Origin of the sequence: Streptomyces sp. NRRL S-337 (genome assembly GCF_000720175.1) — a bacterium.
Lineage (GTDB): Bacteria > Actinomycetota > Actinomycetes > Streptomycetales > Streptomycetaceae > Streptomyces > Streptomyces siderophoricus.
Genome location: NZ_JOIX01000002.1, coordinates 56,439 through 392,805, shown reverse-complemented (window position 1 = coordinate 392,805; position 336,367 = coordinate 56,439). Strand labels below are relative to the sequence as shown.

The following is a 336,367-nucleotide window of genomic DNA, read 5'->3' as shown; positions in this document are numbered from 1 at the left end:
GGTGGGGGCCCTGGTGGGGGCGGCGGTTTTGGCGGGGGTCCCGGTGGTGGCTTCGGCGGGGGTGGTGGAGGCCCTGGCGGCGGCTTCGGTGGGGGACCCGGTGGTGGCGGCTTCGGTGGGGGACCCGGTGGTGGCGGCTTCGGTGGAGGCACGGGCTCCGGTACCGGGCGGCCTCCCACACATGAGCCTCCACCACACGAGCCTCCACCCCATGAGGAGGACGTCGCGGAGGGACCGTTCCGGGTGGTGCGGCCCGCGGACATGCTGGTCGTCGACATCACACTCGTGGGCCTGCACTTCGACGGCGCTCGCCACCGCCTCGTGCGGGCCCCCGACACGCCGAACGCGTTCATCCTCGTCGGGCTGCCTCCGCAGCACGTGGCGGAAGAGGTGCCCGATAACCTCAACAACGTCACTGCTCCCATGCAAGCAGTCACCGCCGGCTCCAGCCGGCTGGCCTTCTCGGTGCCGGCGGACATCAAAGAGCTGGAACTGTCGCTGGACGGGTTGCTCGACTGGGAGCGCCTGGTACCGCTCAGGGTACCGGACGGCCTGCAAAGCCCGGATACGCCGGGAACGACGGTCTTCCAGGGCGTCCCCAGAAGCATCATCGAGTTCCCCACCCGACTGTTGATCAGCTACGACGAGCCCGTGGACTGGTTGGGAGGGGCCCGACCCCAACAAGCCGACGGCCGCACCGCGTTGTGGCACGCCCGGTTGCATCCTGCACTGGACGGCGCCGGGCCCGGTGCACCGGACGGCGGCGTGAAGTTGCGGGCCTTCGCGATGGTCACGAATGGAGGAACGCTGCCCCCGGGTGCGCCGTACGTCGCCCCAGTCCTGGAGGACCTCGTCACCCTCACCAGCCGCATCCCGTTGGCCGGGGTAGGTGGGCCGCTGGAAGTCCACAGTGCTCCCTTGCACGCGGAGCAGTTCCTCCTCACCGCCATGGGTACTTCGGCCCATCTGCACGGTGCCTGGGAGCCGCTGTTGAAGCCCGCCCTCGACCGCTACAAGGAGGCAGGTCGGCGGGCTCCGAATCTGGTGGTGTACGACCACATCACCGGCCTGGGACGTGACCAGTACGTCCGCATCGTCCGCCACGGCCGCATGTCCACGGGCCATGAGGCTCTGCACGTTCAGGAGTACAGGCGGCTCTTCATCGCGCGTCCGGACGACGGAATCGTCGCCTACCTCCAGCGGGAGGACCGCATCATCATCAAGCAGCCGGAGATGACGTACGGAGCAGCCACCGGCTTTCAGCATCAGGGACGCGAGATGCCGTTCCAGGTGCTGCGCATCACCGACCGCGTCACTCCGGTGATCATCCCGCCCGACCTTCCTCCGGTTCCCCCACCGCCCCTCAAAGAGGACAAGCCGGAGCTCAAGGCGTTCTGGGTGATTCTCAAAGACACCGGCAAGGACCACGAATTCACCCTGATCGGCACGGATTCCGAAGGCCGCAAGGTGAGCTTCACCATGCCGCTGATATTCGTACCCGACGGACTGCCGGATGAGGACCAGCAGTTGAAGGACCGGTACGACCCGGCGAAGGAAACCAAAGAAAAGCTGGACCAGCGCCAGAGACGGGAGCTACACGGTCAGGTAATGGCCATGGCTGAGCCCCCGACCGGCGCTGCCGGCAGCACCAGTCACGCGGTCGGCTTCCTGACCTTCAAGCTCAGCCCGGAAGGTGCGCCCGTAGCGGGCCGACCCTATGTGTCGGCCGCGGAGGTCCGGGTCCCCGCCGTGGAGCAGTTCACCCCGAACGCCGGCGACCTCAAGGTCGTATTCAACGACACGTATCTGCGGCAGAAGATGGAGGGGCATCCGGCAGGGGGGTACCTGGATCTGACGGACCCGCTCAAGCTCACATTCGGGGCGGCGCAGGCGGGCGGGCTCTCCAGCCCCAACGCCGCTGTGAAGACGATCACCAGCCACGCAGGCGTCATCCCCGACGTCTTCCAGCCGGACCCCGCCACCGGTGCGATCACTGATGCGAAGGACATCGAGACCATCAGGAAGGCCTTCGGCGGGGCGCAGCTGCTCGGCATCGACCTCGGCCAGTACCTGAAGAAGCTCGTCAAGGACCAACTCGGCGCGTTGCAGCAGCTGGGCGACGACGAGATCGCGAAGATACTCGGAGACGCGAACCGGCTGCTGCCCGCGCCCGTGCTGCGCATGCGCGACCTGGCGGACGGACAGGGCAAGGAACTGCGGTACGTGTGGAAGCCGCCGCTGGAGCGACCCCCGGGCGGCCTGATCGACGTGTCCGGGGCTTCGCTGGTCCTGGACGCCCGGACCGTCCGGTCGAGGGACGCCATCGACAAATCCACGGTGCAGGGCAGTCTGACGCACTTCGCGCTGGATTTCCTGGGCATGGCCCGAGTGGAATTCAAGGAGCTGAGGTTCAAGACCGGCCCGGGGCAGAAGCCCGACGTGGCGGCCTCCGGTGTGGAGCTGAAGTTCCGCGGTCCCCTGGAGTTCATCAACACCCTCCGCAGCGCCCTGCCCGCTGAGGCATTCGGCCCTGGCGCGTACATCGACGTCCAGCCCACCGGCATCCGGGCCGGCTACAAGCTCGCCGTCCCAGCCATGCCCCTCGGCGTCTTCAACCTGGCCAACCTCGCCCTGTCGGCCGAGCTGGCGATCCCCTTCGACGGCCAGCCGGTCTCGTTCCGTTTCTCGGTCTCCGAGCAGAAGCACCCCTTCACCCTCACGGTCTCCCTGTTCGGTGGCGGCGGCTACTTCTCCCTGCTGCTCGACGCCAGCGGCGTGAAGGAGGCCGAGGGCGCCATCGAGTTCGGCGGCGCCGCGGCGCTGGACCTCGGGGTCGCAAGCGGCGGGGTATCCGTCATGGCGGGTATCCGCTTCATGCTCGCCAAGGGTGACATCAAGTTGAGCGGCTACCTGCGGTGTAACGGCTTCCTGACGGTGCTGGGCATCGTCACGGTGACCGTCGAGTTCTATCTGGAGCTCACGTACGAGAAGAAGGGCAAGCAGTCGATCGTCCGCGGCCGGGGCACCCTCACGGTCAGCGTACGGATCGCCTTCTTCAGCAAGTCCGTCTCGCTCGAACTGGAGCGGACCTTCGCCGGCGCGCCGGTCGACCCGACCTTCGCGCAATGCTTCTCGAAGGAGCAGGACTGGCCGGAATACTGCGCGGCGTTCGCCGCGTGAGCGAGCCGCGGGGAGACCACCATGGACTTCGAACAGCAGATCAACTGGACCGTTCTCCCCGCCGGGCTGACGGAGGACGGTACGCAGGTCAAGGTGTCGGTGTTCATCGCGCCGCGGCTGATGGGGCCCGCTCCGCCCAACCCACCCGACCCGACGAAACGCCTCATGCTGGGCCCCTTCCGCGATTTCCTCCACTGGCCGGAAAAGATCGAAAACGCCACTTTTGACTTTGCCACCGGCGCGGGCACCACCGAGCCCTCCACCTCCACCGAGGCGGACCAGGAGCCCAACACGACGCCCGCCCCCTCGACGCCCTTCGTCACCGGGCTGAGACCGCAAGGCCCGCCCCCCAATGCGCAGTTGTGGGCGAGCCTCTTCGATACGGACACGCCGCTCGACCCCTACGTCTTCGAAAGCCATACGAACAAGATCTGCGAGACCTACTCCACCAAGGAGGTCAGCACCTTCACCAAGGGCAAATACGCCGAAGCGGCCATGACATCACCCGAGGTGCCGCCCCCCACCGCAGACCTCGTGATGCCGCCGAGCGACGGCCCTACGAACGGCGGATCTACCAACGATGGTTCCACAGACGGTAGTTCGGCGAACGGCGGGTCCCCGAGCGACGGCTCAGGGAGCTCCGCGGGCACCGGCGACGTGGGCCCCAGGGACGAGCCCGCAGCGGTCGGCGACACCACCGCGGACGACCAACCACCGATGCCTCCGCAGCTCCAGAGCCTGCACAGCTTCCACTCGATCCCCATGCCGCCGCAGCCACCCACCGTGGTCGGCCAAGAACCGCCGCCACCACCGCCGCGACCCGAGAAGCACGATCCCGACTTCCACCAGATGCTCACCTGGCTCGGCGACCACCCCACACTGCTGCGGCATCTCGGACTCGTCCTGGACTTCCACCTGCCGGCCGACCTGCTCCCCGTCTCGTCAGGCCAGTTGTTCCTGAAGGTCATCCCCCATTGGGAGCCCGAACTGGGCAAGGAAGCGTCGCACGACGTGTCGCCTCGCACGCGCTATGTCTTCCTCCCGGACCGCCGCGCCTTCGCCCCCCGGGCCGGAGCACCCACCGACGGCCCGCTGACGCCACCCTCCGGCGGCCTGGTGCAACTCAAGGGCAACTTCACTCTCGAACCGGCCGACATCGACGCCGCCGCAGGCAAGATGGTCGGGCCGGCCAGTGACGCCACCGGACTCGCCACGGTGCGGACCCATGGGATCGCGCTGGTCAGGGACCAGCGTATGGAAAGCCTCCGGCAGGAGTTCGCCCGGGCCGCCGAGCATGACAAGGCGTTCACCCAAGTGGTCGCGCAACAGAAGGCACACGGCGCGCCACCCGACCCGCAGAATCCGGGAGCCGCCCCCCACGCCGCGGGCGACGAAGTGCCCGCCCCCGAACTGTTCGCCGAGAACCTGGTGCGCGGCCACCGGCTGGACATCTGGGACGAGACCCGACGACAGTGGTTCTCGCTGCATGAGCGCGAGGTGGAATACCGGAAGCCGCGCGGCGGACCGCTCCTGCTCAGGGCCTCCGACGAGGGCTTCTTCCAGGCCCACCTGCTCAGACCACCCCCCGAGGCGATGCACCCCGATCACCTCTACGTGCCCGAGCAACTGGTCACCTGGGACGGCTGGTCACTGTCCGCGCCCCGGCCCGGCCTGGTGCTGGACACCGATACGGGCTCGGTCGACGAGGACCGGCACCCCAACCAGCCGGTACCGCTCAACAACGAGGCACAGACGAAACTGCCGTTGGAAATCACGCCGAAAGTGCGGCGCGGCACGCTGCCCAGGCTGCGGTTCGGCCACGAGTACCGGGTGCGTATGCGCACCGTCGACCTGGCGGGCAACGGGCTGGAGAAGGCGGAGGCCGACGCCCTGGTCGACCTGACGGGCAACGGAACGGACGTGGCGGACGCCAAGAGACTGAAGGACCGGCAGGCCCTGCTGCTCCCCAAGGACGCGGGGTTGCTGACCTTCCAGAGGTTCGAGTCCGTTCTGGCACCCGCTGTGGTGGCCAGATTCCGGTCCGGGGAAGGCGCTTCGGAGTTCCGGATGGTGATCCGGAGCAGCCCGGGGTCCGACCCGCCGCCGGCCACTCCGGGGACGCCACAGATCATCGTCCACCTGCACCATGTCCAGCCCGGCATGACCAACGACGAGGTACGCATCGTCCAGCAGGCCCTCATCGCCCAGGGACATCCCATCCCGGCCGGCCCGACCGGATTCTTCGGCGAGCAGACCAGGGCCGCCTATGCGCAGGAGCAGGAAGCCCAGGGCTTCACGGGCGGCGCCGCCGACGGCAGCCCCGGCTGCAAGACGCTCACCAAACTCGGCCTCAAGCGCGGCTTCACCGTCGACTGCGACGACGGCGGCACCAGCCCCGGAACGGGAACCGGCACCGCGGCCGGCACCGGCGCCGGAATGACGGCGGAGCAGTACGCCGCGGACTTCAACCGGTCGGCGCTGGTCACCTCGGGAGGCCACGACCCGTACCGGGGAACCGACGAACGCCATGTGGTGGCACCGAAGGCGTCGCTGCGCTGCGTCGAGTGGCACGGGCTGCTGGACAAGGCCATCGGATCCACCGACCCGAACGTACAGAACGCCGGCTACGACCTGGCCGTACGGGAGAGCGGCTCGCTGAGCGACCCGTCCCAGCCGGACGTCGAAGTGGAGACGATCAAGTCGCCGGCGGCGGATCCCAAGAACCCGGCGAACACCGTTCTGCACACGGGCGAACAGGTCGAACTGCCCTACCTGCCGGATCCGTTGTCCACGGGCGCCGTCTTCCTGGACCTGCCGGGCATGCCCGACGGACAGCCCTTCGCGGTCGCCTGGGACGGCGATGTCTGGCACCGCCCGCGCTCCCTCAGGCTGCGGCTGGCCGAGGGCACCGCGCCGCCGCGCTTCGACGAGGCGTCCCGGGTGCTGACCGTCTTCCTGCCGAAGGGCGCCGTGGCGACCGTCCGGGTGTGCTCCAGGATCGACTTCGAAGAGAAGATCATGGGCCTGGCCGGGTGGTGCCGGGATCAGCAGGAATCGGCACCGAGGCTCGCGATGGAGGGTGAGGGGGAAGTGGCGGCGAGGAGGGCGGCGGCAGCGCGGCGCACCGACGACGTGCTGGCACTGGCCGCCGCCAGCCGGCACTGGATGTTCACCCCCTGGCAGGAACTGACACTGGTCCACGCGGTTCAACAGCCGCTGGAATCACCGGTGTTGACACTCGTCCAGGCGGATCCGTCGCGGCGTCCGCTCGGAGCGACCGCCGAGCACCTGACCGGGGCCATCACACTGGACGAGGCCAGTACAGACCGGGTCGACCTGATCGCCGAGTGGACCGAGGTGCGGGATGCCGGCGTCGAGGGCCGCGACACCCGCGAGATGACCGCCCCGGTCTTCGACCTGCTGACGGCGTGGGCGGCGAGCCAGAAGGGCGTCCCGGGCGCCGAACCCGCCCTCCTCCAGGACGGCGTCCTGACCTTCAACACCGAGGCGGCGGAGAAGAAGGCGAAGGCGGACGCCGAGGACGCGGTGGCGCACCCGGACAAGCACCCCACCCCGCCCGGGCCGCCCAACCCCGCCAAGCACGAGTTCGGCGACACCAAACACCGGACGGTGCGCTACCACCCGGTGGCCAGCAGCAAGTTCGCCGACTACTTCCCGGCGGAGTTCGCCACGCCGGGCAAGAACGTACTGACCGTGGCGGGGCAGCCGCAGGAGTACTCCGTACCGAGCAGCGCACGCCCCACGGCGCCCCGACTGCAGTACTGCGTACCCACCCTCACCATGGAGGAGATCAAGGGACCGCCCGGCGTCATCGTCCACCGCCGGCACGGTCGCGGGATCCGGGTCTACCTGGACCGCCCCTGGTACTCCTCCGGAGACGGCGAACTGCTCGGCGTGGTTCTCGGCGACCCGCCGGGAGGCGACCCGAAGTCCGTACGCGACGCCTGGGTCACCCTGATGGGCCGCGACCCCATTCACCGTTCCGCACCGGTCGTGGCCCCGACCCCGGAGATGTTCACCAATGCGGTGCAGCGGTCCCCGAAGCTCCCTCTCAACCCCCCTCCGAAGGACCCGTCTTCGGAGCCCCCGCCGATCGATCTCCCTGTAGTGGTGGTCGGCTTCACCCCGCAGTTCGAAGAGGCCGTTCCGAAGCCCGGCGATGACCCCGACACGGTCGGCCGGTGGTTCTGCGACCTGGACCTGGACACCGGGGACACCTGTCTGCCCTTCGTGCGGCTCGCCCTGGTCCGCTATCAGCCGGATTCCGTCTCCGGAGCCGAGATCTCCAAGGTCGTCCTCGCGGACCTGGTGCGCACCCTGCCCGACCGTGAGTTGCGGGTCACGCTCGGCGACCCGCTGTCGGTCAGCGTCAGCGGCCCTTCCTGGGATCCCACGGACCCCTCCGGTCCCCGGCCGCCACGGATCACCGCCACGCTGCAACGCCGGAACAGCCTGGTCGATGACGACGACCTGGGCTGGGTGAACCTCGACGACACCACCACCCAACTCACCTCGGTCGACGCGGAGTCCTCCCACACGCCCTTCTACACGGGCCGGATCCCGCTACCGCCCGGACGGCGCGGACCGCTGCGTCTGCTGGTCCTCGAAACCGAGGGCATCCGCGCCGACGTCCCCACGTCGCTCACGACGCCGGGCCCGGTGATCTACTGCGACACCGTCGAACTCCCGCCAAGGCCGGGCGGCCCGGGCGGCGACCACGGCGACGGTCACGACCACGGCGATGGTCACGACCACGGCGATGGTCACGACCACGGTGGGCCGGGTGACCACGGCCACGACCATGGTGGACCGGGTGACCACGGCGGCGGATTCGGCGGGTTCCGCCACGGCTGACCTGCGGCGATCTCACCGTTGACAGGCACGGACGCGCCTGCACGGGCACGGACGTGCTTACGGCCCAGAGGTTCATTACGCCTGAGGTAATCGACTCCCCGCGCGGCATTCCCGCAGGCTGATCACTACATCACCGAGCGCCACTCACTGACCGCCACTCACTGACGGCCATGCACTGACCACCACCTCACAGACCACCACCTCACTGACCACCACCTCACAGACCACCACCTCACTGATCCCTGCATCATTGGAGAGAGGACCCCACCGAACATGACGACCACCGCCACCACCGAGCGCACCCGGGCTGTCGTGGAGGAGTACCTTCGCCGTGCCGCCGGCGGCGACCCCGAGCACATCGCCGCCGTCTACGCGGAGAAGGTCGACTGGATGGTGGCCGAGAACCCGCGGGTGCCCTGGATCCGCCCCCGTTCCACCCGTGCGGACGTCGCCGGCCACTGGATCGAACTGGCCGCGCACACGGTCCCGGGCGAGGGTGCCTTCTCCATCGACGCGATCGTGGTGGAGGGCACGGACGCAGTGCTGACAGGCCACCTCTCGGGGACGGTACGAGCCACCGGGAAGACCTTCGAAGGACCCTTCGCGCTGCGGCTGTCCGTGGAAGACGGCCTGATCACCCGGCACCACGTCTACGAGAACAGCCTCTCGGTCGCCGAGGCCTGCACCCCCTGAGAGGCTCCCGTACGGTGTGCCTGACCAGCGGCGAAACCGGGTTGGTGGAACCGAAGCCGACGGTGATACTCCCCGCATGAGCAGAATCGCTGAAGTGATCGTGCTGGCGCAGGATGCGGACGAGGTCATGGAGCCGTTGACGCGGTACGACGACTCACGTACCTGGAAGGGCGTCTTCCACGAGATGTCCCCGGGCGGCAACTACGGGTTCGGCTGGGGCGCGGAGTTCGTGCGGCTGCGTAGCAGATCCGGGTTGCTGAGACATCTGGAGTCCTTGCCGTGGCCCCGGCCGGAGACGGTGCAGGTCTTGATACACGACGAGGAGGACGACTGCTTCGGGTTGTGGATGATCCACGACGGGAAGCTGGTCGAGATCCCTCTTCCGAGGACCCGGCGGGGCTTCTGGAGCGGGCCGTACGACGACGCGTACGCACCGGATCCTGGTGTCCTCTACCGCACGGACTGCCGTCCCATCGAGTGGCCGGAGGAGAGCGAGGGCGGCGACCGGTCCCGGCCGTCGGCCTGGTGAGGGAGCGAGGCGCGGGGCCCGGGTCCGGGGTCCCGCGCCACATCTGTTCTCCCGCGCAAGTGCGAAGGGCTGCCCGACGCGACCCGCGCGGAGTAGTGGAAAGGCTCCAATCCAAGATCGTGAACCCTGTGCCCGTCGGTGTCACGGTCCGTGTCGGTGCGGGGGAAGACTTGCCGAAGGTGCGCCGACCGGGCTCGGCGCCGCCGCCACCTTCACGTCCGAATGCTTCACGTCCGCATGACCTAAGGACTGACTGATCGTGACCGAACGCGTCATCACCCCACGTCATCGTGGCTTCCTCTTCCTCGACTCCCACCCGGCAGGCTGCCGGCGGCTGGTCGAGGACATGTGGCAGGCCGCCGTGCCCGGCCCTGCCGCGACGCCGACGGGGGACGGCCCGGTGGCGCTGGTCATCGGTTCGTCCGCCGGATACGGGCTCGCCGCCACCATCGCCGGCCTCCGGAGGGTCGGGATCCGCGGCGTGGGGGTCTGCTTCGAGAAGGGCTCGAGCGAACGGCGCACCGCGACGGCCGGCTGGTACCGCACCGCCGCGACCGCCGAACTCGCCACCCAGGCGGGGCGCGACATGGTCTTCCTGAACGGCGACGCCTTCGCCGACGAGATGAAGGACCAGGTCGCGGACCTCCTCAAGCAGCGGTTCGGCGGCCGCCTGGACCACCTGATCTACTCCGTCGCCGCGCCCCGCCGCACCGACCCCGACACCGGAACCCTCCACGCCTCCGTACTCAAGCCGATCGGCCAGGCCCACCGCACCAAGACGCTGGTCTTCGACGACCAGGGCGCGGGCGAGATCAAGGAGGTCGAGACCCACCCGGCCGTGGGTGACGACATCGAGCAGACCGTCGCGGTGATGGGCGGCGCCGACTGGGAGCGGTGGATCGACCACCTCGCCGACCGCGGCCTGCTCGCGAACGGGTTCACCACCGCGGCCCTGTCCTACATCGGGTCGCCGCTGACGGCCGCGATCTACCGCCACGGCACCATCGGCTCCGCCAAGGCCCACCTGGAGGCCACCGCCCGCACCCTGACCGCGCGCCTGGAAAAGCTCGTCGGCGGTCGTGCGGTGACCTCCGTCAACGGCGCCGCCGTCACCCAGTCCTCCACCGCCATCCCAGGCATCGCCCTCTACGTCGGACTGCTCCGCGGCGTCCTCGGCGAGGGGATGGTCCCGCCGCTCGCCCAGCTGACCGACCTGTGGGACCGGCTCACCGGAGCCCGCCCCCTCGACCTGGACGAGGAGGGCCGCGTACGCCTCGACACCTGGGAGCTGGCTCCCGACGTCCAGACCGCCGTCGCCGAACGCTGGCAGGCCGCCACCACCGACAACATCGCCCAACTCGCCGACCTCGACTGGTTCCACGGCGAGGTCCAGCGCCTCTACGGCTTCGCCGTCCCCGGCGTCGACTACACCGCACCCGTCGCCACCGACGTCCCCTGGCCCCGCCACGCGTCCTGAACCCCCTCAGCGGCCGGTGGGCCGGTGCACCCGTTCACCGATAGGTCGGTGTCGGTGTCGTGGCGGCGATCAGATGGTCGACGACGTCGGGCAGGCTGTGGCGGCGCTGATATGCGACGCGTTGACGGTCGGCGCCATTGCCCACGGCCCGCAGCCGTGACCACCCGGAGCGCACCAACCCAAGGTCGCCGTACGCACGCAGCGCGGGCCGGATCCACGTCAGGAGCCGGTCCACCCGGGCCACGGCCGGGACCAGGCGGCTGGTGGGCAGATCGACGCCCTGTCCGGCCAGGCCGTCGCGGGCGGCACGCCAGCAGGCCGCGCGCAGCAGCTCCGGCTGCGGACGCGGTGCCGGTTCCGCTGCGTCGATGGCCGTCAGCGAGGTCGCGACCATGGCCCTGACGATGGCCGAGAACAATACGGTCTCTTCAGCGGTGGCGACCGCGTCGGCCACCCGGATCTCCAGGGTCGGCACATGACTGGAGGGCCGGATGTCCCAGTACAGGCCGCCACGGTCCATGACCGCTCCCACCTCGATGGCGCGCCCCACGAGGTCGTGAAAATGGGCCGGAGAATCGAAGTACGGCGGCGGACCGGAGACCGGCCAGCGCGCCAAGGTCATCACGCGCCAACTGGCATAGCCGCTGTCCCTGCCGTTCCAGTACGGCGAGTTGGCCGTCAGGGAGATGAGGGCCGGGATCCAGGGCCGCAGATGATTGCTGACCTGGAGCGCCCGGCCCAGGTCCGCGATTCCCACATGAATGTGGCAGGCGCAGGCGGTCTGCTCGTCGTCCAGGGCACGGAAGGTCGCGACGCTCCGCGCGTACCTGGTCCCGTCCGAGATGGGAGGCGGAACCGACTGCCCGAGAACGGGCGAACCGCTGGAGACCACGCGCAACCCTTGACGCCCGGCGGCATCGGCGACAACGGCCCGCATCGACCGGATCTGGTCCCCGAGCTCCCCCACCACGGTGTGCGGTTCGGTACGTGCCTCCACCTGATAACACGTCAATTCGGTGCCGACCCGCTTCCCGAGTCCGGAAGAGGACGCCTGCGCCACCACCTTCTGGCCCTGGGCACTCACTTCCCGGGTCACCGGATCGACCAGCAGATACTCCTCCTCCACCCCCAGGGTCAGCGGGGCTTCGGTGGCCGCTGCGGCAGGGGGCCGGCCGCGGCCGACGGGGACGGGAAGGTGGCGATTCGCGTTCGCAGGGCGGTCAGCTTCGCTCTCCACGCGACCATAGTGCACGAGAGGCGAGCCAACCCCGCCTGGATGGACGTGAGTTAGCCACTCGGCCGACATCAAGCACCGTGTCGTGTCCGGGACTCGTCCGACTCGTCGACGTCAAGTGCGGCCGTGCGGAGAGCGTTCGCGACGTGCGTGATCTGTTCGGTGGGTGGCTGCGGGAGGCGGGCCAGCAGCAGGCGACGTTGTTCCTGGGGGCCGCCGCGTACCGGCAGGACGCGTACACCAGGCGGTGCGGCGGGGCCGAGCGAGGCGGGCACGGTGGTGAGTCCGCAACCGGCGGCCACCAGGCCGAGCTTGGCCAGCCAGTCACGGGCGGTGTGCGCGATCTCGGGACGCTCGTCCAGGCCCGGCCAGACTCCCATCAGGCGGTCCTCCCCGGAGGAGGGGCCGGCGATCCAGCGCTGCCCGCGCAGGTCGGCGACATCGACGAAGTCGCCGCGGGCGAGTGGATGGGTGGCGGGCACGGCCAGGCACAACGGTCGTTCGGCGAGCGTCTGCAGTTCCAGCGGGGGAGACTCGGCGTCCGGCGGGCGAAACGGCGGCGCCGCCGCCAGCAGGGCCAGGTCCAGGCTGCCGGCGCGCAGGGCGCGTACCAGGGACGGGGTGGTGCCCTCCCGGCTGACGAGGTGAATGCCGGGGGCGGTGCGCCGCAGTGCGGTGAGGGCTCGGGGCAGGAGAACGGCTCCGGCGCTGGGGTACCAGCCGAGCCGGACCGTGCCCGCCTGCCCGGGCAGGCCCGACAGCTCGCGCGCGGTCGCGTCGATCTCGTCGAGCACGACCGTCGCCCGACGCATGACGACGCGACCGGCCGCGGTCAGCCGTACGCCGTCCCGCCTTCGCTCCAGCAGCTCCGCGCCCGCCACCCGCTCGATCGCCGCGATCTGCCGGGACACCGCCGACTGGGTGTAGCCCAGCGACGCCGCGGCCGCGGTGAACGTCCCCTGCTCCGCCACCGCGCGGAAGACGCGCAGCGCCGTCAGTGACACATCGGTGAAGTCCATGATGATTACGCATACTAGCCATGCCCAACTTTCGTTGGACTCATGGAGCGGCGGTTTCTACCGTTGCCTGCATGAACGCTCCGCGAATCGCCCTCGTCACGGGCGCCAACCAGGGACTCGGCCGCGCCCTCGTCGAAGGACTGGCGGCCCGCATGAGCCCCGACGACCTGGTGCTGCTCACCGGCCGCAGCCGGCAGCGCGTCGCCGACGCCGCCGCCGAGGTGGCCCAACTCCCCGGCATCCGCGGCCGGGTCCAGGGCCGGGTCCTGGACGTCACCGAAACCGAGGCCATCGAGGCTCTGGCCGGCGAGCTCCAGAGCCAGTACGGCGGCGTCGACGTCGTCATCTCCAATGCGGTGGCACGGGTGCTGCCCGAGGAATCCCAGGCAGCCCGCGCCGACGAGTTCATCGACGTCTCCAACACGGCCACGCATGCGATCCTGCGTTCCTTCGGGCCCCTTCTGCGCCCGGGAGGCCGGCTGCTGGTCGTGGCGAGCAGCCTCGGCACCCTCGGCCACCTCGATGCGCGACTGCACCACCTCTTCGACGGGGCGAGCCTGGAGCAGGTCGAGTACGCCGTTGAGTCCTGGCGCAGCGCCATCCACCAGCGGACGGCGGAGGAGTCGGGCTGGCCGCGCTGGCTGAACGTGCCGTCCAAGGTGGCCCAGGTCGCCGCCGTCCGCGCGGTCGCCGCCGAACGCCGCGCACACGACCTCGCCACCGGCACCCTGATCGCCTCCGTGTGCCCCGGCATGGTCGACACCGCGACCTCCCGCCCCTGGTTCAGCGACTACAGCCAGGCCCAGTCACCCTCCGAGGCCGCCCAGGCCGTCCTGGACCTGGTCCTCGCCGAGCACGTCGACCCGGCCCTCTACGGCGAGTTGATCCGCTTCGGCAAGGCGCTGCCCTGGTACGGCGGGACACCCCTGGTGGAGCAGGACCGGATCCTCACGCCCTGACCGCCGGGCGTCGTACGCGCCAGGCGGGGATGATGGGCCCGGGGGGATGAGAGGCCAGGCGGGGGATGATGGGCTCGGCGGCGGCCCATGATCCGACTCTCCCGCACTGGAAGGTGGTCCATCGATGTCGATGTCGATGTCCGTACCGAGTCTGCTCGGGGTCTTTGCCCATCCTGACGACGAATCGTTGTCGGCGGGCGGAGTGCTCGCCCGGCATGCGGCGGCGGGAGCGCGTACCGGAGTCGTCACGGCGACCTGGGCGGCGGGCACCCGGCGTGCCGCGGAGTTGGCCGAGGCGCTGCGCGTACTTGGTGCCGGCGAGCCGCGGATGCTCGGCTTCGCCGATGCGCGCGTACCGCAGTCGGCGCCGGACAGCGTGCCCTTCATCGAGGCGCCACTCGACGAAGCCGTGCGGCGGTTGGTGGCGCACCTCCGGGACTTCCGCCCGGAGGTGGTGGTCACGCATGACGCCTACGGTGGGCTGCCCGGTCACCCGGACCATGTGCACACCCACCGGGTGACCGTGCTCGCGGTCCAGGCGGCCGGGCTCGACCAGCTCTACCCGGACGCCGGCGAACCCTGGCAGCCGAGCGCGCTCTACCTGGCCACCCACCCGCGTTCCGTGGTACCGGCGTTGACGGAGGTGATCGGGGTGCGCAAGGCGGTGTACAGCGTTCCCGACGAACAGATCACCGCGGCCGTCGATGTCGGCCCCTGGCTGGAACAGAAGGTCGCCGCCGTCCTGGCCCATCGCAGCGAGGTGGAGCGGGGAGCCATGCCGGGTGTGATCGCCGGGCTCCCGGCGGAGGGCAGGGAGCGGCTGTTGTCCACCGAGTGGTACATCCGCCACAGCCCCGCGCCTGTGGTGGCTGCTCAGGGAGTGGACAGCCCGGGCCCGGCGCAGTGGACGTTCTTGGCCGGTGCGCAGCCCTCGACGAGGTAGGGCTTGGTGTCGAAGGGATAGAGGCGTCCCAACCGGCCAGCGCATCGCACGAGCATGCGCTGCGCCTTTCGTAGCGAAAAAGCAGGTGAAGAAACCAACTGTCACTGGTTACCTTTGGCCACCGTGCATTTCCCGGTCCGGAGAAGACACCGGAGAAGGCAGTAGAGAAGGCTTGAGGCGATGAGGACACGCACCCTGAGGTTCGGCTTGTACGCGGATGAGCAGGGGCTGGCCTGGGTCAGGGGAATCATCGGCGAAGCTGCCGGTTCCCGGAGCGCCCGGATCCTCGGCGAGGCCGTCCACCACACCCTTCCCGGAAGCGATATCACGACCGCCGACATGTACGACCTGCTGGCAGACCAGTGGGCCTGGGAACACCCCGGTCAGAACAGCGGAACGCGAGAACTCGTTGAGCTGCGCGTCCAGTTGGCGTGCTCCCTGCGGACCTGGCGCGCGATCCGCAAGACGGTACTCAAGACCATGTGCCCGGAAGGCATGGCACCGCACGCCTGCCGTGTTCCCTGGTTCGCCGCCTGAGCCATCCCACGGTGTCCGAGGCGTGGGTCAGCCTCAGCGCCTCAGCGAGGTGCCGGCCATTAATGCCCCGCCCGAGAGGTGCCGAACCAATAAGACCGCCCGACCAATACCACCGCCCGACCAATACCAGCGCCCGACCAATACCAACGCGCGACCAAAAGCACCGTCTCGGAATGGTGGCAGTAAGCGGAACGCTAACCGTCGGCCCACCCTCGCATGGGCTGGATGGCTGGATGGCTGGATGGCTGGCTCTGCACTCAGCACTCTGCATCCGCGGGCGTGACAATCCGCTGTTTACCGAGTGCTGTCAGCCTGCCGGGATTTCCTCCACCCAGGCGACCGGCTCGGCTGCCTCAGGACGGTCGATATCGCCGAAGCGGACTTCCACACGGTGTTCCGAACGCGGCATGGTGAACAGCACAGCACGCCAGTCGGACGGCACCTCTGGGCCGTTGTGGGGAATGCTCTGGACGGCTGCCGTGGCCGGCACGTACAAGAAGTAACTGCCTTCCCCGGTACGTGCTGCGGCCGAGGTCAGACGGAACAGCGCATGCCCGTCCCACGTGTCGGAGAAGTTGCGTTCGACATTGCACAGCAGGAACGAGCCCGCCGTCGATGGTGAGCAGGTGAGGGGCTGACGAGCCGGGTCGGCGGCCACGGCGGGTTCGACAGCCGCTGACACGGTCAGCAGGGCGGTAAGCCCAGCCACCAACAGGGACGCGCTGCGGCGAAATGCACTCATGGACGTCTCCTCCTCGGGATGCGGACATAAGCATGCGGCCATAGGCCTGTAAACATAGGCCTGCGGCCATAAGCATGCAGACATAGGCCTGCAGACGTAAGCATGCGGGCCTCAGCCTAGGCGCGCTCTTTTGGGCGTCGGCCAATTCGGGCCAGCGTTCCCTCGTGTGCCGGAGCGAGAATGGCCGACGTGTTATCCCGATCCTGCCGAGCCGTTGATGTCCCGTTAAATTTTCCGGCATAGAGTCGCCTTGCGTGCGTAGGGCGCGCAAGGGACTGGTGGGTCCCTAAGGCCGTTCTGGGTGGGGCCCGTGCTCCCGCCCAGAACGGTTCCGGCACGCGCGACCAAGCGGCACGGCAGGCCTGGGCCGGGCGCCGCTCCTCACCCGTGCGACGGGCCACACACACTCCTCGGCGATTCGGCCTCCTCAACGATGCCCGCGCCGCTCTCCCTCAAGACGTGCCTCCACGGGTCACCAGCGCCGCGCTTCGCGGCTGTGGTCTCCGCTAACCGGTATGCCGGAAACGATTGCGGTACTCCGTCGGTGTCGTGTTGAGTCTGCGGCGGAATGCCCGGATGAGTGTGTCGGTCGTATGGAAGCCGCAGGCGGATGCGATGCGTTCGAGGGTGTCATCCGTGGACTCGAGTCGGTTTCGGGCCACTTCCACGCGGGCCGATTCGAGGTAGGCAGCCGGCGTCATGCCGAGCTCGGTCTTGAAGATCCGGGTCAGTTGGCGTTCGCTCACATGGGCGTGGTCGGCGAGATCGGCGACGGTGAGAGGTTCGGCGAGGTTCTGCGTGATGTGGTGGCGGAGATCGTCCATGCGTCGCGTGGTGGAGACGGGGTCGATCGGGACGCTGAACTGGCTCTGGCCGCTCGGGCGCTTCAGGTACATCACGAGCTGCCGGGCGACACGAAGGGCGATGGCCTCGCCGAAGTCCTCGGCGACCAGGGCGAGTGAGAGATCCAGGCAAGCGGTGATGCCCGCGCCGGTCCACACGTTCTGATCGCGGATGAAGATCGGGTCGGCGTCGACCTCGATCGCAGGATGATCGGCGGCGAGTTGCTGCGCGGTCGACCAATGGGTCGTGGCGCGCCTTCCGTCCAGCAGCCCGGCGGCTGCGAGGATATGCGCTCCCACGCAGACGGAGGCGATGCGCCGCGTCCGGCCGGCGAGCGTCCGCACCCACTGGACCACCGTGGGGTCGGTGAGGGCCTGCACGCGGTGCTGGTCGTCGACCTCGACCGAGCCCGGAACCATCAGGGTGTCGATGCTCCGCGCCGACGCCTCCTGGAAGGTGATGTCCGGGAGGATGCGCACCCCGGCCGAGGTGGTGACGGGGTCCATGGTTTCGGCGGCCAGCACGACGTGGTAGCCCGCCGCGTCGCCCGTCTCCCGTTGCAGCAGTGCGAAGACCTCGGGGGGACCGGTGACATCCAGCAGGTCGACGCCGTCGAAGAGGAGGACGACGATGAGTCGTTTGACGTTGCTGTTGCTGTTGCTGTTGCTGCTGTTGCTGTTGCTGTTGCTGCTGCCGCCGCTGCTGCCGTCGCTGGTGGTGGTGCGACTGCTGTTGTTCGAGCTGGTCGAGCTGCTCAAGGGGTCTCCGCCGGGTTGGCAACGGTGATGCGAGGCAATGCCAGGCGCTGCGCTGCGCTGCGATGCGACGCGATGGCGAGGCGATGTGATGCGAGACGAGACGAGACGTCCGATGCGATACGAGCCGTGCGAGGGGAACGAGGTGAGGTAAGCGCATGTCTGTATCTGCAAGTTACATGACATTGCCGCCATGTGGGGCGGCTCCGTAGCGTGGGCTGTGCCACCGCGCGGCGACCCGAACCTTCGAAACCCACCCCGAGAAAGTGCAGCAATGTCTACGACAACTCTGCGGGAACTCAACGGATTCGATCAGACGCCGGCATCGCTGTCCGCTGCGACACTGATCCTGATCGACTACCAAAACACCTACACCCGTGGGGCGTTGGAGCTGGCGGGTTGGCAGCAAGCTCTCGACGCCGGGGCCACGCTGCTGGCCCGAGCCCGAAACACGGGGACGAAGATCATCCACGTCATCAACGACGGCGGTGAGGGAACTCCGTACGACATCCGCGCGGAAATCGGCCAAATCCACCCACGCGTGGCGCCCGTCGAGGGCGAGCCCGTCGTCGTCAAGCCCACGCCCAACGCGTTCCACGACACCGACCTGGGTGACCACGTCGATGCCGCCGGGAACAAGGACGTCATCATCGCCGGGTTCATGACCCACATGTGCGTGGTCTTCACCGCCGCCGGCGCGTTCCTGCGCGGCAACCGGCCCACCGTCGTCGCCGACGCCTGCGCGACGCGGCCTCTGCACACGCCGGCGGCCGACGTATCCGCCGCACAGCTCCACCACGGTGCGCTCGCGACGATCGCCGACCTGTACGGCGTCGTCGTCCCGTCCGGCTCGTCGTTGAGCTGAGGAAGAGGGGCGGGGGCGGCGCCGCGCCGGCGCCGCCCCCGGTGGCTCGTCGCCCTGACAGGCGGCGGGTCTCCCCACGTACGCACCCATACGGTCAGCAGCGTCAGGTGCGGGTGCAGGTGCAGGTGCAGGTCAGGTGCTCGGTGAGGGCGAGGGCCGGATCTGCAGGCGCCAGATGACATCGATGCCCGTCTCGTGCGGGGTCTCGGGCCCGTCCGGCAGTCGGACGCGCTCGATTTCGGTGAAGCCCAGGCGCCGGGCGACGGCCCCACTGGCGGGGTTGGCCTCGTCGTGATGGATCTCGATGCGGTCGATGCCGGGCAGTCGGCGTCCTGCGGCGACCAGGGCACCAGCGGCCATGGTGGCCAACCCCTTCCCCGTCCAATCAGGGTGGAGCCAATATCCGATCTCCAGCCCGCCCGGCCCGATCCGGCGCATCAGACTGCAGCTGCCGGCCTCCACACCGCCCGAGGTGATCGCGTAGTAGTACGTCTGTCCCGCCGCCCACTCCTCTTCGCACCGGGCCAGGAACTCCTCGCCCTGCTTCCGGTTGTGGCTGGCCGCGAAGGGCACCCAGGCGAGCAAGTGGTCACGTGATTCGTCGACCAACCGGTCCAGGATCTCGATGTCGTGCGTGCGCCAACGGCGCAGCTCGACCTGGCCCGAGCGGAGGATGGCAGAGGGGCGGTCCATGGTCCGAGATCCTGACCGAGTCACGTCACCTCAACAACGCATTTATCAGTGGTCGAGGCGCTGGCGACTGCACCGAGCCACCGCCTGGGCGCCACCCACTACGGCATCCGCGTTCAGAGAGTGTCCAGCCACGCGATCAAGCGGTCGCCTTCCTTCACCATGATCTGCGGGTCCCGCAACGCGTTGGTCAGCAGGGACATCCCTTGGTACGCGCCCACCAGGGTCAGTGCGAGTCCGTCGGGATCGGTCAGGCCCAGCTCCCGGAACTGGCTCGCCACCCAGTCCAGCAGCAGCCGGATGACCTTGCCCGCCTCCTTGTCCAGCCCGCCCGCTGCGCGCTTGTCCAGCTCGGTGGCGAGCGTCCCGGTGGGGCAGCCATAGCGTGCCGCGAGGTCACGCTGCCCGACCCAGCCCCGTACGAGGGACTTGAGCCGCTCACGCGGATCGGGCAGCCGGTCCAGCTCGCCGGTGAGGGTCTCCAGCTGACGCGTGTGTTCGGTGAGCGCCGCGGCGACCAGTTCGTCCTTGGTCTTGAAGTAGTAGTAGACGTTGCCCACTTGGACGTCGGCGGCGCGCGCGATGTCGGCGATGGTGGTGCGTTCGGCGCCCTGCTGGTGCACCACTTGGGCAGCGGCGGCCATCAGACGCTGCCGCTTGGCACCGGCGTTCTTCGCTCTCGCACTCTGTGAGTTGGTCACCCGACTAACTATAGGCCGGGGGATGTGCTACGTTCTCACCAGTGAGTCAGTCAACTAACTAACTAACGAACTAACTAGCTGGCTAACTGGCGAACTGACTCGCTTCGCGGGGTGTGCCGAGTGCCCACCTGAGTCACTTACTCACTTACTCACTCACTCATCTATGGGGGTCGTCGTGATCGTCGTTACGGGCGCTACGGGCAATGTGGGACGGACACTGGTACGGATGCTGGTCGGGGCGGGGGAACGGGTCACGGCTGTGGCCCGCCGCATCACCGAGGCTGATGTTCCTCAGGGCGTGCGCGTGGTCGCCGCGGACCTGGGGGACGTCGAGGGCTTGCGACCCGCGCTCGACGGGGCGGAGGCGGTGTTTCTCCTGGTGGCCGGGGAGGATCCGCAGGGGATCGTGGAGGCGGCCAAGTCTGCGGGGGTTCGGAGGCTCGTTCTGCTGTCCAGCCAGGGAGTGGGGACCCGGCCGGAGGTCTACGCGCATGCGGGCAGATTCGAGGCGGCGGTGCGCGGATCGGGGCTGGCATGGACCATCATGCGCTCCGGCGGTATGGCGTCGAACGCCCTGGCCTGGGCGGAGCCGGTCCGGCTCCATCGCACCGCCGCCGCTCCGTTCGGTGATGTCGGCCTGCCCTTCATCGACCCGGACGACGTCGCCGCGGTCGGCGCCGCCGCTCTGCGTGAGCAGGGGCATGACGGCGCGACGTACAACCTCACCGGACCGGAGCCGGTCACCCCTCGCGAACGCGCGGCGGCGCTCGCCGAGGCGCTGGGGGAACCGGTCCGTTTCGTGGAGCAGTCCCGCGAGGAGGCGCATGCGCAGATGGCGCAATTCATGCCGTTGCCGGTCGTCGAGGGCACACTGGCGATTCTGGGCGAGCCGACCCCGGAGGAGCGGCGGGTCAGTCCCGACGTCGAGCGGACACTCGGACGTCCCGCGCACGGCTTCCGTGAATGGGCCGCGCGGAACGTCGCCGCCTTCCGGTAGATCGGTCCTCGGCGTCTATGTCGTTCCTTGACATGTGCGCCCTGGCGTTCCTGCCCGGGACGCCAGGGCGCACCGGCAGCGTTTCCCGTGGCCGCCCGGGTCGGGTGCGGTGGTGGATCACAGGTTCCCCGGCTCCAGGCCGCAAGCAACAGGCCACCCGGCGCGGGACGTCATCAGCTGCCGGAAGCCGCGCGGCCACTCTCGCCCAGTACCTGCGCGTAGTGCGGGTTGTGCATCACACCGAGGATATTGCCGAACGGGTCGAGCACCGCGCCGGCCCGGAAGTCGCCGTAGTCGCGCAACGGCTCATGTTCCTTTGCGCCGAGCTTCAGCAGCCGCGCCATCACCGCGTCCACCTCGTCCACGTGCCAGTACGCGACCACGCCGGCAGGCGCAGACGGAGTGCGCGAGATACCGAACTCCTGCAGGTGGTCACCGAGCCGGAACTCGATGTATTCATCGCTTACGAAGTACCGCTCCACGCCGAGGACTTCGCTGTACCAGGCACGGGCGGCGTCCAGACTGTCGGCGTGATAGCGGATGGTGGCAAGTCCACGGAATGTCGTCATGCAGCTCAGCCTGACACGGATCTAGGACGGTTACTGTCCTCGATGGGAAACCGTCCTGGATTGGCTTGGCCGTACATTTCGGCGGAGACCATCTGCTGGTTTTCCACTGCCGGGCGCACAATGACGCGTCCGACCCCCAGTTGTCTGACGGCCGGCTCGTACCCCGGTACTGGGACGCTCCGCAGCCGCCGTACCCGCGGCCGTTCTGGCGCGTGCTGCTCCAGAGGCATGCTGTGCTGCCGGCCGCGGAGGCCGAACCGTCCCTGGTCCCCCTGCCCTTGACGCTTCATCCGTTCACAGACACCCCTGAAGGGCAGGGTCCTGGCGCCGGGTTCTTCAAGGTGGGTGGTACGCCCTCCTGGGCCCAGGACCCCGAGTACTACACGTGCGGGTGCGGCGCGGACCTGGTGTACGTCTGCCAGGTGCCGGAAGGGATGGAATTCGCCGTCCATCCCGGGCTACCAGACCGGCGCGCCGGGCCCGGGGCGCTTCCCGCCGCCGGTCATGTGGGATTCCGCAGCGTCTGCCGAAGCCTCTCGAAAGCAGTGGGCCGCAATTGCCCTGGGAGGAAGTCGCGAATGCGACGGGCGCATTCCTCGGGTGAGTGGAGACCACTGTCCACGTCGAGGTCGTGCAGTTCGTGGGAGTGCACCTGGTCGTACTGCATGGCGGCCAATCCCGGCTGCCGGTCGCCCCGTTCGCGCTCGCGGCGCTCCAACTCGGGCAGCGGGCAGCGCACCGCGATCAGGATGGTGTCTTCGGGCACCAGCACATCGAGGAGGTCCAGCAGCCGCCAGCGGCGGCTGAGTGGATAGTCGACGATGAGGTTGTTACCCCCGGCAGCCATGCCGGCGACCGCACGGTGAAAGCCCTTACAGGTGCGGTCGATCTCGGCCTGGAGATCCTCGTCGGATATCGGTCCCTTGCAGCGCATCGCGTGAAAGGCGTCAACGGGCAGGTGGAACCAGGTGCCGTCGAGCATGTCGAGAAGTGCCTGGCGATGCTCGACTTGCCTGAGCTGGACGTACCGTTGAGCAGGATGACTTTGCCGCCGGCCGGGGTGTCGGGAATGCGTGTATGGGCCGGGTCGGCCGTGCCTGGAGTAGCTGCCTCCCGAACGGCGGTTGCCACGCGGTCGTCGTTGTCGTCTGCCATGTCGTCGCCCCTCGTGCGGAGTTGACCTCAGCTGGTTCGCGCCTGTACGTGCTGTGGAGCGTATGGCGTGTCCGAGTGTGATCATGGCATGTGCCTCGTGCCACCGACGCGGCCGGTGCCGACCCGATCCTGATGCTGGGCACCCTCGCCAGTGCGGTGCACCAAGGCCGGGCACGAGCGCCGTCACGGTCCACTCGGGCGGTGTTGTCTCGTGCACGTGTTCCCAGGCGAATCGCCGACGCGCCGTGGCTGGATCCGGCGGGCGCTCTGGCATATCTGCGGCCGACCCGGGATCGTTGTGACATGAGCGATGAATGCCCCGATACGGACGAGCTGCGGGACGCGGTCCGCGAGCTGGCCGAGGCGTTGGAGACGATGTTGAACCTCCTCAAGGCCGACGCGGTACCCAGGTCTCCCGAAGCGCAGCGTCTGATCAGGCAGGCCCTCCCCACTCTGGAATCCGACGACCTGCTCACGAATCCGCCCCCCGCCGGTGAGCTGCTTGCCCAGGCCATTGCCATCAACAAGATGACCACCGCTGCGCGGGAGCAGATCCTTGACGACGAGGTCGCTGCCTCTCCCGTGCCGGATCACCCACCGCTGTAACGGAGGTGGGGTCGTACGGGAGTGGGCTGTACCGGACGACGAGCGCCACGCTCCTGGCAACCGGGAGCAGCAGCAGCCGACGTCGTCTCGCCGCCGCCATGCGCCTGAGCCGAGCAGGAGGCTATTGCCAGCGGTGGCCGGTCGTCACTGCGGACTCTCCTCACCGTTGCTGGCCTCACCGTTGCCTGTCCTCACTTCAGCACCACTTCGATGCCACGATCTTCGAAGATGTGCAAGAGAAGCGCGAACGGGGTGGCGGCGTCCTCGGTAGCGTCTTCGGCGGTGTTCTCGCCGGTGTTCTCGGCGGGGTCCTCCTGAACCGTGGGATGGTTCACCAGGTGGGTCCGGGCGACGGTGGAGTGCTGCCAATTCAGGGTGAACGGAGGAGTGGCGCCCCAACGTCCTCTGAGGCAGTCGTCCACGGCATTGAGATTCCACCCGAAATATCCGCCCGGGCCGTTGACCGCCTCACCGAGCGCGCAATAGAAACTGTCCAGGTCCACGATGTGCCGACCGTCCAACGTGAATACCGTCCCCGCGGGGGCATCCGGAATTCCGCGGCGTTGGTAGCGGTGCGACCACAGAGCAACTGACAGCCATGCGCGTCGACCAGCAGCATCGAGTTCCTGCCACAGGCCCGTACGGGTCAGCCGACCTGCACGGATCAACTCCCAGACCCAGGCCGAACCGGGCATGGCCTGGTCGCACCACATGCGCACCGTGACGTCGACCAGATCCGCCCCCGTAGGCGAAGGCCGGACGGAGAGCACGGTGACGTCGTTCACGAAGTAGGACCCCATGCTGACGCCTTCGGCGTCGAGCACATCCAGATACGCGTTTCCCGCAACCGCGCGAAGCCCGCCGACATGATCAAGCGAGGCCAACAGCCCACCCTGCGGCGCGCTCCCCACGAATTCAACCTGACGCCAGCCCTCCTCCTCCAAGGGAGAAAACAACCCCCTGGCGTCCTGCGCAAAGCCCCAGAAGTCGTTCTCGTCTTCCTCGCCGGTGAGGGCGTATTTCTTCCCTAGGCTCAACTGGCGGCCGGACTCCCCTGAGTTACTCACAATTGACCGATCCTACAGAGCCTGAGACGTGACCGGCGAGCTGACCAATTGCCGTAGAGCGGGGAAGCCCTATGCGCCGTCGGTGCGCCCGGCGTTTGCGGAGGTGTGGTGTTCGTCTGCACAGGTGGGGTGTTCGTCGGCACAGGTGGGGCGTTCGTCGGGGTGCTGGTGCTGCCCGGAGCCGGCCGTGGTGGGGGAAGAGGAAGACGGCTTGACCAGCGCGCCGAGGGCAAGAGGGGCGCCACGCCGGGCAATGGCGATAAGGACGGTGTGCTCACCGTCCCGGCATTCGATGACGGCTGCGTCGTACTTGAAGGCCTGCTTCCAGAACTGAGGGTCATCGGGTCGAAGCGCTCGGACGTGCTGCACGACCAGCGTCTCCGGAAGCGTTCTGCGGGCGACGCGCCCATCGGGATCCGGTGTGGTGGCCGGCCGGCCATCACCCACCACCAGGTGGTCGAAGCCGTCCACGCTGTAGGGAACGTCTCCGAGTACGGCCGCGCGCATGCACCGCTTGTCCGTCGGCGGAACCGGAACGATGCTGCTGACGGTCGCGGCAGCGCGGTTCGTGCGTCTCTGCTGGCACCAGGCGCACAGTGCGCCCAGGCCCGCGGCCGGCAGCACAGCGGCTGCCGTGATCAGAAGGGCGTTCGGTACGTCGCGGCCGACCATGCTCCCGAGAATGCCGACGCAACTCACCACGGTCCCTGTCACCACAGCCACGGTGAGCTGCCAGAGCCTGTTGTACGTGGTGGAGGTATAGCGGCAGCGGTGCCACCAGACGAGCCACCACACCATCAGCGCGAAGGGCAGCAGAAAGAGGCCGGCGCCCAGCGGGAAGCGCCAGTTGCCCTCCGGAGACTCCCAGGTCTCCTGAGCGGCGGCACGGAACCGCACGGTGCGGATCTCACCCCGCCAGTACGTCAGCTCCACCTCGTCACCGGCGCGCACGCTGTCGTAGACCGGTTCCGACCCGTCCATCCGCACGCGCCGCGCACGCCGCTCGGTGTCTGTGCCTCGTTCGGTAACGAGGAGCCAGTGGTGGACGGTCTTGCCACTGGGCTCGTCCTCCGTGCCGTTGACGGTTGCCGGAACCGTCGTCGTGCACGCATCCGACCGGGAGCCAGTCGGGCAGGGGGGCGCCGTGGCATACGCGTTCCTCTCCGCCAACTCGCCCGGCACGGTGGCGAACAGCCCTGCCGACAATAGGAGGAGCACCAGACCAACGCCGACCGGCAGCAGGAACCGCCACCCACGCCGAGCCCCTGATTCCCGTGAATCCCCTGATTCCCGTGATTCCTGGGACATCCGGTCTCCCATCCCCACCGCCCCCACGCGCCCTCAACGGTCGCCTCGTCGACATTGTGCGCCTGCAGCCTTCACCCGAATGTTCCGAGTGTCGCTGCATGGCCATCCTCCAGCCCTAGTTCGTGATCTTCATGGCTCGGTGGGGACGAGCAACCCCTGAGATGTTCACTTCCTGCGGCTCGGGCTCCACTCGTAGGACATGGGAGCCGTCTCGATGACCTCGCTCGGCCAGACCTGCCGCACTTGGCTCAGTCGGGCTCGGTGGTCCTGGATCCAGTCGTCCTGAGGCCGGATCCAGAAAAACGTGGAGAGCCGGTCGGGGTCGTGGATGGTCACTCCCACTGACTCGTCCTCGTTGAGTTGAATGCCAAGCTCAAGGCCCCGCCCGCCGCCTAGACCCGCGTTGCCGCGTGGTACCAGCCGTTCGAGCTCCTCTTCCCAAGTGGAGAGATCCTGCTGGAGGAGATAAAGCTCAAGGCGTGCGTCAAGGAAACTGGTGGACACCAGGACATCGGCACGCAAGGTGTCGTGACCAGTCAGGACGCCGGGCTGGGAACGTCCAGTGATACGGACGATGCACCGGTCGCCGTCGGTGTCTGCCAGGTGAATCAGGTCGACCGGTTCCGGCTCTCCCATAGTGCGCCTCCGTAAGGCCTTGGCTGGTGCGAGTAGCGTGCATCCTCTCCCACGAGCCGCGTACGAGCGGAGGCGCCCCCAACGACCCGTTCTCTGAGCTGAGCTGATCTGATCTGAGCTGCACTGCACTGCACTGCGGGACAGGGCCCGTGCGTGACGTCGGCTCGACGCGCCACCTGCTGACCGCGCGATGCCTGGCCTTGCAGGAAGGTGGTGGGCCCGGTACGGGGATGAAGCGTGGTCTGGTTGCGGTTCGGGGGCGCTTTCACGATGGCGTGGTGCCACGTCGGGTGGCTTCTACGAGGGTGAGCGGGAAGCGAGGCCGTCAAGAAATGCGAGCCGCAGTTCTGAAGGAGTTCGGGTCGTCGTTGGTGATCGAAACCGTGCCTGACCCCGTGGTGGGGACGGGCGAGGTCGTGGTTGATGTCGAGGCGGCCGGTGTGTTGCCCTACGCCGCGGAGGTGTTCCGCGGGGAACGCCAGTACCTGCTCACGCTGCCGGTGATTCCCGGAACCGGGGCGGTGGGTCGGGTGCGCGCCGTCGGCCCGGACTCGACGCGGCTGCGCGTCGGTGACTGGGTGCTGTGTGATCCGACCATTCGCGCGCGGGACGACGCGTTGACGCCGGACATCACACTCCAGGGCCTGAGTGCCCGCGGGGAGGGCGGCCTGCGCTTGCAGGAACACTTCGGGCACGGCTCGTTCGCCGAGCAACTGCTGGTCCCGACCGAGAACGTCTTTCCCCTCGGTGCCATCGATGCGGCGGACGCGGGCCGGTGGTGTGCACTCCTGGTCCTTCTCGTGCCGTACGGCGGTCTGCTCGCCGCCGGACTGCAGGCCGGCCAGACCGTGCTGATCAGCGGTGCCACCGGCAATTTCGGGAGCGCCGCCGTCGCGGTCGCGCTGGCGATGGGCGCGGGCAGCGTTGTCGCGCCGGGGCGGAATGAGGGGATGCTCTGCGAGCTGGAGCGCCGCTTCGGACCCCGTATCAGAACAGTGCGGTTGTCGGGTGATGAGGAGGCGGACCGGGAGCGGATGCGCGCGGCGGCGCCGGGGCCGATCGACGTCGTACTGGATCTGCTGCCGCCCTCGGCTCCAACGACCGCGGTACGGGCGGCGGTGATGACGGTCCGCGAGCATGGGACGGTGGTGCTCATGGGAGGCGTCGGCATGCTGGGAGGTGACGACCTCGCACTGCCCTATCCGTGGCTCATGAGGAACAACGTCACCCTACGCGGCCAGTGGTTGTGCCCCCGCCACGCCAACCCCCAAGTCATCCAACTGGCGAGGTCCGGACAACTGGACCTGCGGCAGTTCGACGTCACCGCCTTCGACCTTGCCGACGCCAACGCGGCCTTGCAGCACGCCGCTGTCGAGGGCGGACGCTTCAGCCTGACGGTCATTCGGCCGGGAGGGGGAGGGTGAGCGCGGTCGGAGTCAGTCATCGTGGGCTTCGAAGGCCGCCAGCCACACGCGGGGACCCACGACGGGTCTGGCTGGCTCGTTCGCCCCGTGGTCCGGGTCCCACGAACTGCTTGCCCCGTAGTCCCCTGGTCCCGTAGCCCACTGGCCCCGCGGTAGTCCGCTGGCCGGGCGTTCTTTTACCAGCGGACGGCGGTGAAGTCGATCGGCTGGGGGCGGAGCAGGCGGGTGCGTTCGGTGAGTGCTTGCAGGCGCTGGGACATCTCGTCGGCGGGGAGGTGGTGACGGTCGCCGTGGCCGGGGAGGACCCATTCGAACCGCAGCTGTGGGGCCGTCCTGGCAAGGGAGTTGGCCAATTCCTCGATGGAGTACCAGGTCACGCTCTCGGCTACCTCCAGATCGCCGGTGGTGCGGGACCAGTAGAAGCTGTCTCCGCTGAAGCAGTACCGGTCGTCGGCGAGGTAGAGCACGCTGCCTTGGGTGTGGCCGGGCAGGGGGTGAGCGGTGACCCCCTCGCCGATTTCGACGGGTTCGAGGCCGCGGATCACCTGGTCGGCGTCCGGTGCTGCGTCGAGGTCGCCCTCGTGGATCCACAGTCGGGCGCCGAAGTGGTCCGCGTAGCGGCGGCCGTGGGCGACGTGGTCGCGGTGGGTGAGCAGTACGTCGGTGACGGGGCCCAACGCGGTGTAGCGCGCCGCGAGTTCACGGCTCCAGCGAGGGGTGTCGATCATCATGACTGAGCCGGAGGGCCGCAGAAGGAGGTAGGAGTTGGCGCCGGCGGTGTGCTGGGAGTTGTGGCCGCAGATCAGGACGCCGTCGTCCAGGGCCATCGGGAAGGCATCGAGGGACCGGTCGGGCCGCCCGGACGTCGGGCGGATCGAGCGGGTGGGGCAAGCGAAGACGGCGGCGTGTAAGCGTCGGATCTCTTCCTCGTCGCGCGGCTGGCGCATGATCTGCGACGCGCCGGCGGCTTCGGTGATCAGGTCGGGTGCGAACTGCCGGGCGACGTCGCAGTTGGTGCAGCGGTCGTCGACGTACCAGCCGTCCATGGCAAGGCTCCTTCCGGGGAACGGACCCGAACCGGGCCGCCTTTTCAGGATGACCGTGTGCAACCGAAATCGGTAGCTCCCGCCGATCTTGTACTTCCGGGCCCGAACCGCTCTCACGAGGTGGCCAGGGGGGAGGGGTTTGGCGGTTTTTGAGTTGCTTGTGGGGTTTGCTACTTCTGCTCACCTTTGGGATTTTCGTTGTTGCATTGGGGGCTCTCGTGGCGACGGTGGCGGTGGGCTGGGGCTGTGCCGGCTCGGCGGACCCGGGCTGATCGCGCCGGGCACGCCTGGCCGCAGGTGGGTGACGGGCTTCCGCTCAGCCCTTTCGCCGTTCTGGACAGGCGTGGCTTGAGGGCGTTCCCGGCTATCCCGACTCCTGCATTGCGTCAACGTCGGTGTGCTCCGTGGAGGCCAGTCCCTGGAAGGTGAGTTGTACGGATTCGTGGCGGCCCTCAGTCGTCGCTTCCACGTCGAATCCGTGTACTCACTCAGGGGCTCGATGATCTGCTGCGGCGGGTGGGGGTGTGGCGAATCCTGCCGGTCGGCCACCCATGTCGGTGAATTTCCGGTGTTTGGCAGGGTTTGCGGGAACCCGGTTCCGCGTGGGCGCCTCCTCTTCCTCAGAGGCGCATAGCTGATGCGTCCGCGTTCGATGTGGGGGCGAGATATGACACGTACAGCGCAACGGTCCGCAGGAGCGCGGCGGGCGGCAGTAGGTGCGACGGTGGCGGCTGCGGCCGGGCTGGCTCTGGTGGTGGGGGTAGCGGCTCCCGGGCAGGCCGCGCCCGTCCAGGTGGCTGGTGGGGCACAGTCCAGGTCCGTGGCGAGTTGCGGCGCTGCGGTGACAGCGTCCAAGAGCGCCCCTGCAGCCCGGATGACCTCCGGAGCCCGGATGACGTCCGCAGCCCGAATGACCTCCTCAGAGCGGATGACGTCCGCGGGGCGGGCGGAAGCGGCTGACCCGGTTGTCGGCGTCACCGGTAGAGCGGGGGAGAAGGTCTCGTACAGTCTCGCCTCGGAGGCGCCGGTCGGGTTGTGGTCGTCCTCCGGGGTGACCCTGCGTACGCCGGTCTCCAAGGGCACCGTCCGCCTGGACGTCACCACGCACGGCTTCAGCGCCGCCTCCCTCATGATCCAGCGCTACGTTCCCAAGACCCACCGCTGGGTCGATCTGGACCAGCGGCCGGTCGGTAGCGACCATCCGGAGAAGGGGACGTTCACCTTCCCCGTCTCGGTGGCGGCGAGCGCCGGCCGCCCCGCCACGGTGGCCCTGCGCGTACAAGACATCGACCGGCCCGGCCGCCTGACCGTGGCCGCCTCGGTCAACGACGGACACGGCCACACCTACCGGGCGCCAGCCAGGAGCGCCGTCGTCGACCGGCCGACGACCACGATCACGGGCTGGCCGGACGGCACCGCACTGGCCCGTGGTGGCGCGGCGAAGGAGTTCACCCTCGCGGTCAAGAACACCACCAAGCGGGCCTACCCGGCACTGAACGCCGGCTATTTCGCCTACGGCCAGGGCAGCGGGCGTGCCGTGGAGCCGAAGGACTTGGTGCTCCAGCAGTACGTGCCCGGTCACGGCTGGCAGCGCGTCTCGCTGCTGCCCGGTGGCTGCGACCCCGGTATGGGCGCCCAGCTCATCCCGACCGCCAAGACGCCGCTGGCGCCGGGCGCCACCGCTGTCTACCGCCTGCGCCTGGCGGTCGCGGACTCCGCTCCCGTGGTCAAGGTGGACGCGGGTGTGTCGGTGGGCACCGGTGACACGTCGTTCTTCTACCGGACGCTGCCGTTCGAGATTCGCGCCCAGTAGCGTCCGGGGTAGGTAACTTCTGTGCCTCAGCACGATCTGGTGGCCGTCGGCATAGTGCCGGCGGCCTGCCGGGCGAGCGCGGTGCGGATCAGGGCGTTGACGAGGGCGGGCTGCTCCTGATGCGGCATGTGGCCCGCCTGCTCGATCGCGTGGAATGCGCCGTACGGGGCCAGCGCGGCCAGGGTCCGGGACACTTCCAGCGGGACCTCCGTATCGAGTCGGCCGTGTACGAAGACCGCCGGGACCCTCAGTCGGTCGATGGTCGCGCGCGGGTCGTGGAGGTTGCTTTCGGCGAAAAACTCGTCGATGAACACGCCTGATTCAGGACCTGCTGAACGGTCTGCTCTGCCAGGGCGGGGTCGGCCGCCGGGGCGAACCAGCGCGGGATCCACTCGGCCAGGGCCGCGGGGCGATCGGCGGCCAGTGCCGCGCACAGCGAGTGGAGCGCGCCCGCCATGCCCTGGCTGGGCCAGTAGCCGGGGCCGTTGATCGACACCACGCCGGCCACCTGCTCCGGTGCTCCGAGTGCCGCCTCCAGGGCGAAGGTGGCGCCCATCGAGCACCCCTTGTCGTGTCGTCTTATCTCGGCTCGGCACGGCGGCGCGTCATGTCGCGACCTGTCCGCATCAGCCGCCCGTGGGCTGCGGCGATGAGCAGGACCAGTTCACCGTGGGAGGCGGACGCGACCAAGGGGCACATGGCTCCTGGACTCATCAAGTAACGTGATGAATCCGGGCAGGCATGGAGGAGAGGGCCGGCGAGGGATGCGGCCCGCCGCGGGTGGGACCGTTGTCCGTATTGCTGGTGTCTGTCACTGCGGTAGCAGTCGGATAACTTCTGCGTCCAGCGGTGTACCGGGGCAGGAGGCCCAGGTAGGTTCAGCGCCCATGACAAAGGACGTCGCGAACATCGACCGGCAGCAGCTGATGGTGGAGGCGCTCCAGGAATTCGCGGCGCGCAGTGACGAGCAGTTGGACTGGACCCTGGGTCTGGTCCGGCACCGGCTCGGGGCCGCCCGCCGATTGGGGGTTCCGGTGCCCGAGGACCTGGCCAGCAGGGTGGCGCGGCTGTGCGAGAAGCGCAACTGGCCGCTTGATGAGCAGGAGCAGCAGGAGCAGCAGGAGCAGCAGGAGCAGCAGGAGCAGCGGGAACAGCGGAAGCCGCAGGGGCCGCGGGACTGAGCCGGGAGGCCGCCAGCCCTCGTCCCCGGAGGCCGCCAGTACTCGCCCCGGAGGCCGCCAGCCCTCGACCCGAGTGAGGTGCACAAGGGCGCTGCCGCCCCCCCCCGTGACCGGACGTTGCTGCTGCACCCTGACCGGCCGGCGCCGCCGCCACCCCGGCCGTACGGCGTTGTTGCCGCGCCGAGCGGCGGTTTTGCTGGTGTGTCCGGTGGCGGTTACGGCGATTTCGGCGTGCGTCGTGGTCAAGTGAAGGCTGGCCCCGGCCACGCCCCCGTGGCGCTTCCAGGGGCGCAGACAGGGCTGTGACGTGCCGGAACGTGGTGCGCCTGCCCCTTGGTCGGCGAGACCATGCGGAGACCGTGAGGAGGTGCGATGCGCCGTAGTGGCGGGACCGCACCCTGCGCGCCAGCCTGTGCTGCGCGGGCTGACAGTGGTGACGGCGACCATGGCAGTGACGGTGAGGGTGGAGGCGGAGTCCGGTGAGGACGCTGCCAGGGCCCACCGATCATGTTGTGGTGGTCGGGGCCGGGCTCTCCGGCTTGTCCGCCGCGCTGCATCTGCTCGGCGCGGGCCGCCAGGTGACCGTCGTCGAGCGGGCCGGGCTGCCGGGCGGGCGGGCCGGGCGGGTCGACCACGGCGGCTATCGCATCGACACCGGACCCACCGTGCTGACCATGCCGGACCTGATCGAGGAGGCGTTCGCCGCCGTCGGTGAGCGGCTTTCGGACCGGCTGGTGCTGCAGCAGCTGCACCCGGCGTACCGCGCCCGGTTCGCCGACGGCAGCGAGCTGGACGTGCACACCGACCCTCAGGCCATGGAGGCCGAGGTGGAGCGGTTCGCCGGCCCCCGCGCGGCGCACGGCTACCGGCGGCTGCGGCGCTGGCTGGAGCAGGTGTACCAGGCCCAGCACCGCCGCTTCATCGACAGCAACTTCGACTCGCCGCTGCAACTGCTGCACCCGGACCTGGCGCGGCTGGCCGCGCTCGGCGGGTTCGGCCGGCTCGACGACCGCATCGGCCGGTTCCTGACCGACCCGCGGCTGCGCAGGGTCTTCTCGTTCCAGGCGCTCTACGCGGGGGTGCCGCCCGCCCGGGCCCTGGCCGCGTACGCCGTCATCGCCTACATGGACACGGTCGCCGGGGTGTACTTCCCGCGCGGCGGTATGCATGCGCTGCCGCGGGCGATGGCCGATGCCGCCGCTGCTGCCGGTGCGGCATTCCGCTACGGCACGCCCGTCACCCGGCTGGAACGCGCCGGCGGCCGGATCAGCGCGGTGGTCACCGCACACGAGCGGATCGCCTGCGACGCGGTGGTGCTCACCCCGGACCTCCCGGTCACCTACCGCCTGCTCGGCCGGCGGCCCCGGCGTCCTGTCCGGCTGCGCCACGCGCCGTCCGCCGTGGTCCTGCACGCGGGTGGCGCGCGGACCTGGCCGGGCACCGCGCACCACACGCTCTCCTTCGGCGCGGCCTGGGAGCGCACCTTCGACGAACTCACCCGCCGCGGACAGCTGATGAGCGATCCGTCGCTGCTGGTGACCCGCCCCACCGCCTCGGACCCCGCACTCGCCCCGCCGGGCCGGCATCTGCACTACGTCCTGGCGCCGTGCCCCAACACCGAGACCGGACCGGGTGCCGAGGGCTGGCCCGCGCTCGCGCCCCGGTACCGGGACAATCTGCTGTCGCTCCTGGAGCGCCGCGGGTTCACCGGGCTCGCCACCGCCGAGGACCTGGGCACGGTCACGCCGGCCGACTGGGCGGCGCAGGGACTGGCCGCCGGTACGCCGTTCTCCGCCGCGCACACCTTTGCGCAGACCGGCCCGTTCCGCCCCCGCAACCTCGTACGCGGTACCGAGAACGCCGTGCTGGCGGGGTGCGGCACGACCCCCGGCGTCGGTGTCCCGACCGTGCTGATCTCGGGCAAGCTGGCGGCCGCCCGGGTGACCGGGCTCCGTCCGCCGCGTTCCCGCGCCGGCGCGCCCCGGACCGGTGAACGGACCGTACCGGCATGACGGAGCGCGAACTGACCGCGGCGGGCATCACCGATCCCCGGCTGCGCGCCGACTACGCCCACTGCCGCCGGCTCAACGCCCGGCACGGCAGAACGTACTTCCTGGCCACCCGGCTGCTGCCGGCCGACCGGCGGCCGGCCGTGCACGCGCTCTACGGTTTCGCCCGCCACGCCGACGACCTCGTGGACGACCCGGCAACCGGCAGCAGCACCGCCGACCGCGCGCGGGCGCTCTCCGCGCTGCACCGGACCCTGCAGGACGGTCTGCGCGGCGAACCGAGCCCGGAGCCGGTCGTCCGGGCGGTGGCGCACACCGTCGCCGCGTACGGCATCGACCATGCCCACTTCGCCGACTTCCTGACGTCGATGCGGATGGACCTGGTCGTCACGGACTACCCGACCTACGCGGACCTGCGGTCCTATATGCACGGCTCGGCGGCGGTGATCGGCCTGCAGATACTGCCCGTACTCGGCACCGTCGTCCCCCGCCAGGAAGCCGCCCCGCACGCCGCCGCGCTCGGCGTCGCCTTCCAGCTGACCAACTTCCTGCGGGACGTCGGAGAGGACCTCGACCGGGGGCGGGTCTATCTGCCTGCCGATCTGCTGGCGGCGCACGGTGTCGACCGCGCACTGCTGCGGTGGAGTCGGGACACCGGCCGCCCGGACCCGCGTATCGCCGAGGCGCTGGCGGCCGCGGCCGAGCTCACCCGCGGCGTCTACCGGGAGGCGGCCCCCGGCCTCGCCATGCTCGACCCGGTGTCGCGTCCGTGCATGCGCACCGCCTTCGTGCTCTACGGTGCCATCCTCGACGCGGTGCGCGAGGACGGGTACGCCGTGCTGCACCGGCGTGCGGTGGTCTCCCGCCGGCGCCGCGCGGTCACCGCACTGGGCGGGCTGGCCCGGTCCGTCGCGGCCCGTCTGACCGCCCCGCCGTCCGCAGCGCCGCGGGAACGGATGCCGCAGCCGGCGCAGAAGGAGAGCGCATGAGCCCGCGCGCCCGTCACCGGCCACGAGTCCCGCTGCGGCTGCGGCACAGGCCCGAGCGGTGGGAGCGGCAGCGGCCCACCTGGCGGGACGCCCGGCCCGCCGTCATCGACGGGGCGCTGAAAAGGGCGCTCGCCCGACCGTCGGGCAACTGGTTCGTGCTCGGCGCGGCCCACGACATCGGGCCCCGGAAGCCGTTCGGCCGGACGGTGGCCGGCGTCGAGGTGGTCGCCTGGCGCGAGGCCACCGGGCGTCTGGTGGCCGGGCCGGGGGCCTGCCCGCACCTCGGGGCGCCGCTGGCGGAGGGCGCCGTGCACTGCGGCACGCTCCGCTGCCGCTGGCACGGACTGGCCCTGGACGGCGCCGCGTTCGCCGGCTGGGAACCGTTCCCCGCCCACGACGACGGAGTGCTCGCCTGGGTCCGGCTGGACGCGGCCGGCGGCGAACCGCCCCTGCCGCGGCCGGTGCTCCCGCCCCGGCCCGGACCGGCCGGCACGCTCGTCGCCGTGCACACCGCCGTGGGCGAGTGCGAACCGGAGGACGTGGTGGCCAACCGGCTGGACCCCTGGCACGGGGCGTGGTTCCACCCCTACTCGTTCGTGGACCTCAGGGTGGTCGGCGCACCGACGGAGGCCGGTACCGAGGGCCCGGACGAGTTCCTGGTCGAGGTCTCCTTCAAGGTCGCCGGGCGCGCGGTGGTTCCGGTGACGGCACGTTTCACCGCGCCGGAGCCGCGCACGGTGGTGATGCACCTCGTCGACGGCGAGGGGGCGGGGTCGGTGGTCGAGACCCATGCCACGCCACTGGCCCCGGACGACCGCGGCCGGCCGCGCACCGCGGTGGTCGAAGCGGTGCTGGCCCGCTCCGACCGGTCCGGATTCGCGCTGGCCCGCGCCGCTGCTCCGCTGGTGCGCCCGTTGATGCGGGCGGCCGCCGGCCGGCTGTGGCGGGATGACCTCGCGTACGCCGAGCGCCGTTGGCAGCTGCGCCACAGCGGCCGCTGGCCGGGCTGACGGCCGCTGTTCGGGCTGACCGGGCCGAGGCACGAGGGGCGGGGGCGGTCAGCGTCCGGCGCGTCCGGCCGCCCACCGCAGTGCCGCCACCCGTCCCTTGTCCGGCACGGTCCACAGGGGGTGACCGCGCACGCCCCAGCGGGCCAACAGGGCGTTGGCCGCCAGGAACCCGGTGGTCGCCGCGCGCTCCATCAGCGCCACCGGCAGCGCCGTGCGCACCAGGTCGCCGGCGACCACCACCCGGGGGTCGGGAGTGTGGACGGTGGGCCGGTCGGCGTAGCCGCCCACCGCGAACAGCGGACAGTCGGCCCGCCACTCGTGGCGCTGGTCGACGATCCGCACCCCGCGGGTCTCCGGGTAGACGGTGTGCAACTGCTCGACCAGACGGCGCTGTTCGTGTGCCCGGTCGGCGTCCGGCCGCACCGCGTAGGCGTGCAGTTCGAGGACGGAACCGCCGGTGCGGCCGGACCAGCGGGCGGCCTCGCCCTCCCAGCGTTCCAGCACGCTGATGTTGTCCAGCGAACCGAAGCCGCTGGTGCCCAGGAAGCCGGGGCGGTCGGGGGCCACCCGCCGCTCCAGCCACAGCCGGGACACCAGGAACGGCGGCGCGGTGCGCAGCCGCCCGATGCGCGCCCGCCAGGCGGCGTCACCCAGTCCGTCGGATGCCGCCACGATCCGCCGCAGACCGGCGGTGTCGAGCGCGAGCACCACGGCGTCGTACCGGTGCGTCGCGCTGCCCGTGGCCACGCGCACCCGGCCGCCCCCCGGCGCGACGCGCTCCACCGGCGTGCCCGTCCGCAGCCGTACGCCGTGCCCTTCCAGGTACCGGGCGAGCGGAGCCCACAGCGCCTGCGGGTACGGCTCCGCGGGCACGTCGAACAGGAGCCCCTCGCTGGACCCGAGGAAGTAGATGTGGAACATCAACGCCATTTCCGCCGCGGACAGTTGGCGAGGATCGGCGAAGAAGCTCCGGGAGAACACCTCGAACGCGAGGTGGCGCGCGGCCTTGGGGAAGCCGATGCGGGCCAGCAGGTCCCAGGCGCTGGTTCCGTCGAGCCGCTGGTAGATCTGCGGCACCCGGACGTCGAGCAGCGGCAGGGCCGCGCCGGGGCGCATCCGGGCCAGGTCCCGCCAGGCGAAGGTCGGGCTGAGGGCCATGAAACCCAGGGCGCTCCAGGGCGGTGTGCGCGGTACGCGGGCGAAGCTGTCGCGGGTGCCCGAGCGGTGCAGCAGCGGATAGTCCGGGAGCCGTCGCAGCACTCGCAGTCCCGGGTCGATGCGCCGCAGCAGCCCCCGCAGGTTGTAGTACTGGGGGAAGAAGGCGTGGAATCCCCGGCTCATGGTCGCCGCCGAGCCGTCGGCGAGCCGCACCGGCCAGCCCGCCAGCCGGCCCCCGAGGACGCCTTCGCGCTCGTACAGCGTCACCCGCACCCCGCGCTCGGCCAGCGCCGTGGCGGCCGTCAGGCCGGCGATGCCGCCGCCGATCACCGCCACCGCGGGCGGCCCGTCGGCCGCCGCCCGTGCGGCACCCGGGGGCCCGTGCAGCACCCGCGCGCGGCGGTCGCGGCCGCGCCGGCCGGCCGTGGGGGACGAGGGCACGTACCGAGCGTTCATGGTTCCTCCCGGTGGCGGGCCGCCCCGGTCACCACGGGGCGGACTTTCGGGGCAGCAGCGGGAGTTCGGCGACGGTACGGAGCATGGGGAGCACGGGCGTGCGCAACCCGATGGTCAGGTCCTCCCAGAGCCGGGAACGACCGTCGAGGAACCGCAGCAGACGCTCGGTGGGCACCGCGCCGAACAGGTCGCTGAAGAACGCGGCGCCGTCCACCCGCCCGCTGTCCAGCCCGCGCAGCAGCACGGCGTCCAGCGCCCGGGCCCAACGGCTGTGCACCGGCGGCGGCAGGGGCGCCCCGGGCCGCCGGAGCGCGGCGGCGAGGCCCGCGGTCTGGCGCTGCACCGCGGCGAAGGTGTAGCCGGTCGACGGGCGGGTGGCGCCGCCGGCGGTCCCGATGCGGAAGACCGAGCGCCCCGCCCGGTGCGGAAACCGGCCGTCGGTCATCGGGATGACGCCCTGTTCCGCACCCGTGATCTCGAACGGACCGAGCTTGCGCACCTCGTCGGTGTAGTGGCGCAACGCCCTTTCGTAGTCGGCGACCGCCAGCGGCCGCCGGGAGAACCGGGTGTACTCCACCAGCGCCGTGTGCGGGTCCAGCGGAAGGACGTACCCGAACGCGAGGCCGTGGGCCGGTTGCGGAACGCGGAAGTCCATCCAGTCCGCCACATCCGGGTCGAAGACCGCTCTGCGGGTACGGACGAACCAGCCCCGGAAGTGCTGCCGCAGCGTGGTGCGGGCGGGCGGGAGCAGTTGCCCCGGGCGGGAGTCGAAGGCCCAGCGGGCCCGCAGCGCCACCGGGCGCCCCGCAGCATCGCACCCCCGCACCTCGGCGCCGTCGGCGGTGTCGCGCACCGCCGTCACCGTCGCCTCGACGCGCCGCACGGCGGGGTCCCCGGCCAGCCGGGCCTCGACGGCGGCGGCGAAATCGCCCGACCGCAGCATCTTGTACCGCAGCGGCGCGGGCCGCCCCACCCGCTGTGTGCCGTCGGGTCCGTACACCCGCAGGGCGTCCCATTCGGCAGTCAGCGCCCGGTCGAAGTCGCCGCCCGGCGCCTCCCAGAAACACCAGGTACGTTCCGGCGGTCTTCGCGGTCCAGGAGGTGCGTCCACCAACACCACGGTCGGCCGACGTGCTCCGGCATCCGGTGCGCCGCACAGCCGGTAGGCCAGCGACAGCCCCGCCGCTCCCGCGCCGACGATGACCACATCCGCGTCCCGCACACCCGTCCTTTCCGTCCGGCCACCCAGCACCCATGGCGCCCGCGGGCGCCCGCGACGATCCTTCCCCAGCCGGGGCGGGGACGACGGCCGCCACGCGCGGCGAGGCGGGGGAATGCCGGTGGACGGGGCCCACGGCAACGCCACGGCAACTCCACGGTGCTCCTGCGGCCCTGGAGCGCGCGACGTCCCGCCGTCGGCCGCACGTGCCGTCGCGGCAGGGCGCGCCGTCCTATGCGCCGGCTGTGTGGCGGGTGTTGTGAGTGAGGCCGCGGCGCATCAGGACCACGTAGAGGGCCGAGGCGACGGCGATGCCCACAGGGAGGGCGAGGTCGATGCCGTGCAGGGCGCGGGCGAGGGGGCCGGTGTAGAGAGAGGGTGTGGGGCGACGCCGGCCGCCGCGGCGACGATCTCCGCGCGCCGTGCGGCACCCTGCAGGGAATGCCCCTCAACGCCGCCCGCGCCGCGGGCGAGGAGCACCACGCCGGCCGGCTCGCCATCGGCCACCGCGCCGACCTCACCGTCCTCGCCGACAACCCGCTCACCACCCCCGCCACCGACCTGCCCGACCTCCCCGTGCTGCTCACCATCCTGGACGGCCGCCCGACCCATCGCGACACGAGCCTGTGAGGCGGGTGTCAGGTCCGTCGGAGAATGTGGCCGGAGCAACCGCCACGAACGCTCGACCGTCGTCGTCTCGCTGCTGGCCGCCAACCGAGACCCCCGGCGCTTCGACGACCCCGACACCCTGGACGTCCACCGCAAGGCCCGCGGTCACCTGTCCTTCGGTCACGGCGTCCACCAATGCCTCGGCCAGCAACTGGCCCGCATCGAGATGCGCGCAGGTTTCGACGGACTGCTGCGTCGCTTCCTGACCCTCGAACTCGCCGTTCCCGCCGCCGAGGTGAAACTCCGGACCGACATGAACATCTACGGCGTCCACGAACTGCCGGTCAGCTGGACGGAAACGGCCCGCTAGCAGGCAGCCGCACTCGCCACGACAGCCGGCGCACCCCAGTCATTCCGTTTCGGTCACCGTCCGGTGCGCTTGGTGGCGTACGTCAGGATGCGGGTGCCTGCGCAGGGAGCGCAGGAGTGACCGCCATTCCTCGGGCCAGCCGAGGCTTGTTCATGGCGCGGTAGGTACCGGTCGGGGGAGGTCAGCCAGCGGACGACCCGCTCGGCGTCCGCGTCGACCAGGGCGCCGAGCCCGGTGTGCAGCGGGCGCGGCAGGCCTTCGGGCCCGTACCGCTCCAGCAGCGTCAGCACCCGCTCGGGGCGCAGCGGCGCGAGCACGGCGACCGCCGTGGCGTGCAGCCGCCACCAGTCCTCCCGCTGCCGTTCGCCGGCGCGTTCGGCCAGGGCGGCTTCGGCGTGGTCCAGCACCGGGTCGGGATGCCGGCGCGCGAGTCCTGTCCAGCTGTCGACGGCGTGCGCGAGCTCGGGGAGGTGCCCCGCCACGAAGGCGGTGGTACAGGCCGGCAGCAGGCGCGCGGCCTCGGCGTCGCCCCAGTCCGCGCGCAGCCGCACCACCAGCCGTTCGGCGAGCGCGGTGCGTCCGCCGGCGGCGAGCAGGCGGGCCAGCCGGTGCCGCAGCACGGCCGGTGCCTCGTCGTACGCGGCCTCCACCGCCTCGTCCGGCACCGGCAGCAGGCGGGCGGCGCGCCGGGCGTAACCGGCGACGACCGGGTCGGGATCGGCGAGCCGCCCGGCGAGGAACCCGGCGTCCTCCCCGGCGAGGGCGGCCAATGCTGCGAGCCGCCGCTCGTACGGCCCCCGCCCGTCCAAATCGGCGAGCACCGGGGCGAGTTGGCCCTCCTCCGCCAGCCGATGGGCCGTCCTCGCGGTGAGGGAGAGGCGGGCGGGGAACGGCAGCGGTTCGAGTGCGGAGCGCAAGTGCTCCGCGGTGGTCGGCATGCGCGCATTGTGCCCGGGATGATTCGTTCGTGCGATCGAATATCGGGGTAAGGGTCCGCATCCCGGACGATCGCTCCGCGTGCCGGCTCGCTCATGCGTACCGTTCGTGCCGGTGGGAACCGAACGAACCGGGCCAGGTGACGATCGATGAACGACCGGGACAGCCAGGCGGACGGCCTGCGCGTACGCACAGGTGCTGAACGCCGTGACGCCGTGGAGGAGGGGGAGACCGGTGCGCGGGCGGCCGAGCTGCGCGTGGCGCTCGACGGCATCCGGAGCATCCGCCGTCTGGCCAACTCCGGTCCCGAGCCGCAGACGCGTCCCGCCGAGTGGGAGCGGCGCCAGCTGCTGCGCACGGTGAGCCTGCTTCTGGAGGCCGCGGGCATGGCGCCGTCAGCCGTCTGCGAGGACGGCGAACCGGCGCGGACCGGCTACCGCACGGATGACGGGGAGCGGGCGGGGCTGGTGGTGGTGCGGTGGGTCGGGCCGCGGGGCAGTGGTGCCCGCTACCAGGAGCGGGAGAGCCTCCTGCGGTGCCGGCAGGTACTGCGCGACTGGGGCTTCGAGGCCCTGGAAGTCCGCGGCCCGGGCGGCCGCCGCCACCTGGAGGTGGAGGCCGGCCCCGGGTGAGGCCGGACGTGGGCCGGGCGCCCTTCACCCACGAGCAACCACCCGGCCCCGAGGCGATCAATCGGCGCTGACCGGCCGTTCGAAGAAGGTCTCCAGCACGACCGTCGCCTGAGTCCCGCTCACGCCCTCGATCGCGTAGAGGCGCCGCAGGACGTGCTGCAACTCCTCCGTGGTGGCCGTGCGCACCTTGACGAGGACGGAGGCGGCGCCCGCGATGATGTGCGCTTCCTGAATCTCGGGAATGGCGGCGAAGGATGCGGCCGCGTCCCCCATCCAGGCCGACGAGTCGACCATGACGAAGGCGAGCACGCCCCGCCCGAGGGCGGCCGGGTCGACGTCCACGGTGGTGTGGCGGATGACGCCACGCTCGCGGAGCTTGCGTACGCGCTCGTGAGCCGCGCCGGCCGACAGTCCGACCGCCTTGCCGAGCGCGGCGTAGGCCTGGCCGGCATCACGCTGAAGCTCCGCGATCAGCGCCCGGTCGATGTCGTCCACGAGCTCCTTATGAACCATTCCCATATCGCCACCATATCTGGTTCGGGCACACTAGTATCTCTGCGAATGTGGTTCGACTGAAGCTATCGAAGGGATGACCATGTCTGGCGAGTTGTGCCCCACTCCGTACGAGGTTCTGGACGAGCGCTTCCGTACCGGGAGGTGCGCCAACGGCGACGCACGGCTCGAACAGTTGCACGCGGACTGCCGCTGGGCCGAGGGGCCGCTCTATCTGCCTGCCTGGCGGCAGCTGATCTGGAGCGACATCCCCAACGACCGGCTGCTGCGCTGGGACGAGTCGACCGGTGCGATCGGGGTCTTCCGCTCCCCGGCCGGACACATCAACGGCAACACCCTCGACCGCGAGGGCCGGCTGGTGAGCTGTGAGCAGGGCAACCGCCGGGTCACCCGCACCGAACCCGACGGCCGCGTCACCGTGCTCGCCGACCGCTTCGAGGGCAAGCGCCTCAACAGCCCGAACGACGCTGTCGTACGCTCCGACGGCTCGGTCTGGTTCACCGACCCCGACTTCGGGATCACCAGTGACTACGAGGGGCACCGCGCCGAGAGCGAGCTCGGCACCTGCGACGTCTACCGGATCGACCCCGTCACGGGCGGGGTCCACCGGGTCGCGGACGGTTTCGGCGGACCGAACGGCCTGGTCTTCTCGCCCGACGAACGGCAGTTGTACGTCGCCGACACGCGAGCCCGGCACATCCGCGTCTTCGACGTCCGCGAGGACGGCACCCTCTCGGACGGCAAGGTCTTCGCGGAGCGCACCGACGGCGGCTTCGACAACATCCGCTTCGACGACCAGGGACGGCTGTGGGCCGCCGCGTTCGACGACGGCGTGCACTGCTACCACCCCGACGGCACCCTCATCGGAAGGCTCCGCGTACCCGAACCGGTCTCCAACATCGCCTTCGGCGGTCCCAAGAACAACCGGCTGTTCATCACGGCCACGACCTCGCTGTACTCGCTCGTGATGGCGGTGACGGGACTGCCCCGGGTGCTGTGACGGCCCTACGGACCGGCGTACGGGGCGTTGCGCGTCTCCCAGCACCAGGCCGCGATGCCCACGCGGTTCCGTACCTTCAACTTCGCCTGGATATTGGCGATATGCGTCTTGGCCGTGCCCGCGGAGATGAAGAGACGCGCGGCGATCTCGGCGTTCGTCAGCCCCTCCGCCACAAGACGGGCGATCTCCGCCTCGCGCGAGGTGAGGGGCGTGGGCTCGCGCGCCGGGGGAGGGGCGGAAGCGGCCAGGGACTTCAGGGGGCGGACGGTGAGTTGGGGGTTGATGAGGAGGGCACTGGCCATGGCGGCCCGTACGCCCTCGATCAGCAGGCCGGGGCCCGAGCGTTTGAGGAGGAAGCCGCAGGCGCCGTCGCGCAGCGCCGTACGGACGTAGTCGTCGTGGTCGAAAGTGGTGACCACCAGGACGCGGGGCGGGTCGGGCGTGGCCGGGCCGGTCAGGCGGCGGGTTACCTCCAGGCCGTCGAGCATCGGCATGCAAACTGCCTGGTCACCGGGGGCGGCACGGCGACGCTCACCGCGGTCGTGGAGGAGTCGAACGTCGGGACGAAAGGCAAGCGGATCGGTCTCAGCATCCAGCAGGGGCGCGGCGCCGGACCGGACCGCCTCGGCTTCGGCTGGGACATCGTGAACTTCGAATCCCGCGCCAAGGACAAGAAGGACCTGGAGTCCCCCATCGGCACCTGCATGGCCCCCGCTCCCTTCGCGCCGGTCATCAAGGGCGCCGTCACCGTGCAGCACCAGGAACTGCCGCCGTTGCCTTCGAAGCGAGGGTGACCGGGGTGCCGACGCCGGGGCGCCCACCGCATCCCGCGGTGTACGTCCCGGCGGGTCGGCTCGAAGGGGTCGACGTGTGTGGCGGCTGACGGCACGATGGAGGGCGGCAGAGGTGACCGGCAGGCGGTGCGCCATGCGAGGAGGGGGCAGTGTGATGCGCGCCCGAGTGATCAGGGGTGTTCAGTCATCAGCGGTTGTTGTGGTGGCCGTGGCTGCGGTGCCGTTCGCTTTCCAGACACTGGGGGAGAGCGGCCCAGAGGTGACGGTGCATCAGGTGCAGCCGCCGACGTCGCAGGACGCGGCGCGGTTTCACGACGCCTTGAAACACCATGAGAAGACGGGGAAGTGGCCCTGCCCGGAAGGGGGAGTGCCGCCCCGAGGCGCCGGCTCTGCGGCTGAGGCGGGTGCGCAGTCCCTTGTCCACAAGGCCGGCCCCGAAGACTACGACTGCCCGAAGCGCTAGCCCGAGCACGCGCAAGGCCCCGGCCGGCCGAAGCCGTCCGGGGCCTTCTCACGTGCGGTTCACAGGGACTTGTACACGCTCACGGCGTAGGCACCGTGCTCGGACGAATACAGGTGGTTGTCCACCCACCTGCCGTGACTGTCCCCGTTGCGGTGACTGTTCACGCCGACGATCCGGGCGTCGTGGGTGAGGTTCTTGACCATGGGCCCTCCGCTGGACCCGTGGCCCATCTCGCAGTCCATCTCCAGCCGCTGGTCCAGCGGGTTTCCGTTCGATGCGTCGACGGTGTTGCCGTAGCAGTACCGCATGTAAGCACCGCCGGAGTAGAAGGAATTGGGCCGATGGTATCCATCGGCAGGGAATCCCAGGGAGGCGACGTTGTCGTTCTCGGGGGAGTTGGACCGGAACTCATACCCGTACGCCCCGACGGTGTTCTGTATGGAGCGGCCCTTGCGGGGCTGGAGGACTATGCCGCCCATGTCGGAGTAGCGGAGGTCGCCTTTGCTGAGGTAGACGGAGGGGACGATGACGCGTTTGACGTCCCAGTAGCCGTAGGGCGCGGTTTTGGCGAATCCGGGTGCGAAGGCGAAGTTCTTGTACCAGCGCTTCTTGCCCCAGTCGTAGAGGCAATGCGCCGCCGTCCAGAGTGAGGACTTGTTGGAGTGCGTGATGACGGAGGCGGTGCACTGGCCGTACCGGCCGTTGCCCGTTTCGAAGAACAGCACCCCGGTGGCGGCCCACGGCCACTTCTTGGGTTCGGGCGCGCGCAGCGAACGCGTGAGCTCTCGCCCCTGCGGGCCGCTGATTCTCGCCTCGCCGGGCGCGGGAGCGGACGAGCGCTTCGGCGGTACCGCGTGCGCGGAGAGGGCGACGTCGGGCAGGTTCGACTGCTTCACCGGACGGCTCACGGGAGTTGTGCCGCGCCCCTCGGGGCCCACCGGGGTGGCAAGCGCACGCTTGACGCGCTCCGGTGTCCAGAATTTCTCGGCGCTGCCGGGCGCCGAGCTCTGCTCCTTGACGGAACTGGCCGGCAGGGCGGACGGCGTACCGGATGCGGAATGCGGGCTTCGGGAGAGGGCCGACGTCGTCGCCGGCGACGCAGGTGAGTGGTTGTTGGCGTACGCCGTGCCGGCCAAGGCGCTGAGCCCCAGTGCGGCGGTGGCAGCGATGGCCATTGCGGTGTGCCGGAACTGCAAGGTACCCCCCGGTTTTGACTGCCGTTTGGTTACGCGACTGCGCCGTTGAGCCACGTCACAGACACCGGAGAGTCAAGTCGGACCCGATAAACGTGCGGTCAATGTTGCGCTTTGAACAGCATGATCCCGCCCTTTACCGAGCCGTCACAGAGCAGGAAGCTTCCGCCCGGCGGAAGACGCTTGTGTCCAGCGCTCGGTCACCACCCCTCGACATCCCCCGAAATGCAGGACGTCCGGGCCGGCCCCGCGGGCCGACCCGGACGTCACCTCAGGTCATTGGATGCGTGATCAGGCCAGATCGAACCGGTCCAGGTTCGACACCTTGACCCATGCCGCGACGAAGTCGTGCACGAACTTCTCCTTCGCGTCGTCGCTCGCGTAGACCTCGGCGAGTGCCCGCAGCTCGGAGTTCGAGCCGAAGACGAGGTCGGCACGGGTGCCGGTCCACTTGACCTCGCCGGTCGCGTCGTCGCGGCCCTCGAAGGTGTTCTGGTCCTCCGAGGTCGCCTGCCACGTCGTGCCCAGGTCGAGCAGGTTGACGAAGAAGTCGTTCGTCAGGTTGCCCGGGGTGTCGGTGAAGACGCCGTGCGAGGTCTGCTGGTGGTTCGCGCCCAGGACGCGCAGACCGCCGACGAGGACGGTCAGCTCGGGGGCGCTCAGGCCCAGCAGGTTCGCCTTGTCGAGCAGGAGGTATTCGGCCGGCAGGCGGTTGCCCTTGCCCAGGTAGTTGCGGAAGCCGTCGGCGGTGGGCTCCAGCGCGGCGAAGGACTCCGCGTCGGTGTGCTCCTCCGTCGCGTCCACGCGGCCGGGCGCGAAGGGCACCTCGACGTCGTAACCGGCGTCCTTGGCGGCCTTCTCCACGGCGGCGGCACCACCGAGGACGATGAGGTCGGCCAGCGAGACCTTCTTGGCGCCGGACGAGGCGTTGAACTCCCGCTGGATGCCCTCAAGGGCATCCAGCACCAGCGCCAGCTGGTCGGGGTCGTTGGCCTCCCAGCCGCGCTGCGGCTCCAGGCGGATGCGGCCACCGTTGGCGCCGCCGCGCTTGTCGCTGGCACGGAAGGTCGAGGCCGCCGCCCACGCGGTGGACACCAACTGCGCGACGGTCAGCCCCGACCCGAGGAGCTTGGCCTTCAGGGCCGCGATGTCCTCGGCGTCGATGACCTCGCCCTCGGCCTCCGGCAGCGGGTCCTGCCACAGCAGGGTCTCCTCCGGGACCTCCGGACCGAGGTACAGCGACTTCGGGCCCAGGTCGCGGTGGGTCAGCTTGTACCAGGCGCGGGCGAAGGCGTCCGCGAACTCCTCCGGGTTCTCGTAGAAGCGCCGCGAGATCTGCTCGTAGACCGGGTCGAAGCGCAGCGACAGGTCGGTGGTGAGCATCGTCGGGAGCTTCTTCTTCGACGGGTCGTGCGCGTCGGGGATGATCGCCTCGGCGTTCTTCGCCACCCACTGGTGGGCGCCGGCCGGGCTCTTGGTCAGCTCGTACTCGTACTCGAAGAGGTTCTTGAAGAAACCGTTGCCCCACTGGGTCGGCGTCGCGGTCCAGGTGACCTCCAGGCCACTGGTGATCGCGTCGCCGCCCTTGCCGGTGCCGTAGGTGTTCGCCCAGCCCAGGCCCTGCGCCTCGATCGGGGCGGCCTCCGGGTCGGGGCCGACGTTCTCGGCCGGGCCGGCGCCGTGGGTCTTGCCGAAGGTGTGACCACCGGCGATCAGGGCCACGGTCTCCTCGTCGTTCATCGCCATCCGGCGGAACGTCTCACGGATGTCGCGGGCCGCGGCGACCGGGTCCGGGGTGCCGTTCGGGCCCTCCGGGTTGACGTAGATCAGACCCATCTGCACCGCGCCGAGCGGGTTCTCCAGCTCACGGTCACCGGTGTAGCGCTGGTCGTCGAGCCAGACCTTCTCGGGACCCCAGTACACGTCCTCCTCGGACTCCCACACGTCCTCGCGGCCGCCGGCGAAGCCGAAGGTCGTAAAGCCCATGGACTCCAGGGCGACGTTGCCGGCGAGGATCATGAGGTCGGCCCAGGACAGGTTCTTGCCGTACTTCTTCTTGACCGGCCACAGCAGACGGCGCGCCTTGTCGAGGTTGCCGTTGTCCGGCCAGCTGTTGAGCGGGGCGAAGCGCTGCTGACCGGCGCCGGCGCCGCCGCGGCCGTCGCTGATGCGGTAGGTGCCCGCGCTGTGCCAGGCCATACGGATCATGAACGGGCCGTAGTGACCGAAGTCGGCCGGCCACCAGTCCTTGGAGTCCGTCAGCAACTCGGCGATGTCCTGTTTCACGGCCGGGAGGTCGAGGCTCTTGAACGCCGCGGCATAGTCGAAGTCCGCACCGAGCGGGTTGGCCACGGCGGGATTCTTGGCCAGGATCTTCAGATTGAGCCGCTCCGGCCACCACTGGGCGTTGCCACCCCCCTGGGTCGGGTGCAGGGCACGCCCGTGCGCAACCGGGCAGCCGCCTGCCTCCTCGGGCTTCGGGTCCGTGACGATCGCGTCGTGGTTCTCAGACATGGGAATCCTTCCGAACTGGGCAGATCACCGAACTGGGCAGATCACGGTGCTCAGGAACTACGGATGGGAAAACAGCCGGGGCGGCGGGCCCCGGGAGATGACCGGCCTCAATGAACGAGAGGCCGTGGTCGTCGGACACTTCAGCCACAACGCCACACCGACCGCGTGGTGGACATCAGCGACGACACCGCAGGACCGGCACGCGCCGTGGTGGCGGCCGTCGCGCACAGATCCCCCGCGCCGGCCCGGCCGGCCGACCGGCCCGACGCCAGAACGACCTCTGCCTGGGCAGGGAACCCACACCGGCACCGGCCGCGCGCCCGCGAACCGCACACTCCCGCTTGAAGGGGGCGATCTGCTCCAGAAGGAGCTGATTCGGCAGGAGCTGCTTCAGCAGGACCTGCTCCTCGACCAGCGCCGGGCCGCCGGCGCCCGCCTGCCCGCTGTCCTGGCCGTCCGCGGCCAGGGCACCGGAGGCGGTCGTGAGCGGACCCGTCCCATCAACCGTCACGGGCTTTCCCTGCTGTTGTCCTGTCCCTTGGCTGTCGCCAGAACCGATCCTACGATGGACCTAGTCCAAGTCAATACAACAGCCAAACCCGTACGGAATCATTCGCCGGAAGACGCACCGTCCGGAGGAGTACCGCCAGGAGGAGCGCTGTCCGAAAAGGCAGCCCGTAAAGACGCACAGCCGTAAGACGCACAGCCGTAAGACGCACAGCCGTAAGACGCACGGCCGTAAGACGCACAGTCCGGAAGACGCACAGTAAGGCTGGTGGTCATGAGCGACCTGCTGGACCGGCTCCGCCGACGAGGCTGGCGGATGACTGCCCAGCGCCGGGTAGTCGCCGAGGTACTCGACGGCGAGCACGTCCACCTCACCGCGGACGAGGTGCTCGCCCGCGCCACCGTCCGGCTGCCGGAGATCTCCCGCGCAACCGTCTACAACACCCTCGGCGAGCTCGTCTCGCTCGGCGAGGTGGCCGAGGTGGCCACCGACGGCCGCGCCAAGCGGTACGACCCCAACGTCCATCGCCCCCACCAGCACTTGGTCTGCTCGAACTGCGGCGCCATCCGGGACGTCCACCCCGCCGGCGACCCCCTGGCCGACCTGCCCGCCTCCGAACGCTTCGGCTTCGCCGTCTCCGAGGTCGAGATGACCTACCGCGGCCTGTGCCCTGACTGCCACCAGGCGTGAGCGGCCGGTAGCGGGCGGGGGCGGGCGGCGTAGGTTCGGGCGCCGGACGCCACAGCCGGCACCGCGATTGCCGAACGGTGGCCACGCGGCGGGGAGTTGTCGACGCGGCCGTCGCGCTCGGGCGTCCCGGCCGGGCAGCTTCTCGAAAACGACTTCGATGTCGACCGGCTGCGTGTCATGATCGCGACGCATCGCAGCCGTACCAACGGGAAGGTTTTCATGCCTGCTTACGTCATAGGCCATCTTCAGGAGGCCGTTCCGCATGCGGAGATCGCCGAGTACATCGAGCGGATCACCGCGACCTTCGCACCGCACGGCGGTCGCTTTCTCGTGCACGCGGCGCAGCACGAGGTGAAGGAGGGCAGCTGGCCCGGGCACGTCGTGGTGATCAGTTTTCCCGGCATGGCCGAGGCGCGGGCCTGGTGGGAATCGCCCGCCTACCAGGAGATCGCGCCGCTGCGTTCGCGGCACATCGAGGGCGACATCATCCTGGTCGAGGGCGTGCCCGAGGGTTACGACCCCCGCACTACCGCCAAGGCCCTGCGGGAGTCGATTCCGGCTGAATGACGGTGAGTTGAACCGTGCCGCGGGCCACCGGCCACCGGGCACCAGGGTCACCACGCCGTGAGCCACCGGCCGGCCACGGCCCGCGGCACCACGGCCCGCGGCACCACGGCCGGCCGGCTTCGGCCGGGCCGTCGGCGTCCTGCTCGTCGGCCGGTGCGATGGCGCCGACGAGCTTCAGCAGTTGCGTGATGGTGGTCTCGGGGCGCACGGCGCCCACTGCTTGGGCGCGGGGGAGAGACAGCCGTCGCACCGGAAGCCGGATCAACTGCTCCACCCCCGTTGTCACATCCGAGGACGCGGCGGTGTCTTCATGGCGTAACGGCAGACATACACACCTACAGGGAGAACACCATGTCGCCACGCGTTCCGAAGGCGGAGCTTCCCACCGAGCTCCGCGAGAACATGATCAAGCAGCTCGGTGCCGTGCCCGAGCCCGTCGAGGTGGTGTGGCACAGCCCCAAGGTCGCCACGTCCAACCTGGAGTTCTCGGCCAAGCTGGCTGAGTGGGATGTGGCCGATGAGAGCCTCAAGTCGTTCGCGCACATGGCCGTCGCGGCACAGGTCGGCTGCAGTTGGTGCCTCGATGTCGGCTACTTCCAGGCGCAGAACCAGAACCTGGACCTGACCAAGGCGAGCCAGGTGCCGCGCTGGCGGGAGTCGGAGGTGTTCACGCCGCTGGAGCGGGACGTCCTTGAGTATGCCGAGGCCATGACGAGCACGCCGCCGACCGTCACCGATGAGCTGTACGCGGGTCTGCTGGACCGGCTCGGCCCGGCGGCGATGGTCGAGCTCACCGCGTACATCGCCTTCGTCAACATGGCGACCAGGAACAACATCGCGAACGGGGTGGCCTCGCAGGGCTTCTCCGAGGCCTGCGAGGTTCCGCTGGCCACGCGTCCGGTGCGCTCCGGCGCCGCAGCGACGGCATGACCGAGGACCCGTTCGTCGCCCACCGCACCCTGCTCTTCACGGTCGCCTACGAGATGCTCGGGTCGGCGGCCGATGCGGAGGACGTGCTGCAGGATTCCTGGCTGCGGTGGGCCGACGTCGACCAGTCACAGGTGAACGACCCGCGGGGGTACCTCGTCCGGGTCGTCACCCGCCAGGCGCTCAACCGTCTGCGGACGCTGTCCCGCCGCCGTGAGGAATACGTCGGCGAGTGGCTGCCGGAACCGCTGCTGACCAGCCCTGATGTCGCCGAGGACGTCGAACTCGCGGAGAGCGTCTCGATCGCGATGCTGACCGTGCTGGAAACGCTCGGGCCGGCGGAGCGGGCGGTGTTCGTGCTCCGGGAGGTCTTCGACCTGCCGTACGACGAGATCGCCGAGGCCGTCGGGAAGTCCACGGCCGCCGTGCGGCAGATCGCCCGGCGGGCCCGCGAGCACGTGGCGGCCCGGCGGCCGCGGGTGCAGGTGAGCCGGTCGGAGCAGCAGGCCGTGGTGGAGCGGTTCCTGGCCGCCTTGCGCACCGGGCGGGTCCAGGAGCTGCTGGAGGTCATGGCGCCGGACGTGGTCCTGATCGCCGACGGTGGCGGGCTCGCCGCAGCCGCGCCGGCCCCGGTCCACGGGGCCGAGCTGGTGGCGACGCTGCTCGCGCGGCCCGGTCGTGCGGTGTCGGCCGTGTGGCTCAACGGCGCACCCGCGGGCCGGGTCGAGATCGACGGCCGGCTGGCCGCGGTGAGCCTCGTGGTGGAGGACGGGCGGGTCACCCGGATCCATGCGGTGGCCAATCCGCAGAAGCTGGCGCGGCTGGACGAGCCGGCCGAACTCGCCCGGTAGGCCGCTGTTTTTGTGGTGGCGCACGGGTGTTCCGGGCGGTGAGAATCGCCCGGAACACCCATGGGCGCACGTGCCCCCACCTCCTCACGACGGAGACTCCTTGCCGCTTCACCTCACTCCCCTGACCGATCCCGAAGACGGGCAGTACAGCCGGCGTCTGGCCTGGCTGGCGTCCGACGCCGACGCCATACCGGTGGGGACGGCTTTCCTCCGCCTGCTCACCGCCGCCGGGCAGGACCACCTGGCCGAACTCGCCGTCCAGGTCCATCCGGTGGAGCGACGCAACAACGTCGGTTCCCGGCTGCTCGACGTCGCGGTGGCAGCCGCTCGGGACAACGCCAGACGCAGCGTCATCGCGCGGGCCGACGCCGGATCGCCCGGTGACTCCTTCCTGTCGGCCCGGGGCTTCCGCAAGGTCCTCACGCTGCGGTACACCCGCTTGTCACTGGCCGACGTGGACAGCGCCGCCCTGGCCGATGCCGTCGCCCGTCCGCACCCCGGCTACCGGCTGGCGTCATGGCTGGGGACCGTCCCCGACGACCTCGCCCAGACCTTCGCGGCCTCGCGCCGCGCCATGGACGACATGCCCATGGACGACACCGACCACGGCACCGTGACCTGGGACGTGGACCGGGTCCGAGCCGCGGCCCGGGCGGTCGCTGAGCGCGGTGACCAGCTGCACACCGTCGCCGCCATCGACGAGTCCGACGGCTCGATCGCCGGCTTCACGGAACTGGTCGTCCCCGGGAGCGGTGCGGGCGACGGCCAGCACTATGGAACCGGCGTACTGCCCGAGCACCGCGGACACGGCCTCGGCCGATGGATGAAGGCGGAGTCGATCAGATATGCCCACGGGCACCACCCGGGCCTCGGCGGCCTCGTGACCGACACCGCCGACAGCAACACGCACATGAGACGCATCAACGAGGAACTCGGTTATGAACCCACGCACGAGGTGCTCCAGTATCAGCTCGATCTGGAAGCCTGACCGCGCGGGCCGAAAGCCTCCTCCCGCGGTGCGCGCCCGTCAGTAGCGCCGCTCCGGGACCCCGGGGCGGCGGCCGTCCTGACATGCTGTGGGGCATGGCGCACCTCGACGGAAAGCCCGTGACCACCGATGACTTGCTGCCGCTGGCGTTGGCGGGCTACGGACACTTCACGACCATGCGTGCCGACGCCGACCACCGGGTCCGTGGTCTGTCCCTGCACATGGACCGCCTCGTACGCGACTGCGGGACCGTCTGGGGCGCCGCTCTGGACACCGGCCGCGTCCGGAAGTTCGTCCGCCAGGCACTGGCGGGGCGGCGCGGCCCGTGCGTGGTCCGCGTCACGGTCTACGATCCCGCGGTGGCCGTCGGTCACCCGGCAGCCGCCGATCAGCCCCAGGTGCTGGTCACCGTACGCCCGGCCGAGGCGATGCCCCCGCCGCCGCTGCGGGCCAGGAGCGTCCCTTACGAGCGCGACCTCCCCCAGGTCAAGCACTGCGGACTGTTCGGCGCCCTGCACGTCCGCCGCGCGGCACAGCTCGCCGGCTTCGACGACGCGCTGTTCGTCGGACCCGACGGATACGTCAGCGAAGGAGCCACCTGGAACGTCGGCTTCATCGACGACGACGGCACCGTGGTGTGGCCGCAGGCCCCCGTGCTGCCCGGCATCACCATGAAGCTCCTGCAACAACAGGTCGAGCACCGGATCACCCCGCTCACCCTGGACCGGGCCAAGGGGATGCGGGCGGCATTCGCCACCAACACCAGCATCGGCGTCCGGGCGTTGACGGCGATCGACGATGCCCCGCTGGCCGTTGAGGACCCGGTGCTGAGCACGCTGCGCGAGGTGTATCTCTCGATCCCCGGCGAGGAGCCGTAGCGACACGAACCCGAGGGCGACCCTCGACGTCCGGCGCACGTCCGGCTCACCGGCCCTAGGCTTCCACCGGCACCGACCTCCCTACGTCTCAGGAGCGCACCTCATGTCCGACCCCGCCCCGAAGCACCCGTACCCCGATGCGTTCCGGCCGGACGCAGCACCCGCGCCCCACGCACTGCTCGCGCCGCTGACCGGGCTCCTGGGCACCTGGGTCGGCCGGGGGCGTGGCGGGTACCCGACGCTGGCCGAGGAGTTCGCCTACGCGCAGGAGGTCACCTTCAGCCACGACGGGCGTCCCTTCCTCCGCTACGAGGCACGCGCCTGGCTCGTCGACGCCGACGACGCCCCGCTACGGCCGGCCGCCCGCGAGAGCGGCTGGTGGCGGCTGCAGCCGGAGGGACGCGTGGAGGCGTTGATCACCCAGCCCACCGGGATCGCGGAGATCCTGGTCGGCCGCGCGGGCGACGGCACGGTGGAACTGAGCACCCATCAGGTGGCGCTGGCGCCCACCGCGAAGGAGGTCGCCGCCACCCGCCGCCGCTACGAGCTGACGGACCCGAACACCCTCACCTTCGCCCACGACCTCGCAGCGGTCGGTCAGTCGCTGCAACACCACCTTGCGGCCGAGCTCCGGCGCGTGGACAAGGGCTAGGACACTGATCCACCGGTCAGCGGGTTCCCGCCCGTTGACCGCAGGCAACCAACATCGTCAGGCGGACATCTCTCCGTGTGACCGACCGATGGGGGAGACGATGAACTGGTCCAGGCTGATGGGCGTGCTGGCAGCCGGCCTTGTGCTGGGCGGGTGCGGCACGTCCGCGAGCACGACCGGAGCGGCGCAGAGCCCGGGGGCGTCCGCTCACACCGCACACAAGACTGACGCACACCACACCGCGGACCCCCGCAACGGCAAGAGCCGGTGCACGACCCCCACCGGCAAGCCCACCTTGGTCGTGGGGGGCAATCTCGAGGCCCGCCCCGGGCAACGGGTCACCCTGGAGCTCAACGGCGTCAGCTGCAAGTCGGCGAACGCCCCGGTGGTGGCCCGGTCGTCCGCGTTCCGCGGCCCCGTGCGACTGCGCTGGCAGGACGGCTCCTTCGGGGCCACGCTCTCCCTCCCGATGACGGCCGAGCCGGGCCGGCACCCGCTGTCGGTCACCGTCGCGGGCCGGACGCTCGCCCATGACACGATCCAGGTCGTGCGGTCCAAGCGCCCGTCCTTCGAGCTCAATCAGGCGTCGAAGGTGGCCCGTCCCGGGGCGCCGGTGTGGCTGTACTTCGACGACCTGTACCCCGGTGAGCGGGGCACCCGCTTCACCGTTCGGTCCGCAGCCCTGCCGAGGCCCGTACGTCTCGTCCACGACAAGTTCGAGTTCTACAACCGCCGCACCTTCCAGGCCCGGCCGCAGCTCAAGCCCGGTCTGGCGGACGGCACTTACACCTTCGAACTGCTCGGCCCGCACGGCCGGCACCTCATGAAGAAGCGCCTGACCGTCCGCGCGTCCCGCCCCGGCGATCCCGATTACCTCGGCAAGGCGTACGGCCCCGACCTGTACGACCCGGGCGTCGGCTACGCCGACAGCCCCCACAAGCACAGCCTCCGGGTCGCCCGCGGAGGAAAGGTCGAGGTCATGTGGCACGACGTGACCCCCGACCCGGGGGAGGAGAAGCGTCTGACGGCCACCTCCCCGGCGTTCACCCGCGTACTCCACCTCCGTTCCGACGACAGCAAGTCCGCCGACGGCGACGACCCGCGCTTCCTCGACACGGCCACCATCCGCACCGACATCAAGCCGGGCCGCTATCCCGTGACGGTCATCGCTCACCATGGCCGCGTCAAGAAGGTCGGCTATGTGATCGTGACGGCTCGGTAGGTGCGGGGGTGTGGTGGCCCGCGGTGCGTCCGCCGGGCCACCCGGCTGTCAACTCCCCCTCATGAAGGGGTACATGCCCACCGAGCCGTGCGCGGCGGTGTCGGTGAAACCGAACTTCTCGTAGAGGAAGCGCGCGGGGCCGTCCGCGATCAAAGAGACGTACGCGGTGGCCGGCGCCCGGTTTTCCAGCTCCTCGGTGAGCGCGGCCATGATGCGCTTGCCGAGACCTTGCCCCTGGTGTGCGGGGTGCACGCAGATGTCGACGATCTGGAACGCGGTACCCCCGTCCCCGATGATCCGCCCCATGCCGATGGGCTCGCCCTCGTGGTGAAGGACGACGCCGTACCACGTGTGGGGCAGGGCGAGCGCGACGGCGTCGGGGGCCCGGTCGGAGAGGCCGGCATCGGTCCGCAGGCGGCGGAAGACCTCGACGGAGGGCACGCCCGGGCGCAGCTCGTAAGGGCCACTTATGCTATCCATGCCTTACATGCTAGAGGTCGTCGGCTCCCGTGGGGGCCCTCACCCCTGCTCTTCCAGCATGAAGGAGCCGTACTCCGGGGTGCCCGCTCGCTCGTAGGCGCAGTACTGCACTCCGGCGCTGGTGGTCCGGCATTCCGTGAGCGTCCAGGCGACGGGCGTGGCACCCTCGCCGAAGAGCCGTTTGCCGGTGCCGAGGATCACGGGGTTGACGAGCAGCCGGTACTCGTCGACGAGGTCGTGCTGCTGCAGGGTGTGGATCAGGTCGCTGCTGCCCTGTGTCATGATCACGCCGTCGAGCTGGTCCTTGAGTTGCGCGACAGACTGGGCGGCCTCGCCCTTCAGCAGGTGGGAGTTGTGCCACTCCAGGCTGTCGCGGGTGCGGGAGGCGACGTACTTGGGCATGGAGTTGAGCTTTACGGCGATCGGGTCGTTCGGGTCGGTGACGCGGGGCCAGTGGGCGGCGAAGATGTCGTAGGTCTTCCGGCCCAGCAGGAGGTGGTCGGCGGTCCGCTCGAAGATCCCCGTCATGAGACCCATGAAGTCCTCGTCGACGTAGGGGACCTGCCAGCCGCCGTGCGCGAAGCCTTTGTCGACGTCCTCGTTCGGACCGCCGGGGGCCTGCATCACGCCGTCCAGGGTGACGAACGCGGTGACGATCAGTCTGCTCATGCTGCCGCCTTTCGGGTACGGAAGCCGCGGGCGCCCGGAATGCCTTCCGAGCCGGCGAGCCCTCCTCACGTACCACCTTGACGCATACGACAGCGGCCGGCTCGGCGCCATGGGCGCTGAGCCGGCCGCTTCGGTGCCGCGTCAGCCGCGGGCGTGGCGAGCGTTCTGCTCGCGTCGCGGCTGGTCGGTCCGTTCCGTCCGTTCAGTCCGTGCCGGACTCCATCGCGGCGCGGTCCAGCCACTCGTCGTCGCCGGAGACCTCGCCGCGGGAGGCGATGGCCTCGGCGCCGCCCTCCGGCAGGCTGCCGATCAGTCCGGTCGCGGCCGCCTGCGCGGCACCGACGGCGCCCCCGACTGTCGCCGCGGCGGTGCCGATCAGGCCGAGCCCCGCGTACTGCTCCAGCTTGGCGCGCGAGTCGGCGATGTCGAGGTTGCGCATGGTGAGCTGGCCGATCCGGTCCACCGGGCCGAACGCGGAGTCCTCGGTGCGCTCCATGGACAGCTTGTCCGGGTGGTAGCTGAACGCCGGGCCGGTCGTGTCGAGGATCGAGTAGTCCTCGCCGCGCCGCAGCCGCAGGGTCACCTCGCCGGTGACGGCCGCGCCGACCCAGCGCTGCAGCGACTCGCGCACCATCAGCGCCTGCGGGTCCAGCCACCGGCCCTCGTACATGAGGCGACCGAGCCGCCGGCCCTCGTTGTGGTACTGGGCGAGGGTGTCCTCGTTGTGGATCGCGTTGACCAGGCGCTCGTACGCGGCGTGCAGCAGGGCCATACCGGGCGCCTCGTAGATGCCGCGGCTCTTGGCCTCGATGATCCGGTTCTCGATCTGGTCGGACATGCCCATGCCGTGGCGGCCACCGATGGCGTTGGCCTCCATCACCAGGTCGACGGCGGTGGCGAACTCCTTGCCGTTGATCGTCACCGGGCGGCCCTGGTCGAAGCCGATCGTCACGTCCTCGGTGGGGATCTCGACCGACGGGTCCCAGAACCGCACCCCCATGATCGGCTCCACGGTCTCCACGCCGGTGTCCAGGTGCTCCAGCGTCTTCGCCTCGTGGGTGGCGCCCCAGATGTTGGCGTCGGTGGAGTACGCCTTCTCCGTGCTGTCGCGGTACGGCAGGTCGTGGGCGAGCAGCCACTCCGACATTTCCTTGCGGCCGCCGAGCTCGGTCACGAAGTTCGCGTCGAGCCAGGGCTTGTAGATCCGCAGGTGGGGGTTGGCGAGCAGACCGTACCGGTAGAACCGCTCGATGTCGTTGCCCTTGAAGGTCGAGCCGTCGCCCCAGATCTGGACGTCGTCCTCCAGCATCGCCCGGACCAGGAGGGTGCCCGTGACGGCGCGGCCGAGCGGCGTGGTGTTGAAGTAGGCCCGCCCGCCCGAGCGGATGTGGAACGCCCCGCAGGTCAGGGCGGCAAGACCCTCCTCGACCAGCGCCGCGCGGCAGTCGACCAGGCGCGCGATCTCGGCACCGTAGGTCTTCGCGCGGCCGGGCACCGAGGCGATGTCGGGCTCGTCGTACTGGCCGATGTCGGCGGTGTAGGTGCACGGGACGGCGCCCTTGTCACGCATCCATGCGACTGCGACGGAGGTGTCGAGGCCGCCCGAGAAGGCGATGCCGACGCGCTCGCCGGCGGGGAGGGAGGTGAGGACCTTGGACATGGAAAGAGTATGCAGCATCTCGCATGGTCATGCAAAGGGGAGGGGCTAGTCGTGTCTCCGGGACGAGAAAATCGGCGTGCCGCGGGCGGTCGCGGCGGTTTGAGGCGATCACTCAGAGTGAAGTCTGCGCCCCGCAGGCCAGGCCTGTCGACAGCCACGTCCCCCGTGCTGTGGCGGCCTCGGCTGCCTCGCGAGCCCCCGCGCGGGAGCGGACAATGGTGGCCGGGGCAGCAGCTCCCTCTCGGGTACGGAGGAGGCAGCGATGCGTCACACCCAGCTGACCGGGGAGCCGGAGGCCTACACCGACGCACGTGAGGAGCTGCGGCAGGCCGAGATCGAGCTGATGCGCCACCGCGAACGCGTCGCCGAGCTGCGCCGCCGACTGCCGCCCGGGCCCGTCGTCGACGACTACGCCTTCGAGGAAGGCCCCGCCGACCTGCACGCAGACGACGCACGCGGGCAGACCGTCCGGCTGAGCGAGCTGTTCACCCGGCCGGGGCGGGACCTCGTCATCTACCACTTCATGTACGGCAAGCGGCAGACCGAGCCGTGTCCCATGTGCACGATGTGGATCGACGGGTTCAACGGCGTCGCCCGCCACCTCGGGCAGAACATCGACTTCGCCGTGGTCGCCGCAGCCGACCTGCCCACACTCCGCGCGCACGCCCGCGACCGGCAGTGGACGAACCTGCGGCTGCTGAGCGCCGGCTCCAGCTCCTTCAAATACGACCTCGGCAGCGAGGATGCCGAGGGCAATCAGGACTCGACGGTGTCGGTCTTCACCCGCGACGGCAACGGGGACGTGCGCCACTTCTACTCGGCGCACCCCCGGATGTCCGAGGACATCGACCAGCGCGGTATCGACCTGCTCTGCCCGGTGTGGCACTTCCTCGACCTCACCCGGCACGGCCGGGGCGACTGGTTCGCCGCACTCAACTACTAGACGACCGATCCGGGCCCTGGCCCTGGGCTGCGACCCTGCAGGGAATGCGCGGCCGCCTTCCCCCACGGGGGGCTGCCCCGTGCGGCGCAGCCCCCGGAGACTCACACTCGGTCGGCGGCGATCAGCAAGTACTGGAAGCTGCCGTTGCGGTAGGCGTTCAGGAAGGTGTCCTCGATGCCGGTGACCAGGTGGTCGGCCTGGCGGCGCAGTTCCCAATAGGGGAGCGCGGCCTCCGTGAGGTCCTGGACGTGCACGGGGACCAGCCGGTTGTGGGCCATGGCGCGGAAGTACGCCGAACGGGGGTGGATGTCGCAGATGTAGTGGGCGTTGATGAGGGACACCTCACGGGAGGCCCGCCCGTAGGCGTCGTTGTAGCAGCCGGTGATCACGACATAGCGTCCACCGCGCCGCAGCAGCCGTGCGTGTTCCGCGAAGAGCAGGTCCAGTTCGACGTACATGCTCGACTCGTTGTTCCAGGACGCCGCGTACGCGCCGGAGGTGAAGCCGGTGTCGAGCATATTGCGGTGGTGGTAGCGCACCTTGTCGTCGATACCGCGCTTGCGGGCCTGCCCGTTGGCGAACTCGGCCTGTTTGGCGGAGATCGTGGCCCCGTCCGTGTGGCACCCGTAGCGGAGGTGCGCCACCACGCTGCCGCCGCCGCGACCGCAGCCGGCGTCGAAGACGCGGTCGGTGGGGGAGAGGTCGCCGAGGTGGGAGGCGAGGAGTTCGGCCTGGGCGTGTTCCAGCCGGTGCAGTTCGCCGGTGATCCGCTCGCGGCGGCGGTCGGGGTCCGACTCCTCCAGTACCGACCGGTCGGCGTCCCCGATGCCGTAGTGGTGGTGGTACAGGTCGTCGATCTTGCCGAGTTCGAGGTTGACCGGGTTTTCCTCGGCGTTCCAGTAGTCCGCGACACGGGACTGGTACGTGGACTGGGTCGGCACCGGCGTGCGTGCGGTGTCGGCGTGAGCGATGGTCAACGTGGCTCCTTGCGAGGTGCGCGGATCGGTCTACCAGTAATTCGGCAGGTGATAGCGGTCGGTGTTCGTGGCGTGCCACTCGTGGTTGCCGGAGACCCAGTCGGCCAGGCTCCGGACGTACCGTTCGAGGAGGGGCGAGAGGGCGGCCAGCGGGGCCGACTCCGTCTCGAACGCTTCCATGATCTGGTTGTGGATCTCGACGCTCTTGAGGTAGGCGGCCTTGAGGCCGCGTTTGTCGTTGGCGGCCACGACCTGCGGCAGGTTCAGATGGGTCGGGTCACTGGCCAGTTCCTTGGTGAAGGAGTACAGGTCGTTGACGATGGTGGTGGCGTTGCAGGCCAGAGCGGTGACCCGCTGGACCTCGGGGCGGGCGTAGAGCGCTTCGGGCAGTTCGTAGCCGTCCACGGCGTCCACGATGGACAGACAGGGCCGGAAGTTGTTGAACTGCCGCATCACCAGGTACTCCCAGACCTGCGGGACGTGCCGCGTCTCGGCCCAGGACGCCTCGGCGAGATAGCCCAGGTGCAACCGGGCCATGTCATGCACGAACCGGTCGGTCTGACTGGGGGTGGCGAAGGCCGCGAAGTCCTTCAGGGCCCAGTGGTACGAGCGCAAGGGGCCGTCGGCCTGCACGCCGCCGCGCCACTCCTCCTCCGTTTCGGCGGTGCCGTGGAACGGGTCGAGGGCCGACTGGGCCATGATCAGCCGTCCGCCCAGGCCGCGGCGTGCACCGCCCCTGCCTTCGTCCTCCTCGCAGTAGCAGCTGTCGACGAGGTTCTCGGCCAGCAGCAACTCGCCCGCGGCGGTGAGGCGTTCGAGATCCGCCGCACCGGGATGCTGCAGGACGACGGCCCGGCCGAACTTGAACTGCGCGAAATCCCCGGTCCACTGCGCGGGGAAGAGGTCCAGCCGGCGGGCCCATGCCTCCAGTCTGCGGTCGACCTCCTTGACCTTTTCCGGGTCGGCGGGGGTGGCGGGTTGGTACCTCAGCCCGGGGACGGCTCCGCCGCGTCGGGCCCGCGAGGAACCGGCGAGGCTCGGCGGACCGGGCAATGAGAAGGCGGCGGCGGTGTTGGGGGGCGTGCTCATGGTCGTACTCCACCTGGTCAGTCGGTGCTCCGGCCGATCTGGACGTTCTCCAGGACTCCGGCTGCGTCGGGCACGAGGATGGCCACCGAGTAGTAGGCAGTGATGAGGTAACGGATGACGGCGGCCTGGTCGATGCCCATGAAACGGACGTTCAGCCCCGGCTGGAACTCCTCGGGGATGCCGGTCTGGTACAGGCCGACGACTCCCTGGTCCGCCTCTCCGGTGCGCAGCGCGATGATGCTGCTGGTGTTCGTATCGCTGATCGGGATCTTGCCGCACGGGAAGATCGGGACGCCGCGCCAGGCGGGAACCTGGTGCCCGTTGACGTCCGCCGTCCCTGGTACCAGGCCGCGTTTGTTGCACTGCCGGAAGAAGGCGGCGATCGCCTTCGGGTGGGCCAGGAACAGCCGGGTCTTGCGGCGCATGGCCAGCAGGTCGTCCATGTCGTCGGGGGTGGGCGGGCCCGTGTAGGTACTGATGCGCTGGCCGTAGTCGGTGTTGTGCAGCAGTCCGAACTCCCGGTTGTTGACCAGTTCCCACTCCTGGCGCTCGCGGATCTCCTCCACGGTGAGCCGGATCTGCTGCTGCGTCTGGTCCATCGGGTCGTTGTAGAGATCGGCGACCCGGCTGTGGACCCTGAGGACGGTCTGGGTCAGCGAGAGTTCGTATTCGCGCGGGGCGAGGTCGTAGTCGACGAAGCCGGCCGACAGCGTCGGCTCCCCGACGTGCCCCGCCTGCACCGGCACATCCGCCTCGCCCTTGCGGTTCGTGGGGCGCTGCTGCCGCTCCGCGTACGCCGTCAGATGTGCGGCCAGGGACGGCACCCGGTCGGTGAACTCCCGGATCACGTCCCAGGGAAGCGCCATCAACACGCCCGCGGTTTCGGCCCGGACCGAGCTCTGCCACCGCGGATCGGACCGGCCGACCGCCTCGTCGCCCATCTGGTCGCCGTCCGTGACGACGCCGAGGACCTCCTCCTCGCCGTACTTGCCGGCGGTGTAGCGGACGAACCGGCCGTGGACGACGAGATACGCCTCGGTGGCCGGCTGTCCTGCCTCGAAGAGCGTCTGACCGGCCCGGACCTCCCGGACGCGGAAGCGGCCGGCGATCTCCTTGAGGACCTCGATGTCGTCGTAACCGCGCAGGACGGGCAGCTCGGTGAGGGTCTGGGGGATCACCTTGATGTCGTCCGCGCCGTTCTGCTCGAACTGGACACGGCCCCGGCCCACACGGAGTTGCAGACGCCGGTTGACCCGGTAGGTGCCGCCCTTGACGTCCACCCACGGCAGCATCTTCAGCAGCCACCGCGAGGTGATGGCCTGCATCTGGGGCTCGGACTTGGTGGTGGTCGCCAGTTGGCGCGCGGCCTGTGTGCTCAGGCTGGTGAGCGGACCGTCCGCGGGTGGTTCGAGATCGGGCTCTTCGGTAGCGGGACCGGCGACGCTGTCCGGTACGGACACTTTCCCTCCCGGGACGTGAACAGAAGTGAGCAGAACGGCCGGTGGTGAGCGGGATGGCCGTGTGCAGGATCAAGCCAAACAGGAGGAAGAACGGGTTGGTACGGCGCGAAAGGGGGCGACCTCCGCATTCAGGAGGCACAAACCCCAAAACGAGGCAATCGGAGCGCAATCCTGCCTCCGCACGCCCTCCGGCCGCTGCATGATCCAGGAATACCCGCGCCGGGACCGGTCACCTCCCGCCACCGCCCCGCCCGCAGCCGTCGCGGTACGGTGTCCCGCGATGGATGACGACGTGCGGCCCTGGGACGCGGCGGCGCCGCTCGTACGGGCCGCGCAGCGCGGCGATGCCCTCGCCATGGACGACCTGCTCAAGCTGGTGACGCCGTACGTCACGCGGTTGTGCGGCTCGATCGCTCCGCGCGACACCGCGGACGCCGTGCAGGAATCCCTCCTCGCGGTGTTCCGGGGGCTGCGCGGGCTGCGGGATCCCCAGGCGTTCTACGGGTGGGTGCGTGCGGTCACGGTACGGGAGGCCGCCCGGGTGGCCCGCCGCACCGCGAGCGAGACGCCCGCCGATCCCCAGGAGATCGGCCGGCTGCGGGACCTGCTCCCTGGCGCCGGGGGCGAACTGACCACGGAGGTACGGGACTTGCTTGCCCGACTGCCCGTCCAGCACCGCACCGTACTCGTACTGCGGGAGCTGGAAGGCCTGGACGAGCGGACGACGGCCGCGCTGATCGGCGTACCGGAAGGCACCGTGAAATCACGGCTGAGCAGGGCCCGTTCCTCCTTCCGGAAGGCGTGGACGCGGTGACCGCCCCCGACCAGGTCGCCCGGCTGCGCGTACTGGCCGCCGGACTGCGCGCCCCGCTGTACGCCGAGACCCGGATCGCCCTGCCCTTCGACCGGGTGTGGGCGGTCGTCGCCGACCTGGAGGGCGAGCTGCCCCATCTGATCTCCTTCGTCCGGGAGTTCAGGGTCCCGCCCGGTGACAGCGAGCGCAAAGCGGCGCAGGCCGAGGATGTCCTCGGCCTGCGCGGCCCGTTCGACGTGCGGCTGAGCACCGGATGGTGCCTGATGCAGTCCCGCCTGGTGACGATGGGCATCGCCGCCGAGCCGGACGGCGCCGGGACCCGGCTCGCGGTGTGCGGGGCGGCGCGTCCCGCCGCCCTGGGCCCGGTGCAGCGCGTCTACCGCAGCCTGCTCGGGAAGCGCCGCACACGCGCCTTCTTCCGTGCGGTGGAGCACCGCGCCGCCCTGCGCTGACCTCTCAGCAGGCCCTGCCGCCATCGGGGACGGTCAACCGGCGCTGTCATGGGGCGGTTTCACCAGGGGCAGTCATCTGCCCCTCTTCCCTGCTCCCTCTTCTCTGCTCCTGTCTGCTGGTCCTGTCCTGCGGGCCTGTCCTCCGGTCCTGTCCGTCCTCTGGTGCCGGCGATGAGTTCCCGCAGGGCCTCGGCCACCAGCGTCGGCCGCTCCTCGTGCAGATGGTGTCCGGCGCCCGGCACGATCCTGACGGTCAGGTCGTCCGCGTGGGGCTCACCGCGCAGCAGGGCCGGCGGGATCACCGGGTCGTGCTCGCCGACCAGTACGAACGTCGGGACGGTCAGCCGACGCCGACGGTGAGTACCCCGGAAGCCCGCCGGAATGTCCCGTACGACGTAACTCCAGAACATCGCCTGCCAGGCGTACGCCGAGGCCTGTGCCGCCGCCGTGAACTCCGTGAGATCCGCCTCCCGCCACGCACCCGGGTCGGCGACCGCGCGCCGCAGCAGGTACCGGGTGAAGGCCGGCCAGTGCCGCAGGACCAGCCGTCCGACCACCGGGTACTCAACGAAGGCGGTGAACCACATCCGCCACAGATTCGGCAGGACGTCACGGTGACGCGTCCACGGGTGCGCCATGTTCAGCGCCAGGAAGGCGCGGAATCGCCCCGGGACCCGCTGGCAGAGCCGGAAGCCCACCCCGGCACCCCAGTTGTGCCCGACCAGCGTCACCCGGTCGAGGTTCAGCTCGTCGAGCAGCGCGAGTACGTCGTCGCCGAGCCCGTCCGTGTCGTAACCGCGCCTGGTCTGCTCCGACCAGCCGAAGCCGCGCAGATCGACGCAGATCAGCCGGTGATCGTGGGCGAGCAGCGGGACGAGCGCGCGCCACGCGTACCAGTGCTGCGGGAAGCCGTGCAGCAGCACCACGGGCTCGCCCCTGCCGAACTCGGCGATGTGCAGCCGTGCCCCACGGACCGTCACCCACCGGTGCTCGGCCCCTTCGAGCGTGGGCAGGGGGCGGTCGCTGCTGATCATGTGGGAATCCCTTCGCCGGATGCGAGAAGCCGCTTGCACCGGCCAGGAGGCGGCCGCCCCCGCGAACGTTCCCTCGTATTTTGCGCGTCCGTGCGGACAGCCCGGCTGCCCCGGAACGTGACGCCGGCGTGCTCGTCACGGCGGCTGCCAAGGGGTTCTCGCAGACAGCTCTGTGGGACTAGGCGTCGGCGAGGTCCTGGCCGGGATTCTGGCCGGGTTCCTGGTCGGGATTCTGGGCGGAGGCCGTGGTGTCGGGGGTCTTCGTTCGGCCCCCGGCCAGCCGTAGCGTCATGGCAGCCACTACTCCCGCCACCAGGCCGAAGGTGAGCGCGGCCGGGACGCCGTCACCGATGCCGGCGGCCAGGTGCAGCAGCCCCCAGCGCAGACCGGCGCCATCCGTCGCCATCCGCAGCAGCTGGCTCGCCAGCAGGCCGAGCACGGTCGCGCACACCGCGCCGACCGCCATCGCCGGGACGGTGGCGCGGGTGAGGAGTCCGGGCAGCCGCCGCAGTGTCCACCACACCACGGCGAGCAGCAGCACGTCGGCGGCGCGATACAGGAGCCAGTCGCCGAGCGGCGTCCCCGCCGGGCCGGTCCAGGCACCGAGCAGCAGCCACTGACGCAGGAGGTCGCCCGGTTCGGAGAACAGTCCGAAGTTCGGGGAGATCGTCTGGAGGGCGGCGGCGACCGACTGGTAGGAGAGGACCACCAGGGACAGCGCGATCACCGCGGTTCCGGCGGTGGCGGCCAGGCGGGCGGCCCGCGCCGGGACTTCCACCGGCGGCAGCGGATCGTCTCCGGTGGCGGTGACCCGCGCGGCGAGCACGGTCACCACCGCCGCGACCAGCGCGGTCACCACCAGGATCTGCCGCCCGGAGCCGATCACGCTCGCCAGGTGGGGCAGGAAGCGGAAACTGCCGTGCCCTCCTGCGGCAAGCATCCACGGCGCCGAGACGGTGACCGCCAGGGTCCCGGCCACCACACCCCACGCCCACATTGCGAGCAGCGCGGCCGCCGTCCGGCCGCGGCCGCCCACCGGTGGCAGCCGGCGGACCAGGAGCAGCGCCCCGAGCAGGAACAAGGCGAAGACCGCCCCGAACCGGATCTGCAGCGCGGTGGTGTACAGCGAGAGGTAGCGGGCACCGTCGATCAGGGCCGCGTCCCCGACCCCGCCGGACGCCTCGCCGCCGAGCTGGGCCGAGGACGGCGGGTCGTACGACCAGGGGGCGAGCCAGTGCTCCAGCTCGGCGGTGGCCGGTCCGCCGATGACGTTGGTGGCACCCGGCAGGCGCAGCGCATGCCCGCTCGTCCCCGCCCACCACAGAAGCGCCGTGAGCACCACCGCTCCGGCCAGTGCCGGTATCGCCGCGCGCCGATATGTCATGTGTTCCCCCGCCTTGGTCGCGCATCGCGCTAATCCCCTCTTCACGGGGGATTACGGGGCAGATTACGGGGCGTTGATCACATACGGGTCACGGCCGTGCGCCGGTGGGCCCGGGCGGGCCGCCGTCGTCGGAAGGACCCAAGGGCGGCGGCCACCCAGTGTTCGGGCTGCATTTGGAGGGCGATGTGCGCACCGAGCTGGGCCTGGTCGGTGCCCTCAACTGCCGCCGGCGCGCCGGGCGGGGAAGCCGTGTGTGCGGGCGGCCAGTACGACGACGAGGACCGGGACGAGGAGGACCAGGACGGTCCAGGGGAAGGCGTCGGCTCCGGCGGAATGCAGGAGGAGGCCGCCGATGATGCCTCCGGCGGCCATGGCCGCGTTCCACAGGGTCACCAGCATGGCCTGGGCCGCATCGGCCGCCCCGCCACCGGCTCGGCCTGCGGCAGTCTGCAACAGGGTGGGAACGCCGCCCCAGCCCAGGCCCCACAGAGCGGTGGCGACGTACACCAGCCCGTGGATCCCGGAGAACGCGCCCAGGACGGCGGCGCCGACGCCGACCAGCACGGCGCTGGCGAGGGTCAAGGTGCGCAAGTGGCGGTGGATGAAGGTGCCGACGATCCAGATGCCTGCCAGCGAGGCGATGCCGAAGACCAGCAGAGCCGCGTCGGTGCGGCCGCCGAGGCCGATGTGGTGGAGGAAGGTGGCGATATAGGCGTAGAGGATGGTGTGGGCCAGAACGAAGACGAGGGTGACGAACAGTACCGGGGCCACCCCCGGGACGCGCAGGGTCCGGCGCATGGGGATCTTGCCACCGGCCCTCTGGCCCGGGTGGTCGGGCACGGTGACGGTGATCCAGACCAGCAGCACCAAGGTCAGGGCGGTCATGGCGAGGAAGGCGGCCTGCCAGGAGACCACTTGGCCCAGGAAGGTGCCGGCGGGGACGCCCAGGGACAGTGCGACGGGAATGCCCGCCATGGCGATCGCGATGGCCCGGCCCTCCTGGTGAGGGGCGACCAACCGGCGTGCGTAACCGGCCAGCAGGGCCCAGGCCAGCCCGGCGGCAACCCCGGCGAGGAACCGGGCGACGAGGGTCAGCGGATAGTTCGCCGACAACGCGGTAACGGTGTTGGCGACGGCGAAACCGGCCATGGCCGTCAGCAACAGGCGCTTGCGGCGCCAGCCGGCGGTGGCGGCGGACAGCGGGATCGCCGTGAGCACCGTGCCGAGCGCGTAGATGGTCACCGTCTGACCGGTGGCCGACTCGCTCGTGTGCAGGCCGGCGCTCATCGCCGGCAGCAGCCCGGCAGGCAGGGTCTCGGTGAGGCTGGTGATGAACACCGCGATGGCCAGTGCGAGCAGCGCTCCCATTGGCAGTCGATCGCGGGTAGTTGATGGGCCGTCAGTTACGGCCGCAGAGGCTATGGCGGTGTCAGTGGGCAGCTGGGTGCTTCGCATGAGGGGATGCTGAAACCTTCCCATTAGTGTGAAGGTCAAGTCCCGCTGGAATGCGGGCGGATCCGTCCGAGCTGCCCGCTTCCTGCCTGGACGCCGAAGCGGTGCGAAGAGGGGCAACTCCGCCCCTCGATCGTTCGTGCGAGAGGTGGCTACGATCTCGCCCATGACCAAGCTCTTCACGCACCGGCTGCGGGTGCGCTACAGCGAGTGTGACCAGCAGAACGTGGTGTTCAACGGCCACTATCTTTTCTATTACGACGTTGCCGTCACGGAGTTGTGGCGCGAAGCCGCGGGGGGCTATGCATCCATGCTCGCGGAGGGCGCCGATCTGGTGGTGGCAGAAGCGCGGATTCGCTATCTCCAGGGGGCACGTTTCGATGAAGTGCTCGACATCGAGATGCCCCTCACCCATCTCGGAACGACGAGCATGATCGTGTGCCCGAGATTCAAGGTCGGCGAACGGCTCATCGCGGAAGGGGAAGTGCGGCACGTGTTCACCGACGCCGTGGCCGGCGGCAAGAAGGAGATGCCCGGCGTGATCCGGAAGGCCTTCCAGCCTTACCTTTCAGCAGGCGAATAGCGCTGGTCCGGGCATCAGTCGGCCGCCCCGACCATTACCCGCGCGCCTCATCCTTCCCTTTGCGCAGTCCGGTCACGGCCCGCGCGCCCTCCTCCGCATACTCCACAAACAGTTCGAGATTTGATCGAGCCTCCGTGGGTTAGCTTCCTCTCATCGCCTGACCGCCCGCCGTCGCGGCCGCGGCTCCCTTTTCAGGCGCGAAGTCGATGGGGGGAACCATGGACATCGCACTTCCGACCGACGACACCGGTGGCCCTGCCCGCTGCTGTGTGTTTCTCTCCGACAACAGGACCGGCGGCCCCGTCTCCGGGGCACTGGCCTTTCTGGAAGCCCAGCTGACCGTTTTCGAGGAAGGCTCCGGCAGTGAGGTGGGGGCCGCCGCCCGCGCCGGGGAAACGGCGCGTGTCCCGTTGGGGCTGCTCGGCAGTGACCACGCCGGGTACCTCTCGTGGGAGCTGGCGCCCCTGTGGCGGCAGGCCCTGCAACTGGCGGAGCGGCCCGACGGCTCCACCGCCGAGGTACGGCTCGCCCATGTGTGGCTGTACCTCGGTGGTCCGCTGCAGAGCGCGGTGGACGTCCTGGCCGAGGCCGACGAGCGGGCGCAGGCCCTGGGAGCGCGGAAGGTTCGCCATCGCGATCTTCCAGGACGGCAAGCCGGTGCTCAGCCAGGACAACGTGGAGCCGGCGGCGCCCAGCGTCATCCTCAACGGCAAGGTCGCCCCGGACAAACCGCTGGACATCGTGGTCGACGGCTCGTCCACCCACTGGGTGACCTACCCCTCGATCTACTCCTCCGCCATGGCGGGCAACCCGTCCACCCACGGGACGTCTCCCGGCATCCTGATCACCACACATCTGGTCGGCAAGCTGACGCTCGCCGGCCTGGCTCCCATGCAGCGCAGCCATGTCTTCTCGATCCAACGCGACGTCACATTCACCTCGGTGACGCTGAGCGAGCAGCAGATCCGGCAGCAGGGCCTGGAGAAGGTGGTGTCCGGGCAGATCAACGCCAGCTTCGACAAGGTGATTTCGTTCGTGCGCGGGACTCAGCTCGTCCGAGACGTCCTCGACCAGCACCGGGACGACCACCAACAAGACGGACACCGTGCCCGTCACGTTCTTCACCGGACTGATGTCCATCAACCAGGTCAAGAACTGAGCCAACCAGGTCAAGAACTGAGCCATCCAGGCCGAGACCTGACTGGGATTCAGGAACCGAGTCCAGGGCCGAGGGGTACGTCCCTCGGCCCTGGACCCGGACCGGCCCCCCCGATTCTGACGGAAGGAACCGTGCAATCGTGCCCGTTTCGCCCAAGCTCACCTCGCGCGCCCGCGTAGTGGCGGTCACCCTCCTCGCGGCCGTTCTCGGCGGGAGCGGCCCGGTCGCGTATGCAGCCCTCGACGGCCAAGGCGCAAGCCCGGCCGCGCCGCCGGCACACGTCACCGCCGCGGGAAAGCCGTACATCAAGACCGAGCTCCTGTTCGGCACCGCCAAGCCGGACGGTGGCCCACCCGTCACCGACAGGCAGTTCCGCGCCTTCGTGGACTCGTTCATCACCCCACGGTTCCCCGCCGGCTTGACCGTCGAGGACAGCTACGGCCAGTACCGTGACAGGCACGGAAGGATCGAGCGCGAACGCTCGCACAAGGTCACCTTGCTCTACCCGACGCGCGAAACGGGACCTGACGGTCGCAAGATCGACGAGATCCGCTCCGAGTGCAACAGGCAATTCCAACAGGAGTCGGTGGCCCGCATCGACGACAGGGAGCGCGTCGACTTCTGACTGCGCCGCCACGGCGGCCCGCCCGGTTCTCCATGGCATGTGACAGGAGCAAATGCCCTCCCGTGACCGGGTGTTGGGGGCCGTTGGGCCGTGCATCCGGAGTGCTGGTGAAGATCGGCCGGGGCGACCGCTTCTGATCGCATTTACGGCTTCTCCGAGCGGGACAGCCCCTATGCTGTCACCTCGCAATGACTCTACGTGGTGAGTTTTTGGGGGGAATGTGAAGAGGCCAGCGTTAGCACTGCTTGCCTGTGGGCTCGGCTCGGTGCTCTTGGTGGGATGTGGAGGTGACGCAGAGGTCGACCAGTCATCGGCCGATATCGCCGACGCCGTCAGGGACTTACAAGGCGCCATGTCGAAGGAGACAGCGGCCGTCAAAGCGGGCGACGCACGTCAGGAGACCGAGAACGTGCAGCGCGTCGCGCAGGTCGATCACGATCGGCTCGCGCAGCTGGCGGAGCGAGCGCCGGCGGACACCCAGAACTTTGCCGACGCTGCCGAGACGTGGGCCAAGGCTGTGTTGTCGGACCGTAGTGCCGTCATCGCGGGGGCACGCGCGGACACCGGTAAGGCGGCGGTGCTCAATATCCGCCTGGCCGCCAGGAAAGTGGACTCCGAAGCGGCACGGCTGGACATCACGCCGTGGCAGAAGCTCGACCAGTACTGAGCGGCGCTTTCCGGCACGATGCCAGGCACGGGGGCCTGACGGGGAGCTGGTCGCGCGAGCGGAGGTGTCGGCGCTCCGCGTCCAGCCGCCAGTCGAAGCGGCCGACGGCCGGTCCGTCGGGCCCTCGTCCGACGGACCGGCCGTCGACCCGCTCTCATCGAGGAACTCCGCTGCCTCGGACCTGACCGCCGAGGCAGCGGAGTGCCTTTCCTATGCGAACTGACCGGGCTGGTAGTCGCCGGCGGGCTGTTGGACGATGACGTTCAGGCGGTTGAAGGTGTTGATCAGGGCGATGGCGCACACCAGCGCGGCGAGCTGCTCCTCGTCGTAGTGCTTGGCGGCCTGTGCCCAGGCCTCGTCCGTGACACCGCCGGCCGCGTCGGCGATGCGGGTGCCCTGCTCGGCCAGCTCCAGGGCAGCGCGCTCGGCGTCGGTGAAGACCGTGGCCTCACGCCAGGCCGCGACCAGGTTGAGGCGCGTCGCGGTCTCCCCGGCGTGCGCGGCGTCCTTGGTGTGCATGTCGGTGCAGAAGCCGCAGCCATTGATCTGACTGGCGCGGAGCTTCACCAGTTCCTGCGTCGCGGCCGGCAGCGTCGAGTCCGCGAGCACCTTGCCCGCAGCGACGAGGTGCTTCCCGACCTTGGCTGCGATCGGGCTGGCGAAGAGATTCAACCGAGCTTCCATGGTGCACTCCTGTGCCGTCTTTGAGTGGTGACACCTCTTGGACGGAACAGCTCCCGCATGTTGTGACACGAAGGAATGTGACGCGCGTCTCCTGTCGCATGGCGAAGTGGTCTTTTCGTGGCGGGTGGCGATGCCGCGCCCGTGCTTGAGGCGGTGATGCACCGTTCGACGGTGGGGCGCCCGAGGACGCGCGGGAAGGCCGCCATCCCCTGGGCGCGGAAATTCATGGCCGGCGGGCAGGAGATCTCCACCGCTGGACACATGAGCCAGCCAATGCTGCCAGGCAATGCGGCCAGACATCACGACCGTACGAGCAGCGGAAACACCATGGCCGACCGCCACCGGGACCGTGACCGCCCTTCAGTACACCGGAAGCGCCAGCAGCGTCGTGCGGTTGAGGACGAAGAGGCGGTTCCCACTGGCGGCGGTGGTGCGGGACCCGCCGCCGGCGAGGGCATACGTCTGAGGCTGGTCCTCGCCGGAGCGCGGCAGGCCGGTCACCCCGGTCTCGTCGCTCTCCACCACCCAGACGCTGTTTGCCTGGACGACCGGTGGCTGCCACGGCGGGGCGACGCCGGCGACCATCCTCGGGTCGGCGGCCTGGCTGCCGTCGGAGTGCAGTGCGCGCAGCGCGTCGCAGTCCAGTGCGTAGACCACGCCGCCGGCCACGGTGGGTGGGCCCCACCCGGCGACGCCTTGCCTGGGCGGTCGCAGGGGATTCAGGGCCCACAGCTCGCGACCGCCGGCCACCTCCACCGCCGCCAGGCTGGTGCCGCCGAGATAGACGGTGGTGCCGTCGATGGCGGGCCGCAGCGGTCCTTCGGCCTGTCCCTTGCGGACCCATGCGCGGGCCCCGTCCTCGGCACGGACCGCGGCCACGTCCCCCGTCTCCGTGCAGAGCACCAGATGGCCGGCGCCGAGTGCCGCGGCGGGGTGGCCGCTCGACAGCGGCAGCGGTGGCTGCCGGGTCCAGCGCACCTTCCCGTCGGTACCCACGCAGCGCAGCCGGCCGTCGGACGTCAGCAGGTAGACCGCATGGGCGTCCGCGGCCAGCAGGGCACCCACCGCCGCGTCCACCGTCCACCGGGGGGACCCGGTGGCGGCCACCCAGGTGCGCAGCGTCCCCGCGCCGTCGGCGGTGGCCACCAGCCGGTCGCCGATCGACAGATAGCCAGCGTCCGCCTTGGCGTCGCCGATCCGCCACCGTTCCCGGCCGTCGGTGACCCGGCGCGCCGCGATGCCGCCCCCGGAGGCCGCGAACACCACCACATCGCGCACCGGCAGCGGGGCCGGCGATCCGGCGTCGGCCACGCCCTGGAGGGGCCCCCACAGCGGTTTCGGGGTACCTTCGGCGGAGCCGAGCGGTGCGGCCCGCACCTTGGCGGCCGGCGGGATGTCGAAGGGGTCGGCCGGGGTGTCCGTACCGCCACCACGGCTGAGCCACCAGGCCGTGCCGCCGCCCGCCGCCAGCAGGGCTCCACCGCCGACGGCCGCGGCCAGCAGCCGCCGCCGGGGGAGACCGGGGGCGCCGCCGGCGGCACCCGCGGAGGTGGCGGAGGGGGCGGTCGAACGGGCCGTCAGACGGCGTGCCGTTGCTTCCCGTTGGCGGATCTCCTCGCCCAACCGGCCTGATTTCCACAGCCGTTCGGGCTGGCGCGGCGCCGCAGCGGCTTCCGCGACCTGGCTGGGCAGGGGGCGTGCCGCCGGGTCCTTCGAGAAACACGGCGTGATCAGGTACCGCAGGCCCTCAGGAACGGCCGCCAGGTCGGGGCTGCCGTGTACGACCTCGTACAGGACGGCCGTGACCTCGGCGCCGGTGTAGGCCGGCCGGCCGCCCGCGGCGAAGGCGAGGACGGCGCCGAGGGAGAAGACGTCGGCCGCCGGCCCGACGCGCCGCCCGAGGACCTGCTCCGGTGCGCCGTAGCCGGGGGTCACCGGGATCTGTCCGGTGCGGGTGAGGGTCAGGCCGTGCTCAGGGCGGGCGATGCCGAAGTCGATCAGACGGGGGCCGCGTGAGGTGAGGACGACGTTGGGGGGCTTCACGTCCCGGTGGACCAGCCCCGTGGCGTGCACGTCCTGGAGCGTACGGGCCAGCGACCGCGCCAGTTCCCGTACGGCGGAGTCGTCGAGCGGCCCGAAGCGGTCGACGGCGTCGTCCAGCGTCGGGCCGGCCAGGAACTCCGTGGCGATCCACGGCCGGCCGCCCTCCAGCTCGGCGGCCAGTACGCGTGCCACGCCCTCACTGGTCACCGCCTGCGCGGTCCGCGCCTCCCGGAGGAAGCGGTCGGCCAGGTGCCCGTCGTGGGCGAGCTCCGGCAGCAGGACCTTCACCGCGGCGGGGCGTCCGGAGGCGTCCACTCCGAAGTACACCTTGCCCATGCCGCCCTCTCCGAGGACGCCATGGAGGCGGTAGGGGCCCAGGCGCAGCGGATCTCCCTGGCCGAGGGGTTTCACAGGCGGTCGTCTCCAGGATCGGGAACGGGCAGGACGTCAGGCGAGCGGGAGGGCGATGGTCCGCTTCTCCTGGCGGACGTACAGGTGGCCGCCCTTGGCGTCGGCGGACAGGACGAGGGGTACGGTCTCGTACGTCCAGACGGCCTTACGGGCGCGCAGGTCGATGGCGCGGAGGCCCTTGTCGTCGGCGCAGTACGCGTACCGCTTTCCGATCGCCGGGGCCACGTTCCGGTTGTTCTTCCTGCCGGACAGCCCCTTCTCCTGCCAGTTCAGCGTGCCGGAGAGGGCGTCGACGGCGATCAGTCCCTGGTCCGCCTCGGTGCAGTAGAGGACTCCGTCGTGGAGGATCGGCTCGCCGTACCTACGCTCCTCGCCCGCGTTGTCGCCGACGTCGCGCCCCTTGCCGAAGAGCCACTCGAGCCCGCCGTCGGACAGCCGGCGGGCGGTGAGGCTTTCGGCGCCCAGATAGAGGTTCCGGTCGTCGGTGACCAGCCGGGACGGCGGGGTGGTGCCGGCGAACGTCTCGGACATCTCCCACAGTTGGCGGCCGTGGTCCTTGTCGTGCGCGGAGAGGCCGATGAACTTCGAGCCCTGGCTCGGGCTCCCGCACAGCACCACCCGGGACCCCACCACGGCACCGCACAGCGCCGGCGGGAAACCCTCGGTCTGCGGCCCGTCCACCGGGCTGCGCCAGCGCTCCTTGCCCTTCCCCAGGTCGGCCGCGACCAGGTACCAGCGCTTGCCGGAGGCGGCCTTCGCCACCAGGTACGCGATGCCGTCGACCACGCACAGCAGCTGGTTGTACTGCTCCTTGCCGGTGAACGCGGAGAGTTCCACCAGCGGCTTGCCCAGTTGGCCGTCGATCGGCGAGACCTCGCACACCGCCAGCGCCGCCCCCTTCTCCTGGAAGCCGCGCAGGGCGTACACCCGGGAGCCGTCGGTGGCCGACCGCCAGGTCTCGGCGATGTTTGCCTGCCACGTGTCCTTGCCCGACTCGGCGTTGATGCCGCACAGCACGATGCCCGCGCGCATGACCAGATTCCGGCCCACCCGCGTCACCTCGCCCCCGGAGTCGGGGCACCTGATGGTGGTGCTCCACAGCTGGTTCGGAGGCTTCGGCCGGTCGACGGCGTCCTTCTTCGCGCCGCCGCCCCCGTCGTCCCCGGAGCCCCCGAACAGGGCCCAGCCCCCGCCGCCGAGGAGGCCGCCGGCCAGGAGGGCGCCCCCGGCCACGGTCAGCAGCTGCCGCCGCGAGACGCCCGGTGCGGGGGCGGTCCCGGTCCGCGGCGTCTCGGTGGGCACCGGTGGGGGCAGGCGGTGCGGCGGCTCGCGCCACACCTCGTCGCTGCGGCGGGCGATCTCCCGCAGGACCGCGTCGGGCAGCAGCTCCGCGAAGCCGCCGCGGTCGCCCGGGGCGGCCCCGGCGCCGCCCAGTGCGGTACGCAACTCGGTGGTGGACGGGCGGTGTGCGGGATCCTTGGCCAGGCAGCGGACGAGCAGGGGCCGCAGCGACTCGGGAACCCCGCCGATTTCCGGCTCGCCGAACCGGACCCGGTACAGCAGGTCGGTGGGGGCCCCGCCGCCGAACGGACCGACGCCGGTGGCGGCGAAGACCAGCACGCCGGCCAGCGCGAACACATCGCCCGCGGCGGCGTGTTCCAGGCCCGCCGCCTGCTCGGGTGACATGAACGCCGGCGTTCCCACGGCGCTGCCGACGTTCGTCAGGTGCTCGTCGCCGAAGGCCCGGGCGATGCCGAAGTCGATGATCCGCGGGCCCTGCGCCGTCACCAGGATGTTGGACGGCTTCAGGTCGCGGTGCACCACCTCCGACCGGTGCAGCTGCTCCAGCCCGGCGGCGAGGGCCGCGCCGAGGGCGCGCACGGCCGGCTCGGGCAGCGGCCCGCCGGCCTCGACGGCCGCGTCCAGCGGCGGGCCGAGCACGTACTCCGTCGCCAGCCACGGGGTGGGTGCCTGGGGATCGGCGTCGACGACCACCGCACCGTGATCGGAGCCGATGACGCGTGCCGCGTCCGTCTCCAGCCGGAAGCGGGTCCGCAGCGTGGTGTCCGCGGCGAGACGGGTGTGCAGCGTCTTCACCGCGACCGTGCGTCCGCCCGCCGAACGGGCCAGGTAGACGGTGCCCATGCCGCCTCCGCCGAGGCGGGCGAGGATCCGGAACGGCCCGACGGTGTGCGGGTCGTCGTGGAGAAGGGGGGAGATCATGACTTCAGTGCCCTTGGGTGGGGAGTGCGGCGGCGAGGACCTCCGCCGACTGACGGGACAACGCCTCGACGATCCGGCCGGGCAGCGACATCGGTTCGGTGGAGCCGGTCAGCGCGCCGTATGCCGCGCCCGGCAGCAACTCCGCCAGCACCCTTGCCGGTTCGGGGCGGCCTTGCGGATCGCGGGAGCGGCACGCGGTGATGATGTCCCGCAGGCCGGCGGGGATCTCCTGCTGCTCGGGCACGGTGTGCCCGGTCGCCGCGTACGCCAGGACGGCGCCCAGCGCGTACACGTCCGCGGCCCGGTCCGCCGGGCCGCCCGCCGCCAGCTCGGGGGCGAGGCAGCCGGTCTCCAGGCCGGTCGCCTGCGGGGGCGAGGCGGCCCCTGTCACCGGATTCGCTCGGGTCGCACCGAAGCAGCCCAGCAGCGGCCCGCAGGCGGTCAGCAGCACGCCCGCCGGGCAGAGCCCGCCGTGCACGATGCCCAGGACATGGGCCGAGGCCAGGGCTTCGGCCAGCGTGCCGCCGAGGGCACGGACCAACGGCTCCGGCAGCGGACCGCCGTACGCGGCCAGGACGGCGGGCAGCGGCAGGACGGGCCGGTACGGGGAGGAGTACCACGGGAAGGCCGGGGTCCCCCCGAGCTGGCCGACCGGCCAGAAACCGGGCTGGGTCAGCCGGGCCGCCTGCTGCGCCTCGGCCGCCCACCGCGCCGGGTCACTGCCGGGCGACGGCAGAAACGCCAGCACGGTGTGCCCGCCGTCAGCGCTACGGGCCAGATAGCGACGCTCGGGTACGCCCCTGCTGCCGTCGGCGTCGAGACGCGCCAACGTCAGAAATTCCCCGATCCGCGCAGGATCGTCCTGTCGCAGCCTCTCCACTTGTTTCTCCCCCGTCAGGCTCGATACGGACGTGAGCCTATATACGGCGGGGACGGGGGCCGGACGGGGGGCCGCATCGGGGACGACGGACGGTACAGGGCGTCCGAAGTGCGCATTTTTGCCCGGGAGGGCGAGCGGGGTGGTCACCGAGCGGCTGGGTCCGGCCGCTCACTGCCGACTGGCCGTCCGGGGCCGCCAGTTGTCGCTGCGTCCCCATCGCGCGTCGATCGCCAGGACGGTGTGTTCCACTCTTGGCGTACTCCCTGCTACGGCCTCAAGGAGGCACGGATGATTCTGGTGACCGGTGCGAGTGGGAATGTCGGAACGGCGCTCCTCGCTCGTCTTTCTGCCGACGGTGTGGCCGTGCGTGCGGCCTACCGGGATCCGCACACCACGGCTCAGGTGATCAAGTCGGGCGGTCGGGCGGTGACGCTCGATCTGGCCCGGCCGGAAACGCTCGGGCCGGCACTCGAAGGCATCGAGTCGGTATTCCTGCTCGGCGCGACGAGCCCGGACCAGACGGCACATGAACTCAACATGGTGGAAGCTGCCCGGGCGGCGGGAGTCCGGGTGGTCAAGCTGTCGGTCTGGCGGGCCGACGAAGGGCTCTCGCCGATCGCCCGGCTGCACCGGCCCGTCGAACAGGCACTGGTCACGTCCGGGCTGCCCTGGACGATCCTGCGCCCCAACTTCTATCTGCAGAACTTCCTGAACCAGTCGTCCATTCGAGCGGCCGGGGAGTTCAGCCTGCCGCTGATCACCGCACCCATAAGCTTCATCGACGTCGGCGATATCGCCGCTGTCGCAGCGCGGGTTCTCACCACTGACGGCCACGACGGCCGCATCTATGACCTCACCGGGCCCAAGGCACTGACGTACGCTGAAGCCGCGGAAACGTTCTCCGATGTCCTCGGTAAGCCGGTGCGCTATGTGGGACTGCCCGACGACGCAGCGCGTGCGGCAATGCTGGGCCGTGGGCTGCCGGAGTTCTACGCCGATGCCCTGATCGAAGTCGCGCGCGCTTTCCGCGACGGTGGTGCCGAGACCGTCACGCCAACCGTTGCCGATCTCGCCGGCCGCGAAGCCCTCGGGTTCGCCGATTTCGTCCGCCGGAACCGCCACGTTTTCGGTTGACCGCGGTCCGCATCGTCTGGGGCCGAGCGGGCCATTCAGATCCAGGGTGCGCGCTCGATGAGAAATTCCTCGTCGGGGAAGTCGTCCGGCAAAACCTGGCTCGTCAACTCGCGCCGGAGGATGCGCAGCAGGTAGCTCTCTGCCGGGCCCTCGTAAACGTCGTACTCCTGACCACGGCCGGTGACGGTGAGAACTGCCCAGTTGTCGGGGTCGGGGTGGGGAACCAGGAACAGCATGTCCGCGTTGTCCGTGCCGCCCCACCGGATCAGTTCCGAAGGCGTGACGCCGCGGCCCGCCAGCAGACTTCGGATGTGAGGACGGGAGTTCGCCATGGTTGCGCGTGCGGCGATCGACCTTCTGATCAGGTCGACGTTCTCGTTCTGGGCACCCGCCCGGTAGACGCGGAGGAAGTCGTCGAATTTGGCACCGCCGAACACGTCGAGGAATTCCTTGAAGGGCGCCGGAAAGCTGGTGTGCAGGGTCTTCTCGGCGCTCGGCCAGTCGTTCGTCACCGGGTGGTCCGCGCCGGCCGAAGGGAAACGAGCCAAGAGTTCAAGATCGGTCATATCGCCTACTTGTTGATGACGGTCTGGTCGATGTCAAGGCCAGGCCCGAGGGCCTTGACGTGAATCCCGGCCGGAATGAGATCGTCCGGGTTTCGATATACCGGCGTCGCGGAGTACTCCACGGGTCCGCGTGTGCTGACGGTTTCGTGGATGAGCTGTTCCAACTTCTCCATGACCTCGTTGTTGGCCTTGTCGTACATGATGGCGATATTGGCCGGCGCACGTCCATCGCCACCCAGCGACCTGGCCAGGAGGTGGCCGCGGGTGTGGCCGGCGGCTTCACCCGCCCACCCCGGCGGCTTGATGCGCCGCGAGGGCTTGGTTCCCGTATTGAGCATCTCCGAGGTGATCGTCGTCTGCACACCGGTGGCTCGCCCCAGGGCGTCCACCGGCTTGCAGTACGACGGAGTCGGCCCGGTCGGAGCCGGCACTCCTGGGCCTGCCGCCCGGCCCCGGACGGCACTGACGGCGGCTGCGGCGGCGGTCGCGGCGGCCGCTCCGGCAGCGACCGCGCCCGCCCCGGTCCGGGCTTGTTTGCCGCAGGGATCGCCGGTGCGGGGGAGGGGTGGCGGGCTCGGGTTGCCGTTGGTGTCATAGCTGACGCTGCCGCAGGGCGCGGCGTACGCGGGGGTCGGCAGGAGCAACCAGAGCGCGCACAGCAAGCCGGACACTGCCGCCGTGCGCCGTAACAACATGCGTAGGGTCATGACGCCGCCTGGACCGGGTTCGGAGTCGGTGGGGGTGGGGCGGGTGGGCGTTTGAGACCGGCGATGCGGCGGCGCAGAGCGTCTTCGGCCGGGGCGTCCGCGGTGTGCGGGTCGTACTCGTCCCGACTGCGGTGCCAGCGGGTCATACCGAGGCGTAGCTGGGCGTCGTACAGCCGGCCCAGGTGGTGGTACGCGGTGATGCCGTGGCGCCGGAGTGCCCGCAGCCGGAGGTAGAAACGCCGGGGCGGGCTCAGGAGCACCGGTACTTCGTCGGCGGTCACCGCTCCGTGCCCGGTGGCTGCTTCAGCGCGGAGCTCGACGGCGAGCGCGGCTGCCTGGTCCTGGGTCCCGCGCCTCAGCAGAACCAGGTAGAGCAGTACGAGCGGTCCCTGGAGCAGTAGGAAGGCCAGCGGGGTGAGGACCAGGAGGTCGACGGTCGGGCCGGGTGAGAACCACTGGTCCTTGACGCGGCTGAAGGCGGTGAAGAACACGTCATTGGCGAAGTGACCGGCGATGGCGATGGCGAACCCGCAGACGATGGCGGTCCGTCGGGCCCGCCGCTCCTTCAGCTGCCGCGCGATGCCGAAGCCTGCGCCGATCGCCGCGGTGAACGCCACATGGGCGGCCATCAGCCCCAGGGACTGGCGTAGGAAGTACTGGGTGGAGGCGTTCGCGGCGTCATGTGCGGCCATGTACTGGGCGCTCTCGGTGAGGTTGAACCCCACACCGCTGGCCGCGCCCAGCACGATCCCGGAGACGATGTTGTCGATGTGCCTGCGCAGCAGAAGGTAGGCGAGCGCAACGCCGGCGCCCTTGCCCAGTTCCTCGAAGAGGCCGGCGGACAGCAGACTGCCGGACGTCACGTCGAGCTTGAGCCGCGCCAGGTCGAGTGGCATCAGATGCCCGGGCCCAGGGGAGAGGTAGTTGTAGGCGTAGTCCAGCCACCATTGGTTCATCGAGCCGCCGAAGCCGCCCCCCACCACAGCGCCCCAGCCGGCCATCACCAGCAGGACCCGTGCCGGGAGCCGGGCGTAGCGCTGCATCCGGTGGATCAGCCACAGCGCGTAGGCGGTGCTGGGCAGGCAGAGCAGCAGCGAGGTGAAGCTGTGGGCGAGGGAGTCGAGCATCCAGACCGGGTAGGGCAGGAGCAGCACCACGGCTGCTGACGCCTCCCGATGAGCGAGATGCCGCCCGCGTCGCCGGCCCAGCAGGTACATGGCCAGGGCCGCCGGGAGACTCAGGACATAGCACCAGAACGACACCTTGTACCAGCCGAACGACGGGTAGGGCGACCCCTTCAGTGGTGGGTTCAGCCAGCCGACCAGCTCATGGGCTTCTTCGTAGAAGAGGTGCGGCCGGAGAACGTCGATGGCCACCTGGACGGTGTACGCGGCAGACATCAGCACCGCGACGAGCAGCACCGCGCGCATGCGAGCGTCCGGAGAGCCGGAGAGGTGACCTTCAGGGGAGAGCTGGCTCATGAACTCCCCCCGGTGAGACTTGGCATACCGGTGGAAGAACCGGTGGGAAATCCAGTGGGAAGTTCGGTGGGAAATTCGGTGGGAAGTCCGCTGGTGGGAAGGCCCGTCGGCACGTTGGTCGGCAGGCTGGTCGGCAAGGTGCTGGGGATCCCGGTGGGGAAATTGCTGGGCAAGATGGTCGGGAAGCTCGTCGGCAATCCGGAGGGACGGGGCCGCATCCCGGGGAGAGTTGGCACTTCCGGATTCGGCCGCACTCCGAAGTTCACCACCCCCGCGACTACGCCCAGCAGCACGGCAGCCACCCCGCAACCCACGAGGAGGCGGTACTGCGGTGCTCGTTGGTAACCCGGCGTCTCCGTCATTGTCTGTGTCTTCGCTTCTGTCTCCGGCGCGGGGTCAGTCACGGCGCACCCCTGACCGCAGCACTCCGAGGACTGTCTCGTCCGCTCCGCAGGAACCGGAGAACGCGATGGCGAGGTAGCCCCCGACCCGAACGCCCCGTGGCGGGCGCATGGAGTTGCCCGTGCTGAACGACGCACCCTTACCCGATGTCAACGACGGTCCTTTCGTCACCTGGTCAGGTCCTGCGAGGGTGTACAGCGAGGGTCTGCCCGCGGAGTTCGCCAACACCTCCACGCCCGCATCGGTGGGAGACATCAGCGTGACGGACGAGACGCCCGGCAGTGTGGTGCTCCAGCGCTGTCGACCCGTGGCGAGGTCCACGGCGATGACGCCGTCAGAGCGGGCGTTGAAGGTGTTTTCGCCTTTGACGAGGTACAAGGTGTCAGCGTTGATCAGCAGGTTCGCCGGGGCATGGACGCCGACGTAGTCGGTGACCGCGGCGACGGTGGCGGCTCCGCTCGTATCGACCGGCAGCAGCCGGCTCCCTTGCGGCGACAGTGTGTAGAGCGCACCCCCCGGACTCGACAGATCGCAACCGACCAGCAGATGGTCCGCCTTGACGGTCATGAGCGCGGACGATGCCCTATGGGAAACGGGGTACTTGCACCCGGGCAGTGGGCTCTCCCAGACCGGTGTGGTGGGTGAAGCGGCACCGAAGGCGAGCAACCTGGGCGCATTGCCGCACTGCGCAGCGGCATAGACCGTGCCCATCAACGCCTGTGCGTGCCCGCTGAGTTGGCAGCCGTTGGTCATGGCTGCGGCACCGAAATCGGTGGACCACCTCACCTGGCCGGTCGGTACATCGGCGGTGAGCAGATCGGTGCCGGAATGGTCCCGCGTTCGCGGTCCGGCGAACGGGGCGCTCACCACGTTGCCGCTGATGGACAGCGACTCCCCACCGACCCGGTCGGGAAATCCGGTGGATCCCTCGGCCACCAGACTCACCGCGTGTGTCCAGCCGAGCCGGCCCGAGCCGACGGAGACGGTCTGGAGCTGGTCGCACCTCTCGATCCCCGGGTTCGGGGCCCATCTGCCGTAGACGAAGGCCCCGATCCCTTCGGAGGTGCTGTGGCTCATATTGCACAACAGCCCGCCGTGCGGTGGTTTCCAGGACCACAACCTCTTGCCGGTCGCGAGGTCGTACGAGGTCAGGCCGGCGTCGGTGCCCAGCACGACGGAGGAGGACGTGCTCCACAGGCCAACGAAGGTGCCCGTGTCCGCTTTGGTCAACGACCAGGCGAAGCCGGACTTTCCTTGGGGGGTACGGCTGGGCCGATCGGTGGCCCCTGACGGAGTAACGGACGGATGGCCGGCGGCCGTTGACGAGGAACCCGGGCCCCAGGCCGTGAGTGCGAGAGCAGCGGCAAGAATCGTGGCGAGCACGGCAACGAGTGGGACCGCCGGTCCGTGGCGTCCCCATATTCGGGTGGGTGACGGGGGAGTGGGCGGTAGGGGCGGTGGGCCGGACGGCATGGGTGGTATGACCACCGGCTGAGGGCGCAGGCGCTGGAGTATCTGTGCGGCGGTGAGCCGCATGGCCGGGTCTTCGGCAAGGCAGTCGGCTATCAGCGAGCGTAAGGAGGGGTCCGGTACGGCCGCCAGGTCGCCCGGCCCGGGGCGAGGCACACCGGTGGCCGCGAAGAGGAGTACCTTCGCGAGTGCCCGGATGTCGTCAGCCGCGGAGCCCGTGGGAGCAGGGGGCCCCGAGCGGGCCGGCCGCGGACCGTCCGAAGTCACCAGGATCGTGGACGGTTCGAGACCACCATGTGCCGCTCCGGCGGCGTGCAGGGGCACCAAAACCTCCGCCAGCCGCAGAGCCAACTCCTTCACCGGACCGGTCGGGAGCGGGCCACCACGGTTGATCAGCTCATCCAGAGCTTCGTCTTCGCGCGACGACATCGGTCAGCTTCCCCCTTCTCGTGTACGGCGTTGCCGAAGCGCTGATTCGACCCGGGCGGCAAGGTCCAGGACGCGCTGGGTACCGAGGGGCCAGGTACGGGCGTGGGAACGGTGCAGGGCGAGGCCCAGTTCGGTGCCCAGGGCTTGGGCGATGTCGGCGGTCACCTTCTCCGAGTGACCGTCCCGACCGGACCAGATGGCTGCGGGCATGATGTTCTCCTCGTTCCGTCAGGCAAGCCGGGCGGCTTCCTGGCGGACTTGCGCGGCCTGCTGTTCCTGCCCTGCCGCAGTCAGGAGTTCGCCCAGGCGCCCGAGCGCGGCCCGCCGTTCCGCCTGGAACCGCCCGGGCCGGGCCTCGGTGAGCTCACGCCAGTGAGCGGCGGCCGCCCTGGCCTGCGCCAGCGCTTCCGCCTGCCGGCCTTGGGCGGTCAGCTCGTCGCGGCCGTGGTCCGACTGCTGGGCCAGCCGCAGCAGCGTCTGGGTGCGGTCTTCGACCGGTGCCGGCGCGGCAGCCTCCTCCCTGGCCACCCGGCGCCTGCGCGCGGCCACGCTCAACGCCCCCACCAGGGCGATCAGTCCACCGGTAAGGACCGCAGAAACCAGCTTGTGCAGCAGATCCGTCATCAAAGTTCTTTCTTCCTCACTGAGTTCCGGGGCCGTATGCGACGCGCAGCAGTCCGCTGACCGAACCCGACGCCGCGGCATCGGCGTAGGCAGCGGTGGCCAAGCACGAAAGATCCTTTCCGAGGAAGTCAGGGGTCGTCGTTGACCTCCAGCGCACACATGTAGGCCTGGAACGCACGGAAGACCGTGCCGTGCCGGCCGTGGATGACTGTCCTCCGCCGCCCTCTCGGCTGAGCCACCCACAGGACACCCGGCCGCGTCGTGGTGTGACACCGGGACGTCGTGTCGCGCGTCACATGTGGTGCGATCAATTGGCGCTGTTGCCGGTCGCTTCCGGGCCCTGCGCCGGGTGCAGGATCATCAGTCGTTCCGGGTTCGGGACGGGGGCGAATCCGACCTTCGCGTAGACCCCGTGAGCGTCGAGCGTGGCGAGCATGACGCGCTTGAGCCGGTACGGGGCGAGGTGGTCGCGGACGGCACCGGCAAGCCAGGTGGCGAGCCCCTTCCCGCGGTGTGCGGGAGCGACGTAGACATCGCAGAGCCAGGCGAAGGTTGCCCGGTCGGTGACGACACGCGCGTAAGCGACCTGGGAGCCGGCGGCGTCATGGACGGCGAAGTTGAGGGAGTTGCGCACCGACTGCTCGACCGTTTCCCGGCTGCGGCCCAGCGCCCAGAACGCGTCGGTCGAGAGCCAGTGGTGAACCAGGCCGATGTCGAGGCGGTCGGGGTCCGTGGAGAGCTGGTATCCGTCTTCCCTGCTGCTGTTGACCATGGGAAGGCAGCGTAGTGACTGAACTTGGTTTTTCCAAGGGGTAACTTGGAGATTCCAAGTGTCGCAAGTGTTGACTGTGGCCGGACATCGCGGTGCCCGCCGGTCGAAAAGCGTTCGAGAGTGCGTGATCTCTGGGATATGTTTCTGCTGTTCGAAGGGGGACGAAGTGGCGAAGCTGAACCAGATCATCGCTGTCGAAAAGGGTGTCAAGAGCAAGTCGCTCCAGGACATCACCGCGGCGCACCACAAGGTGCAGAAGCCCGCACTGCTGGCCGGTATATCGCGTACGTACCAGCCCAAGGACGAAGAGGGCGAACAACTGCCGCCCGAGTCCACGCGGGTGCAGGTCCAGGCCGAGGACGTGCTGCGCGAGATGTCGGCGTCGCTGACCCGCCTGTTCGACGTGACGGCCACCAAGGACTGGGCCAACTGCACGGCACGGGCCGACGTCACGGTCGACGGGCGGACGATCGTCGCCGAGGTTCCGGTCAGCTACCTGCTCTTCCTGGAGAAGCAGCTCACGGACCTGCACGCCTTCGTCAAGAAGCTCCCGGTGCTGGACGCCGCCGAGTCCTGGTCCCTCGACCCGTCCACGGACTGGTGGAAGACCGACCCGGTCCGCACGATCCGTACGAAGAAGGTCCCGCGCAACCACGTCAAGGCGGAGGCGACCGACAAGCACCCGGCGCAGGTCGAGGTGTACTACGAGGACGTGCCGATCGGTTACTGGACGACGGTGAAGTTTTCCGGAGCGCTCCCGGCGCGTCGGGTGAACGAACTGTTGGAACGGATCGAGAAGCTCCAGCAGGCGGTCAAGTTCGCCCGCGAGGAGGCCAACGGCGCCGAGGTCACCGACCAGCGCGTCGGCGACGCGGTGTTCGGCTACCTCTTCGGCTGACGAAACGGCCGCTACCTGTTCGGCCGACGCAAGCCGCTACCTGTTCGGCCGAGGACGGCCGCGGGTAGCATCCATGATCGCCCCCGCGTGCGAGCGCGGGGGTGCGCGACAGGCACGGGCCGGACTGAGGACCGGTCCGTGTGATGAGCGCAAGCTGAAACTGAAGTTCAGCCTGAAGACGCGGGTCACAGTGAAGGTTCGAGTCCTTCCCCCGGCACCACGGGCCGGGGTAGCCCAACATGGCAGAGGCAATCCCGCATCAATCTCAGACTCTCGCTCCAGCTTCAGCATTGCCGCCGATCGCCGGATCGACCGAGGACGGACGAACGCCGTCGGATGCGAGTTCGAATCTCGCCTGCACCTCTCCACGGTGCGGTAGTTCAAAGGAAGAACACGACGGCCTGATGACTGATCCGTCCTCTTAAACGCCGCCGGCGTGCGCAATTGGGTGGCATCCCCAGGGGCCCGGGAGCTGGATACGACTCCCGGGCTCCGCCACGTTCTGCGTCCCCCGTGGGCGTTGTGCCTGGTGCTGCGTCGTGTCTCGCTCTGTGTGTCCTGGTCCGCCTCAGTCGGCGCATCGCGACGTGGTGCTCCTCCTGGTATGCGGGGGCGAAGACACCCCCGCGTCCGAGGTGACGGACTGACCGCTGACGACGGCAAACGAAGTGAGCGCCTCACCTTCGGGGAGATGCAGGTCACATGCGCCCATGTCACAGGGCGGGGGGCTACCCCGTCTCAAGGTGTAGTTACTGATGACCTCAGACGGAGCACACCATGGACGCACGACTGAACTTCTTCGCCAGCCCGATCGCCGGCAAGGCCTTCAAGCACGTCATGGCGGCCGGCAAGGCGGTCAAGGAGGGGCCACTGCCGGCCGCGACGCAGGAGCTGGTGTCACTGCGCGTGAGCCAGATCAACGGCTGTGCCGTCTGCATCGACATGCACACCAAGGAGGCCGCCGCTGCCGGCGAGACCTCGGTGCGCCTGAATCTGGTCGCGGCGTGGCGGGAGGCCACGGTCTTCACCGAGGCCGAGCGTGCCGCGCTGCACCTGGCGGAGGAGGGGACCCGGGTGGCGGACGCGGCCGGTGGGGTCAGTGATGAGGTATGGGCGAATGCCGCCAAGCACTACGACGAGGAGCAGCTCACCGCCCTGGTACTCCTGGTCTCCTTCATGAACATGGCGAACCGACTGAACGTCATCTCGCAGCAGCCGGCCGGCGACTACGAGCCGGGGCAGTTCCACTGATCGGCACGGGGATGACCGGCTCGGGGTCCGACGGCGGACCCCGATCCCAACGGCAGTAATGCAAGGGGGAGTTGGGTGGATGTGAGCAAGGTCGAGGAGTTCGAGGAGCTACGGCCCCTGCTGTTTTCGATCGCGTACCGGATTCTGGGCAGCGTGGGGGAGGCCGAGGATGCGGTGCAGGAGGCGTGGCTGCGCTTTGACGGCTCGGCGACGCGGCCCACGTCGACCAAGGCTTTTCTGTCGGCCACCGTGACGCGGATCTCGATCGATGTGCTGCGTTCCGCGCGGGTGCGGCGCGAGGAGTACGTAGGCCCGTGGTTTCCCGAGCCGCTGCTGAGCGATCCGTATCAGGATCCGGTGCGGTCGGTGGAGCTGGCCGACTCGGTGTCGATGGCGGCGCTGCTGCTGCTGGAGCGGCTGAGTCCGTTGGAGCGGGCGGTGTTCGTGCTGCGGGAGGTGTTCGGGTTTGGATTCGACGAGGTCGCCGCGGCGGTGGGGCGGTCGGAGGCGGCGTGCCGGCAGCTGCTGGTGCGGGCGCGGCGGCACATGGAGGCCGGGCGGCCGCGGTTCGAAGCGGCCCGCCAAGAGCGGGACGAACTGGCGTCGCGGTTCCTCGACGCGCTCCGCGAAGGCGATGTCGCCGGCCTGCAGGACCTGCTCGCCGCCGACGTGTCGCTGGTCGGCGACGGTGGGGGCAAGGCCCCGCAGCTGGCCAGGGCCGTCATGGGCGCCGAGAGCGTGGCCCGGCTGCTTGCCTCCGTCTTCCCGTGGATGGCCCGGATCGACGTGACGTTCGAGCCGCACGAGATCAACGGCCAGCCGGGCGCGATCTTCCGCGACCGGGACGGCAAGGTGCTCAACATTATGGCGCTCGATGTGCTCGACGGGCAGATCCAGACCATCCGCTCGGTGATCAACCCCGACAAGCTCGGCCACATCGGACCGGTCGCCGATGCCTGGGCCCTCGACCGGGAGGTGAAGCAGGTCCGGCGGCGGCCCTGACTCTCGCGCGCGAGAACCCAGGGCCGTCCAGGGGCCACTACGACACGACGCCGAGGTCGCCTTCGAGGAGGGTCCGGGTGATCGGGGGACGGTCCCAGAGGGCGAGGAGCTCATTGGCGAGGGCCACGATCGACAGCGGGTGCCGGCCGCCCTTGCCGTGCACCTCGATGGCGGCGGCCGACAGGCTGCGGGGGACGGCTTGGGCGTCGAGGAGGACGCGCCACTCCTCCGGGCCGAGCTGCAGGTACTCCAGTCCGGTCAACTCGGCGATCTCCAGCGGGTCGGCGAGTGTGCCGGGGTAGGCGGTGAGGGTTCGTAGCCGGGGCAGCCCGATGACGGGGGCGAGGCTGAGCGGCTCGCTGTCCCATACGCCGATGCTCAGCACCTCCAACCCGGCGTGCGCGGCGGCCTGCACGCTGCTCAGATTGCGGATGTTGACCCTGGCGACGACCGGCGGCAGGTCCGTGCGACGGCCGCGGTGCCCTCGCTCGGGCCCGTTCACCACCAGGTCGGTGAGGGACTCGGCGACCAGGTCGGCGCCGATGTTCTCCTCATGGCTGAGGATGATGATCTGCCCCGTGTGCCCGCGCGGGCCGGGCGTCAGGTCGACCGCGATCCGGTCGCCACCGCCGTTGTCACCGAAGACGATCCAGCCCGGCGAGCCGACCAGCTCCTGCACCGCGGCGTCGGACGCGGTGACGACCGCCTCCGTCGCGGCGAACTCCCAACGGCAGGGACGAGAGGCGGCGTCGGCGATGTACAAGGCATCCAGTGGGAACAGTTCGCAACCGACCGCCTGGGCCTCCCGCTCCGCCGCTTCGTGGTCGTCGCCCCAGTCTTCCCACTTCGCCCGCGTGACCCGGTAGAGGACCTTGAGCTCGTCGGGCAACGCGACGCCGAGACGCGCTTCCGTGGCGACGAGCTCTTCCTCGGTCGCGCCGATGGCACCGGGGACGCGCTCGCGAAGCGTACGTTCCAGCATCGCCAGATCCACGGAAGGGGCCGATACCGCACCGGGTACCGGTTCGGGCAGCCGACGCCAGGGTTCGGGGACCGCGTCCTCAACCAGGAGGAGGGAACCCGGATGCGGACCGAGGCCGGCCTCCACCGCAGGGCTGGAACCGATCAGGTGGAGCGCGGCGCGCCCGTTCGGCGAGATTTCCGCGACGAACGAGACGTCGTCCCTGCCGGCGCTCGCGAGCGCGCTTTGGACACGCTTCACCGCGCGGAACTCGTCCTGCATGTCCGCGACCTGGGCAGCTTGTCCGGGCGGCGGGAACCGTCGCTGCACGGGCAGACTCCACGAGTACGAGCCGATACGGCCCGCCACGTGGCCGCCCGGGGCGGCAAGGCTCTCCAGGTTGGCGGCCCGCAGGAGCCGCAGTACGGGCTCCCAGGTCGCGAAGTCATGTAGCGCAGGTATCGAGGGCACGGTGTTCTCCGGTCGTTCCGATGAGGCATGTCAGCTGCTGAGGGAGTACGGCTGAGCGGGTCAGCTGCCGAGGAGGTACAGCTTCTCCATGCGGTGGGTGTAGCTCTCGGTGTGGCGGGCCCTGAGTACGGAAGTCTCCAGGTGCGTCCAGGGCCACGGGTCGGCCTCTCCCAAGGCCAGGCCGACGAAGGCGGACCACTCCACTTCCTCGGGCTCGGCGTCGAGGTCGACGTCGATCTCCTCCAGCATGTCGCCGGTGACGCCGAGGGCGGCGGCAACCGCGTGCGGGTCGCCGGTCAACTCCCACGGGTCCATCCCGGGCCAACCGGACGCATGGAACATCGTGCCGTCAGGAAGCCACACGATGTCCTCGGTATGGGACTCGCCGCAGTCCACCTCCCCCCGGCCGACGATCCGCGCATCCGGGTAGCGCTCGTGCAGCCGGCCCACCTCGTACAGCAGCGGGGTGCCGTTGCCGTCGTCGCCGAGTGCGGGATCGCTGATCCCCAGTACGGGACCCCATGCCCCGGCCTGTATCCGGTCGAGGTCGGACCGCTCGCTGAGGTACAGGGGTGGGTGCGCGGGGCGGGTCCCGATCTCTTCCAGCACCTCCTCGACGGTGCCGAAGGACCGGGCGAACTCCCCTGCCCCGACAGGGTCGTTGGCCGGGAGAGTGTGCGCGGTCGCCGTGGAGAACGGCGGTTGAAGAAGGGTGATATCGCACCTGCCCATGCCGCCGCGGACCATGCGGTCCGCAGGAGTGGTCCAGTGACTGAGGTCGGTCATGCGCGACACCGTAGTGCGGGCCACTGACAACGCACCTGTGGACCGTCGGTAGAGAACGACGGGCGCGACCTCACTGGCGTGCGGGGGGAGGGGAGACGTATCCGGGTGTTTTCCCATGTCCGGTGTGACGGAGGTGGCGTGAGCCTAGTATTGCGGCGACATTCAGCGATCGAGCCACGGGGGACTGATGACTGGTCAGTGGGAGAGACTCGGCGAAGCCGGTGGCATCGAGGCGTATGTGCACCGCCCGGTGGGCGAGGTACGGGGCGCGGTGGTGGTCTGCTCCGAGCTGTACGGAGTCAACGCCTATGTTCGCGACACCTGCGCGGAGTTGGCGTCGGCCGGGTACGTGGCCCTGGCACCCGACTACTACTGGCGCAATGCCCGCCGTACCGCACTCGGGTACTCGGCGGAGGAACGCGAGGACGGTCTGGTGCTGATGCGCGGGCTGGACCGGGACGAGTTGGTGGCCGACGCCTCGGCAGCGCTGACGGCGGCGCGCGCGGCAGCCGGGGAGCGGGGCGTGGCCTTCCTCGGGCTGAGTATGGGCGGACACATCGCGCTACGGGCGGCCACCGAGCTGAGCTTCGAACTGGCCGCTGTCTTCTATCCGGGGTGGCTGCTGAACAGCGGCTTTCCGCTGGTCGGGCCGGTGCCCCCGTTGGAGACCAGCGAGCGGATCGCTGCGGGCGGCGCCTTCCTCCTGGGTTTCCGCGGCGAGCTGGACCACATCATCCCGGCGGAGGAATGGGAGCAGGCCGAGCAGCGGCTCACCGAGGCCAAGGTGCCGCACGAGCTGGTGACCTACCCGGGTGCCCGGCACGGCTTCGCCTGCGCAGACCGCCCGGAAGACTACGAACCGAAGGCCGGCGCCGATGCCTGGCGGAAGGTGTACGCCGCCTTGGCGTCACACCTCTAGGGATCCCGGTCGGAAGCAGGTCGTGTCTGGTCTCCTTCGCCCGATAGAGAACCAGTCACGACCTCTTCAGTCCGACCTCTTCAGTCACGACGCCTCCAGTCACAACGCCTCCAGTCACGACATTTCCAGGCACCAGATCGGGGCCGCACCTCGCGCAGTGGTCGGTTACTCGGGCAGCGGTCGGTCGTCGATGACGTGCTTCATCACGAGGGTGGAGGTCAGCCGCTGGACGCCCGGCAGCTTGGCCAGTTGCTCGTCGTAGAGCTGCTGGTAGGCGGCAAGATCGGTGGTGGCGACGCGCAGCAGGTAGTCGGGTTCACCGAAGAGGCGCTGGGCCTGGAGGATGTGCGGGATGGCGGTCACGGCCTCTTCGAAGGCCGTGACGGTGTCGCGGTCCTCCCAGCGCAGGGTGGCGAAGACGAGGGCTTCGAAGTTCAGACCGATGGCGGCCGGGTCGACGACGGCGCGGTAGCCGCGGATGGCCCCCTCGCGTTCCAGGTCGCGCAGCCGGCGGTGGCAGGGCGAGACGCTCAGCTGCACGCGGGCGGCCAGCTCGGTGACGGTCAGACGGCCGTCCTGCTGCAGCTCGGTAAGAATTTTCCGGTCGAGGGCATCCATGGAGAAGATTCTCCCTCACCGGCCGCGATCATGGGGAAAGAACGGAAACACTTTCGGGCAGGTCCGGCCTAGCCTTCCCTCTCAGAACAAGGTATGTGAGAGGGAAGAACGATCGATGAACACGACGACGCTGGCGGCTTTTCTGGCGGTGGATCTGCTGTTGGTGTTCACGCCGGGCGCGGACTGGGCCTACGCGATCTCGGCGGGGCTGCGGGACCGGTCGGTCGTACCCGCGGTCGCCGGGCTGATAGCCGGATACGCGGGATACACGCTGCTCGCCGTGGCGGGCCTGGTGATGATCGTGGCGAGCTCGGCGACCGTGCTCACCGCACTGACCGTCGCGGGTGCCGTCTACCTGATCTGGCTGGGCTGGGGCGTACTGTCGCGGCCGGGGGCCCTGGGCACGTCCACGGAGACGATGGCCTCGTCGTCGATGGCCCTCTCGCGCGGACGGATCATGCTCAAGGGTGTCGGGATCAGCGGCCTGAACCCCAAGGCGCTGTTGCTGTACTTCTCACTGTTCCCGCAGTTCATCAACCCCGCGGGCAGTTGGCCGGTCGCGGCGCAGACCGGGCTGCTCGGCGCACTTCACATGACGGTCTGCGCCCTCGTCTACCTCTCCGTCGGCGTCCTGGCCCGCACCGTGCTGAAGACCCGTCCTTCGGCGGCCCGGGCGGTCACCCGGGTCTCCGGTGCCATGATGATCGTCATCGGCGGGTTCCTGCTGGCGGAACGCCTCGTCGGCTGACGAACCTGCCCCGCGCTCGTCCGCACACCGTGATGTCCGGGGAGAGCCCGTGATGTCCGCCGCAGCACCGTGATGCGTGATGTCCGTCGAAGGAGAGCACGTGGTCGTAGGAGAGCACGTGGCCGAAGGGGAGCACGTGGAAGAGCAGACGTGCACATCGTGCTCCCCGCCCGCCCCGAAGTGACCCAGCAGCACGGCTACTTCCACGCCGGTGCCACCAGCGCCATCGCGGACAGCGCCGGTGGCTACGCGGCCTTCACGCTGTTCCCCGAGGACGCCGACGTGCTCACCGTCGAGTACAAGATCAACCTCTTGTCGCCTGCGGTTGGCGACCACATCGAGGCCGTCGGGACGGTCCTGAAGTCCGCACGCACCCTGACCGTGTGTCGGCTGGAGGTGTGTCGGCGTCCGGGACGACCGGCGGAAACTCGTCGCCAACGGGCAGCAGACGCTGATCCGGGTGAACCGAACCGGCCCGAGCGGTGAAGTACGTCGATGCGGCGATCCGCGCGGTCAAGGGCGGGGCGGCCCTGGCGGGTCCCGAGCGGTGGATCGCCGAAGCCACCGGGAATCTCAGGGCACAGGGCGCCCAGGTGGTCGTCGCCGCATGTACCGAGATTCCGCTGGTCAGTGGCGCGGCCGCGGGTGTGCTGCCGCTGGTCGACTTGACCGAGGCGCTGGTCGACGCTGTTCTTTCCCGGTTGTGGCGAGCCGCTCCATTCGATCAAGCATGTTCCTGATCAACGAGTCCTGAGCGACTGGATCCGTAATCGACCGGCTTCGTGATCGACCGGATTCGTGACCGACCGATTCGCGATCTACCGGACTCGTGGTCAACCGGGGTTCGTGACCAACAGGCTTCTTGATCCCTCAGGCCCAAGATCATCGTCCCTCAGGTTCAAGATCATCCAAGCTGGCCCCCGTGAACCGAGTTCGTTCCCCGATACGGACTTCCTCGCCTATCCTCGTCCGCACGCACCAAGCCGGGGGCCCGGAACGGTCCTAACCTGCGGAGATGATCAGGCACATGTCGACGCACCCCGCCCGAAGCTTGAGCCGGGTGCTCGAGGACTTCGGCTCCACCCTCCTGGACCTGGAGCACGGCGACGCCGAGGCGGCCGGGGAGATCGGCGGAGTCGGCATCCACGATCCACATGACGAGCAGCACTACCCGCAGCGTGCCATCGTGCTCGGCGTCGGGATCCACGGAGCCGAGCAGACGTCCCGTCTCCTGCGGGACCTCGCCGCCCATCGGGCCGCGGCCCTGGTGGTCCGGGGCCCGGTCGAGGACGCGGACGAGCTCGAACAGGTCGTCTCGGAGACCGGTGTGGCGCTGCTGGCCCTGACCCGCGGAGCGTCCTGGGCCCAGCTGGCGGCGATGCTGCGCACGCTGCTGTCCGAAGGCGACGTGGGCGAAGCGGGAGCACACACGCTGGGCGGCGTGCCGTCCGGTGACCTCTTCGCGCTGGCGAACGCGATCGCCACCCTGCTGGACGCCCCGATCACCATCGAGGACCACCGCTCGCGGATCCTGGCCTTCTCCGGCCGGCAGGACGAGGCGGACACCGCCCGTGTGGAGAGCATCCTGGCCCGGCAGGTGCCCGAGCGCTACCTGCGTGTCCACGAGGAGCAGGGGGTCTTCAAGGAGCTGTACCGCAGCGAGGGCCCGGTGCACATTCCTCCGCCGACCATCGGTGACGAGGTCGCGCTGCCCCGCGTGGCGATCGCGGTGCGTGCGGGGGAAGAGATCCTGGGGTCGGTGTGGGCGGCGCTGCGGAAACCGCTCACGCCCGAGCGCGACCAGGCGTTCCGCGAGGCGGCCAAGCTCGCCGCGCTCCACATGCTCCGGTTCCGCGCGGGTACCGACGCCGAGAACCGACTGCGCGCCGACCTCGTCACGACCGCTCTGGAGGGCGGGGGAGGGGCGGTCCACGCGCTCGCCCGGCTGGGCCTGGTGACCGAACCCACCCTGGTCATGGCCATGGGACTGGCCCGCGGCGCCGGCGAGGACCATGCCCACCTCACCGCCGAGCGCCAGCGCCTCACCAGCGCCCTGGCCGTCCACCTCACCGCCGTCCAGCCCCGTTCCGCGGTGGCGCTGCTGGGAGACGTGGCGTACGCCCTCTTCCCGGCGACCGGGGATGCGGCCCACGCCCGGGAACGTGCCGTGCAGGTGGCGGCGAATTTCCTCCAGCGCACCGGTGACCGGGCCGGGGCCGTCATCGGGATCGGCTCGGTCGCCCAGGAACCCGCCGCCCTCCCGCGCTCACGGGCCAATGCCGACCGGGCGCTCCGCGTACTGCTCAGTGGCGAGAGTGCCCAGCGCGTCGCCTCGATCGCCGATGTGTACGTCGACGCCCTCCTCCTTGAGATGCGGGACCTCGCGATCGCCAACCGCGACGAGCTCTCCGGCCCGCTCGCCCGGCTGGCGGCCTACGACACCAAGCACAACGCCCACCTCGTCGAGACGCTGCGGGCGTGGCTGGACGCTTTCGGAGACGTCATCGCCGCCTCAGCGAGCGTGTTCGTTCACCCCAACACGTTCCGCTACCGCATCCGTCGGGTGGCCGAGGTGGGGCAGCTGGACCTGCAGGACCCGTCCGCCCGATTTGCCGCGATGCTCCAACTCCGCCTGATGGGCCCCGCCGTGAGCGGAGGGGCACGCGCCGGAGGCACGGGCCCCACTCTCCCTGCCTGCCCCACTCCCACTGCCCCGGCCCCCGCTGCGTCGGGGGAATGACAGTCGAGCCCGAGGACAGGCGTCAGAGACGTACGCCCGGCGAGACCGCCAGATCCGCGTGGGTGTCGTGGAAGGTGTGCGCGCACTCGATGGTGCGCACCCAGTCGCTCTCGGCCACCTTCGCTCAGGCGCAGGCCGAAGGCTTCGTGCACGCCCGGGACCTCGATACCGGCGCGGAGTTCGGCTACCGCGCCGACTAGCGGGTCGTCCTGGCCTCCGTCTTCAAGATTCCCATCGCGCTGGAGTACGCCCGCCAGGCGGCCGCCGGCCGGCTGGACCCGGCCGAACGGCACACGGTGACGGCCACCTACCGGGCCGGCGGCAGCGGCACCGACGGATGCGCGTACGACGTGGAGATGAGCGCCCGCGACCTGGCCTTCCTGATGATGACGATCAGCGACAACGCCGCGACCGACCTGCTCCTGGACATCGTGGGCCCGGACCGGGTCCGCACGACCCTGGACGGGCTCGGGTTCGAGGGTTTCGGGGTGTCCTCCTGCCCGGCCTTGGACGACGACATCCGCCGCGAACTCGGGCTCGCCCCCGGCCGTTCCCTCGATGACCAGTTGGCGGACGTCCTTCCGCAGCGGCTGCTGGACCTCGGCGCCTGCGACCCCGCCCGCAGCCCGTCCAGTACGCCCCGCGAGGTGACCGCCCTGCTGGCCGCCGTCTGGCGCGATGAAGCCGGCCCGGCGCTGGCCTGTGCCGAAGTACGGGACCTCATGGAACAGCAGGTGTGGCAGCACCGCCTGGTCTCCGGCTTCCCCGAGCCCAGTGTGCGGATCGCCGGCAAGAGTTAGTAAGGCAGTTAATGCCGACACGGCGATGTCTCTTAGGCGCGGTGCTGAGTTCGGGCACGGATCATCGGCTGCGGACCATCGACATCAGCAGCTGGTGGGTTTCGCCGTCGGCGGCCACGACCAGGCCGCGGCCTGCCTGCCCGACCGGGGCGCCGTCGATCCCGGTGACCACGCAGCCGGCGGCCCGGCACAGGGCGATGCCGGCGGCGAAATGCACGCTCCCCGACAGATCGCCGCCGTCGGTGACGTATGCCGCGCGCTTGCCGGCGGCGACCCAGGCCAACGCCAGCGTCGACGAGACGACGCGGGGCCGGAACCGTTCGACGAACCCGGGGTGGGCCAGCAGGTCCACGGCCCGGAAACCGGGCGCACCGGGGAACGGCGGGTCCAGGTTGACGTCCACGAGGTGACTGGCGGGCGTGGGTGCCAGCTCGGCATCGGCACCGTCATGCCGCACCCAGGCGGTCGCACCGTCGGTGCAGAAGATCTCGCCGCTGAACGGATCGGCCACCGCGGCCGCCCCGTCGCGCAGCGCCACGTTGACGGCCACCAGCGTGGTGCCGACGGCGTAGTTCAGCGTGCCGCACAAGGGGTCCACCAGCCACTGTCGCGCGGACTTCGTGGCGCCCTGCTGCCCGCCCTCTTCGCCGAGGACGGCGTCATCGGGCCGGGCAGTACGAATGACGTGGAGAATCGCCTTCTCGGCCGCCACATCGGCCGCGGTGGCGAAGTCCCCGGCGCCCTTGTCGATGCGGGCCAGCCGCCGGCCGTACATGCCGCGCACGACGTCCGCGCCTGCCCGGGCCGCCGCACTCGCGACCCCCGCATCGTCAAGGCCTGCATAGGAGTTGGACATGTCGCGCAGGATATCGGCGGCACTCAGCACCCTCTCTCAGGGATGGTGCCGACGGCCGGCCAGCCACCTCCGGGCAGCGCCTCCTCCGTGGGACGGCGCTCCCGAACCGGTCCGAGGACTTCGTCGTCCGCTCTGAATCACTTCCGGCCAGTGGAACGTGAGGCCCTCCTCGGTCACCTCATGAGCAAGCACATGGGCTGACGCCCGCGCATTTCGCCGGCGCATTTTTCGAGAGGTGCCCGGTTTTCGAGAGGTGCCCGGCGATTCCAGAGGTGCCCGGCGAGCCGTCCGACCCGCCGGGCACCGCCGTTCTCCACGGCTTCGGTCGTGGGCACGAACCGGCTCCTCAGTTTGTCACCGGGCTACCAACCCGGCCCTGGTCAGCGTGCCTAGCGTGGCGGTCATCCCACCCCAGGAGGACCCACATGCCGATTGACCATGATCATTCCCTCTCCCTACCGGCGGACCATCCGGCGGGCCTCGACGCCATGCTCGCCGACCTCGAAGAACTCGTGACCTGCGAGTCCTACTCCGCCGACCACGCGGCCGTGGCCCGCAGTGCCCAGGTCGTCGCCGCACAGGGCAGCAGGCTGCTCGGCACCCCCGCCCAGACATTGGTGATCGACGGTGTCACCCACGTGCAATGGACCTTCGGAACGCCGCGCCTCCTGCTCCTGGGCCATCACGACACCGTCTGGCCGATCGGCTCCCTCAAGACCCACCCCTGGTCGGTGGAGCAGGGCATCGCCCGCGGCCCCGGCGTCTTCGACATGAAGGCCGGCCTGGTCCAGATGTTCCACGGGCTGGCCTCGCTCCCGTCCCTCGACGGCCTGTGCGTACTGGTCACCGGCGACGAAGAGGTCGGCTCGGGCACCTCCCGCCGGCTCATCGAGGACCTCGCGCGTCGGTGCGCGGCCACCTTCGTCCTCGAACCCTCGGCCCCGGGAGGCGGGTTGAAGACCAGCCGCAAGGGCGTCTCCTCCTACGACATCACGGTGCACGGCCGGGCCGCCCACTCCGGGCTGGAGCCCGAGAAGGGCGTGAACGCGGCCACCGAACTCGCCCACCAGCTCCTCGCCCTGCAGCACATCGCCGACGGCGTCACCGCGCGCACCGGGCCCGGCACGACCCTCACCCCGACGCTGATGTCGGCCGGCACCGCGAGCAACACGGTGCCCGCACGGGCCGAGTTGCACGTGGACGTCCGCGTTCCCAACGCCGCGGCGCAGGAAGCGGTCGACCAGCTCATCCGGACCCTGCAGCCGCAGGTCAGCGGCGCCCGTCTGCAGGTCGACGGCGGCCCCAACCGTCCGCCCCTGGAAGCCGACGCCTCCCGTGAACTGTTCGCCCTGGCCACCGAACAGGCCGCGCGGCTCGGCCTGGGCCCGCTGCAGCAAGCGGCCGTCGGCGGAGCATCGGACGGCAACTACACCGCCGGAGCCGGCTGCCCCACCCTCGACGGACTCGGCGCCGTCGGCGACGGCGCGCACGCCGACCACGAACACGTCCTCACCGCCGCCATGCCGGCCCGCGCCCGGCTGCTGGCCCACCTCGTCGGAGCACTGCGATGAACGGACCCGAGATCCGCGAACTCCACGCGATGGAGGAGTTCGCCACCGCCAGCCATCTCTACGCCGGCATCTGGGGAACGGACGCCGCCGGCCCGCCCGTCTCCGCCGAGGTCATGCGCGCCCTGTCGCACGCCGGCAACTACGTGGCCGGCGCGTACGAGGACGGGCGGCTGGTCGGCGCTTCCGTCGCCTTCTTCGGCGACCCCATAGCCACCACCCTGCACTCCCACATCACCGGCGCTTCCATGGGCCGCGGCATCGGCCTGGCCCTCAAACTGCACCAGCGCCAGTGGGCGCTCGCCCGCGGACTGAAGCGCATCACCTGGACCTACGACCCGCTCATCCGCCGCAACGCCTACTTCAACCTCGTCAAACTCGGCGCCCGCCCCGAGGAGTACCTGACCTCCTTCTACGGCGCCATGGACGACGCCATCAACGGCGGCGACGAGTCCGACCGCGTCCTCACCGCCTGGGACCTGACCGCACCCACCGAAACCCCCGAGCCAGGCAACGCCTCCGCAGGGCTCGCCGGCGCAGCGCACGCCCTACGGAACCGCGGCGGCCGCCCCGAAACCGCACCCGCCGACGCCGCCACCGTCCTCATCGACCTGCCGGACGACATCGAGGCCCTCCGACGGCAGGACCCCGGCGCCGCCCGCGCCTGGCGACTGGCCGTCCGGCACACCCTGGGTGCCCTGCTCGCCGAGGGTGCCCACGTCATCGGCTTCCACGACCGACGCAGCTACGTCGTCCATCGCACCCCCACCTCCACCGCCTGAACCCTCGAACGTCCCACCCCTCAACAGGAGTCACCTGACCATGAAGATCAAGATCTCCGGCATCGAACTGCGCCGGATCGCGATGCCGCTCGTCGCACCGTTCCGCACCTCCTTCGGCGTCGAGACCAGCCGCGACGTACTGGTGGTCCGCGTCGTCACCCCCGACGGCGAGGGCTGGGCCGAATGCGCGGCCATGTCCGAGCCCCGCTACTGCTCCGAGTACGTCGACGGCGCACAGGACGTCCTGCGCAAGTTCCTCATCCCCGCCCTGCCGAAGGACGGCGTGGACGCTGCCGCCGTGGGACGGGTGCTGGAGCCCTTCACCGGCCACCACATGGCGAAGTCCGCGCTGGAGACCGCGGTTCTGGACGCCCAACTCCGCGTCGCGGGCGAGTCCTTCGGCTCCTACCTCGGCGCCGCCCGGGACCGCGTGCCCTGCGGCGTCTCGGTCGGGATCATGAACTCCGTTCCGGAGCTGCTCGACGCCGTCGACCGCTACGTCGCCGAGGGCTACGTCCGCATCAAGCTGAAGATCGAACCCGGCTGGGACATCGAGCCGGTCCGCGCCGTCCGCGAACGCTTCGGCGACGACCTCCTCCTCCAGGTCGACGCCAACGCCGCCTACACCCTCGTGGCCGCCCAGCACCTGGCCACACTCGACGCCTTCGACCTGTTGCTGATCGAACAGCCCCTCGCCAACGACGACATGGTCCAGCACGCCCAGCTCGCCAGAATGCTGCGCACCCCGATCTGCCTGGACGAATCCATCGAGTCCGCCGCCGACGCCGCGGCCGCGATCTCCCTCGGCGCCTGCTCCATCATCAACGTCAAACCGGCCCGGGTCGGCGGCTACCTGGAAGCCCGCCGCATCCACGATCTCGCCCGGGCCCACGGCATCCCCGTCTGGTGCGGCGGCATGCTCGAAACCGGCATCGGCCGCGCCGCCAACGTCGCCCTCGCCGCCCTGCCCGGCTTCACCCTCCCCGGCGACACCTCCGGCTCCCATCGCTACTTCGCCACCGACATCACGCCCCCCTTCGTCCTCTCCGACGGCCACCTCGACGTCCCCACCGGCCCGGGCCTCGGCACCGAGCCGCTCACCGAACTCCTCGACGAGGTCACGACCGCAAGGGAATGGATAGCCCTCTAACGACAGCCAAGGAGGCCCGTCCCCGTCACCGTGCCTGCCAACCACCCGACGGAGAAACAAAGTTGACGTCACGCTGCCTGACTGCCGCTTACACGAGGCGGAGGACCTCGACCGGATCTGGAACCTCTCCTTGACCGGTCCTGCCGTCACCGGTCCTGGCCACGCCGTGCTCGCCCGGCTCGGCGGACGCGGCACAGACCCGCAGCTCCGCTCGGACCGGCCGCTGCCGACCGCACCGCGGTGGCCGCTCCCACCAGTTCCTGGCTGGAACTGACGGAAGGCGGCGACGGCGGCGGAGATGAAGTGCCGAAGGCCCGTTCCAATCGTCATGGTCACGGCGTCCGACGTCCTCCCCAAGCTCTTGCTTGGGGGTTGCCTAGCAAACCCCTGGATTGACTTGGGTTTCGGTGAGGCTTGATCATCGTTGCAGGGCCCAGGGCGGCAACCCGCCCGCTGCTTTCGCGTGATCCGGACGCGCGAAAGCACGGCGGGTGCCGACCCGCAACGGGCAGAAGCGAAGCCGCCCGTCGCTCGTCCACCGATGGCCCCGGCCGGTCCCCAGCCGCCTCGACCACACCCACCGCACCCACCGCACCCACTGCACCGACCCCGCCCCACACGCCGATCACATCGGTCTCGCAAGGACAGGAGCACAACGTGAGCCCAACCAACCCAAGGGTGGCCGTCCTCGGACCCGGCGGCGTCGGCGGTCTGATCGGCGCACTGCTCGCCCGTGACGGACACCGCGTCCTCTGCCTGGCCGGCGAGCAGACCGCAGACACGCTGCGCAGGGACGGCCTGCGCGTCGAGAGCACCCAGTACGGGAACTTCACCGCAGAGGTGGAGGCCAATACCTGTCTGCGTGAGCCGGTGGACGCCGTCTTCGTCACGGTCAAACAGACCGCCCTGGACGAGGCGCTGGAGCGGGTACCGGCCGACAGCCTCGGCGACGCGTTGGTGATCCCGTTGCTCAACGGCCTCGACCACCTCGCGGTACTCCGCCGGCGCTACCCCTCGGCCAGGGTCGTCGCAGGCACGATCAAAGTCGAGGCCACCCGCACGGCACCCGGCCGCATCGTCCACACCAGCCCCTTCGCCCACCTCGAACTCGCGGCACCCCCCAACGGGTCCGGGCCGGCGAGCGGCGGGTCCCCGACGCCCCTCGACCGGCTCGCGGACTGTCTGCGGCAGGTCGGTCTCGGGGTGACGCTGCGCACCGACGAGACCGCGATGATCTGGGACAAGCTCGCTTTCCTCGCCCCGTTCGCCCTGCTCACCACCCGCTACGGGGCCGACCTCGGAGCCGTCCGCAGTGAGTGGAGAGCAGAACTGGTCGCCGTGCTCGACGAGATCACCGCCGTGGCGCGGGCCGCCGGCGCGCCGATGACCGTGGAGACCCTGCTGTCGTTCTTCGACGGCGCGCCGGAGGCGATGAAGTCCTCGATGCAGCGTGACGCCGAGGCCGGACGTCCGCTCGAGCTCGACGCCATCGGGGGAGCCGTGCTGCGGGCCGGGACCGCCCACGGCATCGAAACCCCCGCCACGGCCCGCCTGGTGGCAGAGGTGGCCCGTACCGCACACGAGGTGGCGTAATGCAGCGCATCGGCCCGTTGGACGAGGAGCCGCCGGTAAGCGGCTCGGGGCGTGTGACAGCCTGGCCGGACATCGAGGACTTCCTGCGCGCCCGCGGTGCCGGTCGGATGCCCCATCCCGGAGGGACACTCCTGCAACACCTGAGGCGCGTCGCGCACCTACTGGGCGAGTGGGGCGCCGACCCGACCGTGCAGGTCGCGGGGCTGTGCCACGCGGCGTACGGAACCGACGGGTTCGCCCAAACCCTGCTGGACGTCACCGAGCGCCCGGTCCTGGCCCAACTGATCGGCGAACGGGCAGAAGCGCTGGTCCACCTCTACGCCAGCTGCGACCGCGAAGTCGTCTATCCACGGCTGGGGTCCGAACGCCCGATCCGCTTCCGCAACCGCTACACCGGCCAGGACCACACCCCGCCGGAGCCGGACATCCGTGCGTTCCTGGAGATCACCGCCGCCAACGAACTCGACGTGGTGACGCACAACGTCGACTTGGCCGAGCGTTACGGCCCATCCCTCCACCGGCTGTTCGCCCGCTCGTACGACCTGCTGTCCGCCCCGGCCCGGGACGCCTGCGAGCACCACCTCGGCCGGTACGCCGACGGGGTGTAGCCACCCGCACCACCTCCAACGTCATATACAACTACCCTGCCGAGGAACAGAACTGATGGCCTGACAGGAGAAGACCTCGCATGCCAACCAAGCTGACCACGGTCGTCATCGAGGCGTCGGACCCACTGCGCCTGGCCCGCTTCTGGGCACAAGCCCTGGAAGGGGAACCCACCGCCGACGTTTCGATCGCCGACGGCCCGATCGCCGACGGTACGGGCATCCGTCCGCACGGCGGGGGCGACCTCGGCCTGCTGTTCGTCCCCTCCGTACGGCCGAAGACCGCGAAGAACCGGGTACACCTCGATCTCGCGGGTGACGCGGACGAAGTGCGGCGCCTGCTCGCCCTGGGCGCCACCTGCCTGGACATCGGGCAGGGCGCGGTCCCGTGGGAGGTGCTCGCCGACCCGGAAGGCAACGAATTCTGCGTCCTGCCCAGGGCGGACTCCCACGGACGGCTCGCCCAGATATGCCAGGACGCCGCCGATCCGAGCAGCCAGGGCCGGTTCTGGGCGGAGGCGAGCGGCTGGTCCATCGTGGACGAGGGTGACTGGGGTGTCCGTCTCACCTCGGCAGTGGGCGACGGCCCCACGCTGGTCATGGGCCCGCCAGTGGCACCCAAGGCGGGCCCGAACCGCATGCAGCTGGCCCTCACGGCCAGTGCCGACAGCGATCCCTCGGCCGAAGTGAACCGCCTGCTGGACGCCGGCGCCTCACCCGTGGACATCAGAAGGGAAGACATCGGCAGGAACCAGTCACGCCGACAACTGCTCGTCGACCCCGAAGGCAACGAGTTCCTCCTTCTCGGCCCCTCGCAAGCCGAGCAACCGGGCGCTTGACGCAGGAGACGACGCAGGCCACCGGTCACGCCGCATCCAGCGGAGCACACCCCCCTGCTCCAGGAAAGATGACCTAGCCGTCCTCCCGGCCGGGAAGTGGAGCCCCCTGGAGAAAAGCCCGGTAAGCGTCTGCGGCGTCGTCCTCTATGGTCGGCCCTTCCGGTCCGTAGCGGGTGTCGCTCCGGTCGCGTTTCGGTCCAGAGATCCAGAAATCCTCATGGGTTTCGACGTCGTAGAAGTTTGCGGCGGACAAGCCGAGGCCGGTAGCCCGCCGCAGGGTCCGCCCTTGGAAGTAGGCCGTTTTCCAGGTTTTGGAGAAGTCCACCCACCCGATCCACGAGGGTCCGCGATCGGTGTCGTAGCCCGTTTTGAGCTGCACGAACATGATTCTGCGAGGCATGGCCCCAGCTTGACCGATCGTCCTGCTCCAGCAAACCGATTTCGTCGATCGACTTCCCGCATGCCACCGGCACGTCCACCACCGATCGGCTCAGCGGAGTTCGCTCGCCAGCAGGCCCATCGTGAACATGTCGTACCACTTGCCGTCACGGCGGAAGACCTGACGGAGGCGGCCCTCCTCGACGAAGCCGACCTTCTCGTAAACGCTGCGCGCGGCATGGTTCTCCGTGACCACGGTCAGAGTCACCTTGTGCAGGCGCATGTCCTCGAAGCCGTACCGGCACATGGTCCGTACCGCATCAGTGGCGTAGCCCTTGCCCCAATACGCCTTCTCGCCCAGGTAGATATCGAGTTTCGCGATGCCTTTCTCCGGCTCCGCGTCCTGCAGCATGACCAGGCCGATGAGCGTGTCGTCGGCGAGCGCCTCGATACCGAGGAGCACGTCGCCATAAGCGTTGCGGGGGCGCTCCTCCAGCGACCTGCGCACCTGCTCGACCGAGTGGGCATAGGTGTCGTCCATCCACCGCATGACCTCGGGGTCGTGATTCCAGCGCCACAGCGCCTCGGCGTCCGCCGGGCCCATCGCCCGCAGTCTGACCAGTTCTCCGAGTGGCACGCCACCGACCCCTTACACATCCGTGACCTGTGATGAACCCCGAAGTGGTACCACGGCCAAGATCGCTTGCTCAATCGGTTTCCCGGTCAGCCACCAGCGGCCGGTGGCGTGTGGTGCTCACCAGTGGGCCTTGGCGGTGACGGGCATCAGGGAGCGTGCGGCGCACCGAGGTCGTTGGTGCGACAGCGCGGCAAGTCAGCTGACTGATCAGCTGATTGACCTTCCCCTTGGGGAAGGCCGGAGCATCAGCGGCATGCGCTCCCAGCTGCCTTCCTTCCGCCACCAGGAACTCATACGCCAGGCCAGCGAACACCGGCTGGCTCAGAAAGCCCGGAACAGTCGCCCCCGGGCCAACGCGGCCGACAACCGGCTGCCCTCTCCCAGGCGCCTGCTGTCCTGGCTCCGGGGAGAACGGGCCACGGCCCGCACGCATCACCTGTGCCTCACAGGCATGGGAACCTGCCAAGACGCTTCGGCTCTGGAGCACCAACGGCCCCACACGCCCACGACGACGGCACAGTGCAGATGCTGCGGGTTCAGATACGGTTCTGAGGAGACCCCCAGGTGAGCAGTCTGCTCCGCCTCCCAGATGTCGTGATCCTGCACCGCGGCGAACGCACCGGCATCCCAAGGCGCGAGCATGCCCGCGCCCGTGTGAACGGCCGCCACCGCCTCACGGGTGGGCCCCAAGCCGGCTATCCCGCCGCCCTCCCCGTGCTTGTCGCCAGCCCGAGCGGCCGTTCAGATGCCAGGCATCCGTCACCGAGGCCTTCCGGCATCCGCTCCCAACCCTGTCGCGGGCGAAGAGCAGTGCCGTCACGGCTCGTGAAAAGGAAGGAGGCCCGCCTGCCTGGCGGGTGTGTGGGAGTCAGACCGCCGCGTAGGTGCCCCGCCCCGGACGCGTCACCAGCTTCTGCTGCCTCGCTACGCGATCGAGGGTGTTGCGAACCGATTCGATCTGCCCGGGCGTGGCCTCCCGCCCCAGGGCCGCGTTGATCTCGCGGGCCCGCATCGGCACGCTCGAATTCCTGAGCACGGTGAGCGCAGCATCAATGAGGCTTCCCGCGGCCTCGTCAGCCGGCTGGGCGGTGGCAGCCCGCTTCGCAGCCACCTTCTTCGCCTTCGGCTTTGCGGCAGCGGCGGCCTTCTTGGGCGCCTGGTTCGCCTGGCTCGACTTGTCCGGCGTCGCCTTCTTTGCCGTTGCCTTCTTCGCCGTCGCCTTCTTGGTGTTGCGCTTCTTGGCGGTGCTGGACTTGGCGCGCGTAGTGCCTGCGGAACGAGGCTGTGGTACGACAGACGCCGTTCGGGCCGGTTCGTCGGCCGCTTCAGGCGCGACAGCCGGGTCGGACTCGGGCGAGTCCTGGCGGGCGCTGTCTGCCGGTCCGACTGCGGCAGGCTCCTCTTGCGAAAGGGCCGGTGAGGCGGCGGCGGCCGAGGACTGGCTGGCGGGAGCAGCGGTGCCGGACAGGACGCGCAGGTGCTCCAGGGCCTCGCGGGTGGACCGGACGCGTTGGACCACCCCTTCGAGTTGCTCGCGCAACACCCTTTCCTGCTCCTCAAGCCCCGGCAGGGTGCTTTCGAGGTTTTCGATGGTCTGAACGAGAACGGAATCAGTCATGGGAACGGAGTCAGTCATGCGCTTCCTAACCTCACAGCGATGAGCGTGATCGCACGACACCGTACCGTCCCCACAGTCACAAGGCACGAGGTGAGGCGGTGCTCTTTCGTGTGGACAGTGGGATGAGCGGTGTCGGCGATGTCTGCGGTGTCACAGACTACGAGTGGCTTCCCCGGAATTTCGCTTCCAATCACCAACCTTGCTCACCACGGGGTCGGGACCCGCCTTTTCCGGGGGAGCGAATATCCCACTGGCAGCGTGCAGTCGCCAGGCGGCCGACGTCAGGGGCTCGTGAGGATGACCAGTTGCTGGGTCGCTCGGGTCATCGCGACGTAACGGTCGACCGCCCCTTCGATGCCGTCGCCGAACTCTTCCGGGTTGACGAGGACGACCAGGTCGAATTCGAGCCCCTTCGACAGCTCCGGGGTCAGCGCCCGGACGCGGGACGTCGTCCGGAACGTGGGAGCGCCGATGACGCAGGCGATCCCGTCGGCGTGTGCGGCGAGCCAGGTGTCGAGGAGGGAGTCCAGATCGGATGCGGATCCGTGGCGGACGGGGATGCCGTTGCTGCGGATGGAGGTCGGCACGTTGGCGTCGGGGAGTACGGTGCGGATGACTGGTTCGGCTTGCGCCATGACTTCTTCCGGCGTGCGGTAGTTGATGCTCAGGGAGGCGAGGTTGATCCGGTCGAGGCCGATCCGTTCGAGCCGTTCCTGCCAGGTCTCCGTGAACCCGTGCCTGGCCTGGGCGCGGTCCCCGACGATGGTGAAGCTCCGGGACGGGCAGCGCAGCAGCAGCATCTGCCACTCGGCGTCGGTCAGTTCCTGCGCCTCGTCCACGACGATGTGCGCGAACGGGCCGGCGAGCCGGTCCAGGTCGGCCGTGGGCAGTTCGGACTCGTCGACCAGGCTGACCTGGGCGTCCGCGCCGCGCAGCATCCTCACCAGGCCTTCGCCGTCGTCACCGTCCGCACCGGAGTCGGCCGCGGCCTCGATCAGGTTGTCGACGACCTGCGTCATGCGCTCGCGCTGGGCGGCGAGGATGGCCTCGTGCCGGCGCTTGCGCCGGGCCACCTCCGGGTCGCCGAGCCGCTGCCGTGCCGCGTCCAGGAGCGGCAGGTCGGACACCGTCCAGGCCTGGGGGGCGTCCTTGCGCTGCAGCTTGCGGATCTCGTCGCGGCTGAGCCAGGGAGCGCACATCCGTAGGTAGGCGGGTACCGACCACAGGTCGCCGACGAGGTCGGCCGCTTCGAGCAGCGGCCATGCGCGGTTGAGGGTGGTGACCAGCTCTTCGTCGTGCGCCAGCGACTTCCGGAAGAGGTCGGGCGAGACGTCAACGTTGAGCTTGTCCAGCAGTATGGTGACCAGTTCCGCCCAGACCTGCTCGCGCGCCTCGTTGTGCGGAGTGCCTGGTTCTGGTGCGTCGAACGCCTCGGCCCAGTCGTCGGCGCTCAGCCAGATGTCGGACCAGTCGGTCGTGACCGTCATCCCCTCGGCGGGCGGCTCCTCGTAGAACCTGACGGCCGTCTCGATCGCCTTCACCATGTCCGCGGACGACTTCAGGCGGGCCACGTCCGTGTCGGCCTCAACGGCTGCGGTGGCTCCCTCGGTGACGAGGTCCCGCAGGGTGGCCGTCTGCACGCCCTCCTCTCCGAGACTGGGCAGGACGTCGGCGACGTAGGCCAGGTAGGGCCGGTGCGGTCCGACGAACAGCACCCCACCCCGGCGGTGGTGACTGAGGCGAGGGTCGGAGTAGAGGAGGTAGGCGGAGCGGTGCAGTGCGACGACGGTCTTGCCGGTACCCGGACCGCCGTCCACGACGAGCGCGCCGCGGGACCCCGCGCGGATGATGGCGTCCTGGTCGGCCTGGATGGTGCCGAGCACGTCGCGCATCCTTGCCGAGCGGTTGCTGCCCAGGCTGGCGATGAAGGCCGACTGGTCGTCGAGCGCGGCGTGCCGGTCAAGCCCGTCAGCGGTGAACACCTCGTCCCAGTAGTCGCTGATCCGGCCGTGGGTCCAGCGGTACCTGCGGCGGCTGGCCAGACCCATCGGGTTGGCGTGGGTGGCTCCGAAGAACGGTTCGGCGGCGGGGGAGCGCCAGTCGACCAGCAGCCGACGCCCTGTGCTGTCGGTGAGGCCAAGTCGTCCTATGTACACGGGCTCGGGGTGGTCCGCGCTGACCATGTGCCCGAGGCACAGGTCCAAGCCGAAGCGACGAAGTGCGCGTAGGCGAGCGGTCAGCCGGTGGATCTCCGTGTCCCGGTCCATCGCCTGCCGGCCCATGCCGCCGGGCGCCTTGCGCTCGGCATCGAGGCGGTCGGACAGCTCGGCGATCGTCTGCTCAAGGCTCTCCGCGATGGCCGCGAAGTGCTGCTCGTCGCCGGCGATCAGCGCCGGGTCGGCCTTGGGGGAGAGATGGTCGGGAAGGTCAAACACGCTGGTGGTCAGCGGGTTCACGGCATTGGCTCCGATCTGAGGTCGCTTCGCTCGCGACCGTTGCGCGCGGCAAGGAGTCTGGAACTGGTGTGACGAGCCTGGTGGCCGTGACGTCGTGACGCCGTGACGCCTTGAGGCCAAGACGCCGTGACGCTTCGGCCGGCGTGGCCCCGTGGCGTTGTCGGTTGTTCGGTTCAGCTCGCCAGGGGTTGCAGGTGCTTGGGTTCCGGATACGTCGACAACAACACCCGCACTGTGCGACACCCATTTGTCGTAGGTTTTGGCTTCGGCCGGTGATTCTGCGGCATGAAGGGGGCCTTGCCGCAAGGCCCCCCGTGCGCTATATGTTGAGAGTGGCAAGGAGTGGGTAACTCCTTGCCTTTGTCTTTTGCCTGCCCGGTCCGCCCGGTGAAGGCGGCCCCCCTCGCCGACGTGGGCGTCGTCCTGGCCACCACCATCGATCCGACCCGGCTTCCGGCGGAGGTACGCGCGGGCCTCGGCGCCGCGGAAACCCCCCATCAGGCTTGGCGGGAAGCCCGCACCGCCCTCCGTCTCCTTCGTTCGGACTCGCGGAGGCCCTTCAGCCTTGCGGGAGGCACTTCGGTCTCGTGGCGGCACTTGCCAAGGCCACCCGAACATCCCCTATCCTCGTACAGTGTACGTAATAAGGAGGGGGAACATGTCCGCACGCATGTCCGCACGCATGCCTGGCACCACGGCCAGGCCGTCCTGGGTGCCGCCTAAGGGAAAGCCGCCACTGTCCTCACGGATGATGAGGGCGACGTGGCGCGGTCTCCCGGCCAAACTGCATGACGCCGGATGGGAGCCGGGACTGGTCGTGCCGGCCGCCGACGGCACTCCGCTGATCACGGACCACTACTTCCCGCGTGCCGAGGGCGACTTCCCCACCCTCCTGGTGCGCTCGCCGTACGGCAGGGGCCTGCCGTGGTCCCCCATGTACGGCATGCTCTTCGCCGAACAGGGCTTCCACGTGGTCCTGCAGAGCTGCCGCGGTACCGGCGGCTCAGGCGGTGAGTTCGGTCCGTGGCGCGACGAGGCCGCCGACGGCCAGGCCACGGTGTCCTGGCTGCGCGAGCAGCCCTGGTTCAACGGAACACTGGGGACGGTCGGACCCAGTTACCTCGGATACGTGCAGTGGGCCCTTGCCGCGGACCCGCCACCGGAGCTGAAGGCGATGGTGGTGCAGATGGGGTTGCACGATCCATGTGCCTTCTTCTACACGGACGGTGTGCTCCACCTGGAGAACGCCCTGGCCGTCGGCGCAGGCATGACGTATCAGCACCAAGGCATCGCACCGCTGCTGAAAGCGAGCCTGCGTCTGCACAGACGCCTGCGCGAGATCACCACCGCGCGGCCGCTGCGCGGCGCACACGTAGCAGCGCTTGGCGAAATCCCTTGGTTGGACGACGTATTGACGCACCCGGATGCCGATGATGCGTACTGGCACGGCACATCGGTGGCCGAGTCAGCGGATCGACTGAAGGTGCCCACAAGCCTGATCGGCGGGTGGCACGACGTGCTGCTCGACCAGAACCTCGAACAGTACGGCCGACTGCGCCGGGCCGGCTGCGAGACCGCCCTGCTCCTCGGCCCCTGGACCCACACCTCCGCGATGCAACAAGGGTGGCCGGAGGTGTTCGCCGAGAGCCTCGCCTGGCTGCGCGCCCACCTGAACGGCGATCCCTCCGGCCTCCGCCCCACAAGGGTGCGCGTGCACGTCGGTGGCGAAGACGGTTGGCGGGACATCGATGACTGGCCGCCGGCCCCGGCCGTCACGCCATGGTTTCCCCTCGCGCAGGGCCTTCTCACCCAGCAGGCACCCACGGACTGCGCACCACTGACGTCGTTCCGATACGACCCGGGTGACCCTACCCCGTCCGTTGGCGGCCCTCTGCTCTCCCGCACCGCCGGCCCTCGCGACAACGGCACCCTGGAGGCACGCGACGACGTACTGACGTTCACCGGCCCGCCGCTCACCGAGCCCGTGGACATACTCGGCCCGGTCTCCGCGCGGTTGACCATCTCCACGGACACCGGCCACGCCGACGTCTTCACCCGCCTGTGCGACGTGGACCCCCAAGGCCGCTCCGTAAACATCTGTGACGGGCTGGGCCGGCTGCGGACAGGCGAACAGACGCCCTCGGAGGTCACCGTGCCGATGAGCTCCACCGCCCACCGCTTCGCCGCCGGCCACCGCATACGCTGGCAGATCAGCGGAGGCGCCCATCCGCGCTACGTCCGCAACCTCGGCACCGGGGAATCGCCGTTGGACACCACCACTTCCGTACCGGTGCGCATCACGCTCCACACGGACTCGGCATTGATGCTGCCCCGCGGCTTCGGACCCACGTAGTTCTCCAGCCCGGCGGGGATGGCTGACGAGCCGGGCCGACTGGCCCGGCTCACTCCGCGTATCGACAGCTATGACGGGTTCCCCGGATCTGTCGGGGCGTCATCATGAGGTCAGTGAGCGGATGATCCCGTGGATCTTCGTTCTCCTGCATTACCTGCTGTGCTGGGGAAGGCTGCTCGCAGGAGCTACCCGAGTGATGACGCGCGCACGTGCTTACCTCACACTGCCTTCTGAACGAGCCGCTGGGTCTGCGACGCGGTGACGCGCCTGACGATGAGGACCAGCAGGACACCGGCGGCTGCATCGAGCACCGTGCTCAGGGTGGACAGTTTCGCGGCGCTCAGCAGACTCTCCTCGGTGATCTCCTCGGACAGGTAGATCCGCGTGACGGCCCGGCCGATGACGGTGCTCACCAAGAGCGGCGCCCACCAGGCCATGACCAGGCCACTGGAAACCGGCCGCCGAGTTGCGCTGGCCCGCCAGATGTCCGACAGGACCTGGTACGGAACCCACAGGTTGGCCACCGGGGTGAACCAACCGGCCACGACCCAGCCCCGGGCTCGACGCTGCCCGTCGGCACCGCCCAACAACTCGGCGTTGACCCGCGCCCGCCACAACCAGACCAGGAACACCACACCGGCCGAGATCCACACCACGACCGTCGGGATCGACACCAACTGCCCGAACGAGTCGGCCGCTTCGAGGTCCGCGATCGTCGCCGCCCCGGCCTTGTAGTCGTGGACCACCAGGTAGTTGCGCCAGTCGGACACCGAGCCCAAGACCTCACCCACGAGCACCAGCAAGATCAGTGTCGCCGCTGCGGTGGCCGGGCCGGTCACCCTCCTGGACCGTTCCGGACCGGCCGGGGCCGTGCTCGCCGGCGTAGCCTGCTGTGGATCGTCCATGATTCCCCCGAATCCCGCGCAATCGCAGAACAATCCTTGGGGCGGATGCTACTCCTCGGCGCCTCACGCGTCCCCCTCTCTCCACTTTCAGGGGCGTATTCGGGGACCTCTGCCCGCCGCCCCAGAACGGTGAAAGTACCGCGGAGGCAGTACCGAGGTGATCTCCGCCGCGGCTGCCCGACCGGGTGGGCGAGCCGGGACAGGCCGGCCCGGCCTTGACCGGCGGGCAGCCCGGGCCCGGGCACGGCCCTCAGCCATGCCGCGACGGCGGTGCGGACCGGCTCGGACCGGCTTGGCCTCAGCCATAGGACGGTTCGGTCAGTGGTCGAAGAGCGGCAGTGCCCGGAACACGAGCCAGGACAGCAGGGCCAGGGCCACGACCAGCGCAAAGCCCTTCCACAATGCCGTCTGCATGGCGACGACGCCCTTCCAGACCAACATCCGTCTACGGACCCCTACCGACGCCAGAGCGGCCTTCACGGCGCGGACCACCTGGTGCGCGGGCGTGCTCAGGGGGGTCATCCAGGTCCGACCGGCCTTTCGCACGCCGGCCGTGAGGGACGCGAGCGCGCCTCGTCGGGTCGTGGTGCCGGGCCCGGGCCCCACCGGGTGCACCTTGGGCGTCCCCTCAGGGGCGAAGGCGATGACGGCGGAGATCCAGGAGTCGCCCGCGACCACCTCGTCCAGTCGGGACGGCGTCGGCAGATGTTCGTCCAGCCGCGCGGCCACGTCCGGCTGTCCGCCGGGCGCCAGCAGGACCAGCTTCCGCGCGGGCTGAGTGGCACGGGCCTGCTCGACCTCCCACCACAGTCCCTCGCCCGACCCCAGGCCCAGCACGATGAGTTGGGACAGTTCCATCAGCCGCAGGACCACAGGCTGCCAGTCGTCCTGCGGCAGATAGAACCGTGCCGCGCCCAGGCGCGGCAGCGGCTCCCCGGGTTTGCCCACCGCAATGACGGGGCCGAAGGCGCTCAACGCCCCGGCGAGCTGCTCCTCCCGCGAATGGATGTTGACCGGCACCCCGTCGTCGACCGAGGCCGCCGTGTCGTCGTCGGCGAAGCTGCGCAGGTAGAGCACGGGCTTACGGCCGTCGGCCAGCAAGGCCTGGGCCGCACTGCGCGCCGAGCGGGGGCGGCAGTGGCGCAGGATCAGGACACTGGCGCCCAGCGCGACCAGGCCACCGAGCAGCAAGAGCACCTGGGTCTCCAGCGGCATCGTGTAGCCCCGCTGCTCCGACGTGGCGGCCGCGACGGAGCCCGTCGCGAACAGCCCGTATCCGACCCAGCTGCCCGCCAGGAACACCGGTCGCCGCCACCACGGTTGATGCGGGACGAACTGGCTGACCACCTCGACGATCTCCGCGGCGCCGGACCGGCGACGCCGTCGCAGCCGGAGCACCGGCACAAGTAGCGCCCCGGCGGGCACCGCCCAGTACAGCGCGACCGCGGTCGACGAGCTGAGTTCCCGGTCGAGCCGCGCCTGATCCCGTTCGATCTCCGTCGCCAGCCCTGCGACCTCCTTGCGGGCCAGGGAAACCCTGCCTTGGTCGGCGTGTTCGGCGGCGGAGGAGATCACGGAACGGCTTCTCCCGGAGGGGGCGTTCTCGCTGAACCACGCGTCGATGCGCCGGATTTGCGCGCGTGCGGGCTCCTCTTCGTCGGCGTAGCGGTCCAGGGCCGCGACGAACGCTGCGGCCTGCGTAGGGGCCTCGCGGAAACGGTCACGGGCCCGCAGGTCCAGACATGCGGTGACCGCCAAGTGCAACGCGATGTAGATCGTGACGGCCGCGATCGCCGTGACCAGTCGGGCGATCGCCCGTAAACCGGAGGACACCCCAACCCCCTTGATTCCTTTGGCAGATCACCGCCGTCAGGCGCCGATTGCGTCCAGTGGTACCACCTCGGCCCACAGGCCGTCGCCGGTTTCCGGTCACAGCCCTGACGCAAGCTCCACCGGGAGGCCCCTTCCAGTGGGTCGAGTCGACGTAAGAGCGCGCTCGTGCCACGCGCCGGACCACGCAACCTTCGCGCGCGGCCATTCGGATGACGCTTCTCCGGAGACATTGCCGGTCCCGTCACCCTGGTGGGTTACTTGGTGCGTCCAATCCGGTGAGCCGCCCATCTTCTCCGGGGGAGCAAGTGACGGCGGTCTCTGTTCGCTTGCCGGTTTGGAGCCCCAGCCCCGCACCGGTCCCACGACGGCGATCCCTTACCGGTTCCCTCGGCAGGGGACCTGCGTCGTCCACCTGTGCTGCGTGTCAGCAGGGGTGGGAGCAGCGGCTCGCATGACCGCTTGGGGGCGTCATGCCAACTGCCCGTGTTCTTCGGTCGGCACTCGTCGTCTGTTCCCTGACCGCGGCTCTGCTGGCCGTACCGGTCACCGCCCATGCCCAGATCCCTGTTCTGTGCAGCGAAAGCGCGCTGGTGGCCGCCGTCAACGCGGCGAACGCGGCAGGCGGAGAAACCCTGGCCCTGGCTCCGTTCTGCACGTACTCGCTCACCACTGCTCACGGCAGTGCGTCGGACGGGCCGGTCGGGCTGCCACCCATCACCACCTCGATCACCATGGCGGGGCTGGGAACGGTCATCGCCCGTGACCCGTCAGCACCGGCCTTCCGGGTGCTGGAGGTCCAGGGCGACGGCAACGTTCCGGGAGCCAACGGCCAGCTCACACTGGCCGCGATCACCATCCGGGGCGGTAACGCGCCCGCTCCCTACCCTGGCGGCGGCATCACCGACCGAGGCGGCGCGGTGACCCTGGTGTCCAGTTCGGTCACCGGCAACAGCGCCGTGGCCGGCGGCGGCATCTACGTCGACAACGGGTCGGTGTCCCTGACGGCCAGCAGCGTCACCGGAAACTCCGCCACCTCCGCCGGTGGCGGCATCTACCGCAACTCCGGCCTGGTGAGCCTGCTGGTCAGCGACGTCAGCCGGAACGCGCCCAACAACTGCGCCCCCGCGGGGAGCATCCCGGGCTGCGCGGGCTGACGGCTCCGCCTGACCGGTACCACCTGACAGCCGGACGGCACCACCGGCTCGCCGCGGCATCCGGCCCGGCGCATCGCCGTGCACAGCAGAGCGCCCGGTCCCACGGGCCATCCACCCGTCCCTCCATGACGAGAAGAGGCAATCATGCCCATCAGCCCCAACCAAGGCTCCACCGGTGGTGGGACAACCGTCACCATCACCGGTACCAACCTCGCCGGCGCCACTGCCGTCCACTTCGGTACGAAGCTGGGCACGATCACGGCCAACACCCCCACCTCGGTCACGGTCATCTCCCCCTCCGGGACGGGGACGGTCAACGTCACCGTGACCACACCAGGCGGGACCAGCAACCCGCTGCCCTTCTTCTACGTCGGGGCGCCGTTCAAGTCGAGCCTGAGTCCGGTCACCGGCCCCACCGCGGGCGGCGATACCGTCACCATCACTGGTACCGGGTTGTCCACGGCCACCTCCGTCGCCTTCGGCGCGGCCTCCGCGGCGCCGACCGTGGTCAACGACAGCCAGCTCACCGTCACCGTGCCGCCCGGGGCGGCGGCAGGGTCGGTCGGCGTCAGCGTGACCACTGCGGGCGGCACCAACAACGGGCTGTCGTACACCTACGTCGACGCTCCCACCGTCATCTCCCTGACACCGACGGCCGGGCCGACTTCCGGCGGGACCGGAGTGACCATCACCGGCACCCAGCTGACCACCACACAGTCGGTCTCCTTCGGCGGTGCCCCGGCGCCGTTCGACGTCATCAATGACACCACCATCTCGGCCGTCACCCCGCCCGGTCCCGCCGGCGCCGTGGACGTGACGGTCGTCACCACAGGCGGAGCAGCAACCGCTGCGGGCGCCTTCACGTACACCGCAGGGCCCGGCATCTGACATACGGGTCGCTGAGCCTGGCCCCCCGGCCAGGCGCGCGGGGGCCTCCCCGGATCCCCCCAACCCTCACCGGGCAGGCCCCCGCGCATTCCCCTCGTCACAGGCACCGGACCGGCCTTCTCGCGGGCCCGGCGCTCGCACCGGCCGGCACATTCCCGAAGGAGCGGACCCCTTGAACGCCTCCCGATACCTGCCGAAGAGGTCCTCCGCGCTGGCCGTGCCCCCGCCCACCGTCCTCTCCGTATCGCCCGGTTCGGGGTCCGTCGCGGGAGGGACGAGCGTGACGGTGACCGGCACGAACTTCTCCGGAGCCAGCAATGTGCGCTTCGGGGCGAACGCGGCAATGTCCTTCACGGTCGACTCCGATACCCGGATCACCGCCGTCGCGCCGCCCGGGACCGGGACGGTTCAGGTGACCGTCACCACCCCCGCGGGCATCAGCTCTCAGTTCGTCACGTACGCGTACACGCAGGTGACCGGGCCGGTGCTGAGTTCCGTGACCCCGCCGTCCGGTCCGGCTGCGGGTGGGACGGCGGTGACGCTGACGGGATCGGGACTGTCCAGTACGACGGCGGTGCGGTTCGGTTCGACGGTTGCGCCCTCGTTCACGGTGGTCTCCGACACACAGGTCACGGCGGTGGCCCCGGCGGGTTCGGGCACCGTGCAGATCACGGTGACGACGTCCGGTGGGACGAGCAACGGGGTGGCGTACGCATACGGGTCGGTACCCGTCGTCAGCGGTGCGAGCCCGAATCAGGGGCCAGTCTTCGGTGGGAACACCGTGATCCTGACCGGCAGTAACTTCTTGGGAGCGACTGCGGTCACCTTCGGCACCACAACAGCCACCAGCTTCACGGTCGACTCCCCGACCCGGATCAGCGCTGTCGTTCCCCCAGGAGCGGCCGGAGCGGTGCAGATCACCGTCACCGGTCCCGGCGGAACGAGCGCTCCCGGTGCTACGTACTTCTACCTCGCCGCTCCGGTCCTCAGCAGCGTCACACCGGCGTCAGGCCCCCTGGGCGGCGGCATCAGCGTGACGTTGACGGGCAGCCACTTCCTCAACGCGACAGCGGTGCGTTTTGGAGCTGCGGCAGCCTCCTTCACGGTCGTCTCGGACACCCGGATCACCGCGGTCGTGCCGCCGGCCTCCACCGCCGGTGCGGTCCAGGTGACCGTCACCACTCCTGGCGGGACCGGCGGAGACCTCACCTATGAGTACCTCGCGGCACCCGTATTGACGGCGCTGAGCCCGGTAGTAGGGCCCGTGTCCGGTGGTGACATCGTCACGCTGACCGGCAGTGGGTTCGCCCGGACGACATCGGTGCGCTTCGGCACCGTGACCGCCGCGTTCACCGTGGTCTCCGACACCGCGCTCACCGCCACGGCCCCGCCCGGACCACCAGGGCCGGTCGGCGTCACCGTCACCACCCCGGGCGGTACCAGCCCCGCCCGGACCTACTCCCGAGTACCTCCCCCCACCATCTGAGCCCGTCATGCAAGAGGTGACGCATGAGGAAGACGAAAGAGCGAAGCGAGAGGGTCGCCGCCCTCCGCGCCGATTACCGCAGTGAGCTGGCCGAAGGCCTGGAGCGGTTCTTCGAACCCCGGCGAACAGTGTGCCCCTGGTGCGCCTCCGACCGTCTGCGCCGGCGGCTGCGCAGCCCCGATCACCTCCAGCAGAAACCGGGGGTCTTCGTGCTCGATCAGTGTTGCGGCTGCGGGCACGTCTTCCAGAATCCCAGGCTCAATGCGCAGGGGCTGGAGTTCTACTACCGGGACTGCTACGACGGCCTGGGACAGGCGACGATGGCGCGACTGGCCTCCTCGCCCCTCGCGAACAGGCTCTACCGGTCACGCGCCCGCGCGCTGCTGCCGCACGGCCGCCCGGCACTGTGGCTGGACGTGGGAACCGGCCAAGGCCACTTCTGCGCCGTGGCCCGAAGGATTCATCCCGACACCGAGTTCCATGGACTCGACCAGGGCGAGGGCGTGCTGCGCGCCGCACGTGAGGGCCGCATCGCACGGGCCTACCGAGGCTCCTTCACCGAACTGAGCCAGCGGCTCGCCGGACGGTACGACGCGGTGAGCATGTACCACTACCTCGAACACACTCCGGCACCGCGACGAGAACTGGCCGCAGCGCACCGGGCGCTCCGCGTGGGCGGCCATCTGCTGATCGAGGTCCCCGACCCCCAGTCCCTCTCCGCCCGTCTGCTCGGCCGCTGGTGGGGTCCTTGGCTGCAGCCCCAGCACCTGCATCTCCTTCCGCTGGCGAACCTCTGCGAGGCGTTGGGTGAGCACGGGTTCACGGTGGTGTCCGTCGATCGGCGTGAGCCACACGTACCCACCGACCTCACCTCCGCGGCGGCCAACCTGCTCAAGGCCGTTCTGCCGCCCGAGGATCTGCCCTGGAGGCCCAGGAGACCGGGCCCGTTCAGTCGCTGGTCCCGCAGAGCGATGTTGCTGCAGACCGCACCCAACCTGGTCGTCCTTTTCGCACTGGACCTTCTGTTGGCGCCCCTCATCCGCCGCACCCGGCTGTCCAACGCCTACCGGGTGATCGCGCGCCGTAACTGATCAAGCGCAACACGCCCGCCAATGAAGGGAGTTGGCCATGCGTGTACTCATTGCTTCCGCGGGTTCGCACGGGGACGTGGCCCCGTACACCGGCCTGGGGACGCGTCTGACGGCAGCCGGGCACGAGGTGGTGGTGGCGACGCACGAGCGCTCCGCCGCGCTGGTCCGCCGCTGTGGACTCGGCTTTCTTCCGCTGCCGCTCGACCAGGGCACGACAACCGGCCCCGGCACGCGGCGCTCACCACCCAAGGCCGGCCTCTCCGCGAGCCAACAGCTCCGTATAGTACGGGAGTTGGGACCGGCGATGGCTGATGCGCTGGCGGATGCCTGTGCGGCCGGTGCGGAGATCCTGCTCTTCTCCAGCGGCCTGGCACCCTTGGCGCTGGTGGCAGCGGCAGGAGTGGGGCTGCCCAGTATGGGAGTCTTCCTGCAACCGCTGGCTCCCACCAAGGAGTTCCCCCCGGTCGTCTCCGGCCTCCCGTCGTTGGGACCGCTGGGCAACCGGGCGGCAGGCCACTGCGCCCAGTCATTGCTGGTCCGCCTCTACGCACCGGGGGCGCGCCATCTGCGGCGGCGGCTGCACGTCACGGCGCACGCCGTTGAGCGAAGACGGGCGGCATCGCCCGTCTACCACGGTTTCAGCCCCAGGGTCGTACCGAGACCTTCCGACTGGCGGCCGGGCATGGAGGTGGTGGGGTACTGGTGGCCGGCCGAGGAGCCCGACTGGACGCCGGATCCCGGACTGGCCGATTTCCTGGGGGCCGGACCGCCGCCGGTCTACGTGGGCTTCGGCAGCATGAACCTCGGAGACCCGGAGGACCTCGGGCGTCTGGTGGCACGTGCCTTGCGGCTCGCCGGGGTACGCGGTGTGGTGCAGGCGGGCCGGGCCGGCCTGTCCCTCCACGGGGACGATGTGCTGACGATCGGTGCCGTTCCGCACGCACAGCTGTTTCCGCAGGTGGCAGCCGTGATACACCACGCGGGAGCAGGCACCACGGCGGCCGGCCTGCGGGCCGGGGTGCCGGCGGTGCCGGTGCCTGTGATGCTGGACCAGCCGTTCTGGGCGTCCCGTTTGAGGGACCTCGGTGTCAGTCCCGGTGTGCTGCCGGTGCGGCGACTCTCAGCGGAGAGACTGGCGGAAGCCGTGCGGCGCGCCGTACGCGATCCTTGGTACCGCCACCGCGCGCGGCGCCTGTCCGCGCTGATCGCAGCGGAGGACGGCGCCGGACGGGTCCTGGCAGCCGTCGAGCACAGCGACTGAACCACCGTGTCGTTTGCCGGCGTTGGGCCTTAGGCCAAACGGGTGTCTTGTGGTCGGTACCGTTACCTGAGCCGGTCCGCGTTGGTTTACTTGCTTCATCCGAACCGGCGGGCCGCCCATCCCTTCCCCGGGAAGTCGGCGTCCTGACGCCCGCCCGCTCGCGCTCCCAACAGGCAAGCCCTTGGCGGCCGTTGCCCGCTTTCCCGCAGGCCCTTGGAAGGGACCCGGTGTTCCTCCGGCACCCATCATCCTTGCCGCTCGGCGAGGACGACACCTGTAGGGAGTTCCCCCATGAACCGTGTCCGTATCGCTGCCGCCACCGGGACGTCCGCCGTCGCCATAGCTCTCGCCCTGGGCGTTGCCCCCATGGCATCGGCCGCGCCCGCCAAGGCCGCTGTCTCGGCCTGCGTGAGCGACCTCGAGGCCGCCCAGAACTCCAACAACGCGGCCATCGCGGCGGACCAGGCCAACAACACCAACGCCGCCCGCGTCCAGAACCTGTCCACCACCACCTCGCTGCTCTCGGCGGCGATCGACTGCCTCGGGCAGCCGTCGGGGGTGACGGCCAACGTCCTCACCGCCACGACCAGTAACGTCTCCGCGACGGTGTTCAACCTGCTGGGGGCTTCGGCTGCCGCCCTGAATGCGGAGCAATCGACTGCCGCGGCTATCACCAGCGCTCTGGCCAACGCAAGCTGACCTTTCCGTACATAGCTGGGGGCCCGGGCCGTATGCCCGGGCCCCCACCGCGTTTTCCCTCGGGTTGTCATCGCGCGGAAATGCGCGCTGCGCCGATCGAGTGGGCCGATGTCAAGGACATTGCCCACGGAAAACCCTTCTGGGTTACTGGGGGATGCCTGGTCGGTGGGCCGTCCATCCCCCTCGGGCTTCAGTGGTCGGTCCGCCCGCCAGCCCCCTGCGTGCAGGGCTGTGAGGGAAACCCCGACAGCGTGACGGCCCTCGCACCTCACGAGTGTGTGAACAGGCCTTCTGCGCGCCGCCGGTGTTCTCCTCCGGTACGGCCGGCTGCTGCCAGTGCCCGGATTCCGGGCTCGTGAACCGCATCGTCGCGAGCCGAGCCGGGCGACAACCCGCAGACAGCAGGAGGACTTTCATGTGCACATGCACGAACCAGCCGAATCCGCAGGCGGCCCAGGCGCTGCTCCCGACTCCCCAGCTCTCTCAGCTCCAGCCCCCGCAGATCAAGTTTCCGGGGCTCGGCCCGGTTCTGATCGCCCTGCTGCCCAACTCGGGACCGGTCGACGGTGGTAACACCGTGACGCTGTTCGGACTGGGGCTGGCCGGAACGACCAGCGTGCTGTTCGGGGAGGAAGAGGCGACCATCGTCGGGCAGGATCCCTTCGGGCTGACCGTCACGGTGCAGCCCCCGCCGCAGGACGCAGGTGCCGTGCAGGTCACCGCCACGAACGCGGTGGGCACCACCAACCCGGTGACCTACGTCTACGTCGAGCAGGCCCCTCCGCCCGAGCCGCAGGCGACCGCGATCATCCCCATCTCCGGTCCGTCCGGGGGCGGCACCCTGTTCACCATCGTCGGCTCCGGTCTGCAGAACGCGACCGTGACGTTCGGGGACACGCCCGCGACGGTCCTGGGCGCCGACCCCTCCGGCACGTTCCTGTTCGGTATCACTCCGGCCGGCCCCGACGGCGGCGGCAACGTCCCGGTCGAGGTGACCACACCGGGAGGCAGCGCCACTGTCCCCGGCGGGTTCACCTACCTGTGAGGTAGCGGATTTCCCCAGGGGCATCGCCCCGGGCGTGGTGTCCCCGTCGTCCGGCCCCCGTCCCCCTCCGGGACGGGGGCCGGGCCTTTGCCGGGCACCACGCGGCGTCCTAGCGCACGGAGCCGGCATTCGGAGGGAGGTAGCGCCGGACCTCGTCCAGCGAGGGACGCCCGGCGACGTCGTGCAACTCGGACAGCGACATCCCGGCGTCCGCCATCCACGTCAGTCCGGTGGGCCGCAGGTCGTTGCGCAGCAGGAACTCGTGCCCCAGCTCCACGACGACGTCGTCCCAATTCGTCGCCTCCCTCAGCAGCGGGGTGGAAAAGCGGCCACCGGACGGTTCGGTGAACAGCCGGGTTTGCGGTGCTTGGCGTGCCGCCTGCAACCGCCGGGCCAGCAGCATCCGTGCCGCGGGACGCAGCGGCACCGCTCGCCGGTGCCGGTTGCGGCACGCGCATTCGGTCAGGCCGTCCGGCACGAAGACGGTGTGCCGGCTCACGTTCCAGGTCCAGGTCGCCGGGTCGATGTCCTGGGCGCGCAGGGCGGACACCTCACTGAAGCGGGTGCCCGTCCAGGCCGTGAAGCGCACGATGTCGCCCCAGCCCTGGTAGCCGTCCGAGGACTGCTGGACGAGCCTGGCCGCCAGGAGGTCGAGCGCCGCCGGGTCAGGCAGCGCCAGCGACCGCGGTGTGGTGCGTTCGCGCTGGGCACACTGGTATTCCCGCTGCCAGCCGGCGATGCGCGCGGGATTGGCGTCGAGGATCCCGTCGTGCACGGCCTGTTCGAGGACCCGCACCAGCACCGCCAGGCTGTTCTTCACCGTCGACAGCCCGTACTCGTCCGCGATCCAGCAGTGCAGCGCCCGGTTGACGTCCCGTCGGGTCATCTTCCCTACCGGGACGTGTCCCAGGCTCGGGAGGACCCGCAGCCGCCATCCGGCCTCGTACGGACACATGGTGAGGGGCTCCAGCCCGTGCATCGCGGCCGCCCACCGATATCCCCCGTACTCGGCGAGTGACATCCTGCGGCTGTCGACCGCGCGGGAAGACCGCGCCGGGAAAACAATCGTCATTCTCCAATTACCCTTGTCTGATGGGGTGTTGTCGGGCGGTGCTGGGATGGCGGGAATTATTCGTACGTGGTGAAGGCGACGCCCGGCCGTGGGTACTTCAGAAAGATGTGCTATGCCGCGTCACAGGTCGGCGGTACCGCCTGGGTAACGTCCTGAGGCAACCGATTTCGTCGTGCCTGAGCTCCCTGCGCGCGAATCCGCAGCGGCGAGTTGGCGGTGGCGCACGTCATCTTTTCGCCGCAGCGCTGGAGGAGGCATGGCGGCGCTACATCGGTCATGAGTGAATTAAAAGCACCCATCAATGCCGGTGCGCAAGTTGGTCGGTGCGAGTTCGCAGTTTTACGCGCTGCTCCGAATGGGTGGCCTTATCGGTTGACTGTTGTAGCCCACCCTGGGCGCATGGATAACTATTCGCATCCAACCGGTGGGCCGCCCACCCTCTCCGGGGAGCGGCATCCGGCCTACTCGTTGACCCGGCCCAGTGCCTGGTTACGGGTCAGACCGTTGCCGTATGGGCGTCCCCGGCGGAGGGTCTTGGATCCGTCAGCCGGCGTCGGTTTTTCCGGCGCCGGCTGATCGGCCCCCCACCGCCGAGCGAGGGGCGCCATGCGATCGAGCGTGGTGACCGTCCCCAAGTCCACCACGAGCGCAGCGGCCACCGCCTTCGCCGCTGTCGAACCCCCCTCACCGGCGCAGCCCCGCCGGTACGACAGGCCCGGCCTTCGTCGCCCCTCCGGGAGCCGCCGCCCGCGCGGTGACCTCCACGCAGGTTCCCCCACCGCATCTCTGCATCGCCATCGGCCGTAAATCCGGCTGCGAACCAGAAAACCTGCGAAAAACCCCGGAGTGGACCATGCCACGAAAAAACATCGTGATTCTCGTCGACGAGGCCGGGGGAACGGCCCTTCCCCAGAACTCGCGTGAAGAAGCCCGGGATCCGGTCCGGCTCGTGCGCGGAAGCGGCTACGAGCGTTTCGAATTCTACGGCGAATACGCGGAGCTGGACGGCGAACAAGTGCCCGTGTACCGCTGGCATTACCGCACGTCCATTGCCGAGTAGGCATCGCGCGCCCCGACGAAGAAACCAAGTCACAGAGGACGGCACATGACGATCCTCGTGAGGGACGGAGTCCTGCCATGAAACAAGCCGTGTACCCCGAAGACCACGACACCGGTCGCCGGGCCGTGGTGACCGGGGTCGGGTTCTGTCTGCCCGGCCCGACCAAACCGGTCTTCACGGCCGAAGAGGCATGGGACGTGGCCTCAAACGGCCGGTCGTGCCTGCGGTACGACGAGGTCTACTACGGTTCCGTCGGCCTGACCCAGGAAATGTTTGACGAACACTTCCCGGACCTTCCGCCGTTCTTCTCCCGGCACTACACCACGGCACACCAATACGGCCTTCTTTCGCTGGCGCACGCCTGCGAAGACGCCGGACTGAATTTCCGGGACGGAGAACTCAGCGATGCCGCGATTCTTGTCGGACGCGGGGGAGTGGACGCCAACATCGACAGTTATCTGTCGGTGCTCCGCGCCGATCCCGCGACGACCAGCGCGCCGGAAGCCATGGAACTGTTCGTCGCGGCCCAACAAGCGGTGACCCCTTCGGACGTGGCCCTGGTCCAGTCCGCGCTCGTCCGCTCCAACGGCCCCACGTACACCGTCTCGTGCGGTTGCGCATCGTCCGCCGTACAGATCGGCAACGCCCGGCAGATGATCACCCGGGGTGAGGCCGACATCGCCGTCGTCACCGGCGTCGACGTCTTCAACATGCACCTCATCCAGAACATCCAGCGGCTGCTGCACGGCGCCCAGCAGACCTACGAGTCGGTGCGGACACCCGGGATGCCGGAGCTGGTGCCGTCCTTCCTCTCCCTCATGCGCCCCTACGACCGCCGGGCGAGCTGCATCAACCACGGCGAGGGCTCGGCCACCGTGATCATCGAGAGCTGGGATCACGCGGTCCGACGCGGTGCGCACATCTACGGCCAGGTGCTCTCCACCGCCATGGCCCGCGACGGCCTGGCCAACCCGCTCGCCTGCGACGAGACCGGCGGCGAACTGGTCGCCGCCGTCCACCGCTGCCTCGGCGACCGGTGGGACCTGGGCAACGTGCCGTACGTCCATGGCGGCAGCGACGGCAACATCGTCGTCACCGCCTTCGAGGCCGCCGCCATCAAGGAGCTGTACGGCGCCGACAACCCACCCCTCATGACGTCGCAGGAGGGCTGCTTCGGCCACAACGGCGCCCCGGCGGGCTGCACGGGGGTCGCCCTGACGCTGATGATGATCGAGCGAGGGCAGGTCTGCCCCACCGCCAACTGCGAGGAACCCGCCGACGGCCTCACCTTCGACCCCGTCCCCGGGGTCCGGCCCCGCCCCCTCGACTTCGACTACGCGCTGAACTTCAACTACCAGGTCGGTGGGGTCAAGAACGCCATCCTCCTCGGCAGCACCCAGGTCGTGTGACCGCGGACCATGCCTACGTAGGGAGACCCGATGAGCAACCACACGCTTCCTCCGGCCGCCGCGCCGCAGACCCCGACCGACACCGAGCGCATCGCCGTGATCGGCATGGGATGCCGGCTCCCCGGCGACACCCCTTCGCCCGCAGCCCTGTGGCGGCTGCTGTCCGAAGGCCGGGACGCGGTCGGCGACTTTCCCCCCGAACGCCGGCGCCTCGTTCAGGGTGACTCGCTCGGCCGCGGAGATCCCGCGACACCGGCCTTCCTGCCGGGCGGCTACCTGCGCGAGGTGGCGGGCTTTGACGCCGCCTTCTTCGGAGTCGCGGGCGGGGAGGCCGATGTCCTCGACCCCCAGCACCGCCTGCTGCTGGAAGTCACCTGGGAGGCGCTGGAACACGCCGGCCTTCCGCCGGAGCGGGTGCACGGCACCCCGACCGCCGTCTTCACCGGCATCAGCTACGGCGACTACATGGACCACCTGAACGGGACGTCCCGGGAACTCGAAGGATCGATCCTGACCAACGGCCACTGCGTCGCGGCCGGCCGGGTCTCGTACCTCCTGGGAGTGCACGGATCGAGCGTCGCCCTGGACACCGCCTGCTCCTCCTCGCTGGTGGCCGTGCACATGGCGCGCCAGGCACTGTGCGCCGGCGAGTGCGAGCTGGCACTGGCCGGCGGCGTCACCCTGACCTTCCAGCCCCGCATCACCCGCTCCTTCGCACGGATGGGCATGCTCTCCGCCAGCGGGCGCTGCCGCACCTTCGACGCCGGAGCCGACGGCTTCGTCCGCGGCGAGGGCTGCGGCGTGGTGGTGCTCAAACGCCTCAGCGACGCCGTTCGGGACGGCGACCGCGTACTGGCCGTACTCCGTGGGTCCGCGACGAACCAGGACGGTTCGTCCGACGGACTGGCCGCACCCTCGGCCGCCGCCCAGCGAGCCCTCTACCGGGAAGCCCTCGCGCGCGCCGGGATCGACCCCCAGGACGTCGGGATGGTCGAGACCCACGGCACAGGGACCCCGGTGGGCGACCCCATCGAGTTCGCCGGACTGGCCGACGTCTACGGGCACGGCCCCGGCCGCTGCGCCCTGACCTCGGTGAAGACCAACGTCGGACATCTGGAGCCGGCCGCCGGGGTCACCGGGCTGATCAAGGCGGTGCTCTGCCTGCAGCGCGGCGCCATCCCGGCGAACCTGCACTTCCGGCAGTGGAACCCGGCCATCTCGGCGGCCGGCACCCGCTTCTTCGTGCCCACCGAGCTGACCGCCTGGCCCCTCCCGACGCCGGCCCGGCTGGCGGCGGTGTCCTCCTTCGGCTTCTCCGGGACCAACGCCCACGTACTGCTGGAGCAGGCCCCGAACACTCCGGCGCCCCGGCGCCACGAAGAGCAGGCGCCCACCGCGCCCGACGTCTTCCTCGTACCGGCCGGCTCCCCGGACGTGCTGCCGGCCGCCGCCGGCAGACTCGCGGAGTGGGTGTCCGGCGAGGGCGCGAACGTACCGCTGCGGGACCTCGCGCACACCCTCGCCCTGCGGCGCTGCACCGGCCGCGGCCGGCTGGGGGTCGTGGCGTCGGGGCGCCGCGAACTCCTGGGCGCGCTCCGGGCGTTCGCCGACGGACAGCGCCACCCCGCGGTGGTGACCGGGGCGGTGGGCGCGGCGGTGGAGCGGCAACCGGTCTGGGTGTTCTCCGGCCAAGGCTCCCAGTGGCCCGGGATGGGACGCGGCCTGCTGAAGACCGAACCGGCCTTCCGTGAGGCGTTGAGCGAGGTCGGCGAACTCATCCGGGCACAGAGCAAGGTCTCCGTGGTCGACGCCATACGGAAGGGCAAGCCCGTCAAGGGCTGTGGCGAGGTGCAGCCGGTGCTGTTCGCGCTCCAGATCGCGCTCGCCGCGACCTGGCGCTCGTACGGGGTGGAACCCGCCGCGGTCATCGGCCACTCCATGGGCGAGGTCGCGGCGGCGGTGGTGGCCGGGGCGCTGACGCTCGCCGACGGAGTCCGGGTGATCTGCCGCCGCTCCGGCCTGCTCAGTGACATCGCGGGCACCGGCAGCATGATGAGCGTGGGGCTGAGCGCCGATGCGGTGCGTGAGGAACTCGCGGACGGCGCGGCCGAGACCGTGTCCGTCGCCGTGCTGTCCTCGCCGGACACGACCGTGGTGGCCGGACGCACCACGGAGGTGAGCCGACTGGCCGCCGCCTGGGAGGCCCGGGGGATCCCGGTCTTCCCGATCGCCGTGGACGTCGCCTCCCACTGCCCGCTGGTCGACCCGGTCCTTCCCGCACTGCGTTCGGCGCTGGCCGGGCTGACGCCGCAGCCGCCCGCGGTGCGGTTCTACTCGACCGTGGTGGAGGCGGGCGCCACCCCGTCCTTCGACGCCGACTACTGGTGCGACAACCTGCGCCGCCCCGTGCGGTTCGCCGAGGCGGTGGCCGCCGCGGCGGCCGACCGGCACCAGGTCTACGTCGAGCTCTCGCCCCACCCCGTCGTCACCCACTCCGTCGAGCGGAGCCTTTCCGGGCTGGTCACCTCCCCGGCCGTGCTGCCCACGCTCCGCCGCGAGGAAGACGAACCGACCACACTGCGGACCCAGCTCGCCGCACTGCACTGTGCCGGAGTCCCGGTGAACTGGCGGCGCCTGTACGACGGCGGCAACCTCGTCGACGCCCCCACCCTCACCTTCGACCGGCGCCACCACTGGGCCGAGGCCGCACGCCGCACCGCGCCCACCGACCCGGGCGACACCCTCCTGCCCGGCCGGCACTCCGAAGTGCCGGGCGAGCCCGTACGGCACTGCTGGCGCGCCGACGCCGGCACCGACGCACTGCCCTGGCTCGCCGACCACCGGGTCCACGGCGACCCGGTCATGCCCGGCGCCGCCCACTGCAGCATCGCACTCGCGGCGGCCGCCGAGGCATTCGGGACCGCCCCGCACGAAGTCGACATCACCGACGTGCACTTCGAGCAACTGCTGCGACTCGCCCCGCACACCGACCTCAGCACCGTCGTCACCATGGCAGCGTCCGACCGGGCACACTGCGAGATCCTCGCGCGGGGCGACGACGGCGACTGGGAGCGGCAGGCCGATGCGGTGCTGCACCGGCTGACCGTACGACCGGACCCCCGGCCCCGCCCCATCGAGGCCCTCACGGTGCGCCATCCGGTCCGGCTGGACCCGGGCGATCTGTACAAGAACCTGCGCCGGCGCGGCCTGGAGCACGGCCCGGCCTTCACCGGCATCACCGAACTGCGCACCGAACGCCATCACAGCAGCTATCTCGCCAAGGTCACCCTCCCGGCCCGGGCGAAGGACCCCGCACCCGGCCTCGCGGTCCATCCCGTGCTGCTCGACGTCTGCGCCCAGCTCGCGGTGGCACCGCTGATGCACGAGGACGACAACGCACCCGTGCTGCCCGTCGCCGTGCAGGCGGTACGCGTCCTGGGCGATGCCGCACGGGCCGAGTACTGCCACGCACACATCAGCGAGAACGCGCCGGACAGCGTGGTCGCCGACGTCCGGCTGCTGGACGGCGACGGTGCCGTCGTGCTCGCCGTCAACGGCCTGCGCTTCGTACGACGGGCCGCACGCAGCGCGCCGGCGGCCGACGACTGGCTGCTGGAAATCGACTGGCAGTCCTCTCCCCGCTCCACCACCGATGCCGGCCAGGCACCGGGCAGCTGGTTCCTCGTCGGGGAGGCGGACGGATCGGCCCGGGTACTGGCCGCCGCACTGCGCACCCGCTGCGCCCGCACCAGCGTCTGGGACCGGCCCCTGGACGACACTCCCCTCGACACCCTCCGCAACTCCCTCAGCGAACGCCTGGCCGCCGGACTCCAGCCGCCGCGCGGCGTGGTGCTGGTGTGCGGCCGGCAGAGCGGCGCCGAACCGACCGAAGAATCGTTGCGGCGCACCCGAAGACTCCTCGCCGTCCTTCAGGCCGTCACCGCGAGCGCGTCGTCACCGCGGCTGTACGTCATCACCCAGGGCGCCCGGGACGTACTGCCGGACGACACCGTCGACGTCGGGCAGAGCAGCCTCCGGGGACTGGTGCGGGTCGGTGCCCTGGAGCACCCGGAACTGCACCCGACGCTGGTGGACGCCGACTCCCGGAACGCCGACCCCGCTGACGTGGCCGAGGAGTTGCTGGCCGACGCCGGCGACGACGAGGTCGCGCTGCGCTCCGGCGACCGGTGGGTGGCCCGGCTGCGGCGTGCCCCGGCCGAGCAGGAACGTGCACTGACCCCGTGCGCCGTGCAGTACGGCGTGGACGGGTTCCGGCTGCGTGCGGCCCGGCTCGGCGATCTGTCGAGCCTGGAGTACGCCATGGTCCGGCGGCGGCCGCCGCAGCGCGGTGAGGTCGAGGTGCGGGTCACCGCGGCGGGCCTGAACTTCCGGGACGTACTGACGGCGTTGGGCCTGCTCCCCGGCGACGAGGACGTCCGCTACCGCATCGGGTTCGAGTGCTCCGGTGTCGTCAGTGCGGTGGGTGCCGGCGTGGACCATGTGCAGGTCGGGGACGAGGTGGTCGCCATCGACCTGCGCGGTGGGGCGTTCGGCTCGTTCCTGACCGTCCCCGCCGAGGGGGTGGCGCCGATCCCCGCCGGTTTCGGTCCGGTCACCGCGGCGGGTCTGCCGGTCGCCTTCGTGACCGCCTGGTACGCCCTGCGGCACGTCGCGCGGCTCGCGGCCGGGGAGCGGGTGCTGATCCACTCGGCCACCGGCGGCACCGGGCTGGCGGCGATCGCGGTGGCCCGTTCGCTGGGAGCCGATGTACTGGCCACGGCCGGCAGCGAGGAGAAACGCCGCTACCTGCATGGAATGGGCATCCGGCACGTCATGGACTCCCGCTCCCTGGAGTTCGGGGAGAAGGTCCGCGAAGCGACCGGCGACGGTGTCGACGTCGTACTCAACTCGCTCTCCGGCGCGGCGATCCGCACCGGACTGGAGACGCTCCGTCCGTTCGGCCGGTTCGTGGAGCTCGGGGTGCGCGACATCCTGTCCGACGCCCCGCTGGGGATGCTGCCCCTGCGCCACAACGTCACCCTGCGCACCGTCGACCTGATCGAGTTGCGCCGCCACCGTCCCAACGCGTTCGCCCGGGTATGGCAGGAGGTCCTCGACGAGTTCGAAGCCGGCCGGCTCACACCGCTGCACTGCACCGAATACCCGCTGTCCGAAGCCACCACGGCCTTCCGGACCATGGCCGCCGCCGACCACATCGGCAAGATCGTGCTGGCCGTGCCGCACGCCGGCCGGGCCCGCGCCGCACTGCCCGAGATGGGGCTGCCGGTCCGGAAGGGCGGTGCCTACATCGTCACCGGCGGCCTGCGCGGCCTGGGACTGGCCACCGCACGGTGGCTCGCCGCGAACGGCGCCGGTCATCTCGTCCTCAACGGGCGTTCCGCGCCCTCCCCGGACGCCGCACGGCAGATCGCCGACCTGGGCAAGGACACCACCAAGGTGTCGGTGGTCCTCGGCGACATCGCCGAACCGGGTACCGCGGAGCGGTTGGTGACGACCGCGGCGACCGGGGGCTTCCCGCTGCACGGGGTGGTGCACTGCGCCATGGTCCTGGACGACGCGGCCCTCCCCAACGTCACCGACGAGCAATTGGAACGGATCTGGCTGCCGAAGGCCGCGGGTGCCTGGCGGCTGCACCACGCCACCGAGGGGTGCCCGCTGGACTGGTTCGCGGCGTTCTCCTCGATGGCCTCCCTGCTCGGCAACGCCGGCCAGGGTGCCTACGCCGCGGCGAACTCCTGGCTCGACGGCTTCGCGGCCTGGCGCTCCGCCCGCGGCTTGCCCACCCTGGCGGTGAACTGGGGCCCCTGGGGCGAGACGGGCGTCGCCACCGACTTCGGCCGGCGCGGCTACCACACCATCCCCACCGATCAGGGCATGGCCGCGCTGCAGGCCCTGCTGTCCCGGCGGCGAGTGCAGACCGGTGTGCTCCCCGGGCCGTCCGACACCTGGCTCCCACCCACGGGCCGGCACCTCCCCTTCTTCAGCGCGGTCTCGACCGAGCGGCCCGCCAAGGGGAGTGAAACCGACGGGACCGAAGCCCCCGAGGAAGCCGGGGAGTTGCGCGCCTGGCTCGGCGCTCTGCCCACCGGCCTTGCGCGCAGAGCAGCGCTGGAGGAGCGGCTGGCGGACCACGTCCGGGCGGTGCTGCGCCTGGGCGACGGCACCGTCGACCCGCAGATCCCGCTGAAATCCCTGGGATTCGACTCCCTTCTGGCCATGGAGATGAGGGTGCGCATCGAGCGGACCTTCGCCGTCTCCGTGTCACGGAACTTCGTGTGGCAGCACCCCACATTGGCCGATCTCGCGGTGGGCGTCGCGGACCTTCTGGGGCTGGAACTGACCGCCACATAACGCGGCGCGGAACGCTCTCTCCCGTTCGGCGGACACCTCGACGGTATCCGCCGAACGTGGTGCTGTCCGGCGGCGATTATTCATTTACGGCACCAATTACTCACTATTCCCGCCACTCCCGCACAACGTTTTCTTGCGGTGATAGTATTTCGCTTCCCCATGTCTCCGCACCCCTTTTTGCGCCTCACGATGCGCCTTCCGTAAAGCCCTCCGTACTGTTTCAATGAATGTGGAAAAACAGCCGAGGAATCCCGGGCGTTATTCCGCCTGAGGGTTCTCCAATGGGTACGGGGGTCCGAGAGGAACCTGAGAAAGGGGTAGTCGTGTTACCCATCATGCAAGAGGCCGGCATTGAACTGACGGCCCACCAGATCGAGAACTGGCCCGAAGCGAAGGCCACGGTCATGTCGCCCGACCACTGGCGTCCCGGCAAGCAGACCGCATTCAGCCTGCCATCACTGGAACGCTCGGTGCCGGTCTGCCGCGCCCTGGCCCGCGCCTGGCTCGACGGGCAGCAGATCCAGGCCGACGACACCCGCTACCTCATCCTGCTCACCCTGTCCGAACTCGTCACCAACGCCATCCAGCACTCCGGCGCCCTCCGCGTCACGTGCCGACTACGCAGATCCGCGCACCAGGTACACATCGAGGTCCACGACGGCGGCGGGACCCCGTGGGTGACGCGCAGACGCTACCCGGACCACGGCCAGGAAAACGGCCGCGGCCTGGAACTCGTCGCCAAGTCCTGCCTGCAATGGGGCCGCCGGACGGAGACCGACGACGGCTGCACGGTCTGGGCAACGGTGCCGCTGTCCACGTGCGCACCCGTCGGCTGCCTCCCGCAGCCGTGAACCGCGCATGACCGGCGTCTCCCGCTGCCCGCTCCCCGTGTTCCGCGCACCAGCCGCGCCGGACGACGGCCAGACAGGTTCGATTCCCTCTCTCCCCTCCGGAGCGGGACGATCTGCCTGGCTGCCGGCGCCGCATCCCGGGCCCGTCAGTCGCTGGACGCACGCTGCGTGGGCAGATGTGCCTCGCACTCCTGCACCAGGACGGCGAAATCACTGGCGGGTTTGGTATCTCGGTAGGGACGGAGTCCTGCCAGAAACTGCTCCAGATACTTCCTGCCCAGCGCCGACCGCAGCTGCCGCAGCAGACCCACGGCCTCTTCGGCCACCCGGCACGCCTCCTCCACCTCACCGGCCTGCACCTGCGCCGACGCCAGCAGCAGCAGATCGATCGCCCGGCGGCGCACCCGCGTCCGAGGGTGCCGGGCGAGCGCCTCGGCGGCCCGGCGAGCGGCCTGCCGGGGCTGCTGCAGATCGCGGTGGCAGTGCGCCAACTCGTCAGCAAGGTAGGCCCGGTCGAAGTGCGCCAGCCACTCAGGCGCGTCAACCGGATCCGCGTGTGCCATCGCCTCCAGGGCCTTGTCCCTGAGCATCCCGCAGGTCCGCGAATCGCCGAGCAGCGCGTATCCGCGGGCCTCGGCCACGTAGAACAGCGCCTGCGCGGCCGGTGGTGCCTGCCCCCGCGTCCCTTCCTGGGCGGCCCGCGCGAGCTGCACCGCTTCCCGGGCACAGCCCGCGTCCACGGCGAGCCGGCTCAGCCCCGCTGCCAGCACATAACCGCCGTAGCATCTCTCGTCCGCCGCCTGCGCGAGCCGCAGCGCCTGGATGTAGTACCGCTGCGCCAGACCGGGCCGGCCGGTGTCCATCGCGGTATACCCGGCGAGCTCGGTCAACCGGGCGGCAGCGCCGAACAACTGGCGTCCCGTGGTCTCGCTGTAGCTCCCGGCGAACAGCCCCGACAGGACGCTGTTCAGACACGACACCACCACCGGCCGCACATAGCCGCCCCCCACCCTGTGGTCGAGCTCCTCCAGCGCCCGGGTCGTCATCCGCACCATCTCGACCTCCTCCAACCCCGCTCGCGGCCCCAGCCGGCGGCTCTGCGCCACCTCCGGGTCGACGGCACTGATCAGCCAGTCCCGGGTGGGTTCGACCAACGCCGCGGTGCCCATGGTCGTACCGGACAACGCCTCACTCGACTCCGCGTCCATCTGCCACAGTTCACGGACCTGGCCCAGCGCATCCTTCACATCGGCGGCGAAATGCAACCCGACCCCGCAGGTCACGCTGTTGCCGTTGGCCATGCCGATCTGGTCGGTCGACACCGTCCGCCCGAGCCTGCTGCTCAGCGCCTCGGCGATGATGGCAGGGACCCGGCCCCGCGGCTGCTGGCCTCGCAACCACCGGCTCACAGACGTCTTGTCATACCGGAGATCGAGCCCCTGCTCACGCCCCAGCACGTTCACCTGCCGGGCGAGAGCGGAGTTGGACACTGCCGCCTCCTGGATGAGCGACCGCAGCCGCTGATTGTTCTGACGCGCGAACACAGGTCGGGCGGCCATGACGTGCCTCCAAGCACATGCTGACAACGCGTTACGTTGGCATATCCAGTGTTATGGGACTGCAAAGGTCATTACCCAACAACCGGGAATGATCCGTCATGACTCCAGTCAAGTCACCACCACAGCATCGCGCACAGTAGTGCGGGCGCATGACAGAGCGCCGGGAGCCGCCGGGTGACGTTCGTCCGCTCCCTCGCACCCGACGGATGCCCCGCGCCGGCCCCGCACCACCACGCAACCGCCCACGCCCACCTCCACGCCCCCTTCCCCTGTCAACCCCCCGATCGCGCCCCGCCCAACCGAGCCCCCAACGGCACAAGGCAGGCCAGCGTCCGCCAGACCCAGCAGCGCCGCGTGCCCCCAACTACCGTCCCGCGCCCCTCCTGCGGCAGCCGCGATGCGCCCACCGATACCGACATTCGCGCGGGGCCCAGGAGCGCCGACCGCCACCCACACGCCCGCCACGTCGCCCCCGCCTCACACAGCAATCGCCCGGCGGGGGCGAGATCGGCGGGGGTAACATGAAGTCCGTAAAAAATGGTTTCGGGTGATGGCTGCTCAGCTCACCGAAAAGCTTGGCTGAGCACTTTCACGGACTCTTCGGTGCGACGCTCGCTCACCACTGCCAAAAAGTCGATGTCGCTGCGCCCGGGACGGAAGTCGCCCCAGGCCAGCGAACCGTGCAGGTACAGGCCCTCGACGAGACCGGGCGGGGCCCGGTCGATCAACTCCGTTCCATGTATGTGCCGACCGTACGGTGGGCCTCTTCGGGAAGTGACGAGGCGAGTGATCGCATAGCGCCCACGTGAGACGAACGCGCGTTCAGACACTGGCTCTTACAGACTCTCGGAAATGGTCAACCGAACGTGAGGACGGGCTTGATGACCTCACCGGAAGCCGCGGCGCGCGCGGCCGCCTCAATCTCGCTGAAGGGGTACCGGGTGATCAGCTTCTCTACGGGGAGCCGTCCTTGCTCGTGGAGAGCGATGAGGTGGGGGATGAACCTCTGGGGAACCGCGTCCCCCTCGATGACGCCCCGCAGCTGGATGCCCTTGGTCATCACGGTCATGATGTCGAACTCGGCCGTCTTGCCGATACCCACCAGTGCCAGCCTCCCCCGTGGGCGCAAGGACGCGATGGCCTGGGAGATCACCGCGGACTGGCCGGTGGTGTCGATGGCGTGGTGCGTCCCACCGTGCGTGATCTCGCGGACGGCTGTCGCCACATCGTCCACGTCAGTCGGGTCGAGTGCTGCGACGGCGCCGAGGTCCTGTGCCACCGCGCGCCGGGCAGGGACCGGATCAACGGCGACCACGGTGGCGCCTTCGGCAACCGCCGCCATGACCGCGCTCAGACCAACACTTCCGGCGCCGAAGACCACCAGCGACGAATCTGCGGCCGGTTGCAGGACGTTGAGGACTGTACCGGCACCGGTCTGCACTCCGCACCCGAGCGGGGCGGCGAGAACCGGGTCGAGGTCGGCGGGAATCTTGACGCAGTTGCTCTCGTAGGCAAGTGCGTGGGTGGCAAAGCTGCTCTGGCCGAAGAAGCTGCCGAAGACCGGGGAGCCGTTCCGGGACAGGGGTGTGCTGTTGTCGGTCCTGGTACCGCTGGCGTTGAGGGCGTGGATGTCTGCCTGACAGTACGCGGACCGCCCGGAGGTGCAGTTGCCGCAGGCGCCACAGCTGCGGTAACTCAGACACACGCTGTCTCCAGGGGCGATGTTCGTCACGGCCGAGCCGACGGCTTCGACGAGGCCGGCGCCTTCGTGACCGAACACCATGGGAAGGCGTGGCCAGACCTGCCGGGTGCTGAGATCGGTGTGGCAGATCCCCGCCGCCGTGATCCGGACCAGGATCTCGTCCGGCCGCGGGTCGTCGATGTCGACGTCGCGCAGGGTGAAGGGACCGCCGACGGACTCCACCAGGGCTGCCTGGATACGCATAGGTTGGTTTCCCCCTGAAGTATTGGGTCGTCAACTATCGGTCGTCGCCGCACGGGGCGACGGAAGTGAATGACTGGTCGGCGCGCCGGGCGTTGGATACGCCCTGAGACGCGCCTGGAGGTACGCCATGACAGTAACGTCACCCGCTACGCGACGGGGGCGGCGGGTTCGTCAAGTGGGTATGGCGGCACGGATCACGCCAACTTGCTCTATTGCAGGGGAAGTTGTGCACATCGGTTGACGGTTGGATCGGCGCCGCTCAACGATGTGGGATCGCCTTCCCCCACCCCTGGCCCAGGAGGCAGCATGCAACGTTCCCGAGCGGTAGCCGTCGGCGCTCTCATCCTGCTCACCTGCGCCGCTGCAGGTGCCCACGCCGCGGAGCCGCAGTCCAACGCTCCCACTGCCGTGTCCTGGTGCGGGAAGCAGGGTGGCACCGCGCAGAAGGAAGTCCCCTACTACACCAAGACCGGCACGCAGATGGTCCAGCTGGGCGGTGAGCGGGTGATGTGTACGTTCACCGCCAAGGACGGCTCCCGGATCATGGTCGCGGCCGACTCGCTGGCCGCCGACAAACCCACCCTGGCCGCCCTCGCCTACGTTCACGCACCGAAGGACCCAGGAGGCAAGCCGGGCAATCCGTCCATCGCCTACTGCCAGACCCTCAACGGCACGGCGATGTACGGACCGAGGCCGACCGACGCCGGCGGCTGGGCGGCGCCCGGCGAAACGCATCCGGACAAGGCCGTCGCCGCCTGCATGTTCGGCGACGGATCGCTGATCGACGCCTGGGGACTCAAGTACAAGGAAGGTGGCGTCATACGGGGCGCCGACCTCACCAAGAAATTCCGCGCCGCCATCCCCTGAGCCCGTGACCGGACAGACAGGTCCAGAGGCGCGAGCATGCGCCGCCCGGCTGACGGACATCGCGCGTGCCGGACGACAGGACGGAGGGTTCGCGAGATGCTGGAGGAGTGACCGATGAGTCCCGTTCCATGCCTCCTGCCGCACACACCGGTGACCTGCCCACGATCGGCGTGGAGGAGGAGTATTTCGTCGTTGACCCTCATACGCGTGCCGTCGTTCCCACCGGCCCCGGGGTCGCTGCTCGTGCCTCTCGCGTAGTCGGCGATCTGGCCGCGAACGAGTTCGCGGAGTGCCAGGTGGAAGGGCGTACCCCGCCGTGCCGGACAGCGGGTGAGCTGCGCGGGGAACTTGAGCGGGTGCGCAGGGCGCTGGTCACCGCGGCCCGTGCCGAGGGTTCGTGCCTGTGCGCCTCGGGCACCCCGGTCCTCAGGCACGGTGGCCCGCCACGAGTGGGCGACCACCCGCGTTACCGGGCCGGGCGGGAGCAGTACCGCAGCATGCTGGACGACTTCGTCATCAGCGCGTTCCATGTCCACGTCCACCTCCCTGACCGGGAACTGGCCGTGCTGAGCGGTAATCATGTGCGGCCCTGGCTGCCTTTCTTCATCGCATTGAGTGCCAACTCCCCGTTCTTCGAGGGGCGTGATACCGGCTACGCCAGCTGGCGCTCGGTCATCAGAGGCCGCTTCCCGTGCCTGGGACCGCCGCCGTACGCGGGCTCGCTGGAGGAGCATGAGCGGCTCGCCGTGTTGATCGCTGATACGGAGGCAATGCTGGAACCCGGCATGCCGTTCTGGGACCTGCGCCCCAATCCCCGGCTGCCCACGTTGGAGATCCGGTCCATGGACGTGCTGCAGGACATCGACGACACCATCGCGGTCGCCGTGCTGCTCCGTGCGCTGGTCGTCACCGCAGCGGAAAAAGTACGGCGCGGTGACCCCGGCCCGCGTTGGGACGGTGAGGTGCTGCGAGCCGCTTGTTGGCGTGCCGCTCGGGATGGTTGGAACGGCGCTGGTTTCGACGCCCTGACCGGGCAGGTTCGTCCGGTGTCGGAAGTTGCCGAACAGCTGGTGCGGCACGTGCGCCCGGTGCTGGCGCAGTACGGGGACCTGGCGGAGGTCACAGCGCTCTTCCAACGGATGGCGGCCCGCGGTGACGGGGCGGGTCGGCAGCGGGCCTGGGGCAGGAGCGGGGCCGGGCCCGCGGGGGTGGTGGACCGGCTCGTGCTGGCCACGGCAGGCGTCCCGGCCTGAGCGACGGACCCAGGCGGGCGCGGGTGGCCGCACGTATTCCGCCTGCTGCGGCAGTTTCGTCAACGACCCGCAGCGTGCCTCGGAGGCCGGCCGGAAGGGCGGCCACGAAGCCGATCGCCTCGGCGACCAGTCCCAGGTTGATTCCCCCCTCCCAGTCGTTGTGATGAGCCCCGAGTTGGGGGCACAAGATCCAAAGGATCTTCGTCGACCGTTGGGAGAGGCAAACAGACCATGGTGACCCCCATACGCCGGCCCAGGCCCCCGCGCCGCCGGCCCGCCTTCAGCCTGCGGCAGCTGTCCCTCTCGTTCGGGCTCCTCGCGATCGTCGTCACCGGAGTGGGCCTGACACTGCAGAAGGCCATGGCCTCCGCGAGTGCGCACCCCGGCCCCGCGGTTGTCGTCGGGCTGGTTTTTGTCGTGGCGCTGGTGCTGCTGCTGCGTCGTGGACGGCGCCGGCGGGCCGCCGCCCGGAGGGTGCCGGGCGGGCGGACGTGCGCGACCTGTGGGGGAGGGGCCGGGGAACGTGTGCTCGTCCCCCTGGGAGAGGCCGTCGGTCCCAGCGCGGTGGAGGAACTCGACGCGCCTACGACGGAGGATGCCTGCCCCCGCCCGGTGGTGGACGTCACCCCTCGCCCGCCGGAGATCGACGACTACGCCGAAATGGACGCCGACGCCTTCGAGGAGGCGGTGGCCGGCCTGTGCGAGCGCGACGGCTGCGAGGACGTCCGGGTGGTCGGCGGCGCCAACGACCTCGGCGCGGACGTGGTGGCCGTGGCCCCCGACGGCCGTAGCGTCGTCATCCAGTGCAAGCGCTACGGCGCGGACAACAAGGTGGGCTCCCAGGAACTGCAGCGCTTCGGCGGCACCTGCTTCACCGTCCACGGAGCCGATGTCGCCGCCGTCGTCACCACCAGCGCCTTCACCGATCCGGCGCGGGAATACGCCGAACAGTGCGCCATCCTCTGCTTCGACCAGGACGACCTCGTCGGCTGGGCGTCCGGTACCGGCCCGGCGCCGTGGGAGTGAGCGCGCTGGTACCCCGGGCGGAGCTGCGAGCGACATGCGCCGGCGGTACGTCGCCCGGCGACCCCACGACCAGCACGACTCCGACTGAAGCGGGGGCGGGCGGGTAAACGGCCAGCGTTGATCGAACGGCCCGGCCCAGCCCGCCCGCTCTCGGGCATCCGTCGCGATGCGGGGCCGTCGCCCTACTTCTCGGGAGCTGATGGTGACCACCAACGCTGGCGTCAGCGGTTCGCGGGCCGGCTCCGGCGGACGGCCGGGCGGCGCGCGCATGCGTCCCTTCGCCCACCTGTTCCGGTGGCTTTCGGTGGCGGCGCTGCTCGTGGCCGCCGCCGGGCTCGTCGCGGCGGCGCTGCTGGCGTCGCCCTGGTGGTGGCCACCGGCGCTGGTCTTCCTCGCCCTCGGCGGGGTCGGCGCCGCTGACCTGGCGCAGCGTCGGCACTCGGTGCTGCGCAACTACCCGGTCATCGGACATCTGCGGTTCGCGCTGGAGGCGATCAGGCCGGAGCTGCAGCAGTACTTCGTCGAGCGCAACTTCGACGGCCGGCCCTTCGACCGCGATGTACGCAGCCTCGTCTACGAGCGGGCCAAGGGCACCGAGGCGGAGGAGCCGTTCGGCACCGAGCGTGACGTCTATGCCGCCGGCTACGAGTTCATGGTGCCGTCGATGGCCCCCAAGCCGGTTCCCGACCGGCACCCCACGGTCCGGCTCGGCGGCCCGGACTGCACCCGGCCGTACGACATGGCGCTGCTGAACGTCTCGGCGATGAGCTTCGGCTCGCTGTCCGGCAACGCGATCCTCGCCCTGAACCGCGGTGCCGCCCTCGGCGGCTTCGCCCACGACACCGGGGAGGGGGGTCTGTCCGAGTACCACCTGCGGCACGGTGGTGATCTCGTCTGGGAAATCGGGACCGGGTACTTCGGCTGCCGGACCGCGCAGGGCGCCTTCTCACCGTCCGAGTTCGCCGACAAGGCGGCGCACGACAGCATCAAGTGCGTCTCGCTGAAGCTGTCCCAGGGCGCGAAGCCGGGCATCGGCGGCGTCCTGCCCGGCGACAAGGTGAGCGCGGAGATCGCCCGGGTCCGGGAGGTGCCGGAAGGGCGGACGGTGACCTCCCCGCCCTACCACCGGACCTTCTCCACCCCGCGCGAACTGGTCCGCTTCCTCGCGCGGATGCGCGCACTGGCGGGCGGCAAGCCCACCGGCTTCAAGCTCTGCGTCGGCTCCCGCCGGCAGTTCCTCGCGGTCTGCAAGGCCATGCTCCAGGAGGGCGTCACCCCGGACTTCATCATCGTCGACGGCGCCGAGGGCGGCACCGGGGCCGCCCCTCTGGAGTTCGCCGACCACCTGGGCGCTCCGCTGACCGAGGGCCTGATCACCGTGCACAACGCCCTGGTCGGCTGCGGACTGCGGGACCGGATCAAGATCGGCGCGAGCGGCAAGGTGGCCACCGGCGCGGACATGGTCAAGCGCATGATCCAGGGCGCCGACTTCACCAACGCGGCACGCGCCATGATGATGGCCGTCGGCTGCATACAGGCCCGGCGATGCCACACCAACACCTGTCCGGTCGGGGTGGCCACCCAGGACCCGCACCGGGCCCGGGCGCTGGACGTGGCGGACAAGTCCGCGCGCGTGCACCGGTTCCAGAAGGCGACGGTGGACAGCGCCCTGCAGATCATGGGCTCCATGGGTGTCCAGCACCCCGACGAACTCCGCCCCCACATGCTGCGCCGCCGCCTCGACCCGCTCACCGTCCGCTCGTACGAGGAGCTGTACGAGTGGCTCTCCCCGGGCGAGCTGCTGGCCGTTCCCCCGGAGGACTGGGCAGCGGACTGGGCGGCGGCCGACCCGGACTGCTTCACCGTCTGACGTCACAAAAGATGTACATGCCCGGTGGCCGTCGGGGCAGGAGCTCCCTCGACCGGGGCCGTACGAAGAGGGAGGAGTCACTCATGAGCGTCAGCAGCGCGAGGGCGGAGACCCCGCAGGACATCGGTGTCGTCGACGGACCGACCGCGGCGCCCGTTCCGCCCGCCGAGTTGCCCCTGATCGAGTCGCCCGAGGACCTCGCCCCCGGCGACGCCCGGGAACTGACCCAGCTGTTCTTCGAGCGGTTGGAGAAGCTGGAGGAGGGCACGCCCGAGTACCAGTACGCGCGCAACACGCTCATCGAGATGAACCTCTCGCTGGTGCGTTACGCCGCCCGGCGGTTCCGGAATCGGGGCGATGATCTCGAGGACATCATGCAGGTCGGCACGATCGGCCTGATCAAGGCCATCGACCGCTACGACCTGTCGCGCAACGTGGAGTTCACCACGCTCGCCATCCCGTACATCACGGGTGAGATGAAGCGCTTCTTCCGTGACACCACCTGGGACGTACGGGTGCCCCGGCGGCTGCAGGAATTGCGGGTCGACCTCGCCCGCGCCAATGAGCACCTCGCCAACGAGCTGGGCCGGGACCCCAAGGTCTCCGAACTGGCGGCTCACCTGGACATCCCGGAGGAAGAGGTCATGGAGGGGCAGGTCGCCGCCAACGGCTACAGCGCCTCGTCCATCGACGCCACCATAGGGGACGAAGGCAACGACATACCGCTCGCGGACCTCCTCGGTGACTACGACGAGGAGATGTACCTCTTCGAGGATCTGCACACGCTCAAGCCGCTGCTGGACCAGCTGGAGGACCGCGACCGCCGGATACTGGAGCTCCGCTTCGGTCAGGAAATGACCCAGGCCGAGATTGGCGACATCCTCGGCATCTCCCAGATGCACGTCTCTCGTCTGCTCAACCGCTGCCTGGGCCAGCTGCGCACCGCCATGCTCCGCACGGACTGACCGCGCCGGCCGTCCCGGCGCAGCCGTGCCGGGACGGAGGCTGCCGGCCCGCGGTCTGCGGGGTGGCGTCGGCTCACGGGTGCACCAACGCCTGTCGGGTGCGGGTCAGTTCACTTGGGAACGGACCCGCACCCGACAGGCACGACTGTTTCTCGGTGCTCAGTTTCTCAGCGCTCGGTGCTGCCCAGCGCGCTCAGTGTTTCTCAGTGCTCAGTCGTCAAGGGCGTCCTTGGCCTTTTCCTTCGCGCCCCGCAGATCGCCCTTGGTTTCCCTGGCCGAGCCCTCGGCTTCCGCGCGCTCGTTCCCCACGGCGCGGCCCGCCGCCTTCTCCGCCTTTCCGGTGACCTGCTCGGCCTTCGCCTTGGCCTTTTCCTCGGCGCTCATCGCAATCTCCCTTCATCGAGCTCAACGAGTTTCATCGATAATTTCGTGTCCGCAGCCCCGGACCCTCATATCTCTCTGGTGTCCGTTGTGGGGCCGATAATTCCTGCGGCTCCGGCCTGAGACCAAAAACAGCTGGGAGTCTTCAGATGGCGAGCGGAAGTACCGACCGGGCGCCCGTGGCGTACGCCGACTCCGCCAGATCCGCTTCGAGTTGTTCGGCGGCGAAAGCCAGGGCGGCTTCGACGGTCCGGGTTCCGGTGGAGACGCAGAGCGTGTAGGCGAGGTCCTCCGTGCGGCGCCTGGTCTCCGGCGAACTCCGGTCCGAGCCTTGGGCGCGGAGTCCCTCGTACTGCTTCACAAGATCCCGCAGTATTGCCGGATGGGGCTTCAGCACAGCAGTTCCTCTCTCACGGAGATCGACATCGAGTGCCGTTTACCCGTGAAGAGGTGCTTCACCGCCGTACTTCACCACCGTTTTCGGTCTATGTTGGCCGGAACGGAACGGCAATGTCTGCGCGGGGACACATATGCGGCGGCCACAGGAATGGGCCCCGGCACCAAGAGTGCCGGGGCCCAACCCTTTCACTGGGCTTTCACTGGACGCCAGTCGTCACCAGCGATACCAGCGACCCCGCTTTCCGGTCGGGCCGGCCGAGCGTACGACAAAGCCCAGCAACCACACCGCGAGCACGATCACGGCCACGATCCAGAGGGCCTTGAGCGCGAATCCGGCGCCGAAAAGGAGCAGGGCAAGAAGCAGAACCAGAAGAAGGGGGACCATAGTTATCAACCTCCAAAGACCGTGTGCCCGCACCTTCCGTCGTCATACCTTTCCTTTCCCGCATTTCTTATGTGGCGTATGCGCGGCATCCATTGAGCGGCGCGGGCCGAGCTGGGCCGGGAGGAGGCGGTACCGCTTCAGGTGCGCTTCGCGGTGACTGCCACGGTGGCGTAGTGCATCGTGAAGCCGCCTCCCGCGGCGTCGATCGCGGCGCCGATGCCTGCCAACACCTCCTCCAGCTCGGCCCGTGGGAGTCGAGTGAAGGCCCCCTGAGTGGGCAGCTGGTCCAGCCACTCGTCCCGTGCGTAGCGCTGTTCCCAGTCGAAGCGCCACTGCTCGGGGTCGGTGAAGGTGCCCGCTTTGCGCAGTCCATCGGCTGCCTTGGTGCACAGCGCCGTGTAGCCGTCCACGGCCGGCGTCGTCGATTGCCGGGCAGCGAGCGAGTCGGGCATCACCCGGCGGTAGACCTCGGCGAAGGCTTCGGCCACTTCGGGCGAGGGCTGGCCCGCGTTCCAGAACAGGGCCAGCAGACCGCGGGAGCGCAGCGCCTGCGCCGCCTTGGTGGCTCCGGCGACCGGGTCCACCCAGTGCCAGGTCTGTCCGGAGACGACGGCGTCGAACGTTCGGCCGGCCGGGTCCCAGTCCTCGAAGGACGCCACCTCGACGTCGAGCCCGCGCTGCCGGGCCAGGTCGGCCATCCGCGCGTCGACGTCGACACCCAGCACCCGGGAGCCGGCCGCTTCGAACTGCCGGGCCACGATGCCGGTGCCGCAACCGACGTCGAGGACGTCCGGGCCGGGGCTGGCGGCAACGATGCGGTCCACCAGGGCTTGGGGGTAACGGGGCCGAGCCCGGTCGTACCGTTCGGCGTCCGAACCGAAGGACTCCGCCACCTGGCGGACTTGATGGCTCGTGTGGTGTTGGTCCGTGCCTTGTGGGGTCGCGCGTTGTGGGGTCGCGTATGGGGAACGAGGGGCTCGCTCCGGCGGTAAAGTGGGCATGCGCCCACTATGAGTGGGCACATGCCCACTCGTCAATGGGAACGGACCGATACGGGCCGATCAAGAGAAGAAGGAGATGCGTGGTGCCCACCGGAGTAGCCATCCGCGACGTACGCGATCAACTGTTCAGTGCCGCCGAGCGCGTCCTGCTCCGAGCCGGGCCGAGCGCGCTGACCAGCCGGGCGGTCACCGCGGAGGCGGGCTGCGCCAAGGGCGTCCTGCACCGGCACTTCGCCGACTTCGACGCCTTCCTCGCCGAGCTCGTACTGGACCGCGTCGCCCGCATCGACGACCAGGCGACGGCCCTGCGCGAGTCCGCCGGAACCGGCACCGTCGCCGACAACCTCACCCGAGCCCTGATGGACCTGTTCGGTTCGGTCGCGGTGGCGCTCGTCAGCCTCGTCACCTCCCGGGACGAGCTACGCGCCCAACTGCGCAAGGCCAGGCCCACCGGCGTCCCCGTCCTGTCCGATGCCGCGACCGCGATCGCCTCCTACCTCACCGCCGAGCGTGACCTCGGCCGCATCGCCGCAGACGCCGACGTCGACACGCTCGCACCGACGCTGATCGGGGCCGTGCACATGCTGTTCGCCGACCGGCACAGCACGCCGCCGGAGGCCGGCGCCGTCCGCAAGGTCGTGACCGCGGTCGTCGCCGGCGTCCAAGGGGAACCGCCGCGATGAATGACCTGGCAGCGGGCGTGACGGGGGATCGCACCTCGGGGAGGGGCTGAGGGGCGGTTGCCGGCTCGGCGGCTGGTGACCCGCCCCGGCCGTCACCGCACTTACGCGGTCCCGTGCCCCTCAAGGGCGGCCAGCACGAAGGGATGTCCTGCGGGATCCGCGTAACGCCGGATGTCGAACGACCCGCCGTTGTCCCGCGTCTCCAGGGGACGCGCACCGAGGTCGATCGCCTCACGCTCCGCCTGGTCCATGTCGTCCTGGGGGACCACGAAGTGCAGGTGTGCCTGCTGCGAGGTGTCCGGCCGAGGCCAGCTCGGCGGCGCGGCGCCGTGGTCCCGTCGGATGACGATGCGGACGCCCGCGGACTCGACGATCTCTATGAAGTCCGGGTGGCTGCCGACGCGTGACGTGCCGCCGAGGAATCGGGCGTAGAACTCGGCCAGTTCCTCGGGTTCGGCAGCGTCCAGCACCAGCACGCTGCTTTTGGCGACGGCCATTCTGGATCCCTCCCTCCGGGGCAGGCCTTCGCCCGCCGTACACGTCGGATACCCGGTCACTGTCGCGTCAGGCACTCAAGACGTCTGCAGCGCTTCCGGTTCGGGCTTCCGGTGGTGAGGGACTGTCCACAGCCGTACCCGTCGATCGTCGGAAGCGGTGGCGACCAGTGAGCTGTCCGGTGAGAACGCGACGGCGCGCACGGTGTCGCAGTGGCCCGTGAGCTCCGCGCCGACCCCGTCGCCCCCGTCCGTCCGCAGCAACCACACGGAGCGCTCCTCGCCTCCGACGGCCAGCCATGTCTGATCCGGTGAGAAAGCGAGTGCCTTCGGTGCGAGGATCTTCGGTACACGGCTGCCGTGGATCATCGTCCAGGTGCGGTGGCGGGTCTGAAGGTTGCAGAGCCGCACTCCCTCCATCAAGCCACCCAGTGCGAGGACCCTGCCGTCCGGCGAGAGGGCCATGGCCGTGACGGAGGGCCCGGCGCTGAGCAACGGCTGGAGGCTGTTGTCGGCCGGGGTCAGTTCCCATGCGGCCATGTCCCACATCCACGCCCTGTTGCCGCGCTCGACGGCAACGAGGAGCCCACCCGGAGAGATCGCCAACGACTCGATCGGGCTTCCGTGGCCGATATGCGGTTCCCGGACGGCCTCCTGCGTGGCGGGATCCCACAGGCGTACCGCGCTGTCGGTGCCGCCCGTCGCCAGCACCTTGCCGTCGTGGGAGAACGCCGCTGCCCTGATCGAGCCGGTGGGGGCAGGCAGCTCACCGACGAGTTCATGGGCCGCGGTATCCCATAGCTGGACGGGCCGGCCGGTGTGAACGGCGGCCAACCAGCGGCTGTCCGGCGAGAAGACCAACGACCGGGCCATTCCGCCGCGTTGGGTCAGCCGGGTACCGATGGGCTCGCGGGTGAGGGGGTCCCACAGTTGCACCGATCCGTCCTCGGCTCCGGTGGCCAGGAGACGGCCGTCCGGCGAGAACACCACCGCTCGGACGCTGTGCGCGCAGCGAAGCGGAGGTAGTGCGAGGTGGTGGCCGTGCCGCAGGGCGTGGTGCACCGCGCTCGTGGCGAGCGGTTCCTGCAGCTGCGGGTGGTCGCCTCCGGCAGGGGTGGGGGTGCGGGGGATCGTGGGGCGGGCGGCTGTCGGGAGGGCGAAAGCCCGCCGGCCGTGCGGGGCCTTACCGAGGAGTTCCACGGTGAAGTTCCTCAGCTGGACGTCTCCGTCGGCGCCGGCGGTGGCGATGAACGTGCCGTCAGGTGAGAAGGCGACCGCGAAGATCGGTCCCTCGTGAAGTTCCGCGACGAACGGCCCCGTATCGCCCTCCTGGGCCCACACCCGTAGCGTGCCGTCATGGCTCCCTGCCGCCACCGGACGCGAGCTCCCGGGAAGCATCGCCACTGCGTACACGGCGCTGCCGGGAGGACTCAAGGTCAGCACCTTGGCGGCGTCGTCCTGTCTGATGTCCCTCACGTACACCGCGCCGCTTGCGTGCCCTACGGCGAGGGTGAACGCCTGGTCGGCCATCGCGAACACCGGGCCGCAGCCCGCCAGGAATCGTGTGGGCTCATCCGAGTCCTGGCTCCAGCACTTCACCAGGCCGTTGGCGTCACCGGCCGCGAGACCGGAGCCGGGCGTTGCCAGGGCGATGATCGGGGTGCCTTGCCCGTCGAGTGGTGGGCCGTACGGCTTGAGCGAGTACGTGAGCCACTGCCGGACGGTGCCGTCGGCGCCGGCCGCGACCACCTGGCTTCCGTTGCCCCGGAACCTGACGGCGTGGACGGGACCGTCGTGGCCCGCCAGGGGGTCGCCGACCGGCTCGCGCGAGTAGGTGTCCCACAGGCGCACCGAGCCGTCAGCGCCACACGTTGCCATGTACCGCCCGTCCTGCGAGAAGTGCACCCCGTAGACCGGCCCCGCGTGTCCGGTGAGCGGGGCGCCGAGCGGCTTCGCGTCGCCTCCGCCGCGCGTGGTGGCGGTGTCCCAGAGCTGAATCGTCCCGTCCGCGCCGCCGGCCGCCAAGCAGCGCCCGTCCGGGGAGAAAGCCAGGCAGTAGACAGCGCGGCTGCCGTCGACAAGGGGCAGGCCGTACTTGTCGCGCAGGCGCAGGGGTGGCGCAGTCGTCGAGTCCCCTTCAGGGCGTTCCCGATCCATGACGGCGTCGTGGTCCGGCCGTTCGGACGGGATCGGCGTGAGGAGGGCGGTACTTCGGCGCCTCGATTGCAGCGCGGTCGCAGCTGTCCATCGCGTCCGCCATTCGTCCAGCTCCGGGGCTCTGCGGTCGGGCGGGGCGCATTCCTCACCGTACTCGTCCCAGGACAGCAGGGTTCGCACGATGAGCATGAGGGTGTCGATCCTGACGGGCTTGCCGTTGAAAGCGGCGCTCTGGGTCCCGAGCGGCAACGAGGCCGCCTCGCCGAACAACTTCTTCGCACGCGCTTCGATCTTGCGCAGCGGGGGTCGGCCGCGCTGCGCTTTCAGCCGTGTCAGACGCGTCCCCAAGTCCGCGAGTGCCTCTTCGTAGCTGCCTTCTGCCACCTGCTGGTCGACCACATTCTTCTCCCCGTTGCGTCCCGGAACAGCAGGTTAGGGCTCGCCCGACGAACGGGTGTGAACTTTCCTGAACAAGCCCGAACGCGAAAGTGTTCGACTGAACACGGCCCTCGCTGAACGGTTGTACCGAGCTGATCAGCGCTCTGCGGGTTCGTTCGATCCATGCAGGTCATGGCGCTGCTCGGGGCCAGAGTTGTGGCATGTCGAACTCGAACCCCTCTCCATCCGTCCCTGCGCCTTCCACCGACCGGGCCGAGTCCGGGCCGGAGGCGCCGTTCCTGTCCATGCACACCACCGTCGTGCTGCTGGCCTCCGTCGTCATCGGGATCGTCGTCGGTTGTCTGACGGCTCTCGCCGGGACGCCGGTCTCGGCAGCAGTCGTCGCCGGGATGGCGGCGGCCGGCGCCAGCGTCCCGGTGCTCCGCTCCCTCATCCGGTGACAACGCGTCCAGCGCGCGAGAGCGAGCGACGTGGGTCTGCTCCTCGTCCGTCGAGGAGCAGCCCCACGGGATCAGCAGGGCGGTGGAGGAACCTCGCTGATACGAGCGGCGGCGTGGCCTCGCGAGTGCGGTGATCACGTGAATCGGTGATTACCTGAGTCAGTGATCACCTGAGTCGGTGCTTACCTCCGCCGGTGAGCGCCCGGCAGTGGATCTGCGCGACGGAGGACCGTCGGGAATAGCATGGAAGACAGCTACACCGGGACGGGGCGCACAGCCCGATGCATTCCCTTCGCGGCGGGGACGCGAAAACAGGGAGGAGAGCCATGTCCTGGAATCTGACCGGCACGTACCTGGAGAGCTGCAACTGCGACGTGGTGTGCCCCTGCACCACCTCGGGCCTCACGGCTCCGGCCGACCACGAGCGCTGCCAGGTGACCTTCGCGTTCCATGTGGACAGCGGGAACGTGGACGGCGTGGACGTGTCCGACCGCAGCGTCGCCGTCTTCGTCGACGGGCCCCGGGTGATGGCCGAGGGTGGCTGGCAGGTGGCGCTGTACATCGACGCTTCGGCCGACGACGGTCAGGCGGAGGCACTGGGCAAGGTCTTCTCCGGCAAGGCAGGTGGGCCGATGGCGGTGCTCACTCCGCTCATCGGCGGACTCCTCGGCGTACAGCGCGTTCCCATCGACTACCGCGACGACGGCCGCCGCCACGCCGCACGGGTGGGCGACGCGATCGACATCGAGATCGAGGACCAGGTCGCCCCGCAGTTCGGCGAGGACGGTCCGGTGATGGGCCTGACCGGCATGTTCCATCCGGCGAACAGCACGCTGACGATCGCCCGCTCCACCCGGGCGACGGGCGCGGGCGTGTACGGCCGGTCCTGGGACTTCACCGGCGGCAACGGACACTACGCGCCCTTCACGTGGGCGGCGTGAACGGCAGACCGGTTACCGCCCGCCGCACGGCGGGCGCCTCCGGGCTGCTGCTGGTCGCGGCGGCCGCCGCTTGGGTCTGGGTGGTGACGCACTGGGACGGCAGGCCGGCGATGCCCGGCACCATGGGACTGGGCCTCCCCGCTTTCCTGGCCGTGTGGACGCTGATGATGGCCGCGATGATGTTGCCCGCCACGACGCCGGTGGCCGCGTTGTACGCACGTACCCTCACCGTGCACCGGGCGCCGCGCATGGTCGTCTTCACGGTCGCCTACCTGCTCGTCTGGGCCGCGGCCGGACTGCCGGCCTACGCGCTGGCGGTCGGTCTGGGCCGGGCCGCGAGCCTCCCCGTCGGGGTGGGGACCGCAGCAGCCGCGGCCGTGTTCGCGGTCAGCGGCGTCTACCAGCTGACGCCCCTCAAAGACCGCTGCCTGGCGAAGTGCCGCTCACCGCTCGGACTGATGCTGCGCTACGCCTCGTACCCGGGGCGCTCGCGCGATCTGCGTGCCGGAGCCCATCACGGAGCCTTCTGCCTGGGCTGCTGCTGGTCGCTGATGGTGCTGCTGGCGGCGTTCGGTCTGATGAACCTGTGGGCCATGGTGGTCCTGGCCACCGTGATCACCGCCGAGAAGCTCGTTCCGGCCGGCCGCCTGGTGGCCCGTGCCGTGGGGATCGCCTCGCTCGCACTGGCCGTCGCCGTGGTCTGGGTTCCGGCGCTGGCCCCGGGCCTGATCGGCGGCGGTATGACAGGGATGTGAGGACGGGCCGCCCCGGCCGGGGGCTCGTACCCTCCTGGACACCGCAAGCCCGGCCGCGGTGGCCCGCCAGGCAGTCACCTCACCTCCACCTCCCGTTCCGCTCATCCCCAACTCCCTTTCCGCTACTGCCCGGAAGTCGTCCGGCGGCCGACCGGTGAGGCGTTTCCCGTTCCCGGCCGATGACGCGTGGCCCGTTCGAAGAACCAGGAATAGCCCCTGGTCATCGGGGCAGGCGATGCATCGGCACAGATCAAGCACAACATCCGACATCCGTTCTTCCGGTTCGCGGTAGCGCAGTGCCTGAATCTCCCAGCAGGGTGAGGGGCATTCCCCCGGGAGCACGACTGACGGGTTCGGACGGAGAGGTGGACCGGAGCAGGTCATGGCTGAATTCCTCACGGACATCGAAACCATCCGCGAGCGAGCGCGCTTGGAGATCGAGAAGGGCCCGATCACCGATGCCTACGGCGCGGACCTGGAGCGGGTTCTCCAGGTGCTCAACGAGGCCCTGGCCACGGAGATCGTCTGCACGCTCAGGTACAAGCGGCATTACTACACGGCGTCCGGGCTGTATTCGGAACCCGTCGCGGCCGAGTTTCTGGAACACGCCGCGGAGGAACAGCAGCACGCCGACAAACTGGCCCAGCGCATCGTCCAGCTCGGTGGTGAACCGGACTTCGATCCCGACACCCTGACGAAGCGTGCGCACGCCGGGTACGACGCCAGTACCGACCTGATCGAGATGATCAAGGAGGACTTGGTTGCCGAACGCGTGGCCGTGGCCTCCTACACGGAGATCACACAGTGGCTGGGCGACGGCGATCCGACGACCCGCAGGGTCTTCGAGGAACTCCTCGCGCAGGAGGAGGAACACGCCGACGACCTGCGCGGCCTGCTGGAGCGGATCCCCCGGCACACCACGGACCAGCAGTCCGACCGGGCCTGACCGGGTGTTCGGTGTCCGCTCGCCGAGCGAGGACGCAGCGCATGCGCGAGGCCACAGTGCATGCACGAGGCCACAGTGCATGCACGAGGCCACAGCGCATGCACGAGGACACAGCGCACGCACGAGGACACAGCGCATTGTCGACCACAGTGAGGGAGCCCCACACATGCCTGATTCCGATCTGTTGAGCGTGGAAGTCACCGTCATCGACGAGCGGACCGCGATGGTCGCGGTGCGCGGTGAGCTCGACACCGACACCGGTATCGCCCTGCACCACCAGCTCGCCAATCAGCTCGCGCACGGCCGGCGGTATCTCGTGCTCGACCTGCGGGAGGTTCCGTTCATGGATTCCTCGGGGCTGAACGTCATCATCAGGGCGCACAACGACACCCGGCAGGTCGGTGGGAGTGTGTACCTGGCCGCCGTGTCACCGACCGTCCGGCGACTGCTCGACCTGACGGGGATCAGCTTCACCACACCGGTCCGGGACACTCCGGAGGAAGCACTGTTCGAACTCGCCGCCGCGTCCCTGCCGGAGCCGCCCCCGCCCTCCTGAGCGCACCCGCCAGGGTTCCCGAGGCACGGAAAAGGCGCGTCCGGCCCGGCCGGGGCTGGTCAGTAGTTGCTGCTCAGTAGTTGGCGAGCGCCACCACGACGATGATCACCGCGGGAATCGCCAGGCCGGCCAGCACACAGCCGCAGCCCTTCGACGTAGAGCTGATGGCCTGCCGCGCCTCGATCCGGCGGGCCGCGTGCTCGGCCGTCCGCACCGGGCGGAGGGCCCGCCAGACGGTCCGAGTGATCCAGTACGGGCTGGTCACCACGTAGAAGACGCACACCGCCGCGTAATACAGCGCCTCAAGGATCTGCGCGACGAAGGCCACCACGGCCAGTACCGGAAGCATCAGCAGGATCATCCCTGCCGACTTGCCGGCGGCCCAGGCATCCCAACTGGGCTTCTTCACCGGCGATATGGGGAGTTTCCGCGGCCGGCCGGCGGCTGCTTCAGCGGTGGTGTGGGGCGCGTCCGCGGGGACCGCGGGAGGGCCCGTCGGCCGGTCGTCGTACGGGCCCGCAGGGGATTCGCTTGTCTTGCTCACGTGGGAAAGGTACCGGGGCGCAGCAGCAGTGACGAGTTCGGCTCGGGCTGCCGGACGTCCGCGGTCGGGTCGCTCCGTTGTCACCGGGCGGCCGCCAGCAGGACGGCTGTCTGCCCTGGCCGGTGGCGTATCCCACGCCCTCCAACGAACGCTAGCGTGAGCGACATGGCTTTTCGACCCGGCTTTTCCCTCCGCCCTTCCCTCCACCACTTCCCCTCAGCTCGTCCCTCCGTCTTCGTCCCCGAGGAGCGCAGCTGATGACGTTCCGGGCGCACATGACGCAGATGGCGGTGGGTGCCTTGGCGGCGTTCCGCGAGGAACCGGCCTCCGGGATCTATGCCGTCACGTTCCGGATCGACAGCGTCGACCAGGACCCGCGCTTCCCGTACCTGGCGATCGGCTACAACACCGACGCGGAGGTGAACCGACTGCTGGCGACGCCGAGCCCGCCGGAGCCCTGGGAGGCCCGTTGGAACTACGCCTACTTCCCCTCGTCCGGACTGGAGGGCATACGTATCTGCGGCCACCATCGCCAACACGACCCGCTCGGCGCCGAGTTGCACCGGCGGGAGTCGATGGCGCAGGGCCTGTGGTACGAGGACGGCGACGAACTCACCGACCCGGAGCGGGATGCGCGGGACGAGCGCCTCGACGAAGGGTTCCACGAACTCTGCGTCGACGTGGCGCGGCAGCTGCACAGCGGCGGTGGGATCACCGCACGACTGGGACGGCCGGTGCCGGTGATCCTCTACGACATGTTCCAGCCGGACGAGATGTTCACCCTGACCAGGGCCGCCAACCCGGCGGACCTGGTCGCGGAGTTCCTGTCGCAGGACCCGGAGGGGCAGGTGCCGCTGTAGGGATGGTGCATGCGGAGGGTGTCGCGTCCAGAACGGGTGCGAGCGCGGCGATGACAGCCCGACGCCGGCCCGACGACGGCTTCGGGCCGGACCACGAGCACGGCGTTGGCGTTCGGCCGCGCTGCGCTCAGTCGGTGGTGCGCAGCAGCAGCTTGCCCGTCGAGGTGCGCCCGCCCATCAGCCGGTGGGCCTCGGCCGCGTGCGACAGGGGGAACTCCGCGGTGATCGGGAGCGCCACGGTGCCGTCGATGACGGTGCGGAAGGCCCGCTCGGTCAGCGAGCGCAGCGCCTCGGGCGCCGACTGCGCGAGCGCCAGGATGGAGAAGCCGGCGACGGAACGGCCTTGCGCGTAGAGCTCGGGCTGACCGACCTGCCACGGCTCGGCCCCGCCGGCGTTGCCGAAGGAGACCAGGCGGCCGAAGACGGCCAGCGCGTCGAGGCCGCGGCGGAGGGTATCGCCGCCCACCGGGTCGAGTACCAGGTCGACGCCCTTGCCCTGGGTGACGCGGCGGATGTCGTCGGAGAAGGTGTCGGCGGTGAACACCTCGTCGTAGCCGTGCTGGAGGGCGTGCCCGGCCTTGGCCGTGGAGGAGACCACGCCGTACACGGCACCCGCGCCGGCCGCCCGGGCCAGCTGTCCGGCCACGGTGCCGATACCTCCTGCCGCGCCGTGCACCAGCACGCTCTCTCCGGCGCGCAGGCGCCCCACCTCGTGGAGCAGGGCATGCGCTGTCGGCAATACGGTGGGCAGCGCGGCGGCGGTCCGTAGGTCCAGGCCCTCGGGAAGCGGGAAGACAGTGGTGGTGTCGGCGACCACCACCTCCGCGTAGGCGCCGCTGTTGACGAGTGCGACGGCCTCCTGCCCCGGACGCAACCCCTCGACGCCATGGCCGACGGCCCGGATCCGTCCGGAGACCTCCAGGCCTGGCCGGAAGGGCAGCGAGTCCACCCGGTACCCCTCGGCGCGTGCCTTGAGGTCCGCGAAGTTCACGCCCACATAGGCGGCATCGATGGTGACTTGACCCGGCCCCGGCGAGGGCGGTTCGGCCTGCACGACCTTGAGAACCTCGGGGCCGCCGTACTTCTGGAACTCGATTGCACGCATGGGTGGGACGCATCCTTCGACAGAGTGTTCAATGGAAAGCGAACACTCGCACTGTACGATGCTCATCGAACACTCGGCAAGCGGCCGGGCCACACAGGTGTCCGGCGACGACGCGACGCGCACGGTGAGGAGAGGGACATGGCGAACCAGACGGAGGGCGGCAGTCACCGCGCGGCGCCGGTGCACACCGATCCCGAGGACGTGTCCCTCCTGACCGCGTTGTCCGCGCTCGCCGACTCCGTGCGTCTGACGCTGATCCGCGAGCTGGCCGGCTCCGCCGACTGGACCCGCAGCTGCGGCAGCTTCGACGTACCGGTCGGCAAAGCCGCACTCAGTCATCACTTCTCGGTCCTGCGCGGCGCCGGACTGGTCGAACAGCGCGACGAGGGGCCCAAGCGGGTCAACCGACTGCGCCGGGAGGAGTTCGACGCACGGTTCCCCGGGCTGCTCGATCTGATCCTCCGCGCCGACGACCTCGACTGAAGCGCTCAGCGACCGGGTGGGTCGGCGGCAGGCCGCCGACCCACGGGGTCATCACTCGTGAGAATGCGGCTTCGTGACCCTGAAGCGGGCCACGTTCTCCTCAGTCGACCAGCGCTGGAAGCCGGCCTTTTCCAGTACGCGGGCGGAGGCCGGGTTCGACAACTCCACGGTGGCGACCACGGTATGGACGCCGGGCGCGGTGAGTGCGAAGGCGGCGAGGGCACGCGTGGCCTCGGGGGCGTAGCCCCGGCCGCGACGGGAGGCCACGATGCCGTAGCCGATTTCGAGGACCCCCTCGTTGGGCGGCCAGAACAGGCCGATGGAGCCCACCACCAGGCCGCCGGCACGCTCGATGATCAGGCGGTGGCTGTGTTCGCCGAGCCAGTCGGGGTGCTGGTCGAGGAGGCCCGCGATGACTCGGTCGCCTTCGGCGGGGAAGTCGTCGGCCCAATGGGGCGACCTGGTGCCGTCGAGGGCTGCGACGGCCTCGGCCGCGGTCCAGGGCCGGAGAACGAGGCGGTCGGTGGTCAGCTCAGCGTGGGGTGATGCGAGGGCGGAATTCACGTGTCACTCCTGGTCGTGGGAACGACCCGGACCGCGCTCTGCTCACGCGGTGGGCCGGAGAAGGGCATGCTGAAGAGAGCCGTCGGCGGCCATATTCATCAACCTCCCTTGTCCCGTGATCACGCGCTTCCTGCGCCGCGTGACGGTAACCGCATCACTCAAGCGAGGGCAAAGCATTTTCCCGTCGATCAGGCGGGCTCAGAATCCCGGCGTGGGAACCACGCCGGGATCCGCTCGCCGACATCCCCCGGCCAACAGGCACCGCGTCAGTGATGGGTAGCGCGTCTCTCGTTCCCCGGGCCCGGGAGGCCCACGGCCTCGTCGCGCTGTTAGCTTTCTGCGACATGAACCACGTGGACTGGGCCGAGCTGACGCACGCGTACGGAACCGCCGAGGACGTCCCCGGCCTTCTGCGCGACCTGCGGTCCGACGACGCCGTGACCCGGGAGCGCGCACTGGACGCGCTGTATGGGGGCGTGCACCACCAGGGGGACGTGTACGACTCGACGCTCGCGTGCATACCCCACCTCCTGGCCCTCGCCCAGGACCCGGACGCGCCCGACCGGGGACCCGTCATCGGCCTGCTGACCAGCATCGGCGCCACCGCGCACCTTGCCGCCGAGGAGGCCGGAGCCTCCATGCCCGACCCGGAGGCGGCGCTCGCCGAGGCGGCTGCCGCCGGGTGGGAGCCGGACGAGTGGTGGGAGGAGTACGCGTGCGCCCACGGACTGCTCGCCGGGCGGGCGCTGGCCGCCGCGGTGCCATCGATGGTGCGGCTGCTCACGGACGCCGACCCGGGCGTACGGGCGGCGGCGGCCACGTTCCTCGTGCGGTGCGCCGATGAGCCCGAGGCGTTGCTGCCCGAACTGACGGGATGTCTGCGCGCTGAGCCCGACCCGGCCACCCGGCAGTCGCTCGTCGAGGACGTGGCCGACCTGCTCGGCCGGCTCGCCGACCGCGAAGCCGACCGCGAAGCCGGCCGCGGAGCCGGGGCCGGCGCGCGAACCAAGCACGTCCAGGCGGCGGTCGACCTGCTGCGCCGCCTCGCCACCGGGCCGCAGCCGGACGACGCCACGACCGGCCCGCACTCCGGAGCGGACCGCGCCGGGGAGCTGCCAGCCTTCGCGGAGGCGTCGGACCTTGCGAAGGCATCGGACCTCGCGAAAGCATCCGCCCTCACGGAAGACCCGTCCACCGTCCTCACCGCGCTCACCGCCCTCGCGGCGCACGCCCCCGACGCGCTGCCGCCCGACGTCGCCGACCGGGCCATCGCGGCCCTCGACCGGGCGAGCGGCCGGTCGGCGCCGCCCCCGGAGAGCGGCCCGGACTCCGGCACGATGCTCTCCTACCTGCGCGACCTGCGCACGCAGGCCTACCCCGAGGACATCGAGGCACGGCTGGTGGACGCCGTACACGACCTCCACGGAGCGCTCGGCAGTCGGCTGCACGACCGCCACCGGCTCGTGCTGCACGATCTGCGGCGTACCACGCCCTGCGTCCGCAGCGACGTTCTCGACCGGGTGAGGGAGCTCTACGGCGGCTGGCGGGTGCCCAAGCAGGAGGCGGCGGAGGCGGCGGCACTCCTCGGTGGCGTGCTCGCGGCGTACGCCGAGACCATGGAGGCGCAAACCGAGGACGGCACGCCCGAGGACGCCGGGACGGTGGCCACCTCCGGGTCGGACGCACCCGTCAGTACCGCCACCTCCGGCTCGGACACACCCGTCAGCGACGCCACCGCTGCCGCCGCGGCCGAGGAACTGCGCTGCTGCTGCCTGCCGTTGACCGACGACATCCTGGACGCCGCCCATCGCATCGCCGACGCTTCCGGCTACCGCACCGGCCACGGTTGGGAGGGGGACGCCGGCGGTGAGTGCCTCCAGCTCCTGGTGGCCGCCGGGGACGAGCGGGGCGCCCGGCTGCTCGGGGAGTTGCTGTACGGCAGGGCACTCCCTGAGGGGCTGCCCGGCTGGTGCCGGGACCTCGGCACGCACGCAGCCGGAATGCTGCCGGAGTTGGGGGCCCGCCTGCAGCAAATCGCCGAGCGAACGAGGGAGGAACCGGGGGACGACAGCGCTCTGGACGAGGCCGCCCGCCTGCTGTCCGCGCTGCGGTCGACAGGCTTTGACGAATCCGCCGGCGTGATCGCACCCTTTCTCGACGCACTGGCCGAGCAGGCGGAGAAGCGGGGGACCGGACTGCACCGAGCCGGAATCCTCCTGCTCGCGTCACCGGACGGCATCGGTCCCGACGCCGCCGACCACGCGGCGGTGCTGTGCCGCCTCCTTGCCGACCCCTCCCCGTACGCCCGGATCGGTGCCGCCCGGGCGCTGTGGCACGCCGGACAGGGCACGGCGGAGATACTGCCGGTGCTCACCGCCACCGTCGAGAACATCGTCGAGAACACCAACGACTGGCACGCCGGCCACGAGGCGCTGGAGCTGGTTGCGGTGATGGGCCCCGCGGCGACCCCCCTCGCGCCCGCCGTCCGGGCCTGCCTCGACACGCCGCATACCAGCACGCTCACCGCCGCCCGCGCGGCGCTGGCCCTCCGAGCGATCACCGCGGGCACGGGCAACGCGGCGGACCGGACTGCCGCGGACCGGACCGCCGCGGATGCCGCGCTGCTCGCGGCATGGCAGGCCGATCGCTCGGTCCGCTCCGTCATCGCCGCCGGACTCCACCGCGAGGACCCGGCCGCGCCACTCCCGCCCGGACTGGCCGCCCTCCTACGCGAGGAGCTGGCCGACCCACGTCGCCTGGACAACCCGGGCCGGCCCACCCGTACGCGCTTCCGCCACAACACCGCGGCGGATGAAAGGTTTTGCGCCCGGGCCACCACCCTCCTCGCCCGCGCATGATGCTCGGCTCATCGCTCACGGCACGTCTCCGTGGGTCACCCGAGGGCGTTCCAGAACACGGAGTGGTGGCGGCCCTGGGCCAACTCGCTCGTATGCGGTGCGCCGAGCGCACCTCCCCAGGGACGCTCCCCTTCACAGACATGACGCGGCGCCGGCCGCGAGACGGGCGGCGGCGCCGGTGCACGTTCACATGAGGCGGTGGCCGCCATCGACATGCAGGACCGTCCCGGTGACGAATCCATTGCGCATCACCGAGACGAATGCCTGGGCGATGTCGTCGGGGGTGCCGATACGCCGGACCGGGAGCCGCCCGGCCAGTTCGGCGAACGCCGCTTGCTTGTCCATGCCGAGTTGGTCCCAGATGGGAGTGTCCACCCAGCCCGGTGAAATGACGTTCACCCGCACCGGGGCCAGTTCGATCGCCAGCCCGTACGTCAGCGAGGCGAGCGCGCCGTTGGCAGCGGCCACGATCGTGTTGGAACCGTTCGGCCGGTAGGCGTTGATGCCCGAGGTGTACGTGATCGAGCCGGTCACCCGCCCTGACGCGTATTTGCCCACGAGCCACGCCCCGAGCAGCTTGGTGTCCACAACGGCCCTCGCGGTGGCCGAGGTGACCTCGGCGGTCCGGCCGTAGGCCCCACTCGCGTCCATCGCGGTGACCGCCACATGCTCCACCCGCCCCACCCCGGCGAACAGTTCGGCCACCTCCTCTTCGCGCCCGATGTCCGCCCGTACCGTGCCGACCTTTCCCCGCGCGGTTCGCTCCAGCTCCGCCCGGGCCGCGTCGAGCCGGTCTGCGGACCGGCCGACGATCGTTACGTCCATGCCCTCGGCCAGCAGGGTCCGGGCCAGGGCCAGGCCCATGCCGGAGCCGCCTCCGATGATGAGTGCGTCAGTCATGAGCCGAGGTTCCGCCGTCCGCTGCCGGGCTGGGAAGGCCGTGTGGTTCCTGGGTGCGATACGGCCACCCAGGAACGGACCACCCGATGGCACACTCGACGGCGTGAACGCGATGGCTGAGTTCCTTCGGATCCGGCGCGGGCGGATCGGCCCGGCCGAAGTCGGCCTGCCCATCGGTCCGGGCATCCGGCGGGCCCCCGGCCTACGCCGTGAGGAGCTGGCCGCGCTCGCCGGGGTCAGCATGGACTACTACACCCGCATCGAGCAGGGCCGGGAGACCGCGCCCAGCGACCCGGTGCTGAACGCACTGGCCCGCGCCCTGCGGCTCACCGACGACGAGCACGCTCACCTGCTCGCCCTGGCCGACCGCGCCGCCGGGCGCACGCCGCGGTGCCGGCCCGTCGACCCGCAGCCCGTACGCCCCGGTCTGCGACTGCTGCTGGAATCGCTCCGGCCCGGACCGGCATACGTACTCAACGACGTCAACGACGTGTTGGCCGCCAACCCGGAGGGCCTGGCCCTGATGCCAGGACTCGACGACTGGCCTTCCGCCCAGCGCAACACGATCCGGTACACCTTTCTGCACCCTGCCGCGCGGACGGTCTTCGCCGACTGGGACCGAGTGGCCGGCAACTGCGTGGCGCACCTGCACACCGCCGAGGTGACCGCACCCGAGCGCACCGCCGCCCTGATCACCGAAATGTCCGCGGCCAGCAGCGAGTTCGCCGCGCTGTGGCGCCGGCACGACGTCCGGGTCAAGCGCGGCGGCCAGACCGCGTTCCGGCATCCGGTCATCGGCCCGCTCACCTTGGCCAACGAGATACTCGGCATCGCCGGCGACGGCCAGCGCATGCTCGTCTACCAGGCCGCGCCCGGCACCGCCGAACACGATGCGCTGCTCCTGCTGGCCATGACCAGCGAGCAGGTGGGAGCCCGTGACCAGCGCTGCTGAGTCAAGGCATGAGGGTCTCCGTCATGGGCCCGCATGATGCTCCGTTCCCGCCCGCTCTGCTAGCCCATGCTCTTGGCGCCATCCATGGATTCGCGGATGATGTCGGCGTGGCCGGCGTGCTGAGCGGTCTCGGCGATGATGTGCGTCAGTACCCGGCGGGCCGACCACTGGGCGTCGGCCTCGAACCACGGGGCCTTCGGCAGTGGCCAGGCGGCCCCCAGGTCGGGCAGGGTGGCCACCACGTCATCGGTCCGGCGGGCCGCCTCCGCGTAGTCGTCCAGCACACCGGCCAGCGTCTCACCGGGCAGCAGCCGGAAGCCGTCTGCATAAGTGGCCCAGTCGGCCTCGGTCATCGCGGTGAAGTCCGGCATCGCGGAGGGACCGTTCAGGATGAAGCCCACCCAGAGCTTCTCGACCGCGGTGACGTGTTTGATCAGTCCGCCCAGGCACAGTTCGCTGGCGGTGGTCCGCAGTCTGGCCTGCTCGTCGGTGAGGTCGCGCGTGGTAAGGCGGAGGAAGCCCCGGTGCTTGGCCAGTGCCTCAAGCCATTCTGCGCGCTCGCCGCTGACGGCCGGACGCTCTGCCTGGTCACGGATGGCCCGTTCGTTGTCGCTCATGGTCTCTGCCTTTCGGGTGTTCCCGTTCCGTCGGTCAGGACCACGCTAAAGCCCATATAGGTCAGTCTCTGTCCTCCATCGCTCGCAAGGACAACCGATCGAGCGTGGCAATGCGTGCCGCGGCCCCCGAGGCCCGCCCCCGCCCCAACTACGCGGTGCCGAAAGGTAGATGGAAAATCGATGGACGTCTGGGAGTGACCTCGCCTAGGCTGAGCGCACGCCCATGATCACGAGGAAGGAGGCGAGAGCGATGCTGATCGCGACAACCGTGCGCTCCCGCCCCGTCCACCGGGCGTTGCTGGTCTGATTCGGGAGCGCGTCACTCTCCCGAAGGACTGTTTCTCCATGACTGAACTGGTCATTCGTCCGCTCGCCGCGGGCGAGACCCCCCTGTTCGCCTCGCTGCCCGACCCGGGCCTCGTAGGCCGCGCCGTCCTCGGCGACGCCTACGGCATGATTGCCGACGGCGGCGAGTACCGGCCCGAATGGACCTGGGTCGCCCTGCGCGACGGCGTCGTGGTTGCCCGCGCGGCCTGGTGGGCCAAGCCAGGGGACGAAAAGCCCCTCGCCCTCGATTGGTTCGACTTCACCGATGCCGAGGCCGCTGTCCAACTGCTGCGCACCGCACCGCTTCACGCCGAGTACAGCCTGCTGCTGCCGCCCGATTGGCGCGAGAAGCCGGATGTGCGGGCGGCAGCGGAGGCCCGAACGGCCGCTGCGGAGGCGGCCGGCCTGCGGAAGCTGGTCGAGCGCTACCGCTACAGCTGGACCTCTGACTGTGCGCTGCCCGAGCGCACCGGGCGCCTGGTGTACCGGCCGGAGCCGGACGACGACGTCCTGCGGGGCGTGGTGCGCCGGATCCAGGAGGGTTCGCTGGACGCCCATGACGTCAATGACATCGCCACGTACGGCAGGGACGGCGCCGTCGAGGAGTTCTTGAAAATCCTCAACTGGATGCCCTCCCCGCGCGACTGGTGGCGGTTGGCCTACACCCCGGCCGGCGAACTGGCGGGCCTGCATGTCCCCGCCCACAATCCCTCGGGCCCCTGCATCGGCTTCATCGGCGTCGTGCCTGAGCAGCGCGGCAACGGCTATGCGCATGACCTGCTGATCGAGTGCACACACGACCTGGTGGCGCGGGGCGCGACGCGCATCGCAGCCGCCACCGACCGGTCGAACCTTCCGATGGCGGCACATTTCGCGAGGGTCGGCTACCCGATCAGCGAGGAACGCATCGACTTCGTCTGACCGGGCCGGACCGAACCGAACGAAGCGGGCCATCGCGCATCACGGGGGTGGCGCCGACCGATCTGAAAGCGATGCGTCGGTGGCCGCTGCGAGCATGGGTTCCGGGCCGTTCCTCCGTGGAGCGGCCCTGGAAATCCAGCCGAAGTAGTAGCGGGGGAGCCGCTGCTGTGGTGGAGAGAGGCATGGCATGAGCACGGTAAGAGACCTCGATGCCCGTGGCGGGCAGCACTGTGAGACGACGGCTCTGGGGGTACTGCTACGGCACCAAGGACTCGATCTGTCCGAGCCCATGCTCTTCGGTCTCGGCTCCGGTCTGTCCTTCCTCTACTGGGACAGCAAGAACATGGGCTTTCCCTTCCTCGGGGGACGGGTCAAACCCTTCGACCTCACCAGAACCCTGGCCGCCGGACTCGGGCTGCAACTCCAGGTCCAGGAGACCACCTCGCCCCGCAGGGCTTGGGAGAACGTGGCCGCCCCCATCGACGCCGGCCACCCCGTCGGGCTGCAGCTCGACTGCTACCACCTGGACCACTTCGCCTCGAAGGTGCACTTCGGTGGCCATGTCGTCGCCATGTACGGCTATGACGAGCACGCTGCCTATCTGGTGGACACCGACCAGCAAGGCGGAGCGGTATCCACCAGCCTGACCAGTCTCGCCCGGGCCAGGGCTGCGCGGGGCCCGATGACCGCCAAGCACCGCTCCTTCACCCTCACCGCTCCAAGGGACCTGCCCTCCCCACAGAGCCGGATCATTCCCGCCATCACCGCCTGCGCCGACGCCTTCCTCAACCCGCCCATCGCCAATCTCGGCCACCGGGGCATCGAGAAGGCCGGCAAGCTGGTACGCACATGGCTCCAGCGGACCGACGACCCGCAGCGCGACCTCCCGCAGGCCGCGCTCTTGATGGAGAAGGCCGGCACCGGCGGCGCCCTGTTCCGCAACCTCTACCGCGACTTCCTCACCGAGTGCACCGAACTGCACGGCAGCAGCCATCTGCGCACCGGCCTGGGGCTGTACACCGAGGCGGCCACCCTGTGGACGGAGGTGGCGGGCCTGATCACCAGGGCTGGCGCATCGGGTGAGACAGCGTTCCTCCTGCAAGCCGGCACGATCCTGGGCGATCTTTCGCGCATGGAACGCGAGGCCATGCAAGCGCTGAGCCGACTGGAGGCGTGAGGCATCGAGCGTGCGCACCTACCGGGCCGCGGTCCGCGCCGCCTTCACCACCGGCACCGCCTCGATGCGCGACGGTCATGCCCTGACTACTCCAGTCAGGGCATGACCGCATCCCATTGGCGGCGTTTCGACCGCTGAAGACGGCCGTCCGGCTCCTGGCGCGGCCAGGATGGCGACTGACTGGCGAGCCAACCGCGAGCATCGGGAGAGACCCACCAGTGAGCATCCTCAACGAACCCCACGGTGCCGCGGCAGCCGAGGACTCGTACGAAAACGAAATTCCGCTCAAGGGCAAAGAGCCGGGCAACGTCGTGGTCAGGTGGCTGACGACCACCGACCACAAGACCATCGGCACCCTCTACCTGGCGACGTCATTTGCGTTTTTCCTCATCGGCGGGCTGATGGCGCTGGTGATGCGCGCCGAGCTGGCCCGGCCGGGCCTGCAGATCGTGTCGAGCGAGCAGTTCAACCAGGCATTCACCATGCACGGCACGGTGATGCTGCTGATGTTCGCGACGCCGCTGTTCGCCGGTTTCACCAACTGGATCATGCCGCTGCAGATCGGCGCGCCCGACGTGGCGTTCCCACGGCTGAACATGTTCGCCTACTGGCTCTACCTGTTCGGCTCAACGATCGCGGTCGGCAGCTTCCTCACCCCACAGGGCGCGGCCGACTTCGGCTGGTTCGCCTACACACCGTTGTCCGACGCGACCCATACCCCGGGGGTCGGCGGCGACATGTGGATCATGGGCCTGGCCTTCTCCGGCTTCGGCACCATCCTGGGTGCGGTTAACTTCATCACCACGATCATCTGCATGCGGGCCCCGGGCCTGACCATGTTCCGGATGCCGATCTTCACCTGGAACGTGCTGCTGACCGGTGTGCTGGTCCTGCTGGCCTTCCCGGTCCTGGCCGCCGCGCTGCTGGCCCTGGAGGCGGACCGCAAATTCGGCGCCCACGTCTACGACCCGGCCAACGGCGGCTCGCTGCTGTGGCAGCACCTCTTCTGGTTCTTCGGACACCCGGAGGTGTACATCATCGCCCTGCCGTTCTTCGGCATCGTCACCGAGGTCATCCCGGTGTTCGCCCGAAAGCCGATCTTCGGCTACATCGGACTGGTCGCCGCGACCATCTCGATCGCCGGCCTGTCGGCCACGGTGTGGGCGCACCACATGTACGTCACCGGTGGCGTGCTGTTGCCGTTTTTCTCCTTCATGACGTTCCTGATCGCCGTGCCGACCGGTGTGAAGTTCTTCAACTGGATCGGCACGATGTGGAAGGGCTCACTGTCCTTCGAGACACCGATGCTCTGGGCGATCGGCTTTCTCGTCACGTTTCTCTTCGGCGGTCTGACCGGCGTCATCCTGGCCTCCCCGCCGATGGACTTCCATGTGTCCGACTCGTACTTCGTGGTGGCCCACTTCCACTACGTCGTCTTCGGAACGGTCGTCTTCGCGATGTTCTCCGGCTTCCACTTCTGGTGGCCGAAGTTCACCGGCAAGATGCTCGACGAGCGCCTGGGCAAGATCACGTTCTGGACGTTGTTCATCGGCTTCCACGGCACCTTCCTCGTCCAGCACTGGCTCGGTGCCGAGGGCATGCCGCGTCGTTACGCGGACTATCTGGCGGCGGATGGCTTCACCGCCCTGAACACGGTCTCGACGATCAGTTCGTTCCTGCTGGGCCTGTCGATGCTGCCGTTCCTCTACAACGTCTGGAAGACCGCGAAGTACGGCACGCCGGTGGGCGTCGACGACCCGTGGGGCTACGGCCGTTCGCTGGAATGGGCGACCTCCTGCCCGCCGCCGCGGCACAACTTCCTCACCCTCCCGCGGATCCGCAGCGAATCCCCGGCGTTCGACCTGCACCACCCCGAGATCGCCGAACAGGACCACGCGGCGTACCTCGGCAAGCGGGACGCGGTGGAAGCGCCCGGACATGAAGGCGACCGGCCGTGACCTCCCCGAGCCGTCAAGGGACACCGCTGGACCGGCAGAGCGCCGCACTCGCCAACGAGGTCGAGGGCTATCTGCTTGCGCAAGCGGAACGTGAGCAGGCACGGCGCGAGGCCGCAGCTCTGTGCGCGCGCCTGACCTGGCTCACGGCGGGGCAGGCCGAAGACCTCGCCCGCCACTACACCGAGCAGCGCCTCGGTCTGACACGCCAGGCGCTCCAGGCCACCGCTGACCGGGCCAAGCGCCTGCGCGGCGAATACGAGGCCCGCTACGCCGAGTTGCGCCGCGCCTTGCTCAGGCGGCATGCCGCCTGTGCTTGTCTGCTGTTCCTCTGTTCCACCGCGGCCGGTGCGGCGGCTCGTCTGCTGGACAGCTGACCACGGCCGTGGGTTGTCTGCCGCTGCCTGAATCGCGCCGCCGAGGCGTGTGGCCGACTGGGGTGGAGTCAGCCCAGTACGCCGGTCAGGGCGCGGACGACCACGACGTCGAACCGATCGCCGGGGTTGCCGTCGGACGTGCAAGCGGCGAGCAAGGCGGTGATGCGGGGGTGGCTTCCTGCGGCGGCAACGTGGCGCAGGTAGGCGGACCGGCGCGTGGCGCTGGTGTCCGTGGCCGCCCTTTCGTTCTGGACGAAGAGCGCGGTCAAGCCGCTGATGAGGGCGAACGCCTCAAGTTTGCAGGCGGGGTCGGCCGGATGGTCGGCGAGCACGTCGAGCACGTGCTCCAGTAGGTCGATCCCGTGGGGGCCGAGTGTGGGACGGCCCATCACCATGGTGGGTAGCCACGGGTGGCGGCGCATGATCTGCCGGGCCTGACGGGCGAGGGTGAGCAGGTCGGCCTGCCAGTCGCCGCTGGGAGCGGGAAGGTGGTATTCGCTCGCCGTGCTGTCGGTCATCAGGTCGAGCAGCTCGTCGCGGGTGGCCACATAGCGGTAGAGCGAGGCAGCGCCAGTCCCCAGGATCGATGCGACGCGGCGCATGGAGACGGCCTCCAGGCCCTCCCGGTCGGCCAGTTCCACCGCGGCGGCGGTGATCTCGGCGCGGCTGCGCTCGGCCCGGCGCCCGACCGGCGCTTGCTCCGGCCGCATCCAGATCACCGGCTCCTGCTGTTCTGCCACTGCCACCTCCCGCGTTGCCCACCAGCCTACCTATCGCATACGGTGTTCGCATACATGGTTCGCGAACACTGTATGCGAATGGGTGGAACGGTTTCGTGAAAGGGAGGGACGCCATGCCGCGCTTCGCGCGCAACGACGAGATCCGGATCGCGTTCGAAGACCTGGGCGGCGCGGGCGGAGATCCGCTGCTGCTGGTCATGGGCCTGGGAGCCTCACGGTTCTGGTGGCCGGACGGCTTGGTGGCCGAACTGGTCGGCCGTGGTTTCCACGTTGTGGCCTACGACCAGCGCGACGCGGGCGAATCCAGTCACCTGCCCAACCGGCGCGTCGGCCCGCCGGTCAAGGCCCTGCTGCATCGCAAAGCTCCGGCCTACAGCGCCGAGGACCTCACCGACGACGCGGTCGCCGTCCTCGACGCCCTCGGCTGGGAAGGCGCACACCTCTTCGGCCACTCGATGGGCGGGCTCGTCGCCCAGCGCACCGCGATCCGCCACCCGAAGCGGGTACTCGGCCTGGCCACCTCCTCGGCGGTCCCCAGCGACGCGAAGGGCCTGAGCGTCCTGCGGTACCTGCGCCTGGCATGCCTGCCCCGCTTCGCCCGGCTCCACCACCCCCAGACCCCTCAGGGCAACCTGGACCTGGCCGTGGCCATCGCCCGCATCCTGGCCGCGACCGACCGGCACATCGACGAGCGGGATGTGCGCGAGTTCGTGGACAAGGAGGCGGCGCACCAGGTCGCCAGCTTCCGCGACCAGGTGGCGCAGAGCCGCCAGATCGGCGCGAAGTGGCAGGGTGGCCGGCTCGCCCAGGTCGCCGCGCCGACCCTCGTCCTGCACGGCGAGAGTGACCCGCTCCTGCGCGTGGCGGCCGCACGCGACATCGCCGCCGCGATCCCCGGAGCCCGCCTGCGCACCCTGCCCGGAGTCGGCCACTTCCTCGCCCGCGATGTCTGGGCCACCTACGCCGACGAACTGCGCGCGCTCGCCAACCGTGCCGCCGACAGGCAACCGCGGAACGACCGGGACGAGGGCAGGTAACCGGCGGCCGCCGCCCGGCGCACTCCTTCGAGGCCAACGGAACGGGCCGCGCCTTTGCACACGACAATCGTTTTCATGGGGTCCCAGGCAGGCGTCGTCGCACGCTTCGAGCCGGCCGGTGTCCGCGGCGGGGAACAGCAGGCGCAGGAGCTGGTCTTCATCGGCACCGGCCTGCGCAAAGAGGCTCTGGCCGAACGGCTCACCGCCTGCCTCCTCAAGGACGGCGACTCCGCCACCCGGCTGTGCGACCCGTTCCCGTCCTGGGAGACGTACGGCGTCGACGACGCCTGTGGGCACGAGCACGGCAGTGACGCCCGGAGCGTTGCCCGGACGGCGTAGGGGCGCGCATGTCCGTGTCCGTGGACGGTGCGCCGGACGGGCGGTACCCGTCCGTCCGGCGCACCGTTTCGCGCGCCACGACGAGGCAGGTGTCGATGTCCTCGCCGGTGTGGCTGAGGGGCCCCCGGCCAGGCTCCGGTCCCGGGTGGCGTCCGCTTCAGGAAGGGAGGACCGTCGATCACCCTGTGGTGATTCTTTCGACGCTCACCCCTGCGCCATCCGGGACGGAGCCTCACACGGCCCGGCCGTGGACCGTCGGGCAGGACCTAACGGCCGCCGCCGCCACCGCGGCCGCCTCTTCCGCGGCCGCCCAGGTCATTGATCAAGTCGCCGTCGATGGTGCTGTTGTCGAGGCGCTGGTGGAAGTCGAAGCGGGAGTAGCGCTTGTGGGCGTCGGTGAACCTTTCGTTGTCGATGAAAAGGAACGTGCGGCAGTCGTTGCGGCTCGGGAAGAGCAGACTGAACGACGGGGCGCCGCACTGGCGATGACCCAGCCCGAACGGGTCGTAACCTGACCGCCCGCCTTCAGCACTCGCCGCGCCGACTGCCGACAACACCAGCGCACCCGCGCCAAGAGCCACCGAAACGATCCGACCGATTTTTCTCACGGTGCTGTTTCCTCCTGATGCTCGTCCCGATCTTGTGTCGGGTTCGTCGCGGTAACGACCACGTCTCCTGAAGATCACGCAGGGATACTCCATCCAGCCCGCGGCTGAGCGGGCGAGATCGATACCGGGGCCGGACGGACCCCTCGCTCGCGGGGCGCTCCGCGGCGTGGCCGGGTGGGCGCTGACCTGCGCGGATCATGGCCCGCTGTGGGCCGGCCGGGTGGAGACCGGTCCGCCGGGTCGTCAGGTAGCGGTGTCTGAGGAGGGCCACACCTGGGACTTCAGGGAGAGGGCAGTGTGGATGCCCGATGTCGGATGCCGCTGAACCGGGGTCAGGGGGTCCGGGTGTGGTGGTCCAGCAGGCGGGTGAGCAGCTGCACGAACTGGTCGCGTTCGGCCGGGGTCAACGGTGCGAGCAGTTCGTCGTGGAGGTCGTCCAGGACCTTGTCGAGGCGGCGTAGGTGACGGCGGCCTCGGGGGGAGATCGTGATGATGTTGCGGCGCTGGTCGTCGGGATCCGGCGCCCGCTCGACGAGGTGACGCTCGGTCAGTTCGTTGAGCACGCTGACCATGTCGCTGCGGTAGATGCCGCTGAGCCGGCTCAGCGTCGCCTGGCTGCCGGGTCCGCACTCCTGCAGCGAGGCGAGCACGGCGTAGTGCCACTTGCGGGCGTCGGCCCGGGCCAGCCCTTCGTTGATCAGCCGGTCCGACCGAGTGGTCAGCTGCGACAGCAGTCGGCTCGCCCGTCGACGCAGTCGGTCGGGCGTCTTGGGCGCGCCGTCGTCGGGCCTGTCCACGGCTTCGGCTCTGGTCATGGCGCCCATCCTATCCATTGCGTTAGTCCCACTAACGATGTACGTTCACTCGTGCCAACTTCGTTAGTAGCGCTAACGTTTGTTGAGCGAATTCCAGGAAGGAAGATCCGCCATTCCCACCAAGACAGTGCAGATTCCCACCCCTGACGGCCAGGCCGACGCTTTCGCCGCCTTCCCTGACGGTGCTGAGCGGCACCCAGGGGTGCTGATGTACGCGGACGGCTTCGGCATCCGGCCCGTGGTGCGGGAGATGGCCCGCGAACTGGCCGGGCACGGGTACTACGTGCTCGTCCCCAACTTCTTCTACCGGCACGGCCCGGCGCCGGTGGTCGAGCTTCCCGCGTACATCGGGGAAGAGGACCGGTCCGCACTCGTCGCCCAGCTGATGCCCTTGCTCGAGGCGCACACGACCGAACGGGTCCTGAGCGACGCCGACGCCTACCTCAGGTTCCTCACCGCCCAGCCCGAGGTCGGCGCCGGACCGGTCGCGGTGACCGGTTACTGCATAGGCGCCCTGTTGGCGATGCGCACCGCCGCGGCCCACCCCGGCCGGGTGGCCGCCGTCGCCGGATTCCACGGCCCGGTGGGCGCCGCTGGGCCCGACAGCTTCTCCAAGCTCACCGCCCAGGTCCACCTCGGCCACGCCGAGACCGACCTGACGCCCGAGGACCTCGCCGAGCTCAACCAGGCCCTGGATGCCGCAGGTGTCGACTACACCTCCGAGATCTACCCCGGCACCGTCCACGGCTTCACCATGTCCGACACCGACGCTTTCAGCGCCTCCGGGCTGCAGCGCCACTGGGACTGCCTGCTTCCTCTCCTGAAGCGCAGCCTGGCCAACGGCTGAGGCTCCGGCTCGGAAACCAGACATCGGGCAGGCACCGCGGCCGAGGTGCCTGCCCGGCCGGCGGGCGGCGGTTCGTTGTCGTTGCGCCGTACGGTTCGTTGCTCTCGTCATGCGCCTGACTGGGCCGTTCGGGGGCGCTGACGCGCGCCCGCTGCCGAATCGTAGTGTCGTGGACACGGGCGCGTGTCGAGATTCGGGGCCCGGTGGTCTCGGGCGCTCCGCCATGGAGAGGGACGGACGGAGATGGCCATGCCCCTCATACCCGGGTTCGTAGCCCGCCGCCGACGTGATGCCGCTGCCCTGGCCGCGTTGGTGACCTGCTCGAACGTGCTGATCGGGCAGGACCTCGCCGCGGCTGACGGAATGCCCACACCTCCGGTGCCCGCCCCGCAGTTGGACTGGCGTCCCTGCGTGCGCGGCAGCGAGTTCGACTGTGCGACCGCGAAGGTACCCCTGGACTACGGCCACCCAGATGGTCGAGCCATCCAGCTGGCGGTCATCAAACGGAAGGCAACCGGCCCCGGACGGCGCATCGGCACCCTGTTCTTCAACCCCGGCGGCCCCGGCGGGCCCGGGACCGTGCAGATGCCACAGAACTACCGGTCCTTCCCGCGCGAGGTGCGGGAGCGGTTCGACATCGTCAGCTGGGATCCCCGCGGGGTCGGCAACAGCACCGCCGTGAACTGCTTCGCCGGTCCGCGGGAAGCCGCCGACTGGAGGGCGAGCAAAGCCGCGGGCTTCCCGGTGGGCGCGCAGGAGCGGACGGCCTTCATCGCCGCGTACCAGGATCTGGCCCGGCGCTGTCAGCGGCGTGACCCCGAGCTCCTGCGCCATGTGTCGACCGCCGACACCGCTCGCGACCTCGACCAGCTCCGCCGAGCCGTGGGGGAGTCACAACTCACCTACCAGGGGATCTCCTACGGCACGATGCTGGGCGCCACCTACGCCAACCTCTTCCCCGGCAAGGTCCGCGCCATGGTCCTCGACAGCACCATCGATCCACAGGCCTGGACCCATGACGCCTCCGACCACGCACCCCAACTCACCACCTTCCTGCGCATGGGCTCGGACCGCAGCGCGGCGGCGACCCTGGACCAATTCCTCACCCTGTGCGGATCCGCCACCACCGGTCACTGCGCCTTCTCCGCCGGCGGCACGAAGGCGACCCGGGACAAGTTCGACCAGCTGATGAGGCGGCTGCGGAAGCGTCCCGTGGGCATGTGGACCTACGCGGGCACGGTCGGCGACGTGGTGAACAGCCTCTACGTCGTTCATCCCGGATGGACGGAGCTCGCCGGCAGACTGCAGGACCTGTGGCGAGGCCGCGTCCCAAGACGGTCCCCCCTCCCACCCGCACCACCGGTCCCGCATCCCCAGCCCTACCTGGGTGAGGAACAAGCTGCTGCGGTGGTGTGCGCCGAGAGCCCCAACCCGCGCGACCCCCGCGCCTATCACGCCCTGGAGGAGGCAAGCGCCGCCCGTGCCGGCGACGCCGGACGCTTCTGGACATGGGCCACCGCGGGGTGTGCCCCCTGGCCCGCCGTGGCGGCGAACCGCTATCGCGGCCCGTGGAACGAGCCGACGGCACACCCGGTCCTGGTGGTCGGCACCACCTACGACCCCGCCACCCCGTACAAGGACGCACAGGCCATGGCCGAGGAACTGGCCAACGCCCGCCTGCTCACCCACCACGGGTACGGTCACACCGCACTGATCAACCCCAGCAGCTGCATCAAGGCCCATGAGAGCCGCTACTTGATCGACGGCGTCCTCCCGCCGGCCGGTACGACCTGCCGACCGGACACGCCGCCCTTCTCCCGCTCTGCGCGCAAGCCCATCGGCGGCGTCGCCACCGGCGGCGGCGGAATGCCGCGCTTCGTACGGATGGGGCGAGGAGCCGACCCGACGTAGGGGGTCGCCTGGCCGGATCAGCCAAGGGTGAAGCGGACCGCGGGCTTTCCGGCCATGCCTCCGTGCCGTCGAGCGGCTTTCAGCCACGCCCCAGCTGGCTTTACGCCAAACCGTGGGTGTGCTGCCCGGGAGACACCGTTGGAGGCTGCCCACCGGCGCGCGCTCGCGCGCAGCAGGCAGTGCCGGTTCGTGCACGCTCTTCCTCCGCGACCGCCTTCGGAGCTCGGCGCCCCCTGCGGAGGGCACTTTCGGTACGTGTCACCCTGTAGCGCAGGTGTTGTCGGAGGGGGATGAGGGTTGGATCACCAAGAGTTCGCCAATTCAGCAGATGCGTCGGCCGGTCTTGACGAGACCATGCAGGCCACGAAGACCGCCATTGCCCGAAGGCTGCGGTACATCCGCCAGCAGCATCCCGAGGGCCCCTTCACCATGGCCGGGTTGGCGGAACGTGCCGGGGTCTCCAAGCGGACGCTGGCGTCCGCCGAGTCCGTGGACGGGACGAATCTGACCGTCGAGACCCTCGTCAAAGTGGCGCACAGTCTCGGGATCTCCCGCGTGGGCTATTTCCTGGACGACCAGGTCTTCGACCAGGTCAACTCGGAACTGGAGTGGCTGAAGAAGATGCGCAGCCAACGGGTGGAGAGTGTCGCCTTGCGGCAGTCGGGGCCCGCGGGACCGCCGGCCGGTTCCTCCCTGAACGAGCTGAGCCACCTCATCACGCATCTGGTCAGCACCGCCGAGGCGGCCCGCGCGACCCTTGAGGACTTGCCCAGGCAGGACCTCCCTGACGACACCCAGTCGTGATAGTGATGCGCTGGCGACGCAAGGGCGGAGACCTGCAGGCGATATGGCTGCGTGAGCAGTGCGAACGACGGGTCGACGCGCTGGGGCTGCCCACCCGCAAGAAGCTGTCGGTCGATGCGTTGTGCGAGCACCTCAGCCAGCTCTCCGGGCGTCCCATCCAGCTCATGCCCTTCCCGCTGCCGTTGGGAAGCCCGGACGGCCTGTGGGTCTCGGCAGCAGGGGCGGAGTACGTCATCTACGAGCAGCGGCTCGCGCCGATCCACCAGCAGCAGGTCGTCCTCCACGAACTGGGGCACCTCATCTGCGACCACGAGGCCACCCCCGTGCTCACTCCCGAGGCGTCCCGGCTCCTCCTTCCCTCGCTCGATCCCGACCTGATCCGGCGGACCCTCGGACGCGAGCACTCGCAGTCATCGGCCGAAGTGGAGGCCGAGTACATCGGCACGCTGATCGGCCGCCGCATCGGCACCTGGACGACGGAACAGGTCCGGCCGGTCCCCCCTGAAATGCAAGAACTCGCAGTCCGGCTCAGTGCGTTGGACAATCCCGCCTTCCGAGGGAGCAATGAATAGCGTTCTCTATCCCCTGTGCGCCGCAATAGCCTTACTGGCACTCCTCTACAAGCTTCGCGTGCTGCGCACCGACCGTTCCGTCACCCAGGTCGCCCTCGTCGGCAACTTCTTCTTCCTGTTCATCACGTACACCGTCTCCACACCCGTCGTATGGGTGGCGACGAGCCAGGCCGTGGGCGTCGTCAACTTCTCCGGCCTGCTGACGCAGAGCTGCGTCATCCTGCTGACCGCCTGCCAGCAGGTCGTCCTGCTGCACCTGAGTCATGAAACCCCCACCGCCTGGCGCAAGGCGAGACCGCGCCTGATCGCGCTCGCACTGGTCCTGGCCGGCATGGTGGGCCTGTTCGTCGCGGCCACCAGCCGGGGCGAGAAGCCCGACGACTTCGCCATCGACAGTGCCCAGTACTACCCCGCCTACCTCACCATCTATCTGCTGGCGTACGCGACGAACCAAGTGGACGTCGGTGTGCTGGGCTGGCGCTACGCGAAGATCGCCCCGCATCCCTGGATGCGCCGCGGACTGTATCTCATCGCGGCGACCCTGCCCTTCGCGCTCATCTATACCGGCTGCCGTGCGGCGGACGTCGTTGCCGCACAGTTCGACGTGAGCGGACAGGCATGGGAACCGCTCGCCCAGGTCGCCGTCACGATCGCCACCCTCACCAAAACACTGGGCTGGGTGCTCCCCGACTGGGGCCGCAGCCTCAGCGACCTCTGGCAGCGGATCGACGATCGCCGGGCCTACCGCGACCTGGCACCCCTGCACCGGGAGGTCACCGGACAGGTGCCGGAGCCCGTTCTGCACCTGGAGCCCGACACGGATCTGCGCACCCGTCTCTACCGCCGGCTCGTCGAGATCCGCGATGCCCAGTGGGCCCTTCGCACCTGGACTCCCGCAGCCGTCGCCGAAGCCGCGGAGCTACGCGGCCGATCAGCCGGCCTGGCCGACACCGACCTGGCGGCCACGATAGAAGCCGCACAGCTCAAGGCCGCCCTGCAGGCCCGGGCCGCACAACGGCAGCCGGTCCCGCACACCCTCTCGCCGCGGGTGGCGGAACCGGAAGACCTGGCCGCGGAACTGGCTTTCCAACGGAAGATGGCCCGCGCGTTCGCGGCGTCCCCCGTCGTCGCCGCCGTGGCCGCGGACTTCGTGCCCAGCCCGTCCGTCCAGGAGAAATCATGACCCGGCAGATCCCGTCGCCGGCCCTCAGCGAGCCGTTCGACCAGGACTTCTTCAACGATCCGTATCCCGTCTACGCACGGCTGCGGTCACAGGGCCCGGTGCACCGGGTCGCGCTTCCCGACGGCTCCTCCGCCTGGCTGGTCACCCGCGAACGCGATGTGCGGGCGGCGCTGACCGATCTGCGGCTGTCGGTGAACAAGGCCCACTCCACCACCGGCTACCAGGGCTTCTCCCTGCCGGCCGCCCTGGACCGCAATCTCCTCAACATCGATCCGGACGACCATCTGCGCCTGCGCCGGCTGGTTTCCAAGGGCTTCACCCCACGTCATGTCGAACGGCTGCGGGACCGGGTCGCCGCCGCCGCGGAAGACGTCGCGGACCACCTCGCGGCGTTGGGGAAGGCCGACCTGGTCAGCGAGTTCGCCAACCCGCTTCCCCTCGTCGTCATCGGCGACCTGCTGGACGTGCCACCCGCCGACCGCCGCCCGTTCTCCGACTGGGTCAGCGCGATGTTCGCCCCCCAACACCCCGGCCACACCGCCGAATCCATCGACCGTATCCACCACTTCCTGCTCGACCTCATCGCCACCCGACGCGCGCATCCGGGCGACGATCTGCTCTCCGCGCTGATCGACGCCCGCGACGACGGCGACCGGCTCAGCGAGGACGAGCTGGTGTCGCTGGCCTTCCTCATCCTGATGGCCGGCAGCGAGAACGCCCAACACCTCATCAGCAGCGGCCTGTTGGCCCTGCTGCGCCACCCCGACCAGCTGGCGCTGCTGCGTTCCCGGCCGGACCTGATGCCCGGGGCGGTCGAGGAGATCCTCCGCTTCGCCCACCCCAACCAGATGGCCATCCGCCGTTTCCCCACCGAGCCGATCGAGATCGGCGGCGTGCCCATCCCCTGCGGCGAGACGGTGCTGCTGTGCCTCGCCTCCGCCAACCGCGACCCGGACCGCTACGGAGAGCCGGACCGCTTCGACATCCGCCGAGCGGACGTGGCACACCTCTCCCTCGGCCACGGACTCCACTACTGCCTGGGAGCCGCCCTGGCCCGGCTGGAGATCGGCACCGCCCTGGCCACCCTCATCCGGCGGTTCCCGAACGTGCAACTCGCCGTGCCCGCCGAGTCGTTGCAGTGGCGGGCCTCGTTCAGGTCGCATGCGCTCAGGCAACTGCCCGTACGCATGGGATGAAGCGGTAGCCGATCTCCCTGGCGGTCGCGGATCGAGTCGTCAGTAGCCCGGCGTCTCGTCGTATGCGGAGCGGAACCCGGCACAGGCCACCACGGTCGAGGTCAGGCCGAGGCTCTCGTACGACAGGTACTGCATGGACCGGCGAATGATCCGTTCGGCTTCCTTGCGGGCAGACCCGAGCCGGCTGCGCCAGACCAACTCCTCGGCGATCCCGTACGCCCAGGCGCCGAACCATGCGGCCTGCTGTGAGCACTGCAGCACCAGCGCGCTGCTGTAGGTGTCGTACGCCCGCAGGAGCTGGGAGGAGAGGGCGGCGTCCGGGTGTTGGGCGTGCGGACGCTCGTGTAACGGCGGGACATGCTGCCCGTCGAGGAAGCGAGCGACCCGGGAGTACAGCAACTCGACTCCCTCCGCCACCTGTTGGACGCTGCCCCCGCTCGGAGCCGACTCCTCCCAGAGGTCTTCGAGCGGATCCCGGGCCCCGAGCGAAGCCTGCAGCACGGGAGGGTGGTCCGCACAGCCGTCGGCCGGCGGCAGGCAGAGCTGTCCCTCCGTCAGGTACTCGCAGATCTCCGCATCATCGCCCGCGAGCTCTTCCCGTGCCGCGGCATCGTGGACGACGTGCTCGTGGCGCAGCTGGGACCAGGTGGTTCGCGGGGCGCTCGGCCCGGTGAGTTGGCGCCAGACGGGGTTGATGTCCCAGGAGTAGCCCGTCACCCGCTCCACGTGCCCCGAGGCGCGGGTGGCGAACACGGTGAAACGGCCGGTGAAGTCGTCCTGCACCTGGGTGTAGAGGCTCTCTCCGACTTGCCAGGCCCCTCCCAGGCGGAACGGAACGGGCTGTGCGCCGGCCGCTGTTCTCCCGGCGGCGGGGGGAAGGAGCACCTGGAGCGTCAAGCTGACCGGCTGGTGTGCCGGGGTCACGAGGAAAGGGAGCCGCTGGCGTGAGCTCCTGGAGAGAGAACTGTTCCGATCAGTGCCCATGCCGGCTCCTTGGCGCGGGACGGCACGGTGACTCACCGGTGGACGGAGTAGCGGCACGAGCGATGACGAACAATGGTCAACCCCCTCTGGCCCACTTACAGGGCCTCTGCGGCGAGACGATAGGCACACACGCACCGCGGTGCAACTTGCTGCCGTCCGGGTGCAATGAATTGCAACACCGTGATGTGTCTTCGCGGCGCGGGAGTTGAGCCCCGTGGCTCCCGCAGCCGGCCGAACGGCAGGGGAAAGGGCCGGACGGCCCCTGTCCGGGGAGGGCCGTGCTTTGAAGGCTGGAGGTGTCATGGCGGTCATGGGCCGTCGGTCCGGTTACCGAGGAGGCATCATGCTGAACGCTCCGCACATCGTCAGTGACGTGATGACCGAGACCGTGGCCGCGGTCGACCGCCAGGCGCGGTTCAAGGAGATCGTGGAGACCATGGAACGGTGGAAGGTCAGCGCCCTTCCCGTCCTCGCGGGGGAGGGGCGGGTGGTCGGGGTGGTCTCCGAGGCCGATCTGCTGCCGAAGGAGGAGTTCCGTGAGTCGGACCCCGAGCGGCTGGAGCAGCTACGGCGGGTCGACGACGTCCGGCGGGCGGAAGCGGTGACGGCGGGGGAGCTGATGAGTACCCCCGCGCTGACTGTTTCGGCCAACGCCACGCTGTCCCAGGCCGCGCGGATCATGGCGCGTGAGTCCGTCAAACGGCTTCCGGTGGTGGACGGGCACGGTGTGCTGTGCGGCATCGTCAGCCGCGCGGACCTGCTGAAGGTCTTTCTGCGTTCGGACGAGGAGCTGGCGGAGGAGGTCCGCCGGAACGTTCTGAGCGAGCTGTTCGCGCCGCCGGCCCAAGGCCTGCGGGTCGAGGTCGCCGACGGCGTCGTCACGCTCAGGGGGCGAGTCCGGGACACCTCGCTCATCCCGGTGATCGCACGCCTGGTGCGGTCGGTCGAAGGGGTGGTGGACGTGGCGTTCGACGTGACCGGTCCGGCGTCCGTGCGGCCCGATGCGCAGGCCGGGGAACCGCGGATCTGACCGCGCACGGCATGGACGGCGGACCGGAGGGAAGGTCAACCCGATCCGTCACTCCAGTCCGGCCGCATGGTCGGGGACGTAGTGCTGGAGGTCGCGGGGTGGCCGTTGGTAGCCGGTGTTCGGCGGCCGCGGTGGAAGGTCGAGCTCCGGCGGGGAGACGTGGTGGTAGGGCACTGTGGACAGCAGGTGGGCGATCATGTTCAGCCGCGCCCGGTGCTTGTCGTCGCTCTCGACGACGTACCACGGCGCCTCGGCGATGTCGGTGTGCACGAACATCTCGTCCTTGGCCCGTGAGTACTCCTCCCAGCGGGTCAGCGACTCCAGATCCATGGCGGACAGCTTCCAGCGCCGGGTGGGGTCCTCGAGCCGCCGCCGGAACCGTCGCTCCTGGACCTCGTCGCTGACCGAGAACCAGTACTTCCGCAGCAGGATCCCGTCCTCCACGAGCATGCGCTCGAAGACCGGGCACTGCCGGAGGAACCGCTGGTGCTCCGCGGGCGTGCAGAAGCCCATGACCCGCTCGACGCCGGCGCGGTTGTACCAACTGCGGTCGAAGAGCACGATCTCGCCGGCTGCGGGCAGGTGCTCCGTATAGCGCTGGAAGTACCACTGGGTGCGTTCGCGTTCGGTGGGCCGGGGCAGTGCCACGATCCGTGCGACCCGCGGGTTGAGGTACTGGGTGACCCGCTTGATGGCGCTTCCCTTGCCGGCCGCATCGCGTCCCTCGAAGACCACGACGAGGCGGGCACCCTCGTGACGCACCCACTCCTGCAGCGCCACCAGCTCGGTCTGCAGGCGGTACAGCTCCCGCTCGTAGACCGACCGGGACAGCTTGGCGCGGTCCTTGTCACCTCGCTCCTTGGCCATGAGACGACGGTACGAGGAAACGTCGGCTTCCGGCTCGGGCAGATGGACTGAACGGAGCCGGGGCATCCGGCTCGGGGCGCGGCACGGGGGCGCAGCGCATCCGGGATCGGCCGGCCGGCACGGTGGGGGGCCGGACGGCCCCTGCCCGGCGAGGGCGGACGGCCGCAGGCTGGAGGTGTGACCACGGCCGTGCCTCTGCGGTCCGTATCGAGGAGGCGTCATGGAGAACTCTCCGCACACCGTCAGCGATGTCATGACGCGGGCCGTGGTGGCCGTCGGGCAGGAGGCGCGGTTCAAGGAGATCGTCGAGACCATGGAGCGGTGGAGGGTCAGCGCGCTGCCTGTGCTGGCCGGGGAGGGGCGGGTGATCGGTGTCGTGTCCGAGGCCGACCTGTTGCCGAAGGAGGAGTTCCGGGGCAGCGCGCCCAGCCGTCTCGAACAGGCACGGCGGTTGGACGATGTGCGCAAGGCCGGTGGTGTGACGGCCCGGGACCTGATGAGTGCTCCCGCTCTGACGGTGCACCCCGGCGACACCCTCGCCCAGGCGGCGCGGACGATGGCGCACAAGTCGGTGAAGCGGCTTCCGGTGGTCGACGGTGAGGGGTTGCTGCAGGGGATCGTGAGCCGTTCCGACTTGCTGAAGGTCTTCCTGCGTTCGGACGAGGAACTGGCGGCGGAGGTGCGTGCCGACGTCATCGACCGGCTGTTCGCGGGCGCCGCCGAAGACGTGGAAGCCGTGGTCACCGACGGTGTGGTCACGCTCAGGGGCAGTTTCGCCGCGGCCTCGCTGCTGCCCGTCGCGGCCCGGTTGGTGCGGGCGGTGGAAGGCGTCGTGGACGTGACGCTCGACGTCACGGCCATGGCTCCGGCCCCGACGGAGCCGCCCGCGGCGGGGGCGAAATGAAGCAGCGACGGGTCGGCAGCGTGATGACGGATGACGTCGTCAGTGCGCGGCGTGACACCTCGACCGAGGACATCGCGCGGTGGCTGGCGGAGTACGACATCAACGGGTTGCCCGTGGTGGACGCCGAGGACCGGGTGATCGGCGTCATCTCCGGGACGGACCTGGCGAGCCGGCGGGGTTCGGGGGCCGGCGCCGGCATGCTCACCGCCGGCGCGGTGATGTCCGCTCCCGCGCGCACGGTCCGCGCCGACGACTCCGTCGTCCGTGCGGCCCGCCTCATGTGTGCGTGCGGCGTCGAACGGCTCCCCGTGGTGGACGAGGAGGCCCGTCTGGTGGGCATGGTCACCCGGCGGGACGTGCTGCAGATCTTCGCCCGGCGGGATGCGGACATCCGTCAGGAGGTGATCGACCAGATCGTGGTGCGGGCGCTGTGGTTGGGGCAGCAGAGCGTGGACGTCGTGGTCCACGACGGGGTGGTGACCCTCAGCGGGCATCTGGAGAGCAGCGGCACGGTGGCCGTCGCGGTGCAGATGACCCGGCAGGTCGACGGTGTCACGGCGGTGGTCAATCGCTTGACCTCGGCGCGGGAGGCGCCGTACGGCCGGCCTGTGTAGCGGCTCGGCGGACGCTCAGCAGAACCGTGGGCACCTGGCCCCGGCTCAGGGCTGCCGGTGCCGTCGCTGGGCGTCTGCTTCCGCCCAGTCCTTCTCCCACTGGGTGTAACGCCGATGGTTCAGCAGGACGACTCCGGCCTTGTCGGCGCCGATCAGCAGCAAACCGGTGGTGGACGCGGCCACGATGCCGACCGCGATGCTCTGGACGACGGCGTCTTCGGGCGTGACCGGGTCCGTCAGCAGGGATCCGTGCCGGTCGACCCGTGCGGTGGTCCGGTCGCCGGCCCGCAGGCCGGGTGGCACGGCCGTCACTCCGGTCCGCACCGTGCCGTCCCGGGCCGTCCACCGCACCGTGGCATGGACCCGGCCGGCGGTGCCACCCGGGGAATCCACACCGATGACGGTGGGGGCGTCTTCCGTGAGGACGGCGGACACCGGCACCGACGCGCGGCTCTGCTGCTCGGCGGTGTGGCTCACGACACCGGCGGCCACCACCCCGGTGGCCGGGGCCAGTACCGCGATGAGCACCCCCGTGACCAGCAGCAGCCAGGACTCCGCCACGTCCGTGCCGCGCTTGAGCGGGTTACGCAGCCACAACCACCGGATCTTCGTCAGAGGCATGGCACACCTCTCTCGCCTTGCCCTTCGAGCGTGGCACACCCGGTGGGCGCGGGCGAGGGCCGAACGGACTCATCGGGAGGTGGCCGGGGGTTGCCGGTGAACGGGAGGGACCGTCCGGGCCTGGCGCGGCCCCCGGGCGTGATTCACGATGGGGGTAGGCGGCGTCGGCCCGTACCACCAGCCCGGAGGACGCCATGAGCGAGGCAGACGGCTTCTCACCGCAGCGGCCGATCCGTGTGTTCCTCGTGGACGATCACGAGGTGGTCCGTCGTGGCGTCGAGGACCTGCTGGATGCCGAACCGGACATCGAGGTGGTGGGCGACGCGGGGACGGCGAGCCATGCGCTGGCCCGCGGACCCGCGTTGCGGCCGGACGTGGCGGTGCTCGACGTGCGGCTGCCGGACGGTGACGGGGTGTCCGTCTGCCGGGAGCTGCGCTCGCGCATGCCGGGTCTGGCCTGTCTGATGCTCACCTCGTTCGACGACGACGAGGCGCTGCTGGACGCGATCATGGCCGGTGCGGCCGGTTACGTCCTGAAGGAGATCAAGGGTGCGGATCTCGTCGCCGCAGTGCGCACGATCGCCTCCGGACGCTCGATGCTCGACCCGGCGACGACCGCGCGGCTGATGAGCACGCTGCGGGGCGAGGACGCCGACGAGCAGTCCGAAGCCGGTGCGCTGTCGAGCCTCTCTCCCCGGGAGACGGAGATCCTCGGCCTGATCGGCGAAGGGCTGACGAACCGCCAGATCGGAAAGCGGCTCTACCTTTCGGAGAAGACCGTCAAGAACCACATCTCCCGCATGCTTGCCAAGCTCGGTGTGGAGCGGCGCATCCAGGCGGCCGTCCTCGCCACCCAGGCCGCCCCCGCCCCGGACCGGGTACCCGGCCGGCAGCACGGCTGAGGCGGCACGGCCGGGACACGCGAGGCGGCCGAGGCGCGCGGGAGCGCGTCACCCCGCGGGCAGCGGCACCCGCCACACCAACCGGGCGCCACCCCCCACCGGCGTCTCGACGGCCAGCGCGCCCCCCAGACTCTCGGCCCGTTCGGCCAGATTGCGCAAACCGCTACGCCGGCCGTCCGCCGGGATGCCCACCCCGTCGTCCTGGACGGTCAGGGTCAGCGTCCGGTCGCGGAGGACCAGGGACACGGCCGCAGCACCGGCGTGCGCATGCCGCGCGGTATTGCTCAACGCCTCGTCGAGTACGGCCAGTACCTGCTCGGAGATCTCCGCGGGCACCTCGGTGTCCAGAAGGCCTTCCATACGGAGCGACGGCGCGAAGCCCAGTGCCCGCGCGGCCCTTTCCACCGAGCTGACCGTGCGGGCCCGCAGGCCGTGGGAGACACGGGCGGACTCGTGGGCGCGGAGCCCGAAGATGGTGGAACGAATGATCTTGATCGTCTCGTCCAGATCGTCGACCGCCCGCAACAGCCGCTCACCGGCCTCCGGATGATCGACGAAACGCAGCGCGCTCTGCAGCGTCATGCCCGTGGCGAAGAGGCGCTGGATGGCCAGATCGTGCAGGTCGCGCGCGATGCGTTCATGGTCCTTCAGCAGAGCCAGCTGTTCGGCGGCCCGGCGCTGGTCGGCCATCTCCATGGCGAGGGCTCCCTGGCCCGCGAACGTCACGAGCGGTGTGGTCTCCGGCTCGGTGAACGGATCGCGGCCGCGGATCCGGGCCAGCAACAGCGCACCCCGCACCCGGTCGCCGGTGATCATCGGCACGGCGATCGCGGGCCCCAGACCGCTCCAGCGCGGCGGACCGGCCGTGATCCTCCGGTCGTGCTCGACATCGAGGCTGGTCAGCGGGCGTCCGGTGCGGAGCGCCCTACCGACGAAGGAGCCGTTGAGGGGGAGGACCAGGCCGCGATGCGCGTCGGCCTCCACGCCGACGGCGAGCGCGACGCTCACATGGTCGTCGTCGACCGGCAGGGCCAGCGCGCCGAGATCCGCCGCGAGAATACGCACGGCGTGGCCGAGGATCATTTCCAGCACGTCGTTCTCACCCGGCCCGGGCAGAAGACCGGCGACGATCTCACTGTTGGCCTCCAGCCACTGCCCCCGGTAGCGGACCTCGTCGTACAGACGGGCGTGCTCGATGGCCACACCGGCCGCCACGGCCAGCGTCGCGAGCACCGTCTCGTCCGCGGCGTCGAAGGGACGGCCGCCGCGCTTCTCGGTGAGGTAGAGATTGCCGAACACCTCGTCGCCGACCCGTATCGGCACCCCGAGGAAGGAGTGCATCGGCGGGTGGCCCGGCGGGAACCCGTACGACGCGGGATGGCCGGCGAGTTCCGTCAGGCGCAGCGGCGTGGGGTGACGGATCAGCTCACCCAGAATTCCGTGCCCCTCCGGAAAATGACCGATGGCCTCGGCCTGACCGTCGGGGATCCCGACGGTCAGGAACTGGGAGATCCGGGTGTCTTCGCCGATCACCCCGAGTGCCCCGTATTCGGCGTCCACGAGGACGACCGCGACCTCGACGATGCGGCGCAGCACCTGCGACAGCTCCAGCCTGCCACCCACGGACATGACCGCTTCGAGCAGCAGATGCGGCGACCGGTCCGAGGTGCCTTCGATCGCGCGGAGCCGCTCCTGCAGATCGTGCGGCAACGCACCCAGGCTCGGGTGCGCCCCGTCGCCCCGGTCAGGCCTCTCGCCAGCCACGATCTCCTCCGCGGTGGCCGCCCCGGCATCCGCGGCCACACCTTCTACGGTAGTGACCGCGGCGGGACGAGCACGTCCGTGCCGGGCGTGCGGGGCGCCGGACCGGTCCGACAGCGCAGCGGTGGGCCGTTCGGCCTCCTGACGGCACCCTTCGGCTCATTGCCGGACCCGGGGGCATGTAGCAGGCTCGGACACGTGGGACGGGTGCAACGCGACCCGTACCCCTCCTCCCTGGAAGAAGGGCAGCCATGGAGCCGGAAGTGATCACCGTGGGGCTCGACGGCTCTCCGGAGAGTCTGGCAGCGGCACAGTGGGCAGCTGACGAAGCGGACCGGCGGCGCTGCGTGCTGCGCCTCCTCCATGCCTGGGTCCTGCTGGCCGCCGAAGCACCCGACACGCCCCCCGATCGCGACCAGAACGCCGGTGCCAGGCGCATCGTGCGCCGGGCACGGGAAGAGGTGCGGGACCGCCATCCCCATGTGCAGGTCATCGAGGACCTGGTCGGTTCGGAGCCGTTGCCGGCGCTGTTGTACGCGGCGAACGATTCGCGGATGGTCGTGCTCGGCACCCGTGCGCTGACGGCATGGGAGAGCTATGTGCTCGGCGATGTCAGCCTGGACGTCGTGGGCCAGGCAGAGCGGCCGGTCGTGCTCGTCCGCGGGGGCTGGTCCACCGAGGTGCCACGATCCGAGGCACAGGTCGCGGAGCCACGCATCGTCGTCGGGATGAGCCTGAACGGTCCCTGCGACCCCCTGCTCGACTTCGCCTTCGACAGCGCGGCGAGCCGTGGCCTGCCGCTGCAGGCCGTGCACGGACGTGCGCTCCCGGCAACCGCCTATGTGCCGTGGGGGATCGAACCGGAAGTGGCCGAGGACGTCGCCAAGGAGGCGGACGCTGAGCTGAGGGAGGCGATCCGCCCCTGGCGGGAGCGCTTCCCCGACGTACCGGTACGGCTGACCGTGCTGCCGGAGAACCCGACCCGGACCATCGTGCAGACGGTCCCGGGCGCCGAGCTCCTGGTCGTCGGCCGGAGGAGGAACCATCCGCGCTTCGCACCCCGGGTCGGCCCGGTCGCGCACGCCGCGATGCACCACGCCACGTGTCCGGTGGCAGTGGTGCCCCACGACTGAGAGGGCCTTTGGCCCCGGCCCATGACGGGCGTGTCCGGGCGGGCCGCTCAGATCCGCGGCACGACCGCCACGGCACAGCGGGAATGATGCAGCACGGCGAAGACGACGGGTCCGAGCAGCATCGGCGTGCGCTGCACGCGCCTCCCCACGACCAGCAGACTCGCCCGGGAGCAGGACTCCAGCAGGACCGGGGTGATCCGGCCCCGTCGCAGATGTGCGACGACGTCGACGTCGGGGAACCTCGCACGCCAGGGCGCCAGAACCTCGGCGAGCTTCCGCTCCTCCACCGCCGCGAGTTCCGCTTCGTCCACCGGAGGCGCGGTGGTGGGCACGCACTCCACCACCGGCGGCTCCCAGGCCCGCACGGCACGCAGGCGCGTGTGATGGGCCTCGGCCGCCACGAACGCGAACTCCAGAACCGCCTCGCCCCGCGAGCCGGCTTCCTGCACGCCGACTACGACTTCGGGCCGCTCGTAGGCGGCGCTCTCCTCCTCGCGCACGGTCACCACCGGGCACGTGGCGCACCCGAGGACATGCAGGCTGACCGAACCGAGCAGGAAGCCGGCGATCGCGCCGTGCCCGCGCGACCCGAGCACCATCATCGTGGCCGGACCACTGCGGTCCACCAACGCGTCGACCGCTTGCTCCGAGACCTGCTCGGTCGTCACCGCAAGGTCCGGATGCAGCTCGTGCGCCATGGCTTCGGCCGCTCCGAGCACCTCGTCCCCGTAGTGCTTCCGGTCGGTGGCCGCCCGGGCGCCGGGGAGGTTCAGCGGCTGCGAGACCCAGGAATGGAGGAGGTGCAGCCGAAGGCCCCGGGCCGCCGCCTCCGCGGCACCCCAGCGCACGGCCGGCACGCTGTTCCCGGTGCCGTCCAGACCTACGACAACAGACCCGCCCATGACGTACCTCCGCGCACCCAGGGCCCGGATACCGGCTTCCTCGTTCCAGCATCGCCGCAGCCCGGAACGGAGCCCATGGGCCGAGTGGGCCCGGACGGGGGCCGGGTGGGGGCCGGGTGGCGGTGCGTGCCTGGCTCCCGGTCGGCGGTCCGTCACCGCGCGTCCAAGGGCGTCGCGAACTGGGCTGTTCGGCCCACCGGCCCGCGCCGAACAGCCCCTGCCCGCAGCACCGTCCGCGTGCGCACGCTGAAGGTTGACCGACTTGCGGAAGGCCGGCCCGCACGCCGCCGGCCGGAAACCGGGAGCAACCGTCATGACCACGGAGCCACTGCTCACAGCGCTGCCGGCCGAAGGGCGGGAACGCCTGATGCGCTTCGCCCACGAAGTGTCGTTCCCTGCAGGGCAGCGGATCTTTGACGAGCACGGGCTCGCCGACCGGTTCTGGATCATCCGCACCGGCTCGGTGAACCTGGACGTCCACATCGCGCCCGGCCCACCGACGGTCGTCGACATGCTCGGGCACGGCGACCTGGTCGGCTGGTCATGGCTGGTCCCGCCGTACACCTGGCGCATGGGCGCGGAGGCCGCCACCCCGGTACGCGCCTACGAGTTCGACGCCACGGCAGTGCGTGCGCTGTGCGAGGCGGACCGGGATCTCGGTCTGGCAGTGACCCGCCGGGTCCTCGGCGTGCTCGCCCGCCGCCTCCAGGCCACCCGGCACCGGCTGGCCGACATGTGCGCGCCGGGGGCCACCACCAGGCCGGCCCCGCCCTGAGCGGTTTCGTCTCGGCCGTACGGTCCAGACGCGCCGGGGGATGAGCGGATCGGCCTCCGAGCGGTGGCCGGCAGGCCCGAAAGGGCCCGGGTGGCCCACGGACAGGGCCCTACGGCCCCTGACGCGAACCCGGGCGCACCGGCGACGCTGGAGAGGTTCAGCGACCCACCGCTCGCCGGTTCGGGAGGCACCCGGTGTTCACCAAGATCCTCGACGACCCCCTGGTCAAAAGCCTGGTCGCCGACGCGGTCACCGCGCCGTCCATGCACAACGCACAGCCGTGGCGCTTCCGCTACACCCGCCACAGCCGCACGTTCACCCTCTCCACCGACCCGGACCGCGCGATACCCGAGGCCGATCCGACGGCCCGCGGCATGCACCTGGGCTGCGGAGCGGCGCTGCTGAACCTGCGGGTGGCTGCGGCCCATGCCGGCCACCGCACCTGGACCACGCTGCTGCCCGACCCGGACAGCCCGGCACTGCTGGCGACGGTGCGCCTGGACGACCCGCACGGCCACGCCGACGAAGCCCTCCCCGCCCTCCACCCGGCGATCCGCGAACGCCACACCAGCCGCTACCCGTTCACCGAGCGGCAGATCCCGGAGACCGTCCGCACCGCCCTGATCGAGGCCGCGGCCCGGGAAGGCGCACAGCTGAGCTTCCTTACCGCCGCGCACCGGGAGACCGTACTGGACCTCATCAAGCACGCCGAGGGCTACAACCGCATGGACGACGCCCGGGACGCCGAACAACACGGCTGGACCCGCGATACCGGTCCCGGACCGTCCGCCGACGACGGCATCCCGGCCTACGCCTTCGGCCCCCGCAAACGCGCCGGCGACACTCCCGTCCGGGACTTCGCCGGCCGGCACGCCGTACCCGACCGTGGCGACGCCGCCTTCGAGAAGAACCCCCAACTGGCCTCGCTCAGCACCGCCGGAGACGGCCCCGCCGACTGGCTGCGCGCCGGCCAGGCACTCGAACGCGTACTGCTCGTGGCCACCTCGGAGGGAGTTGCCGGTTCGTTCGCGACACAGCCCGTCGAATGGCCCGACCTGCGATGGATCCTGCGCGACCCGGTCTCGGGCTCCGGGTACGTCCAGATGCTCCTCCGCCTGGGCTACGGCCCGCTGGGGCCCCGGACACCGCGACGCCCGGTGGACCAGGTACTGACGATCGCACCGTGAACGAGGCTGCCTCACCGTTGCGTTGGACGGGCCCCCGGGGTACGCGTTATCGCCCGCCAGCCCGGCCGGCGCCATCGGATCTCGCCCTCGTGCCATTCATCGGTGGGCATGAGCCCGGCGGCGGTGGCGACGGCAGCTGATGCCTGGTGTTCGGGGTGGATGTGGGCGATGACGGCCTGCACGGGCTGTTGGCCGAGCCAGTCGACGAGTCCTCGGGCTGCTTCGGTGGCGATGCCTCTTCCCTGCCACGGGGTCCCCACCACCCAGGCGAGCTCGGCGAGGGAGCCGTGGCCGGAGGGGCCGACCGTCGCCTGGACCGTGCCCGTCAGGCAGTCCTCGTCACGCAGCCGGATCACCCAGTTCAGCCAGGCGACGCCCGGATCGGGTGAGCCCACGGTCATGCGCCGGTAGCGCGAGCGCAGGGCTTGTGGGGTGGCCGGGGTGCCGCCGATGAAGGTGTGCAGTACCGGATCGGACAGTACCGCCGCCATCTCTTCGGCGTGCTCGACGCGAAGGGGCAGCAGGTCCAGCCGCGCGGTGCGGAGGGCTCGGGCCGCGAGGGTGCTCATGCCGCGACCGCCTCCAGGACCCCGACGAAATGGCCCGGTTCGCAGCGGGCGCCCTCCCGGACGGACTCGTCGATCAGCGGCGAGCCGCCGCTCGCGGTTCTGCCGGCATGGACCATCGTGAGCACGGACCTGCCTTCCCGGCCGACGCGGCAACGTCGGCCTCGCTCGGTGACCTGTGGATCAATCGTCCCCGAAGGTACGTCCTCGCGGGCTCGATCCACAGGTCGTCAGCACGGCGCCACGGCAGGGCAGTCCGTCCGGCACGGCGGCCGCTAGCGGTCCTTGGCCAGCGCGACGAGCTCGGCGAACAACCCACCGGCGTGGACCAGTTCGTCGTATCCGCCCTGCTCGATGACCCGTCCGTCGCGCATCACGAGGATGCGGTCCGCCAGCCGGGTGTTCTCCAGCTGATGGGTGACGACGATCGTCATGCGCTCGGCGGCAATGCGCTTGACCTCCAGGAAGATCTGGTGTTCGCCGCGCGGGTCCATCTGCGAGGTCGGTTCATCCAGGATCAACAGGGGCGTGCGCCGGTAGAGAGCGCGTCCGCACACCAGGCGCTGCCACTGACCTCCGGACAGCTCCACCCCACCGAAGAGTTCCCGAGCGAGCAGGGTGTCGAGCTGTCGGGGCAGCTTCTCGATCGCCTCGCGCATCCCTACCGCGTCCACGGCCTCCCACACCGCCTCGTCGTCCCATGTCTTGGGCTGCCCGAGGGTGATGTTCTCCCGTGTCCGCAGTGGCCAGCAGGCGAAGTTCTGCGGGACCAGTGCGGTGCGTTTCCACACGGCGTCCGGGTGCGCGTGGGCCAGGTCGATGCCGTCCCACACCACGCTGCCCTTGTCGGCGAGGAGGATTCCGGTGATGAGTTTGGCCAGCGTGGACTTGCCCGAACCGTTCTCGCCGACGATGGCCAGGATCTCGCCGCGGCGCAGAGTGAGGGACACCCCGTTGACCGCCGGCTCGTCCTTGCCGGGGTACCGGTACACCACCTCGTCGAGGCGGATCTCCTCCACACGGTCGGGGATGGTCAGCTCGCCACGCTTCGGCGCACGCTCGGCGGCCATGTCGAGGAAACCGCGCATGTCGGCGAGGTACAGGGAGGTGTGGAACAACGCGGCGCCGTAGATGACGAATTGGGAAAGCGCGGCCAGTGTCGTTTGCACGGCGACGACGGCGGTGGCCGCGACGGGCAGGGCCACCCGGCCGGTGGTGGCCAGCCAGGCCAGGGTCGCCCAGGTGGCCAGGAGGAACCCTCCCCCGACCGCACTGGTCACGAGGACGATGCGCAGCATGCGGGGCGCGGCGCTCAGGGTCCGTTTGTCGATGCGCTCGGAAAGGGCGCGGTACCAGAAGGTGAGGTAGCCGGTCATGCCGTTGGCGCGGACTTCGTCACCGTGCCGGGAGTAGGTGGCCCACCAGCGCATCATGCCGCGGACGTTGCGGTCGCCCACGTTGGCGTAATGGGTCTCGTAGTCGACGCGCGCGCAGAGCACCGCGCCGGCGCCGGCGGGGATGACGGCGAGCAGGAGCAGCGGGAGCATCATCCAGTGCAGGGCGGTGATGACGCTGCTCGCTGCGATCATGCGGATCAGGGAGGCCATGAAGCGCTGGGCGTCCTGCACCATCATCCGGGTGCGCGTGACGCCGACTTCGGCGGCTTCCTGCCGATCGGCGAACCCGCTCTCCCCGTAGGCGGACGCCTCGACCCGGCACACGGCGGACACCAGCGCGACGTCCGCCTCGGTCATCAGCAGAGGGGTGATGCGTCCGTCGGCGTAGGACGACAGGGCGCTGCTGATGCGGCCCACGCCCGCGGCGGCTGCCACCACGATCAGGGCGGGCAGCGCGGCGTGCAGACGCGGGGACACCGTGCCCGGTCCGAGGAGGTGGGTCATGGCCTTCGCGGTGAACGCGAGGACCAGGGCGGCCGAGGCGCCCGTGAGGAGCTGGCAGACCAGCAACAGTGCGACAGCGGGCTTGTCGACGGACCAGGCCATCCGCGCGGCGTGACCGAGCACAGCGGGCAGGCGCCGGCACATGGCTGCGAAGCTGGCTTCCGCCAGGGGATTCTTGCCGTTTTTGCCTTCGAAGGTGAGGGTGGCCGGCGGGGGAGGGGGCGGATTCTCCGCGTGGGCGGTCGAGGCGTCGGTCACAGTCATCTGCATCCTCCCTGGGGGCGGGCGCCGCGTCTGGATGGCTCGGCGGTGCACGGCATAACGACGGGCCGACGGAATCGAACGCGCTCGATTCCGGACTGCCTGAGACCCTGGAAACGCAAGGAGTTGACACCCCGAGCGCGGCGCTACGGCCGCTGCGGTGGGGACGGGGAGTGGCCGAAACACCGAGGACCGTGAGGCGAGTGACGGATGGGATGTGGCACGTCCTCGCAGCCTCTTCGCGCCGGGGTGCGCCGGCGAGGCGATGAGCGCGCACGGAAGCGCCCACGGCCGGCCGGATACCCTCCCTCCCGGCCGGGAGGAGCGCTCCGGCCGGCGCCGTTGATGGTTCCGGTACGGGGGCTTCCGGGGTGATTGGGGGAGGGATGTGGAGGTGTGCCCGTTCCGGACTCATCGAGAACGGATCCCGCTAGCATCTCGCCGACGCGTCGAGCAGAGGGGGAACTCATGCTCTTGAAGAGGCTGGCCGCCGTGGGGGCGGGCATCGCTCTCGTGGTGGGCCTGAGCAGCACACCGGCGAACGCGATCCCACGCACCACCGGTTTCAGGAATCAAGCCACGGACAAGCCGTGCCTGGACTTCCGGGCCGACTACGGTCCTTACGTCTTCAACTGCAACCGCACCGACTACCAAAGGTGGCACTGGGACGATGACTACGAGTACACCGCGTTGCGGCAGGTGGCAACCAAGCTGTGCCTCACGCTGCGCAACGACCGACTGACCATGAAGCCCTGTGCCGCTGCTGACCAGGCAGCACAGTGGCAAATCGACGAAACGGAACCCGTGCTGATCAGGAACAGCGTCAGCCACAAGTGCCTCGCACGGATGGCCAACGACCGCGTCTCCACCGCGCCGTGCACCGGCGGCAAATCCCAACGCTGGACGCTCCGATAGACCTCCCGGAAGAGGGGAAAGCGGAGCTGGTCCGCCGTCAGGAGAGTGTCCCCACCCGGTCACTCTCCTTCTCCGTGCGGTCCACCTGCTCGGCGCAGGCGAGGCTCTTCTTCCCTTCGTCCTCCGCGGTGCGGGCGACACCTTGCCGGCCCGCGCGCCGCGCCCCAGGTCGCGGCGGAGCCGCCCGGGATCCGCGGCGCATCTCCTGCAACCCCTTGTCGATCCCGTCGCGCAACCAGGCACCCACGGAACGCTCCACCCACCGGTTGACGGCGTACGAGAGCACCAGCATGAGGGCGATGATCGACATGAGCAGCACGGGTGCCGGCAGACGGTGCCGCAGGAGGGCGATGAGCGTGAAACCGATGTACATGTGCAGCAGATACAGCGGGTACGTCAACGAGCCGGCCCGGCTCAGCCAGCGCCACCGCACTCCGTCGAACAGCCCCAGTGCGATGGCCGCCATGAGGAGGAAAGCCAACAGCACTCCGATGCGTGCCGGCCAGTCGTGCGCGGTCGCGGCCTTGTCCCCGAGGTTCATCACCACGCGGCCCTTGACGTAGTGCTGGGCCAGCAGGAATTCCACCGCGACGATTGCCCACAGCAGCATGGTGGGCCGGAAGCGGTGCATCAGGTAGAAGGCGATTCCCGCGATGAAATAGGGGGAGTACGGTGCGATGGCCCACACCGAAAGGAAGCTGGTGTCGGCCTTGTAGGCGACCACACCGGCCACCGTCCACAGGCCGCAGAACAGTACGCATCTGCGGTAGGTGACGCCCTTGTAGACGACGAGCGCGAAGAGCAGGTAGAACTTCAGCTCGATGAACAACGACCAGTAGACGTCGTCGAGATCGGACACCCCCACGCCTTGCTGCAACATGGTGAGGTTGGTCAGCACCGTCTCCAGACTGTCCGCACTGCGTACGCGGGGCCACAGCGTCAGGACGGAAGCCGTCAGGAGAACGGCGACCCAGTAAGCGGGATAAAGGCGCGAAACGCGCGACTTCACGAAATCGCCGAGGGTGCGTCCCCACGCGCTCATGCAGATGACGAATCCGCTGATCAGGAAGAAGACTTCGACACCCAGCCAGCCGAACTGCGCCACGTGATAGAGCTCCGGTGAGAACGCCTGCGGATCGTCGCCCCACCCGTCGCGAAGGGTGAGGTAGTGGTAGCCGAGGACCATCAGCGCTGCCACGAACCGCAGCCCGTCGAGCACATAGAGTCTGGGGCGCCCGAGTGCCGATTCCGAAGGTGCCGGACCGTCAGGCGCGACCAAGCGCATACCGCGATTCCTCATTCTTCCTGGAGTGTCGGGCGTCGTCCTCGCTCCCCGTGGGCGAGTGAGGAATTGTCTCTTCGATCCTTGCGAACATCGGGGATGCCGCCGCGGCAGGGGTGGCGCAGCGCACAGCGGCACATGAACTGGTGGGGGGTTGGTTTCCGGCTATCGTGCAGGAAGATGGCCGGCCTCGCTCTTCGGTTCAGTCGGTGCACCGCTTTTCTCCCTCCCGACACGCCGGACCACACGCTGCCGATCTCCCGGTCGGCGTCGCCGTTCAGCGTGCCGGGGCGTTGGGGGTCTGCTCGATGAGGGTGGCGGTGGCGCGGTCGAGGAACTCGCAGAATTGGCGGTGTTCGTCGGTGCTGAAGCGGTCGGTCAGGGCGCGTTCCAGCACGATGACCTCCTGGTACGCCCGGTCGAGCAGGTCTCGCCCGGTGTGGGTGAGGGTGGCGATCATGACCTTCGCGTGGGTCGCGGAGGCTTTGCGGCTGATGAGTTCCTTGGCCTGCATGCCGTTCAGGACGGTCGCCATGCTCTGCTGGGAGACGCCGCAGGCCCGGGCGAGTTGAGCGCCGGACCGGCCGTCCCCGCGGGAGAGGGTCAGGAGCACCGTGTACTGGGTCATGGTGAGTCCATAGGTACGCAGCACCGCCTCGTGGTGTGCCATCAGCGCCTGTTCCGCACGGCGAAGGCGGGTGCACAGGTACTCCTCGACAGGCACCTCGGACATCTCTCAACTCCCTTACTTGACTCAGCTACCTGAGACTCATAGGTTCGGCAGTGTCAGGTTACTGAGTCAACGCAGGGGGTTGAAGCTCGATGAAGGCTGTTGTCCTGGAGGCCGACCATCGCTTCCGTCTGACCGAGGTCCCCGACCCGGTTCCCGGGCCGGGTGAGGTGGCTGTGCAGGTCGCCTACGCGGGCGTTCAGTGGGGCGATGTGCTGGTGCGTGAGGGGCACTTCCCCATCCCGCGGCCGTTCGTGCCCGGCTTCGAGGTCGCGGGTCGGATCACGGCGGTCGGCGAGGGGGTGGCGGAGGACCGGGTGGGGGAACAGGTCGTCGCGCTGGTGGGTGGGGGCGGCTACGCCGAGGTCGTCCTCGCGCCGTCCGCGCTGGCGATCACCGCGGAGAGCGTCGATGTCCGTACCGCGGGCGGGTTCGGTTGGATCGCCCCGACCGCGTACGACCTGATCAACACCGTCGCCGGAATCGGCCCCGGCGACAGCGTGCTGATCCACGCGGCATCCGGCGGAGTCGGCACCCTGGCAGCCCAGTTCGCCGTCGCGGCGGGAGCGACGCGCGTCATCGGCGTGGCGGGCGACGCCGATCGGGCCGACTATGCGCGCCAGTTCGGCTGTCACCGGGTGCTGACACGTGAGGAGTTCCCCCGGGCGCTCGGGGAGGAGACCTTCGACGCCGTCCTCGACCCCGTCGGGGGTACCACCCGCACCGCGAACCTGGCGCTCCTGGCGCCACACGGCCGGCTCGTGGTCTACGGCAACATCGCCACCTTCGACCCGGTCGACATCTCGACGAACGATCTGCTCATGAACGGGCAGTCAGTGATGACGTACAACAGCAACCTGCTGAGCCGCACCCACCCGGCCCGGCTGGCCGGCAGTGCCGCCGGAGCGCTGGCGCTGGTGGCCGACGGCTCGGTGCGCATCGACATCACCGCCGAACACGAGCTCGCCGACGTGGAGACCGCGATCGCGAACCTGGCCACCGGTGCCACCCGTGGAAAGAGCGTCATCCGCGTCCGGTGACCACGGCGGCCGACGCTTGCGGAAGGTACTGAACGCCGCGCAAGGACAGGAGTCCGGGAGAGCGGCCCCTCCTAGTACGAATGCCGCTCCTGCCGGTTCGTCCATGCCGCGTAGGCCTTGGAACCCAGCTCGGGGTAGATCTGCTTGATCTTGATCCGGCGCTGGTCGAGCGGTTTGGTGAAGTCCTCGTACTGGAACGAGTCATCGAAGCCGATTTTCCGGGTTTCCTCCAGATCGCAACCGAAGTAGACCTCGTCGATCCGCGACCAGTAGATGGCGCTCATGCACATCGGGCAGGGGGCGCCGCTGATGTAGATCGAGCAGCCCTGCAGCATACGGGCGCGTTCGGGGACGGGGTCCGGCGATCCCTCGGGGCGTGGGACGTACTCCAGCGTGGCCTCGTTCTGATGGTCCGGGGAGATGGACGGCGCCTCGGGGTTGAGCGTTTGCACGGCCTTCCGGATGGTCTCCACCTCGGCATGGGCGGTGGGATCGCCGGTCAGCAGCACGCGGTTCTGCCCGCGGGCGATGATCTCGCCATCGCGTGTGAGCACTGCCCCGAAGGGGCCGCCCCAGCCCTTTTCGACGGACTCTGTGGCGAGTCGTACTGCCTCGGCCATGAGCTCTTTGTGTTCCATAGCGGAGTCTCCCTCGACGTCGGCCAATCGGCCTTTCCGAGAACCGGAATTAAATGCCCCATTTGCCGTCTAATTGCGTTATGTACTAGGCTACTCAAGGTGAGTGCCCGTGCAAGCCGTGACTCCGCGGCCGACATTGCCACCGTGGTGACCTCGCAGAAGGTCCGCGAAGGCCGGGCCGATGAGTACCGGCTCTGGCAGGACAGAACCAACCATGCGGCCCGCGAATTCGAGGGTTTCGTGGGCGCCGAGGTATACCCACCCGGTGCCGACGGTGCAAACGAATGGGTCACTGTATTCCGCTTTTCCGGAGTGGACCACCTGACAGCCTGGCTGGATTCCGACCGGCGGGCGGAGCTGCTCAAGGAAGCGCACGGACTCTTCGAAGGGCCTCCGACCCAAGAGGTGCTGCGCGGCGGCAGCCCGGCCCAGGTGACGCCGAAGGTCGTCACGGCCGTCATTTCCCACGACGTGAAACCAGGACGCGAACAAGGCTTCCTCAAATGGCAGGAGAAGACGCTCAAGGCCCAGGAGAAGGCGCCGGGATTCATGGGCTCCGAACTCTTCAAGCCGGTCGAGGGCGTTCAGCAACACTGGGTGGTCGTCTTCCGGTTCGACTCCCGCGAGCACCTCGACGACTGGCTCGAATCGGATGTGCGCGCCGCGCTCCTCGAGGAGGGGCGCAACTACTTCACCGCCTATGACGTGCGCAAGGTCAGCTCGGCGTTCAGCGGCTGGTTCAGGTTCGGCCACGGCAACGGTGAGGGCGCGCCGCCCAACTGGAAACAGGCGATGACCGTGCTCCTGGCGCTCTATCCGACCGTCATGGTGCTCACACTGACCCTCGGAGACGCACTGAACAGCGTCAAATTCCCTCTCTACCTTGCGATGTTCATCTCGAACATCCTCAGCGTCAGTGCCCTGACCTGGCTTCTGATGCCCCTGGTGAACAGGGCTCTCGGGTTCTGGCTGGCGCCCGGCCGGACACTCGGCCGCCGGTCACAGCTGGCGGGCATCGCTGCCGTGGCGCTCTGCTACCTCGTGTCCCTCGCCGTCTTCGCCCTGATCACCCACTGACGTCCCTGACGGTCCGCTGCGCATCGAGGAGGCGACATGGGCCGACGGACACCGGTGTTCGCGCCGGACCTCGACGGGAGGCTGATCCGCCGCGGTGATGCCGGATACGAGGACGCCCGGGCCGACGTGGTCTGGAACCGTGTCACACCGGCGCGGTTCCCCGGCGTCATCGTGCGGGCCGCCACGGAGAGCGACGTCGTACGGGCCGTCGCCTACGCCCGCGACCACGGGCTGCGCCTCTCCACCCGTTCCGGCGGGCACAACTGGTCCGGCGCCCCGCTCCGCGACGACGGGCTGCTGCTCGACCTCTCCCGACTGCGCGAGTGCACCCTGACCCCGGCCGACGGCCCTGGCCCTCCGACGGCCGTCGTCGGGCCCGCCGTCACCGGCGAGCAGCTGGTCGCCGCCCTCACCCCACACCAACTGGCCTTCCCGGTCGGCCACTGCCCCACCGTCGCGGTGGGCGGGTTCCTGCTCAGCGGCGGCCTGGGCTGGAACTCCCGGGCCTGGGGCGTGTCCTGCGCCGACGTCCAGGAGGTCCGGGTGGTCACCGCCGACGGACGGACCGTCGACTGCAGCGAGAGCCGGCACCCCGACCTCTTCTGGGCCGCGCGCGGCGCCGGACCGGGCTTCTGCGGCATCGTCACCCGCTTCCGGCTCGCCCTGCACCCCCACCCCGGGTCGATCATGACGACCAGCCGCACCTTCCCGCTGGCCGACACCGCCCGGGTCACGGAGTGGGCGGAGCCGATCGCGCGCGGGCTGCCTCCGTACGTGGAGACCGCTTTCGTGCTCGCGGCGTCCGGTCCGGCGACGGCATCGGTACCCGCGGGGCCCCGCATCACGGTTGCCGCCACAGCCTTCGCACCCTCCCCCGAGGCGGCCCGGCAAGCCCTCAGACCTTTCGCCGACTGCCCCTTCGGCGAGCTCGAAGTCGCTGGGGAGCCGCCCGCACCGACCTCGTACGCCGCCCTGCACGAGGGCGCGAGCGCGGTCTGGCCACCGGGCCACCGTTACGGCGCTGACACCCTGTGGGCCCCGGAGAGCTACCGCACCCAACTGACCCGCCTGGTGGATTCGATGGCCACCGCGCCCTCGGGCAAGTCGCTGGTGCTCGCGCCCGTGCAACCGGTCTCCGACGACCCGGCGCTGCTGAGCACCATGGCCTTCGCCCCGCTCGGCGCCTCCTACCTGGTCTGCTACGCGATCTGGGACGATCCGGCCGACGACGCGGCGAACGGTCGCTGGCTTCGGCAGGCGATGGCCGCGGTGGACCCGCGCGGCGTCGGCCGGCACTACATCGCGGAGGCCGATCTGGAGGCCGGCGGCGCGCGCGCCGGGGCCTCGTACACACCGGCCGCCTGGGACCGCCTCGCCGAGATCAAAGCCCGTTGGGACCCGGAAAACCTCTTCCACTCCTACCTCGGCCCCTGAGCGGCCCGGTGTGCGGGCGCCCATCCGGGGAGCGCGAACTGTCAGCAGCACCAGCCCCCGCGGTGGCTGAGCCGGCTCGCGTCCGGAGTCCGGTGGCAGGTGTTGCCGCGGGTAACCCCTTGGGGCGTCTGGATGGGTGTAGGGGGCGTCGCGTTGGCGTGGGCGAGGGCGGGGGAGTGTGCGCCTGGCGTGGAGAGGTTGTGTAAATGTCTGTGTTTTGTAACACGAAACCCGAATTCTTCCGGCAAGGCATGACGTGGGGTCACTGTGTGGGGGCCCGGTCAAACCGGCCGGGTTTCCGGTTTCTGTCCGGCACCTGCATCGGGGTGCCTCAGGAGGGGATTTCGTGTTCCGTCACGCTTCGCGCGTCGCCGTTGCCGTAGCGGGGGCTGCGGCTCTGGCTGCCACCGCCGCGCTGCCCGCCGCCGCGGCCGACCACCACCGCGGCCACCACGCCCCGGGCTGGCACCACCGGGTGCGCTCCGCGGTGGTGCTCGGGCCGATCCAGTACGACAGCCCCGGCCGCGATGACGGCTCCAACCGGAGCCTGAACGCCGAATGGGTCACCCTCCGCAACACCGGCCGCTGGCCGGTGATCATCAAGGGCTGGACCCTCTCCGACAAGACCGGACACAGCTACCGCTTCGGCAACGTCCGTCTGGCCGGACACAGCCAGGTCCGCGTCCACACCGGCATCGGCCGCGACAACCGCACCGACCTGTTCCAGGACCGCCACGACTACTTCTGGGACAACTACTCCGACACCGCAACCCTGCGCAACGACCACCGCCGCATCGTCGACTCCCGGTCCTGGGGTCACCACGGCCACTGGGGTCACCACGGCCACTGGGGCCACCGTTAACAAGCCCCACTGCCGGTGAGAGCTGACGTTACTCACCGGCACTCTCCACCATGCGCCGCAGGGGTCCGGTCCTGCGGCGCATCACCATGTGGACAACACCCTCGGCTGAGCCAAGGGGCGTGCCGAAGAGCTCGGCGACAATGACGCGCCTGAGGAACAACTCAACGCTGATGCACGTGAGTTCAGTGGGAGCTCTTCGCGACACCAGGGGTGTTCGAGCGGATCGGATCAGGGCCGGCAGGAAGCGCGAAGGTCCGCGAGTGCGACGCCTTGCGGGCATGGAACAGCTCGCCTCTGGACGGCGTGGACCAAGCGTCCGCCGATCCAGTATGATCATGACGTCGCTCCGGCCCGCGGGTGGGAGTCGCGCGTCTGTGGTCCAAGGAAAGACGTCCACCAACCGGTGGGAGATGCAGGTGCAAGGCCTGCCGGGCGCTCCAGCGAAGGTCTCTTCCCCGCCAGGGGAAGAGACCTTTTTGCTGGCCGCGAGGCTCGGGACGGGTCAGCTGAGGTTGGTGAGAGGGAGCAGGTCGCGCTCGGCGAAGACCTTCTTGGCGACGAGGGTGGCGTTGATCGACCGCGGCATGCCGCAGTAGACGGCCGAGTGCAGGATCGCCTCGGAGACCTCGGTGGCAGTCAGGCCGACATTGAGTGCCGCGTTGATGTGCACCTCCAGCTCGATTTCGCAGCCACCGAGCGCGGTGAGCACGCCCAAGGTGACCAACTGGCGCTCCCGAGGGGGCAGTTCGGGACGGGAGTACATGTCGCCGAAGGCCCATGCCACCACCTGGTGGCTCAACTCCGGTGAGGTGTCTGCGAGGGAGTCGACGATTCGCTGTCCCGCTTCGCCGTCAACCTGCTCCAGCACCTTCATGCCGTATCCGTAGCGGTCCTCGCGGTTCATGGTTTCTCCTCAGAGCCAGGTGTGCGTTCCGGTTCCGTCCGGTGCGCTGTGTCCAGCCTGGCCTGAGCCGGGACCAAATCTGCTCCACGGGCATTATTGCCTATACTTTCCATGCCTGGGAGGTATGGATGGAGCTAAGGCTACTCGGCTACGCAGTGGCGATCGCGGAAGAGGGCAGCATCAGCGGTGCGGCCCGGCGACTGCATCTGACGCAGCCCACCCTCAGTCGTCAACTGAGCGAGATGGAACGGCAGTTGGGTATCAAGCTGTTCGTCAGGCAGGGGCGTGGGCTGACGCCGACGCAGGCCGGCCAGGTTCTGGTGCGGCGTGCGGCCACTGTGCTCGCCGAGGCGGAGGCCGCCCTGAAGGACGTGCGGCTGGCCGCACAGGGCATGACCGGGCGACTGGTCGTGACCTTCGCAGGTTCGGGCATCAACGGACCGCTCGGCGCCGCGCTGGGTCGCGTACGACGTGAACTCCCGCGAGTGCAGCTGCAGTTGGAGGAAAGCTTCAACGATGCCGAAATGTCGACCGGTGTTCTGGAGGGGCGTTACGACCTCGCGGTCCAGCGCCTTCCGGTGCGCGATGCCCGGCTGGCCACCCAGGAGTGGTGGCGTGAACCGCTGACGCTGTTCCTGCCCGCCGGCCACCCGCTGGCCTACCCGTCCGAACCTGCCCCGCTCACCGCACTGGGCCAGATCCCCCTGGTCATCTGGCCGCGGGACGTTTCACCTCGGTCCTACGACGAGATCATCGCTCTCTGCCACGGCGCCGGTATCGTGCCGCAGATCGGGGCGGAAGGCCGTAGTGTGCAGACACTCCTGGCCCTGGTCGCGGCCAAGTTCGGAGCAGCGGTGCTCGCCGATTCGCACCGCGCGCTGCGCCGCATCGGAGTGACCCCGCGGCCACTGGCCGAGACCTCGACCACCTTGCACCTGGTGTGGCGGGCCGAGGACACCAACCCCCTCATCGAACGGATCCGTACCGTCCTCACGGATGCCATCGGCGGATGAGATCGACCTTCCCATGGCGTCCTTCCCGGCCCGCGGCCTCAACGGTCGGCGTCCACGCCTCCCGGTCCGGTCGGAGCCGCAGCCCGTGATCCAGGACGACGTCGTGGCCGGTAGGCAGGGTGATCGGCGGCGCGCGGCGAGCGCGCTGCCGGCCCCGTACGCCGTCGACGGCGCCTTCGTTCAGGGCGCCGGCCGGGGATCGATCCACAGCGCCTCGGAAAAGGCGCACAGTTCACCCTCCGCCGTGGCGAGCGCCACGCCCGTCATGTGCTTGCGGCCGGACTCGGACAGCAGCCACGCGTACGCCATGTACGGCTCACCTGCGGTGACCGGCCGCAGAACGGTCCCCGTGAGGACCGCGGTGACCGCGCCCGGACGCTGGGTGCCGAGCAGGCGGCCCGCCCAGTTTCCCGGGCAGTCCAGGGCGCCCCAGACCAGTCGGGTCGGGAGGAGGCCGTCGGGGCCGGCGAAAACGGGGGACGGGACCCAGGCAGAGGCCACAAGGTCGCGACCCGGCACCGGCGTGAGGTGCATCCGCAGGCCGCGGTCAGCGGGACGCAGACCGCAGCCGAAGCAGTCGACCACCCCCGACGGCGGCGCCGCCCGGAACCTCTCGGCCGCGGCAACCGCCTCGTCCCAGGACGGCGCGGCCGGCGTGTCAAGGAGCAGCTCGGCGGGGCGCGCAGTGGCGAGGGGCCGCTCGTTCTCGCCGAGCTCCACGCCTCCTCCCGCGGTTTCGGCGATCCGCACGGGCGCCTCCGTCGGCACCGGCCCACGGAAGTCCACCCGTACCGTCTTCGCCTCGGATCGCTCCGCCAGCAGGCCGGCGACATAGCCGCCGAAGGCCACCCCGGGATAGCCAACGTACAGGCCCGGTACCACGATTGCGTCAGTCCTCGTCATGGCCCCATCTCACCGCATCTCCTGGCCGGCTGCTCCACCCGGCCCTGGATGGTGCAACCTGCAGTCCTGTGCCGTAGCCGCGGTGCTCGGATTCAGGGGCACGTGACGACCTGCCCGGCCCAGGACAGACCGCCGCCGAAGGCCAGCAGCAGGAACGGGGCACCAGGGGAGAGCTCGCCGCGTTCGGTGAGCTTGGACAGGGCGAGCGGGACGGACGCGGCGGAGGTGTTGCCGGACTCGACGACGTCGTGGGCGACCACCGTGCTCTCGGGGAGGTCGAGTTGGCGTAGGACGGCGTCGATGATGCGCAGATTGGCCTGGTGGGTGACGACACCCGCCAGATCGGTCAGGGCCAGGCCGGCGCGTGTACAGGCTTCCCGGGCGATGGCGGGGAGTTCGCCGGTGGCCCAGCGGAAGACCGTCTGGCCTTCCTGGGCGAAGTGGGGGTGCCAGTCGTCGACGAGGCGGACCGCATCGCCTCGGGTGGGGTCGGAGCCCCAGACGACCGGGCCGATTCCGGCGGTGTCGGCGGCGCTGAGCACGGCGGCGCCCGCCCCGTCGCCAAGCAGGACACACGTGCGGCGGTCGGTCCAGTCGGTGACGTCGGACATCTTCTCGGCGCCGATGACCAGGGCATGCCGGGCGGCGCCCGCGCGGATCGTGTGGTCGGCGCAGGCGAGCGCGGTGCAGAAGCCCGCGCAACCGTTGTTGAGGTCGAAGGCCACCGGGGAAGGCAGGCCCAGACGTGCCGCGACCTGGGCGGCGATGGAGGGGCAGCGGTCGATCGCGGTGCATGTCGCCACCGTGATCAGGCCGATGTCGGAGGGCTCCAGCCCGGACGCGGCCAGCGCCTTGCCGGCGGCCGTCGCGGCCATGTCGGTGACTGATTCGTCCGAGGCGGCGATTCGGCGGGTGGCGATGCCGGTACGGCGCCGGATCCACTCGTCGCTGGTGTCGACCAGGGCGGACAGGTCGTCGTTGGTCAGGACGCGCGTCGGCTGGTAGTGGCCCATGGCGGTGATGCGGCTTCCCGGCACGGTGGAACGCACAGGTGATCTCCTCGGCTCGGCGACGGGACTCCGAAATATAACAACCGATCGGTCGGAAGCTAAAGGTTGGGCGGCTCGGTACACTCGACGCCATGAGCCCTCGCAACTCCCGCATCGAAGCCCGCAGGACTCGGGAGCGCATCGTGGAGCGCGGCATTGCGCTCGCCTCGGTCGAGGGCCTCGAAGGGCTCACCATCGGGCGTCTCGCCGCCGACCTCAAGATGAGCAAGGCCGGCGTACTCGGGCACTTCGGCACCAAGGAGGCGCTCCAGCTCGCGACCCTGCAAGGGGCCGCGGCGGCCTTCTCGCGGTTGGTCTGGGAGCCCGTAGCGCACGAGAAGCCGGGTCTGCCCCGCCTGCGGGCGCTCCGTGACACCTGGATCGCCTACCTGGAGACCGGGCGCGACATCTTTCCCGGCGGTTGTTTCTTCACCACCGCCTCCACCGAATTCGATGCCCGGGGCGGCCCCGTCCGCGACGCCGTGGCCCGCCTGTTGCGGGTCTGGCGCCACCGCCTCGCCGCCGAGGTGCGCACGGCTGTCGCGGCGGGCGATCTGCCGGCGGACACCGACCCGGATCAGGTCGTGTACGAGATGGTGGCTCTCTACCTGGCCCTCAACCAGGAAATCCAGCTCTTCGCCGATCCCACGGCTGCCGCCCGCACCCGCCGGGCCGTGAACCGGCTCCTCGACCAGCCGTAGGGTCCAGGCAAGACTGTGGGGGGCGCGGCCCGGGGCGGCGCGACCGTCGAGACGGCTCAGACGCTCACCAGGTGGACCTGACGCCCGTTCACACCGCTCGTGCAAAATGAAACGATCCTCTGTGCCCACCGGGGCGGCCGCCACCTCACCGGCGCCATGCCGACCGGGCAGGCGAGCATGGGGACAGGCACGGCCCTCCGATCCGAGCAGAGCCCCCGTGCGGCGACGGGACACGACCTGTCGCGCGACTGATGGGTTACGGTTTCCGGACTTGTCGGATCGTCGCAGAGCCACGCGGAGAGAACGTTTGACTCCTCACAACTCAGCCACTGCGCCTTCCGACCCTTCTCGGACCAGCGCCTTTTCCCCTGTGCGCGGCCTGCGCCGGCCCCGTGGCGGGGTACGGGCGGTGGCGCTGGCGAGCGTGGCGGCGGCCACTGTGGTGCTGCTGGGCGGCTGTGTGCAGGCCAGTGCGCCCAAGAGCGCCGGGCATGCCGCTCCCGTCACCGGTCCGGCGGAACTCTGGCCCGGCAGCAAGCCCGCACCGGCGGCTTCGCCGGCCACCGGAGGGCAGGAGAAACCGCAGCCGCTGACCGAGGTGCCGCGGGTGCGGTCCGGGGACATCCGGAAGGTGTCCGCCGGCTCCGTACTCCTGGCCCAGATCGACGCGGACAAGCGCCGCGACCAGCCGGTCTTCGACGACGGAGAGGAACGCACGATCCGCTCCTGCGCCGGCAGGCCGGGTGCGGGCTCCTGTCCTGTGCGGGCCCCCGAGTACCACGACCTGACCGGCGACGGGAAGGACGAGCTGATCCTCGGGGTGCGCAGCGGGAGCAACCTCCTGATCATCTACGCCTACACGCTCAAGAACGGGGTGGTGACCTCGATCCTCGGTTCCACCAGTTCCCCGCAGTCGGTGGAGGTCGCCGACCACAAGCTGGTCATCCACGAGCCCGGCGACGCGCCCGGATACGAGAGCCGCACCGTCTACGCGTGGGATGCGCGGCACCAGGTCATGACGATCCAGGACGTCGGCTACGGCCGGCGGGCCCCGGCCTCTACCACTTCTTCGGGCAGGTGAGTTGTGCGCACTCGCCGACCGCGCCCGCCGCGGTGGCTGCATGCCTGGACGGCGACGCTCTACTGGAAGGCCGCCGTCTTCATCACCGTCATGTGCTGCCTGCTCGCCGCAGTGCTCGGCATCCTGGTGCACGTCCTGGTCGACCGGCAGACCCAGGACCGTGCGCGCCACACGGCGCTGGCCGAACTGGACCGCAGCAAGGCCGTGTACGTCGCCGGGGACCCCCTGGACCGCAACGTTTCGGTGAGTCCGCCCGACCTCCCCACGCCGCTGCGCGAGATGACCGTGCGTCGCCACGAGCGCGGAACCCAGCTCGCCACGCACCAGGGCCGCCCCGTGATGTGGGCCGCCACCCCCGTCGCCGGGGGGAAGGTGCTCGCGCTACGGCTGGACTACAGCGAACAGGCCGCCTCCCTCCGCGGCCTGGACGGGGCCATCATCGGCTCCTCCGCCGCCGCGATCGCCCTCACACTGGCAGCTGGACTGATCTCCGTCTCCCGCATCACCCGCAGACTGCACCACACCGCCCGCGTCGCCCGACGCATCAGCACCGGTGATCTCGATGCCCGCGTGAACGACCCCCGCGCCCGGCGCCCGGACCGGGCCCAGGACGAGGCCGCCGCCGTGGCGACCGCGCTCGACGCGATGGCCGCCAGCCTCCAGACCCGACTGCACAGCGAACAGCGCTTCACCGCCGATGTCTCCCACGAGCTGCGCACCCCGCTCGCGGGCCTGCACTCCGCGGCTGAGCTGCTGCCGCCCGGCCGCCCGACCGAGATGGTGCGCGACCGCGTCCAGGCCCTGCGCAGGCTCACCGAGGACCTGCTGGAGATCTCCCGGCTCGACGCGCAGGTCGAGAGCGCCGACCTCGACATCCACCAACTGGGCCCACTGGCCGAACGTGCGGTCCGGGCCACCGGAACGACAACCGAGGTTCGCGTCGTAGCGGACGACCAGGTCGAGACCGACCGGCGCAGGCTGGAACGCGTGTTGGGAAACCTGGTCGCCAACGCCCACAAACACGGCTGTCCGCCCGTCGTGGTCACCGTCGACGCCCCCGTCATCACCGTGCGGGACCACGGCGACGGATACCCCGCCTACCTCCTCGACCAGGGCCCCCAGCGCTTTCGGAGCCAGTCGGGCGGGTCCGACGCCGGCAAGCGGACCGGTCACGGCCTGGGCCTGACCATCGCCGCCGGCCAGGCCCATGTGCTCGGTGCCACCCTCCGCTTCGCCAACGCCCCCGACGGCGGAGCCGTCGCCGAACTCCACCTGCCACCCTCCCCGGAGCAGCGTCGATAACTGACCTGCTCGTTCCGCCTTCCTGCTTGTTTCTCCTTCCTGCCGATCCCCCCTTTCCGCTGCCGGATCGAACGGCGTCGAGATCCTCGACTTCCTCGCTTTTCCTTGTGCCCACGCAGGCTTCGTCTCCCCTCCGACGCGGAAAGCGCGCGGCCCTCCGCGCCACTTTTGCTGTCGCGGTCACCGGCGCGGCCGTCGCCCTGCCGGTCGGGGCGGCATCCGCCATGCCGACGGATCACGTCAAGCAGGTCAAGGTCGACAGCGGCGAGACCATCACGCTGGACGGCAACACCGATACCGCCACCATCAAGCACCCTGAGCACGGCGTCACCAGGGTGCTGAACCACGACAAGCCCGGCCCGGTGCCGAGCCGGATGGATCCGAACGGGACCTTCACGCTGTCCGAGCCCAAGCCCGCAGCGCAGGCCGACGCCACTACCAAGATCATCTACAAGCATGACGGCAAGACGGTAAAGCGCATCTCCTTCCCCAAGGCCCCGGCCGACCTCGGCTGATCGCGGTTGCCCGCCTTGCTCGCCGAGGCCGGCACCGTGGGTGCACGGCGGCCTCGGCGGGCGACAGGCGTGATGTGCGAGGGAGTTGTCAAAAGCTCCGGGCCCGTGCCTGGCTCGGTCAGTTCACGTGGAGCCACCGCGAACGGCCCGTCGCCCCATTACGTGCGGACACGACCTAGTGCAGCTCCACGGTGACGCCCATCCGCTCCAGGAACGGCACCACCGCTTCGAAGTAGCTCAGCTCACCGGCCGGGTCCACGGTGACGCCCGCCAGAGCCTGCCGGGCCACGTCCGCGTCGTGCCAGACGAGCGTGAAAGGCACGCGGGGCGCCTCGCCGCCGCACTGGCAGCCGCGCAGCGCGTTCCAACACTGGTGCCATTGGAATCCCGGGCCGCCGACCGCCTCACCGATGGCACAGTGCAGGCCCGTGATGTCCGTGGCGTACCGCCCGTCCATCTCGCACACCGCGCCGGGCGCTTCGGGGCCCAGACACACCTCCGTCAACCGTAGCCACTCGCTGCGGCCCTCCGTCGGGAACCGCGCCCATGCGTTACGTTCGCGGGGCGGGCCCTCGCGCCAGGCGTCCCACACGGGCCGGGCCGTAGGCGGGGAGAGAATGCGGCGGAAGAGCCCACCCTTGAGCCTCACGTCGATCAGCGCACCGCCCAGCATGGAGGGGCGGCATTCGTCGACCTCCACGGTGATGTGCTCCTGGATCGGGGTCGGCCGGCCCGTACGGTCCAGGAGCCAGAGCTGCATGTGATCACCCCCGCCATGGCGGGGGTGGACCATCCTGCGCAGCAAATTCGGCGAGGGCTCGCAGCCGATGAGCCGAACCGGTTGGCGGGCGGGGTCCGGCCGGTCGCCGTACAGGCCGACCACCCGCCGACAGCGCCCGATCGCGCTTCCGCTGGTGCCGTTCAAGAGGACGACGTCCGCCCTCGCGGGCTCCTTGCGGTAGGAGGGCGGTGCGTCGGTGACCACGCACTCGACGACGAGGTCGAGCAGCGTGGGGTCCTCCCCGCTGGGCCTGCTGTCGATGACGACGGCGTCGTCGAACCCGAAATAGTCATCGGTGTACGGATCCTCGGCGTCCAGGTCGTTCACGATGAGGTGCAACTCGCCGAAGGGAACAGGCGTGTGCCTCGCGCACTGCTCGGCGGCCTTGAGGAGCCGGCCGGTGGGCGCGCAGCCGATGAGGGTCAGTTGTTCCCGGAACGCGGCCCGGTCCATGAACAGCCCGTCGGCGTCGACGCACCGCGCCCACACCGTCTGCTCCCCGTCCCACTCCTCGCTGACGAGCGCGAAGCGCAGAGGCAGATCCCGGCCCCAGCCGATCTCACGCAGCGAACCGTCCTCGTCGTCGTCCATGGCGCCTTTCCCCTCCGGCCTCCGAGGGCCGAGCCGAGCATAGGCCCCGCGCCTGCCGGAGGGGGTCGGAGCGGGGCATCGAGGGTCCCAGCAACTGCCACGGCTCCTTCGAGGGCGATGGCCACCGGGGCGGCGCGGGCCAGGCCCCGACCCGACCGCGTCGACCTGCGGGTGTAAACCCGTGGGCTGACGAGGGCGAGGGATTGCAACCCGTGGGTTGATGCGGCTCGGTTGGGGCGGGTGACAACGTTCCTTCCATGCGCACGGATCATCGGCATCGCGTACCGATGCGCCACCGCGAGCCCGGCTGACTGACCGTCAGTTGAGCTCGGATCCGCCGGAAGACCCAGGGAGGGGCCGTGACCACCACACCGTTCACCAGTCCAGACACCTTGACGCGCCGTCGCCTGCTGGGAGCCGCGCTGGCGGTCGGCGCGGCCGTGCCGCTCGGCCTCGCCGGGACGGCTCGGGCAGCCGCGGGCGCGCCGGCCTCGGTGCAGCTCACCCTGCCCGGGCCGACCGGGCCGTACCCGGTGGGTACGGTGGCGCTGCACCTCGTCGACGCCGCCCGTCCAGACCCTCTGGCGGGCCCGGGGCGTCATCGGGAGCTGATGGCGAGCGTCTGGTACCCCGCCCGGCACGTCGAGCGGCACCCGTTGGCGCCGTGGACGTCCCCCGCCAACCTGCGGGCACTGCTCACGTCCGCGGACTTCCCCGCCGAGGTGGCGCAGGTGCCGCTCACCGCCGGCCACCAGAGTGCCCCGGTGCGGCGGAGCGGCCGCGAGCTGCTGCCCGTCGTCGTGTACTCGCACGGGGCGCACAGCCACCGCGCCGACCACACCCTCATGGTGCAGGAACTCGCCAGCCACGGCTACGTGGTGGTGACGGTGGACCATACCTACGACGCCTACACCGAGTTCCCGGACGGGCGGGTCCTCGCCCCGGACCCGGATCGCGCGATGGGGCCGGCGGACTTCGCCGCCGACATCCGGTTCGTCCTCGACTGCGTCGAGGAGCTCGCCGCCGGACGCAATCCCGACGCCGACGGCCGGTCGCTGCCGGAGGGCCTGGCCGGCGGGATCGACCCACGGCGCATCGGCATGTTCGGCTGGTCGAAGGGCGGGACGGCGACCGCCCGCGTCATGCTCGACGACCCGCGTGTTCAGGCAGGGCTGAGCCTCGACGGCCCCCTGCTGCCCACCATCACCGGCGACCTCGACCGGCCGTTCATGATGATGACCGCCCAGTTCACCCGGGCCAAGGAGCCCAGCGTCGCCGAGTTCTGGACGCACCTGCGTGGGTGGCGGCTCAACATACAGGCCGAGGGCGCCGTCCACTCGTCCTACGGCGACAACCAGGTGCTCATCCCGCAGTTGGCGAAGGTGGTGAAGATGACTGACCAGCAGCTGCGTGCCTTGATCGGTACCCTCGCCCCGGCCCGGGCGGTACGCATTCAGCAGGCGTACCCGCTCGCCTTCTTCGACCTGCACCTTCGGTACCGACGTGGGCACCTGCTCGACGGCCCGTCCCGAGCCTTTCCGGAGGTGACCTTCCTGCCTTGAGCCGACGGACGCGGCGCTCCCCGTGGGTGTCATCGGTGCCGTCGCGGTCCGGTGATGGTGTCGCGCGTTGGTCCGGTGATCGTGTCGCACGACCGGTCATGGGACGCAGCACGACATCATGCGGGCGGCGCCCGACACAGGTAGAGGCGACCTGCCGTATCACCGCCGCTCCGACCGGCTGACTGGGCGTCCGGCCCCGACGCAGTGGCGTCACCAAGCTCTCCGCACAGCACGCCTAGTGGGGTATCGCGGCGTCCGACGATGCGGCGACGCTGCTGGTGATCATGGCTGTGTGGTACATCATGAAGCCGATACAGGCGTGCGCGTGCGCGCCGGCGTCGGAGTTGGGGAAGCTCGGCACCTGAGAGAAACTGTTCGTCGGTATGAACCGGTAGCCCGCGGGCGGGTTCTGCCGGAACCGCTGGGTGTAGCAGCTGGACACGGCGCCGGGCGAGGGGGTCAGCTCCGCGGGTTCGGTGAGGATGAAGGGGCTGTCGAAGTCGATGACTTCGCGTATGAGTCCCGAGGGTTTCATCGCGGCGATGAACTTCCGCATCGCCTGGATGCCGGAGCTGAACGAGGTGACGCCGACGTCCGTGAGATTCGACGGAGGGAGGAACGGGAGGAACTCGGCCTGGGTGGCCGCCGTGATGTTACTGAGGGTCGCGACCGGGTCGATGGAGAACATGTTCTGCTGCGGATCGACGCCGAGCGCGGCCATCGTGGTGAACGGGACCAGCAGCGGAAGACGCCGGACGGACGCCAACTGGCAGCCCTGGAGCGCGATGTACCGCTGCAGGCTGCCGGACCAGCCGCCGGTGAAGGTGGGGTAGTCGGCTTCCTTGGCGTGGATGATGGGGGGCTGCGGCGGGGGCTGGAGCTGGACCACTGTCGGGTGGAAGAAGACCTGTATCCGGGAGAAGTCGGTGGTGCCGAACGGTACCGCGACACCGACCCAGAACACCTGGCTGTCCTTGGTGACCTTGAACAGGAATTCGTGGATCGTCGAGGTCAGCTGCATCTCTTCGAGGAAGTCACCCTGCACCACGGGTTTGATCACCGGATTGGTCACGACGTGCGGAAGCGTCAGGGCGAGAGGGTTGGTTTGTGTCACCGTGATGTTCATGGTCGTCATCTCACCTACTCGGTGACCCGGATTCGGAAGTTACGCTCGTCCGGAGGTACGCCTGCCCCTGTGGGACGGTACGCCTGCCCCTGCGGGACGGCAGCGGTGCAAGGCAGTACACGGCCATGCAAACCGTCCCGCACCGTCCCTCCCCACTTCAGGAGACACCCGCCGCTCGCCGCCCGCAACTGGGGCTGCCACGACGGGAAGCAGCTGTCAAGTCAACCGGCGGCCAGCGCGAGGACGGCGCTGAGTGCGGCGGCTCCGTCGAGGAGGGCTTTGGAGCGCGCCGTGATGCTTGCGTCCCTGACAGTCAGCGCGGCGGCGACCTCCTCCGACCGGCGGGCGCACCGCATCTCCGGCATGAGGGCCCGAAGAGGTGCGAGGCGGTAACCCGCCTTACGTAGTTGGTGAACGATCCGCGCGTCTCGCACGTGGGTTGGTGTGTATCGCCGCGTGCCTCGTACCGGGTCGCGGTCGGGGACGACGAGATCCTCCCTGTCCCAGTGCCGCAACGTCGAAGGACGTACGTCCAAGGCGGCGGCGAGTTCGGAGATGCTCATCGCGTCCGACGCGCGCACGTCTTCGATCGGCTCGCTGGAGATTGCCCGGGCTGCGTCCTTGGCCTGCCTCAGTTGTGTGCGCTCCGCGTCGAGCCGGGCGTGCGCTGCGTCGAGAAGGGCAAGCGCCACCTGCGGGGTGGGCGAATGGTGGACGGCCCGGATGATCTTCTTGGCCTCGGTCGGGCCCGCTCCTGCTGCCAGGGCCCGGTAGGCCAGCGCGGACTGCAGATGTATCTCCGTATAGACCCGGTAGCCGGCTGCCGTGCGCGTCGCCGACGGAAGCACACCGTCGTGTTCAAGATTGCGCACCTGTTGCACGGAGCACCCGGCACGCCGTGCGATGTCGACGGTGCGCATGCCCCCGGATTTGAGACCTGACATCGTGAAGTCCCTCCATCGCAGCCTCAAAGTCTCCACAAGCACTTCAATGCAACGCTAGAGCACATGACCATGGACGAGATCATCAGCTTCGTGGGCGGCCTCGACGGCGTTCTGACCCTCAGGCCGACACCCGGCGACGGCTCGCCGGAAATCGGCTGGGGCGACACGTTCTTCTACTACGCACCTGATGGCGTCACCCCGACGGCGACCCAACCGTTCACGACGATCGTGATCAAGAATTATCCCGGCGACCAGGCATCACGTCTGGACCGCCCGGACACCTTCCGCGTGAACATCTCTGCCGGGAAAGAAGCTTTCATCCGGTGGACCGGTCACGCGCCACGCGAATCAGCCCCCACCGAGGTCGACCCCAGCACCGCCGACACCGTGCTCGCGCACCCCGTTTACGGCACCGTCGGCTGGTTGGCAGTGGTGAACCCCGGCCCGCGTACCGAGGTGGCGACCCGTGAGCTGCTGCATACGGCCTATCACCTCGCGCGTTCACGCTATGAGCGGCGCACGTAGAGCTGCCGATGAGGACGGGGGAGAGGAACGAGGGGCAGAGCCGAGGGCGAGGAACGCGGGAGAGCCGCGGAAGAGAGTCGAGGGCGAGAAACCAGGCAGAGAAGCCAGGCAGAGAGGGTAAGTAAGGCCCGGTTGACCAGCAGAGTCGCGGTCGCTGCCGGGTCCGGGACCGGGTTCCTTCACATCATCGGGCGCGCTGTGCAACCTTCTTTGCCCCTCACGGGTCTCCACGCCGTACGTCTTACTCGCACAGTGTGAAAGGTCCCCGTGCACAAGAAGAGACTCGTGGCCGCCCGGACGGGTGGTGCCATGTGCGCCGTCATCCTCGGCAGCCTGCTGGTCGCTGCCCCACAGGCGGCAGCCGCCGACGTCACCTGCTCGACCAACGTCTACAAGCGGACGTTCTACAACAACACCTCGTTCTCCGGCTCCCCGGTGAAGACCGACTGCGACGGCACCATCAGCCAGAACTGGTCCGGCAGCCCGGTCTCCGGCGTGTCGTCGAACAACTTCGGTGTCCGCTGGTCGGTGACCCGCGACTTCGGCTCCGGCGGCCCTTTCATGTTCACCGTCTCCGCCACCGATGGCGTCCGCGTCTACCTGGACGGCGTCAGCCAGATCGACCTGTGGTACGCCACCGGTGACACCGCCCGCTCCACGTTCCTCGGCTTCAACATCCCGTCCGGCAAGCACACCATCCGCGTCGACTACGTGAACTGGTCGGGCGCCGCGAAGGTCGCGTTCACGTACACGCCCCGGACGTCGGCGACGTACGACGAGATAAAGCCGCTCGCCCCGACCGGCGTGAAGACGGCCTACAACACCACGACCCGCAAGACGACCGTCTCCTGGTCCGCCAACAAGGAGATGGACCTGGCGAGTTACTCCCTCTATCGGCGGCCCGTCGGCTCCAGCACCTGGACGAAGGTCACCACGACCACCGCCCGCAGCTACACCGACCCCCTGGTGAACCCCGACGACCGCACGCCCTATTACTACGAGGTGCGCGCCACGGACAAGGCGGGCAACACCTCGTCGGGAAGCACGGACACCATCGTCCGACCTCTGCCCGTCGTCACCTCCCTGACCGGCACCTACGACAAGGCGACCGGCAAGGTCACCTTGAAGTGGCCGCTGAACACCGAGCCGCAATTTGACCACTACACGGTGCTGAGCAACGACTTGGTGGACGGCTACTACGTCTGGGTGCCGCTCGGCGCCACCGAGGGCAACACCTGGACCACCGGCCCCGTCACCGCCGACGGCGAGACCCGGCACTACCGCGTCCTCGTCACCAACGACGGTGGCACGACCACCTACAACCCCAACGGGCTCGATGCCACCGCCACCAATGAGCTCTGGCTCAACATCCCTGACGGCATCGCCCCCTATTACGCCCCCGACCTGACCCTGGGTTCCTGCCCGACCGGCATCCAGGCGACCGCCACCGACAACACGCCGGCCCCGATCCGCGACTTCGTCGGCTTCGAGATCGAGCGCCGCGCGGCGGGCACGGACACCTGGTCGGTCGTCCTGCACCACGGCTACGACCCGCGCCGCGACCCGGCCACCGCCACCGTCTGCGACCCGCTGTCCGCCGACGGGCGCACCTATGAGTACCGGGCCCGCACCTACGACGCGTCCGGGAACTACTCGCCGTACAGCGCACTGCGTGCCATGACCCTGCCTATCGGCTGACGGCCACGGGGCACCACGCGTCAGGGGTCCGGAGGCGAGGAAGACGCCGCCGCTGGTTGATTCGGGACTCGGTGCCTTGTTGGCAGGTGCCCTGCTGCCTTGGTGTCTTGGTGCCTTGTGGGTTCGCCCCGTCGGCTTGGCCGGCGGGGCGAAGTGCTGCGAAGGGGCGGGTACGGGTGCGGGCGGGCCCTGGGAAGCCGCGGCTCCGGGGCCGCTTGCTCCTGTCTCAGGCGGGGGTCAGAGTGAGAAGGGACTGCAGGTAGTCGCCGTACGGCACTCGACCCGACGGGCCACGTGGACCGCACGCTGATCGGAGAGACGTACGGAAACGGCATTCGGAAAGGACATCCGGAAAGGACATTCGGAAAGGACCTGTGATGACTGTTCCGCAGCCGCCCGCGCCGCCAGGGCCCCTTCATCCTGAGCCGGTCCCGCCCACCCCTGGTCCTCCGCCCACTCCGCCGGAGCCGGGGCCAGGGCCCGTCCCGCCCGGACCCGAGCCCGTCCCTCCGCCGCCTCACCCCCCTGAGCCGGAGCCGGAGCCGGAGCCTCGTCCAGGCCCCGCTTGACTGACGAGGGCTCCGGGCGGTCCGTCCCGCCCGGAGCCGTACGCGAGCAAACCGGTCAGACGCAGCGGGGCACGAAGGCGGGGTCCGCGGGGCCGCTGCGGCCGAGTGCGTTGAGTACCCACTGGGCGACGACCGGATCGTTGGGGCTCTGGTCGTGTTCGAAGGCGTCCAGGGGGCAGCGGTCCTGGAGCGTGACGTTGGTGACCTGCTTCGCCGGCCCGCTGAGGAAGGCGCTGGTGTACGGGGTCACGACCTCGTCGTGCTTGGTGGTGATCACGGTGTAGTCGGGGCCCGCCACCGTGTCCCCCTTCGCGTTGAGGTGGGTCAGGAACGGCGAACCGGCCATCTGGTCGGTGCAGGCGTCGCAGCCGGCAAACCCGGTCGGGATGGTCAGGGGGTTGGTCGTGCCGTGGTTCGAGGGCACGATTCCCACCAGTTCGTCGACCTTGGTGGCGCCGCCGAGGAAGTCGAGGTAGTAGCGGGGCATCATCCCGCCCTGGCTGTGACCGACCAGGTCGACCTTCTTGGCGCCGGTCGCACCAAGAACGGAGTCGACGAATGTGTCGAGCTCCCGGGCCGAATCTGCGATGTGGGCGGTGGCCTGGTTGCCGTAGTCGAGTGCGAAGACGCAGTATCCGGCGTCCTTGATCTGCGGCGACAGGATCGACCAGTTCTTGGCCATGTCCTCGAAGGTGCCGTGGACCAGCACGACGGGATAGGGGTGAGCGGCGGACGGCTTGCACGTCCAGTCGTTCGCGCCGGGCGGCGAGACGCCGTCGGCCTGGGCGGGGCCGGCGGTGAAACCGAAGAAGGCGCAGGTGGCCACCATCAGGGCAAGGGGGAGGGTCCTCAGACGCATGCCGTTCCTTTCGCGGACCGCGCAGGCGAGACCCGCGTGGCCACCGGGTGCCGACTGCGCACGGGAGCCTGGATGCGGCGGCTCGGCCCCTTCGGCGCTGACGACAACTGTGTCCCCTGTTCGGCAATGTCGAACAGTAAGCGGGATTCTGGATTCCGCTTACTGACGCGTCAACCCTTTGGGCGCCCATTGAGGCGCTGAACACACAGGCTGCTCAGGCGACGCCGAGCCAGCCCGGATCCGTCCGGGGGGTGCACCCGGCCCCCACCACCGTCGTGCCGTCGGGCCCCATCGACGTCCGGTGCGCACCGGTCCGACCGGCTCGGGCTCGGCGGAACGCCCCGGGTTCAGTCTCCGTGAGCCAGGAAGCGGCTGTGGAGAGGCGCGGTGTCCGCGCGCGTGCGAGTCTGAATGGGCCGGATGCCGGCATTCTCCCGGAAGGAGCATGTCATGAGTGCCCAGTCGGGCCGGGCGAGACCAGGCACGAGGGATCAAGGCCGCCGCACGGAACGCGCCATGGACCGGATGGCTGACGACACCGGGCGGGGCGATCGCCTGGGGTCCGGGGCGGAGCGGGAAGCGCAGCGGGCGCGGTCAGGTGTCGAGGGCGCGCGCAGGACGGAAGGCAAGCGACCCGACGGCGAAGCCTAGCCTTCGGTCTCCCCGCCCTCACCGAGTTCCCTGCAGTGGAAGGCAGGGGACCGATTGCCATGTACGCGTCCGTCCGGTCGCCGGTCGCCGGTCGCCGGTCGCCGGTCGCCGGTCGCCGGTCGCCGGTCGCCGGTCGCCGGTCGCCGGTCGGAGGCGGACCGGCCGGGATGGCGGACTGCCTACTCCCAGCTGTGACGACCTGCCGATCCGCCGAGCGAGCGCCGGAAGCGGCGACGACCTGCCTGCAGACCCATAGGGCGCTGACGCAGACAAGCAACCAACAGAAGGAACCCGATACAGGAAGAAGGACGGACGTGTCCGGCAGCGAAAGTGAGAACCCAGTAATCCCCTCCCCGGCCCCCACGTCGACCCGGCCCAGGACGAACCGGGACTGGTGGCCGAATCAGCTGGACCTTCAGGTTCTCCACCAGCACTCGCCCCAATCCAATCCGATGGGCGAGGACTTCAACTATGCGGAAGAGTTCGCAACCCTCGACCTCGACGCGCTGAAGCAGGACGTCTTCGAGGTGATGACGACGTCACAGGACTGGTGGCCTGCCGATTACGGTCACTACGGTCCGCTCTTCATCCGGATGAGCTGGCACGCCGCGGGAACGTACCGCATCGCCGACGGCCGGGGCGGTGGCGGTGCCGGCGCTCAGCGCTTCGCCCCACTCAACAGTTGGCCCGACAACGCGAGCCTCGACAAGGCACGCCGTTTGCTCTGGCCGGTCAAGCAGAAGTACGGCCGGAAGATCTCCTGGGCGGACCTCCTGGTCTTCGCCGGTAACTGCGCCATGGAGTCGATGGGGTTCAAGACGTTCGGGTTCGGCTTCGGGCGAGAGGACATCTGGGAACCCGAGGAAATCTTCTGGGGGCCCGAGGACACCTGGCTCGGAGACGAGCGCTACAGCGGCGACCGGGAACTCACCGGTCCCTTCGGCGCCGTGCAGATGGGACTGATCTACGTCAACCCGGAGGGGCCCAACGGCAACCCCGATCCGATGGCCGCCGCCAGGGACATTCGCGAGACGTTCGGGCGCATGGCGATGAACGACGAGGAGACGGTTGCGCTCATCGTCGGCGGCCACACGTTCGGCAAATGCCATGGCGCGGTCGATCCCTCGTACATCGGTCCGGAACCCGAGGCCTGTCCCCTTGAGCAGCAGGGCCTCGGCTGGCGTAACACCTACGGGAGCGGCGCCGGCCCCGACGCGCTGACCAGCGGGCTTGAGGGCGCATGGACCACGGAGCCGACGAAGTGGGACCACGGATACCTGGACAACCTGTTCAAGTACGACTGGGAGCTGACGAGGAGCCCCGCCGGCGCGCATCAGTGGACTCCCACGGATCCGTCGGCCAAGGACACCGTGCCTGATGCCCATGATCCGTCGAAGCGGCACGCTCCCATGATGCTGACGACGGACCTCGCGCTGAAGCTGGATCCGGTCTACGGGCCGATCACGAAGAGCTACCACGAGAACCCGGACAAGCTCGCGGTCGCGTTCGCCAAGGCGTGGTACAAGCTGTTGCACCGCGACATGGGCCCCGTCTCGCGCTACCTCGGCCCGTGGATCCCCGAGCCGCAGCTGTGGCAGGACCCCGTTCCCGAGGTCGATCACGAACTGATTGCGGACGCGGACATCGCCGACCTCAAGGCCAGGATCCTCACCTCGGGACTGTCCATCCCCCAGCTGGTCACCACTGCCTGGGCGTCAGCGGCAAGCTTCCGCGGCACCGACAAGCGTGGCGGGGCCAACGGGGCACGGATCCGACTCGCGCCGCAAAAGGACTGGGAGGTCAACGACCTGCCCGAGGTGGCCGAGGTGCTGCAGACCCTTGAGCAGATCCAGCAGGACTTCAACGGCTCTCAGACCGGCGGAGTGAAGGTCTCGCTGGCCGACTTGATCATCCTGGGCGGGTGCGCGGCCGTCGAGCAAGCCGCGAAGAACGCGGGGTACGACATCACCGTCCCGTTCGCCCCGGGACGTACGGACGCCTCGCAGGAGCAGACGGACGTCGAGTCGTTCGCCGTGCTCGAACCCAGGGCGGACGGCTTCCGCAACTACCTGCGGGCGGGAGAGAAGTTGTCGCCGGAGACCCTCCTCCTGGACCGCGCCAACCTGTTGACACTGACCGCTCCCGAGATGACGGTCCTGATCGGCGGCATGCGGGCCCTGAACACCAGCTTCAAGCAATCCCCGCACGGTGTCCTCACCCACCGGCCGGAGGCACTGACCAACGACTTCTTCGTCAACCTGCTCGACATGGGAACGGAGTGGAAGGCGTCGAACTCCACTGAGAACGTGTTCGAAGGACGGGATCGCGCCACGGGCGAGGCGAAGTGGACGGCCACCGCCGTCGACCTCATCTTCGGTTCGAACTCCCAGCTCCGAGCCGTCTCGGAGGTCTACGCGTCCCAGGACGCGGGGGAGAAGTTCGTACGCGACTTCGTGGCGGCCTGGGACAAGGTGATGAACCTCGACCGGTTCGACCTCGCCTGAGCCCGATGTCCCGGTCGGCCACTCTCCGGCCGGCCGGGACATCCTCGGAACCCAGGGAGGTGACGAGCGGTTCTTCCAGGGCCGACCCCGTTGCTCTGGATCAGCTGGGCGTTGATCCCTTCGCCCCAGCGGGTGACAGCAGACCGGTCAGGAATCAAGAAGCACCGGTCACCGGGCCGCACCTAGCGTAAGGGCCATGGCAACCATCGAATCCGTCACCCTTGAGGTGGCCGACCCTACGGCCGCCCACCACTTCTACACCGCCGCCTTCGGGCTGGACGCGCAGATACGTCTGCGGGCATCGCAGGCACCCACCACCGGCTTCCGCGGCTTCACGCTGGCGCTCACGGTGTCCCAGCCGGCCAACGTCGACAGCCTCGTCAACGCTGCCCTCGATGCCGGCGCCACGTCGCTGAAGCCGTCCGCGAAGTCGCTCTGGGGCTACGGCGGTGTCGTACAGGCCCCGGACGGGACGATCTGGAAGGTCGCGACCTCGGCGAAGAAGGACACCGGCCCGGCCACCCGGGAGATCGACGAGATCGTGCTCCTGCTGGGAGTGGAGGACGTCAAGGCGAGCAAGCAGTTCTACGTCGGTCAAGGTCTGGCCGTGGCGAAGAGCTTCGGCGGCAAGTACGTGGAATTCGCCGCCGAGGGGTCCAGTCCCCTCAAACTGGCCCTGTACAAGCGCCGCGCCCTGGCCAAGGACGTAGGCGTTCCCGCCGACGGCAGCGGATCGCACCGGATCGTTCTCGTAGGCACCGCCGGGCCTTTCACCGACCCGGACGGCTTCGCCTGGGAGGCCACGTCGCTCGCACCCGCGTCGTCCTGACCACGGGCCCGGCCCGACGCCTCGAAGGAGCTGAGGCGGTGGGCAATCCAGGCACGCGGAGTCCGGGTTGGGGGAGGGCCGGTTTCCCGTCGCGGCTACCGTGGCCCAGAACCCCACCGAACCGATCCCTGGAGAGCCCCCGTGCCCGTACCCCTCGGCGAGGACGTGGTGGCGCTGCTGCGCCGCCCCAGCACCTGCTACCTCGCCACGACGATGCCCGACGGCTCGCCCCAGCTCACCCAGACCTGGGTCGACACCGACGGTGAGCACGTCCTGATCAACAGCGTCGAGACGCATCAAAAGACGCGGAACATCGCGCGGGACCCGCGGGTGGCCGTCGCGGTCGCCGACCCCTCGGATCCTTTCGCCTACATCCAGATCCGCGGTCGGGTGGTGCGGATGACCACCGAGGGAGCGGTCGACCACATCGAGGCGCTCGCGCAGAAGTACCTCGGTGGGCCCTACCCCTGGTTCGGCGGCCGCGACCAAGTCCGGGTGATCTATGTGATCCAACCCGAACGCATCAGCAGCCCCCGCGGCTAGGCCGGATTGGCGCCAATCAGGTGTTGTCAGCTGTAAGTCCACAGTCACTTGGCTCTGTGTTCACTGCCTCAGGGCGGGCCCGGACAGCTGTGGGCCGTGGGCTGTGGACTTTGGTGTGGTCCGGCGGCCGAGGGGCCGCCCACTGTCGCTGGTCATCACGCCAGGGCTGCGGGCGGACCGCACTCGATTCGCGCCGGTCGTGGACAAGGTCCTGTGGGGGCTCGTCAGGACGGGAGGGCGCCGAGTTGGCGCAGTTGCGCGAGGACGTCGACGACACCCCGGATCTCGGCGATCCGCCCGCCGACGAACCGGAAGATGAAGATCTCGCTGTAGCTGACGGTCTTTCCGGTGGGCCGCAGGCCTTGGTACTCGCCCCGGTGGGTTCCGGTCACCGTGTTCCTGGAGACGATCTTGTCGCCCTCCGCGATCGTCTCCTCAACGGTGACGTGGAGGTCGGGGAACGCGCGCAGGAGCACCTCCCACACCCGCTTCAAGGCCTCCGCTCCCGTCGCGCCCATCGGTACCGGCGCGTGGAAGACCAACTCCGGTGCGACGAACTCGTCGATGGCCTTCGAAATGACTTCCAGGTCGCCGCTGTTCACGGCGGAGTGGAAGCGATTGAGCGTCGCTGTGTTGCTTGTTGCCCCAGCTGCCGACATGCGCTCTCTCCTCTGGTCTGTGCCTCCGCCGTGTGCTCAACGGCGTCTGAGCAGTAGGACGGCACGACCGCCGGGAATGTGACGCGACGCGCGGACGACGGTCCCGCATCCCATCGAATCCGTACGCCCGCCCGTGCACGAGACCGGGACGGTGTCCGGATCTTTGTGGCTTCTGCCAGTACGACGGGCCGCCGGGGTGCGGGGAGACTGCCCGGCAGAGGCCACGGCGTGCCCAGGCATGGGCCCGGGGCCAAGGACATGACGACACACGGGGAGGACAGCACGGTGAGCGTGCAGCAGTACGACGAGATCGGTGAGGCATTCGAGGGCTTCAAGGCCCTGCCGCTGGCGCAGTACGGGGAGGTGCCCAGCTTCCTGGCCATGGTCGGGGACGTGCGCGGCAAGTCGGTCCTTGACCTGGCCTCCGGCACCGGCTTCTACAGCAGGGAGTTCATGCGGCGCGGTGCCGCGGAGGTGCTCGGCATCGACATTTCCGGTGAAATGGTCGCCGTGGCACGGCAGTTCGAGGAGCGTGACCCGCTGGGTGTGCGCTACGAGGTCGGCGATGTATCTCAACTTCCGCCTCTGTCACGGCGTTTCGACGTCGCCACGGCGGTCCAACTGCTCAACTACGCGGAGGACGTCGCCGCCATGGAGCGGATGTGCCGCAACGTGCACCAGAGCTTGGCACCCGGCGCGGAGTTCTTCGTGCTCGCCCAGACACCCGACTACCGCTTCGACGGGCCGCCCCTGGACCAGTACGGCTTCCGCTGCGAGTCGACGGGGGAGGAGGCCGAGACCGGGCCGCGGGTGCGGGTCACGGCGCTCCTCGACCCGCCGATCTCGTTCGTCACCACCTGCCCGCGCCGCGAGGTCTACGAAGAGTGTCTGCGCGCGGCCGGATTCGGCGAGGTGACCTGGGTCCCGTTGGAGGTGTCCGACGCCGGCATGCGCAGGTTCGGTGCGGACTTCTGGGCGGACCTCCTCGCCAACCCCCCGCTGGAGATGCTGCGCTGCCGCGCCTGACCGCCGACCGGAAATCCCGGCCGCCCGGCCTGTGAAATGCGCTCTCACGGTGCCCACAGGCTCGGTCTTCGGGTCGGAAGGTCCCGTTGGCGCACCGAGGCTTCCACTGACGAGACTTTCCGGCCCGACATCCCCCGAACGCCGACAGCCGGCCACTCATCCGGGGCCACGGTCGTCGAGATCACCGCTGTGCCACCCGGCACAGCGAGTTACGCCCCGCACGGATTCCGGCTTCCGGCCTTTGGCTTCCGACTTCCGGCCTCCGGTTCCCGAAACGGGTACAGAAGAAAGCGAATGACATCCATGCTCGACGGCTGTACGCCCTGGCCCGAGGAGTTCGTCGACCGCTACTGGGCGGCCGGGCACTGGCGTGGCAATACGCTGGACAATCTGCTGCGCGGCTGGGCCCTGCAGTACGGACCGCGGACCGCGCTCGTGCACGGCGGCACCCGCATCACGTACGCGAACCTGAACCGTCGCGTGGGCCGTATGGCCGCCGGATTCCGGCTGCGCGGCCTCAGGCCAGGTCAGCGGGTCGTCGTCCAGCTACCGAACGTCGCCGAGTTCGTCATCACCCTCTTCGCGCTGATGCGCGTCGGCGCGGTCCCCGTGTTCTGCCCGGTCTCGCACCGCGAGCCCGAGGTGTCCCACCTCGTGCGGGTCACCGAGGCCGTCGGCTACGTCGGCCCCTCGACATCCCAGGGCTTCGACCACGCGGCGATGGCCGCAGCCATCGCCGCCCAAGGCCCGTTCCTGCGCCGGGTGTTCACCCTCGACGCGCCAGACACCGCTTCCTCGTACGGCGGCCTGACCACCGACCCCTCGGGCTGCCACTACTTCCCGCTGAGCTCCATCGACGCCCCGCCCGACCCGGCGCACGCGCAAAGCGCCGACCAGGTGGCGTTCTTCCTGCTCTCCGGCGGAACCACCGAAGCACCAGCGCCCAAGCTCATTCCGCGCACCCACAACGACTACGCCTACCAGGCGCGTGCCGCCGCCGAGCTGGTGTCGCTCGCCGAGGACGACGTGTATCTCGCCGCGCTGCCCGCCGAGTTCAACTTCACCTTCGGCTGCCCCGGCATCGTCGGCACCTTCTCCGTCGGCGGCACCGTCGTCCTGGTCGAGAGCCCGGATCCCGCCGCATGCCTGCCAGTCATAGAACGAGAGCGGGTCACCATCACCTCGGTGGTGCCCTCCGTTGCCCAAGCCTGGCTCAACGAACTCCCCGCCGCTCAGGCTGACTTGAGCAGACTGCGTCTCGTGCAGATCGGCGGCGCGCCGCCCTTGCATCGGGCGACCGCCGAACGGATAGGCCCCGAATGGGGCTGTCGGCTGCAGCAGGTCTTCGGCATGGCCGAGGGGCTGCTCACTCTCACCCGGCCCGCCGATCCGGACGAGACCGTGCTCACCACGAAGGGCCGCCCGCTCTCGCCCGACGATGAGATCCGCATCGTAGACGTCGACGGCAAGGACGTGCCCGACGGCGAGGTCGGCGAACTCCTCACCCGCGGTCCGTATACCCTGCGCGGCTACTACCGGGCGCCCGACCACAACGCACGCTCCTTCACCACCGACGGCTACTTCCGCACCGGCAACCTCGCGCGGCGCACCCCCGACGGCAATTTGGTGGTGTCCGGCCGCCTCACAGGCGGCCTGACCACGGGCGGAGCAGGCCACATGTAGGACCGCCAGAAGAGAGAACCCATTGGGGGCCCCGTCCGACGTGAAGCGGTGGTGTGGTGGTGTGAAGCGCTTGCCGCTTGACCTCAACCGCAGTTGATGTATGAGAGTCCATGTCCATGACTCGGTTCCTGGATCTCGTTTCCCCTGCTGCTGGAACAACGTTGTGGAGTGAGTGGCTTACTGGCACTGCCGAGCGTTCGCGTGCGGCCGCTGACGCTCTGATTGATGAGTGGGCGGCAGCCGCGACACCGTCCGGGCGCCTGGCACAGCACGTTTTCCTGTCGACGGACGGGGCCGGTCTCCTCTTCCATGCGCAGTGGACCAGCGATGAAGAGCACCTGGCATGGGCTCGTGCCCGCCGCGCCGGCGTCGTCAGCCGTGTGGACACGCTCGTGCCGGGTATCAAACGCCCGGGACTGACCCGAAGTCGCCTGCATCGCAGCGTTGTTCACGACGCAGAACGACCAGCCGGCGTCTTCGTGGTCAGCACGATGGCGGCGGGTGATGTGGAGTCCACGGGCGGGCCGGCGCCGGGTTTGCTCGCGGCGCACGTCCACCTTGCAGCAGATGGCGAGCGTGCGATCGTCGTCGCAGAATGGACCGACGCCCTCTCTCATGAAGCCACCACGGCCGGTGACGTCAGCTTCAAGCGGTACACGTTGTACCACTCGTTCGTCGAGGACGTCTGATCCCCACTGCCGAGCGGGGCCGGCCGAGCTGACTCCCTAGTCGTGGACGCCGTCACCGCCGGAGGCAGTCGCACCGCCCCGCCCGGGCGGCCGTTGGGGAAGCCGCCCGGGCGGGGCATCCTGCGGAGGTGCCTGGGAGGGAGGGTAGGGGTTGGGCGTCAGGTACGGGCGCAGGAGTGCCAGCTGCGTGAGCTGTGGCGGCGCTGTCAGGTACCTGTCACGCGTAAGTATAGAACTTGGTGTGGTCCAAGAGGTCCGCCGGTGTCACGTCGTTCCACGGCTTCATCGTGTCGTGCAGGTCGACGACGTCGGGGGTGTCGCCGGTCGGGAGATAGCCCGAGGTGGGGTGCAGCTTCTGCCAGTCGGCCCAGAGCTTGTCGATGAAGCAGTGGTGCAGCCAGAAGACCGGGTCGTTGGGGGAGGCGCCGGTGGTCATCTGCCCGCCGACCCAGACGTGCACCCGGTTGTGCAGGTTGGGGCCGCGCCAGCCCTCGATGTTGTTGCGGAAGCCGTCGGACGCGCTGTTCCACGGGGGCGCGTCATAGACGTCCATGGCGAGCACCCGGTCGACCTCGGCCCGGGTCGGCAGCTCGCGCACGGCGGTGCCGAGGGAGCGGCGCAGGAACGTCCGGCCGTCCACCCTGAGGTTCATCGGCCACCTGCCGCCGCTGAAGGCGAACGGGCCCGAAGTCACCCGGCCGTCGCCGCTGCGCCCGTCACCTCCGAGGAAGTCGTCGGCCCACAGGGAACTGCGGGGGCTGCGGTCGACGGTCCAGTCCCAGTAGGGGAGGGTGACCGATGGGGTGATGCTCTGCAGGGCCTGCTCGAACTGCAGCAGGAACCTTCGGTGCCAGGGGAGGAAGGACGGCGACCGGTGGCCGGTCCGCTCCCCGTCGTCGGTGTCGCCGATGATGAACGCGTTGTGGGTGCTGATGAATTCGTCGTAGCGGCCGGCGCGCTTGAGCTCCAGCACCGCGTCGACGAAGTTGCGCTTCTCGGTGGCGGTGAGGTTCGCCTGGTTCTTCCTGACTGCCATGTCGAGGACTCCTCGGTGGGGGGACGGGCAGGGTCGGGCCTCAGCCGGTGATGACGGGGACCAGGTCGGCACCCTGGAGCACCCGGACGGCAGCGCGCGCCAGGGCGTGCGGGGTGCTGAACTTCTCGTAGTGGTTCACCAGGCTGATCCAGGTGCCGTCGGCGTTCCGCATCACATGGAGGTCGTCGTTGTCGATGCGGACGACGAAGTCCATACCGTCGTGCGGGCCGGCGAGCCGCCGCGCTCGCTTTCCGTGGCCTCCTTGGCCGCCGGGCGAATCGCCCGAATCCGCCGGCCAGCCCGCTATGTGGCGGCCCTGGTACATCTCGTCGAACGGCTCGGGCTCGGGCATGTCGTGGCCGCTGCCGGAGTGCCCGCCTGCCGCCGGGTGTCCGTGGCCGTCGGCGGATCGTTCGACGGCGCGGTCGGCATGGGCGGCGTGGGCGACCGGTGCGGCCAGCACCACTCCCGCGAGCGATGCGGCACTGCCGTACAGCACCTGGCGCCGGGTGGGACGCGACATCTTCCACTCCTCTGATGGGGCCTCGGCTCCCCTCCGGGACGCGGCCGCCGCGGAGGGCAGGAGCCGGCGCGCCGACGATCGGCGCGCGCCGCCCCATGCTGGCAGGGAAGAACGGAGCATCAAGTCGGCCCGCATGTTCGGGCCACGATGGAACAACTCCCGTACCGAAGTGGAGAATTCAACGGCGTTGATCGTCCTTGTGTGGCGGTCGGGACGCTCCCTGGAAGCGGATATTCCGCGGTTTCCACCGCCATCCACCGCAGATCCTTTTCTCCGCACCGCACATCGTGGTGCCGCGCACGGCCCGAACTCGGCGCAAAGGGAGGGGGTTTGGGTATCCGGGGGTTTGAGCGTGCGGGTTTTGGGCGCCCGAGGGTTCGCGGCCTGTTCGCCTCCCGCGCCCCGATGCCGGAGGACCGGCGTCAACGCGGCTGTGACGGGGCGTGCCTGGACGTCGGGCTCGGGTAGGAGCCGGGTGACTTGCCAGCCGTCCACCTCGGGCATGCGGCTGGTCGTCGACGATGAGCACCTCGGGCGTGCGGCTGGTCGTTGACGATGAGCACCTCGGGCGTGCGGCTGGTCGTTGACGATGAGCAGCCGGATCGTCGAGGGAGGTGAGCCAGCCGGTCGCGCGGTGCCCGCCGCTGGGAGGAAGCGGCGGGCACCACGTCGGTCCGGATGCGGGGTGAGGTCAGCCGGTAGCGGCCGTGCCCCAGCTCTGGCTGATGACGACCTTGGCGTCGCTCTGCTGGGTCTCGGTCGGGAAGCTCGGCGTGCCGGAGACCTTCGGCAGCTTCGCCGCCGCGGCCCTGTCGAGCGTGCCGGCCTTCTTCATGGCGGTCATCAGAGCCGGACGGGCGAATCCCTTGAGCCTGAGGTTCTGGCCCTCGGCGCTGTAGAGGTACTCCAGCCACAGGCGCGCGGCCGCGGGGTGCGGCGCATCCTTGTTGATGGCCTGCGAGTAGTACTGGGAGAACTTGCCGTCCGAGGGGACCACGACCGTCCAGTCGAGGCCCTTGGACTTGAACTCGTCGGTGTACCCGGCGTTGAGGTAGTCCCAGTCGATACTGATCGGCGTCTTGCCCTTTTCAATGGTGGCCGGGGTGGATTCGACGGGCGTGTAGTTGGCGCTCTTCTTCAGCTTGGCGAAGAAGTCTACGCCGGGCTGGATGTCGTCGAACGAGCCGCCGTTGGCGAGGGCGGCCGCGTACACGGCGCCGAAGGCCGAACCCGACTTGGCGGGGTTACCGTTGAGTGCGATCTGCCCCTTGTACTGCGGTTTGAGCAGATCCTTGAAGCTGGTGGGGCAGGTCTGCACACGCCTGGCATCGCAGCCGAAGGAGATGTAGCCGCCGTAGTCGTTGGCCCAGCGGCCGATGGAGTCCCGCTGGACGTCGGGGATGTCGGCGAAACCGGCGACCATGTACGGCGCGAGCAGCCCCTCCTGGGCGGCGCTCTGCGCGAAGGAGCTGCCGAGGTCGAGGACGTCGGGTGCGTTGTCCTTGCCCTTGCGCGAGGTGACTGCGCTGATCTCGTCCTGGCTGGCGCCGTTCGGATTCTCGACCTCGACCTTGATGCCGTACTTCTTTTTGAAGCCGTCGATCAGGGCGCCGTAGTTGGCCCAGTTACGGGGCAGTGCGATCGCATGCAGCGTGCCCTCCTTCTTGGCTTCGCTGGCCAGGGCGTCGATGCCGCCGAAGGCCTCGGCCGTGGTCGCGGTGGCCGCGCTGCTCTTTCCGCCGGCGGTGCTCGACTCGTCGGAGGCCGCGCTGCAGGCGCTTAGGGCGGGTACGGCGGCGAGGGCGAGGATGCCGGTCAGGACGGCAGTCCTCGGCAGGAACACGGTCACGGTCTCTCCAGGGGTACGCACAGAGCATTGAGGGGATTCATGCGGGGCCACACAGGGGATGCACGTGGGGGGTGAGCACCTGTCCGACGACTTGCCTGAACAAGTTGGGCCTCAGTAGGCCCAACTATGGTGTCCGTCAGGTAAACATTGGTAAAACTAATGACTCCGATTCCCTCACAATCGCAGCTCGGAGGGGTCACTATGGCGCCCCACCCAGGCTGACCGTGCTCCACAATTTGCACACAATTGGCACGAGAGGGAGCACAGCGGCACGCTCCGAGAAGATCACCGGAGAGCTGAGATGGGGTGATCACCGGAGAGCTGAGATGGGGTGATCGCGGGAGAGCTGACGTGGGCGATCGACGGAGAGGGCTGAGGTGGGCGATTCGCGGAAAGGACTGCGCCGTGGAAGTCTGCCGGCTGCGCAGCGCCGCGCAGAGGCGCACGCGAGAGCCGTCGGGTGTCCGGACGCCTGATGTTGCACGCATACCGCCCCCCCCGCCGCCGGAGAACTCCTCAACGACTCCAACTCCCGCCTGAAACAGCGGCGTTGCGCAACCTCCACCGACGGGGCGACGATGGCCGCGAAACCGCCACTCGACGCAATCAGTCAGGCAGGGCGGACCGTCTCCGCGTGAACCGGGAAGGCGTGCATTCGCCACCGAGACAGTCGCCTGGCGGGCGTGACCTCATCGCAATGCGGGACAATTGCGGCCATAACGGCCTGCCAGGGGGCGGAGTCGAAGAGGAGCCTGATCGCGGTGATCCGACCGTCGTGGAGGCGGAAGTGTTCGGCCGTGTGCTGCGTGCCGACGGGTGAGGCGGTATGCATGTCGTAGATCAGGGTCGCCTCGTTGTCGCCGTACAGCTCGCTGATGAGATCGACGCCGGTGACGATTCCCAGGAGTGCGTCGAGGCCGTCGAGGTGGCCGGTCGGGCTGTTGGAGGCGACGAACGGGCTGCGGAAGGTGAAGCCGTCGCCGATGTGGGCGGCGGCGGCCGCGACGTCGCCGCGGAACCGGGCGTCGTGATACGCCCTGACCGCGCGTCGGGTCGGTGAATCGGTGGTCACGGCGTCCTCGGGAGTCGTTGATAGGGGAATGGGAAAGGGAACGACCGGTTCAAGAAGAGGCGGACTGGTCGGGGGGACTCGTGCGCAGGTAGTGCTCGATCCGCTGCTGGTTCTCGACCAGGCGCAGGCACAGGTGTCGGAACTGGTCCAGTTCGGCCGGGGTGAAGCCCTGGAAGACCGCCGACATGGCGCGTTGCGTCGGTTGGCGGAAGGACTCCAGCCAGTCGCGTCCGGACGGTGTGATCCGCACTCGGACCGACCGGCGGTCGTGCCGGTCCTGGACCCGCTTCACGAGATGGCCGCGCTCCAGGGTGTCCACCAGGCCGGTGATGTTCCGGGAGCTCACCCCGCCGGCGCGCGCCAGTTCGCCGATGCTCAGACCCTCGTCAGCGGCAGCACCCAGCCGTACGAGAACGTCGAGTGCGCCGGCGCTGAGGCCGCGGCCGGCCGCTCCCTGCGAACGCAGCCGGTCGACGGCCTGTGAGGCCGAGCGGACAGCTGCGGCCGCTTCCAGCGCCAGGGTGTCGCCGTCGCTCGTGAACGTGCCCATGGCCGCCCGGACGCCGGGGTCGTAGAGGAGGCCGGCATCGTCCCTGGTCAAGCCCTCAGGAGAATTATGTACGTGCTTCATAATGAAGCAGCGCCTTACTCTGCCGGGACCGCTTCACCAAGGGGGACGGAGGCGCTGCCCGCGACGCGAACAGCTCCCGGCGCGAACAGCTCCTGGCGCGGACGGCTCCCGGCGCGGACGGTGGATCGGCGGGCTCTCCCCGCTCCGGCACCTGCGAGGAGACCGGCCCGGTGTCACAGCCATGGGAAGGACGGCATGCGAACCCAGCGCTGACGCGGCGAACGACGGTAGGCGCCTCTGTAGGCTGTCTGTACCGGGGGGAGAGCTCATGCGCTTTGCGATGACCGACAACTATGCCGCGCTTGTCATGTCCGTCGACGCTGGGCTGCTGGTGGTGGGGGCCGTGCAGTCCCACGGCACCGTCACCACGGTCAGAGAACGCATCAGAGCAGTGAACCAGCGGCATGCGGCAGCCATGAGAGTGATCGCCGACCGGCTTCGTGCAGGTGAAGAGCCGACCAACGCCGAACTGCACCGGGCCCATGATTTGTCCCGAAAGGCAACCGGAGACCTGCGGCGGCGGTTCGAGAGGCCGGCAACCGTGGGCTTGATGTGGGCCATCATGTCGGTCTGGCTGGTGGTTTCCGTGGTTGCGACACTCTGGTGGTCGGCCATGGAAGGACATGGTCGAGCCCCATGGCTGGCCGAGGGCACGCTGGCAGCTACGGCCCTCGCCACCCTCGTCCTGCTGGCAGAGACCATCCTCCGATTCTGTTGGGCGGGCGAAGCGGCGACGGACGACTTGGAGCAGGAACAACTGCAACGCCAAGTTGCTGCGGTCCACATGGACGCCGAGTTGCCTCACCGTGTGAGGCAGCGTCTCGATGAGTTCGCCCGGGGCGACCGCCGCTGAGGCCGTGTTCCTACCCCCACAGGCTGTTCAGCCGCAGTGGCCGGCCTCGGTCACGTACTGGTCTGCGATCTGCCCACGCCAGGTGACGCATTCGAAGCGCGCGGGGATGTAGACCGGCCCGGCATAGGAGGTGTAGGCACCCGAATCCGAGGCGCTGACCTGGGTGTTGTTGGTCTGGAACACCTTGGCATGCATGTACACCGCCGCACCCGTCCGGGCGCGCACGGTCACTGCGCAGTTCTCCCCGGTCGTGTCGTTCCACGTCAGGTACGCCGTTCCCAAGGTGCCGATGTTGCTGAAGTCCACCACCTTGTATCCCGCCCCGCAGACCCCGTTGTACGCGGCGACGGCAGACGCGGCGGAACTGTCCGCGGCGGACGCGGCGGAACCGTCCGCGGCGGATGCGGGCAACGCGAACGCAACGGAGCCGACCGTGGCGGCGGACGCCAACACCGTGGCATTGACGGCCCTACGCATAAGCTTCATGTCTCTCCCCGGTTCACTCAGGGGGCGCTTGTTGCACCCGATGAGAAAGACCCCTGAGGCAAGGGGGGAGTTGTGGCATGGTATGTCACCATCGTGTCACCGTGGCCGCCGTGCCCTTGGCAGCAAAGCGGACGGTTGGGGGGTTCGCTCGGGGAGCCCGGCGGTGATCTCTGGTACTCGCGGATGAAGGGGCAGCTATGGGGGAGACCGCACCGAGGGAGCTCATCTGCCTCGCCGATGACGAGGGGAACAGCGTCACCGTCAGCGTCCTGGGGCGCCATACCCGGTGGAGCGCCGGGCTCGATGCCGAGGTCGTGGTCAGGACACCTTTCGTGTCCGGCCGTATCGACCTGGCGCTCTCCGGCTCGAAGCTTGAAGACTGGTCCGACGTGCTGAACAGACTCGATGCCGGTGAGGATGGCGCCTGGATGGAGATGAGCAGGGGGCCGTCGGTCTTCATCCAGCTCCTCGGCGAGCGTGGCTGTCCAGAAGTGGTCGTCGAGGACGAGTCGGGCTCCATGGTCACCGTGCGGGTGCCGGTCGTCCCGCCGGACGACTGGATTGCCGACCACCGGCAGCGTCTACGCAAGGTGATGGATCACTGGGTCCCGATGCTGTCAGCGTAGGGAGGCAAGTCGCCGTCGGCAGAACGGAGACGAGTCGCCGCCGGCAGATGAGCGCGCAGCCCAGGGTGAGGGTGAACCTTCCTTCTACGGCCCCGAGTTGGCTGCGCTGTTAGGTGTCCTTCACCAGCACGCCGGCGCTGGTGGACTCACTCGGCGACTGGGCGGTGAGCGTGCAGAGCCGTTGGGTGGCCCGGGTGAGGGCGACGTACAGGTCGCGGTCACCGCCTGGTGAGCTGTGGCGATCTCCGACGGGTCGATGAGGACCACGTGGTCGAATCCCAGGCCGCGGGCTTGGGAGACCGGCATGATACGGGCCCACAGGTCGATCCCTGCAGTGGGCAGGGCGGCCACTCTCCTGTCCGCGCAGATCACCGCGAGCAGATCGCCCGGATGGGCTGCGGCCTGGGCCCGGAGTTCCGCCATCAGGACGTGCGTGAGTTGGTCCCGGTGGGTGGTGAGCTCGCGGGGGACCGGGCCGTGGCGGATCGCACGGCTCGGCGCCTGGCCCGGGGCGATGTGAGCGCGCAGGCCGCGGGTGGTGGAGAGGATCTCGTGGGTGCCCCCCGGACTCGTCCAGCAGCGCCGCATCGGCGTCGGTCCAGCCAGCACCAGTCGCCAGGCACCATCACGGGGGAGGTTGACCGCTGGAGAAGACCATTCAGCACAGCAAGAAGGCCTTCGGGGCAGGAGGGGCCCTTTCAGGACAGCCAATCGGTGTAGTGGGTGGGGGCGATGCGGGCGTCGTTCGGGGCGGTGAGGACGTCGCCGTGGGCGGCGGCGAACATGCCGGCGCTGTCGTCGGTGACGACGGAGCGCCCGTCGCTCTTGGCGGTCAGGGTGAGTCGGCCGAGTTCGTCGAGGGGATAGACGTCGGGACCTGCGACGTTGAGTACGCCGTTCAGGGGACTGCCTGCGGCGACTTCGGCGACGGTGCTGGCGACGTCCGCAGCGGCGATCGGCTGGATGGGTGTACGCGGCAGGCGCACGGTGTCGCCGTCGGTGGTCATGGCCAGGGTCGCCTCCATGAACTCCATGAACTGCGTGGCGCGGACGATGGAGTACGGGATCGGTCCGGCCTTGAGGATGTTTTCCTGAAGCACCTTCGCCCGGTAGTAGTCCAGGTCGGGCACTTGGTCCACGCCGACGATCGAGAGGATGACGAAGTGCCTGACCCCGCCCTTCTCGCTCGCGGCAAGAAGGTTGTCCATCGAAGTCTGGAAGAAGGCGAGCGAGGCGTCGTCGAAGGTCGGGGAATTCGTCAGGTTGATGACGGCGTCGGCGCCGGCCACAGCCGCCTCCAGCCCCTGGCCGGTGAGGATGTCCACGCCCGTGGACAGGGAATGCGGTACGGCTTGATGTCCGGCCGCGTTCAGGTTCTCCACCACCCGTGACCCGATAAGCCCGGTTCCGCCGACGACTGCGAACTTCATGACCAACCTTCCTTCCACAGCGTTGCCCGATATGCGATTTATGCGCCCTGGTCGCACTTTACGTATACCCCCACACTCGGACACCGGCCGCCGCAGTGATCACGTCACCCGCCGGCACTTGGCGGCACTCCGGGCTGACCCACTTCGGCCACCCCGGGGCGCACCTTCCGATGCTCATGGCTAAGTCTCGGCACCAGAAGCCCGGAGGACGTCAGGCGCTCGTTCCCTCCGGTCGGAGGACCTGGCTTTCGAGGAATGTGATCGCCTTGGAGATGGACGCCGGGCTGACTTGGAGGCGCTGGGCGAGTTCGGACGTGGTGAGGCCGCCCGGGTTGCTGATGCACGGGCAGGTCAGGGCCCGAGCAGTCAGCTTGGGCGTGCCTGACTGAGTGAGGGGCCGTGAACGTCTCCTCGTGCTGGCGCACCTCCTCGGTGTCGCACCCGTGAGCCTGGTCGGGCGTCCGTGGCTCTTGGAGTGTGGCCTGTCTGTGCCGGTGGGCGCGGCGTTCGGTGGCGCGGTGGATCGGGTCGGCGCGGTAGGCGGTGGGGCTGCTGTTGCGCATCACCTCACGCATGCGTGACTGTCGAGGTCGAACGTTCGAGGTGCCTGGCGATCTCGGCGTAGGCGAGGCCGTCGGCCAGCCCTACGCGATCTGCTGGCGTTCCTGCTGGGCGAGCCTGCCTCCCCGGTATCGCGATTTCCTTGGCGGCCTTCGTGGCGTCCCCGGGCCTCTGGTCTCCGGCCTCTGGTCTCTGACCCCTGACCCCTGGCCCCTGCCTGGGGTCCCTCCGCTATAGCGTTCACTTCCAACACATTGCAATGATCGCAGCGATGTCGTTGCATTACTGGCGAGACCGTTGCAACATTTTCCTTGCTTCTACCTGTGCAAACGTCAATCCTAAGCAGAGAGTGCGTTGCTAAAATATGGAAAGCAACGTAGCGTTTTCGTTGTCAGAAACACCCAGTGAGCGCAGGAGAGCACGATGCAGAAGTTCGACACCCCCGCCCCGATCTCCGCCGTCCTGGACATCCCCGCCGGGCGCATCCAGTTCATCGCCGCCGACCGCGCGGACACCACCGTCGAGGTCCTGCCCGCCAAGCCCTCCAAGAGCCGCGACGTCAAGACCGCCGAGCAGACCACCGTCGCCTACGCCGACGGAGTCCTGAGGATCCGCACCCCTGAGCCCAAGAATCAGCTCTTCGGCCCCTCCGGATCTGTGGAGGTCACCGTCCAGCTGCCCGCCGGCTCACGCATCGAGGCCAAGACTGCCGCCTGCGAGCTCCGCGGCGTGGGCCGCCTTGGCGAGGTCGTCTTCGAAGGGGCCTACCGCCAGGTCAAGATCGACGAGGCCGCGAGCGTCCGCCTCACCGCGACCGACGGTGATGTCGAGGTCGGCCGGCTGGGTGGTCCCGCGGAGATCAGCACCGCACGGGGCGACATCCGCATCACCGAGGCCGTGCGCGGCGCGGTCGTGCTCCGCACCCAGTCCGGCGACATCACGGTGGGCGCCGCCGCCGGCGTCTCGGCCGCCCTGGACGCCGGCACCAGCTACGGCCGGATCAACAACGCCCTCAAGAACAACGGCACCGCCGAACTCGACATCCGCGCCACCACCTCCCACGGCGACATCACCGCCCGCAGCCTCTGACGGAGCAGAGCCAGGACCGTCCGGCCGGCGCCACCGCGGTCGAGATCCCACCGGGTCGTCGCCGACGACCCGGCCGTTCGTCCCCAGGGGCCTGCAATCCACGCGCAGGCCCGGATGTGTCGTACAAGACGCCTCGCGCGACCAGGGGGATCAGGGGGGCCTGACGAAGAGGGGGCCAGGGGGAACGCATGGAACTCACGGGAAGGCATGGGAACGTATGGGAACGCATGCGAAGAGGGGGACCACAGGGAAGGCGTGACGACGAACGGCACCTCCGGTTTTGCCCTCACCCTCGCCCTCCGCCTCCCCCCTGTCGCCGGTGTTCCTACTGCGCGTCTTTGTTGGCCTTGAGTTTGTGCCACACGGTGCTGAGGGCGGCGAGATCGGTCTCGTCGAGGAGGTCCGTGAACACGGGAGCTAGGCAGGCGCGGCGGGTGGCGTCGGCCTCCTCGAAGAGTTGGTGGCCTTCCGGGGTGAGGGCCACCTCGATCGAGCGGGCATCACGTGGGGAAGGGGTGCGGGTGACCAGTCCCCGGACCTGCAGGGCATCGACGACCCGGGACACCTGGCTGCGACTGAGCATGGTGCTGTTGCCCAGGACGGAGGCGGGGACCGGGTCCGGGCTGGAGGCGAGCCAGAGCATCACCTCGAACCAAGAGGCCGGAAGATCGTGCGCCTTGGTGAGGGCGCGGTCGACGCGCTCGGTCAGCACGGTTCCGGCCCAGACCAGGCCGTAGAAGGCGTGGTCGGCCACGGGCATCTCGGCCTGGGTCAGCTTCTTCTTCGCCATGCGCCCAGCCTACTGGGTTGCGTGTGCACGCACATAATGTTTATGGTGTGTGTACACGCACTTAAATTGCTCCGGTACCGGAGTCGAAAGGTTTTTCCATGTCTTCCCACTCTTCCCAGTCTTCGCAGTCTTCCTACGCCGTTTCCCAGGCTCCCTCGACCTCCAAGGTCGTCCTGATCACCGGCACGTCCTCCGGCATCGGCCTCGCCGCAGCGGTCGCCGCCGGCCGGGCCGGATGGCACGCCGTGGCGACGCTGCGCAACCCGGGCCGGGCCGACGCACTGCGCGCGGCCGCGGCGGAGGCCGGGGTGGAGCTCGACGTCCGGCGGCTCGACGTCGTCGACGAGGCCTCGGTCGCCGCGGCGATCGACGGGGTGATCGCCGACTACGGCAGGCTCGACGCCGTGATCAACAATGCCGGCGCCGGCCACCTCGGCACCCTGGAGAACGAGAGCGTCGCCGACGTGCGCGAGGTGATGGAGGTCAACTTCTTCGGCGTGCTCCACGTCTCCAAGGCGTCCCTTCCTCACCTGCGTGCCGGCGGGGGACGCCTGATCACCGTCACCAGTGTCGGGGGAGTCGTCGGTCAGCCTTTCAACGAGGCTTACTGCGCGGCCAAGTTCGCGGTCGAGGGCTTCATGGAGAGCCTGGCGCCCGTGGCGGCCCGGCTCGGAGTCAAGGTGTCCGTCGTCGAGCCCGGCGCCGTGGCGACCGAGTTCGTGAACAACCTCGGGGTCGATCTGGAGGCCGAGGTGGTCGCCGCCGGCCCCTACGCAGACACCTTGCAGGCCTACCTGGACCGTACCGTCGCCCAGTTCCTCGGCAGCAACGCGCAGACGCCGGCCGAGGTGGCCGAGGCCGTCATGGAGGCCTTGGAGGCCGACCGGCCCGCGTTCCGTATCCAGACCTCTGACTGGGCGCGCGGTTTCACCGGCACCAAGCTGACCGACCTCGACGGTTCCGCGGTCCTCGGCCTCACCGGTGAATGGGTGGCCTGATCCGGGGCCGGCTGGCCCATGGGCGATCTACCGTATGGCGGGTCGCCCGGGTCGCCCAGGAACTGCACTTCGGGCGGGCAGCCGAACGGTTGCGTGTCGTCCAGCCCACCGTCAGCCAACGGATCCGGCGGCTGGAACGCGAGCTCGGCCTGGAGCTGTTCGACCGCACGACCCGCACCGTCAGCCTGACCGCCACAGGTGCGCGTTCGTGCCGCACGCCCGCGCCATCACAGCGGCAGAGCAAGGGGCGTTGGAAACCATGGCCGCCCTGCAGGCCGAACAGGAAACGGTGCTGCGCATCGGCACCAACGTCGGGCTGGGCGTACGACTGGAACACCTCCTGACGACGCTCGCCGAGCGGGCCCCGCACGTCACGGTGGAACTCGCCAGCGCCGAGCCCGCCACACGGCTGCAACAAGTACGGGACGGCGAGCTGGACGCCGCCTTCGTCCGCGGCGTCGACCAGAGCCCAGGCCTCGACACGTACCTTGCCGTGCGCCCCACCACACCCGCCCGCCGTCTCGCCCCCCTTCTGGACGCCTGCCAAACCCACCAGACCTGAGCGCCCATCGGTGCCGCCAGGTCTGTTTCCTGTTGTCTTCGGCGCGAGGCGAGGCGTTCTCGCGGATGCAGAGCGGTCGCGGCGGGAGTTGCACATGCCCCGCTCGCGGCGGGGAGTCATGCATGCCCTGTCCGCGGCGGGAGACGCACATGCGCCGGCCGCGGCGGGAGTCGCACATGCGCTGACCGCCATTGGAACGTTCAACTGCGCCTGCACCAGCCCCACTTGACCACGCTGAACAATTGTTTATCATCGTGAACATGCATTCACTCCCGGACGATCGGACCGCGCGGGCGAAGATCCGCGATGAGGCCCTGCGCCTGTTCGGCGAGCGGGGCCCCGACGCGGTTACTGTCCGCGACATCGCGGCGGCGGCCGGGGTGTCGCCCGCGCTCGTCATCCGGCACTACCAGTCCAAAGACGGGTTGCGCCAGGCGGTCGACGAGCATGTGACCGCCGTTTTCGAGGCGATGCTGACGCGTGCCGTGGGGACGGGTGACGGCGACCCGCTCGATCAGGCGGCCCTGCCCACCCTGGCAGAGGCAATGGCGGAGTTCCTGCCTGCCGATTCCCCCATTCCCAGCTACCTCGGCCGACTTCTGCTGGCCGCCGGCCCGGTGGGGACGGCCCTGTTCCGCCGGCTGCACGAAGTCAGCAAAGACGCACTGGCCGCCCTGGCACAGGCAGGCGCCGCGGACACCGGCGCCGACCCCGACGTGCGCGCCGCCTTTTTGCTGGTCAACGACCTCGCCGTGTTGATCCTGCGCCCTCAGTTGCGCGAGGTGCTGGGCGTCGACCCGCTGTCCGGTGACGGCATGCAGCGCTGGGCCACCGAGACGCTGTCGGTCTACCGCACTGGCCTCGGTGGCAACACCGACCCCACCTGACATTCCGCATCGAGACGGAGATGCCATGCCCGAAACGCCCACGCCCTCCGACGCGATCGCCCAACACGGCGCCCGGATACTGCGCACCCGTTGGCTGATGCGCGCCCCGATCCGGCTGTACCGGGCCAGGCTCGGCTTCCTGTTCGGCTCACGGACGCTGATGCTGGAACACATCGGACGGAAAACCGGTGCCACCCGCCACGTCGTCCTGGAGGTCATCGACCACCCCACCCCGGACACCTACGTGGTGGCGTCCGGCTTCGGTGACCGGGCCCAGTGGTTCCGCAACATCCAGGCACACCCGCACGTCCGCGTCACGGTCGGCACGCACCGTCCGGCACCGGCCACCGCACGCGTGCTCCCGCAGGACGAGGCGGACGAGGCACTGCGCAACTACATCACGCGGCACCCCCGCGCGTGGGAGCGATTCAAGTCCATCCTGGAGAACACCCTCGGCACCCCGATCACCGAGCGGAACACCCCGTTGCCGATGGTCGCACTCGACCTCGTCCGCTGAGAAAGCCTCGGGCATGCTGCGCAGAGGGAGTACACACGGCCGCCAAGGGGCGTCGGATGAGGCTCTCGCTCTCGGGGTGCGTTGTCGTCCGCTGAGGTGACGCCCCAGATGCCGAGGTCGGGGGAGTGGTACGGCCGGTCGTTGGGCCTGGTGGCGAAGGACTCGCTGCTGGCCCCGTTGGCTGAGGCTCCGGCTCCGGCTCCGGCTACGGCTCCCCGATGTCCTCCAGCCAGAGTTGCGGTCTGGCCGCGATGAAGTCGCGCATCAACGCTACGCATTCGGCGTCGTCAAGCACCACGATCTGCACACCGTGCTCCGCGAGCCATGCCTGACCCCCGTCGAAGGACCGGGCCTCTCCGATCACCACACGGGAGATGCCGAACTGCCGCACGAGCCCGGAGCAGTACCAGCAGGGGGAGAGCGTCGTAACCATGGTCGTCCCGCTGTAGGTACGCTGCCGTCCGGCCGCCCGGAAAGCGGCCGTCTCGGCGTGCATGGAGGGATCACCGTCCTGCACACGCCGGTTTCGCCCCCTCCCGAGCAGGGCACCATCCGCGCCGTACAACGCGGCCCCGATCGGGATGCCGCCCTCCTTCAGCCCGACGCGGGCCTCCTCCAGCGCGACGTCGAGCAGGGCCCGTTCCCGGATGAGATCCATGTCCCCATTGTGCTCTTCGAGGGTTTCGTGCTCAATGGAGCCAGCGGCTGAAGGGGGACAGCGCTGTGCGGAATCCGAGCCGACGTCTGATGTCCTGGCTCTTTCAAGGCACTTACCGGGGGCAGGACCTGCCCCTGCACCTTGCTGCCATACGACGGCTCGAGCCACGCAGGGAAGAGGTCTACGAGCACGAGTATCTGTACACGTGTCTGAGCGTCCTCGACGCGAAGGCCCAGGTTCTCCTCGGCTATGACGCGCTCCTCATGGCCGCCGCCTCCATCGTGCTCTCCGTCGTCCCGGACGGGATGTCCATCGGCAAGGCGTTGATCGTCGCAGCGCTCGCGACGAGTGGCGTGTCTTCCGTGCTCTGTCTTCCGGTCGTCTGGGTTCAGTGGACGGACACGGACGAGTTCGAACGAGCGGAGGATTCCTTCCAGCGCCTGCTCGTGACCAGGAATCGGCGCACGATCAGCTACCGGGTGGCCTGGGTAATAGCCCACCTTGCCGCCGTCCTCCTCATCGTGGGTACCCCGCTTCAGTAGCCGCTGAGCAGCGCAGACCGGCACAGCGGGCCCAGCGGCGACAGGATGGATGGCCGGCAGCCCGTCGACTTTCGTACAGCGAAGGCGAAAAAAGCGAAAACATGACGGTAGATGTCAAGTATCACGCGCAGAGTGGTCCCATCGGCCCGCACACCGTGCGGGCCCGTACGAGAGGTGCGTCCATGAACGCGTTCGACCCCCGTCCCCAGTTCCTCCACGCTCTGGATCAGTTGGAGAAGTTGCTGAGCGGCCTCGACCCCGCTCTGCTCGGCCGTCCGACCCCCTGTGAGGAGTACGACTTGCGGGCGCTGCTGAGCCACACGGTCGGCGCGGTCCATCGGATCTCCTACATCGGCGAGGGCGGCCGCGGGATGGACGTCCCCGCAGCGACCGGGCAGATCGCCGACACCGACTGGGCCGGCGCGCTCGGCAGGGCTCGCGCCCGCGCGGCAGCGGCTTGGGCGGACGACGACAAGCTCGACCGGGAGTTCGAGGTTCCGTGGGGTGTGGCCACGGGCCGGATCGCCCTGAGTGGTTATGTGATGGAGATCGTCACCCACACCTGGGACATCGCCCAGGTCATCGCTCCCGAGGCGAAGTTGGACGAGGAGCTGGGCCACCTCGCCTTCACCATCGCCCAGAAGGTCCTGCCGGCCGAGCCGCGCGATGCCGAGATGCCCTTCGCCGCGGCCCGCCCCGTCCCGGACGACGCCGACATCCACCGCCGATTGGCCGGCTGGCTCGGCCGCGCCGTCTGACCCTCCCGGGCCGGGCGCGAATTGCTCCTCGCCCTCGCCCTCGTGCTCCACGGAGGGGAATGCCCTCGTCTTCCGGTGCCCTGTGGGCGCCGGAAGACCAGGTCAGGCCATGGCTGTCTGCAGGAGGGCCCGCCGGTAGGTGGACGGTGTGGCGCTGGGGGTGCCCCGACAAGGTGGACCCCCGCACATCCTGCGCGAGCACCTACTTCCCGCGATCCCCATTCACCACCCTCACCGAGCTCGGCGGCACCGGCATCCCTCGCCGTACTCGACCAGGTGGCCTCCCCGCATCGGCACGTGCGTCGCCCGCCTCAACGGCCCCGCTGCAACAGTCCGCGTTCCAGGGCCACCACCACCGCGCGGGTACGGTCGTTGACGTCCAGTTTGGCGTAGAGCCGCAGCAGATGGGTCTTCACGGTGGCTTCCGCGATGACCAGGCGTCGGCCGATCTCGGCGTTGGAGAGGCCGTCGGCGACCGCGTTGAGCACGTCGGTCTCCCGGGCGGTGAGCGGTACCTGGACGGGCTGCCGCATCTTGGCGACGAGCTTCTCGGCCACCCGGGGGGCGAGCACCGTTTCCCCCCGGGCCGCCGCCCGAATGGCGTCGGCCAATTGCTCGCGGGTGGTGTCCTTGAGGAGGTATCCGATCGCGCCGGCCTCGACCCCGCGCTCGATGTCGGCGTCGGTGTCGTAGGTGGTCAGGATCAGCACCCGGGTCCGCGGGTGCCCGGCCACGATGGCGGTCGTGGTGGCCACCCCGTCCATCACCGGCATGCGCAGATCGACCAGGGCGACATCGGGGGCGTGCCGGCCGACGAGTTCCAGTGCCGCGCGGCCGTCGGCCGCCTCGCCGACGATCTCGATGTCCGGGTCGGCGGCGAGCAGGGCGACGACGCCCGCACGCATCACCGTGTGGTCGTCGACCACGATGACGCGGACAGCGCCGCTGGTCGGGTGCTGGGTCAGGTCGCCCGTCATGTCCTCTCCTCCTGCTCAAGGGAAGTGGGTTCCCCGGAAGTCGGTCCCCCCGGAGTCGGTCCCACCGCAGTCGGTTCCCACGGAGTCGGTTCCGCGGGCAGCAAGGGGACCGTCGCGAGCACGCGGGTCCCGTCGCCGACCGAGCTGGTGACGGTGAGCCGGCCGCCCAACTCCGCCAGGCGCTTGCGCATCCCGTCGAGCCCGAACCCCGGCGCCTCGCCGACCACGAACCCCCGCCCGTCATCAGTGACTTCCAACTCCACCCCGTACGGCTGCTGGGCCAGCACCACGCTCACATGGGAAGCCGCCGCGTGCTTGCGCACATTGGCCAGCGACTCCTGCAGACAGCGCAGCAGCGCGATCCGGGTCCGCTGTTCGCACACCGGGTCGGCCAGTTCCGCCGTGAGCGTGAGTCCGGTGTCCTCGGTGAAGCGGTCCAGGGTCCGCTGCAGTGTGCCGGCGAGCGAGCCGGCGGCCACCCGGCTCTGCTGGGCCGATCCCACCAGTTCACGCGCCTCGGCGAGGTTCTCGCGGGCCGTGTGCTCGATCGAGCGCAGCTGCTGGGCGCTCCGTTCCGGGTCGGTGGCCAGGGCCGCCCGTGCGGCCTCGGCCAGCACGACGACGGAGGCGAAGCCCTGCGCGAGGGTGTCGTGGATCTCCCGCGCCAGGCGCTCGCGTTCCTCGGCGGCTCCCTGGCGCCGGTGGGCCTCGGCCAACCGCAGCTGGGTCTGTTCCAACTCCTCGATCAGCCGGGCCCGTTCACCGCTCTGCTCGACGACCGAGTGCACCCACAGCCCGATCAGTACGCTGGCCGCGACCACGATCAGGGTGGAGACCAGCGTCGATCCGAAGAACTCGGCGCTCCAGCCCTTCCGCAGCCAGCTCCCGGCCAGCGTGGACACCGTGGCGAGCCCGGTGAAGCGCAGCGAGGCCCGCACCGTACGGCCGAACAGCCAGAAGTGCGGCAGCGTCACGATGAACAGCGCCGCATAGCCGCTCCAGACGTACGCGCTGCCCCCGAGCCCGAGGACCACCACCCACAGGTAGGTGTACGGCCGGAGGACCGGGTTGCCGGGGAACCGGTCGAGGAGCGCGTAGCACAGCACCACACAGCCCAGCAGCGCCAGCGCCGCGTAGCTGCGTCCGCCCGGCCGCTCCGTCGTGGCGAGCCCGACGAACAGCGCGCCGAACAACACCCAGCAGACCGCGTTCCAGCGGCGCAGGGTGCCGGCCCGGAACGGGTCGGCGAGGCGGCCGGAGGCCGTTCCGCCGAAGACCGTTCCACCCAAGGAGTGGGGGCCGCTCGCACCCCTCGACCACCGATTCATGGTGATCAACCTACGCCGACCGGCACGGGCGCCGTCCGCCGCGTCCGCCGCAGCCCGCGCGCCGGCCACCAACTCGCCTCTCCCAGCAGCGTCATGGCCGCCGGCAGCACCAGGATCCGGATGATGAAGGCGTCCAGCAGCACGGCCGCCGCCAGCACGAACCCCATCTGCTTCATCTCGATCAGATGCAGGAAGACGAAGCTGGCGAACACCGTCACCATCACGACCGCCGCACTGGTCACCACCGCGGCCGAGCTGCCGATCCCGTCGACCACCGCCTGGCGCGTCGGCACGCCCCGCAGGACGGCCTCCCGGATCCGGCTGACCACGAACACCTGGTAGTCCATCGACAGCCCGAAGAGGATCACGAAAAGGAACAGCGGTACCCGGGAGCCGATCGACCCGGTGGAGTGGAAGCCCAGCAGGCCCTCGGCCCAGGTGCCTTGGAAGACCACCACCAGCAGCCCCAGCGCGGCCGAGGCCGACAGCAGGTTGAGGGCCACGCCGAGCAGCCCCAGCGCCACGGAGCCGAACGCCAGCGCCGTCATGACGAACGTGACCAGCAGGAGCGCACCGATGACCAGCGGCAGCTTGGCGCTCTGGTGGGCCGGGTAGTCCGTGGTCCGGGCGACATCACCGGTCACCCCCGCCTCCGCACCGGGTATCCGCCCGACCGTGGCGGGCAGGTAGGTGCTCCGCAGATGGTCCAGGGACGTCCGCGCCTTGGCGGAGTTCCCCAGGTACGGCACGGACAGCTCCAGCACGCTGATGCGCCGGTCCTCCGAGGTACGCAGCCGCGGGCGGCCGGTGAACAGGGGGTCGGCCTGCGCACGGCGTCCCAGCTCTGTGAGCGCTTCGGCCACTGCTTCGGCGCGGTCCGGCCGGGCCCGCACCACGACCTGATGGGTGACCCGGTGCTCGGGGAAGGCCGCGTTCAGCCGGTCGTACGTCCGCATCGCCGGTACCTCCCGCGAGTGCGTGTCCCGGCCCATCTCGACCAGTTTCAGCCCCGCCAGCGGAGCGGACAGACCCAGCAGGAGCAGCACCGACACGGCCAGCGTCAGCGCCGGTCGCCGGCTCGCCGGCCGGGTCAGCACCGCCCACACCCGGCCGCTGCGACCCGCCCCGTTCCGGCCGGTCCGGGCAGCTCGCCGCCACCGCGGGCCGGCTGCGGCTCCTCGGCGTTGCGCCCGCCGTTCGGCCCGCTGTCCGGTCTTGACCAGCACCGCGGGCAGCACCGTCAACGAACTCGCCACGGCCACCAGGACGACCACGATGGTGCCGGTGGCCAGTGACGAGAAGATCACGTCCGCGGCCAGGTACAGGGTGGCCGTCGAGACCGCCACCGCCAGTCCGGACACCACGACCGCCCGCCCCGAGGTCGCCGCGGCCAGCTCCACCACCGCCTCCGGACCGAGCCGGCCGCCGTACCGCGCCCGCTCCTCCCGCTCCCGCTTGAGGTAGAAGAGGGTGTAGTCGACACCCACGGCGAGTCCGATCAGGATGATGACATTGGTCCCGACGCCCGCATCGGGGAAGAGGTGCGAGGCCAGCATGGACAGCCCCAGGGCCGCCGCGATCGACGACAGCGCCAGCAGCAACGGCACCACGGCCATCACCAGCGAGCCGAACGCCAGCAGCAGCGTGACCAACGTGGCCGGCAGCGTGATCGCCTCGGAGAGCGCGAGATCGCTACCGCGCTGGGCATCCACCCCCTGACTGATGGACGGGGCCCCGGTCTCCTCCACCACCAGCTCCGGATGGCTCCGCTGCACCGCCGCGGTCTGTGCCCGCAACGGCCCGACGTGCTGGCGCGCGTCCAACTCCGCGCCCTTCATGGTCACTTCGACCATGACCACCGGGGCGCGCCCGTGGTGCGCGGCACGCGGCTCGGCCACGCTCTCGACCTCGGGCAACGTCCTCATCCGTGCGGCGACCCCATGTGCCGCGGCGTCGATACCGCGCCGGTCCGGCGCCCCGCGCCTCGCCGACACCAGCACCTGCTCCGTGGGCTTCCGCTGCAGATGCCCCTCGGCCGCCATCGCCTCGGCCCGGCCGGCCTCACCGACCCGATAGTCCTCGGTGGAGGCGCTGTGGGTCCCCACCGCCGCCCCCAGTCCGAGGCACACCACCACGAAAACCAACCAACCAACAATCGCCCGCCAGGGGTGCAACGCACTCCACCGAGCGGCCCGCACGGGTAGCTCTCTCATGCCTTGAGCCTCGCCGTTCGGCCCCCGCCCTCGACACCCTCGACCGGCTGTACTTCGCCTCCACCGGCTGGGGGACGGAGGTGGTGGGGATATCCCTACTTCAGGGGTGAGGCGGACCCCCGGGAAGCACGGTCCTACGGTCCACGCCAGGGGTCGGCCAGGCGGATGGCGCATTCCAACATCAACGCGTGAACGAATGCCTGGGGCAGATTGCCGCGCATCTGACGTTGGACGACGTCGTACTCTTCGGAGAAGAGCCCGGGGGGTCCGCAAGCTGTGCGGTTGCGTTCGAACCAGCGGTGCGCTGCCACCTCGTTGCCCTGCTGGTGCTCGGCCAGCGCCATCGCGAAGCCACACAGGAGAAAGGCGCCTTCGGCTTCCTCCAACGGCCGGTCGTCGTGGCGGAACCGGTAGGCGAAGTGATCCTGCGACAGTTTCCCGACGTACGCCCGCAGCGTCGCGACCGTGCGCGGGTCGTCGGCCGGGAGCGCTCCCCGCAACGGAGGGAAGAGCAGGGCACCGTCCAACCCCGGGTCATCGGGGGACCGTTGCCAACGCCCCGACGGATGCAAGCACTCGGCAGTGGCCGCGGAGACCAGCCGGTCCGCCAGCGCCAGCCACTCCGCCGACCGTGTGGGCGAGACCTTGGCCCGGGCGATCGCACGCAGTCCGGCGGCGCAGATGAGCCGGCTGTGGGTCCAACGGCGGGGCGACAGTTCCCATACGCCGGCGTCGGGCTCGTGATGGCGGCGCGCGATGGCGTCGGCGGCGAGGGACGCGGCTCGCCGGGCGTTGCCATCGAGCCGGTCGTGACGGGCCGCCGCGCCGAGCAGCAGAAGGGCCTCGCCGAAGGCGTCGAGTTGGAATTGATCGCTGACCTGGTTCCCGATGCGGTCGAAGCCTCCCGGGTAGCCGGGCAGGCTCAACTGCTGCTGCCTGGGAATTCTGCGACCGTCGACTGTGTAGGCGGGAGCCATCCGGGGACCGTCCTCGTGCAGCCGGGCCGTGAGGAACCGTACGGCGTCGTCGAGCAGCGGGTGGGCGCAGGCCGCGGCGGCCGCCTGGCCGGCGTAGCACTGGTCCCGGATCCATACGTAGCGGTAGTCGTAGTTGCGGCCCGCCTCCGCTCGTTCCGGCAGGCTCGTGGTCGCCGATGCCACCATGCCGCCAGCCGAACCGGTCAGTCCGCGCAGTACGGCGAATGACTGCTGGGCGTCCCGTCGACCGATGGCGTTTCCCAGCTCTGGCACCTCTCGGCGCCACGCGGCCTCCGTGTCCTCCCACACCGTCACCGCGTCGGGCGGGCGGCCGGTCAAGGGCTGGTCGCTGATTTCCAGGACCAGGTCGTGATGCGTCCCGGCCTCGACCGTCAGTTCAGCCGTCAGCCGGCATGCACCCGGGCCGGTCGGTCTCGCCCAGGCACACCCGGACCAACGCAGAGCCAGGTCGCCGGAGCGGGCATGCCACGTCCCGTCGTCGTGCCGTGCCAGGTCGCGCAGGGAGTGGCGTCCGAAGTCGGCGGAGGGTTCCAGGACCACCCGGAGTTGTGCGGTCTTCTCGCGGGCGACGACGCGGCGGAGGATCACGGCTCGGTGCGGGTCTCCGGGGAAGGCGAGGGCCTCACGGCACTCCACCACGCCGTCGTCAGTGACCCAGCGACTGCGCCAGATCAGTGAGCCCTCTTCGTAGTAGCCGCCCCAGACATTGCGGCTCATCGGTGTTACCGCGTAGCTGCCCGACCCGCCGATCAGGGCGGAGAACACCGCACCGGAGTCCCAACGGGGAGCGCACATCCAGACGAACTCTCCCCGTGGGCCGACCAGCACTCCGCGCTCCCCATCGGCCAGCAAGGCGTAATGGCGCAGTGGATGCGGTCCGCAGGTCAGGGCCTCGTCGTTGGCGTCAGCTCCTGTCGGAACCACACGTGCCTCCTGGCCGGCTGAAGGGGCGCCACCGGGCTCCGTCGCAGTGCGCCGGGCATGGCGTTCCGGCAATGGCAGACGAGTGCCGACCACCGCAATGGCGCACTACGGCATGGTTCCGTGCTCGTCGGACAACCTCAGGACTCGACTGGCGCAGCACCTGTTTAAAACGACGGAAATTTTCACAATGACATATTCGTAATCATACAACCACTCTATGTGATCGGGAGTGTCGCATGACCACCACCCGCGTGCGCCCCACGGCCGCGCCCGCAATGGAGCAGCTGCCCACACCCACGCTGCGTACGTCGCGGGAGATCCAGGGCAATGTCCTGGCCGCGTTCAACAAGGACCACATGGCGTTCCGCTACATGCGGTTCCCCCAGGACAAGGCAAAGGGGCGCGGATGGCTGTCCGTGATCCTCAACAGCGTGGCGGTGACCGCCGACGTGGAGGACTTCAACGAGGAGTTCTCGCTGGCCCGCCGGGCGTACGGACAGGACCCGGCGAAGCAGGCGACCTGGGTCGGGGTTTCCCTCACCTTCCCGGGCCTGCTCAGTGTCGCCGCGGACGACGAGCAGGTGCTCAGGGAAGACCTCAAGAACTTCCCGCAGCTGCTCAACGGTGCGGCCGCGAGTGCCGAGAAACTCAAGGACACCGGAGCAAGCGACCCGAAGAACTGGTTGTTCGGCTCGCCCAGCACCATGGTGCACGCGATCCTCCTGGTGGCCTCGGACAGCAAGGAGGAGCTTGAGGCGAAGCTGCAGAACATCAAGGCCGCGGACGAGGCGCACGACATGACCTTGGTCCATCAGGACGACGGCCAGACCCTGCCCGGCAAGCTGAAGGGGCATGAGCACTTCGGCTACAAGGACGGCATCTCCCAGCCCGGCGTCAAGGACTTCCACCGCGAGGAGCCCACCAACCCGGGCTTCCGCGAGAACCGCCCCGGAGCCAAGCTCATCGAGCCGGGGGAATTCGTCTTCGGCTACAAGACCGAGCCGAACAGCAAGAACCGCACCGGCCCCGCCTGGATGAAGAACGGTTCGCTCCAGGTCGTACGCCGCATGAGCCAGGACGTCCAGGGCTGGCGCGACGCGGTGGCAGAGCAGGCCGAGAACTTTGAACCGGAGCTCGACGCGACCCAACTGGGGGCGTGCCTGGTCGGCAGGCACCTGGACGGCACCCCCCTGGCGACCCCCACCGACCGACTGAAGGGCCTCGGCAGCGACGCCAACGACTTCGACTACGCGAACGACCCGGACGGCGGCCAGACCCCCTGCGCCGCGCACATCCGCCGAACCAACCCCCGCATGGCCAACCCCGACATCCCCGTGGACAGCAACCGCATCATGCGCCGGGGCATCCCCTACGGCCCCCTCCTGGAGGACGACCCCAGGGCGGACCGCGGGCTGATGTTCGTCTGTTACGGCACGTCAATTGAGGAGCAGTTCGAATTCGTCCAGGCGATCTGGTCCAACAACGCGAGGTTCACCCCGGGCAAATCGGGGGCGCCCAACTGCCTCGACAAGGTCACCGGGCCCGACGGCGGCGGCGAGATCGCGCTCGACCCCCCGCACGGACCGAAGGCCACGATCACCATGGCGCAGTGCGTCACCACCAAGGGCTCCGTGTACGCCTTCACCCCCTCGATCACCACGCTGCGCCACCTCGCCGCGGGCAATCCGTTGCCCAGGGGTTGAGAGCGGGAACCCTGAACACCGAAGCCTTGCCGGTGTGGGCCAAGGGCCCCGCGCCGGCAAGGCGCAAGACCTTCACCTCCACGAGGCACCTGTTGGGGTCAAGCAACGTCATCAGTTCCCACGGGGGTGATAGAGCGCGTGGGCGCGGGGGACGTCGATGGGCTCGTCTTCGGGCAGCTGGAGGAAGTGGTTCACCTGCCAGGTCTGGGTGCTGCGGGCTTGGCGGTTGGTGGTGGTCACCCACGGGGGATAGACGCGGAATGCCCGTTTCCCGCCGGAACCGTTCGTTGACACGATGTCCCGTTCACGGAGCACGTCTCGTGGGAACACGAACTGCCCGAATCGTTCGCCCTCGCGGGCGCTGATGACGAACAGATCACCGGGATCTTCGGCATCGAAGGGCTGGATCGGCCCGCCCTCGGACCTCTTCCACACCGTGACGAACTGGCCGACCTTCGTCGGGGTCGTCTTGGCCACGCGGAACCTGACCGAGAGGCCGTCCAACGTGAACTCGCATGCCCCGTACTCGGCACTCTCCGCTTCGGGTGCGGGCGGTGAGCATGTGAACCCACTCGGGTCGTACACCAGCGTCTTCGCCCTCAGCAGGTCACCGGGGACACCGGGCCTGGGTGACCAAGGCTCGGGCTCGCGGGCGCCGAATGTCCGAGACTCTTCACGTTCCTTCGCCATTCCCGCATCCTGTCATATATCGAACACGTGAACGAATTCGCTCGCCGGGCCGGCCTTTCGCGTGCTCGCCTTCCCGCGTCCCCGTGCCCTGGGCCGCCGAACCTTGATCATTTGCGATATGGCAAAGTCGGCGAGCCGGTCCGGCGCGGGTGGCCGACTCGGATCTGTCAGAGCGCTACGTCCCCTTTGCGTAGATATTCTGTGGAGTGTGATCGAGTCTGGACGGCCGCGGCTCCGCCATCGCCACGGCCGGTGGCTTGTGCGGCTATCGCCGGTGATCCTGACCGTCGTCATCGCCAGCCTGGCATATGCCACTCCTCCGGAAGTGGCCTTCAGTCGCCTCCTGCCCGCGGCGCCGGCCCTCGCCGCCGCTATGTGGCCGGTGCTCCCCACCGTCCTGCTGGGGACGGTCTGCCTCTTCTTGATGATCGGCCTCAGCCTGGTGTTCCCCGGTCTGGGGACGTGGTGGACGGCTGCGGGGATCATCGCGGTCACCGTGGCGGCCGCGTACGGAAGTCATGTCCGGCTCCAGCGGGAGCGGACCCTCTTTCAGGTGCGGCTCGTCGCCGACGCTGCGCAGCAGGTGGTGCTGAGCCCGATGCCGCGCCGCTTCGGGAGCGTCGAGATCGACTCGCTGTATCTCGCGGCCGCGGCGGAGGCCCGTATCGGCGGGGACTTCTACGAAGTGGTCGACACGCGATTCGGGGTCAGGCTGCTCATCGGCGATGTGCGGGGCAAGGGCCTGCCGGCCGTGGGGGCGGCCGCGGCGATCGTCAATTCCTTCCGGGAGGCGGCCTACGGCGAGGCCGACTTGGTCAGCGTCGCGCGCCGGCTGGACGCCAGCAGCACCCGTTACAACGCCGCCTTTCCCCCCGAGGGGCCGATGGAGCGCTTCGCCACCGCCCTTCTTGTCGAGATCCCGCATGAGGGCAGACGCATCGAGATCCTCAACTGCGGGCACCCCCCGCCGCTGCTCCTGAACCGCGGGGAACTCCGCGCCCTCGAGCCCACCACTCCCTCACCGCTGCTCAACCTCGCGGAGCTGATCGGTGATCACTACACCACCGACACCTTCGCCTTCGCCCCCGGCGACCTGCTGCTTCTCTATACCGACGGGATCGCCGAGGCCCGCGCCCGCGACGGCGGGTTCTTCCCGCTGGCGGCCTGGATGAGCCAGCAGCCCCTGACGCCGCCCCACGAGCTGCTCACGGCTCTTCACCGCGACCTCCTCCGCTACAGCAGAGGACGCCTGGACGACGACATCGCCGCCCTCGCGGTGCGCCTGCGGGGACCCGACGTGTGAAGCCACACCCGAGGCCCCCGGGGCGGGTGACCCATGCGAAGGGCTCAGCCGAGCTGCTCGGCCAGTCCGACGATGATGCCCTCGGGGCCGCGGACGTAGCAGAGCCGATAGATGTCCTCGTACTGCTCCAGCTCGCCGACGAGTTCGGCGCCGTGAGAGCGCAGGCGGGCGATGACGCCCTCGATGTCGTCGACGGCGAACATGATGCGACGCATGCCCAGCGTGTTCACCGGCGCGTCCTTCGGCTCGGCGGCGATGGCCTTCGGCCGGTGGAACTTCGCCAGCTCTACTCGGCCGTGGCCGTCCGGGGTCCGCAGCATTGCGATGTCCTGTTGGACGTCGTCGAGCCCGATGACGCGCTCCACCCAGCGTCCCTCCACTGGCGCCTTGCCCTCCAGCTCCATGCCCAGTTCGACGAAGAACGCGATAACAGCGTCCAGGTCGTCGACAACGATGAGGACGTTGTCCATCCGCTGAATCGCCATGGTGGGTCTCCTCGGTGCGCTGCGACCACGATGGCCGCACCTGTCCCTGGGACGGAGTCGACAAGCCCTTATCGACACCCCTGCCCATCGCCCTCAAGAACGGCGCGAACGGTCAGGGGCATGGAGTCTCGGGCATGGAGTCTCGGTGCGCAGCCTGCACCACTAAGAGGCCCGGCCCAGAGGCCGGAAGGGTCAGTCCGTGGGTTCGGGCTCCAGCCGGTCGGTGACGATCTCGGTCATCGACAAGCAGTCGCCGCCGAGGGTGACTCCGCTCGCGGTCACGCTCGGCGTGAGGGAGACGGGGCAGGCACCGGGCCGGTCGACGGCGAAGAGCCCGAAGGCAGCCGTCCCCTCGGCGATCTCGTCGCTGTGGGCGTGGCCGTAATAGACCTGAACCCCATCGGGCTGGCAGAGCAGCACATGGAATCCGCCGGTGCCGTCGGGCCAGGTGAGGACCAGATAGCGCACGGAATAGTCCGTGCCGAGCGGTGCGAGCGTGGTGACCACTCCGGCCAGCGACGGGCCCTGCAGGAACGTGTCCGGCATGTCCATCTGGATGTCGGAGTCGATGCAGAGCAGCATCCGTTCCTCGCCGCACTCGATGGCGAGCATCCCTTCCTGTGCGGGCCGCACCATGTACAGCTCACCGGCCGGCATCCGGCTCAGCAGCGCGAGGTCCTCCTCCGTCGGCGGAGAGGTGTTGATGAAGAACACCTTGTCCTCGTCGGCCGGGATCGCCACGATGCGTGAATCGTCCGGAGGGGTGAGTTCAAAGCCCGACAGCCCCGCCCGGTAGGCGATCACCGACAGTGCGAAGGCGGCCTGGTCGCCGACCGGATCCCCGGCCGGGGGCGCCATCTGGGCCAGGGCGCCCAGGGAGTCGGAGAGAGCCACCTGCTGCAGGGTGCGCCAGGCGGCCAGCGCGATGACCGGCTCGTCGGAGAGTGCCGCGGCCTGGGCCAACGGAACGGCGTCCCGGCCCATCACCGCCGCCCGGCCGAGCGCTGCGGCGACCGTGAAGGGGTCGGGCGCAGGCTCCGCCAGGACCTGGCCGACCGCCTGGGCCAGCGCGCCCAGCGGGCTCGGGTCGATCAGGGAGAGAAGGCCCAGGGCGCGGACCCGGTTTTCGTCGTCCGCAGCGAGCGAACGGCCGAGGACGTCGGCGAGGTCGTCGGCGTCGAGCGCGGCCAGGAGCGAGGGGTCCGCCCCGTCCTTGGACGCGAGCAGTTGGTCGATGCGGTCGGTCATGGTGGTCTCCGCGCCTCTCTCGCGACCCTCTGGGGTCTGACACTGAGGTCTGACAGGTGGCCTGACCTACAGGGTGACCTGGCAATGTCTGATCATCTTGACCGCCTGGTCGGGCGTGACCCCCGTGTTGGTACCCGATTGCGCCCGCATGAAGTTCGCGGGGCCGCACAGCGATTCGTCCTTTTCGCAGTGGGGCAGGCCCAGGAAGTGACCGACCTCGTGGGCGAAGGTGTTGCCGCTGTCCGCCGTGCTGCCGTTCAGGGACACCACCGGTGCTCTCAGCCGACCCTTGGCCTTGTTCTTCCCGCACGCGCCGGGCGTGGGGGAGTATCCGACGGCCTTGGGGTCGAACATGCGCTTCACGACGAACACGTCGAGAGCGTCGTTGCTGCGCACGGCAAACCGGTCGGCCAGGGCCATGGCGTCGGCCGAGTTGAAGATGATCGCGTTCACCCCGGCGGCCCTGTGGTCGATCTTGAAGCGGTTTACCGTACCGATCACCGGACCATGGGTGGCGAAGATCGTCTTCATGATGTCCACGGAGTCGCTGACCTGCTTCAACTCGGCCGGAGTGAAGATGTCCTCAGAGACGACGATCAGGTTGATGTCGAAGTGAACTGCCATGACGGCTCCAGAGGTGCCGATGCCGGAGGTGAGGACTCCGCAGTCTCTCCCGAAGAGGATGCAGTCTCTTCCGAAAAGGATGACGGCGGATCCGGCGGCCCGCCACTTGGCCGCTCCTGGTACGCCATCGGGTGCTGTCCGGCCGTTGGTGCGGCGGGTGGGTGCCGGATGAGACGTGGGCTTGATCCGCCGTGACGGGCATGGTCCCGCAAAGCGGCCGCCCCGACCCGCGGGGGATGCCGTGGGGCCCTGCTGGTGTGACTGAACCGATGGGTCGAATCGAGGCGGCCTGGGCAACCCGGCGGTTCAGTCGTCATCGGAGCCGCGGAGGATGCCGGGCAGTTCGTCCATCCAAGCCAGCACCGCTCTCTCGTAGTGGATGCCGAACCGCAGCGTACTGCGCTGGTACTTGTCGAACATGGGGTCGGCGTCGAACTCCTGGTACCGGCGCAGCCGTTCCGCATGGGCCGACCGGTGCTCGGCGACGTACTCCAGCAGCCGGTCATCGTCGAGGAACTGGCCGAAGCTCAGCGTCAGCAGCAGGGGATAGCGGATGTTCTCCGGGCCAGGAGGTACCACCAGCCATTCGGCGAAGGCCGCGCGTCCGGAATCGGTGAGGCGGTACGGGCGGGCCGACCTCGCTCGGGTCGGCTGGGCCTGCACCATGCCCCGCTCCGCGAGCCTGGCCAGCTCCCGGTATGCCTGACTCCGCGTCACTGTCCAGAAGTCACCGATGAACTCCCGTGCCGTATCCCAGAGTTGGTAGCCGGTCGCCTCGCCGGCGTGCAGGAGGCCGAGCAGCGCGGCGGCCGTCGGATTCACATCGTTCATCAAGGCCCTCTTGACGCTCCACAGTGGACGTTCCACTATGGACGATTATAGGGACCGGAGATCCTCCGCCGATTCCCATGAGTGGCTTTCTTCGCCAGGCAAGCAGGGACACCGTCCGATGCCTGCCAGTCGTCATACGGGGGTGTCATGACGGGCATGGAGAAACGAGCTGTGGCGAGCGCCGGCAGGACGAGCCACCGACGCAGACGTGTGGCCGGTCTTCTGCTCCTGCTCATCGGATTGGTCGGCCTCGACGGGCCGTCTCCGGCCGCCACAGTGGCAAGGCCGAAGGTGGCCCCGGTCGCGTTGGGTCAGGAGTCGGCTGCTCCGTACGGCGATCCGATGTACCGGTACCTCTACGAGGGGCGGATCTTCGACGGGTACGACTCCGAGGACCGCGCGGGTGTGAACTATGCCGTCGCGTGGCTCAGGGTGACCGACTACACGGCCAGGCAATTGCGGATCTTCGACAAGGAGCTCTTCTCCCGGTTCGACCGCCGGCGCGGCAAGTGGGACGAAGTGATCTACCGCAAGTTACGTACGGCGGCTGAGATCAAGCGGGAAGACCCCGGACTCTTCCATCAGCTCAACGAGCTCGGGCTGCGGCCCGACGACGTCACGCTGCAGGTGGTGGCCAGGAGCGCCCGGTACCGCGGGGAGGCGGTCGGGCATTCCGAGGAACTCATCCTCCGGCGCCTGGGGGAAATCGAGTACACCTTCAAGCGGTTGAAGGCCCACGCCTCACTCGCAGAGATCGAGAAGGAGCTGCAGACCAAGAACGGGGTGGACATCACCCCTGAGCGGCTGATCGGCGGTGCGTCCGAACGGGCGCCCTGCGATTACGCGGGTGGACCGCGCTGCGCTCGATACTCCAAGGACATGAGGTTCTTGGTGCCGTACGGCACCAAGGAGGAGCAGAGGCAGGCAACCGGCCGTGTCAAGGGGCTGATTCAGCAGCAGAATGAGTGGCGGGACCGGAACGGAGACGGACTGTTCGACCCACCACCGACCGGGGCCGCGAGCCGCACAAGCGGTGCGAAGAGAAGCAGCGGACCCAGATCGCCGCGGCAGATGGTGGCCGGAGCCGCGATCGGCGCCCCCGGCGGTATCGACTTCACGACCGTCGAGCTGCGGTACCTCTCGGCCTCTCCAGGAAATCGGCTCGGGTTCACTTATGGATTCACCGCGCAGCGGGGCGCCGGGAAGAAGCCTCCCAATGGCCTGCAGAGTCTGCGTGAGACATCCGACTCGTTCTACGTCTGGCTGGCTCTCGACCCATCGAAACTCTGGGTGAACCTGAATCCCAATGAGCCCGACAGGATCATCGACAAGCAGCTTGCCCGTACCGATGCCGGAAGAGTTCTCCTTGAGGCCGATCTGCGCTTGAAGCAGATCGACGCAAACCTCCTCTATCGGGATACCGCGGTCGGCAACGAGTACTGGAAGCGGCGCGGGAACAACGTTCGATGTTTCGATCAGCGCCTGTGGATCACTCCCGGAGAGGCAAAAGTCTACACAAAAGGGGACGAACTCTACATCCTCGATGCCCCATTGAAGGTGGAAGCCGAACCGGACAACATCGGGAATACCGGAAACCGTAGCCATCGAGGATGTCCCCGTTTATCCGCGGACGCCGAGATCAGGGTCTCCGCTGCCTACAATGCTCTCGTCCTGCCCCGGATCGTTCGAGAGGTCAACGAAGGCGCCGAGTTCGCTGCCTTGCGTCGGGTCTACCTCAGCCGTATCGCCGCCGAGTGGATCCGCCAACGGACCGCGGTTCAGGAGACCGGATTCGAATACGCCATCGACAGCGGTGATGTCTCCAGGTGGACGTCGAAGCGAAAATGGTCTCCGCATACCGTCTTCGAGCGTTACGCGAAGTACTACGACACGATGGCGGCCTGTCGCACCTGTACGAAGGAGCAGCTGTATCGCATCGCGTCTGGTGGCGTCAACTTCGGCAGGGTCGTCAAGCGCAACGTGAGCAAGGCGGAATTCGACGCGAAGTGGCGCCATGTGGTGGCCGGTCGGGCGTACCTGAAAGGTGCCAGCTTGTCCCAGCCGAAACCTGGCGCCGAAGCCGCTCCCATCAAGCCGAAGCCGCCGGATTCGTCGAGTCCTTGGGCGCTGCTCTCGGACATCGCCGGATCCAACCGGCATCTGGGGATCGAATTGATCGTCATCGGCGTCCTGGCCCTGCTCATCGGCTGGCGGATCGTCGACCGCCGGCGTCCTACCAGGGCTGACCCCTCGAGGCGCGACGGTTCAGGAACTGCCTGAGGGCCATGGCTGTGGCTCAGGTTGAACGGCTGATTGAACGGCTGACGCGGCGCGCCGCCGAGGAGGGAACTCACCCGTGACCACACCATCCGATGCCGGCTCGCCGCCCCCTGCTCGCAAGCCCATCCTGCGAGATCGGCGCAACTGGATCGCTTTCGTGATCGGCTTGGCCGTCACCGTGACCGGAGCAGTCCTGGTGTGGCCGCAGGACAGGTCGGAGGTTGGGCTGCCGAAGGTGCCGGACGACTTCTGCTCGTTCATCGGCAAGGAGACGCTCGCGAAATACGTCCCGAGTCCCGAGCTGAGCCCCAGCGCGGACCCGGCGGGTGCCTACGTCAATTGCTCCGCCCGTTCGCCGTCCGGTGACGTCTACCTCAACATGTCCCTTTCGCGGGGGCTCGGCCGTGCCGATGACCTCATCGCCAAGTTCTGCCGGCAGGAGAGATGGACCTTCGACGATGCCCACGTAATAGGGCCTTCTGAAACAGCCGAGTTCGGCAAGCATATGTGTGGCGTCGTCAACAAAAGTCAGTACGACCCCGGCGCGATGTTCTATGTCGCCCGGGGTGGTGACCTGCTCGATGTCAGCTACAAAATTCGAACAGGAAACCGGAAGGAAACGCTGCCGCGCGCGTTGGAGTTGACGCGGCTGGTACTCGCCAAAGTCAGATAACGGGAGACTCACGTATGGCAACGCCAGCAGGAGCCGGCAATCCGTACCGGCCCGGAACGCCCCTCCTCCGAGATCCACGCAAGTGGATCACTCTCGCCATCGGGCTGGTGGTCGTAGTCGCGGGAATCGTACTCGTGTGGCCGAAGGGCAAGCCGGAAGAGGCGCCGGACGACCTTTGCGCTGTTGTCGGCAAGGGCACGCTCGCCAAGTATGTCCCCAACCCCAAGGTGCTGCCCGACAAGATCGGGACCAACCTCGCCTATTGCAAATCCAAATCACCCTCCGGTGACTTCAGCTTGAACATTGACCTCGCGCGAGGCGAAGACAGTGCGGAAAGCTACACCGATCTGTGCCGAAAGCTGAAGTCGCGGAAGGAAATGAAAGCGGAGGACCTGATAAAGTCGTCCGAAACAGCCGAGTTCGGCGATCAGATGTGCGGCTGGGTCTCCGCCGTGCCCAACAAGACAGGTGTCCTTCCACCACTCCCGAACCACAGCACCGTCCATGTCCTTCATGGCGACGACGAAGTCTTCATCAGGTATGACGGTGGGTCTGGAAGCAGGAGCTACCAACTCCGGCGCACGCTGGACCTGACGCGGTCGATCCTCGCAAAGCTTGAATGACAGCTCAGTCGGGTGCGGTGTGCCGTCGGGGCTGATGTGCGGTGTCGGTCACCTGCCGTGGGCTGTCGGTCCGCTGCCAGAGGCGTTCACATAGCGCGGTCAGATGCGGCGTTTCCCTCATGGGGGTGGTTTGACCCAGCCACCGGGCCGCTGTCGGTGATCTTCCGGTTGTCTCTCGGACAGCACGCATGGCGCGCACCAGCACCATGTGCCGACACGCGCAAAGCGGAGGAGCCACTATGACCGACGGCACGGTTCTGTTCGCGGTACACGAGTTCCCACAAGGCCAAGGTGCTGCTGCCGAACAACTGCGCAGAATCCGCGACGAGTTGGCGACCCGAGGTCTCGACGTGCGCTGGGCCACCACAGCCGTCGAGGCCCAGGCAGTGCTGCGCACCGAGGCAGGTATGGCCGCCGCCGTGGTCGACTGGGACCTTCCCCAGGCCGCCCAAGCCGGCGGCGAAACAGGCGGCGCCGAGGTACTGCGCCACGCCGGCCGGCGCTTCCAGAACCTCCCCGTCTTCCTGGTCACGGCGGGCGAAGACCTGGAACACCTGCCCCTGTGGGTGGCCGAAACGGTGATCGGCTACATCTGGCCGCTGGAGGACACCGCACCCTTCATCGCCGGACGCATCGCCAGCGCCGCCCGCGGCTACCAGCACAACCTACTGCCACCGTTCTTCAAGGCACTGCGCCGCTTCGACCACGCGCACGAGTACTCCTGGCACACCCCGGCCCACTCCGGCGGTGTCGCCTTCCTCAAGTCCCCCGTCGGCCGCGTCTTCCACGACTACTTCGGAGAACGCCTGCTGCGCAGCGACCTGTCGATCTCCGTCGAGGAACTCGGTTCCCTCTTCGAACACACCGGCCCGGTCGGTGCGGCGGAACGCAACGCCGCCCGCGTCTTCGGCGCCGACCGCACCTACTTCGTACTCCATGGCGACTCCACCTGTGACCGGATGGTCGGGCACTTCAGCGTCACCCAGGACGAGATCGCACTGGTGGACCGCAACTGCCACAAGTCGGTGCTGCACGGCCTGGTCCTCTCCGGAGCCCGGCCGGTCTACCTGGTCCCCACCCGCAACGGCTACGGCCTGGCAGGCCCCCTGCCGCCCGCCGAGATCGAGGCACAGTCGGTCGTCTCGCGGACCAGCCGCAACCCACTGACCCAAGGCGCCGTCTCGCCCAACGCCCAGTACGCTGTGCTGACGAACTCCACCTATGACGGCCTGTGTTACGACACTCTCCAGGTCGCCCAGGCCCTCGCACCCAGCACCCCCCGGCTCCACTTCGACGAAGCCTGGTTCGCCTACGCCCGCTTCCACCCCCTCTACGCCGGCCGCTACGGCATGGCGGTGGGCCCCGACACCTTCCCCGGCCCCGAACGCCCCACCGTCTTCTCCACCCAATCCACCCACAAGCTGCTGGCCGCCCTGTCACAGAGCGCCATGGTGCACATCAAACCCGCACCCCGGGCGCCGGTGGAACACGACCGGTTCAACGAGGCGTTCATGATGCACGGCACCACCTCACCGTTGTATCCAATGATCGCCTCCCTCGATGTGGCCACCGCGATGATGGACGGCCCTCAGGGCCGCTACCTTCTCGACGAAGCGGTGACCGAAGCCATCCGCTTCCGCCAGACGGTCGTACGTGTCGCCCGGCGCATCGCCGCCGCCGACGACCGGCCCGACTGGTTCTTCGGCGTCTGGCAACCCGAGACCGTGACCGACCCGGCCACCGGCGACCGGCTGCCTTTCGCCGACGCACCGCCCGAACTGCTGCGCACCGAACCGTCCTGTTGGCAGCTGGAGCCCGATGCCGGCTGGCACGGCTTCACCGGCCTGACCGAGGGCTACTGCCTGCTCGATCCCGTCAAGGTCACTCTCACCTGCCCCGGAATCGACGCCACCGGGCAGATGGCCCACTGGGGCATTCCGGCCCGCGTCCTGACCGCCTACCTGGCCACCAGGAACATCGTGGTGGAGAAGACCGACAGCTACACCACGCTCATCCTCTTCTCCATGGGGATCACCAAGGGCAAGTGGGGAACCCTGATGGACGCCCTCATGGACTTCAAAACGCTCTACGACCACAACGCACCTCTGGAGCGCGTGCTTCCCGAGCTCGTCGCCGCCCACCCCCACCGCTACACCGGCCAGACCCTGCGCGAGCTGTGCCAGGAGATGCACGACCACCTGCGTGACGCCCGCCTGGTCGAGCTGCTCGACACCGCCTTCCAAGACCTGCCCGAGCCCGTCACCCCGCCCCAGCACTGCTACCAGCGCCTCATCCGCGGCGGCACCGAGCGCGTACGGCTGACCGACGCGGCCGACCGGGTGGCCGCCGCCATGATCACCGTCACCCCACCGGGCATCCCCGTCCTGATGCCCGGCGAGAACACCGGCACCCCTGACGGCCCGCTGCTGCGCTACCTGACCGCTCTGGAATCCTTCGACCGGCGCTTCCCCGGCTTCCGCAGCGAGACCCACGGTGTCACCCTGGTTCCGGACACCGGCGACTACCTCATCGAATGCGTACGCCAGATCCCCGCCCAGCACGTCGGCCGCACAGCCGGAGAGCACCACAAGGCACCGACGCCGCACCCGCTCACCCCCCAACTGCCCCCAGGCTGACCCCAAGGCGCCAGGCAGCCCCCGGGCCGGACGGGGCGCCGGCCGGAAAACGGCCAGGGGACCGGGGCCTCGCCTGGCGCCTCCACGTCCGCCACGCTGACTCGACACCTTCAAGCAGCGTCGGCCTGAACCTTCGGCCCGAACCTCCGGCCAGAGCCGAGGCAAGCAGCCATCCCGACGGTCCAACGCCTCCCTTGTCCGGTAGCGGTTTTCCTGATCAGTGTCTGGTGGGCTTGCCTGGGTAGCGTGGCGGACAGAATTTCTTCGGATTCCTGTCACACCTTCGTGAGTTGGTCCGTCGGTGCGGTGAAGCCGCCGATTAGGCCGATCTGAAGGAGTGCAGTCATGACGAACACCTCGATCTCCCGGATGCCGAACCCGCGCCCTCCAACAGTTAGTGGACGGCTCGGCGATCTTGATGTTCTGACCAACCGGCCCGCGTCGCCGCCGTTTGAAGGTTTACCCCCCTGTGCCTGCTGATATCGCAGAAAAGTTTCAACCGATGTTTCAACGATAGCGTTGAAGGCATGGCTACCGACATCAAGAACGCCACCCATGCCGTCGAGGCTTCCGCCGTCATGCGGCTGCTCCCGACCCGGCCTCGGCTGCTCGCCCTGGGCGAGCCCACGCATGGCGAGGACACTCTGCTCGACCTGCGCAACGAGCTCTTCCGGCAGCTCGTCGAGGAGGAGGGCTACCGGACGATCGCGATCGAGAGCGACTGCATGATGGGCCTGGTCGTGGACGACTACGTCACCTCGGCCACGGGCACCCTCGACGACGTCATGGAGCGCGGATTCAGCCACGGCTGGGGCACCTCCGCCGCCAACCGCGAACTCGTGCGCTGGATGCGCGCCTACAACGAGGGCCGACCCGCGTCCGAGCGGCTGCGTTTCGCCGGGTTCGACGGACCGCTGGAGATCACCGGCGCCGCCAGCCCCAGGCAAGCCCTCACCGCACTCCACGGCTACCTCGCGGCCCGGGTGGACGCGGGCCTGCTCCCGTGCACCATGGAGAAGCTGGACCGCCTGCTCGGCACCGACGAGCGGTGGACCAACCCCGCCGCGATGATGGACCCGGCCCAGTCCGCGGGACAGTCGGCTGAGGCCAGGCAACTGCGGCTGCTCGCGGACGACCTGGTGACGCTGCTCGACACGCAGACACCGCATCTGATCGCAGCGACCTCGCGGGACGACTGGGACCGGGCGCGCCTGTACGGGCGCACCGCCACCGGCTTGCTGCGCTACCACTTCTGGATGGCCGACACCTCACCGAGCCGCATGACGCGGCTGGTGGGGCTGCGGGACCAGATGATGGCCGACAACCTCCTCGCCCTCGCCGAACGGGGCCCGGCACTGGTCCACGCCCACAACGGCCATCTCCAGCGGGACAAGAGCACGATGCGCATGTGGGACCAGCCGCTGCTGGAGTGGTGGAGCGCCGGCGCGCTCGTGAGCGCCCACCTGGGCGAGCGGTATGCCTTCCTGGCCACGGCAATCGGCACGATCCGGCACCAGGGAGTGGACACGCCGCCGCCGGACACCGTCGAAGGGCTCCTGTACGCGCTCCCAGAGAACCGCTGCCTCATCGAAGCCCCCCGACTGGCCACCACCCTCGGCGACACGCGGCCCGCCCCTCGCGTGTCCCCGTATTACGGCTACTCTCCGCTCGACCCGGCACACCTGGCCGGAATCGACGGCATCGTGTTCGTCAAGGACGTCGCACAGGTCTAGGCTTTTTCCCTCGGCTCATCTGATCGTTGGTCCGATTGTGTCGCTGACAGATGCCCAACGGGCTTGGATCGAGCCGCTGTTGCTGGACCGGACCCCGAAGCGGGGCGGGAGGTGGCGGGATCAGCGGCAATCCCTCAAGGACAGCCCCCGTCAGGGATTCCTCGTTCTTCACGACTGTGAGGAAGTGCGCTGGTAGGCCGTTCACTTGACGCCGTGGCCGACGAGGTAGCGGATAGCGTCGATCACCTCCCGCCGCGAATCTTCTTCGGACCTCCGCCGGTGTTGGTCCGGCAGCCGGAACGGTCAGCCAGGGCCGGATCAGGGCCCACTCGGCGGCGGTGGTGTCGCACGATTGGTTGCGACGCCACACCCCTTACGGCATGCATGGTGGCAGGCTTGGTACTGACGCACGCGTGAACCGGGAGTGAGGTGAGGGCGGTGGGTTTCCATGCCGACGGGGACGGCCGTAGGGGGCTGGATGGGCATCTGATGCGTGCCGGTTACGCCCTGGACGGGGACGACGGGTGCATCGCTGATGCTCGCCACTACGCCATGGCCTTCCTCGACCAGGCACACGCGAACCATCAGCTGTCGGTGCCCGCACGTGTGAGGGACCTTGTTCAGCTGGTGGTCAGCGAGCTGGTCACCAACTCCCGCAAGTACGCCCCTGGTCCGATTCTGATGGGACTGCGCATCAACGCCGTCAGCGTGGACGTCGTCGTGTGGGACAGCGACCCCACCGTCCCCTCGGCGCGGGCCACCGATCCCGGGAGGATCGGCCAGCACGGTCTGGAGATCGTCAAGGCGGTCACGGCGGCGCTCGTCATCGCGCAGGAGCCGGTCGGCAAGCGCATCACCGCCCGCATCGCCCTGACCGGCACAGACAATCAGGCACCCCACCACCCGCACCCCACGTAGCCGCCGGCTCCGGGCCGGCATCAAGGGACCTCCAAGCGAGGTAACGGTCGGCGAGATGATCCGGCCGTTTGACGAATCGGGCCGCCCCCCGGCCGTACGGCGCCCCGGCAGAGCTGTAGCTCCAGCGGTAGATCGCGATCTTGTTGGTGCGCTCGAACCCCGTCCGCCGCAGCATCGCGGGACGATTATTTGGGGTCGTTGGACGCAGAAGGCAGCCCCTGACGGGCAGCCAGCCGGTCCAATAGGCCAGTGAGTACCGCGCTTTCCGCCGCGGTGAGGTCCGCGGCGAATTCGGCGTCGGCGGACTGTGCCAGTTCTTCGCAGACGGCGAGTAGTTCCCGGCCGTGTTCGGTGAGTGTCAGCACCTGGCGTCGGCGGTCGGCCGGGTCTCTCACCCGTTCAATCGCACCAAGCTTCTGGAGGCGGTCGGCGAGTGCCACGACCAGGCTGGGCGCGACGCCCATCACCCCCGCGATCTCGAGTTGCGACGAGGCCCTCCCGGCGTCCAACACAACCATCAACCCGACGTGTTTGGGCTTGAGTTCATGGGCTTCGATGCGGGCCGCGAAGAGATCGGTCGCCATCGCCCCGAGCACGCCAAGGCGGAAAACGACGCTGGAGTTCACCTTGCCGAGAGCCACGGACAGCATGCTACAGTATGCGAATCATTCATGCATTGAATGATTTGACTCGTGACTGAAGGGCCCCGCCATGCTCAGCCCTGCCACCGTTCAGCTGCATCTCGCCGACCTCCAGGAAGGCATCGTCGAGCTCAGTGGCACGACTCCACCGGCCACGATCAGGCGATCCGTCAGCTTCCTGGCCAAGCTGGCCCGACTGTTGGATATCCCGGTCACCCTCTCGGCGGCGCCACGTCCCGGCGGCCCCGCAGTCATCCAGGAGGCGTCCATCCCCGCAGCGCCCGTCTTCGTCCGCAGCGGCCCGTGTGCCTGGGACGATGTGCCCACCCGCCAGGCCATCGCCGCCCAGTCCCGGAAGAGCCTCGTTCTCTGCGGCGTAACCAGCGAGATCGTCGTACTGCACACGGCACTGGACGCCATCACGGCGGGCTTTGAGGTCACTGTGCTCCTGGACGCCTGCGGTGGACTCTCGCCGCGCACCGAGCAAGCCGCCTTCCGTCAGATCGAGGCAGCCGGAGGTCGGATCACCGGTGTCGCCAGCTTCGCCTCCGACCTCGTGCGCGACTTCACCACACCGACGGGCCGCCAGGTGATCGAGGCCCTGCATGGTCTGATCCAGCCGTCCGCGGCCGACCCGGCACGTCAGCGACCAGCGCACACGACGGTCTGACAGGGTTCCTGGCGGACGTGATGATCTTCATGGGCTGCTGTGCCGACCAACCACCGAGTGCCGAACTGGTGCTCGCCTGGCAGGCGACCTGCTGATCATCCGCCAGCCGACCCCCGGCCGGCACGTCCTGACGGCAATCGCGGACCGGGTCGTTAGTGAGGGGTTACGTCGGCCCCCACGACACCGACCTGCACCGGCACCCTGCCGCGGGCCTCGCAGCACGTGGTGTCTGGCAGCACCCCCGGCAACCGTCGACGCAGCAGGCTGGCATGCCAGGTCCATGAAGATCGCGACAGCTCAGTTCACCTGCGTTCCTGCGGATATTTCGGCGAACGTGCAGCAGATGGCTTCTCTGGCCGACGAGGCCCGTGTTCAGGGAGCTGAGCTGGTGGTCTTCCCTGAGCTGGCGCTGACCGGGTACGAGCTCGAAGCGGTGCTTGCCCGTCGTGATCTTTGGGTTCAGGCGGACGATCCGCGCCTGGATGGGCTTCGGGCGTCTGGTGTGGCCAGCGTCGTCAATTGTGTTGCCCCCACCGACGGAGAGCGACCTGCCATCGAGACGTTGGTCTTCGGCGCCGCCGGTGAGCTGATTACCACGTATCGCAAACAACATTTGTTCGAGCACGAGCAGGGCGTGTTCCAGGCAGGACGGTGTGACGGGCGATTCGAGCTCGGAGGGCTTCGTTTCGCTCTGGCCACGTGCTTCGACAACCACTTCTCGGAACTGGTCTCCCGTAGCGTCGCCGATGGGTGTCAGGTCCATCTGGCCAGCTCCCTCTATGGCACGGGCGGCGGCGTGGAAGAGCTGGCGACGGTGTATCCGGGCATCGCCAAGGACTTCGATCTGTACGTCGTGATGGCCAACCATGTTGGCCCGGCCGGCGAGTGGACTGGCTGCGGCCGCTCCGCGCTGTGGGCCCCGGGCGGCGCCCTGCTCGCACAGGCCGATGCTGACACGCCCATGGTGGTCACCGCGGAGGTCGGGTAGGGCAGGCCCGGGCAGCAGCGGGCCCGGATCAGCAGCGGAGCTGGATCTGCAGCTGCCAGCGGAGGCGGTGCCCACAGACGTAGCCTGGGCGTGAGAAGGTGCGCGCACATGAACTGAGCTTCGTTCGGTCCCTTTTGAGGCACCGGGGGAGAGGGCGCCAGCTGCTGCTGGGGGAGGTTGCAGGGTTGCAGGGTGCGTCACCGCTCGGTCCCGGCGGACCCCCTCGAAGCCCGCCAGCCAGGTTGCCCGCCGGCGCAAAGGCTCACGCGGCGGCGGGCGGCCACCTGGCTTCGACTAGGAGCGGCACGAGAAGCGCAACACCGTTGAACACGCAGTCAACAGGCTCAAGCACTTCCGAGCCGTCGCCACCCGCTTCGACAAACGCAGTTACGTCTTCCTCGCCACCGCTAGCTACCCCTGCAGCCATCGTCATCTGGATTCGGCGCTGAGCGAGGCCCTCACAGAGCGATCGGCCGATAGGCCAGGGCCTGATCGACCACCTCATCAGCCGAGAGTTCCCGCTCTGGCGGCCAGAAGATCAAGTCACTGACATATCCAGTTGGACATGCCAGGGCTCTGTCGAGCATATCCAGCCGACTGTCCGCCTCCTCTTCGGAGGCGTAGTCGGCATCCATGATCCTCTGCACCAGCGCAACCGCCTCGGCCCGACTCATCTCCATTGCAGCCATCGGGTCACCCTAGCCAGACGCGTGATCGGCCGGACAGCTCCTGGTTGAGATGCTGGGGAATGTCGCCTGCGAAAAGAACGTGCCTTGCACTTCCGCGTCAGGGCACTGGAACACACGCTGCGGGGCGTGCGCGGCTCGGCTGTGCCCGGGCAGGGTCTCCCTTTCTCCCACCTCGGATTCTCCTACCGCGGAGTCAGCGGTCCTCCCAGCACATGAGGACGTCACGGCACGCCTTCGAGTGCTCCTCAGCGACGACCAGGACGAGATTGCCGGCATGATCGCTGTACTGAACAAGTACGTTGACTCCTGCATCGCCCAACCGCCTTGCAAGTGCGCCGAGTTGCCCAGGCGTCTCCTGGTCCAGCCGGGTCATGGCGACATCCCGGACGGTCGCCGGGCCGAGCTGGGCCTCGGTGGCAGCTTGGAGCGCGAGCGGGCCGTTGTCGACGAGGTAGTGCGCAAGGGCCAGGCCGTCATGGGTGAACACGCCGCCGCCTTCCAGGCTGACTCCGGCGCGGCCGAGGGATTGGCCCAGGTCGGCCAGTGCGCCCGGCCGGTCGGGCAGGTGGACCTCAAGGTCCTGCAGGTGGGCAGTCATGCGGTCACCACCGTGGTGGTCACTTCGACGGGTACCGAAAGCGAGTTGGCGATGTAGCACTCACGGTGAGCCTGTTCAGCCAGCTCCTGAACCATGGCCGCGTCGGTCCCGGCAGAGACCCTGACGGTGACGGCCAGGTGGATGACGCCAAGTCGGGTGGGCCTGGCCGTCAGGTCGAGGTGACTGGTTGCTTCGTCTTCGTAGGCCCGCACGTTGATGCCGGCGCGGGCGACGACGCCGAGGAAGGACAGCATCTGGCAGGAGGAGGCGGCCATGACGACGAGCTGCTCCGGGTTGAGCCGCTCAGGGTTGCCCCGGAAAGCCGGGTCCGCGCTCAAGGCCACTGGCGTGGGGAGGGGTGGTGCGATGGCGACGTGGTCACGGGAGTAGGAGCGGATGCCGGCGGCAGTGGAGCCGTCCCAGCGCAGGTGGGTGGCGTAGGTGTGCGAGCTCATGGTGGGACCGTAGGCTCGGGGTGTTTCGGTGGTCGCCGACATGTCACTGTCATACGGTTGCGGCCGGTGCAACATGCGGCCGGTGCAACATGGCGACTCGCCCATCACCGGCATCAGCACGCTCTCGCACCGCTCGCTCGTCGCCCGGGGAACCCCATTGTGAGTTCAGCAGCTGAGGGCGCCACCGCAGGGTTCCTGGTCTGGCGCTTGTCGATGAAGTGGCGGGTGGCCGTCGGCCGGGCGGTCGCGCCGCTGGGTCTGACCCATGCCCAGTACGCGCTGATGGCGTCGCTGTACGGCATGGGGCGCTCCGGACTGCGGCCCAGACAGCGTCAGCTCGCCGACACCACAGGACTTGAACCGCTGTACGTTTCCAAGCTCGCCCGCGCCCTGGAGGCCGAGGCCGCCGGACTCGTCACCCGCACCCGGGATCCGAACGACCCGCGTGCCATGCAGCTGACGCTCACCGAGCAGGGGCGCGACGTCACACGCCGCGCGATCAAGGTGGTTCAGGGACTGCTGGACCAGTTGCTGGAGCCGCTCGGCGGGCAGGACAGTCCGCGCACACGGCAGTTCACCCACGAACTGGCGACCCTGCTCGACACACCTCTTGATCCGCACACCGAGAACGACGAGGAGCAGTCATGACCACCACCGTACCCACAGTCAATGGCCGGGTCGTAGCCCTGGCGCACTATGCCGGGCGTGCCCTCGTGGAGCGCGTAATGGCCCAGCACGGCGCCACGTTCCACCAGAGTGTGGCCCTCCGGGCCGTCGTGGTCGCGGGCGAGTCCATCGGCAGGGACGAGCCCGTCGGCGACGTCATCGGCTCGCTGAAGATCGACGAGTCGGTCGTGCGCGGTGTAATCGAGGAGCTGACGGCCACAAAGCTGTTGGAAGAGGACCCGGCGGAGGTGTCCCGGTCCCGGTTGCGGCTCACGGACGCCGGACGGGAGCTGTGCGAGAGCACCGCCGCTGAGACCGCCGAGATCTCCGCCCGGCTGTACGCCGGTATTCCGGTCGAGGACCTGGCGATCGCGGGCCGTGTATTGACACTGGTCACGGAGCGGGCGAATGCCGAGTTGGCCGGTGCCTGAGGTTCTGTCTCGCCGATCACGATGGGAGCTTTGTGCTCCTTCGTCTCCCGGGCGATCTTCCTCGCCTCCCTCGCGTTGGGAGGGGATGTGGGGTCCTCGTCGCCCAACATTGTTGAGATGCTGCCGTGCGTTGGGGAGGATCTGCGGTCATGGAGTTCTTCTGCTACCACCGTGATCGGGCCGATTCCGGGGCGCTACGCGACCAACTGCTGGAGGAGCACTGGTCCTACATGGACCAGTACGCGAAGGAGATGATCGCGCGCGGCCCGACCTTCGCCGCCGACGGCGAAACGCCCACCGGAAGCGTGCACCTCGTCGACCTGCCGGATCCTGCGGCAGCTCGTGCGTTCGCCTTCGACGAGCCCAACTACCAGGCGGGCGTGTACCGGGACGTACTGCTGCGCCGGTGGCGCAACCTGCTGGGGCGCGCCATGTGGGATTTCTCCGGCGGCCGGAGCGACGGCAATCGGTACCTGGTGCTTGGTCTCGGCCCGGAGCAGGCCGCCGACGTTGCGGTGCCACCCAACCCGGACGAACTCATCGCGTTCGGACCGCTGCTGTCCGACGACGGCATGACGTGGCTGGGGACGGCAGCGTTGGTGTGGGCCCCGGACCCGGATGCGGCACGAGCTGTCCTGCCCCCGAGCCTGTACGCGGACATCGAGGTCCACGACTGGGAGTTCGGCGGGCGGCGGTGACGAAGTTCCCCGGGCGGATTGCCGTGCACTACCAGCGGGTGGACCCGGGTGGCGCGCTGTGGTTCGTCAGGTGTCGATGAGGGGGCGGGGGACGCCGCGGGCGAGTCCGGCGGCGTCGATGCTTGGATACTCGAAGCGCATTCTGTCGAAGCTGAAGTCCGCTGGCCTCCCCCGGTCTCCCTCGGCATGCAGCGGCGGGAAGACGCCGTAGCGGCCGGTGAGCGACCCGCTGACGCCGGGGATCGCCGGCTCGGCCGTGATCTCCCCGGTGAGGCTCCAGCCTTGGCCGTCCGTGCGCGAGGCGACCTTTGCCTGTACGGAGCCGCCGGTGGTCCCCAGCAGCAGGGGGAGGGCCAGCAGTAAGCTACGTCGCCTCGGCATTGGACCATTGGACCCGCTGACTCATGGTCCGCTCTCGCGCTTCGGCGCCGGGCTGCTGCCCGCACTAGCCGCACCGGACGGACCGATGGCGCATGCGACCTTAATCGGAGTATTGGGCGACGCCCGTGCTCAGACCGCTGCGACGATATTGATGCAGTTGAACGTCGTGTGCCCCACGCCGAGATCGTTGGCCAGGGTGACGGTCAGCCTGTACGACCCGACAGGAAATGGTCCGACCGAAGGGTTCAACAGTGGCCCGGGCTGGCCGGACAGCAGATCCGGTTCGGAAAAGTCGCTCGGGTCGCCGTTCTGATCACTGTCGAACACAGTGTCGTGACCGACATCGTCGGATCCGGGGCAGCCTTCGGGAATGCTCTGGATCAGCAGGCGGTCGATGAATGCGGGGAAGTCCTGACTGCTGTTGTTGAGCGCCTTCCATTGAACCCGGAACGATTCATTGTCATGGATGATGGATTTGTCCGCGGTGATGGGGTTTCCGCCGTTGGCGAAGATGATGTCTGCCATGTTTCGGCTCCTGTGACGCGGTGTTCATCTGCTGCCGTTCGGGCGATCCATCCCCCATTATCGCGGTGCGGGCGAAAACTCGCCAAACCGCAGCAGCAGCGAATCAATGGCGCTGGTGATCCTTCCCGCGGCTGTTCGGACTTGCCGTTCGGACAGGAAGTCACAGGCGGGCAGACCGCACCGCGCGAACCGCCATGAGACCGCTAGGCCCACCCCCATCCCGGCCGTCGGAGCTGAGGTGGCAAGGACGGATTGTTCCTGAGCGCCACGACGCCTCGACCGCCCTCGCCGCCTTCATCAGCCTTCGCCGCCCTCGACATCGTGCCTCCACCCGGAGGGCGCGCTCGGGCGCTCCGTCCCGGAGTGTGAAGCGCAGCAACGGCCGTATACCTAACTCAACAGCCTGAAAGAGTTCGACGAGCGAACCGGAAACGAGTTCTACGCCAATGGCTTTGAGCTGGCTGAGTTTGGCAAGCCTGAACCCGCCGCGGCCTACTCGGACGAGCAAGAGTTCCTCGACAGCTTCCTCTGCTTCGCCTACGCCAGCCATTCCTGTTCCGGCAACTCGGATGCGACTGGCGGCAGTGGCCTTCTTGGGACGGAGCCCAGTTCATGGAGCCCGACAGCCACGATGAAACCGGCCCGCGCCATGAGGAGTATCTCGCTTGGCTGGACGAGACCTTCGGCCTCACCCCTCCGGACAACCCCGGCGACCTGCTGGCCATCGCAGAGGCAGAGTTCGGCGCTCAGTTAGAGAGCTGGGTAGACCGCTTCTACCCGGAAGAGGAGTAACCTGCGGCGCTCGGCCGACAAACGCGGCGACGCAGACTGCGTCCTGAGACGCGGGAACCGGGCCTCAGTACCGCACCCACGGCTGAACTGTAGGGAGCGCCCCGGTGCTCCGCGGCATCGTCGACGAGCGGGCTCGACGGTGCACGGTGAATGACTGCCACCGGACCGACGACGGAGGCAACCGTGCGTCCGCCGCGTCCGTGGACGATGCCGTCAACTACAGCCGTCGCGGCACCGCCAGCAACGATCCCGCTAGCAAGGAACGTACCCGCCAGGAATACGACCGGGTGAAGTCCTCCATGCGGGCTTCCTCCTGACGTCTGTCGCCTGAGCGTCGAGCCCACCGCCATCCGGAGGCCAGCAGCTGGATCGGCAAGAGCCTGGTCACGGTCCGCCACCAGGGGCTGCCTGGTGAGCGTTGGGGAAGGGGGAGAGGTGGGCCGCCGAGGTTCATGGTTCCGACGAGCCGCTGCACAGTCAGGATGAGTACGGCGACTCACGCGAGCAGCGGCGTCCAACGGCGAGGATGAGGGTCTGCATTGTTCAGAAACCGGGGGACCGCTCATGCTCAGCCGCATCGCCGACACTCTGGTGCCCGTTTTCGGCCGTCTGTCGGTGACAGCCGACCCTGGCGCCGAGTTCGTGCCGGGCACCCTGATCGTCGCCAATCACACGTCGCTGGCGGATCCCGCGATCGTGCTCGCCGCCCTGCACCGCCTGGGCGCCGAGCCGATCATCATGGCGGCGGCGGGGCTGTGGCGCATTCCGCTGCTGGGCCGGAGCCTGAGCCGTGAAGGGCACATTCCCGTCCATCGTGGTGACCGGCGCGCCGTTGACGCATTGGAAGTCGCGGCAAGGGCACTGGAGCGGGGGCGGTTGGTCCTGATCTACGCGGAAGGTGGTCTGCCGCGGCGGCGGGATGCCGCCGAGGCGGCTCCGGCGGCGTTCCGCAGTGGTCTGTCCAGGCTGGCTGAGCGCACCGGCGCACCGGTGGTGCCCGTGGGACAGGCCGGTGCGCGGCGACTGGCTTCGGGCAACGCCGCCAAGCAGCTCGCCGGCCTGGCCACCGCGCCGGTGCGGCGGCCTTCGATGCATGTCCACGTGGGAGCGCCCGTGGAGCTGACCGGCGACCGCCTCGCGCGCACTGCCGTGGCGCGGACCGCGGTGACGGCCGCGTGGCGCACGGCGGCCTCCCAACTCGGGGAGCCCGCCGCCCTCGCCGCGTAGACGCCGGTGGGAAGGCACGAACACGGGAGGCCGCCGCGCTCAACCGCCAAGTGCAAACGCCAAGTGCAGCCGTCCGGCCAGCAGCGCACCGACGGACAGGGCCCCGGTGGGCAGGAACCGGTAGGTGGCGTTCATCCGGCCCAGCATCGCCGCCAGGGTCACGGTCTGGCGGGTGCTGACCGCGAGGACGTTGGCCAGACCGGACCGGAAGATGGTGAGCATCCAGCCGGCCGCGGCCGCCCACAGCAGTGGGCCTGGGGCCTTGAACGGAGTGAGCAGGGCTAAAGGTCCCGTCAACATGCCGACGAGCCGCAAGGTGCGGCCGTGCCCGAGGCGTCGGCTTCGGCTTCGGCCGGCAACGGGCGCGAGGAGCGCGCCACGGAAGCCGCCGATGCCGCCGGGCGACATCACCATCCCCAACGCGCCGACTGGTAGGCACAGTTGCTGCGTGCACAGCACCAAGAACGACGTCTGGCACAGCTGGAGGGCGAGGTTCGTCACGGCACCTTTGACGGCGAGCGCGCGCAGCACCCGGTGGCCGAGCACGAAGCGCAGCCCGGCGTTCGTCTCCCGCCACAGCCGGGGCCGGGCCTTGCGGTGCGGTGCGGGCTCGGCTCGTTGGCCCGAATCCGCGCGATCCACCACGCCGACCACAGAAAGCCCAGCGCGTCGACGACGATGGCCGCCGCCGGCCCGAGCAGCTGCACCATCAGTCCGCCGATGCCGCTGCCCGACATAAGCCATTAGGCAGGGCATTTCGGGCGCACTGTAGGAGCTCGGGCCTGCCGACGCCGGGTGTGATGCTCAAGATCCACACGCAATTGCAGGATTCCTGCCCGATGTCGGGCAGGAATTGTGGACGCTCCAAGGCTCCCGTCCTAGGGTGATCGCTCATGATCACCCCAGACGCAAGAGGGACTTTCACCCTGACAGTGGGAATCCTCACCCTCACTCCTGGACTGGATACCGCACTCATCCTGCGCATCGCGGCGCTCGGGCGCCGCCGTCGCGCCTGGGGCGTGGGCGTGGTTCTCGGGATCCAGGCGGAACCTTGGCCCGGGGCGCACTTACCTCGCTGGGGGTGACCGTGCCGCTGGGTCCCCACTTCGTATCGGACTGCGCCTTGATCGCCTTCGCGCACGCGATGCGAGACCGCCTGCAACGGTCCTCGGCGCGCCGCTACCTCGACCGCGTCACCGGCACGGTCATTGCCGCGTTCGGCATTCGGCTCGCGCTCGGCCGGTGAGTCGTCGGGCGACACCACCGCAAGGCCACCGACAGCTACCCAACGGGCGATCCGCGCATCACCCGGTGTGAAAGGACATGCATGAGCTCGCTCCCCACCAACGTCCAGGCCGTGGTCTTTGACTGCGACGGCCTGCTGGTCGACACCGAAACCTGCTGGACCGTTGCGGAAACGGCGATCTTCGCGGCACACGGCCATCCGTTTGGGCCAGAGCAGAAGGCCCTGGTCATCGGCCGTAGCGTGGAGGCCGCTGGTGAGGCCATGGCCCAATACCTGGGCTGTCCCGACGCCGGTGCCGAACTCGCCGCCGAACTGCTCACAAGAGTCCGCGAGGAGCTTTCCCGGGGAGCCGCAGTCCTCCCCGGGGCGGCGGAATTGGTGCGCGCCTGCCGGGCAGCCGTACCCATCGCCGTGGCCAGCAACAGCCCCCGGGAACTGTTGGATGTCGCGCTCTGGTCGGCCGGCCTCACCGACTGCTTCGCCCACTCCTTTGCCGCCGACGAAGTACGCTCGCCCAAGCCCGCACCAGAGCTCTACCTCACGGCATGCGAGACACTCGGTGCGGCCCCGAAGCATTCCGTCGCCTTCGAGGACTCGGTCACGGGCATTGCCTCGGCCCGTGCCGCCGGGCTCTACGTCGCGGTCGTACCGTCCCTGGCAGGAGCGGAACCGGACCACGACTGGCTGGGCGCCAGCCTGACCGACCCCGAACTACAGGACTGGGCCAGCGCACTGGGAGCTGGGGACTGCGGACTGGGGGCTGGGAACCGAGGGCTGGGAACCGAGGTATGACGCTGCCTGTTGCCCTCGATGGTGAGTGGGCCTCCGGACGGTGACTTGATACGTCGTCGAGGTGGGCGCAGCCTCCGCCTTCTCCCAGGCACTCTCTCTCGTGGAGATCCCACTGCTCAGTGCCCCAGCCTCCTCAGGGCTGTTTCCGGGTAGCGCTCGCCCGCCACGGCCTCTTCCGGTACGGCCTTGCGCAGCAGATCGAGGTCGGCGTCGGTCAGAGCCAGTGACACGGCAGCGGCGTTCTCCTCAAGGTAGCGCCGGCGCTTGGTGCCGGGGATGGGCACGATGTCCTCGCCCTGGGCGAGCAGCCAGGCCAGTCCGGCCTGGGCGGGCGAACAGCCGATCCGCTCGGCGACGTCCCGTACGGCCTGGACGAGTGCCAGGTTGCGCTGGATGTTCTCGTCGGCGAACCGAGGCCAGCGCCGGCGGTTGTCGTGCGGGCCGAGGTCGCCGCGGGAGGAGAGCGCACCGGTGAGCATGCCGCGCCCGAGGGGTGAGTAGGCCACGACGGCGATGCCCAGTTCCCGGCAGGTGGCGAGCAGTTCGCCCTCCACAACGCTGCGGGTGAAGAGGGAGTACTCCACCTGGACCGCGCTGACCGGGTGGACGGCGTGGGCTTTGCGGAGCGTCGCGGGGCTGACCTCGCTCAGTCCGATGTGACCTACCAGCCCGGCCTGCACCAGCTGGGACATGGCACCGACGGTCTCCTCGATGGGAGTGGCGGGGTCGCGACGATGGGCGTAGTAGAGGTCGATGTGATCGACACCCAGGCGGCGCAGCGAGGCGCGGCAGGCGTGGGGAACGTAGTCGGCCGAGGTGTCCACGTCGCCGACCCGGCCCGTGGCCGCGTCGTGACGGAGCCCGAATTTGGTCGCCACGACGACCCGGTCGCGCTTATGAGCGTGTCTGCGCAGCCAGCGACCGACCAACTGCTCGTTGCTGCCTCGCCCGTAGGCGTCAGCGGTGTCCAGGAGGGTGATGCCCATTTCCAGGGCACGATCCAGGGTGTGTTGGGATTCCTCTTCGTCCGGGACCCCGTAGGCGATGGACATGCCCATGCAGCCCAAGCCGATCGCGGACACCTCGGGGCCTTCATTGCCCAGCCTGCGGTACTTCAACGAACCTTACCTTCCTCGCCGTGGGCCGAGCGGCCCGAGCCTCTCGTATCGATTCTGTGGAGCCGAGCGAACCAACATGTGTGTGGCGTGGGTTGGGGCGTCCGCAGTGTCGCACGTTCCCCTGTGATGCTGGCTCTTCCCACCTCTCCAGGGACCCGGACCTTTCTGGTGACAGCTGATATCAGCCAGTGTCAAGGTCGGTCCTCTGCCAGTGTGCGTCGAGGAAGTTCGAATGCTCCTGCCTCCACCGACGGAACCACAGCGGGGACCTGGCCACGGCCATGGGGCACCCGCATGACCTCGTCCCGGACCTCGCCGAGTCGGCCCTGCCGGTGGTACAGGAGATCTACGGCAGCCTGCCGCAGACGCCCGGTGGCTCCTTCGCCCCGCCCCAGGAAGTGCCCCACGAAGCGACCGCGCTCGACCGCATCGCCGGCTACCTCGGCCGCATCGTGGGCTGTCCCCAGGCCACCGAGCCAGTCAGCCGGCGCTCATGAACTCATCGGTGGGGAATGGGAACACGAGTAGAGCTGTCGAACCAAGTGAGCGCCGGACACCTGCCACGCACCAGGAGTCTAGGCTGTGCAGGAACCGATCGACTATCGGACAGCACGATGGCGGCGCAGGCGAGGGTTCGTTGTTGCTGTTGCCTTCGTTGTGTGTCTCTGTCTCTGTCTCAGCGAAGAAAGTTGAGCATTCTCGTCAAGGTTTGACTGGTGTCAGGTGTGGCCGATGTCGTGGTCGATGCCTGTTCACGGCCGAGGGAGTCAGCTGCGGTGGGTCACTTCCGGCGGGGCACGGTGAAGTAGTTCTCCGCGGAGGAGTCCCACCTGCCTCCGAGGGTGAAGGTCAGGATGGTGCCGTACCGGGCCCGTGCGGCCGCCATGCTCATCGGGGTTTTCGGAACGATAGAGCAGCGCTGGTAGATCCCGGTCCCGGCTGGAGGGCACGGGGCGGGGTCCTCGACCTGGTTCGGGAGCGGGAGGTCCGGCCGGTCCCAGTCGATCCGGAGCCCCGGGGCTGTGAGCGTCCGGGGCGGGCATCAGGCTGCCGCCCGAGTTCCGGCCGCGCTTACGGTGATAGTCGAGTGCATAGGAAACGGTGCCGCCCGCGTGCGGCAGGTCCCGCCCCTTGCCGTCCTGCATTCCCCAGGTTGCGATGCCGGCCGCGCGGATCCTGGGCAAGACGTCGGTGATGTTTCCCTGGACGCCGAAGTAGCCGACGGCCTTCATGCCACACGTGAGGACATAGGGAGACCGGTTGTTCTCGAAGATCGAGCCGTTGCTAGGCCTGGCGCAGGAGTCGGTGAAACGTGTGAGTACGTGCTCCAGGCCCTCGACAGCGGTAAGACGCTCGATCAGGGTGCGTATCTTGTGCTCCTCCTCCGCCCTGCGGGACTCCGCCAAAGGCGACGTGGCCTGCGTCCGCAGCTTCTTCTCCGACGGCTCGCGGGAGCACGCTGCCGTCAGCCCCACCAGGGCGAACGCCAGCAACATTCCGCCCGCTTGGGCGCAACGCCTACGGACTCGGCGCCACCGGCCCGCTAGGGTCTCCTTCATTCCCCGCACCTCCGACCCCACCTTTCGCTGATGCGGGGCCGGGCGCATGAGTAGGCGTACTCAGATCCCGTGTCTGCCGTAGGCCGGGACGACGCAGCACGGGAGTTCGGTGGTGGTGCCGGGGCTCCGCGCTGCTCCGAGCCGGTTGGCGTGACGTCCGGCTCTGGCCGGGATCTCTAGTCGATCTCGTCGAGACGGTAGCGGCCCACTGCGCGGAAATTGACGCGCAGACAGCGGGAGCGGAGAGAATCTGAGGGCGCCTGACCTGGGGCATGCCACAGGCCCGGGTGCCTGGTCCGGGCTTGGCATTTCTGTGCAGGGATCGAGCGAGTCGGTTGTAGTGGTCCTTGGATGATCAGCCTTGTTGAGTGTGGCTATGGGGTTGTGGTGTTGGTGGGGTGGTTGAGCCAGTACAGGGCGGTGTCCATGTCTCGTGCGGTCCAGTTGCGGATCGGTGGTGGGGCAGCGGCCAGGAGTTGGTCGATCGCCTCGATATAGCGGCTGTAGCGGCCGGATGCGTGGCTGAGAGGGACGCCTAGGGTGTGCAGTGCGCTGTGGGCTCGTCGGTCGTAGATGGCCATGCGGTCCGGGGCGGCCGCCGTGAGGACGGCGGAGGCGAGGGCGTCGCCGGTGCGGAACCCCGGTAGCGAGGCGAGGGCTGCTCGGCCGGCCTTTGCCGCGGAGCTGCGGCTAAGGGAGGTGTCCCGGGCGGCGGCTGTGGCCGCGGCTGTTACGCGGCGTACGTCGGCGTCCGCGAGGGCCATGAGTTCGGCGGCCCATGGCGTGTCGGCCCTGAGTCGTTTCCACATCAGCAGTGCTCCGATGTCGGCTTTGCCGATGTCCCCGCTGGCACGTGCACGTTGAGTCACCTGCTGCAGAGTCTCGTCGTAGTGCGGGCTGACGGTGTCGGAATAGGTCTGGCGGGCGGCGGCGAGGTGCTGCCATTGCTCGGGGACCAAGGCGAACGGGCTGTCTGTCACGGATTGCTGCTCCATCTTGTCGGGAGGGTTCTTGTGGTGTGGGTGCTGGTCAGCGGCTGTCTGGTGGGGTTTTGCGTTTTGCCCTCGCGCGGTGTTGGAACTCGGCAACATCCACGACGGCGTCGGCCACAAGGTGCTCGGCCGGCAAGCAGGACGCATGAATTGAGGGGAGCTCGTAGGACGCTCCCGGACCGCGCAGATCAGCACAAGCACTCAGCACAAGCACTGAGACGGTACGCCCCCTGGAGCGGGCGTGAGCGCGGATTCACGGAACGCGGCCAAATGGCCGCCGGAGGTGACGGAGGCACCGGTGGTGACGGAGGTGCCGTTGCCGCCGGCCGGGGCGGCAACGGCTGCGTGACCCTCGCGTATTGAACTCGCTGGGGCCCAGCTGCTGTTCACCGGCGGGGGTTTCAGCGAGTGGGGCCGGCATTCGTCCGCTCGTCCGTAGCGTTTGAGGCCGGTGGAGGTGTCCTGGCGCGTGGGTTACTGGTAGCTGTGGCGGGGCGTCCGGTTCGGGAGGGGAACAGTTGTATGTCGGTGAGGCGAAGGTGAACGGCTGGTCTGGTCGCGGCGGTTGCCGTCACGGCCACTGCTGCGGGGTCCGCCGCGGTCCCGGACCGCGTGGGGATGTCTGCTGCGGACAAGCGAAGAGTGGCAGCGGCCACGGAGACGGGGGAACGGTCCGCAGGCAGCAACCGCCGTCCGCTGGTGATCGCCCACCGGGCCGGCACTGCGGACTTCCTGGAGAACACCGTGCGGGCAGAAGGGGAGCGGCCGGCCGGCACGTCTCGCTCCACCTGCAACAGCGTCTGTCGTCCCCTTGGTTGCGGTCTGGCGGCGGGTCATCGTAGAGGGCCGCTCCAGACGGCGCTTTCGTTGTGCGGGACGGTCAGCCATGTGCGGTTGTCTGCGGCCTGGGCGAAGTCCACGCCCACCTTGAGGTGGTTGGCCGAGTCCGAGGGCAGGGCGAAGCGCTGGGTGATGACTTTCTCCATGCCGGGCAGCAGCAGGGTTCGGCCCAGTCCGCTGGAATGGTCGTCGCCCTCGAAGAGGGGGTCGGCCGTGTGTCCGTGGGCATCGTTCGCCCCGATGCTGTAGAGCTCCCCGGTATCCAGCATGCCGGTGGATCCATTGCGGATCGTGATCTGCACGGACACGATGCGCTTGCCCCGCGTGTTGCTGTCCTGCCGCCGCTGTTCTTCCTTGCCGGGGGTGTACGGCTTGGAGGACGAAGCGGTGACCTGCAGTCCGTCCTCAAAGCACCGCGTGGTGTCATAACGGAGTTGCTGGCCGCCACCGGCCGTCGGGGCGGCACACGAGACCTGTTGGAGAGCGTTGGTGGTGACCATCGCGCCGTTGAGGAACCACGCGGTGGCCATGGCGCCGAGGACCGCGCCGGTCACGGCCGTGCCGCGGTTGCCGGTGCCGGCCCGCTGTGCCCGCCGGGCACCGAGGACGCCCAGGACCGTTGCGGTCGCGGTCAGAGCCCCCGCCGCCCAGAACAGGGCCGGGAGGACCGGCCCGGCGATGAGGCCGATGATGCCAAGAGCCGTGAGGACGAGAGCTGCGATGCCAAGACCATTGCGGGGCGGCCGTGCGCGGGGTGTGGGCGCCGAAGATGGCTCCGACACGGTCGAGGCTCCGCGAACGGAGGGGCCGGAGACCTCAGAGGCGGACCCGGGAGGCCTGTGCCCACCACGCGATTCCCCTTGCTGAATGTGGTCGTCTGTCATCTCAACTCCGTTCGTAAGGCGACCTGTTCGGTGCAGGCGTGTTCCACGCTCACCTCACCAGCCGTCTCACCAGCCGTCTCACCAGGCGCCCACGGCCCGACGGGATGGCGCGGGCCGCTGTTGTTGTTGCGCACGCCAAGGAGGCGGCCCCGGCCCGCGCGCAACGGTGCCGACCGGGAGGGCAACCCCCCAGTTCCGCTTTCCGCGGGGAGGCCGGGGAGGTCCCCTGCGTGGCCCCGGCCCTCCCTTTCCCAGGCCGAGGCCACTTCGTCGTTGTATGGACTGCCGGTGGAGGCGTGGGGGACTAGATCACACGCTTGAACCAGGTGATCGGGCTGGTGGTGTCGTGGGCTTGGACGTAGACACGGGCCGGGACGGCGACCATCCTCTGCTCGGTGTCATTGTTCTGCCGGTAGACGATATAGCCGGTGTAATACCCGCCGTTGCCCCGGGGCTCCAGCCAGCCCTTCTTCTTCCCGTCGGGCACAGTCATCTCGACGTCGGTTTCCAGGGTGCTTTGCAGCTTCTTGGTGGAGGTGGACGAGTAGCTGTAGGTGAAACTCGCCTCCCCCGGAAGCTCGCTCTTTCCGTCGCTGATTTTCGGTGTGATCTTCCCGCCTATTGACCAGCCTTCGGTCTCGCTCTTCTCGTCGGCCACCGAGCTGGAGATCTTGTAGGTCAGCTTCCCACCGCCGGCCAGGCCGTCTCCGGCGGAGCCTCGGAGGGGATACTTGTCGGTGAGCTTGCCGACGAAGGCGCAGGGCGGCTTCTGGCCGACGCGCGCAGGGTCGTGGTTCGGCCGGTTGCAGAGCTGGTCGAGATTTTCCTGGGTCCACTCGTCCTTGTAGCCGGCTTTGCCGGTGAAGACGGGGGCGGTGTAGTCGGGCGATTCGTTGAGTCCCGAGATGGGCTCGTAGAGCCTCTTGGCGCTTTCGCGGGCAGGCTCCTTGGTGTTGGGGTCCTCGGCGAACGCCTTGGCCGCGGCCTGGGCATCCTTGATGGCCTGATCGGGGCTGTAGTTGACCTGTCCTCCCTGTACGTCCGAGAGGTTGACCTGCTTGTCGTCGAGGCCGGTGGGCAGGCCCATTACGCTCTCGGAATCCTGGAGCGGCGACCACTTGGTCAGGTCTGCCATGACCTGGTCATCGGATTCATAGATGGTGTCGGGAACGGTGGACGAGCCATCGGCGAAGGCCGGCGCCTGCGAACTGAGTACCGACGCACCGGCGAGAAGAGTGGTGGCGACGGCGATTGTCACGCGGCTACTTCTGCGCTGACGTCGTACGGCAGGTGTGGATGCGGACATGCGAATTCCCTTCGACCGGCACGCGCACCTACCCCACTCGTTAAGGTGCGCATGACGGAACTGTGCTGGAGAAGAACGAGGAAACAACGCTGCATCACGCAGGACGCGTCTACCAAAGCGTCCGGGAATTCTGGGTGTGAAGTTCCGGCGTCTTCGGTCTTGGAGCCTTGTAGGGCTCGTTCGACCACAGAGATGGCATTCCTTGGCGTCCGGTTGCCCCGAACTGATCGGTAGCTTCCGACGGTGTTCCCGTACGCCGGCCAGAGGGCGGAGAAGGTGAAAGGAAACGCTCAGTAAGGGTGCGGTGGCGGGGCGCGACCTGGAATTCGAGATCGAGGACGAGAACGAGAGACTGTCCGGTCAGGACGGGGAGTTGACCGCCTGGTCCGGCAGTCGAATGCCCCTCATGGTGGTGTCGAAGACGGGCCGGTAGCGGGTCCACTGTGCCTCTGGTGCGGAGAGGTAGACCGTGTACTGGGTGCCGTCCGTCCCGGAGAAGGCCATTTCGACGGCCCGGAATCCGCGCTGCGTGCCGTCGAAGGTGAACTCCCAGTAGCCGGCCCGGAGTCCACGGAAGGTGGTGCGGCTCATGCGGACCCGTTCGTAGCCGGGGTTGTCCCGGCGGGTCTGGGCCTCTTCGGTCTCCTCCCAGTGCCGCAGCGGGTCCGACCCTGCGAACCTCACGACGTCGACCCGCAGGCCCACCAGCCTGGTCGGGTCGATGTAGCGGATCTCCCCGTCGGGTGTGTCGTTGCGTTTCCAGCCGTCCTGCACGGGGAGCGAGAAGCCCTGTGCCACTGCGAGGTACTGGATCGACCCGACCAACTCCCCGGTCCGCGTCAGAGAGGGCGTCCCCGACACCACGGCGATGCCGAAGTCGGTGAGGACGATCCGGCCGTCATGCGCCAGCAGGACGTTGGCGGGCTTGACGTCGCGATGCAGCACTCCGGCGTCGTGCGCGGCGCGCAGGGCACCGGCCATCGAACTGCCGATCCGGGCCGCCTCCTGCGGCGGCAGCGCACCCTGCCGCTTGAGCAGATCGCTCAGCGTGACGGAGGGGACGTACTCCATGACGATGCACGGCAGGCCCTCGTCGTCGACGACGTCGTGCACCACGATCACATGGGGATGGGTGATCCGGGCGGCACTGCGCGCCTCGCGACGGGTCCGCTCGTGCAGGGTGCGCACCTCGTCGTCGTGCAGATGCGGCGGTACGTGGAGCTTCTTCACGGCGACCTGGCGCCCGAGCACCTCGTCCTCGGCCCGCCAGACCGTGCCCATGCCGCCCCGGCCCAGCCGTTCGATCAGCCGGTACCGCCGGGCTATGAGCCGCCCCGATTCGGACACCGTCGGACCCCCTTCTCGGCTACTCGGCTTTTGGGCCATGTCACGGCAACAGATCGTCACCCTAATACGGCGACGTCCGTTGCCATGACACGGGAGTGAGCCGGCGCTTCTCACGCGTAGTTTGCGCAAAATCCTCGGTCAGGCTCAGCTTCCCGGGCCGTGACAGCTCTGGTGGGTGATCGAGGCGCGGCTGATACACATCCTTGCGACGGCTGCAACACAGGGCTGGCTGACTTGCCGAGCAGGGGCACTTTCCAGGGCCGGCCACGTCCGATTTCGACGGAACGCCGCGCGGGCGTAGCAGCCTTGGGAGGCTGTGCGTGCGTCGCCGCCTTGGGACGCCGAGGGGGTACGTAGCCGCCTTGCCGGGCGGGGCCGTTGTGCCCGTGCCTGAAGGCGTTGGGGCGCCGTTGAAGGGCGCGCTTTACCGAGGTCGAGCGATCTCCCCGGACCCGTCATCGGGCCGTACCGTCCGGCACTGTGGCCGGCGGGTGCGTGGCTGGTGTCGTCGGGGTGTCCGGGGAGGCCGGGGTGGTGGGGAGTCGGTGGGCGGCGGCGCATGAGGTTGCCAGGACGCAGGCGAGGACGGCGTAGACCGCCTGGTAGCCGCCGCTCGTATCGGCGAGGTGTCCGGTCACCCAGGGGCCGGCGAAGCCGGCGAGGTTGCTGAGTGCGTTGGTTGCGGCGATGGCGGTGGCGGAGTGGCGGCCGGCCAGTGAGCTGGTGCAGCGGCTCCAGAGGGCGGGCACGGCGGCCAGGTTCGCCGCGACGGTCACGGTCAGCGCGGCCAGGGTGACCAGGGGCAGGTCGGACAGTGCCGCTGCGGTGGCGGCGAGCGCGGCGACGGCGACGGGCACGGTGACCAGCGAGGCCCGCTCTCCTGTGTGGTCGCTGTGGCGGCTCCAGAGGAGCATCGTCGGGGCCGCGACGAGGTAGGGGAGGGCGGCGAGCGCGCAGACACTGGCGGCATTGACGCCGGGAAAGAGGGCGGTGAGGGCCTGCGGCAGGAAGAATTGCAGCGAGTACGCCGCGAAGCACACGCCCGCCTGCACCAGCGCGAAGCGTACGACGCGTCCCAACACGGTGCGGCCGGTGACGGTCGGCGGTGTGTCCTTGGCCAACTCTCCTTCCAGCGCGGTTCGTTGGGTGGCGGTCAGCCAGGCAGCCCGGCGTGGAGAGTCCGGCAGCAGGTGCAGTGCGGCCGTACCCAGGACGATGGCAGGCGCGGCCTCGATCAGAAACATCGACCGCCAACCACTGAGACCGAAGAAGCCCGCATGCTCGACCAGCAGACCGGAGGTGGGCAGACCGGCTGCGGTCGCCACGGGAATGGCCAGCAAAAACGCCGCCAGCGCACGGGTGCGCTGCTGGGCGGGGAACCAGGTGGTCAGATAGGCGACGACACCGGGGAAGAACCCCGCCTCGGCGAGCCCGAGGAGAAAGCGCGCCAGGTACAGGCCGCGGGCGTCGGTAACGAAGGCGGTGGCGGCCGAGCACAACCCCCAGGCAGTCACCACGCCCGCCAGCCAGCGCCGGGCACCGAACCGTTTCAAGCCCGCGGCAGCCGGCACCTGGAAGAGCACATAGCCCACGAAGAACATACCGGCGGCGGTTCCGTAGTCCGTCGCGCTCAGATGCAACTCGGCATTCATGGCCAACGCGGCCACGCCGATGTTGGCGCGGTCAAGGAAGTTGACCACATACAGCACGAACAGCAGAGGCAACAACCTCCGCGCCACCGCACGCACCGCGCCCTGGCCGGCCGCCCCATCCTTCCCGTCCCGCGCCGCCCCGCTCGCGCCCGCCTCTGCTACTGCCATCGCTCGCCGCCTCCGCCTCTCGGGCCACCTGGTGCCGTCTGCCGTCTGCTGTCGCTGAATTAACAACGACTCAGGCGGCCTCAGGTGTGCGGTACGGGCTCCCGTCGGCGATGGCGCTCTGTGGGTGCCCGGGCCCCTGGCCACTGCTGGTGCCAGCGGGTACTCCTCCCAATTCCCCAACCCCGCCCCACGCCGGCCCGTCGGAAACCGGGTGCGGACGGTCGGTGCGGTGGTGTGTGATCGGGCGTATGGCGATTCTGTTGGGCAAGCCGGGAGTCGACGGGCTGAGCGAGGCTGTGGGCGTGCTGCGGGAGTGGCAGTACGACCGGGCGCCGATGCAGCTGCATCCGGGGGACGTGGGCTGGTTCTGGCGGTCAGGTGGGGAAGCGACTGCCGCGGCGGTCAGGACATGGAGCCGGGGCGGACAGCTTCTCGCCGTCGGGCTGCTGGACGGTCCCAGGCTGTTGCGGCTGACGATCGCGCCAGACGTTCACCGGGACGAGGAGCTGGCGCGGCAGTTGGTGGAAGACGTGACCGAGCCGGAGCGAGGCGTGCTGCCCGAGGGGAAGGTGAACGTCGAGGCGCCGATGGGCGCACTGGTCCAAGAACTGCTGACCGAGAACGGCTGGCACGCCGACGAGCCATGGACGCCACTGCGCCGTGACCTCACGGAGCCGGTGAGGGACCCAGGCGTACGGATCGAGGTGGTCGGGCCGGAGAAGGCGCACGTGGTCGTCGCCGTACATCGGGCGGCGTTCGACGGGTCGAGGTTCACGGACGAGCGCTGGCACGCGATGGCGGCCGGATTGCCTTACGCCGACGCCCGGTCTCTGATCGCGTACGACGACCAGGGCCACGCGGTGGCGACGGTGACGGTGTGGTCGGCCGGTCCGGGGAGGCCCGGGTTGCTCGAACCGATGGGCGTGCACCGGGACCATCGCCGTCGCGGCTACGGCGAGGCGATCACCGTCGCCGCGGCCGCCACACTCCGGGAGCTGGGTTCGTCGAGCGCGATCGTCTGCACCCCGAGCTCCAATGTCGGTGCCGTCGCCGCGTACAAGGCGGCCGGTTTCCAGCAGTGCGCCGAGACCCGGGACCGATACCGGGATGCCTAGTGCCTTGTCTCCTCGATCACGGGCGGAGCCGGACGAGGAGTGCGGCGTGCGGCAGCGGTGACGGTGCCGAGGAAGATGTCTCCGGACGTGGTGGTGTCGCCCTTCCTTCAGATGGCCTCGCGGATGGCCCGCTCGAAGCCCTCGACGTGACTGCGGGCGAGCTGCGCCGCCTTCTCCGGGTCACCCGCGACGATCGCCTCGATCAACGGCCCGTGCTCTTCGACATGGCCGGCCATGTCTGACATGCGCTCGACGAACAGGCACCAGATACGGGTGGCCAGGTTGTCGTGGCGGACGAGGGTGTCCTCCAGATACGGGTTGTGTGTGGCGGCGTAGATGGCGCGGTGGACCTGAAGGTCCAGGCGCATGAGTTCGTCCGCGTCGTGGCGACGGGAATCCACGCTCGCCAGCTCCCGCCGTACGGCCGTCAGGGTCGTGCGGTCCGCAGCTGTGGCGCGCCGCGCGGCCTGGGCTGCGGCCAGTGGCTCCAGCTCCAGGCGCACCTCGGAGATGTGGGCCAGGTCGGTGATGTTGACATCGGTGGCGAAGGTGCCGCGCCGGGGGTAGGTCGTGATCAGCCGCTCGTACTGGAGCCGTTTGAGCGCCTCGCGCACCGGTGTCCGCCCGACGCCCAGGGAGTGTGCCAGTTGGTCCTCGTTGATCGGCGCGCCCGGGCGGATCTCGAGCATGACGAGCCGGTCGCGGATGGCGCGGTAGGCGCGCTCGGCGAGGGAGAGCTCCTCGCCCCTGGGCTCGGTCGCCACGTGCTGCATGAGGCCCCCTTGACGTGTTCGGCAAGCTCCCATACCTTAACGCACAGGCTGATATATCAGTTGCTCATTAGTTGGCTCCCAGAATGGTGTGCAGATGGCAACGAACCCGTCGATCGCCACGGTCGCCTCGCCCCTCACCCTCCCGCTGAGCACGATCGACCCGGAGATCGCCACCGCGGTGGACGCCGAGCTCCACCGGCAGCAGTCGACCCTCGAGATGATCGCCTCGGAGAACTTCGCCCCGGCCGCCGTCATGGAGGCCCAGGGCTCGGTCCTGACCAACAAGTACGCCGAGGGCTACCCGGGCCGCCGCTACTACGGCGGCTGCGAGCACGTCGACGTCATCGAGAAGCTGGCCGTCGACCGGGTGAAGGAACTGTTCGGCGCCGAGGCCGCGAACGTGCAGCCGCACTCGGGCGCCCAGGCCAACGCGGCCGCGATGTTCGCGCTGCTCAAGCCCGGTGACACGATCCTCGGCCTCGACCTGGCGCACGGCGGTCACCTGACCCACGGCATGCGCCTCAACTACTCCGGCAAGCTGTACAACGTCGTGCCGTACCACGTGCGCGGGTCCGACATGCGCATCGACATGGACGAGGTCGAGCAGCTCGCCCTCGCGCACCGGCCCAAGATGATCGTCGCCGGTTGGTCGGCCTACCCCCGCCGCCTGGACTTCGCCGCGTTCCGGCGGATCGCCGACGCGGTGGGCGCGTACCTGATGGTGGACATGGCGCACTTCGCCGGCCTGGTGGCCGCGGGTCTCCACCCGAACCCGGTGCCGTACGCCGATGTCGTGACCACCACGACGCACAAGACCCTCGGCGGCCCGCGCGGTGGTGTGATCCTCAGCCGCGCCGACCTCGCCAAGAAGATCAACTCCGCGGTCTTCCCGGGCCAGCAGGGCGGTCCGCTGGAGCACGTCATCGCGGCAAAAGCGGTGGCCTTCAAGGTGGCGGCGAGCGGGGCGTTCAAGGAGCGCCAGCAGCGCACCCTCGACGGCGCCCGGATCCTGGCCGGACGGCTGCTGGCCGACGATGTGGCCGAGGCCGGGATCACCGTGCTGACCGGTGGCACCGAGGTCCACCTGGTCCTCGTCGACCTGCGGAACTCCGTTCTCGACGGGCAGCAGGCCGAGGACCGGCTGCACCGCATCGGCATCACCGTCAACCGCAACGCGGTGCCCTTCGACCCGCGCCCGCCGATGGTCTCCTCCGGGCTGCGGATCGGAACCCCCGCGCTGGCCACCCGGGGCTTCGGAGCCGCGGAGTTCCGCGAGGTCGCCGACATCATCGCGCTCGCCCTCAAGGAGGAACGCACCGACGAGCACACCGATGAGCTGCGCGGCCGCGTCACCACGCTCGCCGGGAAGTTCCCCCTCTACGCCGACCGGAACGGATTCGCCGGATGACCACCACACCCCTCCCGGAGCACCCCGACTGGCTCTGGCGCAACCCCGAGCCGCGCTCCTCGTACGACGTCATCATCGTCGGCGCCGGCGGTCACGGCCTGGCCACCGCCTACTACCTCGCCAAGCACCACGGCATCACCAAGGTCGCCGTCCTGGAGAAGGGCTGGCTGGCCGGCGGCAACATGGCGCGCAACACCACGATCATCCGCTCCAACTACCTGTGGGACGCGAGCGCCGCGATCTACGAGCGTGCGCTCCAGCTGTGGGAGCAACTGCCGGCGGAGCTGGACTACGACTTCCTGTTCAGCCAGCGCGGCGTGCTCAACCTCGCGCACACCCTGCAGGACGTCCGCGAAGGCGTACGCCGGGTCAACGCCAACCGCCTCAACGGCGTCGACGCCGAATGGCTCGCACCGGACGAGGTCGCCGAGGTCTGCCCGATCCTCAACGTCTCGGCCGACACCCGGTATCCGGTCCTCGGCGGCACCTATCAACCGCGGGCCGGCATCGCCAAGCACGACCACGTCGCCTGGGCGCTCGCCCGCCGGGCCGACGACATGGGAGTCGACCTGATCCAGGGGTGCGAGGTCACCGGCTTCCTCAAGGACGGTGACCGGGTCGTCGGCGTCGAGACCAGCCGCGGCCGCATCCGCGCCGGCCGGGTGGGCCTCGCGGCCGCCGGGCACAGCAGCGTGCTGGCCGAGCGGGCGGGCTTCCGGCTGCCGGTGCAGTCCCACCCCCTCCAGGCGCTGGTCTCCGAACTGCACGAGCCGGTGCACCCCACCGTGGTGATGTCCAACCATGTGCACGTCTACGTCTCGCAGGCGCACAAGGGCGAACTGGTGATGGGCGCGGGCGTCGACGCGTACAACGGATACGGCCAGCGCGGCTCCTTCCATGTGATCGAGCAGCAGATGGCGGCCGCTGTCGAGCTCTTCCCGGTCTTCGCCCGCGCTCACGTGCTGCGCACCTGGGGCGGCATCGTCGACGTCACGCCCGACGCGTCCCCCATCATCGGCACCACCCCGATCGAGAACCTCTACGTCAACTGCGGCTGGGGCACCGGCGGTTTCAAGGCCACCCCGGCCGCCGGACTGACCTTCGCCCACACCATCGCCACCGGCGAACCCCATCCGCTCAACGCCCCCTTCGCCCTCGAACGCTTCACCACGGGCGCACTGGTCGACGAACACGGCGCCGCAGCCGTGGCCCACTGAAACGCCCGCTGAGAGAAGGACACCGTGCTGCTGATCAGCTGCCCCTGGTGCGGTCCGCGTGACGAGACCGAGTACCACTACGGCGGACAGGCCCATGTCCCCTACCCCGAGACCCCCGCGGACCTCACCGACGAGCAGTGGGCCGAGTACGTCTTCTACCGCGACAACCCCAAGGGCCACTTCGCCGAGCGGTGGATGCACAGCCTCGGCTGCCGCCGTTGGTTCAACGTCCTGCGGGACACCGTCAGTTACGACGTTCTCGCCGTCTACCGGCTCGACGAACCCCGCCCCGAACTGCCCCAGGCCGGAGGGAACCGATGACCGACCAGCACTTCCGGCTCCGGCAAGGCGGCCGGGTCGACCGTCGCACCGTGCTGCGGTTCACCGTCGACGGGCGTGAGCTGACCGGCCACCCCGGAGACACCGTCGCCTCCGCGATGCTGGCCAACGGCATCATCGAGGTCGCGCCGTCCCTCTACCGCGGCCGCCCGCGCGGCATCGTCGCCGCCGGAGTCGAGGAGCCCAACGCCCTGCTGCAGCTTGGTGGTTCATGCTCGGAGGGCATGCTCCCGGCGACGGCAGTGGAGCTGTACGACGGCCTGTCCGCCACCACCCTGTCCGGGATGGGCCGGCTCGACCCGGCCCCCGACCCCGCCGTCTACGACAAGAAGTACCTCCACACCGACGTCCTGGTCGTCGGCGCCGGACCGACCGGGCTCGCGGCCGCCGCCGCTGCCGCCGACTCCGGCGCCCGGGTGATCCTCGTCGACGACCAGCCCGAGCCCGGCGGTGCGCTGCTCTCCGCAGGCACCGAGACGATCGGCGCGCAGACCGCCCTCGCATGGGTCGCCGACATCCGCGCGGCGCTCGACGCCGCTCCCGAGGTCACCGTCCTGCCGCGCACCACGGCGTTCGGTTCGTACGACGACAACTACGTGCTGGCCCTGCAGACGCGCACCGACCACCTCGGAGCGGCGGCGGCTCCTGAGGGCGTCTCCCGCCAGCGGTTGTGGCACCTCCGCGCCCGCCAGGTGGTCCTGGCGACCGGCGCGCACGAGCGCCCGCTGGTCTTCGCCGGCAACGACCGGCCCGGAGTGGTGCTCGCCGCAGCCGTGCGCTCGTACCTCAACCGGTACGGCGTGGCTCCGGGCTCGCGGGCCGTGGTGAGCACGACCAACGACAGCGCCTACGACACGGTCGCCGATCTCCACGCCGTCGGGATCGACATCGCCGCCGTCGTCGACGCGCGTCCGGAGCTGTCCCACCGGGCCGCCGAGGTCGCCGCGGCGACGGGCGTACGGGTGCTGACCGGCAGCGCGGTGGTCGACACCGCGGGCGGGGGCCGGCTCTCCGGCGTCACCGTCCAGTCGCTCGACGCAGACGGCCAACTCACCGGCTCTCCACAGGCGTTCGACTGCGATCTGCTCGCCGTCTCGGGCGGCTGGAGCCCGGTCGTGCACCTGCACAGTCAGCGCCAGGGCCGGTTGCGCTGGGACGAGGACCTGGTCGCCTTCGTGCCCGACGGGAACGTAAGGGATCAGCAGGTGGTCGGTGCGGCGCGCGGGACGTACGACCTCGACGGCTGTCTGGCCGAGGGGGCGCGGGCCGGTGCGCAGGCCGCGACGGACGCCGGGTTCCCGGTCGCCGTTCCGTCGCCCGGCGATGCCCGGTCCGTGGGCCGGACGCGTGCCCTGTGGCTGGTCCCCGCCCCCGAAGGCGAGCCCGGTGCCTGGGACACCCACTTCGTCGATCTGCAGCGCGACGTCACCGTCGCCGATGTCTGGCGGTCCACCGGAGCAGGCATGCGCAGCGTCGAGCACGTCAAGCGCTACACCTCGCTCGGCACGGCCAACGACCAGGGCAAGACGTCCGGCGTCAATGCGATAGGGGTGATCGCCGAGGCCCTCGGCGCGGGCGCGTCACCCGGGGAGATCGGCACCACGGCCTACCGCGCGCCCTACACGCCGGTGGCCTTCGCCGCCCTCGCCGGGCGGGAGCGCGGCGAGCTGTTCGACCCGGAGCGGACCACGTCCTTGCACAGCTGGCACCTCGCGCACGGAGCGGAGTTCGAGGACGTGGGGCAGTGGAAGCGCCCCCGGTACTACCCCCTGCCCGGTGAGGACATGGACACGGCCGTGGCCCGCGAGTGCCGCGCGGCCCGTGGGGGAGTGGCGTTCATGGACGCCTCCACCCTCGGCAAGATCGAGATCCGGGGCGCGGACGCCGGCGAGTTCCTCAACCGCGTCTACACCAACGCCTTCAAGAAGCTCAAGCCCGGCATGGCCCGCTACGGCGTCATGTGCAAGCCGGACGGCATGATCTTCGACGACGGTGTCACGCTGCGCCTCGACGACAACCGCTACTTCATGACCACCACGACCGGCGGCGCCGCGGGGGTCCTGGACTGGCTGGAGGAGTGGCTGCAGACCGAGTGGCCCGGACTCGACGTCCACTGCACGTCGGTGACCGAGCAGTGGACGACGATCGCCGTCGTCGGCCCCCGCTCCCGCGAGGTCGTCGCCCAACTCGCGCCCGACGTCGACCTGTCCGCCGAAGCCTTCCCGTTCATGGCCTTCCGCGAGACCACCCTGGCCTCCGGTGTCCCGGCCCGCATCTGCCGGATCTCCTTCTCCGGCGAGCTTGCCTACGAGATCAACGTCTCCGCGTGGTACGGCCTGGCGGTCTGGGAGGAGGTGGACGCGATCGGCCGCCCGTACGACATCACGCCGTACGGCACCGAGACCATGCACGTCCTGCGGGCCGAGAAGGGCTACATCATCGTCGGCCAAGACACCGACGGCACCGTCACCCCGCAGGACGCGGGCATGTCCTGGGTGGTATCCCAGCAGAAGGACTTCATCGGCAAGCGGTCCTACTCCCGCGCCGACACCTCCCGCACCGACCGCAAGCAACTCGTCGGACTGCTACCGAGTGATCGCCGGACCCGGCTGCCCGAGGGCACCCAGCTCGTCGCGCCGGACGTGCCCCTCACCCCCGAAGCCGGGCCGGTGCCGATGCTCGGCCACGTCACCTCCAGTTACCACAGCGAGGCGCTGGGCCGCCCGTTCGCCCTCGCCCTGGTCGCCGCCGGCCGGGACCGCGTCGGCGACACACTCTTCGCCCCCGTCGGCGACGACCTGGTACCCGTCCAGGTCACCGAACCCGTCCTCTACGACCCCGAAGGGACCAAGCGAGATGGCTGAGCCGACGTTCGACCAAGGCGCAGGCGCAGGCGCAGGTCCAGCCGCACTGCGCAGAAGCCCCCTGGCACATCTGGAGGAGCTGATCCGCGCCGCCACCGTCACCGGCGCCCGCGGTGTCACGCTGACCGAGTGGCCGTTCCTCACCATGGTGAACCTGCGCGTCGCCCCCGCTTCCGAAGCGGCCGCCCGCATCGAGAAGACCCTGGGGGCACCCCTCCCGCGGCAGTGCGGCCACACGTCCGCAGCCGGCCCCCACACGGTCTGCTGGCTCGGCCCCGACGAGTGGCTCGTACTCTCCCAGGCCGAATCGACCGCTGTGACCGCCGAGTTGCGCGAGGCTCTCGCCGAAGCCCCGGGCTCGGTCGTGGACGTCTCCGCCAACCGCACCACGCTGGAGCTGAGCGGCCCGAGCGCCCGGCAGGTGCTGGAGAAGGGCTGCCCGCTGGACCTGCACCCCCGGTCCTTCGCACCCGGCCGGGCCGTGTCGACCACGGTGGGCCCCGTCGCGGTCCTGCTCTGGCAGGTCGATGACAGGCCCACGTACCGGCTGTTCCCGCGCTCCTCGTTCGCCGACTACCTGGCGCGCTGGCTCATCGATGCGATGCGCGAGTACCGCGGCCCCGAGGTCCCCTGATGACTCCCGCGCAGGTCGAGAACGCCGCCGAAGTCGGCATCGAACACCACCTGCGGCTCACCCGCGATCCGGTCGGCGGCCTGGTCCACATCCCTGCATCGAGCCCAACGCCGTCGCCGCCAACAACGCGATCAACGCGGCACGGCTCGCCCTGGCCGGTGACGGCATGCACAAGGTCAGCCTGGGCAAGGCCAGCAAGACCATGCGCGACACCGGCCGGGACATCAAGAGCACGTACAAGGAGACCGCCCGCGGCGGCCTCGCCGTCAACGTAATCGAGTGCTGACACCATGACTGATCTCGCAGCTTCCGCCACGGCGCGCCCGTAGAGCACAGCCACACCCCCGACGACCTGGCCGCCATCGGCCGCGACGCGGAGTCGGCAGCCCTGGCCCGAGCGGCCCGGTGGCACTGCGAGGGACGGGTGTTCGTCCAGGGCAGGCGCAGGGTGGTCCTCCGCTGACGGTCGGCTGCCTCCCTCGAACCGCGGGCAGCGTGTTCCGACATCCGCACTCGGCTGTCCACGACCGGGAAGCCCCGGGGGCTGTGTGAGCAGGCCGAACAGGAACAAGACCGTACTGAGGTACCAGGCTTCCGGGCAGAGCCGGCTGCAGGTCGGGCAGATCGGACCCACCGGGGCCTCCCAGCTCCGGAGAACCGGGCCCCGACGCCGCACCAGGTGCGTCAGCGGTCATGATCACACTGCCGAAGTCGCAGAGTGCGGGGCTGCCATAAAAGAGGGGCCGGGCGGTGGTTGGGTTGCCTATATTCGTGGTCATGCCCGAGATGCAGCTGCTCCGTCCAGACCACGCCTCCGCGCTGCTCGCCTTCGAGCGGGAGAACCGGGCCTACTTCGCCGCCTCTGTGCCCGACCGGGGTGATGACTACTTCGCTCGGTTCGACGAGCGACTGCGTGGCCTGCTCGCCGAGCAGGAGGCTGGTGTCTGTTACTTCCACGTGCTGGTCGGTGCCGAAGACGAGGTGCTGGGCCGTATCAACCTCATGGACGTGGCGGATGGCGCTGCCGAGCTCGGGTACCGGATCGCGGAGCGTGCCGCAGGCCGGGGGCTGGCCACCAGAGCCGTGCGCAAGCTGTGCGACCTCGCTGCCAACAGCTACGGGCTGACCTTCTTGCGGGCCGCGACCACGCTCGACAATGCCGCATCGCGGGCCGTGCTGGCTCGCTCAGGGTTCGCGGTCGTCGGCGAGACACAGCTCTCTGGTCGCCCCGGTCTGTCATACCGCCGCAGTCTTGCGGATTTCCGGACTCGGCCCGGTGCGCTGGCCGCCGGTTGATCAAGGTTGACCAAGGGTGAGTTGACCGCCCACGGTGAGGACGCGATGTCTCACCAGCCGTCCTACGGCGGGCTCGTGCCCAGGCCGCCGCTGCCCCGTTGCCGCCCCTGCCCGGTCGGTCTGGGTGCGAGCACCTCCGGCTTGGGCAACCACCGCTCCTCCGTGGGCCCTTTCGGTTTGATGGGGGATCAGTCTGTGACGGTGGGACGCCAAGGAGCGTCGACTTTGGTGGGGAGCGCGTGGGCTGAGATGCGGAGGGCGTAGACGGGCGGGTCGTTGCCGGGGACGGGGCCGAGGTAGTGATGTCCGGTCATGTGGCACCAGGCAGGCAGGTCGAGGGGGGCGGCTGGGTCGGTGGCGATGATGTGGACGACGGTGCCGGGGGTGGCGCTGTCGATGGCCTTGCGGATGCGCATCAGGAGGGTGACGCACAGCAGTCCGGTGCCGTCGATGGTGATGTCCGGCGCAGGGGGCATGGGGTTCGTGTGGTTCATGCGGTTCGTCGGTGGTAGGCGGTGGCGGCGATGGCGGGCAGCAGCGCGAGAGAGAGTATGCCGCCGGTGAGGGCGAGGGCGGGGTAGCTGGTGGCGGCGACCATGATGCCGGAGGCCATGCCGCCGGTGGCTCCGGCGAGCGCGATGGAAACGTCGACCAGGCCCTGGGTCCTGGCGCGGGTGGCGAGCGGGACGGTGTCGGTGATGATCGCGGTACCGGAGACGAGGCCGAGGTTCCAGCCCAGCCCGAGCAGGGCAAGGGCACATGCCAGGAGTGCGACGGAGTCACCGGGCGCGGCGGCGGCCAGGATGCCGGCGGTCAGCAGGGTGATGCCGGAGGCGGCGGCGATCTTCCTACGGCCGTAGCGGTCGACGAGCCAGCCGGTCAGCGGCGAGGGCAGGTACATGGCGCCGACGTGGACGGCGATGACGAGGCCGGAGGCGGCGGTTCCGTGGCCGTGGTCGTGCAGGTGCACCGGCGTCATCGTCATGATCGCGACCATGACGAGCTGAGTGAGGACCATGATCAGCGCGCCCAGGACGACGCCTCCACGGCCGTCCGCCGTATTGCCAGGGGTGGTGGTAGTCGGGTCGGTGACGGCCGCGTCGGTCGCGGCGTCGGCTTCCTTCACCTCGGCCAGGGTGCGGGCCAGGAGGAGCGGGTCGGGGCGGAGCCATAGGGCGAGGACGAGCGTGGCCAGCGCGTAGGCGGTGCCGGAGAGGATGAAGGGTCCGGCGAGGCGGGGGACGCCGAGGTGTGCGGCGAAGGCGCCTGTGGGGGCGGCGAGGTTGGGGCCGATGACGCCGCCGAGGGTGGTGGCGACCAGGACGGTGGACACGGCGCGGGCCTGGTGGCCGGGTGTGGCGAGGTCGGCTCCGGCGTACCTGGCCTGAAGGTTGGTGGCCGTTCCGGCGCCGTAGACGAACAGGGCGAGGAACAGCAGGACCGGATTGTCGGCGAGGGCGGCGGCGACCACACCTGCGCTGCCGACTGCCCCGGTCAGGTACCCCGTGGCCAGACCCGGCCGGCGGCCCCGGGCCTGGGAGATACGGCCCACCGCGACAGCGGCGAGGGCCGAACCGGCGGTGAACAGCGCACTGGGCAGCCCCGCCAGGTCCGTGGAGCCGAGCATGTCCTGGGCGAGCAGGGCCCCGACGGTAACGCCGGCCGCAAGCCCGGCCCCGCTGAGGATCTGGCTGGTGACCAGGACAGTGAGGGTGCGGCGCTGCACCTCGGGGCGGGGGGATATGCCGGCGGTGGCGGCCGGGCCGGTGCTGGTCACGGGACGAATTCTTCCTTCCGGTGCGGCGGCTGGGGCGATGTGAAGTGGGAGGACGTTGGACGTTCGCTGCTGAGGTCGCTGAACCCTTGCTGCCGGACGTCGACTGCTGTCGGACGTCCACTCCTATCGGATGTCGACTCCTATCGGACATCTACTGCTATCGGATGTCGACAAGGAGGTGGCCGTCGGTGCGGTGTACATGGTCGCCGTCCGGGTCGGGCGCGAGACAAGTGCCTTGCAGCAATTGTGAGTTGCTCGGGGGCTGCGACCCAGAAACCTTCGACCGGCCTTGAGCACCACGCCGACGGGCGCCGGGGAGACCGACGGCGGTGCCGGGAGATTGGCCGATTGACGGCAGTGCCGGGTTGGCCGCGGTGCCAGGAGATCAACAGCGGTGATGACTTCAACACCCCGGAGCCACTAGCCACTACCGGATACGCCAGCAGGTATCCATGTATCCAGACTGGGGAACGCGCCGGGCGGGATCGCGCCGCTCGGCCGACAGCGCACCCATCGGGAAAGGGCACAGCACGATGACAAGCGGTGACACCACGGCACTGGACGACCCGGTGGGCGAGTCGCTACGCGGCCGCCATGCAGGTCTTGGGCGCCGACTCGGCCGGGCTGCCACCTACCTGCCGCACGTCGCGACCTTCTCGGCGGTACCGGCCGATGCCGACGCGGCGGACTGGGCAGACCTCGCGCGGCTCCTCGGTCACGAGGCGTTCGCCGACATGTTCAGCTGCCCGGCGTCCCCACCGTCGGACTGGGAGCCGGTCTTCGTCCTCGAAGGCCGACAGCTGATCTGGCCCGGTAACAGCCGACCCGACCAGGCTCCTGCCGCGACCGGCCCCGAACTGGTCGAACTGGGTGCAGCCGATGTACCCCAGATGCTCGACCTGGTCGCACAGACCCAACCGGGACCGTTCTGGCCACGCACCCACGAACTGGGCACCTACCTCGGCATTCGCGACGGCGGCAGACTGCTGGCCATGGCGGGCGAACGGCTCCGGCCACCGGGATGGACCGAGATCAGCACAGTCTGCACAGCCCCCGAAGCACGCGGGCAAGGCCACGCCGCCCGCCTGGTCAGCACCCTCATCACACGCATCCTGGCTCGCAACGAACGCCCTTTCCTGCACGCGGCCGAAGCGAACACCGGCGCGATCGCGCTCTACGAACGACTCGGCTTCGCGACCCGCAAGCACGTGACCTTTCGCGGCTTCCGCACTCCGTGACCGGGACTGACTGGCCAGACATCACACGAACGCAGCCCTGTCACCAGCCCTTCGGTCGAGGGTGCCTGTCCGCCCTTCACGGTTGCTTCCCAAGCAGACACACACGCGACAGCAGCGCCTCTGACCGCGCGAGACTGGACGCCTGGTTCGCGTAGTACGACCCACAGAGCACGCAGCAGCGCGACGCCCGGCACATGGCCGACATGCCCGATGCGGCCCTGTGAAGTCCGATGTCGGGGCTGGCCCCTTCCCTCGTGCCGACTTCTTCCCAGTGGCTTTTTCGCTTTGATGTGGGATCGGCCCGGTCAGGATGCTTTGTCATGGATTGGTAAAGGTGCCGGATAGGACGCAACGGGCGGGGCGGCCAGCCCATCTGGGTAGTCAGCGAGGCGCACCGGGCGCCTACGAGAACGGGTGGGCCTCACCATGTCCGGGAGATCCACGGGAGGGAAGTCCATGACCAGGACGAAGAAGACCGGGATGAGGGCGCGGGGCGGTCGTGTGGCCGTGGTCGGTGCGCTGGGTCTGGCCTCGGTGGCTCTGGCCGCCGTGCCGGCGTTCGCCAAGGGGAGTGTGGAGATCACGGCGCCGCACACGGCGCATGTTGGCAAGGCCTTCAAGGTCACGGCACACGGGGATGACGACGCTGCCAGCTACCTGCAGATATGCCTGGAGGGCCGCAGCGGCGGGCAGGCTTGGCACCGGGTGACCTGTGGCGCCGTGGTCGACACGGGCACCGACGCGCGGGCCACCGCACACGTCAAGGCCGCGCACAGCGGCGTCCATCAATACCGAGCGGTTCTGTACGGCCTGACCAGCCCGCACGACCGCCATCCCGTACGCGAGAGGACCTCTGACGTGGCGAAGGTCGCGGTTCGTTAATCCCCGCAGCGCGGCTGCGGGCAGCCAGCACGACCGTTGCCTGCGGCCACGCGCGGACGATGAATGACGCGCCGGTGCCCCCGACCCCGCGGTCTCTGTGGGGCAATCCGGGGGCGTGTGTGGCGGCGGCCTGTACGACCCCGTTGGGTTGGTAAAGGCCGTCGTCGTGTTCCGGGCGGATACGGATACGGATACGGATGCGGATGCGGGGGTGGGGGAAGACATCCGCAGCAGGAGGGCTGGCGGAGACGGCCAGCGGAGCAGGCTCCTGAACTGGCGCCGGCCGTCGGTGCTGCGCTCAGTCGCATAATCGAGGTCCATGAGAAACACGAGACCGTCGGAGCGCCCAGAGCCGACCGAGCATTACATCTTCAGCGACAGCCGAACGATCGTACTGGAGCGCGGATTTCAGTGGGCATCCGCGCCTGACCGGGATCCGATCGAGCTGGAGCGAATAACCGCTCAATGTGCTGTCCGAGCGCTGGCGATGCTGTGCGAAGGGCTCATCAGGCCCCTGACGTTCTGTGCGACCAGAAACTGGGTGGATGAGTACGGTTGGCCGGCCGACGGCTGTCCGTCGCGAGGGAACTGGTTTCTCAAGACACCGCAGTCGCCGCCCGACGCCCGCCCACCTTATGTGGACCCTCAGGTCGTGGAGACAGCCACGGTCGACGAGCGGTCGATGCTCACCCTTGTCGACCGCCTGCTTGACGAACCGTGTGAGGCACCCGAAGGCCGGCGCCTGGCCTGGGCGGAGATGCTTGTGGACCACACCTGGGCCCGGTTGCCTGAACCCGACCGGCACATGCAGAACGATGAACTGCGCATCGATGACCACGACAACAAACTGCGTCGCGTTGTGGTCCCTTGTGAGCGTGCCAACGGCCGCACCTGGGTGACCACGCCGGAGACCAGTGTGAGGTACCCGTTCCTGCTGGCCGCGCACAAGTCCTTCGGCACGGTCTACTCCGACGGGCACGAGTACGACGAATTCATCGAGGTGGTGATTCACGTCAACTGGTCACTCTGGTGGCACGCCGGGGAGGGCCGAGCCCTGCTCGACCAAGCTGTGGACCGCCTTCTGCGGCAAGGATGGCGCTACGGAAACCCGTAACCCAGAAGCCTGGATGTGAGGACAGCCCGTCCCGCAGACCCGCAGAGGCGTCACTGGCAAGCGCGTGGCCAGGCGCCTGACGAAAGCGGCGCCCGGGGCGGTCTGTCCGGTCGGGCCGGCCAGACGGGTCAGACAGGTCAGATTCTCGCCGTCACGCGACGGGCCGCGCTCGACAAGAAGACGATGCCGAGCATCACTGCCGCGCTGAGGAGCACGAATGCCGGTGGCATGCCGGCCGGGGATCCGTTGCCGGTCCGGATCGCGCCCATGAAGTCGACCGGCGCGATGCCGTTCACCGTGGCGTACCACAGGGGCAGATAGGCGAACGGGAAGAGCCGATGGGTCCGGCTGAGCGTGCCGAGCACCAGGGCGAAGGACGGGATGAAGAGCGCTCCGCACAGCCAGTGGACCAGGCCCTGGGTGTCGGATCCGGTACACATGCGCAGTGCCGGTCCGATGCCCGCGACGGCCGTGAGTACGAAGCCCGCTGCCCATTCCGCGGCCACGCGGATGCGCGCCGAGGGGTAGGCGCCGAGGATGGCTTCGACACCGTATTCGTGGCGTTGGGTGCCCAGTCGGGACCAGATGAGCACCGGCCAGATCCAGGCCAACGGCAGCAGGATCCGGGTCACGCCGGTGGCCGGCGTGACCATCTGGGCGACGACGGTGAGGAGGAGAACGCCGGCCCACCACCACCGGGGCGTGCCTTGGATGAGGATGCGGACTTCTCCCAGGAGCAGCCGCAGTGCGGGGTTGCCGTAGTGCACCGAGGCCTGGGGCATGGTGGTGAATCCGGCGGACCGGGCCTGCGTACTCCTGCGGTCTTCCCACATGACCGGCGCGGGCGTTGCGGCCCCCTCTGGTGCGCTGCCGGGGTCCGCTCCGGAGGCCGCGAGGGCGCCCGCCCGCGCCGGGTCGAACCGGGGGAACCACAGGACGGGGAGCAGCGCGAGTGCCAGGGCGATGGCCACCAGCGCGTACCGGCCGAGGAGGAATCCGGGGCTCAGGTCGAAGCCGTGCCAGATGAACGTTTTCAGGGGCTTGTCCACCACCGTGAGTCCCAGACTGAATTCTCCGACCTGTTGGGGATCGATGCCCTGCGCCTTCATGTCCGCGGCCAGTGACCGGACGACGCTGTGTACGCCGATCCCGCCGAGCGGTGCGTTGGGGGACTGCCCGCCGATGGCGATGAACGCCCAGATGAAGAACCACAGGATGTTGCCCAGCCCGGCCCTCAGCAGCGGAATCGCCTCGAAGAGAAGCGCCGCGGCGGCGGTGAACGCCATCAGGGGCAGGGCGATCACGATGAACGGGCTCAGCAGTTCCACCGGGTTGACCGTCATGGACTCGGCGCGCGCGAGTTGCATGACGACCGCGGTGACCGCGAGCACCCCCAGCATGGAGGACAGAACCAGCACACTGCTGAGGAATTTGGCGAGCAGATAGGCCCACGTCCGCAGCGGCATGGCCGCCAGGAGCCGGCCCACGCCGGTGCTCTCGTCCCGTGAGATGGCGTTGCGTACGACGTAGAAGCCGCCGAGGGAGAGCCAGACCGTGCCGGCCAGCGCGACGACCATGCCGATGTAGGCGCTGTTGTAGGTGCCCCGGTAGGTGCCGATCTGCATGACCACCCAGCCGGCTTCCTTGGCCGGTGTGGCCACGTAGCCCAGCCCGACCGCGGCGATCAGGATGACGGCGTACGCCGGCCGTCGCACCCGGTCCCAGAAGTCCCCGAGAGCGAGCCTGATGAGGGTCTGCGACATCACTGCCACCCCTTCTGCCCGGCGGAAACGGCCGACGGCACGGCCTGCGTCGCGTGGTTCACGATGGCCAGGTAGGCGTCCTCGAGGTCGGGTTCGACCCGTTGGGCGGTGGCGTACGGCGGAACGTGGGTCAGCAGTCGTACGCGCACCCCGCTCGACGTGCGGATCATCCTGCTGACGATCTGCCCCTTCTGAATGGCGGGAAGGTCCGCCGGGTCGACGAGGACTTCCCATACGCGTCCCTCGACCGCGGCCAGCAGATCCTCCGGCGACCCCCGCCGCAGCAGTCGTCCACCGGCCATCACCGCGATGTCGGAGGCCACGGACTCGACGTCGGAGACGATGTGCGTGGAGAGCATCACGACGCGGTCCGCCGCGAGGTCGCTCAGCAGGTTGCGGAAGCGGACCCGCTCCTCGGGGTCGAGGCCGGCGGTGGGCTCGTCCACGATGATCACCTTGGGGTCGGCAAGCAGCGCCTGGGCGATGCCCACCCGTCGCAGCATGCCGCCCGAGTACTTCCCGAGAGGGCGCTTGACCGCCTCGGTGAGGTTGACCAGTTCCAGCAGTTCGTCGATGCGGGCCCGGGCGGAGCGGGCCGAGAGGCCCTTGGCGGCGGCGAGGTAGGACAGGAACTCACGAGAGGTGAGGTTGGGGTAGACCCCGAAGTCCTGCGGGAGGTAACCGAGGGTGCGGCGCAGCACGTCGGGCTTGGCCACCACGTCCTTACCGTGGAACAGGACCTGGCCGCTGGTCGGCCGGGTCACGGTCGAGGCGATCCGCATGAGCGAGGACTTGCCGGCCCCGTTGGGACCGAGCAGGCCGAGCATCCCGGTTTCGAGACGCATCGTCATGCCGTCCACGGCCCGCTTGCCGCCCCGGTAGTCCTTTGTGATGTCAATGAGTTCGAGCATGGTGACCTCCTACGCCCCGTGGACCCGCACACCGGAAAGCGGCACGAAAGCGGTCGTATGCGTGCCCCTCAGATGCGAGTCCTTCAGGTGCATGCTCTTCAGCTGTGTGCCCTTGAGGCGCGCGCCCTTCGGGTGTGTGCCCTTCAGCGGGCCGGCGAGCGAGAAGGGCTTCGTCTCGGGCGTTGCCTCCTCGGCGTCGGCGCGGACCGTGACGGCGGCCAGTGAGGTCAGGGCGACAGCGGCCAGGATGCTCCTGGACACACTGCGCATCGACGAACCAGGGCTGAGCACGTGGACCTCCGGAAAGCTTGGTAGATGGCTCCAGCATGGTTTTTCCGAGGTCCTGAGACATCTGCCGTTCGGCAGATATCCGGTGACCGGGTCCGCGTCACTTCCATGGAGGTGGAGGGTCGCGTAGGCACGCGCCGACGGCCCTGCAAGGGGCCCTGGCCGGCTACGCTCCTCGTTCCTCCGGCGCGCCCGTCGGCTGCGGCGCAGTCCAGCTGGTGAGGAGCCGGAGGGCTTGGGCGGTGTCGGACGAGGGCTCGACGTTGTAGACGCACAGGGTCTGTTCGGCGTCGCCGGGGACCTGGAAGGACTCGTACGAGAAGGTCAGGTCGCCGACCAGGGGGTGGTGATACTGCTTGGTGCCGTGCGTGCGGCGCAGCACCCGGTGGTCATTCCACCAGGCCGAGAACTCCGGTGATTTCACGGTGAGTTCGCCGATGAGGTCGGCGAGCCGGCGGTCGTCGGGGTGGCGTCCGGCTTCGAGGCGCAGGATGGCGACGGTCTCGGCGGCGATCCGCTCCCAGTCACCGACGCGGACGCGGGCCTCGGGGTCCAGAAGGTAATAGCGGGCCAGATTCCGTCGGACAGCGGGCAGGGCATCGAAGTCGGTCAGGACTTCGCGGGCCAGGCGGTTGGACGCCAGGACGTCGGTGCGCCGGCCGAGGATGAAGGCGGGCACATGGTCGAGGGTCTGCAGCATCAGGTGCAGTCCGGGGCGCACGCGCTGCGGGCCGGCGGGGGCGCGCCGGGCCGGGGCGGGACGGGCCAGGAGATCGGTGAGGTGCTCGCGCTCGACGGCGTCGAGTTGGAGGGCGCGGGCCAGGGCCTCGAGGACCTCGGGGGAGGGGTTCTGCGCACGGCCCTGTTCGAGCCGGGTGTAGTACTCGGTGCTCACCCCGGCCAGGCGGGCTGCCTCGTCACGGCGCAGGCCGGGTACCCGGCGGACCCGGCCGTCGGCGGGCAGCCCCGCCTGGTCGGGGGTGATCCGGGCCCGGCGGGTGCGCAGGAAATCGGCGAGCTCGCGACTACGGTCATCCATCCCCCCAGTGTGACGGGCGAGGGCGGACCACACCGGGCGGCGGGTGGTACTGCCAGTACCTGCCTTGCCGATACCTGCCTGCTCAGGGCCCTTTGTGGCGGCCCGTGAGACGTCTGCGGGTGGTGTTCTTGTGAAGGGGCCGGCGGCGACGAGCCGCAGACCCGAGCCCCTCATCCCACCCACCTCGAAATCTCACCCACCACGAGATCTCAACCCCTTCGAAAGGTGTCCCATGACCACCACGCAGACCTCTGCCCGTCCCCTCTCCGGCCGCGTCGCGGTCGTCACCGGTGCCTCCAGCGGTATCGGTGAGGCCTCGGCCGAGCACCTGGCCGGGCTCGGTGCCCGTGTCGCCGTCCTGGCGCGGCGGGCCGAGCGGCTGGACGACCTGGTCGCCCGGATCGAGAAGAACGGCGGCGAGGCGCTGGCCCTCGCGGTCGACGTGACCGACGCCGCGGCCGTGCAGGCGGCCGCGGACCGGGTGGCGGCCCAGCTCGGTGGTGCCGACCTGCTGTTCAACAACGCGGGTGTCATGCTCCCGGCCCCGGTCGAGGAGCTGGCCACCGACCAGTGGCAGCGGCAGATCGACCTGAACATCACCGGCCTGATGAACGTCATCGGCGCGTTCACGCCGCAGCTGGTGACGGCCGCTGGGGAGCGCGGTGTGGCCGACCTGGTCAACACGTCGTCGATCGCCGCGCAGAACCTCTTCCCGAACTTCGCCGTCTACTCCGCGACCAAGGCATACGTCACCCATCTCTCCCGGCACCTGCGAGCCGAACTGGGCGCGAAGAACGTCCGGGTCTCGGCGCTCGAACCGGGCATCGTCGGCACCGAGCTGCAGAGCCATGTCACCGACGCGGGGGCGTTGGAGTGGCTGGAGGGCTCCAAGGAGACCATGGAGTGGCTCACGCCCCAGGACATCGCGCAGACCGTCGGCTTCGTCGCGACCCTCCCGCCGCGGGTCAACCTCCAGCAGGTCACCATCATGCCCACCCGTCAGCTCAGCTGAGCCGGAAGCACGATTCCCCACGCTCGGTCGAGAGGGCCGCGCCTCTTGGCCGGGCGGACCTGCAGACGGTGGCCAGCTCCGGCATGGCCACCGTTGGAGTCATAGTTGGGGCCATTGGGCTCGCCGGACGCGCGTGCCGGGCGATCGCAAGCTCGATGTGGTGGGACCATCGCCTTGTTTCGCCTCACAGGGCCAGGTTGTCATGAAAACTTTCGCAGATCTGTTGAGTGCGCTCTCCACTCTGGCATGGCCACTCCTCGCCGGCCTGGTGATCTGGCGGCTCTTCCCCACCATCAAGAAAATCATTGACTCTCGGGGGTTCACCGTGAAGGTCGGATCGGCGGAGCTGACGGTTCAGGAGGTCTCGGAAAAGGTCTTGAAGACCACGGCTGATATTCAGGGGAAGCTGGCGTCGGTCAGTGCCTCTCCCGAATACGCCGGACTGGAGAACAGAAGTGTTCTCCGCCCCCTGCAAAGGGTCCTATGGGTGGACGACCACCCATCGAACAACGCCTACGAGGCGGCACAGTTGCAGACCCTGGGCGTGGACGTGGTGCAGGCCGAGTCGACCGGTAAGGGAATCAATGCCATGTCGGCGGCGGTGCCGCCGTTCGACGCGGTCATCTCGAACATGGCACGGAAAGAGGACGGCAGTCTTCACCCGGACGCCGGTATGGAGCTTGCCCGGGAGATTCGGGCACGTGGCTACGACGTCCCGGTATTCATCTACGCTTCGAGCCAGGAACTTGCCAGGCGGGCCGAGATCCTGGCAGCTGGCGTCAATGACATCACCACCTCGCCTACCCACCTGTTCACGCTGTTGCGCAAGGTGGGGGAGTTCCCGCATGAGTACGCGACGGGCTAGTAGGCCGGTGGTCGCAGCCGGAGGCCATGGCGCCGACCCTGCCCGCTGGCGGGCCATGTCCGACCAGGTTGTGGCCCGACCCGTGCGCCCGGTCAGCCCAACAGCCCGGCGGCTTCCTGGCGTGCGTGGTGCAGCCAGGCCGAACGTGCTTCATCGACCGCGATCGTGCCGAGTGAGGGGCGTGGGATCAGTGGGGGCTGGTCAGGGTGGCCAGGTAGGCGTCAAGTAGCTCGATTTGCCGCTGCGGAGGGAACTCCGCCGGGGCGAACAGAGCCTGGACCACCAGGCCAAGAGTGAAGGCCTGAGCGCCGGCGGCGATCTGTTCGGGGTTGCCCGGGGGGAGTTCGCCGGTTGCCTGGGCCGCGGCCACCCGTTCGCTCAGCCTGGCGCGGCTTTGGGCGTACTTGCGGGCGTAGTCGGTGCTCAGGGCGGGGTCGGAGAGTGCGGCGTCCCAGGAGGAGACCCAGATTCGGTTGCTGTCGGTGGCCTCGGGGGTCAGCGGCAGGATGTCCAGTAGCGCGTCCCTGACGGCGGCCAGGCCCTTGCCCGCTTGGCGGCGGGGACGGGACAGGGTGCGCTGTTCGAGGAGGTCAAGGGCGTACTCCACCAAGGCTTGTTTGGTGGGGAAGTAGTGCGTGAGCAGGCCGGTGGTCGCTCCGAGTTGGGTGGCGACGGCGCGCAGCGTCAGGCCGGCGAAACCGCGTGTCGCCATGACCTGCCAGACCGCTTCGGAGACGTCGCGTCGGCGGGCCTCGTGATCTCCCTTGGTGCGTGGCATGCTCCCACGGTACGTTGCCGTAACGTTTGTTATGTGAAGGGGGAGGTCCTGATGTTCTCACTGCCGCTGCGCGACGGTGCTTGCCTTGGTCCGCTGGAGATCTGGCATGCCGAGGAGTTCGCCGACCATCTGGACCGGGCTCGCGAACACATTCGTCCGTGGGTCGGGCCCGCGTTCGTCACCGGCGATGTGGACGGAGCGCGGGCCACGCTCCAGCGCTATGCCGAGCGCCAGGCCGGCGACGGCGCCCGCCTCTACGGCATCTGGCGGGGCGGAATGTTGGTCGGCGGTGTGATGTACACCGATTTCAATGCCGCTGCCGGTCTGTGTGAGATCGGCTGCTGGCTGGAGCCGTCCGCCGAGGGACACGGCCTGATCACTCAGGCGTGCGGGGCGTTGTTGGACTGGGCGTTCACGTCCCGGGGACTGCACCGGGCCGAGTGGCATTGCAGGGCCGACAACGACCGCAGCTCAGCCGTGGCCAAGCGGCTCGGCATGACCCTGGAGGGCGTACGACGCGAGGCATGGCCGTACGGGGGCAAGCGCCACGACAAGCAAATCTGGGCGGTCCTTGCTCCTGAATGGCAGGCCCTGAATGGCAGGCCCTGAAGGGTCAGTGACCGGCGACGGCTCGGTCTGACAACAGATCCGCCGTCCCGATGGCTGGCCCGCGCCTGCGTGGATCATGATACGGGGATGACCAAGAACCCGAACTCTCCGAATTTCCCTGACGCTCCGAACTCCGCGGGCTCTCCGTCGTCCCCCGCCATACGCCTGGAGCGCTATACGCGAGCGGAGCAGAACGAAATCCTTGGCGACGCCGAGGATCCGTTCAGCGTTGGGGAAACCGGCCTCACGTGGCGCGGCAAGGACGAGCACTTCGGCATCCGCCACGGCGCACGGCTTGTCGCGCACGCAGGGCTGGTGCGACTTCCGCTCACGATCGCCGACACACCGACCGAGGTCGCGGGTGTCGGCGGGGTGGCGGTGGCCGCTGACGTACGCGGCTGTGGCCTCGCCCGCCAAGTCGTCGCCGCGGCGTTGGAACACGCCCGCACGATGGGCCCGCGCCATGCCCTCCTGTTCTGCCGACCACCCCTGGAAGCGCTGTACCGCCGGCTCGGCTGGCACCGACTCGACGGCGACGTCCTCGTGGAGCAGCCCGAGTCCCGGCTGGTGGTGATGCCCCTGCGCACGATGGTCATCTCACTGCACGATGACGCGTCGTGGCCGTCGGGACGCGTTCGACTGCTGTCCTTGCCCATGTGACGCCTGGAGGACACAGTGGCACAGGCTTCCGCGGCTGACCGCGAACGCGGGCTGACGCCGGCCGGTCAGAGGCTGTCGGTGTCCATGGGGAGGTTGAACGGGTCGGGGAGCCGCACCATGGTGCCGTAAGCCGCGCCCGCGAACGGGCCATGGGCATGCGGGCGCATTGGCCGCCAACACGAGCATCGGTGTCCGGGCGCTGACGGCGATCGATGACGCCGAACTGACCGTCGCGACCCGCCCTGTCGTTCCCGGCCGCCGCCGGGGGTCACCCGGGCGGCCGGCAACGGGGACCGAGAACGGCCGGGAACAGGGAGCCGGGGACGGGTCAGCTCACGGGTGGGGTGTCCGGGGTGAGTCGTTCGAAGGCGACCAGGAGATGTTCCGGGCCGCGCAGGATGGCGTTCTCCCGGTACGGCGGCGGGTCGGTGACCAGGCGCGGTGCGTGCAGTCTGCGGGCGAGGGCGGTGAGCGCTATCTGTGCTTCCGCGCGGGCGAGGGTGGCGCCGATGCAGTAGTGGATGCCGCCGCCGAAGCCGAGGTGGGCGTTCTCGCGGCGGTCGGGGACGAACCGGTCGGGGTCCTCGAAGCGGTGCGGGTCACGGTTGCCCGCGGCGAGCATGAGGCGGATGCGGGAGCCCTGGGGGATCGTGGTGCCGGCAAGGTCGATGTCGGCCAGGGCACTACGGCCGGAGATCTGCACCGGTGGGTCGTGGCGCAGGACCTCTTCCACCAGCGGAGTGGCCAGGTCGGGGTCGGTGCGCAGCCGGGCGAGGACGTCGGGGTTGCGCAGCAGGACGAGGGTGCCGTTGGCGATCAGGTTGACGGTGGTCTCGTGCCCGGCGATCAGCAGCAGGCCGAGGGTGACGCGCAGCTGTATCGGGTCCAGCACCCGGTCGGGACCCTCGTGGAACATCAGGCCGGACAGCAGGTCGTTGCCGGGGTTCGTCCGGCGCTGGATGATGAGCCCTTCCAGGTACTGGACCAACTCGCCGCGGGCCCGGTCGAGTTCGCGCAGTTCCTCTTCGGTCTGGGTGTCGACGGGGTCCAGGCCCCGGGTGAGTCGGCGGGCGAGGCCGCCGAAGAGGGCTTCGTCCTCGCGGGGCACGCCGAGCAGTTCGCAGATCACCGTGACCGGCAGCGGGTAGGCCAGCTCGGCGACGACATCGAGTTGGCCGGGACGGTCGCTGGTGTGCGCGTCGAGGAGCCGGCCGACCAGTTCGCCGAGGTGGTCGCGCATGCCCATGACGCGAGGAACGAATTCCTGGGTGACCACGCGGCGCAGCTGGTCGTGGAGCGGCGGGTCCTGCATGAGCAGGCTCCTGGCGGCCTTGGGGATCTTGTTCTGCGGGTCGAGCCGGTCGGCGCTGCTGCGCGGGTCGTGCAGCAGTTGCCGGATCTCCCGGTAGCCGCTGACCAGCCAGGAGCCGTCGTCCATGCGCATGACCGGGTGCCGGCGCAGCTCGGCGTAGTGGGGGTAGGGGTCGGCGCGGTTCTCGTACCGCAGGGCCCGGGCGAACAGGTCGGTGGCCGAGGGCGTGGTGGATGTCGTCATGGGAACTCTCCGTTCACCGGTGTGCGGACGCGGCCGACGCGAGGGCCGACGGCGTTCCGGGGTCGTGGTCCGAGGCGCTGCCGGCAGCACGACCGGGAAGTTCGGCGTCGACGGGGTCGAGGTGGGCCGGGCCGTCGGTGGCGCCCAGCATCGGCGGGAACGGTGCGCGGGCTTCGATGAGGGCCGCGTAACCGTCCAGTACGCGGGGGGAGTCGACCGCCACGGCGCCGACCAGCCTGCCCTTCAGCCCGTACGCGGCGACGAACCGCCGTTGGTCCAGGGCACCTTGGGTGACCACGACCTGGTCGGCGAGGGCCGGCACACCGATGGACTTGAGATAGCGGCCGAACTGGTGGGACCAGAAGGCGGGCAGCGGACGGTGGACGCGCTGATCGCCCGGGCCGTGGACGAGATTGTGTGCGGCGGTGCGTGCCTGGGCGACGGCGTTGTCCCAGTGGTCCAGGCGCAGCAGCCGCCCGAAGTAGTGGGGATGCGGCCAGCGGGCGACGTCACCGGCGACGAACACGTCCTCGGCCCGCCTGCCGTCGGTGGTCACGGCCCGGCACCCGCCGTCGCTCACCACGCCGCGCTGGTCGGCGGCGAGCCCCGAGCCGGCCAGCCACTCGGTGTTGGCCAGGGCGCCAGTGGCGACCACGGCCACCTCGGCGTCCACGACCGTGCCGTCGGACAGCACGGCACGGCGCAACCGGCCGGACGGGTCGCCTTCCAGGGCCTGGACCGTGGTGTCCGTCCGCAGGTCCACCCCCGCCTCGCGGTACCAGTCGGCGGCGGCCCGGCCGATCACCCCGCCCAGCGCACTGGTCAACGGCGCCCCGCTGCGCTGCGTCACCGTCACCGCCAGCCCCAACTCGCGGCAGACGGAGGCGACTTCGCCGCCGGTGAAACCCGCGCCGATGACCAGCACCCGGGACGGGCCGGCCACCAGCGCGCCCCGCAGCCGCTCGGCGTCCTCGCGGGTGCGCAGCACATGGACGCCGTCCAGGCCACCCCCGGCCCGGACGGGCCAGGGACGTGCCCGGGTGCCGGTGGCGATCAGCAACCGGTCGTACGCCACCGACCGCCCGTCGGCCAGCTCCACCCGACGGGCGGGTACATCCAGCCCGGTGGCAGGGGTGCCCAGCAGCCAGTGCGCGTCGATGTTACGAACCCGGGGCAGCACGATGTGGTCGCAGCTCAGCCGGCCGGACAGTACCGCTTTCGACAGCGGCGGCCGGTCGTACGGCTCATGCGGCTCCTCGCCGATCAGCGTGAGTTCCCCGGCGAACGCCTCGTCCCGGAGGGCTTCGGCCGCGCGCAACCCGGCCAGAGAGGCGCCGACCACCACGATCCGGCCCGAACGCAGCCCTGCCGCGCCCGACGCGGTCACCGGTCCGCTCCGCCCACGGTGGGCGCGGGCTCGGTGGCACCGCTGAGCGTGATCGCCTGGACCGGGCAGGCGGCAGCGGCCCGCTCCACCTCGCGGCGGAGTCCGGCATCGGGCGCGTAGTCGTACTCCAGCGATTCCTCGCCGTGGAACCGGAAGACCGTCGGCGCGGCGTAGACGCACTGCCCGTAGCTCTGGCAGAGGTTCAGGTCCACCACCAGCCTCAGGGGCTGCGGCGGGGACTGCGTGGTCATCTCTCTTCCCTTTCCTCGCTGGTCAGGGGCCCGAAAGCGGCGGCTTTCGCATCGTGTGCGGCGAGTGGCCGAGCCCCGGCAGGCGATAGCGAGCGCCATTCAGATAGGCATCGCTATTTGGACTGTACACGCTATCCAAGGGTTTGACATAGTGATCCCTATCTGAATAGCTTCGGCGACATGAATGGTGAGAGTGACGAACCTGCCCGCCGGCGATTGAGCCGGGCAGAGGCCAAGGCCCGCACCCGGGCGCTACTGCTGGACGCGGCGGCTCGGGTCTTCGCCCGCAAGGGCTTCACCGGCGCCTCCGTGGAGGAGATCGCAGAGACGGCGGGCTTCTCCATCGGCGCGCTGTACTCGAACTTCGGCGGCAAGGAGGCGCTGTTCCTGGAACTGCTCTCGCACCGCCAGACCGACCGCATCGCCGAAGCCGCCCAGACCTTGGACCGCCACGAGCCAGGCACTGGGGAAGCCGCCGCCGAACTCGGCCGCCTTCTGCTCGACGTCGCCGACAAGGACATCGACTTCGCCCCGCTCCAGGCCGAGTTCTGGCTCTACGCGGTGCGCAACCCGGACGTCCTGGACGCCATGGCGGCCAACCTGCGCGCACCCCGCCAGGCACTGGAGGGCGTGATCAGCACGTCCCTGGCGCAGCAGGGCGCCCCCGCCGAGGTCTCCGCCGAGGCCGTCGCCACCGTGGTGGCTGCCCTGTTCGGCGGCCTGGTACGCCAGCGGCGCATCGACCCCGCCAGCGTGCCCGAGGAACTCTTCGGCCAGGCCCTGAAGTGGCTGTTCGCCGGCATCAACGCCGGTACCGCCCCCGCGGCCACCGAGAGCGAGTGACAGGCCCGCCGCCACCGAGCGCGAACGACACCCCGCAGCGGCCTACCGACGGCCGCCGCGGACCGTCCTCACACCCAGGCACCGCCCCGGCCCGGTCGATGCCGCACCGCGTCCGGTCGTCGTTCACCCGCCTCCCACGAAGGAAGCGCCTGCATGAACGCTCACCAGAAGACGCCGCCCGTCCCGGGCCGAGCGGCCTCCCGTGACCGCAGTATCCGGATGGGCTACGCCGCCATCGGCCTGTTCATGGCCTTCACCTGGATGGGAGGAAGCGACGAGCCCCCGTGGGCCCACGCCCTGCGCGCCGCCGTCATGCTGCTGATCGTCCCGCCGCTGCTGTTGCCGACCAACCGCCACCTGACCCACAAGCTCTACGAGGCCGAACACCCCGCCTGGGCAGTGGGTCAGCTGATCGGCGCGCGCATCCTGATCCTCTCGGCCGGCTTCGGCATCAGCATGCTGCTCGGCGTCCTGCTGTACCCGCACGCCGAGCGCTCCCTGACCTCGCTGGGCGTCCGAGTCCTCCTGTTGCTGCTCACCGTCCCCCTCCAGATCCGCCAAGCCCACCGCACGCGGGCTCACACCGTGCACCCCTCGGCACGACCCACCGTGTCCGCGCCGCGCCTGATGGCCGCAAAGTTCACGCTGATCATCGCCGCACTCCTGGCGGAGTTGCTGCTGATGCCGCACCTGAGCAACGCCGGCGTCGTCGTCGCCGTGGGCATCTTCGTCACGACCCTCACCCTGGGCCCCAAGGCCCACCACCAACTGATGGTCACCCAGGCCCCCACCACGGACCGGAAACCGGTCGGCGACACGGTCTGACCGCCCGTGGGAGGAGGTCGCGGTCAGTCCTGGGCGATAGACCCGGGGCACGAGCAGGGCTGTGCCGGCGCCTTGGAACAGACGGGCCGACACCCACAACGCCGGCCGTCGGCGCGAGGCCGCAACGGACCGAGGCGATGGTGAAGACCCCCGCGTGCAAACCGTGTGGGAAGGCGGGCATCGCCACCACCACGGCGAACACATCAGAGTGGAGAGGAAGGTGCCGGAGAGCAGACTGTGGGTGTGCGGCTCACCCGGGTGAAGTCCGTTCGGGCGTGCCGCTCACCCGGACACCTCGGCTGGTCTGCCGCTATGGAACTGCGATCGTCTCGACCCATGCATCGACGGTGACGACGTCCGCCCACTGCGGGAACAGTCGCTCGATGAGGACCCGGTGCACCTCTGGGTCGATGTCCAGACAGGCGTCGGAGAGAACGGTGAGTCCAAAGTCCAGGTCGTTCGCCTGGCACAGGGTGGACAGCACCACGGCGCTGGTGGCGATGCCGGTGAGTACGAGACTGTCGATCCCGCGTGCCCGCAACACCACATCGAGATCGCTGCCCGAGAATGCGCTCGCCCGCCTCTTGGTGACCACCACGTCGCCCGGCCGGGGCGCGACCTCCGGGTGGATCTCGGTGCCTGGAGCGCCCTCGACGTAGAGCCCAGCACGTGCGATGGCAGCGAGAGGCCTGTTGCGCGTGCCAACTTCCGGGAAGCCGGGGCGTAGCGCGATGACCACGTAGATCACGGGAATGTTCGCCGCCCGGGCTGCATCGATCGCGCTGCGCAGGCGTGGCAGGTATCCGGAGCCGTCGTCGACGATGTCCACGATGTCCCGTTGAACGTCCATCACGAGAAGGGCGCTGCTCATATCGTCTCCAGGAACGAAGTTCGCGTGGCGTTGAAAAGGGCCGGGTTCGCCATGTTCGGACCTGCGCGGGCTCGGACATGGTGGCGGGCTTGTTGCGCACAGTGGGCCGGGCACGAGCGCTCAGCCGGCAGTGGGTGCGAAGCATGACGAGGCCGCCCAGCACGGGGACAGGTTGCGGCAGGGCGAGCGTTGTGGGCGCCGTCAGTACATGACGGTGATCCGACGTTCGGGCCCGTCTATCCTGACCGTGCCGCCAACGGGAATCACCACCTGCGGGTCCGTGTGGCCGAGATCGACATCGAATACCGCTGGCATGTCCGGGGCGTACTCGGACAGCGCCCGCAGCACCGCCTTGCGCTGGGCGCTGCGGTACTCGGCGCGCTGATGCGCATTGTGGGGATTCTGGAACGACCAGGCCTTGGCGCGCCCCACCAGCAGTGCGGAAAACTGCCGGAGCAGCCCGCGTTCGCCCATGTTCCGCAGGATCCGGTAGACCGTCTCGTCCCGCGGCATCTCCTCCGAGGTCTCCACGAACAGCACGCGCCCGGCGTACTGTTCCGCCGGAAGGATCTCCCGGTCGGCCATCATCAGCCAGGACAGGATCTCCAGTTCCCCTCCCCACGCACGGCCCTCGACGACCCGGTCAGCGTTGTGCCACCTCCAGGCGTCCGCCGGCTCCATGGCGGGTTCGACGTCGAACGTGGCCGGGTCCTGCCACAACTTGTCCTCGGTCCGGGTCTCCTTCGGCTCCGTGAGCTCGAACGGTCCGGAGGTGAACAGTGCGGCGCGCAGCGACGCTGCAGTCAGCGGGTGCATCGCTCCGGGACGCCCGAGCTCGACCATGACGGTGCCGCCGTGGTAGGCGACGATGCCACAGTTGGCGAGGTAGACCAGCAGGTTCGTGTTGTCGCTGTATCCGAAGAACGGCTTGGGGTTGGCGCACAGCAGGTCGCGGTCGAGGTGCGGCAGGAGCGTGATCTGATCGTCCCCGCCGATGCTCGTGATGACCGCCTTGACCTCTGGGTCGGCGAACGCCGCGTGCACATCGGCCGCGCGCTCCTGTGGGGTGCTGTTCATCTTCCGGGTGGTCGGATATTCCACGACGTGCAGGCCGAAGTCCTCGCGCAGCCGCCGCAAGCCCAATTCGAAGGGCAGCGGCAGGATGCCGGCGAGTCCGCTGGACGGTGAGACGACGGCGACCGTGTCACCTGGTTGGGGCTTCGCGGGGTACAGAGGCGCTGTCATGACGCGACACTACACAAGTGGCCCACGGAGAGACCGTGAATTTTCTCAGCGTGCAGACAGCGGGCCCACCCTCCTTGGCCCCGATCGGCTACGTGCGCCCACGACTTGCTGAACTGTCCGCTGAACTGCCCGCGCCCATCGGGCACTTCGGCTGGGACGAGAAGCTGACGCCACCGTGACGTTGCGGCATGGCGCCGTGCTGGAGAGCCGCCTGGTTTGGCGGACGAGTGGGATGTCCATCCGGTGGTGGGCAGGCGGCCTATGTCGCGGGTGGAGGTCAGCGGGCTGGCCGGGCGAGCGTCGGACAGTGCGCGCGAAGGCGTGCGTAGGGGACCAGAAGGCGCTTGGAGCCGGTCATGCCGTTGCCGCCGCGTGCGTCACGGCCGCGGCGGCAAGGCCGCGGATGAGGGGATGCGGGCGACTGCCGTCACCGGCGAGTTCCGGCTGGAAGAGGGTGGCGAGGAAGAACGGGTGACTGGGCAGTTCCGCGATGCGCACCTCGCCTTCGGAATCGGCGCCGGTGAAATGCAGCCCTTGGTCGCGCAGCAGCTTCACGTAATGGGGACTGGCGCCGAAGTTGCAGTGGTAGCGCTCGATGGATCGCTCGGCGCCGATGAGTTGCTCGGCGAGCGAGCCCGCGGTCAGCTCGATCGTGCCTTCGTGGCCGACGAGCGAGCAGGCGAGCGGCACCACCACAGCGTCTTCTGCCGGTGTGTCCGGCGAGTTTTCGGCATGCGCCGCCGTCGACCGGCCGCACACGTTACGGGCGTATTCGAGCAGGACGTGTTGGAAGCCGGCGCAGGTGCCGAGAAGGGGAACGTGGTGTTCGCGGGCGGTCCGGATGGCTGCCAACGCGCCGGACTCGCTGCGGTACGGGCTGCCGGGCAGCATCCAGATCGCATCGAACGCGGCCAGCGCCGTGGCGTCCGTCGCGTCCTCGGTGGGGATCCAGTAGGCGTCCAGGTCCAGGTCGTCGCGCTCGCGCAGCGCGTCGAGCAGGCCCGGGATGCGGGTGTGGGAACGGACGTGGGGCGAGCGGTCGCCGACCAGGGCGATGCGGGCGGTGTGGGTCATGCCGCCATCCTGAGCCGTCCACCTGCATCGCGTCCAACGATGATCTCTGCACCTAGCATCAGCAATACTGATACTCATGGACCCGCAGCAGCTTCGCACCTTCGTCGCCGTGGTCGACCACCGCTCCTTCTCCGCCGCCGCCCGGGGCCTGGGCTACACCCAGTCCGCCGTGTCGCAGCACATCGCCGCCCTCGAAGCCGACCTCGACGCGCCGCTGGTCACCCGCCGCCCAGTCACCCCGACCGAGGCGGGCGAGCGGCTGCTGGAACACGCCCGACCGCTGTTGCTGCGCCTGGATGCGGCTCGGGCGGATATCGCCCGCCTGCGCAGAGCGCACCCCGGACGACTCGCAGTGGCGTGCGCCCCCGGAGCTCTGACGCCCGCCGTCGCGAATGCATTGGTACGCGCCCGGACCGCGGCCCCACAGCTCGCGGTCTCGGTACGGGTGGGCGCCCGAAGCGAGGCAGTCCAGGCAGTGCTGGCCGGAGCGGCCGATCTCGCCCTGGTCGATGGCGCGGCAGCGCCCAGTGACCCCCTTCCGCTGCCCGACGCCGGCCCCCTGACCGCCTTCGCGATCGCCCAAGAGCCACTCGCGGTCCTGCTGCCCGCCTCCCACCCGCTCGCCGGACGTCCCGCACTGCGGCTGCCGGACCTCGCCGCCGCTCGCTGGATCGACGCCCCCGACGCAGCCGTGCCCCTGGCCCAGCTACGGGTCGCCGCCCAGAGCGACGGCTTTGAACATCAACTCACCTACACCGGAAGCGATATCAAGACGCTCGGCACCCTGGTGGCCGCCAATGGCGGACTCGCGACAACAGCCCTACCCATGGCCGCCGGCATGTCAGGCGTCGCGGCCGTACCGATCACCGAACCCCGGCTCGTGCACCGCACCGAACTCCTCCACCCCCGCAACCCCACTGCCCCGGCCGCCGAACTTGCCGAGACCCTGCGCCTGGCGTAACAGCATCCACATTTCCCACCCGCATCCGCCGAACTGCTGACACCGCAACATGGCGAACTGCGAGCTGGTCGAGGCTGGTCCACCTGAAGTCGGTGGCCTGGACGGTGAGTTCGGCGTGGACGTAGTGCATGGTGTCGCGGCCGTGCAGGGCTCCAAGCGCCGGGCATCTGCCGCACAACAAGGGCTTCCGGAAGTACCTGTCGGACAACGACTGGAAGCTCCGAATCTGCCTCTAAAATGAGCCGCGTGCACTTCGAACTGAACCCACCGCACGGCATCACCGGTTTTCCCCTCGGGGTATCCGCCGACGCTGTACGCGCAGCCGCCGCGGAACTGGGTGAGGTCAAGGTGCAGGACGACGGGTCCGCCGACCCCATTCACTACATGAAAATCCTCGCCCTGCATGCGCAGTTCGAGACCGTGTTCCACATCGAAGACGGGAAGACCCTGACGGCAGCGGAAATGTGGATCCCGCGCCCCGGCCCTGAAGAGATCACCGTGCGCTTCCGCGGAATCGATGTTTTCCGGACTCCCGCCCGTGAGCTACTGCAGCAGTTGGACGGGCTGGGGTTGACCGTGCTGGACGAAACCCTCTACGCCTTCGTGCCGCGGCTCTCCATGGGCTTCACACGTGTGGCCGCTCATGACGTCCCACTCAACACCGATGGCGAGGCGCTCTACTTCCAGGCCGTCTTGACCGGCCCTCACGATTATTACGACTACAAGCTCGCGTAGGCCGGCTCGAACCGCCCCTTCCCCAAGTGCGGTTGGCCGCGCGCTTGGTGCTGCGGCGGCAGACGACGCCGCAGCACACCGCCAGCGGCTTGCCGAGGTCGCCCTGGTACAGCACCTCTCTACGAAGAGGCCAAGGCGGCGCCGAGGACTGGGGCCCGGACGTCGAAGTCACCGTTCGGCCCTGGCCCCTCTCGCGGTGGGCTACAGGTCACTTCCGGTAGCCGTGCGGCGGGCAAGCGGAGGGCGGGGCAGGTCAGTCCCACTGCAGCTGATCTGGCCGATCGCGAGGGTCAAGGTGGCCAGTGCCTTGTCGTCGGGTAGTTGGTGGCCAAAGGTGACGCGGGACGGTCGCTGCACGGGGGTCCTTGCGACCGGTGTGGTCAGGGGTGCGCGAGGGTGTCTTCCAGGACGAGGACGTCTTCAAGGAGGTCGGCGAGGAGTGCGGCGCCCTTGCCGTCCGGGTCGAGGTCTGGGTCGTAGATGGTGAGGTTCACCCCGACGCAGCGCGGTGAGGCGGCCAACGGGGCCAGCAGTGACCGGAGTTCCTCGGTGACTAGTCCGCCGGGGTCGGGGCTGTCGACCGCCGGCATCACGGAGGGGTCCAGGACATCTGCGTCGAGGTGGATCCAGAAGCCGTCCAGTGCAGGCCCTTGGAGGTGGTCGAGGACTGCACGGGCCACCGCCTCAGGCCCGCGCCGCCGGATTTCCCCGACGGGGGTGTGAGGGATGCCGAGTTCGGTCAATTCCGCCTGGTACCCGTCGGCGTCACGGATGCCCAGGACGCTCAGGTCCTCGTCGCGGACGTAGGGCCGCAGCCCGTCGATGTCGGTGAGGTCGGCCTGTCCGCGGCCCGTGATCTGCGCGACGCCCTCTCCGGCGGCGGCTCCCAGCGGTCCGGACACGGCAACGTTCCCCGGGTGCCTGAAGTCGCCGTGCCCGTCGAGGTAGGCCACGCCGTACCGGCCCAGCCGTCGCAGCCCGAGCACCGCACCGAGCAGGATGCTGCAGTCTCCGCCGAGCAGTACCGGGAAGTCGCCGCTGCGCACCCGGTCCTCGACGCGCGCGGCCAGCTTGCGGGTGTACCCGGCCATGGCCGTGGCGTTGAAGTCCCCGTCCACTCCCTCTCGCCAGCCCGTCAGGTCGTAGCGCGGCGATACCACGACGCCGCCCTCCAGCGCGCCCAACCGGCGCAGCAGGCCCTGTTCGCGCAGCGCCCCGGCGAGCTTGGCGCAGCCGGGGACGGTGCCGGGTGCGGGCGGACGCAGCCCCAGGTTGGACGGGGCATCGATCAGTACGGTGCGACGCATAGGGAGATCGTCACACAGACACCAGGAAATATCTGGGCTTGGGGAAGACCCGTTCGAAGCTCTGCGGCTGGCCCGCGCCCCCGGCGGCCTTCGGCTCCTTGATGGCCAGCGCGTTGCCGAAGGGGAGCAACTGCGCAGCTCCCCTTCTCGTCGTCGCCCTCTCTTCCGGGACGCGGGCGCCTGATTACGAAGCCTCCGCCGCACGTGCCGTGTTGGTCACCTCGGGCAGCGGGTCCGCGCGGCGGGCCACGTCGAGGAGATCGCGCAGAGTGCGTTCGGCCGGTCCCAGTCGCGGCCGCCACTGGGCGACGATGCTGACCGGGCGGATCCGCTCCGCCAGGCGCAGCGTCACCAGCTCGCCCTCCTGCAGCTCCCGGGTCACCGCCAGTTCAGGCAGAAGCGACAGCCCGTGCCCGTGCCCGGTCAGCCGCAGCAACGCCGACAAGGAGCCCTGAATCATGGCCAGTTGGGCACCGGCCAGCAGATCCCGACCGAAGCGGTCCACCAGCATCTCCGAGGTGCAGCCCGGCTCGGCCACCAGGAAGTCGTACCCCAGCAGCTGTTCCGGCGTGACCTCCTCCTCCCGGGCCAACGGATGACTGGGCCCCGCCACCACAACCGTCCGGTCGTGTCCCACCACCGCATGCGGGCCGAGCGCACGCATGCCGTTGTCGTACTGGAAGACCACATCCAACTCGCCCGCGCCGAACGCCTGCTCCAGCCTCCGCCGGTTGGCAACCGTCAACTCCATGCCTGTGCCGGCCTCCGCGTCGTCTGCGCCGTACTCCAACGCGGCCAGTACCTCCGGCATCCACACGTGCGCCAGTGACTCCTGCGCCCCGATCCGCAGCCGCGGCCGACCACCGCGCGCCACCCGGCGCATCTGCTCCTCCAGCTCCAGGGCCTCGCGCGCATACGGCAGAAGCCGGGCGCCCGCCTCGCTGAGCACCGACCCCGCGCCCTGGCGCACCAAAACGCTCACCCCGAGGTCCGCCTCCAGCCGCTTGAGCTGGGCGCTGAGGCTGGACTGGGCGTATCCCAACGCCTGTGCTGCGGAGGAGATGCCACCATGGTCGGCGACCGCGACGAAAGCGCGCAGATAGCGGGAGTCCACGACAGCAGCATAACCTCCATCGGACTTTCCGATGGGGGTATCGGAGGTGCGACGTCGCAGGCCGGCGGCCCGCCGGGGGAGGCTGCCGCCATGAGTACCGCCGATCCCCTCTGCCGTCCCTCCGGGCTCGCCGGACCGGGCCCGACCCCACCGACCGCGCCGATCACACCGTCCGCGCAGGCTCAGGCGCCTGCGCCGCCCACTCCGACCGCGCCCGCCCAGGCGCCCGCGCCGCCCAAGCGCCATTCCAAGCTGACGTTCGCCGGTATCGCCACCGGCAACCTGCTCGTTCTGCTCGACACCTCGATCCTCAACGTCGCGGTGCCCGACGTGCAGAAGTCGCTGCATCCGGCCACCGCCGCCCTGCCCTGGGCCGTCGACGCCTACACGGTCGTCTTCGCCGGACTGCTGCTGGCCGGCGGTGTCATCGCCGACCGTTGGGGCGCGCGCCGCGTCTATGCCACCGCGCTCGGCCTCTTCTCCGCTCTGTCCGTGGTGTGTGCCTTGGCGCCGAACGTCGGCGCCCTCATCGGCGGCCGCGCGCTGCTCGGTGCCGCGGGCGCCGGCCTGGTGCCCGCCTCCCTGGCACTGCTGATCCACCTCAACCCCGACCCGGTGCGCCGCACCCGTGCGATTGGTGCCTGGACCGCGCTGAGCGGCCTGGGAGCGGCCGCCGGACCCGTGCTCGGCGGCGCCCTGGTCGAACTCGGCGGCTGGCGGCTGGTGTTCCTGGTCAATCCGCCGATCGCGTTGGCCGCTCTGCTGCTGGCCCGCCGACTGCCCGTGCCGCCCCTCCGCGCCACCCGCGCTCTGGACCGCCCCGGTCTGACGCTGTCCACCGCCGGACTCGCTCTGCTCACCTTCGGTCTGGTCGAGGCCGGCATCGAGGGCTGGGGCTCACCGCGCGCCCTGGTCCCGATCGTCGCCGCGCTGCTCTGCTTCGTCGCCGTGGCCGTCGTGGAACGCCGGGTGGCCGCCCCGGTCCTGCCGCCGGCGCTGCTCGCCCTGCCGAAGGTCCGGGCCGCCATGGTGGCCGCCGCGGTGTCCTGCTTCGCCTACTTCGGCGGGATGTATCTGTTCGCCGTGTGGCTGCAGCACACCTATGACCTGACTCCGTTCAAGGCCGGTCTCGCCTCCTTGCCGATCGCCTTTCCGGTGTGTGTCATGCCGTTCTTCACCGGCCGGCTCGTCGCCCGCTACGGCGCGCGCCCGATCCTGCTGACCGGCATGTCCGCCTCTGTGGTGTCGGGTGTGTTGCTCGCCTTCTGTACCGGCCATCACCCGCCGCTGCCGCTGATCCTCGCCGCCGAGCTGACGTTGGCCGCGACCGGCACGCTGTCGATCCCCGGCGCCGCCGCCGCGATGGCCGTCTCGGCACCGCCGGAGTACGCGGCAACCAGTCAGGGCGCCCTGAACGGCATCCGGCAGGCCGGCTCCGCGCTCGGCGTCGCGGTACTGGGCACCCTCGGCACCCTGACCACCTCGGGTTACGTCCTGATCTGCATCGGTGTACTGGCGGTGCTGCTGGTGGCCAAGGCGACTGCTAGACAGAGCGCCTGACGGAGCATCAGCACAAGGCCGCGACGCACAGAGCCCGACGCCCCGGGGAATCTCCGTTCCCGTGGGGCGTCACGCGTGGGCGGTCGGTGGTCGCTGGTCGCGGTCGCAGGCCGCCGGTGCACGGCCACCGCGTCCCGCGGAGCGCCTTGACGGCTGCGACCTCCTGCTCGCCGGTGACGGGGGGGCGTGCCGGGTGTGCTTCGCCGGTCCCCTCCGCCCAACTGCCAGGCGCACATGGTCAGCGGCTGGTGAGAAGGCCGTCCACCAGGGCTCGGAGCCCGTCCAGGTAGGTGTCCTGGGCGGTCAGTGGCGCCCAGCGGTCCGCGACCTGTGCCAAGCGGGGTAGTTCGTTCGGGTCGAGGTCGGCGAAGACCTGCTCCCGGTAGGTCGCACGGTCATCGTGTGCGCGTCGCCGGGCCGCGGTTGCTCTGACCACGATTTCTCCGGCGGTGTAGTACCAGATCGCGCGGTAGCCGTGGACGGCCCGGTCGGGGGAGAGGCCGCACTCGACCAGGCCGTCGACGATCTGCTCGACGAACCAGAGCGCGGACGTGGACATCAAGTCATCGGCGGTCAACACCTCCACGATCCAGGGACAGGCGGCGAGCGCCTGGTGGATCGTGGTGGCGGCGACGACGATCCGTTCGCGAGGGTCGACGGGAATTTCGGGTCGGCGCAGCGTCCGTGTGGCGTAGTCGTCCAGCAGCAGGACGAGTAGTTCTTCCTTGTCGCGGACGTGGTGGTAGAGCGCCATCGGCGTACTGCCGATCTCCGTGGCCAGCCGCCGCATGGTCAGCCGGTCCACGCCTGCCTCGGTGACGATCCGGCGGGCTGTCTCGATGATCGCCTCGCGAGAGATACGGGGAGGTCGGCCCAGGGTTTTGCGCGGTGCGGACGGTTGCGGCATGCCTCCATCATCCCCCAGGTGTCGACAACGACGATACCCAGCCGCTAACTTTTCTTACGTGTATAAAAACGCTCGAAGGAGACCCGGAGTGGTGCTGGCGGCAGCCGCCGTCGCCCAGTTCGTCGTCGCCCTGGACATGTCCGTGGTCAACGTCGCCTTGCCGGCGATCCGCACCGCGCTGGGATTCGCGCCGCTTGACCTGTCCTGGGTGGTGCACGTGTACGCGCTCACGTTCGGCGGGTTCCTGCTGCTGGGCGGCCGCGCTTGCGACCTGTACGGCCGGCGCAGGCTGTTCGTACTGGGGCTGACTGTCTTCGGACTGTGCTCGCTGGCCGGCGGGCTGGCCCAGGCACCGTGGCAACTGATCGCCGCCCGCGCCGGGCAGGGCCTGGGCGCCGCCGCATCCGCGCCGGCCGCGCTGGCGATGCTCACCACCACCTTCACCGAGGGCCCCCGGCGCGTCCGCGCGCTCGGGGTGTGGAGCGCAGTCAACGCCGCAGGCGGCGCACTGGGCGTGCTGGCAGGTGGGCTGCTGACCGAGTACGCGGGCTGGCGTTGGGTCATGCTGATCAACCTGCCCATCGTCGCGGCAGCTCTCGCGCTGGTCCCCGCAGGGGTGCCCGCCGGAGCGCCACCCGCCCGGCACGAGAAGCTGGACGCGCTGGGCGCCGTCCTGGCGACCGGCGGAGTCGGGCTGCTGGTGCTCGGTGTCGTCCGCACCGACATCCTCGGCTGGAGCTCCCCGCTCACGTGGGCGACCCTCGCCACCGCAGCCGCGCTGCTGGTCGCCTTCGTCTTCGCCGAGTCAAGGGCCACCGCACCGCTGCTCCGCCTCGGCCTGCTGCGCAGCCGCTGGATCGCCGGCGCGAACATGCTCGTGTTCCTGGCCGCGGCCGGGCAGTTCACCGCGTTCTACTTCGTGTCCCTGTACATGCAGCAGGTCCTGGGCATGGGGGCCGCAGCGACCGGCACGGCATTTCTGCCCTTCTCCCTGGGGCTGGTCGCTGGAACCATCGTCGCGACCCGCATCACCGCGGCACGCAACCCCCGGGCGTCCCTGGTGCCCGGCGCCCTGCTGGCCGCCGCGGGCCTGGCCTGGTTCGCCCTCATCAGCCCCAACGGCAGCTTCCTCACCGACGTGCTCGGTCCGTCCCTCGTCACCAGCGTCGGCGCCGGACTGGTCCTGGCCCCGGTCGCCGCCGCCGCGACCACCGGCGTCGCCGCGCATGAGGCCGGCATGGCCTCCGGCCTGATGAACAGCTCCCGCCAACTCGGCGGCTGCATCGGCCTGGCTGCCCTGGCCACCATTGCCGCGCACCACACCGGCACGGCCACCGACCCGTCCGCGCTCAACGACGGCTACGCCCTGGGCCTGGCCATCACCGCCGCCCTCTTCCTGCTCGCGGTGGTCGTGGCGATCGGCGTGCTGCCGCGCCACCGAGCCGTCCCCCCTGTCCCGAAACCCACCACCGTCCCCGCAGACAACCAGTTGGAAGGAACACCCTCATGACGACCACCACCGTCGACCTGTTCGCATCGGCGCTGCACTTCCACGCCGACGGCGATGTCCAAGCCGTCGAACGGCAGATGACGAGCAGCGGCTCCGGCGCCTGGCAGCTCGCCACGTTCCATGTGGAGACCGACGCCGACGTCCACGCCGACCACTGGGAGATGCACCCGGAGGCCGAGGAAGCGGTGTGCTGCCTGACCGGCGGCATCCGCCTCTACTTCCGACCCGACAGGCCCGGCGGCGCCGAGGACATGGTGCGGTTGCAGCCAGGCACCGCCGTGATCGTCCCCCGCGGTCGCTGGCACCGCCTGGAGCTGGAAGCCCCCAGCGACCTGATGTCGATCACCCTTCGCAACGGCACCCGCCTCGAAAAGCGCACCGACACCCACTGAGCGGAAGGTGGCCCGGCAGTTCGCTGCCGGACCACCACCACCCTCGCCGGAAGACTGGGCGGTGCCCGCCCCGTCGACGCAAGGTGTGCACCACACTCGCGGGTGACACCACGCCCGCTTCTCAAGCCACTCTCAAGCCACGCCAGTCAACCCCGGCCGAGCGGCGCGCCGTGCCAGCGCCAGTTCGCCCGGCGGGGGCGATCAGGCGTCTCCATGCGACCGGTGGCCCACAGAAGGGTCGACCATGGGGTGTCGACGACGGGGACGTCGGGGAAGAGCCGCGCGAGGACCCGCTCACTCAGGTCCTGCGGGGGCTCCCACGTGCGGTTCAGTCCCTGGGCGATGTCGTGGGTGTGGACCAGGGTCTCGACGATGCCCATCGCTGCGAAGCCCTCGGGATCGGAGGCGCCGAAGACGTGGGGAGCCAAGGTAGTTGCGTCGGTGGTGTCGACGACCGTCGCGAGCAGTCCGCCGCAGGCCTCCACGACGGTCAGGAGTCCATCGGGCCCCGCCTCGTGGTCCCCGAAGATGACATTGGCCGGACCGCCCGGTCGATCACTGGAAATGCGCAGTGGAACCCGCGGTACGGCAATGGGCTGCGCGAGCCCGAACCGTAGCGCGTACGTGAGCAAGTCGTCCGCGAGGTGTTCAAGGGTTTCCCAGCACGTCCACTCCAAACCGCCGGCCCGCGCGTGCCATTGGGGAGCCGGGACGCCTTTCAGGGCGTCGACACCGTGGGCGACGGCCTGTCGCACGTGCTCTCCGCCCACTGGCATGCGCGGCTCTCCGGACTGTGGCATGCGGAGAGCCTACAGCCGTCGGCGTCCTCGATATCGATCTGCGTCGTCAGGCAGTTGCCAAGCCAACGCGCCTGCATCTTCCACCGCACCGTCATCGTCGCCTCGATCCAACTGTGACTCCGCACGTGATCCGCGCCTGGCTAGTCGTCCGAACCTGCAGCCGACGGCGGTACCTCGACGACGAAGAACAGGAAGCAGGGTCTGGTCGAAAGGTCATGGAAGTCGTCGGGGAACAGCTCACGGGCGGCCGGGTCGGGCTGCGGCTCGCTGATGACGGAAAGGCTGAAGCCGGCTGTGGTGAACGCATCGGTCATTGCGTGCAGCGACTTGCGCCAGAACTTCATCGGGACGGTCTGCCCGCCGAACGTCCAGTCGAAGGTATAGCTGGTGGTCGCGAAATAGTCGGGCCGAGGATCCTCGATCGTGTACGCCACGAAAGGGTGGTCCACCGACGCGATCAGCCGTCCGCCGGGCCTGAGCACTCGCCGTAACTCCGCCAGCGTCGGCCCCCAGTCCTCCAGGTAGTGCAGGACCAGCGACGCGACCACGTCGTCGAACGCACCGTCGGCGAACGGCAGACGGTCGCTCAGGTCGACCACGTGCAGGGCCACGTCGTCACCCAGCCGCTGCCTGGCCAACGCCAGCATCCCGGCGCTGGCGTCGATGCCGGTGACGACCGCACCGCGGTCGCGCAGCGCAGCGGACAGGGGCCCCGAGCCGCAGCCGGCGTCCAGGATCCGTCGGCCGGCCACGTCTCCGGCGAGGGCCACCATCGCGGGCCGCTCGTAGTACGCGTTCACGAGGTTGTTCTCGTTCTCCGCCGAGTACGCCTCGGCGAAGCTGTCGTAGTCATTCGCCTGGGCCGGATCTGCAGACCGGGCGAGACCCTCGGGCACGTCGGTTATGCGTTCCATTGCCGCAGCCTAGACCTGTCCGGCCGATCATGTAACTGTGAGTGCTGCCCTATGGTTTCGGGATGAGCAACTCTGCTGGGGCTGCTGTCCTGACAACCACCGACCTACCTGCAGCGATACGCGCGGTGCGTACTTTGCTGGGCATCGCGGACATCGCTCAGGGAGAGGTTGACTTCGAAGCCGTGATCAGGTCGCCGACTGTCCTGACGCGAGTACGTCACGTACTCCCCGACCTCCGATGGTGGGCATCGGCCGGCCAGGAGCACGGTTCGTCGGAGGCGGGCGACGACCCTGCGGGATGTCTGCCGATCCGAGTATTCGACTGGGGGCGTCCACTGGACCGCGCCGAGCCCTTCATCTCCGCTCTGGGTTCAGATCCCGCAGCTGTTCGATGGGATCTGGACGCATGGCCTGCGGTGCCCGAAGCGGGACTGGAGGAGATCTCGCAGAAATACGCGTATCTCACCCTGACCGTGAATTCCCGGGACCTCTATCAGGACGAGCCGTCGCAGGACCACACCGTCCACGTGCACGTCCGGAACCGGAACGGCGACCAGTTCCCCCGCGTCCATTGGCTCGCCGATCAAGTGGGTGGCCGGTTCACCGGCAGGGTAGAGATCGCCCCTCTGTAACCCGCACCCGCCTGAAGCAACACCGGGCGGTCGCCACTCGCCACGACAAGTCGATGCTGCTGCCGGCGCCGTGGGTGAGGCCGGGGCCGGAGCCCAGGACAGTGCGGGCGAAAGTGGCTTCGGGCAGGGTGCGTGCGGACATGGGGGTGTCCTTGTCGAGGTGTAGCGGCGGGGTCAGGGGGTGCGGTGCTGTGCCCAGGCGCGGATCTGTTCCAGGGCCGGCAGGAGGGCTCGACCGTCGGTGGTGAGGGTGTAGGTGGCGGGCCCGGGCGGGAGTTGGTCGTGGGTGACGAGCCCGGCCGCCACGAGTTCGCGCAGCCGGTCGGCGAGCATCTTGGTGCTGATTGAGCCGATGGCACTGTGCAGTTCGCCGTAGCGGGCGGGGCGTGGGGCCAGGGTGTGGAGGATGATTCCGTTCTATTTCTGGCCGAGGACCTCGAACGCGGCGAGGAGGTCCGCATCGGCGGTCAGCGGCGCGAGGGTCGGGCAGGCGGCCAACGGGTCTTGATCCTCCGTCCTCGGTGATGCGGCAGCGGGGGAGGGGCCGCAGCCGGCCGGGGGTCTCGGCTGCGGCCCGATGCCGCCTTGACCGCTCCAAGAACAGGACGGGGCGGCGGCAATCGCGGTCAGGGAAGGAGAATGACCTTGCCCTGGTTGCGCCTTGCCTCGATGTCGGCATGGGCGGTGGCTGCCTGGTCGAGCGGGTAGGCGCGCCAGACGGGCAGGTCGAGGTTGCCTGCGGCGGCCAGTTGCACCAGCTCCGGCAGGGATTCTTCGGCCTGGCTGGGGCTCCCGGCGCTGAAGCGGACGTCGTGCTGAGCGGCGGTCATGTCGGCGATGGTGATGACGTGTGCGCTGTCGCCGGTCAGGGCGACGGAGTCGGCGAGCACGCCGGCGCCGGAGGCGTCGAAGACGAAGTCGACTCCCCGGGGAGCCGCGGCCTTCACCCGCTCCACCCAGCCGTCGCCGTAGGGGACCGCAGTGGCCCCCAGCGCGGTGACGCGCTCGATGTCGTGCTCGCCGGCCGTTCCGATCACGGTGATGCCACGGGTGACGGCCAACTGCACCGCGATGGTGCCCACGCTGCCGCCGGCGCCATGGATGAGGAGGGTCTGTCCTGCCTGCACAGCCAGCTGCCCGAGGACACGGAACGCGGTCCGGCCGACCGTGACCAGCGAGGCGGCGACCTCCCACGACAGGGCCTCGGGCTTGGCCACCGGCCGAGCGAGCAGGGCGTACTCGCCGTAGCCGCCGCCGACCGTGGCACCGAAAACCTTGTCCCCCACCGCCGCATCGGCTCCCTCGCCGACGGCATCGACGACACCGGCCGCATCCAGGCCGGGGATCACGGGGAAACGGGCGGGGACGGTGCCGGCCATCAGACCCGATCGGATCTTGATGTCGAGGGGGTTCACGGCGGCAGCCCGCACCCGGATGCGGACCTGGCCAGGGCCGGGCTCCGGAGTTGCGACCTCTGACAGTCGCAGCACCTCGGGCGGACCGTACTCGGAGAAAGTGATCGCTCTGGACATGGGAACTCCCAATGAGAGGTGGGTGGAGAGCGGCAGGTGGAGAGAGACAGGGACCGCACGCGCTGTGACTCACTGCGCACTGTGCGGCCACGCCGGTGGGGTCGGACGCTCAGGCGCTGAGAGCGGGGTAGTCGGTGTAGCCGCGGTGGTCGCCGCCGTAGAAGGTGGCCTTGTCAGGGGCGTTGAACGGCCCACCGGCGATCAGGCGGCGCGGCAGGTCGGGGTTGGCCAGGAACAGTGCGCCGTAGGCCACCATGTCCGCGCTGCCGTCCTCGATCAGCTTCAGCGCGTCGGGACCGGTGACGTCGGGGTGGGTGAACGGGTTGAGGACGAACGTGCCGGGCCAGGCCTTGCGCAGCCGCGGGGTCAGGTCGCGGTCCGGGCCCTCCATCAGGTGCAGATAGGCCAGGTCCAGGCCGGCGAGCCGCTCCAGCAGCGCACCGTAGACCTCGGCCGGGTTGTCCTCGGACATGTCGTTGTACCGGTTCCCGGGCGAGATACGCAGGCCGACCCGGTCGCTGCCGATCGCCTCGGCCACGGCCGTGACGACCTCGACGGCGAAGCGGATCCGGCCTTCGGTGTCGCTGCCCCAGGCATCGGTGCGGTGGTTGGAGTTGTCCGCGAGGAACTGGTGGATCAGGTAGCCGTTCGCGCCGTGGATCTCCACACCGTCGAAGCCGGCCTCGACTGCGTTGCGGGCCGCGTCGGCGAAGTCGGCGATGGTCTGCCGGATCCCCGCCTCGCTCAGCTCCTTCGGCGTGACGTACTCCTTGGGGCCCTCGTGGGTGTAGACCTGCCCCTTGGCGGCCACCGCCGACGGCCCTACCGGCACCAGGCCGTCGGGCAGCAGGCTCGGGTGGCCGATCCGTCCGGTGTGCATCAGCTGGGCGAAGATCACGCCGCCCTCGCGGTGCACGGCATCGGTCACCGTCCGCCAGGCCCGCACCTGCCCGGACGTGTGCAGGCCGGGGGTGTCGGGGTAGCCCTGCCCGACCGGTGAGGGCTGGATGCCCTCGGTGACGATCAGCCCGGCACTGGCTCGCTGCGCGTAGTACGTCGCCATCAGCTCGGTCGGCTCGGCTCCGGGCCCGTAGGCGCGGCTGCGGGTCATCGGCGCCATCACGAGGCGGTTCGACAGGGGCTTGCCGCCCAGGACGATCGCGTCGAAAGCAGTGGTCATGACTTCTTCCTCAGGGTGAGTGGTGCTCCGCGGTGCGGACGTCTGGTGCTGCCCGCGCTGACATTTACCTGTCTGAGCAAGTAAATCACCTGTCCGAACAAGTAAATGCCCTCCGTCCATTCCCAGGGGGTGGGTGTGAGGCGCGTCACGGCCCAGGGGTAGGGGCGGAGTCGGGTGCGGCAGGGCTAGGAGGCCACCTATCGATGCTGGCCGTGGCCGTGGCTGTGGCCCGTGACCCCGTGACCCCGTGGCCCATGGCTAGTGGCGGGTCGGTCGGTCCCCCGATCCTCTGCCTGGCCGGTGCGCCTGCCGGGTCCCCGGGGCCGTCAGGCGGTCGAAGCCGGAGCCAGTGCCGTCAGAGGCCAGGTGCCTACCTGTGCGAACGAGTAAATCCGCCAGCTCTTCCGGCTCTCTCCGTGAGGCATACCGTCCGCGCTGCCTGTATCTCCAGCTCTCCGCCGGTCACGGGGCCTCGGAGGACGGGCAGTGGCGGCTATCCTGATTACTGTCCGGCCAACTTCAGAGCCGGCCGGGAAAGGGAAGATCCTGATGAGCCGGGCAGCCAACCCGAGGAAACAAGGCCAACCGAGCCAGCCGCCCACGGAGACGCCGGACACCTCCACCGTGCCGGTGCCCGCCTCCGCGCACGTGGGACCCGTCAGTCACGCGATCTTCCGCGTGGCTCGCCTGCACCGCATGATCGCCGGACAGCTCCTGCGCCGGGTCGGCCTCCACCTCGGCCAGGAACTGGTCATGATGCATCTGTGGGAACTCGGCCCCCAGCGGCAGACTGATCTGGTGCGTCTGATCGACTCCGACGCCGCAACCATGACTCGCAGCATCAAACGCCTGGAAAACGCCGGCTTCGTCCGCCGCCGACCCTGCCCCGACGACAAACGCGCCACCATCATCGAACCGACTGCCGCCAGTCAGGCGCTGCGCCGAGAAGTCGAACGCATCTGGGCCGAGCTCGAGGACGCCTCGACCGGCGACCTCTCCCTCGATCAGGTCACCGAAACACTGGAAACCCTGCGACGCGTCGAAGCCAGCCTCGCCCGCGCTGCCGCACACGCCGACGCGTCTGCCGCGCACGACGACAACACAACCGACAACCGGCGGAAGCCGCATACGAGTTGAGACTGGCGCTGTTCGCCGAGGCACGGCCCCTGCTCATGGCCCGCCAGCACCTCGCCCAAGCTCCGCCGAGACCCGCGCGAAGGCATCTCTGCGGGTGATGACAAGGAGTGCGGCTCCAGTTATGCCCCCGGGTGGTGCGCTCCGCCGAATGGGTGGCAGGTCGTCGAACCCCTTGTCGATAAGGCATCTCAGATGCTTACTGGTGGTGTCCGACCAGGTGGGCTGCCCATCCCTCCGCTGGGGAACGCAGCTCAGTGGCATCGGCCTGCGCATGCCGCCGCAGGTTCGCAAGGGCACCCACCGGAGGAAGCCGTCGGCCGACGCGCTCTCACGCTGCATCGGCTGATGAGGGTGGCTCATACGTACGTCGAAGGAGACGTTGTGCGAGCCATCAACTTGTTTCGATTACTGGCTGAGGTCGGTGCGGCCGGTGGGCTGTTGCTCACCGTCCCGGCAGCGCACGCGGATGCCGCGGGCTCGGCGCAGGTGGTGGTTGTGCCGTGCAGCGAGACGGCGTTGGTCAATGCCGTCGACGGAGCCAATGCCGCAGGGGGCGGCGACCTGATCCTCGCGCCGTTCTGCACCTACACCCTGACCGGCGCCCACAGCACGGGTGGCAGCGGAGGACCGGCGGGCCTGCCGAACATCACCACGCCGATCACCATGTCCGGGCTGGCCACCGAGATCACCCGTGCGTCGAACGCGCCCTCCTTCCGCATCATCGAGGTGGACGGCCCCTCGCAATTCCTGGCCGCCCAGGGCCAGCTCACCTTGGCCACGGTGACCATCAGCAACGGTGACGCCGGCCTCGGCGTGGGCGGCGGCATCGCCAACCTCGGCGGGTCGGTGACCATGACCGCGGGCAGTGTCCGGGGCAGCCGCGCCTCGTACGGCGGCGGCATCTACACCGACACCGCGCTGACGATGACCGCCAGCAGCGTCACCGGTTCCACCGCCACCGTCAACGGCGGCGGCATCTACCGGAACGCGGGCTCCGTCACGCTGCTCGCCAGCAATGTGTCCGGCAACGCCCCCAACAACTGCGCCGCCACCGCGCCTTTGACGGCCCCCTGCTGAGATCGCAGGCCCCCAACTTACCTTCTCCGGCGGTGAGTTCGCGGCGCAGCAGGCGAACGCGCCCTTGTCCTGCTCCGTACGGCGCTGCAATCGCCGAGCAGGTGAGATAGACGGCGCCCTTTGATGGGGTGCCGCGTCGCTTCACACACTGCGACCCGCCCAGGGGACGACCCGCCCAGTCGCCCTGTGGCAACGGTTCTTCACATGTCTTCCCGCCCCACTGCCCACTGGGACAACGCCATGCGGTTGCGGGCCGCGCCAGCCATCCACCTGCTCTTGCTCACACGCGAGCAGAGCAGCACGTTCGAAGGAGAAAGAACATGGCAACCATCACTTCCTTAGTGGACACCACGACCACAACCAACCAGGGCAAGGCCGGGGACACCGTCCAGATCAACGGCACCGCTCTGTCCACCACCACGAGGGTGAACTTCGGTACGGCGGCCGTCACCCCGACAAGCGTCACCGCCACCCAGGTCACCTTCGTGGTGCCCAGCGCGGCGCCGTGCTCCGGCCAGGTCTCGGTCAGCGTCTCCAGCAGCACCGGTGCCACCAGCAACGCGCTGCCGTTCTTCGTCATCGCCGCGCCGACCACCTCGGGAATGAGCGTCACCTGCGTATCAGCCGCCACCGGCGGCCCGGTCACGCTGTTCGGCACCAACTTCCTCACCGGAACGCAGGTCGGGGTGGGCACCGTCGGTACCGTGGCGGTCACGCCCACACAGGCGGGCCAGGTCACCTTCACCGCTCCGGCCAACCCGGGCCAGGTCGCCACGGTGTCGACCCAGCCGGTGACCATCACCACCGCCGGTGGCACCAGCACCTCGGGCACCACCCAGATCGAGTACTACCTCGCGCCGACCATCACCTCGGTGCTGCCCACCTCGGGTACGGCGGGGGACGAAATCACCGTCACCGGAACCGGTTTCGTCGGCGTCGACACCGTCACCTTCACCGACAGCGCCGCCGCCACCGCCACCGCGGTCTTCACCCCCGTCAGCGCCACCCAGCTCGTCGTCACCGTGCCCGGCGGACTCGCCACCGGCGCCGGAAGCATCACGGTCCACACCTGCGGCGGCAACTCCAACGCCGAGCCCTTCACGATCGTCTGACCGTCGGGGACGGCCGGGCACGGACTGCACAACCACCAAGTCGCCGCCCGTTCGCAGCACGTGGTGTGGACGGGCGGCGACGTCCCGGTGCCCGGGCCGACAACCACCGGCCAGGGGACACCCTCCTAGGCATCAGGAGAAGGAGAAGAGCCTCATGGCCCCCGTAGTGACCAGCGTCAACCCCGCCCAAGGCGCTCCAGCGGGCGGTACCAGCGTCACCATCACCGGCTCCGGCTTCACCGGCGCCACCCAGGTCAGGTTCGGCCCCAACGGCACCACCTTCGTCATCGTGAGCGACACCCTGATCACGGCCAAGACCCCCGCAGGAACCGGCACGGTGCAGGTCACGGTCACGGCGCCGACAGGCACCAGCAACCAGAACGTGCTCTTCACCTACACCTCGGCCTCAGCCCCAGCCCTCGGCAGTCTCAACCCCGCCTCGGGTCCCACGTCGGGCGGCAATACGGTGACCCTCAACGGCACGAATCTGTCCGGTGCGACTGTGGTGCTCTTCGGGCCCAACGCGGCCACCATTCTCACCAATACCGCTACGCAGATCACCGTCCTTGTGCCGGCCGGGTCGCCGTCCTCGGTCGCGGTCACCGTCACTACGGCCGGCGGCACCAGCAACGCCCTGACCTACACCTACGTTGCTGCTCCCGCTCCGGTTCTCGGCAGTCTCAGCCCCACGTCGGGTCCTACATCGGGCGGCAACATCGTGACCCTCACCGGCACCAATCTTTCCGGCGCCATCTTGGTGAAGTTCGGTGCCAACGCGGCCACCATTGTCACCAATACCGGTACGCAGATCACCGTCCTTGTGCCGGCCGGGTCGCCGTCCTCGGTCGCGGTCACCGTCACTACGGCCGGTGGCACCAGTAACGCCCTGACCTATACCTACCTCTCCACGCCCGTCCCGTCACTCAGCAGCCTCAACCCCACCTCCGGCCCCACCTCCGGCGGCAACACCGTCACCCTCAACGGCACCAACCTCACCGGCGCCATCTCCGTGAAGTTCGGTGCCAACCCGGCCACCATCCTCACCAACACCGCGACACAGGTCACCGTCATCGCTCCGGCCGGGCCGCCGTCCTCGGTCAATGTCACCGTGACCACGGCCGGCGGCACCAGCAATCCCCTGCCCTACTTCTACATCGCGGCGCCCACCGTCAGCGATCTGTCCACGCACCTCGGCCCGGCCACCGGCGGCAACACCGTCACCGTCTTCGGCGGCAACCTGACGCTCACCAGCGCCGTGAACTTCGGGGGGAATCCGGCCACCGGCATCAACGTGGTCTCCGACAACCAGCTGACCGTGACCGCTCCAGCCGGGTCCGGCACGGTCACCGTCACGGTTACCACACCGGGCGGGACCAGCACCGCGGCCACCGGGAACCCGTACTACACGTACCTCGCAGCTCCCGTCCTGACCAGCCTCACCCCCTCCCACGGCTCTGACGCCGGCGGCGACGCGATCGTGCTGGGCGGCAGCAACCTCACCTACACCGACGCGGTGACCTTCGGCGGCATCCCGGCCTCGTTCGCGACGATCTCCGACAGCCAGGTCGTCGCGACCAGCCCGGTCGGGGCACCCGGAACGGTGAGCGTCGTGGCGCACACCCCGGCCGGGAACAGCAACGCCCTGCCCTATGTCTACGACCCGTCCTGAGCCAGGGAAGTGACGGCTCGTCAGTAGTGTCAGTAGTGCTTGCTTGCGATCGGTTCGGTAAATGAGGAAAAGGAGAGCGTCATGGTTCCGATAGTCATCAGCGTCAGCACCATCCAACGCGCTCCAGCAGACGGCACTTCGGTCACCAGCAGCAGCACCGGTCGCACCAGCGCCTTGGCCGTACGTGCGGGCGGCGTCCCGGAGCCGGGGGGAAGCTGTGGAGACGAATGAGCCGCTGGTGGCGGACGAGATCCCGGTGGGGCACGCCCCCATCGTGGCGGCGATCAACCCGGACGGCCGGCACGTCCATGTGACCAACTTCGGGAGTAGCAGCGTCAGCGTCAGGACGCCGGTGGACATCATCGGGGAAGGACTGGGCAACACCACCGCGGTCCGCTTCGGAGGCCAGCCGGCCGCCTCCTTCACGGTCCTCAATGACCACGAGATCCTGGCTGTCTCGCCACGCCTCGCCACCGACGTCAAGATCGACGCCACCATCGGGCAGCACACCACCCGGACCGTGGGCCGCTTCTACTACCTCCCGGACTCGGTGCTGGCCAGGATCAGTCCGACCTCGGGCCCGCTGGGCGGGGGTGGCACCCTGACCGTCACCGGCCGGGGCCTGATGACCACCACGTCGGTGCGCTTCGGCACCGTGGCTGTCACTCCGTCGTCCGTCCTGGACGACCGGGTCACCGTAACCGTGCCGCCGCGGAGACGGCGGGCCCCGTCACGGTTACCGTGGTGACACGGAGCAACTCCTATGGGCAGTCCACATTCACCTACGCGGGGCCGCCCAGCATCACCTCCGTAACCCCGTCGCTTGGCTCGACCGCGGGCGGCGACCCGATCCTCATCGTGGGCACCGAGCTCGGATCCACACAGTCGGTGACGATCGGCGGCGCGGCGGCCGCCTTCGGTGTCATCTCCAACACCCGGATCGTCGCCGTCACACCCCCATCCGCCGTCACCGGCCCGGCGGACGTCACCGTAACCACGACGGGCGGCACCATCACCGCGCCCGGGGCCTTCGTCTACACCTGATCGCCGGGCACGGTCGCCAGATGTCGGGCCCGCGGACCAGCCTACGGAGCGTGGTGCGGTCCGAGCGGGCGTCTGCCAGTTATGCCAAGCCCGGGCCCAATCGCGACACCGGGACCGGAGGTTGAGCCGGCTGAGGCACTGTGTCTCCGCCACAGGGATGTCGTGAGCTAGCTCCTGCGGTGGAGTCGATCATCCGTGCGGATGACACCTCGTCGTCGACGATCCGGCCACGATGGACTCATGGCGATCAAGCTTTCCGTGGACGATGCTGAGCGTCCGGCCTCGCGCCGGACACCCCGCCTTCGGCCGGGCACATGGCCGGGGCTTGCTGCTGCGGTATGGGGGCTCCTGTTTGCGGTACCCAGTTTTGCCTGGGCGATGGGAACGACCTTCGGCGCGCGGACGACGGTGGCGCCGTCCCTGGTGAAGCTCGCTGGTGATCGAGTGGCGTGGTTCGTGGCCGTCTTGTGGGTGACCGGTCTGCTGAAGGTCGTCGGGGCCCTGATCGGTATCGGCCTGACACGCCGGCGCGGCAGACGGATCGGCCGTCTCATGGTGTTCTGTGGCGGCGGCGCGGCGGTGCTGCTCGTCTGGCACGGTTGTCTCTTCGTTGCCCACGGAGTACTGGTTGAGGCCGGGATCCGCTCTGTCGCGCCTGACCTGGCCGGGCTGACCCGCTGGTACCTCTGCCTGTGGGGACCGTGGTTCATCGTCGGCGGTCTGGCTTTCGCCGCCGCCACCACGCGGTACGTCCGCCGACTGGAGGCCCGGGGCGAGCTGCGACTTTACGGTGTTGTGGGGGCGCTGGGCGCGTTGCTCCTGTCATTGGCATCGATGATCACCGGGATCGGCTGATGACTGTCGCACAGCTGCCGGCATGCCAGCCCGCCCTTTGCTGGACAGGGCTCTGGGGACCGCTGTTGACCGCGAGCGACCGCCTCGACGGGTACGCATGGGCCTGCTTGGGGCACGCATCGGGCATGCCGCTGCGGTCGCCGAACGCATCGTGCGTTCGCCTCTGCAGACAGCCTGACTGGGACACCGCAAGCGATCAGCCAGCCGGCCGCCCCGACCGCTCGTCTTCGAGGAACTGGATTACGTCACGATCTCCCTGCCGGAACCATCTGGGGCACCGGGAGGTCCGAGGCTGGTGAGGGCGAGTGTCGGTGTGCCGAGAAGTGCGGAGGTCAGGGCTGTACCTCTTGGCTGACTGGACCACGAGCTTCAGTGCCGGTCCCATGCTCGCTGCGCCGGCATGCGGCGCGGAGCGTTGGGTCCAGTTGCGCCTTCTCGATCGAACCCGCCGTGAGCAACTGGTCCGCGGTCAATCCCCGCGCCTCGCGAAGGTCGGCTCTGGTCAGATCGGCACCTGTCAGATCTGCGTCGGTAAGGTCGGCGTGTCGCAGCTTCGCCCCGATGAGGCTGGCGTTCCTCAATACCGCTCCGTTGAGGCGGGCTTGGTAGAGGCAGCTCCCATCGAGGCGCACCGGCTTCTCCTCCGCTCTGACACCCGTCAGGTCGGCCTTGGTCAGGTCAGTGCTTACCAGGTGCGCACCCGACAACTTTCCACCCATCAAGGTTGCTAGCTGCAGATCGGACTTGGACAGACAGGCATTGCGCAGGTCTGCGCCGGTGAGGTCACAGGCCACCATGTTCGCCAGGATGAAGACCGCCTCACGCAGATCAGCGCCGTTCATCTGCGCGTCGTTGCATCGGGAACCCATTGCCCGCACCCGGCGGAGATCGCAGTTTTCAAGGCTTGCTCGTCCCAGCGTGGCACGGGCTAGGACAGCATCGGTCAGCACTGCTCTGCTCAGCTGCGCCCCATGCAGATTCTGGCGCGCCATATGAGCACCGGCGAGGTGATATCCGCTGAGATCGATGCGGGACGAATACAGCTTGGCGTGTCTGGTATTCAGCGCGGTCAGCGCTGCCTGGACATCGGCCGCTGGCCTCTCTGGGCCCGAGGCCGCGCGCCCCGGGGGCAGTAACAAGCCTGAAGCCGCTGCTGCCTGCACACCCAGCGACGTGCTGTGTCCTGACTTCGGCGCCTGACGGCGGACGAACGTACGGACGATGTGCGTCACATGCTCGGCCTGTGCCGGCGCGTCGTGGATGATCTGCTGCAGGGCGAGGATACCGCCGAGACGTACGAACTCTTCCGTGGACTCCAGGCGCTCCAGGGCCTTGGAGAGCCGATCTGTCACCTGGCCGCGGCGAATGAGCCGGTAGTTACGTGCGGTGTAGAGCAACGCGATCACACCGCCAGCAGCAGCGCAGGCCTGAACGACGGCGAGCCGGTATTGTCCGACTGCCTGTGCGCGCTCTGCAGGAGTCAGCCCCTTGTACTGCGGCACGACTGTCGAAGAGACGGCGTCCCACAGGTGCGGCCCCCATAGCCAGGTCGCGCCCACCACCAACAGGCCGATGAGGAGGCCGATTTGGCGGTCGCGCCGGTACCGCAGCCAGACGATCAGAAAGATGGTGACAGCGAGGGCCAGGGACTCGACCATCAGCCACCAAGCCGCGACCTTGTTACCCTTCAGCAGCGCCTCGATGAGCGACACGTACATAGCGATGAAGAACAGAGCACCTGGTACCGCGACGACTCCAGCGAGCACGGCGCGAACGGCGCGTACGTTTTTCTTGTATGCCACGGGCTCATTCCAGCCGAAACACGTGCCGGCCGCGGCCATTTGAAAGGTTCTTGTCCTGACCGGTCCGATTCGGGCGACTGGGCGACACTGCCGCCCGGTCATGTTGCGTCGTGGTCAGTTCACGCGGCTGGCCACCCTGGCCGTAGCAACTATGGGCCCAAGTTGGTCATCAGGCCAGCTGGTGTCAGTGCCCCGCACGTCGCGTTGTGGCCGGTGACTTGTGTGGTCGGCGAGGATCTCCACGGGCCGACCCCCGTGACAGCCAGGACCCGCAGCCGCTCGTGCAGGCATTCGGCGCTCCGCCCACGGCGCCGACGTGCCGGCCTGTTACAGCCGGGCAGGGTGTAGGCATCGCCGACTCGCAGGAGTAGGCGCGGTCGTGGTAGGTGTCGAGCCGGCGTTCGCGCCAGGCGCGGGCCTCGGCCCGCAACGCGGGAGCGTGTGGGCCTGAGGTACGACCTCGGCCTCTTCCCAGCGGCGTAGGTCACGCCCCCGCGACTGTCGCGAACCCCAGCCTTCATCAACATGCAGAGCGTCGCCCCAAACGACCGCCCCATGACGAAGCGCCTGAAGTGTCGTCTCTCGCCGGGCGCTCTTACTGCAGATCGGTGAGGAGGCCGTCCAGGGCCTTCGTGAGCGCTGCGGCGTTGGCCGGATCGAACCAAGTGGTGCGGATGCGCTCGTTGTTGCCCTTCGGTGTCTCGTGGTCGGCGGCGAGTTGGTGCAGAGGGCGGGTCCCGTCGCCCAGGGAGCGGCCGACGTTCTGGAAGAGGCTGCGCACATAGCGGTCGGCGGCGTCGGGGGCGATGCCGTGGCCGGCGGCCCACGAGGTGAGCGTGGCGAGGTAGGTGTAGTGGGCGGTGAGCGTCCCGGTCAGTGCGGAGAAGACGTTGAAGGCGGTCTCGTCCGTGACGGGGAGCGCGCCGCCCAGCTGCTCGAAGAGGGCGTCCACGACCGGGTGCGAGGGGCAGGTCACTGTGACGGAGCGACGTTCGCGCACCGCGGGCAGCGGGATGGCGCGGACGATGGGGGCGCCGGTGGCGAGGGTCCGCCGCAGGTCGTCCGTGGCAACGCCGGCCATGAGGTTGACCACGATCTTGTCGTCGTCGACCTTCAGCCCGGTGAGCGCCTCGTGGTGGCCCTGGCGGCGTACGGCGATGATCACCAGCTCGGAGCGGTCCACCACCTCCTGGTTGTCGGCGCATATCTGGACGCCTTCGTAGCGCTCGGACAACTCGGCGGCGGTGCGGGCTCCCCGGGGAGAGAGGAAGATCTCCGGCGACGCACCGCCCGCGTGCCGCAGGCCCTCGACGATGGCCCGCCCGATCTCGCCCACTCCGATGATGCCGATGCGCTTCACTGGGTCCTCCCGCACGTCGTCCTCCATGTGTTTCTCCATGCCTTCCTCCATGCTGTGTGGTGGTCGTGACCTGTGTTGGTGCGGGAACGTGTCGTCGGGATGGTTGCCGTTGGCTTCTCAAGTGCTGCTTCGCATAAGGAAGCTGATGCCACGTCAGTCGCGGTCTTTTCCAGAGCAGTGCCACCGCCACGGCTCCTGCCAGGCAGAAATCATCGCAGAAATCCTCCCGGCCCAGCCCAGCGCCGACGGGAGGCCGGTCTCGCGTACATCGCTCCGAGCGCCCCTCGCTCATGGCGTGGCTTCGTCATCAGGGCGCTGCCCCTTCATTGGTCGATCAGTCCGATGCCGTGGTCGCCGTATCGGGCTCCCTGGGCCCCGGTGTCGGGGACGGCGGCGTCGATGTCGCCGAGGTCGGTGGCGGTCAGGTGCAGGTCGAGCGCGGCCAGGTTGTCGCGCAGGTGGGGGCGGCGGGAGCTGCCGGGGATGGGGATGACGTCGCTGCCGCGGGTGAGGAGCCAGGCAAGGGCGATCCGGGCGGGGGTGGCGTTCTTGGCGGTGGCGAGTTGGGTGAGGGCGTCGACGATGGCCAGGTTGGCCTTGAGGTCGTCGCCGTTGTAGCGGGGGGCGGTGGCGCGGAAGTCGCCGGGTTCGTAGCGCGTGGTGGTGCGGACGGTCCCGGTGAGCAGGCCACGGCCGAGAGGGCTGTAGGCGATCAGGGTGGCGCCGATACCGCGGATCGTGGGCAGGACGTCGTTTTCGACATGGCGCTCCCATAGCGAGTACTCGGTTTGGACGGCGCTGATCGGATGGATGGCGTGGGCGCGGCGGAGGGTGGCGGCCGAGACTTCGGACAGGCCGATGTGGCCCACCTTGCCTTGGGCGACCAGGTCGGCCAGGGCGCCGACGGACTCCTCGACGGGGACGGCGGGGTCGATGCGGGCGAGGTAGTACAGGTCGATGTGATCGGTGCGGAGCCGACGCAGGGACGCTTCGCAGGCACGCCGCAGATCGTTGGGCGAGCCGGCGGGGACCAGGCTCCCGGCGGTGCGGTGGACTCCGGTCTTGGTGGCCAGCACGGCGCGGTCGCGGTGTGGTGCGAGGGTCCGGCCGAGGAGTTCCTCGTTTGCTCCGTCGCCGTAGAAGTCGCCTGTGTCGAACAGGGTGACGCCGGAGTCGAGGGCCTCCAGCAGCGTGGCCGCGGCCTCGTCCGGGTCGGCGGTGCCGTAGCTGCCGGTCATACTCATGCACCCGAGGCCGAGTCGGGAGACCGCAGGGCCGTCGGGCCCGAGAGCGGTGGTGTGCATCGCTCCTCCGTCACTTTGCCAGGGTCGCGCGGAGGAACTGAAGGATCTCCGCCTGGGCTGCTTCGGCCTGTGGTTCGACGCCGGGCAGGGTGAGGAACGCGTGCTTCGCGCCCGGGTATTCGGAAAGCCGCACGGGCGTCTCGGCCGCGCGCAGCCGCTCGGCGTAGCGGCGGCCGTGATCGGCGACCGCGTCCTGGGTGGGCACCACCACGAGCGCCGGGGCCAGTCCGCTGAGGTCGTCCGCGTACAGCGGCGAGAGTCTGCTGGCGTCGGTTCCCGGCGGGACGGCGAGCCGCTGGAAGAGCCGCAGTAGCGGCAGGGCCCGGGTGGGGCTGTACGCGTACTCGGCGATCGAGGCGTAGTCGAACATCGTCTCGGTCACGTCGACTGCGGGGTTGACCAGTACCTGTGCCTTGAGCTCCAGGCCGGCCTCCCCGGCCCGGATGGCTGTCAGGGCGCTGATCAGCGCGCCGCAGCTCTCGCCGAAGACGGCCGTGCGCGCCGGGTCGACGCCCCAGTGCGCGGCGTGTCGCAGCACGTGATCGAGCACCTGCCAGCCGTCGTCGGCGGCGTCCGCGAGCGAGGCATCCGGGGCGAGGAGGCGGTGCTCGACCGAGACGACGAGCGCGGGCAGCGCCGCGGCGAGGTGGCTGTTGGTCCAGTCGCACTGCGTCGCGGTGCCCACGAAGCCGCCTCCGTGGACGTGAACCACGAGTGGCAGATCGGTTCGGGCTGCGGCTTCGTCGTCGCCCGTCGGCGCCGGCCGGTAGACCCGGACCGGGAGGTCGCGACCGGGCAGCGCGAGCTGTCGCCATTCGACGGCGGCGCCGGGGTCCGGCTCTCCGAGGATCGCCCGTGCAGCGCTGGAGGCCCGGAAGCGGT

324 protein-coding genes and 5 pseudogenes (1 of these 329 running past the window's edge) are annotated in these 336,367 nt (G+C 69.5%); 179 read left to right on the top strand and 150 right to left on the bottom strand.

Translation table 11 applies throughout. The features are described 5' to 3' along the window. Positions 1–183, bottom strand: a pseudogene (locus tag IG62_RS48300) (hypothetical protein); the annotation flags it as partial. 60 nt (positions 184–243) lie between these two features. On the opposite strand from IG62_RS48300, the gene IG62_RS0104115 reads away from it, so the two are divergent. The 5 genes from IG62_RS0104115 (at position 244) to fabV (ending at position 10,754) form a co-directional block, all read left to right on the top strand. Continuing rightward, on the top strand, positions 244–3,180 hold the full coding sequence (locus tag IG62_RS0104115; protein WP_030797660.1) for a hypothetical protein: 2,937 nt from the start codon (positions 244–246) through the stop codon (positions 3,178–3,180). Positions 3,181–3,201: 21 nt separating this feature from the next. Further along, on the top strand, positions 3,202–8,055 hold the full coding sequence (locus IG62_RS47675; protein WP_030797658.1) for a peptidoglycan-binding domain-containing protein: 4,854 nt from the start codon (positions 3,202–3,204) through the stop codon (positions 8,053–8,055). Between the two features lie 273 nt (positions 8,056–8,328). Then, positions 8,329–8,748, top strand: a complete 420-nt coding sequence (locus IG62_RS0104105; RefSeq protein WP_030797655.1) for a nuclear transport factor 2 family protein — start codon at positions 8,329–8,331, stop codon at positions 8,746–8,748. Positions 8,749–8,824: 76 nt separating this feature from the next. Further along, positions 8,825–9,277, top strand: a complete 453-nt coding sequence (locus IG62_RS0104100) for a hypothetical protein (protein WP_051797531.1) — start codon at positions 8,825–8,827, stop codon at positions 9,275–9,277. Positions 9,278–9,536: 259 nt separating this feature from the next. Further along, the gene (fabV, locus tag IG62_RS0104095) at positions 9,537–10,754 is read left to right on the top strand and encodes an enoyl-[acyl-carrier-protein] reductase FabV (protein ID WP_030797650.1); all 1,218 of its coding nucleotides are present in this window, start codon (positions 9,537–9,539) and stop codon (positions 10,752–10,754) included. 34 nt (positions 10,755–10,788) lie between these two features. Here fabV and IG62_RS0104090 read toward each other — a convergent pair whose 3' ends face one another. Together IG62_RS0104090 and IG62_RS0104085 are read right to left on the bottom strand one after the other, a co-directional pair. Then, positions 10,789–11,991: a carboxylate-amine ligase gene (locus IG62_RS0104090; protein ID WP_234326249.1), complete on the bottom strand. Its 1,203-nt coding sequence runs from the start codon at positions 11,989–11,991 to the stop codon at positions 10,789–10,791. A gap of 68 nt (positions 11,992–12,059) precedes the next feature. Further along, on the bottom strand, positions 12,060–13,007 hold the full coding sequence (locus IG62_RS0104085) for a LysR family transcriptional regulator (protein ID WP_037837711.1): 948 nt from the start codon (positions 13,005–13,007) through the stop codon (positions 12,060–12,062). A 71-nt stretch (positions 13,008–13,078) separates the two neighbouring features. On the opposite strand from IG62_RS0104085, the gene IG62_RS0104080 reads away from it, so the two are divergent. From IG62_RS0104080 to IG62_RS0104070, 3 genes are all read left to right on the top strand, one after another. After that, positions 13,079–13,966 carry an SDR family NAD(P)-dependent oxidoreductase gene (locus tag IG62_RS0104080; protein WP_030797645.1) on the top strand — a complete coding sequence of 296 codons (888 nt, stop codon included), beginning with the start codon at positions 13,079–13,081 and terminating at the stop codon, positions 13,964–13,966. Positions 13,967–14,102: 136 nt separating this feature from the next. Then, positions 14,103–14,909 (top strand): PIG-L deacetylase family protein, encoded by an 807-nt coding sequence (locus IG62_RS0104075; RefSeq protein ID WP_051797558.1) that lies wholly within the window; start codon positions 14,103–14,105, stop codon positions 14,907–14,909. Between the two features lie 180 nt (positions 14,910–15,089). Continuing rightward, positions 15,090–15,446, top strand: a complete 357-nt coding sequence (locus tag IG62_RS0104070) for a hypothetical protein (protein ID WP_030797641.1) — start codon at positions 15,090–15,092, stop codon at positions 15,444–15,446. A 307-nt stretch (positions 15,447–15,753) separates the two neighbouring features. Here the strand turns inward: IG62_RS0104070 and IG62_RS0104065 are convergent, their stop codons facing one another. Beyond that, the gene (locus IG62_RS0104065; RefSeq protein ID WP_030797638.1) at positions 15,754–16,188 is read right to left on the bottom strand and encodes a hypothetical protein; all 435 of its coding nucleotides are present in this window, start codon (positions 16,186–16,188) and stop codon (positions 15,754–15,756) included. A 506-nt stretch (positions 16,189–16,694) separates the two neighbouring features. Continuing rightward, a complete protein-coding gene (locus IG62_RS0104060; protein ID WP_030797636.1) occupies positions 16,695–17,663 on the bottom strand; it encodes a GlxA family transcriptional regulator in 969 nt (322 codons plus the stop codon). Between the two features lie 397 nt (positions 17,664–18,060). Between IG62_RS0104060 and IG62_RS0104055 the strand changes: the two genes are divergently transcribed. After that, entirely contained in the window at positions 18,061–18,651 is a 591-nt protein-coding gene (locus IG62_RS0104055; RefSeq protein ID WP_030797633.1) for a cysteine hydrolase family protein, read from the top strand. A gap of 132 nt (positions 18,652–18,783) precedes the next feature. Here IG62_RS0104055 and IG62_RS0104050 read toward each other — a convergent pair whose 3' ends face one another. Together IG62_RS0104050 and IG62_RS0104045 are read right to left on the bottom strand one after the other, a co-directional pair. Continuing rightward, a complete protein-coding gene (locus tag IG62_RS0104050) occupies positions 18,784–19,344 on the bottom strand; it encodes a GNAT family N-acetyltransferase (RefSeq protein ID WP_030797631.1) in 561 nt (186 codons plus the stop codon). 113 nt (positions 19,345–19,457) lie between these two features. Then, the gene (locus IG62_RS0104045; RefSeq protein WP_051797529.1) at positions 19,458–19,985 is read right to left on the bottom strand and encodes a TetR/AcrR family transcriptional regulator; all 528 of its coding nucleotides are present in this window, start codon (positions 19,983–19,985) and stop codon (positions 19,458–19,460) included. A gap of 232 nt (positions 19,986–20,217) precedes the next feature. Between IG62_RS0104045 and IG62_RS0104040 the strand changes: the two genes are divergently transcribed. Next, the gene (locus IG62_RS0104040; RefSeq protein WP_030797627.1) at positions 20,218–21,039 is read left to right on the top strand and encodes an SDR family oxidoreductase; all 822 of its coding nucleotides are present in this window, start codon (positions 20,218–20,220) and stop codon (positions 21,037–21,039) included. Between the two features lie 173 nt (positions 21,040–21,212). On the opposite strand, the gene IG62_RS0104035 is transcribed toward IG62_RS0104040, so the two are convergent. Both IG62_RS0104035 and IG62_RS41360 read right to left on the bottom strand, forming a co-directional pair. After that, positions 21,213–21,608 carry a VOC family protein gene (locus IG62_RS0104035; RefSeq protein WP_030797624.1) on the bottom strand — a complete coding sequence of 132 codons (396 nt, stop codon included), beginning with the start codon at positions 21,606–21,608 and terminating at the stop codon, positions 21,213–21,215. Positions 21,609–22,110: 502 nt separating this feature from the next. Beyond that, entirely contained in the window at positions 22,111–22,848 is a 738-nt protein-coding gene (locus tag IG62_RS41360; RefSeq protein ID WP_324604606.1) for a phosphotransferase-like protein, read from the bottom strand. Between the two features lie 218 nt (positions 22,849–23,066). Here IG62_RS41360 and IG62_RS0104025 point away from each other — a divergent pair, with 218 nt between their 5' ends. Continuing rightward, a complete protein-coding gene (locus tag IG62_RS0104025; RefSeq protein WP_030797623.1) occupies positions 23,067–23,369 on the top strand; it encodes a hypothetical protein in 303 nt (100 codons plus the stop codon). A gap of 191 nt (positions 23,370–23,560) precedes the next feature. Here the strand turns inward: IG62_RS0104025 and IG62_RS0104020 are convergent, their stop codons facing one another. From IG62_RS0104020 to IG62_RS0104010, 3 genes are all read right to left on the bottom strand, one after another. Then, positions 23,561–24,436 (bottom strand): barstar family protein, encoded by an 876-nt coding sequence (locus tag IG62_RS0104020; protein WP_234326247.1) that lies wholly within the window; start codon positions 24,434–24,436, stop codon positions 23,561–23,563. Positions 24,437–24,505: 69 nt separating this feature from the next. After that, entirely contained in the window at positions 24,506–25,417 is a 912-nt protein-coding gene (locus tag IG62_RS0104015) for a hypothetical protein (RefSeq protein ID WP_199812403.1), read from the bottom strand. Positions 25,418–25,909: 492 nt separating this feature from the next. Then, positions 25,910–26,380 carry a DUF5959 family protein gene (locus IG62_RS0104010; protein WP_030797616.1) on the bottom strand — a complete coding sequence of 157 codons (471 nt, stop codon included), beginning with the start codon at positions 26,378–26,380 and terminating at the stop codon, positions 25,910–25,912. Positions 26,381–26,712: 332 nt separating this feature from the next. Here IG62_RS0104010 and IG62_RS0104005 point away from each other — a divergent pair, with 332 nt between their 5' ends. Further along, positions 26,713–27,804: an alcohol dehydrogenase catalytic domain-containing protein gene (locus IG62_RS0104005; RefSeq protein WP_030797614.1), complete on the top strand. Its 1,092-nt coding sequence runs from the start codon at positions 26,713–26,715 to the stop codon at positions 27,802–27,804. A 176-nt stretch (positions 27,805–27,980) separates the two neighbouring features. Here IG62_RS0104005 and IG62_RS0104000 read toward each other — a convergent pair whose 3' ends face one another. Beyond that, a complete protein-coding gene (locus tag IG62_RS0104000; RefSeq protein WP_030797611.1) occupies positions 27,981–28,850 on the bottom strand; it encodes an MBL fold metallo-hydrolase in 870 nt (289 codons plus the stop codon). A 910-nt stretch (positions 28,851–29,760) separates the two neighbouring features. On the opposite strand from IG62_RS0104000, the gene IG62_RS0103995 reads away from it, so the two are divergent. Next, a complete protein-coding gene (locus IG62_RS0103995) occupies positions 29,761–30,663 on the top strand; it encodes a hypothetical protein (RefSeq protein ID WP_078871796.1) in 903 nt (300 codons plus the stop codon). Positions 30,664–30,689: 26 nt separating this feature from the next. Here the strand turns inward: IG62_RS0103995 and IG62_RS47015 are convergent, their stop codons facing one another. Together IG62_RS47015 and IG62_RS47010 are read right to left on the bottom strand one after the other, a co-directional pair. Then, positions 30,690–30,857: a hypothetical protein gene (locus IG62_RS47015; RefSeq protein WP_158794974.1), complete on the bottom strand. Its 168-nt coding sequence runs from the start codon at positions 30,855–30,857 to the stop codon at positions 30,690–30,692. A gap of 53 nt (positions 30,858–30,910) precedes the next feature. Further along, positions 30,911–31,219 carry a hypothetical protein gene (locus IG62_RS47010; protein WP_158794973.1) on the bottom strand — a complete coding sequence of 103 codons (309 nt, stop codon included), beginning with the start codon at positions 31,217–31,219 and terminating at the stop codon, positions 30,911–30,913. Positions 31,220–31,550: 331 nt separating this feature from the next. On the opposite strand from IG62_RS47010, the gene IG62_RS0103980 reads away from it, so the two are divergent. From IG62_RS0103980 to IG62_RS0103965, 4 genes are all read left to right on the top strand, one after another. Beyond that, positions 31,551–31,844, top strand: coding sequence for a hypothetical protein (locus IG62_RS0103980; RefSeq protein ID WP_030797608.1), 294 nt, complete (start codon positions 31,551–31,553; stop codon positions 31,842–31,844). 479 nt (positions 31,845–32,323) lie between these two features. Further along, positions 32,324–33,856, top strand: coding sequence for a phytoene desaturase family protein (gene crtI, locus IG62_RS0103975; protein WP_030797606.1), 1,533 nt, complete (start codon positions 32,324–32,326; stop codon positions 33,854–33,856). Beyond that, entirely contained in the window at positions 33,853–34,842 is a 990-nt protein-coding gene (locus IG62_RS0103970) for a phytoene/squalene synthase family protein (RefSeq protein ID WP_030797604.1), read from the top strand. The genes crtI and IG62_RS0103970 overlap by 4 nt, the downstream gene beginning before the upstream one ends. Next, positions 34,839–35,852 carry a DUF5914 domain-containing protein gene (locus IG62_RS0103965; RefSeq protein WP_030797602.1) on the top strand — a complete coding sequence of 338 codons (1,014 nt, stop codon included), beginning with the start codon at positions 34,839–34,841 and terminating at the stop codon, positions 35,850–35,852. The genes IG62_RS0103970 and IG62_RS0103965 overlap by 4 nt, the downstream gene beginning before the upstream one ends. Before the next feature lie 48 nt (positions 35,853–35,900). On the opposite strand, the gene IG62_RS0103960 is transcribed toward IG62_RS0103965, so the two are convergent. Both IG62_RS0103960 and IG62_RS0103955 read right to left on the bottom strand, forming a co-directional pair. Then, positions 35,901–37,466, bottom strand: a complete 1,566-nt coding sequence (locus IG62_RS0103960; RefSeq protein ID WP_030797600.1) for an FAD-dependent oxidoreductase — start codon at positions 37,464–37,466, stop codon at positions 35,901–35,903. Positions 37,467–37,494: 28 nt separating this feature from the next. Continuing rightward, complete coding sequence (locus tag IG62_RS0103955; protein WP_030797599.1) at positions 37,495–38,688, bottom strand: lycopene cyclase family protein; 1,194 nt, start codon at positions 38,686–38,688, stop codon at positions 37,495–37,497. 438 nt (positions 38,689–39,126) lie between these two features. Here IG62_RS0103955 and IG62_RS0103950 point away from each other — a divergent pair, with 438 nt between their 5' ends. Continuing rightward, entirely contained in the window at positions 39,127–39,315 is a 189-nt protein-coding gene (locus tag IG62_RS0103950) for an amidohydrolase family protein (RefSeq protein ID WP_078871803.1), read from the top strand. 49 nt (positions 39,316–39,364) lie between these two features. Beyond that, positions 39,365–39,664, top strand: a pseudogene (locus IG62_RS44200) (cytochrome P450); the annotation flags it as partial. A 53-nt stretch (positions 39,665–39,717) separates the two neighbouring features. On the opposite strand, the gene IG62_RS0103940 reads toward IG62_RS44200, so the two are convergent. Further along, complete coding sequence (locus IG62_RS0103940) at positions 39,718–40,602, bottom strand: hypothetical protein (protein WP_030797594.1); 885 nt, start codon at positions 40,600–40,602, stop codon at positions 39,718–39,720. 147 nt (positions 40,603–40,749) lie between these two features. Between IG62_RS0103940 and IG62_RS0103935 the strand changes: the two genes are divergently transcribed. Beyond that, a complete protein-coding gene (locus IG62_RS0103935) occupies positions 40,750–41,232 on the top strand; it encodes a hypothetical protein (RefSeq protein ID WP_037837710.1) in 483 nt (160 codons plus the stop codon). Between the two features lie 57 nt (positions 41,233–41,289). On the opposite strand, the gene IG62_RS0103930 is transcribed toward IG62_RS0103935, so the two are convergent. After that, complete coding sequence (locus IG62_RS0103930; protein ID WP_030797590.1) at positions 41,290–41,727, bottom strand: Lrp/AsnC family transcriptional regulator; 438 nt, start codon at positions 41,725–41,727, stop codon at positions 41,290–41,292. Positions 41,728–41,827: 100 nt separating this feature from the next. Between IG62_RS0103930 and IG62_RS0103925 the strand changes: the two genes are divergently transcribed. Next, the gene (locus IG62_RS0103925) at positions 41,828–42,745 is read left to right on the top strand and encodes an SMP-30/gluconolactonase/LRE family protein (protein ID WP_030797587.1); all 918 of its coding nucleotides are present in this window, start codon (positions 41,828–41,830) and stop codon (positions 42,743–42,745) included. Positions 42,746–42,750: 5 nt separating this feature from the next. Here IG62_RS0103925 and IG62_RS48295 read toward each other — a convergent pair whose 3' ends face one another. After that, entirely contained in the window at positions 42,751–43,344 is a 594-nt protein-coding gene (locus tag IG62_RS48295; RefSeq protein ID WP_234326257.1) for a LuxR C-terminal-related transcriptional regulator, read from the bottom strand. Here IG62_RS48295 and IG62_RS48290 point away from each other — a divergent pair. Continuing rightward, positions 43,288–43,539 (top strand): hypothetical protein, encoded by a 252-nt coding sequence (locus IG62_RS48290; RefSeq protein ID WP_051797524.1) that lies wholly within the window; start codon positions 43,288–43,290, stop codon positions 43,537–43,539. The two genes, IG62_RS48295 and IG62_RS48290, sit on opposite strands and share 57 nt — an antisense overlap. Before the next feature lie 522 nt (positions 43,540–44,061). On the opposite strand, the gene IG62_RS0103910 is transcribed toward IG62_RS48290, so the two are convergent. After that, positions 44,062–45,177 carry a trypsin-like serine peptidase gene (locus IG62_RS0103910; RefSeq protein WP_030797580.1) on the bottom strand — a complete coding sequence of 372 codons (1,116 nt, stop codon included), beginning with the start codon at positions 45,175–45,177 and terminating at the stop codon, positions 44,062–44,064. Between the two features lie 309 nt (positions 45,178–45,486). Further along, complete coding sequence (katG, locus tag IG62_RS0103905) at positions 45,487–47,709, bottom strand: catalase/peroxidase HPI (RefSeq protein WP_030797578.1); 2,223 nt, start codon at positions 47,707–47,709, stop codon at positions 45,487–45,489. A 781-nt stretch (positions 47,710–48,490) separates the two neighbouring features. Here katG (IG62_RS0103905) and IG62_RS0103895 point away from each other — a divergent pair. The 8 genes from IG62_RS0103895 to IG62_RS0103860 all read left to right on the top strand — a co-directional run bounded on the left by IG62_RS0103895 (position 48,491) and on the right by IG62_RS0103860 (position 54,992). Continuing rightward, positions 48,491–48,907 carry a Fur family transcriptional regulator gene (locus IG62_RS0103895; RefSeq protein ID WP_030797569.1) on the top strand — a complete coding sequence of 139 codons (417 nt, stop codon included), beginning with the start codon at positions 48,491–48,493 and terminating at the stop codon, positions 48,905–48,907. A 219-nt stretch (positions 48,908–49,126) separates the two neighbouring features. Continuing rightward, positions 49,127–49,474, top strand: a complete 348-nt coding sequence (locus IG62_RS0103890; RefSeq protein ID WP_030797567.1) for a DUF1330 domain-containing protein — start codon at positions 49,127–49,129, stop codon at positions 49,472–49,474. 351 nt (positions 49,475–49,825) lie between these two features. Further along, positions 49,826–50,404 carry a carboxymuconolactone decarboxylase family protein gene (locus tag IG62_RS0103885; protein ID WP_030797565.1) on the top strand — a complete coding sequence of 193 codons (579 nt, stop codon included), beginning with the start codon at positions 49,826–49,828 and terminating at the stop codon, positions 50,402–50,404. After that, positions 50,401–51,252 carry an RNA polymerase sigma-70 factor gene (locus IG62_RS0103880; RefSeq protein ID WP_030797563.1) on the top strand — a complete coding sequence of 284 codons (852 nt, stop codon included), beginning with the start codon at positions 50,401–50,403 and terminating at the stop codon, positions 51,250–51,252. The genes IG62_RS0103885 and IG62_RS0103880 overlap by 4 nt, the downstream gene beginning before the upstream one ends. A 100-nt stretch (positions 51,253–51,352) precedes the next feature. Continuing rightward, complete coding sequence (locus IG62_RS0103875; protein WP_030797561.1) at positions 51,353–52,240, top strand: GNAT family N-acetyltransferase; 888 nt, start codon at positions 51,353–51,355, stop codon at positions 52,238–52,240. A gap of 95 nt (positions 52,241–52,335) precedes the next feature. After that, positions 52,336–53,118 (top strand): aminotransferase class IV family protein, encoded by a 783-nt coding sequence (locus IG62_RS0103870; RefSeq protein WP_030797557.1) that lies wholly within the window; start codon positions 52,336–52,338, stop codon positions 53,116–53,118. A 103-nt stretch (positions 53,119–53,221) separates the two neighbouring features. Further along, on the top strand, positions 53,222–53,770 hold the full coding sequence (locus IG62_RS0103865; RefSeq protein WP_030797555.1) for an FABP family protein: 549 nt from the start codon (positions 53,222–53,224) through the stop codon (positions 53,768–53,770). Between the two features lie 100 nt (positions 53,771–53,870). Then, positions 53,871–54,992 (top strand): hypothetical protein, encoded by a 1,122-nt coding sequence (locus IG62_RS0103860; protein WP_030797552.1) that lies wholly within the window; start codon positions 53,871–53,873, stop codon positions 54,990–54,992. 48 nt (positions 54,993–55,040) lie between these two features. On the opposite strand, the gene IG62_RS0103855 is transcribed toward IG62_RS0103860, so the two are convergent. From IG62_RS0103855 to argG, 3 genes are all read right to left on the bottom strand, one after another. Beyond that, entirely contained in the window at positions 55,041–55,472 is a 432-nt protein-coding gene (locus tag IG62_RS0103855) for a GNAT family N-acetyltransferase (RefSeq protein ID WP_030797550.1), read from the bottom strand. Between the two features lie 39 nt (positions 55,473–55,511). Continuing rightward, positions 55,512–56,141 (bottom strand): dihydrofolate reductase family protein, encoded by a 630-nt coding sequence (locus IG62_RS0103850; RefSeq protein WP_030797548.1) that lies wholly within the window; start codon positions 56,139–56,141, stop codon positions 55,512–55,514. 202 nt (positions 56,142–56,343) lie between these two features. After that, complete coding sequence (argG, locus tag IG62_RS0103845) at positions 56,344–57,801, bottom strand: argininosuccinate synthase (protein WP_030797545.1); 1,458 nt, start codon at positions 57,799–57,801, stop codon at positions 56,344–56,346. 262 nt (positions 57,802–58,063) lie between these two features. Between argG and IG62_RS0103840 the strand changes: the two genes are divergently transcribed. Beyond that, positions 58,064–58,744, top strand: a complete 681-nt coding sequence (locus tag IG62_RS0103840; protein ID WP_030797543.1) for a DUF899 family protein — start codon at positions 58,064–58,066, stop codon at positions 58,742–58,744. Between the two features lie 101 nt (positions 58,745–58,845). Here IG62_RS0103840 and IG62_RS0103835 read toward each other — a convergent pair whose 3' ends face one another. The 3 genes from IG62_RS0103835 to IG62_RS0103825 are packed head-to-tail and all read right to left on the bottom strand — an operon-like array spanning position 58,846 to position 62,270. After that, positions 58,846–59,721, bottom strand: a complete 876-nt coding sequence (locus IG62_RS0103835; RefSeq protein WP_030797540.1) for a geranyl diphosphate 2-C-methyltransferase — start codon at positions 59,719–59,721, stop codon at positions 58,846–58,848. Positions 59,722–59,751: 30 nt separating this feature from the next. Continuing rightward, entirely contained in the window at positions 59,752–60,810 is a 1,059-nt protein-coding gene (locus tag IG62_RS0103830; protein WP_030797538.1) for a family 2 encapsulin nanocompartment cargo protein terpene cyclase, read from the bottom strand. Between the two features lie 17 nt (positions 60,811–60,827). Further along, a complete protein-coding gene (locus IG62_RS0103825) occupies positions 60,828–62,270 on the bottom strand; it encodes a family 2B encapsulin nanocompartment shell protein (protein WP_030797536.1) in 1,443 nt (480 codons plus the stop codon). Between the two features lie 280 nt (positions 62,271–62,550). On the opposite strand from IG62_RS0103825, the gene IG62_RS0103820 reads away from it, so the two are divergent. Next, complete coding sequence (locus tag IG62_RS0103820) at positions 62,551–63,084, top strand: RNA polymerase sigma factor (protein WP_051797520.1); 534 nt, start codon at positions 62,551–62,553, stop codon at positions 63,082–63,084. Next, positions 63,081–63,536 (top strand): hypothetical protein, encoded by a 456-nt coding sequence (locus tag IG62_RS0103815; protein WP_158794972.1) that lies wholly within the window; start codon positions 63,081–63,083, stop codon positions 63,534–63,536. The genes IG62_RS0103820 and IG62_RS0103815 overlap by 4 nt, the downstream gene beginning before the upstream one ends. Positions 63,537–63,595: 59 nt before the next feature. Here the strand turns inward: IG62_RS0103815 and IG62_RS0103810 are convergent, their stop codons facing one another. From IG62_RS0103810 to IG62_RS0103800, 3 genes are all read right to left on the bottom strand, one after another. Continuing rightward, a complete protein-coding gene (locus IG62_RS0103810; protein WP_051797516.1) occupies positions 63,596–64,570 on the bottom strand; it encodes an alpha/beta fold hydrolase in 975 nt (324 codons plus the stop codon). A 178-nt stretch (positions 64,571–64,748) separates the two neighbouring features. Then, positions 64,749–65,954 carry a hypothetical protein gene (locus IG62_RS0103805; RefSeq protein WP_063755322.1) on the bottom strand — a complete coding sequence of 402 codons (1,206 nt, stop codon included), beginning with the start codon at positions 65,952–65,954 and terminating at the stop codon, positions 64,749–64,751. A 216-nt stretch (positions 65,955–66,170) separates the two neighbouring features. Further along, positions 66,171–67,409: an MFS transporter gene (locus IG62_RS0103800; protein ID WP_030797523.1), complete on the bottom strand. Its 1,239-nt coding sequence runs from the start codon at positions 67,407–67,409 to the stop codon at positions 66,171–66,173. Between the two features lie 163 nt (positions 67,410–67,572). Between IG62_RS0103800 and IG62_RS0103795 the strand changes: the two genes are divergently transcribed. The 4 genes from IG62_RS0103795 to IG62_RS0103775 all read left to right on the top strand — a co-directional run bounded on the left by IG62_RS0103795 (position 67,573) and on the right by IG62_RS0103775 (position 70,440). After that, on the top strand, positions 67,573–67,989 hold the full coding sequence (locus IG62_RS0103795; protein WP_030797521.1) for an acyl-CoA thioesterase: 417 nt from the start codon (positions 67,573–67,575) through the stop codon (positions 67,987–67,989). Positions 67,990–68,646: 657 nt separating this feature from the next. Beyond that, a complete protein-coding gene (locus IG62_RS47005) occupies positions 68,647–69,327 on the top strand; it encodes a hypothetical protein (RefSeq protein WP_158794971.1) in 681 nt (226 codons plus the stop codon). Beyond that, positions 69,288–69,773, top strand: a complete 486-nt coding sequence (locus IG62_RS0103780) for a DUF3574 domain-containing protein (protein WP_030797514.1) — start codon at positions 69,288–69,290, stop codon at positions 69,771–69,773. Before IG62_RS47005 ends, IG62_RS0103780 begins: the two co-directional genes overlap by 40 nt. A 352-nt stretch (positions 69,774–70,125) precedes the next feature. Then, the gene (locus IG62_RS0103775; RefSeq protein WP_158794970.1) at positions 70,126–70,440 is read left to right on the top strand and encodes a hypothetical protein; all 315 of its coding nucleotides are present in this window, start codon (positions 70,126–70,128) and stop codon (positions 70,438–70,440) included. A 210-nt stretch (positions 70,441–70,650) separates the two neighbouring features. Here IG62_RS0103775 and IG62_RS0103770 read toward each other — a convergent pair whose 3' ends face one another. The 4 genes from IG62_RS0103770 to IG62_RS0103755 form a co-directional block, all read right to left on the bottom strand. Next, on the bottom strand, positions 70,651–71,124 hold the full coding sequence (locus IG62_RS0103770; RefSeq protein WP_030797510.1) for a carboxymuconolactone decarboxylase family protein: 474 nt from the start codon (positions 71,122–71,124) through the stop codon (positions 70,651–70,653). Between the two features lie 360 nt (positions 71,125–71,484). After that, positions 71,485–73,578, bottom strand: a complete 2,094-nt coding sequence (locus tag IG62_RS0103765) for a protein kinase domain-containing protein (protein ID WP_030797508.1) — start codon at positions 73,576–73,578, stop codon at positions 71,485–71,487. Between the two features lie 36 nt (positions 73,579–73,614). Continuing rightward, a complete protein-coding gene (locus IG62_RS0103760) occupies positions 73,615–75,801 on the bottom strand; it encodes a protein kinase domain-containing protein (RefSeq protein WP_051797512.1) in 2,187 nt (728 codons plus the stop codon). 4 nt (positions 75,802–75,805) lie between these two features. Beyond that, positions 75,806–76,681 (bottom strand): serine/threonine protein kinase, encoded by an 876-nt coding sequence (locus IG62_RS0103755; RefSeq protein ID WP_030797503.1) that lies wholly within the window; start codon positions 76,679–76,681, stop codon positions 75,806–75,808. A 288-nt stretch (positions 76,682–76,969) separates the two neighbouring features. Here IG62_RS0103755 and IG62_RS0103750 point away from each other — a divergent pair, with 288 nt between their 5' ends. After that, entirely contained in the window at positions 76,970–77,815 is an 846-nt protein-coding gene (locus tag IG62_RS0103750) for an SDR family oxidoreductase (RefSeq protein WP_030797500.1), read from the top strand. A gap of 35 nt (positions 77,816–77,850) precedes the next feature. On the opposite strand, the gene IG62_RS0103745 is transcribed toward IG62_RS0103750, so the two are convergent. The 7 genes from IG62_RS0103745 to IG62_RS0103715 form a co-directional block, all read right to left on the bottom strand. Then, entirely contained in the window at positions 77,851–78,381 is a 531-nt protein-coding gene (locus tag IG62_RS0103745) for a hypothetical protein (protein WP_158794969.1), read from the bottom strand. 5 nt (positions 78,382–78,386) lie between these two features. Continuing rightward, a complete protein-coding gene (locus tag IG62_RS49450; protein WP_267887853.1) occupies positions 78,387–79,076 on the bottom strand; it encodes a DNA/RNA non-specific endonuclease in 690 nt (229 codons plus the stop codon). An 8-nt stretch (positions 79,077–79,084) separates the two neighbouring features. After that, positions 79,085–80,569: a PrsW family intramembrane metalloprotease gene (locus IG62_RS0103735; RefSeq protein WP_078871793.1), complete on the bottom strand. Its 1,485-nt coding sequence runs from the start codon at positions 80,567–80,569 to the stop codon at positions 79,085–79,087. 396 nt (positions 80,570–80,965) lie between these two features. Further along, complete coding sequence (locus IG62_RS0103730) at positions 80,966–82,201, bottom strand: PQQ-binding-like beta-propeller repeat protein (protein ID WP_234326245.1); 1,236 nt, start codon at positions 82,199–82,201, stop codon at positions 80,966–80,968. A gap of 672 nt (positions 82,202–82,873) precedes the next feature. Then, positions 82,874–83,080, bottom strand: coding sequence for a hypothetical protein (locus tag IG62_RS0103725; protein ID WP_030797488.1), 207 nt, complete (start codon positions 83,078–83,080; stop codon positions 82,874–82,876). Between the two features lie 18 nt (positions 83,081–83,098). Then, a complete protein-coding gene (locus IG62_RS0103720; protein ID WP_030797486.1) occupies positions 83,099–83,494 on the bottom strand; it encodes a hypothetical protein in 396 nt (131 codons plus the stop codon). Between the two features lie 307 nt (positions 83,495–83,801). After that, the gene (locus IG62_RS0103715) at positions 83,802–84,266 is read right to left on the bottom strand and encodes a GNAT family N-acetyltransferase (protein WP_030797483.1); all 465 of its coding nucleotides are present in this window, start codon (positions 84,264–84,266) and stop codon (positions 83,802–83,804) included. A gap of 166 nt (positions 84,267–84,432) precedes the next feature. Between IG62_RS0103715 and IG62_RS0103710 the strand changes: the two genes are divergently transcribed. The 3 genes from IG62_RS0103710 (at position 84,433) to IG62_RS0103700 (ending at position 87,417) form a co-directional block, all read left to right on the top strand. After that, positions 84,433–85,164 (top strand): hypothetical protein, encoded by a 732-nt coding sequence (locus IG62_RS0103710; RefSeq protein WP_030797481.1) that lies wholly within the window; start codon positions 84,433–84,435, stop codon positions 85,162–85,164. A gap of 777 nt (positions 85,165–85,941) precedes the next feature. Beyond that, positions 85,942–86,415 carry a carboxymuconolactone decarboxylase family protein gene (locus IG62_RS0103705; RefSeq protein ID WP_030797479.1) on the top strand — a complete coding sequence of 158 codons (474 nt, stop codon included), beginning with the start codon at positions 85,942–85,944 and terminating at the stop codon, positions 86,413–86,415. Between the two features lie 81 nt (positions 86,416–86,496). Then, positions 86,497–87,417, top strand: coding sequence for an RNA polymerase sigma-70 factor (locus tag IG62_RS0103700; RefSeq protein WP_030797478.1), 921 nt, complete (start codon positions 86,497–86,499; stop codon positions 87,415–87,417). Positions 87,418–87,454: 37 nt separating this feature from the next. Here IG62_RS0103700 and IG62_RS0103695 read toward each other — a convergent pair whose 3' ends face one another. Together IG62_RS0103695 and IG62_RS0103690 are read right to left on the bottom strand one after the other, a co-directional pair. Further along, complete coding sequence (locus IG62_RS0103695; protein WP_030797476.1) at positions 87,455–88,840, bottom strand: SMI1/KNR4 family protein; 1,386 nt, start codon at positions 88,838–88,840, stop codon at positions 87,455–87,457. 69 nt (positions 88,841–88,909) lie between these two features. Continuing rightward, positions 88,910–89,635, bottom strand: a complete 726-nt coding sequence (locus tag IG62_RS0103690) for a DUF6333 family protein (RefSeq protein ID WP_234326244.1) — start codon at positions 89,633–89,635, stop codon at positions 88,910–88,912. Positions 89,636–89,822: 187 nt separating this feature from the next. On the opposite strand from IG62_RS0103690, the gene IG62_RS0103685 reads away from it, so the two are divergent. Further along, positions 89,823–90,554, top strand: a complete 732-nt coding sequence (locus IG62_RS0103685; RefSeq protein WP_051797510.1) for a dienelactone hydrolase family protein — start codon at positions 89,823–89,825, stop codon at positions 90,552–90,554. A 165-nt stretch (positions 90,555–90,719) separates the two neighbouring features. On the opposite strand, the gene IG62_RS0103680 is transcribed toward IG62_RS0103685, so the two are convergent. Continuing rightward, on the bottom strand, positions 90,720–91,172 hold the full coding sequence (locus IG62_RS0103680) for an Lrp/AsnC family transcriptional regulator (RefSeq protein ID WP_030797471.1): 453 nt from the start codon (positions 91,170–91,172) through the stop codon (positions 90,720–90,722). A 115-nt stretch (positions 91,173–91,287) separates the two neighbouring features. On the opposite strand from IG62_RS0103680, the gene IG62_RS0103675 reads away from it, so the two are divergent. The 6 genes and pseudogenes from IG62_RS0103675 to IG62_RS41335 all read left to right on the top strand — a co-directional run bounded on the left by IG62_RS0103675 (position 91,288) and on the right by IG62_RS41335 (position 95,460). Beyond that, on the top strand, positions 91,288–91,920 hold the full coding sequence (locus IG62_RS0103675; protein ID WP_030797468.1) for a LysE family translocator: 633 nt from the start codon (positions 91,288–91,290) through the stop codon (positions 91,918–91,920). 72 nt (positions 91,921–91,992) lie between these two features. Continuing rightward, positions 91,993–92,389, top strand: a pseudogene (locus IG62_RS41340) (PaaI family thioesterase); the annotation flags it as partial. A 13-nt stretch (positions 92,390–92,402) separates the two neighbouring features. Further along, positions 92,403–92,660: an aspartate/glutamate racemase family protein gene (locus tag IG62_RS44190; protein ID WP_078871792.1), complete on the top strand. Its 258-nt coding sequence runs from the start codon at positions 92,403–92,405 to the stop codon at positions 92,658–92,660. Positions 92,661–92,947: 287 nt separating this feature from the next. Next, positions 92,948–94,660 carry a PucR family transcriptional regulator gene (locus IG62_RS0103665; protein WP_051797509.1) on the top strand — a complete coding sequence of 571 codons (1,713 nt, stop codon included), beginning with the start codon at positions 92,948–92,950 and terminating at the stop codon, positions 94,658–94,660. Positions 94,661–94,722: 62 nt separating this feature from the next. After that, the gene (locus IG62_RS48285; protein ID WP_234326242.1) at positions 94,723–94,860 is read left to right on the top strand and encodes a hypothetical protein; all 138 of its coding nucleotides are present in this window, start codon (positions 94,723–94,725) and stop codon (positions 94,858–94,860) included. A gap of 9 nt (positions 94,861–94,869) precedes the next feature. After that, entirely contained in the window at positions 94,870–95,460 is a 591-nt protein-coding gene (locus IG62_RS41335) for a serine hydrolase (RefSeq protein ID WP_267887852.1), read from the top strand. Between the two features lie 61 nt (positions 95,461–95,521). Here IG62_RS41335 and IG62_RS0103650 read toward each other — a convergent pair whose 3' ends face one another. Next, on the bottom strand, positions 95,522–96,316 hold the full coding sequence (locus IG62_RS0103650; RefSeq protein WP_030797462.1) for an inositol monophosphatase family protein: 795 nt from the start codon (positions 96,314–96,316) through the stop codon (positions 95,522–95,524). Between the two features lie 488 nt (positions 96,317–96,804). Here IG62_RS0103650 and IG62_RS0103645 point away from each other — a divergent pair, with 488 nt between their 5' ends. The 6 genes from IG62_RS0103645 to IG62_RS0103620 all read left to right on the top strand — a co-directional run bounded on the left by IG62_RS0103645 (position 96,805) and on the right by IG62_RS0103620 (position 102,853). Beyond that, complete coding sequence (locus tag IG62_RS0103645; protein ID WP_030797460.1) at positions 96,805–97,887, top strand: M20 family metallopeptidase; 1,083 nt, start codon at positions 96,805–96,807, stop codon at positions 97,885–97,887. Continuing rightward, positions 97,884–98,666 (top strand): hypothetical protein, encoded by a 783-nt coding sequence (locus tag IG62_RS0103640; protein WP_030797458.1) that lies wholly within the window; start codon positions 97,884–97,886, stop codon positions 98,664–98,666. Before IG62_RS0103645 ends, IG62_RS0103640 begins: the two co-directional genes overlap by 4 nt. Before the next feature lie 40 nt (positions 98,667–98,706). Then, complete coding sequence (menC, locus tag IG62_RS0103635) at positions 98,707–99,816, top strand: o-succinylbenzoate synthase (RefSeq protein WP_030797456.1); 1,110 nt, start codon at positions 98,707–98,709, stop codon at positions 99,814–99,816. A 657-nt stretch (positions 99,817–100,473) separates the two neighbouring features. Next, a complete protein-coding gene (locus IG62_RS0103630) occupies positions 100,474–101,409 on the top strand; it encodes a ketopantoate reductase family protein (RefSeq protein WP_030797454.1) in 936 nt (311 codons plus the stop codon). Beyond that, a complete protein-coding gene (locus tag IG62_RS0103625) occupies positions 101,409–102,017 on the top strand; it encodes a DUF6817 domain-containing protein (protein ID WP_078871790.1) in 609 nt (202 codons plus the stop codon). The genes IG62_RS0103630 and IG62_RS0103625 overlap by 1 nt, the downstream gene beginning before the upstream one ends. Before the next feature lie 80 nt (positions 102,018–102,097). Continuing rightward, the gene (locus IG62_RS0103620) at positions 102,098–102,853 is read left to right on the top strand and encodes a VOC family protein (RefSeq protein WP_030797450.1); all 756 of its coding nucleotides are present in this window, start codon (positions 102,098–102,100) and stop codon (positions 102,851–102,853) included. A 73-nt stretch (positions 102,854–102,926) separates the two neighbouring features. Here IG62_RS0103620 and IG62_RS0103615 read toward each other — a convergent pair whose 3' ends face one another. The 4 genes from IG62_RS0103615 to helR all read right to left on the bottom strand — a co-directional run bounded on the left by IG62_RS0103615 (position 102,927) and on the right by helR (position 107,942). Further along, the gene (locus tag IG62_RS0103615) at positions 102,927–103,238 is read right to left on the bottom strand and encodes a hypothetical protein (protein ID WP_199812406.1); all 312 of its coding nucleotides are present in this window, start codon (positions 103,236–103,238) and stop codon (positions 102,927–102,929) included. A gap of 105 nt (positions 103,239–103,343) precedes the next feature. Continuing rightward, positions 103,344–103,868, bottom strand: a complete 525-nt coding sequence (locus IG62_RS0103610) for a GNAT family N-acetyltransferase (protein ID WP_199812402.1) — start codon at positions 103,866–103,868, stop codon at positions 103,344–103,346. An 868-nt stretch (positions 103,869–104,736) separates the two neighbouring features. Then, a complete protein-coding gene (locus IG62_RS0103605; RefSeq protein WP_030797444.1) occupies positions 104,737–105,486 on the bottom strand; it encodes a hypothetical protein in 750 nt (249 codons plus the stop codon). 281 nt (positions 105,487–105,767) lie between these two features. Then, positions 105,768–107,942 carry an RNA polymerase recycling motor ATPase HelR gene (gene helR, locus IG62_RS0103600; protein WP_030797442.1) on the bottom strand — a complete coding sequence of 725 codons (2,175 nt, stop codon included), beginning with the start codon at positions 107,940–107,942 and terminating at the stop codon, positions 105,768–105,770. A 751-nt stretch (positions 107,943–108,693) separates the two neighbouring features. Here helR and IG62_RS0103595 point away from each other — a divergent pair. Next, entirely contained in the window at positions 108,694–110,295 is a 1,602-nt protein-coding gene (locus tag IG62_RS0103595) for a CocE/NonD family hydrolase (protein ID WP_199812405.1), read from the top strand. Positions 110,296–110,513: 218 nt separating this feature from the next. Here IG62_RS0103595 and IG62_RS0103590 read toward each other — a convergent pair whose 3' ends face one another. Together IG62_RS0103590 and IG62_RS0103585 are read right to left on the bottom strand one after the other, a co-directional pair. Further along, entirely contained in the window at positions 110,514–111,086 is a 573-nt protein-coding gene (locus tag IG62_RS0103590) for a DUF4328 domain-containing protein (RefSeq protein ID WP_234326241.1), read from the bottom strand. A 432-nt stretch (positions 111,087–111,518) separates the two neighbouring features. Beyond that, complete coding sequence (locus IG62_RS0103585) at positions 111,519–113,033, bottom strand: hypothetical protein (RefSeq protein ID WP_030797435.1); 1,515 nt, start codon at positions 113,031–113,033, stop codon at positions 111,519–111,521. Between the two features lie 470 nt (positions 113,034–113,503). Between IG62_RS0103585 and IG62_RS0103580 the strand changes: the two genes are divergently transcribed. The 7 genes from IG62_RS0103580 (at position 113,504) to IG62_RS0103550 (ending at position 120,657) form a co-directional block, all read left to right on the top strand. Continuing rightward, positions 113,504–114,187 carry a hypothetical protein gene (locus IG62_RS0103580; protein ID WP_234326239.1) on the top strand — a complete coding sequence of 228 codons (684 nt, stop codon included), beginning with the start codon at positions 113,504–113,506 and terminating at the stop codon, positions 114,185–114,187. 144 nt (positions 114,188–114,331) lie between these two features. Beyond that, positions 114,332–115,075 carry an IPT/TIG domain-containing protein gene (locus IG62_RS0103575; protein ID WP_030797429.1) on the top strand — a complete coding sequence of 248 codons (744 nt, stop codon included), beginning with the start codon at positions 114,332–114,334 and terminating at the stop codon, positions 115,073–115,075. 172 nt (positions 115,076–115,247) lie between these two features. Then, positions 115,248–116,561 (top strand): IPT/TIG domain-containing protein, encoded by a 1,314-nt coding sequence (locus tag IG62_RS44185; RefSeq protein WP_234326237.1) that lies wholly within the window; start codon positions 115,248–115,250, stop codon positions 116,559–116,561. A 23-nt stretch (positions 116,562–116,584) separates the two neighbouring features. Next, on the top strand, positions 116,585–117,652 hold the full coding sequence (locus IG62_RS0103565) for a class I SAM-dependent methyltransferase (protein WP_030797425.1): 1,068 nt from the start codon (positions 116,585–116,587) through the stop codon (positions 117,650–117,652). 37 nt (positions 117,653–117,689) lie between these two features. After that, entirely contained in the window at positions 117,690–118,913 is a 1,224-nt protein-coding gene (locus IG62_RS0103560; RefSeq protein ID WP_030797423.1) for a glycosyltransferase, read from the top strand. A gap of 291 nt (positions 118,914–119,204) precedes the next feature. Then, on the top strand, positions 119,205–119,612 hold the full coding sequence (locus IG62_RS44180) for a hypothetical protein (RefSeq protein ID WP_078871788.1): 408 nt from the start codon (positions 119,205–119,207) through the stop codon (positions 119,610–119,612). A 415-nt stretch (positions 119,613–120,027) separates the two neighbouring features. Beyond that, positions 120,028–120,657 carry an IPT/TIG domain-containing protein gene (locus IG62_RS0103550; RefSeq protein ID WP_051797508.1) on the top strand — a complete coding sequence of 210 codons (630 nt, stop codon included), beginning with the start codon at positions 120,028–120,030 and terminating at the stop codon, positions 120,655–120,657. A 109-nt stretch (positions 120,658–120,766) separates the two neighbouring features. On the opposite strand, the gene IG62_RS0103545 is transcribed toward IG62_RS0103550, so the two are convergent. After that, positions 120,767–121,678: a tyrosine-type recombinase/integrase gene (locus IG62_RS0103545; RefSeq protein ID WP_234326235.1), complete on the bottom strand. Its 912-nt coding sequence runs from the start codon at positions 121,676–121,678 to the stop codon at positions 120,767–120,769. Positions 121,679–122,483: 805 nt separating this feature from the next. On the opposite strand from IG62_RS0103545, the gene IG62_RS48280 reads away from it, so the two are divergent. The 4 genes from IG62_RS48280 (at position 122,484) to IG62_RS41325 (ending at position 131,421) form a co-directional block, all read left to right on the top strand. Beyond that, on the top strand, positions 122,484–122,789 hold the full coding sequence (locus tag IG62_RS48280) for a DUF5988 family protein (protein ID WP_234326233.1): 306 nt from the start codon (positions 122,484–122,486) through the stop codon (positions 122,787–122,789). Between the two features lie 77 nt (positions 122,790–122,866). Beyond that, positions 122,867–124,198 (top strand): beta-ketoacyl synthase N-terminal-like domain-containing protein, encoded by a 1,332-nt coding sequence (locus IG62_RS0103535; RefSeq protein ID WP_078871787.1) that lies wholly within the window; start codon positions 122,867–122,869, stop codon positions 124,196–124,198. A 30-nt stretch (positions 124,199–124,228) separates the two neighbouring features. Further along, positions 124,229–130,570: a type I polyketide synthase gene (locus tag IG62_RS0103530; protein ID WP_030797408.1), complete on the top strand. Its 6,342-nt coding sequence runs from the start codon at positions 124,229–124,231 to the stop codon at positions 130,568–130,570. Between the two features lie 323 nt (positions 130,571–130,893). Then, complete coding sequence (locus IG62_RS41325) at positions 130,894–131,421, top strand: ATP-binding protein (RefSeq protein ID WP_234326231.1); 528 nt, start codon at positions 130,894–130,896, stop codon at positions 131,419–131,421. A 146-nt stretch (positions 131,422–131,567) separates the two neighbouring features. Here IG62_RS41325 and IG62_RS0103520 read toward each other — a convergent pair whose 3' ends face one another. From IG62_RS0103520 to IG62_RS0103510, 3 genes are all read right to left on the bottom strand, one after another. Next, the gene (locus IG62_RS0103520; RefSeq protein ID WP_030797403.1) at positions 131,568–132,980 is read right to left on the bottom strand and encodes a hypothetical protein; all 1,413 of its coding nucleotides are present in this window, start codon (positions 132,978–132,980) and stop codon (positions 131,568–131,570) included. A 563-nt stretch (positions 132,981–133,543) separates the two neighbouring features. Next, on the bottom strand, positions 133,544–133,708 hold the full coding sequence (locus IG62_RS44175; protein ID WP_199812401.1) for a nucleotidyltransferase domain-containing protein: 165 nt from the start codon (positions 133,706–133,708) through the stop codon (positions 133,544–133,546). 128 nt (positions 133,709–133,836) lie between these two features. Continuing rightward, positions 133,837–134,925 carry an NAD(P)-dependent alcohol dehydrogenase gene (locus IG62_RS0103510; RefSeq protein WP_030797401.1) on the bottom strand — a complete coding sequence of 363 codons (1,089 nt, stop codon included), beginning with the start codon at positions 134,923–134,925 and terminating at the stop codon, positions 133,837–133,839. A 306-nt stretch (positions 134,926–135,231) separates the two neighbouring features. Between IG62_RS0103510 and IG62_RS0103505 the strand changes: the two genes are divergently transcribed. From IG62_RS0103505 to IG62_RS0103485, 6 genes are all read left to right on the top strand, one after another. Further along, entirely contained in the window at positions 135,232–135,792 is a 561-nt protein-coding gene (locus tag IG62_RS0103505; protein ID WP_030797386.1) for a hypothetical protein, read from the top strand. 128 nt (positions 135,793–135,920) lie between these two features. After that, positions 135,921–137,045 carry a carboxylate-amine ligase gene (locus IG62_RS0103500; RefSeq protein ID WP_037837707.1) on the top strand — a complete coding sequence of 375 codons (1,125 nt, stop codon included), beginning with the start codon at positions 135,921–135,923 and terminating at the stop codon, positions 137,043–137,045. Continuing rightward, positions 136,945–137,283 carry a general stress protein gene (locus IG62_RS50020; protein ID WP_078871786.1) on the top strand — a complete coding sequence of 113 codons (339 nt, stop codon included), beginning with the start codon at positions 136,945–136,947 and terminating at the stop codon, positions 137,281–137,283. Before IG62_RS0103500 ends, IG62_RS50020 begins: the two co-directional genes overlap by 101 nt. After that, entirely contained in the window at positions 137,277–138,071 is a 795-nt protein-coding gene (locus IG62_RS0103495) for a restriction endonuclease (RefSeq protein WP_030797382.1), read from the top strand. The genes IG62_RS50020 and IG62_RS0103495 overlap by 7 nt, the downstream gene beginning before the upstream one ends. A 268-nt stretch (positions 138,072–138,339) precedes the next feature. Beyond that, positions 138,340–139,941 (top strand): FMN-binding glutamate synthase family protein, encoded by a 1,602-nt coding sequence (locus IG62_RS0103490; protein ID WP_078871801.1) that lies wholly within the window; start codon positions 138,340–138,342, stop codon positions 139,939–139,941. An 83-nt stretch (positions 139,942–140,024) separates the two neighbouring features. After that, positions 140,025–140,906, top strand: a complete 882-nt coding sequence (locus tag IG62_RS0103485) for an RNA polymerase sigma factor SigF (RefSeq protein WP_030797378.1) — start codon at positions 140,025–140,027, stop codon at positions 140,904–140,906. 210 nt (positions 140,907–141,116) lie between these two features. On the opposite strand, the gene IG62_RS44165 is transcribed toward IG62_RS0103485, so the two are convergent. From IG62_RS44165 to IG62_RS0103465, 4 genes are all read right to left on the bottom strand, one after another. Beyond that, positions 141,117–141,290: a CsbD family protein gene (locus tag IG62_RS44165; protein ID WP_078871785.1), complete on the bottom strand. Its 174-nt coding sequence runs from the start codon at positions 141,288–141,290 to the stop codon at positions 141,117–141,119. A gap of 142 nt (positions 141,291–141,432) precedes the next feature. Beyond that, on the bottom strand, positions 141,433–141,684 hold the full coding sequence (locus IG62_RS0103475; RefSeq protein ID WP_051797507.1) for a DUF5133 domain-containing protein: 252 nt from the start codon (positions 141,682–141,684) through the stop codon (positions 141,433–141,435). A gap of 216 nt (positions 141,685–141,900) precedes the next feature. Continuing rightward, entirely contained in the window at positions 141,901–142,071 is a 171-nt protein-coding gene (locus tag IG62_RS0103470; RefSeq protein WP_030410393.1) for a hypothetical protein, read from the bottom strand. A gap of 137 nt (positions 142,072–142,208) precedes the next feature. Beyond that, positions 142,209–142,964: a class I SAM-dependent methyltransferase gene (locus tag IG62_RS0103465; RefSeq protein ID WP_030797374.1), complete on the bottom strand. Its 756-nt coding sequence runs from the start codon at positions 142,962–142,964 to the stop codon at positions 142,209–142,211. Positions 142,965–143,155: 191 nt separating this feature from the next. On the opposite strand from IG62_RS0103465, the gene IG62_RS0103460 reads away from it, so the two are divergent. Beyond that, positions 143,156–143,755 (top strand): TetR/AcrR family transcriptional regulator, encoded by a 600-nt coding sequence (locus IG62_RS0103460; protein WP_030797371.1) that lies wholly within the window; start codon positions 143,156–143,158, stop codon positions 143,753–143,755. A gap of 101 nt (positions 143,756–143,856) precedes the next feature. Here the strand turns inward: IG62_RS0103460 and IG62_RS0103455 are convergent, their stop codons facing one another. After that, positions 143,857–144,252: a VOC family protein gene (locus IG62_RS0103455; protein WP_030797368.1), complete on the bottom strand. Its 396-nt coding sequence runs from the start codon at positions 144,250–144,252 to the stop codon at positions 143,857–143,859. 75 nt (positions 144,253–144,327) lie between these two features. Continuing rightward, positions 144,328–146,805 carry a WD40 repeat domain-containing protein gene (locus tag IG62_RS41320; protein WP_037837706.1) on the bottom strand — a complete coding sequence of 826 codons (2,478 nt, stop codon included), beginning with the start codon at positions 146,803–146,805 and terminating at the stop codon, positions 144,328–144,330. A gap of 200 nt (positions 146,806–147,005) precedes the next feature. Between IG62_RS41320 and IG62_RS41315 the strand changes: the two genes are divergently transcribed. From IG62_RS41315 to IG62_RS0103425, 5 genes are all read left to right on the top strand, one after another. Next, positions 147,006–147,245 (top strand): hypothetical protein, encoded by a 240-nt coding sequence (locus tag IG62_RS41315; protein ID WP_037837705.1) that lies wholly within the window; start codon positions 147,006–147,008, stop codon positions 147,243–147,245. Between the two features lie 326 nt (positions 147,246–147,571). Beyond that, entirely contained in the window at positions 147,572–148,186 is a 615-nt protein-coding gene (locus IG62_RS0103440) for a DUF1326 domain-containing protein (RefSeq protein WP_030797365.1), read from the top strand. Next, complete coding sequence (locus tag IG62_RS0103435; protein WP_030797362.1) at positions 148,183–148,941, top strand: DUF2182 domain-containing protein; 759 nt, start codon at positions 148,183–148,185, stop codon at positions 148,939–148,941. Before IG62_RS0103440 ends, IG62_RS0103435 begins: the two co-directional genes overlap by 4 nt. Before the next feature lie 382 nt (positions 148,942–149,323). Then, complete coding sequence (locus IG62_RS0103430) at positions 149,324–149,887, top strand: ferritin-like domain-containing protein (RefSeq protein WP_030797360.1); 564 nt, start codon at positions 149,324–149,326, stop codon at positions 149,885–149,887. 166 nt (positions 149,888–150,053) lie between these two features. Continuing rightward, positions 150,054–150,443, top strand: coding sequence for an STAS domain-containing protein (locus IG62_RS0103425; protein ID WP_030797359.1), 390 nt, complete (start codon positions 150,054–150,056; stop codon positions 150,441–150,443). A 73-nt stretch (positions 150,444–150,516) separates the two neighbouring features. Here IG62_RS0103425 and IG62_RS0103420 read toward each other — a convergent pair whose 3' ends face one another. After that, a complete protein-coding gene (locus IG62_RS0103420; protein WP_158794967.1) occupies positions 150,517–150,987 on the bottom strand; it encodes a hypothetical protein in 471 nt (156 codons plus the stop codon). Between the two features lie 257 nt (positions 150,988–151,244). Between IG62_RS0103420 and IG62_RS0103415 the strand changes: the two genes are divergently transcribed. Further along, positions 151,245–151,847 carry a hypothetical protein gene (locus IG62_RS0103415; RefSeq protein WP_051797506.1) on the top strand — a complete coding sequence of 201 codons (603 nt, stop codon included), beginning with the start codon at positions 151,245–151,247 and terminating at the stop codon, positions 151,845–151,847. A 127-nt stretch (positions 151,848–151,974) separates the two neighbouring features. On the opposite strand, the gene IG62_RS0103410 is transcribed toward IG62_RS0103415, so the two are convergent. Then, entirely contained in the window at positions 151,975–152,952 is a 978-nt protein-coding gene (locus tag IG62_RS0103410) for a quinone oxidoreductase family protein (protein ID WP_030797356.1), read from the bottom strand. Positions 152,953–153,090: 138 nt separating this feature from the next. On the opposite strand from IG62_RS0103410, the gene IG62_RS0103405 reads away from it, so the two are divergent. Further along, the gene (locus tag IG62_RS0103405) at positions 153,091–153,435 is read left to right on the top strand and encodes an ArsR/SmtB family transcription factor (RefSeq protein ID WP_030797355.1); all 345 of its coding nucleotides are present in this window, start codon (positions 153,091–153,093) and stop codon (positions 153,433–153,435) included. 51 nt (positions 153,436–153,486) lie between these two features. Here the strand turns inward: IG62_RS0103405 and IG62_RS0103400 are convergent, their stop codons facing one another. Beyond that, entirely contained in the window at positions 153,487–153,999 is a 513-nt protein-coding gene (locus tag IG62_RS0103400) for a GNAT family N-acetyltransferase (protein ID WP_030797353.1), read from the bottom strand. A 344-nt stretch (positions 154,000–154,343) separates the two neighbouring features. Between IG62_RS0103400 and IG62_RS0103395 the strand changes: the two genes are divergently transcribed. Beyond that, complete coding sequence (locus IG62_RS0103395; RefSeq protein WP_158794966.1) at positions 154,344–156,857, top strand: HEAT repeat domain-containing protein; 2,514 nt, start codon at positions 154,344–154,346, stop codon at positions 156,855–156,857. 186 nt (positions 156,858–157,043) lie between these two features. On the opposite strand, the gene IG62_RS0103390 is transcribed toward IG62_RS0103395, so the two are convergent. Continuing rightward, a complete protein-coding gene (locus IG62_RS0103390; protein WP_030797350.1) occupies positions 157,044–157,757 on the bottom strand; it encodes an SDR family oxidoreductase in 714 nt (237 codons plus the stop codon). A gap of 112 nt (positions 157,758–157,869) precedes the next feature. On the opposite strand from IG62_RS0103390, the gene IG62_RS0103385 reads away from it, so the two are divergent. Further along, on the top strand, positions 157,870–158,709 hold the full coding sequence (locus tag IG62_RS0103385) for a helix-turn-helix transcriptional regulator (protein ID WP_037837738.1): 840 nt from the start codon (positions 157,870–157,872) through the stop codon (positions 158,707–158,709). Positions 158,710–158,768: 59 nt separating this feature from the next. Here the strand turns inward: IG62_RS0103385 and IG62_RS0103380 are convergent, their stop codons facing one another. Continuing rightward, positions 158,769–159,326 (bottom strand): DinB family protein, encoded by a 558-nt coding sequence (locus IG62_RS0103380; RefSeq protein ID WP_030797348.1) that lies wholly within the window; start codon positions 159,324–159,326, stop codon positions 158,769–158,771. A gap of 345 nt (positions 159,327–159,671) precedes the next feature. Between IG62_RS0103380 and IG62_RS0103370 the strand changes: the two genes are divergently transcribed. From IG62_RS0103370 to IG62_RS0103355, 4 genes are all read left to right on the top strand, one after another. Next, complete coding sequence (locus tag IG62_RS0103370; protein WP_030797346.1) at positions 159,672–160,574, top strand: GNAT family N-acetyltransferase; 903 nt, start codon at positions 159,672–159,674, stop codon at positions 160,572–160,574. A gap of 187 nt (positions 160,575–160,761) precedes the next feature. Continuing rightward, complete coding sequence (locus IG62_RS0103365; RefSeq protein WP_030797344.1) at positions 160,762–161,751, top strand: BtrH N-terminal domain-containing protein; 990 nt, start codon at positions 160,762–160,764, stop codon at positions 161,749–161,751. A 218-nt stretch (positions 161,752–161,969) separates the two neighbouring features. Further along, complete coding sequence (gene ctaD, locus IG62_RS0103360) at positions 161,970–163,709, top strand: cytochrome c oxidase subunit I (RefSeq protein ID WP_030797341.1); 1,740 nt, start codon at positions 161,970–161,972, stop codon at positions 163,707–163,709. Beyond that, positions 163,706–164,083 carry a hypothetical protein gene (locus tag IG62_RS0103355; protein ID WP_234326229.1) on the top strand — a complete coding sequence of 126 codons (378 nt, stop codon included), beginning with the start codon at positions 163,706–163,708 and terminating at the stop codon, positions 164,081–164,083. The genes ctaD and IG62_RS0103355 overlap by 4 nt, the downstream gene beginning before the upstream one ends. A gap of 68 nt (positions 164,084–164,151) precedes the next feature. Here the strand turns inward: IG62_RS0103355 and IG62_RS0103350 are convergent, their stop codons facing one another. Beyond that, positions 164,152–164,823: a TetR/AcrR family transcriptional regulator gene (locus IG62_RS0103350; protein WP_030797337.1), complete on the bottom strand. Its 672-nt coding sequence runs from the start codon at positions 164,821–164,823 to the stop codon at positions 164,152–164,154. 113 nt (positions 164,824–164,936) lie between these two features. Here IG62_RS0103350 and IG62_RS0103345 point away from each other — a divergent pair, with 113 nt between their 5' ends. Together IG62_RS0103345 and IG62_RS0103340 are read left to right on the top strand one after the other, a co-directional pair. Continuing rightward, positions 164,937–165,860 (top strand): alpha/beta fold hydrolase, encoded by a 924-nt coding sequence (locus tag IG62_RS0103345; RefSeq protein WP_030797335.1) that lies wholly within the window; start codon positions 164,937–164,939, stop codon positions 165,858–165,860. Positions 165,861–165,935: 75 nt separating this feature from the next. Then, positions 165,936–166,199 (top strand): GTP-binding protein, encoded by a 264-nt coding sequence (locus IG62_RS0103340; RefSeq protein ID WP_030797333.1) that lies wholly within the window; start codon positions 165,936–165,938, stop codon positions 166,197–166,199. A gap of 266 nt (positions 166,200–166,465) precedes the next feature. Here IG62_RS0103340 and IG62_RS0103335 read toward each other — a convergent pair whose 3' ends face one another. Next, positions 166,466–166,885 (bottom strand): hypothetical protein, encoded by a 420-nt coding sequence (locus IG62_RS0103335; RefSeq protein ID WP_158794965.1) that lies wholly within the window; start codon positions 166,883–166,885, stop codon positions 166,466–166,468. A gap of 254 nt (positions 166,886–167,139) precedes the next feature. Beyond that, positions 167,140–167,622, bottom strand: coding sequence for a MarR family winged helix-turn-helix transcriptional regulator (locus IG62_RS0103330; RefSeq protein ID WP_030797328.1), 483 nt, complete (start codon positions 167,620–167,622; stop codon positions 167,140–167,142). Between the two features lie 112 nt (positions 167,623–167,734). On the opposite strand from IG62_RS0103330, the gene IG62_RS0103325 reads away from it, so the two are divergent. The 6 genes from IG62_RS0103325 to IG62_RS0103300 all read left to right on the top strand — a co-directional run bounded on the left by IG62_RS0103325 (position 167,735) and on the right by IG62_RS0103300 (position 174,135). Then, a complete protein-coding gene (locus IG62_RS0103325; protein WP_030797327.1) occupies positions 167,735–168,469 on the top strand; it encodes a dienelactone hydrolase family protein in 735 nt (244 codons plus the stop codon). Between the two features lie 249 nt (positions 168,470–168,718). After that, on the top strand, positions 168,719–170,380 hold the full coding sequence (locus IG62_RS0103320) for an alpha/beta hydrolase (RefSeq protein WP_051797504.1): 1,662 nt from the start codon (positions 168,719–168,721) through the stop codon (positions 170,378–170,380). A 354-nt stretch (positions 170,381–170,734) separates the two neighbouring features. Further along, positions 170,735–171,184, top strand: a complete 450-nt coding sequence (locus tag IG62_RS0103315) for a helix-turn-helix domain-containing protein (protein ID WP_234326228.1) — start codon at positions 170,735–170,737, stop codon at positions 171,182–171,184. Positions 171,185–171,189: 5 nt separating this feature from the next. Further along, entirely contained in the window at positions 171,190–171,756 is a 567-nt protein-coding gene (locus tag IG62_RS0103310) for an ImmA/IrrE family metallo-endopeptidase (RefSeq protein WP_063755326.1), read from the top strand. Beyond that, complete coding sequence (locus tag IG62_RS0103305) at positions 171,749–172,939, top strand: MAB_1171c family putative transporter (RefSeq protein ID WP_234326226.1); 1,191 nt, start codon at positions 171,749–171,751, stop codon at positions 172,937–172,939. The genes IG62_RS0103310 and IG62_RS0103305 overlap by 8 nt, the downstream gene beginning before the upstream one ends. Continuing rightward, on the top strand, positions 172,936–174,135 hold the full coding sequence (locus tag IG62_RS0103300) for a cytochrome P450 family protein (RefSeq protein ID WP_030797315.1): 1,200 nt from the start codon (positions 172,936–172,938) through the stop codon (positions 174,133–174,135). Before IG62_RS0103305 ends, IG62_RS0103300 begins: the two co-directional genes overlap by 4 nt. Positions 174,136–174,174: 39 nt before the next feature. On the opposite strand, the gene IG62_RS0103295 is transcribed toward IG62_RS0103300, so the two are convergent. Further along, complete coding sequence (locus IG62_RS0103295; protein WP_158794964.1) at positions 174,175–175,059, bottom strand: hypothetical protein; 885 nt, start codon at positions 175,057–175,059, stop codon at positions 174,175–174,177. 403 nt (positions 175,060–175,462) lie between these two features. Between IG62_RS0103295 and IG62_RS0103290 the strand changes: the two genes are divergently transcribed. After that, entirely contained in the window at positions 175,463–176,149 is a 687-nt protein-coding gene (locus IG62_RS0103290) for a CBS domain-containing protein (RefSeq protein WP_030797309.1), read from the top strand. A gap of 48 nt (positions 176,150–176,197) precedes the next feature. Here IG62_RS0103290 and ppk2 read toward each other — a convergent pair whose 3' ends face one another. Beyond that, positions 176,198–177,016, bottom strand: coding sequence for a polyphosphate kinase 2 (ppk2, locus tag IG62_RS0103285; protein WP_030797306.1), 819 nt, complete (start codon positions 177,014–177,016; stop codon positions 176,198–176,200). A gap of 220 nt (positions 177,017–177,236) precedes the next feature. Here ppk2 and IG62_RS0103280 point away from each other — a divergent pair, with 220 nt between their 5' ends. Then, a complete protein-coding gene (locus IG62_RS0103280) occupies positions 177,237–177,920 on the top strand; it encodes a CBS domain-containing protein (protein ID WP_030797304.1) in 684 nt (227 codons plus the stop codon). Then, on the top strand, positions 177,917–178,534 hold the full coding sequence (locus IG62_RS0103275) for an HPP family protein (protein WP_051797502.1): 618 nt from the start codon (positions 177,917–177,919) through the stop codon (positions 178,532–178,534). The genes IG62_RS0103280 and IG62_RS0103275 overlap by 4 nt, the downstream gene beginning before the upstream one ends. A 45-nt stretch (positions 178,535–178,579) precedes the next feature. Here IG62_RS0103275 and IG62_RS0103270 read toward each other — a convergent pair whose 3' ends face one another. Further along, positions 178,580–179,155 carry a DUF3592 domain-containing protein gene (locus tag IG62_RS0103270; RefSeq protein WP_234326225.1) on the bottom strand — a complete coding sequence of 192 codons (576 nt, stop codon included), beginning with the start codon at positions 179,153–179,155 and terminating at the stop codon, positions 178,580–178,582. 194 nt (positions 179,156–179,349) lie between these two features. Here IG62_RS0103270 and IG62_RS0103265 point away from each other — a divergent pair, with 194 nt between their 5' ends. Then, the gene (locus IG62_RS0103265; protein ID WP_030797295.1) at positions 179,350–180,057 is read left to right on the top strand and encodes a response regulator; all 708 of its coding nucleotides are present in this window, start codon (positions 179,350–179,352) and stop codon (positions 180,055–180,057) included. A 48-nt stretch (positions 180,058–180,105) separates the two neighbouring features. Here the strand turns inward: IG62_RS0103265 and IG62_RS0103260 are convergent, their stop codons facing one another. Continuing rightward, positions 180,106–181,821, bottom strand: a complete 1,716-nt coding sequence (locus IG62_RS0103260) for a GAF domain-containing sensor histidine kinase (RefSeq protein ID WP_420711042.1) — start codon at positions 181,819–181,821, stop codon at positions 180,106–180,108. A gap of 248 nt (positions 181,822–182,069) precedes the next feature. Between IG62_RS0103260 and IG62_RS0103255 the strand changes: the two genes are divergently transcribed. Then, positions 182,070–182,951: a universal stress protein gene (locus IG62_RS0103255; RefSeq protein ID WP_030797290.1), complete on the top strand. Its 882-nt coding sequence runs from the start codon at positions 182,070–182,072 to the stop codon at positions 182,949–182,951. Between the two features lie 47 nt (positions 182,952–182,998). Here IG62_RS0103255 and IG62_RS0103250 read toward each other — a convergent pair whose 3' ends face one another. Further along, complete coding sequence (locus IG62_RS0103250; RefSeq protein WP_030797289.1) at positions 182,999–183,853, bottom strand: universal stress protein; 855 nt, start codon at positions 183,851–183,853, stop codon at positions 182,999–183,001. A gap of 313 nt (positions 183,854–184,166) precedes the next feature. On the opposite strand from IG62_RS0103250, the gene IG62_RS0103245 reads away from it, so the two are divergent. Together IG62_RS0103245 and IG62_RS0103240 are read left to right on the top strand one after the other, a co-directional pair. Next, complete coding sequence (locus IG62_RS0103245) at positions 184,167–184,628, top strand: Crp/Fnr family transcriptional regulator (protein WP_030797288.1); 462 nt, start codon at positions 184,167–184,169, stop codon at positions 184,626–184,628. 194 nt (positions 184,629–184,822) lie between these two features. Beyond that, positions 184,823–185,815: an Acg family FMN-binding oxidoreductase gene (locus IG62_RS0103240; RefSeq protein WP_030797286.1), complete on the top strand. Its 993-nt coding sequence runs from the start codon at positions 184,823–184,825 to the stop codon at positions 185,813–185,815. An 11-nt stretch (positions 185,816–185,826) separates the two neighbouring features. On the opposite strand, the gene IG62_RS0103235 is transcribed toward IG62_RS0103240, so the two are convergent. From IG62_RS0103235 to IG62_RS0103225, 3 genes are all read right to left on the bottom strand, one after another. Next, positions 185,827–186,384: a GNAT family N-acetyltransferase gene (locus IG62_RS0103235; protein ID WP_030797284.1), complete on the bottom strand. Its 558-nt coding sequence runs from the start codon at positions 186,382–186,384 to the stop codon at positions 185,827–185,829. Beyond that, on the bottom strand, positions 186,381–186,509 hold the full coding sequence (locus IG62_RS49445) for a hypothetical protein (RefSeq protein ID WP_267887850.1): 129 nt from the start codon (positions 186,507–186,509) through the stop codon (positions 186,381–186,383). Before IG62_RS49445 ends, IG62_RS0103235 begins: the two co-directional genes overlap by 4 nt. Before the next feature lie 147 nt (positions 186,510–186,656). Continuing rightward, the gene (locus tag IG62_RS0103225) at positions 186,657–188,546 is read right to left on the bottom strand and encodes an ABC transporter ATP-binding protein (RefSeq protein WP_199812400.1); all 1,890 of its coding nucleotides are present in this window, start codon (positions 188,544–188,546) and stop codon (positions 186,657–186,659) included. A 465-nt stretch (positions 188,547–189,011) separates the two neighbouring features. Here IG62_RS0103225 and IG62_RS0103220 point away from each other — a divergent pair, with 465 nt between their 5' ends. Further along, on the top strand, positions 189,012–189,458 hold the full coding sequence (locus IG62_RS0103220; RefSeq protein WP_030797281.1) for an RICIN domain-containing protein: 447 nt from the start codon (positions 189,012–189,014) through the stop codon (positions 189,456–189,458). Between the two features lie 37 nt (positions 189,459–189,495). On the opposite strand, the gene IG62_RS0103215 is transcribed toward IG62_RS0103220, so the two are convergent. Further along, positions 189,496–190,677 (bottom strand): acyltransferase family protein, encoded by a 1,182-nt coding sequence (locus IG62_RS0103215; RefSeq protein ID WP_234326223.1) that lies wholly within the window; start codon positions 190,675–190,677, stop codon positions 189,496–189,498. A gap of 340 nt (positions 190,678–191,017) precedes the next feature. Continuing rightward, entirely contained in the window at positions 191,018–191,473 is a 456-nt protein-coding gene (locus tag IG62_RS0103210; protein ID WP_030797277.1) for a MarR family winged helix-turn-helix transcriptional regulator, read from the bottom strand. 89 nt (positions 191,474–191,562) lie between these two features. On the opposite strand from IG62_RS0103210, the gene IG62_RS0103205 reads away from it, so the two are divergent. Beyond that, positions 191,563–192,510 (top strand): quinone oxidoreductase family protein, encoded by a 948-nt coding sequence (locus tag IG62_RS0103205; RefSeq protein ID WP_030797275.1) that lies wholly within the window; start codon positions 191,563–191,565, stop codon positions 192,508–192,510. Positions 192,511–192,581: 71 nt separating this feature from the next. Here IG62_RS0103205 and IG62_RS0103200 read toward each other — a convergent pair whose 3' ends face one another. Continuing rightward, positions 192,582–193,148: a nucleoside deaminase gene (locus IG62_RS0103200; protein WP_030797273.1), complete on the bottom strand. Its 567-nt coding sequence runs from the start codon at positions 193,146–193,148 to the stop codon at positions 192,582–192,584. Positions 193,149–193,247: 99 nt separating this feature from the next. Between IG62_RS0103200 and IG62_RS0103195 the strand changes: the two genes are divergently transcribed. The 3 genes from IG62_RS0103195 to IG62_RS0103185 all read left to right on the top strand — a co-directional run bounded on the left by IG62_RS0103195 (position 193,248) and on the right by IG62_RS0103185 (position 196,521). Beyond that, a complete protein-coding gene (locus IG62_RS0103195) occupies positions 193,248–194,225 on the top strand; it encodes an antibiotic biosynthesis monooxygenase (RefSeq protein ID WP_234326222.1) in 978 nt (325 codons plus the stop codon). A 36-nt stretch (positions 194,226–194,261) separates the two neighbouring features. Continuing rightward, positions 194,262–195,659 carry an FAD-binding oxidoreductase gene (locus IG62_RS0103190; protein ID WP_030797268.1) on the top strand — a complete coding sequence of 466 codons (1,398 nt, stop codon included), beginning with the start codon at positions 194,262–194,264 and terminating at the stop codon, positions 195,657–195,659. 346 nt (positions 195,660–196,005) lie between these two features. Further along, positions 196,006–196,521 (top strand): lamin tail domain-containing protein, encoded by a 516-nt coding sequence (locus IG62_RS0103185; RefSeq protein WP_030797266.1) that lies wholly within the window; start codon positions 196,006–196,008, stop codon positions 196,519–196,521. A 502-nt stretch (positions 196,522–197,023) separates the two neighbouring features. On the opposite strand, the gene IG62_RS0103175 is transcribed toward IG62_RS0103185, so the two are convergent. Continuing rightward, the gene (locus IG62_RS0103175) at positions 197,024–197,425 is read right to left on the bottom strand and encodes a carboxymuconolactone decarboxylase family protein (RefSeq protein WP_030797265.1); all 402 of its coding nucleotides are present in this window, start codon (positions 197,423–197,425) and stop codon (positions 197,024–197,026) included. Positions 197,426–197,553: 128 nt separating this feature from the next. Here IG62_RS0103175 and IG62_RS0103170 point away from each other — a divergent pair, with 128 nt between their 5' ends. Then, positions 197,554–198,438: a LysR family transcriptional regulator gene (locus IG62_RS0103170; RefSeq protein WP_078871781.1), complete on the top strand. Its 885-nt coding sequence runs from the start codon at positions 197,554–197,556 to the stop codon at positions 198,436–198,438. Between the two features lie 180 nt (positions 198,439–198,618). On the opposite strand, the gene IG62_RS0103165 is transcribed toward IG62_RS0103170, so the two are convergent. Both IG62_RS0103165 and IG62_RS0103160 read right to left on the bottom strand, forming a co-directional pair. Next, positions 198,619–199,341: a hypothetical protein gene (locus IG62_RS0103165; RefSeq protein WP_030797260.1), complete on the bottom strand. Its 723-nt coding sequence runs from the start codon at positions 199,339–199,341 to the stop codon at positions 198,619–198,621. Positions 199,342–199,433: 92 nt separating this feature from the next. Then, positions 199,434–200,378 (bottom strand): beta-ketoacyl-ACP synthase III, encoded by a 945-nt coding sequence (locus IG62_RS0103160; protein WP_030797257.1) that lies wholly within the window; start codon positions 200,376–200,378, stop codon positions 199,434–199,436. Positions 200,379–200,482: 104 nt separating this feature from the next. Between IG62_RS0103160 and IG62_RS0103155 the strand changes: the two genes are divergently transcribed. The 4 genes from IG62_RS0103155 to IG62_RS0103140 all read left to right on the top strand — a co-directional run bounded on the left by IG62_RS0103155 (position 200,483) and on the right by IG62_RS0103140 (position 203,989). Next, a complete protein-coding gene (locus IG62_RS0103155) occupies positions 200,483–201,091 on the top strand; it encodes a TetR/AcrR family transcriptional regulator (protein ID WP_030797254.1) in 609 nt (202 codons plus the stop codon). A 409-nt stretch (positions 201,092–201,500) separates the two neighbouring features. Next, positions 201,501–202,172: a hypothetical protein gene (locus IG62_RS0103150; RefSeq protein WP_030797251.1), complete on the top strand. Its 672-nt coding sequence runs from the start codon at positions 201,501–201,503 to the stop codon at positions 202,170–202,172. Between the two features lie 3 nt (positions 202,173–202,175). Further along, on the top strand, positions 202,176–203,474 hold the full coding sequence (locus tag IG62_RS0103145; RefSeq protein WP_030797248.1) for a sensor histidine kinase: 1,299 nt from the start codon (positions 202,176–202,178) through the stop codon (positions 203,472–203,474). Positions 203,475–203,581: 107 nt separating this feature from the next. Beyond that, on the top strand, positions 203,582–203,989 hold the full coding sequence (locus IG62_RS0103140) for a hypothetical protein (protein WP_030797246.1): 408 nt from the start codon (positions 203,582–203,584) through the stop codon (positions 203,987–203,989). A gap of 175 nt (positions 203,990–204,164) precedes the next feature. Here IG62_RS0103140 and IG62_RS0103135 read toward each other — a convergent pair whose 3' ends face one another. Beyond that, positions 204,165–205,361 carry a hypothetical protein gene (locus tag IG62_RS0103135; RefSeq protein WP_051797501.1) on the bottom strand — a complete coding sequence of 399 codons (1,197 nt, stop codon included), beginning with the start codon at positions 205,359–205,361 and terminating at the stop codon, positions 204,165–204,167. Positions 205,362–205,720: 359 nt separating this feature from the next. Between IG62_RS0103135 and IG62_RS0103130 the strand changes: the two genes are divergently transcribed. Continuing rightward, positions 205,721–206,923, top strand: a complete 1,203-nt coding sequence (locus tag IG62_RS0103130) for an alpha/beta hydrolase family protein (protein WP_030797240.1) — start codon at positions 205,721–205,723, stop codon at positions 206,921–206,923. Positions 206,924–207,158: 235 nt separating this feature from the next. Here the strand turns inward: IG62_RS0103130 and IG62_RS0103125 are convergent, their stop codons facing one another. Beyond that, entirely contained in the window at positions 207,159–208,058 is a 900-nt protein-coding gene (locus IG62_RS0103125; protein ID WP_030797238.1) for a hypothetical protein, read from the bottom strand. Between the two features lie 212 nt (positions 208,059–208,270). Further along, positions 208,271–208,969: a MerR family transcriptional regulator gene (locus IG62_RS0103120; protein WP_234326220.1), complete on the bottom strand. Its 699-nt coding sequence runs from the start codon at positions 208,967–208,969 to the stop codon at positions 208,271–208,273. Between the two features lie 87 nt (positions 208,970–209,056). Here IG62_RS0103120 and IG62_RS0103115 point away from each other — a divergent pair, with 87 nt between their 5' ends. Next, positions 209,057–209,518 carry a DUF6194 family protein gene (locus tag IG62_RS0103115; RefSeq protein WP_030797234.1) on the top strand — a complete coding sequence of 154 codons (462 nt, stop codon included), beginning with the start codon at positions 209,057–209,059 and terminating at the stop codon, positions 209,516–209,518. A 285-nt stretch (positions 209,519–209,803) separates the two neighbouring features. Next, a complete protein-coding gene (locus IG62_RS43035; protein ID WP_158794963.1) occupies positions 209,804–211,216 on the top strand; it encodes a PA14 domain-containing protein in 1,413 nt (470 codons plus the stop codon). A gap of 624 nt (positions 211,217–211,840) precedes the next feature. Here IG62_RS43035 and IG62_RS0103105 read toward each other — a convergent pair. Further along, positions 211,841–212,644, bottom strand: coding sequence for an alpha/beta fold hydrolase (locus tag IG62_RS0103105; RefSeq protein ID WP_030797230.1), 804 nt, complete (start codon positions 212,642–212,644; stop codon positions 211,841–211,843). A 965-nt stretch (positions 212,645–213,609) separates the two neighbouring features. On the opposite strand from IG62_RS0103105, the gene katG (IG62_RS0103100) reads away from it, so the two are divergent. From katG (IG62_RS0103100) to IG62_RS0103090, 3 genes are all read left to right on the top strand, one after another. Then, on the top strand, positions 213,610–215,799 hold the full coding sequence (gene katG, locus IG62_RS0103100; RefSeq protein ID WP_030797228.1) for a catalase/peroxidase HPI: 2,190 nt from the start codon (positions 213,610–213,612) through the stop codon (positions 215,797–215,799). A gap of 196 nt (positions 215,800–215,995) precedes the next feature. Next, on the top strand, positions 215,996–216,628 hold the full coding sequence (locus IG62_RS0103095; RefSeq protein WP_030797226.1) for a glyoxalase: 633 nt from the start codon (positions 215,996–215,998) through the stop codon (positions 216,626–216,628). Positions 216,629–216,769: 141 nt separating this feature from the next. Beyond that, positions 216,770–217,171 (top strand): PPOX class F420-dependent oxidoreductase, encoded by a 402-nt coding sequence (locus IG62_RS0103090; protein ID WP_030797225.1) that lies wholly within the window; start codon positions 216,770–216,772, stop codon positions 217,169–217,171. Between the two features lie 224 nt (positions 217,172–217,395). On the opposite strand, the gene IG62_RS0103085 is transcribed toward IG62_RS0103090, so the two are convergent. Beyond that, positions 217,396–217,830, bottom strand: coding sequence for an ester cyclase (locus IG62_RS0103085; protein ID WP_030797222.1), 435 nt, complete (start codon positions 217,828–217,830; stop codon positions 217,396–217,398). Between the two features lie 285 nt (positions 217,831–218,115). Between IG62_RS0103085 and IG62_RS0103080 the strand changes: the two genes are divergently transcribed. The 3 genes from IG62_RS0103080 to IG62_RS46995 all read left to right on the top strand — a co-directional run bounded on the left by IG62_RS0103080 (position 218,116) and on the right by IG62_RS46995 (position 221,228). Continuing rightward, positions 218,116–218,856: a class I SAM-dependent methyltransferase gene (locus IG62_RS0103080; RefSeq protein WP_030797220.1), complete on the top strand. Its 741-nt coding sequence runs from the start codon at positions 218,116–218,118 to the stop codon at positions 218,854–218,856. A gap of 294 nt (positions 218,857–219,150) precedes the next feature. After that, entirely contained in the window at positions 219,151–220,539 is a 1,389-nt protein-coding gene (locus IG62_RS0103075) for a (2,3-dihydroxybenzoyl)adenylate synthase (RefSeq protein WP_051797499.1), read from the top strand. A gap of 110 nt (positions 220,540–220,649) precedes the next feature. Beyond that, the gene (locus IG62_RS46995) at positions 220,650–221,228 is read left to right on the top strand and encodes an antibiotic biosynthesis monooxygenase (RefSeq protein ID WP_158794962.1); all 579 of its coding nucleotides are present in this window, start codon (positions 220,650–220,652) and stop codon (positions 221,226–221,228) included. 217 nt (positions 221,229–221,445) lie between these two features. Here IG62_RS46995 and melC2 read toward each other — a convergent pair whose 3' ends face one another. The 5 genes from melC2 to IG62_RS0103045 all read right to left on the bottom strand — a co-directional run bounded on the left by melC2 (position 221,446) and on the right by IG62_RS0103045 (position 226,309). Next, the gene (melC2, locus tag IG62_RS0103065) at positions 221,446–222,264 is read right to left on the bottom strand and encodes a tyrosinase MelC2 (RefSeq protein ID WP_030797214.1); all 819 of its coding nucleotides are present in this window, start codon (positions 222,262–222,264) and stop codon (positions 221,446–221,448) included. A gap of 40 nt (positions 222,265–222,304) precedes the next feature. Then, positions 222,305–222,787 carry an apotyrosinase chaperone MelC1 gene (gene melC1, locus IG62_RS0103060; RefSeq protein WP_030797211.1) on the bottom strand — a complete coding sequence of 161 codons (483 nt, stop codon included), beginning with the start codon at positions 222,785–222,787 and terminating at the stop codon, positions 222,305–222,307. A gap of 691 nt (positions 222,788–223,478) precedes the next feature. Then, on the bottom strand, positions 223,479–224,636 hold the full coding sequence (locus tag IG62_RS0103055; RefSeq protein WP_030797209.1) for an ABC transporter substrate-binding protein: 1,158 nt from the start codon (positions 224,634–224,636) through the stop codon (positions 223,479–223,481). Between the two features lie 610 nt (positions 224,637–225,246). Further along, a complete protein-coding gene (locus IG62_RS0103050) occupies positions 225,247–225,708 on the bottom strand; it encodes a nuclear transport factor 2 family protein (RefSeq protein ID WP_063755320.1) in 462 nt (153 codons plus the stop codon). Positions 225,709–225,757: 49 nt separating this feature from the next. Then, entirely contained in the window at positions 225,758–226,309 is a 552-nt protein-coding gene (locus tag IG62_RS0103045) for a MarR family winged helix-turn-helix transcriptional regulator (protein ID WP_234326218.1), read from the bottom strand. Between the two features lie 298 nt (positions 226,310–226,607). Here IG62_RS0103045 and IG62_RS0103040 point away from each other — a divergent pair, with 298 nt between their 5' ends. Continuing rightward, positions 226,608–227,192 carry a hypothetical protein gene (locus tag IG62_RS0103040; protein WP_030797203.1) on the top strand — a complete coding sequence of 195 codons (585 nt, stop codon included), beginning with the start codon at positions 226,608–226,610 and terminating at the stop codon, positions 227,190–227,192. 27 nt (positions 227,193–227,219) lie between these two features. On the opposite strand, the gene IG62_RS0103035 is transcribed toward IG62_RS0103040, so the two are convergent. Then, positions 227,220–227,645: a spore-associated protein A gene (locus IG62_RS0103035; protein ID WP_234326254.1), complete on the bottom strand. Its 426-nt coding sequence runs from the start codon at positions 227,643–227,645 to the stop codon at positions 227,220–227,222. Positions 227,646–227,875: 230 nt separating this feature from the next. On the opposite strand from IG62_RS0103035, the gene IG62_RS0103030 reads away from it, so the two are divergent. After that, a complete protein-coding gene (locus IG62_RS0103030) occupies positions 227,876–228,304 on the top strand; it encodes a DUF5959 family protein (protein WP_030797199.1) in 429 nt (142 codons plus the stop codon). A gap of 120 nt (positions 228,305–228,424) precedes the next feature. On the opposite strand, the gene IG62_RS0103025 is transcribed toward IG62_RS0103030, so the two are convergent. From IG62_RS0103025 to IG62_RS48265, 3 genes and pseudogenes are all read right to left on the bottom strand, one after another. After that, positions 228,425–228,913: a hypothetical protein gene (locus tag IG62_RS0103025; protein WP_158794961.1), complete on the bottom strand. Its 489-nt coding sequence runs from the start codon at positions 228,911–228,913 to the stop codon at positions 228,425–228,427. 89 nt (positions 228,914–229,002) lie between these two features. Then, the gene (locus tag IG62_RS0103020) at positions 229,003–229,734 is read right to left on the bottom strand and encodes an SDR family oxidoreductase (protein ID WP_030797194.1); all 732 of its coding nucleotides are present in this window, start codon (positions 229,732–229,734) and stop codon (positions 229,003–229,005) included. A 235-nt stretch (positions 229,735–229,969) separates the two neighbouring features. Continuing rightward, positions 229,970–230,387: pseudogene (locus tag IG62_RS48265) on the bottom strand (MarR family transcriptional regulator); the annotation flags it as partial. Between the two features lie 331 nt (positions 230,388–230,718). On the opposite strand from IG62_RS48265, the gene IG62_RS0103010 reads away from it, so the two are divergent. Further along, positions 230,719–231,384: a DUF4097 family beta strand repeat-containing protein gene (locus tag IG62_RS0103010; protein ID WP_030797192.1), complete on the top strand. Its 666-nt coding sequence runs from the start codon at positions 230,719–230,721 to the stop codon at positions 231,382–231,384. A gap of 325 nt (positions 231,385–231,709) precedes the next feature. On the opposite strand, the gene IG62_RS0103005 is transcribed toward IG62_RS0103010, so the two are convergent. Continuing rightward, a complete protein-coding gene (locus tag IG62_RS0103005) occupies positions 231,710–232,174 on the bottom strand; it encodes a MarR family winged helix-turn-helix transcriptional regulator (RefSeq protein ID WP_030797190.1) in 465 nt (154 codons plus the stop codon). Positions 232,175–232,272: 98 nt separating this feature from the next. On the opposite strand from IG62_RS0103005, the gene IG62_RS0103000 reads away from it, so the two are divergent. The 5 genes from IG62_RS0103000 to IG62_RS0102985 all read left to right on the top strand — a co-directional run bounded on the left by IG62_RS0103000 (position 232,273) and on the right by IG62_RS0102985 (position 235,138). Then, positions 232,273–233,172: an SDR family NAD(P)-dependent oxidoreductase gene (locus IG62_RS0103000; protein ID WP_078871777.1), complete on the top strand. Its 900-nt coding sequence runs from the start codon at positions 232,273–232,275 to the stop codon at positions 233,170–233,172. Next, complete coding sequence (locus tag IG62_RS44145) at positions 233,160–233,516, top strand: LysR family transcriptional regulator (RefSeq protein ID WP_078871776.1); 357 nt, start codon at positions 233,160–233,162, stop codon at positions 233,514–233,516. The genes IG62_RS0103000 and IG62_RS44145 overlap by 13 nt, the downstream gene beginning before the upstream one ends. Further along, positions 233,432–233,734 carry a LysR substrate-binding domain-containing protein gene (locus IG62_RS49770; RefSeq protein WP_051797496.1) on the top strand — a complete coding sequence of 101 codons (303 nt, stop codon included), beginning with the start codon at positions 233,432–233,434 and terminating at the stop codon, positions 233,732–233,734. Before IG62_RS44145 ends, IG62_RS49770 begins: the two co-directional genes overlap by 85 nt. Before the next feature lie 242 nt (positions 233,735–233,976). After that, complete coding sequence (locus IG62_RS0102990; protein WP_234326216.1) at positions 233,977–234,621, top strand: TetR/AcrR family transcriptional regulator; 645 nt, start codon at positions 233,977–233,979, stop codon at positions 234,619–234,621. Positions 234,622–234,646: 25 nt separating this feature from the next. Beyond that, positions 234,647–235,138, top strand: coding sequence for a nitroreductase family deazaflavin-dependent oxidoreductase (locus tag IG62_RS0102985; RefSeq protein ID WP_030797184.1), 492 nt, complete (start codon positions 234,647–234,649; stop codon positions 235,136–235,138). Between the two features lie 205 nt (positions 235,139–235,343). On the opposite strand, the gene IG62_RS0102980 is transcribed toward IG62_RS0102985, so the two are convergent. Beyond that, on the bottom strand, positions 235,344–235,796 hold the full coding sequence (locus tag IG62_RS0102980; protein ID WP_030797183.1) for a nucleoside deaminase: 453 nt from the start codon (positions 235,794–235,796) through the stop codon (positions 235,344–235,346). An 89-nt stretch (positions 235,797–235,885) separates the two neighbouring features. On the opposite strand from IG62_RS0102980, the gene IG62_RS0102975 reads away from it, so the two are divergent. After that, the gene (locus IG62_RS0102975) at positions 235,886–236,338 is read left to right on the top strand and encodes a hypothetical protein (RefSeq protein WP_030797181.1); all 453 of its coding nucleotides are present in this window, start codon (positions 235,886–235,888) and stop codon (positions 236,336–236,338) included. Positions 236,339–236,520: 182 nt separating this feature from the next. Continuing rightward, entirely contained in the window at positions 236,521–237,096 is a 576-nt protein-coding gene (locus IG62_RS0102970; protein ID WP_030797179.1) for a TIGR03086 family metal-binding protein, read from the top strand. A gap of 311 nt (positions 237,097–237,407) precedes the next feature. Here IG62_RS0102970 and IG62_RS0102965 read toward each other — a convergent pair whose 3' ends face one another. The 4 genes from IG62_RS0102965 to IG62_RS0102950 all read right to left on the bottom strand — a co-directional run bounded on the left by IG62_RS0102965 (position 237,408) and on the right by IG62_RS0102950 (position 243,536). Continuing rightward, positions 237,408–238,073, bottom strand: a complete 666-nt coding sequence (locus tag IG62_RS0102965; protein ID WP_030797177.1) for a response regulator — start codon at positions 238,071–238,073, stop codon at positions 237,408–237,410. Further along, positions 238,070–239,401, bottom strand: a complete 1,332-nt coding sequence (locus IG62_RS0102960; protein ID WP_078871798.1) for a sensor histidine kinase — start codon at positions 239,399–239,401, stop codon at positions 238,070–238,072. The genes IG62_RS0102965 and IG62_RS0102960 overlap by 4 nt, the downstream gene beginning before the upstream one ends. Before the next feature lie 5 nt (positions 239,402–239,406). Further along, positions 239,407–241,614, bottom strand: a complete 2,208-nt coding sequence (locus tag IG62_RS0102955) for an MMPL family transporter (RefSeq protein WP_030797174.1) — start codon at positions 241,612–241,614, stop codon at positions 239,407–239,409. Between the two features lie 134 nt (positions 241,615–241,748). Then, complete coding sequence (locus IG62_RS0102950) at positions 241,749–243,536, bottom strand: glycoside hydrolase family 15 protein (RefSeq protein WP_078871775.1); 1,788 nt, start codon at positions 243,534–243,536, stop codon at positions 241,749–241,751. Between the two features lie 236 nt (positions 243,537–243,772). Between IG62_RS0102950 and IG62_RS0102945 the strand changes: the two genes are divergently transcribed. After that, entirely contained in the window at positions 243,773–245,239 is a 1,467-nt protein-coding gene (locus IG62_RS0102945) for a Dyp-type peroxidase (protein ID WP_051797494.1), read from the top strand. A 111-nt stretch (positions 245,240–245,350) separates the two neighbouring features. On the opposite strand, the gene IG62_RS0102940 is transcribed toward IG62_RS0102945, so the two are convergent. Further along, on the bottom strand, positions 245,351–245,929 hold the full coding sequence (locus IG62_RS0102940; protein ID WP_030797168.1) for a MepB family protein: 579 nt from the start codon (positions 245,927–245,929) through the stop codon (positions 245,351–245,353). Positions 245,930–246,137: 208 nt separating this feature from the next. Here IG62_RS0102940 and IG62_RS0102935 point away from each other — a divergent pair, with 208 nt between their 5' ends. Further along, a complete protein-coding gene (locus IG62_RS0102935) occupies positions 246,138–247,232 on the top strand; it encodes a PP2C family protein-serine/threonine phosphatase (protein WP_234326215.1) in 1,095 nt (364 codons plus the stop codon). 44 nt (positions 247,233–247,276) lie between these two features. On the opposite strand, the gene IG62_RS0102930 is transcribed toward IG62_RS0102935, so the two are convergent. The 4 genes from IG62_RS0102930 to IG62_RS0102915 form a co-directional block, all read right to left on the bottom strand. Beyond that, positions 247,277–247,717, bottom strand: coding sequence for a VOC family protein (locus IG62_RS0102930; protein WP_030797164.1), 441 nt, complete (start codon positions 247,715–247,717; stop codon positions 247,277–247,279). A 192-nt stretch (positions 247,718–247,909) separates the two neighbouring features. Beyond that, positions 247,910–248,965: a hypothetical protein gene (locus IG62_RS41300; RefSeq protein WP_037837702.1), complete on the bottom strand. Its 1,056-nt coding sequence runs from the start codon at positions 248,963–248,965 to the stop codon at positions 247,910–247,912. Positions 248,966–249,031: 66 nt separating this feature from the next. Then, positions 249,032–249,589, bottom strand: coding sequence for a hypothetical protein (locus IG62_RS0102920; RefSeq protein WP_030797162.1), 558 nt, complete (start codon positions 249,587–249,589; stop codon positions 249,032–249,034). Between the two features lie 306 nt (positions 249,590–249,895). Beyond that, positions 249,896–250,420 (bottom strand): PadR family transcriptional regulator, encoded by a 525-nt coding sequence (locus IG62_RS0102915; protein ID WP_037837701.1) that lies wholly within the window; start codon positions 250,418–250,420, stop codon positions 249,896–249,898. Positions 250,421–250,567: 147 nt separating this feature from the next. Here IG62_RS0102915 and IG62_RS0102910 point away from each other — a divergent pair, with 147 nt between their 5' ends. The 4 genes from IG62_RS0102910 (at position 250,568) to IG62_RS0102895 (ending at position 256,632) form a co-directional block, all read left to right on the top strand. Next, a complete protein-coding gene (locus tag IG62_RS0102910) occupies positions 250,568–252,700 on the top strand; it encodes a hypothetical protein (RefSeq protein WP_158794960.1) in 2,133 nt (710 codons plus the stop codon). Positions 252,701–252,776: 76 nt separating this feature from the next. Further along, positions 252,777–253,373 (top strand): hypothetical protein, encoded by a 597-nt coding sequence (locus IG62_RS0102905; protein ID WP_158794959.1) that lies wholly within the window; start codon positions 252,777–252,779, stop codon positions 253,371–253,373. 14 nt (positions 253,374–253,387) lie between these two features. Beyond that, positions 253,388–253,996 (top strand): hypothetical protein, encoded by a 609-nt coding sequence (locus IG62_RS0102900; RefSeq protein WP_158794958.1) that lies wholly within the window; start codon positions 253,388–253,390, stop codon positions 253,994–253,996. Positions 253,997–254,235: 239 nt separating this feature from the next. Next, positions 254,236–256,632 (top strand): Orn/Lys/Arg decarboxylase N-terminal domain-containing protein, encoded by a 2,397-nt coding sequence (locus IG62_RS0102895; protein WP_051797492.1) that lies wholly within the window; start codon positions 254,236–254,238, stop codon positions 256,630–256,632. A gap of 275 nt (positions 256,633–256,907) precedes the next feature. On the opposite strand, the gene IG62_RS46990 is transcribed toward IG62_RS0102895, so the two are convergent. Then, complete coding sequence (locus IG62_RS46990; RefSeq protein WP_158794957.1) at positions 256,908–257,189, bottom strand: hypothetical protein; 282 nt, start codon at positions 257,187–257,189, stop codon at positions 256,908–256,910. Between IG62_RS46990 and IG62_RS0102885 the strand changes: the two genes are divergently transcribed. Together IG62_RS0102885 and IG62_RS0102880 are read left to right on the top strand one after the other, a co-directional pair. After that, positions 257,160–258,365, top strand: a complete 1,206-nt coding sequence (locus IG62_RS0102885; RefSeq protein WP_030797149.1) for an erythromycin esterase family protein — start codon at positions 257,160–257,162, stop codon at positions 258,363–258,365. The genes IG62_RS46990 and IG62_RS0102885 overlap by 30 nt on opposite strands. Positions 258,366–258,854: 489 nt before the next feature. Next, positions 258,855–259,283, top strand: a complete 429-nt coding sequence (locus tag IG62_RS0102880; RefSeq protein WP_051797491.1) for an ATP-binding protein — start codon at positions 258,855–258,857, stop codon at positions 259,281–259,283. 185 nt (positions 259,284–259,468) lie between these two features. Here the strand turns inward: IG62_RS0102880 and IG62_RS0102875 are convergent, their stop codons facing one another. Then, positions 259,469–259,933, bottom strand: coding sequence for a MarR family winged helix-turn-helix transcriptional regulator (locus IG62_RS0102875; protein WP_030797147.1), 465 nt, complete (start codon positions 259,931–259,933; stop codon positions 259,469–259,471). 61 nt (positions 259,934–259,994) lie between these two features. Here IG62_RS0102875 and IG62_RS0102870 point away from each other — a divergent pair, with 61 nt between their 5' ends. Together IG62_RS0102870 and IG62_RS0102865 are read left to right on the top strand one after the other, a co-directional pair. Next, complete coding sequence (locus IG62_RS0102870; RefSeq protein WP_051797490.1) at positions 259,995–260,594, top strand: isochorismatase family protein; 600 nt, start codon at positions 259,995–259,997, stop codon at positions 260,592–260,594. 280 nt (positions 260,595–260,874) lie between these two features. After that, positions 260,875–261,582 (top strand): carbon-nitrogen hydrolase family protein, encoded by a 708-nt coding sequence (locus IG62_RS0102865; protein ID WP_030797133.1) that lies wholly within the window; start codon positions 260,875–260,877, stop codon positions 261,580–261,582. Between the two features lie 458 nt (positions 261,583–262,040). Here the strand turns inward: IG62_RS0102865 and IG62_RS0102860 are convergent, their stop codons facing one another. The 3 genes from IG62_RS0102860 to IG62_RS0102850 all read right to left on the bottom strand — a co-directional run bounded on the left by IG62_RS0102860 (position 262,041) and on the right by IG62_RS0102850 (position 263,324). After that, on the bottom strand, positions 262,041–262,271 hold the full coding sequence (locus IG62_RS0102860) for a bacteriocin immunity protein (RefSeq protein WP_030797132.1): 231 nt from the start codon (positions 262,269–262,271) through the stop codon (positions 262,041–262,043). Positions 262,272–262,464: 193 nt separating this feature from the next. After that, complete coding sequence (locus IG62_RS0102855) at positions 262,465–262,869, bottom strand: hypothetical protein (RefSeq protein WP_051797489.1); 405 nt, start codon at positions 262,867–262,869, stop codon at positions 262,465–262,467. Next, entirely contained in the window at positions 262,866–263,324 is a 459-nt protein-coding gene (locus IG62_RS0102850; protein WP_030797128.1) for an OsmC family protein, read from the bottom strand. Before IG62_RS0102850 ends, IG62_RS0102855 begins: the two co-directional genes overlap by 4 nt. 159 nt (positions 263,325–263,483) lie before the next feature. Between IG62_RS0102850 and IG62_RS0102845 the strand changes: the two genes are divergently transcribed. The 3 genes from IG62_RS0102845 (at position 263,484) to IG62_RS0102835 (ending at position 265,119) form a co-directional block, all read left to right on the top strand. Beyond that, complete coding sequence (locus IG62_RS0102845; RefSeq protein WP_030797126.1) at positions 263,484–263,972, top strand: MarR family winged helix-turn-helix transcriptional regulator; 489 nt, start codon at positions 263,484–263,486, stop codon at positions 263,970–263,972. After that, positions 263,969–264,421: a hypothetical protein gene (locus IG62_RS0102840; protein ID WP_030797124.1), complete on the top strand. Its 453-nt coding sequence runs from the start codon at positions 263,969–263,971 to the stop codon at positions 264,419–264,421. Before IG62_RS0102845 ends, IG62_RS0102840 begins: the two co-directional genes overlap by 4 nt. A 149-nt stretch (positions 264,422–264,570) precedes the next feature. Then, positions 264,571–265,119 (top strand): YciI family protein, encoded by a 549-nt coding sequence (locus tag IG62_RS0102835; protein ID WP_030797122.1) that lies wholly within the window; start codon positions 264,571–264,573, stop codon positions 265,117–265,119. A gap of 66 nt (positions 265,120–265,185) precedes the next feature. Here IG62_RS0102835 and IG62_RS0102830 read toward each other — a convergent pair whose 3' ends face one another. Next, positions 265,186–265,500: a hypothetical protein gene (locus tag IG62_RS0102830; RefSeq protein ID WP_030797120.1), complete on the bottom strand. Its 315-nt coding sequence runs from the start codon at positions 265,498–265,500 to the stop codon at positions 265,186–265,188. Between the two features lie 129 nt (positions 265,501–265,629). Further along, the gene (locus tag IG62_RS0102825) at positions 265,630–266,025 is read right to left on the bottom strand and encodes a hypothetical protein (protein ID WP_030797118.1); all 396 of its coding nucleotides are present in this window, start codon (positions 266,023–266,025) and stop codon (positions 265,630–265,632) included. Between the two features lie 612 nt (positions 266,026–266,637). Between IG62_RS0102825 and IG62_RS0102820 the strand changes: the two genes are divergently transcribed. The 3 genes from IG62_RS0102820 (at position 266,638) to IG62_RS0102810 (ending at position 268,044) form a co-directional block, all read left to right on the top strand. After that, positions 266,638–266,817, top strand: coding sequence for a hypothetical protein (locus IG62_RS0102820; RefSeq protein ID WP_030797116.1), 180 nt, complete (start codon positions 266,638–266,640; stop codon positions 266,815–266,817). A 104-nt stretch (positions 266,818–266,921) separates the two neighbouring features. Beyond that, positions 266,922–267,134, top strand: coding sequence for a hypothetical protein (locus IG62_RS0102815; protein ID WP_030797114.1), 213 nt, complete (start codon positions 266,922–266,924; stop codon positions 267,132–267,134). Between the two features lie 247 nt (positions 267,135–267,381). Further along, positions 267,382–268,044 (top strand): lysophospholipid acyltransferase family protein, encoded by a 663-nt coding sequence (locus tag IG62_RS0102810; RefSeq protein ID WP_030797112.1) that lies wholly within the window; start codon positions 267,382–267,384, stop codon positions 268,042–268,044. 39 nt (positions 268,045–268,083) lie between these two features. Here the strand turns inward: IG62_RS0102810 and IG62_RS41295 are convergent, their stop codons facing one another. Then, positions 268,084–268,689 (bottom strand): hypothetical protein, encoded by a 606-nt coding sequence (locus IG62_RS41295; protein ID WP_158794956.1) that lies wholly within the window; start codon positions 268,687–268,689, stop codon positions 268,084–268,086. A 436-nt stretch (positions 268,690–269,125) separates the two neighbouring features. On the opposite strand from IG62_RS41295, the gene IG62_RS48260 reads away from it, so the two are divergent. Together IG62_RS48260 and IG62_RS0102795 are read left to right on the top strand one after the other, a co-directional pair. Continuing rightward, positions 269,126–269,290, top strand: a complete 165-nt coding sequence (locus tag IG62_RS48260) for a hypothetical protein (protein ID WP_234326213.1) — start codon at positions 269,126–269,128, stop codon at positions 269,288–269,290. Between the two features lie 81 nt (positions 269,291–269,371). Then, positions 269,372–270,082: an HAD family hydrolase gene (locus IG62_RS0102795; protein WP_051797487.1), complete on the top strand. Its 711-nt coding sequence runs from the start codon at positions 269,372–269,374 to the stop codon at positions 270,080–270,082. A gap of 116 nt (positions 270,083–270,198) precedes the next feature. On the opposite strand, the gene IG62_RS0102790 is transcribed toward IG62_RS0102795, so the two are convergent. Beyond that, positions 270,199–271,200 (bottom strand): aldo/keto reductase, encoded by a 1,002-nt coding sequence (locus IG62_RS0102790; protein ID WP_030797108.1) that lies wholly within the window; start codon positions 271,198–271,200, stop codon positions 270,199–270,201. A gap of 281 nt (positions 271,201–271,481) precedes the next feature. On the opposite strand from IG62_RS0102790, the gene IG62_RS0102785 reads away from it, so the two are divergent. Next, on the top strand, positions 271,482–271,697 hold the full coding sequence (locus IG62_RS0102785) for a hypothetical protein (protein ID WP_030797106.1): 216 nt from the start codon (positions 271,482–271,484) through the stop codon (positions 271,695–271,697). 1,436 nt (positions 271,698–273,133) lie between these two features. Here the strand turns inward: IG62_RS0102785 and IG62_RS41280 are convergent. From IG62_RS41280 to IG62_RS0102755, 5 genes are all read right to left on the bottom strand, one after another. Beyond that, on the bottom strand, positions 273,134–273,739 hold the full coding sequence (locus IG62_RS41280; protein WP_234326211.1) for a hypothetical protein: 606 nt from the start codon (positions 273,737–273,739) through the stop codon (positions 273,134–273,136). 845 nt (positions 273,740–274,584) lie between these two features. After that, positions 274,585–275,373, bottom strand: a complete 789-nt coding sequence (locus tag IG62_RS43025; RefSeq protein ID WP_030797100.1) for a DUF4190 domain-containing protein — start codon at positions 275,371–275,373, stop codon at positions 274,585–274,587. A gap of 406 nt (positions 275,374–275,779) precedes the next feature. Continuing rightward, positions 275,780–276,733 carry a hypothetical protein gene (locus IG62_RS0102765; RefSeq protein ID WP_030797099.1) on the bottom strand — a complete coding sequence of 318 codons (954 nt, stop codon included), beginning with the start codon at positions 276,731–276,733 and terminating at the stop codon, positions 275,780–275,782. 408 nt (positions 276,734–277,141) lie between these two features. Continuing rightward, complete coding sequence (locus tag IG62_RS0102760) at positions 277,142–278,128, bottom strand: serine/threonine-protein kinase (protein ID WP_030797097.1); 987 nt, start codon at positions 278,126–278,128, stop codon at positions 277,142–277,144. Positions 278,129–278,583: 455 nt separating this feature from the next. Further along, entirely contained in the window at positions 278,584–279,948 is a 1,365-nt protein-coding gene (locus tag IG62_RS0102755) for an MFS transporter (protein WP_078871774.1), read from the bottom strand. A gap of 248 nt (positions 279,949–280,196) precedes the next feature. Between IG62_RS0102755 and IG62_RS0102750 the strand changes: the two genes are divergently transcribed. Then, positions 280,197–281,063, top strand: coding sequence for a GNAT family N-acetyltransferase (locus tag IG62_RS0102750; RefSeq protein WP_030797093.1), 867 nt, complete (start codon positions 280,197–280,199; stop codon positions 281,061–281,063). A gap of 107 nt (positions 281,064–281,170) precedes the next feature. Here IG62_RS0102750 and IG62_RS0102745 read toward each other — a convergent pair whose 3' ends face one another. Further along, the gene (locus IG62_RS0102745) at positions 281,171–281,836 is read right to left on the bottom strand and encodes a GntR family transcriptional regulator (RefSeq protein ID WP_030797091.1); all 666 of its coding nucleotides are present in this window, start codon (positions 281,834–281,836) and stop codon (positions 281,171–281,173) included. Positions 281,837–281,930: 94 nt separating this feature from the next. Here IG62_RS0102745 and glyA point away from each other — a divergent pair, with 94 nt between their 5' ends. From glyA to IG62_RS0102710, 7 genes and pseudogenes are all read left to right on the top strand, one after another. Then, on the top strand, positions 281,931–283,244 hold the full coding sequence (glyA, locus tag IG62_RS0102740) for a serine hydroxymethyltransferase (RefSeq protein WP_030797089.1): 1,314 nt from the start codon (positions 281,931–281,933) through the stop codon (positions 283,242–283,244). Continuing rightward, the gene (locus IG62_RS0102735; protein WP_030797088.1) at positions 283,241–284,461 is read left to right on the top strand and encodes a sarcosine oxidase subunit beta family protein; all 1,221 of its coding nucleotides are present in this window, start codon (positions 283,241–283,243) and stop codon (positions 284,459–284,461) included. Before glyA ends, IG62_RS0102735 begins: the two co-directional genes overlap by 4 nt. Positions 284,462–284,485: 24 nt before the next feature. Next, positions 284,486–284,782 carry a sarcosine oxidase subunit delta gene (locus IG62_RS0102730; RefSeq protein WP_030797086.1) on the top strand — a complete coding sequence of 99 codons (297 nt, stop codon included), beginning with the start codon at positions 284,486–284,488 and terminating at the stop codon, positions 284,780–284,782. Next, positions 284,779–287,664 carry a sarcosine oxidase subunit alpha family protein gene (locus IG62_RS0102725; RefSeq protein WP_030797084.1) on the top strand — a complete coding sequence of 962 codons (2,886 nt, stop codon included), beginning with the start codon at positions 284,779–284,781 and terminating at the stop codon, positions 287,662–287,664. The genes IG62_RS0102730 and IG62_RS0102725 overlap by 4 nt, the downstream gene beginning before the upstream one ends. Continuing rightward, positions 287,657–288,298 (top strand): sarcosine oxidase subunit gamma, encoded by a 642-nt coding sequence (locus IG62_RS0102720; RefSeq protein ID WP_030797082.1) that lies wholly within the window; start codon positions 287,657–287,659, stop codon positions 288,296–288,298. Before IG62_RS0102725 ends, IG62_RS0102720 begins: the two co-directional genes overlap by 8 nt. A gap of 2 nt (positions 288,299–288,300) precedes the next feature. Further along, positions 288,301–288,584 (top strand): annotated as a pseudogene (locus IG62_RS44135) (L-serine ammonia-lyase, iron-sulfur-dependent, subunit alpha); the annotation flags it as partial. A 491-nt stretch (positions 288,585–289,075) separates the two neighbouring features. Beyond that, positions 289,076–289,594, top strand: coding sequence for a GNAT family N-acetyltransferase (locus tag IG62_RS0102710; protein ID WP_030797079.1), 519 nt, complete (start codon positions 289,076–289,078; stop codon positions 289,592–289,594). Between the two features lie 188 nt (positions 289,595–289,782). On the opposite strand, the gene IG62_RS0102705 is transcribed toward IG62_RS0102710, so the two are convergent. Next, a complete protein-coding gene (locus tag IG62_RS0102705) occupies positions 289,783–290,088 on the bottom strand; it encodes a sulfurtransferase TusA family protein (protein ID WP_030797077.1) in 306 nt (101 codons plus the stop codon). Beyond that, positions 290,085–291,371 (bottom strand): MFS transporter, encoded by a 1,287-nt coding sequence (locus IG62_RS0102700; protein WP_030797074.1) that lies wholly within the window; start codon positions 291,369–291,371, stop codon positions 290,085–290,087. Before IG62_RS0102700 ends, IG62_RS0102705 begins: the two co-directional genes overlap by 4 nt. A 533-nt stretch (positions 291,372–291,904) precedes the next feature. On the opposite strand from IG62_RS0102700, the gene IG62_RS0102695 reads away from it, so the two are divergent. The 3 genes from IG62_RS0102695 to IG62_RS46985 all read left to right on the top strand — a co-directional run bounded on the left by IG62_RS0102695 (position 291,905) and on the right by IG62_RS46985 (position 294,605). Next, positions 291,905–292,609 (top strand): GNAT family N-acetyltransferase, encoded by a 705-nt coding sequence (locus IG62_RS0102695; RefSeq protein WP_030797071.1) that lies wholly within the window; start codon positions 291,905–291,907, stop codon positions 292,607–292,609. Between the two features lie 456 nt (positions 292,610–293,065). After that, complete coding sequence (locus tag IG62_RS0102690; protein ID WP_030797068.1) at positions 293,066–293,491, top strand: hypothetical protein; 426 nt, start codon at positions 293,066–293,068, stop codon at positions 293,489–293,491. Between the two features lie 319 nt (positions 293,492–293,810). Continuing rightward, positions 293,811–294,605 (top strand): hypothetical protein, encoded by a 795-nt coding sequence (locus tag IG62_RS46985; RefSeq protein WP_158794955.1) that lies wholly within the window; start codon positions 293,811–293,813, stop codon positions 294,603–294,605. Positions 294,606–294,742: 137 nt separating this feature from the next. On the opposite strand, the gene IG62_RS0102675 is transcribed toward IG62_RS46985, so the two are convergent. The 4 genes from IG62_RS0102675 to IG62_RS0102660 form a co-directional block, all read right to left on the bottom strand. Then, a complete protein-coding gene (locus IG62_RS0102675) occupies positions 294,743–296,368 on the bottom strand; it encodes a hypothetical protein (RefSeq protein ID WP_030797060.1) in 1,626 nt (541 codons plus the stop codon). Then, entirely contained in the window at positions 296,368–297,279 is a 912-nt protein-coding gene (locus IG62_RS0102670; RefSeq protein ID WP_030797058.1) for an ABC transporter ATP-binding protein, read from the bottom strand. The genes IG62_RS0102675 and IG62_RS0102670 overlap by 1 nt, the downstream gene beginning before the upstream one ends. Positions 297,280–297,288: 9 nt before the next feature. After that, entirely contained in the window at positions 297,289–297,540 is a 252-nt protein-coding gene (locus IG62_RS0102665; RefSeq protein ID WP_158794954.1) for a hypothetical protein, read from the bottom strand. 193 nt (positions 297,541–297,733) lie between these two features. Beyond that, positions 297,734–298,606, bottom strand: a complete 873-nt coding sequence (locus IG62_RS0102660) for a helix-turn-helix transcriptional regulator (protein ID WP_030797054.1) — start codon at positions 298,604–298,606, stop codon at positions 297,734–297,736. Positions 298,607–298,838: 232 nt separating this feature from the next. Here IG62_RS0102660 and IG62_RS0102655 point away from each other — a divergent pair, with 232 nt between their 5' ends. Together IG62_RS0102655 and IG62_RS43020 are read left to right on the top strand one after the other, a co-directional pair. After that, on the top strand, positions 298,839–299,618 hold the full coding sequence (locus tag IG62_RS0102655; RefSeq protein ID WP_030797052.1) for an SDR family oxidoreductase: 780 nt from the start codon (positions 298,839–298,841) through the stop codon (positions 299,616–299,618). 202 nt (positions 299,619–299,820) lie between these two features. Next, complete coding sequence (locus IG62_RS43020) at positions 299,821–300,483, top strand: response regulator (RefSeq protein ID WP_030797050.1); 663 nt, start codon at positions 299,821–299,823, stop codon at positions 300,481–300,483. A 187-nt stretch (positions 300,484–300,670) separates the two neighbouring features. Here IG62_RS43020 and IG62_RS0102645 read toward each other — a convergent pair whose 3' ends face one another. Continuing rightward, on the bottom strand, positions 300,671–301,261 hold the full coding sequence (locus IG62_RS0102645; RefSeq protein ID WP_030797047.1) for a TetR/AcrR family transcriptional regulator: 591 nt from the start codon (positions 301,259–301,261) through the stop codon (positions 300,671–300,673). Positions 301,262–301,312: 51 nt separating this feature from the next. Between IG62_RS0102645 and IG62_RS0102640 the strand changes: the two genes are divergently transcribed. Together IG62_RS0102640 and IG62_RS0102635 are read left to right on the top strand one after the other, a co-directional pair. Beyond that, positions 301,313–301,870 (top strand): GNAT family N-acetyltransferase, encoded by a 558-nt coding sequence (locus IG62_RS0102640; protein ID WP_030797044.1) that lies wholly within the window; start codon positions 301,313–301,315, stop codon positions 301,868–301,870. Between the two features lie 87 nt (positions 301,871–301,957). Further along, positions 301,958–302,530 (top strand): GNAT family N-acetyltransferase, encoded by a 573-nt coding sequence (locus tag IG62_RS0102635; RefSeq protein WP_051797483.1) that lies wholly within the window; start codon positions 301,958–301,960, stop codon positions 302,528–302,530. 328 nt (positions 302,531–302,858) lie between these two features. Here IG62_RS0102635 and IG62_RS0102625 read toward each other — a convergent pair whose 3' ends face one another. The 3 genes from IG62_RS0102625 to IG62_RS0102615 are packed head-to-tail and all read right to left on the bottom strand — an operon-like array spanning position 302,859 to position 305,723. Further along, entirely contained in the window at positions 302,859–304,085 is a 1,227-nt protein-coding gene (locus tag IG62_RS0102625; RefSeq protein ID WP_037837699.1) for a cytochrome P450, read from the bottom strand. A 13-nt stretch (positions 304,086–304,098) separates the two neighbouring features. After that, positions 304,099–305,472, bottom strand: a complete 1,374-nt coding sequence (locus tag IG62_RS0102620; RefSeq protein WP_078871772.1) for an NAD(P)/FAD-dependent oxidoreductase — start codon at positions 305,470–305,472, stop codon at positions 304,099–304,101. Then, on the bottom strand, positions 305,469–305,723 hold the full coding sequence (locus IG62_RS0102615) for a ferredoxin (RefSeq protein WP_324604604.1): 255 nt from the start codon (positions 305,721–305,723) through the stop codon (positions 305,469–305,471). Before IG62_RS0102615 ends, IG62_RS0102620 begins: the two co-directional genes overlap by 4 nt. Before the next feature lie 180 nt (positions 305,724–305,903). On the opposite strand from IG62_RS0102615, the gene IG62_RS0102610 reads away from it, so the two are divergent. Next, positions 305,904–306,566, top strand: a complete 663-nt coding sequence (locus IG62_RS0102610) for a TetR/AcrR family transcriptional regulator (protein ID WP_030797032.1) — start codon at positions 305,904–305,906, stop codon at positions 306,564–306,566. Positions 306,567–306,719: 153 nt separating this feature from the next. Then, a complete protein-coding gene (locus IG62_RS0102605) occupies positions 306,720–307,391 on the top strand; it encodes a hypothetical protein (RefSeq protein ID WP_030797030.1) in 672 nt (223 codons plus the stop codon). 310 nt (positions 307,392–307,701) lie between these two features. On the opposite strand, the gene IG62_RS0102600 is transcribed toward IG62_RS0102605, so the two are convergent. The 3 genes from IG62_RS0102600 to IG62_RS0102590 form a co-directional block, all read right to left on the bottom strand. Beyond that, entirely contained in the window at positions 307,702–308,262 is a 561-nt protein-coding gene (locus IG62_RS0102600) for a cysteine hydrolase family protein (RefSeq protein ID WP_030797028.1), read from the bottom strand. 201 nt (positions 308,263–308,463) lie between these two features. Beyond that, entirely contained in the window at positions 308,464–309,507 is a 1,044-nt protein-coding gene (locus tag IG62_RS0102595) for a S66 family peptidase (protein ID WP_030797026.1), read from the bottom strand. A 354-nt stretch (positions 309,508–309,861) separates the two neighbouring features. After that, a complete protein-coding gene (locus IG62_RS0102590; RefSeq protein WP_030797024.1) occupies positions 309,862–310,581 on the bottom strand; it encodes a glutamine amidotransferase-related protein in 720 nt (239 codons plus the stop codon). 76 nt (positions 310,582–310,657) lie between these two features. Here IG62_RS0102590 and IG62_RS0102585 point away from each other — a divergent pair, with 76 nt between their 5' ends. After that, entirely contained in the window at positions 310,658–311,542 is an 885-nt protein-coding gene (locus IG62_RS0102585) for a LysR family transcriptional regulator (RefSeq protein WP_030797022.1), read from the top strand. 237 nt (positions 311,543–311,779) lie between these two features. Then, positions 311,780–312,277: a hypothetical protein gene (locus IG62_RS0102580; RefSeq protein ID WP_030797020.1), complete on the top strand. Its 498-nt coding sequence runs from the start codon at positions 311,780–311,782 to the stop codon at positions 312,275–312,277. A gap of 380 nt (positions 312,278–312,657) precedes the next feature. On the opposite strand, the gene IG62_RS0102575 is transcribed toward IG62_RS0102580, so the two are convergent. Beyond that, positions 312,658–313,584 carry an arginase family protein gene (locus IG62_RS0102575; protein ID WP_030797016.1) on the bottom strand — a complete coding sequence of 309 codons (927 nt, stop codon included), beginning with the start codon at positions 313,582–313,584 and terminating at the stop codon, positions 312,658–312,660. A gap of 184 nt (positions 313,585–313,768) precedes the next feature. Further along, on the bottom strand, positions 313,769–314,698 hold the full coding sequence (locus IG62_RS0102565) for a LysR family transcriptional regulator (RefSeq protein WP_030797013.1): 930 nt from the start codon (positions 314,696–314,698) through the stop codon (positions 313,769–313,771). A gap of 90 nt (positions 314,699–314,788) precedes the next feature. Here IG62_RS0102565 and IG62_RS0102560 point away from each other — a divergent pair, with 90 nt between their 5' ends. Continuing rightward, the gene (locus IG62_RS0102560) at positions 314,789–316,258 is read left to right on the top strand and encodes an MFS transporter (RefSeq protein ID WP_037837698.1); all 1,470 of its coding nucleotides are present in this window, start codon (positions 314,789–314,791) and stop codon (positions 316,256–316,258) included. Between the two features lie 238 nt (positions 316,259–316,496). On the opposite strand, the gene IG62_RS0102555 is transcribed toward IG62_RS0102560, so the two are convergent. Next, positions 316,497–317,165: a TetR/AcrR family transcriptional regulator gene (locus IG62_RS0102555; RefSeq protein WP_030797008.1), complete on the bottom strand. Its 669-nt coding sequence runs from the start codon at positions 317,163–317,165 to the stop codon at positions 316,497–316,499. 88 nt (positions 317,166–317,253) lie between these two features. Between IG62_RS0102555 and IG62_RS0102550 the strand changes: the two genes are divergently transcribed. After that, positions 317,254–318,675, top strand: a complete 1,422-nt coding sequence (locus IG62_RS0102550) for an MFS transporter (RefSeq protein ID WP_037837697.1) — start codon at positions 317,254–317,256, stop codon at positions 318,673–318,675. Continuing rightward, complete coding sequence (locus IG62_RS0102545; RefSeq protein ID WP_030797002.1) at positions 318,672–319,067, top strand: cupin domain-containing protein; 396 nt, start codon at positions 318,672–318,674, stop codon at positions 319,065–319,067. Before IG62_RS0102550 ends, IG62_RS0102545 begins: the two co-directional genes overlap by 4 nt. 146 nt (positions 319,068–319,213) lie before the next feature. Here the strand turns inward: IG62_RS0102545 and IG62_RS0102540 are convergent, their stop codons facing one another. Further along, positions 319,214–319,822 (bottom strand): DinB family protein, encoded by a 609-nt coding sequence (locus IG62_RS0102540; RefSeq protein ID WP_234326209.1) that lies wholly within the window; start codon positions 319,820–319,822, stop codon positions 319,214–319,216. A gap of 185 nt (positions 319,823–320,007) precedes the next feature. Beyond that, on the bottom strand, positions 320,008–320,781 hold the full coding sequence (locus IG62_RS0102535; protein ID WP_030796998.1) for a class I SAM-dependent methyltransferase: 774 nt from the start codon (positions 320,779–320,781) through the stop codon (positions 320,008–320,010). A 62-nt stretch (positions 320,782–320,843) separates the two neighbouring features. Between IG62_RS0102535 and IG62_RS46980 the strand changes: the two genes are divergently transcribed. Next, positions 320,844–321,413 (top strand): hypothetical protein, encoded by a 570-nt coding sequence (locus IG62_RS46980; protein WP_030796996.1) that lies wholly within the window; start codon positions 320,844–320,846, stop codon positions 321,411–321,413. A 174-nt stretch (positions 321,414–321,587) separates the two neighbouring features. Here IG62_RS46980 and IG62_RS41265 read toward each other — a convergent pair whose 3' ends face one another. The 3 genes from IG62_RS41265 to IG62_RS0102515 form a co-directional block, all read right to left on the bottom strand. Continuing rightward, a complete protein-coding gene (locus IG62_RS41265) occupies positions 321,588–321,821 on the bottom strand; it encodes a winged helix-turn-helix transcriptional regulator (RefSeq protein WP_267887851.1) in 234 nt (77 codons plus the stop codon). Positions 321,822–322,039: 218 nt separating this feature from the next. Continuing rightward, a complete protein-coding gene (locus tag IG62_RS0102520) occupies positions 322,040–322,945 on the bottom strand; it encodes an NADP-dependent oxidoreductase (RefSeq protein WP_030796994.1) in 906 nt (301 codons plus the stop codon). 109 nt (positions 322,946–323,054) lie between these two features. Next, positions 323,055–324,125: an alkene reductase gene (locus IG62_RS0102515; RefSeq protein ID WP_030796992.1), complete on the bottom strand. Its 1,071-nt coding sequence runs from the start codon at positions 324,123–324,125 to the stop codon at positions 323,055–323,057. Positions 324,126–324,755: 630 nt separating this feature from the next. On the opposite strand from IG62_RS0102515, the gene IG62_RS0102510 reads away from it, so the two are divergent. The 4 genes from IG62_RS0102510 to IG62_RS0102495 all read left to right on the top strand — a co-directional run bounded on the left by IG62_RS0102510 (position 324,756) and on the right by IG62_RS0102495 (position 329,120). Next, positions 324,756–325,262, top strand: a complete 507-nt coding sequence (locus tag IG62_RS0102510; RefSeq protein WP_063755324.1) for a MarR family winged helix-turn-helix transcriptional regulator — start codon at positions 324,756–324,758, stop codon at positions 325,260–325,262. A 381-nt stretch (positions 325,263–325,643) separates the two neighbouring features. Continuing rightward, complete coding sequence (locus IG62_RS0102505) at positions 325,644–326,339, top strand: hypothetical protein (RefSeq protein WP_234326208.1); 696 nt, start codon at positions 325,644–325,646, stop codon at positions 326,337–326,339. A 320-nt stretch (positions 326,340–326,659) separates the two neighbouring features. After that, entirely contained in the window at positions 326,660–327,451 is a 792-nt protein-coding gene (locus IG62_RS0102500) for an IPT/TIG domain-containing protein (RefSeq protein WP_078871770.1), read from the top strand. 154 nt (positions 327,452–327,605) lie between these two features. Then, positions 327,606–329,120 (top strand): beta strand repeat-containing protein, encoded by a 1,515-nt coding sequence (locus tag IG62_RS0102495; protein ID WP_158794953.1) that lies wholly within the window; start codon positions 327,606–327,608, stop codon positions 329,118–329,120. A 29-nt stretch (positions 329,121–329,149) separates the two neighbouring features. Here IG62_RS0102495 and IG62_RS49440 read toward each other — a convergent pair whose 3' ends face one another. After that, positions 329,150–329,278 carry a hypothetical protein gene (locus IG62_RS49440; protein WP_267887849.1) on the bottom strand — a complete coding sequence of 43 codons (129 nt, stop codon included), beginning with the start codon at positions 329,276–329,278 and terminating at the stop codon, positions 329,150–329,152. Between the two features lie 59 nt (positions 329,279–329,337). Between IG62_RS49440 and IG62_RS44120 the strand changes: the two genes are divergently transcribed. From IG62_RS44120 to IG62_RS0102485, 3 genes are all read left to right on the top strand, one after another. Next, positions 329,338–329,868 carry an IPT/TIG domain-containing protein gene (locus IG62_RS44120; protein WP_158794952.1) on the top strand — a complete coding sequence of 177 codons (531 nt, stop codon included), beginning with the start codon at positions 329,338–329,340 and terminating at the stop codon, positions 329,866–329,868. Next, positions 329,865–330,164 (top strand): IPT/TIG domain-containing protein, encoded by a 300-nt coding sequence (locus IG62_RS44115; protein ID WP_158794951.1) that lies wholly within the window; start codon positions 329,865–329,867, stop codon positions 330,162–330,164. Before IG62_RS44120 ends, IG62_RS44115 begins: the two co-directional genes overlap by 4 nt. A gap of 240 nt (positions 330,165–330,404) precedes the next feature. Further along, positions 330,405–331,019: a DUF3995 domain-containing protein gene (locus tag IG62_RS0102485; protein WP_078871767.1), complete on the top strand. Its 615-nt coding sequence runs from the start codon at positions 330,405–330,407 to the stop codon at positions 331,017–331,019. A gap of 332 nt (positions 331,020–331,351) precedes the next feature. On the opposite strand, the gene IG62_RS0102480 is transcribed toward IG62_RS0102485, so the two are convergent. The 4 genes from IG62_RS0102480 to IG62_RS0102465 all read right to left on the bottom strand — a co-directional run. After that, a complete protein-coding gene (locus tag IG62_RS0102480; protein ID WP_158794950.1) occupies positions 331,352–332,821 on the bottom strand; it encodes a pentapeptide repeat-containing protein in 1,470 nt (489 codons plus the stop codon). 595 nt (positions 332,822–333,416) lie between these two features. Beyond that, positions 333,417–334,220, bottom strand: a complete 804-nt coding sequence (locus IG62_RS0102475; protein ID WP_234326205.1) for an NAD(P)-binding domain-containing protein — start codon at positions 334,218–334,220, stop codon at positions 333,417–333,419. A 284-nt stretch (positions 334,221–334,504) separates the two neighbouring features. Continuing rightward, positions 334,505–335,485 (bottom strand): aldo/keto reductase, encoded by a 981-nt coding sequence (locus tag IG62_RS0102470; protein ID WP_030796975.1) that lies wholly within the window; start codon positions 335,483–335,485, stop codon positions 334,505–334,507. Positions 335,486–335,495: 10 nt separating this feature from the next. Beyond that, positions 335,496–336,367 carry the 3' portion of an alpha/beta hydrolase fold domain-containing protein gene (locus IG62_RS0102465; RefSeq protein ID WP_030796973.1) on the bottom strand. 91 nt of this gene lie beyond the right edge of the window, so the window shows 872 of its 963 coding nt (coding positions 92–963); its start codon lies beyond the right edge, outside the window; it ends in the stop codon at positions 335,496–335,498.

What these genes read in the sequence shown, in the direction of transcription:
- IG62_RS47675 (WP_030797658.1), top strand. Translation starts at nt 3,202, where the DNA reads ATGGACTTCGAACAGCAGATCAACTGGACCGTTCTCCCCGCCGGGCTG.
- IG62_RS0104105 (WP_030797655.1), top strand. Translation starts at nt 8,329, where the DNA reads ATGACGACCACCGCCACCACCGAGCGCACCCGGGCTGTCGTGGAGGAG.
- IG62_RS0104100 (WP_051797531.1), top strand. Translation starts at nt 8,825, where the DNA reads ATGAGCAGAATCGCTGAAGTGATCGTGCTGGCGCAGGATGCGGACGAG.
- IG62_RS0104085 (WP_037837711.1), bottom strand. Translation starts at nt 13,007, where the DNA reads ATGGACTTCACCGATGTGTCACTGACGGCGCTGCGCGTCTTCCGCGCG.
- IG62_RS0104080 (WP_030797645.1), top strand. Translation starts at nt 13,079, where the DNA reads ATGAACGCTCCGCGAATCGCCCTCGTCACGGGCGCCAACCAGGGACTC.
- IG62_RS0104075 (WP_051797558.1), top strand. Translation starts at nt 14,103, where the DNA reads ATGTCCGTACCGAGTCTGCTCGGGGTCTTTGCCCATCCTGACGACGAA.
- IG62_RS0104070 (WP_030797641.1), top strand. Translation starts at nt 15,090, where the DNA reads ATGAGGACACGCACCCTGAGGTTCGGCTTGTACGCGGATGAGCAGGGG.
- IG62_RS0104065 (WP_030797638.1), bottom strand. Translation starts at nt 16,188, where the DNA reads ATGAGTGCATTTCGCCGCAGCGCGTCCCTGTTGGTGGCTGGGCTTACC.
- IG62_RS0104055 (WP_030797633.1), top strand. Translation starts at nt 18,061, where the DNA reads ATGTCTACGACAACTCTGCGGGAACTCAACGGATTCGATCAGACGCCG.
- IG62_RS0104050 (WP_030797631.1), bottom strand. Translation starts at nt 19,344, where the DNA reads ATGGACCGCCCCTCTGCCATCCTCCGCTCGGGCCAGGTCGAGCTGCGC.
- IG62_RS0104045 (WP_051797529.1), bottom strand. Translation starts at nt 19,985, where the DNA reads ATGGCCGCCGCTGCCCAAGTGGTGCACCAGCAGGGCGCCGAACGCACC.
- IG62_RS0104035 (WP_030797624.1), bottom strand. Translation starts at nt 21,608, where the DNA reads ATGACGACATTCCGTGGACTTGCCACCATCCGCTATCACGCCGACAGT.
- IG62_RS41360 (WP_324604606.1), bottom strand. Translation starts at nt 22,848, where the DNA reads ATGATCACACTCGGACACGCCATACGCTCCACAGCACGTACAGGCGCG.
- IG62_RS0104025 (WP_030797623.1), top strand. Translation starts at nt 23,067, where the DNA reads ATGAGCGATGAATGCCCCGATACGGACGAGCTGCGGGACGCGGTCCGC.
- IG62_RS0104015 (WP_199812403.1), bottom strand. Translation starts at nt 25,417, where the DNA reads ATGGACGGGTCGGAACCGGTCTACGACAGCGTGCGCGCCGGTGACGAG.
- IG62_RS0104010 (WP_030797616.1), bottom strand. Translation starts at nt 26,380, where the DNA reads ATGGGAGAGCCGGAACCGGTCGACCTGATTCACCTGGCAGACACCGAC.
- IG62_RS0104005 (WP_030797614.1), top strand. Translation starts at nt 26,713, where the DNA reads ATGCGAGCCGCAGTTCTGAAGGAGTTCGGGTCGTCGTTGGTGATCGAA.
- IG62_RS0104000 (WP_030797611.1), bottom strand. Translation starts at nt 28,850, where the DNA reads ATGGACGGCTGGTACGTCGACGACCGCTGCACCAACTGCGACGTCGCC.
- IG62_RS0103995 (WP_078871796.1), top strand. Translation starts at nt 29,761, where the DNA reads ATGACCTCCTCAGAGCGGATGACGTCCGCGGGGCGGGCGGAAGCGGCT.
- IG62_RS47010 (WP_158794973.1), bottom strand. Translation starts at nt 31,219, where the DNA reads ATGGGCGCCACCTTCGCCCTGGAGGCGGCACTCGGAGCACCGGAGCAG.
- IG62_RS0103980 (WP_030797608.1), top strand. Translation starts at nt 31,551, where the DNA reads ATGACAAAGGACGTCGCGAACATCGACCGGCAGCAGCTGATGGTGGAG.
- IG62_RS0103970 (WP_030797604.1), top strand. Translation starts at nt 33,853, where the DNA reads ATGACGGAGCGCGAACTGACCGCGGCGGGCATCACCGATCCCCGGCTG.
- IG62_RS0103965 (WP_030797602.1), top strand. Translation starts at nt 34,839, where the DNA reads ATGAGCCCGCGCGCCCGTCACCGGCCACGAGTCCCGCTGCGGCTGCGG.
- IG62_RS0103960 (WP_030797600.1), bottom strand. Translation starts at nt 37,466, where the DNA reads ATGAACGCTCGGTACGTGCCCTCGTCCCCCACGGCCGGCCGGCGCGGC.
- IG62_RS0103950 (WP_078871803.1), top strand. Translation starts at nt 39,127, where the DNA reads ATGCCCCTCAACGCCGCCCGCGCCGCGGGCGAGGAGCACCACGCCGGC.
- IG62_RS0103940 (WP_030797594.1), bottom strand. Translation starts at nt 40,602, where the DNA reads ATGCCGACCACCGCGGAGCACTTGCGCTCCGCACTCGAACCGCTGCCG.
- IG62_RS0103935 (WP_037837710.1), top strand. Translation starts at nt 40,750, where the DNA reads ATGAACGACCGGGACAGCCAGGCGGACGGCCTGCGCGTACGCACAGGT.
- IG62_RS0103925 (WP_030797587.1), top strand. Translation starts at nt 41,828, where the DNA reads ATGTCTGGCGAGTTGTGCCCCACTCCGTACGAGGTTCTGGACGAGCGC.
- IG62_RS0103910 (WP_030797580.1), bottom strand. Translation starts at nt 45,177, where the DNA reads ATGGCCATCGCTGCCACCGCCGCACTGGGGCTCAGCGCCTTGGCCGGC.
- katG (WP_030797578.1), bottom strand. Translation starts at nt 47,709, where the DNA reads ATGTCTGAGAACCACGACGCGATCGTCACGGACCCGAAGCCCGAGGAG.
- IG62_RS0103895 (WP_030797569.1), top strand. Translation starts at nt 48,491, where the DNA reads ATGAGCGACCTGCTGGACCGGCTCCGCCGACGAGGCTGGCGGATGACT.
- IG62_RS0103890 (WP_030797567.1), top strand. Translation starts at nt 49,127, where the DNA reads ATGCCTGCTTACGTCATAGGCCATCTTCAGGAGGCCGTTCCGCATGCG.
- IG62_RS0103885 (WP_030797565.1), top strand. Translation starts at nt 49,826, where the DNA reads ATGTCGCCACGCGTTCCGAAGGCGGAGCTTCCCACCGAGCTCCGCGAG.
- IG62_RS0103880 (WP_030797563.1), top strand. Translation starts at nt 50,401, where the DNA reads ATGACCGAGGACCCGTTCGTCGCCCACCGCACCCTGCTCTTCACGGTC.
- IG62_RS0103870 (WP_030797557.1), top strand. Translation starts at nt 52,336, where the DNA reads ATGGCGCACCTCGACGGAAAGCCCGTGACCACCGATGACTTGCTGCCG.
- IG62_RS0103865 (WP_030797555.1), top strand. Translation starts at nt 53,222, where the DNA reads ATGTCCGACCCCGCCCCGAAGCACCCGTACCCCGATGCGTTCCGGCCG.
- IG62_RS0103860 (WP_030797552.1), top strand. Translation starts at nt 53,871, where the DNA reads ATGAACTGGTCCAGGCTGATGGGCGTGCTGGCAGCCGGCCTTGTGCTG.
- IG62_RS0103855 (WP_030797550.1), bottom strand. Translation starts at nt 55,472, where the DNA reads ATGGATAGCATAAGTGGCCCTTACGAGCTGCGCCCGGGCGTGCCCTCC.
- IG62_RS0103850 (WP_030797548.1), bottom strand. Translation starts at nt 56,141, where the DNA reads ATGAGCAGACTGATCGTCACCGCGTTCGTCACCCTGGACGGCGTGATG.
- argG (WP_030797545.1), bottom strand. Translation starts at nt 57,801, where the DNA reads ATGTCCAAGGTCCTCACCTCCCTCCCCGCCGGCGAGCGCGTCGGCATC.
- IG62_RS0103840 (WP_030797543.1), top strand. Translation starts at nt 58,064, where the DNA reads ATGCGTCACACCCAGCTGACCGGGGAGCCGGAGGCCTACACCGACGCA.
- IG62_RS0103830 (WP_030797538.1), bottom strand. Translation starts at nt 60,810, where the DNA reads ATGAGCACGCCCCCCAACACCGCCGCCGCCTTCTCATTGCCCGGTCCG.
- IG62_RS0103820 (WP_051797520.1), top strand. Translation starts at nt 62,551, where the DNA reads ATGGATGACGACGTGCGGCCCTGGGACGCGGCGGCGCCGCTCGTACGG.
- IG62_RS0103810 (WP_051797516.1), bottom strand. Translation starts at nt 64,570, where the DNA reads ATGATCAGCAGCGACCGCCCCCTGCCCACGCTCGAAGGGGCCGAGCAC.
- IG62_RS0103805 (WP_063755322.1), bottom strand. Translation starts at nt 65,954, where the DNA reads ATGACATATCGGCGCGCGGCGATACCGGCACTGGCCGGAGCGGTGGTG.
- IG62_RS0103800 (WP_030797523.1), bottom strand. Translation starts at nt 67,409, where the DNA reads ATGCGAAGCACCCAGCTGCCCACTGACACCGCCATAGCCTCTGCGGCC.
- IG62_RS0103795 (WP_030797521.1), top strand. Translation starts at nt 67,573, where the DNA reads ATGACCAAGCTCTTCACGCACCGGCTGCGGGTGCGCTACAGCGAGTGT.
- IG62_RS0103775 (WP_158794970.1), top strand. Translation starts at nt 70,126, where the DNA reads ATGTCGAAGGAGACAGCGGCCGTCAAAGCGGGCGACGCACGTCAGGAG.
- IG62_RS0103770 (WP_030797510.1), bottom strand. Translation starts at nt 71,124, where the DNA reads ATGGAAGCTCGGTTGAATCTCTTCGCCAGCCCGATCGCAGCCAAGGTC.
- IG62_RS0103760 (WP_051797512.1), bottom strand. Translation starts at nt 75,801, where the DNA reads ATGATCTCCCCCCTTCTCCACGACGACCCGCACACCGTCGGGCCGTTC.
- IG62_RS0103750 (WP_030797500.1), top strand. Translation starts at nt 76,970, where the DNA reads ATGATTCTGGTGACCGGTGCGAGTGGGAATGTCGGAACGGCGCTCCTC.
- IG62_RS0103745 (WP_158794969.1), bottom strand. Translation starts at nt 78,381, where the DNA reads ATGACCGATCTTGAACTCTTGGCTCGTTTCCCTTCGGCCGGCGCGGAC.
- IG62_RS49450 (WP_267887853.1), bottom strand. Translation starts at nt 79,076, where the DNA reads ATGTTGTTACGGCGCACGGCGGCAGTGTCCGGCTTGCTGTGCGCGCTC.
- IG62_RS0103735 (WP_078871793.1), bottom strand. Translation starts at nt 80,569, where the DNA reads ATGAGCCAGCTCTCCCCTGAAGGTCACCTCTCCGGCTCTCCGGACGCT.
- IG62_RS0103725 (WP_030797488.1), bottom strand. Translation starts at nt 83,080, where the DNA reads ATGCCCGCAGCCATCTGGTCCGGTCGGGACGGTCACTCGGAGAAGGTG.
- IG62_RS0103720 (WP_030797486.1), bottom strand. Translation starts at nt 83,494, where the DNA reads ATGACGGATCTGCTGCACAAGCTGGTTTCTGCGGTCCTTACCGGTGGA.
- IG62_RS0103715 (WP_030797483.1), bottom strand. Translation starts at nt 84,266, where the DNA reads ATGGTCAACAGCAGCAGGGAAGACGGATACCAGCTCTCCACGGACCCC.
- IG62_RS0103705 (WP_030797479.1), top strand. Translation starts at nt 85,942, where the DNA reads ATGGACGCACGACTGAACTTCTTCGCCAGCCCGATCGCCGGCAAGGCC.
- IG62_RS0103690 (WP_234326244.1), bottom strand. Translation starts at nt 89,635, where the DNA reads ATGACCGACCTCAGTCACTGGACCACTCCTGCGGACCGCATGGTCCGC.
- IG62_RS0103685 (WP_051797510.1), top strand. Translation starts at nt 89,823, where the DNA reads ATGACTGGTCAGTGGGAGAGACTCGGCGAAGCCGGTGGCATCGAGGCG.
- IG62_RS0103680 (WP_030797471.1), bottom strand. Translation starts at nt 91,172, where the DNA reads ATGGATGCCCTCGACCGGAAAATTCTTACCGAGCTGCAGCAGGACGGC.
- IG62_RS0103675 (WP_030797468.1), top strand. Translation starts at nt 91,288, where the DNA reads ATGAACACGACGACGCTGGCGGCTTTTCTGGCGGTGGATCTGCTGTTG.
- IG62_RS0103665 (WP_051797509.1), top strand. Translation starts at nt 92,948, where the DNA reads ATGTCGACGCACCCCGCCCGAAGCTTGAGCCGGGTGCTCGAGGACTTC.
- IG62_RS0103650 (WP_030797462.1), bottom strand. Translation starts at nt 96,316, where the DNA reads ATGTCCAACTCCTATGCAGGCCTTGACGATGCGGGGGTCGCGAGTGCG.
- IG62_RS0103645 (WP_030797460.1), top strand. Translation starts at nt 96,805, where the DNA reads ATGCTCGCCGACCTCGAAGAACTCGTGACCTGCGAGTCCTACTCCGCC.
- IG62_RS0103640 (WP_030797458.1), top strand. Translation starts at nt 97,884, where the DNA reads ATGAACGGACCCGAGATCCGCGAACTCCACGCGATGGAGGAGTTCGCC.
- menC (WP_030797456.1), top strand. Translation starts at nt 98,707, where the DNA reads ATGAAGATCAAGATCTCCGGCATCGAACTGCGCCGGATCGCGATGCCG.
- IG62_RS0103625 (WP_078871790.1), top strand. Translation starts at nt 101,409, where the DNA reads ATGCAGCGCATCGGCCCGTTGGACGAGGAGCCGCCGGTAAGCGGCTCG.
- IG62_RS0103620 (WP_030797450.1), top strand. Translation starts at nt 102,098, where the DNA reads ATGCCAACCAAGCTGACCACGGTCGTCATCGAGGCGTCGGACCCACTG.
- IG62_RS0103615 (WP_199812406.1), bottom strand. Translation starts at nt 103,238, where the DNA reads ATGTTCGTGCAGCTCAAAACGGGCTACGACACCGATCGCGGACCCTCG.
- IG62_RS0103605 (WP_030797444.1), bottom strand. Translation starts at nt 105,486, where the DNA reads ATGACTGATTCCGTTCTCGTTCAGACCATCGAAAACCTCGAAAGCACC.
- IG62_RS0103595 (WP_199812405.1), top strand. Translation starts at nt 108,694, where the DNA reads ATGAGGGCGACGTGGCGCGGTCTCCCGGCCAAACTGCATGACGCCGGA.
- IG62_RS0103580 (WP_234326239.1), top strand. Translation starts at nt 113,504, where the DNA reads ATGCCAACTGCCCGTGTTCTTCGGTCGGCACTCGTCGTCTGTTCCCTG.
- IG62_RS0103575 (WP_030797429.1), top strand. Translation starts at nt 114,332, where the DNA reads ATGCCCATCAGCCCCAACCAAGGCTCCACCGGTGGTGGGACAACCGTC.
- IG62_RS0103565 (WP_030797425.1), top strand. Translation starts at nt 116,585, where the DNA reads ATGAGGAAGACGAAAGAGCGAAGCGAGAGGGTCGCCGCCCTCCGCGCC.
- IG62_RS0103560 (WP_030797423.1), top strand. Translation starts at nt 117,690, where the DNA reads ATGCGTGTACTCATTGCTTCCGCGGGTTCGCACGGGGACGTGGCCCCG.
- IG62_RS44180 (WP_078871788.1), top strand. Translation starts at nt 119,205, where the DNA reads ATGAACCGTGTCCGTATCGCTGCCGCCACCGGGACGTCCGCCGTCGCC.
- IG62_RS0103550 (WP_051797508.1), top strand. Translation starts at nt 120,028, where the DNA reads ATGTGCACATGCACGAACCAGCCGAATCCGCAGGCGGCCCAGGCGCTG.
- IG62_RS0103545 (WP_234326235.1), bottom strand. Translation starts at nt 121,678, where the DNA reads ATGTCACTCGCCGAGTACGGGGGATATCGGTGGGCGGCCGCGATGCAC.
- IG62_RS0103535 (WP_078871787.1), top strand. Translation starts at nt 122,867, where the DNA reads ATGAAACAAGCCGTGTACCCCGAAGACCACGACACCGGTCGCCGGGCC.
- IG62_RS0103530 (WP_030797408.1), top strand. Translation starts at nt 124,229, where the DNA reads ATGAGCAACCACACGCTTCCTCCGGCCGCCGCGCCGCAGACCCCGACC.
- IG62_RS0103520 (WP_030797403.1), bottom strand. Translation starts at nt 132,980, where the DNA reads ATGGCCGCCCGACCTGTGTTCGCGCGTCAGAACAATCAGCGGCTGCGG.
- IG62_RS0103510 (WP_030797401.1), bottom strand. Translation starts at nt 134,925, where the DNA reads ATGCGTATCCAGGCAGCCCTGGTGGAGTCCGTCGGCGGTCCCTTCACC.
- IG62_RS0103505 (WP_030797386.1), top strand. Translation starts at nt 135,232, where the DNA reads ATGCAACGTTCCCGAGCGGTAGCCGTCGGCGCTCTCATCCTGCTCACC.
- IG62_RS0103500 (WP_037837707.1), top strand. Translation starts at nt 135,921, where the DNA reads ATGCCTCCTGCCGCACACACCGGTGACCTGCCCACGATCGGCGTGGAG.
- IG62_RS0103495 (WP_030797382.1), top strand. Translation starts at nt 137,277, where the DNA reads ATGGTGACCCCCATACGCCGGCCCAGGCCCCCGCGCCGCCGGCCCGCC.
- IG62_RS0103490 (WP_078871801.1), top strand. Translation starts at nt 138,340, where the DNA reads ATGCGTCCCTTCGCCCACCTGTTCCGGTGGCTTTCGGTGGCGGCGCTG.
- IG62_RS0103485 (WP_030797378.1), top strand. Translation starts at nt 140,025, where the DNA reads ATGAGCGTCAGCAGCGCGAGGGCGGAGACCCCGCAGGACATCGGTGTC.
- IG62_RS44165 (WP_078871785.1), bottom strand. Translation starts at nt 141,290, where the DNA reads ATGAGCGCCGAGGAAAAGGCCAAGGCGAAGGCCGAGCAGGTCACCGGA.
- IG62_RS0103470 (WP_030410393.1), bottom strand. Translation starts at nt 142,071, where the DNA reads ATGGTCCCCCTTCTTCTGGTTCTGCTTCTTGCCCTGCTCCTTTTCGGC.
- IG62_RS0103455 (WP_030797368.1), bottom strand. Translation starts at nt 144,252, where the DNA reads ATGGCCGTCGCCAAAAGCAGCGTGCTGGTGCTGGACGCTGCCGAACCC.
- IG62_RS41315 (WP_037837705.1), top strand. Translation starts at nt 147,006, where the DNA reads ATGTCGAACTCGAACCCCTCTCCATCCGTCCCTGCGCCTTCCACCGAC.
- IG62_RS0103440 (WP_030797365.1), top strand. Translation starts at nt 147,572, where the DNA reads ATGTCCTGGAATCTGACCGGCACGTACCTGGAGAGCTGCAACTGCGAC.
- IG62_RS0103430 (WP_030797360.1), top strand. Translation starts at nt 149,324, where the DNA reads ATGGCTGAATTCCTCACGGACATCGAAACCATCCGCGAGCGAGCGCGC.
- IG62_RS0103425 (WP_030797359.1), top strand. Translation starts at nt 150,054, where the DNA reads ATGCCTGATTCCGATCTGTTGAGCGTGGAAGTCACCGTCATCGACGAG.
- IG62_RS0103415 (WP_051797506.1), top strand. Translation starts at nt 151,245, where the DNA reads ATGACGTTCCGGGCGCACATGACGCAGATGGCGGTGGGTGCCTTGGCG.
- IG62_RS0103410 (WP_030797356.1), bottom strand. Translation starts at nt 152,952, where the DNA reads ATGCGTGCAATCGAGTTCCAGAAGTACGGCGGCCCCGAGGTTCTCAAG.
- IG62_RS0103405 (WP_030797355.1), top strand. Translation starts at nt 153,091, where the DNA reads ATGGCGAACCAGACGGAGGGCGGCAGTCACCGCGCGGCGCCGGTGCAC.
- IG62_RS0103395 (WP_158794966.1), top strand. Translation starts at nt 154,344, where the DNA reads ATGAACCACGTGGACTGGGCCGAGCTGACGCACGCGTACGGAACCGCC.
- IG62_RS0103390 (WP_030797350.1), bottom strand. Translation starts at nt 157,757, where the DNA reads ATGACTGACGCACTCATCATCGGAGGCGGCTCCGGCATGGGCCTGGCC.
- IG62_RS0103385 (WP_037837738.1), top strand. Translation starts at nt 157,870, where the DNA reads ATGGCTGAGTTCCTTCGGATCCGGCGCGGGCGGATCGGCCCGGCCGAA.
- IG62_RS0103380 (WP_030797348.1), bottom strand. Translation starts at nt 159,326, where the DNA reads ATGAGCGACAACGAACGGGCCATCCGTGACCAGGCAGAGCGTCCGGCC.
- IG62_RS0103370 (WP_030797346.1), top strand. Translation starts at nt 159,672, where the DNA reads ATGACTGAACTGGTCATTCGTCCGCTCGCCGCGGGCGAGACCCCCCTG.
- IG62_RS0103365 (WP_030797344.1), top strand. Translation starts at nt 160,762, where the DNA reads ATGAGCACGGTAAGAGACCTCGATGCCCGTGGCGGGCAGCACTGTGAG.
- IG62_RS0103345 (WP_030797335.1), top strand. Translation starts at nt 164,937, where the DNA reads ATGCCGCGCTTCGCGCGCAACGACGAGATCCGGATCGCGTTCGAAGAC.
- IG62_RS0103340 (WP_030797333.1), top strand. Translation starts at nt 165,936, where the DNA reads ATGGGGTCCCAGGCAGGCGTCGTCGCACGCTTCGAGCCGGCCGGTGTC.
- IG62_RS0103330 (WP_030797328.1), bottom strand. Translation starts at nt 167,622, where the DNA reads ATGACCAGAGCCGAAGCCGTGGACAGGCCCGACGACGGCGCGCCCAAG.
- IG62_RS0103320 (WP_051797504.1), top strand. Translation starts at nt 168,719, where the DNA reads ATGCCCCTCATACCCGGGTTCGTAGCCCGCCGCCGACGTGATGCCGCT.
- IG62_RS0103315 (WP_234326228.1), top strand. Translation starts at nt 170,735, where the DNA reads ATGCAGGCCACGAAGACCGCCATTGCCCGAAGGCTGCGGTACATCCGC.
- IG62_RS0103310 (WP_063755326.1), top strand. Translation starts at nt 171,190, where the DNA reads ATGCGCTGGCGACGCAAGGGCGGAGACCTGCAGGCGATATGGCTGCGT.
- IG62_RS0103305 (WP_234326226.1), top strand. Translation starts at nt 171,749, where the DNA reads ATGAATAGCGTTCTCTATCCCCTGTGCGCCGCAATAGCCTTACTGGCA.
- IG62_RS0103300 (WP_030797315.1), top strand. Translation starts at nt 172,936, where the DNA reads ATGACCCGGCAGATCCCGTCGCCGGCCCTCAGCGAGCCGTTCGACCAG.
- IG62_RS0103290 (WP_030797309.1), top strand. Translation starts at nt 175,463, where the DNA reads ATGCTGAACGCTCCGCACATCGTCAGTGACGTGATGACCGAGACCGTG.
- ppk2 (WP_030797306.1), bottom strand. Translation starts at nt 177,016, where the DNA reads ATGGCCAAGGAGCGAGGTGACAAGGACCGCGCCAAGCTGTCCCGGTCG.
- IG62_RS0103280 (WP_030797304.1), top strand. Translation starts at nt 177,237, where the DNA reads ATGGAGAACTCTCCGCACACCGTCAGCGATGTCATGACGCGGGCCGTG.
- IG62_RS0103275 (WP_051797502.1), top strand. Translation starts at nt 177,917, where the DNA reads ATGAAGCAGCGACGGGTCGGCAGCGTGATGACGGATGACGTCGTCAGT.
- IG62_RS0103270 (WP_234326225.1), bottom strand. Translation starts at nt 179,155, where the DNA reads ATGCCTCTGACGAAGATCCGGTGGTTGTGGCTGCGTAACCCGCTCAAG.
- IG62_RS0103265 (WP_030797295.1), top strand. Translation starts at nt 179,350, where the DNA reads ATGAGCGAGGCAGACGGCTTCTCACCGCAGCGGCCGATCCGTGTGTTC.
- IG62_RS0103255 (WP_030797290.1), top strand. Translation starts at nt 182,070, where the DNA reads ATGGAGCCGGAAGTGATCACCGTGGGGCTCGACGGCTCTCCGGAGAGT.
- IG62_RS0103250 (WP_030797289.1), bottom strand. Translation starts at nt 183,853, where the DNA reads ATGGGCGGGTCTGTTGTCGTAGGTCTGGACGGCACCGGGAACAGCGTG.
- IG62_RS0103245 (WP_030797288.1), top strand. Translation starts at nt 184,167, where the DNA reads ATGACCACGGAGCCACTGCTCACAGCGCTGCCGGCCGAAGGGCGGGAA.
- IG62_RS0103235 (WP_030797284.1), bottom strand. Translation starts at nt 186,384, where the DNA reads ATGAGCACCCTCGCGGCCCGAGCCCTCCGCACCGCGCGGCTGGACCTG.
- IG62_RS0103225 (WP_199812400.1), bottom strand. Translation starts at nt 188,546, where the DNA reads ATGACTGTGACCGACGCCTCGACCGCCCACGCGGAGAATCCGCCCCCT.
- IG62_RS0103220 (WP_030797281.1), top strand. Translation starts at nt 189,012, where the DNA reads ATGCTCTTGAAGAGGCTGGCCGCCGTGGGGGCGGGCATCGCTCTCGTG.
- IG62_RS0103210 (WP_030797277.1), bottom strand. Translation starts at nt 191,473, where the DNA reads ATGTCCGAGGTGCCTGTCGAGGAGTACCTGTGCACCCGCCTTCGCCGT.
- IG62_RS0103205 (WP_030797275.1), top strand. Translation starts at nt 191,563, where the DNA reads ATGAAGGCTGTTGTCCTGGAGGCCGACCATCGCTTCCGTCTGACCGAG.
- IG62_RS0103200 (WP_030797273.1), bottom strand. Translation starts at nt 193,148, where the DNA reads ATGGAACACAAAGAGCTCATGGCCGAGGCAGTACGACTCGCCACAGAG.
- IG62_RS0103190 (WP_030797268.1), top strand. Translation starts at nt 194,262, where the DNA reads ATGGGCCGACGGACACCGGTGTTCGCGCCGGACCTCGACGGGAGGCTG.
- IG62_RS0103175 (WP_030797265.1), bottom strand. Translation starts at nt 197,425, where the DNA reads ATGAACCGCGAGGACCGCTACGGATACGGCATGAAGGTGCTGGAGCAG.
- IG62_RS0103170 (WP_078871781.1), top strand. Translation starts at nt 197,554, where the DNA reads ATGGAGCTAAGGCTACTCGGCTACGCAGTGGCGATCGCGGAAGAGGGC.
- IG62_RS0103165 (WP_030797260.1), bottom strand. Translation starts at nt 199,341, where the DNA reads ATGACGAGGACTGACGCAATCGTGGTACCGGGCCTGTACGTTGGCTAT.
- IG62_RS0103155 (WP_030797254.1), top strand. Translation starts at nt 200,483, where the DNA reads ATGAGCCCTCGCAACTCCCGCATCGAAGCCCGCAGGACTCGGGAGCGC.
- IG62_RS0103135 (WP_051797501.1), bottom strand. Translation starts at nt 205,361, where the DNA reads ATGGACGACGACGAGGACGGTTCGCTGCGTGAGATCGGCTGGGGCCGG.
- IG62_RS0103125 (WP_030797238.1), bottom strand. Translation starts at nt 208,058, where the DNA reads ATGACGACCATGAACATCACGGTGACACAAACCAACCCTCTCGCCCTG.
- IG62_RS0103120 (WP_234326220.1), bottom strand. Translation starts at nt 208,969, where the DNA reads ATGCGCACCGTCGACATCGCACGGCGTGCCGGGTGCTCCGTGCAACAG.
- IG62_RS0103115 (WP_030797234.1), top strand. Translation starts at nt 209,057, where the DNA reads ATGACCATGGACGAGATCATCAGCTTCGTGGGCGGCCTCGACGGCGTT.
- IG62_RS0103105 (WP_030797230.1), bottom strand. Translation starts at nt 212,644, where the DNA reads ATGCGTCTGAGGACCCTCCCCCTTGCCCTGATGGTGGCCACCTGCGCC.
- IG62_RS0103095 (WP_030797226.1), top strand. Translation starts at nt 215,996, where the DNA reads ATGGCAACCATCGAATCCGTCACCCTTGAGGTGGCCGACCCTACGGCC.
- IG62_RS0103085 (WP_030797222.1), bottom strand. Translation starts at nt 217,830, where the DNA reads ATGTCGGCAGCTGGGGCAACAAGCAACACAGCGACGCTCAATCGCTTC.
- IG62_RS0103075 (WP_051797499.1), top strand. Translation starts at nt 219,151, where the DNA reads ATGACATCCATGCTCGACGGCTGTACGCCCTGGCCCGAGGAGTTCGTC.
- IG62_RS46995 (WP_158794962.1), top strand. Translation starts at nt 220,650, where the DNA reads ATGTCCATGACTCGGTTCCTGGATCTCGTTTCCCCTGCTGCTGGAACA.
- melC2 (WP_030797214.1), bottom strand. Translation starts at nt 222,264, where the DNA reads ATGGCAGTCAGGAAGAACCAGGCGAACCTCACCGCCACCGAGAAGCGC.
- melC1 (WP_030797211.1), bottom strand. Translation starts at nt 222,787, where the DNA reads ATGTCGCGTCCCACCCGGCGCCAGGTGCTGTACGGCAGTGCCGCATCG.
- IG62_RS0103040 (WP_030797203.1), top strand. Translation starts at nt 226,608, where the DNA reads ATGCGCTTTGCGATGACCGACAACTATGCCGCGCTTGTCATGTCCGTC.
- IG62_RS0103030 (WP_030797199.1), top strand. Translation starts at nt 227,876, where the DNA reads ATGGGGGAGACCGCACCGAGGGAGCTCATCTGCCTCGCCGATGACGAG.
- IG62_RS0103020 (WP_030797194.1), bottom strand. Translation starts at nt 229,734, where the DNA reads ATGAAGTTCGCAGTCGTCGGCGGAACCGGGCTTATCGGGTCACGGGTG.
- IG62_RS0103010 (WP_030797192.1), top strand. Translation starts at nt 230,719, where the DNA reads ATGCAGAAGTTCGACACCCCCGCCCCGATCTCCGCCGTCCTGGACATC.
- IG62_RS0103005 (WP_030797190.1), bottom strand. Translation starts at nt 232,174, where the DNA reads ATGGCGAAGAAGAAGCTGACCCAGGCCGAGATGCCCGTGGCCGACCAC.
- IG62_RS0103000 (WP_078871777.1), top strand. Translation starts at nt 232,273, where the DNA reads ATGTCTTCCCACTCTTCCCAGTCTTCGCAGTCTTCCTACGCCGTTTCC.
- IG62_RS44145 (WP_078871776.1), top strand. Translation starts at nt 233,160, where the DNA reads ATGGGTGGCCTGATCCGGGGCCGGCTGGCCCATGGGCGATCTACCGTA.
- IG62_RS49770 (WP_051797496.1), top strand. Translation starts at nt 233,432, where the DNA reads ATGGCCGCCCTGCAGGCCGAACAGGAAACGGTGCTGCGCATCGGCACC.
- IG62_RS0102985 (WP_030797184.1), top strand. Translation starts at nt 234,647, where the DNA reads ATGCCCGAAACGCCCACGCCCTCCGACGCGATCGCCCAACACGGCGCC.
- IG62_RS0102980 (WP_030797183.1), bottom strand. Translation starts at nt 235,796, where the DNA reads ATGGATCTCATCCGGGAACGGGCCCTGCTCGACGTCGCGCTGGAGGAG.
- IG62_RS0102975 (WP_030797181.1), top strand. Translation starts at nt 235,886, where the DNA reads ATGTCCTGGCTCTTTCAAGGCACTTACCGGGGGCAGGACCTGCCCCTG.
- IG62_RS0102970 (WP_030797179.1), top strand. Translation starts at nt 236,521, where the DNA reads ATGAACGCGTTCGACCCCCGTCCCCAGTTCCTCCACGCTCTGGATCAG.
- IG62_RS0102965 (WP_030797177.1), bottom strand. Translation starts at nt 238,073, where the DNA reads ATGACGGGCGACCTGACCCAGCACCCGACCAGCGGCGCTGTCCGCGTC.
- IG62_RS0102960 (WP_078871798.1), bottom strand. Translation starts at nt 239,401, where the DNA reads ATGAATCGGTGGTCGAGGGGTGCGAGCGGCCCCCACTCCTTGGGTGGA.
- IG62_RS0102955 (WP_030797174.1), bottom strand. Translation starts at nt 241,614, where the DNA reads ATGAGAGAGCTACCCGTGCGGGCCGCTCGGTGGAGTGCGTTGCACCCC.
- IG62_RS0102945 (WP_051797494.1), top strand. Translation starts at nt 243,773, where the DNA reads ATGACCACCACCCGCGTGCGCCCCACGGCCGCGCCCGCAATGGAGCAG.
- IG62_RS0102940 (WP_030797168.1), bottom strand. Translation starts at nt 245,929, where the DNA reads ATGGCGAAGGAACGTGAAGAGTCTCGGACATTCGGCGCCCGCGAGCCC.
- IG62_RS0102930 (WP_030797164.1), bottom strand. Translation starts at nt 247,717, where the DNA reads ATGGCGATTCAGCGGATGGACAACGTCCTCATCGTTGTCGACGACCTG.
- IG62_RS41300 (WP_037837702.1), bottom strand. Translation starts at nt 248,965, where the DNA reads ATGACCGACCGCATCGACCAACTGCTCGCGTCCAAGGACGGGGCGGAC.
- IG62_RS0102920 (WP_030797162.1), bottom strand. Translation starts at nt 249,589, where the DNA reads ATGGCAGTTCACTTCGACATCAACCTGATCGTCGTCTCTGAGGACATC.
- IG62_RS0102915 (WP_037837701.1), bottom strand. Translation starts at nt 250,420, where the DNA reads ATGAACGATGTGAATCCGACGGCCGCCGCGCTGCTCGGCCTCCTGCAC.
- IG62_RS0102910 (WP_158794960.1), top strand. Translation starts at nt 250,568, where the DNA reads ATGACGGGCATGGAGAAACGAGCTGTGGCGAGCGCCGGCAGGACGAGC.
- IG62_RS0102900 (WP_158794958.1), top strand. Translation starts at nt 253,388, where the DNA reads ATGGCAACGCCAGCAGGAGCCGGCAATCCGTACCGGCCCGGAACGCCC.
- IG62_RS0102895 (WP_051797492.1), top strand. Translation starts at nt 254,236, where the DNA reads ATGACCGACGGCACGGTTCTGTTCGCGGTACACGAGTTCCCACAAGGC.
- IG62_RS0102885 (WP_030797149.1), top strand. Translation starts at nt 257,160, where the DNA reads ATGGCTACCGACATCAAGAACGCCACCCATGCCGTCGAGGCTTCCGCC.
- IG62_RS46990 (WP_158794957.1), bottom strand. Translation starts at nt 257,189, where the DNA reads ATGGGTGGCGTTCTTGATGTCGGTAGCCATGCCTTCAACGCTATCGTT.
- IG62_RS0102880 (WP_051797491.1), top strand. Translation starts at nt 258,855, where the DNA reads ATGCGTGCCGGTTACGCCCTGGACGGGGACGACGGGTGCATCGCTGAT.
- IG62_RS0102875 (WP_030797147.1), bottom strand. Translation starts at nt 259,933, where the DNA reads ATGCTGTCCGTGGCTCTCGGCAAGGTGAACTCCAGCGTCGTTTTCCGC.
- IG62_RS0102870 (WP_051797490.1), top strand. Translation starts at nt 259,995, where the DNA reads ATGCTCAGCCCTGCCACCGTTCAGCTGCATCTCGCCGACCTCCAGGAA.
- IG62_RS0102865 (WP_030797133.1), top strand. Translation starts at nt 260,875, where the DNA reads ATGAAGATCGCGACAGCTCAGTTCACCTGCGTTCCTGCGGATATTTCG.
- IG62_RS0102860 (WP_030797132.1), bottom strand. Translation starts at nt 262,271, where the DNA reads ATGGCTGCAATGGAGATGAGTCGGGCCGAGGCGGTTGCGCTGGTGCAG.
- IG62_RS0102855 (WP_051797489.1), bottom strand. Translation starts at nt 262,869, where the DNA reads ATGACTGCCCACCTGCAGGACCTTGAGGTCCACCTGCCCGACCGGCCG.
- IG62_RS0102850 (WP_030797128.1), bottom strand. Translation starts at nt 263,324, where the DNA reads ATGAGCTCGCACACCTACGCCACCCACCTGCGCTGGGACGGCTCCACT.
- IG62_RS0102840 (WP_030797124.1), top strand. Translation starts at nt 263,969, where the DNA reads ATGACCACCACCGTACCCACAGTCAATGGCCGGGTCGTAGCCCTGGCG.
- IG62_RS0102835 (WP_030797122.1), top strand. Translation starts at nt 264,571, where the DNA reads ATGGAGTTCTTCTGCTACCACCGTGATCGGGCCGATTCCGGGGCGCTA.
- IG62_RS0102830 (WP_030797120.1), bottom strand. Translation starts at nt 265,500, where the DNA reads ATGCCGAGGCGACGTAGCTTACTGCTGGCCCTCCCCCTGCTGCTGGGG.
- IG62_RS0102825 (WP_030797118.1), bottom strand. Translation starts at nt 266,025, where the DNA reads ATGGCAGACATCATCTTCGCCAACGGCGGAAACCCCATCACCGCGGAC.
- IG62_RS0102820 (WP_030797116.1), top strand. Translation starts at nt 266,638, where the DNA reads ATGGAGCCCGACAGCCACGATGAAACCGGCCCGCGCCATGAGGAGTAT.
- IG62_RS0102810 (WP_030797112.1), top strand. Translation starts at nt 267,382, where the DNA reads ATGCTCAGCCGCATCGCCGACACTCTGGTGCCCGTTTTCGGCCGTCTG.
- IG62_RS0102795 (WP_051797487.1), top strand. Translation starts at nt 269,372, where the DNA reads ATGAGCTCGCTCCCCACCAACGTCCAGGCCGTGGTCTTTGACTGCGAC.
- IG62_RS0102785 (WP_030797106.1), top strand. Translation starts at nt 271,482, where the DNA reads ATGGGGCACCCGCATGACCTCGTCCCGGACCTCGCCGAGTCGGCCCTG.
- IG62_RS0102755 (WP_078871774.1), bottom strand. Translation starts at nt 279,948, where the DNA reads ATGGCAGTAGCAGAGGCGGGCGCGAGCGGGGCGGCGCGGGACGGGAAG.
- IG62_RS0102750 (WP_030797093.1), top strand. Translation starts at nt 280,197, where the DNA reads ATGGCGATTCTGTTGGGCAAGCCGGGAGTCGACGGGCTGAGCGAGGCT.
- IG62_RS0102745 (WP_030797091.1), bottom strand. Translation starts at nt 281,836, where the DNA reads ATGCAGCACGTGGCGACCGAGCCCAGGGGCGAGGAGCTCTCCCTCGCC.
- glyA (WP_030797089.1), top strand. Translation starts at nt 281,931, where the DNA reads ATGGCAACGAACCCGTCGATCGCCACGGTCGCCTCGCCCCTCACCCTC.
- IG62_RS0102735 (WP_030797088.1), top strand. Translation starts at nt 283,241, where the DNA reads ATGACCACCACACCCCTCCCGGAGCACCCCGACTGGCTCTGGCGCAAC.
- IG62_RS0102725 (WP_030797084.1), top strand. Translation starts at nt 284,779, where the DNA reads ATGACCGACCAGCACTTCCGGCTCCGGCAAGGCGGCCGGGTCGACCGT.
- IG62_RS0102720 (WP_030797082.1), top strand. Translation starts at nt 287,657, where the DNA reads ATGGCTGAGCCGACGTTCGACCAAGGCGCAGGCGCAGGCGCAGGTCCA.
- IG62_RS0102710 (WP_030797079.1), top strand. Translation starts at nt 289,076, where the DNA reads ATGCCCGAGATGCAGCTGCTCCGTCCAGACCACGCCTCCGCGCTGCTC.
- IG62_RS0102705 (WP_030797077.1), bottom strand. Translation starts at nt 290,088, where the DNA reads ATGAACCACACGAACCCCATGCCCCCTGCGCCGGACATCACCATCGAC.
- IG62_RS0102695 (WP_030797071.1), top strand. Translation starts at nt 291,905, where the DNA reads ATGACAAGCGGTGACACCACGGCACTGGACGACCCGGTGGGCGAGTCG.
- IG62_RS0102690 (WP_030797068.1), top strand. Translation starts at nt 293,066, where the DNA reads ATGACCAGGACGAAGAAGACCGGGATGAGGGCGCGGGGCGGTCGTGTG.
- IG62_RS46985 (WP_158794955.1), top strand. Translation starts at nt 293,811, where the DNA reads ATGAGAAACACGAGACCGTCGGAGCGCCCAGAGCCGACCGAGCATTAC.
- IG62_RS0102675 (WP_030797060.1), bottom strand. Translation starts at nt 296,368, where the DNA reads ATGTCGCAGACCCTCATCAGGCTCGCTCTCGGGGACTTCTGGGACCGG.
- IG62_RS0102670 (WP_030797058.1), bottom strand. Translation starts at nt 297,279, where the DNA reads ATGCTCGAACTCATTGACATCACAAAGGACTACCGGGGCGGCAAGCGG.
- IG62_RS0102660 (WP_030797054.1), bottom strand. Translation starts at nt 298,606, where the DNA reads ATGGATGACCGTAGTCGCGAGCTCGCCGATTTCCTGCGCACCCGCCGG.
- IG62_RS0102655 (WP_030797052.1), top strand. Translation starts at nt 298,839, where the DNA reads ATGACCACCACGCAGACCTCTGCCCGTCCCCTCTCCGGCCGCGTCGCG.
- IG62_RS43020 (WP_030797050.1), top strand. Translation starts at nt 299,821, where the DNA reads ATGAAAACTTTCGCAGATCTGTTGAGTGCGCTCTCCACTCTGGCATGG.
- IG62_RS0102645 (WP_030797047.1), bottom strand. Translation starts at nt 301,261, where the DNA reads ATGCCACGCACCAAGGGAGATCACGAGGCCCGCCGACGCGACGTCTCC.
- IG62_RS0102640 (WP_030797044.1), top strand. Translation starts at nt 301,313, where the DNA reads ATGTTCTCACTGCCGCTGCGCGACGGTGCTTGCCTTGGTCCGCTGGAG.
- IG62_RS0102635 (WP_051797483.1), top strand. Translation starts at nt 301,958, where the DNA reads ATGACCAAGAACCCGAACTCTCCGAATTTCCCTGACGCTCCGAACTCC.
- IG62_RS0102625 (WP_037837699.1), bottom strand. Translation starts at nt 304,085, where the DNA reads ATGACGACATCCACCACGCCCTCGGCCACCGACCTGTTCGCCCGGGCC.
- IG62_RS0102615 (WP_324604604.1), bottom strand. Translation starts at nt 305,723, where the DNA reads ATGACCACGCAGTCCCCGCCGCAGCCCCTGAGGCTGGTGGTGGACCTG.
- IG62_RS0102610 (WP_030797032.1), top strand. Translation starts at nt 305,904, where the DNA reads ATGAATGGTGAGAGTGACGAACCTGCCCGCCGGCGATTGAGCCGGGCA.
- IG62_RS0102605 (WP_030797030.1), top strand. Translation starts at nt 306,720, where the DNA reads ATGAACGCTCACCAGAAGACGCCGCCCGTCCCGGGCCGAGCGGCCTCC.
- IG62_RS0102600 (WP_030797028.1), bottom strand. Translation starts at nt 308,262, where the DNA reads ATGAGCAGCGCCCTTCTCGTGATGGACGTTCAACGGGACATCGTGGAC.
- IG62_RS0102595 (WP_030797026.1), bottom strand. Translation starts at nt 309,507, where the DNA reads ATGACAGCGCCTCTGTACCCCGCGAAGCCCCAACCAGGTGACACGGTC.
- IG62_RS0102590 (WP_030797024.1), bottom strand. Translation starts at nt 310,581, where the DNA reads ATGACCCACACCGCCCGCATCGCCCTGGTCGGCGACCGCTCGCCCCAC.
- IG62_RS0102585 (WP_030797022.1), top strand. Translation starts at nt 310,658, where the DNA reads ATGGACCCGCAGCAGCTTCGCACCTTCGTCGCCGTGGTCGACCACCGC.
- IG62_RS0102580 (WP_030797020.1), top strand. Translation starts at nt 311,780, where the DNA reads ATGAGCCGCGTGCACTTCGAACTGAACCCACCGCACGGCATCACCGGT.
- IG62_RS0102575 (WP_030797016.1), bottom strand. Translation starts at nt 313,584, where the DNA reads ATGCGTCGCACCGTACTGATCGATGCCCCGTCCAACCTGGGGCTGCGT.
- IG62_RS0102560 (WP_037837698.1), top strand. Translation starts at nt 314,789, where the DNA reads ATGAGTACCGCCGATCCCCTCTGCCGTCCCTCCGGGCTCGCCGGACCG.
- IG62_RS0102555 (WP_030797008.1), bottom strand. Translation starts at nt 317,165, where the DNA reads ATGCCGCAACCGTCCGCACCGCGCAAAACCCTGGGCCGACCTCCCCGT.
- IG62_RS0102545 (WP_030797002.1), top strand. Translation starts at nt 318,672, where the DNA reads ATGACGACCACCACCGTCGACCTGTTCGCATCGGCGCTGCACTTCCAC.
- IG62_RS0102535 (WP_030796998.1), bottom strand. Translation starts at nt 320,781, where the DNA reads ATGGAACGCATAACCGACGTGCCCGAGGGTCTCGCCCGGTCTGCAGAT.
- IG62_RS46980 (WP_030796996.1), top strand. Translation starts at nt 320,844, where the DNA reads ATGAGCAACTCTGCTGGGGCTGCTGTCCTGACAACCACCGACCTACCT.
- IG62_RS0102520 (WP_030796994.1), bottom strand. Translation starts at nt 322,945, where the DNA reads ATGTCCAGAGCGATCACTTTCTCCGAGTACGGTCCGCCCGAGGTGCTG.
- IG62_RS0102515 (WP_030796992.1), bottom strand. Translation starts at nt 324,125, where the DNA reads ATGACCACTGCTTTCGACGCGATCGTCCTGGGCGGCAAGCCCCTGTCG.
- IG62_RS0102500 (WP_078871770.1), top strand. Translation starts at nt 326,660, where the DNA reads ATGGCAACCATCACTTCCTTAGTGGACACCACGACCACAACCAACCAG.
- IG62_RS0102495 (WP_158794953.1), top strand. Translation starts at nt 327,606, where the DNA reads ATGGCCCCCGTAGTGACCAGCGTCAACCCCGCCCAAGGCGCTCCAGCG.
- IG62_RS0102485 (WP_078871767.1), top strand. Translation starts at nt 330,405, where the DNA reads ATGGCGATCAAGCTTTCCGTGGACGATGCTGAGCGTCCGGCCTCGCGC.
- IG62_RS0102475 (WP_234326205.1), bottom strand. Translation starts at nt 334,220, where the DNA reads ATGGAGAAACACATGGAGGACGACGTGCGGGAGGACCCAGTGAAGCGC.
- IG62_RS0102470 (WP_030796975.1), bottom strand. Translation starts at nt 335,485, where the DNA reads ATGCACACCACCGCTCTCGGGCCCGACGGCCCTGCGGTCTCCCGACTC.